This window comes from Actinoplanes teichomyceticus ATCC 31121 (assembly GCF_003711105.1).
Classification (GTDB): domain Bacteria; phylum Actinomycetota; class Actinomycetes; order Mycobacteriales; family Micromonosporaceae; genus Actinoplanes; species Actinoplanes teichomyceticus.
In genome coordinates, this window is the sequence record NZ_CP023865.1 from 3,940,727 (window position 1) to 4,395,814 (window position 455,088).

General features: G+C 73.3%; 408 protein-coding genes, 17 pseudogenes and 3 riboswitches (2 of these 428 only partly in view). Of the genes and pseudogenes, 212 read left to right on the forward strand and 213 right to left on the reverse strand.

All coding sequences use genetic code 11. The features are described from left to right. Nucleotides 1-1,033: the 3' portion of a phytanoyl-CoA dioxygenase family protein gene (locus ACTEI_RS17345; RefSeq protein WP_145831048.1), read on the forward strand. The gene continues 77 nt to the left of window position 1, outside the view; 1,033 of the gene's 1,110 nt are visible here — the last part of the coding sequence; its start codon lies beyond the left edge, outside the window; the stop codon is at nt 1,031-1,033. Here the strand turns inward: ACTEI_RS17345 and ACTEI_RS17350 are convergent. Continuing rightward, nucleotides 1,030-1,917, reverse strand: a pseudogene (locus tag ACTEI_RS17350) (IS5 family transposase). The gene ACTEI_RS17345 and the pseudogene ACTEI_RS17350 overlap by 4 nt on opposite strands. 1,159 nt (nt 1,918-3,076) lie before the next feature. On the opposite strand from ACTEI_RS17350, the gene ACTEI_RS17360 reads away from it, so the two are divergent. The 3 genes from ACTEI_RS17360 to ACTEI_RS17370 all read left to right on the forward strand — a co-directional run bounded on the left by ACTEI_RS17360 (nt 3,077) and on the right by ACTEI_RS17370 (nt 6,205). Further along, nucleotides 3,077-3,352: a hypothetical protein gene (locus ACTEI_RS17360; RefSeq protein ID WP_145831047.1), complete on the forward strand. Its 276-nt coding sequence runs from the start codon at nt 3,077-3,079 to the stop codon at nt 3,350-3,352. Nucleotides 3,353-3,449: 97 nt separating this feature from the next. Beyond that, the gene (locus tag ACTEI_RS17365; protein WP_122978612.1) at nt 3,450-5,039 is read left to right on the forward strand and encodes a cellulase family glycosylhydrolase; all 1,590 of its coding nucleotides are present in this window, start codon (nt 3,450-3,452) and stop codon (nt 5,037-5,039) included. Next, the gene (locus ACTEI_RS17370; protein ID WP_122978613.1) at nt 5,036-6,205 is read left to right on the forward strand and encodes a cellulose-binding domain-containing protein; all 1,170 of its coding nucleotides are present in this window, start codon (nt 5,036-5,038) and stop codon (nt 6,203-6,205) included. The genes ACTEI_RS17365 and ACTEI_RS17370 overlap by 4 nt, the downstream gene beginning before the upstream one ends. A gap of 143 nt (nt 6,206-6,348) precedes the next feature. Here the strand turns inward: ACTEI_RS17370 and ACTEI_RS17375 are convergent, their stop codons facing one another. Continuing rightward, nucleotides 6,349-7,710, reverse strand: coding sequence for a cellulase family glycosylhydrolase (locus ACTEI_RS17375; RefSeq protein ID WP_122978614.1), 1,362 nt, complete (start codon nt 7,708-7,710; stop codon nt 6,349-6,351). 209 nt (nt 7,711-7,919) lie between these two features. Here ACTEI_RS17375 and ACTEI_RS17380 point away from each other — a divergent pair, with 209 nt between their 5' ends. Continuing rightward, complete coding sequence (locus tag ACTEI_RS17380; RefSeq protein WP_122978615.1) at nt 7,920-8,519, forward strand: HD domain-containing protein; 600 nt, start codon at nt 7,920-7,922, stop codon at nt 8,517-8,519. Nucleotides 8,520-8,800: 281 nt separating this feature from the next. On the opposite strand, the gene ACTEI_RS17390 is transcribed toward ACTEI_RS17380, so the two are convergent. From ACTEI_RS17390 to ACTEI_RS17410, 6 genes are all read right to left on the reverse strand, one after another. Next, nucleotides 8,801-9,625 (reverse strand): fumarylacetoacetate hydrolase family protein, encoded by an 825-nt coding sequence (locus ACTEI_RS17390; RefSeq protein ID WP_122978617.1) that lies wholly within the window; start codon nt 9,623-9,625, stop codon nt 8,801-8,803. Beyond that, nucleotides 9,622-9,744, reverse strand: coding sequence for a hypothetical protein (locus ACTEI_RS38975; RefSeq protein WP_262384747.1), 123 nt, complete (start codon nt 9,742-9,744; stop codon nt 9,622-9,624). Before ACTEI_RS38975 ends, ACTEI_RS17390 begins: the two co-directional genes overlap by 4 nt. Before the next feature lie 189 nt (nt 9,745-9,933). Continuing rightward, nucleotides 9,934-10,911 (reverse strand): aldo/keto reductase, encoded by a 978-nt coding sequence (locus ACTEI_RS17395; protein ID WP_239082395.1) that lies wholly within the window; start codon nt 10,909-10,911, stop codon nt 9,934-9,936. A gap of 511 nt (nt 10,912-11,422) precedes the next feature. Next, the gene (locus ACTEI_RS17400; RefSeq protein ID WP_239082394.1) at nt 11,423-11,629 is read right to left on the reverse strand and encodes a helix-turn-helix transcriptional regulator; all 207 of its coding nucleotides are present in this window, start codon (nt 11,627-11,629) and stop codon (nt 11,423-11,425) included. Between the two features lie 187 nt (nt 11,630-11,816). Continuing rightward, nucleotides 11,817-12,377 (reverse strand): GNAT family N-acetyltransferase, encoded by a 561-nt coding sequence (locus ACTEI_RS17405; RefSeq protein ID WP_122978619.1) that lies wholly within the window; start codon nt 12,375-12,377, stop codon nt 11,817-11,819. 11 nt (nt 12,378-12,388) lie between these two features. Beyond that, nucleotides 12,389-13,408 (reverse strand): cation diffusion facilitator family transporter, encoded by a 1,020-nt coding sequence (locus tag ACTEI_RS17410; protein ID WP_122978620.1) that lies wholly within the window; start codon nt 13,406-13,408, stop codon nt 12,389-12,391. A 51-nt stretch (nt 13,409-13,459) separates the two neighbouring features. On the opposite strand from ACTEI_RS17410, the gene ACTEI_RS17415 reads away from it, so the two are divergent. Then, nucleotides 13,460-13,807 (forward strand): ArsR/SmtB family transcription factor, encoded by a 348-nt coding sequence (locus tag ACTEI_RS17415; protein ID WP_122978621.1) that lies wholly within the window; start codon nt 13,460-13,462, stop codon nt 13,805-13,807. A gap of 67 nt (nt 13,808-13,874) precedes the next feature. Here the strand turns inward: ACTEI_RS17415 and ACTEI_RS17420 are convergent, their stop codons facing one another. Further along, nucleotides 13,875-15,068: a macrolide family glycosyltransferase gene (locus tag ACTEI_RS17420; protein ID WP_122978622.1), complete on the reverse strand. Its 1,194-nt coding sequence runs from the start codon at nt 15,066-15,068 to the stop codon at nt 13,875-13,877. 106 nt (nt 15,069-15,174) lie between these two features. Between ACTEI_RS17420 and ACTEI_RS17425 the strand changes: the two genes are divergently transcribed. Then, entirely contained in the window at nt 15,175-15,756 is a 582-nt protein-coding gene (locus tag ACTEI_RS17425) for a TetR/AcrR family transcriptional regulator (RefSeq protein ID WP_122978623.1), read from the forward strand. 42 nt (nt 15,757-15,798) lie between these two features. On the opposite strand, the gene ACTEI_RS17430 is transcribed toward ACTEI_RS17425, so the two are convergent. Beyond that, nucleotides 15,799-16,821 (reverse strand): DUF4037 domain-containing protein, encoded by a 1,023-nt coding sequence (locus tag ACTEI_RS17430; protein ID WP_122978624.1) that lies wholly within the window; start codon nt 16,819-16,821, stop codon nt 15,799-15,801. Nucleotides 16,822-16,869: 48 nt separating this feature from the next. On the opposite strand from ACTEI_RS17430, the gene ACTEI_RS17435 reads away from it, so the two are divergent. Both ACTEI_RS17435 and ACTEI_RS17440 read left to right on the forward strand, forming a co-directional pair. Next, the gene (locus ACTEI_RS17435) at nt 16,870-17,343 is read left to right on the forward strand and encodes a hypothetical protein (protein ID WP_164465998.1); all 474 of its coding nucleotides are present in this window, start codon (nt 16,870-16,872) and stop codon (nt 17,341-17,343) included. Then, entirely contained in the window at nt 17,340-17,903 is a 564-nt protein-coding gene (locus ACTEI_RS17440; protein ID WP_239082393.1) for an HIT family protein, read from the forward strand. The genes ACTEI_RS17435 and ACTEI_RS17440 overlap by 4 nt, the downstream gene beginning before the upstream one ends. Here the strand turns inward: ACTEI_RS17440 and ACTEI_RS17445 are convergent. Beyond that, nucleotides 17,846-18,292 carry a GNAT family N-acetyltransferase gene (locus ACTEI_RS17445; protein ID WP_122978625.1) on the reverse strand — a complete coding sequence of 149 codons (447 nt, stop codon included), beginning with the start codon at nt 18,290-18,292 and terminating at the stop codon, nt 17,846-17,848. The genes ACTEI_RS17440 and ACTEI_RS17445 overlap by 58 nt on opposite strands. 553 nt (nt 18,293-18,845) lie before the next feature. Here ACTEI_RS17445 and ACTEI_RS17450 point away from each other — a divergent pair. The 6 genes from ACTEI_RS17450 (at nt 18,846) to ACTEI_RS17475 (ending at nt 27,601) form a co-directional block, all read left to right on the forward strand. After that, nucleotides 18,846-19,466: a TetR/AcrR family transcriptional regulator gene (locus ACTEI_RS17450; protein WP_122978626.1), complete on the forward strand. Its 621-nt coding sequence runs from the start codon at nt 18,846-18,848 to the stop codon at nt 19,464-19,466. 135 nt (nt 19,467-19,601) lie between these two features. Further along, the gene (locus ACTEI_RS17455; RefSeq protein WP_122978627.1) at nt 19,602-21,101 is read left to right on the forward strand and encodes an FAD-dependent monooxygenase; all 1,500 of its coding nucleotides are present in this window, start codon (nt 19,602-19,604) and stop codon (nt 21,099-21,101) included. Between the two features lie 579 nt (nt 21,102-21,680). Continuing rightward, nucleotides 21,681-22,052, forward strand: coding sequence for a YciI family protein (locus ACTEI_RS17460; RefSeq protein WP_122978628.1), 372 nt, complete (start codon nt 21,681-21,683; stop codon nt 22,050-22,052). Nucleotides 22,053-22,087: 35 nt separating this feature from the next. Next, nucleotides 22,088-23,257: an RNA polymerase sigma factor gene (locus tag ACTEI_RS17465; protein WP_203723657.1), complete on the forward strand. Its 1,170-nt coding sequence runs from the start codon at nt 22,088-22,090 to the stop codon at nt 23,255-23,257. Nucleotides 23,258-23,440: 183 nt separating this feature from the next. After that, a complete protein-coding gene (locus tag ACTEI_RS17470) occupies nt 23,441-25,936 on the forward strand; it encodes a GAF domain-containing protein (RefSeq protein WP_164465999.1) in 2,496 nt (831 codons plus the stop codon). A gap of 12 nt (nt 25,937-25,948) precedes the next feature. After that, on the forward strand, nt 25,949-27,601 hold the full coding sequence (locus tag ACTEI_RS17475; protein WP_122978631.1) for a fused response regulator/phosphatase: 1,653 nt from the start codon (nt 25,949-25,951) through the stop codon (nt 27,599-27,601). A gap of 46 nt (nt 27,602-27,647) precedes the next feature. Here ACTEI_RS17475 and ACTEI_RS17480 read toward each other — a convergent pair whose 3' ends face one another. Next, nucleotides 27,648-28,850 (reverse strand): erythromycin esterase family protein, encoded by a 1,203-nt coding sequence (locus tag ACTEI_RS17480; RefSeq protein WP_122978632.1) that lies wholly within the window; start codon nt 28,848-28,850, stop codon nt 27,648-27,650. A 1,069-nt stretch (nt 28,851-29,919) separates the two neighbouring features. On the opposite strand from ACTEI_RS17480, the gene ACTEI_RS38340 reads away from it, so the two are divergent. From ACTEI_RS38340 to ACTEI_RS17510, 7 genes are all read left to right on the forward strand, one after another. After that, entirely contained in the window at nt 29,920-32,103 is a 2,184-nt protein-coding gene (locus ACTEI_RS38340) for a tetratricopeptide repeat protein (protein ID WP_280525900.1), read from the forward strand. 45 nt (nt 32,104-32,148) lie between these two features. Continuing rightward, on the forward strand, nt 32,149-32,391 hold the full coding sequence (locus ACTEI_RS38350; RefSeq protein WP_244940684.1) for a tetratricopeptide repeat protein: 243 nt from the start codon (nt 32,149-32,151) through the stop codon (nt 32,389-32,391). Between the two features lie 91 nt (nt 32,392-32,482). Then, nucleotides 32,483-32,944 (forward strand): tetratricopeptide repeat protein, encoded by a 462-nt coding sequence (locus ACTEI_RS38360; RefSeq protein ID WP_244940685.1) that lies wholly within the window; start codon nt 32,483-32,485, stop codon nt 32,942-32,944. 254 nt (nt 32,945-33,198) lie between these two features. After that, entirely contained in the window at nt 33,199-34,332 is a 1,134-nt protein-coding gene (locus ACTEI_RS17495) for an alkane 1-monooxygenase (RefSeq protein ID WP_372443262.1), read from the forward strand. 98 nt (nt 34,333-34,430) lie between these two features. After that, nucleotides 34,431-35,021, forward strand: a complete 591-nt coding sequence (locus ACTEI_RS17500; protein ID WP_122978633.1) for a TetR/AcrR family transcriptional regulator — start codon at nt 34,431-34,433, stop codon at nt 35,019-35,021. A gap of 709 nt (nt 35,022-35,730) precedes the next feature. After that, nucleotides 35,731-35,961, forward strand: coding sequence for a hypothetical protein (locus ACTEI_RS17505; protein WP_122978634.1), 231 nt, complete (start codon nt 35,731-35,733; stop codon nt 35,959-35,961). 49 nt (nt 35,962-36,010) lie between these two features. Then, nucleotides 36,011-36,535, forward strand: coding sequence for a CPBP family intramembrane glutamic endopeptidase (locus tag ACTEI_RS17510; RefSeq protein WP_164466000.1), 525 nt, complete (start codon nt 36,011-36,013; stop codon nt 36,533-36,535). Here ACTEI_RS17510 and ACTEI_RS17515 read toward each other — a convergent pair. The 3 genes from ACTEI_RS17515 to ACTEI_RS17525 form a co-directional block, all read right to left on the reverse strand. Further along, nucleotides 36,420-38,003: a DUF7134 domain-containing protein gene (locus tag ACTEI_RS17515; protein WP_425321056.1), complete on the reverse strand. Its 1,584-nt coding sequence runs from the start codon at nt 38,001-38,003 to the stop codon at nt 36,420-36,422. The two genes, ACTEI_RS17510 and ACTEI_RS17515, sit on opposite strands and share 116 nt — an antisense overlap. 231 nt (nt 38,004-38,234) lie before the next feature. Beyond that, a complete protein-coding gene (locus ACTEI_RS17520; RefSeq protein ID WP_122978637.1) occupies nt 38,235-38,999 on the reverse strand; it encodes a CbtA family protein in 765 nt (254 codons plus the stop codon). Continuing rightward, a complete protein-coding gene (locus ACTEI_RS17525) occupies nt 38,990-39,193 on the reverse strand; it encodes a CbtB domain-containing protein (RefSeq protein WP_122978638.1) in 204 nt (67 codons plus the stop codon). Before ACTEI_RS17525 ends, ACTEI_RS17520 begins: the two co-directional genes overlap by 10 nt. An 8-nt stretch (nt 39,194-39,201) precedes the next feature. Beyond that, nucleotides 39,202-39,348, reverse strand: a riboswitch (adenosylcobalamin (AdoCbl) riboswitch). Between the two features lie 84 nt (nt 39,349-39,432). Between ACTEI_RS17525 and ACTEI_RS17530 the strand changes: the two genes are divergently transcribed. Further along, nucleotides 39,433-40,398 carry a S8 family serine peptidase gene (locus tag ACTEI_RS17530; protein ID WP_122978639.1) on the forward strand — a complete coding sequence of 322 codons (966 nt, stop codon included), beginning with the start codon at nt 39,433-39,435 and terminating at the stop codon, nt 40,396-40,398. A gap of 177 nt (nt 40,399-40,575) precedes the next feature. Here ACTEI_RS17530 and ACTEI_RS17535 read toward each other — a convergent pair whose 3' ends face one another. Next, entirely contained in the window at nt 40,576-41,970 is a 1,395-nt protein-coding gene (locus ACTEI_RS17535; RefSeq protein WP_122978640.1) for an amino acid permease, read from the reverse strand. Between the two features lie 142 nt (nt 41,971-42,112). On the opposite strand from ACTEI_RS17535, the gene ACTEI_RS17540 reads away from it, so the two are divergent. After that, nucleotides 42,113-42,682 (forward strand): TIGR03086 family metal-binding protein, encoded by a 570-nt coding sequence (locus ACTEI_RS17540; RefSeq protein WP_122978641.1) that lies wholly within the window; start codon nt 42,113-42,115, stop codon nt 42,680-42,682. Nucleotides 42,683-42,692: 10 nt separating this feature from the next. On the opposite strand, the gene ACTEI_RS17545 is transcribed toward ACTEI_RS17540, so the two are convergent. From ACTEI_RS17545 to ACTEI_RS17555, 3 genes are read right to left on the reverse strand one after another with little or no spacing between them, the layout of a single operon-like run. Further along, complete coding sequence (locus ACTEI_RS17545; RefSeq protein WP_122978642.1) at nt 42,693-43,697, reverse strand: HEAT repeat domain-containing protein; 1,005 nt, start codon at nt 43,695-43,697, stop codon at nt 42,693-42,695. Further along, nucleotides 43,691-44,368, reverse strand: coding sequence for a HEAT repeat domain-containing protein (locus tag ACTEI_RS17550; RefSeq protein WP_372443264.1), 678 nt, complete (start codon nt 44,366-44,368; stop codon nt 43,691-43,693). The genes ACTEI_RS17545 and ACTEI_RS17550 overlap by 7 nt, the downstream gene beginning before the upstream one ends. A 48-nt stretch (nt 44,369-44,416) precedes the next feature. Next, a complete protein-coding gene (locus tag ACTEI_RS17555; RefSeq protein ID WP_122982223.1) occupies nt 44,417-45,094 on the reverse strand; it encodes an alpha/beta fold hydrolase in 678 nt (225 codons plus the stop codon). A 199-nt stretch (nt 45,095-45,293) separates the two neighbouring features. Between ACTEI_RS17555 and ACTEI_RS17560 the strand changes: the two genes are divergently transcribed. Next, on the forward strand, nt 45,294-45,497 hold the full coding sequence (locus ACTEI_RS17560) for a hypothetical protein (RefSeq protein ID WP_122978644.1): 204 nt from the start codon (nt 45,294-45,296) through the stop codon (nt 45,495-45,497). Nucleotides 45,498-45,609: 112 nt separating this feature from the next. On the opposite strand, the gene ACTEI_RS17565 is transcribed toward ACTEI_RS17560, so the two are convergent. After that, entirely contained in the window at nt 45,610-46,113 is a 504-nt protein-coding gene (locus tag ACTEI_RS17565) for a DoxX family protein (RefSeq protein ID WP_122978645.1), read from the reverse strand. Between the two features lie 468 nt (nt 46,114-46,581). Between ACTEI_RS17565 and ACTEI_RS17570 the strand changes: the two genes are divergently transcribed. The 3 genes from ACTEI_RS17570 to ACTEI_RS17580 all read left to right on the forward strand — a co-directional run bounded on the left by ACTEI_RS17570 (nt 46,582) and on the right by ACTEI_RS17580 (nt 50,937). After that, the gene (locus ACTEI_RS17570) at nt 46,582-47,379 is read left to right on the forward strand and encodes a class I SAM-dependent methyltransferase (protein ID WP_122978646.1); all 798 of its coding nucleotides are present in this window, start codon (nt 46,582-46,584) and stop codon (nt 47,377-47,379) included. Between the two features lie 987 nt (nt 47,380-48,366). After that, on the forward strand, nt 48,367-49,953 hold the full coding sequence (locus ACTEI_RS17575; protein WP_122978647.1) for a metallopeptidase domain-containing protein: 1,587 nt from the start codon (nt 48,367-48,369) through the stop codon (nt 49,951-49,953). A gap of 447 nt (nt 49,954-50,400) precedes the next feature. Next, on the forward strand, nt 50,401-50,937 hold the full coding sequence (locus ACTEI_RS17580) for a hypothetical protein (RefSeq protein ID WP_145831045.1): 537 nt from the start codon (nt 50,401-50,403) through the stop codon (nt 50,935-50,937). A 172-nt stretch (nt 50,938-51,109) separates the two neighbouring features. Here ACTEI_RS17580 and ACTEI_RS37070 read toward each other — a convergent pair whose 3' ends face one another. Next, entirely contained in the window at nt 51,110-51,418 is a 309-nt protein-coding gene (locus ACTEI_RS37070) for a VOC family protein (protein WP_164466001.1), read from the reverse strand. 1,366 nt (nt 51,419-52,784) lie between these two features. Here ACTEI_RS37070 and ACTEI_RS17590 point away from each other — a divergent pair. Beyond that, complete coding sequence (locus ACTEI_RS17590) at nt 52,785-53,291, forward strand: RICIN domain-containing protein (RefSeq protein ID WP_122978649.1); 507 nt, start codon at nt 52,785-52,787, stop codon at nt 53,289-53,291. A 295-nt stretch (nt 53,292-53,586) separates the two neighbouring features. On the opposite strand, the gene ACTEI_RS17595 is transcribed toward ACTEI_RS17590, so the two are convergent. After that, nucleotides 53,587-54,108: a hypothetical protein gene (locus ACTEI_RS17595; RefSeq protein ID WP_122978650.1), complete on the reverse strand. Its 522-nt coding sequence runs from the start codon at nt 54,106-54,108 to the stop codon at nt 53,587-53,589. 495 nt (nt 54,109-54,603) lie between these two features. Here ACTEI_RS17595 and ACTEI_RS17600 point away from each other — a divergent pair, with 495 nt between their 5' ends. Both ACTEI_RS17600 and ACTEI_RS17605 read left to right on the forward strand, forming a co-directional pair. After that, nucleotides 54,604-55,557, forward strand: a complete 954-nt coding sequence (locus tag ACTEI_RS17600; protein WP_239082387.1) for a phosphotransferase — start codon at nt 54,604-54,606, stop codon at nt 55,555-55,557. Between the two features lie 621 nt (nt 55,558-56,178). After that, the gene (locus ACTEI_RS17605; RefSeq protein WP_122978652.1) at nt 56,179-64,914 is read left to right on the forward strand and encodes a pectinesterase family protein; all 8,736 of its coding nucleotides are present in this window, start codon (nt 56,179-56,181) and stop codon (nt 64,912-64,914) included. Nucleotides 64,915-65,090: 176 nt separating this feature from the next. On the opposite strand, the gene ACTEI_RS17610 is transcribed toward ACTEI_RS17605, so the two are convergent. From ACTEI_RS17610 to ACTEI_RS17625, 4 genes are all read right to left on the reverse strand, one after another. After that, the gene (locus ACTEI_RS17610) at nt 65,091-66,251 is read right to left on the reverse strand and encodes a glutathione-independent formaldehyde dehydrogenase (RefSeq protein ID WP_122978653.1); all 1,161 of its coding nucleotides are present in this window, start codon (nt 66,249-66,251) and stop codon (nt 65,091-65,093) included. Between the two features lie 184 nt (nt 66,252-66,435). After that, the gene (locus ACTEI_RS17615) at nt 66,436-67,107 is read right to left on the reverse strand and encodes a DUF1345 domain-containing protein (protein ID WP_122978654.1); all 672 of its coding nucleotides are present in this window, start codon (nt 67,105-67,107) and stop codon (nt 66,436-66,438) included. Further along, nucleotides 67,104-68,279 (reverse strand): zinc-dependent alcohol dehydrogenase, encoded by a 1,176-nt coding sequence (locus ACTEI_RS17620; RefSeq protein ID WP_122978655.1) that lies wholly within the window; start codon nt 68,277-68,279, stop codon nt 67,104-67,106. Before ACTEI_RS17620 ends, ACTEI_RS17615 begins: the two co-directional genes overlap by 4 nt. Further along, nucleotides 68,276-68,818: an SRPBCC family protein gene (locus ACTEI_RS17625; RefSeq protein WP_122978656.1), complete on the reverse strand. Its 543-nt coding sequence runs from the start codon at nt 68,816-68,818 to the stop codon at nt 68,276-68,278. Before ACTEI_RS17625 ends, ACTEI_RS17620 begins: the two co-directional genes overlap by 4 nt. Before the next feature lie 651 nt (nt 68,819-69,469). Between ACTEI_RS17625 and ACTEI_RS17630 the strand changes: the two genes are divergently transcribed. Further along, complete coding sequence (locus tag ACTEI_RS17630; RefSeq protein ID WP_122978657.1) at nt 69,470-70,207, forward strand: Rossmann-fold NAD(P)-binding domain-containing protein; 738 nt, start codon at nt 69,470-69,472, stop codon at nt 70,205-70,207. A 190-nt stretch (nt 70,208-70,397) separates the two neighbouring features. Continuing rightward, complete coding sequence (locus ACTEI_RS17635) at nt 70,398-70,958, forward strand: RICIN domain-containing protein (RefSeq protein WP_122978658.1); 561 nt, start codon at nt 70,398-70,400, stop codon at nt 70,956-70,958. A gap of 352 nt (nt 70,959-71,310) precedes the next feature. Here ACTEI_RS17635 and ACTEI_RS17640 read toward each other — a convergent pair whose 3' ends face one another. Then, a complete protein-coding gene (locus ACTEI_RS17640; protein ID WP_122982224.1) occupies nt 71,311-72,099 on the reverse strand; it encodes a GNAT family N-acetyltransferase in 789 nt (262 codons plus the stop codon). Nucleotides 72,100-72,532: 433 nt separating this feature from the next. On the opposite strand from ACTEI_RS17640, the gene ACTEI_RS17650 reads away from it, so the two are divergent. Beyond that, nucleotides 72,533-73,063, forward strand: a complete 531-nt coding sequence (locus tag ACTEI_RS17650) for a LytR C-terminal domain-containing protein (RefSeq protein ID WP_122978660.1) — start codon at nt 72,533-72,535, stop codon at nt 73,061-73,063. Nucleotides 73,064-73,398: 335 nt separating this feature from the next. Here the strand turns inward: ACTEI_RS17650 and ACTEI_RS17655 are convergent, their stop codons facing one another. Further along, nucleotides 73,399-74,910, reverse strand: a complete 1,512-nt coding sequence (locus tag ACTEI_RS17655; protein WP_122978661.1) for a M1 family metallopeptidase — start codon at nt 74,908-74,910, stop codon at nt 73,399-73,401. Nucleotides 74,911-75,122: 212 nt separating this feature from the next. Between ACTEI_RS17655 and ACTEI_RS17660 the strand changes: the two genes are divergently transcribed. After that, nucleotides 75,123-75,938 (forward strand): sugar nucleotide-binding protein, encoded by an 816-nt coding sequence (locus ACTEI_RS17660; protein ID WP_122978662.1) that lies wholly within the window; start codon nt 75,123-75,125, stop codon nt 75,936-75,938. A gap of 238 nt (nt 75,939-76,176) precedes the next feature. Then, entirely contained in the window at nt 76,177-76,533 is a 357-nt protein-coding gene (locus ACTEI_RS17665) for a DUF6204 family protein (RefSeq protein ID WP_122978663.1), read from the forward strand. Between the two features lie 37 nt (nt 76,534-76,570). Here the strand turns inward: ACTEI_RS17665 and ACTEI_RS37075 are convergent, their stop codons facing one another. Further along, nucleotides 76,571-76,954, reverse strand: coding sequence for a VOC family protein (locus ACTEI_RS37075; protein WP_145831044.1), 384 nt, complete (start codon nt 76,952-76,954; stop codon nt 76,571-76,573). 128 nt (nt 76,955-77,082) lie between these two features. On the opposite strand from ACTEI_RS37075, the gene ACTEI_RS17675 reads away from it, so the two are divergent. The 4 genes from ACTEI_RS17675 (at nt 77,083) to ACTEI_RS17690 (ending at nt 80,899) form a co-directional block, all read left to right on the forward strand. Then, entirely contained in the window at nt 77,083-77,799 is a 717-nt protein-coding gene (locus tag ACTEI_RS17675; protein WP_122978665.1) for a Clp protease N-terminal domain-containing protein, read from the forward strand. A gap of 309 nt (nt 77,800-78,108) precedes the next feature. Then, complete coding sequence (locus tag ACTEI_RS17680) at nt 78,109-78,972, forward strand: sigma-70 family RNA polymerase sigma factor (protein ID WP_122978666.1); 864 nt, start codon at nt 78,109-78,111, stop codon at nt 78,970-78,972. A 99-nt stretch (nt 78,973-79,071) separates the two neighbouring features. After that, nucleotides 79,072-80,004: a tyrosine-type recombinase/integrase gene (locus ACTEI_RS17685; protein ID WP_122978667.1), complete on the forward strand. Its 933-nt coding sequence runs from the start codon at nt 79,072-79,074 to the stop codon at nt 80,002-80,004. Between the two features lie 82 nt (nt 80,005-80,086). After that, a complete protein-coding gene (locus tag ACTEI_RS17690) occupies nt 80,087-80,899 on the forward strand; it encodes an undecaprenyl-diphosphate phosphatase (RefSeq protein WP_244940686.1) in 813 nt (270 codons plus the stop codon). Nucleotides 80,900-80,973: 74 nt separating this feature from the next. On the opposite strand, the gene ACTEI_RS17695 is transcribed toward ACTEI_RS17690, so the two are convergent. Beyond that, the gene (locus ACTEI_RS17695) at nt 80,974-81,690 is read right to left on the reverse strand and encodes a hypothetical protein (protein ID WP_122982225.1); all 717 of its coding nucleotides are present in this window, start codon (nt 81,688-81,690) and stop codon (nt 80,974-80,976) included. 372 nt (nt 81,691-82,062) lie between these two features. After that, nucleotides 82,063-82,473: an NUDIX hydrolase gene (locus tag ACTEI_RS37805; protein WP_203723650.1), complete on the reverse strand. Its 411-nt coding sequence runs from the start codon at nt 82,471-82,473 to the stop codon at nt 82,063-82,065. Nucleotides 82,474-83,348: 875 nt separating this feature from the next. Here ACTEI_RS37805 and ACTEI_RS17705 point away from each other — a divergent pair. From ACTEI_RS17705 to ACTEI_RS17715, 3 genes are all read left to right on the forward strand, one after another. Beyond that, entirely contained in the window at nt 83,349-84,317 is a 969-nt protein-coding gene (locus tag ACTEI_RS17705; RefSeq protein WP_122978669.1) for a tyrosine-type recombinase/integrase, read from the forward strand. A 483-nt stretch (nt 84,318-84,800) separates the two neighbouring features. Continuing rightward, nucleotides 84,801-85,529, forward strand: a complete 729-nt coding sequence (locus tag ACTEI_RS17710; RefSeq protein ID WP_239082390.1) for a VOC family protein — start codon at nt 84,801-84,803, stop codon at nt 85,527-85,529. A gap of 33 nt (nt 85,530-85,562) precedes the next feature. Then, on the forward strand, nt 85,563-86,357 hold the full coding sequence (locus ACTEI_RS17715; protein ID WP_122978671.1) for an endonuclease/exonuclease/phosphatase family protein: 795 nt from the start codon (nt 85,563-85,565) through the stop codon (nt 86,355-86,357). A 94-nt stretch (nt 86,358-86,451) separates the two neighbouring features. On the opposite strand, the gene ACTEI_RS17720 is transcribed toward ACTEI_RS17715, so the two are convergent. Together ACTEI_RS17720 and ACTEI_RS17725 are read right to left on the reverse strand one after the other, a co-directional pair. Beyond that, nucleotides 86,452-86,988, reverse strand: coding sequence for a sigma factor-like helix-turn-helix DNA-binding protein (locus tag ACTEI_RS17720; RefSeq protein ID WP_122978672.1), 537 nt, complete (start codon nt 86,986-86,988; stop codon nt 86,452-86,454). Further along, nucleotides 86,985-87,269 carry a hypothetical protein gene (locus ACTEI_RS17725; protein WP_122978673.1) on the reverse strand — a complete coding sequence of 95 codons (285 nt, stop codon included), beginning with the start codon at nt 87,267-87,269 and terminating at the stop codon, nt 86,985-86,987. The genes ACTEI_RS17720 and ACTEI_RS17725 overlap by 4 nt, the downstream gene beginning before the upstream one ends. Nucleotides 87,270-88,107: 838 nt before the next feature. Here ACTEI_RS17725 and ACTEI_RS17730 point away from each other — a divergent pair. Next, the gene (locus ACTEI_RS17730) at nt 88,108-89,142 is read left to right on the forward strand and encodes a calcium-binding protein (RefSeq protein WP_164466002.1); all 1,035 of its coding nucleotides are present in this window, start codon (nt 88,108-88,110) and stop codon (nt 89,140-89,142) included. Between the two features lie 144 nt (nt 89,143-89,286). Here ACTEI_RS17730 and ACTEI_RS37080 read toward each other — a convergent pair whose 3' ends face one another. After that, the gene (locus ACTEI_RS37080) at nt 89,287-89,661 is read right to left on the reverse strand and encodes a hypothetical protein (protein WP_145831043.1); all 375 of its coding nucleotides are present in this window, start codon (nt 89,659-89,661) and stop codon (nt 89,287-89,289) included. Between the two features lie 266 nt (nt 89,662-89,927). Here ACTEI_RS37080 and ACTEI_RS17740 point away from each other — a divergent pair, with 266 nt between their 5' ends. Beyond that, complete coding sequence (locus tag ACTEI_RS17740; RefSeq protein ID WP_122982226.1) at nt 89,928-90,770, forward strand: phosphotransferase family protein; 843 nt, start codon at nt 89,928-89,930, stop codon at nt 90,768-90,770. A 113-nt stretch (nt 90,771-90,883) separates the two neighbouring features. Beyond that, nucleotides 90,884-92,148 (forward strand): annotated as a pseudogene (locus tag ACTEI_RS39180) (transposase); the annotation flags it as partial. Nucleotides 92,149-92,192: 44 nt separating this feature from the next. Here the strand turns inward: ACTEI_RS39180 and ACTEI_RS38370 are convergent. From ACTEI_RS38370 to ACTEI_RS17760, 3 genes are all read right to left on the reverse strand, one after another. Next, nucleotides 92,193-92,549, reverse strand: coding sequence for a DinB family protein (locus tag ACTEI_RS38370; protein ID WP_239082386.1), 357 nt, complete (start codon nt 92,547-92,549; stop codon nt 92,193-92,195). A 266-nt stretch (nt 92,550-92,815) separates the two neighbouring features. After that, on the reverse strand, nt 92,816-93,376 hold the full coding sequence (locus tag ACTEI_RS17755; RefSeq protein ID WP_122978677.1) for a GNAT family N-acetyltransferase: 561 nt from the start codon (nt 93,374-93,376) through the stop codon (nt 92,816-92,818). A 274-nt stretch (nt 93,377-93,650) separates the two neighbouring features. After that, nucleotides 93,651-94,595, reverse strand: a complete 945-nt coding sequence (locus tag ACTEI_RS17760) for a LysR family transcriptional regulator (RefSeq protein ID WP_239082385.1) — start codon at nt 94,593-94,595, stop codon at nt 93,651-93,653. A 37-nt stretch (nt 94,596-94,632) separates the two neighbouring features. On the opposite strand from ACTEI_RS17760, the gene ACTEI_RS17765 reads away from it, so the two are divergent. Together ACTEI_RS17765 and ACTEI_RS37085 are read left to right on the forward strand one after the other, a co-directional pair. After that, a complete protein-coding gene (locus ACTEI_RS17765; RefSeq protein ID WP_122978679.1) occupies nt 94,633-95,577 on the forward strand; it encodes an EamA family transporter in 945 nt (314 codons plus the stop codon). A gap of 339 nt (nt 95,578-95,916) precedes the next feature. Continuing rightward, nucleotides 95,917-96,555 (forward strand): hypothetical protein, encoded by a 639-nt coding sequence (locus ACTEI_RS37085; RefSeq protein ID WP_145831042.1) that lies wholly within the window; start codon nt 95,917-95,919, stop codon nt 96,553-96,555. Here the strand turns inward: ACTEI_RS37085 and ACTEI_RS17770 are convergent. Then, nucleotides 96,453-97,043, reverse strand: coding sequence for a transposase (locus ACTEI_RS17770; protein ID WP_122978680.1), 591 nt, complete (start codon nt 97,041-97,043; stop codon nt 96,453-96,455). The genes ACTEI_RS37085 and ACTEI_RS17770 overlap by 103 nt on opposite strands. Nucleotides 97,044-97,162: 119 nt before the next feature. On the opposite strand from ACTEI_RS17770, the pseudogene ACTEI_RS38375 reads away from it, so the two are divergent. From ACTEI_RS38375 to ACTEI_RS39360, 4 genes and pseudogenes are all read left to right on the forward strand, one after another. Further along, nucleotides 97,163-98,248 (forward strand): annotated as a pseudogene (locus tag ACTEI_RS38375) (tyrosine-type recombinase/integrase). A gap of 393 nt (nt 98,249-98,641) precedes the next feature. Further along, on the forward strand, nt 98,642-99,382 hold the full coding sequence (locus ACTEI_RS37815) for a hypothetical protein (protein WP_203723647.1): 741 nt from the start codon (nt 98,642-98,644) through the stop codon (nt 99,380-99,382). Nucleotides 99,383-99,397: 15 nt separating this feature from the next. Next, nucleotides 99,398-100,483: a tyrosine-type recombinase/integrase gene (locus tag ACTEI_RS17780; protein ID WP_203723646.1), complete on the forward strand. Its 1,086-nt coding sequence runs from the start codon at nt 99,398-99,400 to the stop codon at nt 100,481-100,483. Beyond that, nucleotides 100,452-100,889 carry a DUF6262 family protein gene (locus ACTEI_RS39360; RefSeq protein ID WP_372443261.1) on the forward strand — a complete coding sequence of 146 codons (438 nt, stop codon included), beginning with the start codon at nt 100,452-100,454 and terminating at the stop codon, nt 100,887-100,889. The genes ACTEI_RS17780 and ACTEI_RS39360 overlap by 32 nt, the downstream gene beginning before the upstream one ends. Nucleotides 100,890-101,136: 247 nt before the next feature. On the opposite strand, the gene ACTEI_RS17790 is transcribed toward ACTEI_RS39360, so the two are convergent. Beyond that, nucleotides 101,137-101,715 carry a TetR/AcrR family transcriptional regulator gene (locus ACTEI_RS17790; RefSeq protein WP_122978682.1) on the reverse strand — a complete coding sequence of 193 codons (579 nt, stop codon included), beginning with the start codon at nt 101,713-101,715 and terminating at the stop codon, nt 101,137-101,139. A gap of 89 nt (nt 101,716-101,804) precedes the next feature. On the opposite strand from ACTEI_RS17790, the gene ACTEI_RS17795 reads away from it, so the two are divergent. Next, nucleotides 101,805-102,251, forward strand: coding sequence for an anthrone oxygenase family protein (locus ACTEI_RS17795; protein WP_122978683.1), 447 nt, complete (start codon nt 101,805-101,807; stop codon nt 102,249-102,251). Between the two features lie 386 nt (nt 102,252-102,637). On the opposite strand, the pseudogene ACTEI_RS17800 reads toward ACTEI_RS17795, so the two are convergent. The 4 genes and pseudogenes from ACTEI_RS17800 to ACTEI_RS17815 all read right to left on the reverse strand — a co-directional run. Next, nucleotides 102,638-103,069, reverse strand: a pseudogene (locus ACTEI_RS17800) (transposase); the annotation flags it as partial. Further along, nucleotides 103,066-103,266: a hypothetical protein gene (locus ACTEI_RS17805; RefSeq protein WP_122978685.1), complete on the reverse strand. Its 201-nt coding sequence runs from the start codon at nt 103,264-103,266 to the stop codon at nt 103,066-103,068. The gene ACTEI_RS17805 and the pseudogene ACTEI_RS17800, both read right to left, overlap by 4 nt. Continuing rightward, complete coding sequence (locus tag ACTEI_RS17810) at nt 103,263-103,667, reverse strand: hypothetical protein (protein WP_122978686.1); 405 nt, start codon at nt 103,665-103,667, stop codon at nt 103,263-103,265. Before ACTEI_RS17810 ends, ACTEI_RS17805 begins: the two co-directional genes overlap by 4 nt. 10 nt (nt 103,668-103,677) lie before the next feature. Beyond that, the gene (locus tag ACTEI_RS17815; protein WP_122978687.1) at nt 103,678-104,691 is read right to left on the reverse strand and encodes a DUF6192 family protein; all 1,014 of its coding nucleotides are present in this window, start codon (nt 104,689-104,691) and stop codon (nt 103,678-103,680) included. Between the two features lie 139 nt (nt 104,692-104,830). Here ACTEI_RS17815 and ACTEI_RS17820 point away from each other — a divergent pair, with 139 nt between their 5' ends. Next, nucleotides 104,831-105,193, forward strand: coding sequence for a hypothetical protein (locus ACTEI_RS17820; protein ID WP_122978688.1), 363 nt, complete (start codon nt 104,831-104,833; stop codon nt 105,191-105,193). 98 nt (nt 105,194-105,291) lie between these two features. Here ACTEI_RS17820 and coaD read toward each other — a convergent pair whose 3' ends face one another. The 4 genes from coaD to ACTEI_RS17845 form a co-directional block, all read right to left on the reverse strand. Next, nucleotides 105,292-105,735 (reverse strand): pantetheine-phosphate adenylyltransferase, encoded by a 444-nt coding sequence (gene coaD, locus ACTEI_RS17825; RefSeq protein WP_239082384.1) that lies wholly within the window; start codon nt 105,733-105,735, stop codon nt 105,292-105,294. A 127-nt stretch (nt 105,736-105,862) separates the two neighbouring features. After that, the gene (locus ACTEI_RS17830; protein WP_203723645.1) at nt 105,863-107,188 is read right to left on the reverse strand and encodes an MFS transporter; all 1,326 of its coding nucleotides are present in this window, start codon (nt 107,186-107,188) and stop codon (nt 105,863-105,865) included. Between the two features lie 270 nt (nt 107,189-107,458). After that, nucleotides 107,459-107,986, reverse strand: coding sequence for a LuxR family transcriptional regulator (locus ACTEI_RS17840; protein ID WP_122978691.1), 528 nt, complete (start codon nt 107,984-107,986; stop codon nt 107,459-107,461). Continuing rightward, complete coding sequence (locus tag ACTEI_RS17845; RefSeq protein ID WP_239082383.1) at nt 107,983-110,451, reverse strand: LuxR C-terminal-related transcriptional regulator; 2,469 nt, start codon at nt 110,449-110,451, stop codon at nt 107,983-107,985. Before ACTEI_RS17845 ends, ACTEI_RS17840 begins: the two co-directional genes overlap by 4 nt. 337 nt (nt 110,452-110,788) lie before the next feature. Between ACTEI_RS17845 and ACTEI_RS38990 the strand changes: the two genes are divergently transcribed. The 5 genes from ACTEI_RS38990 (at nt 110,789) to ACTEI_RS17870 (ending at nt 116,181) form a co-directional block, all read left to right on the forward strand. Beyond that, the gene (locus ACTEI_RS38990; protein ID WP_280525901.1) at nt 110,789-112,126 is read left to right on the forward strand and encodes a hypothetical protein; all 1,338 of its coding nucleotides are present in this window, start codon (nt 110,789-110,791) and stop codon (nt 112,124-112,126) included. Then, nucleotides 112,114-113,919: a dynamin family protein gene (locus ACTEI_RS17855; protein WP_122978693.1), complete on the forward strand. Its 1,806-nt coding sequence runs from the start codon at nt 112,114-112,116 to the stop codon at nt 113,917-113,919. The genes ACTEI_RS38990 and ACTEI_RS17855 overlap by 13 nt, the downstream gene beginning before the upstream one ends. Then, on the forward strand, nt 113,916-114,371 hold the full coding sequence (locus ACTEI_RS17860) for a hypothetical protein (RefSeq protein ID WP_122978694.1): 456 nt from the start codon (nt 113,916-113,918) through the stop codon (nt 114,369-114,371). Before ACTEI_RS17855 ends, ACTEI_RS17860 begins: the two co-directional genes overlap by 4 nt. Nucleotides 114,372-114,442: 71 nt before the next feature. Further along, nucleotides 114,443-115,819, forward strand: a complete 1,377-nt coding sequence (locus tag ACTEI_RS17865) for an MFS transporter (RefSeq protein ID WP_122978695.1) — start codon at nt 114,443-114,445, stop codon at nt 115,817-115,819. Continuing rightward, nucleotides 115,819-116,181: a GntR family transcriptional regulator gene (locus ACTEI_RS17870; protein WP_122978696.1), complete on the forward strand. Its 363-nt coding sequence runs from the start codon at nt 115,819-115,821 to the stop codon at nt 116,179-116,181. The genes ACTEI_RS17865 and ACTEI_RS17870 overlap by 1 nt, the downstream gene beginning before the upstream one ends. Nucleotides 116,182-116,252: 71 nt before the next feature. On the opposite strand, the gene ACTEI_RS17875 is transcribed toward ACTEI_RS17870, so the two are convergent. Beyond that, complete coding sequence (locus tag ACTEI_RS17875; protein ID WP_122978697.1) at nt 116,253-116,795, reverse strand: GNAT family N-acetyltransferase; 543 nt, start codon at nt 116,793-116,795, stop codon at nt 116,253-116,255. A 197-nt stretch (nt 116,796-116,992) separates the two neighbouring features. Between ACTEI_RS17875 and ACTEI_RS39185 the strand changes: the two are divergent. Beyond that, a pseudogene (locus ACTEI_RS39185) lies at nt 116,993-117,458 on the forward strand (Tn3 family transposase); the annotation flags it as partial. Here ACTEI_RS39185 and ACTEI_RS17885 read toward each other — a convergent pair. After that, complete coding sequence (locus ACTEI_RS17885; protein ID WP_122978698.1) at nt 117,453-118,433, reverse strand: helix-turn-helix transcriptional regulator; 981 nt, start codon at nt 118,431-118,433, stop codon at nt 117,453-117,455. The pseudogene ACTEI_RS39185 and the gene ACTEI_RS17885 sit on opposite strands and share 6 nt — an antisense overlap. 133 nt (nt 118,434-118,566) lie before the next feature. On the opposite strand from ACTEI_RS17885, the gene ACTEI_RS17890 reads away from it, so the two are divergent. The 6 genes and pseudogenes from ACTEI_RS17890 (at nt 118,567) to ACTEI_RS17910 (ending at nt 123,159) form a co-directional block, all read left to right on the forward strand. Further along, nucleotides 118,567-118,980: a DUF1761 domain-containing protein gene (locus ACTEI_RS17890; protein WP_122978699.1), complete on the forward strand. Its 414-nt coding sequence runs from the start codon at nt 118,567-118,569 to the stop codon at nt 118,978-118,980. 121 nt (nt 118,981-119,101) lie between these two features. Continuing rightward, nucleotides 119,102-119,563 carry a VOC family protein gene (locus tag ACTEI_RS17895; RefSeq protein ID WP_122978700.1) on the forward strand — a complete coding sequence of 154 codons (462 nt, stop codon included), beginning with the start codon at nt 119,102-119,104 and terminating at the stop codon, nt 119,561-119,563. A gap of 76 nt (nt 119,564-119,639) precedes the next feature. Next, complete coding sequence (locus ACTEI_RS17900; protein WP_122978701.1) at nt 119,640-120,674, forward strand: aldo/keto reductase; 1,035 nt, start codon at nt 119,640-119,642, stop codon at nt 120,672-120,674. Nucleotides 120,675-120,950: 276 nt separating this feature from the next. Then, nucleotides 120,951-121,358, forward strand: a pseudogene (locus ACTEI_RS38400) (recombinase family protein); the annotation flags it as partial. A gap of 226 nt (nt 121,359-121,584) precedes the next feature. Further along, on the forward strand, nt 121,585-121,893 hold the full coding sequence (locus ACTEI_RS38405; protein WP_239082391.1) for a hypothetical protein: 309 nt from the start codon (nt 121,585-121,587) through the stop codon (nt 121,891-121,893). A 402-nt stretch (nt 121,894-122,295) separates the two neighbouring features. Next, on the forward strand, nt 122,296-123,159 hold the full coding sequence (locus ACTEI_RS17910) for an alpha/beta fold hydrolase (protein ID WP_122982229.1): 864 nt from the start codon (nt 122,296-122,298) through the stop codon (nt 123,157-123,159). Nucleotides 123,160-123,286: 127 nt separating this feature from the next. On the opposite strand, the gene ACTEI_RS17915 is transcribed toward ACTEI_RS17910, so the two are convergent. After that, nucleotides 123,287-123,601, reverse strand: a complete 315-nt coding sequence (locus tag ACTEI_RS17915) for a DMT family transporter (RefSeq protein WP_122978702.1) — start codon at nt 123,599-123,601, stop codon at nt 123,287-123,289. Between the two features lie 15 nt (nt 123,602-123,616). Continuing rightward, nucleotides 123,617-123,684, reverse strand: a riboswitch (guanidine-III (ykkC-III) riboswitch). Between the two features lie 184 nt (nt 123,685-123,868). On the opposite strand from ACTEI_RS17915, the gene ACTEI_RS17920 reads away from it, so the two are divergent. Continuing rightward, nucleotides 123,869-124,633, forward strand: coding sequence for a lysophospholipid acyltransferase family protein (locus tag ACTEI_RS17920; protein WP_122978703.1), 765 nt, complete (start codon nt 123,869-123,871; stop codon nt 124,631-124,633). Nucleotides 124,634-124,772: 139 nt separating this feature from the next. Here the strand turns inward: ACTEI_RS17920 and ACTEI_RS17925 are convergent, their stop codons facing one another. Together ACTEI_RS17925 and ACTEI_RS17930 are read right to left on the reverse strand one after the other, a co-directional pair. Beyond that, nucleotides 124,773-125,174, reverse strand: a complete 402-nt coding sequence (locus tag ACTEI_RS17925) for a hypothetical protein (protein WP_145831041.1) — start codon at nt 125,172-125,174, stop codon at nt 124,773-124,775. A 64-nt stretch (nt 125,175-125,238) separates the two neighbouring features. Then, the gene (locus ACTEI_RS17930; RefSeq protein WP_122978705.1) at nt 125,239-125,643 is read right to left on the reverse strand and encodes a hypothetical protein; all 405 of its coding nucleotides are present in this window, start codon (nt 125,641-125,643) and stop codon (nt 125,239-125,241) included. Between the two features lie 400 nt (nt 125,644-126,043). Between ACTEI_RS17930 and ACTEI_RS17935 the strand changes: the two genes are divergently transcribed. Then, complete coding sequence (locus ACTEI_RS17935) at nt 126,044-127,162, forward strand: serine hydrolase domain-containing protein (RefSeq protein ID WP_203723644.1); 1,119 nt, start codon at nt 126,044-126,046, stop codon at nt 127,160-127,162. A 2-nt stretch (nt 127,163-127,164) separates the two neighbouring features. On the opposite strand, the gene ACTEI_RS37090 is transcribed toward ACTEI_RS17935, so the two are convergent. Beyond that, nucleotides 127,165-127,362 (reverse strand): hypothetical protein, encoded by a 198-nt coding sequence (locus ACTEI_RS37090; RefSeq protein WP_145831040.1) that lies wholly within the window; start codon nt 127,360-127,362, stop codon nt 127,165-127,167. 657 nt (nt 127,363-128,019) lie between these two features. Between ACTEI_RS37090 and ACTEI_RS39365 the strand changes: the two genes are divergently transcribed. After that, nucleotides 128,020-128,226: an ATP-binding protein gene (locus ACTEI_RS39365; RefSeq protein ID WP_372443260.1), complete on the forward strand. Its 207-nt coding sequence runs from the start codon at nt 128,020-128,022 to the stop codon at nt 128,224-128,226. A gap of 162 nt (nt 128,227-128,388) precedes the next feature. Further along, the gene (locus ACTEI_RS17950) at nt 128,389-128,976 is read left to right on the forward strand and encodes a MerR family transcriptional regulator (RefSeq protein ID WP_122978707.1); all 588 of its coding nucleotides are present in this window, start codon (nt 128,389-128,391) and stop codon (nt 128,974-128,976) included. Nucleotides 128,977-129,801: 825 nt separating this feature from the next. On the opposite strand, the gene ACTEI_RS17955 is transcribed toward ACTEI_RS17950, so the two are convergent. Then, on the reverse strand, nt 129,802-130,224 hold the full coding sequence (locus ACTEI_RS17955; RefSeq protein WP_122978708.1) for an organic hydroperoxide resistance protein: 423 nt from the start codon (nt 130,222-130,224) through the stop codon (nt 129,802-129,804). 27 nt (nt 130,225-130,251) lie between these two features. Then, on the reverse strand, nt 130,252-130,668 hold the full coding sequence (locus tag ACTEI_RS17960; RefSeq protein ID WP_122978709.1) for a MarR family winged helix-turn-helix transcriptional regulator: 417 nt from the start codon (nt 130,666-130,668) through the stop codon (nt 130,252-130,254). Between the two features lie 93 nt (nt 130,669-130,761). Here ACTEI_RS17960 and ACTEI_RS17965 point away from each other — a divergent pair, with 93 nt between their 5' ends. Beyond that, nucleotides 130,762-131,304, forward strand: coding sequence for a GNAT family N-acetyltransferase (locus tag ACTEI_RS17965; RefSeq protein ID WP_122978710.1), 543 nt, complete (start codon nt 130,762-130,764; stop codon nt 131,302-131,304). 525 nt (nt 131,305-131,829) lie between these two features. On the opposite strand, the gene ACTEI_RS17970 is transcribed toward ACTEI_RS17965, so the two are convergent. The 5 genes from ACTEI_RS17970 to ACTEI_RS17985 form a co-directional block, all read right to left on the reverse strand. Beyond that, a complete protein-coding gene (locus tag ACTEI_RS17970) occupies nt 131,830-132,246 on the reverse strand; it encodes a nuclear transport factor 2 family protein (protein WP_122978711.1) in 417 nt (138 codons plus the stop codon). Nucleotides 132,247-132,334: 88 nt separating this feature from the next. Next, nucleotides 132,335-132,766: an Rrf2 family transcriptional regulator gene (locus ACTEI_RS17975; protein WP_122982231.1), complete on the reverse strand. Its 432-nt coding sequence runs from the start codon at nt 132,764-132,766 to the stop codon at nt 132,335-132,337. A gap of 135 nt (nt 132,767-132,901) precedes the next feature. Then, nucleotides 132,902-133,039, reverse strand: coding sequence for a hypothetical protein (locus ACTEI_RS37635; protein ID WP_170206140.1), 138 nt, complete (start codon nt 133,037-133,039; stop codon nt 132,902-132,904). After that, on the reverse strand, nt 133,024-133,383 hold the full coding sequence (locus ACTEI_RS17980; protein WP_203723643.1) for an MmyB family transcriptional regulator: 360 nt from the start codon (nt 133,381-133,383) through the stop codon (nt 133,024-133,026). Before ACTEI_RS17980 ends, ACTEI_RS37635 begins: the two co-directional genes overlap by 16 nt. Before the next feature lie 317 nt (nt 133,384-133,700). After that, on the reverse strand, nt 133,701-134,471 hold the full coding sequence (locus tag ACTEI_RS17985; protein WP_122978712.1) for an endonuclease/exonuclease/phosphatase family protein: 771 nt from the start codon (nt 134,469-134,471) through the stop codon (nt 133,701-133,703). Nucleotides 134,472-134,668: 197 nt separating this feature from the next. Between ACTEI_RS17985 and ACTEI_RS17990 the strand changes: the two genes are divergently transcribed. From ACTEI_RS17990 to ACTEI_RS18000, 3 genes are read left to right on the forward strand one after another with little or no spacing between them, the layout of a single operon-like run. After that, nucleotides 134,669-135,433, forward strand: coding sequence for a sulfite exporter TauE/SafE family protein (locus ACTEI_RS17990; RefSeq protein ID WP_122978713.1), 765 nt, complete (start codon nt 134,669-134,671; stop codon nt 135,431-135,433). Beyond that, nucleotides 135,430-135,915, forward strand: a complete 486-nt coding sequence (locus ACTEI_RS17995; RefSeq protein ID WP_122978714.1) for a heme-degrading domain-containing protein — start codon at nt 135,430-135,432, stop codon at nt 135,913-135,915. The genes ACTEI_RS17990 and ACTEI_RS17995 overlap by 4 nt, the downstream gene beginning before the upstream one ends. 58 nt (nt 135,916-135,973) lie before the next feature. Beyond that, nucleotides 135,974-136,936, forward strand: coding sequence for an NAD-dependent epimerase/dehydratase family protein (locus ACTEI_RS18000; RefSeq protein WP_122978715.1), 963 nt, complete (start codon nt 135,974-135,976; stop codon nt 136,934-136,936). A gap of 117 nt (nt 136,937-137,053) precedes the next feature. Here ACTEI_RS18000 and ACTEI_RS18005 read toward each other — a convergent pair whose 3' ends face one another. Beyond that, a complete protein-coding gene (locus ACTEI_RS18005) occupies nt 137,054-138,724 on the reverse strand; it encodes an FAD-binding dehydrogenase (protein WP_122978716.1) in 1,671 nt (556 codons plus the stop codon). 231 nt (nt 138,725-138,955) lie between these two features. Here ACTEI_RS18005 and ACTEI_RS18010 point away from each other — a divergent pair, with 231 nt between their 5' ends. Genes ACTEI_RS18010 through ACTEI_RS18020 form a run of 3 tightly spaced genes read left to right on the forward strand, consistent with a single transcriptional unit; the run spans nt 138,956 to nt 143,029 of the window. Beyond that, entirely contained in the window at nt 138,956-140,344 is a 1,389-nt protein-coding gene (locus ACTEI_RS18010) for an IucA/IucC family protein (protein WP_122978717.1), read from the forward strand. Then, a complete protein-coding gene (locus tag ACTEI_RS18015) occupies nt 140,341-141,900 on the forward strand; it encodes an IucA/IucC family C-terminal-domain containing protein (protein WP_122978718.1) in 1,560 nt (519 codons plus the stop codon). The genes ACTEI_RS18010 and ACTEI_RS18015 overlap by 4 nt, the downstream gene beginning before the upstream one ends. Beyond that, on the forward strand, nt 141,893-143,029 hold the full coding sequence (locus ACTEI_RS18020) for an alanine racemase (protein ID WP_122978719.1): 1,137 nt from the start codon (nt 141,893-141,895) through the stop codon (nt 143,027-143,029). The genes ACTEI_RS18015 and ACTEI_RS18020 overlap by 8 nt, the downstream gene beginning before the upstream one ends. Nucleotides 143,030-143,091: 62 nt before the next feature. Here the strand turns inward: ACTEI_RS18020 and ACTEI_RS18025 are convergent, their stop codons facing one another. Continuing rightward, nucleotides 143,092-146,121 carry a hypothetical protein gene (locus tag ACTEI_RS18025; protein WP_122978720.1) on the reverse strand — a complete coding sequence of 1,010 codons (3,030 nt, stop codon included), beginning with the start codon at nt 146,119-146,121 and terminating at the stop codon, nt 143,092-143,094. 272 nt (nt 146,122-146,393) lie between these two features. Here ACTEI_RS18025 and ACTEI_RS18030 point away from each other — a divergent pair, with 272 nt between their 5' ends. From ACTEI_RS18030 to ACTEI_RS18040, 3 genes are all read left to right on the forward strand, one after another. Further along, a complete protein-coding gene (locus tag ACTEI_RS18030; protein WP_122978721.1) occupies nt 146,394-148,430 on the forward strand; it encodes a sensor histidine kinase in 2,037 nt (678 codons plus the stop codon). Then, a complete protein-coding gene (locus ACTEI_RS18035) occupies nt 148,427-149,098 on the forward strand; it encodes a response regulator (protein WP_122978722.1) in 672 nt (223 codons plus the stop codon). Before ACTEI_RS18030 ends, ACTEI_RS18035 begins: the two co-directional genes overlap by 4 nt. A 124-nt stretch (nt 149,099-149,222) precedes the next feature. After that, complete coding sequence (locus ACTEI_RS18040) at nt 149,223-149,936, forward strand: hypothetical protein (RefSeq protein ID WP_122978723.1); 714 nt, start codon at nt 149,223-149,225, stop codon at nt 149,934-149,936. A gap of 53 nt (nt 149,937-149,989) precedes the next feature. Here the strand turns inward: ACTEI_RS18040 and ACTEI_RS18045 are convergent, their stop codons facing one another. Further along, nucleotides 149,990-150,310: a GNAT family N-acetyltransferase gene (locus ACTEI_RS18045; RefSeq protein ID WP_164466004.1), complete on the reverse strand. Its 321-nt coding sequence runs from the start codon at nt 150,308-150,310 to the stop codon at nt 149,990-149,992. Between the two features lie 754 nt (nt 150,311-151,064). Between ACTEI_RS18045 and ACTEI_RS18050 the strand changes: the two genes are divergently transcribed. Further along, nucleotides 151,065-152,507 (forward strand): erythromycin esterase family protein, encoded by a 1,443-nt coding sequence (locus ACTEI_RS18050; protein ID WP_164466005.1) that lies wholly within the window; start codon nt 151,065-151,067, stop codon nt 152,505-152,507. Nucleotides 152,508-152,542: 35 nt separating this feature from the next. On the opposite strand, the gene ACTEI_RS18055 is transcribed toward ACTEI_RS18050, so the two are convergent. Beyond that, nucleotides 152,543-152,899: a VOC family protein gene (locus tag ACTEI_RS18055; protein WP_122978726.1), complete on the reverse strand. Its 357-nt coding sequence runs from the start codon at nt 152,897-152,899 to the stop codon at nt 152,543-152,545. Between the two features lie 53 nt (nt 152,900-152,952). Continuing rightward, complete coding sequence (locus ACTEI_RS18060; protein ID WP_122978727.1) at nt 152,953-153,834, reverse strand: LysR substrate-binding domain-containing protein; 882 nt, start codon at nt 153,832-153,834, stop codon at nt 152,953-152,955. Nucleotides 153,835-153,905: 71 nt separating this feature from the next. On the opposite strand from ACTEI_RS18060, the gene ACTEI_RS18065 reads away from it, so the two are divergent. The 5 genes from ACTEI_RS18065 (at nt 153,906) to ACTEI_RS18085 (ending at nt 158,004) form a co-directional block, all read left to right on the forward strand. Beyond that, nucleotides 153,906-155,087, forward strand: a complete 1,182-nt coding sequence (locus tag ACTEI_RS18065) for a thiolase family protein (RefSeq protein ID WP_122978728.1) — start codon at nt 153,906-153,908, stop codon at nt 155,085-155,087. Next, nucleotides 155,084-155,743 (forward strand): 3-oxoacid CoA-transferase subunit A, encoded by a 660-nt coding sequence (locus ACTEI_RS18070; RefSeq protein WP_122978729.1) that lies wholly within the window; start codon nt 155,084-155,086, stop codon nt 155,741-155,743. Before ACTEI_RS18065 ends, ACTEI_RS18070 begins: the two co-directional genes overlap by 4 nt. After that, the gene (locus tag ACTEI_RS18075; protein ID WP_122978730.1) at nt 155,740-156,375 is read left to right on the forward strand and encodes a 3-oxoacid CoA-transferase subunit B; all 636 of its coding nucleotides are present in this window, start codon (nt 155,740-155,742) and stop codon (nt 156,373-156,375) included. Before ACTEI_RS18070 ends, ACTEI_RS18075 begins: the two co-directional genes overlap by 4 nt. A 165-nt stretch (nt 156,376-156,540) precedes the next feature. Then, nucleotides 156,541-157,164 carry an LGFP repeat-containing protein gene (locus tag ACTEI_RS18080; protein WP_122978731.1) on the forward strand — a complete coding sequence of 208 codons (624 nt, stop codon included), beginning with the start codon at nt 156,541-156,543 and terminating at the stop codon, nt 157,162-157,164. 102 nt (nt 157,165-157,266) lie between these two features. Then, complete coding sequence (locus tag ACTEI_RS18085; protein ID WP_145831038.1) at nt 157,267-158,004, forward strand: hypothetical protein; 738 nt, start codon at nt 157,267-157,269, stop codon at nt 158,002-158,004. A gap of 14 nt (nt 158,005-158,018) precedes the next feature. Here ACTEI_RS18085 and ACTEI_RS18090 read toward each other — a convergent pair whose 3' ends face one another. Next, on the reverse strand, nt 158,019-158,588 hold the full coding sequence (locus tag ACTEI_RS18090) for a pyridoxamine 5'-phosphate oxidase family protein (protein WP_122978733.1): 570 nt from the start codon (nt 158,586-158,588) through the stop codon (nt 158,019-158,021). Nucleotides 158,589-158,803: 215 nt separating this feature from the next. Here ACTEI_RS18090 and ACTEI_RS18095 point away from each other — a divergent pair, with 215 nt between their 5' ends. Continuing rightward, nucleotides 158,804-159,823, forward strand: coding sequence for a GGDEF domain-containing protein (locus tag ACTEI_RS18095; RefSeq protein ID WP_239082380.1), 1,020 nt, complete (start codon nt 158,804-158,806; stop codon nt 159,821-159,823). Between the two features lie 21 nt (nt 159,824-159,844). On the opposite strand, the gene ACTEI_RS18100 is transcribed toward ACTEI_RS18095, so the two are convergent. Further along, a complete protein-coding gene (locus ACTEI_RS18100; RefSeq protein WP_122978735.1) occupies nt 159,845-162,130 on the reverse strand; it encodes a putative bifunctional diguanylate cyclase/phosphodiesterase in 2,286 nt (761 codons plus the stop codon). 296 nt (nt 162,131-162,426) lie between these two features. Then, nucleotides 162,427-162,969: a Tautomerase enzyme gene (locus tag ACTEI_RS18105; protein WP_187645947.1), complete on the reverse strand. Its 543-nt coding sequence runs from the start codon at nt 162,967-162,969 to the stop codon at nt 162,427-162,429. A 90-nt stretch (nt 162,970-163,059) separates the two neighbouring features. On the opposite strand from ACTEI_RS18105, the gene ACTEI_RS18110 reads away from it, so the two are divergent. From ACTEI_RS18110 to ACTEI_RS18120, 3 genes are all read left to right on the forward strand, one after another. Then, nucleotides 163,060-163,530 (forward strand): winged helix-turn-helix transcriptional regulator, encoded by a 471-nt coding sequence (locus ACTEI_RS18110; protein WP_122978736.1) that lies wholly within the window; start codon nt 163,060-163,062, stop codon nt 163,528-163,530. A gap of 94 nt (nt 163,531-163,624) precedes the next feature. After that, entirely contained in the window at nt 163,625-164,023 is a 399-nt protein-coding gene (locus ACTEI_RS18115) for a hypothetical protein (protein ID WP_122978737.1), read from the forward strand. Next, the gene (locus ACTEI_RS18120; RefSeq protein WP_239082379.1) at nt 164,020-166,605 is read left to right on the forward strand and encodes a tetratricopeptide repeat protein; all 2,586 of its coding nucleotides are present in this window, start codon (nt 164,020-164,022) and stop codon (nt 166,603-166,605) included. The genes ACTEI_RS18115 and ACTEI_RS18120 overlap by 4 nt, the downstream gene beginning before the upstream one ends. A gap of 112 nt (nt 166,606-166,717) precedes the next feature. On the opposite strand, the gene ACTEI_RS18125 is transcribed toward ACTEI_RS18120, so the two are convergent. After that, nucleotides 166,718-167,623, reverse strand: coding sequence for an RDD family protein (locus ACTEI_RS18125; protein WP_122982233.1), 906 nt, complete (start codon nt 167,621-167,623; stop codon nt 166,718-166,720). Nucleotides 167,624-167,706: 83 nt separating this feature from the next. Here ACTEI_RS18125 and ACTEI_RS18130 point away from each other — a divergent pair, with 83 nt between their 5' ends. Both ACTEI_RS18130 and ACTEI_RS18135 read left to right on the forward strand, forming a co-directional pair. Then, nucleotides 167,707-168,693: a stage II sporulation protein M gene (locus tag ACTEI_RS18130; RefSeq protein ID WP_239082378.1), complete on the forward strand. Its 987-nt coding sequence runs from the start codon at nt 167,707-167,709 to the stop codon at nt 168,691-168,693. 370 nt (nt 168,694-169,063) lie between these two features. Next, entirely contained in the window at nt 169,064-171,886 is a 2,823-nt protein-coding gene (locus ACTEI_RS18135; protein WP_122978738.1) for a GH92 family glycosyl hydrolase, read from the forward strand. Nucleotides 171,887-171,944: 58 nt separating this feature from the next. On the opposite strand, the gene ACTEI_RS18140 is transcribed toward ACTEI_RS18135, so the two are convergent. The 11 genes from ACTEI_RS18140 to ACTEI_RS18190 all read right to left on the reverse strand — a co-directional run bounded on the left by ACTEI_RS18140 (nt 171,945) and on the right by ACTEI_RS18190 (nt 186,476). Continuing rightward, nucleotides 171,945-173,261: a DUF58 domain-containing protein gene (locus ACTEI_RS18140; protein ID WP_187645946.1), complete on the reverse strand. Its 1,317-nt coding sequence runs from the start codon at nt 173,259-173,261 to the stop codon at nt 171,945-171,947. Further along, nucleotides 173,258-174,220, reverse strand: coding sequence for an AAA family ATPase (locus ACTEI_RS18145; protein WP_122978739.1), 963 nt, complete (start codon nt 174,218-174,220; stop codon nt 173,258-173,260). Before ACTEI_RS18145 ends, ACTEI_RS18140 begins: the two co-directional genes overlap by 4 nt. After that, nucleotides 174,217-175,491, reverse strand: a complete 1,275-nt coding sequence (locus tag ACTEI_RS18150; protein WP_122978740.1) for a DUF4350 domain-containing protein — start codon at nt 175,489-175,491, stop codon at nt 174,217-174,219. The genes ACTEI_RS18145 and ACTEI_RS18150 overlap by 4 nt, the downstream gene beginning before the upstream one ends. Next, complete coding sequence (locus ACTEI_RS18155; protein ID WP_122978741.1) at nt 175,488-176,126, reverse strand: DUF4129 domain-containing protein; 639 nt, start codon at nt 176,124-176,126, stop codon at nt 175,488-175,490. Before ACTEI_RS18155 ends, ACTEI_RS18150 begins: the two co-directional genes overlap by 4 nt. Further along, nucleotides 176,123-176,989 (reverse strand): hypothetical protein, encoded by an 867-nt coding sequence (locus tag ACTEI_RS18160; RefSeq protein WP_122978742.1) that lies wholly within the window; start codon nt 176,987-176,989, stop codon nt 176,123-176,125. The genes ACTEI_RS18155 and ACTEI_RS18160 overlap by 4 nt, the downstream gene beginning before the upstream one ends. Nucleotides 176,990-177,104: 115 nt before the next feature. Then, nucleotides 177,105-178,475, reverse strand: a complete 1,371-nt coding sequence (locus ACTEI_RS18165) for an endo-1,4-beta-xylanase (RefSeq protein WP_239082389.1) — start codon at nt 178,473-178,475, stop codon at nt 177,105-177,107. A gap of 480 nt (nt 178,476-178,955) precedes the next feature. Continuing rightward, the gene (locus ACTEI_RS18170) at nt 178,956-180,326 is read right to left on the reverse strand and encodes a non-reducing end alpha-L-arabinofuranosidase family hydrolase (RefSeq protein ID WP_122978743.1); all 1,371 of its coding nucleotides are present in this window, start codon (nt 180,324-180,326) and stop codon (nt 178,956-178,958) included. Between the two features lie 12 nt (nt 180,327-180,338). Next, nucleotides 180,339-182,378, reverse strand: a complete 2,040-nt coding sequence (locus ACTEI_RS18175) for a family 43 glycosylhydrolase (RefSeq protein WP_122978744.1) — start codon at nt 182,376-182,378, stop codon at nt 180,339-180,341. Then, a complete protein-coding gene (locus ACTEI_RS18180; RefSeq protein WP_122982237.1) occupies nt 182,375-183,754 on the reverse strand; it encodes a glycoside hydrolase family 43 protein in 1,380 nt (459 codons plus the stop codon). Before ACTEI_RS18180 ends, ACTEI_RS18175 begins: the two co-directional genes overlap by 4 nt. Next, entirely contained in the window at nt 183,754-185,376 is a 1,623-nt protein-coding gene (locus tag ACTEI_RS18185) for a glycoside hydrolase family 27 protein (RefSeq protein WP_372443259.1), read from the reverse strand. Before ACTEI_RS18185 ends, ACTEI_RS18180 begins: the two co-directional genes overlap by 1 nt. Beyond that, entirely contained in the window at nt 185,376-186,476 is a 1,101-nt protein-coding gene (locus tag ACTEI_RS18190; RefSeq protein ID WP_122978746.1) for an RICIN domain-containing protein, read from the reverse strand. Before ACTEI_RS18190 ends, ACTEI_RS18185 begins: the two co-directional genes overlap by 1 nt. Nucleotides 186,477-186,936: 460 nt before the next feature. On the opposite strand from ACTEI_RS18190, the gene ACTEI_RS18195 reads away from it, so the two are divergent. Both ACTEI_RS18195 and ACTEI_RS18200 read left to right on the forward strand, forming a co-directional pair. Next, on the forward strand, nt 186,937-188,277 hold the full coding sequence (locus tag ACTEI_RS18195; protein ID WP_122978747.1) for a glycoside hydrolase family 10 protein: 1,341 nt from the start codon (nt 186,937-186,939) through the stop codon (nt 188,275-188,277). 60 nt (nt 188,278-188,337) lie between these two features. Beyond that, a complete protein-coding gene (locus ACTEI_RS18200) occupies nt 188,338-189,570 on the forward strand; it encodes a CE1 family esterase (RefSeq protein ID WP_122978748.1) in 1,233 nt (410 codons plus the stop codon). A 324-nt stretch (nt 189,571-189,894) separates the two neighbouring features. On the opposite strand, the gene ACTEI_RS18205 is transcribed toward ACTEI_RS18200, so the two are convergent. Together ACTEI_RS18205 and ACTEI_RS18210 are read right to left on the reverse strand one after the other, a co-directional pair. Continuing rightward, nucleotides 189,895-191,163 (reverse strand): TolB family protein, encoded by a 1,269-nt coding sequence (locus tag ACTEI_RS18205; RefSeq protein WP_164466006.1) that lies wholly within the window; start codon nt 191,161-191,163, stop codon nt 189,895-189,897. A 164-nt stretch (nt 191,164-191,327) separates the two neighbouring features. Further along, entirely contained in the window at nt 191,328-191,732 is a 405-nt protein-coding gene (locus ACTEI_RS18210; RefSeq protein ID WP_239082377.1) for a RidA family protein, read from the reverse strand. Between the two features lie 205 nt (nt 191,733-191,937). Here ACTEI_RS18210 and ACTEI_RS18215 point away from each other — a divergent pair, with 205 nt between their 5' ends. Beyond that, nucleotides 191,938-192,411: a hypothetical protein gene (locus ACTEI_RS18215; RefSeq protein WP_145831037.1), complete on the forward strand. Its 474-nt coding sequence runs from the start codon at nt 191,938-191,940 to the stop codon at nt 192,409-192,411. Between the two features lie 102 nt (nt 192,412-192,513). Here ACTEI_RS18215 and ACTEI_RS18220 read toward each other — a convergent pair whose 3' ends face one another. Further along, nucleotides 192,514-193,377 carry a maleylpyruvate isomerase family mycothiol-dependent enzyme gene (locus ACTEI_RS18220; protein ID WP_239082376.1) on the reverse strand — a complete coding sequence of 288 codons (864 nt, stop codon included), beginning with the start codon at nt 193,375-193,377 and terminating at the stop codon, nt 192,514-192,516. A 46-nt stretch (nt 193,378-193,423) separates the two neighbouring features. On the opposite strand from ACTEI_RS18220, the gene ACTEI_RS18225 reads away from it, so the two are divergent. Next, a complete protein-coding gene (locus ACTEI_RS18225) occupies nt 193,424-194,590 on the forward strand; it encodes an endonuclease (RefSeq protein ID WP_122978752.1) in 1,167 nt (388 codons plus the stop codon). A 234-nt stretch (nt 194,591-194,824) separates the two neighbouring features. Here ACTEI_RS18225 and ACTEI_RS18230 read toward each other — a convergent pair whose 3' ends face one another. From ACTEI_RS18230 to ACTEI_RS18250, 5 genes are all read right to left on the reverse strand, one after another. Then, a complete protein-coding gene (locus ACTEI_RS18230; protein ID WP_239082375.1) occupies nt 194,825-195,556 on the reverse strand; it encodes a class I SAM-dependent methyltransferase in 732 nt (243 codons plus the stop codon). After that, nucleotides 195,553-196,041: a peptide deformylase gene (locus tag ACTEI_RS18235; RefSeq protein WP_122978753.1), complete on the reverse strand. Its 489-nt coding sequence runs from the start codon at nt 196,039-196,041 to the stop codon at nt 195,553-195,555. Before ACTEI_RS18235 ends, ACTEI_RS18230 begins: the two co-directional genes overlap by 4 nt. Then, complete coding sequence (locus tag ACTEI_RS18240; RefSeq protein ID WP_122978754.1) at nt 196,038-196,757, reverse strand: AAA family ATPase; 720 nt, start codon at nt 196,755-196,757, stop codon at nt 196,038-196,040. Before ACTEI_RS18240 ends, ACTEI_RS18235 begins: the two co-directional genes overlap by 4 nt. Before the next feature lie 205 nt (nt 196,758-196,962). Then, nucleotides 196,963-197,487, reverse strand: a complete 525-nt coding sequence (locus ACTEI_RS18245; protein WP_122978755.1) for a sigma-70 family RNA polymerase sigma factor — start codon at nt 197,485-197,487, stop codon at nt 196,963-196,965. A 154-nt stretch (nt 197,488-197,641) separates the two neighbouring features. Further along, on the reverse strand, nt 197,642-198,868 hold the full coding sequence (locus tag ACTEI_RS18250; protein ID WP_122982240.1) for a chorismate-binding protein: 1,227 nt from the start codon (nt 198,866-198,868) through the stop codon (nt 197,642-197,644). A 121-nt stretch (nt 198,869-198,989) separates the two neighbouring features. Here ACTEI_RS18250 and ACTEI_RS18255 point away from each other — a divergent pair, with 121 nt between their 5' ends. After that, nucleotides 198,990-199,190 carry a DUF5999 family protein gene (locus tag ACTEI_RS18255; protein ID WP_122978756.1) on the forward strand — a complete coding sequence of 67 codons (201 nt, stop codon included), beginning with the start codon at nt 198,990-198,992 and terminating at the stop codon, nt 199,188-199,190. A gap of 123 nt (nt 199,191-199,313) precedes the next feature. Here the strand turns inward: ACTEI_RS18255 and gcvP are convergent, their stop codons facing one another. Then, nucleotides 199,314-202,124 carry an aminomethyl-transferring glycine dehydrogenase gene (gcvP, locus tag ACTEI_RS18260; RefSeq protein WP_122978757.1) on the reverse strand — a complete coding sequence of 937 codons (2,811 nt, stop codon included), beginning with the start codon at nt 202,122-202,124 and terminating at the stop codon, nt 199,314-199,316. Nucleotides 202,125-202,201: 77 nt separating this feature from the next. Beyond that, a riboswitch (glycine riboswitch) is annotated at nt 202,202-202,306 on the reverse strand. Between the two features lie 96 nt (nt 202,307-202,402). Between gcvP and mgrA the strand changes: the two genes are divergently transcribed. Both mgrA and ACTEI_RS18270 read left to right on the forward strand, forming a co-directional pair. After that, nucleotides 202,403-203,362, forward strand: coding sequence for an L-glyceraldehyde 3-phosphate reductase (gene mgrA / locus ACTEI_RS18265; protein WP_239082388.1), 960 nt, complete (start codon nt 202,403-202,405; stop codon nt 203,360-203,362). A gap of 47 nt (nt 203,363-203,409) precedes the next feature. After that, on the forward strand, nt 203,410-204,090 hold the full coding sequence (locus ACTEI_RS18270; protein ID WP_122978759.1) for a nucleotidyltransferase domain-containing protein: 681 nt from the start codon (nt 203,410-203,412) through the stop codon (nt 204,088-204,090). Nucleotides 204,091-204,106: 16 nt separating this feature from the next. Here ACTEI_RS18270 and ACTEI_RS18275 read toward each other — a convergent pair whose 3' ends face one another. After that, nucleotides 204,107-204,961 carry a class I SAM-dependent methyltransferase gene (locus ACTEI_RS18275; protein ID WP_122978760.1) on the reverse strand — a complete coding sequence of 285 codons (855 nt, stop codon included), beginning with the start codon at nt 204,959-204,961 and terminating at the stop codon, nt 204,107-204,109. Between the two features lie 47 nt (nt 204,962-205,008). On the opposite strand from ACTEI_RS18275, the gene ACTEI_RS18280 reads away from it, so the two are divergent. The 4 genes from ACTEI_RS18280 to ACTEI_RS18300 all read left to right on the forward strand — a co-directional run bounded on the left by ACTEI_RS18280 (nt 205,009) and on the right by ACTEI_RS18300 (nt 207,776). Further along, nucleotides 205,009-205,590 carry a helix-turn-helix domain-containing protein gene (locus tag ACTEI_RS18280; protein WP_122978761.1) on the forward strand — a complete coding sequence of 194 codons (582 nt, stop codon included), beginning with the start codon at nt 205,009-205,011 and terminating at the stop codon, nt 205,588-205,590. Nucleotides 205,591-205,729: 139 nt separating this feature from the next. Next, a complete protein-coding gene (locus ACTEI_RS18285) occupies nt 205,730-206,368 on the forward strand; it encodes a hypothetical protein (RefSeq protein ID WP_122978762.1) in 639 nt (212 codons plus the stop codon). A 425-nt stretch (nt 206,369-206,793) separates the two neighbouring features. Beyond that, on the forward strand, nt 206,794-207,135 hold the full coding sequence (locus tag ACTEI_RS18295) for a hypothetical protein (RefSeq protein ID WP_122978764.1): 342 nt from the start codon (nt 206,794-206,796) through the stop codon (nt 207,133-207,135). Then, a complete protein-coding gene (locus ACTEI_RS18300; RefSeq protein WP_122978765.1) occupies nt 207,135-207,776 on the forward strand; it encodes a nucleotidyl transferase AbiEii/AbiGii toxin family protein in 642 nt (213 codons plus the stop codon). The genes ACTEI_RS18295 and ACTEI_RS18300 overlap by 1 nt, the downstream gene beginning before the upstream one ends. Nucleotides 207,777-207,847: 71 nt before the next feature. Here ACTEI_RS18300 and ACTEI_RS18305 read toward each other — a convergent pair whose 3' ends face one another. Further along, complete coding sequence (locus ACTEI_RS18305) at nt 207,848-208,351, reverse strand: MarR family winged helix-turn-helix transcriptional regulator (protein ID WP_122978766.1); 504 nt, start codon at nt 208,349-208,351, stop codon at nt 207,848-207,850. A gap of 40 nt (nt 208,352-208,391) precedes the next feature. Between ACTEI_RS18305 and ACTEI_RS18310 the strand changes: the two genes are divergently transcribed. Further along, nucleotides 208,392-209,420, forward strand: coding sequence for an FUSC family protein (locus ACTEI_RS18310; RefSeq protein ID WP_145831036.1), 1,029 nt, complete (start codon nt 208,392-208,394; stop codon nt 209,418-209,420). On the opposite strand, the gene ACTEI_RS18315 is transcribed toward ACTEI_RS18310, so the two are convergent. Together ACTEI_RS18315 and ACTEI_RS18320 are read right to left on the reverse strand one after the other, a co-directional pair. After that, complete coding sequence (locus ACTEI_RS18315) at nt 209,386-210,600, reverse strand: MFS transporter (protein ID WP_122978768.1); 1,215 nt, start codon at nt 210,598-210,600, stop codon at nt 209,386-209,388. The two genes, ACTEI_RS18310 and ACTEI_RS18315, sit on opposite strands and share 35 nt — an antisense overlap. Next, nucleotides 210,591-211,082: a MarR family winged helix-turn-helix transcriptional regulator gene (locus ACTEI_RS18320; RefSeq protein WP_239082374.1), complete on the reverse strand. Its 492-nt coding sequence runs from the start codon at nt 211,080-211,082 to the stop codon at nt 210,591-210,593. Before ACTEI_RS18320 ends, ACTEI_RS18315 begins: the two co-directional genes overlap by 10 nt. Nucleotides 211,083-211,242: 160 nt before the next feature. On the opposite strand from ACTEI_RS18320, the gene efeU reads away from it, so the two are divergent. From efeU to efeB, 3 genes are all read left to right on the forward strand, one after another. Then, the gene (gene efeU, locus ACTEI_RS18325; protein WP_122978769.1) at nt 211,243-212,082 is read left to right on the forward strand and encodes an iron uptake transporter permease EfeU; all 840 of its coding nucleotides are present in this window, start codon (nt 211,243-211,245) and stop codon (nt 212,080-212,082) included. Nucleotides 212,083-212,089: 7 nt separating this feature from the next. Further along, nucleotides 212,090-213,214: an iron uptake system protein EfeO gene (efeO, locus tag ACTEI_RS18330; protein ID WP_122978770.1), complete on the forward strand. Its 1,125-nt coding sequence runs from the start codon at nt 212,090-212,092 to the stop codon at nt 213,212-213,214. 98 nt (nt 213,215-213,312) lie between these two features. Further along, the gene (efeB, locus tag ACTEI_RS18335) at nt 213,313-214,575 is read left to right on the forward strand and encodes an iron uptake transporter deferrochelatase/peroxidase subunit (protein ID WP_122978771.1); all 1,263 of its coding nucleotides are present in this window, start codon (nt 213,313-213,315) and stop codon (nt 214,573-214,575) included. A gap of 184 nt (nt 214,576-214,759) precedes the next feature. Here the strand turns inward: efeB and ACTEI_RS18340 are convergent, their stop codons facing one another. Then, on the reverse strand, nt 214,760-215,656 hold the full coding sequence (locus ACTEI_RS18340) for a M56 family metallopeptidase (RefSeq protein WP_122978772.1): 897 nt from the start codon (nt 215,654-215,656) through the stop codon (nt 214,760-214,762). 419 nt (nt 215,657-216,075) lie between these two features. Here ACTEI_RS18340 and ACTEI_RS18345 point away from each other — a divergent pair, with 419 nt between their 5' ends. Then, nucleotides 216,076-217,356 carry a TolB family protein gene (locus ACTEI_RS18345; RefSeq protein ID WP_122978773.1) on the forward strand — a complete coding sequence of 427 codons (1,281 nt, stop codon included), beginning with the start codon at nt 216,076-216,078 and terminating at the stop codon, nt 217,354-217,356. A gap of 226 nt (nt 217,357-217,582) precedes the next feature. Further along, entirely contained in the window at nt 217,583-218,590 is a 1,008-nt protein-coding gene (locus ACTEI_RS18350; protein ID WP_122978774.1) for an AraC family transcriptional regulator, read from the forward strand. A gap of 9 nt (nt 218,591-218,599) precedes the next feature. On the opposite strand, the gene ACTEI_RS18355 is transcribed toward ACTEI_RS18350, so the two are convergent. The 9 genes from ACTEI_RS18355 to ACTEI_RS18395 form a co-directional block, all read right to left on the reverse strand. Then, on the reverse strand, nt 218,600-219,586 hold the full coding sequence (locus ACTEI_RS18355) for an SMP-30/gluconolactonase/LRE family protein (RefSeq protein WP_122978775.1): 987 nt from the start codon (nt 219,584-219,586) through the stop codon (nt 218,600-218,602). After that, a complete protein-coding gene (locus tag ACTEI_RS18360) occupies nt 219,583-220,635 on the reverse strand; it encodes a phosphotransferase family protein (RefSeq protein WP_122978776.1) in 1,053 nt (350 codons plus the stop codon). The genes ACTEI_RS18355 and ACTEI_RS18360 overlap by 4 nt, the downstream gene beginning before the upstream one ends. Continuing rightward, complete coding sequence (locus ACTEI_RS18365; protein WP_122978777.1) at nt 220,632-221,378, reverse strand: SDR family oxidoreductase; 747 nt, start codon at nt 221,376-221,378, stop codon at nt 220,632-220,634. Before ACTEI_RS18365 ends, ACTEI_RS18360 begins: the two co-directional genes overlap by 4 nt. Beyond that, nucleotides 221,375-222,166 (reverse strand): SDR family NAD(P)-dependent oxidoreductase, encoded by a 792-nt coding sequence (locus tag ACTEI_RS18370; RefSeq protein ID WP_122978778.1) that lies wholly within the window; start codon nt 222,164-222,166, stop codon nt 221,375-221,377. The genes ACTEI_RS18365 and ACTEI_RS18370 overlap by 4 nt, the downstream gene beginning before the upstream one ends. Further along, nucleotides 222,163-223,407, reverse strand: coding sequence for an acyl-CoA dehydrogenase family protein (locus tag ACTEI_RS18375; protein WP_122978779.1), 1,245 nt, complete (start codon nt 223,405-223,407; stop codon nt 222,163-222,165). Before ACTEI_RS18375 ends, ACTEI_RS18370 begins: the two co-directional genes overlap by 4 nt. Before the next feature lie 77 nt (nt 223,408-223,484). After that, nucleotides 223,485-225,341 (reverse strand): ABC transporter ATP-binding protein, encoded by a 1,857-nt coding sequence (locus ACTEI_RS18380; RefSeq protein WP_122982242.1) that lies wholly within the window; start codon nt 225,339-225,341, stop codon nt 223,485-223,487. Between the two features lie 295 nt (nt 225,342-225,636). After that, a complete protein-coding gene (locus tag ACTEI_RS18385) occupies nt 225,637-227,475 on the reverse strand; it encodes a sensor histidine kinase (RefSeq protein WP_122978780.1) in 1,839 nt (612 codons plus the stop codon). Nucleotides 227,476-227,604: 129 nt separating this feature from the next. Further along, a complete protein-coding gene (locus ACTEI_RS18390) occupies nt 227,605-228,270 on the reverse strand; it encodes a potassium channel family protein (protein ID WP_203723640.1) in 666 nt (221 codons plus the stop codon). Next, a complete protein-coding gene (locus ACTEI_RS18395; RefSeq protein ID WP_239082373.1) occupies nt 228,263-229,834 on the reverse strand; it encodes a TrkH family potassium uptake protein in 1,572 nt (523 codons plus the stop codon). The genes ACTEI_RS18390 and ACTEI_RS18395 overlap by 8 nt, the downstream gene beginning before the upstream one ends. 177 nt (nt 229,835-230,011) lie before the next feature. Between ACTEI_RS18395 and ACTEI_RS18400 the strand changes: the two genes are divergently transcribed. Together ACTEI_RS18400 and ACTEI_RS18405 are read left to right on the forward strand one after the other, a co-directional pair. Continuing rightward, a complete protein-coding gene (locus tag ACTEI_RS18400; protein WP_122978781.1) occupies nt 230,012-231,244 on the forward strand; it encodes a cation:proton antiporter in 1,233 nt (410 codons plus the stop codon). 9 nt (nt 231,245-231,253) lie between these two features. Next, entirely contained in the window at nt 231,254-231,700 is a 447-nt protein-coding gene (locus ACTEI_RS18405; protein ID WP_122978782.1) for a CBS domain-containing protein, read from the forward strand. Here ACTEI_RS18405 and ACTEI_RS18410 read toward each other — a convergent pair whose 3' ends face one another. Beyond that, nucleotides 231,701-232,996, reverse strand: coding sequence for an ArsB/NhaD family transporter (locus ACTEI_RS18410; RefSeq protein ID WP_122978783.1), 1,296 nt, complete (start codon nt 232,994-232,996; stop codon nt 231,701-231,703). A 382-nt stretch (nt 232,997-233,378) separates the two neighbouring features. Here ACTEI_RS18410 and ACTEI_RS18415 point away from each other — a divergent pair, with 382 nt between their 5' ends. Beyond that, on the forward strand, nt 233,379-234,332 hold the full coding sequence (locus ACTEI_RS18415; protein WP_222942281.1) for an Acg family FMN-binding oxidoreductase: 954 nt from the start codon (nt 233,379-233,381) through the stop codon (nt 234,330-234,332). Between the two features lie 122 nt (nt 234,333-234,454). Here ACTEI_RS18415 and nhaA read toward each other — a convergent pair whose 3' ends face one another. Further along, nucleotides 234,455-235,744, reverse strand: a complete 1,290-nt coding sequence (gene nhaA / locus ACTEI_RS18420) for a Na+/H+ antiporter NhaA (protein ID WP_122978784.1) — start codon at nt 235,742-235,744, stop codon at nt 234,455-234,457. Nucleotides 235,745-235,909: 165 nt separating this feature from the next. Beyond that, a complete protein-coding gene (locus tag ACTEI_RS18425; protein ID WP_122978785.1) occupies nt 235,910-236,749 on the reverse strand; it encodes a GDSL-type esterase/lipase family protein in 840 nt (279 codons plus the stop codon). 430 nt (nt 236,750-237,179) lie between these two features. Here ACTEI_RS18425 and ACTEI_RS18430 point away from each other — a divergent pair, with 430 nt between their 5' ends. After that, a complete protein-coding gene (locus ACTEI_RS18430; protein WP_122978786.1) occupies nt 237,180-237,794 on the forward strand; it encodes a lytic polysaccharide monooxygenase auxiliary activity family 9 protein in 615 nt (204 codons plus the stop codon). Nucleotides 237,795-237,937: 143 nt separating this feature from the next. After that, nucleotides 237,938-238,540 (forward strand): hypothetical protein, encoded by a 603-nt coding sequence (locus ACTEI_RS18435; RefSeq protein WP_122978787.1) that lies wholly within the window; start codon nt 237,938-237,940, stop codon nt 238,538-238,540. Nucleotides 238,541-238,867: 327 nt separating this feature from the next. Here ACTEI_RS18435 and ACTEI_RS18440 read toward each other — a convergent pair whose 3' ends face one another. Beyond that, nucleotides 238,868-239,329 (reverse strand): CAP domain-containing protein, encoded by a 462-nt coding sequence (locus tag ACTEI_RS18440; RefSeq protein ID WP_164466007.1) that lies wholly within the window; start codon nt 239,327-239,329, stop codon nt 238,868-238,870. 359 nt (nt 239,330-239,688) lie between these two features. Here ACTEI_RS18440 and ACTEI_RS18445 point away from each other — a divergent pair. Both ACTEI_RS18445 and ACTEI_RS18450 read left to right on the forward strand, forming a co-directional pair. Continuing rightward, a pseudogene (locus tag ACTEI_RS18445) lies at nt 239,689-242,496 on the forward strand (GH92 family glycosyl hydrolase). 176 nt (nt 242,497-242,672) lie between these two features. Next, nucleotides 242,673-245,477, forward strand: coding sequence for a S8 family serine peptidase (locus ACTEI_RS18450; protein ID WP_203723638.1), 2,805 nt, complete (start codon nt 242,673-242,675; stop codon nt 245,475-245,477). A 245-nt stretch (nt 245,478-245,722) separates the two neighbouring features. Here the strand turns inward: ACTEI_RS18450 and ACTEI_RS18455 are convergent, their stop codons facing one another. From ACTEI_RS18455 to ACTEI_RS18485, 7 genes are all read right to left on the reverse strand, one after another. Continuing rightward, complete coding sequence (locus tag ACTEI_RS18455) at nt 245,723-246,517, reverse strand: ABC transporter permease (RefSeq protein WP_122978790.1); 795 nt, start codon at nt 246,515-246,517, stop codon at nt 245,723-245,725. Beyond that, nucleotides 246,514-247,440 (reverse strand): ABC transporter ATP-binding protein, encoded by a 927-nt coding sequence (locus ACTEI_RS18460; RefSeq protein WP_122978791.1) that lies wholly within the window; start codon nt 247,438-247,440, stop codon nt 246,514-246,516. Before ACTEI_RS18460 ends, ACTEI_RS18455 begins: the two co-directional genes overlap by 4 nt. After that, on the reverse strand, nt 247,437-248,003 hold the full coding sequence (locus ACTEI_RS18465; protein WP_122978792.1) for a flavoprotein: 567 nt from the start codon (nt 248,001-248,003) through the stop codon (nt 247,437-247,439). Before ACTEI_RS18465 ends, ACTEI_RS18460 begins: the two co-directional genes overlap by 4 nt. Continuing rightward, the gene (locus ACTEI_RS18470) at nt 247,985-249,382 is read right to left on the reverse strand and encodes a lanthionine synthetase C family protein (RefSeq protein ID WP_122978793.1); all 1,398 of its coding nucleotides are present in this window, start codon (nt 249,380-249,382) and stop codon (nt 247,985-247,987) included. The genes ACTEI_RS18465 and ACTEI_RS18470 overlap by 19 nt, the downstream gene beginning before the upstream one ends. Continuing rightward, nucleotides 249,379-252,522, reverse strand: coding sequence for a lantibiotic dehydratase (locus ACTEI_RS18475; protein WP_122978794.1), 3,144 nt, complete (start codon nt 252,520-252,522; stop codon nt 249,379-249,381). The genes ACTEI_RS18470 and ACTEI_RS18475 overlap by 4 nt, the downstream gene beginning before the upstream one ends. Nucleotides 252,523-252,610: 88 nt before the next feature. Next, the gene (locus tag ACTEI_RS18480) at nt 252,611-252,790 is read right to left on the reverse strand and encodes a gallidermin/nisin family lantibiotic (RefSeq protein ID WP_122978795.1); all 180 of its coding nucleotides are present in this window, start codon (nt 252,788-252,790) and stop codon (nt 252,611-252,613) included. A 109-nt stretch (nt 252,791-252,899) separates the two neighbouring features. Next, nucleotides 252,900-253,454: an RNA polymerase sigma factor gene (locus ACTEI_RS18485; RefSeq protein WP_122978796.1), complete on the reverse strand. Its 555-nt coding sequence runs from the start codon at nt 253,452-253,454 to the stop codon at nt 252,900-252,902. A 725-nt stretch (nt 253,455-254,179) separates the two neighbouring features. Between ACTEI_RS18485 and ACTEI_RS18495 the strand changes: the two genes are divergently transcribed. Then, nucleotides 254,180-258,052, forward strand: a complete 3,873-nt coding sequence (locus ACTEI_RS18495) for an nSTAND1 domain-containing NTPase (RefSeq protein ID WP_145831035.1) — start codon at nt 254,180-254,182, stop codon at nt 258,050-258,052. A 25-nt stretch (nt 258,053-258,077) separates the two neighbouring features. On the opposite strand, the gene ACTEI_RS18500 is transcribed toward ACTEI_RS18495, so the two are convergent. Together ACTEI_RS18500 and ACTEI_RS37095 are read right to left on the reverse strand one after the other, a co-directional pair. Then, nucleotides 258,078-258,890, reverse strand: a complete 813-nt coding sequence (locus ACTEI_RS18500; protein WP_164466008.1) for a helix-turn-helix domain-containing protein — start codon at nt 258,888-258,890, stop codon at nt 258,078-258,080. Between the two features lie 145 nt (nt 258,891-259,035). Further along, nucleotides 259,036-259,188 carry a hypothetical protein gene (locus ACTEI_RS37095; protein WP_164466009.1) on the reverse strand — a complete coding sequence of 51 codons (153 nt, stop codon included), beginning with the start codon at nt 259,186-259,188 and terminating at the stop codon, nt 259,036-259,038. A 671-nt stretch (nt 259,189-259,859) separates the two neighbouring features. Between ACTEI_RS37095 and ACTEI_RS18505 the strand changes: the two genes are divergently transcribed. Then, on the forward strand, nt 259,860-260,753 hold the full coding sequence (locus tag ACTEI_RS18505; RefSeq protein WP_122975831.1) for an IS5 family transposase: 894 nt from the start codon (nt 259,860-259,862) through the stop codon (nt 260,751-260,753). 20 nt (nt 260,754-260,773) lie between these two features. Here ACTEI_RS18505 and ACTEI_RS18510 read toward each other — a convergent pair whose 3' ends face one another. Beyond that, on the reverse strand, nt 260,774-261,208 hold the full coding sequence (locus tag ACTEI_RS18510; protein WP_122978800.1) for a DUF6069 family protein: 435 nt from the start codon (nt 261,206-261,208) through the stop codon (nt 260,774-260,776). A gap of 131 nt (nt 261,209-261,339) precedes the next feature. Between ACTEI_RS18510 and ACTEI_RS39370 the strand changes: the two genes are divergently transcribed. Further along, nucleotides 261,340-262,506 carry a sensor histidine kinase gene (locus ACTEI_RS39370; protein WP_122978801.1) on the forward strand — a complete coding sequence of 389 codons (1,167 nt, stop codon included), beginning with the start codon at nt 261,340-261,342 and terminating at the stop codon, nt 262,504-262,506. Continuing rightward, complete coding sequence (locus tag ACTEI_RS18520; RefSeq protein ID WP_372443270.1) at nt 262,503-263,156, forward strand: response regulator; 654 nt, start codon at nt 262,503-262,505, stop codon at nt 263,154-263,156. Before ACTEI_RS39370 ends, ACTEI_RS18520 begins: the two co-directional genes overlap by 4 nt. Before the next feature lie 762 nt (nt 263,157-263,918). Here ACTEI_RS18520 and ACTEI_RS18530 read toward each other — a convergent pair. Together ACTEI_RS18530 and ACTEI_RS18535 are read right to left on the reverse strand one after the other, a co-directional pair. Further along, the gene (locus ACTEI_RS18530) at nt 263,919-264,314 is read right to left on the reverse strand and encodes a ChaB family protein (protein ID WP_122978804.1); all 396 of its coding nucleotides are present in this window, start codon (nt 264,312-264,314) and stop codon (nt 263,919-263,921) included. A 28-nt stretch (nt 264,315-264,342) separates the two neighbouring features. Further along, nucleotides 264,343-265,191, reverse strand: coding sequence for a Rieske (2Fe-2S) protein (locus ACTEI_RS18535; protein WP_122978805.1), 849 nt, complete (start codon nt 265,189-265,191; stop codon nt 264,343-264,345). Between the two features lie 151 nt (nt 265,192-265,342). Between ACTEI_RS18535 and ACTEI_RS18540 the strand changes: the two genes are divergently transcribed. Beyond that, nucleotides 265,343-265,687, forward strand: a complete 345-nt coding sequence (locus ACTEI_RS18540; protein ID WP_122978806.1) for an anti-sigma factor antagonist — start codon at nt 265,343-265,345, stop codon at nt 265,685-265,687. Between the two features lie 255 nt (nt 265,688-265,942). Here ACTEI_RS18540 and ACTEI_RS18545 read toward each other — a convergent pair whose 3' ends face one another. Next, nucleotides 265,943-266,353 carry a PspC domain-containing protein gene (locus ACTEI_RS18545; RefSeq protein ID WP_122978807.1) on the reverse strand — a complete coding sequence of 137 codons (411 nt, stop codon included), beginning with the start codon at nt 266,351-266,353 and terminating at the stop codon, nt 265,943-265,945. A gap of 295 nt (nt 266,354-266,648) precedes the next feature. Then, the gene (locus ACTEI_RS18550; RefSeq protein WP_122978808.1) at nt 266,649-267,449 is read right to left on the reverse strand and encodes an ATP-binding protein; all 801 of its coding nucleotides are present in this window, start codon (nt 267,447-267,449) and stop codon (nt 266,649-266,651) included. 153 nt (nt 267,450-267,602) lie between these two features. Here ACTEI_RS18550 and ACTEI_RS18555 point away from each other — a divergent pair, with 153 nt between their 5' ends. After that, nucleotides 267,603-268,901, forward strand: coding sequence for a hypothetical protein (locus tag ACTEI_RS18555; protein ID WP_122978809.1), 1,299 nt, complete (start codon nt 267,603-267,605; stop codon nt 268,899-268,901). Between the two features lie 24 nt (nt 268,902-268,925). Further along, nucleotides 268,926-269,864, forward strand: a complete 939-nt coding sequence (locus ACTEI_RS18560) for a TIGR03557 family F420-dependent LLM class oxidoreductase (protein WP_122978810.1) — start codon at nt 268,926-268,928, stop codon at nt 269,862-269,864. Nucleotides 269,865-270,058: 194 nt separating this feature from the next. Here ACTEI_RS18560 and ACTEI_RS18565 read toward each other — a convergent pair whose 3' ends face one another. Both ACTEI_RS18565 and ACTEI_RS18570 read right to left on the reverse strand, forming a co-directional pair. Further along, entirely contained in the window at nt 270,059-270,847 is a 789-nt protein-coding gene (locus ACTEI_RS18565) for a hypothetical protein (protein ID WP_145831034.1), read from the reverse strand. Between the two features lie 101 nt (nt 270,848-270,948). Beyond that, nucleotides 270,949-271,989, reverse strand: a complete 1,041-nt coding sequence (locus ACTEI_RS18570; protein ID WP_122978812.1) for an alpha/beta hydrolase — start codon at nt 271,987-271,989, stop codon at nt 270,949-270,951. Nucleotides 271,990-272,319: 330 nt separating this feature from the next. Here ACTEI_RS18570 and ACTEI_RS18575 point away from each other — a divergent pair, with 330 nt between their 5' ends. The 3 genes from ACTEI_RS18575 (at nt 272,320) to helR (ending at nt 277,045) form a co-directional block, all read left to right on the forward strand. After that, nucleotides 272,320-273,735 carry a protein adenylyltransferase SelO gene (locus ACTEI_RS18575; RefSeq protein ID WP_122978813.1) on the forward strand — a complete coding sequence of 472 codons (1,416 nt, stop codon included), beginning with the start codon at nt 272,320-272,322 and terminating at the stop codon, nt 273,733-273,735. Nucleotides 273,736-274,118: 383 nt separating this feature from the next. Then, nucleotides 274,119-274,916 carry a glycosyltransferase family 1 protein gene (locus ACTEI_RS18580; protein ID WP_145831032.1) on the forward strand — a complete coding sequence of 266 codons (798 nt, stop codon included), beginning with the start codon at nt 274,119-274,121 and terminating at the stop codon, nt 274,914-274,916. After that, nucleotides 274,913-277,045 carry an RNA polymerase recycling motor ATPase HelR gene (helR, locus tag ACTEI_RS18585; RefSeq protein ID WP_122978815.1) on the forward strand — a complete coding sequence of 711 codons (2,133 nt, stop codon included), beginning with the start codon at nt 274,913-274,915 and terminating at the stop codon, nt 277,043-277,045. The genes ACTEI_RS18580 and helR overlap by 4 nt, the downstream gene beginning before the upstream one ends. Nucleotides 277,046-277,097: 52 nt before the next feature. Here the strand turns inward: helR and ACTEI_RS18590 are convergent, their stop codons facing one another. Continuing rightward, nucleotides 277,098-278,261, reverse strand: a complete 1,164-nt coding sequence (locus ACTEI_RS18590; protein ID WP_122978816.1) for an MFS transporter — start codon at nt 278,259-278,261, stop codon at nt 277,098-277,100. Nucleotides 278,262-278,321: 60 nt separating this feature from the next. Here ACTEI_RS18590 and ACTEI_RS18595 point away from each other — a divergent pair, with 60 nt between their 5' ends. Genes ACTEI_RS18595 through ACTEI_RS39000 form a run of 5 tightly spaced genes read left to right on the forward strand, consistent with a single transcriptional unit; the run spans nt 278,322 to nt 286,658 of the window. Continuing rightward, nucleotides 278,322-279,068 carry an AraC family transcriptional regulator gene (locus ACTEI_RS18595; RefSeq protein ID WP_239082423.1) on the forward strand — a complete coding sequence of 249 codons (747 nt, stop codon included), beginning with the start codon at nt 278,322-278,324 and terminating at the stop codon, nt 279,066-279,068. A gap of 42 nt (nt 279,069-279,110) precedes the next feature. Further along, the gene (locus ACTEI_RS18600; RefSeq protein ID WP_203723678.1) at nt 279,111-279,983 is read left to right on the forward strand and encodes an ABC transporter ATP-binding protein; all 873 of its coding nucleotides are present in this window, start codon (nt 279,111-279,113) and stop codon (nt 279,981-279,983) included. Beyond that, nucleotides 279,980-280,657 (forward strand): ABC transporter ATP-binding protein, encoded by a 678-nt coding sequence (locus tag ACTEI_RS18605; protein ID WP_122978818.1) that lies wholly within the window; start codon nt 279,980-279,982, stop codon nt 280,655-280,657. The genes ACTEI_RS18600 and ACTEI_RS18605 overlap by 4 nt, the downstream gene beginning before the upstream one ends. Further along, nucleotides 280,654-283,782 (forward strand): FtsX-like permease family protein, encoded by a 3,129-nt coding sequence (locus tag ACTEI_RS18610; RefSeq protein ID WP_122978819.1) that lies wholly within the window; start codon nt 280,654-280,656, stop codon nt 283,780-283,782. Before ACTEI_RS18605 ends, ACTEI_RS18610 begins: the two co-directional genes overlap by 4 nt. Further along, a complete protein-coding gene (locus tag ACTEI_RS39000; RefSeq protein ID WP_122978820.1) occupies nt 283,779-286,658 on the forward strand; it encodes an ABC transporter permease in 2,880 nt (959 codons plus the stop codon). The genes ACTEI_RS18610 and ACTEI_RS39000 overlap by 4 nt, the downstream gene beginning before the upstream one ends. 54 nt (nt 286,659-286,712) lie before the next feature. On the opposite strand, the gene ACTEI_RS18620 is transcribed toward ACTEI_RS39000, so the two are convergent. Together ACTEI_RS18620 and ACTEI_RS18625 are read right to left on the reverse strand one after the other, a co-directional pair. After that, nucleotides 286,713-287,864 carry an MFS transporter gene (locus ACTEI_RS18620; protein WP_122978821.1) on the reverse strand — a complete coding sequence of 384 codons (1,152 nt, stop codon included), beginning with the start codon at nt 287,862-287,864 and terminating at the stop codon, nt 286,713-286,715. Between the two features lie 124 nt (nt 287,865-287,988). Beyond that, nucleotides 287,989-288,666 carry a histone deacetylase gene (locus ACTEI_RS18625; RefSeq protein ID WP_122978822.1) on the reverse strand — a complete coding sequence of 226 codons (678 nt, stop codon included), beginning with the start codon at nt 288,664-288,666 and terminating at the stop codon, nt 287,989-287,991. A gap of 742 nt (nt 288,667-289,408) precedes the next feature. Between ACTEI_RS18625 and ACTEI_RS18630 the strand changes: the two genes are divergently transcribed. Next, complete coding sequence (locus tag ACTEI_RS18630; protein WP_122978823.1) at nt 289,409-289,882, forward strand: carboxymuconolactone decarboxylase family protein; 474 nt, start codon at nt 289,409-289,411, stop codon at nt 289,880-289,882. 520 nt (nt 289,883-290,402) lie between these two features. Here ACTEI_RS18630 and ACTEI_RS18635 read toward each other — a convergent pair. The 3 genes from ACTEI_RS18635 to ACTEI_RS18645 all read right to left on the reverse strand — a co-directional run bounded on the left by ACTEI_RS18635 (nt 290,403) and on the right by ACTEI_RS18645 (nt 293,226). Beyond that, nucleotides 290,403-290,780, reverse strand: coding sequence for a VOC family protein (locus tag ACTEI_RS18635; RefSeq protein ID WP_122978824.1), 378 nt, complete (start codon nt 290,778-290,780; stop codon nt 290,403-290,405). 9 nt (nt 290,781-290,789) lie between these two features. Continuing rightward, complete coding sequence (locus ACTEI_RS18640; RefSeq protein ID WP_122978825.1) at nt 290,790-291,347, reverse strand: hypothetical protein; 558 nt, start codon at nt 291,345-291,347, stop codon at nt 290,790-290,792. 838 nt (nt 291,348-292,185) lie between these two features. Next, nucleotides 292,186-293,226 carry an FAD-dependent monooxygenase gene (locus ACTEI_RS18645; protein ID WP_122978826.1) on the reverse strand — a complete coding sequence of 347 codons (1,041 nt, stop codon included), beginning with the start codon at nt 293,224-293,226 and terminating at the stop codon, nt 292,186-292,188. Between the two features lie 83 nt (nt 293,227-293,309). Between ACTEI_RS18645 and ACTEI_RS18650 the strand changes: the two genes are divergently transcribed. Both ACTEI_RS18650 and ACTEI_RS37820 read left to right on the forward strand, forming a co-directional pair. Then, a complete protein-coding gene (locus tag ACTEI_RS18650) occupies nt 293,310-293,801 on the forward strand; it encodes a TetR/AcrR family transcriptional regulator (RefSeq protein WP_122978827.1) in 492 nt (163 codons plus the stop codon). A 417-nt stretch (nt 293,802-294,218) separates the two neighbouring features. Continuing rightward, a pseudogene (locus ACTEI_RS37820) lies at nt 294,219-294,508 on the forward strand (sugar nucleotide-binding protein); the annotation flags it as partial. A 139-nt stretch (nt 294,509-294,647) separates the two neighbouring features. Here the strand turns inward: ACTEI_RS37820 and ACTEI_RS18665 are convergent. Together ACTEI_RS18665 and ACTEI_RS37100 are read right to left on the reverse strand one after the other, a co-directional pair. Next, nucleotides 294,648-295,091 carry a PDDEXK family nuclease gene (locus tag ACTEI_RS18665; RefSeq protein ID WP_145831030.1) on the reverse strand — a complete coding sequence of 148 codons (444 nt, stop codon included), beginning with the start codon at nt 295,089-295,091 and terminating at the stop codon, nt 294,648-294,650. Between the two features lie 377 nt (nt 295,092-295,468). Beyond that, entirely contained in the window at nt 295,469-295,900 is a 432-nt protein-coding gene (locus ACTEI_RS37100) for a hypothetical protein (RefSeq protein ID WP_145831029.1), read from the reverse strand. A 292-nt stretch (nt 295,901-296,192) separates the two neighbouring features. Here ACTEI_RS37100 and ACTEI_RS18680 point away from each other — a divergent pair. The 5 genes and pseudogenes from ACTEI_RS18680 to ACTEI_RS39375 all read left to right on the forward strand — a co-directional run. Beyond that, a pseudogene (locus ACTEI_RS18680) lies at nt 296,193-296,704 on the forward strand (IS701 family transposase); the annotation flags it as partial. Between the two features lie 224 nt (nt 296,705-296,928). Next, the gene (locus tag ACTEI_RS18685; RefSeq protein ID WP_145831028.1) at nt 296,929-298,047 is read left to right on the forward strand and encodes a Mu transposase C-terminal domain-containing protein; all 1,119 of its coding nucleotides are present in this window, start codon (nt 296,929-296,931) and stop codon (nt 298,045-298,047) included. 1,137 nt (nt 298,048-299,184) lie between these two features. Further along, on the forward strand, nt 299,185-301,905 hold the full coding sequence (locus ACTEI_RS18690; protein ID WP_122978834.1) for an ATP-binding protein: 2,721 nt from the start codon (nt 299,185-299,187) through the stop codon (nt 301,903-301,905). Nucleotides 301,906-301,945: 40 nt separating this feature from the next. Beyond that, on the forward strand, nt 301,946-302,179 hold the full coding sequence (locus tag ACTEI_RS37105; protein ID WP_145831027.1) for a hypothetical protein: 234 nt from the start codon (nt 301,946-301,948) through the stop codon (nt 302,177-302,179). Between the two features lie 1,700 nt (nt 302,180-303,879). Further along, nucleotides 303,880-304,143 carry a site-specific integrase gene (locus ACTEI_RS39375; RefSeq protein ID WP_164466010.1) on the forward strand — a complete coding sequence of 88 codons (264 nt, stop codon included), beginning with the start codon at nt 303,880-303,882 and terminating at the stop codon, nt 304,141-304,143. A gap of 172 nt (nt 304,144-304,315) precedes the next feature. On the opposite strand, the gene ACTEI_RS18700 is transcribed toward ACTEI_RS39375, so the two are convergent. Both ACTEI_RS18700 and ACTEI_RS18705 read right to left on the reverse strand, forming a co-directional pair. Then, complete coding sequence (locus tag ACTEI_RS18700; RefSeq protein ID WP_145831026.1) at nt 304,316-304,879, reverse strand: hypothetical protein; 564 nt, start codon at nt 304,877-304,879, stop codon at nt 304,316-304,318. A gap of 122 nt (nt 304,880-305,001) precedes the next feature. Further along, a complete protein-coding gene (locus tag ACTEI_RS18705; RefSeq protein ID WP_122978837.1) occupies nt 305,002-305,445 on the reverse strand; it encodes a hypothetical protein in 444 nt (147 codons plus the stop codon). Between ACTEI_RS18705 and ACTEI_RS39380 the strand changes: the two are divergent. After that, nucleotides 305,444-305,584 (forward strand): annotated as a pseudogene (locus ACTEI_RS39380) (hypothetical protein); the annotation flags it as partial. The gene ACTEI_RS18705 and the pseudogene ACTEI_RS39380 overlap by 2 nt on opposite strands. A gap of 313 nt (nt 305,585-305,897) precedes the next feature. Further along, nucleotides 305,898-306,161, forward strand: coding sequence for a hypothetical protein (locus ACTEI_RS38425; protein WP_239082421.1), 264 nt, complete (start codon nt 305,898-305,900; stop codon nt 306,159-306,161). 45 nt (nt 306,162-306,206) lie between these two features. Here the strand turns inward: ACTEI_RS38425 and ACTEI_RS37115 are convergent, their stop codons facing one another. After that, nucleotides 306,207-306,344 carry a hypothetical protein gene (locus tag ACTEI_RS37115; protein ID WP_164466011.1) on the reverse strand — a complete coding sequence of 46 codons (138 nt, stop codon included), beginning with the start codon at nt 306,342-306,344 and terminating at the stop codon, nt 306,207-306,209. 36 nt (nt 306,345-306,380) lie between these two features. Further along, complete coding sequence (locus ACTEI_RS18715) at nt 306,381-307,991, reverse strand: methyl-accepting chemotaxis protein (protein ID WP_239082420.1); 1,611 nt, start codon at nt 307,989-307,991, stop codon at nt 306,381-306,383. A 121-nt stretch (nt 307,992-308,112) separates the two neighbouring features. On the opposite strand from ACTEI_RS18715, the gene ACTEI_RS39005 reads away from it, so the two are divergent. The 7 genes and pseudogenes from ACTEI_RS39005 to ACTEI_RS39190 form a co-directional block, all read left to right on the forward strand. Next, on the forward strand, nt 308,113-308,244 hold the full coding sequence (locus ACTEI_RS39005) for a hypothetical protein (RefSeq protein WP_262384764.1): 132 nt from the start codon (nt 308,113-308,115) through the stop codon (nt 308,242-308,244). Between the two features lie 80 nt (nt 308,245-308,324). Beyond that, nucleotides 308,325-308,450 carry a DUF1259 domain-containing protein gene (locus ACTEI_RS18720; RefSeq protein WP_187645953.1) on the forward strand — a complete coding sequence of 42 codons (126 nt, stop codon included), beginning with the start codon at nt 308,325-308,327 and terminating at the stop codon, nt 308,448-308,450. A 262-nt stretch (nt 308,451-308,712) separates the two neighbouring features. Next, the gene (locus tag ACTEI_RS18725) at nt 308,713-308,976 is read left to right on the forward strand and encodes a hypothetical protein (RefSeq protein ID WP_122978839.1); all 264 of its coding nucleotides are present in this window, start codon (nt 308,713-308,715) and stop codon (nt 308,974-308,976) included. Further along, the gene (locus ACTEI_RS18730) at nt 308,973-309,470 is read left to right on the forward strand and encodes a Chromate resistance protein ChrB (RefSeq protein ID WP_122978840.1); all 498 of its coding nucleotides are present in this window, start codon (nt 308,973-308,975) and stop codon (nt 309,468-309,470) included. The genes ACTEI_RS18725 and ACTEI_RS18730 overlap by 4 nt, the downstream gene beginning before the upstream one ends. Further along, complete coding sequence (locus tag ACTEI_RS18735) at nt 309,467-309,898, forward strand: chromate resistance protein ChrB domain-containing protein (RefSeq protein WP_122978841.1); 432 nt, start codon at nt 309,467-309,469, stop codon at nt 309,896-309,898. Before ACTEI_RS18730 ends, ACTEI_RS18735 begins: the two co-directional genes overlap by 4 nt. A gap of 13 nt (nt 309,899-309,911) precedes the next feature. Further along, nucleotides 309,912-311,339 (forward strand): chromate efflux transporter, encoded by a 1,428-nt coding sequence (gene chrA / locus ACTEI_RS18740; RefSeq protein WP_122978842.1) that lies wholly within the window; start codon nt 309,912-309,914, stop codon nt 311,337-311,339. 65 nt (nt 311,340-311,404) lie between these two features. Next, nucleotides 311,405-312,120 (forward strand): annotated as a pseudogene (locus ACTEI_RS39190) (DUF4158 domain-containing protein); the annotation flags it as partial. A gap of 65 nt (nt 312,121-312,185) precedes the next feature. Here ACTEI_RS39190 and ACTEI_RS37120 read toward each other — a convergent pair. Then, on the reverse strand, nt 312,186-312,932 hold the full coding sequence (locus ACTEI_RS37120) for a hypothetical protein (RefSeq protein ID WP_164465789.1): 747 nt from the start codon (nt 312,930-312,932) through the stop codon (nt 312,186-312,188). Between the two features lie 477 nt (nt 312,933-313,409). Between ACTEI_RS37120 and ACTEI_RS18755 the strand changes: the two are divergent. Next, nucleotides 313,410-313,553: pseudogene (locus ACTEI_RS18755) on the forward strand (IS701 family transposase); the annotation flags it as partial. 142 nt (nt 313,554-313,695) lie between these two features. Here the strand turns inward: ACTEI_RS18755 and ACTEI_RS37125 are convergent. The 3 genes from ACTEI_RS37125 to ACTEI_RS18770 all read right to left on the reverse strand — a co-directional run bounded on the left by ACTEI_RS37125 (nt 313,696) and on the right by ACTEI_RS18770 (nt 315,555). Beyond that, nucleotides 313,696-314,091 (reverse strand): transposase, encoded by a 396-nt coding sequence (locus ACTEI_RS37125; protein WP_164466012.1) that lies wholly within the window; start codon nt 314,089-314,091, stop codon nt 313,696-313,698. Next, entirely contained in the window at nt 314,088-314,528 is a 441-nt protein-coding gene (locus ACTEI_RS18765) for a transposase family protein (RefSeq protein WP_164466013.1), read from the reverse strand. Before ACTEI_RS18765 ends, ACTEI_RS37125 begins: the two co-directional genes overlap by 4 nt. A gap of 151 nt (nt 314,529-314,679) precedes the next feature. Beyond that, nucleotides 314,680-315,555, reverse strand: a complete 876-nt coding sequence (locus ACTEI_RS18770; RefSeq protein ID WP_122978845.1) for a helix-turn-helix transcriptional regulator — start codon at nt 315,553-315,555, stop codon at nt 314,680-314,682. Between the two features lie 85 nt (nt 315,556-315,640). Here ACTEI_RS18770 and ACTEI_RS18775 point away from each other — a divergent pair, with 85 nt between their 5' ends. Further along, nucleotides 315,641-316,408, forward strand: coding sequence for an SDR family NAD(P)-dependent oxidoreductase (locus ACTEI_RS18775; protein ID WP_122978846.1), 768 nt, complete (start codon nt 315,641-315,643; stop codon nt 316,406-316,408). Here ACTEI_RS18775 and ACTEI_RS18780 read toward each other — a convergent pair. Next, a pseudogene (locus tag ACTEI_RS18780) lies at nt 316,344-316,829 on the reverse strand (ATP-binding cassette domain-containing protein); the annotation flags it as partial. The gene ACTEI_RS18775 and the pseudogene ACTEI_RS18780 overlap by 65 nt on opposite strands. A 101-nt stretch (nt 316,830-316,930) precedes the next feature. Beyond that, nucleotides 316,931-317,149 (reverse strand): annotated as a pseudogene (locus ACTEI_RS38430) (IS5 family transposase); the annotation flags it as partial. Between the two features lie 88 nt (nt 317,150-317,237). On the opposite strand from ACTEI_RS38430, the gene ACTEI_RS18790 reads away from it, so the two are divergent. From ACTEI_RS18790 to ACTEI_RS18800, 3 genes are all read left to right on the forward strand, one after another. Beyond that, nucleotides 317,238-318,047 carry an NAD(P)H-binding protein gene (locus ACTEI_RS18790; protein ID WP_122978848.1) on the forward strand — a complete coding sequence of 270 codons (810 nt, stop codon included), beginning with the start codon at nt 317,238-317,240 and terminating at the stop codon, nt 318,045-318,047. Between the two features lie 15 nt (nt 318,048-318,062). After that, on the forward strand, nt 318,063-318,227 hold the full coding sequence (locus tag ACTEI_RS18795; protein ID WP_122978849.1) for a DUF4177 domain-containing protein: 165 nt from the start codon (nt 318,063-318,065) through the stop codon (nt 318,225-318,227). Between the two features lie 651 nt (nt 318,228-318,878). After that, nucleotides 318,879-321,083, forward strand: coding sequence for an RICIN domain-containing protein (locus tag ACTEI_RS18800; protein ID WP_122978850.1), 2,205 nt, complete (start codon nt 318,879-318,881; stop codon nt 321,081-321,083). Nucleotides 321,084-321,195: 112 nt separating this feature from the next. Here the strand turns inward: ACTEI_RS18800 and ACTEI_RS18805 are convergent, their stop codons facing one another. The 6 genes from ACTEI_RS18805 to ACTEI_RS18825 form a co-directional block, all read right to left on the reverse strand. Beyond that, nucleotides 321,196-321,399: a hypothetical protein gene (locus ACTEI_RS18805; protein ID WP_122978851.1), complete on the reverse strand. Its 204-nt coding sequence runs from the start codon at nt 321,397-321,399 to the stop codon at nt 321,196-321,198. Between the two features lie 37 nt (nt 321,400-321,436). Next, nucleotides 321,437-322,171 carry an SDR family oxidoreductase gene (locus ACTEI_RS18810; protein ID WP_122978852.1) on the reverse strand — a complete coding sequence of 245 codons (735 nt, stop codon included), beginning with the start codon at nt 322,169-322,171 and terminating at the stop codon, nt 321,437-321,439. 295 nt (nt 322,172-322,466) lie between these two features. Further along, complete coding sequence (locus ACTEI_RS18815) at nt 322,467-323,843, reverse strand: cellulase family glycosylhydrolase (protein ID WP_122978853.1); 1,377 nt, start codon at nt 323,841-323,843, stop codon at nt 322,467-322,469. A gap of 204 nt (nt 323,844-324,047) precedes the next feature. Then, nucleotides 324,048-324,464, reverse strand: coding sequence for an META domain-containing protein (locus ACTEI_RS18820; protein ID WP_164466014.1), 417 nt, complete (start codon nt 324,462-324,464; stop codon nt 324,048-324,050). Between the two features lie 177 nt (nt 324,465-324,641). Continuing rightward, complete coding sequence (locus ACTEI_RS37130) at nt 324,642-324,917, reverse strand: hypothetical protein (RefSeq protein ID WP_145831025.1); 276 nt, start codon at nt 324,915-324,917, stop codon at nt 324,642-324,644. A 39-nt stretch (nt 324,918-324,956) separates the two neighbouring features. Then, the gene (locus ACTEI_RS18825) at nt 324,957-325,682 is read right to left on the reverse strand and encodes an RICIN domain-containing protein (RefSeq protein ID WP_164466015.1); all 726 of its coding nucleotides are present in this window, start codon (nt 325,680-325,682) and stop codon (nt 324,957-324,959) included. 954 nt (nt 325,683-326,636) lie between these two features. On the opposite strand from ACTEI_RS18825, the gene ACTEI_RS18835 reads away from it, so the two are divergent. After that, the gene (locus ACTEI_RS18835; RefSeq protein ID WP_122978857.1) at nt 326,637-327,044 is read left to right on the forward strand and encodes a RidA family protein; all 408 of its coding nucleotides are present in this window, start codon (nt 326,637-326,639) and stop codon (nt 327,042-327,044) included. Here ACTEI_RS18835 and ACTEI_RS18840 read toward each other — a convergent pair. The 6 genes from ACTEI_RS18840 to ACTEI_RS18865 all read right to left on the reverse strand — a co-directional run bounded on the left by ACTEI_RS18840 (nt 327,041) and on the right by ACTEI_RS18865 (nt 332,930). Next, nucleotides 327,041-327,424: a winged helix-turn-helix transcriptional regulator gene (locus tag ACTEI_RS18840; RefSeq protein WP_122978858.1), complete on the reverse strand. Its 384-nt coding sequence runs from the start codon at nt 327,422-327,424 to the stop codon at nt 327,041-327,043. The genes ACTEI_RS18835 and ACTEI_RS18840 overlap by 4 nt on opposite strands. A 145-nt stretch (nt 327,425-327,569) precedes the next feature. Continuing rightward, the gene (hypE, locus tag ACTEI_RS18845; RefSeq protein WP_122978859.1) at nt 327,570-328,625 is read right to left on the reverse strand and encodes a hydrogenase expression/formation protein HypE; all 1,056 of its coding nucleotides are present in this window, start codon (nt 328,623-328,625) and stop codon (nt 327,570-327,572) included. Continuing rightward, complete coding sequence (gene hypD, locus ACTEI_RS18850) at nt 328,622-329,734, reverse strand: hydrogenase formation protein HypD (RefSeq protein WP_122978860.1); 1,113 nt, start codon at nt 329,732-329,734, stop codon at nt 328,622-328,624. Before hypD ends, hypE begins: the two co-directional genes overlap by 4 nt. Next, a complete protein-coding gene (locus ACTEI_RS18855; protein WP_122978861.1) occupies nt 329,731-329,979 on the reverse strand; it encodes a HypC/HybG/HupF family hydrogenase formation chaperone in 249 nt (82 codons plus the stop codon). Before ACTEI_RS18855 ends, hypD begins: the two co-directional genes overlap by 4 nt. Before the next feature lies 1 nt (nt 329,980). After that, nucleotides 329,981-332,290, reverse strand: coding sequence for a carbamoyltransferase HypF (hypF, locus tag ACTEI_RS18860; RefSeq protein ID WP_122978862.1), 2,310 nt, complete (start codon nt 332,288-332,290; stop codon nt 329,981-329,983). A gap of 64 nt (nt 332,291-332,354) precedes the next feature. Next, nucleotides 332,355-332,930 carry a ferritin family protein gene (locus tag ACTEI_RS18865; RefSeq protein ID WP_203723677.1) on the reverse strand — a complete coding sequence of 192 codons (576 nt, stop codon included), beginning with the start codon at nt 332,928-332,930 and terminating at the stop codon, nt 332,355-332,357. A gap of 410 nt (nt 332,931-333,340) precedes the next feature. Between ACTEI_RS18865 and ACTEI_RS18870 the strand changes: the two genes are divergently transcribed. From ACTEI_RS18870 to ACTEI_RS18880, 3 genes are read left to right on the forward strand one after another with little or no spacing between them, the layout of a single operon-like run. Further along, nucleotides 333,341-333,553, forward strand: coding sequence for a DUF1918 domain-containing protein (locus ACTEI_RS18870; RefSeq protein ID WP_122978863.1), 213 nt, complete (start codon nt 333,341-333,343; stop codon nt 333,551-333,553). A 40-nt stretch (nt 333,554-333,593) separates the two neighbouring features. Continuing rightward, nucleotides 333,594-336,206: a cation-translocating P-type ATPase gene (locus tag ACTEI_RS18875; RefSeq protein WP_239082419.1), complete on the forward strand. Its 2,613-nt coding sequence runs from the start codon at nt 333,594-333,596 to the stop codon at nt 336,204-336,206. After that, a complete protein-coding gene (locus ACTEI_RS18880; RefSeq protein WP_122978864.1) occupies nt 336,203-337,054 on the forward strand; it encodes a universal stress protein in 852 nt (283 codons plus the stop codon). The genes ACTEI_RS18875 and ACTEI_RS18880 overlap by 4 nt, the downstream gene beginning before the upstream one ends. Nucleotides 337,055-337,079: 25 nt before the next feature. On the opposite strand, the gene ACTEI_RS18885 is transcribed toward ACTEI_RS18880, so the two are convergent. The 8 genes from ACTEI_RS18885 to ACTEI_RS18920 form a co-directional block, all read right to left on the reverse strand. Continuing rightward, on the reverse strand, nt 337,080-339,821 hold the full coding sequence (locus ACTEI_RS18885) for a cation-translocating P-type ATPase (protein ID WP_122978865.1): 2,742 nt from the start codon (nt 339,819-339,821) through the stop codon (nt 337,080-337,082). 186 nt (nt 339,822-340,007) lie between these two features. Continuing rightward, a complete protein-coding gene (locus ACTEI_RS18890) occupies nt 340,008-340,874 on the reverse strand; it encodes a universal stress protein (protein WP_372443268.1) in 867 nt (288 codons plus the stop codon). A gap of 213 nt (nt 340,875-341,087) precedes the next feature. Next, complete coding sequence (locus ACTEI_RS18895; RefSeq protein WP_122978867.1) at nt 341,088-341,591, reverse strand: hydrogenase maturation protease; 504 nt, start codon at nt 341,589-341,591, stop codon at nt 341,088-341,090. Next, nucleotides 341,588-342,886, reverse strand: coding sequence for a Ni/Fe hydrogenase subunit alpha (locus ACTEI_RS18900; RefSeq protein ID WP_122978868.1), 1,299 nt, complete (start codon nt 342,884-342,886; stop codon nt 341,588-341,590). The genes ACTEI_RS18895 and ACTEI_RS18900 overlap by 4 nt, the downstream gene beginning before the upstream one ends. Continuing rightward, nucleotides 342,883-343,698 carry an NADH-quinone oxidoreductase subunit B family protein gene (locus ACTEI_RS18905; protein ID WP_122978869.1) on the reverse strand — a complete coding sequence of 272 codons (816 nt, stop codon included), beginning with the start codon at nt 343,696-343,698 and terminating at the stop codon, nt 342,883-342,885. Before ACTEI_RS18905 ends, ACTEI_RS18900 begins: the two co-directional genes overlap by 4 nt. Then, nucleotides 343,698-344,549, reverse strand: coding sequence for an FAD/NAD(P)-binding protein (locus tag ACTEI_RS18910; RefSeq protein ID WP_122978870.1), 852 nt, complete (start codon nt 344,547-344,549; stop codon nt 343,698-343,700). The genes ACTEI_RS18905 and ACTEI_RS18910 overlap by 1 nt, the downstream gene beginning before the upstream one ends. Then, nucleotides 344,546-345,025: a cyclic nucleotide-binding domain-containing protein gene (locus ACTEI_RS18915; protein WP_203723676.1), complete on the reverse strand. Its 480-nt coding sequence runs from the start codon at nt 345,023-345,025 to the stop codon at nt 344,546-344,548. Before ACTEI_RS18915 ends, ACTEI_RS18910 begins: the two co-directional genes overlap by 4 nt. Beyond that, nucleotides 345,022-346,188 (reverse strand): 4Fe-4S dicluster domain-containing protein, encoded by a 1,167-nt coding sequence (locus tag ACTEI_RS18920; RefSeq protein WP_122978871.1) that lies wholly within the window; start codon nt 346,186-346,188, stop codon nt 345,022-345,024. Before ACTEI_RS18920 ends, ACTEI_RS18915 begins: the two co-directional genes overlap by 4 nt. 320 nt (nt 346,189-346,508) lie before the next feature. Here ACTEI_RS18920 and ACTEI_RS18925 point away from each other — a divergent pair, with 320 nt between their 5' ends. Beyond that, nucleotides 346,509-347,375: a universal stress protein gene (locus ACTEI_RS18925; RefSeq protein ID WP_122978872.1), complete on the forward strand. Its 867-nt coding sequence runs from the start codon at nt 346,509-346,511 to the stop codon at nt 347,373-347,375. Between the two features lie 205 nt (nt 347,376-347,580). After that, nucleotides 347,581-348,027, forward strand: a complete 447-nt coding sequence (locus ACTEI_RS18930) for a hypothetical protein (protein ID WP_122978873.1) — start codon at nt 347,581-347,583, stop codon at nt 348,025-348,027. A 94-nt stretch (nt 348,028-348,121) separates the two neighbouring features. Here ACTEI_RS18930 and ACTEI_RS18935 read toward each other — a convergent pair whose 3' ends face one another. Continuing rightward, a complete protein-coding gene (locus tag ACTEI_RS18935) occupies nt 348,122-348,625 on the reverse strand; it encodes a hypothetical protein (RefSeq protein WP_122978874.1) in 504 nt (167 codons plus the stop codon). A gap of 550 nt (nt 348,626-349,175) precedes the next feature. Here ACTEI_RS18935 and ACTEI_RS18940 point away from each other — a divergent pair. The 5 genes from ACTEI_RS18940 (at nt 349,176) to ACTEI_RS37135 (ending at nt 352,574) form a co-directional block, all read left to right on the forward strand. Then, on the forward strand, nt 349,176-349,589 hold the full coding sequence (locus ACTEI_RS18940; RefSeq protein WP_203723675.1) for a TrmH family RNA methyltransferase: 414 nt from the start codon (nt 349,176-349,178) through the stop codon (nt 349,587-349,589). 368 nt (nt 349,590-349,957) lie between these two features. Continuing rightward, the gene (locus ACTEI_RS18945; RefSeq protein WP_203723674.1) at nt 349,958-350,530 is read left to right on the forward strand and encodes a hypothetical protein; all 573 of its coding nucleotides are present in this window, start codon (nt 349,958-349,960) and stop codon (nt 350,528-350,530) included. A gap of 60 nt (nt 350,531-350,590) precedes the next feature. Further along, the gene (locus ACTEI_RS18950; RefSeq protein ID WP_122978876.1) at nt 350,591-350,773 is read left to right on the forward strand and encodes a hypothetical protein; all 183 of its coding nucleotides are present in this window, start codon (nt 350,591-350,593) and stop codon (nt 350,771-350,773) included. Nucleotides 350,774-351,305: 532 nt separating this feature from the next. Further along, nucleotides 351,306-351,839 carry a hypothetical protein gene (locus ACTEI_RS18960; protein WP_187645952.1) on the forward strand — a complete coding sequence of 178 codons (534 nt, stop codon included), beginning with the start codon at nt 351,306-351,308 and terminating at the stop codon, nt 351,837-351,839. A gap of 120 nt (nt 351,840-351,959) precedes the next feature. Continuing rightward, the gene (locus ACTEI_RS37135; RefSeq protein WP_145831024.1) at nt 351,960-352,574 is read left to right on the forward strand and encodes a hypothetical protein; all 615 of its coding nucleotides are present in this window, start codon (nt 351,960-351,962) and stop codon (nt 352,572-352,574) included. Nucleotides 352,575-352,700: 126 nt separating this feature from the next. Here ACTEI_RS37135 and ACTEI_RS39195 read toward each other — a convergent pair. From ACTEI_RS39195 to ACTEI_RS18980, 4 genes and pseudogenes are all read right to left on the reverse strand, one after another. Next, a pseudogene (locus ACTEI_RS39195) lies at nt 352,701-352,757 on the reverse strand (hypothetical protein); the annotation flags it as partial. 39 nt (nt 352,758-352,796) lie between these two features. Beyond that, nucleotides 352,797-353,504: a hypothetical protein gene (locus ACTEI_RS18970; RefSeq protein WP_145831023.1), complete on the reverse strand. Its 708-nt coding sequence runs from the start codon at nt 353,502-353,504 to the stop codon at nt 352,797-352,799. Between the two features lie 201 nt (nt 353,505-353,705). Beyond that, nucleotides 353,706-354,653, reverse strand: coding sequence for a TIGR01777 family oxidoreductase (locus tag ACTEI_RS18975; RefSeq protein ID WP_122978878.1), 948 nt, complete (start codon nt 354,651-354,653; stop codon nt 353,706-353,708). 280 nt (nt 354,654-354,933) lie between these two features. After that, nucleotides 354,934-355,875: an aldo/keto reductase gene (locus ACTEI_RS18980; protein ID WP_122978879.1), complete on the reverse strand. Its 942-nt coding sequence runs from the start codon at nt 355,873-355,875 to the stop codon at nt 354,934-354,936. A 266-nt stretch (nt 355,876-356,141) separates the two neighbouring features. On the opposite strand from ACTEI_RS18980, the gene ACTEI_RS18985 reads away from it, so the two are divergent. Beyond that, nucleotides 356,142-356,642, forward strand: a complete 501-nt coding sequence (locus ACTEI_RS18985; protein ID WP_122978880.1) for a CAP domain-containing protein — start codon at nt 356,142-356,144, stop codon at nt 356,640-356,642. A gap of 144 nt (nt 356,643-356,786) precedes the next feature. Here the strand turns inward: ACTEI_RS18985 and ACTEI_RS18990 are convergent, their stop codons facing one another. Then, nucleotides 356,787-357,470, reverse strand: a complete 684-nt coding sequence (locus tag ACTEI_RS18990; protein ID WP_122978881.1) for a CBS domain-containing protein — start codon at nt 357,468-357,470, stop codon at nt 356,787-356,789. A gap of 130 nt (nt 357,471-357,600) precedes the next feature. Here ACTEI_RS18990 and ACTEI_RS18995 point away from each other — a divergent pair, with 130 nt between their 5' ends. From ACTEI_RS18995 to ACTEI_RS19005, 3 genes are all read left to right on the forward strand, one after another. Then, a complete protein-coding gene (locus ACTEI_RS18995; protein ID WP_122978882.1) occupies nt 357,601-358,419 on the forward strand; it encodes a universal stress protein in 819 nt (272 codons plus the stop codon). Then, nucleotides 358,419-358,931: a flavodoxin family protein gene (locus ACTEI_RS19000; RefSeq protein ID WP_122978883.1), complete on the forward strand. Its 513-nt coding sequence runs from the start codon at nt 358,419-358,421 to the stop codon at nt 358,929-358,931. Before ACTEI_RS18995 ends, ACTEI_RS19000 begins: the two co-directional genes overlap by 1 nt. 197 nt (nt 358,932-359,128) lie before the next feature. Then, nucleotides 359,129-359,932: an SAM-dependent methyltransferase gene (locus tag ACTEI_RS19005; RefSeq protein WP_122978884.1), complete on the forward strand. Its 804-nt coding sequence runs from the start codon at nt 359,129-359,131 to the stop codon at nt 359,930-359,932. Nucleotides 359,933-360,024: 92 nt separating this feature from the next. Here ACTEI_RS19005 and ACTEI_RS19010 read toward each other — a convergent pair whose 3' ends face one another. Both ACTEI_RS19010 and ACTEI_RS19015 read right to left on the reverse strand, forming a co-directional pair. Then, on the reverse strand, nt 360,025-360,225 hold the full coding sequence (locus ACTEI_RS19010) for a ferredoxin (protein ID WP_372443267.1): 201 nt from the start codon (nt 360,223-360,225) through the stop codon (nt 360,025-360,027). Further along, the gene (locus ACTEI_RS19015; RefSeq protein WP_122978886.1) at nt 360,222-360,485 is read right to left on the reverse strand and encodes a hypothetical protein; all 264 of its coding nucleotides are present in this window, start codon (nt 360,483-360,485) and stop codon (nt 360,222-360,224) included. The genes ACTEI_RS19010 and ACTEI_RS19015 overlap by 4 nt, the downstream gene beginning before the upstream one ends. 761 nt (nt 360,486-361,246) lie before the next feature. Between ACTEI_RS19015 and ACTEI_RS19020 the strand changes: the two genes are divergently transcribed. From ACTEI_RS19020 to ACTEI_RS37145, 5 genes are read left to right on the forward strand one after another with little or no spacing between them, the layout of a single operon-like run. Further along, entirely contained in the window at nt 361,247-363,172 is a 1,926-nt protein-coding gene (locus ACTEI_RS19020) for a RiPP maturation radical SAM C-methyltransferase (protein ID WP_122978887.1), read from the forward strand. Then, complete coding sequence (locus ACTEI_RS19025) at nt 363,157-363,732, forward strand: DUF5825 family protein (protein ID WP_145831022.1); 576 nt, start codon at nt 363,157-363,159, stop codon at nt 363,730-363,732. Before ACTEI_RS19020 ends, ACTEI_RS19025 begins: the two co-directional genes overlap by 16 nt. Before the next feature lie 28 nt (nt 363,733-363,760). After that, on the forward strand, nt 363,761-364,102 hold the full coding sequence (locus tag ACTEI_RS19030; protein WP_122978889.1) for a hypothetical protein: 342 nt from the start codon (nt 363,761-363,763) through the stop codon (nt 364,100-364,102). Continuing rightward, nucleotides 364,095-365,024 carry a hypothetical protein gene (locus tag ACTEI_RS37140; protein ID WP_164466016.1) on the forward strand — a complete coding sequence of 310 codons (930 nt, stop codon included), beginning with the start codon at nt 364,095-364,097 and terminating at the stop codon, nt 365,022-365,024. The genes ACTEI_RS19030 and ACTEI_RS37140 overlap by 8 nt, the downstream gene beginning before the upstream one ends. After that, complete coding sequence (locus ACTEI_RS37145; protein ID WP_164466017.1) at nt 365,021-365,800, forward strand: class I SAM-dependent methyltransferase; 780 nt, start codon at nt 365,021-365,023, stop codon at nt 365,798-365,800. Before ACTEI_RS37140 ends, ACTEI_RS37145 begins: the two co-directional genes overlap by 4 nt. 3 nt (nt 365,801-365,803) lie before the next feature. On the opposite strand, the gene ACTEI_RS19040 is transcribed toward ACTEI_RS37145, so the two are convergent. The 3 genes from ACTEI_RS19040 to ACTEI_RS38440 form a co-directional block, all read right to left on the reverse strand. Beyond that, nucleotides 365,804-367,093 (reverse strand): MFS transporter, encoded by a 1,290-nt coding sequence (locus tag ACTEI_RS19040; RefSeq protein ID WP_164466018.1) that lies wholly within the window; start codon nt 367,091-367,093, stop codon nt 365,804-365,806. Between the two features lie 136 nt (nt 367,094-367,229). Further along, nucleotides 367,230-368,066 (reverse strand): alpha/beta hydrolase, encoded by an 837-nt coding sequence (locus tag ACTEI_RS19045; protein WP_122978891.1) that lies wholly within the window; start codon nt 368,064-368,066, stop codon nt 367,230-367,232. A 2-nt stretch (nt 368,067-368,068) separates the two neighbouring features. Continuing rightward, nucleotides 368,069-368,392: a hypothetical protein gene (locus tag ACTEI_RS38440; RefSeq protein WP_222942286.1), complete on the reverse strand. Its 324-nt coding sequence runs from the start codon at nt 368,390-368,392 to the stop codon at nt 368,069-368,071. 200 nt (nt 368,393-368,592) lie between these two features. Here ACTEI_RS38440 and ACTEI_RS19060 point away from each other — a divergent pair, with 200 nt between their 5' ends. The 3 genes from ACTEI_RS19060 (at nt 368,593) to ACTEI_RS19070 (ending at nt 371,061) form a co-directional block, all read left to right on the forward strand. After that, a complete protein-coding gene (locus ACTEI_RS19060) occupies nt 368,593-369,531 on the forward strand; it encodes a helix-turn-helix transcriptional regulator (protein WP_122978892.1) in 939 nt (312 codons plus the stop codon). Nucleotides 369,532-369,538: 7 nt separating this feature from the next. Further along, the gene (locus ACTEI_RS19065; protein WP_122978893.1) at nt 369,539-370,519 is read left to right on the forward strand and encodes a helix-turn-helix domain-containing protein; all 981 of its coding nucleotides are present in this window, start codon (nt 369,539-369,541) and stop codon (nt 370,517-370,519) included. A 74-nt stretch (nt 370,520-370,593) separates the two neighbouring features. Continuing rightward, nucleotides 370,594-371,061 carry a MarR family winged helix-turn-helix transcriptional regulator gene (locus ACTEI_RS19070; RefSeq protein ID WP_122978894.1) on the forward strand — a complete coding sequence of 156 codons (468 nt, stop codon included), beginning with the start codon at nt 370,594-370,596 and terminating at the stop codon, nt 371,059-371,061. Between the two features lie 214 nt (nt 371,062-371,275). Here the strand turns inward: ACTEI_RS19070 and ACTEI_RS19075 are convergent, their stop codons facing one another. The 10 genes from ACTEI_RS19075 to ACTEI_RS19120 form a co-directional block, all read right to left on the reverse strand. Next, complete coding sequence (locus tag ACTEI_RS19075; RefSeq protein WP_122978895.1) at nt 371,276-373,369, reverse strand: amylo-alpha-1,6-glucosidase; 2,094 nt, start codon at nt 373,367-373,369, stop codon at nt 371,276-371,278. Further along, complete coding sequence (locus tag ACTEI_RS39385; RefSeq protein ID WP_239082418.1) at nt 373,366-373,866, reverse strand: glycosyltransferase; 501 nt, start codon at nt 373,864-373,866, stop codon at nt 373,366-373,368. The genes ACTEI_RS19075 and ACTEI_RS39385 overlap by 4 nt, the downstream gene beginning before the upstream one ends. An 80-nt stretch (nt 373,867-373,946) precedes the next feature. Next, on the reverse strand, nt 373,947-375,095 hold the full coding sequence (locus ACTEI_RS19085) for an acetate/propionate family kinase (protein ID WP_122978897.1): 1,149 nt from the start codon (nt 375,093-375,095) through the stop codon (nt 373,947-373,949). 2 nt (nt 375,096-375,097) lie between these two features. Further along, nucleotides 375,098-375,511 (reverse strand): DUF6582 domain-containing protein, encoded by a 414-nt coding sequence (locus ACTEI_RS19090; protein WP_122978898.1) that lies wholly within the window; start codon nt 375,509-375,511, stop codon nt 375,098-375,100. Nucleotides 375,512-375,654: 143 nt separating this feature from the next. Then, entirely contained in the window at nt 375,655-376,797 is a 1,143-nt protein-coding gene (locus ACTEI_RS19095) for an acyl-CoA dehydrogenase family protein (RefSeq protein ID WP_122978899.1), read from the reverse strand. A 1-nt stretch (nt 376,798) separates the two neighbouring features. Continuing rightward, nucleotides 376,799-378,859 carry an ATP-binding protein gene (locus tag ACTEI_RS19100; RefSeq protein ID WP_244940690.1) on the reverse strand — a complete coding sequence of 687 codons (2,061 nt, stop codon included), beginning with the start codon at nt 378,857-378,859 and terminating at the stop codon, nt 376,799-376,801. Continuing rightward, nucleotides 378,859-380,433, reverse strand: a complete 1,575-nt coding sequence (locus ACTEI_RS19105; RefSeq protein ID WP_122978901.1) for an acyl-CoA carboxylase subunit beta — start codon at nt 380,431-380,433, stop codon at nt 378,859-378,861. The genes ACTEI_RS19100 and ACTEI_RS19105 overlap by 1 nt, the downstream gene beginning before the upstream one ends. Beyond that, on the reverse strand, nt 380,430-382,166 hold the full coding sequence (locus ACTEI_RS19110) for an acyclic terpene utilization AtuA family protein (RefSeq protein WP_239082424.1): 1,737 nt from the start codon (nt 382,164-382,166) through the stop codon (nt 380,430-380,432). The genes ACTEI_RS19105 and ACTEI_RS19110 overlap by 4 nt, the downstream gene beginning before the upstream one ends. A 114-nt stretch (nt 382,167-382,280) precedes the next feature. After that, a complete protein-coding gene (locus tag ACTEI_RS19115; RefSeq protein WP_164466019.1) occupies nt 382,281-382,913 on the reverse strand; it encodes a TetR/AcrR family transcriptional regulator in 633 nt (210 codons plus the stop codon). 313 nt (nt 382,914-383,226) lie between these two features. After that, nucleotides 383,227-383,955: a YqjF family protein gene (locus tag ACTEI_RS19120; protein WP_122978904.1), complete on the reverse strand. Its 729-nt coding sequence runs from the start codon at nt 383,953-383,955 to the stop codon at nt 383,227-383,229. Between the two features lie 251 nt (nt 383,956-384,206). On the opposite strand from ACTEI_RS19120, the gene ACTEI_RS19125 reads away from it, so the two are divergent. Together ACTEI_RS19125 and ACTEI_RS19130 are read left to right on the forward strand one after the other, a co-directional pair. Beyond that, nucleotides 384,207-384,725, forward strand: coding sequence for a universal stress protein (locus ACTEI_RS19125; protein ID WP_164466020.1), 519 nt, complete (start codon nt 384,207-384,209; stop codon nt 384,723-384,725). A gap of 65 nt (nt 384,726-384,790) precedes the next feature. Beyond that, nucleotides 384,791-385,627: a universal stress protein gene (locus tag ACTEI_RS19130; protein ID WP_122978906.1), complete on the forward strand. Its 837-nt coding sequence runs from the start codon at nt 384,791-384,793 to the stop codon at nt 385,625-385,627. Nucleotides 385,628-385,678: 51 nt separating this feature from the next. Here ACTEI_RS19130 and ACTEI_RS19135 read toward each other — a convergent pair whose 3' ends face one another. The 4 genes from ACTEI_RS19135 to ACTEI_RS19150 form a co-directional block, all read right to left on the reverse strand. Then, entirely contained in the window at nt 385,679-386,662 is a 984-nt protein-coding gene (locus ACTEI_RS19135) for a phosphotransferase family protein (protein ID WP_122978907.1), read from the reverse strand. A gap of 200 nt (nt 386,663-386,862) precedes the next feature. After that, nucleotides 386,863-387,867 carry a 2-hydroxyacid dehydrogenase gene (locus tag ACTEI_RS19140; protein ID WP_122982255.1) on the reverse strand — a complete coding sequence of 335 codons (1,005 nt, stop codon included), beginning with the start codon at nt 387,865-387,867 and terminating at the stop codon, nt 386,863-386,865. A 62-nt stretch (nt 387,868-387,929) separates the two neighbouring features. Next, complete coding sequence (gene katG / locus ACTEI_RS19145; protein WP_122978908.1) at nt 387,930-390,206, reverse strand: catalase/peroxidase HPI; 2,277 nt, start codon at nt 390,204-390,206, stop codon at nt 387,930-387,932. A 23-nt stretch (nt 390,207-390,229) separates the two neighbouring features. After that, nucleotides 390,230-390,658 carry a Fur family transcriptional regulator gene (locus tag ACTEI_RS19150; protein WP_122982256.1) on the reverse strand — a complete coding sequence of 143 codons (429 nt, stop codon included), beginning with the start codon at nt 390,656-390,658 and terminating at the stop codon, nt 390,230-390,232. Between the two features lie 216 nt (nt 390,659-390,874). Between ACTEI_RS19150 and ACTEI_RS38445 the strand changes: the two genes are divergently transcribed. From ACTEI_RS38445 to fxsT, 6 genes are read left to right on the forward strand one after another with little or no spacing between them, the layout of a single operon-like run. Next, the gene (locus ACTEI_RS38445; RefSeq protein ID WP_164466021.1) at nt 390,875-391,045 is read left to right on the forward strand and encodes a hypothetical protein; all 171 of its coding nucleotides are present in this window, start codon (nt 390,875-390,877) and stop codon (nt 391,043-391,045) included. Beyond that, nucleotides 391,029-393,212 (forward strand): FxsB family cyclophane-forming radical SAM/SPASM peptide maturase, encoded by a 2,184-nt coding sequence (locus ACTEI_RS19155; protein ID WP_239082417.1) that lies wholly within the window; start codon nt 391,029-391,031, stop codon nt 393,210-393,212. Before ACTEI_RS38445 ends, ACTEI_RS19155 begins: the two co-directional genes overlap by 17 nt. Continuing rightward, nucleotides 393,206-394,042, forward strand: a complete 837-nt coding sequence (locus ACTEI_RS19160) for an AAC(3) family N-acetyltransferase (protein ID WP_122978909.1) — start codon at nt 393,206-393,208, stop codon at nt 394,040-394,042. The genes ACTEI_RS19155 and ACTEI_RS19160 overlap by 7 nt, the downstream gene beginning before the upstream one ends. Nucleotides 394,043-394,068: 26 nt before the next feature. After that, a complete protein-coding gene (locus ACTEI_RS19165; protein WP_122978910.1) occupies nt 394,069-394,722 on the forward strand; it encodes a TIR-like protein FxsC in 654 nt (217 codons plus the stop codon). Next, complete coding sequence (locus ACTEI_RS19170; protein ID WP_222942285.1) at nt 394,719-395,744, forward strand: TIR-like protein FxsC; 1,026 nt, start codon at nt 394,719-394,721, stop codon at nt 395,742-395,744. The genes ACTEI_RS19165 and ACTEI_RS19170 overlap by 4 nt, the downstream gene beginning before the upstream one ends. 8 nt (nt 395,745-395,752) lie before the next feature. After that, nucleotides 395,753-399,610 (forward strand): FxSxx-COOH system tetratricopeptide repeat protein, encoded by a 3,858-nt coding sequence (gene fxsT / locus ACTEI_RS19175; protein WP_122978911.1) that lies wholly within the window; start codon nt 395,753-395,755, stop codon nt 399,608-399,610. Between the two features lie 19 nt (nt 399,611-399,629). Here the strand turns inward: fxsT and ACTEI_RS19180 are convergent, their stop codons facing one another. After that, nucleotides 399,630-400,547 (reverse strand): alpha/beta fold hydrolase, encoded by a 918-nt coding sequence (locus ACTEI_RS19180; RefSeq protein ID WP_239082416.1) that lies wholly within the window; start codon nt 400,545-400,547, stop codon nt 399,630-399,632. Between the two features lie 321 nt (nt 400,548-400,868). Here ACTEI_RS19180 and ACTEI_RS19185 point away from each other — a divergent pair, with 321 nt between their 5' ends. The 3 genes from ACTEI_RS19185 (at nt 400,869) to larE (ending at nt 406,043) form a co-directional block, all read left to right on the forward strand. Then, complete coding sequence (locus tag ACTEI_RS19185; RefSeq protein WP_239082415.1) at nt 400,869-403,679, forward strand: FAD-binding and (Fe-S)-binding domain-containing protein; 2,811 nt, start codon at nt 400,869-400,871, stop codon at nt 403,677-403,679. 215 nt (nt 403,680-403,894) lie between these two features. After that, entirely contained in the window at nt 403,895-404,899 is a 1,005-nt protein-coding gene (locus ACTEI_RS19195) for a hypothetical protein (RefSeq protein WP_239082414.1), read from the forward strand. A gap of 304 nt (nt 404,900-405,203) precedes the next feature. Continuing rightward, nucleotides 405,204-406,043: an ATP-dependent sacrificial sulfur transferase LarE gene (larE, locus tag ACTEI_RS19200; RefSeq protein ID WP_122978914.1), complete on the forward strand. Its 840-nt coding sequence runs from the start codon at nt 405,204-405,206 to the stop codon at nt 406,041-406,043. Nucleotides 406,044-406,250: 207 nt separating this feature from the next. On the opposite strand, the gene ACTEI_RS37155 is transcribed toward larE, so the two are convergent. After that, nucleotides 406,251-406,454, reverse strand: coding sequence for a hypothetical protein (locus ACTEI_RS37155; protein ID WP_164465790.1), 204 nt, complete (start codon nt 406,452-406,454; stop codon nt 406,251-406,253). A 79-nt stretch (nt 406,455-406,533) separates the two neighbouring features. On the opposite strand from ACTEI_RS37155, the gene larB reads away from it, so the two are divergent. The 5 genes from larB to ACTEI_RS19230 all read left to right on the forward strand — a co-directional run bounded on the left by larB (nt 406,534) and on the right by ACTEI_RS19230 (nt 412,116). Then, complete coding sequence (gene larB, locus ACTEI_RS38455; protein ID WP_244940691.1) at nt 406,534-408,636, forward strand: nickel pincer cofactor biosynthesis protein LarB; 2,103 nt, start codon at nt 406,534-406,536, stop codon at nt 408,634-408,636. Nucleotides 408,637-408,684: 48 nt separating this feature from the next. Beyond that, entirely contained in the window at nt 408,685-409,515 is an 831-nt protein-coding gene (locus ACTEI_RS19215; protein WP_122978915.1) for a patatin-like phospholipase family protein, read from the forward strand. Nucleotides 409,516-409,706: 191 nt separating this feature from the next. Beyond that, nucleotides 409,707-410,459, forward strand: coding sequence for a DsbA family protein (locus ACTEI_RS19220; protein ID WP_122978916.1), 753 nt, complete (start codon nt 409,707-409,709; stop codon nt 410,457-410,459). Further along, nucleotides 410,456-411,076: a vitamin K epoxide reductase family protein gene (locus ACTEI_RS19225; RefSeq protein ID WP_203723669.1), complete on the forward strand. Its 621-nt coding sequence runs from the start codon at nt 410,456-410,458 to the stop codon at nt 411,074-411,076. The genes ACTEI_RS19220 and ACTEI_RS19225 overlap by 4 nt, the downstream gene beginning before the upstream one ends. A gap of 164 nt (nt 411,077-411,240) precedes the next feature. Further along, nucleotides 411,241-412,116, forward strand: coding sequence for a hypothetical protein (locus tag ACTEI_RS19230; RefSeq protein ID WP_122978917.1), 876 nt, complete (start codon nt 411,241-411,243; stop codon nt 412,114-412,116). On the opposite strand, the gene ACTEI_RS19235 is transcribed toward ACTEI_RS19230, so the two are convergent. Continuing rightward, nucleotides 412,091-412,993: a LysR family transcriptional regulator gene (locus tag ACTEI_RS19235; protein ID WP_122978918.1), complete on the reverse strand. Its 903-nt coding sequence runs from the start codon at nt 412,991-412,993 to the stop codon at nt 412,091-412,093. The genes ACTEI_RS19230 and ACTEI_RS19235 overlap by 26 nt on opposite strands. A gap of 87 nt (nt 412,994-413,080) precedes the next feature. Between ACTEI_RS19235 and ACTEI_RS19240 the strand changes: the two genes are divergently transcribed. Further along, complete coding sequence (locus ACTEI_RS19240; protein ID WP_122978919.1) at nt 413,081-414,169, forward strand: DMT family transporter; 1,089 nt, start codon at nt 413,081-413,083, stop codon at nt 414,167-414,169. Here the strand turns inward: ACTEI_RS19240 and ACTEI_RS19245 are convergent. Beyond that, nucleotides 414,147-414,686, reverse strand: a complete 540-nt coding sequence (locus ACTEI_RS19245; RefSeq protein WP_122978920.1) for a DUF5565 family protein — start codon at nt 414,684-414,686, stop codon at nt 414,147-414,149. The two genes, ACTEI_RS19240 and ACTEI_RS19245, sit on opposite strands and share 23 nt — an antisense overlap. Nucleotides 414,687-415,180: 494 nt before the next feature. Beyond that, nucleotides 415,181-415,450 carry a flagellar biosynthesis protein FliQ gene (fliQ, locus tag ACTEI_RS19250; RefSeq protein ID WP_122975918.1) on the reverse strand — a complete coding sequence of 90 codons (270 nt, stop codon included), beginning with the start codon at nt 415,448-415,450 and terminating at the stop codon, nt 415,181-415,183. Between the two features lie 248 nt (nt 415,451-415,698). Between fliQ and ACTEI_RS19255 the strand changes: the two genes are divergently transcribed. After that, the gene (locus ACTEI_RS19255) at nt 415,699-416,118 is read left to right on the forward strand and encodes a nitroreductase family deazaflavin-dependent oxidoreductase (protein WP_122978921.1); all 420 of its coding nucleotides are present in this window, start codon (nt 415,699-415,701) and stop codon (nt 416,116-416,118) included. A gap of 160 nt (nt 416,119-416,278) precedes the next feature. Then, nucleotides 416,279-417,226 (forward strand): TIGR03557 family F420-dependent LLM class oxidoreductase, encoded by a 948-nt coding sequence (locus ACTEI_RS19260; RefSeq protein ID WP_122982262.1) that lies wholly within the window; start codon nt 416,279-416,281, stop codon nt 417,224-417,226. Here ACTEI_RS19260 and ACTEI_RS19265 read toward each other — a convergent pair. Continuing rightward, complete coding sequence (locus ACTEI_RS19265) at nt 417,210-418,409, reverse strand: cytochrome P450 (RefSeq protein ID WP_122978922.1); 1,200 nt, start codon at nt 418,407-418,409, stop codon at nt 417,210-417,212. The genes ACTEI_RS19260 and ACTEI_RS19265 overlap by 17 nt on opposite strands. Nucleotides 418,410-418,609: 200 nt before the next feature. Between ACTEI_RS19265 and ACTEI_RS19270 the strand changes: the two genes are divergently transcribed. Both ACTEI_RS19270 and ACTEI_RS19275 read left to right on the forward strand, forming a co-directional pair. Continuing rightward, the gene (locus ACTEI_RS19270; protein ID WP_164466022.1) at nt 418,610-419,788 is read left to right on the forward strand and encodes an FIST signal transduction protein; all 1,179 of its coding nucleotides are present in this window, start codon (nt 418,610-418,612) and stop codon (nt 419,786-419,788) included. Nucleotides 419,789-419,792: 4 nt separating this feature from the next. After that, nucleotides 419,793-421,211, forward strand: coding sequence for a GGDEF domain-containing protein (locus ACTEI_RS19275; protein ID WP_122978924.1), 1,419 nt, complete (start codon nt 419,793-419,795; stop codon nt 421,209-421,211). Between the two features lie 60 nt (nt 421,212-421,271). On the opposite strand, the gene ACTEI_RS19280 is transcribed toward ACTEI_RS19275, so the two are convergent. After that, complete coding sequence (locus ACTEI_RS19280) at nt 421,272-422,000, reverse strand: YwiC-like family protein (RefSeq protein ID WP_122978925.1); 729 nt, start codon at nt 421,998-422,000, stop codon at nt 421,272-421,274. Nucleotides 422,001-422,091: 91 nt separating this feature from the next. Between ACTEI_RS19280 and ACTEI_RS19285 the strand changes: the two genes are divergently transcribed. Next, nucleotides 422,092-422,550 (forward strand): hypothetical protein, encoded by a 459-nt coding sequence (locus ACTEI_RS19285; protein WP_122978926.1) that lies wholly within the window; start codon nt 422,092-422,094, stop codon nt 422,548-422,550. A 28-nt stretch (nt 422,551-422,578) separates the two neighbouring features. Here the strand turns inward: ACTEI_RS19285 and ACTEI_RS38460 are convergent, their stop codons facing one another. The 3 genes and pseudogenes from ACTEI_RS38460 to ACTEI_RS19295 all read right to left on the reverse strand — a co-directional run bounded on the left by ACTEI_RS38460 (nt 422,579) and on the right by ACTEI_RS19295 (nt 424,639). Beyond that, nucleotides 422,579-422,743, reverse strand: a complete 165-nt coding sequence (locus tag ACTEI_RS38460) for a hypothetical protein (RefSeq protein ID WP_239082413.1) — start codon at nt 422,741-422,743, stop codon at nt 422,579-422,581. Between the two features lie 229 nt (nt 422,744-422,972). Further along, nucleotides 422,973-423,341 (reverse strand): annotated as a pseudogene (locus ACTEI_RS39205) (class I SAM-dependent methyltransferase); the annotation flags it as partial. Between the two features lie 32 nt (nt 423,342-423,373). Beyond that, nucleotides 423,374-424,639, reverse strand: coding sequence for a DUF1996 domain-containing protein (locus ACTEI_RS19295; protein ID WP_122978927.1), 1,266 nt, complete (start codon nt 424,637-424,639; stop codon nt 423,374-423,376). A 305-nt stretch (nt 424,640-424,944) separates the two neighbouring features. On the opposite strand from ACTEI_RS19295, the gene ACTEI_RS19300 reads away from it, so the two are divergent. Beyond that, nucleotides 424,945-426,504 (forward strand): sensor histidine kinase, encoded by a 1,560-nt coding sequence (locus ACTEI_RS19300; RefSeq protein WP_203723668.1) that lies wholly within the window; start codon nt 424,945-424,947, stop codon nt 426,502-426,504. Between the two features lie 7 nt (nt 426,505-426,511). Here the strand turns inward: ACTEI_RS19300 and ACTEI_RS19305 are convergent, their stop codons facing one another. Next, nucleotides 426,512-427,120, reverse strand: a complete 609-nt coding sequence (locus ACTEI_RS19305) for a TetR/AcrR family transcriptional regulator (protein ID WP_122978929.1) — start codon at nt 427,118-427,120, stop codon at nt 426,512-426,514. Between the two features lie 159 nt (nt 427,121-427,279). Here ACTEI_RS19305 and ACTEI_RS19310 point away from each other — a divergent pair, with 159 nt between their 5' ends. Further along, complete coding sequence (locus tag ACTEI_RS19310; RefSeq protein WP_122978930.1) at nt 427,280-428,221, forward strand: hypothetical protein; 942 nt, start codon at nt 427,280-427,282, stop codon at nt 428,219-428,221. A 37-nt stretch (nt 428,222-428,258) separates the two neighbouring features. Here ACTEI_RS19310 and ACTEI_RS19315 read toward each other — a convergent pair whose 3' ends face one another. From ACTEI_RS19315 to ACTEI_RS19330, 4 genes are all read right to left on the reverse strand, one after another. Continuing rightward, nucleotides 428,259-429,290 (reverse strand): alpha/beta hydrolase, encoded by a 1,032-nt coding sequence (locus ACTEI_RS19315; RefSeq protein ID WP_122978931.1) that lies wholly within the window; start codon nt 429,288-429,290, stop codon nt 428,259-428,261. Further along, nucleotides 429,287-429,967: a hypothetical protein gene (locus tag ACTEI_RS19320; RefSeq protein WP_122978932.1), complete on the reverse strand. Its 681-nt coding sequence runs from the start codon at nt 429,965-429,967 to the stop codon at nt 429,287-429,289. The genes ACTEI_RS19315 and ACTEI_RS19320 overlap by 4 nt, the downstream gene beginning before the upstream one ends. Then, complete coding sequence (locus tag ACTEI_RS19325; protein WP_122978933.1) at nt 429,964-431,694, reverse strand: phosphatidylglycerol lysyltransferase domain-containing protein; 1,731 nt, start codon at nt 431,692-431,694, stop codon at nt 429,964-429,966. Before ACTEI_RS19325 ends, ACTEI_RS19320 begins: the two co-directional genes overlap by 4 nt. 141 nt (nt 431,695-431,835) lie before the next feature. Next, nucleotides 431,836-432,504 carry an NUDIX hydrolase gene (locus ACTEI_RS19330; protein ID WP_122978934.1) on the reverse strand — a complete coding sequence of 223 codons (669 nt, stop codon included), beginning with the start codon at nt 432,502-432,504 and terminating at the stop codon, nt 431,836-431,838. 60 nt (nt 432,505-432,564) lie between these two features. Between ACTEI_RS19330 and ACTEI_RS19335 the strand changes: the two genes are divergently transcribed. The 4 genes from ACTEI_RS19335 (at nt 432,565) to ACTEI_RS19350 (ending at nt 436,005) form a co-directional block, all read left to right on the forward strand. After that, complete coding sequence (locus ACTEI_RS19335; protein ID WP_122978935.1) at nt 432,565-433,587, forward strand: SPFH domain-containing protein; 1,023 nt, start codon at nt 432,565-432,567, stop codon at nt 433,585-433,587. Further along, on the forward strand, nt 433,584-434,465 hold the full coding sequence (locus ACTEI_RS19340) for a diacylglycerol kinase catalytic domain-containing protein (protein WP_122978936.1): 882 nt from the start codon (nt 433,584-433,586) through the stop codon (nt 434,463-434,465). Before ACTEI_RS19335 ends, ACTEI_RS19340 begins: the two co-directional genes overlap by 4 nt. A 33-nt stretch (nt 434,466-434,498) precedes the next feature. After that, a complete protein-coding gene (locus ACTEI_RS19345) occupies nt 434,499-434,876 on the forward strand; it encodes a hypothetical protein (protein WP_122978937.1) in 378 nt (125 codons plus the stop codon). 67 nt (nt 434,877-434,943) lie between these two features. Beyond that, nucleotides 434,944-436,005: a M15 family metallopeptidase gene (locus tag ACTEI_RS19350; protein WP_164466023.1), complete on the forward strand. Its 1,062-nt coding sequence runs from the start codon at nt 434,944-434,946 to the stop codon at nt 436,003-436,005. Nucleotides 436,006-436,122: 117 nt separating this feature from the next. Here the strand turns inward: ACTEI_RS19350 and ACTEI_RS19355 are convergent, their stop codons facing one another. Beyond that, nucleotides 436,123-437,373 carry a polyamine ABC transporter substrate-binding protein gene (locus ACTEI_RS19355; protein ID WP_122978938.1) on the reverse strand — a complete coding sequence of 417 codons (1,251 nt, stop codon included), beginning with the start codon at nt 437,371-437,373 and terminating at the stop codon, nt 436,123-436,125. 336 nt (nt 437,374-437,709) lie between these two features. On the opposite strand from ACTEI_RS19355, the gene ACTEI_RS19360 reads away from it, so the two are divergent. The 3 genes from ACTEI_RS19360 to ACTEI_RS19370 all read left to right on the forward strand — a co-directional run bounded on the left by ACTEI_RS19360 (nt 437,710) and on the right by ACTEI_RS19370 (nt 439,570). Continuing rightward, complete coding sequence (locus ACTEI_RS19360) at nt 437,710-438,432, forward strand: GAF and ANTAR domain-containing protein (protein WP_122978939.1); 723 nt, start codon at nt 437,710-437,712, stop codon at nt 438,430-438,432. Nucleotides 438,433-438,694: 262 nt separating this feature from the next. Next, nucleotides 438,695-439,195 (forward strand): phospholipase, encoded by a 501-nt coding sequence (locus ACTEI_RS19365; RefSeq protein WP_122978940.1) that lies wholly within the window; start codon nt 438,695-438,697, stop codon nt 439,193-439,195. Between the two features lie 123 nt (nt 439,196-439,318). Beyond that, a complete protein-coding gene (locus tag ACTEI_RS19370) occupies nt 439,319-439,570 on the forward strand; it encodes a hypothetical protein (protein WP_122978941.1) in 252 nt (83 codons plus the stop codon). A gap of 43 nt (nt 439,571-439,613) precedes the next feature. On the opposite strand, the gene ACTEI_RS19375 is transcribed toward ACTEI_RS19370, so the two are convergent. Then, nucleotides 439,614-440,201 (reverse strand): TetR/AcrR family transcriptional regulator, encoded by a 588-nt coding sequence (locus tag ACTEI_RS19375; RefSeq protein ID WP_122978942.1) that lies wholly within the window; start codon nt 440,199-440,201, stop codon nt 439,614-439,616. 80 nt (nt 440,202-440,281) lie between these two features. On the opposite strand from ACTEI_RS19375, the gene ACTEI_RS19380 reads away from it, so the two are divergent. The 4 genes from ACTEI_RS19380 (at nt 440,282) to ACTEI_RS19395 (ending at nt 443,989) form a co-directional block, all read left to right on the forward strand. Further along, nucleotides 440,282-441,223, forward strand: a complete 942-nt coding sequence (locus ACTEI_RS19380; protein ID WP_122978943.1) for an LLM class F420-dependent oxidoreductase — start codon at nt 440,282-440,284, stop codon at nt 441,221-441,223. A 96-nt stretch (nt 441,224-441,319) separates the two neighbouring features. After that, nucleotides 441,320-441,988, forward strand: a complete 669-nt coding sequence (locus ACTEI_RS19385) for an SDR family oxidoreductase (protein ID WP_122978944.1) — start codon at nt 441,320-441,322, stop codon at nt 441,986-441,988. A gap of 70 nt (nt 441,989-442,058) precedes the next feature. Then, the gene (locus ACTEI_RS19390) at nt 442,059-442,244 is read left to right on the forward strand and encodes a hypothetical protein (protein WP_122978945.1); all 186 of its coding nucleotides are present in this window, start codon (nt 442,059-442,061) and stop codon (nt 442,242-442,244) included. A 395-nt stretch (nt 442,245-442,639) separates the two neighbouring features. Further along, the gene (locus ACTEI_RS19395) at nt 442,640-443,989 is read left to right on the forward strand and encodes an MFS transporter (RefSeq protein ID WP_239082410.1); all 1,350 of its coding nucleotides are present in this window, start codon (nt 442,640-442,642) and stop codon (nt 443,987-443,989) included. 229 nt (nt 443,990-444,218) lie between these two features. On the opposite strand, the gene ACTEI_RS19400 is transcribed toward ACTEI_RS19395, so the two are convergent. Together ACTEI_RS19400 and ACTEI_RS19405 are read right to left on the reverse strand one after the other, a co-directional pair. Further along, complete coding sequence (locus ACTEI_RS19400; protein ID WP_122978947.1) at nt 444,219-444,524, reverse strand: protealysin inhibitor emfourin; 306 nt, start codon at nt 444,522-444,524, stop codon at nt 444,219-444,221. Beyond that, nucleotides 444,524-445,597: a M4 family metallopeptidase gene (locus ACTEI_RS19405; RefSeq protein ID WP_122978948.1), complete on the reverse strand. Its 1,074-nt coding sequence runs from the start codon at nt 445,595-445,597 to the stop codon at nt 444,524-444,526. The genes ACTEI_RS19400 and ACTEI_RS19405 overlap by 1 nt, the downstream gene beginning before the upstream one ends. 484 nt (nt 445,598-446,081) lie before the next feature. Between ACTEI_RS19405 and ACTEI_RS19410 the strand changes: the two genes are divergently transcribed. Next, nucleotides 446,082-446,747 (forward strand): DivIVA domain-containing protein, encoded by a 666-nt coding sequence (locus ACTEI_RS19410; RefSeq protein WP_164466024.1) that lies wholly within the window; start codon nt 446,082-446,084, stop codon nt 446,745-446,747. A gap of 19 nt (nt 446,748-446,766) precedes the next feature. On the opposite strand, the gene ACTEI_RS19415 is transcribed toward ACTEI_RS19410, so the two are convergent. From ACTEI_RS19415 to ACTEI_RS19450, 8 genes and pseudogenes are all read right to left on the reverse strand, one after another. Next, nucleotides 446,767-447,690: a glycosyltransferase family 9 protein gene (locus ACTEI_RS19415; RefSeq protein ID WP_122978950.1), complete on the reverse strand. Its 924-nt coding sequence runs from the start codon at nt 447,688-447,690 to the stop codon at nt 446,767-446,769. Continuing rightward, on the reverse strand, nt 447,687-448,367 hold the full coding sequence (locus ACTEI_RS19420; RefSeq protein WP_122978951.1) for an SDR family oxidoreductase: 681 nt from the start codon (nt 448,365-448,367) through the stop codon (nt 447,687-447,689). Before ACTEI_RS19420 ends, ACTEI_RS19415 begins: the two co-directional genes overlap by 4 nt. Before the next feature lie 6 nt (nt 448,368-448,373). Then, nucleotides 448,374-449,774, reverse strand: a complete 1,401-nt coding sequence (locus ACTEI_RS19425; protein WP_203723671.1) for a PfkB family carbohydrate kinase — start codon at nt 449,772-449,774, stop codon at nt 448,374-448,376. A gap of 264 nt (nt 449,775-450,038) precedes the next feature. Next, nucleotides 450,039-450,623: pseudogene (locus ACTEI_RS39210) on the reverse strand (D-sedoheptulose-7-phosphate isomerase); the annotation flags it as partial. Further along, nucleotides 450,623-451,843: a glycosyltransferase gene (locus tag ACTEI_RS19435; RefSeq protein WP_122978952.1), complete on the reverse strand. Its 1,221-nt coding sequence runs from the start codon at nt 451,841-451,843 to the stop codon at nt 450,623-450,625. The pseudogene ACTEI_RS39210 and the gene ACTEI_RS19435, both read right to left, overlap by 1 nt. Further along, nucleotides 451,828-452,754, reverse strand: coding sequence for a glycosyltransferase (locus ACTEI_RS19440; RefSeq protein WP_122978953.1), 927 nt, complete (start codon nt 452,752-452,754; stop codon nt 451,828-451,830). The genes ACTEI_RS19435 and ACTEI_RS19440 overlap by 16 nt, the downstream gene beginning before the upstream one ends. Continuing rightward, nucleotides 452,751-454,334: an HAD-IIIA family hydrolase gene (locus ACTEI_RS19445; protein WP_122982265.1), complete on the reverse strand. Its 1,584-nt coding sequence runs from the start codon at nt 454,332-454,334 to the stop codon at nt 452,751-452,753. Before ACTEI_RS19445 ends, ACTEI_RS19440 begins: the two co-directional genes overlap by 4 nt. After that, on the reverse strand, nt 454,334-455,088 hold the 3' portion of the coding sequence (locus ACTEI_RS19450) for a glycosyltransferase family 2 protein (RefSeq protein ID WP_122978954.1). 253 nt of this gene lie beyond the right edge of the window; 755 of the gene's 1,008 nt are visible here — the last part of the coding sequence; the start codon falls outside the window, past its right edge; its stop codon occupies nt 454,334-454,336. The genes ACTEI_RS19445 and ACTEI_RS19450 overlap by 1 nt, the downstream gene beginning before the upstream one ends.

Below are 455,088 nucleotides of genomic sequence, written 5' to 3' on the forward strand. Positions count from 1 at the left end.
TGGCGGCTTCTTCGGAGGCGGCCAGGGCCTCGGCGCGCCGGGCGGCCTCGGCCAGCCGGATGGCGTGGTTGATGCGCCACGAAAATTGGTTGCCTGCCCATCTTGCCTCCCCAAGGCTGGCCCGATGGACCTCAAAGACGCGGCACAGGCATGGCGGACCGACGGTTTCGTGATTCTTCCCGGGTTCTTGCCCGCGGACGAGCTGGCATCAGCCGTGCAGGAACTGGACCTGCTGTTCCCCTCGGCCGACGGATTCCATGACGGGACCGATCCGCGTCACGAACGTTTCATCGGCGACGAGTTCGCCGGGATCGACACGTTCCCGTTCGCCGGCACGGAGATCAGCCTGGTCGCCGTGAACCATCGCATCCTGGAATTGGCCGAGGCTCTGCTGGACGACGATGTCCACCTCTACGGAGCTGAGGCCTGGGCAAAGTACACCGGCGCCTGCGACTACGACCAGGCCCTGCACCGTGACTATCTCAACCACACCGTGCTGGTGCCCAGCACCACGCCAGGCTGCCGGCAAGTCGAAATGTTCGTGTTCCTCAACGACGTACCCGATGAACTCGGGCCGCCGCATCTGGTCTCCCGTAAGCACACCGCCGGGCTTCCCGCCGTTCCCAACTGGTTGCTGCGACCAGGACAGGAAACTGCCGATCGTTTCACCGGCGACGCCGGTCCAGAACTCTACGAAGCCGAAGTCTCCGGAGCAGGACCAGCCGGAACCGTCATCGCGTTCGAGCCGGGAACCTTCCACCGCGGCACGCAACTGACCGCACCCCGAGGAGCGCGGTACAGCATGCACCTGGGCTTCCGTCCGCCCGCTCTGCAGTGGGGGCAGCGGGTCGCTTGGGCGGCGAAGAGCTTCACGACCGAGTGGGTCGAGTTCGTCAACCGGGCCACGCCGCGCCAACTCCAAGCCCTCGGCTTCCCACCGCCTGGACATCAGTACTGGACGCCCGAGACGCTGGCCGGTATGGCTCTGCGCTATCCGAGGCTCGACCTTCTGCCCTGGCAGCCAACGAACTAGGGCGTGTATCGAAGGCATAACCATTCGTTGATCGCGGCGATGGTGGCGGTGGCTGCGTAACGCACGGCGAGTTTCTCGAAGCGGGTCGCGACGGCCCGGTGGCGTTCGAGGCGGTTGATGCCGCACTCGACGGCGTGGCGTTGCTTGTGGATCTCGGGTCGAGGGCCGGTGGCCGGCCGCCCTTCGACCCGAGTGTGCGCCGGTCGGCCTTGCTCGGGATGGTCGCCTTGATACCGCGACGGCGTAGGTGACGCCGGTCAGCGGGGGAGGTGTACGCCTTGTCCGTCCGCCAAGGCACGGTCGGGCCGGGTCCGTGGCCGGCCGGCCGGCCGGGGTACTCGGATGCCTTCCAGCACCGCGATGAACTGCGGGCTGTCGCCGCGCCGGCCCGCGGTCAGCACGATCGACAACGGCTTCTGTCCTTGCTCACGGCTCAGATGCAGTTTCGTGGTCAGCGCGCCCCGGGAACGTCCCAACGCGTGATCGGCCGGTTTGACCGCGACACCACCCGGCGGTTCGGCCTGCAGATCCCCCCTTCTACGCGCACCAGCGGCATGCTGATGCGCCCGGGCCATTGTCGAGTCGATCGACACGTCCCACACGATCCGGCCGGACGCGTCCGCCGCTGCCTGCAACGCGGTCAGGATCCGCGCCCACGTCCGGTCACGCTGCCACCGTCGAAACAGCGCATACACGGCTGCCCAGGAGCCGTACCACTGCGGCACGTCACGCCAGGGCGTGCCAGTCCGGATCCCATCGATGAGCTGCCGTTTCGTCCAGGTCGGCGGACGTCCCGGACGATGTGGCGCGGGCAGCAACGGCTGCAGAGCCGTCCACTGGACGTCGGTCAGGTCGTACCGCCTCGTCACCGTCAGGGTGTTCAGAGGTCTCCGGTGGTCTCCGGTTTTGCTTGGTCGCTAAGCCGTCTACCGGAGACCTCGCTATTTAACGATCACCGACACGCCCGTGATCTCACCTGAACCATCGACTTCGATACGCGCCCCAGGTGAAACGACCGAGCGCGTCGGCGGCGGCACGGGCAACGCCCGCACCGTCAACCGCAGCGCCGGCACCAGCCGGGCGGTCGGCTGTATCGGGCGGGGTGACCACGTCCGCCCGCGACGAAAGCCACCGCCGCAATCAGCCGGAGCGTCAGCGGCGACCGCCCGCGCTGACGCGCAGGCATCGGCGCCCCAGCCGCCGCCACGACGGCCGGGCCGACCACCGGGTGATGGGCGCCGGCCCGCTCGGTGCTCTCCCGGACAGGCCGGCCCGCCTCACCCGCGACACCAACCGAGCCGACGGGACCGCCACAGCACACCGCTCATGGCCTCTCCGTCGCAGCGAGTAGCCGGTCAGCGCGGCCGGGATGTTCAGCTCGCCTTCGGCGTCCCCGACGATCGTGGCGACGACGTGAGCGGCCTGGCTGTGGTGGTGGCGGATGAGCCAGTCGAGCATGTGCGCGGCCTGCCGGCCGATGGGCAGCAACGCGCCGGGGGGCGTCGAAGTCCTCGGGTCCTTCTCAGTGAGGCGCTGCCGGTAGATGAACCGGTAGAGGACGGCGTCGCGCACGCTGTGCCCGAGGTCGCTGATGGGGACGAGGCAGCGCAGGCCGCCGCCGGCCCGAGGAGCTTTACAACCTATCCTCCTAGGATGCCCTACGCGCTGTGCCGTGCCGATAGTGGACCGGCTCGACGCTGCCAGAGAACCCGGCCACGTCGACTGGCGCGCGCGGCACCTGCTGCTCTCCGCGGACGGAACATCCACCGGGATGACACCGGCGGGGCGCCTCGCGGTCCTGGCCAGGAAACGCGGGTCGCCCGGTCCCGGTCGCGGTCCGGGTCGCCCGGTCCCGATCCCGGTTCGGGTCGCCCGGTCCCGGTCGCGGCCCGGGACGCCCGGTCCCGATCCCGGTCCGGGTCGCCCGGCTCCAGTCCCGGCCCGGGTCGCCCGGGGTCTGACGCCGCCTGCGATCCTGTGGCCCGGACGGCAGGGCGCGGGTCCCGGTCGGGGAGTGGGGTGGCTGTGGAGCGAGGTCGGCAGGTGCGGCGCGGTGTGGCGATCGGCGTCGCTCCGCATCTGGTGCTGCTGGTCTGGGTGGTCGTGCTGGCCGTGTCGGCCGAGCCGGACAGCCGGGCGTACGTGCCCTTCTACGGCCTGCTGGAGATCTACCTGGCGCCGGCCGGGGTGGTGGCCGGCCTGCTGCTGTGCTGGCGGCGGTCGCGGCGGCCGTTGGCGGGTGGGGTGGCGGCGGGCACCGTGCTGGGTTTTCTGCTCGTCGTGGCGTGCTCGTACCTCCTCGCCGGACTGCTGGGCTGAGTTCGAACGAACGTCAGGGATCGATGAACATTGTTACTGGGAGCGCTCCCATGTAACGATGGCGACACATGCCTTCCGTTCTCGAAGGAGCTCCCACATGCACGCCCGAAAATGGCTGGCCGGCGCCACCGCGCTCGCCGCGGTGGCGATCACCGCGGCCGTCGCCCTGGCCCCGCCGGCTTCCGCCGCCACCGGCGGAACCGGCACCGGCTACCTGCACACCAACGGCAACAAGATCGTCGACAGCACCGGCGCGACCGTCCGGCTGACCGGCATCAACTGGTTCGGCATGGAGACCGACAACAAGACCTTCCACGGCCTGTGGTCGAGCAACCCGTGGCGCGGCCAGATCGACACCATGGCCTCGCTCGGCTACAACACCCTGCGGATCCCGTTCTCCGACGACGCGCTCAAGGCGGGCGCGACCGCGACCAGCGTCAACACCGCCTCCAACCCGGACCTGGTGGGCCTGTCGCCGCTGCAGATCCTGGACAAGGTGGTGGCCTACGCCGGCACCAAGGGGATGCGGATCATCCTGGACCGGCACCGTCCGACCTCGGCCGGGCAGACCGCGCTGTGGTACACCTCGGCCGTACCGGAGAGCACCTGGATCGCCAACTGGAAGGCGCTCGCCCAGCGCTACGCCGGCAACCCCACCGTGATCGGCGCCGACCTGCACAACGAGCCGCACGCCGACGGCACCAACCCGGCCGCCACCGGAGCCTGCTGGGGCTGCGGCGACACCGCCCGGGACTGGCGGCTGGCCGCCGAGCGGGCCGGCAACGCGATCCTCGCCGTCCAGCCCAACTGGCTGATCTTCGTGGAGGGGGTGAGCTGCCCCAGCGGCGGGCTCAACAACACCTGGGACAACGACACCAGCAACGACGAGGACTGCGGCTGGTGGGGTGGCAACCTGTCCAAGGCGGGGCAGTTCCCGGTACGCCTGGACGTGCCGAACCGCCTGGTCTACTCGCCGCACGAGTACGCCACCTCGGTCTACCACCAGGCGTGGTTCGACGACCCGTCCTACCCGGCGAACATGCCGGCGATCTGGGACAAGTACTGGGGCTACCTGTACAAGCAGAACATCGCCCCGATCATGATGGGGGAGTTCGGCACCACGCTGCAGAACGCCGTCGACAAGGTGTGGCTGCAGGAGCTGCTGAAGTACACCGGCACCGGGGTGAACGGCATGTCGTTCACCTACTGGGCGTGGAACCCGAACTCCGGTGACACCGGCGGCATCGCCAACGACGACTGGACCACGGTCAACCAGGCCAAGCAGGCCATCATCACGCCGTACCTGATCGCGCCGGTCGCCGGTGGCGGCACGCAGCCGTCGTCGTCGGCCTCGTCCTCGACCCCGCCGGTCCCGGTCGGCGGCTGCACCGCCACCTACACCCAGGACAACAGCTGGCAGGGCGGCTTCCAGGGGCAGCTGAAGGTGCAGAACACCGGTGGCGCCGCGGTCAACCCGTGGCAGGTGACCTGGACCTGGCCGTCCGGGGTGAGCCTCGGCAGCGGGTGGAACGCGACGGTCACCCAGAGCGGGACCGCGGTCACCGCGGCCGCGCCGGGCCATGCCCCGTCGCTGGCGGCCGGCGGCTCGGTCACGGTCGGCTTCACCGCCAACGGTACGGCCAGCGCCCCGGCCGCCGTGAAGCTCAACGGCGTGGCGTGCTCATGAGGTACCTGCCCGTGGCCGTGGTCGTGGCGGTGACCGGCGCCGCCATCGGCCTGGCCGCTCTCGGCCCGGCCCAGGCCGCCGCGTCGGTGTGCGACGTGACCTGGACGGCGAACCAGTGGAGCACCGGGTTCACCGCCGACGTGCGGGTGACCAACCGCGGCGCGGCGGTCACGTCGTGGACGCTGAGCTGGGACTTCGCCGGCAACCAGCGGGTCACCTCGGCGTGGAACGCGACCGTCACGCAGTCCGGGACCACCGTGACGGCCGCCAGCGCGACGTGGAACGGCTCGCTGGCCACCGGCGGGTCCGCTTCGTTCGGCTTCCAGGGCGCGTATTCCGGCGCCAACCCGGCGCCGGGCGCGTTCCGCTTCAACGGCGTGCCGTGCGGGGACACCCCGACGCCCGGGCCGTCCGGCGGCAGCGCGTCGCCGTCGGCGAGCGGCCCGTCGCCGTCGACCGGCACGCCGGGTCCGGGCACGGGTTGTCCGGCCGCGGCGCGCTGTGACGGCTTCGAGTCGCAGACCGGCAGCGTCCCGGCCGGCTCGTGGGCGGTGACCAGTCCGGACTGTTCCGGTGCGGGCACCGCGGCGATCGACCGGACGGTCACCCACAGCGGCGCCGCGGCGTTGCGGATCAACGGCGCGGCCGGCTACTGCAACCACGTCTTCGCCCGCAACACCGACCTGCTCGGCGCGGGCAACGGCGTCTGGTACGTCCGCTACTGGGTCCGGCACACCACCGCGCTGCCCGCCGCGCACGTCACCGCGGTGGCCCTGGCCGACGCCCGCGACGGCGGCCGGGACCTGCGGTTCGGCGGGCAGAACGGCGCGTTGCAGTTCAACCGTGCCTCGGACGACGCGACGCTGCCCGAGCAGAGCCCGGCCGGTGTGGCGCTGTCGGCGCCGCTGCCGGTGAACACCTGGAACTGTGTGGAGTTCAAGGTCGACGGCACCGCCGGCACCATCGAGACCTGGCTCAATGGCGCCTCGGTGCCGGGCCTGGCCGCCGACGGTGTCCCGACCCACGACATCGACGGCCAGTGGCTCAACCGCACGTGGCGCCCGGCCCTCACCGATCTGCGGCTGGGCTGGGAGAGCTACGGCGACGGCGCCGACACCCTCTGGTACGACGACGTGGCGGTCTCCGGCGTACGCAACGGTTGTTGATCCGGTGGCCGGGCGCGGCGGGACCGCGCCCGGCCACCGTCCCGCCGTGTCCGGGCCGCCGGCGCGGCCCCGCCGGCACCGGGCCACCACGCGGGCGAGGCCGGGCGCACCCGCGCCCGGCCTCGCCCGCGTGGCGCGGTCGGTCAGCTCGCGGTGCAGGTCAGCGCCGGGACGCTGTTGGTGCCGGTCCAGGAGCCGAGGAAACCGAACGAGGTGCTGGCCCCGGCCGCCAGGTTGCCGTTGTAGCCGGCGTTGCGGGCGGTCACGGTGGACCCGCTGCTGGTCACGGTGGCGCTCCAGGCGTTGGCGACGGTCTGGCCGTTGGCGTACGTCCAGGTGACGGTCCAGCCGGTGATCGCCGAGTTGCCGGCGGTCACCTTGACCTCAGCCTGGAAGCCGCCCTGCCACTGCCCGGCCACCCGGTACGTCGCCGAGCAGCTCTTGCCGGTGGGCGTGCTCTGCGACGGCGAGGCGGACGGGCTGCTGGAGCTCTGCGACGGCGACCCGGTCGGTGAGGACGTGCCGGAGCCGCCGAAGACGGTGGCCTGCCGGGCGGTGGCGGTGATGCCGTTCGGGCCGTCGAAGACCCGGTGGTACCAGGTGGTCTTCTGGTTGACGTCGAAGTTGAGCACCATGTCCAGGATCGGGTCGGTGTTGCCCGACCAGGACCAGCCGAGGTAGCCCAGGTCGCGCTTGACCGCCTCGGCCAGCACGGTCTGGTCGGCGACCTGGCCGGAGTCGAACTGCCAGCCGAACTCGCCGATCACCAGCGGCCAGCCCTTGGCCTTGAACGTGTCCAGGTACGACGTGATCGTGGAGGGCTGGGCGTACACCGAGTACATGTGGATCGACAGCACGGTGTTGTGCCGGCTGTCCGCGTCGAGCACGGTCTGCGCGTTGTCGCGCATCACGTTCTGCCAGTCCTGGCCCCAGTTCGGGGCGTCGATCATCAGCAGGTGCTGGAAGCCGTTGTCGCGCATCTTCTTGATCGCGGCGGTGGTGGCGGCCGTCCACTGGGCCGGGTTGGTGTTGCCGATCGGCTCGTTGCCGATGTTGATGGAGATGTAGTCCTCCTGGCCGACGAGCACGCTCTTCAGGCTGATCCAGTAGTTGACCGCCTGGTCCAGGGAGTACGCGGCGCTGTCCTCGCCGTACCCGGTGGTGTCGTGGTCCTCGAGGACGCAGATCAGCCTGTTGGCCTTGCACAGCGCGATGATGTCGGCGACGTCGCCCGCGCTGTTGGCGGTCCACCGGCCGCCGCTGAGCACCACCCGCACGGTGTTCGCGCCGGCCGCCTTGATGTTGGCGAACGAGCTGGTCTGGCTGGTGTACCAGGTGTGCGCGTGGTTGACGCCGCGCATGACGAACTTGGTGCCGTTGGCCTCGTAGATGTCGGTGCCGACGACGTGCAGGCCGGTGGCCGCGTACGCCGGGTTGCCCAGGGCGAGAACCGCGCCGGCCGCGGCGAGCAGGGCGGCGCAGAACGCGACGAGCAATCTTCGCATGGTCTGCCTCCCCTTTCTGGGGATCGATGGGGGTCGTTCGGGAGCGCTCCCATAGAGTTCCGGATGTTTCTTAGTTTGGTCAAGATAGTCACGTCGGTATTTCGTCACCCGCCTCGACGCGGTCCGGTCGCCGGCCGTCGGCCGTCCCGTCCAGCGCATCGAGGCGGCCCCGTGCCACCGCGCGGCGCGGCCTGCGATCATGGGTCCCCATGTGGATCCCCTCGGACGCGCAGATCCGGTCACTGCACGAGCGGGCCGCGCCCACGCCCGAGGCGTTCGAGCTGGTGTGGACGCACTGCGAGATCGTCTGCCGGATCGCCGAGCAACTGCTCGACCGGCTCGACCACCGGGTGGACCCGGATCTGGTACGGGCCGGCTGCCTGCTGCACGACATCGGCGTGTACCGGCTGTACGGCCGCGACGGCGTGCTCGACCACCGCAACTACATCCGGCACGGGCTGCTCGGCCACGAGCTGCTGCGCGCCGAGGGGCTGCCGGAGCCGCTGTGCCGGTTCTGCTCCTGCCACACCGGGGTCGGGGTGACCCGCGCCGACATCCTGGAACAGGGCCTGCCGCTGCCGCCCGGCGACTACGTCGCCGCAACCGGCGAGGAGAGCCTGGTCATGTACGCCGACAAGTTCCACAGCAAGAAGAGCCCGCCGGTATTCGTGTCGGCCGCGGCGTACACGCTCAGCGTGACCCGTTTCGGCGCGCACAAGGCGGCCCGCTTCACCGAGATGGTCGCCGCCTACGGCGAGCCGGACCTGGCCCCGCTGTCCCGGGAGTACGGCCACACGATCGTGGCGTAACCGCGTCGCGCGTAGCGGCCCCCGGGCCGGTCCGGGGGCCTGCGCCCGTGGCCGGGCGCGCTGCTCGGCGTGGCGGCAGGCGCAGCCCGGGGGGCCGGCCGGGCCCGGGTCCGGGAACGCCGACCCGGGCGCCGGGCGCGGACAGCCGCCGCGCGCACGCCGCGCCGCTCCCGGAAGCACCGCCGGTGATCGCCGCGACCAGCCCGTCGAGTTCGTTCACCGCCACGCCTGGCCCGCCGGCCCGGGGAGGCGGAGGCCGTGCCCGGCGACCGATGCGATCCTCACTTCTTGACCACGCTGCGGTGCCGGCCCAGTCCGTCGATCTCCAGTTCGACCACGTCGCCGGCGCTCAGGTACGGGAACCGCCCGCCCAGCGCCGTCCCCGCCGGCGTCCCGGTGTTGATCAGGTCGCCCGGCTCCAGGACGGTGAACTGCGACAGGTGCCAGATCAGGTACCCCACGTCGAAGATCATGCCGGCGGTGCTGGCGTCCTGCCGGGGCTCGCCGTTGACCCAGGAGCGCAGCCGCAGCGGGAAGCGCAGCTCGTCCGGGGTGACCAGCCACGGTCCGAGCGGGTTGAACGTCTCGCACGACTTGCCCTTGGACCACTGCCCGCCGGAGCGCTCCAGCTGGTATTCACGTTCCGACACGTCGTTGGACAGCACGTATCCGGCGACGTGCGCCAGCGCCTGCTCGGGGGAGTCCAGGTAGCGGGCGGTCCGGCCGATCACCACGCCCAGCTCCACCTCCCCGTCGGTGCACTGCGAACCCGGTGGCAGCAGGATGTCGTCCTCCGGGCCGACCACGGTGTTGGGCGCCTTGTAGAAGACGATCGGCTCGGCCGGCGGCGGCGCGCCGGACTCGGCGGCCTGCGCGGCGTAGTTCTGCTCGATGCAGAGCACCACACCGGGGCGGGCGATCGGCGCGCCGAGCCGGTGCCCGTCCAGGTCGGCCGGGGGCAGCTCGGCCGGGTCGCCGGTGAACCCGCCGCCGGCCAGGAACTCGGCGTCGATGTCCGGGGTGACCTCGGACAGGTCGCGCAGTACCCCGCCGGCGTACAGGATCGGCCGCTCCGTGCCCGGCGCTCCAACGCGCAGATACCTCATCGTGTGTCCCATCGGTAGACGCGGATCGCGGTACGGCCGAACACGTCGTCGGGGCGGCCGTCGAGGATGCCGGTGAGCGTGGCGGCGACCTGCCCGCGGGTCGCCACCGGCTCGTACACCGGCCGGTCCGGGCCGGGCATCAGCCGGCCCGGGCCGAACAGGTCGAGCGTGGTCCGCGACCCGGTCGCGGATCCCGGCCGGCGGGCCGCCGGGTCCCGGCCGGCACCGACGGCAGCTGCGGGCCGGTCACGGCGGCCCCGCCGACGACCGCGGCGGTCTGCGCGGTACCCGCGGCGATCTGTGCGGTATCACGGGTGCGGCACGTCGGCGTCGAGCAGCCCGGCCCGGACCAGGTCGTGCCAGAGGGCGCCGGGGATGTCGACGGCCGCCATCGCGGCGGCGTCGGCGGCCTCCGCGGCCGAGCGGATGCCGATCAGCACGGCCGCGACGGCCGGGTGCGCCAGCGGGAACTGCAGCGCGGCGGCCCGCAGCGGCACGCCGTGCCGCGCGCACACCCGCGCCAGCGCCCGGGCCCGGGCCACCATCGCCGCCGGGGCGGCCCGGTAGTCGAAGGTGGCCTGCCGGTCCGGGTCGGCCAGCAGCCCGGAGTTGTAGACGCCGCCGCAGATCACCGAGATGCCTCGCCGCGCGCACTCGGGCAGCAGGTCGGCCAGCCCCGACTGGTCCAGCAGCGTGTACCGCCCGGCCAGCAGGAAGCAGTCGAAGTGGCCGGTGCGGGCGAACTCGGTGAGCATCGCGGACTGGTTCATCCCGGCGGAAACCGCCCCGATCGTGCCCTCCGCGCGCAACCGGACCAGGGCCGGCAGCGCGTCGTGCCGGGCCGCCGCGAAGTGCTCGTCCGGATCGTGCAGGTGCAGCATGTCGACGCGGTCCAGGCCCAGGCGGATCAGGCTCTCCTGCAGCTGCGCGTGGACGCCGGCCGCGGTGAAGTCCCACGACGGCGCCGCGCCGGACGGCTCGGACCAGATGCCGGTCGCGTCGTGCGGGCCCGCGACCAGCCGGCGGCCGACCTTGGTGGACAGGGTGAACGCGTCGCGGTCCCGGGCGCGCAGCGCCGCGCCGGCGCGCCGCTCGGACAGGCCCGCGCCGTACAGCGGGGCGGTGTCGAAGAACCGCACGCCGTGCTGCCAGGCCGCGTCCACCGCGGCGGTCGCGCCGGCGTCACCGACCGGGGCGAACAGGCCGCCGATCGGGGCCAGGCCCATGCCGAGCCGGGTGACGGTGACGCCGGTGCCGCCCAGCGGCACCTTCTCGAACGGATCCACTGCGCGGTCCTTTCGTGGATCCCGGAGGATCCGCGTACCTGTCCGATGCGTATCGATGCCTCGATCGACCGAGCCTCAAACCATCGAGCCCCGGTCGATCGAGCCCCGGTCGATCGCGGCCCGAGCCGATCGAGCCGCGGTCGCTGGATGCTGTGGTCGCTGGATGCTGTGGTCGATCCCGGCCGTAGTCAATCTATCCGTAGAGGGCGATCGATGCCCGCCCGATCCGGGACTCGGTGCTCAGCGGCGGCGGTCCACGAGTCGGTCAGGTCGGCGATGCGCGCGGCCCTGACCCCTGCCCGGGCCCGGCGTCCGGCCGCCTTCGACTGACGCCGCGACCTTCGCGGCGCGCAGGCGCCGCCGCGGCCGGCGCTTTCTCCTGTGCGCCGGGCGTCCGTGGGTCCTTCGCGGCGCGCAGGCGCCGCCGCGGCCGGCGCCTCCTCGCGCGCCGCCGGGCGCCGCGGGATCTTCCGCGCCGCTGCGGCTGCGCGCCGCCGGGCGCCGGCCGTGGTCAGGACGCCGGGTCGGCGGCGGCCCGGTGCGTGCTGATCCATTTCTCGATGTCGTCGGCCAGCCAGACCCGGCCCTGCTCCAGGTCGGCCACCGGCTTGGGGAAGTGCGCCTTGGCGGTCAGCTGGTTGACCCGCTGCCGGCTGATCGAGCCGAGACGCACCTTGATTTCATGGGTGCCCATCAATTTGACGCGGTTGCAACTCATGCGCATGACTATAGGCACTAGACAACTTGGCGGGTAGCCCACGGGCGGATTATTGCGGAAATTTTGTGGGGCGCCGGGGGAGCGTTCCGGCGCGTCGCCAGCCCGGCGCCGCCGCCTGCCGGGCCCGATGCCCGGTGGGCCGTGCAGGTGCACGGGCCGGGTCGTCGGCGTCCTCCCGGACGCCGGGTCACTGGCTCAGCACCCAGAACGGCAGCGGCTCGGCGGCCGAGGCGATCACCCGCCACCCGGCCCGCTCGTACATGCCCACGTTGCCTGGCGAGGCGGTCTCCAGGACCGCGGGCAGCCCGGCGGCCGCGGCCCGGCGCAGGCCCTGCGCCATCACGGCGTGGCCCAGCCGGCGGCCGGTGTGGTCCGGGTGGGTGCCGAGGACCCCCAGATACCAGTGCGGCGTGGTGGGCAGCACGGCGCGCAGCGCCTGGTCGTAGGCGTGGACCCGGGCCCGTACCTCGGGCGGGAAGCGCTGGGCGAGGTCGTCGCCGGGCGCGGCCGGAGCGGCGGGCGGCTGCCAGATCGCGACCGCGTTGCCGCCCTCGGCGATCCAGGTGGCGCCGAGCCCGACGCGCCGGTCGAACAGGTGGCCGAAGAACACCGCGGCGTGCTGCGGGTAGGTGTCGTCGGCGGGGAACAGCCAGCGCAGGATCGGGTCCGTGGAGAACGCGGCGACCAGGGAGGCGACGACCCTCGTACGGTCGGCCGGGGTCGCCAGGGCGATGTCGGGAGCGATCACGGCTGGCGACTCTAGACGGCCATCCGGGCGTGCGAGATCCGCAGATGATGCTCGGCGCCGGGATGGGTGTCCGGGTCGACGTGCACGGTGGCCTCGCACAGCCTCGGCACGTGGCGGGTCAGCTGGTGCTCGGCGTCGGCGGCGATCTCGTGCGCGGCGATCAGGCTCAGATGCGCGTCGACCACCACCGCGGCCTCGGCGTGCAGCCGGTGCCCGACCCAGCGCATCCGCAGCCCGGACACCTCCCGCACGCCCGGGATCAGCCGCAGCTGCCGTTCGGCCCGGTCCACCAGCTCCGGGTCGACCCGGTCCATCAGCCGCCGGTAGACCTCCCGCGCCGCGTCCTTGAGCACGACCAGGATCGCCGCGGTGATCAGCAGGCCGACGACCGGGTCGGCCCATCGCCAGCCGAGCCCGGCGCCGGCCGCGGCGAGCACCACCGCGAGCGAGGCGAACCCGTCGGTGCGCGCGTGCAGTCCGTCGGCGACCAGGGCGGCCGAGCCGATCCGCCGGCCCACCGCGATCCGGTAGCGGGCGACCAGCTCGTTGCCGGCGAAGCCGATCAGGCCCGCCGCCGCGACCCACGGCAGGTGGCTCATCGCCTGCGGCTCGACCAGCCGCCGCACGGCGACGAACGCCGACGCCGCCGCCGACGCGGCGATCACCAGCACGATCACGATCCCGGCGAGGTCCTCGGCGCGGCCGAAACCATAGGTGTACGCCCGGGTCGCGGCCCGCCGCCCGAGCCAGAAGGCGATGCCCAGCGGTACGGCGGTGAGCGCGTCCGCGACGTTGTGCAGGGTGTCGCCGAGCAGCGCCACGGAGCCGGAGAGCGCGACGACGGCGGCCTGCGCCGCGGCGGTCAGCCCGAGCGCGCCCAGCGAGATCCACAGTGCGCGGATCCCGGCGCGTGACGATTCCAGCGCCGGATCGACCTTGTCGGCGGCGTCGTGCGAGTGCGGTGTGAGCCGGCGCCACCAGGCCGGTCCGTGGTGCTGCCCGGCCGCGTGGCCGTGCTGGTGTGCGGTCATCGTGGTGCCCCCTCGTAGCCACGTGTCACATCGCGCCCATAATATGTGCTCATGCGCGCACGCGACAACGTTGCACATGCCAGTGACCTGCAGAAACACCCTTCCGGCGACAACGTGGACGCCGCAGCGATCGAGGCTGCCACGACCGTGCTCGCGATGCTCGCCGACCCCACCCGGCTGCGGCTGCTGGCCCACCTGCGCGCCGGCGAGCGGGACGTCACCGCGCTGACCGCCGCCCTCGGCTCGGCCCGCCCGGCGGTCTCGCAGCACCTGGGCAAGCTGCGGCTGGCCGGCCTGGTGCGGGTCCGCCGCGAGGGCCGCCGCCAGGTGTACGCCCTGTCCGGCCCGCACGTCGCCCGCCTGATCGCCGAGGTGCTGCACGCCGCCACCCGGCGCTGACCCGCCGCGGGCGCGCACCGGTCGAGCCGGCGCCGGCTCGACCGAAGCGGCGGCGTTCACCAGCCCGTCACCGGCCGGCGCGCGCCGCCGCGGGCAGGCCGGCCTCGACGAGGTCGGCCGCCCGGGCCGCGCCGCCCTGCTCACGCACCTCCTGCCGGATGGCGGCGCACCGGGCCGCCACGGTGGCGTCGCAGGTGAGCTGCAGCAGCGACTCACGCAGCTGCTGCGCGGTGACGGTGGCCGAGTCGACGACGCGGGCCACCCCGAGCGCGGCGAGCTGGTCGGCGTTGGCGAACTGATCGGCGGCCTGCGGCGCGGCGATCATCGGGGTGCCGCAGTACAGCCCCTCGCTGCTGCCGCCCATGCCGGCGTGGGTCAGGAACGCGTCCGCCTGTTCCAGGATGGCCAGCTGGGGGACCCAGGGGTGCACCTCGACGCTGTCCGGCACGGCGCCGAGCTGCGCCGGGTCGACGTGCCGGCCGATCTGCAGCACGGTGTGCCAGCCGGGGAGCGCGCCGAAGGCGCTGATGCAGCGGCGGTAGAAATCGGGATGCCGGGTGAAGGCCGACCCGAGCGAGACCAGCAGCACCTTGTCGGCGGTCGCGGGGCGCGTCCAGGAGCCCTGCGCGCAGCGGTCGCCCAGGGCCGGGCCGACGAAGCGGTAGACGGCCGGATCCACCCGGTCCGCGTGCGGCTGCAGGGCGCGGGGGATGAGGGCCAGGCAGTGTTCCGGCCGGCCCTGGAAGGCGATGCTGTCGGTCACGGAGGATCCGTTGGCTGCCAGCCAGTCGGTGAACCGCCGGTAGTACTCGGCTCCCCGCGGGTCGGCGCGCATCGCCTCGATGGCCGGCGCCATCTCGGTCTCGTACCCGTCCCAGGCCACGAACGTGCTGGAGAGCTGGATCGCGGGGATGCCCCACCGCTCGCCCAGCAGCCGGGCCGGCGCGCCGGCGATGTCGTAGAGGAACAGGTCCGGCCGGTCGCCGGTGTAGGCGTCGTGCAGCTGCGGGAGCATGGCGATCGCGTCGTCGAGGAACAGCGTCAGCTGCTCGATCGGGTCACCGGTCCACTCCTGCTCGGTGCTGGGCAGCGTCGAGCGGTACGGCTTGAGCTCGGCTCCGGTGCCGGCGATGACGGCGGCGAACGACGGGTCGTTGGCGTAGCTGACCCGGTGGCCCCGGGCCACGAGGGTGCGCACGATGTCCAGGCTCGGGTTGACGTGCCCGTGTGCCGGGATGCTGACCATAGCGATGTGGGCCATGACTCTCCTCAGAGACGTGACGAGACGTTTCGTCTCGTTACCCTGCCGTACGGTCCGCCGTCCGTCAAGACGAGGCGTCTCGTCTCTTCTGCGGTAGGGTGGCGGCATGCCCACTCCCGATCCCGGCCGCCGCAACGAACGTGCCCGCCAGGCCATCCTGCGAGCCGCGCTGGAGCTGCTGGCCGACAGCGGCTACGCGGACCTGACCGTCGAGGCCATCGCCGCCCGCGCCGGCGTGGGCAAACAGACCATCTACCGGTGGTGGCGCGGCAAGGGCGCGGTGATCCTGGACGCGCTGGTCGAGTCCGCGACCGCGGGCGCCGCCGCGCTGCCCGACACCGGTGACCTGCGCGCCGACCTGCGCGCCGTGCTGCGCGGCACGGTCGCCGAATTCGCCGACCCCAAGCTGTCGGCGACCACCCGGGCGCTGACCATCGAGACGCTCTCCGACGACCGGCTCGCCGAGGAGGTCCGCGACCGGCTGCTGCGACCACAGCTGGCCGCGGTCGCCGACCGGCTGCGCGCCGCCCGCCGGGCCGGGCAGGTGCGCGCCGACGTCGACCTCGACCAGGTGGTCGAGCTGCTGATGGGCCCGGTGTACCACCGGTGGCTGCTGCGCACCGGGCCGCTCACCGACGACTACGCCGACGCCGTCGTGGAACTCGTCCTGACCGCCGTCGCCCGCTGACCGCCGCCGCGACCCGTCGCCCGGATCCGCGTCCGGCGGGCCTCACCCGGGCGGACCCGCGGCGTGCGCCGCCCGGCTCACCGCCCGGCAGATCAGCGGATCGGTCAGGACGTCGGTGCTGTCGCTGATCTGGTCGATGGACCCGACCGGCCGGCGGCCACCGAGCAGCGCCGCGGCGAAACGGTCCGCGCCGATCACCGGGTAACCGCGGTCGAAGTACGGCCGGCGCGCCGCGTCGACCGGCGGGCCCAGCCGCAACGCGTTCTGCCGGCGGCCGGCCTCCTCGTAGGCCGCGCACAGGGCCGCGGCCCGGCTGCCCGCGTCGCCGGTGGACAGGGCCGCGGCCAGGTGCGCCGCCGCCGGGTCGCGGCGCACCGCCGCCGACAACCACTTCTGGTACGGCGGCCACCGCCGCTGCTGCAGCAGCAGCAACCGGGCCAGATCCCGGACCAGGCGGGCGGTCACCATCCGCGACCCGGGATCGTCGCCGATCTCCGCGGTACGCCCGACGAACGCCTCCTCCTGGCCGATCCGCGCCCACTGGCAGCCCAGCACGTACGTCCACACGTCCGGCGGATACCAGGACAGCCGCCGGCGGATCGCGCGCAGCCGGCCGTCCGGGTCGTGGAACACCGCGCCGCCGGTGATCTCGGCGAGCCGCTGCCACGGCGTGCCCAGCCAGTCGATCTCGCCGGCCGGGTCGTAGCCGAGCCGCTCGCGCAGCCACGCGCCCGGCTCGGCGACGGTCACGTAGTGCTCGACCGGCCCGTCGGTGTCGGCCATCGACCGGACCCGGGCGCCCGGCGGCGCGAAGTGGGTCGGCCAGCCCCGGAAACGCTTCGGCAGCGTGTGCCGCAGCCGCTCGGCCAGGTCGCCCGGCTCGGCCAGGAACAGCTCGACGCGCGGACCCCAGTCGTGGTCGGTGGACCGGACGGTGTCGAACCCGAGCACGTCGCTGCCCGGGCCGATCCGGGCGGCGGCGTGCGGCCGGTCGCCCAGCAGCGGGCGCACCGCCTCGTGGTAGAACAGGCCGGCCAGTTCGACGCCGGGACGGAAAATGGGCATGGCACCGGTCTAGCATCGCGGCATGGCAGAGATCATGGCATTTTCGTGGTGAGCGCGGCCGCCGCGCGGCTGGCGCAGAGCACGGCCAACGAGGTCACCGACGGGGTCTGGCGGGTGCCCCGCGACGGTGGCACGGCGGTGCCGGAAGTCCTCATGCCACGGCGGGACGGGGCGGCGGCGCACCTGGCGGCCGGCGCCGAGCCCGGCCACGTCACCTACTGGCGGCGCGAGCCGATCGCGTACGCCGAAGGGTTGGCCCGGACCGCCTGCGCCGGCGTCCTGACCGCGGTGATCGACGGCTACGTCCGCGGCATGTCCGCGACCGATCCGGCGCTGGTCGAGCGCGCCATCATGACCACCGGGGCGGCCAAGTACTTCTGGCTGGCGCCCCGCATGATCGACACGCTGATGCGCGACCAGCGTGCCGTCGCCTACGACGCGCGGGGCGGGCCGGAGCGGTTCGCCGGGCGCGCGCCGGTCCTCGAGGTGATCGCCCGGTGGGCGCGGGAGGCGTTGCGATGACCGACTGGCGCGCCGACCGGATCGGGTCGGCGGTGCGCGGGCACAACCCGACCGTGCTGGCCCGGATGCCGGGCGGGTTCGCGGTGATCGGGGACACCCAGTTCCTGCCCGGGTACTGCCTGCTGCTGACCGCCGATCCGGCCGTGGAACGGCTCAGCGACCTGCCCCGCGCGGCGCGGACGGCGTTCCTGGACAGCATGGACCGGCTCGGCGAGGCCGTCGAGCGCGCGTGCGCGTCGCTGGATCCGGCGTTCCGGCGGATCAACCTGGAGATCCTGGGCAACACCGACCCGTATCTGCACGCGCACATCTGGCCACGCTACGAGTGGGAGCCGCCCGATCTGCGGCGCGGCCCGGTGTGGCGCTACCCGCCGGCACAGTGGACGCGGGCGCCGCTGGGCCCGCGGCACGATCCGCTGCGCGCGGCCATCGCCCGGCATCTGGGGCCGGCCGCGGCGACGGGCGCCGGGGCCGGCGGTCCCGCGCGGGGAGCCGGGGCCGGTCAGCCGGTGGTGAAGGGTTTGACGAAGCGGGCCGACGAGGAGCAGATGTCCTCGTAGCCGAGCAGCTTGTAGAACTCGTGGGTCCGGGTGCGGGTGCGGCTGCTGGTCACCTCCATCTTCACGCAGCCGGCCGCCCGGGCCTGCTCCTCGGCGGCGGTGACCAGCGACCGGCCCACACCGCGGCCGCGGTAGCGCTGGTCGACCACCAGGGCGACCAGCCGGCCCATCCGCCCGGTCCGCTCCAGCAGGGGCAGCACGTGCAGCGCCGCGACGCCGACCAGGGCGCCGTCGTCGTCGGCGCCGATGAGCCAGCTGCACGGCTCGTCCAGCCAGAGGTCGAGCCGTTCCCGCACCGATGTCTCGGTGGTCGGATAGCCCAGCTGGCCCAGCAGGGCGGTGAGCGCCGGCACGTCCCGGTGCCGAACCGGGCGAAGCGGTATATCCATACCGGCATTGTGGTGGAACGGCGATCCGCGGGAAACCCGCCCACCCGGTCGCGACCTGAGCGGCGGCGCCACCGCCGGAGCCGCGCGCCCCGGCCGGTTGCCCACGGGTTGCGGGTCACGCCGTACCGGATCGATCCGGCGGCGAAGCTGAGCGGCATCTCGGGGACCGTGTGAGGTCGACGGTGACCGGCCCGGCCGCCCGGAACCCGGCGCACCAGGTCGCTGTCGTGGCGGGCCACCGCCGACCGGATGGCGCGGCTGCCGATCGTGAACGGCACGCCGGCCGCCATCGGCCCACCGTCCTCGAGCAGGAACGGCGCCCCGGCCGGCGGCCCGTCGGCGGCGGATTCGCCTCGGGGGAACGTCATGGGCGTCCGGTGCTACCGCGCCGGTCCGTGCCGGTGTGCGCCGGGTTGACACCCGCACGTTCGAGCAGCTGGCGGAGCCGCTGCCGGACGTCGACCCTGGCGTCCAGGGAGTTGAGGGCGACGACGGCAAATTCTGCGTGCTACGCATCTTTGCGTACCACGCAACTACCGGTAGTGTGGGTGGCATGGCGGGGCTACGGGAACGCAAGAAGGCCGAGACGCGGGCGGCGCTCGGCTGGGCCGCGATCCACCTCACCGCGCAGCGCGGCTACGACAACGTCCGCGTCGAAGACATCGCCGAGGCGGCCGGTGTCTCCCCGCGTACCTTCAACAACTACTTCTCCAGCAAGGCCGAGGCGATCGCCTCCCGCCACCTCGACCGCAGCCTGCGCACCGCCGCCGCGCTGCGCGAGCGCCCCGCCGAAGAGCCACTCTGGACGGCGTTGCGCAACGCCGCGCTGCAGCAGTTCACGCCCGGCCCCGAGGTCGAGGCGATGCCCTCTCCCGCACACGCCCAGTGGGTGACCGGCGTGCGCGCCATGCTCGCCGAGCCCGCGCTGCAGGGTGAGCGGCTGCGCGCCACCGCGATCGCCGAGGCCGAGCTGGCCGCCGCGGTCGCCGAGCGCACCGGCACCGACCCGGCCACCGACATGTATCCGCGGCTCGTCGCGGCCGCCGCCAGCGCCGCGATCACCGTGGCCATGCAGCACTATCTCGACAGCGCCGACCCGCCCACCCCGATCGAGCGGCTCATCACCGACGCCTTCACCCAGGTCGCCGCCGGCCTCCCGACGCCGGCCCGCTGAAACTCGCGCACGCGAGGCCCGCTTCGCGCGCAGCGCAACCCCACCACGTTCCGCAACCGCGTCACACCCCGCGGCGGGCCGGTCGTATGCCGTGCCTGCCGTGGCGATGACGCACACCCCGAAGGGATCACGATCATGATCGATGTCCTCATCGTCGGGGCCGGCCCCAACGGCCTCATGCTCGCCTGCGAGCTGGCCCTCGCCGGCGTTCGCCCGGTCGTGCTCGAACGCCACGCCGTGCCGCCCGGTGAGCCGCGCGCCAACGGCCTGGTCGGACAGGTGGTGCGCCTGCTCGACCGGCGCGGCCTCTACGCGGGGCTCAGCGGCGAGAGCACGCCGCCGGCTCCGCGGCCGGCGTTCACCTTCGGCGCGTTGCCGCTGGACCTGACGATGCTCGCGGAGAATCCGCACTACGCGCTCGGCGTGCCGCAGACCCGGCTCGAGGCCGCCCTCGCCGCCCGCGCCGCCGAGCTCGGCGTCGACCTGCGCCGCGGCCACGAGCTCGTCGACCTGCGCCGGCGCAGCGACGCGGTCGAGGCGTGCCTTGCCGACGGTACGCGCCTGACCTGCCGGTTCCTCGTCGGCGCCGACGGCGGCCGTAGCACGGTGCGCCGCCTCGCCGGCATCGACTTCCCCGGCGTCACCCACGACCGCTCGGTCTCGCGCACCGCCACCGTGACCGTCCCGGCGTCCTGGCTCGACCCGCAGACCGGCGGGCTGCGCGTTCCCGGCTACGGCGTCGTCCCGCCGTTCCAGCACACCCGCACCGACCGCGGGCTCATCGTCTGGGCCCCGTTCCCCGGCCGCCCGCCGGTGCTGAGCACCACGGAATGGCCCGACGCGCCCACCAGCGACGAGAAACCGATGAGCCTGGCGCAGCTACGCGAGAGCGTCGCCCGGGTGATCGGCGCCGACATCCCCCTCGGCGCGCCCGACGGCCCCGCCCTGCTGCGGCGGCTGACCGGCGGCAACACCCGCATCGCCGCCCGCTACCGCGCCGGCCGGGTGCTGCTGGTCGGCGACGCCGCGCACGTGCACCCCGCGATCGGCGGCCCCGGCCTCAACCTGGGTCTGCTGGACGCGGTCAACCTGGGGTGGAAACTCGCCGCCACGGTGCGCGGCTGGGCGCCGCAGGGCCTGCTCGACACGTACGAGACCGAGCGTCGCCCGGTCGCCGAACGGGTCGTCATGTCCACCCGGGCACAGTCGGCGCTGATCGGCCCCGGCGACGACGTCACCGGGCTGCGGCAGCTGTTCGCCGAACTGCTGCGCACACCGCAGGTGACCGGGCACATCGCGGAGCTGATGTCCGGCGCCGACACCCGCTACCCGGGCGATCCGGCGGATCCCCTGGCCGGCCGCTGCGCGCCGGACGTGGTGGTGCACGGTGAGCACGGCCCGACACGCCTCGCCGAGCTGACCCGCGCCGCCCGGCCGCTGCTGCTGGATTCCACGGGCGCCTACGCCGAAGTCGCCGCGCCCTGGCGGGACCGGGTCGACGTGGTCACCGGCGCGCTGCGGGGCACGACCGCGACCGCGATGCTCGTGCGTCCCGACTGCTTCGTCGCCTGGTCCGCCGGCGACGCCGGCAGGCTGCGCGCTTCGCTCACCCGGCACTTCGGTCTTCCACGGTGATCCGGAGAACGCGCGCTCACCGCGGCGGGCCCCTGTCGAGCGCCGGTAGCCGGGGCGGATCAACGCCGCGCCCGGCCCGCGGGCCACCCCGAGCCCGTCGTCATCCGTGCTGATCGGTGCCACCGCGGGTGGGCGCCGAAACTCAGCAGTGACACCTGTCGGCCAGAAGTAGACGGCGTGACCGAGGTGGTCCTATCTTCCTAGGAAGCCTGAGGGGCGGTGCGGCAAGCCGCACCAACATGCCGGCTTCGCCGACGGAGCCGGCCCCGAAACCGGGGCGTCGCCGCACCGGGCAGGGCCGCGGTGAAACGAGGCCGGTTGGCGGGTCCGGGCACCGGAGATGCGCGGGGTCCCCGGCCGCGCACCGTGCCGGAGGTGCCGCGCGGTCCTCAATGGCGCACCGAGGTCGCCGCCGGCGTGCTCGCCGGCGCCCGGATGCCGGGGCCCGGCGGCTGGGCGTTTCCCGACATCGGCCCGGTGTGAAAAAGTTCGGCCGGGGATGTCGAGGTGGGTGGTCCGGCTCCGACCATCGGGCAGGGAAGGCCCCTCCGGGGCCTGCGGAAGATTGCGGGGTACGCCATGAAGTTCGTGATCAGTATGCTGATCAACCCGGCCGTGCTGGAGTCGCTGACCGAGGAGGAGATGGCGGCGATCGGTGACGGACACAGCCGGTTCATCGCCGAGCTCAAGGAGTCCGGTGAGCTGATCGCCACGCAGGCGCTGGTCGACCCGTCGCAGGCGGCGGTGGTGTCGGTGCGCAACGGGCAGCCGGTGGTGACCGACGGGCCGTACCTGGAGTCGAAGGAGTACCTGGGCGGGTTCTACCTGCTCGACGTCGAGGACCGGGCGCGGGCGATCGAACTGGCGGCGCGGATCCCGGACGCCGCGGTCGAGGGGCTCGGCGTCGAGGTGCGGCAGGTGATGTTCGCGGACGGGGTTGTCGAGGCGTGACCGGCCGGGGCATCGAGGACCTGCTGCGTGAGCTGATGCCGCAGGTCCTCGGCGCGCTGGTACGCCGGTACGGGCGGTTCGACGGGTGTGAGGACGCCGTGCAGGAGGCCGGGCTGGCCGCGTCGGTGCAGTGGCCGGTCGCCGGGGTGCCGGCGAATCCGCGCGGCTGGCTGACGACGGTCGCGGCGCGGCGGCTGATCGATCAGGTGCGCAGCGAGCGGGCCCGCCGGGAGCGTGAGTCGCTGCCGCCGGAGCCACCGGTGGACGTGCCGGACACCGACGACACCTTGCTGCTGTTGCTGCTGTGCTGCCATCCGGCGCTGACCGCGGCGTCGCAGACGGCGTTGACGTTGCGGGCGGTCGGTGGGCTGAGCACGGCGGAGATCGCCCGGGCGTTCCTGGTGCCGGAGGCGACGATGGCGGCCCGGATCAGCCGGGCCAAGCAGCGGATCCGGGCGGCGGGCAGCTCGTTCCCGCCGCCGGTCGGGGCGCAGCGGGAGCAGCGGCTGCGGGTGGTGCTGCACGTGCTGTACCTGATCTTCAACGAGGGGTACACGGCGTCGTCGGGGGAGTCGCTGCACCGGGCGGAGCTGGCCGCGGAGGCGATCCGGCTGGCGCGGATGGTGCACCGGCGGCTTCCGGACGACGGGGAGGTCACCGGGCTGCTGGCGCTGATGCTGCTCACGCATGCGCGGCGGGCGGCCCGGACGACCGACGGCGGGGATCTGGTGCCGCTGCCCGAGCAGGATCGGAGCAGGTGGGACGCGTCTCTGATCACGGAGGGGCTGGCGCTGGCCCGGGCGTCGCTGGGCGCGCCCGCGCTGGGGCCGTACCAGTTGCAGGCGGCGATCGCGGCGACCCATGCGGACGCGGCGTCGGCGGCGCAGACTGATTGGCGGCAGGTGTACGCGCTGTATCTGATCCTGGAGCGGATCGCGCCGAACCCGATGGTGACGGTGAACCGGGCGGTGGCGCTGGCCGAGGTGGCCGGGCCGGCGGCGGGGCTGGCGCTGCTGGCCGGGCTGGACGGCGACGAGCGGATGCGCGGGCATCACCGGCTGCTGTCGGTGCGGGGGCATCTGCTGGAGAAGGCGGGGCAGCGGGCGCAGGCGTACGCGCATTACCGGGACGCGGCGAGGGCGACCGCGAGTCTCGCGGAGCGGCGGTACCTGCGGTCGCGGGCGGCGCGGCTGCGACCGTGCTGAGGCGTGGGGTGGGTGGGCGCCGTCCGTTCCGCGGTGGCGGCGGTGCGCGGGGGCGTACTCCGGAAGGGTGATCCTTTTGGGTCAGGGTTACCGGCGGTCAAGGTGGGTAGCCGGTGCGTGGCAGTCGGGGCGGCTGCCGTGGGCGGACGGGGGCGGGGGCCCATGCCGGTGCTGGATGAGGTTGTGCTGACTGACGCTCGGCGGTTGGCGGCGGTGGAGCGGGCCCGGCGGGTCCTGCCGGCGTTGCCGATGCCGTTGGATGCGATCGCCGCGCTCGCGGCGCGGTTGTTGGGCGCCCCGATGGGGACGGTGACCTTCGTCGGGCGGCACGAGGAGTACTTCGTCGGGGTGCACGGCCTGCCGCCGGGCCTGGCCGGTGAGCGGCACGCGCCGCTGGCGTACTCGGTGTGCAAGTACATGGTGAGCGAGGATGCCCCGGTGCGCAGCCCGGACATGGCGGCCGAGGATGATCCGGCGCTGCGCGAGCATCCGTTGCTCACCGAGTTCGGGGTGCGCGCGTTTCTCGGGGTGCCGCTGCGCGATGCCGACGATCAGCCGGTCGGGTCGCTGTCGGTGCTCGACGGGGAGGCGCGGCAATGGAGCGACGCGGATCTGTCGACGCTGATGGAGATCAGTCATCTGCTCAGTCTGTTCCCGGCCCCCGCGCAGCGGGCGGCCTGCCCGGTGACGGCGGCGCTGGATCCGCAGGCGCTGGTGGAGGGCATGAAGGAGGCGTTCGTCGCGGTGGACCGGCGGGGCGTGGTGGTGGAGTTCAACCGGGCCGCGCAGGAGTTGCTGGGGTGGCCGGCCGACGAGGTGCGCGGGCGGCCTCTGGACCACACGGTGCTGCCGGACTACGACGGCCGGCCGGTCGGCGAGGCGCTGTCCCGGCTGTTCGCCGCCCCGGCGGCGCGTGCTGTGCCGCACCGGGTCAGCGTGCGTCACCGCGACGGGCGGCGGCTTCCCGCGCGGATGGTGCTGTCCGTGGTGCGCGGCACGCTGGGGGCGCTGGCCTGCGCGTTCATCACCGACCTGTCGGAGCAGGACGCGGCGGAGAGCGACGCCGAGCGGCAGCGGCGGTTCCTGGCCGCGTTGCTGGACAGTTTGGATGTCGGGGTGGCCGCGGTCGACTCGGCCGGCACTCCGGTGGTGGTCAACCGGGCGTTGCGCCGGGTGCACGGCATCGGGGACCGGTGGAGTGCCGAGGATGTGACCCGGGCGGTCGGTAGCAGTGTCCGGGATCTGGACGGCACGCCGCTGCCGTTGAGCGGCACGCCGCTGTTGCGCGCGTTGCGTGGCGAGCACGTGCGCGGCGCTGACGTGCTGGTCAGGATGCCCGGCAGCGCGGACCGGATCATGGTGGCGCACGCCCAGCCGATCACCACCGCGGGCGGGACGCGGATGGGGGCGGTGGCCGCGCTGCACGATGTGACCGCGGTCCGGCGCGCGGAGGGGTTTCGGGCGTGCGAGCAGCAGGTGCGGCAGATCCTGGCGGCCGCGGCGACGGTCGGTGACGCGGCGGCGGCGACGTTGCGCGCGGTGGCCGAGGCGTTGGGGTGGCCGCACGCCGAGCTGTGGCTGATCGACTCGCTGACCGGGCATATGCAGCGTACCGGGCACTGGAGCGCGTCCGCGGGGCAGTGCGGCGATCTGCATGCCGATCCGGTGAGCCGGGGTGCCGGGGTGATCGGCACCGTCTGGGAGACCGGCCAGCCGTTGTGGGTGCCGGACATCGCCGGCGCCACGGATCTGGCCGCGGAGCATTCGGTGGCCCGGGCGCAGGATTGTGCCCGGATGGGATTGCACACCGTCCTGGCGGTGCCGATCCGTGACGGCGCGGCCATGCTGGGGGTGCTGGTGTGTTACAGCGCCGCCCCGGAGTACGACCGGGATCTGCTGACCGTGCTGGTCGGTGGGGTGGCGGCGCAGTTCGGGATGTTCGTGGCGTTGCGCCGTACGGCCGATCTGGCCGAGAAGTTGAAGCGGACCCGCAACGACTTCCTGACCCTGGTCGGGCACGAGTTGCGCACCCCGCTGACGTCGATCACCAGCTATGCCGGTCTGCTGGCCGAGGATCCGGCCGTCCCGGCCGCGGAGGCCCGGCAGATGCTGCTCGTCATCGCCCGCAACGCGGACCGGCTGGGCGCGGTGGTCAGCGATCTGCTGGAGTTGTCCGGCCTGGAGGCGGGTCATCTGCGGCTGGCCGTCGGCGAGCACGATCTGGCGGTTGTCGTCGCCGCCGCGGTGGCCGCGGCGCAACCGATCGCGGCCGATGCCGGGGTGCGCCTGTACGCCCGTCTGCCCCGCCGGCTGATGGTGCACGGCGATCCGGTGCGGCTGCGTCAGGCGGTGGACAACCTGCTGTCCAACGCCATCCGGTACAGCCGGCACGGGGGTGACGTGCGGGTGCGCCTGACCGCGCAGCCCGACATGGCCGAGCTGCGTATCACCGACACCGGGATCGGCATTCCGCCGGGCGAGCACGATGACCTGTTCCACCGGTTCACCCGGGCCAGCAACGTGGCGCACCACGGTTTTCCGGGCGCCGGTCTGGGGCTGGCGCTGGTGCACACGATCATCACGTTGCATCACGGCGACCTGATGTTCGACACCGGTCACCGTCCGGGCACCAGTGTGCTGCTGCGCCTTCCGCGCCGCCAGCCGGCGCCGCGAGGCTGAAGGAGCGTCGTCGTGGCCTCGATCCTGCTCGGGGAGAACGTCCCGGACCTGCGTGAGGCGCTGATCCGGCTGCTGCGCCGCGCCGGGCACGAGGTCAGCATCGCCGGTACCGCCGACGACACGCTGACCGCCGCGCTGGCCGGGCCGTTCGACCTGGTGCTGATGAACCCGGCCCTGCCCGGCAGCGATGGGCTCGACGGTCTGGAGGTCTGCCGGCGGCTGCGCGCGGTGGCGGCGACCGCCCGCCTGCCGATCATGATGCTGTCGGTGCGGCAGTGTCCCGCCGACGTCGCGGCCGCCGATGCCGCCGGCGCCGACGACTATCTCGGCAAGCCGTTCGACAATGCCACCCTGCTGGCCCGGGTCGCGACGCTGGTGGCGCGGGGCGAGCCGGCGCCCGCGGCGGACGTGGATCTGGGGTTGTTGCGGGCGGTGCGGGAGGTGATGGCGGCCTCGCACCTGATGCAGGCCGACGAGGTGGCGCCGACGCTGGACCGGGCGCTGTCGCGGCTGGGCATGGGCGCCGTGATCTTCCTGATCGACCATGATCAGGTGGTGCTGCGGGCGCTGCCGGTACGGGGGCGGGAGCCGTCGGAGCCCGAGCCGGTGCACGAGGGGTCGCTGCCCGGCCGCGCGTACATGCTGGTGCGGCCGGAGCCGGATCCGCAGCGCCGGGGCCGGTTGTGGGTGCCGCTGCTCGACGGCACGGAACGTTTCGGCGTGATCCGGTTCGAGGTGCCCGGGGCCGCCGGGGCGTACGACGTCAGGTGGCAGCAGCGGTGCGAGCTGATCGCCGAGATCGTCGCGCATCTGATCGCGTCGAAGATGTCCGGCGGCGACATCCTGAAGGTGGCCCGCCGGGTCGAGCCGATGACCGTCGCCGCGGAGCTGATGTGGCAGATGCTGCCGCCGCTGACCAGCAGTCACCAGCGGCTGGCGCTGAGCGCGATCGTGCAGCCGTGCTACGACGTCGGCGGCGAGGGCTACGACTATGCCGTCGACGGCGACACCGCCTGGCTGGTGCTGCTCGGGGCGGTGGGGCGGGGGCTGGGCGCCGCGGTGGCCGGCGCGGTGGCGCTGTCGGCGATCCGTGCCGCGCGCCGGGCCGGCGGTGATCTGCCCGAGCAGGTGCGCGCCGCCGACGAGCATCTGATCGAGCAGTGCGGTGGGAGCCGGCACGCCCGGTTCGTCACCGGCATGCTGGCGCGTTTCGACCTGGAGAGCGGGCTGGTGCGCTACATCAACGCCGGCAGTCCGCTCCCGGTGATCTTCCGCGACGCCGATCTGCTCGGGGTGGTGACCGGTGGCGCTCGGGTGCCGCTGGGCGTGCGGGCCGAGGGCGAGGTGCGGGTGGGGGAGAAGGTGCTGTGTCGTGGGGACCGGATGCTGCTGCACACCGCCGGGGTGACCGAGGCCCGCGCGGCTGACGGCAGCCTGTTCGGGGCGGCCCGGCTGACCCGGCTGGCCGCCGACTGTGAGCAGGCCCGGCTGCCGGCTCCGGAGACGCTGCGCCGGCTGGCGCTCGCGGTGGCCGAGCATCGGGGCGGGCCGCCGTCCGGTGACGCCGCGATGGTGCTGGTGGAGTGGTCGCCGGCGGCCGCGCGGCGCACCGTGGTCGGGCCGCCGTATCCGGATTCCGCAGGCGAGGCCGAGGCGCCGTCGTGAACCGGTCCGGCGGCGGCCGGCCCGGGCCGCCGCCGGACCGCCGGGGTCAGGGCCGCCCGGCGTCGCGGACGAACAGCAGCCCGTCGAGGCTGTCCAGGTGGTCCGGATCGAGTGGGGCGTAGCCGTACCACGGCGACTCGCGCGCCACGATCGGGTCGGCGGCCAGCGCGGTGGCCAGGCGGCGGGGCTCGACGATGCGATGCGGCTGTGCGAGCGCGTACAGCCGGCCCTCGACGGTGTTCTCGGGCGGGGTGGGCACGCCGTGCTGGCGCAGTGTGCCGACGGCGGTGGCCAGGAAGGCGTACCGGGTGTCCAGATGGGTGCTGACGATCGCGCCGGCGCTCCACCAGTGCGCCGGCTGTCCGTCCATCCGGAGGCTGCTGCGGCGCCGTTGCAGGTGGCTGTTGTGCGCGTTGACCAGGGTGGGGCCGCGCTCGGCGAGGGCGAGCAGGTTGTCGGCCATGATCGCATCGCGTGCGGTGAGCAGCCGCGCCATGCGGCCCGGTGAGGTGTCGGCCAGCGCGCGGTGGTAGCGCAGCAGGCCGGTGGCGGTGCGGGCGTACAGGTGGGCCCGGTGCCGCTGTTCCGGCGTCGACACCGTGGCCAGGTGCGGCGCCTGGGACTCCAGCAGCGCGATCAGGTCGTCGGCGAGCAGCCGCAGCCGCTCGGCTTCGGGTGTGCGCCCGGGCGACTGTGCGGGGTCTCTCATCGCGGCCGGGTTGGTCCAGCGCTGGTCGGCGCCGAGCAGCCGGTCGAGGGCCGGCGCGGTGCAGGGCAGCAGGTGCGGGTCGAGTCGGGTGGCCAGATGGTCGTACAGGGCGGTGAGGGCGTGCCGCGGGCTGGCGGCTCCGGTGATCTCCAGGGGGCCGTCGATCCCGGCGAAGCGGACCTGTGCGCAGGGCGGGCGGCCGTCGTTGTACGCGCGCATCCAGCGCACCAGTTCGCGGTTGCCGGCGAAGGCGCCCCACTCGTGACTGAAGCCGCGCCGCATGACGTCGTCGAGCACGCCCGGGCCGCCGGTGACGTAGTCGTCGACCAGTAGTCCCGCCAGGCAGTCGCTCTCCAGGGCGAGCGTGCGGTAGCCATGCTCCTCGACGAGCTGGCGGAACAGGTCGTTGCGCGCTCGCAGGAGGTCGTTCTCGCCGTGGACGGGTTCGCCGAGGGCGAGCAGCCGGGGCCGGGTGGGCAGCAGGTTCATGACGGTGGCGGCGTCGACGGGATGGGTGGCCGCAGTGATACCAGCAGTCATTTCCTGAACAGTATCGTTGAATTGCCGAGGAAAGCTTTTCACCGGAAGCCGCAGTTCGCCGCCCCACAAGTTCAAAGCAGCTCACTGGCGCCCGTCGGTTCCGGCCGTTGACAATGGTCAGCAGACCGGCTCTGTGATCATCCTGGGATGACCGGTTTTCCCGCGACCGCTCGCCGGGTTCGTGACGAGAGCCTCGACTCCTGGCAACGGCGGGCGCGTCTGCGGAACTGCCTCCATCACTTCGCGCCGTATGGTTTCCGGGCCACGTGGCATCACCTGGCGACCACTCACCGCATCGCGAGACGTCTCGAGGCCGATCCGTCGTCGCTGGTCGCAGCCCTCGACGAGCTGGAGACGGCCCGCGCCCTGGTGCTGTCGAGCGCGGTCGCTTTCGCGGCCCGGCGACGCCTGCAGAAGCGGGAGGGCCGGCGCGTTCCGGCGGAGCTGCATCCCTGGGACTCATGGGGTTGCCACGACATCGCCCACTGCCCCGATCCGCGGAAGCATCCGGCCGAGCCGCTGCCCGTCGTGGTGGGCCGGGTGCTCGATGCGTGCGCGGCAGGAGCCGACCGGGCCGGAACGTGCCCGGTCTGCGGCCAGCAGGACGGGGCCCTGCGGAGTGTCTGCCGGCACTGCGGCGTCGCGTCCGGAGGCCGAGGCACCCTCACTGACGCAGGAGGGATCCAGGAGATCGCCGTGTCGGGATGCCGGCGAGAAACGTGTCACCAGCCGCAAACGAGCGTGGTCTGGCGGGATTCTGAGCGCGGTGCAGGCAGAATGGCGCGCGCGGTTCGCGTAGGTCACGGATGTGGTTGCAGAGCGTGCCGGGGCTGACGCCGAGCAGCTTCGCGATCGCGGTGACGCTGGCGTCGGGCGCCGGTCGGCCATCGTGGACGGCGATGAGTAGCGACGAGTCCCGGCCATCGTCGATCCGCCGCCCTCGGGCGGTGGGGAAAAGGTGCTCCTCGCGGGGGCCGGTGAAGGATCTGCGGGACGCGGTGTACCGCTCGTACGCGGAGGCCGACCGGCCGCAGCTGGCTGAACTCGCCGAGCGGATCGCCTTCCTTGCATGTGGAACGACGCGGTGGTGGATGGCTTAGGCCAGGATGGATCGATGACTGGTCCTGATGGCGGGCATCGGCGGCCGTGGTGGCGGTTGCCGCTGCTGGAGGCGTTCTTGTTCGTCGCGCTGGGGGCGTTGACGAACGTCTTCACAGGCTTGCTCCCGGAGCCGTGGAAGTGGGCGCATGACCTGCGGTTGATGGGCGGGGCATTCGTGGTGGTCGCTGTGCTGACCATGATGGTCACGTTGGTGCGGCAACGCCGGGACCGGCAGGCAGTCGCTGATGAGCCGGTGCCGGCGGTGCGTGCGGTGACCGCGCAGACCTTGCACGGTCCGGTGATGACCGGGGACGGTGCGGCCATTGCGGGACCGGTGGTGATCGGCGACGGGGCGACCGTTGTGCAGCAGGCTGCGCCGCGGGAGTTGGCGCCGTCGGCGGCGGTGCCGGTGCCGGACGGGCTGATCAACGTGGCGGCGCCGGGCGTGTTCGTGGGCCGTACCGCGCAGTTGGCGCAGCTCGATGCGGTGCTGGAGCGGCCGGGAACGGTGGTCGTGCAGGCGGTCCACGGGCTGGGTGGGGTGGGTAAGAGCGCCCTCGCGGCCGAGTGGGCGCGACGTCATCGGGATCGGTACCGGCCGGTGTGGTGGATCGAGGCGGATACCCCGGCGGGTATCGACGCCGGTCTGGCGGCGTTCGCGACGGCGTTGCAGCCCGTGGTGGCGGCTGGTCTGTCGTTGGAGGTGCTGCGGGAACGGGCGGTGCAGTGGCTGGCCTCGCATGTGGGGTGGCTGCTGGTGCTGGACAACGTCGATGATCCACGCGATGTCGCCGCGGTGGTGAGGCGGCTGGGTGTCGGCCGGGTGCTGGTGACCAGCCGGCGCTCCACCGGCTGGGCGGGTATCGCCACGCCGGTCAGCGTGGGCGTCCTCGATCTGGGCGAGGCCGTGGAGTTGATGCGCCAGGTCCTGGCGCACGGCGGCCGCGACCACGACCCTGCCGGGCTGGCACGGGTGTGCCGGGAGCTGGGGTGTCTGCCGCTGGCGGTGAAGCAGGCCGCGTCGTATCTGACCGAGACGGGGCTGTCACCGGACGGCTATCTGGACCTGTTGAAGGCGTATCCCGCCGACATATTCGCCCACGGTGGTGAGGGTGACGGCGAACGTACCGTCGCCCGGGTCTGGCGAGTCACCCTGGACCGGCTCGCTGACACCCCTCTGGCGGGTGAAATTCTGCGGGTGGTGGCGTGGTACGCCGCTGACGGCATCCCGCGAAGCCTGCTCGACGGGCTGGCCGGCCCGCCGGAAATCGCCTGGGCGCTCGGCCGGCTCACCGCCTACAGCATGATCACCGTCGATGAGGACACGCTGACCGTGCACCGTCTGGTCCAGGCGGTCGCCCGTATCCCGGATCCGGATGACCCGCACCGGCAGCCCGAGTACATCTACGCCGCCCACACCCAGGCGGTCACTCGACTACTAGCTGCCATGCCTGATGATTGGCGACGGCCGGACGCCTGGCCTCGCTGGCGGGTGCTGGCACCACATGTCGAGGCCCTCGCGTACCAGAGCCGGGACCACCGGGACGACGACGCGACCGCTGGCGCTCTGTACAACGGGGCAGCGTTGTTCCTTGCCGAGCAGGGCGCCCTGGCCCGGGCGGTTCCGCTGTTCGAGCAGGCGCTGGCCGACCGGCGGCGGGTGCTCGGCGACGACCATCCGGACACCCTGGCCTCGGTGAACAACCTCGCCTACGCCTACGAATCGGCCGGGGACCTGGTCCGGGCGGTTCCGCTGTACGAGCAGGCGCTGGCCGGCTGCCGGCGGGTGCTGGGCGACGATCACCCGGACACCCTGATCTCGGTGAACAACCTCGCCGGCACCTTTCGGGCGGTCGGGGACCTGGCCCGGGCGGTCCCGCTGTTCGAGCAGGCGCTGGCCGGCTGCCGGCGGGTGCTCGGCGACGATCACCCGGACACCCTGATCTCGGTGAACAACCTCGCCAGCGCCTATCGGGCGGTCGGGGACCTGGTCCGGGCGGTCCCGCTGTTCGAGCAGGCGCTGGCCGGCTGCCGGCGGGTGCTCGGCGACGACCACCCGCAGACCCTGGTCTCGGTGAACAACCTCGCCGGCGCCTACGAATCGACCGGGGACTGGTCCGGCGGTTCCGCTGTACGAGCAGGCCCTGGCTGACCGGCGGCGGGTGCTCGGCGACGATCACCGGACACCCTGGCCTCGGTGAACAACCTCGCCGGCGCCTACGATCGGCCGGGACCTGGCCCGGGCGGTCCGCTGTACGAGCAGGCGCTGGCCGGCTGCCGGCGGGTGCTCGGCGACGACCACCCGGACACCCTGGCCTCGGTGAACAACCTCGCCGGCACCTTTCGGGCGGTCGGGGACCTGGCCCGGGCGGTCCTGCTGTTCGAGCAGGCGCTGGCCGGCTGCCGGCGGTGCTCGGCGACGATCACCCGGACACCCTGATCTCGGTGAACAACCTCGCCAGCGCCTATCGGGCGGTCGACCGGTCCGGGCGGTCCCGCTGTTCGAGCAGGCGCTGGCCGGCTGCCGGCGGGTGCTCGGCGACGACCACCCGCAGACCCTGGTCTCGGTGAACAACTCGCCGGCGCCTACGAATCGACCGGGGACCTGGTCCGGGCGGTTTCCGCTGTACGAGCAGGCCCTGGCCGACCGGCGGCGGGTGCTCGGCGACGATCACCCGGACACCCTGGCCTCGGTGAACAACCTCGCCGGCGCCTACGAATCGGCCGGGGACCTGGCCCGGGCGGTCCCGCTGTACGAGCAGGCGCTGGCCGGCTGCCGGCGGGTGCTCGGCGACGACCACCCGGACACCCTGGCCTCGGTGAACAACCTCGCCGGCGCCTATCGGGCGGTCGGGGACCTGGCCCGGGCGGTCCCGCTGTACGAGCAGGCGCTGGCCGGCTGCCGACGGGTGCTGGGCGACGACCACCCGCAGACCAGGATCGTTCGTGGGAATGCAGCTGCCGTGGCTACTCACCCGCTCGGTGAACCGTGACGCCAGGGCCTCGGCGTCGCCGCCGGACTCCTAGCAGTTCCACGCCGGCGTACCGGCTGTCGTACCGCGCCACGACAGCCGGATCGATGTCGCTGAGATCCAGCTCCGGGTCACCGGCGGCGAGCGCCTCGATCAGGCGTACGGTGGCTTGCCGGACCGTCCCGGCGTGCTCCGGCCGCAGCTCATCGGGCCTCGATCAGCAGCTCAGAGGTCAACTATTTGACATCACGGCAAAGTTTGTAAATCATCGATACGTGACCACCGCCGTTGGTGCGTGGCGCGACGCCAAGCGCCCGTTGTGGCCGATGGCCCTCGTCGTGCCCGCGTTGCCGTTCGCCGCCCCGCTGACCGCCACCGCCACCGGCTCGGGCTGGGGCTGGTGGCTGACCCCGGTCTTCATCCTGGGCGTCATCCCGGTGATCGACCTGCTCGTCGGGGACGACCGGGACAACCCGCCGGACACCGTCGTGCCCGCTCTGCAGACCTCCCGCTACTACCGCTGGATCACCTACCTGTTCCTGCCCGCGCAGTACGCCGCCCTGGTGATGACCTGCGCGGTGTGGTCCGGCGGCGTGGACCTGCCCGGTGCGGCCGGCCTGGTGCTCACCGCCGGCCTGGTCAACGGGATCGCCATCAACACCGCGCACGAGCTGGGCCACAAGCGGGAGGCGGTGGAGCGGTGGCTCTCCCGGGTCGCGCTCGCGCCGACCGGTTACGGCCACTTCTTCGTCGAGCACAACCGCGGCCATCACGTACGCGTGGCCACTCCCGAGGATCCGGCCAGCGCTCGGCTCGGGGAGTCGTACTGGCGGTTCTGGCCCCGTACGGTGATCGGCAGTCTGCGGTCGGCCTGGCGCCTGGAGACCAGCCGGCACCGGCTCCGCGGGCGCAGCCCGTGGACGTGGCGCAACGACATCCTCAACTCCTGGGCCATGTCGGTCGCGCTGGCCGCCGCCCTCGGCGTCGCGTTCGGCCCCGGCGTGCTGATCTTCCTGGCCCTGCAGGCGCTCGTCGGGTTCTCCGTGCTGGAGGCCGTCAACTACCTGGAGCACTACGGGCTGCTGCGGCAGCGCAACGCCGCCGGCCGTTACGAGAAGGTCGACCCGCGGCACAGCTGGAACAGCGACCGGCTGACCACCAACATCCTCCTGTTCCAGCTGCAGCGGCACAGCGACCACCACGCCAACCCGCTGCGGCGTTACCAGACGCTGCGCACCTTCGACGTCTCGCCGCAACTGCCCGCGGGGTACGCCACCATGCTGTTGCTGGCGCTCGTCCCGCCCCTGTGGCGGCGGGTGATGGACCACCGGGTGCTCGCCCACTACGGCGGCGACCCGGCGCGAGCCAACACCGTCCCCGGCTACCAGGCCCCGTCACCGACCCGCTGACCCGCGGGCCCGGACCGGCGGCCGGCGCGCGTACCGTCGAGCCCCCGACGGCGCGCGCCGGCCGTCCACCCCCGGCGGGTGCGTACACTCCGTGATTCATGGAGGCCACCTCGTCGTACCGGGAAGCCGGCCGTGCCCGGCTCCGCGGCGCCCTGGTCAACGCGGCCCGTGAGCTCGCGGTGCGGGACGGTTGGGAGAACGTCCGGATGGCCCAGGTCGCTCGGGCCGCCGGGGTGAGCCGCCAGACGGTCTACAACGAGTTCGGCGATCGGGCCGGGCTCGCCGAGGCGCTGGCGTTGCGCGAGATCGAACGGTTCGTCGCGGACGTCCGCGCCCGCCTGTTCGAGCACGGCGGCGACGTTCGCGCCGCCGGGCACGCCGCGATTTTGCACACCCTGCTCGAGGCGGCCCGCAACCCGCTGGTGCACGGCATTCTCACCAGCGTCCGCGGTGGGTCCGAGGACCTGCTGCCCTATCTGACGACCCGCTCCGGCGCGGTCCTGGCGGCGGCCGGCGCGGTCGTCCAGGAGTGGGCGTCAGCGCACGCGCCGCAGGTGGACCCGGCGACGGTGAGCCTGGCCGCCGAATCCATCGTGCGGCTCACCATCAGCCACGTCATGCTGTCTCTGACGCCCGCGCCCGAGTCGGCCGACGCGCTGGCCGAGGTCTTCGTGCGGCTGCTGCGCTGATCACCGCCGCGCAGAGGCCCCGCAGGAGGAGAGTGACGGTCGGGCATCCGCGGGGGAGAATGCCTGACCTGGCTAGATATGGGCACATGACGCCCGGTTGCCGCCACGGGTGCCGGAGCGGATGAGCAATCTCGCTGCAGAGCTCAGCGAGTTCCTCGCTCTCCCACGCCCTGCCAGGTAGCCACCTCGCAGCCACACGCAACCACGCTCCGCCCGCGTCCCCGTGGGCCGCCGCGGTGCGTAAGCGAAGCCCTTCCGGGCTGGCGGCATACCGGTTACATCGCATAGCTGAGCCGGCCAGGCTCAGGGCCGTCCCCGGCCATCCAGGCCAGTCCTATCTTCCTAGGATGACCTAGGGGCAGTGCGGCAAGCCGCACCAGTACCAACAAGGACGGCTTCGCCGACAGAACCATTTGAAAACCAGCACACCCTTCCGGCCGGCCCGGTCCTGACCCGATACACCCCGGGGGCAGGGGTCCGACGGTGCGGAGCCGTCTGGTGGATTCACCCGCACCCGGCGCCGGATGCAGCAGCTACCGCGGCGCGCCCGTGGCCCGCGGCGAGCGGGTCGTCATCGGTACGACCCCGGTGCCAGTATCGCGGACGGAGGCGGCGCGCAGCGTGCCCCGATGTTTCCGATCGCGGGTGGATGGCGGGGCTCGGGCGCTGGCCGAGGCTGGGCGGACCTCTACCGAAAGCAGGTCCGTCCGTGGTCGCCACGCTGTCCGATCGTGCCGCGTCGATCGTCTTCGTGCTGGTGGTGCTCGGGGTGTCGCTGGGCGCCGTCGATGTCGCCGGGGGACTGCTCCTGGCTTTGTCTCCGCTGCTGGTGGTGCTGGTGATGCTGCTGGTCGTCACCCGGGAGGGTTACCGGCGTGACGGCTGGGGGCGGCTCGGGATGGTCGGCTCGGGTTGCGCTGCTGGCCGCTGGCGGTCGTGACCACGGCCGGTGTCTGCCTGCTGGCGACCGTGGGGGTCGTCGCGCTGGGTTGGCGCGGTTCAGCGCTCCGCGGGGGCCGTGGCTGGGCGACGTGCTGGCGTTGTGTGTGGCCGGCCCGGTTCTGGCGTTCGCGGAGGAGATCGGCTGGCGCGGTCACCTGCAGCCGCGTCTTGCTTTCCTGGGTGAGCGGGCGGCGATGCTGGCGGTGGGTGTGGTGTGGATCGGCTGGCACCTGCCGTACATCGTGTTCACGCCGTATCACCACGGCGGCGGGAACCGGGTCGTGGTGCTGACGCTGTTCAGCGGTTGCGTGATCGCGTTGTCGTTCCTGATCGGTCGGCTGCGGACGATGTCCGCCAGTGTGTGGCCGGCCGTGCTGGCCCACTTCGCGCACAACGCCACCTTCGCGGCGAGCATCGTGGTCGTCCCCGATCGGCCGGTGGTGGTGGACGAGTACCTCAGCGGCGACTCGGGGTTGTTCGTGCTGGTGGGCACCGCTGCGGGTGCGGCCGGGCTCGGGGTCGGCCGGGCGCGTGCGGGTCGTCGGTCGTCGCGTGGGTCTGCGCGAGGATGACGGCCTGCACCCGGTCGCGCAGGTGCAGTTTGCGCAGGACCGATCCGACGTGGGTCTTGACGGTGGACTCGGCCACGTGCAGCCGTGCGGCGATCTCGGCGTTGGTCAGTCCGAGCCCGATGGCGGAGAGGATCTCGCGTTCGCGGGTGGTGAGTCGCGCCAGCGTGGCCGGCGGGTCGGTGGCGGGCGGGGCCGGTGCGGTGAGGACGAACGAGTCGATCAGGCGGCGGACGAGCCGGGGCGAGACGGGCGCCTCGCCGACGGCCGCGGCGCGGATCGCGGTCAGCAGTTCGGCCGGGCCGGCGTCCTTGACCAGGTATCCGGACGCTCCGGCGCGCAGGGCGGCGACGAGCAGGTCGTCGGAGTCGAAGGTGGTGAGCATGACGCGGGGGCCGGCGGTCAGGGTGCCGTCCAGGGCGCGTAGTCGTTCTCGCATCCCGTGCAGGCCGTGGCCGGCTGCGGTGGTGGTCGCGGCGGTCCGGTGGCCGGTGCCGTCGTCCTGGATGTGTACGTGTACGGCGTGCGGTGTGCGGTGGATGCTGACCCGGGCCGTGGCGTGGGCTCCGGCGTGTTCGAGCACGTTGGTCAGTGCTTCGCGGACGATGCGCAGCACGGCGAAGCGCACCGCGGCGGGTGTCTGCGCGACGGCGGCGGGGTCGGTGTGGAGTTCGACCGGCAGTCCGGCGGCGCGGACTGCCGCGGCGAGCCGGGTCAGGTCGGCGGGGTTGACCGTGGGTTCGGGTGGGTCGTCGGTGGTGTCGGGGTCGCGGAGTACGTCGATGACGTCGCGTACCTCGGTCAGTGCGGTGCGCGCGGTGTGGGCGATGGTGGCCAGGGCGGTGCGGGTGTCGGTGTGGTCGCCGGGTCCGGGGTGTTCGGCGGCGTAGTGGGCGGCGTCGGCTTGCACGATGACGACGGTGAGGGAGTGCGCGACGATGTCGTGGATCTCCCGGGCGGCGGCGACTCGCTGCTGTGGGGCGAGGAATCGTGCGCGTTGCCGGTGGGTGTCGTGCAGCCGTGCGGTGGCCTGGTGGAGTGCGTGCAGGTTGGTTTCGCGGCCGCGTACGAGGTTGCCGATCATCCAGGTGAGGGTGGCCGGGACGGCGAGGAGCGCGGTGATGACCAGGGCGTTGCGGGTGTACTGGGGTTCGGTGCTCCGGCGCAGGCCGGCGGCCAGGCTGCCGGCGAGGGTGTGGAGCCGGATCGTCAGTGAGGCGGCCGTGTAGATCGCGAGTGCCTGGGCGATGTTGGCGGGCAGCGGGAGGGGTGTCAGGGCGAGTTGGAGCGCGAACATCGCGGCGGAGTGGGCCAGCGTGGCGACGGGGTGGCGGCGGCGCAGGGTGAGTGCGCCGATGGTGGCGGTGGCGATGAGGAGGCCGGTGGGTCCGGCGATCAGGCTGGGTAGGCCGAAGAGGAGCCGGAGGGTGGCGCGAGTCCGTCGACCAGCAGTGGGTGGGTGCGTGACCAGCGGTCGGCTCGGGCGGCGAGGGTGGTGTGGTGGTCCACTGCCCTCCTGCCGGGTGTCGGTCTGGCGGGCTTCAGCCTAGCCGTGTGGTCGGCGCGGGGGGTCGCCGTGGTGTGCCGGGTGGCTTGTCCTCAGCGGGTGGTGGGAGGTTGCTGGTGAGGGTGGTGAAGGGGGCGCTGCCGGGAAGGAGACCTGCCTGCTGCGCGACGCGTCGCGCAGCAGGCAGGTGGCGGGTCAGGCGGTGACGGTGCCGGCGGGTTCGCTGTCGCGGGTGGCCAGCCGGTGCAGCAGGCCGGCGAAGCCGAGGCCGAGAGCGGTCCACAGCAGGGCCTGGGTGCCCAGCGAGGCGATCCGGAACTTCCACAGCAGGTCGGCGGGGAAGTTGGCGGGCACCTCGTCGAAGCCGGGCAGCAGGGTGTAGGCGACGGTGACCACGATGAGGAAGGCGAGCACGCCGGCGGTCGCGCGCCGCCATTCGTGGCTCTGGGTGCGGGCGGCCAGCACGCCGGCCCAGACGGCGACCAGGCCGAGCGCCAGCGCGGCGAGGTAGCCGGTGGTGCGTTGGTCGATGGTGGCGGGGTCGCCGACGGCCGGCGGGTTGGGCGGATATTTCAGGTACGGCACGAGCACGACGCCCAGCAGCGCGGCGGCGGCCAGGCCGAGGGCGGCGCGGGTGTCGCTGCGGGTGCGCAGGTGCCGGCGCAGGAGTGTGTAGCCGACGGCGAGGAACCCGCCCAGGGCGGTGCCGTAGAGGCCGGTCGCCAGGGGCAGGCCGATGGTGCGCTGGGTGTCGCGGCTGACCAGTTGTTCGCCGTCGTCGTGGCCGGCTTCGCCGTGCGGGGCGCTGTTCTGCTGTTCGATGGCGATGGCGGCCTCGACGCGGGGTTCGCCGGCCAGGTAGGCGAATGCGCCGGCGAGCAGGCCTGCCGCCAGTCCGGCGAGCAGGCCTGCCAGCAGAATCCGGCCGAAGGTCGGTTTCCGCTGGGGTGTCAGTGGCACGGAACGCCCAGCAGGTGGCGGCCGTCGTGCATCAGCTCGTGCATGTACATGCCGCTGCGCGAGAGCGCGCCCTGGTCGAAGGCGACAAGGTAGGCCAGGGCGAGCAGCAGGACGACGGCGCCGGCGGCGATGAGCAGCAGGCGGGTGGAGACGGCGGGCGTGGTGAGGGTCCGCACGGTGTGGGTCTTGGGCATGATGGCTGAAACCTCCTACGGGATGGCGCGTCCCGGTCAACAAGGCTGCGGCGCGTGAGCGTCCTGACTCACTGCCGGTGACGGCAGTTCACAGTGGCGCGACCGCACCGGAGTCTCACCGGTTTCCCTCGCGACGCCGCAGATGGCTTCCACAACCTAACGGTCGTCGCGGTGGGGGCACAACCGGGATGGCGCACTGCCGCTGAGATTTGCCATCGTCGCTGGGAAGGGAGGTGGGGATGGTGGGGCCGTGGTGGGCGGTGGTGTTGCTGGCCGTGCCGGGGTGCCCGGCGCCGGCGGTGACGGGCGGGTATCGCGCCGATCAGCTGGCGCCGCTGGCGAGCGGGGCGTCGGTGCGGGTGGCGGTGGTCGATTCCGGGGTGGACGCGGCGCATCCGCTGCTGGCCGGGCGGGTCGGGGCGGGCCGGGATCTGCTGGGTGGGCGGGAACGTTGTGCGGGTCACGGGACGGCGGTGGCGGTGGCGGTGGTGTCGGTGGCGCCGGGGGCCACGATCGTTGCGGTGCGGGTCGCCGACGGTGATCCCGGTGACGCGGCGGGTGTGGCCCGGGTGGCCGAGGGGATCCGCTGGGCGGCCGGTCCGGGCCGCGCCCAGGTGATCAACGTCTCGTTGGTGGTGGGTGTCGACGATGCGCGGGTGCGCGCGGCGGTGGCGCAGGCGGTGCGCCGGGGTGTGGTGGTGGTCGCCGCGGCCGGCAACGATCCGGCGCGTTCGCGGGTGTTCCCGGCGGCGTATCCGGGGGTGATCGGGGTCGGTGCGGTGCTGTCCTCGGGTGAGGTGGCGCCGTTCTCGCCGGTGGGTCCGCAGGTGGATGTGGTGGCCGCCGGGGATGGCGGGACCAGTGTGGCGGCGGGGTTCGTGTCCGGGACGGCGGCGCTGTTGCGGCAGCGGTTCCCGGGGCTGTCGCCGGGTGAGCTGGCGCGGCGGCTGGTGGCCACCAGTGACCGGTCGGGGCGGGTGAATCCGTACCGGGCGTTGACCCAGGCGGATCTGCCGCCGGCGGTGGCGGCGTCCACGCGGGTGGCGGTCGAGGCCGGGCCGGGTGCTGCGGCTGGTGCCGGTGCGCGGGGGCGGGCGCTGCGGTTCGCGGGGGTGGTGGTGGGGGTGGTCGTGGTGGGCGCGGTGCTGGCTGTGGTGTTCTCGCGGGGCCGGCGTCGTGGCTGGCGCGCGGCGACGGACGTCTAGATCGACCCCGGTTTCCGGGTACGGGCGGGGATGTCCTGCGCGCAGCCGCGCGCGCCCCGTGGCCCCGCGCGCGCCGGGCGGACCTGGCGCCGGGCGGGGCTCGCGCGAGGGGCGGGGGCGGGGCTCGGCCGGTGGCCTGCGGACGGGGGCGTGCCGGTCGTACCCGGGAGGGGGTTGTCAGTCGGGGCGGTTGAGCGCGGAGTGCCGGCGGCTGTAGGTGAGGTAGACGGTGAGGCCGAGCACGAGCCAGACGGCGAAGCGCAGCCAGGTGACCGGGTCGAGGAAGGTGATCAGCCAGAGGGAGAAGACGATGCCGAGGGCGGGGATCAGCGGCATCAGCGGCAGCCGGAAGGTGCGCGGCAGGTCGGGCCGGCGGTGGCGCAGGACGATGACGGCGACGCAGACGACGACGAAGGCGAGCAGGATGCCGATGTTGGTCAGTTCGGCGGCTTCGCGGATCGGCAGGAAACCGGCGATGAGCGCGGAGGCGGCGCCGACGATCCAGGTGACGCGGGTGGGTACCCGCCGGACCGGGTGCAGGTGGGCGAACCAGGCCGGCAGCAGGCCGTCGCGGCTCATGGCGTACCAGACACGGGTGACGCCGAGCATGAAGGTGAACATCACGGTGAGGATGCCGATGATCGCCCCGACCGCGATCACGTCGGCCAGGCCGTTGAGCCCGGCGGCGGCGAACGCGCTGGAGAAGCCGCTGGTGGGGTTGATGTCGCGGTAGTTCTGCATGCCGGTGAGCACGAGGGTGGCCAGCACGTAGAGCAGCATCGAGACGGCCAGCGAGTAGACGATGGCGCGGGGCAGGTGCCGGCGGGCGTCGGCGGATTCCTCGGCGGCGGTGGACATGGCGTCGTAGCCGAAGACGGCGAAGAAGACGGTGGCGGCGCCGGTGAGGGCGCCGCCGGCGCCGAACGGGAAGTACGGCTGGTAGTTGGCGGTGTCGATGTGCATGGCGCCGACGACGACGACCAGCAGCACCACCAGGATCTTGAGGGCGACGACGGCGGTCTCGACGCGTGCGGCGGCGCGGATGCCGCGGTTGAGCAGGTAGGCGATGAGCAGGCAGAGGATGACGGCGAACAGGTCGACGACGTGGCCGTCGCCGGTGCCGGGCGCGCCGAGCATCCAGGCGGGCAGGTCGAGGCCGAGTTCGCCGACGAGGAAGCTGAAGTAGCCGGAGATGCCGATGGCCACCACGGCGACGATCGCGGTGTATTCCAGCAGCAGGTCCCAGCCGATGAGCCAGCCGGCCAGCTCGCCGAGGACGGCGTAGCCGTAGGTGTAGGCGGAGCCGGCGCGGGGGATGAGGCCGGCGAACTCGGCGTAGGACAGGGCGGCGGCCGCGGAGGCGACGCCGGCGATCAGGAACGAGATCAGTACGGCCGGTCCGGCGGTTTCGTGGGCGACGGCGCCGGCGAGGGCGAAGATGCCGGCGCCGATGATGCCGCCGACGCCGATGGCGGTCAGCTGCCACAGCCCGAGGGTGCGGGCCAGGCCGGTGCCCGGGGTGTCGTCGGTGATGTCCTCGACCGGTTTGCGGCGGAACATTGCGGTGCTCATGGCCACCTCCCTGTTGCTCTGGCGTACCACGTACGGCCGCCCGGCGCATCTATAGCCGCTGATTTGATGCGGGTGGGGGGGCGGGCTCCGGCCGGTCCATCCGGGGTGGACGGGGCCGGGGCCGGGTCCGTACCTTGTCGGGGTGTCCCATGAGATCAGTGAGAAGCTGGCCGTCGCGGCGGGCGCGGCGGCGCAGCTGGTCGCCGCGATCGGTGACCAGCAGCTGGAGCGGCCCACCCCGTGCGCCCGGTTCACCGTGCGGGACCTGCTGAACCACCTGATCCAGGTGGTCGGCAACTTCCAGGCGCTGGCCCGCCGTGAGCAGGTCGACTGGAGCGCGGGCCCGGACCGGGTCACCGGTGACTGGCGGGCCGGGTTCGCCGCGCAGACGCGCGCCCTGGTGCGGGCGTGGTCGGATCCGGCGGCGCTGCAGGGGGTCTCGCCGGGGATGGGGTTGCCGCAGCGCACCGTCGCGCAGATGGTGCTCAGCGATCTGGTCGTGCACGGCTGGGACCTGGCGCGCGCCACCGGCCTGGACTACCGGGTGGAGGCCAGCCTGTTGCCGGTGGTGCGCGAGTTTCTCGACACGATGGCCGAGACCGGCCGCGCGATGGGCGCGTTCGGCGATCCGGTCGACTGCCCGCCCGGCGCCGGTGAGTTCGAGCAGCTGCTCGCGGTGACCGGGCGTGACCCGGCGTGGGCGGCGCGCTGAGCGGCGCCGGTCAGCCGGCGTCCGGCGGGTCGAGCCGGCGCAGGATCGCCGTGGCGGTCAGGGCGACGGCCGGCTCCGGGTCGCCGGTCAGCGAGCGCAGCACGTCGCGCGCCAGCGCGGCCGGCATCTCGGCCAGGGCCTGGGTCAGGCGTACCCGCGCCGTGGGGTGCCCGGGGTGTGCGTGCAGCCGGGCGGTGAGCGCGGCGACGATCGAGCACGCGTCGGCGGGGTCGCCGGCGAGCGCGCCGAGCACCTCGGCGGCCTCGACGTCGCCGGCGCCCTCGACGATCATGGCGATCAGGGTGGGCGCGGCCGCGGTCACGCCGCGCCGGCCCGCGGCCAGCGCGGCATGCCGGCGTACCGCCGGGTCCGGGTCGGCGAGCGCGCCGGTCAGCAGCGTGGTCGTCTGCGCGCCGCCGATCGCGGCCAGTGCCTGGACGGCGCGGCGGCGCACGCCGGGGTCGCCGGCGTGCACGCCGCCGGCCACCCCGGCCACCGCGGCGTCGCCCGCGCGTGCCAGCGCCCAGCGCAGGGCGCCGGCGACGTTCGGGTCGGTCTCGGCCAGGACCGCCCCGGCCAGCAGGTCGGCCGGCAGCGCGGTGTCGGCCAGCACGCTGCGCTGGCGGCGGGCGGCGCTGGGCGAGCGCAGGTCGTGCAGCAGCTCGACGATGCGCGTGACGCCCGGCCAGTCCTGCGGTGTGGAGGCCTCGACCGTGCGCAGCCGCTCGAGCAGCTCCTGCTCGCGGCGCAGCCGCTGCTGGCTGGACGCGATGAGCTCGCCGATGAGTGCGGACGGGGTGAAGCCCGGATCCTGCAGCACCCGGGCGATCTGGCGCAGTGAGAGCCCGAGCGAGCGCAGGCTTTCCACGTGGAAGATCCGGCGCAGGTCCGCGGCGGTGTACTCGCGGTAGCCGCCCACGGTGCGCCCGCTCGGGCGCACCAGGCCGAGTGTGTCGTAGTGGCGCAACATGCGGGTGCTGATTCCGCAGCGGCGGGCCACCTCGCCGATCAGCACGCGGCTGCCTCGCCGTCCTCGTGGCCGAGCGCGAGGATCCGGGTGGCCTCGTCGGCGGCCTGGTCGAAACCGGTGTCCGGGTCGTGCAGCAGCCGCAGGGTGGCGTGCGCGTGCGCGCGCACGACCGGGTCGCTGCCGGCCAGGGCGGCGTGCAGCAGCGGCTCGCCGGACTCGCCGAGCGTGACCAGGGCCCGGCTGAGGCTGCGCTGCACGCGGCGGTCGCCGCGCCCGAGTTCGCGCGCCAGTTCCGCGGCCAGCCGGGCGCGCCGGTCGTCGGGCACCAGCGCGACGGCCGCGCGCCAGGCGCTGCGCGCGACCTCGTCGTCGCCGTCGTGCAGCAGCGCGCCGGTGATCGCCGGATAGACGTCCCGGTCGCCGATCTTGGACAGGGTGTGCAGTGCCTGGCTGCGGGCCTGCGGGCGCTGGTCGTGCAGGTGCGCGCGCAGCCGGGGGACGGTCAGGTGTGCCGGTAGCCGGGTCAGCGCCCAGGTGAGCATGTCGCGGACGAAGAAGTCCGGTTCGACCGCGCAGCGCTGCACGAGCGTGTCCAGCAGCTGCTCGTCGGCGCTGCTGCCGGCGGCCAGGGCCGCCCGTAGCCGGACCGAGGATGCCGGGGCGCTCAGCGCGTCACGCAGGCGCGTCTGCGGTGAACCGGTGGGTGTCGGGTTGATCGGGACCACCTCCTGCACCCCAGTGAAAACCTTGTCACAGTGTCAAGGTCAATCCCCGGTCGGGTGCCTGTCGAGGAACCGGCCGATCTCGGTGAGGAACGCGGCGGGCTGCTCGGTGTGCACGTGGTGCCCGGCGGTGACGCTGACCAGGGTGGCGTGCGGGATCCGTGCGGCGCTGTCGGTCAGCAGGTGGCGCGGGAGCGGGCTGCGCGCCCCGCTGATGATCAGCGTCGGTGCGGTGATCCGGTCCAGCGCCTGGAACCAGGCCGGGTCCGGATCGTTGAGCTGCGCGCGGATGGCGTTGACCGCGGCGAAGTCGAACGCGGTCGGCTCGGCCGGCGCCGGCAGCGGCGGGCGGGTCAGCATGCCGGGCCGTGGCACACCGGCGTCCTCCAGCACCAGGTGGGTGACCCGGTGCGGGGCGGTCTGGGCCAGCAGCGCCGCGACCATGGCGCCCATCGAGTGCCCGACGAGCACGCAGCGGTGGATGCCGGCCGCGTCGAGCAGGCCCAGCACGTCGTCGCGCATCAGCGGCAGCGAGTAGCTGCCCGGGTGTGAGCTGTCGCCGTGCCCGCGCAGGTCCAGCGCGTACACGTGGTGGGTGGCGGCCAGGCCGGGCAGCACGCTGTGCCAGTCGGCGCTGCTGTCGCCGAGCCCGTGCAGCAGCACCATCGGCGTAGCGCCGGGGTCGCCGGCGGTGCGGTAGGCGATCGTCACCCCGCCCACCTGCAGCGTCCTGGTCACCGGTCGGCTCCTTCCGGTCGCCCGCGGGCGGGCGCCGCCACCCTATCCGGACGCGGCAAGCGCGGGCCGGTCATAGCGCCGATGTCGCGCCTCAGCCGGGCCGGGGCGGGTCGATATCGGCGCGGGCCGGGTAGTAGCCGGGTAGTGGACAGCGCAACGACGACCGAAGGGAAGACCCGTGATGAGCACCGACCGTGACCACGTCGAGGGCGCCGGCACCGACCAGCACCCCCGCGGATTCGCCGAGCGGGGCACGTTCACGACCGACGAGCCGCCGGCCGCGGACACCCCGGCCGACGGCAGCAGCAACGCCGGTATCAACGCCCGGCGCGCCAACCGGCCCGGCGCCGACGACGACCCGCAGGCGATGCCGACCGGCGGGTGAGTGACCCACCCGGTGACCGAGTCGGGCGCCGACCGTCGACGGCCGCACCAGGGGCCCTGGTCGGCGCCCGCGGGCCGCTGCTGGGGCCGGGCCGTGCGACGACGCGCCCGGGTCAGCCGCGTGCCCTCGTCCCGGCCGCGCCGGCGGCTCGGGCGCGGCCGAGGCGGGCGTCGAGGGAGCAGGCGCCGGCCCCGACGATGAGCAGGAACAGGCTGCCGCACAGTTGCGCCAGGTCGGTACGCGATTCGTGGGCCAGGTCCCACCAGCCGGACTTCCCGGCGAACAGCGCGGCGTCGCCCCACAGGATGGGCAGCTTCGTGATCAGCAGCGCGCCCACCATGTTCACGATCATCGGTACGACGGCGACCCGGGTCAGCAGACCGGCGAGGATCAGCAGCCCACAGCCGATCTCGAAGACCCCGTCGAGCGGCGCGAAGAAGCCCGGGGCGGGGATGCCGGCTCGGTCGAAGCGGCCAGTGCCCAGCGCGTCGGGGCGAAGGAACTTCAGGACGCCCTCGGAGAGGAAGATCGCTGCGACGTACAGGCGAATGAGGACCGTGGCGGCGGGCGCGTCGGTGGCGGTCAGGTTCGCCCGCCAGGTGCTGAGCTGGGTCATGAGGTGCCCTTTCCCTCACACGGCGAAATCGGGTCTGGATATCGTCGCGCGAAACAGCGGGAGGATCGGCGGTTTTCCCGCCCGTGCGGGCAAGCGCCGCGGCCAGGGGTTGCCGGGCCCGCGCCGCGGCGAGCGGTTTGCCGGGCCCGCGCCGCAGCCAGGGGTTGCCGGCGGCGGTCAAGCGCCCCGGACCCGGTCCGGCCAGCACGCGGCGCATGTCACCGGCACTGCCGCGACCGCGACGGCGCCGGCCGCGACGTGACGGCCGCGACGTGACGGCGCGCTCGGCCGCCGGGCCGGGGGCGAGGCCACGTCGGGCCGCTGGAGCCGGCCGAGGACGGTGGCCGGGTCTTCCCGGCAGCGACCGCGCCGGGCGAGGCAGACGACGGTGCGCGCGGTGTGTTCCCGGGCGGCCGGACGCCCCGTGCGGGCCGGGCCGGCGTGGCGGGGCCCTCCTAGGGTGAGCGCATGGAAGCGGAGGAACGTCGGCGGCACGCCTTGTCGTTCGGCGCGGCGGCGAGCGCGTACGCCGAGCACCGCCCCGACTACGCGCAGGCCGCCGTGCGGTGGGCGCTGGCGCCCGCGCCCGGGTCACGGGTGCTCGACCTGGGCGCCGGCACCGGCAAGCTCACCGCCGGCCTGGTCGCGGCCGGCGGTGAGGTCAGCGCGGTCGAGCCGGACCCGGCCATGCTCGCCGAGTTGCGCCGCGCGCTGCCGCAGGTGCGTGCGCTCAGCGGCAGCGCCGAGGCGATACCGTTGCCGGACGCGTCCGTCGACGCCGTGCTGGCCGGCAACGCCCTGCACTGGTTCGACATGGCCGTCGCGGGCCCGGAGATCGCCCGGGTGCTGGTGCCCGGCGGCATCCTGGCCGGGCTGTGGAACGTCCTGGACGACCGGGTCGACTGGGTGGCCGGGCTGGCCCGGATCAGCGGCAGCGCGGCGATCGGCCCGCGTGACACGCCGGCCGGCTGGCGCGCCGCGACCGCGCGGCTGCACCTGCCGGCCGACGGCACGGCTGCCCGGTTCGGTTCGCCGCAGCAGGCCGCGTTCGGCCACGGGCAGCGCCGCACCGCGGTCTCGCTGGTCGCGGCCCTGGCGACCCGGGCCGGGATGCTGGTCATGCCGGACCAGCAGCGCCAGGCTGCCCTGGACCGCATCCGCGCCTTCCTGGCGGGCCGGCCGGAGACCGCGGACGGCGAGTTCACCCTGCCGATGCTGACCTGCGTGCTGCGCCTCCGGCCGCGCGCGCGGAAGGTGGCGGCTTGAGCCCGGCGCCGGTTCGCCCGTGCGGGATGCGCCGCCGCGCGGCCAGGGCCGCCGGTCGCTGCTGTCGCCGGGCCCGGTGACAGGACGAGCGCCGAGCGCTGCCCGCGGCCGGCTGTCATGGCATGTGCGGATGGCGGGTCACTGCCGGATCTGCATGTCGGCCACCAATCCGCCGTCGAGCCGATAGACGTGCCGGACGGTGCGGTCGGCCAGTGTCACCCCGCTCCGGTCGCGGACCACCTGGTGGACGTGACGACGATGCGAGCGTCATCGTCCGTGGCGAACGCGGTGGGCGTCACGGACGGTTCGAGCTGCTCCCACTGAGGAATGCCCGGATCCCGGGATCCGGGCGCCGCCGGGCCGCTCCCGATCAGGTACGCCGTGATCCTCACCGGCGGACCGTGCCGGCAGGGCCCGAGGCTGCCGTCCCCGCCATGAGCTTCACGGCAAGCGCCAGATTACCGACGAATGGATTAGCCGGGTCTCGGCCTTTCAGCCAGTTTTTTGGGAGCCTCTGAGGAACGGATAGGCCGCCTTGTGGCGATTTCTTGTCCGCGCCGCGAAACGTCTCTCGCGGCGCATATTCGGAGATCGTCGCATCGGCGGCGGCCACGGGGTGCAAACAGATCCCGCGCGAGAGGGCCGGGAAACGAACCGTGGCACCCGGCTGGGCCGCGGATGCCCCCGGCGGCGCTGTGCGCCCGAAACGTGCTGCTCGTGATCGTTCATTTCGCCGGAGGCGACTCCCGCCGGCCCATGCGAAGGCGTGGCCGGATCTGTCGTTGCCACGCCCTCGCACTCCGCGGTCGCAAAAGAGCACCGATCGCGTCACCGGAGACCTTCCGGAAATGTACGATCCCGCACCGCACACGCCAGTCGCATAGCCGACTATAAATGCGTGGCGTTCGGTTCCGGTGATTCGATCGGTCTGCATGCGATCCGGAACGGCCGGGTCGCCTCAGCCCGAGGAACCCGATGATACGAGCCTTGACCCGCCGCGCCGCGGTCTGCGCCGTCGCGGCGGCCGGCGTCCTGCTGGCCGTCGCGCCGGCCCCGGCGACCGCCACGCCGGTACGTAACAACACCCCCTGGTCGGTGCTGCTGTGCAAGTCCAGTGACCGGCCGGCCGAGCCGCAGGCCCCGTCCTTCTTCGCCAACTTCCTCACCCAGGCCGGCGCGGGCACCGGCGGGGCCGCCGACTACTTCGCCGACCAGTCCGGCGGGCGCGTCTCGCTGGCCGGTTCGGTCGTGCGCGGATGGTTCACCGAGCAGTTCACGTTCGAGCAGAACAGGACCACCGACCGGTGGACGCGCATCCAGCGGTGCGTCGACGCGGCGGCCGCGGGCGGCTACACCGTACCGGCCAGCCACCGGATCGTCGCGATCATGAACGACGGCGTCGACTCCGGGTCCGCGGGCGGGCGGGTCCTGCTCGACCAGAACGCCTGGAACCTCGGCTTCGCCGCCCACGAGATGCTGCACGGCTACGGCCTCGGGCACTCGTTCTCCAACGACACCACGTACCAGAACGCGCCGTGGTCGCTGCCGGGCGAGTACGACGACCCGTGGGACGAGATGAGCGCGATGAACATGTACGCGTCCGCCGGCACGTACGGCGCCAACCCGGTCGGCCTCAACGGCTACCACCGCGACGAGCTCGGCTGGCTGGCGAAGAACCGGGTCCTCACGATGGCCGCCGACGGGGTCGCCACGCGTACCGTCACCCTCGCGCCGCTGGAACGGCCCGGTGCGCCCGGACCGCTGCTCGTGCGCATCCCCTTCAACCCGGGCGACCTGCACGCCGGGTACACGGTGGAGTTCCGCCGCAAGACCGGTTGGAGTTCCGGCATACCCGGCGACACGGTGCTCATCCACGAGGTGCGCGACGGCACGCCGTACCTGCTGCGCAACGGCCCTCGGGGCGCGCCCGTGGCGTCGCTGGACGCCAACGGCGTACGGATCAGGATCGACGGCGTCGCCGGCGACGCGGCGACCGTCACCATCAGCACCGACATCGTCAGCCGTTGCCTGCAGGGGTACGTCTGGCGCGAGGCACGGCCCGGCGACCAGGTCTGCGTGACCGGCGCGACGCGCTCGCAGGTGGCGGCGGACAACGCCGCGGCACCCTCGCGGTGGGTCACCGGCGCGTACGGTCCGCACACCTGCATCCAGGGGTACGTGTGGCGCGAGGCGTTCGCCGGTGACGACGTCTGCGTGACCGGCGCCCAGCGCACCCAGGCCGCGCTCGACAACGCCGTCGCGGCGAGCCGCCGCAACCCGGCCCGCCTGGTCTACGGGCCCAACTCCTGCGCGGACAACTACGTCTGGCGCGACGCCGACCTGGCCGACTACGTGTGCGTGACCGGCGCGACGCGCTCGCAGGTGGCGGCGGACAACGCCGCGGCACCCTCGCGGTGGGTCACCGGCGCGTACGGTCCGCACACCTGCATCCAGGGGTACGTGTGGCGCGAGGCGTTCCTCGGTGACGACGTCTGCGTGACCGGCGCCCAGCGCACCCAGGCCGCGCTCGACAACGCCGTGGCCGCGTCCCGGGTCGCCCGGCCCGCCGGCTGAGCTCCCCCGGTGAGCCACCGGGGGAGGGGCGGGTGCGCGACCCCCCGAACCCGGTCCGCCGGAGGCTCGGATCCAGCCCTGTCTGCCGGACCGGTCGCCGCACCGCGGCGGCCGGTGGACCGGTCACCGGGAAGCGACCGAAGCGATTCGCGTGGAAATGCCACCGGGTCGCCGTGGCGGGACCGCACTTCGGCGAGGCATTCCGATGGTGCTCATGAGCTCAAGGGCGCCAGGGGCCGGTAACCGCGCCTTCCGGCCGGGTGCGCCGGCCGGGAACCGGCGCGCGGCGGATCTGCCGTCCCGATCGCGTACCCGGTGGTTTCCGGTGACGTCCGGGGGCGGCGGCCACCGTTGCCGACGAAACGGACGGCGATGCGCGGCAACGGCTTCGGCGAGCAGTACGGGGAATCCCGGACCGGCTGGCGTACCGGCCAATACCCTCCGAGGATGACGGCCATTTCCCGGCGTTGCCTGCTTCTTTCGGCCACCGTGGGTGCGGGTGCGGCTCTGGCCACCTCCGGCGCCGTTGCGGCGCAGGGCGCGAACGCCGCCGGCGTGCAGTACTACTGGGGTTTCTCCAACACCTGTTATGCGATGTTCTTCTTCGGCCATCCGACCACCACAGGCGTGTGCCCGGCGGGCGGGGGACACGTCTACGCCGGCTACAACTTCGGCCTGCCCCACGACGTCGCGCCGTCCGAGCACGCCCAGGGAGATTGGCGTAACTGCGCGGATTGTCAGGTGATGTTCTACCGCGGTTGTCCGGACAAGGGCAGGTGCGCGGCCGGTGGTGGGCACATCATGGCCGGCTACGACTTCGTGCTCCCGCACGACGTCACGCCGCCGCCGAACCATCAGCCGGACTGGCGGTACCGCCGCAAATACAAATCGCTGTTCTTCGACGGCTACGAGCAGAAGGAACGCTGTCTCGCCGGTGGCGGGCACCGGCAACAGGGGTACATGTTCGTGCTGCCGTACCTGTGAGTCGCGCGGCGCCCCCGCCGCCGCCCCACAGGCTGCTCGAACGGTCCGCCGGCCCACCCGCTGCGCGATGAACGACATGACGCACGATCCGGCGGGCCGGCGCGACGATCTGATCTTCGGTGTGTTGCGACGCTTCAGCGAAGGGCCGGTTCACTGTCGGATCTGCCCCTCATCACGGCGGCAGTACACCGAACTCGTTGCCGTCGGGATCGGCCAGCACGACGACGCCGTGCTCATCGACCCGCAGCCGGGTCGCCCCGAGAGACACCAGCCGCTCGACCTGCGACAGCCGCTGACGCCGGTGTGGCTCAGGATCGCCGTAGCCGTTCGCGCTCACCCGCGGGGCGGCGTCGGGGGCCAGGTGGCCGGCGAGGTCGCGCAGGCCCGGGCTCGGTAGCCGGCGTCGGTGGTGCGGTTCCGCCGCACTGTCCGGGACCGGATCCCTGCCGCCCGCCGCCACGGCGCTGACGGGGCTGGCCACCGGTTGAGCTGCGGCAGCTGCGGGAGAGGGCGGGCAGGCCGGGCTGCGTTGACCTGGAGGCCGGTGAAGCCGCCTCGCTGTAGGCGCAGAAGTTGTGGTACCGGCAGGGCTCGGCGCGCTGCTCCCGGCCCGGCACCGGAAGGATCAGCTCGGCACCCGGCATCGTGATCTTGTCGGGTGCCACTTGAGTGGCACCCGACCCGAGTTCCGCCAGGAGCCTGTCGGCCTCGGCCTGCAGTGCGGCTGCCTTGTCGGCCGCCCGGGCGTTCGACTGATCGGCATGGACGTTGTGCCGGAGTCGGTCGTCGCCGACGTCCCGGCTCGCTGGCCGAGGCCTCTGCCTAGCGCCGCGCGGGTTGTCTGGCCCCTGTTCGGGGGCGGTCGGACAAACAACTCCGGACAACGCGGTGGCACGTGGCGATGGGCGTCGCGCTGCGGCAGGGAGATGCCGGGAGCGACCCGTGGGCGACGATGGCGGCGGCCCGGTTGCGCACCCGGGGCCGGGCTGCGGCGGTTGCGGGAGGAGGCTGGCAGGCCGGGCTGGCGGCACATGGCCGCTCGGTGAACCATCCGGGGGCCGCACTGTCTCCGCGGCCGCGGCTACCGACGCTGGCGGACGCCACCGCGTGCGGCGGTGATCCGGGGCAGTGGCATCGGCGCCGACGGGAGGTGGAGCGCCGTAGCGTTCCGTCCACGGTACGGGGAGCGCCCCGGCCGCCGCGACCGCGTGCTCCGTAGTGTTCCGGCGCTGCCGCACCGGTGGACGAGCGGGCGGCCGTCTCCGGGCGGCGACGGTTTCTGGCGGTGTTCGGCTCGTCGGGCGCCGGGAGTCGTCACCGGCACCCCGACCAGCTGGGAGTCCCGTCAAGTCCGGCTGAGGCTTGACAATGCGGCGCGCGGCCAGCTGTGGCCGTATTACCGCATTGCCATTTCCAGTAATCCAATAATTCGGCGACACTCCAGAATCCGACAAAACGCCGCTACACCATAGTGACAGTTATGTTGTACTCCCGGGCGTGGCGGTTGCGTCGTGCCAGCGGAGCAGTGGTGACCGGCCCGAGCTGGACGACGACGGCAGCACCGGCTGCGGATCGGTCGCCGACAGCGAGGCGGCCTGGTGGTTCGACGGTCGGTAACCGGCCCTGCACGGCGTCGACGCCGGGCTCGCTGACCGCGATCACGTCGAGCTGCCAGGGCGGCTCGCCCCAGCAGACGGTTCCTCTGACGCTCGGGGACCAACGTTCGGGAAAGTCCCGGTAAGGCCCGGCCCTAGTTTCTCTGGAGAAACAACGACAGGCGAGCGTCCGGGCGGCCGGTGCCTACACAATGGACGTCCGGATCGCTAACCACCTTCAGGGGGTCGTTCATGTCTGTCCGTTTGCTGCGGCGCGCAGCAATCGCCCTGCTCACTGTCGGCGTCGTCCTTGGATTCAGCGCCGTGCCCGCTTCCGCCAACGGCGTCGACCAGCTCCGGCGGCAGAATGGCAACGTGTGCGTCGTGGTCCGCGGGGCGGCCGAGAACGCGCCGGCCGTGCTGACCACCTGCGCGAACTACGCCGATCAGAAGTGGAACGCCGTGGAGCACACCGGCGGCTGGTGGTCCTTCCACAACGAGAACTCCGGCAAATGCCTTGCGGTACATGGCACGGCCAACGACACCCAGGCAGTTCAGACCACCTGCGCGCTCTCCCAGAATCCCGACCAACGCTGGTGGCTGGAGGTCTTCGGTGACGACCTCTGGGGATTCCGGAACGTCAACAGTGGCAAGTGCCTGGTGGGCAAGGGCGCCGCGGGCGGCCGAGTGGTGCAGAGCACGTGCGACGGCGACCGCTACACCGACCAGAGGTGGTACCACGGAGGGGTCCAGCTCTGACCGGCCAGCGCCACTGATGACGGCGTCGTGACTCACCGGTAGGTCCGCCTCGTGGGTCGGCTGCCCAGGCGCACGGCCGACCAGTCCGGACCCGCCGCCCGGCCTCCGGCGAGCGGGCAACCCCCAAGGTGAAGGTCACGCCCTGGCGGAGGCGTCACCTGCGGCTGTCTCCGTGGCGTTGGCGCAGGGCGGCCAGGACTGCATCGTGACGTCCAGCCGATGGCCGCCCTCAGGTTCGACTGACGCGTGGTGGGGTCTGCCGTATCGCCCACCACGCGTCAGCGGCGATGCCGGATCAGCAGGAGTAGGAGGTGACGATGTAGGAAGTATTCGCGCCGATCAAGTGCACCCCGGATCCCAGGTCAGGGTACTGCCGGTACCACGTCACGCCGTGGTCGTCCGAGCGCAGCTGCCAGGTGCAGTAGTTCGGTCCGGTGTAGAAGCCGCCCGTCGTGTTCCAGCCGAAGCGATCGTGGGTGTACATGTTCACGGGCAGGACGTAGTCGTACTTGTTGGGCACGTTGTAGTTGCCGTCCTTGGCGCCAATGACACCGATGCCGATAGCGCTGGCGTTGCCGATGGTGTTCGTCGCCCATGAAGGCACGATGGCCTGCGCTGTCAGGGACTGGATGACGGCCTCCGAGACTTTCAGACCCGATGCCGCCTGTGCGGAGGCCGGGCTGACGAGGCCGGCGGCAACTACGGCGACGAGCGCCGCAAGGTACCTCAGACAAATTCTCATGTCTCGATGTAAGTGAAGGATCGACAGAACCTCAACCGCGATCTGTCGGTCGTTCGAATGCATCTGTCCGTCCACGACAGATATGGTCTGGTCTTGTCGTCCCCGGTCGCGCCTCTGGCGTCGACGAGCGGATCCTGTCCGGTGAGCCTGCGGGCTGCCTGCCCGGACCGTACGGTGCTCAGGATGATGCGCCAGCCGCAGTTTCAGCAGGGAACTTCGCGGCAACCCGCAGTCGGCTGCGGGAGAGCGGCCACCCCGGCGGGGGACATCCGGATCGAGTACGCCCGGTGCAGCACCTTCGCCAGGAGCCTCCTGACGAGCGCTCCGCATGAACGGCCATGGTGAGAGTCGGGCCAGGATCGGCCGACGGATCGCGATTTCGCACCGTTCCAGTCCTCAGAACGCGTTCTCACGCAGGCGTGTCGTGGTGAGGTTCTGAGGAAAGCTTGTGCGGACATGCTGGCTGATGAGAACCGTGAATCCGACTCGCGTGACGCCGCCGGGGTGGAACGGCACTCGTGCCCTCGGTGCCAGGTGCAGCCGCGCTCGCCGTGCCGGTCGCCAGGCACGGTGGAGCAGGCCCTGGATGGAAAGTCCGATCGATCCCGTGAACCCAGCTGGACGGAGGTCGCCCGTGAACAGGACACCGAAACACGGCTGCTACGCCACGAACACCGAACTGCGGTTTCTCCGATGCAGGCATATGAGACCGAGCGGGCAACACGGGCAGCCATATCGAGCGCCACTTCTCTCGGCCTAACCGCCCACGACGCCGCTGTCCTGCACAACTCCAACACGCTCACCCTGCGGTTGCAGCCCTGTGACGTGCTCGCCCGGGTGGCTCCGGCCGCGCACCAATGCGCCCGGCTCGAAGTGGATGTCGCTCAACGGCTGGCCGAAGCCGGAAGCCCGGTGGCCGCGCTGGAATCACCTCGGGTCTTTGTCCGAGGGGACTACGTTGTCACCCTCTGGACCTACTACGAACCGGTGACCACTCAGCCGATCCCCCACGCGGAATACGTGACCGCGCTGGAGCGTCTGCACGCCGGAATGCGTGAGATCGACTTGCCGATCCCACACTTCACGGACAGGGTTTCCGCGGCCCAGACGCTGGTGACCGACCACGCCCGAACGCCAGGACTGGCTGACTCGGACCGGCTCCTGCTCGCCAGTGTGTTGGACCGCATGCGTCGAGCGGTCACGGAGAGCGGCCGGCCCGAGCAGCTGCTGCATGGCGAACCCCATCCCGGCAACCTGATCTCGACCCGGACCGGCCCTCTTTTCATCGACTTCGAGACGTGCTGCCGCGGGCCGATCGAGTTCGATCTGGCCCACGCGCCCGACGACGTCGGGGACCGCTACCCGGGTGCCGACCACCAGCTGCTGCGCGATTGCCGAACCCTCATGCTGGCGATGATCACAGCATGGCGCTGGGATCGCGACGATCGGTTCCCCGACGGCCGCCGCCTCGGCATCCAGTGGCTGAGCCACCTGCGGACAGCAACGGCGCATCGGGATGGGTAAGCCAACTCGCTCAAGACAGAACAGCTGACGCCGCGGCGCACGCCGTTACTACCGCTTCCGGCATGCGGGAGCGCGTGTTCACCGCCGCCTTCGCGCCGGTCACCGAGGCCGTCGAAGCCGGCGACGAGTTGCCGCGGCGCTCCCGGAGGGCACCGCGGTCACCGCCGGAGAAGGCCCCGCCGCGGCTCGCGCCCTGTCCAGGGCCTTCCCGACCCAGGCGAGCAGAGCGGCCGCCAGCGGACTCGACGGCTGGGTGCGGATCCCGCGCGCCGCTGACCTCACCGTTTACGCCGACGGCCGGGGCCCTGCCGGTGCCGCCAGCGAGGACCACATCACCGGCGGTCTGTCCATCCCTCACGCCGGTGGCTCCAGGCCACAGCACGCCCGAACCTGCCGGACGCTTGTTCGGCCCTGAGTAACGAGCGGCTCGGACCTGTCGACCATTGGCCAGCATGTGATCCGAGCCATAACGTATGTCCTATTTCCCGATGATCATCGGAGCTCCCCCGCACGGGCATGCCGCCCGGCCGTCTGGAAAAGAGCACCATGTCCCCTCGTCACGTCAGCCCGGCGCGCTCCGCCGGGTGGCGCCCCGGCCGATCAACACTCGGAACCGCGACGTTGGCCGTCCTGCTCGCCGTCGCCGGCGTCACCGGCGCCGGGCTGTCGGCAGCCTCGGCCGCTGCCGACATCACCGCGCCGGGCGTGCCCGGGAGCCTCAAGACGGCCTATTACGGCCAGGTCGGCGTGACGGTCAGCTGGGGCAAGGTGTCGGCCTCCGACACCGCGGGCTACCGCGTCTACCGGTCCACCACCAAGACCATCGTGGCGGCCACCGACCTGCTGGGCAGCACCGGTACCGCGCTGACGTTCACCGACACCACGGCCGCCGCGGACAAGACGTACTACTACGCGGTCGCCGCCGTGGACCGCAGCGGCAACGTGTCGAAGCCGTCGAGCACGGTCACGGTCAAGACCTCCGACACGAGCGCGCCCGACAAGCCCGCCGGCCTCAAGCTGTCGGCCTCCGCCACCGGCATCACGGTGAGCTGGAACGCGGTCGCCGCCGTGCCCGACCTGGCCGGGTACGTGGTGGCTCGCTCCAGCTCGTCGGGTGGCACCTTCAGCCGGCTCACGCCCGGTCCGTACACCGCGACGTCGTTCGTGGACACGAGCGCCCCGGCCGCCAGCACCTCCTACTACCGGGTCACGGCACTGGACCGCGACGGCAACGCCTCGTCGGCGGCGACCGCCTCGGCAACCCGGCCGACGAGCACCACGACGGCGCCGCCCACCCCGGCCGGGTTCAAGGCCACCGCGAACGCGGCCGGTGGCGCCGTGCTGAGCTGGACCGCCAACGCCGGCACCGTCACCTCCGGCTACGTGCTCGCCCGCGCCGGCGCCGCGGCCGGGCCGTACACGGTGCTGACCGCTACCCCGGTCACCGGCACCACCTACATCGACACCGGCGCCCCGGCCGGCGCGACCGCGTACTACCGCCTCACCGCGGTCAACGCGGCCGGTACCTCCGCGCCCGCCGCGGCCTGGGTGGCGATCCCCCAGGACACCACCGCACCGGCGAGGCCCGCCTCGCTGACGCTGTCCGCCGCCACCGGCGGCATCACGCTGACCTGGGCCGCCGTCACCGGCGCCGCCGACCTGCGGGGCTACCTGGTCTACCGGGCCGCCTCGTCCAGCGGCACCTACAGCCTGCTGACGGCGACACCGCTGACCGGCACCACCTACACCGACCCCACCGCCCCGGCCGGCGCGGCGTCCTACTACCGGGTCACCGCCGTCGACACCACCGGCAACGCCTCCACCCCGGCGACCGGGTCGGCGACCCGGCCGGTCGACACGGCGGCGGCGCCGCCGGTTCCGGCCGGGTTCACGGCGGCCGCCGGCAGCACCGGCGGGGTCGTGCTGACCTGGAGCGCCAACCCGGCCGGCACCACCACCGGCTACGTCGTGCAGCGCGCGCCCGCCGCGTCCGGCCCGTTCACCACGCTGACCGCGACCCCGGTCACCGGCACCACGCTGACCGACGCCGCGGCGCCGGCCGGGACCACGTCGCACTACCGGCTCATCGCGGTCAACGCGGGCGGCTCGTCGGCGCCGGCCACGGCGGCCATCACCCTCGCCGCGGACACCCGGGCCCCGGCCGCGCCGTCCTCGGCCAAGGCCGTCGTCGCGGCGGTGGGCATGACGGTGAGCTGGGCGGCGAACAGGGAGACCGACCTGGCCGGCTACACCGTGCAGAAGCGCAACGGTGACGGCGTCTACGTCGCCTACCTGCCGGCCGCCGGCGCCACCTTCACCGGCACCACCTTCACCGACCCCACCATCACCGAGGGCACCGGCGCCTACTTCCGGATCCGCGCGGTCGACACGACCGGCAACATCTCCTCGTACTCGTCGGTCACCGCGGCCAGCCCGATGGTCAAGCCGGCCACGCCCACCGGCCTGAAGGCGGCGCCGAGCGCCACGCACGGCATCACGCTGAGCTGGGCGGCGAACAGGGAGAGCGACCTCGCCGGCTACACCGTCACCCGCTCGTCGTCCAGCGGCGGCAGCTACGTGCTGATCGGCACGCTTCCCGCGGCCAAGGCCGGCACGGCGCCGATCTTCACCGACACCAGCGCCCCCAGGGGTGTCGCGCAGTACTACAAGCTGACCGCGCTCGACCTGGTCGGCAACGTCTCGGCGACCTCCGCCGCCGCGTCGGCGACCTCGGTGACCGACCCGGTGCCGCTGCCGATCGAGTACACCCACGTGTACGTCGCCGCGGACGGCGCCAACGGCGCGTACCGCACCATCGCGGCGGCTCTGGCCTCGATCCCGGCCACCAACCTGCAGCCCACGATGATCACCATTGCGCCCGGCACCTACCGGGAGACCTTCGAGATCACCTCGCCGAACGTGGTGCTGGTCGGCGCCACCGGCGACCCGGCCGACGTGGTCATCGCCGACGACAAGGCCTCGGGCACCCCGGACCCGGCCGGCGGCACCTACGGCACGGCCGGCAGCGCGACCGTCTTCGTCTCGGCGAAGAACGTCACGTTGCGCAACCTCACCGTGGCCAACACGTTCGACGAGAAGGCGCACCCGGAGATCACCAGCCAGCAGGCCGTCGCCCTGCGGGTCGAGGGAGACCGGTTCACCGGCGACCACGTGCGGCTGCTGGGCAACCAGGACACCCTGCTGGCCGACACCCCCAAGCCGACGACCCGCTCGCGGCAGTACTACGTCAACAGCTACATCGAAGGCGACGTCGACTACCTCTTCGGCGCGGCGAACGCGGTGTTCGACCGGGTGACCCTGCGCTCGCTGGATCGCGGCAAGTCGGACAACGGCGCCATCACCGCGGCCAGCACCGACGCCGGCAGCAAGTACGGCTTCCTGATCATCAACAGCAAGATCACCAGCAGCGCGGCGGCCGGCACCGTGCACCTGGGCCGGCCCTGGCACCCCAGCGCCGACCCGGACGCGATCGGCTCGGTGAACATCGTCAACACCTGGCTGCCGGCCGCGATCGCCACCGACGCGCCGTGGGAGGACATGGCCACCGCCGACTCCAGCGGCGTCAAGGTCAACTTCCGGTGGCAGGACGCCCGCTTCGCCGAGTACGCCAACATCGGCCCGGGCGCGACGCTGAACCCCAACCGGCCGCAGCTGACCGCCTCGCAGGCCGCCGCCGCCACCCCGGCCAAGTACCTGGCCGGCAGCGACGGCTGGAGCCCGATGCTGCCGCCGAGCACCGCCACGCCCGCCTCACCGTCCGGCCTGGCCGCCGCCACCGACACCCGGGTCGTGCACCTGACCTGGAACGACGACACCTCCGCCGATGTGATCGGCTGGAACGTCTACCGGGCGGACGCCGGCACCGGCGCGCTCACGAAGATCGCGAGTGTCGTGGCGCCCACGTTCAGCGACACCACCGTCACCAACGGGGCCAGCTACTCGTACGCGATCACCGCTGTCTCGCGCGGCGCGACCGAGTCGCCGGCCACCATCGGGGCGACCGTCACGGTCGCGCCCGCTCCGCTGGTCACCGACATCACCGTCGACCCGGCGGCCACCCCCGACGGCGCCACCGTGTTCCCCACGCTCACCGCCGCGCTCGCCGCCGCCCGGCCCGGCACCGCGACCGACCCGACGGTCATCGCGGTGGCCAGGGGCACCTACGACGAGTACCTGACGATCACCAAGCCGAACATCGTCGTCGTCGGCGCCACCGGTGTCGCGACCGACGTGGTCATCAACGGCAACCGGGCCGCCGGCACCCCGGTCCCGGGCGCCGCGCCGAACCCCGACGGCACCCCCGCCACCTACGGCACCTCCGGCAGCGCCACCGTCGTGGTCACCGGCAACGCCGTGCAGATGCGCGACCTGACCATCCAGAACAGCTACAAGGAAGGCACGTACGCCAACGGCCAGGCCGTCGCCCTGCGCACGACCGGCGACAAGCTGGTCTTCGACAACGTCCGCCTGCTGGGCAACCAGGACACCCTGTACGCCAACTCGCCGGGCACGACCACGCCGTCGCGCGTCTACTTCCACGACGCGTGGATCGAAGGTGACGTCGACTTCCTGTTCGGCCGGGCCACCGCGGTCTTCGACCGCAGCACGCTCAAGGTCCTCGACCACGCGACGTCGCCGAACGGGGCGATCACCGCGGCCAGCACCGACATCAGCCAGAAGTACGGCTTCCTGATCACCGGCAGCCGGATCATCGGCACCGCCCCGGACGGCTCGCAGAACCTGGGCCGGCCCTGGCAGCCGGGCAAGACCCAGGCCGACGGCACCAGCGTCAAGGACGACAACGCCCGCGGGCAGGTCGTGGTCCGCGACAGCTGGCTGGGCCCGGTGGTCAGCACCACCGCCACCTGGACGAACATGACCAACAGCGGGGTGGTCACCGACTGGCGCACCGCCCGATTCGCCGAGTACGCCAACACCGGCCCGGGCAGCACCGCCACCGCCACCGCCGACCGGCCGCAGCTGAGCCCCGAGCAGGCCGGCGAGTACACCGCGGCCGCGTACCTGGCCGGCGCCGACGGCTGGAACCCGGTCGCCGACCCGGCGCCGGACGTGGCCCCGGCCGCGGTCACCGGCCTGACCGCCGGCGGCGCCGACAAGGCCGTCAACCTGACCTGGGACGACAGCCGGGAAGCCGACGTGACCGGCTACCGCGTCTACCGCGCGGCGGCCGGCGGTGTCACCACCGACGCCGACCAGCTGGTGGCGACCGTGACCAAGGCGGCGTACACCGACAGGGCCGTCACCAACGGCACCGCCTACACCTACGCGGTCGTCGCGGTCGACGCCGCCGGCAACGCCGGGCCGGTGCCGGCCACCGTGGCCGCCACCCCGAACCCGGTGGCGCTGGTGGCCGACCTGACCGTGGCCGCCGACGGCAGCGGCGACCACACCACCCTGCAGGCCGCGGTCAACGCCGCGCCGGCCGGCACCGCCGCCCGGCCCACCGTGATCCTGATCAAGCCGGGCACGTATCGGCAGGTCGTGACGGTCGCCAAGCCGTACCTGGTGATCGCCGGATCCTCCGGTGACGCGCGTGACGTCGTGCTCACCTTCGACAACGCCAACGGCACCCCGGCCGGGCCGGGCACCTGCCCGAGCGTGACGAGCGCGACCTGCGGTACCTCCGGCAGCTTCACGGTCGCCGTCACCGCCGGCAACGTCACGGTCCGGGACCTGACGATCGCCAACACGTTCGACAAGGCCGCGCACCCGGAGATCGGCAACTACAACACCCAGGCGGTGGCGCTCAAGGCCACCGGCGACCGGCAGGTCTACCGCAACGTGCGCCTGCTCGGCGTGCAGGACACCCTGCTCGCCGACTCGGCCGGCTCGATCTCGGCCACCGGTGCCGGCTACGCGCGGCAGTACTACTACGACAGCTTCATCCAGGGCAACGTCGACTTCGTCTTCGGCCGGGCCACCGCGGTCTTCGACCGGGTGACCTTCCACGCCACCGCCCACAACGGCGGGACGATCTTCGCGCCCAGCACCGCGTCGAAGAACCCGAACGGCTACCTGGTGACCGGCAGCCGCATCGTCAGCGCCAACGACCCCGGCACGTTCGCGCTGGGCCGTCCCTGGCAGGGCTGGGCCGACGGCGCCCAACCGGACAACTCGCGCGGTCAGCTGACCATCCGCGACACCACCATCACCGCCGGCATCGACGCCGCCCGGCCGTGGGCCGACTTCGCACCGCTGAAGTGGCAGGACGGGCGGTTCACCGAGTACCGCAACAGCGGCGCCGGCGCGCTGGTCAACGCGAACCGCCCGCAGCTGTCCGACGAGGCCGCCGCCACCCGCACGGCCCAGGCGTACCTGGCCGGCACGGACGGGTGGAACCCGGTCGCCGACGCCGGCGCCGACACGGCCCCGGCCGCGCCGGCCCCGGTGCGCGCCCGCGGCGGCGACGCCCAGGTCACGCTGAGCTGGGCGGAGAACGCCGAGGCCGACGTCGCCGGCTACCGCGTCTACCGCGGCACCGGCACCGAGCCGGTGCCGGTGGACGGCGCCCACCAGGTCGGCGCAGCGCTGCTGAGCACGGCCGGCCTGACCGACACCGGGCTGGTCAACGGCACCACGTACCGCTACGTGGTCGTCGCGGTCGACGCGGCCGGCAACACCTCCGCCGCCTCGGCCCCCGTGAGCGCCACCCCGGCACTGCGCGTGGACGCGACCGTCGACGCCGACGGGACCGGCACGTACCCGACGCTGCAGGCCGCCCTGGACGCGGCCACCGGCACGGCCGGCTGGGTCGTCTCGGTCGCGCCCGGCACCTACGCCGGTCCGGTGAGCATCAGCAAGTCGAACGTCACCCTCGTCGGCGCGACCGGCGACCCGGGCGACGTCGTGATCACCAACGGCACCGCCACCGCGGCGATGTCGGTCACCGGCTCGTCGGTGACGGTGCGGGACGTGACCGTCCGCAACACCACGGCCTCCGGCGCCGCGCCGGCGGTGACGATGACCGGTGACAAGGTGCTGCTGCAGCACGTGGCGCTCACCGGCGGCACCCGGACGGTCTTCGCCGACACGTCCACCTACACCGCCGCCGCCCGCCAGATGATCGACAACTCGGTCATCGAGGGCAACAGCGACATCGTGCTGGGTCGCGCCACGCTGGTGATCAACAAGACCGTCATCACGGTCAAGGCCGGCGGCGGCACGGTGCTGACCCCGAGCACCGCCGCCACGTTCCCGGGCATCCTGCTGATCAACAGCACGGTCAGCACCCCGGCCGGGGTGACCGGCGTGCAGCTGGGCCGGCCGTACCGGGCCTGGGGTGACCAGTACACCCCCAACTCGGTCGGCCAGGCGGTCGTCCGCGACACCGTCCTGGGCGCGGGGATCACCACCGCCAAGCCGTGGGGGACCGGACCGGCCGGTGAGCCGTGGACCCTGGGCCGGCTGGCCGAGTACGCCAACACCGGTGACGGCGCCGGCGCCGGCGACAACCGCCCGCAGCTGAGCCCGGCGGAGTCGGTCACGGCGACGGTCAGCGGCTGGCTCGGCACCGGCGCCTGGCACCCGGCCGTCGCGGACCCGGCGGCCCCCGCCGACGTCACCGCGCCGGCCGTGCCGGGGCAGCTCACCGCCACCGGCGCCGACGGGACCGCCGAGCTGCGCTGGGCGGCCGGCGACGACGCCGACCTCGCCGGGTTCCGGCTCTACCGCGCCACCGGCGCCGCCGTCACGCCCGGGCCGGCCACCCTGGTCAGGTCCGGGCTGACCGGCACCTCGTACGCCGACTCCGGGCTGACCAACGGCACCACCTACACCTACGCGCTGGTGGCCGTCGACGCCGCCGGCAACACCTCGGCGCCGGCCACGGTGCGCCTCACCCCGGCCGACAGCGCGCCACCGGCGGCACCGGCCGGGCTCAGGGCCGGCGCCGGCGACACCAGGGTCACGCTGAGCTGGACCGCCAACCGGGAGACCGACCTGGCCGGCTACCACGTCTACCCGGCCGACGGGAACACGAAGATCAACAACAGTCTGATCACCGGTACGTCGTACGCGGTGACCGGGCTCGACAACGGCACCGCCTACCGGTACGTCGTCACCGCCGTGGACACCGCGGGCAACGAGTCGGCGGCCTCCGCACCGGTCGAGGCCACCCCGGCGGCCGGCGACCGCACCGCTCCGGCCGCACCGGGCGCGGTGCGTACCGTGCTCGGCAAGGCCTCGGTGACCGTGGCCTGGTCGGCGGTGGACGACAGCGACCTGGCCGGTTACGACCTCTACCGCTCCACCGGTGGCGCCGAGCCGCAGCGGATCGCGACCGGCGTGACCGCGACGTCGCACACCGACACCACGGTCACCGTCGGCACCGCCTACACCTACACCGTGGTGGCCGCCGACACCGCCGGCAACACCTCCGAGGCCTCGAAGGCGGCGTCCGCGACACCGGTCAAGGCCGACGTCGTGGTGGCCGCCGACGGCTCCGGCGACGCCACCACGGTCGCGGCCGGGCTCGCCCTGCTGGCCGACAACGCCGACTACACCACGCAGGGCTACCGCGTCGTGCTGATCAAGCCGGGCACCTACACCGGCACCGTGACCAGCGGCAACCGGTACGGCGTCACCCTGCTCGGCGCCACCGGCGACCCGGCCGACACGGTTCTGACGGCCGGCGGCACCGCGACGGCGGCCACGCTGACCCTCTCCGGGCACCAGTGGACGGTGCGCAACCTGACGGTCGCCAACACCAACGGCGCCGGGGCGCAGGCCACCGCCGTGCAGGTCAAGAGCGGTGACAGGGACGTCTTCGACAACGTACGCCTGCTCGGCGACAAGCAGACGCTGCTGCTGAGCACCGCCAACGTGACGACCTACAGCCGGATCTACTTCCGCGGGGCGTACATCGAAGGCGGCGCGGACATGGTCCTGGGCCGGGCGGTCGCGGTGTTCGACCGCAGCACCTTCCACGTGCTGTCGCGCCCCGGCGCCAGCATCACCGGCTCGTCGATCAGCAGTGCGTCGCCGTACGGTTTCCTCATCACCGACAGCACCATCACCACCGACGGCGCCGCGAACTCGGTCTACCTGGGCCGGCCCTACAGCACCACCGGGCAGGCACAGGTCGTGGTCCGCGACTCGGTGCTGGCAGCGGGCGTCAACACCGCCCAGCCGTGGAACAACGGGGACGCCGCCACCCCGTGGACGGCCGGACGGTTCTTCGAGTACCAGAACAGCGGGCCGGGAGCGGCCGTGGTCAACGCCGCGACCCGCCCGATGCTGGCCGACGCCGACGCGGGCGCCTACACCGCCCGCAGGTACCTGGCCGGCGCCGACAACTGGAACCCGACCGCCGGCTGAGCCTCTGCGCCGCACCGTACCCCCGTCACCGGAGCTCCGGGGCGGGGGTGCGTGCGTTCCGGCTGCCGGTTGTCCTGCCACCCGTCGGTGCCGCCGGCGCGGACCGCGTGACGCGCCGGCGGGGAAGAGTCGGCCCGGCCCGGATCGCGGGGGCGTCCGTCGCGCACCCGGACGTGTCAGGCGCCCGCCCCCGCCATCGCCGGGTGCAGGACGACCTTCGTCCAGCCGTCGTCGCGGTTGTCGAAGTGCTCGTAGGCCTCCGGTGCCCGGTCGAGGGGCAGTTCGTGGCTGACGATGAACGACGGTTCGGCCTTGCCGCCGGCGATCAGGTCGCGCAGCTGCCGGTTGTACTTCTTGACCGGGGCCTGGCCGGTGCCGATGTGCTGGCCCTTGAACCAGAACATGCCGTAGTCGAAGGCGAGTTTGCCCTGCTTGGCAAGCTCGTCGCCGGCCCCGGGGTCCTGGGGCACGAAGACGCCGACGTTGCCGATCCTGCCGGTGAAGCGCACCGAGGCGACCAGCCGGTTCATCGTCAGGTCGGCCTGTTCCTGGCCGTCGGGCTCGTGCGCCTGGTAGCCGACGCACTCGCAGCCGTTGTCCGCGCCCAGCCCCATCGTCTGCTCGAGAACGGCCTGCACCGGGTCGACCTTCGAGTCGTCGACGGCGATCGCGCCGATCGACTCGGCCAGGCGCAGCCGGTCGGGGTGCCGGTCGACGACCATCACCTTGCTCGCGCCTCGGATGGTTGCGGAGAGGGCGGCCATCAGACCGACCGGGCCCGCGCCGTAGATGACCGTCTGGTCGCCGGGCCGCACGCCGGCCATCTCGGTGGCGTGGTAGCCGGTCGGGAAGATGTCGGCGAGCATCACGTAGTCGGTTTGGCGCTGCTCGGCGTCCTCGCCCAGCCGCAGGCAGTTGAAGTCGCCCCAGGGCACGCGCAGCAGCTCGGCCTGTCCGCCGCCGTACGGGCCCATGTCGGCGAAGCCGTACGCGGCGCCGGCCATCTTGGGCTCGGGCTGGGCGGTCAGGCAGTAGTTGGTCAGCTGACGCTCGCAGTTCTTGCAGTGCCCGCAGGAGATGTTGAACGGCAGGACGACCCAGTCGCCCACCCGTACCTTGTCGACCCCGGTGCCCACCTCGACCACCTGGCCCAGGTTCTCGTGCCCGAACCAGCGGCCGGGCTCGAAGTCGGTCCGGCCCTCGTACATGTGCAGGTCCGAGCCGCAGATGTTCGCCGACGTGATCCGTACCAGGACGTCGGTCGGCCGTTCGATCCGCGCGTCCGGCACATCCTTGACGCTGACCTGCCGCGGCCCGTCGTACACCACTGCCTTCATTGCTGCCTCCTCGTCGCAGTCGCCTCCCTCCGCCCGGCTCGGGCCGGGTCTTCATTACATACAGGCGACGGATCGCCCGGGGCCGGTATCGGAATCTATGCCGGTACCGGCCGGGGATGCCGATCCGAGGATCGGTCACCGTGCGGGGGTGACGCGGACGGTGGCGCCGGCTCGCCGGCGATCGTCAGGACGATTGCCCGAGATTCGTGACGAGGTTGATGGCCACAGCGAGGATGCCGGTGCCGAAGGCGTAGGCCAGCAGAGCGTGCCCGAGCACCACCCGCCGCACCGGGCTGAGGGTGGGTTCGGTCTCGGTGACGCCGAAGGCCATGCCGACGGTGAACGCCATGTAGGCGAAGTCGCTGTAGCGGGGCGGGGCCTGGTGTTTGAAGTCGATGCCGCCGCCGCTGTCGTGGTGGTACATCCGGGCGTACTTGAACGCGAATACTGTGTTGACCAGCGCCCATGACAGGATGACCGCGACGACGCTGGCGATGACGGTGGCCACCGCGATGGTGTCCTGGCCACCGGAGGATCGGATCAGCGCTTCGGCCACCACGGCCAGGCTGACTCCGCTGGCGATCAGCACGGCCGAGTCGGTCGACCGCGACCGGCTCTCCGCCTGGGCCAGCCGCTCGGTCCCTTGCGGGCCTTGCGGCCAGCTGATCCGCCACACCCAGACGAGGATCAGGGCGGCCGCGACGATCCAGCCCAGCAGGGCGCTCAGTTCCGGCGCGCCGAGCACCACGGCCACCGCCGCGGCCGCGATGCCGGCGGCCAGGGACAGTGACACGCGGCGGACCGACAACAGCCGCCCGGTGGAGGTCGGCGCGCCCGTGCCGCGGTTGTCGGTCATGGCTTCAGCACGATCTTCTCGCAGTTGTCCTGCTTGTTCTTGAAGATGTCGTAGCCGTGCGGGGCCTCGTCGAGCGGGAGCCGATGGGTGATGATGCGGGTCGGATCGATCTCGCCGCGTTCGATGCGCCGCAGCAGTGGTTTCATGTACCGCTGCACGTGGCACTGCCCGGTGCGCAGGGTCAGCGACCGGTTCATCCAGGCGCCGGCGGGGAACTTGTCGAGGAAGCCGCCGTACACACCGATGACCGAGACCACGCCGCCGCTGCGGCACGACATGATCGCCTGGCGCAGCGCGTGCGGGCGTTCGGTCTCCGACCGTACGGCCTGCTTGATCCGGTCGTACGCGGCGATGTGCGCGCTGCCGTGGGTGGCCTCCATGCCGACCGCGTCGATGCACCTGTCCGGTCCCCGCCCACCGGTCAGTTCCAGCAGCCTCAACCGCACGTCGACGTCGTCGAAGTTCACCGGGATGTGGCCGGCCTGTTCGGCCATCCGCAGCCGGTACGGTTCCCTGTCGATGGCGATGACCTTCGCGGCGCCGAGCACCCGGGCGCTGTCCATGGCGAACTGGCCGACCGGACCGGCGCCCCACACCGCCACCACGTCGCTGGGCCGGATGTCGCACATCTCGGCGCCCATGTAGCCGGTGGGCAGGATGTCGGACAGGAACAGCACCTGCTCGTCGGTCAGGTCCGACTCGATCTTCAGCGGGCCGACGTCGGCGAACGGCACTCGCGCGTACTGGGCCTGACCGCCTGCGAAGCCGCCGGTCAGATGCGAGTAGCCGAAGATCCCGGCCACCGGGTGCCCGAACATCTTCTCCGCGATGCCCGCGTTGGGATTGGAGTTCTCGCAGCAGGAGTACAGCTCGGCGGCGCAGGCGGCGCACGCGCCGCACGCGATCGGAAACGGCACGACCACCCGGTCACCGACGCGCAGCGTGTCCGCGGGCACCCCGGATCCGACCTCGATCACCTCGCCCATGAACTCGTGGCCCATGACGTCGCCGTCCTGCATCGTGGGCACATACCCGTCGACCAGGTGCAGATCCGAGCCGCAGATCGCGGTGGAGGTGATGCCTACGATGGCATCGCGCTTGTTGAGAATCTTCGGGTCCGGCAGGTCGCGGACCTCGACCTTGTTGCGGCCGGCCCAGGTGTTCGCCCTCACTGCCCGGCTCCTTCCGCCAGCTCGGCGTCCGACAGCGGTTGCGCCGGACGCTGCGGGAACTCCTTGCGGGCCCGTTTGCCCCACGGGGCGCCGTCGGACCGGACCACCTCGCCGGTCTCCAGCACCTGCTTGAACCGGCGCAGATCGTCGTCGAGCTGCTGATGCGGCTCTTCACCGAAGTACTTCGCGACCGCCTTGCCGACCGCGCCGCCCGGAATGTCGTACACCAGCGCGACATGCACCTCGGTGCTCACCCCGTCCGGGGCCGGCACGAACCGGACCGTACCGGCATTCGGCACGTCGGCGTTGCCGGTCGAACGCCACGCGATCTTCTCGCCGGGCACCTCGTCGACGATCTCCGCGTCCCATTCGACGTCCCTGCCGAACGGGGCGCCGGCCACCCAGTGGCTCGTCCGGTCACCGGTGGCACGCACCTGCTCCAGATGCGCCATGAACGTCGGCAGGTTCTGCAGATCACGCCAGAACGCGTAGACCTCCGTCCCGGCTCTGCGAACAGTTGTCGCGGCTGTCAGCTCCATGTGGATCCTCCCTACTTGTGCCCGCGCCGCCGGCACGAAGCCGATCCGAACAGCGCCGTCGGCCCGCGGCGTCGTGACCCGCGCCGCGGGGCCGTCGCACCGTGCCGGGCGCCGCCGGCTGTGCCAGGCCCCTAGCCGGAGCCCACCAGCGCCACCCGCAGCCCGTCCCGCGTTCTTCCCCTGCCTACCGGGGTGGGAAGTCGCTTCACGGGCGTCCTCGTATCGAGATCGCGTCCGTCCCGGCGCCGCCGCGATTGCCGTACACGGCTTCTTCCCGGCGCGCATACCCCCCGGGGAGGCGGCTGAACCCACAGGTGGCGGCGGGCGGCTCCGGCTATGCCACCCGAATGGCGGGTGGCTCGCGCGGCACGATTTATGCAGGTTTGTCGGTGGCGGTGCGCACCCGTGCCGACGGCCGCCTCCGTCGCCCGCGCACGCACTCCGCCACGGCGCACGCGGTGACGCGGCCCGCCGCGGTCATCGGGGGGTGGTGTCGGCTACGACCTGGGTCAGGTGTTGGAAGAGGGTCAGGATGGTGGCCCGCTCGGCCTGCGGGGGCGACGAGCAGTACTCGTCGATCTTGAGCACCATCGGGCTCCACGCGGCGAAGGAACCGGTGGCAGTATCGCCGGGCCCGCGCTGGCGTGGGCGTTGTCTCGGGAGGGCTTCGAGCCCACCGTCCTGGAGCGGTCACCCGGCCGGCGCGACGCGGGGCAGAACGTCGACATCCGCGGACTCGGCCGGGTGGTGCTGGAACGGATGGGCATCCTGGACGCGGTGTGGGCGAAGCGCACCGGAGAGACCGGCACCCGCTTCGTGGACCGCGACGGTCGGGTGCGCGCCGAGCTGCGGCCCGAGCCGGGGCGCGACGCCAGCACCGCCGAGCTGGAGATCCTGCGCGGGCGGCTGTCCGAGATCCTGCTCGCCGCGATCGAGGACGATGTGCAGATCCGCTACGGCGACTTCGTCACCGCGGCGCATCGGGACGCCTCCGGCGTCGACATCGAGACCGAGCGCGGCCGGCGGGAACGTTTCGACATGCTGGTGGTCGCAGAGGGGCGGAGTTCGCGTACGCGGCGGCTGCTCTTCGCCGGTGAAACCCGCCGTCTCGACAAGGGCGTCACCATCGCGTACGGCACCATCGACCGCCGGGACAGCGACTCCGACTGGTGGCAGTGGATGACCACGACCGGTGGGCGTACCGCCGGACTGCGCCCGGACAACGTCGGCACCATCCGGGCCCACCTGTCCTTCCAGAGCCTCGGGCCCGGTCCGCGGCTGATGCATCCACAGACGTCCGCCGGTGTCTCGCTGATCCAGGCCGGGATGCGGCTGGCCGGCTCGTGGCCGGATGCCGCCCAGACCCACGACATGAGCGTCCAACTGTAAGGCTGTCCGCAGGCTGCCCGAGGTTGTAATGTCGCCGTCGCCGTCGAGGCGACTGTCCTTCCGCATCCGCGTCATTCAGGTACGGCCATGCCGATGTTTCGCTCTCCGGCGATCAGAAACCGACCCTGGGCGCGTCCAGATGATCCATGCCTGGTCCCGGCGCCATCCCCCCGACTCTTCGGAGGTATCTGTGAGACGTCTCGCGACCGCTCTCGCCGCGGCCGGTGCCGCCGGTGCGGCTGTTCTCGCGGCACCGGCCGCGGCGCTGGCGACGCCCGATGCGGCGTCAGCCGCCGCATCCGCCTCGGCGCAGGAAGTCTGGTGGACCACGCGGAACTGGCGAAGCGGGAAATGCCTGGAGCAGAGCTGGGTGAACGGCGTCGAGCAGCCGGACGTCAAGGTGGCCGGATGTACCGGCGGCGACCATCAGCAGTGGGCGTTCACCTTGGTGGACAGCTCCTACAGCATCGTGACCGTGAAGAACAAGAGAAGCGGTAAGTGTCTGCAGCAGAGCTGGGTGAACGGCGTCGAGCAACCGGACGTGAAGGCGGCCGGCTGCACCGGCGGCTCGAACCAGCTGTGGCAGATCCACCAGGCGCAATACCAGGTCACTGGATATTTCCTCGAAAACGAGAGCAGCGGCAAACTGTTGCAGCAGCGCTACGTGAACGGCACCGAGTACCCGGAGGTGAACGTCGGTACAGGCGGCGGTTTCGATTACCTGAACCAGGTCTGGCGCTCGCCACGCTAGTGCCTCGTCTCCAGACGTCGGCCGGCCGGATCGAGGCGTACGGGCCAGCGGCAGGAGGGTTCATCATGTCGGCGTCGTGCCCACCCACGCGGCGGAAACGATCAACGCCGGAACGGGGCGGCGCGGCGGGCGCGCGCCACGCGGTGTCGGCTCACACGCCGACGCCAGGGGTCGTTCGCGTCGCGTCCGCTGTGGCCGGAAGTCTTTCGCGCCACGACTGAGGTGGACGCGGCTCGCGCCCGCGTGCCGCCGGTGCCCAGGACACGGCCCCGGACAGGTGCCGCGCGAGGACGTCGACCGGCCGCCCGGAGATCACCCGCTGGGCGAGGCCGGCCACCACCAGGTCACGCAGCTATCGCGGCGGCGTCCACTGATAATGCGTCGAGGTGGTGATCTCGTGGAAGCCGCACCGGCGCAGGATGGGCGCGCTGGCCGCGGACGCGTCGACATGCAGCAGCCGGAAGCCGCGGCTGACGGCCTCCCGTGCCCGAGCGGCGATCATGGCGCGGTAGAGCCCGCGTCCGCGCCACTGCGGCAGTGTCGCGCCGCCGAGCAGCGCGACGAATTCGGTGCCCGGCTCGTACACCGCAATGGCAGTACAGGCCAGCCGCTCACCGGCCTCCGCGACCAGGATGGTGATCTGGCCGGGATCCGCCGACACCCGGGCGCTGAGGTCGGCCGCGACCCAGGAGCAGTCGGCCCCGAACACCTCGGTCTGAAGGTCGGCGAAGCGGCGCAGGTCCTCGGCCGCGCTGACCTGCCGCAGCACGACTGCGCGGGGTAGGACCGGCTCGGCGGCCACCTGTTCGGCGAAGGCGATCAGCACCGTCGCCGCTTCCTGCGCGACGAACCCCGCCGCGACCAGGCGCTCGGGAAGGTCGGTGGGAAGGTCGTGTGCCCGCAGCTTCCACTCGACGCCCTGGCCACGCGCCCGGAAGTAGTCGCGCTGACGGGCGATCAGGCGGTCGAGCTCAGCGCCGGTGACGCCGACGTCACGCGGCGCCCGGATCCGTCCCACGTGCCCACCGGCGATCCGCAGGATCGGACCGTCGTGCTCGTAGGTCATGCCGGACGGGACGGCGCCGGCCGGTATACGCATCTGCGCGTCGTAAGCGGCCAGCAGAGCGGCGGCATCAACCATGGTCACACCGTGCCAGACGCGCGCTACCACGGCGGCTGCTCGACCGGCGCGGCCTGCACGCGCGAGCACGCCGCCGGTTCCGCGGCCGGCGTTCACCTTCGGCGCGGTGCCGCCGGATCCGACGATGCTCGCGGGAAACCCGCGCCGCGTGCGCGGCGTGCCGCAGGCCGTGGCAGTCGCACACGCGGGCCGGACCGGCGAACGGGCGATCGCGCGGGCCGGGCGGCCCGGCGCGCGGTGGCGCTGCGCTGAGGGAGGTGACGGCGGTGCTCACGGCCGCGGTGCCCCGTACCGTCAGAATCGGCCGCCCGGCCGGACGTCTCGACCGGCCCGGCAGGCAACGGCCTGGTCAGCGGCCGGGCGGCGCCCGCCGCCGGATAACGATAGTGTGTCGTGAGTACACAAAACCCGATCGGCGTGCGTCACTGTTGGCGTGACACACACGCGCGTGCGGGCCTACCTGGTCATCGGTGTTCTGGCCGCGGTCGCGGCCGTCGTGGCGGTGCTCTCGGTGGTGCGTGACTCCCAGGCCGGCGCGGCGGCCGGCGGCCGCTGCCCGGCCGGTGCGGTCCCGGCGGACCTGACCTTTCCCGACGTGCCCGAGCAGGTGACGCTGCGGGTGCTCGACGGCACCCGGGCCGGGGGAGTGGCCCGCCGGGTCAGCGCCGACTTCCGGGGCCGCGGCTTCAGGGTGCAGCCGGCCAGCCGGAGCAGGACCAGGTTCGACCAGGTCGCGATCATCCAGTACGGCCCGAAGACGGTCGGCGCCGCCCAGTGGATCAGGGCGTTCTTCCTGGGCCAGGCGACAATGGAGTTCAACGCCAAGCGCGGCACCGAGGCGATCGACGTCGTGATCGGTGACCGGTTCCGTCAGCTCGCCACCTTCACCGAGGTCAACCAGTCGCTGGCGCAGCTGAGCGAACCGACCCTGCCGCCGGGCACCTGCGCGGCCCCGGCCTCCTGAGCCGCCGCGCGCGACGGCGCCGGCTCAGCGGCGCGGGCCCAGCGTGCCCGGCGCGCCGCGCCCGGCCCTGATCAGCGACGCGGCGGCGGTCACGGCCAGGGTGCCGGCGATCACCGACAGGGAGACGCCGATGCCGATGTGCGGGGCAGCCAGCCGGTCACCTGCACGGGCGTCGACCTCCCAGCACGCGCGCGACGGGGACCATCAGCAGCCTCGCAGACAGCGGCCAGGGGAGAGAAGCCCGGAAGACATCCGCCCGCGTTTCTTCTTCTCCGGGCACGACACCCCCGTACCGGCCGCCGCGGCGTGCCGTACCGGCACGCCGCGGCGGTGACTCACCGGTGCAGCAGTTCGTGGGTACGGCTGATCTGCGCCCACGACTTCGGCGCGACCGGCACGTTCGCCGAGCGTGCCGAGCTCGCCGGCGCGCCGGCGAGCACCGGCTTGGCCGGGGTGTACAGCCACGCCTGGAACAGCGCGTGCAGGTCCTTGCCGGAGATCTGCTCGGCCAGGGCGGTGAACTGCTCGGTGGTGGCGTCGCCGTACCGGTGCTGCGCCGTCCAGGTCCGCACGATCTCGAAGAAGTCCTCGTCGCCGACCGCGGTGCGCAGCTGGTGCAGGGTCATCGCGCCGCGGTCGTAGACGGCGTCGCCGAACAGCTGCGCCACGCCCGGGTCCGCCGGGGCGGTGGTCCAGATCGGCGCGTCGTCCGGCGAGGTCGCGTACAGGTAATCGAAGATCTCCTGCGCGGTGCCCTCGTCGGTCTTCTCCGACCACAACCATTCGGCGTAGCTGGCGAAGCCCTCGTTGAGCCAGGTGTGCTGCCAGGAGCGCACCGACACCGAGTCGCCGAACCACTGGTGGGCGTTCTCGTGCACGATCACCGCGGGGTTGGAGCCGCGGCGGAAGAACCCGGCCGAGTAGATCGGCCGGGTCTGGTTCTCCAGGGCGAAGCCGAGCTCGCCCGGAGGCAGGACCACGCCGCCGCGCGCCTCGAACGGGTACGGCCCGAACACGGTGGACCCCCAGTCGACGATCTCCGCGGTGCGTTCGACGCTGGCCTGCGCGGCGTCACGCAAGTCCGCGGGCAGCAGCTGCGAGTACGCGTTGTAGACGGTGGTGCCGTCGGCGGCGGTGTCGGTGGTGACGTCGTACTGCCCGACGGTCAGGAACGTCAGGTAGGTGGCCTGCGGCTTCAGCGACCGCCAGCTCCACCGGGTGTAGCCCAGCGTCTCGCGCACCGGCGGGCGCGGCTGCACGCCGTTGCTGATCGCCTCGACACCGTCGGGCACGGACACCGACACGTCGAAGGTGGCCTTGTCCGACGGGTGGTCGTTGCTCGGGTACCACCACCAGGCGATCTCCGGCTCGCCGACGGCCAGCGCCCCGTCGGCGGTGCGTTCCCAGGCGGTGAAGCCGTCGACCGCCTTGCTGGAGGGCACGCCGGAGTACTGCACCACGATGGTGATCGCGGCGCCGGCCGTGATGCTGCGCGCCGGGGTGACGACCAGCTCGTGCGCGCCCTCGCGGGCGAAGCCGGCCGGGCGGTTGTTCACCTGCACCGAGGAGACGTCCAGCAGGAAGTCGAGGTTGAGCCGGCTCAGGTCCTGGGTGGCCGTGGCCAGGATGGTCGTGGTCCCGGTGAGCCTGTCGGTGGCGGGGGTGTAGCGCAGCCGGATGTCGTAGTGGGCGACGTCGTAGCCGCCGTTGCCGTAGTCCGGGTAGTAGGTGTCGCCGGCGCCGGCCGCGCCGGGGGCCGGTGCGGCCCGGCGGTGCGCGTGGGCGGCCGCGCCCGTCGCGGCGAGCGTCAACGCTGTGGCGAGGGTGGCCACGAGCAGTCGTCGCACGGTGGAACTCCTTCCGATCGGTGAGAACGGTCGGCCGTAACCTATCGAAGAACTTCGACCTTGATGATGCGTGTGGTGTTTACGTGCGTGAATTGCGGTGACCGCCGGGCGGCACGCCACTGTCCCCGCGGGCCACGGCCGGGCCGAGGTGACCGCGATGGCGGCCCGGACCGGCCGGGGTGCGCGGGCCTGCGCCCGATAGGCTGCCGCCCGTGACACGACGACTGCTGATCACCGGCGGTGGCGGATATCTGGGGCGGCGCGTCTTCGCCCGGGCCGCGGCCGCCGGCTGGGAGCCGGTCGGCACCTATCTGCGCAGCCCGGCCCCGAGCGCCGGGGTGCGCCTGGACATCCGGGATCCGGACGAGGTGCGCCGGGTCGTGGCCCGGGTGCGCCCGGACGCGATCGTGCACACCGCCGCGGGCCGCGACCGCAACGACTGGGTGTCGACCGCCGACGGGGCCGCGCATGTGGCGGTGGCCGCCCGCGGTGTCCGCCTGGTGCACGTGTCCAGCGATGCGATCTTCTCCGGGCGCGAGGTGCACTACGACGAGGCGGCCCGCCCGGATCCGGTCTACCGGTACGGCGCGGCCAAGGCCGCCGCGGAGACCGCCGTGCGCGCCGTCGACCCGCACGCCGCGGTGGTGCGCACCTCGCTGATCCTCGGCGACGGCAACGGCGGGCACGAGGTCCTCACCCGTGATCTGATCGCCGGCCGCGTCACGGGCGCCCTGTTCACCGACGAGGTGCGTACCCCGGTGCACGTCGACGACCTGGCCGCCGCGCTGCTCGAACTGGCCGCCGGTGACTATGCCGGGGTGCTCAACGTGGCCGGCGCCGACCCGGTCAGCCGGTACGAGCTGGGTGTGCTGGTGGCCCGCCGCCAGGGGTGGGACGTGTCGGCGATCCCGGCGGCGTCGCTGGCCGGGCTGGGTCTGCGCCGCCCGGGCGACGTCCGCCTGGTGCTCGACCGTGCCCGGCAGCTGCTGGCCACCCGGCTGCGCGGCGCCCGCGAATTCCTGGCCTGAACGCCGGGCGCCGCGCCGGCAGACCCGCCCCGCGCCGCCCGGCCCGGACCCGGGCGGTACCCGGCAGACCCGCACGGCGGCGTCGCGGCGCCGGACGCGCCCCGCGCCGCCCGGCCCGGACCCGGGCGGTAAACCGACGGACCCGCACGGGCGGCGTCGCGGCGCCGACCGGCCCCGCGACCGGGTGGCGCGGATAATCCGGTGTCGGCGCACGGCCGGGCCCGCCGATACTGGCCGGATGACCCAGACCCGCACGATTCGCGTGACCGTACGCGGATCCTTCGACAACCTCAGCGCCGAGCAGAAAGCGCGGCTGGCCGCCGACGGTGGCGACGACCTGCTGTCCGTGCAGTACACCGAGCAGGGCCACATCACCTACGACATCGCCGCGCGGCCGTTCTTCACCTTCCGTTTCGCCGAGCAGGTCACCGACGAGAAGCAGATCCCGCAGGTGGTCGCGCGCGCCGAGGCCAAGACGGTGGCCTGGCTGACCGAGCGCGGCTACGGCTACAAGAAGATCACCTCGCAGGCGGTGGACATGTCCGAGGTGCCGCTGGGCAGACGCGGCCGTAAGGAGGCCGCCAAGTCGTCCTGACGCGCCGCGCGCCGGGCGGGCTGGCCTGCCCGGCGCCTCACGCCGCGGCGCGCTCGGCCGCGCTGCGTTCCACGCAGAACTCGTTGCCCTCCGGGTCGAGCATGGTCACCCAGCCGGTCCCGTCGCCCGCGCGATGGTCCTCGTGCACGCTGGCGCCCAGCCGCAGCATCCGCTCGACGAACTCGTCGCGCGTCCCGGCCGGTGGCTGGATGTCCAGATGCATCCGGTTCTTGGCGCTCTTGGGCTCGGGCACCGCGATGAACAGCATCCCCGGCGAGCCGTCCAACGGTGAGGTGAGCAGGGCCTCCTCGGCGTCGCAGTCGTCGGCCAGCCGGTAGCCGGTGACCTGGGCCCAGAACCGGGCGAGCTTGAGGGTGTCGTGCGCGTCGATGGTGATGTGCCGGATCGGATTGACGGTCATGCGCTCATCCTGCCCGATGCCGCGGACGCCGGTGCGGCCGGTGTGGACGGCGGTCACCGCCGCACGGTCACCCCCAAGCGTCAACCCGACGTTGACGCACGGCCGTTCGTCAACCTAAGGTTGACGGCATGACGCAGCTGACACCTCCGGTACGCCTGGACGACCTGATCTCCACGATCACCCTCAACCGCCCCGACGCCCCACTGGACCGGCTCTCCGACGCCGTCCTGCTCGCCGACCACCTGGGGGAGCTGGCCGACCACCTGATCGGCCACTTCGTCGACCAGGCCCGCCGCTCCGGCGCGTCCTGGACCGAGATCGGCCGCAGCATGGGAGTCAGCAAACAGGCCGCGCAGAAACGATTCGTCCCCAAGGAGAAGCTCGACCCGTCACAGGGCTTCCACCGCTTCGGCCAGCTCGCGCGCAACGCGATCGTCGCCTCGATGAACCAGGCCAAGACGCACGGCAACGACGAGATCACCCCCGCGCACCTGGTGCTGGGCCTGCTGGAGCAACCCGACTGCCTGGCCGTGCGGGCCATCACCGCGCAGGGGCTGAGCATCGAGACGGTCCGCGCGCGCGTGAGCGCCGCACTGCCCGCGCCGGCCGCCCAGGTGCCGCAGCTGGTGCCCTACGACGCGCGCTCACGCAAAGCGCTGGAACTGACCTTCCGGGAGGCGTTGCGGCTCGGGCACGACGACATCGGCACCGGGCACGTGCTGCTGGCCCTGCTGGAAGAGGAGGAACCCGGCGCCGGCGTGCTGCACGGCCTGGGCCTGACCAAGACCGCGGTGGAGCAGGTGCTCGCCGCCGCCGGGCCCGACGCCGGCGAGCCGCCGCACTGAAGCGGCCCGCGCCGCACCGGCCGCCGCCAACGTCGCAGCACGGCTGCCCGGCGCGGCCGGATGCCCGGCCTCGACGGCGTCGCCCGGGGCCCGGCTGCCGCGCCAGGCGCTGGCGCACCGCCGGGTGCTGACGGTCACCACGTGCGGCCGCAGCGGTGCACCACGGGTGGGGGCGGGACTGAAACAGCCCCCACCCCACACCTGAGAAGAAATACGCAGTGCAACCAAGCAGCAACCGAGAGTGCCCATCGGTTGCACCCGTAGCCACGAAAAGTTCCCCCTGCAACCAACACCACGGGGGGAACCGACATGACCGCGACCGCCGCGCACACCACCACGCCCGTCACCGGCGAGCAGGAGCAACTCATCCGGGACAACATGGCGCTGGTCGGTCACATGGTCCGCGAAATGCTGTTCAAGGTGCCGCCGCACGTGCACCGCGACGACCTCGCCTCGGCCGGCTACGCCGCACTGGTCACCGCCGCCCAGGCCTTCGACCCCTCCCGCGGCATCCCGTTCGGCCGATTCGCCGCCGTACGCGTACGCGGCGCCCTGCTCGACGAACTGCGCAGCATGGACTGGGCCAGCCGCTCCGTACGCGCCCGGGCCCGCCGCGCCGAAGTGGCCCGCGAAGAGCTCACCCGCCAGCTGGGCCGCACCCCGACCGCCGACGAACTCGCCGAACTGCTCGGCGTCGCGGTCGGCGAACTGAGCACCGTCGACGACGACGTCCAGCGCGCCGCCGTGCTGTCACTGCAGGGCTTCGCCACCGGCACCGCCGAGGACATGGTCACCGACAGCGCCCTCAACCCCGAGGAGATGCTGCTGCACCGCGAACGCCTCGGCTACCTGCACGACGCCGTCACCGCCCTGCCCGAACGGCTGCGCTACGTCGTCGAAGCCTCCTTCCTGCAGGAACGACCGCTGTCACAGGTCGCCGCCGAACTCGGCGTCACCGAATCCCGCGTCTCGCAACTGCGCACCGAAGCCCTCGCCCTGCTGCGCGACGGCCTGACCACCCACATGGAGCAGACCGGCGTCCCCGCCGCCAAGGACGGCTGCGTCGCACGCCGCCGCGCCGCCTACGCCGCCCAGATCGCCGCCCGCAGCACCATGACCACCCGGCTGAGCATCACCGACGCCCAAGGCATGCGCCTGGCCACCGCCGCCTGATGCCCGCCTGCCCCGGCGGGGTCGCACACCGACGACCCCGCCCCACCGCCACCACCCCAGGGCATGTCGCCGACCGCACACCGATCGAAAACTGAGAACATGGGCCGCATGTCGCTGCTGCCCCACATCACCGCCTCCGCCACCCAGTTCACCGAGGCCTGGCTACGCAACCGGCGACTGTCCGAACACACCCGCGACGCCTACCGCCGCGACGTCACCACCTGGCTGCGCTGGTGCGCCGAACACCACCTCGACCCGCTCACCGCCACGTTCCTCGACGTCAACGCCTACGCCCGTACCCTCGAAGCACGCCCGATGGCCGCCGCCACCGTCGCCCGCAAACTCTCCGGCCTCTCCAGCTGGTACGCCTTCCTCGTCAAACTCGGCGCCGTACCCGCCAACCCGGTCAGCGGCGCCGACCGCCCCTACGTCGACCGCGACCACTCCGCCACCATCGGCCTCACCGCCGACGAAGTCGACGCCCTGCTCACCGCCGCCGACACACACACCGGACCCGCCGCCACCCGCCACCGCGCCGTGCTCACCCTGCTCGCCGACCTCGGCCTGCGCGTCGGCGAACTCGTCAGCCTCGACCTGGCCGACCTCGGCGTCGAACGCGGCCACCGCACCGTCCGCTTCACCGGCAAAGGCGGCCGCCCCCGCCGCCGCGTGCTCACCCCCGCCGCGGCCGCCACCCTCGACGCCTACCTGCGCACCCGCGGCACCGCCGACGGCCCGCTGTTCACCACCACCACCGGCGCCCGCCTCGACCGGCACGCCGTGTTCCGCCTGGTACGCCGCCTCGCCCAGCAGGCCGGCATCCCCGGCGCCGACCGGATGTCCCCCCACTCGCTACGGCACGCCTTCGCCACCGCCGCCCGCGCCGAAGGCGTCCCCCTCGAAGACGTCCAGGACGCCATGGGACACGCCGACCCGCGCACTACCCGCCGCTACGACCGTGACCGGCACAACCTGGACCGTGACCCCGCGTACACGATCGCGGCCGCCCGGGACCGGCGTCGCTCCGCCTGATCCGTCCCCCTATGCTCGGGACCGGCCAGGCACGTTACAAAACAGGCGGGATCCGTTTTTGAACATCTTCGAAGCAGTGTTGATGGGCGCGGTGGAGGGCGTCACCGAGTTCCTCCCGGTGTCCAGCACCGGTCACCTGACCATCCTGGAAAAACTCCTCGGCTACCAACTCGACGACCCGGCCATCACCGCCTTCACGGTCATCATCCAATCCGGCGCCGTCCTCGCCACCATCATCTTCCTGCTACCCGACATCCGCCGGATCGTCCCGGCCTTCTTCAAAGGCCTCGCCAGGAAGGAAGAACGCCAGCACCCCGACTTCCGGTTCGCCTGGGCCGTCATCCTCGGCTCGATCCCCATCGTCATCGCCGGCCTGACCTTCAAGGACACCATCGAGACCACGCTACGCAGCCTCTGGTTCGTCGCCGGCGCGCTCATCGTCTGGTCCGGCGTCATGGCCTTCGCCGACCACGCCGCCACCCAGGTCCGCCACGAAGACGACGTCACCTGGAAAGACGCCCTCATCATCGGCGTCGTCCAATGCCTGGCCGTCATCCCCGGCATCTCCCGCTCCGGATCCACGATGTCCGCCGGCCTGCTACGCGACCTCGACCGCGTCACCGTCACCAAACTGTCGTTCTTCCTGTCCGTGCCCGCCCTCACCGGCGCGTCGATCCTGCAGGGCTACGAAGAGTTCGACAACATCTCCCACGGCGTCGGCTGGACCAACACCCTCGTCGCGACCGCCGTCAGCTTCGCCGTCGCCTACTTCGCCGTCACCTGGCTGCTCAAATTCGTCGCCAAACACTCCTACAGCATCTTCATCTTCTACCGCCTCGCCCTCGGCGCACTGCTCATGCTGCTCCTGGCCACCGGCACCATCAGCGCCCAATAAGCCACACCACACCACGAAAACGCCCGCCCCCGTGCGGGCGTTTTCTCATCCACACCCCGCAAGCCCACCACCGCTCACGACGGCTGCGAACCCGCCTCACCCAACTCCGCCAACCGCGCCTCGATCTCCGCCAGCTCCGCCCGCAACCGCTGCGCCTGCTGCTGCGCCTCCGCCCGCTCCGCCGCCAGAATCTGCTCCACCGCCTCCTGCACCCCCGGCACGTCGATCAGCTGCACCATCTTCAACGCCTCCGCCGGACGAATCACATAAGGCTTCGCCAACGCCTTCGCGCCCTGCGTCGCACCCACCGTCCACTCACCCTCGCCATAGGCCAACGTCACCGTCAACGACGGCGACGGCTTCGCCTTCACCGGCCGAGCCGCCTTCCGCGGCGCCGGAGCCGTCACGTCCTGTCCACCCTTCTCCACCTCATCCACACTCCTGCGCTGCGCCGGAGCCGCCTTCGGCTTCTCGATCGGCTTGTCGATCAGAAACTCCGGCCCCGACAACACCGGATCCGGCTCCGGCTCCACCACCGGCGCCTTCCTCGGCGCCACCGCACCCTTGGGCGCCATCCGCAGATCACCGGGGGAGAAGGGCAACTCGTCACGACCGAAGCGCACCACCACCCACTCCTCGCTGACCGCCGGATCCTCCAACCCGACAACCTGCCCCACCTGCCCCGCGATCTGCCCCGCCGCCTCGGTGAACTGCACCTTCGGCTTACGCCCGGCCGCCAGCGCCTCCCGGATCCCATCCAGCTCCGGCACGGTCAACCCCCGCGCCTCCACACCCGCCGCCACCAACATCCCCACCTTCGTACGTCTGTATGAGAGGGCCTTCTTTCTACCAGCCCCCACCGACAACCACCCCGCGCCCCGCCGAGCAGCGCAGACCCAAGATCATCGCCGAACGGCGCCGACCCACGCCCACCACTCACGACCGTCCACATCAACCACCGCTGCCCCCGCCACCTCCGGATCCTTCGTCCCCCCGGAGCCACCACGGCGCGAGTCGCCCCCCGCCGCCTGCACGGGACCGACCCGACCCGCCAGGGGAGAGGCGGAACTCTCCACCGCTGCTGACGCTCCGGCCAGACGCGCCAACCCCGACAACAGCCGCGCGCCGCCGCTGAGGCAGAACGACCGGACGATTCCAGAAAGCTACTCTGCGTGATCGACCGGCAGCGGACCACCAACGGCGGGCAGTGGGGAAGTGGCGGCTGCCAGGCGAAGGAGACCAGCCGTGCCAACGTAGCCGCCACGTCGAAACCGGCACCCGGCTGGCGCAGCAGGCCTGCTCGGGTCGCCCGATCCACGGGTCGGCGTCCTCGGCCAACGCCAGTGTCGACATCGCGCCTGATGGGCAGGCAGCGACGGCACCACATCCGGATCGAACCAGCCGACCTCAACGGACTCGTCGTCGTTGACCCGGGCGTCGCCCTCGACGAGCCGGCATCGCAGCCCGATGGCGAGCCAGTGGACCTGATCGCCGTTGGACACGACGGACAGCTCCAGCGCCTCTACGGACAGGAGACGCTCCACCCGTACGCGGACACCGGTTTCCTCGAACACCTCACCAGGGCGCCGTCGGCCGGCTGCTCGCCGGGTTGCCGGCATCCTGTCGTGAGGGCCCACTGGCCGTTGTCCGATCGCCGGACCGGGAGCACCCGGTTCCGCCCGTCGAGGACAACGGCGATCACGCCGTTCAGGGGCAGCGGGGCAGGGCCGATCTTGGAGCCTAGGGCGGCGACGACATCGGGGAAGGACACGCGAGCCACCGCACGGGCGGTCCGCAGGAGGCGGTGGCGTCCGCTCCTCCGCGCACCAATCTCAGGTCGATAATCTACATTATGTCAACCCCGGCCGTGGAAAGTGGCCCCCAGCCGGCGCCATGCCACAAACGCGGCGCGCCCCCGGCGGCCACCGGGCACCGCGCCGAGGCCAGCCTCAAGATTCACGCCTGCGGTTCGCGTCGTTCAGGAAAGCCGACCGGCTCCCGACCGGGACCGGAACGCGGCGCGCCGAGGATCGTGCGCAGCGTGCTGGAGCCCGGACCGCAGCGTGCTGGAGCCCGGCGCCCGGACCGTAGTGCGCCGGAGTCCGGCCCGCGGTGCGTCGGAGCCCTGCGCCCGGACAGGCCCGGCCCGCGGTGCTGGGTGCTCCCGCGCGGCCGGGCGTGGACGGATCACAGCCCCCGCTCCCCGCTCGGGATCGCCGGGTGCCTGCGGCTCGGCCGCAGGCACCCGGCGGCGGGCACGGTGCCGCTCGGCCGCAGGCCCCCGCGGCAGGTGCGGCGCTGATCTCGGCCGAGGGCCCGGCGATGCCGATCCGGGCTGGTCACGCCTGAATCCCGGCACCGCGAAATACCACAAAACAGACGTCAGTGCCGGTCGACATGCCAGGGCTCGATCGGCATGAATAGGAATATTTGCTGCATAATATCTCTTATGCAGCACGAATCATCCTCCGAGCCGTCCACTCCCCTGACCGAGCTCATCGACGAGTTCCTCGCGGCGCGGGCCACCCGCAAACCGTCGGTGCACACGCTGGCCGCGTACCGCAGGGACCTGAGCCTGGTGTTGCGGCAGGCCGTGCCCGCCCCGGCGACGCCGGCCGACCTGTCCCCCCGCGTGTTGCGCGCCGCGTTCGCGCGGTTCGCCACGGACCGCGCCCCCGCCTCGGTGGCGCGCGCCTGGTCGTCGTGGAATGCGTTCTTCACGTTCCTGGTGACCGAGGGGGTGGTGGCGGGCAATCCGATGTCGGCGGTGGACAAGCCGCGGATGGTGGCGCACTCCCCCAAGCCGTTGCGGGGTGAGGACACGCCGGAGCGGTTGTTGCGGGTGGCGAGCCGGGTCGACGAGCGGCAGCGGGATCCGTGGCCGGAGCGGGATGTGCTGGTGCTGGCGTTGGCGTTGTGTGCCGGTCTGCGGTTGTCGGAGTTGTTGAGTCTGCGGGTGGGTTCGGTGTCGGGTCGCGACGGTGAGCGGCGGGTGGAGGTGGCCGGCAAGGGTGGCCGGCCGCGGTCGGTGCCGATCGATGCGGGGTTGGATGCCGCGGTGCGGCGGTATGTGGACAGTTGCCGGGTGCGGTTCGGGCGGGTGGACGGTTCCGCTCCCCTGTTGGTGGATCGGCATGGGGCGCCGTTGCGGCGGGGTGGTTTGCAGTACCTGGTGAGGTCGTGTTTCCGGCGGGCGGGGATCGGTGACCGGGTTCCGCGGGGTGCGCAGTTGCATGCGTTGCGGCACACGTTTGCGACGCGGCTGGCCGAGGACGGCGCGAACGCGTCGGAGATCATGCGGTTGTTGGGGCATGCGTCGTTGGCGACGTCGCAGAACTACATCGAGGTGACGGCGGAGCAGCAGCGCGCGGCGATCCTGTCGAATCGTACGAATCGGGTGTTGCGTGAGTTGGGGTGAGCCCCGTGTGGGGTGCGCTTGGCGTGGGCCGATGTCGTGGACCGACCGGTGCGCGGGGCGGGTTCAGCCGGCGAGCGTGGTGATGTCGTCGCCGGTGGTGGCGTTGACGGTGACGTCGGTGACGGGGCGTGCGAGGTCTCAGGGGGTGTCGCCGGTGCGGTAGCGCTGGTCCCAGTCGCTCATGTGTTTCTCCCGGTGTGTCGGGTGTGTGGTTGGCGGGTGTGTGCCCGTGCCGGGCGGGTGTGCGGAGTGGATGTGCGTACCCGGAAAGGGGTTCTGGGTGGTCGTAGGGTGGTCGTGTCGCGGCCGGGTCACGGGTGGGGGTTGGATGCGGCGGGTTCGGTGTTACGTGTCTGGTGGGCCGTCGGTGGTGCGGGTGGCGGATGTCGTGGAGCCGGTGGCCGGTGATGGTGAGTCGGCGGTGCGGGCGCGGGCGGTCGTGGAGGCGCGGGAGAGCTGCGGGAAGGTGGTGTCGGTGTCGTGATGGTGCGCTGGGTGACCGGGTTTTTGGATACGCCGGGGGCGGGTGCGGTGGTGGCGGAGCGTTTCTGGGCGGCGGTGACCGGTGCGGCGGTGTCGGCGCGTCGTGGTGGGGGGCGGTTCGCGACGCTGGTGCCGGGGGGTGGTGATGCGTGCCTGCGGGTGCAGGTGGTCGGTGACGGGCCGGCGCGGGCTCATCTGGATCTGCATGTGGTGGATCTGTCGGGTGCGGTGGCGCGGTTGCGGGGGCTGGGTGCGGTGGTGGTGCGCGCTGATGATGATGTGGTGGTGCTGCGCTCGCCCGCGGGTCTGGTGTTCTGTGTGGTGGGTTGGGGTGGTGAGCGGGTGGCGCCGGGGGCGGTGCGGTGGCCGGGTGGGCAGGTCAGTGTTGCCGATCAGTTGTGTCTGGACATTCCTGCCGGTGGTTACGCCGCGGAGGTGGGTTTCTGGCGGGCGGTGACCGGGTGGGCGCATGATCCGATGCCGGACAGTGTGGAGTTCGAGCGGTTGTTGCCGGCCGCGCCGGTGCCGATGCGGTTGTTGTTGCAGCGGGTCGAGGATGGTGCGGCGGGGGTGCATGTCGATCTGGCGTGTTCGGATGTGGCGGCTGAGGTGGCGCGGCATGAGGCGTTGGGGGCGACGGTGGTGCGGCGGGTGCCCGGGCAGTGGACGACGCTGCGTGATCCGGTGGGGCGGGCGTACTGTGTGACGGCTCGTGCGCCGCGGCGGTGAGGTGCCGGTTGGGGGTTGAGGGATGGGTGTCGGGTGCGGATCGTGAGTGTGAACGCGTGGGGTGGCGCGCTGTTCGACGAGTTGGTGGCGTGGTTGCCTGGTAGTGGGGCGGATGTCGTCTGTCTGCAGGAGGTGACGCGGACGGCGGGGTTGCGTGGGTGGACGCGTTTTGAGGACGGGCAGCGTAGTGTGCCGCAGCGTGCTGATCTCTTCGACGATGTTCGGGGGGTGTTGCCGCGTCATCAGGGGATTTTCGTGACCAGTGATTGTGGTCCTGTGTGTGATGGCGCGGGGGTCCGGCATCGGCAGGATTTCGGTGTGGCGACGTGGGTGGCTGAGCGTCTGCCGGTGGTCGGTGTGGATTCCGCGTTCGTGCACGGGCGTTTTGTCGATCATGTCGAGTGGGCGGTGGCGGATCGTCCTCGTGTCGCGCTGGCGGTGCGGGTGGTGGATCGTGGTGCGGGGCGTTCGGTCGCGGTGGTGCAGTTGCATGGGTTGCGTGATCCGGCGGGCAAGGGGGATGGTCCGGCGCGGCGTCGGCAGGCTGAGCGGCTGGTGGAGTTGGTGCGCCGGTTCCGGGAGCCGCACGATGTGGTGGTGGTGTGCGGGGATTTCAATCTGCTGCCGGGCAGTGAGACGTTCGGCATGTTGGCCGAGATCGGGTTGACTGATCTGGTGGGTGTGGCGGATACGCGGACGTCGCATTATCCGAAGCCGGTGCGCCATGCCAGTTATCTGTTGGTGTCGGATGTCGCGGCGGTGAAGCGGTTCGAGGTGGTGGCGCGGCCGGAGGTTTCCGACCATCGTGCGCTGGTTCTGGAGTTGTGAGCCGGCGGGGTGTTTCGCGGCAAGCGCGGTGACGCCAGGGGCGCGTGGGTGCGCCCCTGGCGTGGGGGTCTCCGGGTTGGGCGGGTTGGGCGGGTCAGCGTCGGGACTGTTCCTGCCACCGGTCGCGTTCGCGCTGGGCCTTTTTGCGGCAGGTGGCGCCGCAGTACTGCCGGGGCCGTCCGGTGGGGGCGACGGCCATGATGCAGGGGCATCGGCTGCAGACGGCGGTCGGCAGGTGGGTGTCGCCGCGTTGTGTCCAGCCGTGTTCGTCGCACCGGACGGGGTCCTGTGGGCGTGCGGTGGCCTGCAGGATCCGGGTGCGTACCGTTTCCGGCAGGCGCAGCAGATCGTCGCTGTCCAGGTCGGCCAGCCGGTTGGTCGGTGAGCGACGGCGCAGCGTCGCGAGCGCCGCGGATTCGATCTGACGGATTCGCTGCGGGGTGGTGGCGTGGGCTTCGGCGATCTGTGCGTGGGTCTTCGCCGGTCCGTCCATGCCGAAACGCATCCGCAGGATGCGGGCGCGCTGGTCGGAGAGTGTCTGGAGGGCGGCGGCGATCGTCTCCAGGGTGTCCGGTGCGATGGCGGTGGCCTCGGTGGGGCTGTAGGGCGTGATGGCGCGGCGACGACTCATGCCGGCTCCTGTTCGTTACCGGTGGTGTTCTCGTCCGGCGAGGTTGCGGTCGGTGGCTGCGGGCCGGGTCCTGTCGTGAGGACCCGGCCGAGCGTGGCCGCCGGTCGTTGGCCGATCCGGACGCGTTCCACCAGTTTGGTGAAGGCGGTGGCGAAGGTCGAGGTTACCGCCGGCACGTCTTCGGGGCGGGCCCGGATCAGGGCGGTCATGGTGACCGCGGCCAGCACGCCGGCGGTGACCAGCAGCGGCGAGACCGCGATGAGGATCCAGATGGTGGGCAACGATGGTGCTCCTGTCGGTAGAAAGCAGAAAACCCTCGGCCGCTGTGGCGGCCGAGGGTTTTCTGGGAAACAAAAATGCCCTCAGCGATCCGCTGAGGGCGATGGGGTTGAGGGTGATGCGGGCACATATGTGCCCGGACGAAGGCCAGACTAGATAAAAATTGTGCCCGCCGCAAGCGGTGATTGTCGGGCAAAAAGGGTGCTTCTCCGGTGTGTGCCGGTCTTCCCGGCGAAGGCCAGGCGTGCCGCGCCGGACCTGACAACGCGTGTATGTGCTGCTGGCGGCGGGGTTCTGCGGGCCGGGGTGGTGCGGCGGCCGGCGTTTCGGAGTTTCGTGACACCGATATGCGGCTTCGATTAGCGTATGCCCATTTCGCTTTCTCGGGAATGGGACGTTTCCCTGCGAAGCTTGACGGAAAAATTCTCCATCAGCGCAGCGGTGAGGCCGCCGGGCACGGCGGTTGCGTGGCCGCCGGGCGGGCGCGTCAGCGGTCACGGCCTGCGGTACGGCGCGGTCCCCGTGCGCGCCGGTGGGCTTTCCTGGACGACGCGAAGCGCGGGCCGGCGCACGCGGAGGCGAGGCGGGCAGCGGCGCACCGCAGGGTGTGGCCGCCGAGCTGGTCGGCCGGCTGCTCGCGCGGACCCGCGTGGCGGCCGCCGCCTGCCGGGGTTGGCGGTTTCCGGCCGGGACGTCGCTCTGGGGACACGTTTGTATGCTGCGGGCACATCGACACTCCGACGGGGAGGAATCCATATGCCATCGGCTTTATGGCGGCTGCGTGCCGCTGGAAGCTTGGCGACGGCCGTTGCTGTCTGCGCGTCGCTTCCGCTGGCCGCTGTGCCGGCGCGGGCTGCCGGCACAGCCGGTCTGCTGGCCGTCGTCGACGGCACGGTCGTCGAGTACAAGACGGCCAAGGGCAAGCAGAGCACGATCACGCTGACGCGCAAGGGCGCCACGATCACGGTCGACGACCGGGTGGCCATCAAGGTCGGGGCCGGCTGCCGGCGGGTCAAGGGTGACAGGACCAAGGCGCGGTGCACGCCGGCGGCGGCGCCGACGCGGCTGCGGGTCTACGCCTACGACCGTAGCGACACGATCGTCAACAGCACCGACCTGCCGATCACCGCGGACGGCGGCACCGGCAGCGACAAGCTCACCGGCGGGTCGAGCCACGACCGGCTCTACGGCCGTTCCGGCAACGACGTTGTGCGGGGCCGTGGCGGCAACGACGTGCTCTACGGCGGGGCGGGCAACGACAAGCTCTACGGCGGCGCCGGCGACGACGGGCTCGACGACGGTTCCGGCACGGACGTGGCCTGGGGCGCATCCGGCAGCGACAGCTTCACCAACGGTCCGGGCAACGACCGGTTCTACGGCGAGTCCGGCGACGACCGGTACCATTCGCGGCAGCACGCGGGTAAGGACGCCGACCTGTACCTGGGTGGTCCGGGCGTCGATGCGGCCGGATACAGCAACTACACCAGCGCGGTGAGCGTGGACCTGGACGGCCGCAAGGGCGACGACGGCCGCAAGGGCGAGGGCGACAGCATCGGCGCCGACGTGGAGGACCTGCTCGGCGGTCGCGGCAACGACCGGCTCGCCGGCAACGGCCGGGCCAACGACCTCGACGGCCGTGAGGGCAACGATGTCATCCTCGGTCACGGCGGTGACGACACGCTGCTGGGCCGCAAGGGCGTCGACAGGCTCTACGGCGGCGCCGGCGACGACCGGCTCGACGGCAACGCCACGCCCGGGGTTCCTGACGAGTACGACGAGGTGACCGACTGGCTCGACGGCGGTCCGAACACCGCCGTCGGCGACACCTGCGTACGGCTGGACTTCGCGCACACCACGGGGTGCGAGAAGCGGTGAGCGGGACCGCCACCGGGGCGCGGCGCGGAAGGACGCGATGTGCCGCGCCCCGGTGGCGGCGCGCTGGTAGCGCCGGTGAAGCACCCGGTTGCCCGGGATCACCACGTGCCGTTCGCGGCGTTGGTGAGATCGGGACCCACCCGGTCAGCCGGTCCTCTTGTCTGCTGCGGCGGTGGGGGCGGCATGCTGCAGCGGGTGACGGTTGCCGGCAGCGGTGAACCGTCGCCACACGATGTCAAGGGTGGGCCCGGGTGTCCGCGGCGAATGCGACGATCCGTGCGGCGAGGTCGTCGGGATGCCGCAGGACCAGGTCGTGGCTGGCTTCGGGGATGATCTCGCCGACGGCGCGCGGCATGCGGGCGGGACCGTGGCCACGACCTCGCGTGCGTCGTACAACTGGCTGTGGCCGCCGACCGGCATCAGCGTGGGCGTCGTGATCCGTTCGAGGTCGTCGTCGGTGAGCGGGGTGAGCAGGATGTGCTTGCGCCGGTAGCCGAAAATGGCTTCGACCAGCGGCATCGCCTCGTCGTCGCGCAGGGCGAGGTTGCGCAGCGGCCGGGCCAGCGCGCGCCGGATCGGCCTGGGGGTGAAGCTGGCCAGCCCGCACGCGATCAGCCGGGCCGCGCAGCCGGTCGGCCAGCCAGAACGACGGCGCGGCCCGCTCGATCGCCGCGAGGTTGCCCTCGAAGAAACGCGTACGCCTCTCCGTCGGTATCCCTCAGCTGGTAGAGCCTCGGCCGCGATGGGGCGCTCACCCCCATCGCGTCGCCGTTACGGTGGACCTGATGAACGCCGCCGAGGTTCGAAGTGTGCTCGCCGAGGGCCTGCCCGACTATCAAGCCGGCACGGTGACGCTGCTGGACGAGGGCGAGGACAACCGCGCGTTCGAGGTGGACGGTACGCTGGTCGTGCGTTTCGCCCTTGAGCCGGATCCGGCCGCGATCGACCGCGAGGCACGCCTGCTGAACGCGGTCGCGGCGGTCGTGCCCGTGCCGGTTCCAGTGCCGGCGTTCGTGCTCGCCGAGCGCGGCTGTCTGGCGTATCGGAAACTACCGGGCATCCCGCTGCTGGACCTGCCTCAGCGTCTGGACCACGCCGAATCGCTGGTCTCACAACTTTCGGGGCTGCTCGCCGTGCTGCATGCGATCCCCCCGGAGTCGATGGCCAGCCTGGCCGCCGTAGACGACCAGCCGATGACGCGGTGGCTCGCTGAGGCGGGCGCGTACTATCCGGGCGTCGCCAGCCGCCTGCCGACGCGGTTCCGGCCGCGGGTGAAGGCGTTCCTGGCAGCCGATCCGCCTTCTCGCGGCCATGCCCGGGTGTTCACGCACAACGACCTCGGAGCCGAGCACGTTCTCGTCGACGCCGCCACCTGGACTGTCACCGGCATCCTCGACTGGACCGACGCAGCACTCACTGACCCCGCCTACGACCACGGTCTGCTCCTCCGCGATCTGGGACCAACCGCCCTTGCCGGGCTGGCTTCGGACGTCCGCGAGCGAGCGGTCTTCTACGCCAGGTGCAGTGTTCTGGAAGAGCTGGCGTATGCGCTCGAGTCCGGCAAGCAAAAGTATGCCGCCAACGCACTGTCTGCGCTGCCGTGGTTGTTCAGCCAGGTGGTTATGTAGGTGACCGGCTGCTCGCCGCCCTCACCGCAGGAGGTGCCACCTTCGACCGGACGCGACACGCGCTGTCGGATGAGATCCGAGTCGTCTCCTGATCGGCGCTCGTTGTAGTGGTCATGGCAGATGAGGTCGGGGCAGCCGGTGTCCTGCCGGGGTTCCGGGATGAGTTGTACCGCTGCTTGACCGCTCGGTCGGATGCGTTGCTCGAGCTGGCCGACGCGGTGTTGTGCGCGGACGGGCCGGTCAGGGCGTCGGTTGATGTGACGCTGACGGCTGAGCACCGGCGTGGACACGACGCCTGTATGACGGGCTCCACCAGGGCCGCATCGATGTGAGGCGGCTGCGGCGGGCGTTGACGGCGCAACCTCCACCGCGGTTCGGTGACGGCCGGATCGTTCTGGTGGTCGACGTGTCACCGTGGCTGCGGTCGGCCGCGGCGTGTAGCTCGGACCGGCTGTTCTGCCACGTGTACGGGCGCGCTAGAAGCGCCGCGCAGTTCATCCCCGGCTGGCCGTACTCGTTCGTGGCGGCGCTGGAACCCGGCCGGACGTCGTGGACGGCGATGCTGGACGTGGTCCGTCTCGGCCCCGCCGGCGACGCCACAGCGGTCACCGCGACCCAGCTGCACGACGTGATGGAGCGGCTGATCGCCTGCGGACAGCAGCAACCCGGTGACCCGAACATCCTGATCGTTTGCGATGCGGGCTACGACGTGACCCGGCTGGCCTGGGCGCTGCGTGATATCTGCCGGTCGAGGTGGCCGGACGCATTCGCGCCGACCGGGTCCTACGGCTACCCGCCCCGCCGCACCAGTACAACGCGTCCGGTGGTCGCCCACCCAGGCACGGCGGCGAGTTCGACCTCAAAGATCCTGACTCCTGGCCCGAGCCGGCCGTGACCACGATCAACGAGACGGCCCGCTACGGAAAAGCCGCGCAACCGATGTGGCCGTGGTGGTCGCACACCGGCGCGAATCCCGGGGATGGAGACCGGATCTGGCAGGCATACCTGCGGCGCTTCGATCTGGAGCACACGTGTCGCCTGGTCAAGCAGACTCTGGCTGGACCAGGCCGAAGCTGCGCGACCCGCGAGCAGCCGGCCGGTGAACCTGGATCATGATCGCCGCCCACACCCAGCTACGACTGGCCCGGCCCCTCGCGCCATCGATCTACGTCGCTCCTGGGAACAGCCGTCACCGCCTGACCGGCTCACCCCGGCCCGGGTCCGGCGCGGGTTTCGGAACCTCCGCCCCGCATCGGCTCTCCCCGCTGCGGCACCGGAACGCACCCGCCCCGGCCCCGGACGACCTGGGGGATCGAAGAACCACAACGGCCGTCACGGGGACGCCAATCAGAACGCCGCACCGCGGAGGCGGCCTCAACTTGATCCGGTGCACGGATCTGCCGATGAGCGGTGCTCGTCTCGTCAGCCGGAGACGTCAGCCACGTGGTGTACGACGTCGTGGAGCAGATAGCGGCCCAGGGAGTCGACGGTGAACGACGACCCGTTCGAGCGCAATCCGGTACGCGCCCACGATTGCGGGGGAACCGCCGCGAAAACCGCCGACAGGTGGCTTCCCTGCTCGGCGAGCTCCTCGGCCACCCGGTGCGGATCCTGCTCCCAGTACCGCCCGGCGATCGCCGCAGCGTCCTGGTCCCAGTCGGCGAACCGGGGACCGTCCTCGGTGAGCATGAGGGTGGCCCGGTCGGCGAAGACCACGAACACGTCGCGCACGTGGCACGCGTACTCCAGTGGGGACCACACCGCCGGCGCGGGGCGCACCGCGACATCGTCGCGGGCCAACACCCGCAGCCACCGCGGTACGAGCCCGGATACGGCAGCCGATACCTCGGTCCCAGCTACGCGCCGGCCCTCGAATGCGCAGAACTCGCAGCGCCCGTCGAGGACCCACGTCCAATCTTTGGTATCCGGCACTGGAGCGTCCGGGACAGATAGCCTGCCAGGTCCCGCGTTCCGGTCGTTGATCATGGATGGACCATAGCGACCCCGCTGGTTGCCGGCGACCGGGTTTCCACCGGGCTCCGCAGTCACCGGGTCACCGGCGGACGATCGTTGAGAACGCGCTGGAAGAGCAGACTGTCCTGCCACGTGCCGTCGAGATAGAGATAGTCGCGAGCCGTCCCGAAATGGCGGAACCCGTTCTTGGTCAGCACCCGCTGCGAGGCCAGATTTGTCTGACCCGTGCTCGCTTCCACCCGGTGCAGGCCGAGCTCCTGGTCCGCGATGCGGCAGAGGTTGGCGACCGTGGCACCGGCGAGCCCCTTCCCGACCTCACCGGCATCCACCCAATACCCCAGACTCGTGCTGCACATCGGGCCGAGCACGATGCCGTGCAACGAGGCGCATCCCACGATGCGATCACCGCGCTGCAGTGCGCAGGCGAACAGGGTGCCGTCCGCATGCTGCCGCAACAGCGAGTCCAGCCCTTTCCGCTGACCGTCGAGCGTCCAGAACGAGTCCGGCCGTGGCGGATAGAACGGGCGCAGGTGATCCCGGTTGCGCACGTATGCGTCCAGAAGCGCCGGCGCGTCACCGTCCGCCAAGCAACGCAGGATGACGCCGCCCGGCAGCTCGGCAAGAATGGTCATCGTCGTAGCGTAGATGAAAGCCTATGAGCCGGCCGCACGGATCTGCCGCGATCCGTGTCTCCAGATGCCGAGTCGATCAGGCGGCGATGAGCTCGGGCACTGCAGCCCGCCCACCCTCCGCGCGAGCCGTCCGGCGGGTCATCAAGGTGATGTTTGCCCGGGTGATGTGGGCTTCGCAGTGTTCGGGAAAGGTTCGTAGTCGCGGGCGTTGCGGCGGGCGCGCACCAGCCGGTCCCTTCCGTGGTAACCAGCGAAGAATCAACCGCAACGCTGGTCAGACCGCACGCGGGGACTGTAGTACCGGACGGCCCGGGCTCAACCTCAGAGGCGGTGGCGTGATGAGCCGCTGGGCGAGGGTGATGAGATCTGGCACGGCGGGATGGCTCGGTGGCTGCCTCCAGACGAGGTAGACGGTGACGGCCGGGGCGTCGATGAGCGGAATGTAGACCACGGCGGGGTGCGGATACATGGCCGCGGTGGCGGTGGTGGTGACGCCGACGGCGTGGCCGGTGGTGATGGCAGCGAGCCAGTCGTCGGTGTTGGCGACCTCGATGATGTCGGTTGGGATTTCGTCCGCAGGCCAGAGGTCGGGGGTCGTGGTGCCGGCGACGGTGTTGACGGCGATCGGCTCGGTGCTCAGATCGTGCAAGGTCAGCCGTGGTTTCCGGGTGAGGACGCTGTCGGCGGCGACGGCGGCGAGGCGCGGCTCGGTCAGCAGAGCCACGGTGTGCACCTCGTCGGGTAGGTCGGCCCGGCCCCGGATGACGGCGACGTCGACGGTGCCGTGGGCGAGCCCGGCGGTGCGATCGTCGACGCGCAGGAGTTGCACCGGTGTGTGCGGGTGTTCCTGTTTCCAGCGTCGCAGCAGGGGCGTGGTGTGTTCGCCCAGTGCTGACCAGGCGTGGCCGACGCGCAGTGGCCAGGTGCCGGCTCCGGCCGGATCGAGTGCTTCGTCGACGGCCGCGACGGCGGCGGCGGCCCGGGGCTGGAACGCGTGTCCGGCCGCGGTGAGCTGCAGGTGATGGGTGGACCGGTCGATCAGGCGGACACCGAGGTGGGTTTCCAGCTGACGCAGTGTGCGGGAGAGCGCGGGCTGGGTCACGTGCAGCCGGGCCGCCGCCCGGGTGATGGTGCCTTCGTCGGCGATGGCGAGGAAGGCACGCAGATGCCGCAACTCCACGGTCATAACGGCAGAGCATAACCGCGGCGAGATCGGCATTTCCGTTGCTATCGGGGTGCCTCCTAGCGTCGACCTCATGGTCAACGCCCTGAACTTCGCTCCGTCCGCCGTCACGCCTGTCGACGGACCGGCGGTCTCGACCCGGCATCCTGGTCACGGGACCGCGGCGGCCGGGCTGGTGTTGGGAGCCGTGCTGTCCGTGCAGTGCGGTGGCGCGGTCGCGGCGCTGCTGTTCCCCAGCATTGGGGTGGATGGGGTCGTGGCCCTGCGGTCGACGATCGCGGCGCTGGTGCTGTCGGCGGTATGCCGGCCCCGTGTGAGGGGCTACCGGCGCACGGACTGGTTGCTGATCGGCGGATTCGGCGTGGCGCTCGCCGGCATGAACGCACTGTTCTACCACGCGATCGAGCTCATCCCGCTCGGTCCCGCGGTGATGCTGGAGGTGCTGGGGCCGCTCGTGCTGTCCGTGGCGACCGCACGCCGCGCGGCGAGTTGGTGGTGGGCCGGCCTGGCCGCTGCCGGTGTGGCGTTGCTGAGCAGCACCGGATTCGACCGGCTCACCCCGGCCGGAATCGGCTTCGCCCTTGCAGCAGGCGTCATGTGGGCCGGATACATCATGGCCAGTGCGCGGGTCGGACAACGCTTCCCCAAGGCTGACGGCCTCGCCCTGGCCATGACCGCGGCCGCATTGATCACCCTCCCCGTGGGCGCCGGCACAGCGGGGGCCACGCTGCTGAGCCCTTCCATCCTGGCGATGGGCGTTGCCGTGGCGCTGCTCTGCTCCGTGCTGCCCTACACCCTGGAACTGCTGGTACTACGCCGCATGCCCACGACGACTTTCGCCGTGCTGATGAGCCTCGGACCCGCCGTCGCTGCGCTCGCCGGCTACGTCGTCTTGCATCAGAGGCTCACGACCGTCGAAGGGCTGGCCATCGCGCTGGTCATCGCCGCCAACATCGGCGCCGTCCGCACTCCGGCCCCGGCGAAACCCGGTCTCGACCACCCCCGCCCGACGGCGTAAGTGGCTGTCTCGCAACCTGTTTCTGCAGCTAGTGCGACTATTGGCCTTGCGGGATCCCTCTCAGGCGTTCGTATCACCATCACGGTGACGCCCATCCGAACGCGCGAAGCTGGTTGATCGGCTGCCGTCAAGATGACAAGGCGTTCAGTTCACCGCGGGCGGGCTACCTACCCTGAGCCGCAGCAGTGCTACCTGACCGCAGTGCTCGCTGGGCGCGGATGGTGGTCAGCCCGCAAGCCGCCGTTGCGTGCCTGCTACCCAAGTTGCTACTGCCCCTGCATGCGGTGCTGCAGCCGGGGCTATGGAAAGATCGCGCAGTCTCCGAAGGATGGATCTTGTATGCGCTGGCTGTGGCCGGGAGTCGTGTTGATGGTCGCGGTGGCTGGCTGCGGGCAAGGTGCAGCCTTTGAAGACCACGGCGACGATGCGGCACCCACCGTGTCCGCCGAGTCAGTAACTAGCAGTATGTCCTCTTCGGCTGCCTCACCTGCAGCGGCCAGTGCCCAGGCCGGACCGCCTTGGTATTCGGTAGCCGGTAGCGGTCCGGAATTCTCCGGCTCGAAGCGCGTGACGACCGGGCCGCTGGCTTCCATGAACGGGTTCGACAACGACGCCCAGTTCCAGCGGGTCTGGGCCTATGACGGCAGGGTCAGATCCGCCACGGTTGACATCGACCGGGCGAATCCCGGCGCTAATCATCGAGGTGGCCTGGAGCAGACCATGAGAGTTTCGAAAATGGCTGGCCACCTCGTCGTGCCACTGTCCGGAATCGGGGACGGCGGCCTGGCGGTTCTCGCCAGCAGCAGCAAGGGCGCCAATCGTCCGCTGGTGCGGGCCTACGCCAGTTCGGGCAATGCGAGCATCAGCGTGCTCGTTTACGTCGACGGCGTGATCGATGACGAGGCCGACTTGACCGCGCATTCCTCTGAGTTGATCGCCGCCCTCAACGAGTTAGTCGACGACCTGCGCCCGCGGTGACGCCGACCCTGGGTGGGGCAGGCGGCGATGAGCTTGGGCAGGGCGGCCCGCCGGGCATCCGCGCGGGTGATGCGGCGGGTCATTAGGGTGATGTTTGCCCAGGTGATGTGGGCTTCGGAGTGTTCGGGGAGGCGTTCGTAGTCGCGGGAGTTACGGCGGGCGCGCATCAGCCAAGACAGTGACCGTTCCACGATCCACCGGCGGGGCAGCACCTTGAAGCCGACCTGGTTCGAGGGCTTCTTCACGACCTTGAAGGTGAGGTCGAGGTCGTTGCGGGCCCAGTCGGCCAGGCCGGTGTAGGCGTTGTCGGCCCACATCAGGGTCAACTCCGGGTTGTTTTTGCGCAGCTCAGGCAGCATTTCGCGTGCGGCATCGCGGTCGGTGACGTCCGCCCTGGTCACCTTCACCGTCATCAACAGGCCCTTCGTGTCGACGATCAGGTGCCGCTTCCGGCCGTTATCTTGAGCCCGAGTGGGGCTGTCGTTCATGTGCGTGACGCGGCCTTTGGGTCCTTCAATCTGCGTGCTGGATGCGGTTATCTACCGCGGTCCATCACGAAGGATCTGGAGGCTCGATGCGCGTACAGCGGGTGTTGGCGCCCGACTCGATGGCGGAGTCGTGGACGCTGCTGGGCGATGATCTGCGACCGGTAGGCCCGGTGGAGTCGTTCCTGGCCTACCTGACGGCGGTCGAGCGGTCGCCGAACACCGTCAAGGCGTACGCCCATGATTTGAAGGACTGGTGGAGCTTCCTCGTCGGCCGAGGGCTGGACTGGACGGCGGTGGACTTGGAGGCGTTGGCGTCCTTCGTGGCCTGGCTGCGGCTGCCGCCGGCGGCTCGCAGCGGCGCGGTGGTGGTGCTGCCGACGGTGGAGCATCACTGCACTGCTTCCAGCGTGAACCGCAAGCTGGCCGCGGTCAGCGCGTTCTACGAGTTTCATGCCCGCAGCGGGGTCGAGGTCGCTGGTCTGCTGGTGACAACGCGCCCGGCCGGACGGCACCGCGCGGCGGCCACCTCCTACAAGCCGTTTCTCCAGCACATCGCGTCCGGCCGGCCTGAACGGAGCCGGACGATCAAACTCAAGACCGGGCCGAAGCGTCCCCGTGTCCTGACCGCTGCCCAGGACCAGACCATCCTGGATGCTTGCGAGCACCTGCGCGACCGGCTGCTGTTCGCCCTGCTGCTGGACACCGGGATTCGTATCGGCGAGGCCCTCGGCCTACGCCACGACGACATCGCGATCGCCGAACGGCAGGTCAGCGTGGTGTCGCGGCACAACGACAACCGGGCCCGGGCGAAGGCCGACCGGTCGCGCACCGTCCCGGCGAGCGCATAGTTGATGCGCCTGTACTGCGACTACCTGCACCGCGAGTACGGCGCGTTGGACTCCGACTACGTCTTCGTGAACCTCTTCGCCGAGCCGCAGGGACACCCTTGGGGTTATCCGGCTGTCTATGACCTGGTCAGACGGCTGCGTAAGCGCACGGGCATCGCCTTCGCGCCTCACCAGTACCGTCACACCTACGCGACCTGGCTGCTGCGCCGCGGCGCCGGCATGGAGAACGTCAAAGAGCTCCTCGGCCACGCCTCGATCAGCACCACGATCGACACATATGGCCACCTCACCGTCGAGGACGCCCGCCGCCCTCTCGAAGGTGCGGGCTGGTTCACCGGACGCGAGGTACGGCTGTGACCGTCACCGTCCTCAACGTTGAACGGGGACGTGCCGGCCTGTTGGAGAAGTTGCTGGCCGCCGTCCGAGCCGAGTTCCGCACCGAGATCTACCGCCCCCGTCCCGACGATCCGGTCTTTGCCTCCCCGCCCTGCACCGTTTCGGACTGCGACCGTCCGGTCATTCAAAGCGGGCTCTGCAACGCACACGCAATCCGATGGCGCCAGCGCGGGCACCCGGACATGCACGCCTTCCTCGCCGATCCGCCGAGGCCCGGTCCGTGGTGGGATACTGCCGGGCTGCACCGTCGCTGGATGCCGCTACGGCGTCAACAGCGGCGGGCTTTGCGTGAAGCATCGCGACCGGTGGCTGCGAGCCGGACGCCCCGACCTGGCTGCCTGGAACGCCCCTTCCTTGATCACTGCCGATGACGTTCCGGCTCAATGCCGCCTGCCGTTCTGCACCTTGTGGGTCGAGAATCGGCAGAAAGTCTTCTGCAAGAACCACGAAGCCCGGTGGCGTCACGCTGGCCGTCCCGACATCGAGCAGTTCATCGTCGACTGCCAGGTGATCGGCACGGCAAGCATCGACCTGCGAGGGCTGCCGCCTCAGCTGAAGCTGGAGTTCCAGTACGGCCTGCAATGCCGGGCCGACGCCCGCGCCCGCACGACGCCTCCGTACATGGTGATGCAAGCAGTGCGGCTGGCCAATGCCGCCGCAGTCGCCTCGCTGCTGGACCTGGAGGAACCCGAATGGCGCAAGGCCGCGAAGGCCGGCCGCAGCCGGCCACCCATCCTGTTCGTGATCGAAGCCCGAGAAGCGGTCGAGTCGCTGCGCGACGGCACGGGTTGGGAGGTGGAGTATCCCCGCGACGTCTGGCGGCTGCACAAGCTGCCCGGCATCACCGTCCGGCACGCGGATTCGACCTCGCGGGAGCGGCTGCGGTTCGACCGGATCAGCCAGCCTTGGCTGCGCGAACTGGGCAAACGGTGGACCCGGCTGCGGCTGGCCACGGGCTTGAGCGTCGGCGCGGCGAAAGCGGGAGTGGACGCACTGACCTGCTTCAGCCAGTTTCTGGCGCACGCCGGCGTCGACCGGCTCGCTGAGGTCGACCGCCCGCTGTTGGAACGGCACCTGGGCTGGGTTGCCTCATAGCCCGGTGGACACGGGGTGAAGAAGACCCGGATCGGCGGGCTGAACCTGTTCTTGCAGGCCGTCCGGCAGCACCGCTGGGACGACACCCTGCCGGGCAGCGCAGCGTTCTACGCCGGCGATACCCCGCCCGTTCCCGCACAGGTCTCACGCCGCTTGGCCGAACACGTCATGACCCAGGTGGAAGCCGAACACAATCTCAGCCGGTGGAGCGATCCGGCGGGCCGCCTGATCACGCTCATCCTCATCCGCTGCGGCCTGCGGATCTCCAGCGCCCTCACCCTCGACTTCGACTGCCTCGTGCACGACGCCCAAGGCGCCCCCTACCTGCGGTATTTCAACACCAAGATGAAACGTGAGGCGGCAGTCCCCATCGACGAAGAACTCCAGGCCGCGATCCGCGACCAACAGCAGCGCGTCCTGGCCCGCTGGCCCGAAGCGCCACCCGTGCTCTTCCCCCGTCCGCAAGCGAACGTCTCCGGCACCCTGCGCCTGCCCCACGGCACCTACCGCCAGATGCTCAACCGCTGGCTGGCCACCTGCGACATCCGCGACGAACACGGCCGACCGGTTCACCTGACACCGCATCAGTGGCGGCACACCTTCGCCTGCCGGCTGATCAACCGCGACGTTCCCCAAGAGGTCGTACGCGTGCTGCTCGACCACGAGTCCAACCAGATGACCGCCCACTACGCGCGGATCACCGACCAGACCGTCCGCCGTCGCTGGGAGGCCGCGATGAAAGTCAACATCAAAAGCGAGCGCGTCAGCCTCGACGCCGACGGACCGCTCGGCCAGGCGCAGTGGGCCAAGACCCGCTACGGCATCGCCACCCAGACCCTGCCCAACGGCTACTGCGGACTGCCCGTGCAAAAGAGCTGCCCGCACGCCAATGCCTGCCTGACCTGCCCGGTTTTCCTCACCGGGCCCGAGTTCCTGCCTGAACTACGCGAACAGCACACCCGCACCCTGACCCTGATCGACAACGCCACCACCTGCGGCCATACCCGGGTCGCGCAGATGAACCAGCAGGTCGCCGACAACCTCACCCGCATGATCGGCGAACTCGAGGATGGCAACGAGGAGACCGCGAGTGCGAGCTGACAACTCCCACGTGATCGTCGCTGCTGCCCGGCGGCGGGCAGCAGCGACCCTGCGCCGCGCGAAGGCGGCCCTGCGCCGGCTGGACACCACCGGCGTCACGATCACCTTCGAAACGGTCGCCCGCGAAGCGGGCGTCTCCCGGTCCTGGCTCTACAACCAACCCGACTTGCGAGCCGAGATCGAGCGCCTCCGAGCGCGGCACCGCGTTCCTTCAGCCCGCGCTGTTCCGGAGCGGCAGCGAGCCTCCGACGCCTCTCTGCTGCGGCGACTGCAGGCCGCCACCGAACGCAACCGGCAACTGGAAGCCGAGAACCGAGCGCTACGCGCTGCCCTCGCCCTTGCACTCGGGGAACGCCGCACAGCGCACCTCCCAGGGAAAGCTGCAAGTGCCTCAAGCTCGGCTTGACGCAGGGTAATCAACAGCATGCCGCAACAGCTTGATCACATACCCGCTTCTGCCGAGACAGTGTGAGTGTTCGATTCTTGCCTGCGTAGTAGTTCGTCGCCGTGAGAGCCCCGGCCACGTGCCAGATCACCGTTGCCGTGGGGCAGACTGAGCGGGGACGGTCAGCCTCCCCTTCGGTCCTCGATTATCGGCAAGGGGCGTCCGCGGTCTTGACCGAGGCAAGTGGCTTGTCGGCCGGGACGGCGGGTCAGAACATGGCGAGCCTGTCGAGCAGCAGCTCCACCCTCGACGCGGTGTCCTCCGGCAGTAGGCGTCCGGCCCGGGTCAGGGTCGCCAGGCCGTGCAGAGACGCCCAGAACACCTCGGTGAACAGCTGTGGGTCGACGCCGTTCCCGGCGACCTCGCTCAGGCACTCCAGCAGCGAGGCGAAAGCATCCTTGAGTGGTTGTGGGGTTTCCTCCTGCGCGTACGCAAGACCGCCGTCGAGCTCGAAGAGGGCGTCGTAGACCGCCGGGTTGCGTGCGGCGAAGTCAAGGTAGGTGCGTGCGAGGGCGGCTACCCGCTCGCGCGGACCGTCCATGGTATCGGTCGCGGCCCGCACCGCCGCGGCCATCTCGGTGGCGCCCTGGAGGGCGACGGCACCAATGATTTCGCGCTTGCCGCGGAAGTGGCTGTAGAGGACGGGCTGGCTGTACTCGATGCACTCGGCGAGCCGGCGGGTGGTGACCGCGTCCCAGCCCTGCTGTTCGGCGAGTTCCCGGGCCGTCACCACGATGAGGCGTTCACGCTGCGCCCGTTCTCGTGCCTTGCGTTCCTGTGCCGACATAGCCGCCACCCTAGCACCGCTAGGAATGCGAGCGCTGCACTGCTATCGTTGCCACGAAATCTAGCAACGCTAGGAAAGGGAAGGTCAATATGCTCAACGCACTTGAGGTCGTCACGACCGTGGTCGTCGGCGTGATGGTGGGGGTGGAGTTCTCCGTCGCCTTCGTCATCAACCCGATCCTCAACGCCCTGCCCGGGGAGAGCGGCCAGCTCGGTCGCGCCCACGGGGGTCGGATGCTCGGCGCCGTGATGCCGGCTTGGTACATCACCTCGCTCGCCCTCGTTACGGTCTGGGCACTCGCCGAATGGCAACGTCATGGCGCCGACCTCGTCATCGCCGCCGGCGCACTCCTGATCCTGAGCGTGATCATGTCGATCCTGCTGCTCGTCCCGATCAACAACCGCAGCAAGACGTGGACCCCCGAGAACCGGCCTGCCGATTGGAAGCAGCAGATGAACCGCTGGGACCGCTTTCACTACGTCCGCGTCGCCGTCATCATCGCCGCCTTCGCCCTGCTGGTCACCGCCATCGCCTGAGCCGGAACCAGTGGCCTGGGACGCTTCGGCAGGCACCGGTGACACTGGCGGATATGTGTTGCTCACAGGCATCCGCATCTGCCGCGATCCGCGTGCTTGTTACATGTGCCTGCGGTGACATGGCGTAGTCGTCGGCGAGTCGTTGGTGCGGCCGGTTCAGGACCGCTACGCCGCCGGGGTCGTCGATCTTCGGTGCGGCGAGCGCCGTCCGGGTACGGCGGGCGAGACCGCCAGGAGGGCTGAAGGGGTCTGCCCAGACCAGAGGCGACACGCCGAAGAGTAATTTCTGCGCTGCCGCCAAGTCCTGCTCAACCGAAGCGTCGATGACACCGCCCACCACGCAGAACACCAGGTCAGCGGACCACGCGTTGTGCTGACTCAAGATAACGGCCGTTGATCAACTTCGCGCCGTCGAAGCCACGGGTGTCCCGGCTGACGGTCTCGGCAGCTGTCACGCTCTGGGAGTCCATGATGGCGGTGACCGGGCGGGGGCACCGGCCTGCGTCAACGCGGATGCGGCGTCGCAGCTGGTCGCGGACGTGCTCGAGCACACCTGCCTTGGCCCAGCGGGCGAAGAACCCGTAAACGGTCTTGAAAGGCGGAAAGTCCGAGGGCAGGGCTCGCCACTTGCATCCGTTGTCGACCAGGTAGCGGATCGCGTCGACGATCTCGCGGCGCGGGTGCGCCTCCGGATGCCCACCCGTTGGTGTGGTGCTGGCCGGCACCGGCAGCAGCGGTTCGAGGAGCTCCCACTCGGCGTCGGTGGTGTCCGACGGGTAGCGCCGCCGCCGGGGCAGGGCCGTGATCGTGGCGTTCATTCGCCACGTGCCAGCAGCTCAAGCGCGGTCTTGACGCTGATGAGTTGGCCCAACACCAGCTGGGCCCACTCGTCGTCGGGATGGCCCTTCAGGTGCGGGATGATCACGCTGTCCAGCAGCCGGGTGGTCCGCAGCATCTCCTCGCGCACGCAGCCGCGGTCGTAGGCGATCCAGTCCGCGCCCTCGATGGTCGTCATGTGCTGCGGACGAGCAGCCCGAGCGCGGACTTGACGCCGGTGAGCTGCCCGAGCACCAACTGGACCCACTCGTCGTCGGGAAGCCGTTGAGCGTGCGGGATAACCGTGCTGCTCAGCAGCCGCGCGATGCGGGTCAGTTCGGTGCGCACGCAGGCCCGCTCGTAGGCGATCCAGTCGGCCGGCTCGGTCGACAGCTGGTAGCCGTCCCTGCGAGTCCAGGTCAGCGGGGTCAGGTTCTCCGCCGCCAAGACCTCACGCACGAACCGGAGCCCGGACTGGACCTGGTAGGCACTCATCTCGGTCGCGGTCATCAGCTGCCGGGTGGTCAGCCCGGCCGGGCGGGCTTCCATCAACGCGACCCGGACCAGATCACCGGCGACGTTCGCGGGCACCCGTCCCATAACCGGCGGCCTACTCGCCGCGCAGGAGGCGGGCCAGGCCCTCCTCCGGAGTGACCTGACCGGTGGCCACCGCGCCCTCGATCCAGTCCGCAGCGGCCCTGACCCGGGCAACGTTGCGCTGCACCGTCGCCTTCTCATCGTCGGTGTAGTTCTGCCCGCGCAGGCCAGGCACGATCCGGCCGGCGGACGCGACGAACTGGGCGCACGCACCGACCAGGTCGAGGAACTCGGCGGTGTGCTGAACCTGCTGGAGCGCGGGCGTGCGCTGCCGCACGACCTCCGCTCCTTGCCGGGACCGGTCGACCTGGGCGCGGTTGACCTGGTGCCTGGCCGTGCTGTCGGTCATCGCCCGTGCGGCCACCTCCGGCCGGCGCAGCAGATTCGTGGCAATCTGCGAGGCGACTTCCTCGTCACGAACCAACTCTTGCGCCGCCATGACCTTCTCCTGCACGGTGGTTTCGCTCATCGCCTTGAACGCCACGTCCGGCCGGCGCAGCAGGTCGGCGGCGACACGCGAGGCGACCTTCTCGTCGCGGACCAGGTCATGGACCGCCACGACCTTCTCCTCCACCGACTCCGGGCGCGCGACCCGGTTGCCGACCCGGCGCCTGGCGTCGTCCGGGCTCCACCGCCGCTCGCCCGTACGAGCGATCAACGGCGGCTGAGCGATCGCCGCGAACCGCTGCTGCGCGTCCGGGATCTCCGCCAGGATCGTGTGCACGGTGAACGAGGCGTCCACCCGCCGGTGCTCCCGGGGCCAGCGCGAGGCGACCCACCGCCACTTCTTCACTGTGGTCGCTGCGGCTCCGATGTCCTCAGCGAACATGGCCAGGGCCTGCGAGACGGTCACCATCTCCTCGCTCAACGCCGGATGCGCACCCCCATACGGGCGCATCGGCTCGATCTTCAACGCCCACTCGCCCATCCGGAACTGGATCCGGGCGTGTTCCTGCAGCAACTTGCGGCACTCGGTCACGATTTCGTCGTACCGGGCCTGCGTCACGTTCCCGATCATGGCTGGCATCAAGTCACCGCCCAGAGGGCCGCCCGCAGCGCGGCGAAGAACCCGCCGTCAGCAACTACGGTCGATACCAGTCAGGCTGAACCGCAGGCCAGCAAGGTCGCAGTCCCTCACAAGCGGTCACTCGTCCGAACGACCCGCTGTGAGTGACCTGCTCCGCCACGCCCTCGTACGACACCGCGGCGAACAGAACACCGCCGACAACGGCCGATCCAAACCAGCCGCCCACTCGGCCCCGCACTGCGGACACGTCACCCGGCGCTCCAGCCTCACCGCGGCGATCCGGGCCCGGCTCCGCCGCACCGTACGCCAATGCCGTGCTCGGCACGCCGGCGAGCAGAACACCATCGACGATCTGGCCGCCACCGGCAACCGGTCACCGCAGACCGGGCACCGCCGCAGCGGCTTCTTCTCCGCCGAGTTCCGCGCCGCGCCAGTCGGCTGCGGGACCAGCGACAGCCAGCCCAGGGAACCGCGCTTCGCACCGCTCATCTCGCGAGCGTAGAACCGGCTCTAACTCGCTCTTGGAGTAGCGAGACAGGCACTAAGTGGACGGTTCTCGGCATGACCACCACCCCTGGCGCCTTCGCTGGCGCTGTCGGGTCAGCCCCCGGGCCGCGGGGCCCGCACGGCCGTGGACGACACCGTCGCCAGCTCCGGCCGGGCAGGCACCAGCAACGTCGTCACGCCCAGTGCCTCGTTCATCGCGGCGAGTTCGTACTCGCGCAGGTGGTCGGTCGCGTTCCTGACCCCACGGATGATCACAGCGCAGCCGTTTCGCCGGCAGTAATCCACGGTCAACCCATGCCAGGCGGCGACCGCGACGTTCTCCCAACCCGCCGGCAGCAAGGCCCGGATGTCCCTCGCCCGCGCGGCGGTCGTCCCGGACGGCTGCTTGCCGTCGTTGACGGCAACCAGAACCGTGACCCGATCGAACATGCGGCGCGATCGGTCGACAATATCGAGATGACCTGGCGTGAACGGATCGAACGTTCCGGGATAGACCGCTCGGATCACGCCGGGGCCGCCATCACCAGCATGAGACACCGGACCAGGGTAGGCCCGCGCCGACCCCGAAGACGACGCGCGAAGCATCGGCTCGCGCGGTCACGGACAGCACCGGGTGCGGTTGTCTCGTCCGGGGGCTGCTGCCGCCACGGCGCGGGTCTCGGCCTCAACCGTCGGCCGGGGCGGGGTCGTCCCGCGCACGCGGCGGCTCTGCCGGAACGTGCGCGGGCCGGCCGGGGCTGTCCGGCAGGTCGCGGTGGTGTCTGATCGGGCCGGTGAGCAGGATGCCGGTGGACAGCACGAGCGCACCTGTCATGATCCAGACGGCGGGGCGTACGCCGAGGGCGGTGCCCAGCAGCCCGCCGAGCAGGGCGCCCAGCGGCATCGTGCCGTAGTTGACCAGCTGCATGCCGGTGACGACGCGGCCGAGCAGGTGCCGCGGCGTGTAGGTCTGGCGGAAGCTGTCCTTGATGATGTTGCCGGCGACGATTCCGGTACCGACCGCTGTCCCGGCCAGCACGACGAGGGTGAGGCCGGGACCGGGACCGGCGAGCGGAATCAGCAGCGCGAAGGGCGCTGTCGCCAGGTGGCACAGCAGCAGGCCGCGCGCCGTGCCGCAGCGGCGCGCCACCGTGGTGGCCACCAGCGCGCCGAGGACTCCCCCACCGCTCATGAGGGCGAGGATGACGCCGACCGTGCCGGGCTCGGTGACCGCGTTCTCCCGGACCAGGAAGACGACCAGGATCGACTGGTAGCCGGTGAGCGCGAGATTCGCGGCGGCGCCGAAGACGGCCATGGTGCGCAGGTACGGGTCGTGTCTGAGAAACCGCAGTCCTTCGGTGAGCTCGCCCAGCAGCGGCCGGTGCGGGGTCCGCGGGGACGGGCGTGGTTCGCGGTGGCGCAGGGTGAGCAGGCAGACGGTGCAGACCAGGAAGGTGCTCGCGTCGGCGAGCAGCCCGAAGACGGCTCCGAGCAGCTGAGCGATGAGGCCGCCCGCGCCGGGTCCGGCGACCTGGGCGGCTGCTTCGCTGCCGTGCAGCTTGGCGTTGCCCTCAGCCAGCCGGTCCCCGCTCAGCAGCGACGGTAGGTAGACCTGGTGGGCGGTTTCGGAGAACACCGCCGCCGCGCCGGCCAGCAGGGCCACCGTGAGCAGGTGGGCGATGGTGAGGGCGTTGAGCCAGGCGGCTGCCGGCACACTGGCCACCAGCAGCAGTGACACCGTGTTGCAGGTGATCATCACGGGGCGGCGCCGGAGCCGGTCGACCCAGACGCCGGCGGGCAGCCCGATCAGCAGCCACGGTAGCCAGACGGCGGCCTGCAGCGCGGCGACGTGCAGCGTGGAGGCGTTCAGGGCGCCGACGGCGACCAGGGGCAGGGCGACCGCGGTGATCGCGCTGCCGAACGTGCTGGTGGTCTGGCCCACCCAGAACAGCCGGAAGTCGCGGTGGCGCAGCACGGTGCCGCGCCGGTCGCCGGCGACCAGCGCGGTCACGGTGTGCCCGGCACGCCGTGGGCGAACACGACGACGGCCGGTCCGGTGGTGGCCGCCCGTGAACCGGCCGTGCCGGGGTCGTGGACCTTCCGGGCGTCCCTCAGCCGCCGCCGTGGCGGGTGGGCCGGGGCGGCAAGCAGGCGCGCATCGGGGGGCTGGCGTGCCTCGTCCGTGGTCATGAGGTCAGCATTCTATGCGCCAGATGTGTCGTACAAGACGTCTGGCGCCGGTGGTGTCCGCGCCCGATGCGCGGCGGCCGGGGCCGGGGTTTCAGTCCGGCTGGCGCTGGCGCAGGTAGGCCAGGACGGCTTCGCGGGTGGTGCGTACCCCGAACAGCGCGCGCGCCTCGGCGATGCGCCGGTTGGCGGTGCGCAGCGACAGGAATTCGGCGGCGGCCGCGGCGGCGATGGTGTCGCCGGCGGCGAGACGGTCGAGCAGGGCGCGTTGTTCCGGGATCAGGCTGGCCACCGGGTCGGCGCCGTCGGCGCCGTGGTGCACCGGCCCGATCCGGGCCAGGTCGTCGAGCAGGGCGCGGCCGGCCGCCGACTCGGCGTCGCAGATCACCACCACGCCGGCGCCGCGGGCGGCGGCGAGCACCGCCAGCCGGACGCTGTCGGTGTCGTCGTCGCCGATGCGCCCGTGCAGCACCAGGTGCGCCGCGGCGACGTCCCAGGACGGGTCGGGCAGCGCGAAGCCGGGCCGTGCCGTCCAGCCCTCGCGGGTCAGGCGGCGCAGGAGCGTGTCGGCCTCGGCGGTGCTGGCAACTACATGGCGTGGTGCGTCGATCTGTGTGTTCACCGGCCATCCTCGCTGTGGTCGCTGGTGTCGAGTCGGGTCGCTGACGCGGCGAAGGCGAGCGCGGCGGCCTCGGTGCGGGTGCGGGCGCCGAGTTTGCGCATGCTGGCGCGGATGTGGGTGTCCACGGTCTCGGCGGAGATGCCCAGCTGCCCGGCGATGCGGCGGGTCGGTTCGCCGGCCGCGACCAGTGCCAGCACGTCCTGTTCGCGCCGGGTGAGCGCGCCCGGGCTGCGGCGTCCACGGGTGTCGCGGTGCACGCGGTGCTGGCGCAGCCCGCGCCGGGCCCGGCCGGCGAGCACGGTCAGCCCGGCGGTGTCGGCGAGTTGCTCGGCGTGCAGCAGCGCGGCGACCGCGCGGTCGCGGTCGGTGTCGGTCAGCCCGGCGGCCAGCAGGCAGCGGATCTGTTCGCGCAGCGCGACCGGCTGCCAGCCGGCCGCGGCGGCCTCGAATCCGGAGCCCAGCGCCCAGGCGGTCAGGGTGCGCCGTGCCGGTGCGGGCAGGTCGACCGGGACCGGGGCGTGCGTGGCCACGCCCAGGTCGTGCGCCGCCCAGCGGGCGGTGATCGCGTGCAGGCCGGCCAGCAGGCCGCTGCCGGTGTCCTGGCCGGCGGCGCGCTCGGGCTGCCCGTCGAGCCAGGCGGCCTCGCGGGCCACCCAGTCGGCGGCCGGGTGTGCCGGCGCGCCGGCCAGCCGGGCACGGGCGGTGGCCAGCAGCCCGGTGTCGGCTTCGATCAGGGCGGTGGCGGCGGTCGCGTACGCGCGGGCCTGTTCCGGCAGCGCCCGGTCGGTGAGGTTAGCCGCGCGGCGCAGCACCGCGTCCGCGCCGTCCCCGCCGCCGGCGGCGGTGCCGGTGGCGGGCCCGTGCAGGGCCAGGGCCCAGTCGGCGGCGGCGGCGAACCGGGTCTGCCAGCCGTAGGCGAGCGCGGCCCCGGCAGCCCGCGCGGCGCTGCGCGCCGCGGTGGCCGCGTCGAGCAGCCGGGCGTCGGCGGCCAGGGTTTCCACCAGCAGCCAGGCGCTCCACCGGGCGATCAGCGGGTCGCCGGTCTCGGCGGCGGCGGCCAGCTCGCGGTCCCAGCCGGGCCTGCGGTGCGCGGCGCGTACGGCGGCCAGCGCGGCGGCCACGCCCGGTGGCGGCGCCGGATGCCGGGCGGCGATCTTGTCGGCTGTCTCCAGCGCCGCCATCGGGGTGGTGGCCAGGGCGGCCAGCAGCAGCACCCGGTCGCGGGCGGCCACGACCGTGGCCGGCGCGGTGTCCGGTACGCCGCGCACGGCGTCGTGCGCGGCGGGTGTCCGGCCGTCCTGCAGCAGCGCCTCGCCGTGCAGCACGGCGACTTCCAGGGCCAGCGGCGCGGCGGCGCCGCCGGGGCGCGCCCCGGCGGCGGCGAGCACGGCGGCGGCGTCGCCGGGACGTCCGGCGATCAGCGCGGCGTCCGCGGCGGCCAGGCGTACCCGCAGGTCGATCGAGGTGTCGAGGCCGCAGGCGAACAGCAGCAGCGCGGCGCGTTCGCCGCCGGTGGCCGCGTCGGCGGCGGCCAGGGCCTGCCGGTACGCGCCGGCGTGGTCGCCGGCGGCGGCCAGGTGCCGGGCCGCTTCGGCCGGTGGGGTCAGCTGCGCCAGCCGCTGGTGCAGCTCGGTGCGCGCGGCCGGGTCCAGCAGCCCGGCGGCGGTCTCGGCCACGTACGCCGACACCGGTGTCAGCGCGCCGCCGGGTTCGGCCTGCACCAGCCCGGCGGCCAGCAGGTCGGTGGCGCCGGGGCCGAGCAGGGTGGCCGCGGCGGGCCGGCCCAGCAGTCCGAGCGCGGCCAGCGCGGTGCGTGCCGGCCGCGGCAGGTCGGCCAGGGCGGTGGCGATGGCGTACGCGAGCTGGTCGACGTCGCCGGGCGCGGCGCGCCCGGCGACGGCCTGCCGGGCCAGCGCGATGATCGCCAGGGGGTTGCCGCCGGCGCGGGCGGTGACCGCGGCGACGGTGGCGTCGTCCAGGCGTGCGGCGGTGCGCCGGGCCAGCGCGCCGGCCTGCTCGGCCGACAGCGGCGCCACGGTCAGCCATGCGGTCGCGGCGGCGCGCAGCGCCCGGTGCGTGTCGTCACCGAGCCGGTGCGGGGTGCGCAGCGCGACCAGCACCCGGCAGTGCCGCGCCAGGTGTGTCAGGGCGGCGACGGTGGCCGGGTCGCAGTGCTGCAGGTCGTCGAGGACCAGCAGGCCACCGCGGACGCGGGAGCGGACCGCCTCGGCCAGCAGGGGCACGTCGTGGCCGGGCAGCCGGGCGCGTACCGCGCGGGAGAGCGCCAGGGCGGGCACGGTGGCGAGCATGGCCAGTCCGCCTCCGGCGTGCACCGGGCCGGGCACCGCCTGGGCGATCCGGCGCAGCAGGGTGCTGCGACCGCAGCCGGGCGGGCCGGTGAGCACGACGAGGGCCGGGCCGTGACGCAGAGTGGAGGATGCGGCCAGGTAAGGCTCGTCCGCCACTAGTGTCCTCCTTGCCTGGCACGAACGCGGGATCCCCGGCGCGGCGCCGGCATCCGTAGGCTGTGCTGCGGGCCGGATGCCGGTCCGGCTGCCCCACGAGAAAGGCCCCGTACGTGACGCCGACTGCCGCGTTCTGCACATTGTCGCTGACGGTGTGCTCGGCTGACGAGTCGTGGTGACCGGCCCGCTCAGCAGCCGGCTGGCTACGCTGTGTCACGAGATCGTCACGGAATTTGGTTCCGGTGCTGGTGGCCAGGTACGACAGATCGGCGAACGTCTCCACGAGCCGCTACGCGTCGCCATCGCCGGCCGCCTGAAAGCCGGAAAGTCGACACTAGTGAACGCCCTCATCGGACGGCGCGTCGCCCCGACCGCCGCCGGCGAATGCACTAGAGTCGTCACCCGCTTCCGGTACGGCCCCGCCGACCGCGTCGACATCGTCACCCGCGACGGCAACCGGCGCAGCCTGCCGCTCGACGACGACGGCATGATCCCGGCACGCCTGGGCGTACCCGCCACCACCATCGCCTACCTCGACGTCACCCTCACCGACGACCGGCTGCGCGAGCTCACCGTCGTCGACACCCCCGGCCTGTCCTCCACCGACCACGCCTCCAGCCGCCGCGCCCGGCACGCCGTCGGCCACGCCCCCTTCGACGACGGCATCGACGCCGACTCCACCAGCGAGATCGCCGCCGCCGAAGCCGTCATCTACGTGTTCACCCAAGCCGTACGCGCCGACGACGTGCACGCCCTGCACGCCTTCCACGACGCCTCCGCCCGCCTGGCCGCCAGCCCCGTCAACGCCCTCGGCGTCCTCGCCAAAATCGACACCCTCGCCGGCGGCCCCGACGACCCGTGGCCGATCGCCGTCCCGCTCGCCGCCGACCAGGCCCGCCTGCTGCACCGCACCGTCAGCGACGTCGTACCCCTGGCCGGCCTGCTCGCCGAAACCGCCGGCGCCGGACGCCTCACCGGCGCCGACCGCGACAGCCTCACCCGCCTGGCCACCCTGCCCGGCCCCGACCTGCGCCTGCTGCTGACCTCCGTCGACCTGTTCCGCACCCTGCCGGCCCCGCTCGACGCCGAACGCCGCGAACGGCTGCTGACCCGCCTCGACCTGTACGGCATCGGCTACGCCTGCGCCCAGCTGGCCGCCGAGCCACACCTGAGCACCGGCGAACTCGTCCGCCGGCTGCTGGCCGCCTCCGGCCTGCCCCGCCTGCACCACACCCTGCGCCAATGCTTCAGCTGGCGCGCCGACGCCATCAAAGCCGGATGGGCCCTGACCCGCCTGGAACGCATCGCCGGACACACCAGCGACCCACGACTGCGCGCCGCCGTCCGCGACCGCCTCGAAACCGCGCTCCGCGACCCCGCCTACCACCGGCTACGACTGCTCGACGCCGCACAGCGCGCCGCCACCGGCGCCGTCACGCTACCGGCCGACCGCGAAACCGACCTGATCCGCCTGGCCACCAGCGACGACCCGCGCACCGTGCTGCAACTGCCGCACGCCGCCCCCGACGAACTGGCCGCCGCCGCGATCACCGCCGCCGCCGGCTGGCGCGCCTACGCCGTCGACGGCGCCGGACCCGCCCAGGCCCGCCTGGCCCACATCGCCCACCGCGGATACCAGCTACTGGCCCAGGAGGTACGCCGATGCGCGAGCTGACCACCGTCATGGACACCGCGATCCGCGACACCCTGGCCTACCTGCGCACCACCGACATGGACGCCGCCGCCGACCTCGCCCAGCTACGCCACACCCAGCTCACCCGCCCCGGCGTGGTCGTCGTCGGCGAAACCAAACGCGGCAAAAGCTCCCTGGTCAACGCCCTGCTCGGCGCCCCCGGCCTGTCCCCGGTCGGCGCCGGCGTCACCACCGCCACCTACCTGCACATCACCCCCGGCCCCACCTACACCGCCCACGCCTGGCTCAGCGACGGCGGCGCACCCGTGCCCGCCGACGACCTCACCGCCTTCACCGCCGCGCGCCGTCGCGCCCGGCGCATCGACATCACCCACCCCGCGCCGCTACTGCAATACCTGAGCCTGCTCGACACCCCCGGCGCCGGCGGCCTCGACCCCGCCCACGCCACCGTCGCCCTCGACGCGGTACGCCGCGCCACCGCGCTGCTGTTCGTCGCCGACGCCTCCGCCCCGCTGTCCCAACCGGAACTCGACTTCCTCGCCCGAGCCGCCGAACGCATCGACGCCGTCATCTTCACCCTCACCAAGATCGACGCCTACCCCCAGTGGCGGCGCATCGCCGAGGACAACCACACCCTGCTGCAGGCCCACGCCCCCCGCTTCGCCGCCGCCCCCTGGTACCCGGTCTCCGCCCGGCTGGCCGAACTCGCCCTCACCGCCGGCCCCGACACCCGCAACGCCCTCGCCGACGCCTCCCGCATCCCCGGCCTGCAACACGCCCTGGTCGAACTCGCCGGGCGCGGCCACCAACTGCAACTGGCCAACGTGCTGCGCGCCGCCCGCGGCGAACTGGCCCGCCTGCACACCCTGGCCACCGCGAAACTGCACGCCACCACCGCCGACCCGGCCCACCAGGCCCGGCTACGCGCCCAACGCGCCGCCCTGGCCGACCGCCGCCGCAGCCAGACCCGCCAATGGACCCTGCTGCTCAACGCCGAGATCCAACGCGCCCGGGTGGAAACCGTCGGCACCCTGCGCGGCCACATCACCGACATCCAACACCAGATCACCACCAGCATCGACACCATGCGCGGCGACCAGCTCACCCACCTGCCCGACCACCTCGACCTGCACCTGCAGGCCACCGCCGCCACCCTGTCCGAACACCTAGAACACACCTTCACCCAGGTCACCGACACCGTACTGACCAGCGCCTGCGAACCCGGCGAACGCGACACCGTGCTCGGCAAGGTCAACGCCACCCTGCGCCACGCCGTGACCGCCACCCCACCACGCGACGGCTCCGGCGACAACCTGCTCATCGCCCTGTCCGCCGGCGGCATCGCCTTCATGGCCGGCCGCGGCGCCGCCGCCGGCCTGTCCGTGCTCGGCGCCGCCGCCGGCGGCCTGCTCATCCCCGCCGCCGGCCTCGGCCTCGGCCTGGCCGCCGGCGGCTACGTCCTCTACCGCCGCCGCGTCCACACCGACCGCCAACACGCCCGCACCTGGCTACGCGACGTGCTCACCGAAGCCCGCGCCGCCCTCACCGACGAGATCACCGTCCGATTCACCGACCTGCAGTACGCCCTGTCACTCGCCCTCGACGACGCCGCCGGGCGCCGCCTGCGCGACCTCGACACCCAGATCGCCGAGATCGACGCGGCCGCCGCCGAGGACACCGCCGGCCGCGCCAAACGCCGCGCCGCCGCACAACACGAGCTCGACACGGTACGCACACGACTACACCAGGCCGACGAAGCCCTGCTACGGGCACGCGCCCTGACCCCGGCACCACTCGACGAAGGGCAGTCATGACCGACCACTGGGGCGACTTCGACGACCACGACCTGCCCGGCCTCACCGACCACGACGACCTGCCCGGCATCCACGAACCGGCCGACACCCCCGCACCCGAGGAAGACCTCGGCCCCGACCCGCACGAGCACCCCACCGACCCACCCGCACCCGACCACGAGCACCCCGCCGACCCACCCGCACCCGGCGACACCGCCGGCGACGACTTCCCACCCCCGCTGCACGTCGACGAGCTGCCCGAACCCGTCGACGGCTTCCCCTGGATCGACACCGCCACCCTCGGCGACCCCGACACCTACCAACCCCCGCACGAACCGGTCGACCCGGCCGCACTGGCCGACCACGCCGGCATCGACATCCCCGACGGCGCCGACCCCTGGACCACCCTCGCCGCCAGCGACGACCCCGCCGTCAGCGCCCTCGCCCGCTGGTGGACACCCGACCCCCGGTGATCGGCATCTCGCCCGCACCGCCCACGGATGACATCATGTGCGCGCACCGAACCACACCCCGGGAGCACACGATGGCCGTCACCGGCACCCCGACACCCACCCCCGCCGGTCGACGCGAACGCACCGGCTGGTACCTCTACGACTGGGCCAACTCGGCGTTCTCCACCACCGTCATCACCGTCTTCCTCGGCCCGTTCCTGACCAGCGTCACCGAACAGGCCGCCGGCTGCGCCATCGACGCCGACGACTGCGACGCCGCCGTGCACCCGCTCGGCATCACCATCGCCGCCGGCTCCTACTTCCCCTACCTGGTGTCCCTGTCGGTCCTGCTGACCGTCGTCGTCCTGCCCATCATGGGCGCCATCACCGACCGCGCCCCCCGCAAGAAACCCCTGCTGGCCGGCGCCGCCTTCCTCGGCGCCGCCGCCACCGTCGCGATGGTCTTCGTCACCGGCGAACGCTACCTGCTCGGCGGCGCGCTCTTTCTGATCGCCAACATCGCCTTCGGCGCCTCCATCGTCGTCTACCACTCCTTCCTGCCCCAACTGACCGGCCCCGACGACCGCGACCGCGTCTCCAGCCTCGGCTGGGGCATCGGCTACCTCGGCGGCGGCATCCTGCTGCTGCTCAACCTCATCGCCGTCACCACCCTCAGCCAGCACGACAACCCGCAACGCACCCTCGACCTGGCCCGCTACGCCATCGTCTCCGCCGGCATCTGGTGGGCCGGCTTCACCCTGCTACCGCTGCTCTGGCTGCGCGAACACCCCGGCGCACACAGCAGCAACACCCGCGGCAACGTACTCACCGACGGCTTCCGCCAACTACGGCACACCCTCACCGCCCTGCGCGCCTACCCGCTCACCCTCGCCTTCCTCGGCGCCTACCTGATCTACAACGACGGCATCCAGACGATCATCTCGCTGGCCAGCCAATTCGGCACCGAAGAACTCCACCTCGACCAATCCACCCTGATCATCACGATCCTCATCGTGCAATTCCTCGCCTTCGGCGGCGCCCTGCTGCTCGGCGCGCTCGCCCGACGCATCGGCGCCCGCAACACCATCCTGATCAGCCTCGCCCTCTGGCTCGCCGTCGTCACCGCCGCATTCTGGCTACCCGCCCGCGCCCCCGTACCGTTCATGCTGCTGGGCGCCGGCATCGGCCTGGTCATGGGCGGCAGCCAGGCCCTCAGCCGCAGCCTGTTCTCCCAACTCATCCCGCACGGCCGCGAAGGCGAGTACTACGGCTTCTACGAAATCAGCGACAAAGGCACCAGCTGGCTCGGCCCACTCTTCTTCGGCCTGATCTTCCAACTCACCGGCAGCTACCGCCTCGGCATCATCTCCCTGATCATCTTCTTCGTCACCGGCGCCGCCCTGCTCGCCCTGGTCCCCCTGCGGCGCGCCATCACCGCCGCCGGCAACACCCCACCGAAGCTGATCTGATGAACATCACCATCGACCCCACCTCCCCGACCGCCCCCTACGAACAGATCCGGCTGCAGATCGCCGCCCTCGCCGCCGACGGCACCCTGCCCGCCGGCACCAAACTCCCCCCGGTCCGCCACCTCGCCACCGACCTCGGCGTGGCCGCCAACACCGTCGCCCGCGCCTACAGAGAACTCGAACAAGCCGGCCTCGTCGACACCCGCGGCCGCCTCGGCACCGTCATCACCGCCCGCGCCACCGGCACCTCCCAGCGCGCCCAGCAAGCCGCCACCGCCTACGCCGCAACCACCCGAGCCCTCGGCATCCCACCCGAGACCGCGCTCGCCCTGGTCAAAGCCGCCCTCGACGCCGCCACCTGAACCACCACCGCTCCCGGCACGGCCGGCACGCCGACAACCGCGCCGCACCGGGCAACGCCGCGGGCACCGGCCTACCGCGGCCCCGCCACGATCGGCTTACGCATCCGCACCAGCGGCACCGGCACTCCCCCGGCATCGTCGTGCAGCCGCTCGACCGGCACGAAACCCGCCGCGCGATAGAGCGGCTCACCCGAGAGCGTCGCCATCAACTCCAGCACGGTGAACCCCTCCGCCGCGGCCGCCGCCTCGCTCAGCGACAGGATCAGGCGCCCGACACCCCGGCGCGCGAAGTCCGGATGGGTGTACATCGCCCGTACCTTCGCGGGGTCCTGGCCCGGTTGCAGCAGCGCCGCGTCGCGGCCGGCCGAATGGTCGCCGCCGTAGAGCGTCGCCCGGCGGCTCCAGCCGCCGCATCCGGCGATCCGGCCGCCGGACTCCACGACGAAATACGTACGGTCGTCGACCAGCGCCGTGTCCAGCCCCATGATGGCCCGGCTCGACGCGATCTGCCGCCGGTCCAGGAAGTCCTTCTGCAGTTCCGCGATCGCGGCGTCGATCAGCGCCAGCAACGCGGGCAGGTCCGCTCGTGTCGCGAACCGGTGGGTGAACGTCATCGCGGCTCCGATCCGTCCCGGGCCGCACGCGCGGTCCGTCTCATGGATGCGGCCACCGCCATAATGGCACCGCGGTAGGGGCCGCCCGTAGTTTTCAGACCAAGAACAACGCTGAGGATTGAGGGTTGACCATGCTCTGATCAGGGCCGTAGCGTCCCGTCCCGTTTCGATGGTCGATGCTCAGGTGGTGGTGTTGTGGCGACCCCACCGACCTGCCGGTCTTCGAGCACGCCACCGACACCCACGGCGCCACCCTGGCGAACTTCGCCCTGTTCGACCTGGTCGGCAAACAACTGTCCCCGCGGATCCGCGACCTCGGGAAGATCACCCTGTACCGGACCAGGCCGCGTGCCGACGTCCTGGACCGGTACCCACGCGCCGGCGAAGGGGCGCTGCGGCGCCGTCACCACGAGCAGCAGACCGAACAGATGTCTGGCCACCAACGCGATCGTCTGCTGGTCTACCGAGTACCACGGGCTCGGCGTGGCCACCCTGCGCCGGACCGGCCGCCAGGTCGATGACGAGGTCCTGGCGCACATCTGGCCGGCCCACCACGAGAACGTGCACTTTTACGGCACGCACTCCGTCGACATCGACGGCGAACTCGCCCAGCTCGACACCGACGGCTACCGGCCGTTGCGGGTCGCGAGGGTGCCGTCATGATCGCGGGCGGCCTGTTGTGGTGCGGGTGAAGCGGCGGGCGAGGTGCACGAAGGCGTCGGTCAGTTCGTCGGGGCCGATGACCTCGATGTCGGCGTCGTAGCGGGCGATGGTGGCGGCGAGGCTGGTCCAGGACCAGGATCCCTGGGTGAGCCGGCAGCGGTCGGGGGTGATCGGTTCGACGACGCCGTCGCGGGTGTAGAGGGCCACGGTGGCGGCCGGCAGGTCCAGCAGCACCGTGCCCTGGCACGGCCAGTTCCCCGAGGCGTCCCCGGACCCGCGGAAGACGCCGGTGACGTACGTGGCGACGTCGGTGGCAGGCAGCGCCCGGGGCTGGAAGCGTGGCCCGTGGGGGGTGCGCGGATTGATCCGGTCGATGCGGAAGGTGCGCCAGTCGTTGCGGTCGAGGTCCCAGGCGATGAGGTACCACCGTCCGTCCCAGGTGACGACGTGGTGTGGTTCGGTGCGGCGCGGGGGTTTCGTGTCGTCGGAGCCGTAGTCGAATCGCAGGATTTCCTGGGCGCGTGCGGCGGCGCTGACGGTGAGCAGTACGCCGGTGTCGACCGGGGCGGCCGGCCGTGTGGTGGGCCGCTGCACGGCGGTGACGTCGAGTGCGGCGATGCGGTGCCGTAGCCGGGAGGGCATCACCTGGCGGATGGTGTTCAGCGCCCGTTCGGCGGCTTCGGCGAGCCCGCTGCCGAGGGTGGTGGCGGTGGTCTGCAGCGCGATGGTGAGCGCCACGGCCTGGTCGTCGTCGAACAGCAGCGGGGGCAGTTCGGTGCCGGCGCCGAGCCGGTAGCCGCCGTCCGGGCCTTTGACCGCGGCGATGGGGTAGCCGAGCTCGCGCAGCCGGTCGACGTCGCGGCGCACGGTGCGCAGGCTGATGTCCAGGCGGTCGGCCAGGACGGTGCCGGACCAGTCCCGGCGGGTCTGCAGCAACGACAGCAGGGCCAGCAGGCGGGCAGACGTTTTCGGCATGAACCTGATTCTGTCAGCAGTAGGTGTCACTCCCTGGCACCTACTGCTGCGAATCTTGCTCTCGAGCCGGTCGAGCACGGTGCTCGGGTGGACGCCGTGACCGCTCATCCCTCTTTGACGTACGGAGAAACACATGTTCGATGTTCTGGGCGATCTCAACTGGCTCGGGATCCTGGTCGGCTTTATCGCCCTGACCCTGCTCGGCGGCCTCTGGTTCGCGGCCCTGTTCCCCCAGGCGTACAACCGGTCCCTCGGCCGTGACCCCGGCGCGAAGGCGCCCTCGACGCCGCTGTTCCTCGCCGGGCCGCCGCTGACCAGCCTGATCATCACGGTCACCAGCGCGATCCTGTTCGCCGCGCTGAACATCGACACCTACCGCGACGCGCTGGTGTTCGGCCTGATCATCGGCGTCGGGTACCTCACCGCCAACACGGTCACCATCGCCATCAACCCCAACTTCCCGCGACCGCTGCTCTACGCGGCGATCTCCGGCAGTTACAACATCGTCGGCAGCCTGATCGTCAGCACCGTCCTGCTGGCCATCTGAGAGCCCTCGGCCGGGTCCATCGATCCGGCCCCACGATCACCGTGCTCTGGTTACCGCACTTGAGGATCAACCACCCCATTTCAGGCCGATCCGGCCGAGAACCATCACCAAGGAGTCCCGCATGGCCATCACCACCACCACGCACCTGAACTTCCGCGGCGATGCCCGCGCGGCGCTGGAGTTCTACCAGTCCGTCTTCGGCGGCCACCTCACCGTCGTCGCGTACGGCGACTTCGGTATGCCCAAGGAGCTCCCGGACGCCGACAAGGTCGTCTTCGGTCAGGTCACCGCCGACAACGGGTTCAGCATCATGGCCTACGACGTGCCCAGCCAGGCACCCGCCGCGGCCGCGCCGGCTGGAACGACCCGCGAGCACGGCATGACGCTGACCGGCGAGCGGTTCTTCGTCTCCGTGCGTGGTGAGACCGCCGACGAGGTCCGCGCGCTGTGGGACAAGCTCGCCGACGGCGCCGAGATCATCGAGAAGTTCGGCCCCTCGCAGTGGGCGCCCGGCTTCGGGATGCTCACCGACCGGTTCGGCGTCACCTGGGTCCTCGACGTCGCCGTGGCCTACGCCGGCTGACCCACCCCACCCCGGTCCGGGGCGGCCCAGCCGTCCGCCCCGGACCACCCCCCACCGGCAAAGGACAAATAGTCACATGCGCATGCGCCCCCTCGGCCGCACCGGCATCCAGGTCAGCCCCTACTGCCTGGGCACCATGATGTTCGCCCCGTTCGGCAACCCCGATCCCGACGACTGCGCCAGGATCATCCACCGGGCCCTCGACGCCGGTATCAACTTCATCGACACCGCCGACGTCTACGGCGGCGAGGGCGAGACCGAACGCATCGTCGGCACAGCCCTCAAAGGCCGCCGCGACGACGTCGTGCTCGCCACCAAGTTCAACGGCGCCATGGGCGCCGATGCGAACCGGCGCGGCAACTCCCGCCGCTGGATCGTCACCGCGCTGGAGGACTCCCTGCGGCGCCTCGGCGTCGACCACATCGACCTCTACCAGGTCCATCACCCGGAACCCGGCACCGACATCGAGGAGACCCTCGCCGCCCTGACCGACCTGATGCGGGCCGGCAAGATCCGCGCAATCGGCCACTCCAGCATGCCGGCCGCCGAGATCGTGGAAGCCCAATGGACCTCCGAACGCCGGGGGCTGGCACGGTTCCGCACCGAACAGCCCACCTACTCGATCCTCAACCGCGGCATCGAACGTGACGTGCTGCCCGTCTGCGAACGCTACGGGATGGGCGTACTGACCTGGAGCCCTCTGGCGTCGGGCCTGCTCACCGGCCGCTTCCGTGCCGGCCGCGAACAGCCTTCGGCCGGGCGGATGCACTGGGTGCCCAACCACATGACCGACCCCCGCAACCACGAGGCCGTCGAACGACTCGTCCCGATCGCCGAGGACGCCGGCCTGTCCCTCACCCACCTGGCCGTGGCCTTCGTCATCAGCCACCCCGCCGTCACCTCGGCGATCATCGGCCCGCGCACCATGGCCCACCTCGACGACCTGCTCGCCGGCGCCGGCGCCACCCTCGACGACGACACCCTCGACCGCATCGACGAGGTCGTCGCACCCGGCGTCGACCCGGGCACCCTCGACATCGCGTACACCCCACCCGCCCTCACCCAGACCGGCCTGCGCCGCCGCCCCGCTGACGACCGCGCCGCGGTGTGAACACCCACCACACAATGGACCGTTCGCATAAACGGTCCATTGTGAGAGCAAGTTGATGATCCAGCCCCTGAACCGCGGTTTCGGACCGGTTTTGTTCTCAAAACCCGTTCTCACGCAAGCGCGCCGTGAGGGGGTTCTGAGAAATGTTTGTGCAAGCATCTGGGGATGGTCGTCGATGAGAACCGTGAATCCGACTCGCGTGATGCCGGATAAGTCGAGCGGCATCCGTGCCCGCGGTGTCAGGCGCAGCCCGGGTCGCCGTGCCGGTCCCGGTCCGGCGTGGTTGCGTCCTCGTACCACACCGGCCGGTTCACCAAGGTCGGCCGGCTGGGCAAAGCGCTGCGGGTACTGACCCCGGCCGACCGCGGGCCCGGACAGCCCTGGCGGCCGGGCACGCCGCCGCCGACGCCCCTGCCCCCGGACACCCCGGCGGCAGACATCCGGATCGGGTACGCCCGATGCAGCACCCTGACCCAGGAACTCCAGTCACAGCTGGACGCACTCGCCGCGCACGGCATCCCCCGCGACAAGATCTTCTCCGAGAAGATTGCCACCCGAATGCGGGTCCGGCCGCAGTTCGAGGCCGCCCTCGCGCTGGCCCGCGAGATCAAGGCCCACGCCCCGCACTGCCGGGTCATCTTCACCGTCAACGAGATGAAACGCCTCGGCCGCGACGCCGCCGAACTCACCGCCCTCGCCGACCACCTCGTCGCCCACGGCCTGGTCCTGGAGATGCTCGCCGGCCCGCTGCCCGGCATCTACGACCCGACCGGGCCGGATCCTGTTCGCGTTCTTCGCCGCCCTGGCCGAGACCGAACGCGACAACATTCGCGAAGGCACCCTCGAAGGCCTCGACGCCGCCGCCCGCCAAGGTAAGCACGGCGGCCGGCCCCCGGTCATCACCGACGACATGCTGCACACCGTGCTGCGCCGCCGCGCCAACGGCGAAACCGTCGAGAAGATCCAGCCCGACCTGGTCATCCCGACCGGCAAGCGCAAGGGCCGCAACCCGAGCGTGGCCAGCATCTACCGCGCGCTCGCCGCGCACGAGAAAGCCCAGGCCTACCCGGACGCCGTCGAGCAGGCCCACGCCGAGCACGCGCAACGCGCGGACGGCCTTCCGGTGATCGTCCGCCCACAGCCCGCCGGTGTGCTCCACCAGATCGACCCCGAGCTGGCCGCCCGGATCCAAGGCCGCCCTCTCAACCGGCTCGAGTAGCCGCGTGAGCCTCCGGTCGCGCATCCCACATGCCGGAACGACGAGAAACCGGGGAGTGGACGCCCGGCGGCCCACCTTCTTCAGGCGATCGCTCCAGGTCCCGGCCTAGATCAACTGCTCAACGTTGTTCTTGGTCTGGAAACTACGGGTGGGCCGGTAGCGGCCGGCGACGCGGTCCGGGGCGCCATCGCGCACGAGAAAGGTTTCGGGTTGTCGGCGAAGCCGTCCTTCGGCGGTTGTCGGTGCGGCTTGCCGCACCGCCTCTAAGCCATCCTAGGATTCTAGGAATGGAGGTGTCCGGATCGGCGCGTGAGAGCTGACCGACACGACGGGACCCGCGCACGCGAGGCCGGCCGGGAAATAGCCGCGACGCACGTCGATCGCGACGATACGGTGCTGGCCATGCCGCACACGCACCAGCGCTTCGTGTCCTCCGGCCCGCTGCGGCTGTGGACCGAACGAATCGGCGACCCCGCCCACCCGCCCCTGCTGCTGATCATGGGTGCGTCCGCGCAGGGCATCACCTGTCCGGACCCGCTGATCGCCCGGCTCGTCGCCCGCGGCGTCCAGGTGATCCGCTTCGACCACCGGGACACCGGCCGATCGAGCACCGTCGACTTCGACACCCATCCGTACGCGATCGCCGACCTGGCCGCCGACTGCCTGGCCGTGCTGGACGGCTACGGGCTAGCCGCCGCGCACGTGGCCGGCTTCTCCATGGGCGGCATGATCGCGCAGTGGCTGGCCGTGCACGCGAGCGCCCGGGTGCGCTCGCTGACCGTGCTGACCAGCACCCTCATGGGCCACCGCTCCGGACCCGCGCGCGCCGGACAGCCGCCCGCCCCCGGCGACCTGCCACCGCCGGAGCCCGCCTTCCTCGCCCATCTGGCCGCCGGCATGCCGCCGGGCGTGGAGTCCGACGTGGCACTGTTCCGCCTCTTCAACGGACCGGTCCGCCCGTTCGACGAGGCCGCCGCCCGCGCGATGCTGGAACGGGCATGGTCGCGGGCCACCGATCCGGCCGCGGCCGCCAACCACCACCGGGCCGGCCACACCTTCGCCCCGGACCGGCTCGCCCCGCTGTCGTCGATCACCGCCCCGACCACGATCGTGCACGGCGACCACGACCCGGTCTTCCCGCTCGCTCACGGCGAGGCCCTGGCCGCCGCCATCCCCGGCGCGCGCCTGCACGTCGTACCCGGAATGGGGCACGTCTTATTCTCCCCCGGGCTTGCCGAGCAGGTCGCCGACCTGATCCGGCTGTGAGACGCCCGGCGGCGCCGCCCGCCGAGCGTGGAGCAGCCGTGTGACGATCCGCGCGCGCCGGCCGACGGGTCCGGAGCTCGCCGGCCCGCACCGGTTCTCGATGCGACCGGTCGTGACACCGGTGCGGTCAGTGGGCGTACTTCAATCCCACCACGCCGCCCACCACCAGCAGCAAACACAGAATCCGCAGCAGCGAGGCGTTCTCGCCGAGCGCGACCATCCCCACCACCGCGGTGCCGACCGCGCCGATGCCGACCCACACCGCATAGCCGGTGCCGACCGGGATCGTCCGCAACGAATACCCCAGACCCAGCATGCTCAGCGTCAACGCCACCCCGAAGATCACCGTGGGGAGGGGGCGGGAGAAACCGGCGCTGCGATCCAGGGCGATCGCCCAGGCCGCCTCGAGCAGACCGGAGACGACGAGCACGGTCCAGGCCATGACAACTCACCCCACCAGGCGGTCGTCTTGTCAGGCCGGGTACGACACGCAACTCGTCCGGGGCAACCGCACCGCGGCGCCGCTCCCACGCTAGCACCGCCGGCAGCCGTGCCCCGCTCCCGCGACGTGCCCGAGCGGGGACGGCGAAGAGGCACACCGCGCACAGCCATGCCCGCCGGGGCAGACGGCCGCGATCGGCGACAATGCTCACGCCGGTCCCGCCGCGGATGGATCGGCCCACCCCGGACATGCCATCATGGCCCGCCTATGAGTACGTCTACTACCTGGCGGCCGCCGCTGCTGTGGCGGCTGCTGCTCGCCCTCTCCCCCTGGGTGGTTCTCCCGATCTGCCGGCTGCGGGTGATCGGCCAGGTGCCGGCCGAGCTGCGTACCGGGCCGATCATCCTGGCCGCCAACCACGTCAGCCCGGTCGACCCGCTGATCATGGTCGCTGCCTGCCACCGGGCCGGCCTCGCTCCCCGCATCATGATCACCGGCGGGCTGTTCGACGCCCCGATCGTCGGCGCCGCCCTGCGCGCCTGCGGACACATCCGCGTCGACCGCGGCACCGCCCGGGTCGCCGACGCCCTCCCGGCCGCCGCCCAGGCGCTCAAGGACGGCGCCGCCGTCCTGCTCTACCCCGAGGGCCGCATCGGCCTCGACCCCTGGATGTGGCCGGAACGCGGAAAGACCGGCGTCGCCCGGATGGCCGCCATGTCCGGCGCGCCGGTCCTGCCGGTCGCGCAGTGGGGAGCGCACGCCGTGCTGCCCTACGAGGCTCCGAAGAACATCGGCCGCGCCCTGCTGCGCGCGCTGCTGCGCCGCCCGGTGGTCAAGGTCGGCTTCGGCGTCCCGGTCGACCTGACCGCGGTCACCGGGACACCCGGCGCCCAGGCGATGCGCGCCACCCGGCTGATCATGGACGGGATCGACGCGGCGCTCGCGCCGCTGCGCGCCGACGAGATGCGGACCCCCAAGTACGTCGACAGGTCCCGGCCCGCCGACATGTCCAGGGTCCGCCCCCGCCCCTGATCACCGCCGCGCCCCGGCCCGCCGCCCGGATCGGGGGGATACTCGCCGCCGCGCCCGCACGGTCTCGCCCCGGCGCTGACCGGCGGTTGCGGTACCCGGCCCGGCGGGCGGCCGGGCGCGCGACCGGCGCGGATCCGGCTCAGCACCGATACGGCGAGATGGCCCAATACGAGCCGATGCCGACAGCGAACTGGCGCGGTCCGACCACGTCCGGGCCGGCACGCTCCCACGGGGCGCTGCGAGTCCCGCGGATCCGGACCTGCGCGCAGTAGCCGTCACCGATCCAGACGCCGGTCCCGTGGTCCCAGTGCCACATGTCCTCCGTGGTCCGCCCGGGCGGGAGCAGCCCGTCGTACAGTCCCTGATCGGCCTCCCACTCGTGGATGACGCCGATCTTGACATAGGTGTTGGTGTACTGCGGCGCGTTGAGAATGTAGTTGTCGCTCGCCGCGAGTGCCGGAGCCGCCCCCGACATGGTCGCCACGGCGACGGCCGCTCCGACGGCGGCCAGGCGGGTGGTCATGGCGCGTCTGCCGAGCATCTCTCTCCCTGCGATGAGACCCGGGCGGCACGGTGAGCGGTGCCGTACGCCGGGATACCGGTCGTCAGAACAACGTGATGCATTGCTGCACGGCGTCGTGGCAGAAGCGGATGTGCTTCACGGGGTAGTAGATGTCGTGGTGGCCGGCGTCTCCCACATAGCCGTCCGGATCGCGGTAGGCGATCGCCCGGCCGGTGTCGGGACTCTCGTCCGGATAGACGGCGAGGAAGGCGCCGCGCTGCTGGTACTTGTCCGCGACGATGAGGTGCCGGTGGATCCGGCCCGCCGTCGAGATGGGCTTGCCGCCGTCCACGATGATCCGCTCCGAACCGAGCCAGACCGAACCGCTGCACAGCTCCGCGCCGTAGGGCGGTGTGCTGGTCGGGCAGGTCGCCGCCGAGGCCGGGGTGGCCGCGACGACGACGGCGGCGCCACCGCCGAGCAGAGCGACAAGCGTGCCGCGCAGCACGCGACGTAACGGTTGCCGGGCGAGACCTGATGGCATGTGATCCTCCGGGTAGCCAGGGCGCCGGAGCCGGCGCCACCGTCTGGGTCGGATCTCATTGCAGCGCAGCCGGTCTTACCGATGCCTTACCGCCCGTGGCGCGCCGGCGGCGGCGATCGCGGCGGCGCCCGGTCCGGCCGGGCCACCCGCCCGCCGCGTCCGGGACATCCCTGATCCGGTCGTACCAGGTCACCACCGATGACCCCGGAAAAGCGGCCCCTTCCTGCCCCGACCGGCGTCCATGATGGACCCCCGGATCGTCTCCGGGTCAGATCGTCCTGGCGGAGGGTTCGGCCGCGGCGCGCGCCGCGCAGGATCGCAGGCAGGCCGCGCGTCCGGGCGCGGCATCGAGAAGGGAGACCGCGTGCGTATCCGACGGATCACCGCCGTGCTGGCGCTCACCGCCCTGTCCCTGGTGGTGGCCGCCCCGGCCACCGCCGCGACGCCGGCCCGCGCCACCCCGGCCGGGCACGGCGACCTGCGCCGCGACCTCGGCGCGATCGTGGACGCCGGGGCGACCGCCGCGCTGGCCGAGGTCGCCGATCGGTCCGGCACCCGGCGCGCCGCCGCCGGCGTCGCACAGCTGGGCCGGCCGGCGCCCGCGCCGACCGGCGGGCGGTTCCGGATCGGCAGTGTCAGCAAGACCTTCCTGGCCACGGTGATCTTGCAGCTGGAGGCGGAACGGCGGCTGCGTCTGGACGACACGGTGCAGCGCTGGCTGCCCGGCGTGGTTCCCGGCGGGGACCGGATCACGCTGCGGCAGCTGCTGAACCACACCAGCGGCCTGTACGACTACACCGACGCCCTGGACCTGTCGCCGCAGGGCTGGCTGGCGCAGCGCTTCCGCTCCTGGGAGCCGGCGGAGCTGGTGGCGCTGGCGACCGCTCAGCCACCGCTGTTCGCCCCGGGAACCGACTGGTCGTACTCGAACACCAACTACGTGCTGCTCGGCATGGTCGTCGAGACGGTGACCGGCAACGACCACGCCGCCGAGATCCAGCGCCGGATCATCGGGCCGCTGGGCCTGCGGCAGACCGAGTCGCCCGGCGAGAAGGCGTCGATCACCGGTCCGCACGCGCACGGCTACCTGCCGGTCGGGCCGCAGGGCGCGCAGAAACCGGTCGACGTGACCCGGATGAACCCCAGTGTCGCCGACGCGGCCGGCGACATGATCTCCAGCACCGCGGACCTGAACACCTTCTTCGCCGCGCTGCTGGGTGGCCGGTTGCTGCCGCCCGCCCAGCTGGCCGCGATGACCACCATGGTGCCGGGCCACGACTACGGCCTCGGCCTGGAGCGCACCCCGCTGTCGTGCGGGGTGACCCTCTACGGCCACGGCGGCGGAATCTTCGGGTACGCCACCGGCAGCTTCCACACCCGCGACGGCAGCCGCCGGCTGAGCCTGTCGATCAACCCGTACCAGGGCGACTTCGACCCGGCCCTCGAGACGCTGATCGACCGGGTGTTCTGCCCGGCCGGCTGACCCTACCCGGGCCGCAGCCGCTTCTGCGGCAGCACGACCGGATGCCGGCCGCCGGGGCCGGCATCCGGGGGCGGCAGCTCACCGACGACCGTGTACCCGGCCGTCCGGTAACACTCACGCAACCGCCGGTTGCCGCCCACCCGGTCCAGCCGGCTCAGGTCCCGGCCGGCGGCGCTGCGGCGTTCCGTCTCGGCCAGCATCCGGCGGCCGGTGCCCGGCGCAGCGGCGGTGGTGTATGCGGCGGTGTTGCCGTCGACGCCGCTCTCACCGTCCGCGCACGTCGCCGCCGGTTCGCCGCCGACAAGGGCGACGACCTGATCCTCCGCGTGACTGTCGACACCGGTTGAACGGCGTTTCCGACACCGCTTGATCGTCGGCAGGTTCGGTGTCCGCGCGTGGTGACACCACACCGGCCTGCCCGACGCAGATACCCGCGCCCGGCAGCTGCGGCTGTTCCTCGACGGATACGAGCTGCCCAGGGCTGATCGGCAAGCAGTGGTCGGCAGAATGATCGAGTTCGCGATCCGGGACTGTTCCGCCGAGGCGGTTCAGGCCGGAACCACTCCGGACTCGACCGACCCGGCACCGTTGTGGGCGCTGGCCTGGCGAGCCCGTGCCGCCGGTTGGATGATCCGCCACCGCACCCTGCTCGAGCAGGCCATCACGGCCCAGCAAGAGCACGGCCGGGGCCGTCGATACGTCGACGGCCCCGGCCTGTTTCGGTCATCGCTTCCTGGAACACAGGCCTCGACAACGAAGAGTCGCCGCCTTCCCTCGCGACAACGCCCTGCGGACGTTCGACTTCGCCGCCGACCCGGACGTCGACCCCGCCGCCGTCCACACCCTCGCCACCTGCGATGGGGTCAAAGCGATTGCCGCTCCGCCTGATCGGTGACTCCGGCACCGGCACGTCGCACCTGCTCATCACGCTGGGCACCGAAGCCGCGATGGCCGGCCACCGAGTCCGCTACGTCCTGGCCACCGAACTCGTCGACGAGCTTGTCCAAGCCGCCGCTGAGAAGATGCCGGCCACGACGTCGTGTCGACCCTTTGCACATCGGTGACTTGGATATGGAATTTGATCGGCGCGGCGCCGAGCTGCTCTTCCAGGCTCTGACCGAACGCGAGGAGAAAGCCTCCGTCGCCACAGCTTCCAACGGCGGGACTTGAACCCGACGTCGGGTGAGGTCATAGCGTTCACGGCGTACCCGGAAAGGGGGTTTCTGGTGGGCAACCCGCGTCGGTGGCGCGTCGGGGAGCTGGCACGCGCGACGCGGGTGACGGTCCGGGCGCTGCATCACTACGACCGGCTCGGCCTGCTCGTGCCGTCGGCCCGCACCGCGGGCGGCCACCGCTGCTACACCGGCGACGACGTGCGCAGACTGCACGTCATCCTGGCGTTGCGCGGGTTCGGGCTGAGCCTGGCGCAGATCCGCGACACGCTCGGCACGGCGACCGGCGACCCGGTGGGGTTGCTGCGCCGCCAACTGGCCGAGGTGGACGAGCGGATCCGGCGCGGGACACGCCTGCGGGGACGCCTGCTCGGGGTGCTCGGCGCGCTCGAAGGCATGACCGAGCCGTCGACGTCGGAATTCCTGCGATTGATCGAGGAGATGGTCACGATGGACCAGCCACTCACCCCGGAACAGCTCGCCGCGATGCAGCGCGCCCGGGCGGAGTTCGCCGCGTCGCTGCCCCCGGAGGAGCTGGCCGAGCGGGGACGGCGGCGGGCCGCGGCCCTGGCGGCGATGACGCCGGAGCAGGTCGAGGCCATGCAGGCGCAGCGCGCCCGCTACCTGCCGCAGCCCGGCTGACGGCGGTCGGGGCCGGTTGTCCGGGAGCGCCCGGTAGGTCGGCCCCGACACCGGTCGTCGCGCGGTGGCCACGGTGCGGAATGGCATCACGCCCCGCGGCGCCCTCGCGACGTCACAGCCGCTGCCGAGGAGGGCACCGCGACGTGGGCGAGCGGAACACCACGGCGCGGCACAGGAAGGCACCGCGACGGGGACGAGCAGAGCACCACGACGCGGCCGGGGAGGGCACCGCGGCCGGGGCGAGCAGAGCACCGCGGCGTGGCGAGCGGTACATCGTGGCCGGGCGGCTGGAGCGGCGCCGACGGTCCTCGGCGAGCCGCACGGCGCCGGGCCGGATCCGTTCACCGGCCGGCAGTCCCGACACGGCTGTTCCGCCCGGCCCCGGGTGACGGCGGAACGCCGCCGGTGCGCCCCGGTCCCCCGGACGGGGTGGCCCGGGCGGGTGAACCTGGCGGCGGGCCGGACACCGAGGCCGAGCATGGCCCCTGCCCCTGGACGGCACCACCAGCGGCGCGTTCGCTGGTGGTGCCGTCCAGGTGCGGGTCGCCGACCTGGGCCGGCAGGGCCGCAGGCCGCCTCCGGGGTCGAGCGGGAACACAACGCCGCACGAGCTAACGGGAAAGTAGCGGTTCACCGTTAGGAGGTCCAGGGCCACCGCGCGACGGGCCACGGCCGGGCGGCACCGGCACGCCGCGCGCACGGAGAGCACGGAGACGGCGCAGGCACGGTCCCACAGAGGGCGCAGGCACGGTCCCGGAGACAGCACGGTCCCGCAGACGGCGCCAGCCCGGAACCGGCGCGGTTGCGGGCCGGCGCGACAGCGGCTCAGGCGAGGGTGAGCTGGACCTCGACGTTGCCGCGGGTGGCGTTCGAGTACGGGCAGAGCTGGTGGGCGGCCTCGAGGAGGGCCTGCGCCTGCTCCTCGGGCAGGCCGGGCAGCTCGGCCTCGATGGCCACCGACAGGCCGAAGCCGCCGCTGGGCAGCTGGCCGATGCCGACGTCGACGGTGATCGCGGTGTCGGTGACGGTGACCTTCTGCAGGCTGGCGACCCGCTTGAGGGCGCTGTGGAAGCAGGCCGCGTACCCGGCGGCGAACAGCTGCTCGGGGTTGGTCAGCGCGCCGCCGGGGCCGCCCAGCTCCTTCGGGACGGCCAGATCGAAGTCGAGGACGCCGTCGCTGGAGCGCACGTGGCCGCTGCGGCCGTCGCCGGTGGCGGTCGCGGACGCGGTGTAGATCGGGGTGGTCATGTGGGTGCCCTTTCGCGGTGTGGTGGCTCAGCCGCGGGCGCGGATGAGCAGGTGGTGCAGTTGGTGGAGCTCGTCGACGGTGAGGTTCACCGAGCAGAGCAGGGCCGGGGTGAGGTCGCCGATCTCGTCACGCAGCCGCACGCCGGTCTCGGTGAGAGCGACCAGGACGGTGCGCTCGTCGTCGGCGCCGCGGGCGCGGGTCAGCAGGCCCTGCGCCTCGAGGCGCTTCAGCAGCGGGGACAGGGTGCCGCTGTCGAGGCGCAGGGTGCGCCCGAGGTCACGCACCGTGGTGGGGCCGTCGTGCCACAGCACGCGCAGCACCAGGTATTGCGGATAGGTCAGGCCGTGCGGGTCGAGCAGTGGCCGGTACACCGCGGTCATCGCGCGGCTGGCCGCATAAAGCTGGAAGCAGATCATCTCGTCCAGTGCCGTGCTCTCCCGCATGAGCTGAACGGTAGCCCACAATTGAGTTGTGAACAATTGGTTGTGCGCAACTGATCGGTGGCGTGGGCCACCACGGCGTGTGATCATCGCGGAATGCCGGCCATCCGATTCGTGAAGCTCTCCCCCGCCGCGCTGACCGCCCTCGTCGCGGGCGACCTGGACGCCGCCGGCCGGGCCGCCGGGATCACGCTGAGCCAGTACCTGCTCGACGAGAGCTGGCTGTGGCGGATCCGGCTCGACGACATCCGGCGCAACCCCGAGGCCGCCGACTGGATCGCCCGCGCCGCGGTCGCCGAGCCCGAGCACATCGTCGTCGGGCACGGTGGCTTCCACGGTCCGCCCGACGCCGACGGCATCGTCGAGGTCGCCTACTCGGTCGACCCCGCCCACCGCCGCCGCGGCTACGCCAAGGCCATGCTGCGGGCGCTGCTGGAACGCGCCGACGCCGACCCCCGCATCACCGCGGTGCGGGCCAGCATCCGGCCGGACAACACCGGCTCGCGCGCCACCATCAAAGGCTTCGGCTTCCAGAAGATCGGCGAGCAGTGGGACGCCGAGGACGGGCTGGAGGACGTCTTCCTCCGTACCAAGCGCCACCGCGCCTGGCGCGGCGTGCTGCGCACCGCCGGACGGTGACCGTCACCCGGCCTTCTTGAGCGGACGCAGGCGCGCACCGTCGCTGCCTCACATCCGGTCGAGCCGCGGACGTGCCCGATGCGGGCGACGACGGTTGGCCATGACGTCGGCGAGCTGGTAGGGCGATTTTCGTGATACCCGCGCGGCATTCTTCGACTTTCGCCGGGTCTCGGCCGAAGGCTGGACTGCCAAGAAAGACGGCTCTGGCACAGAAACGGTGGCCGGGCGACCCCTCGCCCGACAGTCCCCGCACAGGCCACCCAGTGCTCCTGCCTCGCCGCGGCGATCACGGTCCGGCGGAGCCGGACCGTGCGTCGATTCCAGGCTCGGCACGCCGGCGAGCGAAACACCATCGACGTCCGAGCCGCCGCCGGTAGCCGGTCACCGCAGACCGGGCACCGCCGCGGCGGCTCCGGCGCCGAGCCACCAGCGGTGCCGGTCGGCGGCGGACCAGCGACAGCCACCCCGGTTACCGCGCTTCGCACCGCTCATCCCCGCGAGTTCGGGCACATGAGCCCACGTCACTCAGCCGGCGTTGAAGGCCTTGTCGACGGTGAGCGTGTCTTCGTAGAGGTGCAGGCGGGTGATCCGGCCGTCCTCGACCGTCAGATGGATGGCCGCCGGCGTGGTGAACTCCTTGCCGGTGGCCGCGACGGTGTGCGTCCAGACCGCCAGCAGGATGGCATCATCGCCGTCGGCGATGATGCCCTTCAGGTCGACCACGCTGCGGCCGGGCACGAAGTGCGGCCACATCGTGGTGAAGTACGGTGCGACCTCCTCCCGGCGGGTACGGCGCCCGGTCCACGACACCGTGTCGCTGCCGGGGACGTACCAATCGATCTTCTGGGCGAAGAGTTCCTGGATGCCGTCGGGGTCCTGCTTGCCGAGGCGCTGTACGAACTCTTCGGCCACATTCCGCGTGATCTGCGTGTTCGTCGTCATCGTTGTCGTCCTTCACTTCGATCGCTGATGTAACAGATCCAGTTACATCGGTGGGTGCAAAAAAGATGCCCCTCGACCCGGGGCAGGGTCAGGAGGCCTTCAGGATGTCCTGCAGGACATCCTGAAGCGTGGTGCTGGCGAGCTGCCTGCGCAGGGCGGCCTCCACGTCGTCGTAGACCGTGGTCAGAGCCGGTCCGATGCCGTGGCCCACGACGCATCCGGGGTTCGGTGTCGCGGGATGCATGGCGAAGACCGGCCCCGGCTCGATCGCTTGGTAGACGTCGAGCAAAGTGATGGCTGCCAGGTCCCGGCCGAGCATCCAGCCCGCCCCGGCCCCGCGCCGGGACACGACCAGGCCGGCCTTGCTCAGCGTGGCGAGCAGGCGGCGGATCACCACCGGGTTGGTGTTGACGCTCGTCGCGATCTGCTCAGAGGTGGCGACCTCGTGGCCGCGCTGCTGATACAGACCGATCCAGGTCAGTGCATGTGTGGCGATGGTCAGTCTGCTGTTCGCGCTCACGGTGCCCTCCACCTCCCTCCTGTCGTAACAATATACGTTACGACAGGAGACGGCAATCGCCCCGCCGCCGCCGCGACCACGGACATCCCGCTTCGGCGGCTCATGGTGTCATCGAGCCGTGCGCAGGACCCGCGGCTATGTCATGGCCGCCGGTGACCCTGAGCAGGTCTCGCCGGCGTCGGTTCCGCCCGCCGTGGTGGTGTAGGTGACCGGACGCAGGTCGGCGCCGGGAACGGTGAGGACGTCGCAGTCGAGGGTCAGTTCGCCGACCATCGGGGTGCTGGATGGTCTCGCGTTCGCTGGCGTGGGGCGGCCGCGGATACCGAGGTCCACAGGGCGGCGAAGAGCTCGGAGGTGTTCCGTAGGGCGATGACCAGGGTGTTGAGTCCAGCGTCGCCGGGGTAGCGGGTGACGGCGTCCTTGAGGTCGGCCACGATGGCGGCGGCCGCCGGCGAAGTGGGTGTTGTGCAGTGCCGGGTGCGCCGGGCCGTCGCCGAACAGGGCGCGGGCCAGTGCGCCGCGACCTGCGCGGACGGGTTGACCGCCCGGCCTTGCTCCAGCCGGAGGATGTAGTCGACCGACAGGCCGGTCAGCTGCGCCAGCTCTTCTCGCCGCAAGCCAGGGGTCCGGCGGTGATGCCGGCGTCGCTGGGCTGCAGCCGGTCACGCCACTGGCGCAGCAGGGTACCGAGACTCGCAGGATTCATGCCTTCATGGTTGCCGAAGTCCAGCTCAGGAGCCTGGGTACTGCTGGTCCCACTGTCAGGCCGGGCACTGGTTGCCGCGCGCTCGCTGCCCCCATCCGGTGTCACGCCACGGCGGCGTAGCAACCGGATTCAGCAGCGACCATGAAGCACACGATCGTCATGACCGGGGCCAGCCGCGGTATCGGCAATGTCGCCGCGGTTTCGTCGGTGACGCAGGCCTGCAGATGACTAACGGTCGAGCCGCACCACCAGCGGCCGGTGATCGGAGACCGGCGGGTGCGGGGTACGGACCTGGACCACCCGCCCCAGCGGTGCCCGCCCGCGCGGATCGGCCAGCACGTGATCGAGCTGGGTACGCGGCGACGGGCTCGGGAACGTCGCCGCGCGCGCCAGCGGCCGCCAGCCGGTGAACGCCCGCGCCGGGCCGGCCGGCATGTTCAGGTCACCGAGCAGGATCCGCGGGGCGGGCAGCGCGCGCAGCGCCCGCACCGCGTGCCGCAGCTGGCGCACGTTCCAGCCGGGCACGAACGACAGGTGCGTGGTGCCGACGCTCAGCAGCCCGTGCGGGGTCTGCAGCACGGCGGCCAGCATCACCCGCGGCTCGTCCTTGAGCAGCAGCACGCCTTCGCCGGTGACCACCGGCGAGCGGATCGGCGCGGCCGGCAGCTGGGTGATCTGCCAGCGCTGCACCGGGTAGCGGCTGACCAGGGCGATCCCGTACTGCGGGTGGGAGACGTCGGCCTCGGCGTGCCAGGGGTGCCAGATGTGTCCGGGGGTGCCGACGACCGCGGCGGCGAAGCGGTGCACCGGCGCGCCCAGCGCCTCGGCGGCCAGCGCGGTCAGGTCCAGGTGCCCCGAACGCGGCTGGGCCCGGTCGACCTCCTGCAGGCCCAGCACGTCGGCGTCGAGGTCGGCGACGGCGGCCCGGACCCGGTCGGCGTGGACGGTGTTGTCGGACAGCGATCTGCCGTGCAGCAGGTTGAACGTGGCCAGGCGCACACGCCGACCCTAGTCGTCCACGGCGGCGGGCCCGGCACCCGGTCCGCCCGGCGTGAGCGGCTGTGTAGCCTCGACCCGCACCGCCGGGGCGATCAACGGGGAGAGTCGATGTTCACCAAAGCGCTCTGCTGCACAATGATGATCTTCGTGGTGGGCGCGATGCTCGGGATCTGGCTGCAGCGCCAGCGCGGCCGCCGGTGATCGCCACGCTGCTGATCGCGGCCGCCGCGGCCGGCTGGGTCGACGCGGTCGTCGGCGGCGGCGGTCTGCTGCTGCTGCCCGCCCTGATGGTCGCCGCCCCGCAACTGCCGTTACCGACCGCCCTGGGCACCAACAAACTCGCCGCGATCTGCGGCACCGGCACCGCCGCGGTGACCTACGCCCGCCGCACCCGGATCGACTGGGCGGTCGCCGGCCCGTCGGCCGCGCTCGCGATGCTCTGCGCCGGCTGCGGCGCCGCGCTGGCCGGGGCGATCCCGGCCGGCGCCTACCGGCCGGTCGTGCTGCTGGTGCTGATCGCGGTCGCGGTCTTCGTGACCGTGCGCCCGGCCATGGGCCTGGCCGAGCACCCGGAGAAACGCACCACGCTGCGCCGGGGCCTGGCGGTCGCGGCCGCCGGCGGGGTGGTCGCCGCCTACGACGGGCTGATCGGGCCGGGCACCGGCACGTTCCTGGTGCTGGTGTTCACCACGATCGTCGGCGCCGACTTCGTGCACGGATCGGCGATGGCGAAACTGGTCAACACCGGCACCAACCTGGGCGCGCTGATCGTGTTCGCCGCCACCGGGCACGTGCACTGGCTGCTGGGCGCGGGCATGGCGGTCTGCAACATCGCCGGCGCGGTGGCCGGCGCCCGGATGGCGCTGCGGCGCGGCTCCGGCTTCGTCCGCGTGGTGCTGCTGCTCGTGGTGCTCGCCCTGATCATCAAGCTCGGCGTCGATCAGATAAGAATGGCCGGATGAGCGACGACGAGTTGCAGACCCTGATCGCCGAGGTGGAAGAGCAGGAACGCCGCCTGGTCTTCCCCCGCTTCGACGAGGCCGACGCGTGGGCCCTCGGCTGCCTGCTGGTCAATCTGGCCACCGAGCGGAACCTGCCGGTCGCGGTGGACATCCGCCGCGGGCAGCAGCAGCTGTTCCACGCCGGCCTGCCCGGCTCCACCGCCGACAACGACACCTGGATCGAGCGCAAGGTGCGCGTCGTCTACCGGTTCGCCAGTTCCTCGTACCTGGTGGGGCGCCGGCTCGCGGCCAAGGGCCGGGAGCTGGACGCGGCCATGGGCGTCGACCCGGCCCGCTTCGCCGCGCACGGCGGCGCCTTCCCGATCCGGGTGCCCGGCGTCGGGGTGGTCGGCGCCGTGACCGTCTCCGGGCTGCCGCAGGCCGAGGACCACGCGCTGGTGGTCGAGGCGGTGGAGACGTTCCTGGCCGCCGACGACGAGTGACTCTGCCCTGAGCAGATCCGTTTGGGGCCGGGCCGGGCGCTGCGGCAGGCTCGGCCGCATGCGGATCCTGATCCTGGGCGGCAGCGGCTTCGTCGGCCGCGCGCTGGCCGACGAGGCCCTCGCGGCCGGGCACCTCGTCACAGTGTTCAACCGCGGCCACCGTGCCCCGGTGCCCGGCACCCGGCTGCTGGTCGGCGACCGGCTCGCCGACGGCGGCCTCGACGCGCTGCGCAGCGGCACGTGGGACGCCGTGGTCGACACCTGGTCGGCGCAGGCCGACGCGGTCGGCGCGGCCGCCGCGCTGCTCGCCGGCCGCGCCGGCCATCTGACGTACGTCTCCAGCCGCTCGGTCTACCGCTGGCTCGCCCCGGGTCCGCTGACCGAGCACGCCCCGCTGACCGCGGCCGACGACCCCGGTTACGGCGGGGACAAGCTGCGCGCCGAGCACGCGACCGCCGCGTTCGGCGGCCCGGTGCTGCTGGCCCGGGCGGGGCTGATCCTCGGCCCGTACGAGGACGTCGGCCGCCTGCCGTGGTGGCTGCGCCGCCTGCGCCGCGGCGGCCCCACCCTGGCGCCCGGGCCGCGCGAGCTGCCCCTGCAGTACGTCGACGCCCGCGACCTGGCCCGGTTCATCCTGGCCAACACCGGCCTGGACGACGCCGTCAACGTGGTCAGCGAACCCGGCCACACCACGATGGGCGAGCTGCTGGAGACCGCCAACCGGGTCACCGGCGGCCACGCGCGGCTGTGCTGGACCGACCCGCAGCAGATCGTGGCCGCCGGCGTGCAGCCGTGGACGGACCTGCCGATCTGGTTCCCGCCGGGTGAGGTCCACGACTTCATGCACCGCGCCGACGTGAGCCGGGCGCTGGCGGCCGGGCTGCGCTGCCGCCCGGTCGCCGAGACGGTCGCGGACACCTGGGCGTGGCTGACCTCGCTGCCCGGGGCCGCCCCGCAGCGCGCCGACCGGCCGACGGTCGGCCTCGACCCGGCCGTGGAGGAGACACTGCTGCCGGCCTGAGCCGCCGCGTGCCCGCCACGCTCACCGGGCGCGCGCCCGCGGGCACGCCACGGTCGCAGGGCGCGCGCCCGCGGGCACGCCACGGTCGCAGGGCGCGCGCCCGCGGGCACGCCACGGTCAGAGGGCGCGCGCCGCGTGCCGGCCCGCGGCGCGGCCGCTGAACAGGCAGCCGCCGAGGAAGGTGCCCTCCAGGGCGTTGTAGCCGTGCGCCCCGCCGCCGCCGAACCCGGCGACCTCCCCGGCCGCGTACAGGCCGGGCAGCACCTGCCCGTCCGCGCCGAGCACCCGCGAGTCCAGGTCGGTCTGGATGCCGCCGAGCGTCTTACGGGTCAGGATGTGCAGCCGCACGCCGATCAGCGGGCCGGCGGCCGGGTCCAGGATGCGGTGCGGGACCGAGGTACGCCCGATCCGGTCGCCGATGTACCGGCGCGAGTTGTGGATCCCCTGCACCTGCGCGTCCTTGGTGACCCGGTTGGTCAGCTGCCGGTCACGGGCCTCGATCTGCGCGCGCATGTGCGCCGCGTCCAGCAGCGGCGTGCCGGTCAGCCGGTTCATCCCGGCGACCAGCTCCTCCAGCGTGCCGGCCACCACGAAGTCCGCCCCGCGCCGGGTGAACGCCTCCACCGGCGCGGGCGCGCCCTTGCCGAACAGCCGCTGCCGGGCGAACGCCCGGCGATCCTTCGCGGTCACGTCCGGGTTCTGCTCCGAACCGGACAGCGCGAACTCCTTCTCGATCATCGTCTGGGTCAGCACGAACCACGAGTGGTCGTGCCCGGCCAGCTCCGGGCTCGTGCGCAGGTAGCGCAACGTGCCCAGGGTGTCGTAGCTGGGGTAGTACGGCTGCGGCAGCCGCCGGCCGAGCGCGTCGAACCACATCGGCGAGGGCGCGGACAGGATCCGGATGCCGTGCCCGGGCCAGATCGGGTCGAAGTTGCGCACCCCCTCGGTGTAGTGCCACATCCGGTCACGGTTGACCAGGCGCGCCCCGGCATCCTCGGCGATCGTGAGCATCCGCCCGTCGACGTACGCCGGCACCCCGGTGACCATCGTGCGCGGGGCGGTCCCGAGCCGCTGCGGCCAGTACCGCCGGACCAGGTCGTGGTTGGCCCCGATGCCGCCGGTCGTGACGATCACGGCCTGGGCCCGTGCCTCGAAGTCGCCGACCTCCTCCCGGCTGGAGGCGACCCCGCGCGCAGCGTCGTCGCCGGCCAGCACCTTTCCGCGTACGCCGACCACCGCCCCGCCCTCGACCAGCAGCTCGTCGACCCGGTGCCGGTGCCGCAACCGCAGCAGCCCGGCGTCCGCGGCCCGGTGCGCGGACGCGGCGAACGGCTGCACCACCCCGGTGCCGGTGCCCCAGGTGATGTGGAAGCGCGGCACCGAGTTGCCGTGCCCACCGGCGCGCAGGTCACCACGCTCGGCCCAGCCGGCGAACGGCAGCCAGCTCAGCCCCAGCCCGGCCAGCCAGGAGCGCTTCTCCCCGGCGGCGAACTCGACGTACGCCCGGGCCCAGCGCACCGCCCACGCGTCCTCGTCGTCGAGCCGGTCGAAGCCGGCGCTGCCGCACCAGTCGCTCCAGGCCAGCTCGACGCTGTCGCGGATCCGGGCGCGCCGCTGCTCGGGGCTGTCGACGAAGAACAGCCCGCCGAACGACCACCACGCCTGCCCGCCGAGGTTGGCGGCGTTCTCCTGGTCCAGCAGCACGACCCGGCGCCCCGCGCCGGTCAGCTCGTGTGCCGCGGCCAGACCGGCCAGGCCGGCGCCGACCACGATGACGTCCGCGTCCACCGCGCTCCCCCGCTCCGTCCAGGGCAGTGACCCGCGCCACCGCGATACGCGAATGTATCGGACCCATCACCGGAAGGAAAAGATCCGCGCAGGTCGCCGCCGCGGCGCTACCCTGCCCACCGCGCCACCGGCAGGCGCGGACGGATCCGGCCCGCGCGCTCCGGATGTGTCCTCGCTCGCCGTGCCACGCCCCGCAGGGACACCCCGGCCCGGCCCGGCGACAATGAGAGGGTGCCGCAGCCGACCCCCACCGCCGACCCGGCCCAGACCCGCGCAGACCTCGAAAACATCCGGCCTGACCTGGTCGAACGCTACGACGCGGCACTACCGGGAGCCCGCGCCGCGGTGCTGGGCCGGCTCCGGCTGGCACTCGCCCGCGAACCCCTGCCCGCCGCCGCGCACGCCGACCCGGACACCGCCGGCGACCCGGTCGAGCTGGCCGCCACGCTGTGGCCCGGCACCACGCTGGTCACCGAGATCGCCAACAGCGTCGCCAACCTGGCCCTGGCCCGCGCCGCTCGCGCACAGCCGCCGCGGCGACCCGCCATCGGCGACCCGGACGGGCTCGGCCAGATCGAACAGCTGCTCGTCGACGGCCACCCGCTGCACCCGTGCTGCCGCACCCGCACCGGGATGACCGTCGCCGACGTGCTCGCCTACGCCCCCGAGCACCGGCCGGTGATCCGGCTGCGCCGGCTGCGCGTGCCCGCCGGGCGCTGGCACGGCGGCGCGCAGCCGATCCTCTACGCCCACCCGTGGCAGGCCGCCCGGCTGCTGCGCGAGTACCCGTGGCTGACCGACGCCGGGCCGACCCGGCCGGTGCGGCCGCTGATGTCGCTGCGCACCGTCGCCCCGGTCAGCGGCGGCCCGCACATCAAGACCGCGATGGACGTGCAGATGACCTCGGCGGTACGCACCGTCTCCCCGGCCGCGGTGCACAACGGGCCGATCCTGTCCGACGCGCTCACCCGGCTCACCGCCGACCTGCCGATCGACATCCTCGCCGAGACCTCCGCCGGCGCGGTGATCACCGAGCACGGGCCGGACCGGCGCCTGGCCCACCTCGTCCGGCAGGCGCCGCGGCTCGCACCCGGCGAGCAGGCCGTACCCCTGGGGGTCTTCGCGACGCACTTCCTGGACACCGTCGGCGACCCGTACCGGTGGCTGGCCGACCTGACCGCGGTCCTGTTCGCGCCGCTGGCCACCGTGCTCGACCGCGGCGTCGCGCTGGAGGCGCACGGGCAGAACACCCTGGTCGTGCTGCGCGGGCAACGACCGGTGCGGACCCTCTACCGCGACCTCGGCGGCGTGCGCGTGCACCGCAGGCTCGGCCTCGACCTGCACGGCGACCTGCTCACCGACGACCCGGCCGTGCTGCGCGTCAAACTCGCCGCGGCCGCGCTCGGCGCCGTCGCCGGCCAGCTCGTCGGCGCCCTCGCCGAGCACCACGGCGCGGAACCGGACCGCCTCTGGGCGATCATCGCCGGCGGGCTGCGCGGCATCCCGCAACTGTTGACCGAACCTCTGCCGATCAAGGCGACCACCGCCATGCGCCTCGCCGCCGACCCGCTCGACGACATCTGGACCCACCAGCCCAACCCAATGGCGGTGCACGCATGACCTCCAGCCTGACCAGCGGCCGGCTCGCCGCGGCGGCCGCGCACACCCAGGCCGCGCTGGCCGTGCACGCGCCGCACCTGCTCGCCGGTTTCCTGCACCATCTGCCGCACGCCGCGGACACCGTCGGCACCCGGCTGCGCGGCGCGCTGGCCCGCGAAGGGCTGTCCAGCGGCGACGAACGCGACGCCACCCGGCACGCGTTCCACCGCTACGAGTACGCCCACTCCGGGGTGACCGACCCGGTGGACCTGCTCACCGGCATCGACGCGCCGGCGTTCGCCGCGGAACTGCGCAACGCCGTGATCAACCTGGCGGTCGCGCTGGCCCGGCCCGGCCCGACCGGCGGCGGCGACGCCGACGAATCCGCCATCGCCGGGGAACGACTGGCCATCGCCGGGCACAACCTGCACCCCTGCGGACGTACCCGGCTCGGCTGGGACACCTGCGACGTGCTGGAACACGATCTGGAGTCCGGACACACCCGGATCCGGTTCATCGCCGTGCGCGATGACGCGCACCTCGGCGACGACCTCGGCGATCAATTACGCGACCTGTATCCCGGCCTGCCCGATCCCGGCCCCGGCTACCGCCTGCAACCGGTGCACGCCTGGCAACACCGGCTGGCCACCGGCCGCTACCGGCACCTGTTCACCGACGGCACCCTGCGCGAACTCGACGGCCACCTCGACGCGGTGCCGACCGCCGCGCTGCGCACCCTGCTGCTGCCCCCCGGCGCCGACGGCGCCCGCCGCTACCTCAAGGTGTCGCTGGACATCCAGATCACCTCGACGCGGCGCAGCATCAGCGTCGCCAGCACCCGCAACGGCCCCGCGATCTCCGCGCTGCTGCGCCGCCTGGCCACCGACGAACCGTCGCTGCTGCTGATGGCCGAAACCGCCGGCGCCGCCGTGCCGGCCGGCTCCGGCCGCGACCTGTCCGCCATCCTGCGCGACGGGCTCACCGGCCGCCTGCACGACGGCGAGGAGGCCATCGCGGGCAGCGCCCTGCCCTACCGGCTGCCCGACCTGGTCCACCGGCACGGCGGCGACCCGGCCGCCTGGCTGCACGACTACGCCCGGCTGCTGCTGCCGCCGCTGCTGCGCCTGGCCGTGCACGGCGTCGGCCTGGAGGCGCACCTGCAGAACTGCCTGCCCACCTTCGTCGACGGCCGCCCGCACCGGCTCGCCCTGCGCGACTTCGCCGGCCTGCGCCTGCACCTGCCCCGGCTGGCCGCCGCCGGGCACCACGTCGAGCTGTGGCCCGGCAGCGTCGTCGGCACCGGCGACCCGGACGTCATGCGCGCCAAGCTCGGCTACACCGCCTTCCAGGCCCACCTCGGCGAGATCGTCCTGCGGCTGGGCACCGACGAACGCGCCGCCTGGCGCATCGTCCGCGACGTGGTCGACGAAACCTACGCCACGCTGCCGGGCCCCGACGCCCGCGCCGACCACGCCGCGTTCACCGCCCCGACCGTCCCGCACAAGGCGCTGGTCCGGATGCGGCTGACCGGCGCCGGCGACATCTACCTGCCGGTGCCGAACCCGCTGCATGGCTGAGATCCCCGCGCACGTCGCCCGGGCGCTGCGGCGCCTGCCGGCGCCGGCCTGCGCCTACGTCTACGACACCGCCGCGCTGCGCGCCCGGGCCGAGCGGCTGCGCGCCGCCCTGCCGCAGCGGACCACCCTGCTGTACGCGGTGAAGGCCAACGGGCACCCGGACGTGGTACGCACCCTCGCCGCGGCCTGCGACGGGCTGGAGGTGGCCTCCGGCGGCGAACTGCAGCTGGCCGTCGCCGCCGGCGCGCGCCGCATCGCCTTCGGCGGCCCCGCCAAGACCGACGCCGAGCTGGCCGCCGCCGTACGCGCCGGCGCGCTGCTCAACGTGGAAAGCCTGTTCGAGGCGCAGCGGCTCGCCGGGCTCGGCCTGCGCGCCGACATCTGCCTGCGCGTCAACCGCGCCGCCGTGGCCGTCACCGGCAGCCACGCGATGACCGGCACGCCCACCCCGTTCGGCATCGACGAGAACCAGCTCGCCACGGTGCTGGCCGCGATCCCGGACAGCCTCACCGTGATCGGCTTCCACCTGCACGCGGTCTCCAACAACCTCGACGGCGCGGCGCACGCCGCGTTCCTGACCGACGCGATCGGCTGGTCCCGGCAGACCGCCGCCCGGCACGGCCTGCACCTGCGCGTCGTCAACGCCGGCGGCGGCCTCGGCGTCGACTACACCGGCGAGGCGAGCGCCGACGTCACCCCGCTGTCGCGGGTCGCCGTGCCCGAGGGCGTGGAACTGATCCTGGAACCGGGCCGCTACCTGGCCGCCGACGCCGGGCACTACGCCGCCGAGGTGATCGACCTCAAGAGCACACACGGGCGCACCTTCGCGGTGCTGCGCGGCGGCACCCACCACTTCCGGCTCCCGGCCGCGTGGGGATACAGCCACCCCTTCACCATCCTGCCCGTCGACACCTGGCAGCGCCCCTACCCACGGCCACAGGTCACCGACACCCCCGTCGACGCCGTCGGTGAGCTGTGCACCCCCCGCGACGTACTCACCCGCGGCCAGCACGTGACCCGGCTACGCGCCGGTGACCTGCTGGTGTTCGCCCGCACCGGCGCGTACGGCTGGGACATCTCCCACCACGACTTCCTGCGCCACCCGGCCCCCGACTTCCTGATCCTGTGACGCCGGGGTGGGCCGGCCCCGCACCACGCGGGCCGGCCCACCCCGGCGTCACCGCGGCACGCTCAACCGACCGCCACCGCCCGGGCGGTGGTGATGCCCTGCACGACCCGCTCCACCGCCGGAATGCCCTCCTGGTAGCCCGGATCGCCGGCCAGCCGCACGCTGGCCGCCTCCAGCCGCGCCCGGACCCCGGCCGAACGGCCGGCGGCGATGGCGGTCAGGCACTTCTCCACCGGATCACCGGGCCCGCTGCGCGCGCACGGCACGACCGAGGCGGGAATCTCGATCACCCGGTCGTTCAGCACGCAACGGTCGGTCACCTCGGGCTTGCAGTACGCGTCCCGCGCCCGCAGCAGCGGCCCGCTGACATCGGCCCGCCGGTGGTCCGACGGGATCCGCTCGGCGCCCAGCACCCCCATCGCCAGCAACTCGTCCTGCTGCAGGGTGCGCGCGAAACCGAGCCGGGTGTACACCTCGACCAGCCGGGCCGCCGTGCTCAGCCGGCTGTTGAGCTGGAACAGCGCGCCGTCGGTGGCGCGCAGCTCGGACACGACGTTCTGGTAGTACCTGCCGGCCTGGCCGTACACCCAGTCGCGCACCCAGCCCTTGACCGTCGCGTCGTTGGCCACGTAGCCGGCACTCTGCTCGAACGAGGTCCGGTAGGTGCCGCTCCACCTGCCCAGCGGCTCGGTCAGCGGCGTGGTCCACGACTTGCGCGAATCACCGGGCGGGTAGATCTGCGCGATCTTGCCGTACGGGAACACCCTGGTCCAGCTGCGCACCACGTCCGGCGTCCGGCCGTTCCAGTCCAGCTGCACCTCGAACGTCACGCTCAGATCGGCGTAGCGGGCATACGGCTTGTTCGCCGGCGGCTCCTCGGGCTCCTGCACATTGACCCAGCTCGCCCGGTAGCACACCCGCATGCCGGTGTCGGGCCGGGCGTACGCGCCGACGTACACCTCCTGCGGGATGTCCAGCACCCGGACCGTCGACGGCCGCGACAACGCCGGGTGGTTACCGGCCGTGCCGCACGGCGCGATGCTCGCCGGCTCGGCGGCCGGCCGGTTCGGCACCGGCTGATCCGGCTGCCCGAACAGGTCGTACTGCTCACGACCCGGGCCGTGGACGCCGGCCTGCATCTCCCGCAACCGGGCGCCCAGCGCGGCCGCGGCGGCCTCGTAGTCATCCAGCAGCCTGGTGAACAGCGGGTTCAGCCGCGGCTGCGTACCGGCCGGCCGTGGCTCGCTGAACGTACGCACCAGGTTCTGGATGTCGGTGCCGGAACCGGCCACCGCCCGCCACTCCGCATCCCACACCCGGCCGGCGTGCGCCGGGTTCTGGGCCGACAGCAGCTGGTAGCCGTCGGCGGCGGTCAGCCACGCCTCCACATCACCGACCAGCGGCCGGGCCACCGCGCTGCCCAGCAGCCGGTCGCCGTACTGACGCAGGAACGAGATGGCGCCGTGGTAACGATAGGTGTCCAGGGTCAGATGCAGATCCGGCGCCGGCCTGGCCGGATCCGGATCGATCAACGGCGCCACGAACATCGGCCGCCTGCTGCCCGTCACCGCGTGCAGTTGCAGGCTGTTGGCCGCATCCGCGTACTTGTCGTAGGACAGCTCCACCCCGGTACGGGCCCGGTGGTGCACAGTCGCGTTGATGATCTCCTGCACCTGGAACATGGCATTCGCCCGGTCGTTCTCGAACAGCGCCTTGCCCCAGAAGTCCACCCGCTCGGTGAGCGCGGCCAGCGCCACGGTGATCTGGCGCAACTGGTCACTGGTCGCGTCGTGCAACTGCAGCAGCGTCTCGAACTGCTTCAACATCGCCGTGTAGATGCCGTTGAGCGCGGTGTCGACCCGCTTGAACCGCTCCTCCATCGTCGTCGCCAGCGCGCCCACCTGCTGGCGCAACTCACCCAGCTGGTCCAGAATCTGCTGCTCCGGGGTCTGCTGACCGCTGAAGAGCGGGACCAGCGCGCCGATCGCGCCGAGCACGTTGCCGGTCATGGTCAGCGTGCTCATCGAGGTCAGCGCCGCGGCCAGACCCTTGCCGGCGATGCTGGGCAGCCAGGTGTTGAGGGCGCCGGCCACCTGCACCGCGGCCCGCCCGGCCCCGGCGACGACCTGACCGGCCCGGGCGTCGGCGAAACCCACCACCTTGCCGAGCAGCTCCGCCACCGTACCGGCCCGGTCGATCCACACCTGCCGCTGCGCGGCCTGCGCCTTGGCCTGGTCGAGGACCGCCTGCGTCGGGTTGGCGCCCTGCACCGGGAACCGGGCGTTGAGATCCGCCAGCGTCTGATTGGTGGCGGCCACCTGGGCGTTGACGTCAGCCAGCAGCTGACGCAACGCCTCGTCACCCTGGTCCAGGAACGCCGCCCGGTCATCCGCCTTCTGCAGCAGCGCCCGCACGTCGGCGTACCCGGTCAGGACCGGATCGTCGAGCAACGACTCGGTGCCGGTACGCGGATCGACACCGATGCTCGCGGCGAACCGGCCGGTGAAGACCGTGGCGAACACGTCGTCGGCGGCGGCCAGCGTGGCCACCGTCGTGAACACCTGCTCCTGCACCGGATACACCTGCGCCCACACGGAACTGGCCAGCTGCGCGGCAGCGATCTCGTCGACGGCCTGCGCCGCCCCGCTCTGCGGGGTGCCGATGACCAGCTCGGCGAGCTGGCGCATCAGCGGCGCACCCGTGCTCGGCTGCGGCGCCTTGGCGGTGACCGCCAGCATCCGCACCACGAACTCGTACGCCGGGCGCTGCATGTCCTGCGCGGTGAGCTGACTGTCGTACCACGCGTCGACCGCCGTGGCACGGTCGGTCAGCTGCTGGGCCGTGGCCTCCGGATGCAGCTGCCGGTGAGCGGCCAGATCCGCGCCCAGCATCACCTGCCGCAACCCGGCCGTGCCGTGGACCCGGCTGCCCGCGCTGGCGGCGAACAACCGGTGATGCAGCACGGTCGCGTCGATCACCACCGCGCCGCCGGCCCGCGCGGCCGGCGCGGCCACGGTCACCCCGGTCGCCGCGCACACCGCGACCAGGGCCGCCGCGAACGGCCGCCGCCATCGCTGTCTCGGTTGGAACATGCTCCCTCACTCCTCCCGCCGTCCCCGGACGCCGGCCCCCGCCGATGCCACACCGGTCCGGCCCGACCAGGCTCGCCGGGGGCCCCGCCCAGACGGCAGGGACCGGTGTCCCGGCCCGGCCGGGACACCGCGGTCGGGTTCACGACAGCGCCCCGCCCGCACAGCCCGGGAAACTGCCGGATCCCTGACGGTTTCCGGCCCGGGACCGATCTACCGTGATCGTCGATCGATCACCGGGACGGCCGGTGCGGCACGGCCGGCGGGGAGGGCACATGCGTCCAGGCAGCCACGCACAGGCGCCGGCCACACCCGGGCGCTCCGGCCCGATCGCGGCCTGGGCACTGCTGACACTGACCGGCACCCTCGGCGCGGCCGCCGTCACCGGCGCCGCCCTGGCCCGCCCGGCCTGGCAACCGACCCTGCTGTACGCCCTCGTCGACCTCACCGACGGCCTGGTGTACGGCGCCATCGGCTGGCTGCTGCTGCGGCGCGGCACCCACCCGGCCGGCTGGATCGTCGCGGCCGCCGGCGCCGGCGGCACGGTGGCCGCGGCCGCGACGAGCTGGGCGCTGCTCGCGCAACGGTGGCCACACTGCTGGGCCCCGCCACAGGCGCTCAGCGCCGCCGGATGGGCCTGGCTGCCCGGCTTCTACGCGTTCATGGTGGTGCTGCCGTGGCTGCTGCCGGCCGGCGCGACCAGCCGCACCGCCCGGACCGCGGTCGCCGCCGGCACGGCCTTCATCGCCATCGCCGAGATCTGCGTACTGACCGCTCCCGCCCCGTACGGGCTGCTGCCGCTCGACGACCCCGGGCTGCGCGCCCTGCGCCGGCTGGTGCTGCCCTGGGTGGAGCCGGTGCTGGTGCTGCTGTGCCTGGCCGCCGCCGCCGGAGTGCACCTGCGCCGCCGCGTCGCGCCGGCCACCCAGCGCCCCGGACTGGGCTGGCTGACGATCGGGCTGATCCTGCTGGCCCTGGCGTTCGTACCGCTGGCGGCACGATGGATCCGGCCGCAACCGCTGCTGCCGGCCACCGTCCCGCCGCTGCTGATGCTCGCCGCCCAGACCTGCTACCCCGCCGCGGTGCTGGTGGTGGTGCTCCGCCAGCAACTGTGGGGCATCACCCTGACCGTCCGCCGTACGATCGTCTGGGGTCTGCTGACGGCACTGGCCGTCGCCGGATACCTGAGCACCGTCACCCTGCTCGGCACCCTCGTGCCCGCCGGACAGTCCCAGGTGCTCTGCACCGCCCTGCTCGCCGCCGCGTTCGCGCCGCTCCGGCACTGGGTCCAGCGCCGCGTCGACGTCCTGGTGCACGGCCAGCCCGCCGGACCGGTCATCCGGCAGGTCGGCGACCGGCTGCGCGGCGCGCAGCGAGGCGCCGACGTGCTGCACGCGGTCGCCGGGGCGATCCGCAGCTCACTGCGGCTGCAGCAGGTCACCATCACCACCGACGACGCCGCGCTGAGCGTACGCAGCGGCACCGGCGCCGGCGGCCGGCCGGTATCGGTGCCACTGCGGGTACGCGGCCGCGAGGTCGGCCGGCTACAGGTGTGGCCACCGGCCGGCGAGCGGCTCGACGGCCGCGGCGCGGAAGTGCTCGCCGACCTCTCCCCCGTCGTCGCCGCCCTCACCGACCTCGCCACCACCCACCACCACCTGGCCCAGGCCCGCCAGGACGTCGCCCGCGCCCGCGACGAGGAACGCCGCCGGCTGCGCCGGGACCTGCACGACGGGCTCAGCCCCGCGCTCAGCGGCGCCGGCCTCGCCCTGTCCGCCGCCGGCAACCTGCTGGCCCCGCACCGCCACCTGCCCGGCGTCGCCGACGCCGCCGCACTGCTCACCCATGTCACCGCCGACCTCACCCGGCACGGCGACGACGTCCGCACCCTGGCCCGCGACCTGCTGCCACCGATGCTCGACGAAGGCGCCCTGCTCGCCGCCCTGCACCGGCTGCGCGAGCGCTACGCCGCCGCCGGACTCACGGTCGACGTGGTCGGCTGCGCCGCCACCCTGTCCGAGGACACCGCCACCGCGATCTACGGCATCGTCGCGGAGGCCCTGCACAACGTGCACCGGCACGCACACGCCCGGCACTGCGTCGTCCGCGTGCAGGCCACCGCCGCCGAACTGGAGGTCACCGTGATCGACCGCGGCATCGGCGCCGGCGCCGCCCGCCCCGGCCTCGGCACCCGCTCGATGCGCGAACGCGCCCACGGCATCGGCGCCGACCTGACCGTCGGACCGGCCACCGACCACCCCGGCCGACCCGGCACCCGGGTACGGCTGACCGTGCCGCTGGCGCCGGCGTGACCGCCCGGCCGGTGCGGGTCGCCGTCGTCGACGACCATCCCGTCTTCCGCTTCGGCATGGCGGCGCTGCTGCGTACCCTGCCCGGAACCGAGCTGGTCGGCGAAGCCACCGACCGCCGCGCCGCGACAGCCCTGGTCGCCGCGCAACGGCCCGACGTGGTCCTGATGGACCTGCACCTGGGCGCCGAGTCGGGCCAGGCGGCCACCGCGGCCATCCGCCGCGAACACCCGGAGGTGGCCGTACTGGTCATCACCGCCTTCGACGACGAAATGCACGTGCTCGGCGCACTGCGCGCCGGCGCGGCCGGCTACCTGCTCAAGAGCGCGGGCGCCGAGGAGATCGAACGGGCCATCCACGCCGTCGCCAACGGCGAGCTCCTGCTCGGCCGCGCCGTCGCCGGCCGCGCGCTGGACGCGCTGCACCGCCCGGATCCGGCCGCGTCCGCCTTCCCCCAGCTCACCGAGCGCGAACGGGAGGTGCTCGACCAGGTGGCGCGCGGACTGGACAACGCCACGGTGGCCCGACGGCTGGCGCTGAGCCCGAAGACGGTCCGCAACCACGTCTCCAGCGTGCTGCTCAAACTGCAGGTGAGCAGCCGCGGCCAGGCCATCGTGGCGGCCCGGGAGGCCGGGCTCGGCGTGGACCGGGCGGGGACGCACCGGGGGTGATCCGGGCGGCGCCCCGGCCACTGGGGCGTCTACCGGCCCGGCGTTGATCGGATGTGCCAGAGTCGTGGCGGGCCGCCGCGATCCAGCTCGGGCCGGCGCCCCGGAGAGCCGGGGGGAAACAACCATGGACGACGCGACACCGCAGCGGCGGCCCGCCGCGGTCACCCCCGACAGCGGGCCGGCCGCGGGAGGCGCCGAGGCGGCCGGCGGACCGGCACCGGTCACGGCGACGAATGCGGCACTCGGCCTGCTCGCTCTGGTGGTGACCGCAGCCGGCCTCCACCTCGCGGCGACGCAGGCCGACACGACGGCGACCACGGTGCTCGCCGGGGCGGCGGCCGGCACGGGCACGCTCGCGGTGGCGGCCGCCGTGCTCGGGACGGTACGCGCGCTCACCTCACGACCGGGCACGGCGAGCACGACGGCGGCCGGCGCGCTCAGCGTGATCGGGCTGATCCTGGTCACGGTGACCGGCCTGATCGCGGCGAATGCGCAACCGGGCACGGGTGTGCCGGGGCGCCCGCAGACGAACGTCGCGCTGAGCGGAGGCCCCGGCGCCTGGACGCTCACGATCCGGGTGAGCACCCCCGGCCTGACCGCCGGCGAGGTGATGGACGCGAAGCTGGTCGGCTTCGACACCGAGGGCCGCGAGCTCACCCTCGGCCGGACGCTGACTCCGGCCGACCGGCACGGCGTCGCCACCACGACCCTGACCACGGCCCCGCTCGACGACGCGGGCGCCAGGCTCGACGTCACGGTGGCGGGCCAGGACTGCATCCAGCAGCTGCCGCTCACCGACGCCACCCCGATCATGCCGATGACCTGCCAGGCGGCGTAACCGCACGCCCGCCCGGACATCAGCGGCGGTCGCCGACTGCGCGGGGCGGCGGCTCACCCTCCACGACTCCGGTCACGCAGCGACCGCCGCATGATCAGCGTCGCGGGGACGCCTTCGGCAACCACCGCCGCGGTACGCCGGTCGACCGGCCGCCAGTGACGATCATGATGCCGCACGACGGTGTAGCCGAGCGCCTCGTAGAGGGTGATCGCTCCGGCCTCGCCGGCGTCCACGTCCAGGGTCATCTGCCGCGCGCCGCGACCGTGGGCGACGTTCTCGGCGGCGCGCACCAGGGCCCGGCCGATGCCCGCGCGCCGGGACACCGCGGCGACGTGCAGTCCGTAGAGCCAGAGATGCGGGGGGGTCGCAGCCACCGACCAAACGGATGCTCGCCACGCCCACGATCCGGCCGGACAGCACGGCGGCGTACATGGTGTCCTCGCCGAGTCCGGCCGCACGCAGGCGCGCTTGCGCCCGCTGCGCGGAAGCGGCCAGCGGGGTGACGGGCGCCGGATCAGATGCCACGACCGGTGGGATCGATACATCGTCGGCTCGGATCGACGAATCGACGGCCATGCCGTTGCGATGCCAGGTGCCGTGCGTCACCGCACCACCCCTAAGGCATCCTAGGAATCTAGGAGGCGACGGTGGTCGGCGGGAGCGGGCCGCGGTCCGGCCGGAAGTCCAGCCGGACCGGGACAGTTGCGCGGTGCGCCGCACTCAGCCCATTCCAGCGGGGCAGCCGGGACCCGGCCGGTCCCGGTCCGGCGGTGCCGCCGGCAACCGTCGGTCCGGCGGGTGCGGCTGGACCGTTCGGTCCCGGCCGCCGGGGCAGCCGGCACCCGGTCGGTCTCGGTCCGGCGGGTGCGGCTGGACCGTTCGGTCCCGGCCGCCGGGGCAGCCGGCACCCGGTCGGTCTCGGTCCGGCGGGTGCGGCTGGACCGTTCGGTCCCGGCCGCCGGGACTCGGCCGGTTCTCTGGACCCGACGGTCCCACGCACACGCTGGGACCGATCGGTCCGGACCGCGCGGTCCCGGACGGGAGTCGGGCCGGCCGTTGCCGGAACCGGCGGTCCGGACCGGCCCGACTATGGTGACCATCCACTGCAGAACGGACCGAGGAGTCCCGGTGACCGCCCTGGCAACGCTCACGATCTCGACCCTCGACCCGACCGCCGGCCTCGACGACCTGGAACCACTGCGCGACCTCGTCGGCGACGCGCGGGTCGTCGGCATCGGCGAGTCGGCGCACGACGTGCGGGAGTACCAGCAATTGCGTTTCCGCCTCACCCGCTTCCTGGTGGAGCGCATGGGCTTCACCACGCTCGCCCTGGAGTCCGGTTTCGCCGAGGGCCTGCTGGTGGACCGGTGGGTCCGGGACGCGCCCGGCGCGGCCGGCACGGTCGACGAGATCGCCGGGCGGGGCCTGACCTACGGATTCGGCCGCTCCCCCGAGACGCGGCGGCTGCTGAGCTGGCTGCGCCGGCAGCACCGGGAGGGGCGGCGGGTGCGGTTCGCGGGGCTCGACCTGCCGGCCGACCTGGGCTCGCTGCTGCCCGCGCTGGAGATCGTGGCGGGCCACCTCGAGGTCGACCCGGCGGCGCGGGAGATCATCGATCAGATCCGGACGTACGCCGAGGCCTGGGCTCGGCCGCACACCCTTGCGGCGGCCCGGGCGTACGCGGAAACCCCGGCGGCGGACCGGGACGCGCTGACGGTCCTGCTGGCCGAGCTGTCCACGCGGGTCGACGCCCTGCGGCCGATCCACGCCCGGCAAGCCGCGGCCCCCGGGCACGCGGACACCGCGGTCCGGCACGACGAGAGGCACGCGGACACCGCGGTCCGGCACGACAAGGCGCACACGGACACCGCGGTCCGGCACGACAAGGCGCACACCGACGCCGTAGTCCGGCACGACAAGGCGCACACGGACACCGCGGTCCGGCACGACGAGAGGCACGCGGACACCCCCGTCCGGCACGACGAGGCGCGCGGCGACGGCGTGGCCTGGCACGAGGCGGCAGCCACCGCGCGGCACGCGCTGCGCCTCGCCGTCCTGCTGGACCAGATGCTGCGCGCCCAGCTCGCCGCGGCGCAGGGCTCGACGGCGCACGCGGTGGTCAACGTCCGCGACGCCGCGATGGCCGAGACCGCCGCCCATCTGCTGCGGGACGGGCAGCGCATGGTGATCTCCGCGGCCAACAACCACCTGCAGCGCATCCCGATCGATCTGGGCGATTCATCTGTTGCCGTGCTGGGTGGCCACCTGGCCACCGGCCTCGGCGACGGGTACCTGTCGATCGCGGTCACCTGCGGCGGGGGCCGGACGCCGACGAGGCGGCCGGCGCCGGGCACCGAGCGCGGCGTGCAGGTGCTGACCGTCGACCTGGCCGCCCCGGCGCCGGGCAGCGTGGAGGCGTTGCTCGGCGGCGACCGGCCGGGGATCACCGATCTGCGGCCGTTGCGGGGCGTGCCCGGCGGGCCGCGGCGGTACCGCAACCTGGACGGCTACCTCGACGTGCCGGTCGCGGACGCGTTCGACCTGGTCGCCGTCGTGCCCCGGCTGCAGTGACGCATCCGGCCGGCCCGGGCGGCCCCGGGCGGCGGTCAGGCGCCGGTGACGCAGAACTCGTTGCCGGCCGGATCCTGCAGGACCACCCAGCCGCCGTCCGGGCTCCGGTGGTCGGCCAGCAGCGTCGCGCCGGCCGCCAGCAGCCGCTCCACCTCCGCGTCCCGGCCCAGGTCCGGTGACCGCAGGCAGACGTGGACGCGGTTCTTCAGCTGTTTGGACTCGGGCACGGCCTGGAAGTACAGGCGGGGGCCGCCGGGTGGCTCGATGACCACCTCCGGGTCGCCGGGGGTGCACTGCGGGTGGATCGGGTGGCCGACCACCTCGCTCCAGAACACCGCGAGCACGTACGGGTCGGCGCAGTCGAAGGAGACGTTCCGGATGAAAGAGGTCATCGCCGTACGATAGTCCGGCCGGCCGGGACGTTCCGGGCGCGTGGTACGCGCGGTCACGTGCAGCGGGCGACGATCTCGGCGACCCGGTGGACCGCGGGCGACGTCTCCCCCGCCCGGGTCGCCAGCGCCAGCCGCACCGTGGGCGGCGCGGTCAGCGGCACGTAGGCGACGCCGGCCAGCGCGAGGCTGCGCACCGGTTCCGGGACCAGGGCGACGCCCAGTCCGGCGGCGACGAACACGACCAGGGTGGCGGTCTCGCCGACCTCCATCAGCGAGGCCGGTTGGAAACCGGCCGCGGCGCAGGCCGCCAGGACGTGCTCGTGGATCGACGAGCGGTGCCCGGAGAAGTGCGTGACGAACGGCTCGGTCGCCAGCTCGGCCAGGTCGATCCGGTCGCGGCCGGCGAGCCGGTGCCGGTCGGGCAGCACCGCGATCAGCGGCTCGGCGCGCAGCACCCGCAGCTCGATCTCCGGCCGGGTGACGCCGTCGGGGCGCAGCACGGCCAGGTCGTACGCGCCGTCGAGCAGGCCGGTCAGCAGGGCCGGGCTGAGCAGCTCGCCGTGCAGGTCGAGCCGGACGGCGGGCAGCAGGCGGCGCACCTCGCGGGCGGCCTGGGGCAGCAGATCGTACGTCGCGGTGCCGATGAAACCGGCCGCGACCCGCCCGGCCCGCCCGGACGCGAGCAACGCCATGTCGGCCGAGGCCCGGCCGAGCGAGCCGAGCACGGCGCGCGCGTGCTCGGCGAAACGGCGCCCGGCCTCGGTCAGCTCGACCCGGCGGGTGGTGCGGCTGACCAGTTCCACCCCGAACTCCCGCTCCAGCTGCTTGACCTGCTGGGACAGGGCCGGCTGGGCGATGTGCAGGCGCGCCGCGGCCCGGCCGAAGTGCCGTTCCTCGGCGAGCGCCGCGAAGGAGCGCAGGTGGCGCAGATCCATGCTCGCAGGTTATCAATCCGTACCGATTCAGTATTGGAGTCAATCGGTTCCGGCGGCCTACGGTGAGGGGCATGAACTCCGCCTACCTGTACGCCGCGGTCCGTACCCCGTTCGGCCGTTTCGGCGGCGCCCTCGCCGAGACCCGCCCGGACGATCTCGCCGCGATCGCCCTGCGCGGCCTGCTGGAACGGGCCCCGGGCCTGGACCCGGCGGCGGTCGGCGACGTCGTGTGGGGCTGCGCCAACCAGGCCGGCGAGGACAACCGCAACGTGGGCCGGATGGCGGTGCTGCTCGCCGGCCTGCCGGTCACCGTGCCGGCCACCACGGTCAACCGGCTCTGCGGCTCGTCGCTGGACGCGGCGATGATCGGCTCCCGCACGATCGAGTCCGGCGACGCCGACGTGGTGGTGATCGGCGGGGTCGAGTCGATGACCCGGGCGCCGTGGGTGCTGCCGAAGCCGTCGCGGGCATTCCCGGCCGGCAACGTGACCGCGGTGTCGACGACGCTGGGCTGGCGGCTGACCAACGACAACATGCCGGCCGGGTGGACGGTGTCGCTGGGCGAGGCGAACGAGATGCTCGGCGAGAAGTTCGGGATCTCGCGGGACCGGCAGGACGAGTTCGCGGCCCGCTCGCACCGTCTCGCCGACGCGGCCTGGACCGCCGGCTTCTACGACGACCTGGTCGTCGCGGTGCCCGGCGCCGAGCTGACCCGGGACGAGAGCATCCGTCCCGGGTCGTCGGCGGCGACCCTGGCCGGGCTCCGGCCGTCGTTCCGGCCCGACGGCACGATCACCGCCGGCAACGCGTCCCCGCTCAACGACGGGGCGTCCGCGGTCCTGCTCGGCTCGGCCGGGGCCGCCGACCGGATCGGGCGGGCCCCGCTCGCCCGCGTGGCCGGTCGCGGGGTGTCCGCGGTCGAGCCGCCGATGTTCGGGTACGCGCCGGTCGAGGCGGCCGACCGGGCCCTCGAACGCGCCGGGATCACCTGGGACGACGTGGCCGCGGTCGAGCTGAACGAGGCCTTCGCGGTCCAGTCGCTGGCCTGCGTCGACGCCTGGGGCATCGACCCGGCGATCGTCAACGCCCGCGGCGGGGCGATCGCCATCGGTCACCCGCTGGGCGCCTCCGGCGGCCGGATCCTGGGCACGCTCGCCGCCCGGCTGGCCGGCTCGGGTGACCGCTGGGGCGTCGCGGCGATCTGCATCGGCGTCGGGCAGGCGCTGGCCGTGGTGCTGGAGAACGTGGCGTGAGCGTGCGGATCTGCGCCGGCGCCGCCGAGGCGGTGGCCGGGATCCGGGACGGGTCCACCGTCCTGATCGGGGGTTTCGGGATGGCCGGGATGCCGGTGCGGCTTCTCGACGCGCTCATCGAGCAGGGAGCCGGCGATCTCACGGTGGTCTCGAACAACGCCGGCAACGGCGACACCGGGCTGGCCGCGCTGCTGGCCGCCGGCCGGGTCCGCAAGGTGATCTGCTCCTTCCCCCGGCAGCCCGACTCGTGGGTGTTCGACGGGCTGTACCGGGCCGGGCGGATCGAGCTCGAACTGGTGCCGCAGGGCACCCTGGCCGAGCGGATGCGCGCGGCCGGGGCCGGCATCGGCGCGTTCTACACCCGCACCGGCGCGGGGACGCCGCTGGCCGAGGGCAGGGAGACCCGCAAGATCGACGGGCGGACCCATGTCCTGGAGTACCCGATCAAGGGTGACGTCGCGCTGATCGGCGCCCACCGGTCGGACCGGATGGGCAACCTGGTCTACCGCAAGACCGCCCGCAACTTCGGGCCGGTGATGGCGACCGCGGCCGACCTGGTCGTCGCCCAGGTCGGCGCGATCGTCGAGACCGGCGCCCTGGACCCGGAGGTGATCGTGACGCCGGGCATCTACGTCGACCGGGTGGTGGCGGTATGAGCCTGACCAGGCACGAGATGGCCGCGCTGGTGGCCCGGGACATCGCCCCCGGGTCGTACGTCAATCTCGGGATCGGACTGCCCACCCTGGTCGCCGACCATCTGCCCGCCGACGCCGGCATCGTGCTGCACACCGAGAACGGGATGCTGCACATGGGTCCGGCCGCGACCGGCGACCGGGTCGACCCGGATCTGATCAACGCGGGCAAGGTCCCGGTCACCGAGCTGCCCGGCTCGGCGTACTTCCACCACGCCGACTCGTTCGCGATGATGCGCGGCGGCCACCTGGACGTGTGCGTGCTCGGGGCGTTCCAGGTGTCGGCGGCCGGCGACCTGGCCAACTGGCACACCGGCGAGCCGGACGCGATCCCGGCGGTCGGCGGGGCGATGGATCTGGCGGCCGGGGCCCGCAGCGTGTACGTGATGATGACCCTGTTCACCCGGGACGGCACGCCGAAGCTGGTGCCGTCGTGCACCTACCCGCTGACCGGTCCGGGCTGCGTGGACCGGGTGTACACGGACGTGGCCACGTTCGTCATCACCGGCGCGGGCGTCGTGGTCCGCCAGACGCACGGCGTCTCCTTCGACGAGCTGGCCGCACGCCTCGCGGTGCCGCTGCGCCGGGGCTGGTGACGAACCGGCGCGGCGCCGCGGCCGTACGGTCAGGGTGTCCGGGCCGATCGGTCACTCCTGCCCGACGTCCCCGCCGTCGTGCCGCCGAACGTCCGCCCCTCTGGGATCGGGAGTGATACGCCTGGCCCAGCGGAAACTGACCGATCGGACTTTCGGGGGGACACGATGGGCACACGGCGCAGGACCGGTGCGGCGCTTCGCGCGCTGGCCACGGTCATGGTGGGCATCGCGGCGACGACCGCGCCGGTCGCGGCCTCGCCCGCGTACGCCGGCGAGGGCAGCTATCACTGCGGCATCCTGGTCTACGGCGCGATCGAGGACCGGTATCTGCAGGCCGGCGCGCAGAACGGCCCGCTGGGCTGCCCCAACGGCACCGAGACGGACGCGGCCGGCGGCGGGCGGTGGGAGTCGTTCCGGGGCGGCGACATCTACTGGCATCCGCGGACCGGCGCGCACATCGTCTGGGGCGCGATCCGCGACAAGTGGACCCAGTACGGCCGGGAGCGCGGCTACGGCTTCCCGCTCACCGACGAGCTGACCACCCCGGACGGCGTCGGCCGCTACAACCACTTCGAACGCGGCTCGATCTACTGGACGCCGGCGACCGGCGCGCACACCGTCTACGGCGGGATCCGCGAACGGTGGGCGGCGATGGGCTGGGAGCGCAGCTGCCTGCGCTATCCGGTGTCGGACGAGACGGACACCCCGGGCGGTGGCGGCCGGTACCAGATGTTCCAGGGCGGCTCGATGTACTGGACCCCGGCCGGCGGCGCCCAGCCCACCTGCTGAGCGCCGCGGCCGGCGCCGGACGCGCCGCAGAGGATCATCTGCCGGGCGGCGGCCGGGTGTCCGTGGGCGATTACCGTCCGGGCCGGCGGGTAAGCGGCTCGCATGAGGATGATCCCGTTGCTCGGTGCTGGTGTGGCGGCGGCCGCCGCCGTGCGCCTGGCCCGCTCGCGCCGGCAGCGCTCGCTGCACCCGCTCGGCTGCTCGCTGACCGGCGAGCTGCAGGTGTGGGGCTGCCCCGGCCCGGTCGGCTCGGAGCTGATCGACCGGCCGGCCCGGCACCGGGTGACCGTCCGGCTGTCCAAGGGGCTGGGCACCCGGGGCGGCCGGGCCGACGTGCGCGGGGTCGCCGTCCGGGTGCCCGGGCCGGGCCGTCCGACGGATCTGCTGCTGTCCACGGTGGCCGCCGGGCGCTGGGGCCGCCGGGTGCCGATGCCGCGCCGCACGTTCGACACGACGTACGGTTCGATCACCGCGTACCGGGCCGGCGGCGCGAAGCTGTACCTGCTGGCCGGCCCGGACCCGGCCGGCGCGCCGCTGGGCCGCACCCTGGAGTCGGTGACCGACGCGGCCGGCCGGGGCGGGGCCGGCCTGCTGCTGCACGTCGTGCGCGGCGGCCGGGTGCAGCCGTTCGGCCGGCTGTCGCTGGACGGCGTGCTGTCCCCGCGGCGGGACGCGGCGCTGGCCTTCGACCCGATCCGCAACGCGTCGGCCGACCTGCACCCGACCGGCCGCCTGCACGGCGCCCGCGCCCTGGCCTACCGGGCCAGCCAGCGCTGGCGGGGCGTCACGCCGCCGCCGCGGAACCCGGCCGCCGTCGAGCGGACGGCCGCGAACCGCTGACCTCGGCGCCCGGGTCAGCCCTCGGGCGCGCTCCCGGCGAAGATCGGCCGGCCGTCGATGCTGACGCCGTTCTTCACCCGGCGATATTCCGCGAGGTCCGCGTCGGTGCGCCGCTCGTGCGACCGGATCAGCAGGTCCCGGTCACCCTGGTAGGACATCAGCGGCACCGCGTAGCCGCAGGAGTCGCTGACCCGCTCGACCGCGACGTCGATCACCGCCCGCACGCCGTGGGTGTCCGGCGGCGCGTCGAACAGCCGCCGCAGCTCGGCGTGCTCCGGCGCGGTGACCGGCACCGCGCGGCCGTGGCCGTGCAGCCGGACGATGTTCGGCGGCCCACCGAAGGCGCAGAACATCAGGGTGATCCGCCCGTTCTCGCTCAGGTGGGCGATCGTCTCCGCGCCGCTGCCGTGGTAATCCAGATAGGCGACCCGGTGCTCGCCGAGCACCGCGAAGGTACCGGCCATGCCCTTGGGCGAGACGTTGACGTGCCCGCCCGGCCCGCTGGGCGCGGTGGCCACGAAGAACATCGGCTGCGCCTCGATGAAGCTCCGCAACCGCCCATCGATCCGTTCGTATACCTTCATAAGCCGTATCCTGCCCCCTCGGCGGCACGGCGTCGAAGCCGGTTCCCGGCATGCGGTTTCTCCCGGCGCGCGCCGGGCCGGGCAGCGCCCGCGCACGTGTTCGCACGCCGCCCCGCACCCCGGGCGAGCGCCTGGGCCGCGCACGTGTTCGCACGCCGCGCCGCACCCCGGGCGAGCCCCTAAGCCGCCGCCCCACCCTGCCGATCTGGAGCGGAGTGAGCTGGTACGTGCGGCGCATCCTGGCGAACTCGCGCGCCGACAACGCGGCCGTGGTCAGCGGCTTCACCGTCGGCCTGTTCTTCACGCTGTGCGGGCTGTACACGTTCGTGACCATCCTGCTGCCCACCCCGCCCGGCTTCCGGCCCGGCGCGGTGTTCCTGATCGGGCTGACCGGGGTCGGGTGCGGGCTGACCGCGATGGCGCTGCCGTGGGCCCGGATACCGCGCCTCGTCCGGCTGGCGATCGCGCCCTCGGCCATGTCGCTCATCGCGCTGCACAACGTCGCCGCGGGCAACGACGCGTTCCGGTACGGCATGTTCTTCTTCCTGGTGTTCCTCTGGCTCGGCCTGTGCGAGCCGCGCGGCACCAGCCTGAAGATGAGCCCGTACCTGGCGGCCGCCTATCTGACGCCGTTGATCGCCGAGGGCGCGACCGGCTCCGACCTGGCGTCGATCAGCTACACGCTGCCGCTGTATCTCACCGTCGGCGAGGTGCTGGCCTGGCGCACCGAGCGGGTGCGCCGGCTGCAGAACCGGCTGCGGCAACTGGCCGAGCACGACTCGCTGACCGGCCTGCCCAACCGCGCGGTGTTCACCAGCGCCCTGCGGGCGCACTGCGCGACGCCCGATCCGGTCGCCGTCCTCTTCCTCGACCTGGACGGCTTCAAACAGATCAACGACCGCCTGGGCCACGCCGCCGGCGACGACGTGCTGGTCAAGGTAGCCGGGGCGCTGCGCGGGCACACCCGTGCGGGGTACGGCGATCTGCCGTGCCGCCTGGCCGGTGACGAGTTCGTCCTGCTGCTGCCCGGCACCGACCTGGACGCCGCGCACACCGTCGCCGGCCAGCTCGTGCAGCGACTGGGCCAGCTGCGCGCGGCCGACGGCAGGCCGATCCGCGGCAGCGTCGGGGTGGCCGGCGGCCGCGGCATGGACGCCGAGCGGCTGCTCGCCACCGCGGACCAGGCGATGTACGCCGCCAAGCAGGCGAAAGCCGCCGGTCGCACGGTCGCCTAGACCACCGGCACCCGGTCCGGCTCAGGCCGCGGCGATCCGGCACTGCTGCGCGAGCAGGGTGGTGATCTGCGCGGCCTCCATCGGCCGGCCCAGGTGGTAGCCCTGTCCGACGGTGTAGCCCAGCCGCAGCAGCCGCCGTGCCTGCTCCTCGTTCTCGATGCCCTCGGCGATCGTGTCCAGGCCCAGGGCGTCCGCGAGCTGCACCACCGCCCGGGCCACGGCCTGCCGGGCGGTGGTCGCCGCCGTGCCGGGCTCGCCCAGCTCGATGCCGTCGACGAACGACTTGTCGAGTTTCACCAGGGCGACCGGGAAGGCCCGCAGCAGGCTCAGCGACGACTCGCCGGTGCCGAAGTCGTCCAGCGCCAGCCGCACGCCCATCGCGTGCACCTCCTGCAGCACCCGGGACACCTGCTTGCCGCGCAGCACCGCGGACTCGGTCAGCTCCAGCACCAGGCGGTCGGCCGGCAGGCCGCTGTCGTGCAGCGCCGCGCGTACGTCCGCGACGAAATCCGGGTCGTGCAGTTGCCGCACCGAGACGTTGGGCCCGGCCTTGCCCAGCGCGTCCGGGCCGAACTCGGCGAGCCAGGCCGCCGCCTGCCGGCAGGTCTCGCGCAGCACGAAGCGGCCCAGCGGCACGATCAGGCCGGTGCGCTCGGCCGCCGGGATGAACTCGGCCGGCGACACCAGGCCGCGCTCCGGGTGCTGCCAGCGGACCAGCGCCTCGACGCCGACCAGCCGGCGCTCCGCCAGGTCGACCAGGGGCTGGTAGACCAGGCGGAACTCGCCGGCGTCCAGGGCCCGGCGCAGGTCGCCGCCGACCTGGGCGTCGGCGAACACCGACCGCTCCATGCCGTCGGCGTAGCGCACCCAGTTGCCCTTGCCGCGCTGCTTGGCGGTGTACAGCGCGACGTCGGCCTCACGCAGCAGGGCGCTCGCCGCGGTGCCGGCCGCCGCCGTGGCGATCCCGGCGCTGGCGTGCACCAGCAGCTGGTGCGCGCTGATCGGCGCGTCGAACGCGCGCACGATCCGCTGCGCCATCGCGTCGCCGGGCCCGGCCGGCCCGGTCATCAGCACCGCGAACTCGTCGCCGCCGAGACGCACCACCCGGCCGTCGCCGCCGACCGCGCCGCACAGCGTCTCGGCGAACGCGACCAGCAGCTGGTCGCCGATGTCGTGGCCGAGCGAGTCGTTGACGGTCTTGAAGTCGTCCAGGTCGACCAGCAGCACGGTGGCGTCGCCGCAGGGCAGGGCCGCATCCAGCCACTCCCGGAACAGGGCACGGTTCGCCAGGCCGGTCAGCGCGTCGTGGGTGGCCTCGTAGCGCAGCCGCCGCTCGGATTCCTGCCGCTCGACCAGCAGCCGGGTGTTGTCCCGCATCACCACGTACTGCCGGACCATGACCAGGGTGATGACCGCGATCGCCACCACCGCCACCGGCAGCGGCGGCGTGCCGGACGGGCGCAGCAGCATGTCCACCACCGGCGCCTGCACCGCGGCCACCGCCAGATACGGCAGCCAGGTGTTCGGCCGGCGCGGCGCGGCGCCGGTGGAGATCCACTGGCAGTGGGCGGCCGACGCGGCGAGCACCGGCACCACGGGCAGCACCAGGGCCTGCACCACGACCGGCCAGTCGGCGCTGCGCTGGCTGCCGAGCATCGCCACCACGGCCCCGGTCATCCCCATCGCCGCGAGCAACCGCACCGCGACCCGGTCGACCGGGCCGCCGTTGATGTACGAGACCTTGGTGATGCTGCCGGTCGCCAGCAGGAATGCCAGCAGGATGGTCAGCGTGAGCGGCACGTCCCGCGGGCCCCGCCCGTAGATCAGCGGGGCGAGTCCGAAGTGGTAGAGGACGGCGGCGCAGCCGAAGAAGGCGATGGCCCGGTCCAGCCACTGCCGGCGCAGCTCGTACCGGCTGGTGACGCCGAGCGGCACCCGGGCCACCGCGTAGATGGCCGCCAGCACGCCGGCACAGATGGTGACGGTCGCGACGACCGGCATCGCCGGGTAGGCCGGGCTGCTGCGGAACGCCGCGACGGCCAGCGACCCGTATCCGGCGGTCAGCAACAGGCAGGCGACCAGCAGTTGGCGCCAGAAGCGGCGGGCCGCCGGGGCCAACCGGATGCTGCGCAGCATGTCGACGACGGCGAGGGCGGCCGCCGCGGTGCCGGCCGGCATGAAGACGTACGCGACCGCCGTCGGGCCCGCCCCGGTGACCGACCACCAGGCGAACCAGAGCACCCCGAGCACCGCGATACCCACGGCGACGGCGAGATGCCGCCGCACCCCGCGGAAGACGTACCCCATGCCGGATCTTTCGGCAGCCGTTCCACGATTCGTAGTACTTGTCCCGGGCGGCGCCCGGGAACACCACTGCCCGGTCGGCGCCGGTGGCCCCTGCCGGTCCGGCCGGGACCCGCAGCCGCCGGTCAATCCCCGGCCGGGCGATGGCGCCGTGCCGGTCCGGCCGGGACCCGCAGCCGCCGGTCAACCCCCGGCCGGGCGATGGCGCCGTGCCGGTCCGGCCGGGACCCGCAGCCGCCGGTCAACCCCCGGCCGGGCGATGGCGCCGTGCCGGTCCGGCCGGGACCCGCAGCCGCCGGTCAACCCCCGGCCGGGCGGCCGGTTCCTTCGCGGCGCGGATCGGCCGTGCCCTGCCGGCCCCGCGCGGCCCGGCTGGCATCGATGCGGGCGGCCGCGAGCGCGCGGGCCCGCTCGGGGTCGTCGCCGGTGAGCCGGGCCAGGATGGTCGCGAGCGGGGTGATCCGCCCGCGCCCGCCCCAGTGCCCCTCGGGGATCTCGGTCGGGAAGACCCAGACCCGGCCGGGGTCGCGCGGCCAGGCGCCGTCCTCGGCGTCCAGGACGGCCTCGGTGACCTCGGCCACCACCGCCGCCCGGGCGGCCGCGTCGAGCTGGCCCTCCGGGACCGACGGCACCACCCGGTAGCGCGGCGCGTCGGCGGGCGACCCGCCGACGTGGACGGCGACCGGCCGGTGCACGAACGCCCACGAGACCGACCGGGTCACCGGGTCGTCCGGGTCGAAGCCCTCGTGCCGGATCAGGATCGCGGTGAGCCGATCGACCAGCGCCGCCTCCGCCTCGGGCGGCAGCGCCCCCTGCGGTACGTAGACGTCGAGCATGGGCATCGCATCCTCCTGGGTTTAGTTTCTAAACTCAGATCCGGAGCCTACGGACGCTGAGTAGAAGAAGTCAACCCAGGTGGTAGGGTCGGGCCCATGAGCCAGCGGATCGATCCGGCGAACTGCTCGGTGGCGCGTGCCCTCGCCGTGGTCGGCGAGCGCTGGTCGCTGCTGATCGTCCGGGAGGCGCTGGACGGCGCCCGCCGGTTCGACGAGTTCCAGACCCGCCTGGGGATCGCGCGCAACCTGCTGTCCACCCGGCTGGACACCCTGGTGGCCGCCGGGGTCCTGCACCGCGTCCCCTACCGGGACCCGGGCAACCGCCGGCGTTTCGAATACCGGCTCACCGAGCGCGGCCAGGCCCTGCGCCCCACGCTGATCGCCCTGTTGCAGTGGGCCGACGACCACCTCCCGACGCCCGAGGGCCCCTCGGTCGTCGTCCGTCACCGTCCGGACTGCGAGGAACCGGTCCGGGTGGTGCTGGAGTGCGCCGCCGGTCACAGCCACCTCCCGCCGGAGGCCGTGCACCGGGCGCCCGGGCCCGGCGCCCGGTATCTGAACGCCTGACGGCCCGGGCGCCGGCCGGCCCGGGCAGCGGCGGCGGGCTTCTACACTGGCCGCGTCCTGGTGCGGCGTTTCGGGTTGAGGCGGTGGCAAGCCGGTGCGACACGGCAGATGGATCGGGCGCGCGGCGTTCGCGGTGATCGTCATCGCGCTGGTCGGCTATCTCGTCCGGGTCGGGCTGGCGCGGGCCGACATGGTGGCCAGCAGCGTCGGGGCGGTCGTGGCCCTGGCCTCGCTCGGCGCGTCCTACCTGTTCCCCGCGCAGCCCAGCGCCCGTCCCGGCGCCGCCCGGGCCACCGGCGCGGGGGCCGTCGCGGTCGCCGCCGACAACGAGGGCGCGATCACCACCGAGGTCTCCGGCACGGCCGCGACGGCCCCGGCGCCGCGACCGGCGCCGGGCGTGACCGCGGCCGGACCCGGATCCGTCGCGGTCGGCGGCGCGAACCGCGCCCCGATCCGCACCCGGGTCGCCCGCGACGACGGGGACGGGCGGTGAGCTTCCGCAAGCCGGGGACCCAGGTCTCGGCCGGTGGCCTCGGCGCGATCGGCATCGGCGGCGACAACAGCGGCCCGCTGTTCACCAACGCCACGGTGGTGATCGCGCCGCGACAGGTGTCCTGGCCGGTCCGTGTCGGGCCGGTGCCACCGGCCGCGTCGGCGTTCCAGCCCCGGCAGGCGCTGCGCGAGCGGATCGAGACGGCCCGGCGGCACGGCGACGACGTCGTTCTCGGTCAGCCCGGCCCGGCGCGCCCGGCCACCCGGATCCTGGCCGGCGGAGGTGGCGTCGGCAAGACGCAGGTGGCCGCCTGGTTCGCCCGCGAGCACGCCACCGATCTCGTCGTGTGGGTCGCCGCCGTCTCCACCGATCACGTGATCACCGAGTACGCCCGCGCGGCCCGGCGGGTGGGCGCTCCCGGAGCCGACGGCGCCGATGCGGGCGCCGACGCCGCGGCGTTCCTCGACTGGCTGCGCGGCACCGACCGGAGCTGGCTGGTCGTGCTCGACGACATCGCCGACCCCGCGGACGTGACCGGGTGGTGGCCCCCGCAGCACCCGAACGGCTGGACGCTGGCCACCACGCGGCGCCGCGACGCCGCCCTGGCCTCCGCCTCCCGGCAGCGGATCGACGTCGACGTCTACGACCCGCAGGAGTCACAGGCGTACCTGACCCAGCGGCTCACCGAGGTGGGCCTGGCGCACCTGCTGGACGGCGACGTCGCCGGCCTCGCCCAGGCGCTGGGCCACCTGCCGCTGGCGCTGTCGCACGCCGCCGCCTACCTGATCAACGAGGAGGAGTCCTGCGGCGCCTACCTGGCCCGCTTCACCGGCGGCCGGGAACGGCTGGCCGAGCTGATGCCCGCCGACAGCGACCCGGACGACTACGGCCGGCCGGTGTCGGTGACCCTGCTGCTCGCACTGGAAGCCGCCGACCGGGCGTCCCCGGCCGGGCTCGCCCGGCCGGCCCTCGCGCTGGCCGCCCTTTGCGACCCCGCCGGACATCCCGAGACGCTCTGGCGCGCCGACGCCGTCGTCGACCACCTGACGAGCCTGCGCGGCGAGCCGGTCTCCGCCGACCAGGCGCACCGGGCGCTGCGGCTGCTGCACCGCTACGGGCTGCTGCACCACACCGGCGCCGACCCGGCCCGCTCGGTACGCATCCATGCGCTGACCGCCCGCGCCGCCCGCGAGACGATCGTCACGGATCCCGACCGACTGGCCAGAACCGTCGCCGACGCGCTCGTGGAGATCTGGCCGGAGGACGACTACGGCGCCGACGACCTCGGCGAGGTGCTGCGGGCCAACGCCGGGCACCTGCAGGCCCTGGCCCCCGAGGCGCTCTGGGCGGACGGCGTCCACGACCTGGTGCCCCTGATCGGCCTCAGCCTGTTCCGCGCCGGCCGGCACACCCCCGGCATCGCCCACTGGGAGGGGCTGGTCGAGCAGGCACGAGCCCGGCTCGGCGACGAGCACATCGACACCCTGAGCGCCCGGGGCAACCTCGCCGGCGTCTACTGGCAGGCCGGGCGCACCGCCGACGCGATCGCGCTGCTGGAACGGGTCGCCGGCGACTGTGCCCGGCTGCTGGCCGCGGATCATCCGGCCGTGCTGGTCTACCGTTCGAATCTCGCCACCTCGTACCGTCAGGCCGGGCGATACGCCGAGGCGGTCGCCCTGCAGGAGCAGGTGATCGCCGAGTACCGGCGGCGGCCGGACACCGCGCCGGCGGACACCCTCGTCGCCCGGGCCAACCTCGGTGTCTCCTACGGGTACGCCGGGCGCACCGACGACGGCGTCCGGGTGCTGGAAGAGGTCGTGGCCGAGCGGGAACACCTGCTGGGCCCGACCCACCCGGACACCCTCAAGGCCCGGGTGCACCTGGCCACCCTGTACCGGGACTCCGGACGCCTGGAGCGCGCCATCGCCATGCAGGAGGGCGTGCTCGCCGAGCAGGAGACCCGGCTGGGGGCCCGCCATCGGGAGACCGTCATCACCCGCTCGCAGCTGGGCACCTCGTACTGGCGGGCCGGGCGGCTCGGCGAGGCGATCGCGATCGAGGAGCAGGTGCTCGCCCAGCACGAGGAGCTGCTGGGCGCCGACCATCCGGCCACCCTGCTGGCCCGGGACAACCTCGCGGTGTCCTACGTCGGCGCCGGACTGACCGAGAAGGGCACCGCGCTGCTGCAGAAGGTGGCCGGCGACCGCACGCGGGTGCTCGGGCCCGCGCATCCCGACACTCTCACCACGCTGGGCAATCTGGCCAACGCGTACGCCACGGCGGGCCGCATCGCCGACGCCTTCCGACTGATCAGGATCGTCACCGCCGGGCGCGAACGGGTCCTGGGCCCGAAGCATCCACAGACGCTGACCGCCCGGGCCGAACTGGCCGCCTGCCACTGGCATCTGGGCCGCACGCCCCGCGCGACGGCTCTGCTGCGCAGGGTCGTCGCCGACCGCGAGGAGGTGCTCGGTCCCGGCCACGAGGACACCCGGCTCGCCAGAGCCTGCCTGCTCGCCTGGACCGGCGCGGAGGCGGCGTCCGGCTACCGCCCGCCGGCGGCCGGGCACCGGGGGCGCTGAGACCGCCACCGGTCCGGGCGCTGCGCCGCGCCCCCGTGGTGGCTGCCGGGTGGGGTGACCGGGCCGCTGCGGCGGACCCGGCGAGGCGCCGGGACCGGCGTGGCCGGCCGGCTCACCGCAACGGGGAGGCGCGGCGGACCGCCGGGATCGGCGGGTGCAGCGGGCGGCGGCCGAAGCCGGGCAGCACCCGCTCGGTGACCAGCCGGCCGGCCGCCAGCTGGGCCGCGTACCGGCGGCGACGCTCGGCGAGGACCGCGGACAGCACCAGCCAGGGCGGCGTCCCGGCCGGCGGGGGTGGCGACACCCGGGCCTCGACCTCGGCGGCGAGCATCCGCTGCAGCGTGCCGAAGTGCGGCTCGCGCAGCTCCGGAGCGCGCGACAGGTACTGCCGGACCGCCCCGGCCAGCTCGTCGTCGATCGCCGACAGGTCCGCGGTCGCGGCCCACGCCTGCAGGTCGGCCGGCATCCCCGGGACGAAGCGGGACGGCGCCGGCCGCCGCTCGTGCACGACCAGGGTTCCGGCCGCGAGGTCGCCCAGCCGTCGCCCCCGGCCTGAGGCGATCATGGTGGTCAGGCTGCCGGCCCAGGTCACGAACGGCAGCAGCAGGCCCGGCCACTCCACCGTGAAGCCGACCAGGGCGCGGGTGAAGGCGTGCCGTACCCGGATCGGGCCGCCGTCCTCGCGGATTACCCGCAGGCCCATCGCGGCCTTGCCCGGGCTGCGGCCGTTGGTCCGGGTCTCGACGATCGTCGGGTAGGCCAGCAGCACCAGCACGATCAGCACCCGCCACACCGTGCCGACCAGCGCGTCGTCCACCACCCGCTCCGGCAGGATCGCGACGGTCACGCCGGCCAGCAGCATCAGGCAGCCGCCGATCGCCGCCTGCACCAGGATGTCGATCAGCAGGGCGACCGCCCGGGAACCGAGCCGGGCCGGGCGCAGGTCGAGCGCCACGGCCTCCGCGGTGACCAGGTCGCCCGCCCCACCGGGCGCGGCGGCGGGTACGGCAACGCTCACCCGGACAGTGAACACCACCGGGCCCGGGCCGGGCACACCGCGTCGGCTACGCTCCGGGCAGACCGGACGGCGGGGGCGGCGCAATGATGGATCTCGACGCGTACGTGACCGAGCGCGGCGGCGAGTGGCATCGGCTGGAGGTGCTGGCGAACCGGCGTACGCTCGGTCCGGCCGACGCGGACGAGCTGGTGCTGCTCTACCAGCGGGCGGCCACCCACCTGTCGGTGCTGCGCAGCCGCAACCCGGATCCGGTGCTGCTGGCCGACCTGTCCCGGCTGGTGCTGGCCGGGCGCTCGGCGCTGCACCGCGGCCGCGGCGGGGGCTTCTGGCGTGCGGTCGCCGACTTCGCGGCGTACCGGCTGCCCGGCGCGCTGTACCGCACCCGCCGCTGGTGGCTGACGACCGGGGTGCTGCTGGTCGCGTGTGCCGCGGCGCTGATCCGGTACCTCGGCGCCCACCCCGAGGTGATCGCGCTGTTCGCCGGTGACGCGGAGGTCCAGCGGGTGGTGAGCCGTGACTTCGTCGGCTACTACAGCCGGTTCCGGGCGGAGAACTTCGCGTTGCAGGTGTGGACGAACAACGCTCTGCTCACCGCCCAGTGCCTGGCCTCCGGGGTGCTCGTGCTGCCGGTGTTCTACCTGCTCGCGCAGAACCTGCTCAACACCGGCCTGGTCGGCGCGATGATGACCGGCGCGGGCGCCGGGGACACCTTCCTGATCTATCTCGCCCCGCACGGCCTGCTGGAGTTGACCTGCCTGTTCGTCGGGGCCGGCGTGGGGCTGCGGCTGGGTTGGGCGTGGATCGCGCCGGGACCGCTGCGGACCCGGCGGCGGTCGCTGGTGGCCTGGGTGCGGGAGGGCATGGTGGTCGCGGCCGGGCTGGTGCCGGCGCTCGCGGTCGCCGGCGTGCTGGAGGCGTTCGTCACCCCGTCGGCGTTGCCGGCGGCGCTGCGGATCGGCATCGGCGCGCTGGCCTGGCTCGGCTTCCTGGCGTACGCGCTGGCCTGGGGCCGCATCGCGGACCGGCGCCGGCCGGCCGACCCGGACGGCGCCGACCTGCCGGCCGCCTGACCCGGCCGCGGTCGGCGGAACCGGCCGGCACGCGCGGACGCTGCGCCGGGCGGCCCGGCACCCGACCTCAGCGGGACGGTGCGGCACCCGACCTCAGCGGGACGGTGCGGCACCCGGGCCGCGCGGGACGGTGCGGCACCCGGGCCGCGCGGGACGGTGCGGCAGGCGATCCGGTCATCGACCCACGCCGCGGGGGCCGCCCGGGCCATCATGAACCGAGCGGCAACCGGCGCCACCGGATCCCGATGGCGGTGACCGGAGCCCCCCGGCCGGTTGACACATCGAAGTACATCGAATGATGCTGTCTGCGACAAGCGTCTGACATCGATGTCATTCTGGGGGATGCGTGCTCCGATCTCGTACCGTCGCCATGCTCCTGACCGTCGCCCTCACCGTGCCGATCGGCGCCACCGCGGCCCGGGCCGCGCCCCCGCCACTGGTCGACGATCCCGTCGCGTACGTCGATCCGTTCATCGGCACGACCAACCTCGGCAACACCTACCCGGGCGCGGCCACCCCGTTCGGGATGCTGGCGTGGAGCCCGCAGACCTCCCGCGGCAACCAGTTCGCCACCCCGGCGCCCGGCGGCTACCAGTACACCGCGACCCGGATCCGGGGCCTGAGCCTGACCCACCTCAGCGGCGTCGGATGCTCCGGCGGCAACGGCGACATCCCGATCATGCCGCAGGTCGGCGACATCACCACCTCGCCCACCGCCGACGCCACCGACGCCGTGTTCGCCAGCACGTTCTCGCACGCCAACGAGACGGCGCGGCCGGGCTACTACTCGGTACGGCTGGACAGCGGGGCCGCCGCCGAGCTGACCGTCACCGCGCGGACCGGCTTCGGGCGTTTCACCTTCCCCGCGGACCGGCCGGCCGGCCTGCTCTTCCGCACCTCCCTGTCGGAGACCGGCAGCGAGGCCGCGACCGTGCACCTGGACCCGGCCACCCGGACGGTCACCGGCTCGGTCAGCGCCGGCAACTTCTGCGGCCCGCAGAGCGCCGACAACAGCCACGCCTACTACACCCTGCACTTCGTCGCCGTCCTCGACCAGCCGTTCGCGGCCACCGGCACGTGGAAGGACGCCACGCTCACCCCGGGCGGCACCGACGAGAGCGGCGGCAGCGGGTACGGCGCGAACGGCCGGCCCCGCCCGGGCCGGGGCTCCGGCGGGTACGTCACCTTCGCGCCCGGCACCACCAGCGTCGGTATGCGCGTCGCGATCTCGTACGTGAGCCTGGACGGCGCCCGGGCCAACCTGGCCGCGGAGAGCGGCAACCGTGGCTTCGACCGGATCGCGGCCGCCGCGCGGTCGGCGTGGACCGACCGGCTGCGCCGGATCGCGATCGGCGGCGGCACGCAGGCGCACCGCCGCACGTTCTACACCGCGCTGTACCACGCGCAGCTGGAACCGACCCTGACCAGCGATGTCACCGGCCGTTACCAGGGCGCCGACGGCGTCTGGCACGCGCTCGCCGGCAACCAGCGGGCCCAATACGGCACGTTCTCCGGCTGGGACGTCTACCGCGCGCAGGTGCAGTTGCTGGCCCTGCTCGACCCCGCGATGGCCGGCGACTTCGCCCAGTCGCTCTACAACTACGCCACCCAGCGCGACGGGGAGTGGGACCGCTGGCTGCTGATCCACGGCAAGACCGCGGTGATGTCCGGCGACCCGTCGGCGGCGGCCATCGCGGCGATGTACGCGTTCGGCGCCCGCGACTTCGACGTCGAGGGCGCGTTCCGCTCCCTGGTGCGGGCGGCCACCGTTCCCACCGCCAACGACTCCAGCGACACCGGTTGCCCCGTCGAGTGCGTCGGCCAGCGCCCGTCCCTGGACCGGTACCTGCGGCTCGGCTACGTCCCGGCCGACGACTGCCACTGCTGGGGCGCCGCCGCGGAGACCCTGGAGGACGCCGCCGCCGACTACGGGCTGTCCCGGCTCGCCGGCGCCCTCGGCGACCGGGAGAACCAGCAGAGGTTCCTGGACCGCTCGCATTATTGGCGCAACGTCTTCGACCCGGACGCCGAGGCCGACCCCGGCCTGGCACACAACATCCGGGAACGGATCACGACGGTCACCGCGAGCGGCGAGAACCCGCCGGCCGAGGACCGGACCCGGGCCTTCGACGGCGACCGCGGCACCAAGTGGCTGACCTTCGCCCGCACCGGCTGGATCCAGGCGCGGCTGCGCGACCCGCAGACCGTCACGTCGTACGCGCTGACCTCGGGCAACGACGAACCGGGCCGGGACCCGGCGGACTGGGAGCTGCTGGGCAGCGACGACGGCGCCGGCTGGGAGGTGCTCGACGCGCGTGCCGGGCAGACCTTCGCCCGGCGCGGGCAGACCCTGCAGTTCACGGTGGCCGAGCCGAAGCCGCACCGCTACTACCGCCTGAACGTCACCGCCAACGGCGGCGCGGACATCGTGCAGCTGGGCGAGCTGGAACTGGCCGACCCGGCGGTGCCCACCCCGGCCCCGCCGGACGGCCCGTTCACCGGCTGGATGCGCGACCGCTACGCCGACGGCTCCTGGGCGCCCGGCTTCAGCCCGTCCACCGGCGCCGGCTTCGTCGAGGGCAGCAGCGCCCAGTACACCTGGATGGTCTACTCCGACGTGCTCGGCCTGGCCGAGGCGATGGGCGGCACCGAGCGGGCGGCCCAGCGGCTGGACGCCTTCTTCCGCAAGCCCGACGGCTCGTTCGACCTGAGCGCCACGAGCAGCACCAGGTTCGACCCGACCAACGAGCCGGACATCCAGACCCCGTACCTCTACAACTATCTCGGTCAGGCGTACAAGACGCAGGAGACGGTACGGGCGATCATCGACGGGCGGTGGGGCGACGGCACCGGCGGGATCCCCGGCAACGACGACGCCGGGACGATGAGCGCCTGGTACGTCTTCTCCGCCCTGGGGATGTACCCGGCGGTGCCGACCCGGGCCGAGCTGATCCTGACCACGCCGCTGTTCCCGCGCGCGGTGGTACGCCTGGCCGGCGGCAGGTCGCTGACGATCGAGGCGCCCGGCGAGGGCCACTACGTCACGAGCCTGCGACTCGACGGCCGGAACCGCACGAAGGCCTGGCTGCCCGCCTCGGCCGTGCAGCACGGCGGTCGTCTGGTCTACACCCGGTCGGCCGTGCCGGACCGGGCGTGGGGTTCGGCGCCCGCGGACACGCCGCCGCAGAACTAGGACCGGGCCGCGCGGGGCCGGTCCACGACGCCGGTCCCCGCGCGGCCCGGAGTGCGGGTCACAGCCGCCCGGAGGCTTTCAGCAGCAGGTAGAGATCGGCGACCCGGCCGGCGAACGTGTCCACCCCGGCGTCGACCACGCTGGCCCCGGACCGGCGCAGCACGTCGCGGACCCGGTCGCGCTCGGCCAGCACCCGCTCGGCCGCCGCGGCCGTGTGCACGTGCACGGCCCTCGGGTGCGGCGGCAGCGCGGCCAGCCGGGACACCGCCGGGTCGCGGACCCCGGCGACGACCACCCGGTGCCGGGCGGCGAGCCGGGGCAGCACCGGCAGCAGCCCCTCGATCATCGGGGCGGTGTCCAACGCCGTGAAGATCACCACGAGGGAGCGTTTCCGGTCGCGGCGCAGCAGCTCCCGCGCCAGCACGGTGAAGTCGGTCTCGGCCAGGGCGGGCTCCAGCGAGGCCAGGGCGTCGATCAGCCGGGGCAGCCGGGCGCGGTGCCCGCCGCCCTCCACCCGGGCCCGCACCGCGGTGTCCAGCGCGAGCAGGTCGACCCGGTCGTCGGCGCGGTCGGCGAGCACGGCCAGCAGCAGCGCCGCGTCGATGGCGGCGTCCAGCCGAGGCGCGTCGCCGATCCGTACCGCCGAGGTGCGGCCGGTGTCCAGCACGCAGTACACCCGCCGGTCGCGTTCCGGGCGCCAGGTGCGCACCACCACGTCCTGGTGCCGGGCGCTGGCCCGCCAGTCGATCGAGCGGACGTCATCGCCCATCACGTACTCGCGCAGCACGTCGAACTCGGTGCCGTGCCCCCGGCCGCGGGCCACCACGCTGCCGTCGAGCACCCGCAGCCGGGCCAGCTTCTCCGGCAGGATCCGGCGGGACGGGAAGCGCGGCAGCACCCGCAGCGTCCACGGCGGGGTGACCGCCTCGTTCCAGTCGCGGCGGCGCTGCCGGTACGCCAACCCGAACGGCCCCATCGACCGCAGCGTCACCCGGACCGCGCGCCGGTCCCCGTGCCGGGTCGGCCGCAGCGTGGTGGTGACCGCCCGCTCGGCACCCGGCGCCAGGTCCAGCTCGTGGCGCAGCGGCCCGGCGCCGGCCGAGGGCACCCAGCTGTCACGCAGGTGCAGCCGGACCGCGCGCTCGGCGGTGTTGACGACGGTGAGCGTGGTGGTGGCGGCGCCGCCGAGCCACACCGTCCGGTCGCCGGCCCGGCGCAGCCGCAGCCCGTCCAGCGGACCGGCGACGAGCAGGTCGACCAGCGCCAGCGCGGCGGCGAGCACCAGCACGGCGGCGAACGCCAGCCACGGCGCGCCCAGCAGCGCCGGCAGCGGCACGCCGGCCGCGAGCAGGACGGCGAAACGCCTGGTGATCATCGCGGGGCGGGCACCGCGGCCAGCACCGCGCCGAGCACCGCCTCGACGGTCACCCCGTCCAGCGCGGCGTCGGCGCGCAGCCGCACCCGGTGGCCCAGCGCCGGCACGGTGTAGCCCTTGACGTCGTCCGGCACCACGTGGTCGCGGCCGTTCAGCCAGGCATGCGCCTTCGCGACGGCCAGCAGCGCGGTCGCGCCCCGCGGGGACGCGCCCAGCTCCAGCGCCGGGGCTGTCCGGGTGGCCCGGCACAGGTCCACGATGTACGCCAGCACCGGGTCGGCGACCTCGACGCCGCGCACGGCGGCCCGGCCGGCGGCCAGCTCGGCCGCGCCGGCCACCGGGCTGACCCCGGCGGCCGCGAGGTCGCGCGGGTCGAAGCCGTGGTGGTGGGCGCGCAGCACGGTCAGCTCGGCGTCGCGCTCGGGCAGCGCGACGACCAGCTTGAGCAGGAACCGGTCGAGCTGGGCCTCGGGCAGCGGATAGGTGCCCTCGTACTCGATCGGGTTCTGGGTGGCCGCGACCAGGAACGGCTCGGGCAGCGGGCGCGGCGTGCCGTCCACGCTGACCTGACGTTCCTCCATCGCCTCCAGCAGCGCCGCCTGGGTCTTCGGCGGGGTCCGGTTGATCTCGTCGGCGAGCAGCAGGTGGGTGAAGACCGGCCCGGCCCGGAAGTTGAACGCGGCGGTACGCGCGTCGTACACCAGCGACCCGGTGACGTCACCGGGCATCAGGTCCGGGGTGAACTGCACCCGCCTGGTGTCCAGGTCCAGGGCGGTGGCCAGGGACCGGACCAGCAGCGTCTTGGCCACCCCGGGCACCCCTTCGAGCAGCACGTGGCCGCCGCACAGCAGCGCCACCAGGACACCGCCGACCACCGCGTCCTGGCCGACCACGGCCTTGCCGACCTCGGCGCGCAGCCGGCCCAGGGCGGCACGGGCTTCTCGGGCATCGGGGGTCACGGCTGTTCTCCTTCGGTTCCGGTGATCTCGCGTACCAGGGCCCGCACGGCGACGGCCGCGGCGACCAGCTCGGCGTCGTCGCGCGGGGCGGGACCGGCGAGGATGCCGTGTACCTCGTCCGCGTCGCGCCCGGCCTGTTCGGCGATCCGGGCGACGCCGGCGTCGGCCGGCAGCCCGAGGTGGACGGTCAGCCGCCGCCGGGCCCCGGCGCGCAGGATGTCCAGCGACGCGCCGCGGGCGCGGGCCCGCTGATAGAGCCGGGCGTGGCCGAGCATGGTCTCGTTGGCCGGCACCCGGGACGGCAGCGGCTCGGCGACCGGGGCGCCGAGCCGGCGCGCGGCCGCGGCGGCCAGCGCCAGCAGGGCCAGCGCGGCCAGGGCGAGGCTGGCCCACAGCGCCGCCGGGAACGCCTCGGCCAGCGGGTTCGGCTTCCGGGCCGCCGCCGGCGGCGGCGCGACCGGGCCGTCTCGGGTGTGCTCCGGGGTCCCGGCCGGCTGCGGCGGCCCGGTGGAGGCGCCGGTGCGCCGCGGGACCGGCCCGCTGGCGGTCGCCGACGGGCTCGGCTCCGGGGGCGCCTCGCGCCGGTGCCGGTCGAGCCAGACGACCCGGCCGGTCCGCGCGAGCAGCCCGACCGCCAGCGCGGCGTTGCCGTGCTCGGCGATCCGGTCGTTGCGGAACGGGTCGGCGGCCCCGGCCACGGTGATCGTGACGCCGCCGGACGTGACGGTCACCAGCGCGCCGCCGTAGCACGTGGCCGCGCCGTCCGCGTCGTAGCGCCGCCACCGGACCGCGGCCGGCCCGGCTCCGGCGGCCACCTCGTCGGCGCAGCCCGGCTCGGCGACCGCGGTGGTCCAGCGGGTGTCGCGCAGCGCCACCGACCACCCGTCGAGCGCCCGCGCCGGGGGCGCCACCACGACCACCCGGGTGCCCGGGGGCAGCGCGCCGTACCGGCCCAGCGGGTCCAGGTCGATCAGGTCCGGGGTGGTGACGAACAGGGTGGCCGGGTCGCCGCCGCGCCACAGCGCGGTGACCGCGCCGGTGACGGTGGTCTGCCGGTCCACCGTCACGCCGCGTTCGCGCAGCCGCGCGGCCAGCCGGCCGGCGCCGACCCCGGCGTCGCTGAGCGGGGACAGGTACGCGGCGTCGGCCGGGTCGGGCCGCTGGCTCGCGTGCCCGATCAGGGTGGCGGTGAGCAGCGCGAGCAGGACCGCGAACGGCACGGCGACCCGCGGCCAGCGCCGGGCCCGGGCGTCGTCGCCGGTGGCCGTCATCGCCGCTCCCCCGGCTCGGGCCGGAGGGCGGCGCGCACCTCGGCGGTGAGCGTACGCATCCGGTCGTCGTGCCCGGCCGAGGCGGCCCGCCGGCCGTACCAGATCTCCGAGAAGATGCCGGCCGCGCCGGTCAGCGGCGAGCCGAGCGCGGGGCGGCGCGCGGCGGCGGCCGCGGTCAGTTCCAGCACGGTGGTGCCCGGCTGCGGGGCGATCACTCCGGCGCGGGTCAGGTCGGCGACGGTCTCGCGCAGCCGTTCCCGGATCGCCTCGGCGTAGCGGCCCTGCGCCGCGAGCCGGTCGGCCGGCGACATGCCGGGCTGCGCGGCCATCGGCGCGGCGGCCGCGGCGGGGCGCGGCGCCGCCTGCCCCGGTGCCGGCCGGCGCCGCCGCCGGGGCAGGCGGAACCGCAGGCGTACGCCGCGGAATCGGGGCCGGCGCCACCGCAGGCGTACGCCGCGCAACCGGGGCCGGGGCAGCCGGATCCGCGGCAGCCGCAGCCGGCGCGGGAGCCAGGCCGGGTACCAGTACCACAGGGCGGCCACCAGCCCGGTGAGCGCGATCAGGGCCAGCAGCACGGTCTGCGGCGCCACCCGGTCGAACAGCCGTCCGAGGAACTCGTCGTAGGCCCGGGTCACCGCGCGACCACCAGGGCCGCCGCGTCGTCCCCGCCGTGCGCCCGGACGCGGCCGAGCAGGATGTCCAGGCCCTCGCCGCGGATCCGGGCGTCCACCAGCAGCACCGCGTCCAGGCAGGCCAGCGCGGCGTACGCGACGGTGTTCGCGGCCGCCCACGCGACCGGCACCGCCCAGTCCCGCCACGCCGCGCCGGAGTCCCCGGGCAGACCGGGCACCAGTTCGGCGACCGCCAGCCAGCCGGTGCCCAGCGCGAAGCGGATCGCCAGCCAGCTCAGGTAGCCGAGCAGCCGGATCCGGGCGACGCGCAGCCCGGCGCCGGCGCACAGCACGGCGGAGCGGCGCAGCGCGGCCAGCGGGCCGCGCACCCGGTCCATCGTCAGCACCGGCGTGACCGGCCCGGACAGCGCGACGAGCACGAGCAGCCCGGCCATGCCGAGGAACGCGGCCGGCCAGGCCAGCACGCCCAGCAGCAGCGCGACCGGGACGGTCGAGCACGGCCGGGTCCGTAGCCACAGTCGCCGGCCGTCGGCCGCGTGGCCGAGCAGGGCCGGGCCGGCGGCCGCTCCCGCGTACGCGCCGAGCAGGGCGACGATCCCGACCTCCAGCGCCAGGCCGGTCGCCACGGTCCGCCACCAGCCGCCGAGGTCGCCGGCCGGCAGGTAGAACGGCGGAAGCAGCCCGGAGCGCGTACGCAGGTGGGCCAGCAGCGCCTGCTCGGCCGCCGCCAGCAGCGCCGCGACCGGCAGCAGCGGCAGCGCGCGGCGCCGCAACAGGGTGATCGCGCTGTCCAGCGTCTCGCCCGCGGTGGTCGCCCGCAACGGCAGGATCGCCGGGGTCCGGTGCGATCCGGTCGGTGCGCGCATCCCGGGCATCCTAGAAGATCGCTGTCCGGGGGCGCCGCCCGCCCCGCGCGGTCCGCGACCCGCGCACGGCGAAGCGGTGTGGGGCCGGTGACGCCGCCACACCGCTTCGCCGCGGTCAGCTCAGGCTGAACCGCTGGTTGGCCTGCCCGTTGCAGTCGTAGAGCTGGACCTGCTGGCCGTTGCCGGTGCCCCAGACGTCCAGGCAGCGCCCGGACTGCACACCGGTGATGGTGCCGTTGGCGTTGACGTTCCACTGCTGGTTGGCCTGGCCGTTGCAGCTGTAGATCTGCACCGCCGAGCCGTTGCCGGAGCCGGCGGCGTCCAGGCACCTGCTGCCGTACACGGTCAGTTGCCGGCTGGACGTGAGCGTCCACGTCTGGTTGGTCTGGCCGTTGCAGTCGTAGAGCTGGACCCGGGTGCCGTTGTTCTGCGACGCGTTCGGCACGTCGAGGCAGCGGCCGGACTGGGCGCCGACGATCCGGCCCGTGCGACCGGGCGTGTCCGACGGTGACGGGGAGCCGGTGCCGTCGCTCGGGGTCGGCGAGGACGTGCCCGGGCCGGCCGCGTTGAGGGCGTTGAGCACCGAGGTGTAGGCCGCCTTCTTGTTGCCGGAGTTGTCGAACAGCAGCGGCCTCTCGCTGGAGCGCCAGGAGTCGCTGTCGCGCACGCCCCAGACCGTGATGCCGATGCAGCGGGGAACGTTCATGCAGGCCTGGGTCAGGCCGGCGTACTGCGACGTGGCGGCGTTGGTGACGTCGACCTCGGTGAGGGCCACGTCCACGCCGAGGGCGGCGAAGCTCGACAGCGTGGTCTGGAAGTTGCCCGGCAGCGAGCTGCCGCCGGTGAAGTGGGTCTGCAGACCGACGCAGTCGATCGGCACGCCGCGCGACTTGAAGTCGCGGATCATGTTGTAGACACCCTGCGTCTTGCCGTACGACCAGTTCTCGATGTTGTAGTCGTTGTAGCAGAGCTTGACCGACGGGTCGGCGGCGCGCGCGGTGCGGAACGCCACCTCGATCCAGTCGTTGCCGGTGGCCTGCAGGTTGGACTGCCGCCGGCTGCCGTCCTCGTTGAAGGCCTCGTTGACCACGTCCCAGGCGGCGAGCTTGCCCCGGTAGTGGGCCATCACGCCGTTGATGTGATCGATCATCGCCTGGCGCAGGCTGCTGCCGCTGAGACCGCCCCACCAGTTCGGCTGCTGCGCGTGCCAGGCCAGGGTGTGTCCGCGGACCTTCATGCCGCGCTGGGTGGCCCAGTTGTAGATCTGGTCGCCGGCGCTGAAGTTGAACTGGCCGCGCTGCGGCGAGGTGGCGTCCGGCTTCATCTCGTTCTCGGCCGTGATCATGTTGAATTCACGCGCGGCGATCGAGGTGTACGTCGAGTCGTTGAGCCGGCCCGCGGCGATCGCCGTGCCGAAGTAGCGGCCCGACTGCGCGGCCGCGGCGCCCAGCGTGCTCGCCGCGGCGTTCGCGTCCGGCATCACCATCAGGGCGCTGAACGCCCCGACGGCCGCGACGGTGCCGGCGACCAGCGCCCGGGTCCGCCACGATCGCCGGCGCTCGGAGGTTCCGCTTGTCACTAGGTCTCCCTTCTCGGCTGCGCCTCCGGACGCGGGCACGGCACATCGGCGCATGCCTGCGAAAGAAGCGGGGGAACGCACAGCCCAATCGAAGCGATGGACTTGAATGCCACGCCAGATTGACACGGGTAACGCCACCGAAACAAGAGCTTCCGGAATGTTTCCGGAACTACCAGGAGCGAAACATGCGGCGCAGCACATCGTGAGCAGCGGTTATGTGAGCCGCCCCGCCGTGTGGGGTTCTTTCTTAACCCGGATATCAAAGGGAGGCGCGGGGAGGACCCGGAAGTTGCGGCGAGAATTTCGAGAGTTGCGGGGGACGAACGTACCGGCCCGGCGCGCTCGGTCTCCACCGAGCGCGCCGGGCCTACCCCACCGATGTTGGCTCTAGCGCTGCAGGGTGAGCAGCCCCGGTCGCCACGGCAGCTGGTCGTACGGGCCCCCGGCGGCGGGGTTCTTGCCCTGGTAGAGCAGCTGCAGATGGCACGGGTCGACGGTCATCGTCTGGTCCGGGTTGGTCCGCACCAGATCGCCGTGGCTGATGTCGTTGGTCCAGGTGGCGCCGCTGTTGGCCTTGCCGGCGAACGGGTTGCTCTCACTGGCCGCCTGCGGGGTCCACGACCCGCTCAGGCTGCTGGCGGTGAACGACCGGAAGTAGCGGCCCTGGCTGCCGATCGCCTCGACGATCATCAGGTACTGGTTCTGGCCCTGCACCTTGTAGACCTGCACGGCCTCGAACAGGTTGTTGGTGGAGTCGCTCATGATCGTGGTGTACGAGGTGCCGAAGTTGCCGGGGAAGTTCCCGATCGGCATGCTGGCCCGGTAGATCTTGCCGTTGTCGCCGGCGAAGAACAGGTACATGTTCTGCCCGTCGGCGATCAGCGTCTGGTCGATCGGGCCGGTGCCGGAGCCGGTGATGCTGCCGGTGAACAGCGGTTGCGGCGCCGACCACCCGTTCGGGTTCGTCGGGTCGCTGGAGGTCCGGTAGATGAACGGCCACGCGCCCCACTGGTACGCCAGCACCCAGATGTTCTTCGGCGCGAAGTAGAACAGTGTGGGCGCCACGGCCGACTGGCTCATCCCGTTCTGGCTCGCCGACGCCATGTCGGACCAGTCGGTGAACGGGGTGAAGTTCATCGAACCGTACGACGACCCGGCCACGTTGGACGCGTAGACCAGGTGCTTGCCGTTGTGGACCACGGTGGTGAAGTCCTTGAGCGACACCCACCCGGACTTCGGGTTGGCCAGGACACCCGTCGACGACCAGCGGTAACTCGACGGCAGCGGGCACGACCCGCCCGGCGTCGAGGGCGAGGCCGACGGGCCCGACGGCGACGGGGTGGTCGTTCCGGTGCAGCTCACACCGTTGAGCGCGAAGCCGGCCGGAACCGGGTTGCTGCCGGTCCACGACCCGTTGAAGCCGAACGACACCGTGCCGTTGGTGGCCACCGAGCCGTTGTAGCCCACGTTGCGCGCGGTCACCGCCGAGCCGCTCTGCGTCACCTCCGCGTTCCACGCCTGGGTCACCGTCTGCCCGGCGCCGTAGGACCACGTGAGGGTCCAGCCGGACAGCGGGTCGCCGAGGTTGGTGATCGACACATTGGCGCCGAACCCGCCCTGCCACTGCGACGACACGGCGTAGCTCACCGAGCAGCCGGCCGCCGCGGCGTCCGCGGGCCGCGCGACGGCGACCGCCGCCGAGGCCAGCACCAGGGCGGCTGATGCCACGCCGGCCCGCACCGATCGAGATCTGGTCATGATTCCTCCTGGTCAGGGCGTGGTCAGGTCGAACCGGTTGACCGTGACCGTGCCGCCGAGCGCCTGAGTGGCGTAGTTGAAGATGCCGAAGCGGTAGCCCATGAAGAACTGCCAGGCGTTGGTGAGGGTGAACGCCGGGCCGAGCGGGGTGAACGTGCTGCCGTTCGTGCTGTACGAGAACGTCGCGGTCCGGCCGGAGCCGGGCCGGATGTCGGCGCTGACCCGCAGCCAGATCCGGCCGCCGGTCACCGTCGCGCCGGCGGCTTCCGTGCCGGTCCCCGTGGTCGCCCAGCTGGAGTTCATGGTCAGCCCGTTGGTCATCGACACCCGGGTGACACCGTTGTCCTTGCGGATGCCGATCCAGGCCGACGAGTCACGCAGCATGGCGAGCCCGGCCCGGTCGCCGTTGGCCATCTGCGCGTAGTCGAGCTCGATGGTCGCCGTCGACGACGGTCCCTGGATCCGGTGGGTGAGCGTGTTGCGGGCGTTGTACAGGTCGTTGGTCACCGTCGCGGTGGACAGCCGCAGCCCGTTGCCGACGCTGAACCGGCTGGTGTCCGGGTTGTGGTTCCACTCCCAGCGCGGTCCGAGGCCGGCGCCGGTGAAGGTGTCCGGTCCGATCATCGGCTGCACGGTCCGCGAGGTGGTGATGGCCGGCTTCGGGTAGCTCGCGCCCCACCGGCCGTTGACCGTGGTCAGCACCGGCCAGTCGTTGCTCCAGGTGATCGGGGCCAGGGTCGGCACCCGCCCGCCGGGGTAGGCGTCGGTGAACGCCATGTACCACCAGTCGCCGTTCGCGGTCTGCACCAGGCCGCCCTGGTGGGGCACGCCGCCGCCGGAGATCGGCCCGGGAAGATCCAGCAGGACCTGACGGCTCTCGTACGGGCCCCACGGGCTCGTCGAGCGCAGCACGTACTGCCCGTTGGCCGGACGGGTCAGCCAGATGTAGTAGTAGTTGCCGCGCTTGTACATCCGGCTGCCCTCCAGGGTGCCGATGCTCGACGGCGTGGTGTAGACCGTCTGTGCCCGCACCTGCGAGGTCAGGTCGGCGGAGAGCTGCGCGACGCTGATCGTGCCGTTGCCGTACGCGACGTACGGGGTGTCGTTGTCGAACAGCAGGCCGGCGTCGTAGTAGCAGTTGTTGATCCGGGCCTTCTTCGACCAGGTCCCGCCGACCGTGGACGCGGTGTACACGTAGGTGCGGTTGAACTCGGTGCAGCCCAGCCAGTAATAGGTGCTGTTGCTGGGCCGGTAGTTGAACGCCGACGCCCAGATGCCCTTGACGTACGCCCGGCCGCCGGACAGGTCGTAGGCGGACGAGTCGAAGTCCAGCCGCGGCACCGAGTGCCCGGCGTACTCCCAGTTCACCAGGTCGTAGGAGCGCAGGATCGGCGCGCCCGGCGAGTAGTGCATGGTCGACGCCGAGTAGTAGTAGGCGTCGCCGACCCGGATGATGTCCCCGTCGGCGAAGTCCTGCCACACCACCGGGTTGGTGAAGGTGCCGGTGGAGCCGGTGCCGCCGTCGAGCCTCACCAGCTGCCACTGCTGGTTGGCGCCGTTCCAGTCGGTGTACTGGACGATGTTCGCGCCGTCGGCGGTCGACGCGCCCTGCACCTCCACGGCCTTGCCGCTGTTGCGGTTGATCAGCTGCACGTAGCCGTCGATGTCCTGCACGCTGAACTGCTGGTTGGCGGCGTTGTTGTCGCTCCACTGCACGATCGCGCCGCCGTCGGCGGTGGAGGAGCCGGAGACGTCGAGGACCTTGCCGGAGTGCCGGGACTTCAACCGGTAGTGGCCGCCGCCGGAGTCGACGAACTGCCACTGCTGCTGGGCCTGGTCGTTGCGGGTCCACTGGGTGATCCGCGCGCCGTCGCCGGTGGCCAGGTTGTACACGTCCAGGGCCTTGCCGCTGGTGCGGTTGACCAGCACGTACCACGCGCCGGTGTCGATCGTCGCCGCCGCGGCCGGGGAGGCGGCCACGCCCAGGCACGCCGCGCCGAGGATCGCGGTGAGCGCGGCGGCGAGCGCGCGGACCGCGGACCGGGCGCTCATCGGGCGCTCCCCGCCCCGGCGAACTGCCACCAGTCCACGTTGAACAGATAGCCGCTGCCGCCGGTGAACCGCAGGTACAGGTCCTGGGTGCCGCTGGCGCCGCTGACCGCGCAGCTCACCGTGGTCCAGGTCTGCCAGCCGCCGGTTCCCGGGACCGAGCACGTCCCGGCGAGAGCGCCGTTGACGCCGCCGAGCCGCAGTTCCAGGCGGCCGCCGGCAGCCGCGGAGGCGACGCGCGCCGAGAACGAGGTCGCGCCGGACCCGAACGCGACGCCCTTGACCTTGATGTAGTCGCCGTTCTCCAGGTAGCCGACGTTGCGGCCGCCGCCGCTCGACGCCTCGGTCTCCACCCCGGAGCTCCACGCGATGGTCTCGGCCTCCTGCCGCACGTACGGGTTGAGCGTCCCGACCTGCGGCGCCCCGGTCGTGGTCATGGTGATCGTCGGGATGGTGCCGTCGGCGTTGTAGCTGAACCTCTCCACGGCGACCGAGCGGGTGAAACCGCCGCCGCCGGGCAGCGCGCCGTTGTGGTAGAAGAAGTACGAGCCGCCGTTGAAGTCGATGACCCCGGCGTGGTTGGTGAAGCTGCTGCCCTGGGTCGGCATCACGGTCCCCCGATAGGTCCACGGTCCGGTCGGGCCCGGCGCGGTGGAGTACCCGATGAACTCCGAGCAGCACTTCGCGGCGAAGACGTTGTAGTAGAGCCCGTTGCGTTTGTAGACCCAGGGGCCTTCCTCGTACAGCGTGGGCCGGTTGGTGTCGCCGGTGCGGGTGCCGAACCCGGCCGTGGTCAGCGGGATCTGGTTGACGCCCCCGGAGTAACTGATCATGTCGGTGTTCAGCCGCACGTACCAGAGGTTCGGGTTGCCCCAGTAGAGGTAGGCCTGGCCGGTGTCGTCGATGAGGACCGTCGGGTCGATCTCGCCGTTCTCCACCAGCGGATGCCCGAGGGCGTCGGTGAACGGGCCGGTCGGGCTGGACGCCACACCCACACCGATCGCCATGCGCCCGGTCGCCCGGTTGGTGACCGGGACGTACCAGTAGAACCTGCCGTTGCGGTTGACCACCTGCCCGGCCCAGGCGTCCGACTTCGCCCAGCTGAAGGTGGCCAGGCTCATCGGCGAGCCGTGGTCGGTCCAGTTCACCATGTCGGCCGACGAGTACAGCCGCCACTCCTTCATGGTGAAGTAGGTGGAGTTGTCCTCGTCGTGGCCGGTGTAGAGATAGACGCGGCCGTTGTACACCAGCGGCGCCGGGTCGGCGGTGTACACGGTCTGCACGATCGGGTTGTCGGCGTGCGCGGCGGTCGGGACCGCGGCGCCCAGCAGCACCAGGGCCGCCGTGCACAGCACGCTGAGAAAGGGTCTGCTGCGCATCAGACGCGACTCCATCGCTGGTTGGTGGCGGCGGTGCAGGTCCAGAGCAGGACGAGCGTGCCGTTGGCGGTCAGGTTGTGATCGACGTCCAGGCACAGGCCGGAGGCGACGCCACGGATGGTGCCGTCGGCGTTGACCGTCCACTGCTGGTTGGTCCCGCCGTTGCAGTCCCAGAGCTGCACCTTGGCGCCGGCGGTGGCGCCGAGCGGCGCGTCGAGGCACTTGCCGAGCGCCTGGAGGGTCTGCCCGGTGCGGGTCCAGCGCTGGTTGGCGCCGCCGTTGCAGTCCCAGATGACCGGCTGGGTGCCGTTGGCCGTGGCGCTGTCGGGTACGTCGAGGCAGCGTCCCGAGGAGGCGCTGACGATCGTGGTGGTGGTCGTCGGCGTGGTGGTCCCGCCGCTGACCCGGTAGACGACGGTGCCGTGGCCGGGCACGCTCGCGCTGATCGAGCCGGCGCTGGTCGTGGTCGCGCCGCTCCAGGCGTCCTGCAGCGTGAACGAGCTGCCGGACTTGCCGATCGCCGCGGCGGTGGTGGAGATGGTCGTGGTGGAGCCGCCCTGGTTGAACAGGGCGACCGCGACGTCACCGTTGGCCAGGCGCTTGGCCAGCACCCGGCGGGTGCCGTCGGACGAGACCTGGGTCGCCTGCAGGCCGAGGGTGTCCTGGTTGATCGCGATCAGGCGGGGATTCTTCAGGATGTTCTGGGTGGCCGCGCTCATCGAGCGCAGGTCGTTGCCGGCGATCAGCGGTGAGGCCAGCATCGCCCACAGCGCGAAGTGGCTGCGCTGCTCGGTGTCGGTCATGCCACCCCGGCCGACCTCCATCATGTCCGGGTCGTTGAACTGCCCGGGACCGGCGTACCCGGCCAGCGGCACGGTGACGTCGACGATGTTCTTGATCCCCATCGGGTAGCCGTTGGTCTGCCCGGTGTCCCAGGCGTCGGTGATGTCCTCCGTGGTGCGCCACATGTTCGCCACGTCGCCCCAGTTGCGCTGCGGGCCGGTCTTGGCGTGGATGCTGTTCGGGTTGATGCTGTACACGATCGGCCGGCCGGTCGCGGCGAGCGCGTCACGCATCTTGGCGAACGTGGCGACCTGGTCGTTGATCGTGCCGGTCGGTGAGCACCAGTCGTACTTGAGGTAGTCGACGCCCCAGGCGGCGAACTGCCGGGCGTCCTGGACCTCGTGGCCCAGGCTGCCGGTGGCGCCGGGATAGCTGTTGAAGTACTGGGCGCAGGTCTTGTCCAGCGGGCCCTGGTAGATGCCGAACTTCAGACCCTTGCCGTGCAGGTAGTCGCCGAGAGCCTTCATGCCGCTGGGGAAGCGGGTCGGGTCGCCCTGCAGGTTGCCGGCGGAGTCCCGGTTCGGGTTGAACCAGCAGTCGTCGACCACGACGTACTGATAGCCGGCCTCACGCATACCGCTGGAGACCATCGCGTCGGCCATGCCGCGGATCAGCGTCTCGTTGATGTTGCAGCCGAAGGTGTTCCAGCTGTTCCAGCCCATCGGCGGGGTGCGGGCCACGCCGTTCTCCAGCGCCTGGGCGGCGGAGCCGGGGGCAACGGCCACGGTGCCGGCGAGCAGCAGCAGGCCGGCGGCGAGCATCGTCCTGAGTTTCGTCATCATCGCGTCGTCCAGAGTTGGTTGGGGGCACCGGTGCAGGTCCAGAGCGCGACCGCGGTGCCGTTGGCGGTGGCGTTGCCGGTGACGTCCAGGCACAGCCCGGATTGCGCGTTGCGGATCGTCCCGCCGGAGCTGAACGTCCACCGTTGGTTCGCGGCGCCGCTGCAGTCCCACAGCTGCGCCCTGGCGCCCGCCACGGCGCCGGTGGGCGAGTCGAGGCACTTGCCGAGCGCGCGCAGCGTCTGGCCGTCGAAGGTCCACTGCTGGTTGGCCGCGCCGCTGCAGTCCCAGATGATCGGCTGGGTGCCGTTGGCGCTGTTGCCACCGGGCACGTCCAGGCAGCGCCCCGAGCCCGAGCCGACCAGCGTCCGGCCGGTCGCGGCGCCGGGGTCGCCGATCGTGCCGGGAACCGTGCGCAGCGCCGTGTACCAGGCCGCGGCCATCCTGTCGTAGCCGCCGGCGGTCGGGTGGACGCCGTCGATCAGGTCGGCGGTGCTGAGCGCGGCGTGCATGTCCACCAGGTGCACCCGCTTGCCGGCCGACGCCTTGGCCTGCACGATCCCCGGGAGGCTGGCGTTGAAGGTCCGGGCGGCGGCCTCCTGACCCGCGTTGGCCAGCGGAATGATGGTGGCCACGAAGACGTCCGCCGCGGGCGCGGCGGCGGTGATGTGGTCGATCAGGGTGGACAGCCGCCCCGGCGCGCCGGCGACCTGGTAGTTCTGCAGGATGTCGTTGGTGCCGATGTGCAGCAGCACCGTGCGCGGGGTACTGGTGCGCAGCCAGCCACCGATGGCGGCGTCGATCTGGTCGATGCGCCATCCCGGGTGGCCCTCATGGTCGTGATCGCCGAGCGCGGCCGGACCGTTGAACTGCGAGCCGACGAGGTCCACCCGGTATCCCGCGGCCGCCATCCGCTGCCACAGGCCGATCCGGTAGCCGCCGGGCACCTGTGTGCCCTCGGTGATGGAATCACCCAGCGGCATGACCCGGGTGCCGCCGTTGGACTCCGCGAGGGCCGCGCCGGGCGCGGCCGTGACACCGGCGGCGGCCAGGGCGGCGGTCAGGACGGCTGCGTGGAACCACCGTCGTCTTCTGGGCATGGCGACCCTCCTTGGCGATCGACCGGGATCTGTTATCGCTCACAGTCGGCTGGCTGCTGCTCGCGGGCTGGGGGACGGCGATGGCAGCAGCGGATGGGAGCGCTAACACTTGGTTTCGAAGGTTGCCAGGATGTTTCGAGACATTCAAGGGGGTCTTCGTCATCATCTCGCCGAAAAGCCTGGCGAGCACGGCGCCGACCGGTACGGAAAGGGCGCCGACCGCGCAGCCCTTTTCCGCATAACACTTCTCCGGGGCGACTTTTCACGTACGGCGCATTCCACGGCCGGCCGGTCCGCCGAAAAGCGTTATGCCGCCGCCCGGGCAGCGGTCGGGCCTTGCCTTCCCCGGAAATGCGCTGGCAACATTGGCGACCACCGATGGAAGCGCTCCCATGACGTCCGGTCGTCACATCCCCCCGGCCGGCAGGCGCGAGACGCCCGTCCGGAAAGGTCCCCAGCCATGCCCCTGTTCCCCAGAAGCCGCTCCCTGCTGCTGGCCTCGGCCACCGCGGCGGCCGTCGTCGCGGCCGGTGTCGCGGTGGCCGGCACCGCCGAGGCCGCCAGCACGCTCGGCGCGTCGGCGGCCCAGACCGGCCGCTACTTCGGCGCCGCGATCGCCGCCGGCCGGCTCGGCGACGCCACCTACACCGGCATCCTCACCCGCGAATTCAACTCGGTCACCCCGGAGAACGAGATGAAGTGGGACGCCACCGAGCCGTCCCAGGGCCGGTTCACCTTCACCAACGGCGACCGCATCCTCAACCAGGGCCTGTCCAACGGCTCGAAGGTCCGCGGCCACGCGCTGCTCTGGCACGCCCAGCAGCCGGGCTGGGCCCAGTCGCTGTCCGGCAGCGCGCTGCGCACCGCGGCGATCAACCACGTCACCCAGGTCGCGTCGCATTACCGCGGCAAGATCTACGCCTGGGACGTGGTCAACGAGGCCTTCGCCGACGGCGGCAGCGGTGGCCGCCGCGACTCGAACCTGCAGCGCACCGGCAACGACTGGATCGAGGCCGCGTTCCGCGCCGCCCGCGCCGCCGACCCCGGCGCCAAGCTGTGCTACAACGACTACAACACCGACGGTATCAACGCGAAGTCGACCGGCGTCTACACCATGATCCGCGACTTCAAGTCCCGCGGCGTGCCGATCGACTGCGTCGGCTTCCAGTCCCACCTGGGTACCAGCATCCCCGGCGACTACCAGGCCAATCTGCAGCGCTTCGCCGACCTGGGCGTCGACGTGCAGATCACCGAGCTGGACGTGGCGCAGGGCGGCAACCAGGCCACCATCTACGCCACCGTGACCCGGGCCTGCCTGGCGGTGTCCCGGTGCACCGGCATCACCGTCTGGGGCATCCGCGACAGCGACTCCTGGCGCACCGGGGAGAACCCGCTGCTGTTCGACAACTCCGGCAACCGGAAGGCCGCGTACACCTCGGTCCTCAACGCGCTCAACGCCGGTGGCACCACGCCGCCGTCCTCACCCGGCACGAGCACCCCGCCGCCGCCCGGGGCGTGCAGCGCCTCGGTGTCGCTCAACTCGTGGAGCGGCGGGTTCGTCGCCACCGTCCGGGTGGTCGCGGGCTCCGCACCCGTCACCGGCTGGACCGTCGGGGTCACCCTGCCCTCCGGCAGCGCGGTGACCGGCGTCTGGAGCGCCAGCAACAGCGGCGCGAGCGGCGCGGTCAGCTTCCGCAACGTCTCCTACAACGGCCAGCTCGCGGCCGGCGCCGCCACCGAGTTCGGCTTCCAGGGCACCGGCGCCGGCCCCACCGCCACGCCGGCCTGCTCGGCCGGCTGACCCCTCCAGCCATTCCCGGCGCCGGCCGGCACGACCGGCGCCGCAGGAAGGGAGCGTGCCATGTCCCGACGAGATCTGGTCGCGGTTCTTGCCGCACTGGTGCTGGCCACCGCGATGCTCACCGGCGTGCTCGGCCCGACCGCCGCCGCGGCGACGACCGCCGGGTGCGCCAAGGCGCCGACCCTGACCAGCGGCAGCCACACCATCCGCAGCGGCGGGCAGAACCGCACCTACATCCTGCGGATCCCGGACGGCTACGACCGCAACCGCCCGTACAGGTTGATGTTCGCCTTCCACTGGTTGAACGGAACCGCCAACGACGTGGCGACCGGTGGCGCCGCCGGCGCCACCTGGGCCTACTACGGACAGCAGCGGCTGTCGAACAACAGCGCGATCCTGGTCGCGCCGCAGGGCATCGACAACGGCTGGGCGAACACCGGCGGCCGCGACCTCACCCTGGTCGACGACCTCACCGCGCTGATCGAGGGCGATCTGTGCGTCGACACCACCCAGCTGTTCGCCCTCGGCTGGAGTTACGGCGGCGCGATGAGCTACGCCGTCGCCTGCGCCCGCCCCACCGTCTTCCGCGCGGTCGCGGTGCTCTCCGGAGCCAACCTCAGCGGCTGCGCCGGGGGCACCCACCCGGTCGCCTACCTGGGCATCCACGGCACCCACGACAGCGTCCTGGACATCTCGCTGGGACGCACCCTGCGCGACACGTTCGTGCGCAACAACGGCTGCGCCGCGCAGAACCCGCCGGAACCGGCCCGCGGCAGCCTGGCCCACGTCGTGACCGCCTACACCGGCTGCCGGGCCGGCTACCCGGTGGTCTGGGCCGCGTTCGACGGAGACCACACCCCGGAGCCGGTGGACGGAACGACCGCCACGAGCGGCGCCCGGACGTGGACCGGCGGCGAGATCTGGAAGTTCTTCTCCCAGCTGCCCGGTACGGCCACACCGTCCACACCGCCCACCACGCCCAGCGGCGCGCCGGGCGCCTGCGCCACCGCCTACCGTGTCGTCAACAGCTGGCCGGGCGGGTTCCAGGCGGAGGTCACCGTGTCGAACACCGGCACGGCGGCCACCAGGGGCTGGCGGGTGAGCTGGACGCTGCCCGCCGGGCAGTCGATCAGCCAGGTCTGGAACGGCTCGCTGAGCACCGCCGGCGGCGCCGCCACGGTCACCGACGCCGGCTACAACGGATCGGTGGCCCCCGGCGCCGGCACCACCTTCGGCCTGATCGCCACCGGCAGCCCGGCCACCACCCCGGCGCTCACCTGCACCGTCAGCTGATCGGTCGGCCCGCGGCGCGGGCTGACCGGCCGGCCCGGCGACCCGTCCGGGTCCCCGAGGTCACACCCCGGGGATCCGGACGTCCACGCCGGCGGCCATGCTGCCGGCGATCGGCGCGGCGTACAGGACGATTCGATCACGGCGATCCGGGTGGTGGCCGGTGGTGAGGCGCTGCTCGATCCGGCGGTGACCACCCGGGCGGCGTTCGCCGGGCGGCCGGGCCCGGTGCCGCCGCCCGCAGGCGGTGGTCTACGCGTACGCATCCGGCCCGGTCCGCGGGCCGATCCGCGACGGCCGGCACGGCGCCGGCCATCCGGTCCCGGCTCACCGCGCGGCGGCGAACACGTCGGCGGCGCCGCCCGGTCCCCGCGAGGTGAAGGCGACCTGCCGGCCGTCCGCGCTGATCGCCGGGCGGTCGTCGAAGCCCTCGCCGGGGGCGGTGACCGCGGTGGTCCGGCCGGCACGCATGTCGCGCACGAACACGTCCCGGTCGGTGGCGGGGTCGCCGGGCGTCAGGTTCGTCGCGTCCGAGTCGAACGCGACGTACCGGCCGTCCGCGCTGATCGACGCGGCGAAGGACGAGCCGTCCGCCTGGTCTCCGGCGCCGGACACGCTGACCCGGGTGGTGACGCCGGCCCGCAGGTCGCGCCGGAAGACGTCGGAACGCCCGTTGGTGTCGCCCGGCACCAGATCCGACGCCGTGCTCTCGTAGACGGCGTACCGGCCGTCGGCACTGATCGCCACGCCGTGGCTCTCGGTCTGCGGGGCGGTCTGGGCGCCGGAGCCGGACACGTCGACCCGGGTGGTGACGCGGGCGAGCCGGTCGCGGACGAACACGTCCAGGGCGCCGTTGGAGTCTCCCGGCACCAGGTTGGACGCGTACGAGCTGAACCCGACGTAGTGTCCGTCCGCGCTGATCGCGACGTCCACACTGAAGCTGTCGGCCTGGCCGGCGCCGGCCACGGACTCCCGGGTGGTGACCTCGGTCAGGCGGTCGTGGACGAAGACGTCCGTGGTCGCGTTGGTGTCGCCGGGCACCAGGTTCGTCGCGTCGGACAGGAAGGCGACGTACCGCCCGCTCCGGCTGATCGCGGGCTGGACGCTGCGGGCGTCGGCCTGCGCCCCGGCCCCGGACCGCGAGATCCGGGAGGTACGCCCGGTGGACCGGTCCAGCACGAAGACGTCCGAGGACTCGTTGGTGTCGCCGGCCACCACGTCGGAGGCGACCGAGTCGAACGCGACGTACCGGCCGTCGGCGCTGAGCGACGGCTGGCCGCTGGCGCCGTTGGCCTCCCCGCCGGCCGCGGACCGGCTCACCCGGCTGGTCGTGCCGGTGCGCCGGTCGCGCAGGAACACGTCGGCGGCGACGTTGAAGTCGTCGGGCACCAGGTCGTTGGCTTCGGACTCGAAAGCCACGTAGCGGCCGTCCGCGCTGATCGCCGGCCGGTCACTCGGGCCGCCGCCCGGCCCGCCGGTGCGCGACACACTGATCAGTTCCGGGCGGTCCGGCAGCGCGGCGGCGGGACCGGCGCCCGCCGTCACGGCCGCCGTCACGGCGACGGCCAGCAGCCCCGTGGTTCGACGAACGCGCATGTCACACCCTCTTCGTCTCCGCTGCCGACTCCTGACGGCCACCGTGGACGCCGAGCCCAGTATCCACCCACCGGTGTGACCCAGGGCACAGCCGAACGACCGATGACCGGCCCCGTGCGGTTCCGCCATGAGGCGGCCGGCCAGCGGCGGGCCGGCCGGGAGCGTCAGTCACGCAGGGCGGCGGTCAGGTCGATCTCGACGAGCTGGCCGTGGTAGCCCAGCGCCGCCACCCCCACCAGGGTGCTGGCCGTGCCGAACGCCGGGGCCAGCGGCGAGGCGTTGACCTGCTCCCAGACCGCCGAGAGGACGTCGCTGTCCGGGCTGACCACGTAGATCACCGACCGCACCACGTCGCCGGGCGTGGCCCCGGCCGCGGCCAGCACGGCCAGGCAGTTGGCGATCACCTGGGCGGTCTGTGCCGCGTAGTCGCCGTGCTCGCCGACCACCCGGCCGGACAGATCGAGCGGGCACTGCCCGGCCAGGTGCGCCAGCCGCCCCGCCTCGGAGATGGTCACATGGCTGTAGCCGGCCGTCGGGTGCACCGTGTCCGGACTGAACCTGGTAATCACCGGCCCATTGTGGACACCGTGCCCGGTGCGGGCCAGCCGATTACATCGCCCCGGTGCGAGCGGTGGCCCGCCCGGTCGTACCGGCACGGGGTGGGTTCTCGCCGGGCGCCGGCCCCGCGCGACCGACGGGTGATTGTGGCCGGTGGCCCCACTCGATATGTATGGGGACGGCATCCGGCCGCGTACCCGCGACGAAGGAGTCACCATGCCCCAGACCACCGGCGACGACGCCTCGGCCGACGGCGGAGCGGACCGCTGGCGCGGATTCGCCGCGGTCGTCGTCGCGGTCGCGCTGCTGCTCGGGTTCGCCGTACTGCTGATCTTCCTGGTCGGCAAGGCCGGCACCGCCGCCGACGGCGCCTGGTCGCGCTACGTCTACCTGTTCGGGGCGATGGAGGCGCTGGTCTTCACCGCGATCGGCTGGCTGTTCGGGCGCGAGGTGAACCGGCAGGCCGTGCAGAGCGCGGAGGCCCGCGCCGAGCAGGCCGCCGCCCGGACCGAGGAGGCCACCGTCCGGGCCGCGGAACAGCGGGCGAACGGGCGTGCGCTGCGCGCCGCGGTGGAGACCCGGGCGGCCGCCGCGCCCGGTGTCGAGGAGCGCGGCCTCACCGGCGGCGGCGCCGGCCGGGAGCTGCGCGAGCTCGCCGCCCTGGCGAAGGCGCTGTTCCCGGACAGATGAACCGGTTGCGTTCCGCCGTCGTGGTCGCCGATCCACCCCGGCCGGGCACGGCCCGGTCCCGCCGGGGCCTCGCGCTGCTGGTGGCGGATGTGACGGCGCTGGTCACGGCACCAGGGGGCCGGGGAGAACGGCGCGGGCTCTGCCGGCGTCACCGGCCAGCCGGGTCCAGGGCAGCCGGTTCCAGAGGGCCAGCAGCAGCTCCGGCGCGGTGCCGCGCAGCGCGGCGACCGGCTCGCCCGGTCCGATCGTCCACGACGTGCCGAGGTCGGTGGCGGTGAACCGGACCGCCGCCGCCGGCGCCGGCATCCGGCCCAGGCGCACCTGTCGCGGCACGAACACCTCGACCACCTCCGCCACCCCGTCGGCGCACTGCACCGCGTCGAGCTCGTCCGGGACGCCCAGCGCCCGCTGCGCGTCCCACCGGTGCACCAGCGTCTCCAGCCAGCGGCGGCGCCGCCAGAATCCGACGGTGCGCGGCGGCGCGAACGTCCACGCCCCGGTCGCCGGGTCCACCGCCAGCGTCTCGGCCAGCAGCCGGGAGGTGGCGGCGAACCAGGCGACGATGTCGGCCGGCGCCGGTGGCGGCTCGTGCGCGCCGTGCCGTTCCCGGACCGCCGCGACGACCCACAGGTTGCCCTGCCCGACGTGCTCGGCAAGGTCGCGCAGCGTCCACCGGCCGCAGTGCCCGACCGGCGCGGTCAGATCACCGCTCAGGCGTTCCTGGAACGCGGCCAGCTCGTGGCGCAGAAGTGTCAGATAGTCCAGCCCATGAGCCGGGACTCTACCCCGGGCCGATGTCCGGCGGTGCCCCGGCCGCGGCGCAGCCGGACCATCGAGATCCCTCCGTGGCGATCCACCACCGGCGGGTTCTGTCCGGTACGCCGGGCGAGTTGCCGAAGCGGCCTGCGCGACACGCCCGAGCCAGGTATGACTCAGGTGGTATGTGTGCGCCCGTCCGCCACACACGCACACTCATAGCTGTCTATACAGCCCGGTGGATCGGAGCGTCCCCATGCCCGTACCGCGACCTTCCCGGCGTGTCCTGACGCTGACCGGCCCCGCCCTCGCCGGGCTGCTCGCCCTGCTCTTCGCCCTGGCGTCGGCGCCGGCCACGGCGGCCGCCCCGCTCACCGTCGCGCAGGCGATCGCGGGTCAGACCGGCACCGGCACGGTCACCGGATACATCGTCGGCGAGCCGACGGCCGCCGACACGGTGCGCTCCAGCGGGTTCACCGGCGACACCGCGCTGGCGATCGCCGACAGCCGCGGCGAGACCAGCACCGGCCGGATGCTGTACGTCCAGGTCACCAGCGCGTACCGGGCGAGCTTCGGGCTGCTCGGCAATCCGTCGCTGATCGGCCGGCCGCTCACCGTGACCGGAACGCTGACCGCCTACTTCACCCACCCCGGGCTGAAGTCACCGACCGCGATGGCGCTCGGCGCCACCAGCGCTCCGACCGCCACCGTGACGCCGACCGCGTCCGGCGGCACCGACGGCTACTACGCCGCGGCGCTGGGCAAGTCCGGGGAGAACCTGAAGACCGCCCTCCACAAGATCATCTCGACCGGGACGACCCGGCTGTCGTACGACGCGGTCTGGACGGCGCTCAAGGTCACCGACCAGGACCCGGCGAACCCGTCCCACGTGATCCTGCTGTACTCCGGGATCAGCCGGGCCAAGTCGCGCAGCGGCGGGGACAGCGGCGACTGGAACCGCGAGCACGTGTGGGCCAAGTCGCACGGTGACCTCGGCACCGCCGCCGGCCCCGGCACCGACCTGCACCACCTGCGCCCGGAGGACGTCACGGTCAACGCCGTACGCGACAACAAGGATTTCGACAGGGGCGGCAGCGCGGTCTCCGGCGCCCCGGGCAACTACACCGACGCCGACTCGTGGGAGCCGCGCAACGCGGTCAAGGGCGACGTGGCCCGCATGATCTTCTACATGGCGGTGCGGTACGAGGGCGCGGACGGCTGGCCCGACCTGGAGGTCAACGACTCGGTCGCGAACGGCAGCAAGCCGTACCTCGGGCGACTGTCGGTGCTCTTGCAGTGGAACACGCTGGACCCGCCGGACGCCTTCGAGAAGAACCGCAACCAGGTGATCTACAGCTCGTACCAGCACAACCGGAACCCGTTCATCGACCACCCGGAGTGGGTCGGCTCCATCTTCGCCTGACCGCCACCGAGCGCCCGTCCCCGCGGGTTCCCCATCGCCCGCCGCCCGGCCGCCGCCGGGCGGCAGGCGGGCGGCAGGCGGCGGGCGGCAGGCGACCGGCAGCAGGCGACCGGCAGCAGGCGGCAGGCGGCAGGCGGCAGGCGGCGCTCCGGAAGAACCGCGGGGCGGCGGGCGCCGAACGCGGCAGGGGCGCGGGGCGGCGGGGTGGTCGCCGCGGTCGTCTCCGCGTACGCGTCAGCGGGTGAACACGGCGCGCCAGCGCAGCCGCAGCCGGGACCCGGCGGCGGGGATCCGCTCGACCGTCACGGGGCGCAGGCCGCGGCCGGCGAAGGCGTCGATCTCGGCGCGGGTCAGCGGCCACGGCGGGCCCTCCCCCGGCGTGTCGGTGGCCGCGGCGGCGAGCACGAGCAGCGTCCCGCCCGCCGCGACGAACTCGCCCACCGCGCCGATCGCCCGGGCCCGGATCCCGGCCGGCAGCGCCTGGACGTTGTTGCTCTCCAGCACGAGGTCGAACGCCCGGCGCCAGGCCGGTGGCGGGTCCAGCAGGTCGGCGACCCGGTAGTCGACCGGCGAGCCGGGGTGCCGTTCGCGGGCCAGGGCGATCGCGGTCTCGGCGATGTCGAAGGCGGTCACCGTGTACCCGAGCGTGGCGAGGTGCTCGGCGTCGCGGCCGGGGCCGCAACCGACCACCAGCGCGCGCCTCCCCTCGCCCGGCGGCAACCCGAACTCCCGCAGGTGGACGCTGGCCGCGGGCGCGTCCCAGGGCACCACCGCGTGGCCGTCCCGGGCCTGCGCGTAGAGCCGCTCGAACCATCCGGTCGGGTCGCCGGCGGCCAGCGACGCGGCGGCGAACCGCCGGGTGTCGGCGGGCCCGGGCGGCAGCGCGGCGTCACCGGGACCACCGCCCGGCCGCGGCACCGCGTCGGCGGGGTCCGGCAGCGGCGCGGCGTGGCCGCAAACGGTCACCGGGGGACCACCCGGCGCAGCTCGCGCAGCGCCTGCCGGCGGACGTCGCCGGTGAGCGTGTCGATGTAGAGCCGGCCGTCCAGGTGGTCGGTCTCGTGCTGCAACGCCCGGGCCAGGAACCCGGTGCCGTGGATGACGACGGGTTCGCCGTGCTGGTCGAAGCCGCGCGCGGTGACCGACATGGCCCGCTTCGTGGCATAGCCGAGGCCGGGCAGGGACAGGCAGCCCTCGTCGTCCTGCTGCTCACCCTCGTGATCGGACAGCACCGGGTTGACCAGGTGTCCGACCTGGCCGGCCACGTTGTAGGAGAAGACCCGCAGGCTCACCCCGATCTGCGGGCCGGCCACCCCGGCGCGGCCCGGCTCGCGGACGGTGTCCTTTAGGTCCCGCACGATCTCGCGCAGGGCGGCGTCGAAGTCGGCGACCGGGTCGGCGGGCGTGCGCAGGACCGGGTCACCGTAGAGCCGGATCGGCCTCACTGTCATGCCGCAAAGCCTATCCGGTCGTTACCTTCGCCCGCCTGTGCCTCGGCCGGCCCGGCAGTCGCGACCAGGCGCAGCCCCGCGAACCGGATGGCGGTCAGTCCGGCCGCCGCGGCCCGGTCGATGATCGTGATGGTGGCGGCGTCGCGGTGGATCGGATGGCCGGGGTCGGCCACGTCGCGCAGCAGTCGCTGCCAGTTGCGGCAGTGCGCGGCGAACACCGACGGACGCACCTTCCGCTTGCGGGCCTCCTGCCCGGCGAGCGCCACCCGCGGATCGACGTCCAGCAGCAGCAGGTGGGTACGCCGGCCGGCGCGCCCGGCCGCCGCGGTGATCAGCTTGCGGGCCCAGGCCCGGGTGCCGCACTCGTGCACGACGATCGACTCGCGGCCGCGCAGGGCACGCAGCAGGCGCAGGTAGTGGCTGGCGTGCACGAGCGGCCGCCAGTACCGGTAGGGCAGCGCGCCGAGGTACCGGCTCAGGCGGGCCCGCTCCTGCTCGGAGTCGAGCACCCGCACGCCCGGCTGCGGCAGCAGGCGCTTGAGCAGCGTGGTCTTGCCGGCCCCGGGCACACCGGCGACCACGAGCAGCGAGCCGGCCGGGAAACCGAGCTCCCCGACCGGACGGCCGCGCAGGTCACGGCCGGCGGCCGGGGCGATGTGCACGGTCGCGCCGGTGGCGGCGGGGTCGAGGACCGCGAGGTCGGCGAGGGTTGCCATGGTCGTTCCTTCCCGCCGGGGCAGGAACCGAACTCCCGTGACCGCCGAGACCCCGGCCCCCGTCCGCGGCGACACACGTCACCTGCAGGGCCGAAGGTCTGGTCCGCCCCGGGTCGCCCCGGAACCCGGCCGCCGGGCGCCACGCGGGCGCCAGGATGTCGAACGGCCGGCGAAGGACTACTCCCCTTCGGCGCAGACAATACCCTCACGCCGCAAACAACGTGGGACGCTCGCGCAGCAGCATGTGCTTGAGTTTGATCAGGGACCGGCGGGTCTGGCTCTTGACCACCGTGATCGGCACGCCGAGCTCGGCGGCCACCTGTTCCACACTGTGGTCGGCGAAGTACCGCAGCAGCACGATCGCCCGGTCCCGGGCGGGCAGCCGGCCCAGCGCGCTCATCATGGTGACCCGCAGGTCCGCGTCGACGGTGTACGACGGCTCGCGCAACCGGCCCGGTGTCGTCTCGGTGGAGCTGCGCCGCCGCCGGTGGTCGAGGTAGGTGCGCAGCAGGACCTTGTGGGCGTACGCCGGAAGGTTGTCGCTGCCGGCGGCCCGCTCCCAGCTCAGGAACAGCTTGGTCAGCGTGGCCTGGGTGAGGTCCTGGGCCAGGTGCCAGTCCCGGCACAGCTGGTACGCGCTGCTGTGCAGGCGCGCGGAGCTGGCGTACGCGAAGCGGGTGAACTCCTCCCTCGGGGAGGGAGCCGACGGTGGGGTGAGGAGTTCAAGCATGACCAGGGTGTCGCCTTCTCTGCAGCCACCGTGGCCGTTCTGCCACTGTGGACCGTCTCCGTGGAACGCGTGCGCCAAAGTACGCGTTCATCCCGCGTTCGTGGGGGCGGACCGTGAGAGTGGCACGCAATGGGTAGAGAAGGCTCGGAAGCGCCTATGCGGGGGCTGTGACCGCACCCGCCAGCGCGGCGCGCAACGGGGCGGCCTTGGCGGCGGCCTCGGCGACCTCCGCGGCCGGATCGCTGTCCGCGGTGATCCCGCCGCCGGCCCAGGTGTGCACGCGGCTGCCGTCGACCGCCACGGTGCGGATGCTGAGCCCCAGGTCCAGGTGGTCGTGACCGATCCAGCCCAACGCGCCCATGCTCACCCCGCGGCCGACCGGCTCCAGGGTGGCGATCTGTCGAAGGGCGGCGAGCTTGGGAGCTCCGGTGACACTGCCGCCGGGGCAGACCGCGCGGAGCAGGTCGGCGAGGTCGAGGTCGCCGTCGAGGGGCGCGGAGACGACCGATTCGGCCTGCCACAGGTCGCACCACCGGCGGACCGCGAACAACTCGTCGACGCGGACCGGCCCGGCGCCGGGCAATCGGGCCAGGTCGTTGCGTTCCAGATCAACGATCATGACGTGTTCGGCGCGTTCCTTGGCGGAGGCCAGCAGGTCGCGGCGACCGGCCGCGGTGGCCGGGCGGGTGCCCTTGATCGGCCGGGTGAGCACCCGGCCGTCACGAACCTCGACGAGGGTCTCCGGCGACGCGGTGGCCAGCGCCCAGCCGCCGTCCGGCGCGGCCAGGACGCCGCCGTACCGCGCGCCGGGCAGGGTGGCGACGCGGCGCAGCGCCGCGGCCGGATCCGCGGTGTACGGCGCGGCCCCGTGCCCGACCACGTTGACCTGGTAGACGTCGCCGCGCCCGATCGCGTCACGGACTCGCTGGACGGCGCGGGCGTGCTCGGCGGGTGTCCAGCTCTCCCGCCACGGGCCCAGGCGCCAGCCCGCGGACCGGGCCGGCGCGTCCGGCGGCGGCCGGTCGGTGTGTTCGTGGACGACCGCGTACACGTCGGGGATGCCGGGCACCGGACTGGGGGCGCCCGGAGTGGCCTGGATCATCACGCATCCGGCATCTGCCGACACGTAGAGCGATGCTCCGCACAGGAGGCCATGACCGTTAGGCCGGTATTTGTCAGCCGAACGGCCGAGGTTTCGCACCGGCAGTCCGTTGTCGGCGAGGAAGGCGGTCAGAAGCTCGGCAGGGTCACCGGAATCACCCCGGCGCCACGCGAACACACGTAACGCATGGTGACGGGCACGGCAGGCGGTCGGCGCCGCCGGCGGAGCGACGGAGGGAGACAGCCGGCAGTGGTCGCCGGACCCCGGAGCGTGGACCATCGATACCGCGAAATCGCGGTCGGACGCCGTCACCGCCGGGCACCGTCATCGTTCGATGTGAGGTAACGTTCGACCCCGACTTTGTGAACCTTCACACAGCCCCCTACCGGAGTAAACGCTGATGTGCCAGCACCAATCCCCCTGCCCCCCAGCCGACGCGATCGACCGGGAGGCCGCCCGCACCGTGGCGACCTTCCAGGAACAGGGCTGGAGCCTGCTCTGCAACGGCGTCATCGTCTTCGAGGACACCGGTGAGCTGCTTCCGGACGGCACCACGATCGAGCCGCACCGCGGTCCGGCACGGCACGCTCTCGCTGCGTAATCACCCAGGGTAACGAAACCACCGCGGTGGCGGCGGTGGGTTCTGCCCGCGCGCTCGGGGCTGCACCGAAAGACGGCGCAGGCCGCGATCATGATGACCGCGACCTGCGCACGCGTCCTCCGGTCAGCTCTCGAACGCCTCCGGCGCCGGGCACGAGCAGACCAGGTTGCGGTCGCCGTAGGCCCCGTCGATACGGCGCACCGGCGGCCAGTACTTCGCCGTCCGGTCGACGCCCTCGGGGAAACCGGCCACCGAGCGCGGGTACGGGTGCGACCACTCGTCCGCGCTCACCGCCGACGCGGTGTGCGGCGCGTTCGCCAGCGGGTTGTCGTCGCGGGGCCACACGGCCGCCGCGACCTGGTCGATCTCCTTGCGGATCGCGATCATCGCGGCGCAGAACCGGTCCAGCTCGGCCAGGTCCTCGCTCTCGGTCGGCTCCACCATCAGGGTGCCGGCGACCGGGAACGACATGGTCGGTGCATGGAACCCGTAGTCGATCAGCCGCTTCGCCACGTCGTCCACGCTCACCCCGGTGGCCTTGGTGATCGGCCGCAGGTCGAGGATGCACTCGTGCGCGACCAGGCCGTTGTCCCCGGTGTAGAGGACCGGGTAGTGCTCGCGCAGCCGGGCCGCCACGTAGTTGGCCGCCAGCACCGCCGACGCGGTCGCCTGGGCCAGCCCGTCCGGCCCCATCATCCGCAGGTAGGCCCAGGAGATCGGCAGGATGCCGGCCGAGCCGTGCGCCGCCGCCGACACGGCGTGGTGCTCGCCGGGCTCCAGGGGGTCGCCCGGCAGGAACTCGGCCAGGTGCGCACGCACCGCGACCGGCCCGACGCCGGGGCCGCCGCCGCCGTGCGGGATGCAGAACGTCTTGTGCAGGTTCAGGTGTGACACGTCGGCGCCGAACTTGCCCGGCTTGGCGAAACCGACCAGGGCGTTGAGGTTGGCCCCGTCGACGTACACCTGGCCGCCGGCCTCGTGCACCCGCGCGCACAGCTGCGCGATCGAGGTCTCGTAGACGCCGTGCGTGGACGGGTAGGTCACCATGATCGCGGAGAGCGCGTCCCGATGCTTGTCGATCTTGGCGGCCAGGTCGGTGAGGTCGACGTTGCCGTTCTCGTCGCAGGCCACCACGACCACCCGCATACCGGCCATCACCGCGCTGGCCGCGTTGGTGCCGTGCGCCGAGGACGGGATCAGGCAGACGTCGCGGTGCGCCTCGCCGCGCGAGCGGTGGTAGCCGCGGATCGCCAGCAGGCCGGCCAACTCGCCCTGGGAGCCGGCGTTGGGCTGGACGCTGACCGCGTCGTACCCGGTGATCTCGGCGAGCCAGCCCTCCAGCTGGGCGACCAGTTCCTCGTAGCCGCGGGTCTGGCCGGCCGGGGCGTACGGGTGGATGTTCGCGAACTCCGGCCAGGTGACCGGCTCCATCTCGGTGGTGGCGTTCAGCTTCATCGTGCACGAGCCCAGCGGGATCATGCCGCGGTCCAGCGCGTAGTCACGGTCGGCGAGCCGGCGCAGGTAGCGCAGCATGCCGGTCTCCGAGTGGTGGGTGTTGAACACCGGATGGTCCAGATAGTCGGTGGTCCGGGCCAGCGGCTCGGCCCCGCAGGCGGCCGGTGCGGCCACGGCGGCGCCGAAGGCGGCGAGCACCGCCGCGACATGGGCGGCGGTGGTGGTCTCGTCGCAGGCGACCGACACCCGGTCCGCGTCGACCGGGCGCAGGTCGACGCCGGACTCCGCGGCGGCCGCGACGATCGCCGCGGCCCGGCCGGGCACCACGGCGGTGACCGTGTCGAAGAACGCGGTGTGGGCCAGCTCGACGCCGGCCGCGGTGAGGCTGCCGGCCAGGGTCAGCGCGTGCTCGTGCACCCGCTTGGCGATCGCGCGCAGCCCGGCCGGGCCGTGGTAGACCGCGTACATGCCGGCCATCACGGCCAGCAGGACCTGGGCGGTGCAGATGTTGCTGGTCGCCTTCTCCCGGCGGATGTGCTGCTCGCGGGTCTGCAGCGCGAGGCGGTAGGCGGGCGCGCCGTCGGCGTCCTTGGACACGCCGACCAGCCGGCCGGGCAGCGAGCGCTCCAGGCCGGCGCGCACGGCCAGGTAGCCGGCGTGCGGGCCGCCGAAGCCCAGGGGTACGCCGAAGCGTTGCGTCGTGCCGGCCGCGATGTCCGCGCCGATCTCGCCGGGCGGGCGCAACAGGGTCAGCGCGAGCAGGTCGGCGGCGACAGTGACCAGGGCGCCGCGGGCGTGGGCGGCCTCGACCAGGGCGGCGTGGTCGCGGACCGCGCCGGACGCGCCCGGGTACTGCAGGTGCACGCCGAAGCACTCGTCCGGCAGCGGCTCACCGGCGTCCAGGTCGACCAGGCGCAGCTCGATGCCGAGCGGTTCGGCGCGGGTGCGCAGCACGGCCAGCGTCTGCGGGAACGTGTCGGCGTCCACGGCGTACGTCGAGCTCTTGCTCCGCGACGCGCGGCGCGCCAGCGTCATCGCCTCGGCCACCGCCGTGGCCTCGTCCAGCATCGACGCGTTCGCCGTGGTCAGCCCGGTCAGGTCGGTGACCACGGTCTGGAAGTTCAGCAGCGCCTCCAGCCGGCCCTGGCTGATCTCCGGCTGGTACGGCGTGTACGCGGTGTACCACGCCGGGTTCTCCAGCACGTTGCGCCTGATCACCGCCGGCGTGTGGGTGCCGTAGTAGCCCAGGCCGATCATCGGGGTGGCCGGCGTGTTGCGCGCGGCGATCGCCCGCAGCTCGGCGATCGTCTCCTCCTCGGAGGCGCCCGCCGGCAGGTCCAGGGCGCCGCGGAACCGGATCGACTCGGGGATCGCGGCGTCCATCAGCTCGTCGAGTGACTCGTACCCGACGGTCTTGAGCATCTCCGCCTGCTCGTCGGCCTGCGGGCCGATGTGGCGATGGGTGAACGGCGACGTCATAGGGGCGGCTCCCGGGCTGAAGAAGGTCGACATGCAACCTCCCCCTCTGTCATACCCAGCCGGGCACTTCAGAGTCGCCTGCCCACGCGGTCCTTTTGCCTGAGAGGTTCCGGGGAGGATTTGCCCCTTCGGCGCCGATGGGCCCTGAAGGTCAGGACCCGGGTCTCTCCCGCGCGGGTGTTGCCGGCTGCTCTCAACCTACCAGCGCACACGGTCATGATCGGAATGCCTAGGCTGTGTCTGTGACCTACTCCCCTGCCGTTGACCGTTACGAGTCCATGACGTACCGCCGCGCGGGTCGCAGCGGGCTGCAGCTGCCGGCCATCTCCCTCGGGCTGTGGCACAACTTCGGCGACACCCGCCCGGCCGAGCGCCAGCGCGACATCGTCCGCCGCGCCTTCGACCTCGGGGTCACCCACTTCGACCTGGCCAACAACTACGGGCCGCCGCCGGGCAGCGCCGAGACCAACTTCGGCCGGATCCTCGCCGGCGACCTGCGGCACCACCGTGACGAGCTGGTCATCTCCAGCAAGGCCGGCTACACCATGTGGGACGGTCCGTACGGCGACTGGGGCTCGCGGAAATACCTGATCAGCTCGCTGGACCAGTCGCTGAAGCGGCTCGGCGTCGACTACGTCGACATCTTCTACCACCACCGGCCCGACCCGCAGACGCCGCTGGAGGAGACGATGGGCGCGCTGGACGCCATCGTGCGCTCCGGCAAGGCGCTGTACGTCGGCCTGAGCAACTACCGGTCCGAGCAGACCGCGAAGGCCGCCGCGATCCTGCGCGAGCTGGGCACGCCGCTGCTGATCCACCAGCCGTCGTACTCGATCCTGAACCGCTGGATCGAGCACGACCGGCTGCTCGACACCCTCGCGGAGGCCGGCGCCGGATGCATCGCGTTCAGCCCGCTGCAGCAGGGCCTGCTCACCGACCGCTACCTCGACGGCATCCCGGACGACTCGCGGATCCGCACCAGCGTGTTCCTGGACGAGAAGGCCCTGGACGCGAAGACCATGGGCCGGTTGCACGCGCTCAACGACCTCGCCAAGCGGCGCGGGCAGTCCCTGGCCCAGCTGGCGCTGGCCTGGGCGCTGCGCGACCCGCGGATGACCAGCCTGATCATCGGCGCGTCCAGCGTGCGGCAGCTGGAGGACAACATCGGCGCGCTGCGCAACCCGGCGCTGAGCCAGGACGAGCTGGACGCCATCGACGCCACCGTGCTGGACCTCTAGAAAAATCGCGCGCCCGCCCGGGGCCGGTTTCCGTACCGTCCCCGGGCATGCGCACGGACCTCGTCGAAGAGCACACCATCCTGTCCGTCGTGGTCGGCTCGCGCGCCTACGGCCTGGACACCCCGGACAGCGACCACGACCGGCGCGGCGTCTACGCGGCGCCGACCCGCGAGCTGTGGCGTCTCGACAAACCGCCCACCCACCTGGACGGTCCGGCCGAGGAGCAGTTCTCCTGGGAGATCGAGCGGTTCTGCACGCTGGCCGTGCAGGCCAATCCGACCGTGCTGGAGGTGCTCTGGTCGCCGCTGGTCGAACGGCTCACGCCGGACGGCGAGCAGCTGCTGGCGGCCCGCCGGGCGTTCCTGTCGCGGCGGGTGGCCGCGACCTACGGCAACTACGCGCGCGACCAGCTCGACCGGGTGGCCGCCCGGCGGGCCCGCACCGGCGAGACCAACCACAAACAGGCCATGCACATGATCCGGCTGCTGATCGCCGGCGCGCACGTGCTGCGCACCGGGGAGGTCCTGGTCGACGTGCGCGGGCTGCGTGACCGGCTGATGCCGATCCGGCACGGCGAGCTGCCGTGGGCGGCGGTCGCCGCCTGGGCCGCGCGGCTGCTCGCCGACCTGGCCGAGGCCGCGGCCGGGACACGGCTGCCGGAACACCCCGACCGGGAACGGGTCGACCGGCTGCTCGGCGAGATCCGGGAGCACGGCCTGCGCCGGTGACCGGTTTGCCGGCGCGTCAGCCGCGACGGCCGATCCACACGTCCCGGGTGGCGCGGACGGTGAGATCGTCGCGGCCGGGCAACCCGGCCACGATCGCGTCGAGGGCGGCCAGTTCGGCGCCGCCCAGCCGGTCGCCGAGCCGGTCCCGGGTGCGCTGCAGGGTGACCTGCGCGTAGCGCAGCGCGGCGGCGCCCAGCGGCGGGCGCAGCTCGATGGCGAAACGGCGCGCGCCCTCGAGCTCGAACCCGGCGGCCCGCAGCCGGGCGCCCCAGTCCTCGCCCATGTGCATGCCGGCCTCCCGCCGCAGCCGGGCCAGCTCGGCCTGGCAGCGGTCCTCCAGGGCGCTGCCGGCCGGGTCGGTGAGGAAGCGCGGGAACCCGTCCAGCTCGCTGATCACGACCGCGCCGCCGGGGCGCAGCACGTCGCGGACCCGGGTCAGCGCGGCGGCCGGGTCGGCCAGGTGGTGCATCGACGCCGACGCCCACACCAGATCGGCCGGGCCGAGCTGCGGCCAGTCGCCGTCCAGGTCGGCGCGGACCGTCCGGACCCGCTCGCCGCAGCCGGCCTCGGTGGCGCGCCGCCGCAGCCGGGCGAGCATGTCCTCGTCCACGTCCACCGCGGTCAGCGCGGCGCCGGGCAGGTGCCGGGCCAGGGCGAGCGTGCCGGTGCCGGTCCCCGCGCCGAGGTCGACGACGCGCGGCCGGTCCGGCGCCGCCGCGGCGGCCCAGCCGATCACCTCGTCGTAGTAGTCGCGCAGCACCTCGGCGTCGAGGTCGAGCATCTCGGCGAGCTGACCGGGCTGATCGTGGCCGTGCCGGTGGTGGCCGTGCTGGTGAGTACCGGGCTGGTGGTGACCGTGTTCGTGTGCCATGCCCCGAGGCTACCGCCGCCTTGCGTGAACGGCATACCATCTTGCGTATGACGCAAGACGGTGAGCTGGACGCCCTCGTCCGCCAACGGATCCGCGGGCTGCGGGTCGCTCGCGGCTGGTCGCTCGACGAGCTGGCCGCCCGCAGCTATCTGAGCCCGTCCACGCTGAGCCGCATCGAGACCGGGCACCGGCGCATCGCCCTCGATCAGCTGGCCCCGATCGCCCGGGCGCTCGGCACCACCCTCGACCAGCTGGTCGAGTCGGGCCGGGACGAGGACGTGGTGATCCGCCCGCACCACGACGCGTCCCGCGGCATGACCACGTGGCTGCTCAGCCGCGAGGGCGTCCCGGCCGGGATGACCGTGGCCAAGCTGCGCGTGGACCGGCCGGTGCCGGCCGACCTGCGGGTGCACCCCGGCCGCGACTGGTTCGTCGTGCTCTCCGGCGCCGTGGTGCTGCGCCTGGCCGAACGCACCATCGTGGTCCGCACCGGCGAGGCCGCCGAGTTCTCCACGATGGTGCCGCACGCGTTCGGCTCCACCGGCGGCCCGGCCGAGATCCTGTGCATCCTCGACCACGAGGGCGAGCGCTCCCACCTGGGACCGGCCCGCGACCGGCGACCCGGCTGACCCCGCGACCGGTCCGGCGGCGGCCCAAGGTCGACAACCCGACAGCCGGGCCGGCGCGTCACGACCGGCGGACCTGACGCGGTCCGGGTTCAATCGACGTGCACATCTGTCGACGGTCATCGTTGCGGGGGGACCGATCATGGATTACTACCTGCTGGCCGGGGACGGGATCCTGGCCGAGGAGTTCGCCTACGGCGAGGACCACGTGACCGTGGGGCTCGGCGGCGCGACGTGGGCGCCCGGCGACCGGCGGTGGCGCGGCGCCGGATCGTTCGCCCGATGCCTGCGTACGAACGGAGCCCTGCTCGCCACGGCCACGCCGGTGGACCGGGACCGGGCCGCGCGGGTCTACCGGGACCTGTGCGGCGCGTCGCTGCCCGGCGAAGCCCAGCTGCGCGCCCGGTTCGGCGACTGGGTCCGGCTGACCAGCGCGGCCCCGTTGCGGCTCGGCGGGCATGACACCCCGGCCGGATTCGCCGAGAAACGCGTCTACCGGGTGCTGTTCGCCCGGGAACTGCCGGACACCCGGCTCGCCGGGCTGAGCGCGTCCTGGCCGGGCGGCGGCGACGGCGGGATGCCCGGCGGCCGTGGCCGCGCGGGCGCCGACCTGTTCTCCTGGACCCTGCGGCGGGTGGGGCGCGGGATCGCCTGGGCGCTGGACGTGACCGTGCTGCTCAGCGGGGACCGCGCCGAGATCGTCGGTGACGTGCTGCGGAAACTGACCGCCGACGTGCGCTCTCGCGGCCTGATCCCGGTGACCACCGAACGCTTCGCGTGACGGTGCCGCCCGCGAGCGGCCCGGCGGCCGGCGGGCCTCGGACCGAGTGGCCGTACCGGGCCCCGCGACCCGGCGGCCGGTGAGGCCGGCGGGCTTCGGAGCGAGTGGCCGTGCCGGGCTGTCCGGCGACCCGGCGACCCGGCGGCCCGGCGGCCCGGCGGCCCGGCGGCCCGGCGGCCCGGCGGCCCGGCGGCCGGGCCGGTCCGGCACCGCGATCCGGCCCGGCGCCACATGCGACGGACCGGCCCCGGCGGCCGTCGACGGCCACGGAATGCGAATGTGGAAATACCGCTCGGGAAACGCAGCGCCGCACGTGCCCACGCGGGGTGAGATGTCCGGGCGGCGCCTCGTCGCGGGAAAAGAATCGACGCCGCCGGAAAACGGGCGCTTGCTTTCCGTCGGGCACGACGGTTTAGGCTGAACGCATGTCCGCCAGCGTCGCCTCCGTCGTTCACCTGGCCCGGCCGCACCGGCCGGTCGTCGTGGCCGGCACTCTCGCCGAATTGCGCGGGCCGACGTGCGGGCTGGTCGAGTTGCCGTTGCGGTTGTGGTGGCATCCGCAGCGCGCGTTCGATCTGGGGCAGCGCACCATGCTCCTGTGGATGTATGAGAATGTGCTGCGGGAATCGATCCGGGTCGACGAGTTGCGCGCCTATCTGGACGGCGCGACGCTGGTGCGGGTGTGGCCGGAGCTGAATCTGCCGCGCGGCGTGCGAGCGGCCTGGGAGGCCCGGCACCCACGGCTGCGGGCCCGTCTCGCCGCCTGATGGGTGTCGACGACTTCTACCGCGAGGTGGCCCGGATCGCGCTGGGCGTCGCCGACAAGCACCGGTTCGTGCTCGGCGGCGGGGTGGCGTGGCTGGTCAACGGCCTGGTGGCCCGGCCCACCGAGGACATCGACCTGTTCACCGACACCGAGGGCGCGGTGGTGGCCGCGGCCGGCGAGGTCACCGCGGCGCTGACCGCCGCCGGCTACCGGGTGGTCCGCGAGGAGGGCGACGAGCTGTTCGCCGGGATGGACGCGGACATCCAGGAGTTCCTGGTGGCCGGCGAGCACCGGGCGCTGCGGCTGACGCTGTGCCGGCTGGACCGGCACCGGGCTCCGGTGGTGATGGACCTGGGTCCGGTGATGCACCTCGACGACCTGGTCGCGACGAAGGTCGCGGCCCTGGTCAACCGGCGCGAGGTGCGCGACTACATCGACGTGGCGGCGGCGCTGCAGCGGTATCCGCTGCAGCGGGTGCTGGAGCTGGCGCACGCCGCGGACCCGGCCCTGGACCCGGCGGACATCGCGGAGGCCGGACGCTACCTGGACCGCCTCGACGACATCCGGTTCACCCGGTACGGCCTGGACGCCCCGCGGATCGCCGAGCTGCGGCAGCGGCTGGCCGGCTGGCCCCGGCACTGACCCAACCGGGCGACGGCTTCCGGGCGGTGCGGCAAGCCGCGCGCCGGGGTCCGGGCGGCGCTGCGGGGCGTTCATTGCCGGCCCGGCTCGGCGGCCTGCACCAGGGTGGCCAGCAGCCGGCGCAGAGCCGGTTCGAGCGCCGCGCGATCGGCCGCCGGCAGCGTGGCGAGCCAGGACGCCTCCAGTGAGCTGACCGTCTCCAGGGCGGGGTGGACGGCGGCGCGGCCCTTCGCGGTCACCTCGATGACCGCGCTGCGCCCGTCGTGCCCGTGCGGGCGCCGCCGCGCCAGCCCGGCCGCCTCGACCTGGCGCAGCCGTTTGGTGACCGCGGCCCGGGTGATGCGCAGGGCGTCGGCGATCCGCGCCGGGGACACCGCCGCGCCGCTGCGCACCAGCAGGGACAGCACCTCGAAGCCGGCGCGGTCGATACCGTGCCCGGCCAGCGCGGCGTCGGTGAGCGTGTCGGTGAGCCGGGCGATGCGCAGGACCCGTTGGAAGACCCCGGCCGGCCCGACGTCGAGACCGGGCCGTGAGTGGCGCCACTGCGCTTGGAGTTCGTCCACCTCGTCGGTCATGCTCCGATGATAGTTAACTGGTAAATCAGTTGGGCGAGGGATGACGACCACTACACTGCGCCGCTTCTGGCACGTGGCGCCGCACGCCGGAGCGCACCTGCCGGCTCTTCGGATGGGGATCTCGGCGGCCGGGCCGCTGGTCGTGCTGGCGCTGGCCGGCCGGCCGGGGTGGGGCGCGTGGGCGCTGTTCGGCACGCTCACCGCGGCGTACGGCCGCTCCGCCCCGCCCCCGCGCCGGCTGCGTATGCAGGCCGTGGTGGGGCTGCTGCTGGTGGCGATGGTGGTCACGGCGACCGCGCTGGCCGCCGCCGGGACGCCCGGTAGCGTGCTCGTGCTGTGCACCGCGCTGGTGGCCGCCGCCGGCACGGTGGTCGCCGACCGCAGCCGCTGGAGCCCGCCGGGCAGCCTGTTCCCGGTGTTCACGTTCAGCGCCTGCGGCGCGTTGCCGGCCACCGCGGCCGACGTCCCGCGGGCCGCGGCGCTGTCCGCGGCCGGCCTGGCGTGGGCGCTGCTGGTCACCGCGGCCGGCGACCGGCTGCGGCCGACCCCGTCGTACGCCGCCGCGCCGGCGCGCCCCAGCGCCCGGCTGACCGCCGTGCACGCCGTGGTCTGTCTCGTGGCGGCGGGCGTCGCGGGCGCCGTGGCGCTGGCCGCCGGCTGGCAGCACCCCGGCTGGGCGATGGTCGCCGCCGTGGTGCCGGTGGTCGGTCCGAGCACCGGCGGGCAGCTGCTGCGGGCCGGGCACCGCCTGGCCGGCACGCTGTGCGGGGTGCTGGTCGCCGGGGCGCTGTTCTGGCACGCCCCCGGCCCGCTGGCCGGCGCGCTGCTGCTCGGGGCGCTGCTGTTCGGGGCCGAGCTGCTGATCGCGCGCAACTACGCGCTGGCGCTGCTGTGCGTCACGCCGGTGACCATCGGGATGGCCCGGCCGGGCCGCCCGGGCGAGCTGCTCGCGCTGATGGCGGACCGGGCCGCGGAGACCGCCCTCGGCGTCGCGGTGGTCGCGGTCCTCGTGCTGGCCACCCACCGGTTGCGGGTCAGCGCCGCAACTCCGGCGCCGTCCGGGCGATGACGGCGACCGCCACGACGCACAGCACACCGCCGCTGAGCAGGGCCACCGGCCCGGACGTCGCGCCGGCGACCAGCCCGGCGCGCAGGTTGCCGAGGTCCGGGCCGGCCTGCCCGACGATCTGCTCGGCGGCCGCCACCCGCCCGAGCAGCCGCGGGGGTGTGTGCAGCTGGACCACGGTGGCCCGGGAGATCACCGCGACCGTGTCGGCGGCCCCGGCCAGCACCAGGCAGGCCAGCCCCAGCCACGGATCGGCGACCACGCCGAACAGCGCGAGCGCCACGCCCCACACGGTCGCGCCGCCGACCATCACCAGGCCCGGCCGCGACAGCCGGGTGAACGTCCCGGACAGCAGCGACGCGCCCACCCCACCGGCCGCTATCGCGGTCAGGAACAGCCCGAGGGTGCGCGGGTCGTCATCGAACCGGGCGGCGTTGACCAGCGGGAACAGGCTGATCGGCATGGCCAGGACGGTGGCCGCCAGGTCGGTGAGCAGCGCGCCGCGCACCGCCCGCTGCCCGGCCAGGAACCGCAGCCCCCGCGCCACCGCCCGCAGCGCCGGCTCGTCCCGGCGCCCGGCCGGCGGCACCCGGGGCAGCCCGGCCGCGCCCCACAGGGCCAGCCCGAACGTCAGCGCGTCGGCCAGATAGCAGCCGCCCACCCCGAACCGGCCGAGCACCAGGCCGCCGAGCGCCGGCCCGATCAGCATCGACGCCTGGAACGAGATGTGGTTGAGCGCCAGGCCGGCCGGCAGCTCGGCGGGGCCCAGCAGGTGCGGGAGCAGGGCCCGGGAGGCCGGGCCGCCGCAGGCGACCAGGCCGGACTGCACGACGACGACCAGCAGCACCCCGGCGACCGGCAGCGGCCGCAGGAAGCCCTGCACCGCCAGCAGCGCCGAGCACACCGCCAGCCCGGCCGTGGTGAGCAGGTAGAGCCGGCGCCGGTCGACCCGGTCGGCGAGAGCCCCGGCGAACAGACCGAACGCCACGAGCGGCAGCGCCTGGGCCAGGCCGACGGCGCCGGTCCAGATGGTGCTGTGGGTCTGCTGCCAGACCTGGTACATCACCGCGACCAGCGTCATCTGACTGCCGAAGCCGGAGCAGACCCGGCCGAGCCACAGCCGCCGGAACGCCGGACAACGGCGCAGCGGCCCCAGGTCGATCAGCGCGCCGGTCACTCCCACGCCGGGTCCCGGGCGAGCTTGGCGACGATGCGGTCGCGGAAGCTCTTGCGGCGCAGCGCGGCCTCGATGTCGCGCACCACCCGGGTCATCGGGTAGGGCAGCTCCGCGTCGATCTCGGCGACCGCGGCCTCGGTGGCCCGCCACTCGGCGGCCAGGCGGCCGGCGATCCGCTCCGCCTTGCCGGTGAGGGCGACCGTTTTGGTACGTGCGTCGGGTCCCGCCTCGGTGCGCACCCAGCCGGCCGCCCGCATCGCCGACACCTTCTGGCTGAGCGCGGAGTGGGTACGGCCCACCGCGGCGGCCAGCTCGCTGATCGTCATCGGTCCGTGCCGGTGCAGTTTGATGAGCTCCTTCACCCATACGGGGCGTAGCCCCGGGATGTCCGCCTCGGCGTAGACGCGGGCGATGTCGGCGTCCATCGCCGCCTGCAGGTCCCACAGGGAGCGCCAGACGGCGTGTTCGGTCGGGTCGGTGTCGGTCACCGGACCACTGTAACAGCACTTATATAAGTGCTTGTACTTCACCCGGGCCGGCCGTTACGCCGAGGTTGCGCGGCCTCACCGGGAGCGACATTTGACATCTACATCCGAGTAGAAGAATGATGCGGGGATAGACTTAGGTTTGGCTAACCTTTGGAGCTCCATGACCGCCATCTACCTCATCGGCCTGCGTGAAGGCCTGGAGATCACCCTCGTGGTCTCGATCCTCGTGGCCTTCCTGGTCAAGAGCGACCGCAGGCCGCTGTTGCGCCTGGTCTGGGCCGGGGTGGCGCTGGCCGCGGTGATCTCGGTCGGCTTCGCGGTGCTGCTGCGGGTGGGCGTCGCCACGCTCAGCTCCACGCACCAGGAGCTGTTCGAGGCGATCGCGTCGTTCGTGGCGGTCGCCTTCGTCACCTGGATGATCTTCTGGATGCGCCGGATGGCCCGCCACATGGGCCGTGAACTGCGCGGCAAGATGGAGGGCGCGATCCAGGTGGGACCGGCGGCGGTGGCCGGGGTGGCGTTCCTGGCGGTGATCCGGGAGGGCCTGGAAACCTCCGTCCTGTTCTACGCGGCCGCCCAGGGCGCCGCCGACAGCGTCCGGCCGCTGATCGGCATCACCCTCGGCCTGCTCACCGCGGTGGTCCTGGGCTGGCTGCTGTACATCAGCGCCGTCCGGATCAACCTGTCCACGTTCTTCACCTGGACCGGCGCGCTGCTGGTGCTGGTCGCGGCCGGCATCTTCAAGTACGGCTTCCACGACCTGCAGGAGTCCAACGTCCTGGGTGGACTGAACCACCACGCCTTCGACGTGACCTCGGCATTCCCGCCCAGCGCCTGGTACGCCGAGCTGCTGCGCGGCATGTTCAACTTCACGCCCGCGCCGAGCGTGATCGAGACGGTCGCCTGGCTCGCGTACGGCATCCCGGTTCTCGTTCTCTTCCTCTGGCCGGCCCGCACGCGCCAGCCGGCCGCCACCACCCCCGCCACCACCGCCTCCTAGGAGAACGATGCGCACTGCACACCTGCTCACCGCCGGCGCCGCCGCACTGCTGTTGACCGCGTGCGGCGACAAGGCCGGCGACGAGGCCGGCAGCGCCTCCGGCAAGATCGCCGTGGCCGCCACCGACACCGAGTGCAAGGTGGAGCGGACCAGCTCGAACGCGGGCACGGTCACGTTCAGCATCGCCAACAAGGGCAGCAAGATCAATGAGTTCTACGTGTACGCGCCCGGCGACCGGATCATGGCCGAGGTGGAGAACATCGCGCCCGGGCTGTCCCGTGAGCTGATCGTCGAGCTGCCCGCCGGGGCGTACGAGACCGCCTGCAAGCCCGGCATGGTCGGCAAGGGCATCCGGGGGGCGTTCCAGGTGTCCGGCTCGGCCGCGCCGCTGACCGAGGACGCCAAGCTGGCCCAGGCCACCAAGGACTACCAGCGGTACGTGAAGAGCCAGACCACCGCGCTGATCGAGCAGACCACCGCATTCGTGACCGCGGTCAAGGGCGGCGACGCGGAGAAGGCCAAGTCGCTGTTCCCGATCGCGCGCACCTACTGGGAGCGGATCGAGCCGGTCGCGGAGAGCTTCGGCGACCTGGACCCGGCCATCGACGCCCGCGAGGGCGACCTCGAGGCCGGCCAGGAATGGACCGGCTTCCACAAGATCGAGAAGGACCTCTGGGTCACCAAGGACCTCAGCAAATCCGGTCCCACCGCGGACAAGCTGCTGACCGACGTCCAGACGATCGTGGACAAGGCCAACACCATCACCCTCTCCCCCGTGCAGCTGGCCAACGGCGCCAAGGGCCTGCTGGACGAGGTCGCCACCGGCAAGATCACCGGCGAGGAGGACCGCTACTCGCACACCGACCTGTGGGACTTCGCCGCCAACATCGAGGGCTCGCAGGGCGCCATCGCGGCGCTGCGCCCGGCGCTTGAGGAGCGGGACCCGGCGCTGGTGAAGACCCTCGACGACAACTTCGCCAAGGTGCAGGCGGCACTCGACAAGCACCGCGCCGGCGACGGCTGGAAGCTGCACAACCAGCTGACCCAGGCCGAGCTCAAGGAACTCAGCGACGCGATCAACGCCCTGGCCGAGCCGATCAGCAAGGTCGCGGCGATCGTCGCCGGCAAGTGACCCGGCGGCCCGGGGCGACGGCTCGCCCCGGGCCGCGCCACCGCGACCACGCCACGGCGTGGTCGCGACCGGAAAACCCACGAAGAAAGGCTTGGCAGATGCAGCGGCGCAAGGTCCTCGGGCTGGCCGGCGCGGGAGCCGCGGGCGTGGCCGCCGCGGGCGCCGGGGCGCTGGCCCTGACCCGCCACGACCCGGAGCCGGTCGCCACGTCGGCCGACGCCGGCGGCGCGATCCCGTTCTACGGCCGGCGACAGGCCGGGATCGTCACCCCGGCCCAGGACCGGTTGCACTTCTGCGCCTTCGACGTGATCACCGACGACCGGGCCGCGCTGGTCGAGATGCTGCAGGACTGGACGGCCGCCGCCGCGCGGATGACCGCCGGCCGGGACGCGGGCACGTTCGGCGCCGTCGGCGGCTCGCCGGAGGCCCCGCCGGACGACACCGGCGAGGCGCTCGGCCTGCCCGCCTCCGGACTCACCCTGACCATCGGCTTCGGGCCGACGCTGTTTCGCGACGCCCGCGGCAGGGACCGCTTCGGGATCGCCGCCCGGCGCCCCGCCGCCCTCGCCGACCTGCCGAAGTTCCCCCGCGACGCGCTGGAGCCGGCGATCAGCGGCGGCGACATCGGCGTGCAGGCCTGCGCCCACGACCCGCAGGTCGCGGTGCACGCGATCCGCAACCTGGCGCGGATCGGGATGGGCAAGGTCAGCGTCCGCTGGTCGCAGCTCGGCTTCGGCCGTACCTCGTCGACCTCCCGATCGCAGGCCACGCCGCGCAACCTCTTCGGGTTCAAGGACGGCACCCGCAACCTCAAGGCCGAGGACGCCGCGCTGCTCGACGAGCACCTGTGGGTGCAGCCCGGCGACGGGCCGGACTGGATGACGGGCGGGTCGTATCTGGTCACCCGTAAGATCCGGATGCTGATCGAGACCTGGGACCGGTCACCGCTGTCCGAACAGCAGACGATCATCGGGCGGGACAAGGGCGAGGGCGCCCCGCTGACCGGCGCGCGCGAGCACGACGAGCCGGACTTCGCCGCGCAGGACGGCGCGGGCCTGCCGGTCATCGCCGCCGACTCGCACCTGCGCCTGGCGCACCCGGACCAGAACGGCGGCGCCCGGATGCTGCGGCGCGGCTACAACTTCGTCGACGGCTCGGACGGGCTGGGGCGCCTCAACGCCGGGTTGTTCTTCATGTCCTACCAGCGGGACCCGCACAAGCAGTTCGTCCCGGTGCAGAGCCGGCTGGCCAAGCAGGATGCGCTCAACGAGTACATCCGGCACGTGTCCAGCGGCCTGTTCGCCTGCCCGCCCGGCCTGCCCGCCGCCGACGACCACTGGGGCCGGGCGCTGTTCGCCTGAGCCCGGTGCCGGCTGACGACCCCGCCGCCGGCCACCGGGCGCGCTGTTCGCCGGGCCGATCCGGACGGCGCCCCCGCCGACCACCGGGCGCTGTTCGCCCGGCCCGATCCCGGACGGCGCCCCGCCGGCTACCGCGCGCTGTTCGCCCAGGCATGATCGCGACCGGCCACCGCGGGCCGCGGTGTCACCGCAGCGCCGCCCGGATCAGCTCGACCAGATCGACGGTCGCCTCACCGGTCCAGACCACCGAGCTGAGCGCGACCAGCACCGGCACGATCAGCAGGGCCCCCGGGGCCGGTCGCGGCGGCGGCCGCAACAGGTGCGCGACCCGCCGGGGTACGACCCCGCCCGGCGCCGCCGCGTGCAACGCCGCCGTGACCGGGCTGCCCGCCCCGGCCAGCGCCGCCACCCCGATCGCGTGCGCCAGCGTCCGCCGGCTGCCCAGGTCGGTCGCGGCCCGCTCGTCGGCGGCCCGCTCGATCAGGTAGTCGACGTGCCTGGCGACCCACCACAGCGCCGGATGCGCGGCCACCGCCAGCTCGGCCACCCGGGCCAGCCGGTGGTGACCCCCGGCCAGGTGCGCGTGCTCGTGCGCGAGCAGCGCCTCGAACTGCCGGTCGGTGAGCAGCCCGCGCATCCCGGTGGTGACCACCACGTGCCCCGGATCGCCGGGGACCGCGAACGCCCGCGGCGCCTCGTCGGTCAGCACGACCACGCCGCCCGGCCCGCCGTCCGGCGCCATCGCCAGCACCCGCCGCTGCCGCCGCCAGCGCCGCGCCACCAGCACCAGCACCAGGACCGAGAGCGCCAGGCTGCACCACGGCACCCACCCGACCCCGGCGGTGTCGGCCGCGACGACCGCGGGCGACCAGCCGAACAGCCGGCCGGCCACCGGCGTCTGGGCGAGCGCGTGCGCGGCCAGCAACAACAGGTTGATCGTGCTGGCCGCGGCCACGGTCAGCGCCGACCAGGCGACCACCGGCGCCGCCCGGCCGGGCGCGAGCCGGTCCGCGAGCAGCCGCACCACCAGCGCGGCCAGCGGCGGCGCCACGACCACCGACCACACGAAATGATCAAACATCGTCGTACCCTCTCAGCGGGCTCCGTCGAGCACCGCCCGCCATGCTCTCACCCGCGGCCCCGGCCGCCGCGGCGCTGCCCGGCCCGCGCCCGCAGGCTCGTCCGGCGCGCGAAGCCGGCCCTCCCCCCGGGCCGCCGGGAGGATGGAGCTTCGAGCACCCCGGCGCCGCCCCGTCATGCCGCCGCCCGCGTCCGCGGGTACCGCGGAATCGTGCGCTCGGGCGCGACGGGTGGCCGGCGGCACGGTGTGCACGTCGGGGGCCGGCGCCGGATCCCGCGGCCCCGGCAGCCGCGAGCCGGCACGGCACGGCCCGGACGCCGATCGATGTCCGCGTCACGACCGGCATTCATCGAACCTGATATCGTCGCGCCGGTCTCGGCCCGAGGCGACGAGGTACACGGGGGAAGGAACCACCTGCCATGCGCCGCACACCATCCGCACGTCTGTGCTGCTGTCTGACCGTCACCGCCGCGCTCGCGGCCGCGCTGCCGGCGCCCGCGCACGCCGCCGTCCTGGCCACGCGGCTCGTGTCGGTCACCCCGGACGGCACCCAGGGCGAGAAGGATTCCCTCCTGCCGTCCGCCGACGCGCGGGGCCGGTTCGTCGTCTTCGAGTCGCAGGCGTCGAACCTGGCGTCCGACGACGACAACGGCCAGTACGACGTCTTTCTCGTCGACCGCGCCACCGGCTCCCTGGAGCTGATCTCCCGTGGCGCGGACGGCAGACCGCTGCCGGGCAGCTCCGGAGGATCGCAGATCAGCGCCGACGGCCGGTTCGTCACCTACTACTCGTGGACCGGGACGAGCGCCGAGCCGCCCCGGGTCTACGTGTACGACCGGGCCGCCCGGGCGACCACACCGGTCCCGACCGGGGCCGCGGGCGGCACGTCCCCCAGCATCAGCGGCGACGGCCGGTACGTGACGTTCAAGTCCCGTTCCGAGGACCTCGTCCCGGACGCCAACGGCTGGTACGAGGACATCTTCGTCCACGACCGCCAGACCGGCGCGACCACGATCGCCTCCCGTGCCGCCGACGGCGCCCAGGGCGACCGGTCCAGTTCCCGGGGCGTCATCACCGCCGACGGCCGGCACCTCGCGTTCGCCTCCGACGCCACGAACCTGGTGCCCGGCGACACCAACGACACCGAGGACATCTTCCTCAAGGACCTCACGACCGGCGCGGTCCAGCGGATCAGCGTGACCGGCGACGGCTCGCAGGGCACCGATTTCTGGATCTACAGCGATCCGTCGGTCAGCGCGGACGGCCGGTACGTCGGCTACGCCACCACCGCCGCGTTCGCCCCGGACGACACCAACGACGACATCGACGTGTACCTGCACGACACCGGCACGGGCGAGACCACACTGGTCTCCCGCGGGCACGACGGGCAGCCCCTGGACGCGGGGTGGGCGTCGTCGCCGGCGGTCAGCGGCGACGGCGGCTCGATCGCGTTCTGGTCGAGTTCCGGCCAGGTCGTCGCGGACGACACCAACCTGGCCGGCGACCTGTTCGTGTACGACCGGGCCGGCGGCGTCACCGAGCGGGTGTCCGTCACCGGCTCGGGCGCGCAGGCGGACGGCGCGGACAGCGGCGTGTTGAGCCACGACGGCCGCCTGGTCTTCTACCGCGCCGGGGCGGCGAACCTCGTCCCGGACGACACGAACGGCGCCGACGACATCTTCGTGACGAGTCGCTCGTGATCCGGGCCCGCGAGCGCCCGCGCCGGCAGGCATCGGCATCCGGATCCGGCCGGTTCGGGTGTTCGGGCGCGCCGGCGCCGACCCCGGGATCGGCCGGCGGCTGAGCCGAGGAGCGGCGCCGGCGGCAGGCGCTGCGGCCCACGCCCGGAGTGCCGAGGAGCGGCGCCGGCGGCAGGCGCTGCGGCCCACGCCCGGGGCGCCGGTCGGCCGGCGATAGTCTTCGGCGGTGTCGCTCGTGCGCTCGGCCGGTCTGCAGAGGTTCCGGGAGACCGTCGAGGGGCTCGGCGGCGATCCGGCGCGCTACGCCCGGCAGGCCGGTCTGCCGGTGGCCGCCCTGGACACCGACGACCTGCTGATCGAGGACACCGCGATCGCGGCGGTGCTGGAGATCGCGGCGGTGGCGCTGCGCTGCCCGGACCTCGGCCTGCGGGTGGCGTCGGCGCAGGATCTGAGCATGCTCGGCCCGCTGGCGGTGGCCATCCAGCACTCGCCGTCGGTCGGCGACGCCCTGGAGTGCACGTCGCGGTACATGTTCGTGCACGCCCGTGACCTGCACGTGTCGCTGATCGACGACCCGGAGGGCGCGCCGGGGGTCAAGGGCCTGCGGTACGCGTTCGGCGCGGGGGTGCGGCCGCTGCCCCAGGCGACGGACATGACCGTGCTGTTCGTGCACCGTGCGGTGACCTTCCTGGTCGGCGGCGGGTACGGGCTGCGGTCGGTGGATCTGCCGCACCGGCCGGCGGCGCCCCGGCAGCGGTACGAGCAGGCGTTCGGGGCGCGGGTCCGGTTCGGCCGGCCGGAGGCGCTGCTGCGGGTGCCGGCGAGCCTGCTCGGCCGCCCGCTGGAAGGGGTGGACGCGACGCTGCGCAGCCTGGCGCTGGCGTTCCTGTCCCGGCAGGCGCCGGAACCGGGCAGCCCGGTGGCGGCGCGGGTGCGTGCGGTTCTGGCGCAGGCGCTGGGCACCGGTTCGACCGATCTGGCCGGCGTCGCGCGAGCGCTCGCCGTGCACCCGCGCACCCTGCAACGCGAACTGGCCGGCCAGGGCCGGTCGTTCGCGGAGATCCTGGACGGCCTGCGCCGGTCCCGGGCGCACACCTATCTCACCGGGACCGACATGCCGCTGGCTCAGGTGAGCCGGCTGCTGGGGTTCGCCGAGCAGGCGGTGCTCAGCCGCTGCGCCCGCCGGTGGTGGGGTACCAGCCCGTCCGCGCTGCGGCGCGCGGCCCGGCAGTAGGGCCCCCGGTCACGGTGCGGCCAGCACCGCCACGTCGTCCTCGGTGAGGCTGCCCGCGACGATCGTCCGGTGGTGCTCGGCCGCCGAGGTGACGAAGCCGTACGAGCCGTCGGCGGCGCGCAGGTCGTGCACCGGGCGCCCGTCGAGGGTGAAGGCCATCACCCAGGCGACGACGGCGGGCCGGGGCCGGACCGCCGCGGGCAGGTTCCACAGCAGCAGCCGCAGGAATCCGGGCAGCGGCAGCAGCCGGTCCAGCAGGCGGTCGCGCGGGGCGGCGATGCCGAGCCAGAGCAGGCCGTCGCTGCCCAGCGACATGTTGTCCGGGAAGCCGGGCAGGTTGTCGACCAGCACGTCGGTACGCCCGGCGTCCGGGCCGGTCAGCTGATACCGGCGGATCCGGTAACCGGTGGTCTCGGCGAACAGCAGGTGCGATTCGTCGGGGGCCAGGACCAGTCCGTTGGCGAATTTCAGTCCGGTCAGCAGCGTGGTGACGGCGCCGTCCGGGTCGCGGCGCAGCAACCGGCCGGTGCCGGAGTGCTCGAAGACGTCACCGAGATGGTCGTGCAGGCGCCACCGGGTGGTGGAGGTGGTGAACCAGATCGTGCCGTCGGCGGCCTGCGTCACGTTGCTGGCGAAGGTCAGCGGCGCGCCGTCGACCGTGTCGACGAGGGTGTCGACGGCGCCGTCCGGGCGTACCAGGAGCAGTCCCCGGTCGTGGTCGCAGACCAGGACGCCGCCGTCGGCGCGCGCGTGCAGCCCGAGCGGGCGGCCGCCGGTGTCGGCGAGCACCGTGCGTTCGCCGGTGGCCGGGTCGATGCGCAGGATGCGCCCGTCGGCGGTGCCGGTGAGGATTTGTCCGGCGGTGTCGAAGACGACGTCCTCGGGTCCGTGCCCGCCGGTCGGCAGCCGGCGCAGCACCCTCAGCGGCGCGGTGGGCCCGCGGTCCCGGCGGGCCGGCGGCGTCCAGCGGCGGGCTCTGATCAGTCGACGGGTCATCCGGGCTCCCTGCCTCGTGCCACCCGGCCGATGATGCGCCGGCAGCGTGCCTCCAGCATCAGGCTCGCCACCCAGAAGTGCCGGAACGCCGGGTTGCGGGTCTGCCGGTGGTGGTAACGGTAGTAGATCTGCTGGACGATCACCGCGAGCCGGAACAGGCCGAACACCTCGTAGAACGCCCACTGCCGGTCGGTGAGCCCGATGCCGCTGCGCGCGCAGTAGTAGTCGACCACCTCGCGGCGGGTCAGCATGCCCGGCGTGTGGGTGGGCTGGCGGCGGAAGGCCCGCATCAGCGGTCCGTCATCGGCCTGCACCCAGTAGGCCAGGGCGCCGCCGAGGTCCATCAGCGGGTCGCCGACGGTGGCCATCTCCCAGTCCAGCAGCGCCACCGGCCGGGTCGGGTCGGCAGGGTCGAAGACCAGGTTGTCGAAGCGGAAGTCGTTGTGGATCAGGCAGGCGCCGCGGTCGGCGGGCTGGTTGTCCCGCAGCCACGCCATCACCTTCTCGAACGAGCCGACGTTGCGGGTACGGGCGGCGCGGTACCGCCCGCTCCAGCCGTCGACCTGCCGGGACACGTACCCGGCGCCGCGGCCCAGGTCGGACAGGCCGGCCGCGGCCGGGTCGACCGCGTGCAGGTCGGCGAGCAGGTCGAGGGCCCGGGTGCACAGCTGCCGGACCTGTCCGGGCGGCAGATCGAGGCCGAGTTCGCGGCGCGGGATGTGCCCGGCCACCCGCCGCATCAGGTAGAACGGCGAGCCGATCACCGACTCGTCGGCGCAGTACGCGACCATCTCCGGCACGTGGCGGAAGACCGGTGCGAGCGCGGCCTGGATACGGTACTCGCGGCCCATGTCGTGCGCGCCGGCCGCCTTCCGCCCGGCCGGCGGGCGGCGCAGGATCAGGTCCCGCTCCGGCCAGCGCAGCAGGTAGGTGAGGTTGGACGCGCCGCCGGCGAACTGCCGCACCTGCGGTGTGCCGTCGACGCCCAGCCACCCGGCGACCGCCGCCGCGTCGAACGCGTCCTCGGCGCGTACCGGCCGCAGGCTCACACCATCCTCCGGACCACGGACAGCGGCAGGACGCGCATGGCCACGGCGATCGGCGCCCACGGCCAGGCCGGCACGTACGCCTTCGCCCTGCGCTTCTCGATCGCGGCGACCATCGCGCGCACCCCGGTGCGGGTATCCACCATGAACCGGGTCTTCTGCTGCACGTGCGCGTTCATCTCGGAGCGGATGTAGCCCGGGTAGATCACCGAGACGTCCACGCCGCGGATCCGCTCGGAGCGCACGCCCTCGGCGATCGCCGCCACGCCGGCCTTCGTCGCCGCGTAGGTGGTCATCGACTTGCGCATCCCGCGCAGCGCGGACATCGAGGAGATGAGCACCAGGTGGCCGCCCTGCTGGGCCCGGAAGATCTGCAGGGCGGCTTCGGTCTGCGCCAGCGCCCCGACGAAGTTGACCATGGCGGTGTCCCGGTTCGCGTCCCACCGGCCGGAGCCCAGCGGCGCGCCCTTGCCCAGCCCGGCGTTGACCACCACCCGGTCGATGCGGCCGAATGCGGCGGCGAACTCGCCGAACACGCGGAACACCGCCGCGTCGTCGGTGACGTCCAGCCGGCGTACGCTGACCCGCGGCTTGCCGGGGCCGCCCAGCTCGGCGGCGAGAGCGGTGAGCCGGTCGGTGCGCCGGGCGCACAGGGCGAGGTCGTAGCCGAGGGCGGCGAACTGCCGCGCCATCTCCTCGCCCAGCCCCGCGCTGGCGCCGGTGATCAGTACGACGCCCCGGCTCATCCGGCGCCTCCGGAGAGCTCCGCGCGGCGGGTCTTCGCGCCGGCGGCCAGCATCCGGCGGTCGTACAGGGCGCGCGCGAACCGCTTGGTCCAGTAGGCGACCCGGGCGTTGCGGTCGGGCAGGATCAGGAAGGTGCGGGCATCCACGGCCCGCAGCACCCGCGCGGCGATCTCGTCCGCGCCCAGCCGCGCCTCGGTGATCAGTGCGGTGGCGGCCCGGGTCATCATCGGGTCGTCGCCGGACAGCGACGCCGCCAGGTTGGTGCGGAAGAACGTGGGGCAGACGACGGAGACGTCCACGCCCCAGGGCCCCAGTTCGTGGCGCAGCGTCTCGGACAGCGCGACGATCGCCGCCTTGCTCGCGTTGTAGGAGCTCATCGACGGCGGGTGGACCAGCCCGGCGGCGGAGGCCACGTTGACCAGGTGGCCGTGGCCCTGCTGTTTGAACAGCGGCGTGAAGGTGCGGCAGCCGTTCACCGCGCCCAGCACGTTGACCGTCAGCACCCGCTGCCAGTGCTCGGCGCCGAGCCGGTCGATGCGGCCACCGGCGGCGATGCCGGCGTTGTTGACCAGCACGTCCAGGCCGCCGAAGTCGTCGCGGACCCGCTGCAGCGCCCGCGTCCAGTCGGCCTCGCCGGTGATGTCGAGCCTCTGGAAGACGGCGCCGCCGGGCAGGGCGGCCGGCTCGACCAGGTCGGTGACCAGCACCCGGTCGCCGCGCGCGGCGCAGCGGGCGGCCAGCGCGGCGCCCAGCCCGGACGCGCCGCCGGTGATCAGCACCCGCCTCATCGCGCCGCTCCGTGCCCGGCGAGCTCGATGCGGGCGACGACACCGCGGTGCACCTCGTCGGGGCCGTCGGCCAGCCGGATCGCCCGGGCCGCGGTCCAGGCGGCGGCCAGCGGGAAGTCGCTGGAGAGCCCGGCGCCGCCGTGGATCTGCATGGCGAAGTCGATGACCCGCTGGGCGACGTTCGGGGCGGCCACCTTGATCTGGCTGACCTCGGACATCGCGGCCATCGGCCCCTCGGTGTCCAGCTTCCACGCCGCGTGCATGATCAGCAGCCGCAGCGAGTTGATCGCGATGCGGGCGTCGGCGATCCGTTCCCGGTTGCCGCCCAGGTTGGCCAGCGGCTTGCCGAACGCGGTCCGCGACAGGGCACGCTCGCAGGCCAGATGCAGGGCGCGTTCGGCCAGCCCGACCAGGCGCATCGCGTGGTGGACCCGGCCCGGGCCGAGGCGGCCCTGCGCGATCTCGAAGGCCCGGCCCGGGCCCGCGATGACGTTCGACAGCGGCACCCGTACGCCGGTGAACGACACCTCGCCGTGCCCGAACGGCTCGTCGAAGAACCCCATGGTGTCGAGCATCCGCTCCACCTTGACCCCGGGCGCGTCGATCGGGACGAGCACCATGGAGTGCCGGGCGTAGCGGTGCGCCCCGGGGTCGGTCAGGCCCATCACGATCAGCACCGAGCAGTCCGGGTGGCCCACGCCCGTGGTCCACCACTTGCGACCGTCGAGCACCACCTCGTCGCCGTCGACGACCGCGGTCAGCTGCATGTTCGTCGCGTCGGAGGAGGCCACACCGGGTTCGGTCATCGCGAACGCGCTGCGGATCCGCCCGTCCAGCAACGGGTCCAGCCAGCGCTCACGCTGCTGCGGCGAGCCGTATCGCAGCAGCACCTCGGCGTTGCCGGTGTCCGGGGCGTTGCAGTTGAAGACGTACGGCGCCAGGAACGACCAGCCGGTCGCCTCGGCCACCGGCGCGTACTCGACAGTCGACAGTCCGGCGCCGCCACGCGTGCCGTAGCGCCGCGCGTACTCCCCCTCGTGACCGGCCGGCAGGAACAGGTTCCACAGGCCCTGGGCGCGCGCCCGGCGCTGCAATTCGCGGACCTGCGGGGGCACCTGCCAGCGGCCGTCACCGGCGTCGGCGCGCCGCACCCGCTGCTCCACCGGCTCGATCTCGTCGCGCACGAACGCCTGCACGGCCTCGGCCAGCTCGGCCGCGCGCGGGGAAGGACGGAAATCCATGCGCCCACGGTAGGGTCTCGCGGCCTTCGGCACTTGACCCAGGGCGACAACGATTTGATCGTACGCGACAGGCGTGCTCAGGGCGCCACGCCCGCGCTGCCGGTGTAGCCGGCGGCCTGCAACGAGAACAGCTCGGCATAGCGGCCCTCCGCGGCGATCAGGTCGTCGTGCGTGCCCTGCTCGACCAGCCGGCCGTCGTGCATCACGAAGATCCGGTCGGCGTGCACCACGTTGGCGAGCCGGTGGGTGATCAGGATCGTGGTGCGCCGGCCCTGCCGGCCGCGGATGGCCTGGAACAGGGTGTCCTCGGCGCGGGGATCCAGCGCGGACGACGGCTCGTCCATGATCAGCAGGTCGGCGTCGCGCAGGAAGCCGCGGGCGGCGGTGATCCGCTGCCACTGGCCGCCGGAGAGGTCCTGGCCGTCCTTGAAGGTGCGGTCCAGCAGCGTCTCGTAGCCGTGCGGCAGCTCCAGGATCATGCCGTGGGCGGCCGCCATCGCCGCCGCGGCCTCGATCCGGGCCCGGTCCGGCGCCGCGCCGATGTCGCCCATCGCGATGTTCGTGGTCGCCGTGAACGGCCACCTGTGGTGTTCCTGCAACACCACGCAGATCCGGTCGCCCAGCGCGGCACGGTCCCATTCGGCGAGGGGGCGGCCGTTCCACAGGATGCGGCCGGACGCGGGCTCCCGCAGCCCGGCGATCATCGCGGCCAGCGTGGACTTGCCCGAACCGTTCTCCCCGACCAGAGCGATCGTCTCGCCGGCCTGGATCGTCAGCGTCACGTCGTCGACCGCGGGCGCCTCGCGGTCCGGGTAGCGGTGCACGGCGGCGTGCACGGCCAGCTCGCGCAGGCTCTCCGGGCGGGGCGCGGGCGTCACGCGCCGGGTGGGCAGGTGCTCGGCGGCCCGTTCGAGGAACATGACGTACTCGTTGAAGTGCTGACCCTCGGCGAAGACGTGATCCACCTGGAAGGTGACCTGGGTCAGCGCCCGCTGCGCCGCCTGCACCGCCACCACGCACGTCGCCGCGGCGGCCAGCGGGATCCGGCCGTCCAGCAGCAGCAGCCCGAGCAGCACGTACACGCCGGCGGAGGCGAGGCCGCTGACGATCGCGCCGATGCTGGTGGTCGTGGTGACCCGGCGGGCCAGGGCCAGGTCGATGTCGGTCTGCGCGCCCATCACCCGGTCGTACTGGCCCAGCAGGAAGTCCCGCAGGCCGTAGGACCGCAGCTCGGACGCCGAGACCCGCTCCGCCATCAGCCGGTGCAGCACCCAGAGCCGCCGTCGACGCGCCGAGCCCTGCAGGTAGGTCTGGAACCGCTCGTGGCCGGCACGCAGCGCCGCGTACGCGTTCGGGGTCGTGGCCAGCAGCAAGGCGACCAGCAGCAGCGGGTGGATGACCACCACGGCGACCGTGACGGCGAGCAGGCTGACGACCCCGGCCAGCAGGTTCATCACCCCCTTGATCAGGTCGATCACCGCGTCGGTGCCGCGCGAGGCACGTTCCATGCTGTCGGCGAAGTCGTCCTGGTCGAAGGAGTCCAGCCGCACCGCGGTCGTCACCTCGAACAGGCGCCGCTCGGCCTGCTGGTTGACCCGTGGCGTCAGCCCGTTCATCGCGTACCCGGTCGTGATGCCCAGCGCGCCGCGGACCGCGATCGAGGCGGCCAGCCACGCCAGCGCCGGCACGGCCGCGGCGACGCGATCGGGGGTCGGGCCGGCGGCGAACAGCTCGACCAGCACCCGCTGGGTCGCCAGCAGCCCGAACGTGGCCATCGCCCCGGAGGCGAGGGTCGCCACCGCGACGATCGCGGTGCGCAGCCGGTCAGCACGCCAGCTCATCCGTAACGCCTCGACCACCAGCCGCGGCATCTCCGCGAACACGCCGAGCAGGCCGGCGTCGGCCCGGGCCCGCATACCCTGCTCCCACCACATCGGTCGCAGCTCCGGGAGCACCGCGGCCTGCGGCACGGCGTCGCGCTGGGCCGGAATGTCGCCGTGCGTCTCGTGAGTGGTCGTGCTCACTCGATCACCCCTTGGGCGGTGGCGGCCGGCGCGAGCGACGGGCGTGGCGGCGCCGGTTGACGGGTCATCCCCTATCGGTACCGGACCGCGGACCGATCCGGCTGTCGGGCGCGCGACCGGTTCCGCCGATCCGGCACATCATTCGCGGATACCGCCGGACACCGTGTGTCGTGCCCCGCCCGCGCCGCGGCGCGCCGAGGGCCGATCAGCGGTCCGCCGCGCCGCGGGCCCGCGCGGCGACCCGGCCCCGCGGGGTGGCGCCCGTCGTGGGGTAGCGGGGCAGCCGGATCCGGAACAGGCTGCCGCCACCGGGACGGGCCTCGACCCAGATCCGGCCGCCATGGCGCTCGATGATGCGGTGGCAGATGGCCAGGCCCACGCCGGTGCCGGCAGCGGCGTGCCGGTGCTCACGGTGGAACATGTCGAAGATCGTCTCGCGGGCGTCGGCGGGCACGCCGAGGCCGCTGTCGGCGATGGTGTAGACGACGTCGTCGTCGTACTCCACGACGGTGATCTCGACGGTGGGCCGGCTTCCGGGGGCGGTGTACTTGACGGCGTTGCTGATCAGATTGACGAACACCTGGCGCAGGTGCGTGGGGTGCGCCCACACGCCGCCGAGATGGCCCAGGCGTACCCGGGTGTGCCCGGCCTGCAGGTGCGGCCCCATCTCGGCGAGTATCTCCCGCAGCATCGCGTCCACGTCGACCCACTGCACCCGCAACTCCTCCGTCCCGGCCCGCGCGTAGGCGAGCAGGTCGTCGACGAAGGTCGTCATCCGGGTCGCGGCCGCGGCGATGCGGGTCGCGGTGTGCCGGCATTCGGGTGCGTCGTCCGGGATGTCGTCGACCAGGAAGTCGGCGAGGCCGGCGACGACGGCCAGCGGTCCCTTCAGCTCGTGCGCGGCCATGGCGGCGAACTGCTCCAGGTCACGGTTGCTGCGCTGCAGTTCGGCGTTGGCCGCCTCCAGCCGCGCCGCCTGCGCCCGCGACTCGCTGACGTCCTCGATCAGCGTCACGAACTGCAGCGGGCTGCCGTCCCCGGCGCGCAGCAGGGCCGCGGAGATCTGGACGGTGATCCAGCCGCCGTCGGCGTGGCGGTAGCGCTTGTCCGCCTGGTAGGCGCCGATGTCGCCGACGATCATCTGGCTGAAGCAGCGAAGGCTGTCGGGCAGGTCGTCGGGGTGGGTGAGCTCGGCGAAGGTGGTGACGGCCAGGATGTCGGCGCTGCGGCCGAGCATCCGGCACAGCGATTCGTTGACGCGCAGGAACGTGCCGCCGAGGCCGACCAGCGCCATCCCGATCGGGGCGTGGTCGAAGGCCAGGGTGAACCGGCGGTCGGCCTGCGCCACGCGTTCGGCGAGAACCGCCTCGCGCCCGGCCATGGCCGTGCGGCGACGGCGGGTGTAGTCGGCGAAGAAGCGCCCCAGCGCCGGTTGCTCGGCCAGCAACGGCCCCAGGTGGGTCATCGCGCGCAGGTCGGCTTCCACGGACAGCTCCGGATGCGCCTCCACCCACTCCAGGCAGGTCGTCACGTAGCCGAGGAACATCACCAGCTGGTCCATGTCGGCCGCCGGCACCACCCGGCGCAGCAGCGGCGCCAGCGTGTCGCGGTCGCCGTCGCGCAGGAACAGCGACACCGTCGCCCGCATCGCCGCGTCGGCCACCGGCCCCGGCTGCGCCCAGCCGGCCAGGTCCGCCGGCGCCGCCGTCAGCACGGTGGCGGCCTCCTCCGGGTCGGGCAGCCCGCCCGGGCCGTCGAGCAGGCGCAGGATCGCGGTCGCGTCCATGCCCAGCGGGCGCAGCGCGCAGCTGTGGCACACCAGGCAGTACGGCACGTCGCAGTACCGCGACAGCACCGCGAACAGCTGCTCCAGCCACAGCGACGGCAACGTGTTGTCGATGTAGCTGCGCAGCGTCTGCTGCCACAGATTGTCCAACGTCGCCGCGCGGTCCAACGCCGGGGTGAAGAACGGCGGGAAGAAACCGAATCGATCTTCGATCTCCGCGCGGATCTGATCGATGGAACGACCTGCGATGCCTACCACCGCTACCACCTAGCGTGTCGGTCTGGCAGCCAAATTACCACCCGGGAGGTGAGGTCGCGGCGGTTTCCGGGCCCGGGCCGCGATCCCGTCTCGCGCCGCGGGGAGCTCGGCCGGGCCGGCGCGGCGGGGTCAGACCAGGCCGGCGAACGCCTCCACGTTACGGGTCTTGCCGGCGATGATCAGGATGTCGCCGGCGTAGACGGTGGTGTCGGCGGTGGCGTAGGTGAACTCCTCCCCCGGCCGTTTGATGGACACCACGGTGACCCCGTACCTGGCGCGCAGCGCGGAATCGGCAAGCGTCCGGTCGACGGCCTCCTGCGGGGCGCGGGTCTTGACGAGGGCGTAGTCGTCCTCGAACTCGATGAAGTTCAGGATGTGACCGGTGACCAGGTGGGCGACGCGCTCGCCCATCTCGTGCTCGGGCAGGACGACGTGGTGGGCGCCGACGCGTTCCAGGATGCGGGCGTGCTGGCGGCTGATCGCCTTGGCCCAGATGTTGGGTACGCCGAGATCGGCCAGCAGCGCGGTGGTCAGGATGCTGGCCTCCAGGTCGGTGCCGACACCCACCACGGCGTGGGTCACCTCGGGCACGCCGAGCTGGCGCAGTGACTGCTCGTCGGTGGTGTTGGCGATCGCGGTGTGCGACAGCAGGTCGGCGTAGCCCTGCACGACCTGGGCGCTCACGTCGATGCCGGTGACCTCCCAGCCACGGCGGACCAGCTCGGCGGCGAGGGAGCCGCCGAAGCGGCCGAGCCCGAGCACGACGATCCGGTGATCGACAGGTTTTCTAGCCAACGATGGGTCTCTCCTCGGCTCGTTCGTAGCGGCGGGTCCGTTCCCGCAGCGCGAGCGCGGTCACGGCGGTGGCGGGGCCGAGCCGGCCGACGAACATCAGCAGGCCCAGGATGACATGCCCGGCGGTGCCGACGTGGGCGGTGATCCCGGTCGACAGCCCGACGGTGGCGAACGCGGAGGTCGTCTCGAACAGCACCGCATCGAGGGTGAACGGGGTCAGCGCCAGCAGGCCGAGGGTCGACACGGTGATCGCGGCGACGCCGAGCAGCGCGATGGTCAGGGCTTGGCGCTGCACGCCGGAGGGCAGCCGGCGACCGAGGGCGTGCACGGACGGCTCGCCGCGGATCTCGGCGAGGATGACGAACCCCAGAACGGCGAAGGTGGTGACCTTGATGCCGCCGGCGGTGCCGGCGCTGCCACCGCCGATGAACATGAGCACGTCGTGGATGAGCAGGGTGAGGTCGCGCATCCCGGCGACGTCGAGACTGTTGAAGCCCGCGGTGCGGGGCATGACCGCCGTGGTGAGGCTGGCCAGGAGTTTGTCGGCGAGCCCGAGCGGACCGAGGGTGGCCTTGTTGGTCCACTCGGCGGCGGCGATCGCCAGCCAGCCGGCGGCCAGGCAGAGCACCGACATCCCGACGGTGATCCTGGTGTGCAGTGACCAGTGGCGCGGGGTGCGGAACTCGCGGCGCAGCTCGAACAGGACCGGGAAGCCGAGCCCGCCGACGATGACGGCAGCGTTGATGGGCAGGCAGATCAGCGGATCGCCGGCGAAACGCATCAGCGAGTCCGGGTACAGGCCGAAGCCGGCGTTGTTGAACGCCGACACGGCGTGGAACACACCCAGGTAGCCGGCATGGCTCCAGCTGTTGGCGTAGCCGACGGCGAACCGCCAGGTCAACACCGCGGCGACCGCCAGCTCCACGAGAACGCTGACGCGCAGCACCCCGAGGATCACCCCGCGTACCTCGCCGACCCCGAGGGCCTTGGTCTCGGCCTGGGCGCCCAGGCGCAGCCGCATCCGCAGCCGCCGGGCGACCAGCAACCCCAGCAGTGAGGCCAGGGTCATGATCCCGAAGCCGCCGACCTGGATCAGCAGCAGGATGACCAGCTCACCGAAGCCCGACCAGTAGGTTCCGGTGTCCACGACGACCAGGCCGGTCACGCAGACCGCGGAGGTGGCGGTGAACATCGCGGTCACCGGCGGGGCGCCGTGCCCGGACGCGGTGGCGAACGGCAGCATCAGCAGCAGCGAGCCGGCCAGCACCGCGGCGGTGAACCCGGACACCACCAGACGTGCCGGATGCGCCACGGCCTGCGACAGCCGACCGGCGACCAGCAACGTCAACCGGCCGTGCCGGGCCCGGGCCCACAGCCGGCCGGCCACGGCGCGCGGCCACGCCCGATATCCGGCGCTCCTGTCGCGGTACGACCCCGGCCGGCGCTCCCGCCCGGCCGCCGGCATCGGCGTCCACACCAGCACGGCGAAGCCGAGGCCGACAGCCAGGAACAAGCCGGCCAGCAGGAGCAGGCCCAGCAACAGCTGCCCCGCCGTCGATTCCATCAGCACGTGATCCGTTCGGTCACCATCACCATGATCATCACACGAGGTGCGCCCGCTCGCAGCCGCGACGGCATCACCCGCTGTCCGCCGGTGGCCGGCAACGGATAGGGTTCCGGGCAGGTGCGCCGGGAAGTCTGGTCGGCAGTCGATCGACCGTTCCCACGTACCGGAGTCTTCGTGCTGCTGCTGACCTTCGCCGCTGTTCTCCTGCTCGCCGTACTGGTGTCCGCGCTCGCCAAGCGCACCATCCTGTCCACCGCCGTGCTGTTCCTGGTCGCCGGGTTCGTGCTCGGTCCCGGGGTCACCGGTGTCCTCGACGTCAGCGCCGACTCCGGCATCGTCGGGACCCTCGCCGAACTCGCGCTGTTCGCGGTGCTGTTCACCGACGGTATGCGGGTCGGCTGGGCCGACCTGCGTTCGGCGTGGCGGCTGCCCGGCCGGGCCCTGGGCTGGGGCCTGCCCCTCACCCTGCTGGTGACCGCGCTGGCCGCCCACTACGTGGTGGGACTGGGCTGGCCGGAGTCGCTGCTGATCGGCGCGATCCTGTCCCCCACCGACCCGGTGTTCGCCTCGGCCCTGGTCGGCAACGACAAGGTGCCGGCCCGGCTGCGGCACCTGCTCAACGTCGAGTCCGGCGTCAACGACGGCCTGGCGCTGCCGTTCGTCATCGTCTTCCTGGCCGTCGCCGCCGGCTCCGCCGACCTGCACCTCGGCGAGCTGGCCTGGGAGATCGCCCTGGGCCTGGCGATCGGCGTGGTGGTCCCGTTCGCCGCGATCCTGCTCGAACGCAGCCGCTTCTTCTCCGCCTCCCCCGCCTACGAGCCGCTCAACGGCCTCGCCATCGGCCTGCTGGTTCTCGGTCTCGCGCAGGCGACCCACGCCAACCTGTTCCTCGCGGCGTTCGCCGCCGGGATCACCGTCGCCACCTTCGGACCGCGCCAGCGGGCCGCGTTCGAGCACTTCGGGGAGAACATCGCCGAACTGTTCAAGCTCGCCGCCCTGCTGGTCTTCGGCGCGCTGATCTCCCCGGGCTTCCTCGGCGAGATCTCCTGGACCGGCTGGCTGTTCGCGATCCTGGCCATCTTCGTGGCCCGCCCGGTCGCGCTGTGGGTCTCGTTCCTGCGCTCCGGCCTGGATCTGCGCGAGCAGGCGGCGGCGATGTGGTTCGGCCCGAAGGGCTTCGCGTCGGTGGTCTACGGCCTGCTGGTCCTGGAGTCCGGCATCGTCGCGGCCGACGAGATCTTCCACCTGGTCGCGCTGACCATCGTGCTGTCCATCCTGCTGCACTCCTCCACCGACGTGGTCGTCGCCCGCGGCTTCGACGACCAGGCCGAGGTGCCCGCCTGGTACGGCGTCCTGCGCCGGCGGGTCCGCGGCACCGGGCGCCGGTCCGCGGACACGCGAGCGTAGGGTCGGCATATGCGTGCCGCAGACGTGTCCACCACGATGAGCACCGTCACCGAACAGACCGCGGCGCGCGAGGCGGCCCGGATCCTGGCCGCCCAGGACCTGCCCGGTCTGGTCGTCGTCGACCGCCTCGGCCGGCCGGTGACCGTGCTGGCCGGCACCCAGGTGCTGCGGATGGCGTTGCCGTCCTACTGCCAGGACGACCCGGCGCTGGCCCGGGTCATCGACGAGGCCGACGCCGACGTCATCCTGTCCGGTATCGGCGACCGCACGGTCGCCGATCTGCTGCCCCGGCACCGGCCGGAGCTGCCGGCGGTCAGCGCGGACGCCACCCTGCTGGAGGTCGCCGCGGTGATGGCCCGAGCCAACGTGCCGCTGGTCGCCGTCGTCGACGACCGGCGGGTGATGTCCGGGGTGATCACCCTGGACGGGCTGCTCGACCGGATCCTGGGCGCCTGATCACAGAGCGAAGAACCGCAACCACAGGTACGGCACCGCCAGCGCCACCGTGATCACGGTGACGATCAGGCCGTACCTGGTGAACTGCCAGAAGGTGATCCGGTGGCCGGCGCGGTCGGCGATGCCGAGCACCACCACGTTCGCCGACGCGCCCACCGCGGTCGCGTTGCCGCCCAGGTCCGCGCCGATCGCCAGGGCCCACCACAGCACCTGCGCCTTGTCGACACCGCCCTCGGCCTGGACCAGCTCGGCGACGATCGGGCTCATCGTGGCCACGTACGGGATGTTGTCGACGATCGCCGACAGGCCGGCCGAGGCCCACAGCATCAGCATCGTCGCCGGCCACAGCTGCCCCTGCACCGCGGAGGTGGCCGCGTGCGCGAGCTGGTCGATCACCCCGGTCTCGACCAGCCCGCCGACCATCACGAACAGTCCGGCGAAGAAGATCAGTGTGGGCCACTCGACCTCCTGTGCGATCTCGGTCGGGTCGAGCCGGGACAGCGCCAGCAGCAGCAGCCCGCCCAGCAGCGCCACCACCGACGGCTCCAGGTGCAGCACGGTGTGCAGCACGAACGCCACCAGCACGGCGGCCAGCACGGCCAGGCTCAGCGCCACCAGGCGCGGGTCACGGATCGCGTCGCGTTCCCGCAGGGCCATCACCCGGGCGGCGCGCTGCGGGTCGTGGCGGAACGCCGAGCGGAACATGATCCGGCTCAACAGCAGCAGCACCACCAGCACCACCAGCACGAACGGGGCGAGCACCGCGAGGAAGTCGTTGAACCCTAGGCCGGACCGGCTGGCGATGATGATGTTCGGCGGGTCACCGACCAGGGTGGCCGCCCCGCCGATGTTGGAGGCCAGCACCTCGGCGATCAGAAACGGCACCGGAGGTACGCCGAGCCGGTCACAGACCAGCAGGGTCACCGGCGCGATCAGCAGGACCGTCGTCACGTTGTCCAGCGCCGCGGAGACGACGGCGGTGACGACGATCAGGATCACCATGACCGGGAACGGCCGGCCCCGGGCCTTCTTCGCCGACCAGATCGCCACGTACTCGAACAGGCCGGTCTGTTTCAGCACACCGACGATCAACATCATCCCCAGCAGCAGGAAGATGACGTTCCAGTCGATGCCGGCCTCTTCGGAGAAGAACGCGTGCTCCGCGTCGGTGGCCCCGAGCGCCAGCATGATCGACGCCCCGCCGAGCGCCACCGCCACCCGGTTGATCTTCTCGGTCGCGATCAGCACATAGGCGACGGTGAAGACCGCGACCGCGGTCCAGGCGATGACGCTCAACGATGTTCCCCGGTTTCCTGGTCAGCCTCCATCGATCGCCGACCAGACTTCCCGGCACACCTGCGATCAACCTATCAGCCGCCGTGCGGCGCTCCCGGCGGCGAGGTCCGGCGCACCCCCGGGCGCGACGGCCCGGGGGGTGCGCCCGGCTGCCGGGATCGGCGCGTCCGGGTCGAGGCTCGCCGACCTGCCCGGCCGTGGCGTGGCTGCCGGCCGGCTCCGGCGGCCCGGTGAGCGGCCCACTCCCGGCCTCGGTGCGGCCGCCGACCGGACGCCAGCGGACCGCAACGGGTCTGCCTGGCGCGCTGACCAGGACCTTCGGCCCTCAACGGCGAGTGGCGGCGGCGGGGACCGTAGAGGTCAACAGGAGGGGAGAACCGCCGTGAACTACGACGAATCCGATCTGCGACGCGCGGCTTCGGCCGGGATCCAGGCTCCCTCGATGTACAACAGTCAACCGTGGAGCTTCCGGCTGCGTGACGGGGCCATCGAGGTGCTCGCCGACCCGCGGCGGCAGTTGAGCGTGGCCGACAGCTGGGGCTGGGCGATGCGTCTGGCCTGCGGCGCCGCGACGTTCAACGCCCGTCTCGCGCTGGCCTGGGCCGGCACGCCGGCCGACGTGCGGCTGCTGCCGGACGACGGCGATCCGCAGGTGATCGCCCGGCTGACGCCCGGCGCGCGCCGGCCACCCACCTACACCGAGCGTGACCTGTACGCGGCGATCGACCGCCGCCACAGCCACCGGGACCCGTTCTGGCCGGACCCGGTGCCGTCGGACCTGCGGATCCGGCTGATCGACGCGGCCCACGGCGAGGACGGCTGGCTGGATCTGCTGGTCGGCATGACCGCGCTGCGGGGATTCTCGGAGATCGCGCACAGCGCCGACCGGGTGCTCCGCCGCAATGAGCGTTACCAGGCCGAACTCATGGCCTGGACGATGACCGAGGACGGTGGCGACCCGGTTCTGGTGGCCGCGGGCGCGCCCGCCGCCGAACCGGCGGACCTCATCCCGCAACGCGCGTTCGCGCTACGCGGGCGCCCGCCCGGCCGGGTCTACGAGCCGGAGCCGCTGATCGCGGTCCTCGGCAGCCCCTCGGACCGCCGGCTGGACCAGGTCAAGGCGGGCCAGGCACTGCAGCGTGTGCTGCTGACCGCCACCGACGCCGGCCTGGCCACCTCGATGATCTCCCAGCCGATCGAGGTGCCGGCGGCACGCGACCAGCTGCGCCGCTCGCTGCGCCGCGCCGGATACCCGCAGATCGCGCTGCGCATCGGTTACGCGGCGCCGGGACACCCGGCGGCCCGCCGCGACATCGCCGACGCGCTCGCCGGCTGACCACGCCGGGCCCCCGGGCCCGGCTCGCGCCACGCCGCCCGGACATCCGGCCGGCTCCGGCGCCAGGCCGCCCCGGACGGCCCTGCCGGGTCCGGCTCCGCGGCCGCCGGCGTGGCGGCGCGTCACCGCTGGTAGACGTCGGGGATGTCGTCGCCGTCGTGGTCGGCCTGCTCCTGCGCGCGGATCCGGCGGTAGGCGTGGTTGCGGATCCGCAGCAGCACGCAGGCGAGGGCGGCAGCGGTCAGCGAGCCGGCCAGGACAGCGATCTTCACCTGATCGTCGCGGTCACTGCCGATGCCGAAGGCCAGCTCCCCGATGAGCAGCGACACGGTGAAACCGATGCCGGACAGCACCGCCACGCCGACCATGTCGATCCACGCCAGGTCGGCGTCCAGCCGGGCCCGGGTGAAGCGGGCGGTCAGCCACGTCGCGGCGAGGATGCCGAGCGGTTTGCCGACGACCAGGCCGAGCAGCACCCCGATCGCGACCGGGTCGGACAGCGCGGAGCCGAGCCCGTCCAGGCCGCCGAGGGTGACGCCGGCCGACATCAGCGCGAAGATCGGGACCGCGACACCGGCCGAGATTGGCCGGAACCGGTGCTCGAAGTGCTCGGCCAGCCCGGAGCTCGGGTGGTGACCGGCCGGGTGCGCCGGGGTCAGGACCGGCACGGCGAAGCCCAGCAGCACGCCCGCGACCGTGGCGTGCACCCCGGAGGCGTGCACCAGCGCCCACGTGGCGGCGGCCAGCGGCAGCAGCAGCCACCAGGCGCGTACCCGGCGCTGCACCAGCACGGTGAACACCGCCAGCGGGATCAGCGCGGCGAGCAGGGGCAGCACCGCCAGGTGCGCGGTGTAGAACACCGCGATGATCATGATGGCGAGCAGGTCGTCGACCACCGCCAGGGTGAGCAGGAAGGTCCGCAGCGCGGTCGGCAGGCTGCGCCCGACGACCGCGAGCACCGCCAGCGCGAACGCGATGTCGGTCGCCGTCGGGATCGCCCAGCCCTCGGCCGCCCCGCCGGCGTTGACCAGCAGGTAGCAGATCGCGGGCACGACCACCCCGCCGGCCGCGGCGGCCACCGGCACCGCGGCGCGCCGCGGGTCGCGCAGGTCACCGGCGACGAACTCGCGTTTGAGTTCGAGGCCGGCGACGAAGAAGAAGATCGCGAGCAGCCCGTCGGCCGCCCACGTCGCCGCCGTCAGGTCCAGGTGCAGCGCGGACGGCCCGAAACGGAACTCGGTCAGCTCGTGGTACCGGTCGGACCAGGGCGAGTTCGCCCACACCAGCGCCAGCAGGGCGCCGGCCAGCAGCAGCACGCCACCGACGGTCTCCTTGCGCAGGATGTCGGCGATCCGGCGGGCCTCGGCCCAGGAACCGCGGCTGAGCAGGACGGTACGAGAGGTGTCGGGCACGTGATCTCCACTTCCGCAGCCGGTCGTGCACCGGCCAGACCTCGTCTGCGCCGATCGCACCGCTACCGCGCCGATCGGATGCGTACCGCATCGATCGGCCGTTCTGCTGCGTTGATCGAACTTTTACCGTGCCGACCAGACTTCCCGGCTCACCCGAGCCTCACCCTACCCGGGCCGACGATCTCCCGCCCACCGACCGTGAGCCTCCGGTGTCGCCCGGCCGATCAGTCCGGCGATCTCGGCGGCCACCGCTTCCATCCCCGCCGCGTTGGGGTGGAACGACGCGCCGAGCCGGGCGAAGTCCCGGATGAACGGGAACACCCACGGCTCGGCGGAGCCGAGCGCGTGGTCACGGCTCAAGCCCGACACCGCGACCAGCTCGGCGCCGGACCGGTCCGCCGCCATGACGTAGGCGGCCTCCAGCGCGGCCTGGACGGCACGGAAGGTCGCGATCTCGGCCGGCTCGAACGGGCTGTCCGGGCCGGGCGCCGTCCCCGCCCCGATGACGGTCAGGTAGTCGACCAGCAGGATGCGGGCGCGCGGCGCGCGGGCCCGCACCCGCGCGACGATCTCGGCGAGCCCGGCGGCGGTCCGGTCCACGTCCTCGGACGTCGGCACGGCCAGCCCGGCCGGGAAGTCCGGGGCCATCATCTGCGTGACCGGGCCGTGCGGCGCGATCCGCCGCCAGGCCGCGAACATCATCGAGCCGAGATACCGCAGGTCGTTGCCGCCGGCGGTGACGGTGACCAGGTCCGCCGTGGCGGGCACGCCGGGCACCTGCGGCGGGAAGTGCGCGCCCAGCAGCGTGACCTGCGGCTGATCCAGGATGGTCGCGGTGGTCGCGCCGGCGACCGTCAGGTCGGTCAGCTCGGCGTCGAGCATCCGCGCGAGACGGTTCGCGTAGTTGCGGCCGGAGCGCTGGGCGTGCACGTCGAGGATCGGATCGATACCGGGGCCCGCCGCGAACGAGCTACCCAGTACCGTGTAGGACAGCCGTGACATCATGCGCGGCATCGTCTCACCCCGCCCGCCCCGGTGCCGCGCCCACGAACCGCGGCCGGACGGGATGCCGGTACCCGCGCAGTCTACGGCCGCGGCTGTCCCCGGCGGCGCCCGTCCCGGCCGGGGCCGGGACCCCGCCGGGTCGCCCGCCGCCGTCGCTGTCCAGCGCCCCCGCGTGGGCCCTGCGCCGCAGCACCGGGTCAGTGCCACGGCACGGGCTCAGCGCCACGGCACGGGGTCAGCATCACAGCGCGGACTCAGCGCCACGTAACATTCTTGATAGACATCAGTTGATATCCGGGCAGTTGGGTGCAATGCTTCCTGGGAGCGCTCCCACTCCGTACGCCGAAGAATTGGAGGACGCACCGTGCCCCCACACGAGTCCCATCGATCCGTCCGGCAGCCCCGCTCCCTCGCCCGCCAGCCCCTCCGGGTGTTCGTCGTGCTGCTCGCGACGCTGGCCAGCCTGCTGCCCTTCGCCGGTGCCGCCCAGGCCCACGGCACCATCGTGAACCCGGCGACCCGCGCCTACCAGTGCTGGAAGACCTGGGGCAGCCAGCACACGAACCCGGCCATGCAGCAGCAGGACCCGATGTGCTGGCAGGCCTTCCAGACCAACCCGGACACCATGTGGAACTGGATGAGCGCGCTGCGCGACGGCCTCGGCGCCCAGTTCCAGGCCCGCACCCCGGATGGGCAGCTGTGCAGCAACGGCCTGACCCGTAACGACAGCCTGAACCAGCCCGGTGCCTGGAAGACCACCAACGTCAGCCGGAACTTCACCGTCCAGCTGTACGACCAGGCCAGCCACGGCGCGGACTACTTCCGGGTCTACGTCAGCAAGCAGGGGTTCAACCCGGCCACTCAGCGCCTCGGCTGGGGCAACCTCGACTTCATCACCCAGACCGGCCGGTACGCGCCGGCACAGAACATCTCGTTCAACATCTCGACCTCGGGATACACCGGGCACCACATCCTGTTCGTCATCTGGCAGGCCTCGCACCTGGACCAGGCCTACATGTGGTGCAGCGACGTGAATTTCGTGTGATCGGATGACCGGTCGCCGCCACACCGCTCCGGCTCGCGGACATCGACACCAGTCCCGGGCCGGAGCGGCCTGCGGCAAGCCCGGCCCGCGGCCCGCGGCCGGCCCGGCGAACACACCACAACCGGCGACGAGGTGAAACGATCGTGAGCACCCCGGAGAGTTCCGCGCGGTGGTACCGCAACCGTTTCGTGTGGGTGGCGGTGGTCCTGCTGGCGGCGGCGGCCGCCGTGCTCGCCCTGCGCGACCCGGCCGGCCCGGCGGCGCCGGCGACCGGCCCGGCCGCGCCGGCCGACCTGCAGGGGCAGATCACCGCCCGGATGCGCACCGCGCTCGAACAGTCCGACCCCGAGCAGCATCAGCACGCCGGACACCAGGCCCAACCGGCGACCGGCGCGGACGCGGCGAGACCGGAGGTGATCTGCGGGGTCCGCGTCTACGGCTATGAGCCGGCCGGCGCCACCGCGCTCACCGAGGTGCGGACCGTCTACGGCTTCCACCTCTGCGGCGTCGCCGAGCGCAAGCGCCCCTGGGACGTGGCCGACAAGCTGGCCGGACCGGTGATCCTGGACATGTCCACCGACCCGCCCGGCATCCGGGTCGTCGAGGCGACCGCCGAGGTGCGCTTCGTCGACCGGCTGCACCAGATGTTCCCGGACCGGTACGCGCAGCTGGCCATGCGGGAGGCGCTCACCGAGTCGGAGATGACCGACCTGCGCCGCCGGTACGACTCCGCGGCCCAGGTCTGACCGCACCGCCCCGGGACATCAGCCGGCCGCCCGGCGCCGGCGAGCAGCCGACCATGCCGTACCGGGCGCGGGCCGGATCGAAGCGCCGGCGGCCGGATCGAAGCGCCCGCGACCGGGTCGTCGCGGCGGATCAGCCAGTCGCCGGGGCCGGGACGCGGTGGGGCCAGCGCCGCGCAGGGGCGTGCGGTGGCCGGCCGACGCCCGACCTCGTCGACCGGGATGTCACGGCGGCGCGCCACCTCGCGGAGAAGTGCCGTCGATGTCATCGTGGCGGTATGCCGGGGCGCGCCGCCGTCCACCGTGGACGGCCGGCAACCGGCCCGGCGGTCAGTTGACGAAGTCCTGGGTGAACCAGACGCGGCCGTCGCCGCCGCGGGTCACGGCCAGCCCGATCCGCTTGAAGGCCGGGTCGAGCAGGTTGCGGCGGTGGCCGTCGTTCGGCGGCACCTCGGCCAGCATGAGGTCGGTCAGCCCGTTCGCGGCCTGGAGGATCGAGGCGGCGTTGCCGCTCGCGTTGCCCCGGCCGATGTTCTCGCCGGCCGCGGTCCAGGAGACCCCGGCCGCGGTGCACCGCTCGCCGAGGCCGGCCTCGCCGGGGCACTGGTGCGACAGGCCGCGACCACCGGCCATCACGGCGTGGTACGACGCCGTCGACAGCTCGGCGCTGAGGGTGAACGCCGGGACGCCGTTCGCCGCTCGCGCCTGGTTGATGTGGGCGAGCACCCCCAGGGTGACGGTGGCCAGCACGAGACGACGGGTCCGGGTGGGCTTGCGGTGGCGTGGGGACACGGCGGTCCTCAACGATCGGCAGGGCGCCGGTCACGGCGCACGGCCGACTCTGCGGGACCGCCGCCCCGGCGGCAAGTCGCTGAGCAACATCTAATGATCGGCTCATCGGCGGCAACGATCGGCCGCTGCCACCGGGTCCGAGCCGCCCCGCCGGGCGCGCGGCCGCGCACCGGTCCGACCACAGGCATTGACGATTCTCAGTGTTTGTGACAACGATGTCAGGACCGTGTTCCGCTGTCGACCCGGAGGTACCCGTGGCGTCGCGACTCTCCCGGCTGGCCGCCGCCGCGTGGCTGACGACCGCCGCCACCCTGGTCACCGGCGGCGCCGCTGAAGCCGCCGCGACGCCGGTCGACCTGGTGCGGCCGTTCGTCGGCACGCAGAACTTCGGCAACACCTTTCCCGGCGCCAGCGCGCCCTTCGGCATGGTCCAGGTCAGCCCGGACACCGGCGGGCAGGGCGGCTACGACCACCAGCAGACGAGCATCTACGGCTTCAGCCAGACCCACCTGTCCGGGGTCGGCTGCGGCGTCGCCGGCGAGCTGCCGATCATGCCCACCACCGGCGCGGTCGACAGCGGCGACCCGAACGTCTACCGCTCCGCGTACAGCCACTCCGACGAGCAGGCGTCCCCGGGCTACTACCGGGTCGGCCTGGCCCGGTACGGCGTGCAGGCCGAGCTGACCGCCACCGAGCGCACCGGCTGGCAGCGGTACACCTTCCCGGCCTCCGGCGCGGCGAACGTGCTGTTCAACACGGGCAAGGCCAATCAGGACGTCTTCGACTCCGCAGTGCACGTGGTCGGCGACCGCACCGTCGAGGGCCGGGTGCGCGCCGGGCACTTCTGCGCCGGCAAGGACGACCACACGGTGTACTTCTCGGCCAGCTTCGACCGGCCCTTCGCCGCCTACGGCACCTGGCGGGGCGCCACCCTCACCCCGGGCGCCCGGGACGCGGCCGGCGCCGGCGGGAACGGGGCCTGGGTCCGTTTCGACACGAACGCCGACCGGGATGTCGTGGTCAAGGTCGGGCTGTCGTACACCGGGCCGGACGGGGCGCGCGCGAATCTGGCCGCCGAGACCGGCGGCTCGTACGACTTCGACGCCGTCCGGGACGCCCTGCGCGCCACCTGGGCCCGGCAACTCGACGCCGTGCGGATCACCGGCGGGCCGGCCGAGCGGCAGAGCGCCTTCTACACCGCGCTCTACCACTCACTGCTGCACCCGAATCTCGCCGGCGACGTCGACGGCCGCTACACCGGCTTCGACGACCGCGTCCACACCGCGGACGGCTACACGCCGTACCAGAACTTCTCGCTCTGGGACACCTACCGCCCGCAGAACCAGCTGCTGGAGATGCTGACGCCGCAGGTCGCCCGGGACGTCGCGCGGTCCGTGCTGGCCATCGGGCGCGACGGCGGGTGGCTGCCGCGCTGGGCGCTGGCCAACAGCGAGACCAACATCATGACCGGTGACCCGGTCACCCCGTTCCTGGTCGAGGCGTGGTCCAAGGGGCTGCTGGCCGGGTACGAGCAGGAGGCGTACACGATGCTGCGGGCCAACGCGCTGGGTCGTCCGCCGGCCGGCTCGCCGTACAACGGGCGCAGCGGCAACGGCCACTACAGCGACCGCGGCTACGTCCCGTCCGGGCTGAGCCTCGGCGCCGACTGCGTCCACCAGGGCGGCGACAACGACTGCGCGCACCCGGCGTCGGCCACCCTCGAATACGCCGCGGCGGACGCGTCGCTGGCCCTGATGGCCGCCGCGCTGGGCCGCGCCGACGACGCGCGGGTCCTCACCGAGCGCGGCCAGTGGTACCGCAACCTGTGGGACACCTCGATCGGGCAGTTCCGGCCGCGGACCACCACGGGCGCCTGGGTCACCCCGTACGACCCGGTCGAGGCCGGCCACCAGTTCCACGAGGGCGGCGCCCACCAGTACCAGTGGCTGGTGCCGCAGGACCCGGCCGGGCTGGTGTCGCTGATGGGCGGGCGCGCCGCCGCCGAGCAGCGGCTGGACGCGTTCTTCGCCTATCCGCAGCTGCTGACCGACCCGGCCGGCGCCGCGCGCTCGGCCTGGATCGCCGGCCCGTACGACTACTACAGCAAGCCGACCTACAACCCGAACAACGAGCCGGACCTGCTGGCCCCGTACGTCTACCACTGGGCCGGCGCCCCGGCGAAGACCGCCACCGTGGTGCGGGCCGCGATGACCCTGTTCACCACCGGGCCCGACGGCATGACCGGCAACGACGATCTGGGCACCATGAGCGCCTAGTACGTGTTCTCCTCGCTCGGGCTCTACCCCACCATGAGCGGCGCCGGCTTCCTCGCCGTCAGCAGCCCGCAGTTCCCCGCGGCCACGGTCCGCATCGGCGCCTGGGCGGACCGGCAGGGCGGCACCCTGACGATCACCGCACCGGACGTCAGCGACACCCGCCGGTACGTGCAGTCCGTGCGGGTCGACGGCCGCGCGCATGCGCCGAACTGGCTCACCTGGCAGGCGATCGCCCGGGGCGGCAGCATCGCCCACACCGTCGGGACGTCCCCGTCGGCCTGGGGCACCGCGGTGACCGACGAGCCGCCCTCGGTGAACGCCACGCCGTCGCACCACTGCGCGGTGACCGCCGGCGCGCAGTGCGCGGTCGACCTGTCCGCGGCCCGCGCCACGGACGGCACCGCCACCACGGCGGCCACCCGGGAGGGCGACTTCGACGGCGCCGGCTGGAGCTACGACGCGGCGCTGCTGCCCCCGGCCGGCACGGTGACCTGGAACGGCGTGACCTACAGCGCGCCATCGCCGGCGGGCGCCGCCGGCAACTTCGTGCCGGCCGGCGGGCCGGCGCTGCCGCTGCCCACGCTGCGGCGCGGCACGCTGCGGCTGGTCGCCGCCGCGCACCACGGCCCGGTGACCGGCACGGTCACGGTGCGCTATACCGACGGCGGCACGGCCGCGACGACGCTCACCGTCCCGGACTGGTGCGCGCCGGCCGGATCCGGTACGGCGGTGCTCGCCATGCCGCACCGGATCCGGGCCGGCCAGGGCGTGGACGGTCCACCGGCCAGCCTGTTCGGCTTCACCGTCGCGCTCGACCCCGGCCGGGAGCTGCGCTCGGTCACCCTGCCCGCGGACGCACGGATCCGGGTGTACGCCATCACCGTCCACTGAGCACCGCGGCGGCCCGGCCGTCCGCGCTTCCCACTTGCAAACCCTGCGTGTCGATCGAGTTACAGGGTGTCGTGGTTCGACCCCGCACCGGCTAGCATCCACAGACATCGAATCGATCTCTGTCAGTGGGGGGCTGGACTTTGCACGTGGACAGCAGACGTATGCTCCGACGCTCGGTGACGATCCTCGCGGTCGGCGCCACCGTCGTGGGCCTCGCAGCGCCGGGCGCCAGCGCCGAGGCGCCGGCCGACCCGGCCACCAGGGCGTACGAACAGATCGCCGCACTCCAGCAGTTGAAGAAATCCCTGACCCCGACCGAACGCAAGCTCGACAGCCGGCTGGCGGTCGAGCTGCGCAAGCGCGCCGACCGGGTGCCGGCGGACGCGCTGCCGCACCTGACCACCGGCATCGAGGTGTCCCGGTCCGGCACCACCGAGGTCGAGGTGCACGCCGACAAGGTCGGCGCCGACCTGCTCGCCCGGCTGCGCGCGGCCGGGGCGGGAATCCGCTTCCCGTCCCCGGCCGCCGGGACCGTCCTGGTCGAGGCGCCGCTCACCGCGCTGCCGACGATCGCCGGCTGGAAGGACGTGACCGGCGTCAACGCCAAGCACGGCGCGATCACCGCCCGGCAGCTCGACCCGCGCGACCCGGCGGCGCCGGAGTCCAAGCAGGAGCGGGCCGCCCGGGCCGAGCGCGCGGCCCACGCGGCGCGGGCCGTGCCCAGGGCCGCCGCGGCCGCGCCGGCCGGCCAGGGGTCGGTGGTCGCCGAGGGTGACCGGACCCACGCCGCCGACACCGCCCGCACCCGGCACCGGGTGACCGGCGTGGGCGTCAAGATCTGCGCCCTCTCCGACGGCATCGACTCGCTCGCCGCGTCGCAGGCCACCGGTGACCTGCCGGCCGAGGTGGACGTGCTGCCCGGCCAGGAGGGCTCGGGCGACGAGGGCACCGCGATGCTGGAGATCCTGCACGATCTCGCGCCGAACGCGGAGCTCGGCTTCGCGACCGCGTTCACCAGCGAGGCCAGCTTCGCCCAGAACATCCGGGCGCTGCGGTTCACCGCGCACTGCGACATCATCGTCGACGACGTCGTCTACTACCACGAGAGCCCCTTCCAGGACGGGCTGCCGGCGCAGGCGGTCAACGCCGTCACCGCCGACGGCGCGTTCTACTTCAGCTCGGCCGGCAACGAGGGCAACGTCGTCGACGGCACCTCCGGCAACTGGGAGGGCGACTTCGCCGACTCCGGTCGCGGGGTCGGCAAGTTCGCCGGCATCGCGCACGACTTCGACCCGGGACCGGGCGTGCAGGTGTTCAACCCGCTGTCGCGCAACAGCGCCGGCCGGGTGACCACGCTGTGGTGGGCGGACCCGCTGGGCGGCTCGGCCGACGACTACGACCTGTACCTGACCGACGCGGCCGGCAACGTGACCGACTTCTCCCAGGACACCCAGGACGGCGACGACGACCCGTTCGAGATCCTGGCCACCGGCTCCGGCGCCAACCAGCGGCTCGCCGTGGTCAAGTACGCGGGCGCGGCCCGCTACCTGCAGCTGTCGGTCTTCCGCGGCCGGTTCGCCGACTCGGCGGACGGGCTCAAGGGTTTCGCCACGCCCGGCGTGACCCGCGGGCACAGCGCCGCCGAACGCGCGTTCTCGGTGGCCGCGGCGCCGGCGAAGGACCCGCTGCCCCGGGACCTCGAGGCCGGCGACCCGCCGAATCCCGCCGGACCCTACCCGAACGTGTTCACCCGGGCGTCCCAGCCGGAACGGTTCACCTCGGACGGCCCGCGCCGGATCTTCTTCGCCGCCGACGGCACGCCGCTCACCCCCGGCGACTTCAGTGCGACCGGCGGGGTCGTCCGGGCGAAGCCGGACATCACCGCCGCGGACGGTGTCGCCACCTCGGTCCCGGACTTCTCGCCCTTCTACGGCACCTCGGCGGCCGCGCCGCACGCCGCCGCGATCGCGGCGCTGGCGCTGTCGGGCAACCCCGGGCTGAGCGACGCCGAGATCCGCGCCGCGCTGACCGGCACCGCCCTCGACCTGACCCCGAGCGGGTACGACACCCGCACCGGCCACGGCGTGATCCGCGCCGACCTGCTGCTGCGCAACACCGGCGCGACACCGCAGCCGCTGGTGCGCGCCGGCACGCCGACGGTCACCCCGGCCACCGGCGACGGGGACGCCTACCTGGAGCCGGGCGAGCAGGCCACGGTGGCGCTACCGGCGCGCAACGTCGGCGACGGCACCGCGACCGGCGTCAACGTGGTGGTGGACCCGGACGATCCGCGGGTCACCGTGGCCCCGCGTGCCGCGTCCTACGGCACCATCGCCGCGGGCGCGTCGAAGTCGAAGAACTACCGCCTGACCCTGGCCGCCGGCTACCCGCTGGGCCGGCCGGTCACGCTGCGGGTCCGGACCACGTTCGCCGGTGTCCTGTCGCCGACCACCAGCACCGTGGTGGTCCCGACCGGCCAGCCGTCGGCGACGGTGCACGACTTCGCCTACACCGGCCCGGTGGTGCCGATCCCGGACAACGACCCGGCCGGCGCCACCGCCAGCGTGGACGTCACCGGCGTCGGCTACGCCTCGGCGCTGACCTTCTCGATCGACGGCACGGCCTGCTCCACCGACACGGGTGCGGCGACGGTGGGCATCGACCACACCTTCGTCGGCGACGCCGTCGGCACGCTGACCGCGCCCGACGGCCGCACCGCCACGCTGTTCGCCCGCGACGGCGGCGCCGGCAACAACCTCTGCCAGGTGGTGTTCGACGACGCCGCGACGACCCCGTTCGCCGCGGTGCTGTCCAGCAACGCGCCGTTCACCGGCGCCTGGAAGCCGGACGAGCCGCTGTCGTCGCTGCGGGTCTCCCCCGCGGACGGCACGTGGAAGTTCCGGGTCGTGGACAGCGCGAACGCCGACACCGGCTCGATCCGGGCGTTCTCGCTGCACCTGTCCGGCTTCGAGCCGGCCTGACCGGCGCGGCCGTCCGGGCGCCCTGCGCGATCGCGCCCGGACGGCCGCCCGCCCCACCGCGGCCAGGTCTACGCCGGCCACCCCCAGCCGATCCACCTGTTCGTCGAGATCACATGCAACGCGTACGTGGCCGGCGAGGGCGACCGGGAGAAGGCCATCCGGGGCGGCGTCGACCCGGTCGGCACCGGCCGCCTCACCCTGCCGCACGACCGGCTCGCTCCGGACCGGTGCGTCGCGGCAGGCCGTCAGCTCCCGACCCGGGCGCGCAGGGCGGCGCCGGCGCCCGCCAGCAGCCCGCCCAGGACGAGAACGTCCACCCACACCGGATGCCCGGACGGCGTGGCCAGCAGCGCGTGACGGGCCAGGTCCACGGCGTACGTCATGGGGTTGATCGCCACCGCGACCGCCAGCCAGGAGGGCGCCTGCTCGGGGTCGAACACCGAGCCGGACAGGAACAGCAGGGGGTACATACCCACCTGGACCGTGGCCTGCAGGGTCCGCGCCGAGGCGATGAGCGTGGCCAGCAGCAGGCCGATCACACTGAACACCGCGGCGGCCGCCGCGTACCCGCCGACCCCCGCGGCGAACGACGCCGCGCTCAGGCGCAGGCCGAGCAGCGGCGCGACGGCCAGCATCGCCGCGGTCTGCGTGGCCACCAGCGTCACCGTGGCGGCGACCTTGCCCAGGGGCAGGCAGATCCGGGGTACGGGCGCGACCAGCATCTCCCGCAGCACCCCGTGGTCGCGGTCCCAGGCGTAGGTGAGCCCGGAGCCGATCCCGGCGGTCACCACCTGCACGGCGATGATCCCGGGGTAGACGTAGGCGCTGAACGCGACCCCGTCGACCGGCGCGATCATGCCGTCGAAGCCGACCGCGTAGACCAGGACGAAGAACAGCATCTGTACGGCCTGGGCGGCCAGCGCTCCCGGGTGGCGGACCTGCCGGCACAGGTCGCGCTGGGCGATGATCCGGGTCGCTCGGGCGCTGCCGGCCGGCACGGTCTCGCCGGCGGGTACGGCCGCTGCCGTCCTGGCCGTCATCGTCGTACTTCCGCGCCCGCGGCGCCCAGCGCGAGGAACACGTCGTCCAACGAGGGACGCCGCACCGACACCGACCGCACCGGGACGGTGAGCGCGGCGATCACCTCGGCGATCCGGCGCTCCGGCTCCGCGCAGTGCACCGCGATCCCGGCGGAGTGCGGCCCGGCATCGAAACCGGCGGCGGCCAGGCTGGTCAGCGCCAGCGCGTCGTCCGCGGTGGACAGCAGCACCCGGGACGAGGCGAGCCCGGCCTTCAGCTGATCCGGCGAGCCGCGCCGGACCACCGTGCCGCCGTCGACGATCACCACGTCGTCGGCGTACTCGGCCTCGTCGAGGTGGTGCGTCGAGTACAGGATGGCGGTGCCCGCCTCGGTACGCAGCCGCCGCAGGTCGTCCCAGACCCGACGCCGCGCCTGCGGGTCGAGCGCGGTTGTCGGCTCGTCCAGGATCAGCAGGCCGGGCCGGTGCACCATGGCCCGGATGATCTCCACCCGGCGGGACAACCCGCCGGAGAGGGCGCTGACCGCGTCGCCGGCGCGGTGCGTGAGCTCGAACTGCGCCAGCAGCCGGTTGACGGCCTGCCGGGCGTCGTGCCGGGGCAGGCCGAACAGCCGGGCGTGGAACCACAGGTTCTGCCACACGCTCAGGTCCTCGTCCAGGGTGCGTTCCTGGAAGACCAGGCCGAGCCGGCGCCGGGCGAGGGCCGGTTGCCGTCGCGTGTCGTGACCGAAGATCCGGATGGTGCCGGCGGCCGGGACCAGCGCCGTGGACAGTGCCTGCAGCAGGCTGGACTTGCCGGCCCCGTTCGGCCCGAGCAGCGCGGTGATGCGCCCGGGCGCCGAGCGCAGGCTGATGTCGTCGAGGGCCACCACCTCGCCGTAGGTGACGCGCAGGGTGTCGATGTCGAAGGCGGCGGTCGTCACGCGTGCACCCCCGTTAGCAGCTGGACCAGCGATTCCGGAGGCGGGATGGTCAGCCCGGGCACGATGGAGCGGCTCGCCACCTCGTACGTCGCGCCGGGCAGGGGCTCGATGACCCGGTGGCCGTCGCCGCGCAGCGTGTCGACGTTGCGGCGTACCGCCGGGCGCCGCCACATCACCTCGTTCATCGCCGGCACCAGGGTGATCGGGGCGTCGGTGGCCAGCAGGGTGGTGGCCAGCAGGTTCGGGCCCAGCCCGTGGGCCAGGCAGCCCAGCAGGTGGGCGGTGGCGGGCAGCACCACGACCTGTTCGGCCCACCGGCCCAGGGCGACGTGCCCGCGGCCGTGGTCGGACTCGGTGCAGACCGCGTCACAGATCAGTTCCAGGGTGGCCGGGGGCGTGAACCTCTCCGCGGTGTGGGTCAGCACCGCGACCAGCCGCTGGACCCCGGCGACGCGCAGGGCGTGCAGGTAGGCCGGCAGGTTCAGCGCGGCCACCGATCCGCTGACCCCGATGAGCAGCCGCTGCGGCAGCGTGGCGGCGCCCATCAGCTCAGCGCCAGGCATCGGTCCCAGGCCCGGTCGGTGCCCGGCGCGTCGCCCAGGAACGGCAGCAGGGTGCAGGCCACCCCGGCGGCGCCCTCAAGGATGCCGGCCACGTTCAGCGCTCGGTGGCCGGTGGCGTCCTGCCAGCCGCGTGGCGAGTCGGGCACCAGGTGCGCGAAGCCGAAGGGCGCTCGCGGGTCCAGGAAGTCCAGCATCCGGCGGGCGACGCGGGCGGCGCCGGCGATGAGGTGCCGGTCGCCCGAGGCCGTGCCGACACGCCACAGGACCTGCACGAAGCCGGCCAGGCCATGACACACCGTAGGACCGTCGAGGTGCCACCGCCGCTCGGGCCGGGTCAGCGCCGCGCGCAGCGCGCCGACGGCGGCCTGCCGCCAGGCGTCGACGGCGTGGACGGCGCCGGCCAGGTACAGCGCGCTGGCGACGCCGGGGGCGCCGTAGCACCAGGCGGTCCGGGTGAACGCCGTGCCGGGACGGTCGGGCGCGACCTGCTCGTCCCAGGAGACCCGGCAGGGCCAGTAGGCGCCGCACTCGTCGGACCGCGCCCAGCCGGTGAGCCAGTCGGCGATGCGGGCGACGGCCGCGTGCTGCCCGGGGACCTCGTGGCCGCGGCGGGCGGCGAGCGACAGCAGTGCCAGCGGCCCGGCGGCGCCGTGCGCCAGCCCCAGGTTGAAGTCGCCGCGCGGATAGGTCTGCCGGTCCTGCTCGATCGGTTGCAGGCCGGCGGGGACCCACCAGCCGGGTACGCCGGTGCCGTCGACCGTGATCGGCTCGCTGAGCCGGACCAGGTGGCGCAGCGTACGGTCCAGGGCCTGCCGCGCCGCGGCGGAGTCCTCAGCCGGGTCGTCCACCACGTCCAGCAGCAGGCGGCCGGTGCCGGACATCCCGTTGATCACGTCGTAGGCGGCCCACGGCACTCCCGGCGCGCTGCGGGCCGCGAAGTCGTCGAGGCGGCGCTGCTGGTCGGTGGCCAGCCACCCGGCCAGGTCACGGCGCAGCCTCGCGTACCGGCCCTCGCCGGTGGCGGCGGCGCAGCTCTGTGCGGCGGTCAGCAGCGAGGCGGGCCCGGCGTGCAGGCCCCGGGACGGTGACGACGCCATCAGCCGCGCCGCCCGCCGCATGTGCCGGTGTGCCACGGACAGCCAGCGCGCGTCGGTGCGGGCCAGTTCGGCGTAGAACAGGACGATCCCGGGCAGGCCGGTGGACAGCGTCAGCGGCTCCCACGGCGCGGCGTTGACGATCGGTTCGCGGTTGCCGTCGTCGCCGGCGATCCGGGCCACGGTGTCCGGGTCGGCCAGCCGGGTGGCCACCAGTGTCACTGCCTCACGGGCCTTCGCCAGCACGGCCACCGGCGGCTCGTCGCGAAGGTCGGTCACGGTCATCGGGTGTGCCTCCTACGGGCGTGGTTGTCCTGGACGGCTCCTCGGGCGATGCCGAGGATCTCCCGCTCGCGTGCCGCGTTGCCGCCGAGCAGCCGGTTGCAGGTCATGTGCAGCAGGCTGCCGACGACGCGGGCCTGCGGGGTGCGCGCCGCGGTGGCGTGCAGCCGCTGCGCGAAGGCCCGGACCGCCTCGTCACGCTGGTGCAGCGCCTGCCGGACGAGGCGCCCGGCCGGCTCACCGGTCAGCGCGGCGAATCGCGTCGCCGGGTCGACCCGCTGACGCCACCAGGCGGCCCGTTCCCGGAAGGACCCGGGCAGCTCGCGCCGGGACCCGGTGGCCGACAGCCACACGGCGGCCGCGTCGTCGGCGTACTGCTCGGGCAGCCGGTGCTCGCCGGGTGACGGCAGGCCGAACGCCTGCGCCAGCGCGGCGGTGGAGAACACCGCCAGCTCGTCCAGGGTGTACGGGCACCGCGGGTCCCTGGCCAGCCGCATCAGGTCGATCGCCGCGGTGCTGTCGTGCTGGAAGACCAGCTCGGCGGCGTCCCGGGCCGGCGCGCCGCCGTAGCGTTCCAGTTCCGGGTCGTACTGGTCCAGGCGGTGCCCGCCGGCGATCCCGGCGCGCTGCCACCGCGTCAGCAGGTCCCCGACGGCGGCGCCGGCCTGCGCCCACCGCGGTGAGGGCATGCCGTGCAGCCGGATCCGCAGGTGATGGCCCTGGCTGTCGGTGTAGCGGAGAAAGAACCACCGGTCCGCGCCGTGCTCGGCGGCGGCCTGCACCAGCGCCGGCAACTGCTCGCGTACCAGGTCGTCCTGGGTACGGCGGGACCCGTACACCTGGAAGTAGAGCCACTCACCGGTGGCCGGCGCGGGGGTGCGGCCCGGGTCGAGGCGGGCCACGTGGCCGGAGCGGGACGGCCGGGTGCGGCGGCGTGACAGCGGCACGACGATCTCGACGGTGTGCCCGCTGATGCCCTCGTCGAGCCAGCCCTCGTACTCCCCGGCGATCTCCTGGACCACCACGCCGGCGTCCCTGCGGACCTCGTCGCGCAGCAGTTCGACGTGCCAGGCATCGGCCAGGTCGAGCACGAGCCGGTGGTCGGCGGTGACCACCAGGATGCGTCGGGGCACGTCCCAGGCGCCGCGCCAGTCCTCGACGGCCGCGACCCAGCGGGCCGGGTCGCCGGCCGCGCCGCGCAGCGCGTCGACGCGCCAGGTGGCGGCAGCGAGCACCGTACGCCCGTAACGGATCCGGGGCAGGTACGGCGCGTCGGCCATCGGGCCCCAGTTCCACGGCTCCCACAGCCGCTGCCCCTCCAGGCCGATCTCGTGGAGCAGCCGGGCGGGGTTGGGCGCCTGCGTCGCCGGGCTGATCATGTTCGGTGACTGCGCGCTGATCTCCCGGCCGGTCGGCAGGTGGATCGCGCACAGGCGCTCCAGGTTCGCGGCGATGCCGATCTCGTCGAGCGCGATCTCCTGCACCCCGGGCGCGTCGGGGAGCCCGACACTGATCCGCCGGCCGGTGCGCGCCGCGGTGTGTGCCAGGTTCGCCGCGCGGCTCGACCGGGCGGTGAACGCCAGGTCGGCGGTGATCGCACCGGCGACGTGCTGCGGCCGTCGCCGCTGTTCGGCGAACAGCTGCGGACCGTCCGGAAGCAGGTCCGCGAACCGGCCCATGGTGGCCCCGGCGTGGTGCGAGCCGGGGTTGGGCGACAGTACGACGCGGAAGTCCGCACCGGCCAGCGCGTCCTGCGAGGCGGCCACCACGTGCACGTACAGTTCGCAGGAGCTGGGCACGTCGTCCGTGTCGGCCCGGTCGTACAGCAGGTCGCCGATGCTGTCCCGGTCGAGCACGATCTCGCGGCGGCGCTGCCGGATCGCCTCGGCGGCCAGCGCGGCGATGCGCCGGCTGCGGGTGACCGGGGCCGGGTCGTCCGGCGGATCCGCCGGGGCCTCGCTGACCGGCCACTGGTATCCCGCCGGGGCGCCCAGCGACCGGTTCTCGTCCAGCAGCTCCAGCAGCGGCACCACCCGGTCGGCGCCGTACCGCTCCAGGAAACGCGCGTGGTACGCCCGCAGCGCGCGCATCCCGAGCCGCGGCGTGGACATGCGCCACAGCAGGTCGGCGGCGGATTCCACCTCGGCGCGCACCGCCTCGGGCAGGCGGATGTCCGCGTCGACGGCCAGGTCGATGTGCAGCGGGTGGGTGTGCCCCTGCAGGCGCCCGGCGGTGCCGAGCAGCTCCTTGAGCGCGTCCCGGCCGGCGCCGACGGGAATCGTGTCGTAGGCGCGGCGGCGCCGGTCGAAAGCACGCAGCTGGGCGGCAGCGGCCGGGGCGGCCCGCTGCAGCACCGCGATGACGTGGTCCAGGGGGTCCCCGCCGTCCAGCGGCGGGCGCAGCCCGGTCATCAGCACCTCCTGCTCGACCAGTGACATGAGCAGCGCGTGGATGCGCTCGGCGGGAGCGGCCGGGAACTGCGCGCCCAGGGCGGTGGAGAGCTCGGCGAACGGGATGAGCCGGCGGGCGCCGCGCACGGCGGCGTCGACGATCGCCGAGTTGCGGATCGAGACGCAGGCGCGGCCGGGCTGCCCGGCCAGCATGTCGGGCGTCGACGGGATGTTCAGGACGAGCCGGTCGCCGCGGCGGATCAGGGCCTGGTGGGCCTGCACCGGCAGACCCGGCAGCACCACGGGGTCGGTCTCGAGGCGCCGGACGAGTGTCAGCAGCCAGCCCATGTCGGCGTGCGTGCGGGTGCGGTGCCCGCCCCGCCACTCGGCTGTCGCCGTGGTGTCGAAACGCCCGGTCGTGACACCGGCGAACAGCCCGAACGGGGTGGGCCGGGTCCGCATCCGGATGTCGTAGCGCAGCACCGCCAGGGCCGCGCGGCGCAGCTGGGTGAGCTTGAATGCGTCGCCGTGCCCGGCGGCGACCCGGTCCAGGACCGCGGTCAGTGTGGGAGTCGCCAGGGTCAGCGCCTCGACCAGCCGGGCGTCACGGTTCGCGGCCCGCAGCACGGCCAGGTACGCGGGGCGCCCGTCGGCCGGGTCGGTGTCGGGCGTAAGGCGGCTCGCGGCGGACGTCGCGGCCAGCGGCGCCCGTACCAGAAAGTGATTCCATGCACGCAGTGCTCGGGTGGACAACGCTCACTCCCCCGGTGAGGTCGAACAGGGACGAGGTGGTGCCGGGGGCCGCCGGCCGTGACCGGCCCGGGCCCTCGGCACCAGGCGGTCAGCAGCAGAAGCTGCAGAATGAGCCGCCGTTCGGGCTGATGCATGTGGGAGTGCAGATCAAGCCGCTGTGGTAGATGGCCGACGTGGTGGTCTCGACGGTTACCTCGACGTCCAGGTCGAACACGTCATCGATGGTTTCGTCGGCCGGCGGCAGCTGGGTGAACAGGTCGATGGGCAAGGTGGTCCTCCGTGGTCGGGTCCGGGACGGGACCGATGGTCGGCGATCGGCGAGAGGTCAGATGCCGGGTGGCGTTTCTATCCGGGTAACGGGGAACGCGGGCCCGGGCCTAGAGGTTTTCTGCCGCCGCGCTGACCAGCCTGCGTACCCGGGCCCGGGCCGCGGTGAGAGCGGCCTCCGCGGACTTGTGCGTGATGTTGAGCCGACCGGCGGCCTGCCGGGTGCTGAGGCCGTCGGCCCGGGCCTGGAGCACGGCCAGCTGGCGGCCGGTGAGCAGGCCGTCGAGGCGCTCGCGGATCCACACCGCCTCGGCCCGGTCGCACACGGCCTCCTCGAACGACGGGAGGTGCTGCTCGGCGGCGCCGATCCGGGCAAGAACCCGGTCACCGGTGGTCCGGGCCCGGCAGTGGTCGATGCAGAGCCGGATCACGATCGTGGTGAGGATCCGTCCGACGTGCTCCGTGGGCAGGGTGGTGGCGCAGGCGGCCCGGATCAGTGCCTCCTGGGCGCAGTCCTCGGCGTCGTGCGGGTTCGGCAACCGCCGGCGAGCGATGCGGACCAGCCTGCCGTGGTGCGGCGCGAGCAGGTCCCAGCGGTGCTGGCCGGACCGGACCGGGGGGCCGGACGGCACCGGGGTGTGATCGGCGGTGGTCAGCCGCGGCATGAGGTGCTCCGCGGGTGGGTGATGGCCTCGGCGCCGTCCGGTGGTGGATCCGGCCGGGTGGATCCGCTACGGCAGCCAGCACCGAGCGATATCATGTGCTTTTGATAGGTTTGTTCGACCACGGCGCAGGCCCAGCACATCCGCTGGACGGCGGTTTCCGGATGATCGCCGTAGGCCTGGGCGACTTCTCCGGCGCAGCCGCGGGTGCCGCCGTACGCGCGGACAGCGTGCCGGATGGCCGCGTCTATCTGTGCGCGGCTGTGGTGCTCGGCGGCCGACAGATCGCTGGCGAACAGCGCCTCCGAACGGGCTGCCGTGAGCAGGGTTCGACGTGGGCGGCCGGCGCGTGTTGCCCGGTGTGACACGGGCGGAGCCGCCCCTCGCGCGGGACCGGCACCTTGCGGGAACCCGCTGCTGACCGTCGCGGTGACCGGGACGGAGCAGGTGCCGGCGGGGAGAATGGGGCGCTCGGTGACGGCTTGCGGAGTCTGTTCGGTGTCCCCGGCCGGCCGGGCCGGTTGCGGGCCCGTGCCGGTGGGTGGCGGCATCGCCCGGGTGGTCGGGATGCCCGATGTCGAGCGGCACATGGTTACCTCCACGTTCGATGAGGGTTGGCAGGTCCCATGGCACCTGTCCGAGGCGCCGTCCGGCGATGTTCCCGGACGAACGCCGGACAGCCGGGCGGTGCCGCCGGACGGCGCCGCCGGGACGTGGAGCGCCGGGTGATGGACGCCGACCATCCCGCCGAGGACCGGGGCAGCCCGGATCCGGTGTCCGCGTTCGCGTCGCGGCTGCGCCGGCTGCAGGCGGACTCGGGTGGCCCGTCGGTGCGCGACCTGGAAAGACTCACCGCCAAGGTGGCCATGCCGTACACCCGCACCACCATCCAGGACAAGCTGACCGGACGGTCCGCGGTGTCCTGGGAGTTCGTGGAGGCGTTCGTACGAGCGTGCGCGCTGCACACCGGCACGCGCGCGGAGGTGGACCTGCGGCCGTGGCGCGCCTGGCACGCGGAGATGACCCGCGACCTGACCGCCCAGCGTGCCGGGCGACGCCGGTCGGTGAAGGCGGACGTCTGCCCGTACCGAGGGCTGGAGGTGTTCTGCGCCGAGCACGCCGAGTGGTTCCACGGGCGGACGGCCGCCGTGCAGCACGTGCTGGCGGCGCTGGCCGGGCATCAGCAGGGCGTACTGCTGCTGGGCCCGTCCGGAGCCGGCAAGTCGTCACTGATCCAGGCCGGTGTGGTGCCCGCACTGGGCGCGGGGCGGCTGCCCGGCAGCGATCGCTGGCTGATCGTGGTGGCCCGGCCGGGCAAGGACCTGCTGGGCGAGATGGCCCGCGCCGGGCTGCCCGAGGTGCGCGACGAGCCGATCGCCGCGGCGGTCGCGAGCCGGCTGGCCGACCAGCCGGACACGGCACGACTGCTGTTGATCATCGACCAGTTCGAGGAGCTGCTGACGCCGCCTCGATCCGCCGCGGAGACCGACTGGGACGGCCACCATGCCGGCCGCCGCGACGATGCCCAGCGCCAGGGCATCGAGCAGCTCACCGCGGCGATCGGCACGCCGGGGCTGAGCGTGGTGCTGGTGGTACGGGACGACTTCTACCCCCGGCTGGCCTCGCAGGCCCCGGCGCTGCTGGACCGGCTGACTGCCGGGCTGATCAACGTGCCGGCGCTGCTGAGCGCGCACGACCTGCAGGACATCATCACCAAACCGGCGCAGGCGGTCGGTCTGGCGTACCAGGACGGCCTGCCGGAACGGATCGTCTCGGACGTGCTGGCCGCGAACCCGGACGCCGCGCCCGCCCTGCACGCCCCGGTCACCGTGCTGCCGCTGCTCGAACTGGCACTGCAGCAGCTGTGGCAACGCCGGCAGGGCAGCACCCTGACGCACGAGGCCTATCAGCGCCTCGGCGGCCTCACCGGAGCCGTGGCCACCTGGTGCGGCGCCGCCGTCGCGCAGCTGCCGGCCGTGCAGCGCTCGGTCGCCCAGCAGATCCTGATCGCGCTGGTCCGTCCCGCCGACGAGACGCACCACATCCCCGCCATGCGGCAGCAGGCCCCGCTCGCGGCGCTGCGCGAGCTGGCCCGGCCGATCGGCGCGGGCGGCGGGGAATCCGCCCCCGAGATGGTCGACGAGGTGCTCGCCGTGCTGACCGGCCAGCGGATCGTCACCACCCGCATCGTCGGCGCCGCGCAACCCGACCAGCAGCCCGGCGTCGACGGGGTCGTGCCGGTGGCCGAGCTGGTGCACGACGCCGTGATCCGCGACTGGACGACCCTGCGGCACTGGGTCGCCCAGGACCAGCGCTTCCAGGACTGGCTGCGCCGGGCCGAGGAGCGGCACGTGCGCTGGAGCGACCACCACGACCCCGACGACCTGCTGCACGGCAGCGACCTGGCCGAAGGCGTCAGCTGGTCGGCCCACCGGCCGCTGCCCCACGACATCGCCGCGTTCCTGCAGACCAGCCGGCGCCACCAGCAGGCCCGGATCCGCCGGGCGCGCCGGTTGAACGCCGTCCTGGCCGGGTTGCTCGCCATCGCCCTGATGGCCGCCGGTGTCGCGACATGGCAGCGGCGTACCGCGGTGGCCGCCCAACAGGTGGCCCTGTCCCGGCAGCTGGCCGCGCAGTCGGCGGTCCTGCTGCCCACCAACTCGGAGCTGGCCGATCTGCTCGCCGTGCAGGCCTACCGGATCAGCCCCACCGAGGAAGCCGTCGCCAGTCTCTACAGCGCGGTCTCGCAGCCCGTCGTCCGGGCGCTGACCGGCCACACCGACACGGTGTCCGAGGTGACCTACAGCCCGGACAGACGGCACCTGGCCACCGCCGGCCACGACCGGACCGTACGGGTCTGGGACCTGGACACCGGCGGGTCACGCACGCTGAGCGGCCACAGCGACGCGGTGTCCGCGGTCAGCTACCGCCCGGACGGACGGCAGCTGGCCAGCGCCGGCCGCGACCGGAGCGTGCGGATCTGGGAGCTGGACACCGGCGCGTCACGCGCCCTCACCGGCCACACCGGCGAGGTCTCCGCGGTGGCCTACCACCCGGACGGGCGGCAGGTCGCCAGCGCCGGCCGGGACAAGACGGTACGGCTATGGGACCTGGGCACCGGCACGTCGCGCACCCTGACCGGGCACACCGACGGGGTCTCCGCGGTGGCCTACAGCCCGGACGGGCGGCACCTGGCCACCGCCGGCCACGACAGGACCGTACGACTCTGGGACCTGGGCACCGGCAAGCCGCGCACCCTGACCGGGCACACCGGCGCCGTCTCCGCGGTGGCCTACCACCCGGACGGACGGCACCTGGCCACCGCCGGCCACGACAGGACCGTACGACTCTGGGACCTCGGCACCGGCAAGCCGCGCACCCTGACCGGACACACCGACGCCATCCTCACCGTCGCCTACAGCCCGGACGGCCGGCACCTGGCCAGCGCCGGCCGCGACCGGACCGTGCGGGCCTGGAACGTCGACGCGGGCACGTCGCGCGCACTGACCGGCCACACCAACTGGGTCTTCACGGTGGCCTACAGCCCGGACGGGCGCCAGGTCGCCAGCGCCGGCGGCGACGAGACGGTACGGCTCTGGGACCTCGACACCACGCAGTCACGCACCCTGTCCGGGCACACCGACGCGGCCTCCGCGGTGGCGTACAGCGCGGACGGACGGCACCTGGCCAGCGCCGGCCGCGACCGGACCGTGCGGGCCTGGGACCTCGACACCGGCACGTCGCGCACGCTGACCGGCCACACCGACGCGGTGTTCGCGGTGGCGTACCGCCCGGACGGGCACCAACTGGCCAGTACCGGCCGCGACGGCACGGTGCGGGTCTGGGACCTCGACACCGGCGCGACCCGCACCCTGACCGGGCACACCGGCGCGGCTTACACGGTGGTGTACAGCCCGGACGGGCGGCAGGTGGCCACCGCCGGGCGCGACCGGACCGTACGGCTCTGGGATCTGGACACCGGCACCTCACGCGCCCTCACCGGCCACACCGACCGGGCCTCCGCGGCGGCCTACCGCCCGGACGGCCACCAGCTGGCCAGCGGCGGCCGCGACAGGACGGTACGGCTCTGGGACCTCGACACCGGCACGACCCGCACCCTGACCGGCCACACCGACGGGGTGTCCGCGGTGACGTACCGTCCGGACGGCCACCAGCTGGCCAGCGCCGGCCGCGACAAGACGGTACGGCTCTGGGACCTCGACACCGGCACGACCCGCACCCTGACCGGCCACACCGCCGAGGTGTTCACGGTGGCGTACAGCCCGGACCGGCGGCACCTGGCCACCGCCGGCCGGGACAAGACGGTACGGGTCTGGGACCTCGAGACCGGCGCGTACCGCACGCTGACCGGCCACACCGACGCGGTCGCCGAGGTGACCTACAGCCCGGACGGGCATCACCTGGCCAGCGCGAGCTGGGACGGCACCGTACGGGTCTGGGCGAACGTCGGCTTGACGCTGACCGCGGCGATCGACCTGATCTGCCGCAATCTCGGCCGCGATCTCACCCCGGCCGAACGCGGGACGTACCTGCCGTCGGCCGGCTCCGCCCCGCCGGCCTGCCCCGCGCCGGACGGTTGAGGTCCCGGCCCGGCGCGGCGGCGGATCACCCGCAGCGGCGCAGGGTCTGCTCCAGGATGCGCCGGGTGTCCTCCGGCTTGCAGGCCACGATCCCGATCTCGCTCCAGGCGATCCGGTACGGCTCCGACTTGGCGACGTCCTCGATGAACAGGGCGTCGTCGAGCTGCTCCAGGTAGACCACCTCGGACAGGCGCGCGCTGCGCAGGCGCAGGATGGAGAAGGAGTTGCTCCGGGCGGCGCAGGCGCCACGCTTGACGATCTGGATCCTGACGTGCGGCAGATCGGTGGCTCTGATCAGGAAGTCGAGCTGCCGGCGCATGACGGCCGGATCGTCGAGACCGTCCTCCAGCGCCGCGTTGTCGATGATCGCCCAGATCTGCGAGGCGCGCCGCCGCAGGATGCTGGCCTGCCGTCGCATCCGCACGTCCACGCGCCGCTGGATGTCCTCCTCGTCGGTGTAGCGATCACGGATGGTGGCCTCGGCGTACTCGCGGGTCTGCAGCAGTCCCGGGATGAACCGGTTCTCATAGGTGTAGATGTACTGGGCGACCGACTCCAGCAGCAGATAGGAGCGGTACCACTCGGCGAGGGAATTGCTGTAGGGCGCCCACCACGGCTTCTCGTTGAGCCGGGCGTTCAGGCTCAGCAGCGCCGCACGCTCACGGGCGTCGTGCATGCGGTAGTACGTCAGAAGGGTGTCGAGATCGGCGTCCTTGAACGGGACCTGTCCCAGCTCCAGCCGGGACACCTTGGCCGGGTGACACCGGAGATGCTTGGCGGCGTCCTCCCGGCTGATGCCGCATTCTTCCCGAAGGATGCGCAGCTGGCGGCCGAGCATCGCGAGCGCCGTGCTCGGGCGCCCCCGGCCTTCTGACGCCTGAGCCTCGGTGGATGGCACTTCACACTCTCCGGTGACGTGTTTGCGGGGGTCCTGCTGGTGGGCGACGGGTGTGTCGACGGCGAAGATCATCGGTGGGTCCGCCTCAGCGCCGGGCCGAGCGGCCGGGCAGGAGGCGATGCGCCAGCCTGCTGGACAGGGCGACGCAGGCCGTGCCGGCGATCGTCGCGAGGTGGGGTTGGCCGAACACGGCGGCCGCCAGGGAGAAGCCCATCAGCAGGACGGCGACCGTGAGCACGAGGGCAGCTCTGTGGTCACGGGCGCCGGCCGGCGGCGGGACGGGGACGTCGGGTCCGCTTCGGCGTTGACCTTCTCGGTTTCGCACGAGGCGTATCGTCCATGCGGCGACCACAGTGGGCAAGTGCCTATGCACTTGTGCATGCACGTGCAGATGCAGCGCGCACGACTCGGCGCCAGGTCCGGCACCAGCGCGGCGGACGTCGCGCCATCGCCGTCCGACAACCGACGCCGGGCAGGCGCGTCACCCGCACGAGGGACCACTTCGGCCCGGAGATCCGCGGCGGGCCCGGCGGCGCCCGGGACCGGCACGTCGCGCGGTCCCGGCGCGGGACCGGATGGGCCGGCGCGGTCCCCGCGCGGGGCCGGATGGGCCGGCGCGGTCCCGGCGCGGGGCCGGATGGGCCGGCGCGGTCCCCGCGCGGGGCCGGATGGGCCGGCGCGGTCCCCGCGCGGGGCCGGATGGGCCGGCGCGGTCCCCGCGCGGGGCCGGATGGGCCGGCGCGGTCCCCGCGCGGGGCCGGATGGATGATCCGGGGGCGGCGAGGGCTAGGCCGCGTTTCGTAAGTGCGGGCGAGGTGTGACGTGTCCCGGCGTGGCGGTTGTCGATACGAAGTGAGGTCTCCGGTAAACGGGTTAGCGACCAAGCAAACCTGAACCACCGGAGACCTCGTGCCCAGGGTAGCGGCAGCGAGGCGACACGATCTCACCGACGTTCAGTGGGCGGTGCTGGAACCTGCGCTGCCTGCGGAGCCACGGCGAGGCCGTCCGCCGCGATGGACGAAACGGCAGATCATCGATGGGATCCGGTGGCGGGTCCGGGCGGGAACACCGTGGCGGGACGTGCCCGAGGTGTACGCACCCTGGCAGACGTTGTATCGCTGGTTCCGGCGCTGGCAGCGCGACGGGACGTGGGCGAAGATCCTGGCCCGGCTCCAGACCCGGGCCGACGCCGCCGGTGACATCGAGTGGGCGGTGAGCGTCGATTCCACGATCAGCCGTGCCCATCAGCATGCCGCGGGTGCCCGTCGTGATGGTGACCTGCAGAAGGAACCGCCGGGTGGGGTGTTCGCCGAACCCGGCGATCATGCTCTGGGCAGGTCCCGGGGCGGGTTCACCACCAAGACCCATCTGGCCTGTGAGCAGGGTCGTAAGACGCTGTCGACGGTGATCACCGCTGGTCAGCGGGGTGACAGCCCGCAGTTCATCAAGGTCCTGGAACGCATCAAGGTCTATCGGGTCGGTGGTGGCCGGCCCCGTACCCGGCCGGATCTGGTCCTGGCGGACAAGGCGTACACCAGCCGGGGCAATCGCGGGTACGCCCGCCGCCGCAGGATCAGGGTGTGCATCCCGAGCAAGGCCGACCAGGACGCCTACCGCAAGGCCAAAGGCTCCAAGGGCGGGCGTCCTCCGGCGTTCGACCCGGTCGTGTACCGGCAGCGTCACGCCGTGGAATGCGGCATCAACCAGCTCAAACAGAACCGGGCGATGGCCACCCGGTACGACAAGCTTGCCGTCCGCTTCGAAGCCACCGTCACCATCGCCGTCATCAACCAATGGCTCTGATGACCTTTACGAAACGCGGCCTAGCGCCGGGGGCACCCGCGGGGCAGTCCGATGAGCAGCGCCGCGCCGACGGTCAGGTGCATACCGACCAGCGCCAGCCTGCTGCCGGCGTCGACGCCGCTGCCCAGCGGACCGGCCAGGGAGAGCAGCAGCACGAGCAGGCCGATCATCCGGAACGTCCGGGCGGGCCGCCGGGTGTGCCGCTCCAGCAGGGCGAGCAGGCCCCAGGCGACCAGCCCCGCGGCCAGCGCGGCCGGCACGACCGCGGCCGGACCGATCTGCTCGACGCCGCCGCCGCGGCGGACGGTCGGGTCGGCGCCGGCCAGCGGGCCGTTGACCGCCCAGATCAGCAGGGCGCCGGCCGCTGCGGCGGCGACGGTGAGCGCGCGGCCGGCGCGCCGCCGGATGGTGGGGTGGGTGCTGGTGGGCTCGGCGAGGTGCTTGTCGTTCGTCATGCCGACGAGCGTCCCGGCCCGGACCGGTACGCCACATCGGACCGCCGGCCGCGCGCCCGCTCACTTCCGCACCGGCGGCCTACCACTTTCGATGGTGTCGCCGCCGGTGACCCGCCGGTTAGCCTCGCCCGATGACGAGCCTCCTCACCCGGCGGGCCGGCGGCCACGGTCCCGGCGCCGGCGCGGTCGCGGCGATGCTGGGCATCTGCGGGCCGCTGATCGCGGCCACCGTGCTGGGCTGGTGGAGCGGCCGCCCGCCCGGGCCGCCGCTCGCCCTGGACGTCGTCGCCGGGCTCCTGAGCTGGCTGCTCACGCCGCTGCTGCTGTGGCGGCCGGGCGCCACCACGGCGGTGCTGTCCGCGCTGGCCGCGGTGTCCCCGGCGGCCACCCCGGCCGCCACGACCGGTGCGCTGCAGGTGGCGCGGCGCCGCCGCTTCCCGCTCGCGATCGCGGTGACCGCCGGCGGGATCGGGGCGCACGCGGTCCAGGGCGCCTGGCGCTCCAACGGCGGCATGTCGTACGGGTGGTGGCTGGTCCTGATCACCGTCGGGTACGGCGCGCTGCTCGGCTGGGGCGCGTGGGCGCAGGCCCGGCAGGCGCTGATCCACTCGCTGCGCGAGCGGGCCCGCCGCGCCGAGGCGGAGCAGGGCCGGCGGGTCGCCGAGGCCCGGATGCTGGAACGCCGCAAGATCGCTCACGAGATGCACGACGTGCTCGCGCACCGGCTGTCGCTGCTGGCGACGTTCGCCGGCGCGATGGAGTACCGCCCGGACTCCTCGCCGGAGCAGATGTCGCGGGCCGCCGGCGTGGTCCGCGACGGCGTGCACCAGGCGCTGGAGGAGCTGCGCGAGGTCATCTCGCTGCTGCGCGACGACGGGCCGCCGGACGACGAGACGGTCCGCCCGCAGCCGGTGCTCACCGACGTCCCGCGCCTGGTCGAGGAGTCCCGCGGGGCCGGCGTCGAGGTGCTGCTGCGCGAGACGGTGGACCGGCCCGGCGAGGCGCCGCCGGCGGTGGCCCGCACCGCGTACCGGGTCATCCAGGAGGGCCTGACCAACGCCCGCAAACACGCGACCGGGCGGCCGGTGCACGTCGAGGTGCGCGGTGGTCCCGGCGCCGGGCTGGAGATCTGCGTACGCAACCGGCTCGCCCCGCCCGGCGCCACGCCGCCCGCCTGGTCCGGCGGGGCCGGACTGGTCGGGCTCACCGAACGGGTGCGCCTGGCCGGCGGGCGGCTCGACCACGAGTCGGCCGGCGGCGAGTTCCGGTTACGCGCGTCGATACCATGGCCGGCATGAACCCGCCGGTGCGCGTGCTCGTGGTCGACGACGACGCGCTGGTACGCGCCGGGCTGACCATGATGCTCGACGGCGCCCCGGGCATCGCCGTGGTGGGTGAGGCCGCCGACGGCGCCGACGCGCCGGCCGCGGTCGACGCGCACGCCCCCGACGTCGTACTGATGGACCTGCGCATGCCGCGCGTCGACGGGATCACCGCGACCCGGCGCCTGCGGGCCCGGCCACGCCCGCCCGAGATCATCGTGCTGACCACGTTCGACACCGACGAGAACATCCTGCACGCGCTACGCGCCGGGGCCAGCGGCTTCCTGCTCAAGGACACTCCACCGGCCCGGATCGCCGAGGCGGTCCGCCAGGTCGCCGCCGGTGAGCCGATCCTGTCGCCGCGGATCACCCGCCGGCTGATGGACCGGGTCGCGGCGCAGGCCGGCGCGTACGCCCGGGCCCGCGCCAGGCTGGCGACGCTGAGCCCGCGCGAGCAGGACGTGGTGGCCGCGATCGGCCAGGGCCGCGCCAACACCGACATCGCCGCGACCCTGGACATGACCCTGGCCACCGTGAAGACGCACGTGTCGCACATCCTCACCAAACTGGACCTCGACAACCGTACCCAGATCGCGCTGCTCGCCCACGACGCCGGCCTGGTCTGAGCCCGCGGCGACACCGCGCCGACGAGCCCGGCCCGGGCACCAGGGGTGCGCCGGTTCGCCGCCGGGAAAATCGGTTGACGGCGCCGATACTCTGATCCTCCGTACCGCACGGCGGTCCGTGCGGTCGGGAGGGGCCCTGCCCTCTGGACCCCGGCAGCCGCCATGCGCCGGGCGCCCGCCCTCTCCTTCCTGCTCGTCACCGCCTTTGCCGGACATGCTCGGGCTCGGCCTGATCGTGCCGATCACGCCGGGCCTGCTGGCGCGGCCACCACGGACACCTCCGCCGCGGCGTTCTGGTCCGTCCTGCTCGGCGCGGTGGACGTACGCCTGCCGTTCCTCGCCGCGGCCGCGCTGTCGTTCGCCAACGCCGGGTACGGCCGGTTCGTGCTGCCCGAGTCGCGTCCCGGCGACCGCACCACCGCGCTGACCCTGCGCGCCACGAACCCGGTCACGCGACCGCCGCGGTCCTGCGGCGGCCGCTCTCCGTGCTGCTGGCGGCCGGGGTGCCCGGCTCGGCCGGCGCCGCGGCAGCCCGGTCCTGGATCTCCGGCCAGGTCGGCGCGGGCGAGCAGGGCAGGGTGCAGGGCGCGCGCTGACCGGGATCGGGACGTCGCCTCGACCCCCGGCCCTGAGCCCTCGGCTCCCGGCCCCCGGCCCCCGGCCCCCGGCTCCCGGCTCCCGGCGATGACGGTGCCGCGAGCACGTGAGTGACGGCGACGCGGGCGCGGCAGCATCGTCGCCGCGCCCGCGTCGTGGCCGGGTTCAGCCGCGGGCCCGGCGGGTGCTCCGGGCGTTGGCCTTCTGGATCGCGTCGACCAGCTCACTCTTGGTCATCCGGGAGCGCCCGCTGATCTCCAGGCGCTTGGCCACGTCCATCAGGTGCTGCTTGCTGGCGTTGGCGTCCACACCGCCGGCGGTCCGGGCCGCGGTGTCCCGGCCACCGGCCGCCTTGGCGTCGCTCGGGCCGCGCTTGGCCTTCGGCTCCCAGTGGTCGCCGACCTTCTCGAACGAGTGCTTGACCGCGGCGAAAGCGGTGCGGTGCGCCCGCTCGCCCTCACCGTACTCGGCCACCGCGGAGTCGTGCGTCTTGACGAACGTGTCCTGCGCCTTCTTCGGCGACCGCTTCAACGTGGACGGCATGTCGTCACGTGCGGGCATGGTGAACCTCCGATCGGGGGACGGTTGATCAGGGCCGGCGCAGCTCGATCCGGCCGTCGCGGACCCGGACCGGGATGACCGGCTGGTTGTTGGCGGCCGGGCCGTGCACCACGGCCCCGTCGCTAAGCCGGAACGTGCTGCCGTGCCAGGGGCACACCACGCAGGCGTCCCAGCCCTCGCCGGTGACCTCGCCCTCGCCCAGCGGACCGGTCTCGTGCGCGCACCGTTCCACCAGCGCGGACACCCGGTCGGCGATCCGGTAGAGCAGCACCGGCACGTCCCCGGCCAGCCGGACCACGGTGCGGCCCTCCGGCACCGACGCCAGCGAGCAGACCTCGGTCCACTGCTCCGGCAGGCGGTCGACGGCCGAGGCGGCGTGGTTGGTCGCGGCGCCCTGCGCGTACGCGAGATGCCCGCCCAGGTAGGCGCCCATCCCGGCCACGCTCAGACCGGCGTAGCCGAGCGCCTTGCCGCGCGCCGAGCGGCCCCGCAGCCGGGCCACCAGCGACGCGGTGTAGAGGCCGAGCGCCACCACGTTCGCGCCGGCGTGCACCAGGCCGACCCGTCGCCGGTCCCGGGTCAGCTGCGACCAGTCGGTCCACCCGGCCGCCACCGCCGGCAGCGTGGACGCGATGCCGACCGAGAGCAGCGTGGTGGCGGCCCGGCGGCGACCGGGCAGCAGGTCCAGGATCGCGGTGGACACGAACGCGCCGACCGGCATCTGCACCAGCACCGGGTGCAGCGGGTGCCCCAGCCAGGTACCGTGCAGCAGGTCGCGCAGCCGCTGCGGGCGGACCGTGGTGGTGACCGCGGACTGCAACCGGTCACTGACCTTGTCCAGCTGTCGAGCTTCTTCCAGGCGGTTGAGGATCGGCATGCCGACCCGATTTCCCTGCCACGGTCAGCCGAAACGCCGACCCCGTGCGGATTGGCCTCACCACGGCTAGGGTGACAAGTCCACGCGATCGGCCCGCACGGGTCATCATCAGCGAGGAAACTCAGGCGCCGCCTCTCTCGGGAGGAAACACATGACGGGCTCGTTCGCGGTGACCAAGCACGCCGAGGGCGCGGGCGTCATCCGCCTCGCCGTGCGCGGCGAGATCGACGACGAGGTCAGCGACGCCCTCGCCGGGATCGTCGCCAACGCCGCCGCCCAGCCGGGCGTGACCGCCCTGGTCATCGACCTGGAGAAGGTGCGCTTCCTGGCCGCCGCCGGGATCAGCGCGCTGCTGGAGGGCCGCGCCGCGACGCTCCAGCACGGCTGCTCCTACCAGGTGGTCAACGCCCGCGGCGTGGTGCACGGCGTGCTGGCCACCACCGGCTTGCTCAGCCTGTTCCAGACCACGATCCGCCGCACCGCGGCGCACCGTTAGGGCCGATCCCTTCCCGGTACGATCGCGTGGCCCCGCCCGCAGGCCGGCCGGCCGCGCCCCGTGCGGGTGCGGCGCGAGGTCCGACGCGGGCACGACCCCGGCCGCGCAGCCCGGTCCGGGGCCGGGCCAGGCGATCCCGCTGATCGGCCGGGCGGGATGCCGGCCCGGCATCGATCGACACGCGTGCCGCGCAACGGGCCGTGCGCGTCGGTGATGTCCGGCATGGGCTCCGCCGGAACCGGCGCGCCCCGCCCGTCACGGCTTTCGCTCGTAGATCGAGGTCAGCACCAGGATCCCGGCCAGCACGACGAGCATCGGCCAGAACAGGCCCACCGGCAGCCACGGCACCGCCAGGCGCAGCAGCAGCACGCCGCCCAGCACAACCAGCGCCAGCGCGAGATACCACGAGACCAGGCCGAGCGACAGCCGTGGTCGCGCGGGCTCGTCGATGTCGTCGGGTATGAGGACCCAGGCGACCACGTACGCCAGCAGGCCGACTCCGCTGGCCAGGGCCAGGGCCGCCGCGACGATCCGCAACAGCAGCGGGTCGACCTCGAAGTGACGGCCGAGACCGCCGCACACACCGCCGATCACCCGGTCGGCACGGCTGCGGCGCAGGGTCCGCGCCGGGAACACCGGCGGGGTGGGTATGGATGGCGTTGTCATGACAACCACCCCCTACCGTCCAGGATGCCCGGGCCGGCTGGCGGACGTCAGGGCTATCGGCCCGGTGAGCGGGAATTTCCGGTCCCGGATCCGGGCCCGCGCGACGGCCGCGGCCAGCCGGGGCGCGACCGGCCGGAGCGGAACCGGCCGGGGCAGGACTACCGGAGCGAGACTGGTCGGGGCGGGGCGGGACCGGCCGGGACAGGAGCGGCCGGGGAGTCGTGCCGGGGCCGCACGGGGCTCGGCCGTGCGGCTGCGGGCGGGGCCACGAGGTCGTACCGGGGATGAAGCGGTCTCAGGCCGGCCCGCCGGGCCGGGTCAGGGCGGCCCAGACCACCTTGCCGCCCTCGATCGGGACGGCGCCCCAGCGCCGGGAGAACTGGTCGACCAGCAGCAGGCCGCGCGGCGCGGACGGGTCGACGGAGAAGACCGACGGGTCCAGGGCGCAGGCGGACGGGTCCGGGAAGAGAGCGGACGGGTCGAAGGGGAACCCCGTGCGGGTACGCGGCAGCGTCCCCGACCCGTCGCGGACCGCGATGATCAGGTGCCGGCGGCCCAGCGAGAGCCGCAGGTCGATCATGGTCCCGGCGTGCACGGCGGCGTTGGTGACCAGCTCGCCCGTGATCAGCCGGGCCGGGTCGGTCAGGCCGCCCAGCCGCCAGTGCGCGCAGGCCTCGCCGGCCAGGCGGCGGGCGTAGGCGGCCGCTCCGGAGACCGGCAGCAGGGTGTCCGCCATCGACGGCCGCCGGTCGCAGGGCTCGGCGGCCAGGGCCTCGGCCGTGCTGGACAGCACCGGCACCTGCCCGTAGCGGCCCGAGGCGAACCACTCGGCCACCTGGTCGCAGGACGTGCTCAGCAGCAGCGGGGTGCCCGGCCAGACGGCGGCCTGGCGAGCCACGGCGCTGAAGACGCCCAGCGCCGGTGGCTCGCGCACCTGCAGGCCGGTCAGCTCGGCGATCACCGCGTCCGGGCGTTCGACCAGGCAGGTGAGCAGGGCGGCGCGCACCTCACCGACGGTCGCCGCGGACAGGTCGCCGCTGAGCCGCACCAGCGTCCTGGTGCCGACCTGGCTGACCGCGCTGCTTATCCCCGGCATTTGGTCATTCTTGCCCTGTGTCCCGGCGAATCCAACATAAGATTTGCCACCTGTCTGGCTGCTATTCCGCAGTATGCCCACGGGAACCGGTTTCCACGCGCACGCCGTCGCACACGGCGCGGCCGCGGTGCGCCGCGCCGGAGGCGAGGTCCGATGAAGCTGCCCCGCGAGATCGCCGGTGGCGACTCCGCCTGGGCGCTGGCCGTCGCGCTCGCGCGGTTCCTGCACGGGCGGGACACTCCCCCGCCCGGCCGGGCCGCCCGGCACGCGCTGGCCGCCGCGGCCGCCCGGCTGCCCCAACCGCTGCGGCAGGCGGCCTGCGGCGTGCTGAGCGGCGCCGGGGGCGGTCCGCCGGAGCGGATGGCGACCCTGGACGTGGAGGCGCTCTACACCCGGATCGCCGCGGCCTATCCGCGCCGCCGGCATCCGGCCGTGGTGATCGGCTCCGCGTCCGGCGCGCTCGTCCACCTGTGTGCCGCCCTGGGCGTGCCGTGGCTGCCGCAGACCGTGGCGCTGCCGGTACGGCACCGCGACGGCCCGCCGGACGGCCCGCACGCCGTCGACCGCGCCGCCCGCGACCTGCTGGACCGCCACCCGGACCTGGTCCTGCTGCAGGGGCCCGACCCGGGGCGGGGGACATCGTGCTTCCGCATCCGGCGCACCCGTCTGGGCGCCGGCTACCGGCGCCTGCTCATCGACCGTCTCCCGCCCGGCGGCACCATCGTGCTCGCCGAGTGTGGGCAGCGCTGGCCGGTCCGCACCCTCGGTGACCGGCACCGGTACCAGCTCGGCGCGCCCGGGCGCCCGCAACCGGCCGATCCGTGGCCTCGCGGGGCGGACGACGCGCCGGAGGGCGAGTGGGGTTTCGAGGCGGAGCTGGAGGAGGACGTACGGCGGTTCGCCGACCGGCACGGGTTCCGGGTGCGGCGGCTCGACTTCGACGGCCCGGAGGACCTCAGCGCCCCGGTCGCCGACCTGTACCGCTGGTGGCACCGTCGGCGCGGGCTCCCGGCGAACCGGCTGATCGTGGACTCGTTCACGCTGCTGGACCCGTGGTGGACGCTGCGTACCGGCAGCGCGCCGTACTGGACGCTCGGGCCGGTCCCGGAGTCGCTGGCCGGGCTCGACCGCTATCTGGACGCCACCGGGCCGTGGGACCACCTGCTGCTCGCCGCGTTCAGCCACGGCGTGCCCGGCCCCGGCGCGGTCACCGCCGAGCGGTGGTGCGAGGTGCTGTGCCGGGCCCGGCTGCACGGCGCGTTCGCCGGTGTGTCGCCGCACCGCTACCCGAGCGACCCGATGACGCCGTGGCACTTCGGCCGGGCGCTGCGGGAGATCCCGGAACGGCATCCGATGCCGGCGCCGCTGACCCTGGACACCGTCGCCGCTTTCCTCACCGACCATGCCGCGCGGTACCCGCGGGTGCGCCTGGAGGCGGCCACGGTTCGCTGATCGCGGAGTGGGTATCCGGCCGGTATGCGAATCGGATACTTCCTGTCCTGTGAGGAATACTCCCCCGCCCAGCTCATCGAGCAGGCGAAGCTGGCGCAGGACGCCGGCTTCCAGGGGCTGTGGATCTCCGACCACTATCACCCGTGGAACGACGCGCAGGGCCAGAGCCCCTTCGTGTGGTCGATCCTCGGGGCCCTCAGCCAGGTCGTCACCATCCCGGTCACCACCGCGGTGACCTGCCCGATCCTGCGTATCCACCCGGCCGTGGTGGCGCAGGCGGCGGCGACCAGCGCGGTGCTGCACGACGGCCGGTTCGTGCTGGGCGTGGGCACCGGGGAGGCGCTCAACGAGCACATCACCGGGGAGCGGTGGCCGTTCGCCGACGAGCGCCTGGAGATGCTCGAGGAGGCCGTCGAGGTGATGCGCGAGCTGTGGAAGGGCGGCTTCGTCACCCACCACGGCAAGCACTACCGGGTGGACCAGGCCCGGCTCTACACGCTGCCGCAGACGCCGCCGAAGGTGTACGTGTCGGCCTTCGGCCCGAAGGCGCTCCAGGTCGCCGGGCGGATCGGCGACGGCTACGTCTCCACCATGCCGGACGGCGACCTGCTCCAGCAGTTCCGGGACGCGGGCGGGGCCGGCAAGCCGGCGCAGGGCGGTTTCAAGGGTTGCTGGGCGCCGACCGAGGAGCAGGGCGTGGAGATCGCGCACCGGCTGTGGGCGAACGCCGGCGTCCCCGGTGAGCTGTCCCAGGTGCTGCCGTCGCCGCGGCACTTCGAGCAGGCCAGCCAGCTGGTCACCCCGGACGCGATCCGCGAGGCGATCGTCTGCGGGCCGGAGCCGGCCGGGCACGCCGCCCAGCTCAAGGCCTACGAGCAGGCCGGGTTCGACGAGGTGTACGTGGCGAACATCGGCCCGAACTACGCCGAGTTCATCGACATGTACCGCCGCGAGTTCCTCTGATCGGGCGGGACCGCCGGGAGCGGGGGGCTGCGCGACGTGCCGGGGTCCGGACGCGCCCGCGCGGCGGGGGCCGCTCCGGCCGTCCGGGCACTGCGGACCGGCCGCCCTGGCCGCCCCGGCACGGCTGACCGGCCGCCCCGGCTGCTCCTGCCGTCCGGCACGGATCGGCGGGGAGAAGCCGGCACGGCCGCCGGTCAGTTCTGTGTCGCGGCGAAGGCGATCAGGCCGAACAGGACGATCGGGATCATGATCCCGATCCAGGTCATCGGGCGTTCCAGCAGGCGGGGGCCGGGGTCCATCGGCGGTCGGCTGGGCGCGTACGGGTTGGGCTGGGGTGTCGCCAGCTTGGCCACGCGACCGCGCCGGATCAGATTCATCAGCACGGTGAACGGCGTGATGATGAACGAGCCGTAGCCGTACCAGCCCTGGACCAGCGTGCGCGAGGTCATGTGCCGGAAGACGCCGAGCCCGCAGTCGCGGCAGAACGGGCCCTCGTTGCTGAGGAACCGCATGATGACCACCATGCCCTGGTGTCCCCGGAACGTCGCCCGGGCGGCCGGGACCGAGCCGCAGAAGCGGCAGGCCAGCATCCCCTGCGGCGGGTGGCCGGGCTGTGCCGCCGGATATCCGGCCACCGCCGGGTCCGGCTGAGCCGAGTACGGCGCCGGCAGCTCGTGCCCGACCGGCGCGCCGTGGGCGGCCGGACCGGCGTACTGGCCCGGCGCGGCGTAGCCCGGCTGCCCGCCCGGCGCGGGCTGACCGGCCGGAACCGGCTGACCCGCGGTCGCGGGCGGACCGCCCGGCGCGGGGTGGCCGCCCGGCGCGGGGTAACCCGTCGGCGCGGGGTAACCGGCCGGCGCGGGGTAGCCGGTCGGCTGCTGGCCGGGGTGTGCCGACCCGGGATGGGCGCCGAGAGCGGGGTATCCGCCCGGGGCGGGGGCGGCGGGCGCGCCGCCCCACGGGGCGGGCTGCGGGTGGGACATCAGCACCTCGTGACCTGAGAAGAACCTGTGAGCGCGTCAGGGTACTAGTCGATCAATAGGTGCCGCTGTCCCGGCCGCCTGGCGACACCGGCGGCGACGGATCAGGTGGCCGGGCGCCGCAACCAGGCGGCGAGCAGGTCCACGGTACGCAGGCCGGCGTCGGTGAACGGCTCGTTCAGGGTGCCGTGGGGGGCGCCCGGCAGCAGGTGCACGCTCGTACTCACCCCGGCGGCGCGCAGCTGCTCGGCATACAGCTCGCCGGAGCGGCGCAGGGTGTCCGCCTCGCAGTTGACGATCAGCGTGGGCGGGGTGCCGACCAGGTCGCCGAGGCCGGGGAACGCGTACGGATCGGCCGGCCCGGCCGCCCCCGCGTAGTGCGCGCTCAGGTCCCGCACCCACGCCGGGGAGAAGTACACCGCGCCCGGCCGGTCACGGATGGCCGCCAGCGCGGCGGCGTCCCACCCGGAGATCTCCGGGTGCAGCACCGGGTAGGCGAGCACCACCGACGCCGGCGGGCGGCCCTCGCCGTCGCGCAGCCGCTTGGCCACCCCGGCGGCCAGGTTGCCGCCCGCGCTGGCCCCGCCCAGATGCATCCGGGCGGCCGGCACGCCGAGCAGGTCCGGCTGGCTGACCGCCCACCGCCAGCCGGTGAGCACGTCGTCGGACGGCGCCGGGTAGCAGACGCCGTGCAGCGCCTTGCGGTAGTCCAGCGACAGCACCGGGATGCCGCGCGCGGCCAGACTCAGCCCGGTCCAGTGCGCCTCCGCCATCCGCAGTGTGCCCTGCACGAACGCGCCGCCGTGCACCCAGACCAGCGCCGCCTCGGGGTCGCCGCCGGGCAGCCGGTAGAGGCGGGCCGGGACGCCCTCGATCGCCGGCTCGCTGACCTCGACGGCGGCCAGTTCGGGGAACCGCGCGAGCAGCTCGGCATGGGTCGGGCCGGGGTCCGGCATCGCGCCGGCGACCTCCAGCATCCGGACGAACTCCGCCACCGGCGGCAGCTCGCCCGCGGTCGCGCCGTTCAGCACGGCGCGCTGGACCGGGCGCGGCAGGGTGCGCAGGGCCCTCATCGCGTACCCGAGGAGGGTGGCCCGGGCCCGCGCCTGGCGCGGCACCGTGCCGCTGAGCTGGGTGTTGGTCATGGGTCCATTGTCCCCCGGCCCCGCCCGGCGGCCCCGGGGTCCACCGCGCGACGGCGTGTCGCCCCGGAGAGCGCCGGCAGCGGTCCACGCCGCGCTCCGAGGCGCACTCCACGCCGCGCTCCGGGGCGCTCCACGCCGCGCTCCGCAGCGATCGGAGCTGCCCGGGTCGCGGGTGGCGCACCCGCCCGCCGGTGGTGCGCGACCGGCCGCGGGTGGCGCAGGACCGGGCAGGGGTGGCGCAGGACCGGCCGCCGGTGGCGCAGGACCGGGCAGGGGTGGCGCAGGACCGGCCACCGGCATGGTCGCGGCTGTCGCGGGTAACGTCGACGGGTGGATGTTTCCTGCCCCGCCCTGACCCTGACGCACCGGTTCGCCGACGAGTTGCCGGAGATGGCGATCCCCTGGCGGGCCGAGGAGGCCCCCGACCCACGGGTGCTCGTCGCCGACGAACAGCTGGCCGCCGAGCTCGGCCTGGACCCGGAGTGGCTCACCGCCGGCCTGCTCACCGGCGTCGACCTGCCCGCGGGCGCGAAGCCGGTGGCGCAGGCGTACGCCGGGCACCAGTTCGGTGGTTACTCGCCGCGCCTGGGTGACGGCCGTGCCCTGCTGCTCGGTGAGATCGACGGCCGTGACCTGCACCTGAAGGGCTCCGGCCGGACCCCGTTCGCGCGCGGCGGCGACGGGCTGGCCGCGGTCGGCCCGATGCTGCGCGAGCACATCGTCAGCCGGGGGATGCACGCGCTGGGCATCCCGACCACCCGGTCGCTGGCCGTGGTCGCCACCGGCCGCACGGTTTACCGCGAGGAGCCGCTGCCCGGCGCGGTCCTGGCCCGGGTGGCGGCCAGCCACCTGCGGGTCGGCAGTTTCCAGTACGCCCGGGCCACCGGCGATCTCGGCCTGCTGCGCCGGCTCGCCGATCACGCGATCAGCCGCCACCACCCCGCCACCGCGGGCGACTACCTGGCCTTCTTCGACGCCGTGGTGGCCGCGCAGGCGTCACTGATCGCACAGTGGATGCTGGTCGGGTTCGTGCACGGGGTGATGAACACCGACAACATGACGATCTCCGGCGAGACCATCGACTACGGCCCGTGCGCGTTCATGGAGGCGGTGGACCCGGCGACGGTGTACAGCTCGATCGACACCGGTGGGCGGTATGCGTACGGCAACCAGCCGGGCATCGGGCAGTGGAACCTGGCGCGGCTCGCGGAGGCGCTGCTACCGCTGATCCACGACGACGAGCAGCAGGCCATCCCGCTCGCGGTGCAGGCGCTGGAGCGGTTCGGGCCGGCGTTCGACGCGGCGTGGTCCGCCGGGATGCGGGCCAAGCTGGGGCTCTCCGCTGACGCGGAGCAACAGTCGCTGGTGGACGAGCTGGCCGTCCTGCTGCGGGGCGCGCGGGTCGATCACACGACCTTCTTCCGTACGCTGTCGGCCGCCGCCCGGGGCGACGCCGAGCCGGCGCGTGCCCTCTTCGCCGACCCGGCCGGCTTCGACTCGTGGCTGCCGCGCTGGCGGGCCCTGTCTCCGGACGCCGCGGCGATGGATCGGGTCAACCCGCTCTACATTCCGCGCAATCACCTGGTGGAGGAGGCGCTGTCGGCGGCCGTCGGCGGTGACCTGGCGCCGGCGCGCCGGCTGCTGGAGGCGGTCTCCGACCCGTTCCGGGAACGGCCCGGCCTGACCCGGTACGCCGAGCCCGCCCCCGGCGACTTCGGTCCCTACCGCACCTTCTGCGGCACCTGACGCCGCGCAGCGCCGGGCCGGCGCATCCCGCGGACCCCGGCGCCGACCCGGCGGCCGGCTTTCCGGCCGCCGGGCCTGCTGCGGGCCGGTCACCGGGGCGGCGCCGGGTTCGCCGCGAAGGTGTTCCTCCTGGCCTGCGTGGCCGTGGTGGGGGCGCTGCCGGGTCGGTGCGGACGCACGGGCTACCCGATCCACACACGTCGACATGCGGGCATGTGAATGGGATGGCATGTCGAATTGCCGAGCGCCGAGAAACGCGACAGGAAGGGGAGAACGCACCACTTCCCATTTCTAACCTATAGCACACCGGGGGTCTTGCGGCAAGCCCCGGTTTCTCCTGCACAATCGCCCGGTCGAAGCGGTGAGTGGCGAAGGGGACCAGCGTGCGCGTGGTGCTGTCGACGTACGACTCGCGAGGGGGCGTCGAGCCACTCGTCGGCCTGGCGGCGCGGTTGCGGGAGCCCGGCGCGGAGGTGACCTTCTGCGCTCCCCCGGACGATCCCCAGCGGTTCGCCCGCGCCGGGGTGCCACCGGTCGCGGTCGGCGACTCGCCGCGGGCGCTGCTGACCGGCGCGGCGCCGGCCTCGGCGGGTGGCGTGCCGGCCCGGGCCGCCCGGCTCGTCGCCGAGCAGTTCGCGAAGCTGCCCGCCCTGGTCGAGGGCGCCGACCCGCTGCTGGCCTGCGGCATCCTGCCCGCGGTGACCGCGGCGCGGTCGGTGGCCGAGCGGCACGGGGTCCGGTACGGGTACGCGGCCCTGCAGCCCACCTCGCTGCCGTCGCCGTGCCAGCCGCCGATCGCCCGGCCGGCGCCTCCGCTGGATCCGGCGGTCACCGACAACCGGCTGCTTCGGGACCGTGCCGCCCGGGACGCCGAGGCGCTGTTCGCCGCGGCTCCGGGCGCCGAGCGGGCCCGGCACGGCCTGCCGCCGGTGGCCGGGGTCCGCGACTACGGCCTCACCGATCCGCCGTGGCTGGCCACCGACCCGCTGCTCGGCCCGTGGCCGGAGGGTTCCGGGCCGGACGTGCCGGGCATCGGCGCCGTGGCGGCCGGCCCCGACGAGCTTCCCGCGGCGTTGCGCGTCGCGTGCGAACCGCAGACCGCGGCGCACGCCGCCGCCGTGAGGTACCCGGACGGCGCGGGCGTCGCCGCCCAGCTGCTGGTCGAGGAGCTGCGGCCGTGACCGTGTTCCGCCTGCCGCCGAACCTGGCCGCCAAGAACGACCCGGCGCTGATCGCCGGGGACGAGCAGCATTTCACCGCGATCGCCGGCAACCTCGGGCGCTCGATCGCCGAACTGTCCGAGCGTCTGGACGCCGCCCGCCGGGCGCCGGCCGGACGGGGCCGGCAGGCGGTGGACCGTGACGACGCGGTCCGGGAGATGACCGCCCGTCTGCGCGCCCTGCGCCGGTTCAGCCTGGACCTGTGCCTGGGGCGGATGGTGCGGGCGGACGGCGAGACGGTCTACATCGGGCGGCTCGGCCTCACCGACGGGCAGGGCGGGCGGCTGCTGGTCGACTGGCGCTCGCCGGCCGCCGAACCGTTCTTCGGCGCCACCCACGCCCGCCCGACCGGCCTGGCCAGCCGCCGCCGGTACCGCTGGCGGGACGGGCGGATCATCGACTACTGGGACGAGGTGTTCACCCCGGACGCGCTGCACGGGCACGCCGCGCTCGACGACCAGTCGGCGTTCATCGCCAGCCTGGGCGCCAGCCGGTCACCGCGGATGCGCGACGTGCTCGGCACCATCCAGGCCGACCAGGACGCGATCATCCGGGCCGGGTCGTCCGGGGCGCTGGTCGTGGACGGCGGGCCGGGCACCGGCAAGACCGTGGTGGCGCTGCACCGGACCGCGTACCTGCGGTACACCGACTCGCGGCTGGGCCGGCGGCGCGGCGGTGTGCTGTTCGTCGGGCCGCACGAGCCGTACCTGGCGTACGTGTCGGACGTGCTGCCCGGCCTCGGCGAGGACGACGTGCAGACCTGCACGCTGCGTGACCTGGTCGCCGAGGGCGCCACGGCGGCGCCGGAGACCGACCCGGAGGTGGCCCGGCTCAAGTCGTCGGCGCGCCTGGTGGAGGCGATGGAGGCGGCGGTCCGGTTCTACGAGGAGCCACCGGCCACCGGCCTGACCGTGACGACCCACGACGCCGAGCTGCGCCTGAGCGCCGCGGACTGGGCCGAGGCCTTCCAGGCGGCCGACCCGGGCACCCCGCACAATGAGGCCCGCGACCGGATCTGGGACGAGCTGGTCACGATGCTGCTGGAGCGCTACGCCGGCGACGAGCCCGAGCGCCTGGTCCGGCAGTCGCTGCTGGGCAACCGGGAGCTGGTCACCGCGTTCGGCCGGGCCTGGCCGCTGCTGGAGGCGGCCGACCTGGTCGCCGACCTCTGGTCGGTGCCGGCCTACCTGCGCCGGTGCGCGCCGTGGCTGAGCGTGGACGAGATCCGCACGCTGCAACGCGCCGACCCGCGCGCGTGGACGGTCGCCGACCTGCCGCTGCTGGACGCGGTCCGGCAGCGGCTCGGCGACCCGCGGGCGGCGCGCCGACGACGGCGGGAGCAGGTCGCGGCCGCCGCCCGGCGCGCCGACATGGACCGGGTGGTCGACGACCTGATCGCCTCGCACGAGTACGACGACGGCGAGGGCCTGATGACCATGCTGCGCCAGCCGGACCTGCGGGAGGTGCTGGCCGGGGACGACCCGGCGGCGCGGCCCGAGCCGGATCTGCTGGCCGGCCCGTTCGCGCACATCGTGGTGGACGAGGCGCAGGAGCTGACCGACGCGCAGTGGCGGATGCTGCTGCTGCGCTGTCCGTCGCGGAGCCTGACCATCGTCGGCGACCGTGCCCAGGCCCGGCACGGCTTCACCGAGTCGTGGGAGCAGCGGCTGCGGCGCATCGGGCTGGAGCGCATCACGCTGGCGCCGCTGACCGTCAACTACCGGACCCCGGCGGAGGTGATGGCGCAGGCCGAGCCGGTGATCCGGGCGGTGTTGCCGGACGCCAACGTGCCGGTGTCGATCCGCGGCAACGGGCAACCGGTCGTACACGCACGGGCCGCCGACCTGCGCGACATCCTGGACCGGTGGCTGGCGGCCAACGCCGAAGGCGTCGCGTGCGTGATCGGCGACCCGGCGTTCGTGGCGGCGCCGCGGGTGCGCTCGCTGCGCCCGGAGCTGACCAAGGGCCTGGAGTTCGACCTGGTCGTGCTGGTCGATCCGGAGCGGTTCGGCGCGGGCGTGACCGGCGCGGTGGACCGCTACGTCGCGATGACCCGGGCGACGCAGCGGCTGGTGATCCTGACCAGCTGACGCACCTGTCGGCCGATGCTGACCGCCGGCCCGGTCGCCGGGTCGTGAGCGGTCAGCGCGGCACGGCCACCGGGCGCCGGGCCCGGGACGGCTCGGTCAGCGCCAGCCCGAGCAGGAACGCCGGGATCGGAGCCAGGCAGATCAGGGCGAGGACCCCGCCCGGGCCGTGGTGCTGGGCGGTCAGGCCGAAGAGCGGGGCGAACAGCCCGCCGATGCTAACGCCCAGTCCCAGGGTCACCCCGGCGGCCGTGCCGGGCCGCGACGGCAGGTAGTCCTGACCGAGTTTGATCAGCACGGCGAATGGCACGTTCAGCGCCGCGCCGGCCAGCCCGGCGAAGATCATCGGCAGGACCGGGCCGCTGGTGAAGGCCAGGCCGGCCAGCGCGGGCAACCCGGCCAGAGCGCCCGCCTGCACCGTACGCACCGAGCCGGCCCGGTCCGCGATCCGCCCGCCGAGCAGCGTGCCGGCCACTCCCCCGACCAGGAACACCGCCAGCGCCGCCCCGGCCGCCGCGTGCCCGGCGTGCAGGTGCCGCAGCCAGTACAGCTCGATGAAGGTGTTCACCCCGAAGAACGCCGCCGAGCGCACCACCTCGATGCCGGTCAGGGCCAGGAACGGCCACCACCGGTCGGCCCCGGGCGGCGCCGGCACGGTCCGCGCCACCGCCGCGGCCGTCGCCCGGCGCCGCAGCAGCAGCCCCGCGACGACCAGCGCGGGCAGCACGAACAGCACGGTCGCCGGAACGCCCAGACCGACCAGCACCGGCGTGGCCAGGACCGGGGCCAGGAAGAAGCCGACACTGCCGCCGGCGGCGAACACGCTCATCGCCCCGGCACTGTCCCCGGCCGCCTCCCGCGCGGCGCGGCCGGCCGCCGGGTGGAACATCGCCACACCCAGCCCGGACAGCAGGATCAGCGTCCACACCGCCGGGTACCAGCCACCGGCCAGCCCGGACAGTCCGAAGCCGAGCCCGGCCAGCGCCACCCCGGCGGCGGCCAGCCAGTCCAGGCGGTACCGGTCGACCAGCACGCCGATCAGCGGCTGCGGGATCGAGCTGCCGAGCGCGGCGGCCAGGGTGAGCCCGGAGATCGCCAGGTAGCTGTAGTGATGTTCGAGGACGAAGTACGGCAGGGTCGCCGGGACGAGGCCCTGATACAGGTCGTCGACGGCGTGCGCGGCGCCCCACCACCGCATCCGTCGCCAGGAATCGGTCATGCCCGAAAGAATCGCGGCTGCCGGGCCTGCGGACTTCCGTTATTCTGCCGGGTTGTGTCGGTGGAACGCCAGATTCTGACCGGGCCGACGATCCGGCCGCTCGGCCATCGCGAGCGGATCGAGTGGCACGACCACGACGTCCACCAGCTGATCCACCCCCGGCAGGGGGTGCTGCGGGTCTCCACCGGGCGGGGCGTCTGGGTGGTGCCGCCCAACCGGGCGGTGTGGATCCCGGCCGGGGTGCCGCACGCCCACCAGGCGCACGGGCCGACCGAGATGCGCTCGCTGATCTTCGATGTGGCGGTGCGGCCGCCCGGCCTGGACGAGCCGGCGGTGCTGGTGGTCGGCCCGCTGCTGCGCGAGGTGATCCGCACGCTCAGCGACGACCGGGACCTCGGCGACGAGCACCGCCACCACCTGCGGCAGGTCGCGCTGCACCAGCTGCGCCGGGCGGAGGCGCTGCCGGTGCTGCTGCCCGCGCCGGCCGACCCGCGGCTGGCGCGGCTGTGCGACATGCTCGCCGCCGACCCGGCCGACCAGCGGTCGCTGCGCGAGCTGGGACGCCAGGTCGGCGCGGCGGAGCGGACCCTGAGCCGGCTGTTCCGCGCCGAGACCGGCTTCACCTTCCCGCAGTGGCGGGCCCGCCTGCGGCTGCACCACGCGCTGCACCTGCTGGCCGCCGGGCAGCCGGTGACCCGGGTGGCGGCGGACTGCGGCTTCCGCAGCCCGAGCGCGTTCATCGAGGCGTTCCGGGCGGTCTTCGGCACCACCCCCGGCCGGTATCGCAACGACCGGGAAGCGTGGTAGAAAGGCACGCCCAAAATGGAGGCGAGGCCGGCCGGGGGAACCATGCAAGCGCTGATCGTCTGCGAGAGCCTGGTCCGGATCTATCAGACCGGATCGATCGAGGTGCAGGCGTTGCAGGGCCTCGACCTGGTGGTCGGCCGCGGCGAGATGGTCGCCGTGGTGGGGGCGTCCGGATCCGGCAAGTCCACCCTGCTGTCCATCCTGGCCGGCATCGACGCGCCGACCGCCGGCCGGGCCCGGGTCGAACGGTGGGACCTGCTGGCCATGTCCCGCGCCGACCGGGTGCGCTACCGGCGGCACACCGTCGGGTTCGTACGCCAGCAGACCGCCAGCAACCTGGTGCCGTACCTGACCGCCCGGCAGGTGATCGACCTGCCGATGGTCGCCGCCCGCCGGCCGGCCGCGCAGCGGCGGGCGCGCACCGACGAGCTGCTGGCCGCGCTCGGCGTCGCCGACTGCGCGGAACGCCGGCCGGCCGAGATGTCCGGCGGGCAGCAGCAGCGGGTGGCGATCGCGGTGGCGCTGGCCAACCGGCCGCACGTGCTGCTGGCCGACGAGCCGACCGGCGAGCTGGACACCGCCACGTCCGCCGAGGTGTTCGCCGCGCTGCGCGAGGTGAACCAGCGGTACGGCGTGACCGTCGTGGTCGTCACCCACGACCCCGAGGTCAGCGGCCAGGTGGAGCGGACCGTGGCGATCCGCGACGGGCGCACCAGCAGCGAGGTGCTGCGCCGCACGGCCACCGGCGAGGACGGCGGCACCCACGTGATCGCCGAGGAGTACGCGGTGATGGACCGGGCCGGCCGGGTCCAGGTGCCGCGCGAGTACCGCGAGGCGTTGCGACTGACCAACCGGGTGCGCCTCGCCCTGGAGGACGACCACGTGCAGATCCGTCCGGACGGGAGCGACCGATGACGGCGCCGCTGGTCCGCGTACGCGGGGTGTCGCGCACGTTCGGCGCCGCGGCGGCCGCCGTGCACGCGCTGCGCGACGTCACCTTCGACATCGAGCCGGGCACCTTGGTGGCGCTGGTCGGCCGTTCCGGCTCCGGCAAGACCACGCTGCTCAACGTCATCGGCGGACTGGACCGCCCGGACGCCGGCACCGTGCTGGTCGACGGCACCGAGGTCACCGCCCTGGACGAGGACGGGCTGTCGCGGCTGCGGCGCGAGAAGGTGTCGTACGTCTTCCAGACCTTCGGGCTGATCCCGGTGCTGTCCGCGGCGGAGAACGTCGGCGCGCCGCTACGGCTCAACCGCACCCCGGCGGCCGAGCGGGAGAAGCGGGTGCGGCTGCTGCTCGACCTGGTCGGCCTCGGCGAGCACGCCGAGCAGCGGCCGGGCGAGCTGTCCGGCGGCCAGCAGCAGCGGGTGGCGATCGCCCGCGCGCTGGCCGCCTCGCCCCGGCTGCTGATCGCCGACGAGCCGACCGGGCAGCTGGACGCGGAGACCGGCCGGTCGGTGATGGCCCTGCTGCGCGGGGTGGTCGAGTCGGAGGGCGTCACCGCGCTGGTGTCCACCCACGACCCGGTGATGATGGCGCTCGCCGACCGGGTGATCCGGATCAGCGACGGGCGGCTGGCCGGATGATCGCCCTGCTGGCCCGCCGGGCCCGCGCCCAGTGGCCGGTGCTGGCGGCGTTGCTGGCGGTGGTCACCCTCGGCGCGACTCTGCTGGGCGTGTGCACGCTGCTGGTGACCCGCAGCGCCGCGGCGGCGCTCGGGGTGGCGGCGGCCCGGGCCGACCCGGCGGCGGTGACGGTCACCGCGTACACGTCCGCGATCACCGGCGCCGACGCGGCCGCCGTCACCGACGCCACCCGCGGCGTGCTGACCTCGGCGCTGCGCCCGTTCGGCGCGAGCACCGCGGTACGCGCCTCGTCGGTGACCCGCCCGCTGCCCGGCCGCCGCGACCGGGCCCGCACCTATCTGTCCGCGGTGGAGAACCTGCCGTCGAAGGCCGCGCTGGTCACCGGCCGCTGGCCGCGCCCGGGCCGGAGCCTCGCACACGCCGAGACGGTGCTGCTGGAGCCGACCGCGAAACTGCTCGGGCTGCGCGTGGGCAGCCGGGTGCGCCTGGCCGCGAAACCACCGGACGATCCCGCCCCGGCCGTCGACCTGACCGTGGTGGGCATCGCCCGGCCGCTGCCCGGCGGCGGCTGGGACCGCGATCCGCTCGGCGGCGCCGGGTACGTGCCCGACCACAACGACGGCACCACGATGCTCACCTTCCCGGCGTACGGGCCGTTCCTGGTGGACCTGGCCGACCTGCTCGGCGGCGGCTCGTCGCTGAGCCGGATGGAGATCGCCGCCCGTCCCGACCTGTCCCACGCCACCCCGGCCACGCTGCGGACCCTGGTGCGCGGCGTGCTGGCCGCAGACCCGCGGCTGACCGGCACGCTCGGGGAACGGGCCCGGTTCACCCGGGTCGCCTCCGGACTGACCGGCACCCTGCTCGCCGAACGCCGCCAGCAGGACATCACCGAGGCGGTGGTGCTGGCCGTGGCGGTGCTGGGCACCGTGCTGACCGCGACCGCGCTGGCTCTGGCCGGGCGGCTCACCGCCGGGCTGCGCGCCGCGGAGACCGCGCTGCTGTCCGCCCTCGGCGCCAGCCGGATACAGCTCGCCGTCACCGCGCTGCTCGAGACGGGCCTGATCGCGCTGGTCGCGGCGGCGCTGGCGGTGCCGCTGTCGGTGCTGCTGCACAGCGGCCTGAGCCACCTGGCGCCGATGGCCGGGGCCGGGCTGGCCACCGCGCCGACGGTGACCGGCGCCCAGGTGCTGGTGGTCGCGGCCGGCGCGCTGGCGCTGACCGTGGTGCTGGCCCTGACGGCGGTCCAGGCCGAGGCCGCGCCCGGCGAGCGCGGCCGCCGCGAGCTGCTCGCCCGCTCCGGCGCCGACGTGCTGCTGGTCGCCTTCGCCGGGCTCGGCTGGTGGCAGCTGCACGCCCGCTCGGCGGACCCGGACGTGCTGGAGACGCTGGCGCCCGCCCTGCTGCTGACCGCGGGCGCCGCCCTCGCCCTGCGCCTGGTGCCGCCCGCGCTGCGCATCGCCGACCGGCTGGCCCGGCGCGCCGACGGGCTGCCGCTGCCGCTGGCCGCCTTCGAGGCGGCCCGGCGCCCGCAGGCCGCCGCGGCCGGGCTGCTGATCTGCCTGGCCGCCGCGACCGGCACGTTCGGGGTGGCGTTCGGCGCCACCTGGGACCGGTCCCAGCACGACCAGGCCGACCTGGCGGTCGGCACCGACCTCGCGGTCACCCTGAGTACGCCGCCGGTCCCCGGGCAGGGTACGGCGATCACCGCCGCCACCGGCGCCCGGCTGGTCGGCCCGGCCACCGGCCGCGGCATCGCGATCGGGCAGTGGCTCGGGGCCGGCGACCCGCCCCGGCTCGTCGCGATGGACACCACGCACGCCGGTGAGCTGCTGCGCGGCCGCCTCGGCGGCGGCCGGGACTGGGCCGGGGTGACCCGCGGTCTGGCCCCGGGCGGGCCGGCCGGCGGCATCCCGGTGCCGGCCGGCGGCACATTCGGGCTGGCCGGCACGGCCGGTGCGGCGGTCCCGCTGAGCGTCACCCCGAAACTGCTGCTGCAGGACAGCACCGGGCTGCGCACCATGTGCACCGGCGCGCCGATGCCGCTGGACGGCACCCGGCACCGGATCGCCGGATGCGCGCCCGTCGGCGGGATGCGGCTGATCGCGGTGGCCCTGCCGGTGGAGGACACCCAGGGCGGCTACCTGCCGTTGGGGGCCCGCAGCCGGGTCGCGGTCACCGTCGCGCTGCCCGGCCCGGCCGGGGACGTCGCCGGCTGGGCCGCCACCTCGGCCGGACCGGTCGCCGGTCAGCTGCTCGACCCGGTGCTGACCGGGGCCGGGCGCACGCTGCGGATGTCCGCGACGGTGCTGCTCGGCGGGCCGCCGGAAGCCGCGCTGACCCTGGTCGCCACGGCCTTCCCGGCCCCCGCCGAGGTGCCGGTCGTGGTGTCGCAGCGGCTCGCGGACGGGCTGCGGGTCGGACCGGGCGCGACGCTGGACGTGGCGGTCGGGACGACCGCCGTACCGATGCGGATCGCCCGCGTCGTGCCGTCCGTGCCGTCCGCGCCCGGCGCCGCCGCCGTCCTGGCCGACCTCGACACGCTGTCGCGGGCGCTGACCGCGCGCGGCGACCTGGCATATCCGGTGGACGCCTACTGGGCCGCTCAGCCGGTCCGCGACGACCTGGCGGCCCTGCACCTGGGCGCGGTGACCACCCGCGGCGGCGAGACCGCGCGGCTGACCGCCGGCCCGCTCAACGCCGGGCTGCCCGCCGTGCTGCGCCTGCTGGCGCCGGCCGCCGTGCTGCTGGCGCTGGCCGGGGTGCTGCTGCACGTCACCCACGACCTGCGGGACCGGGCGGTCGAGGTGGCCCGGCTGCGGGGCCTGGGGATGACCGCCCGGCAGATCCGTGCCGCGCTGCTCGGCCAGCACGCGCTGGTGCTGTTTCCGCTGCTGGTCGCGGGCACGCTGGTCGGCGCGCTGGGCACGTGGGTCGTCGCGCCGCTGCTGGTCCGCTCGGAGACCGGGGCCGCGCCGGTCCCGCCGGTGCAGCCGGTCTGGCCGTGGCCGGCCCAACTGCTGCTGCTCGGCCTGCTCGTGGCCGGGTGCGCCCTGGCGGTCGGGCTGGTCGCCGCCGCTCAGGCCCGCCGCGCCGGCGCGGCCCAGCTCCGGGTGGTGTCATGAGCCGGCTCCGGACCGCCCTGCACTGGCCCAGCATCCGCGGCCGGGCCCGCGCCGACGCCAGGCCGCTGCTGCTGTCCGCCCTGGTCGTCGCGATGGTGACGGTGCTGGCCGGGGCGGTGCCGGTGTTGCTGCGCCGCACCGCCGACGAGGCCGTCCGGGAGGCGGTCCGGGCCGCCGGTGACCAGGCCGAGGTGCGGGTGGCGGCCCGCTGGGAGTACGACGACGGTCCGTACGGCGGCCGGCTGCGCGACCCGCGCTCCGCCGAGGCCCTCGACGACCTGCGCACCCGCTCGCTGGAGGAGCTCGGTCCGCTGCGTGACGTGCTGCTGCCGCCGATCGAGTTCACCGACACGCCGTACCTGAAGATCCGCAACGGCACCGAGCCGCGCAGCTTCCGGCTCAACTATCTGTCCGCCACGTCGGGGCCGGCGGTCGTCTGGGTCTCCGGCCGTGCGCCCGCGGCCCGTGCCGGCGACGACCACGCCGAGGCGCCGTGGCAGGGCCCGCCGTGGCCGGTGCAGGTGGGCCTGTCCGAGACCGCCGCGGCGCGGCTCGGGGTCCGGGCCGGCGATCGGCTGCCGGTCGAGGACGAACAGCGCAACCCCAAGGACGTACGGGTCAGCGGCATCTTCCGGCCCGCCGACCGGGACGACCCGGCATGGCAGGCCGCTCCGTGGCTGCTCGACCCGGTCGCCGGCCGGGACGGGGCGGGCACCACCCGGTTCGGCGGGCTGCTCACCGCCGCGTCGCTGCCCGACGCCCGCCTCGCCTTCGGGCTCGAGGACGTGAGCCGGACCGTGCTGTTCCGGCCGGACGCCGACGTGCTGACCCTGGACTCGGCGCAGCGGATCCTGGCGGCCGTGGTGGCGCTCAAGGCGTCGTCCGGCTCGTCGGCCAGCCGCGGGTTCGACTCGCAGTGGGGAACGCAGCTGGACGCGGTGCTGCGGGACGTCCGGGCCGAGATCGACGCGGCCCGCGCGCAGGCGACGGTGCTGCTCGCCGCGGTGTGCGCGGCGGCCGTGCTGGTCCTGCTGCTGGCCGCGCAACTGCTGGCCGGCCGGCGCGCGGCGGCGCTGACCGTGGCCCGGCAGCGCGGGGCGTCGCTGGCCGCGCTCGGCGGTGAGCTGGTGCTGGAGTCGGCGCTGGTCACGGTCGCCGCGACGGCGACCGGGGGGCTGCTCGCCGGGCTGCTGGCCGGCGGGGTGGCGTGGGGCTGGCTGCTGCCCGCCGGGCTGGCCGCGGTGCTGGCCGGGCCGGGGTTCGGGGTGCTCGCGGCGTACCGGGCCACCCGGGACCGCCGGGTGCCGGCCAACCGCAGCGCCCGGCGGTGGGCCGGGCGTACCGCGGCGCTGCGCCGGCTGACCGCGGAGTTCGCGGTGCTGGCCGCGGCGGCGGTCGCGGTGGTCCTGCTGCACCAGCGCGGGGTGCTCGGCTCGACCGGCGGCACCGTGCTGCTGCCCGCGGCCGCACCCTCGCTGGGCGTGCTCGCCGGGGCGCTGGTGCTGCTGCGGCTGCTGCCCGCGCTGACCGGACTCGGCCTGCGGCGGGCGCTGCGCTCCAGCCAGCCGCTGGCCGTCTTCGGCGCGGCGCGGGCCGCCTCGGTCGCCGGGCGGGCGCTGCCGGTGCTCGCGCTGGCCACCTCGGCCGGGCTGGCCACCTTCGCGCTGACCGTGGACACCACGGTGCAGCGGGGGCTGACCGACGGCGCGTGGCGCACGACCGGCGGCGACGTACTCCTGGACCTCGCCCCGGACGGCGCCGCGATCGCCGCCGAGCAGACCCGCCGGCTCGCGTCCGCGCCCGGCGTCCGGCACGCGGTCGCCGGGCAGGTCGTCGACGGCGCCCCGCTCGTGGTCGGCGACGCGGCCTGGCCGGCGCGGCTGGTCGTGGTGGACAGCGCCGCGTACCGGGAGCTGCTCGCCGACACGCCGCTGCCTCCGCTCGCCGCCCTGCCGGTCGACCCCGGCCCCGCGCCGGGCGGTACGACCGGCGCCCCCGGCGCCGTGCCGCCCGGCAGTTCCGGCCCCGCGCCGGGCGGCACGACCGGCGCCCCCGGCGTCGCCCCGCCCGGCAGTTCCGGCCCCGCACCGGGCGGCACGACCGGCACCCCCGGCGCCGCCCCGCCCGGCGGCACGGGCGGTGCGGCGGTGCCGGCGCTGGTCCGGTCGGCCGACGGCGGGGTCCGGGCGGGCAGCGTGTTGCGGCTGTCCCGCCAGGGTGCCGAGCCGATCCGGTTCACCGCGGTCGGCGCGGCCCCCGCGGTCGACGGCGCCGAGGACGTGGTCGTGGTCGACGCGGCCGCGATCACCGCCGCCGGCCTCGCCGTGGAACCGGACACCATCTGGCTCACCGGCCCCGGCGCGCAACGGGCCGCCGAGGCGAACGCGGACGCCGCGTCGCTCGTGATCCGCGCCGAGGTGGAACGCGTCAGGCAGGACGCGGCCCTGGTGACCGGCCTGCTCCGGCTCGCCCGGACGGCCGCCGCGACGGTGCTCGTGCTCGGGCTGCTGGGCTTCGCGCTCGCGGCGGCGTCCGGCGCCCCGGACCGCTGGCAGACCCTGAGCCGGCTGCGCACGCTCGGGCTGCGTACCGGTGAGGCGCGCCGCGTCGCCGCGGCCGAGCTGCTGCCGCTCGCCCTGCTCGCCGCCGCCGGTGGCCCGCTGCTCGGCCTGCTGCTCGCCCGGCTCACCCTGGCCCCGCTGGGCTTGCGACTGGTCACCGGCCAGAGCGACGATCCGGCGCCGGCCCCGCCGTGGGCCGGGCTGGCCGTGCTCGCCGTCGTGTTCCCGGCCATGGTGGTCCTGACGGTCCGGGTCGAGTCGGCGGTCCGGCGGCGTCAGCACCTGAGCGAGGTGCTGCGGGTCGGCGGCGGGTAGCGTTGCGCCGGCCGTCAGGTACGCCGTGGCCGCATGGGTGATGGCCACGGCCGCTCAGCGCACGCCGGGTGCTTCCTCCAGGTCCCGGCTGCCGTCCTGGCACCGGGAACCGAGTCCGAAAGCGACCGCCCCCAGCGCAGCCGTCACCGCGCAGAGCAGCAGCGTCGTGCGATAGCCGGCATGCTCCACCGCCACGCCGGACAGGATGCCGGAGACCAGCAGGCCGGCGGTGGACGCGTTGGCGAACAGCGTGGTGGCGCGGCCGGCCGCCGGGGCGAGCAGATCCTGGAAGTAGCGGATGCCGGCCGCTCCGACGATCGCGATCCCCACACCGCGCAGCACCTGGCCGAGCACGAGCATCAGCATGCCCGACGACACGACGGTCAACGCGAAGTAGCCGGCCAGCGCGGCGAAACCACCGAGGATCACGGCTCGCTGGCTGACCCGGGCCGGGACGGCCGCCAGCCCCAGCGTCGCCACCACCTCGACCGCGGCACAGACGCTGTAGAGCACGCCGACCGACGCGGCCTGCTGGTGCAGGGCCCGCGTGACGAACAGCGGCAGCGCCACCCCGCCCGCGAACATCGCGGTGAAGAAAAGCGTGACGCTCACGGTGAGCAGGACCGGAACCTCACCCGGCGCCGAGGCCGCCGCCGGGGCGGCTCCCGGGCGCGGCACCACCAGGACGGTCAGCGCGCAGACGAGGAACACCCCGGCGGCGGTCCACAGCAGCCCGGGATAGCCGCCGCGGGACAGCACCAGCGCGCCCAGCAACGGCCCGACCGCCCACGCCAGCGACCAGGCCGAGCGCAGCAGCGGCGCGGAACGCCGGCCCAGGGCGCCGTCCCCGAGCACGGCACGGGCCAGGGCGAACAGCTGAGGGAAGGCCGCCCCCATCGCGCCGAGCGCGGTCGCCGCCATCACCAGCAACACCGGGAAGCTGGAGACCCGGGGCAGCAGCAGATAGCCGGCCGAGCCGAGCAGGATCACCACGATCGCGTACGTCCGCGCGGGCCGGCGGTCGAAAAGCCGGCCCAGCCACCAGCCGATCGTGATCCCGCCGATGGCGAAGACCGAGGACCACACGCCGATCTGCAGCGGCGTCAGTCCGGCCACATCGGCGCCGAACAGGACGATGTAGGAATTGACCATCGAGTCGGCGATGCCGAGCAGCAGGATGGCCGCGAAGAGTGCGAGAAAGGGCACCGGATCTTCGTACCGGTCCGGTCTCCGCGGCGACACCGAATTTGCGTCGCGTCCGGCGTCACGAGCAACGCCCGGTCAGCCGGTGCCGCCGCACCCGGTGCGGTCCCACGTGCCCCGGCAGCGGTCAGACGAGCATCTCGTCGACCACGGCGAGCAGCGCCTCGCGCGTCCACCCGAGCGCGACGCCGGGCCGGGAGTGCAGGTAACCGGCGATGCGTTCCCGGCCCCAGCCGTGCGACTCGCGCAGGCCACCGGCGAGCATCCGCAGATAGGCCGCCGCCGGAGCGTTCGGCTCCAGGTCGGCGGCCGACCACGGCGCGGTGAACGTGAGAACCGGATGGCCGTCGCGGACGCCGACGTGCAGCAGGGTCTCGTACCGGCCCGGGCCCAGTCGCACCCGGCCGCGAGCGGCCACCTCGTCGAGCAGGTCGAGGTCCACGCCCGGCTCCCGGTACATCTCCTGCGCGACGACGTCCGCGAACTGTCCGGCCGTCATCAGGTACGCGCGGGCCGCCGCCTGCCCGGGCAGCTTCGGGTCGTACATCGCCAGTCCGCCGGTCCATTGCGACGATTCCAGCGCGAAGTAGATGCCGCCCGGCAGCATCACCGCCGCCGTGGCGGCCGGCTCGGAGGCGTCCCGGCAACCGGGAAGAATACGCCGCCCGCCCGGCGGACGCCCACCCGCCAGGTAGCACTTCAGCCGCGCGGCGTACATGTTGGACCCGTACGCGGCGTACCACACCGGATCGCAGGGGCCGGTGGACGGCCGGGGCTGATCGACCGGCTCGAACGTCTGGCTCATGGTGGCGAGTATCCATGATCGGCGATGTCCGGCTCGGGGCGCCACGGCGCCGGGGCGAGCGGCCCCCGCCGGCCCGGGAACGCACCGGACCCGGATCGGGTCGATCGGAAGGAGTACCGCTGCGGCGCTCCGGCGTCCCGGGCACCCGGTAGCGGCGGGTTCACGCTTCCTTCGCGGCAAGCCGCGTTCCGTTACCGGGGCGCGCCCGGGCCGCGCGGCGCATCCGGGTCAGCGACGGCTTCACGCCCCCTCGTGGCGAGCCTCGTTGCGTTACCGGGGCACGCCCGGGCCGCGCGGCGCAACGGGTCAGCGACGGCTTCGCCCTCACCCGTGGCCCGCCGTGTTCCGGCCGCGATCTCGGCCCGCGGCGGCGAGCCGGGCCGCAGCCGGACGCCGGGGCTCAGCGACGATCTCGCGTCTCACTCACGGCGAGCCGGGCCGCAGCCGCACGCCCGGGCTCAGCGACGCCCTCGCGTCTCACTCACGGCGAGCCGCGCCGCAGCCGCACGCCCGGGCTCAGCGACGCCCTCGCGTCTCACTCACGGCGAGCCGCGCCGCAGCCGCACGCCCGGGCTCAGCGACGCCCTCGCGTCTCACTCACGGCGAGCCGCGCCCGGCTGCCCGGCGGGGCCGCCGCCCGGCGGCGCGCGGGGAGGATCGTGTTCGACGCACGGGGCTGTCACAAATCGCGTTGCTGGTCAGTCGTAGTGGGGTAACCGACCATCAGCACAGGGAGTTCGCCATGAGCGCACGTCTGGACCAGCGCAGCAGCCAGATCGGCGGCAAGCTCATCAAGCATCTGTTCTCGGCCAGCCGGGCGGTGTCGGAGTCGACGCTGCCGGCGGCCACCGCGCACCTCGTCGAGATCCGGGCCAGCCAGATCAACGGCTGCGGATTCTGCGTCGACATGCACACCAAGGATGCCGCGCACGCCGGCGAGACCCCGTCGCGCCTCAACCTGATCGCCGCCTGGCGCGAGGCGACGGTGTTCACCGACGCCGAACGTGCCGCCCTGGAACTGGCCGAGCAGGGCACCCGGATCGCCGACGCCGCCGGTGGCGTCACGGACGACGCCTGGTCGAACGCGACCAAGCACTTCGACGACGAACAGCTGGGCGCGCTGGTGTCGCTGATCGCATTGATCAACGCATGGAACCGGCTGAATGTGATCACGCAACAGCCCGCCGGGGACTACCAGCCCGGCCAGTGGGGGTAAGCGAACCTCGCCGCCCCGGGTGCGTGCGGCCTCTCCGGCGTACCGGAGCCTCGCCGCCCCGGGTGCGTGCGGCCTCTCCGGCGTACCGGAGCCTCGCCGCCCCGGGTGCGTGCGGCCTCTCCGGCGTACCGGAGCCTCGCCGCCCCGGGTGCGTGCGGCCTCTCCGGCGTACCGGGACCTCGCCGCCTTGGGTGGGATCTGCGGTGACCCGGCTCGCGCAGCAGCCGGGTCACCGGCGCCTGCCGGTACAACGCGGCAGCGAATGCGCCGGTAGGCACGACGCGGGCCGCCTCGCCGAGCCTTGGCGGCCCGGCCGCGAACCGCCGGCGCCTCCGCAGCGGTTCGCGGCTCGCCCGGGAGTCGTGTCTCCTGCCGTCGGGGCCGGCTCCCGGTCTCTTGCGGCGTTCCGGCCCGCACGAGACTTCCGCCGCTCTCCGGCCTGTGGCCGGCGCACGGCGACGCTGCCGGAAAGCGGTTACGCGGTCGAAGCCGCGGGGTCACGGAGAGCAGCGGGGCGGGTTCAGGGCACCGGAGCGGCGAGCGCGACCGGATTGTCGTCCGGGTCGCAGACGTACGCGATGCGTTCGCCCCACGGCATGTCGGCCGCCTCTCGCAGCACCGCCGACCGGTCACGGAGCCGGGTGACCGTCTCGTCGACATCCTCCACGTAGACGAACATCTCGAAGCGCGGACCGGTGCCGAGCGGGCGAGCGTACTGGTCGGAGGGCCAGGCGCCGTCGACGACACCGATCCGGGCGTCGCCGCGGCGCAGCACGACATAGCCGGGTTCGCCCTCGGCCGGCGACCGGAAGTGTGTCTCGAAGCCGAGGTCCTCGTAGAAGGAGACCGTGGCCGCCACCTGGGTGGCGAACACGATCGGAAAGGCGCCCAGTGCCATGGGGGGAGCCTATCCCCGGCGGACGTCCCGCAGGGCGACCGCCACGGTCACGAACAGCGCGACACCGGAGCCGACCCCCGCGATCAGCCCGATCGTCGCGGCGGAGGCGTTCAGCGCGTACGCCACGAAACCCGCCACCCCGAGCGCCGTCATCACCGCCCCCAGCCGGTGGAAGAGCGGCATCCGCCAGGCCCACGCCAGGGCGTTGAAGTGCAATCCCACCACCACGGCGACCCAGCCGACCGCCGCTTCGGGTGCGTGCAGCACCCGGGTGATCACGTTCAGGCCGGCGAACAGGACGATCACCTCGGCCGCGACCACGTACCAGTACCGCCGGTCGCCGAAGCCGGCCCCGGTCTGCCGTGTCGCCACTCCCGATCGTGTGACACGTAGCAGCCAGGCGGCGAGCCCGACCGCGACGAGCACCCCGGCCACCCGGATCGACACCGGCCACGGCTCGGGCAGCTCACCGCTGTTGACCACCACGAACACCGTCCCGAACGCCAGTGCGATCATCGAGCCGATCGCCAGACCGGCGGGGCGTTCGTCCTTGCGCGTCTCCGTCATCCGGTCATCATCCCGTCCAAAGGCGAGGCGTCGTCGTGTGCTGTCCCGAGAGGACCGCCACCGCGGGTGATGGCGTGTCACCGCATGACCTCACCGGGCCACGTGGCGCGAAGGGCGACGACACCGCAGCAGCCCCGTCCGCCTCCGCCGGCGACCGGTTCCGCTCGCCGTGATCCGACATGGCGTTGTCCGGCGTCCCGCATCCGCTGCCCGTGCTGGACCGCATGGGGCGCGGCGCAGGAGTACCCGCAGAATCGCACCGCCTTTCCGATCCACCCCCGACGCGCCCGTCATCACGTCATCGTCGTCCGCTCGCGCCGCGACGCCCGACAGGGGAACGCGGCCCGACACCGCCGCAGCCGCAGCCGCAGCCGCAGCCTCAGCCTCAGCCTCAGCCTCAGCCGCAAGATCATCCAGGGCGATCTCACTCGGCGGTCCTTCGTCTCGTCGGGCGATCCGCCGCGAGGCCGATCAGCCGCCGGGTTGATCCGCCAGGCTCGAAAGGTCGCCGCCGGGCTCGAAAGGTCCGGCGCCCGGGCCGAAGCTTCGTCGCCGGGTCAAAGGTCTGCCGCCAGGTCAAAGGTCCGCCGCCGGACCGAGGGTCCGCCGCCAGGCTCGAAGGTCCGCCGCCACGGGCGGCTTCCGGGGCACCGCCAGGCCGAAGGCCTGCCACCAGGCTCGAAGGTCCGCTACTAGGGAACGGCCTCCGGGGGCACCGCCAGGCCGAAGGCCTGCCACCACGCTCGAAAGTCCGCCACCACGGAACGGCCTCCGGGGCACCGCCGGACCGAAGGTCCGCCGCCATGGGCACGGCCTCCCCGGCGCACAGCGGTGGCGATCAGCCGCCGAAGGAGGAGACCGCTTCCCGGCCCAGGGTCTGGTTCGCGGTGACATAGGGACGCATCTCCTTCTCATACCGGTCGAAGGCGGCCGTGTGGTCGCCGTCCGCCTCCGCCAGGCAGCGAGCCAGGGTGGACGCGCCGATCAGGGCCTGAGAGGTGCCCATGCCGCTGGTCGGGGCCGCGCAATAGCCGGCATCACCGAGCAGGACGACCCGGCCGGTGGACCACGAGTCGAGGTGCACCTGGCAGGCGGAGGCGAAGTAGAAGTCGTCGGCCGCGGTCATCTCGGACAGCAGGCGCCGCGTCGCGGGCCAGGGGTGATCGGCGAAGGCCGCGCGCACGGCGGCCTCCTGGACAGCGCGATCCCGGCGGTCCAGCTCGGCCGACGAGGTGGCGAAGGACAGGCTTACGGTCATCCGTGCCGGGTCGCCTGCGCAGAGCGCGAAGATCGCTCGGCCGGCGCCCGGCTGCAGCAGGCCCCGCCGGTCCAGCCCGAAGTGGTTGTCGGTGGTGAAACCGGCCCCGGACATGCCCAGGTGCTCCAGTGGGTCGACACCTGGGAAGGCGATGCGGCGGACCGCGGAGCGGACGCCGTCGGCGCCGACCACGAGGTCGAAGTCGCGGGTGGGGGCGTGCTCGAACGAGGCGGTCACGCGGCCGTCGTGCTGGACGAGCGCCGTGATGGTGTCGCCGAAGAGGAACTCGGCGTCGGTCACGCGATGCAGGATGCGGGTCAGGGCCCGCTTCGGCACCTCCAGATCGCCGCCGAACGCCGACGCGGGCAGCTCGCCGGTCACCGAGCCGTCCTCGGCGAGCAGGGTCGTGCCGGCCATCCGGGTCCGATGTGAGCGGACCTCGTCGAGGATCTCCATCTCGGCGAGCACGTCGAGTGCGGCGCCGCGGAAGTCGACGGCATAGCCGGCGTCACGGAGCTCGGGGGCACGCTCCACCACGGTGACCCGGTGCCCGTCGCGTCGCAGGAACCAGGCCAGGGCGGGGCCGGCGACGCTCGCGCCGGAGATCAGAACGGTTGTCATGCGTCCAACCTAGCCCGCTCTTATCCAAGCGGTCAATCCAGGTGGATAAACCGTTCGGTTAAGTTTCGGGTATGCTTGAGCGCGTGGGAAACCGTGACGCCCTGCTGGCCGGGGCCAAGCAATGCCTGACCGAGCGAGGCTGGGCGCGCACGACCGTGCGGGACATCGCGTTCGCGGCCGGCGTCAACCACGCCGCGATCGGTTACCACTTCGGTTCGCGGGAATCGCTGCTCGTCCAGGCCCTGGTGGACGCGGTCGAGGAGCTCACCGACACGGTGGCGGCGCGGGCCGGTGACGGCTCACCCGAGGAGCGCTGGCAGGCGTTGATCGACACGTTCAGCACCCACCGCCCGCTCTGGATCGCGCAGCTGGAGGCGGCCGTGCAGGCCGAGCACTCCCCCGCGTTGCGCGAGCATCTGGCGGCCGCCCAGCGGCAGGGCCGGGAGGGGCTGGGCGGTTCCGTGCCGCTCGCCCTGCTCACCGGCCTGATGCTGCAGTGGCTGGTGGACCCGGAGGCGGCCCCGTCCGGAGCGGAGGTGGTCAGCGAGTTGCGCGCGCACGCGGCCGAGTCCTGAGTCGGGAGGCGACACCGACGGCGCTCCCACCGTCCGGGCCACAGCCCGTCCAGCCCACAGCCGCCCGCCACCTTCCGGCGCACCGCCCGGGCCGCAAGCTGTCCGGCGCACCGCCCGGGCCGCAGCCCACCGTCCGGGCCACCGTGCCAGGCTCGCGATCATGACGGACGCGATGAGACTGCTGGTGGTGGGAGGCAGCGGCCTCCTGGGCCGGAGGTCGTGCACCAGGCGCGGCAGGCGGGACACCGGGTGACATCGACCTTCCACAACCGGCCGACCGGCCCGGACAGGGGGCGACTGGACCGGCGACCGCTGGGCCGACGACCGCTGGACGAGCGACCGCGGGACCGACGACGGCTGGACGAGCGACCGCGGGACGAGCGACCGCGGGACGAGCGACCGCGGGACGAGCGACCGCCGAACCAGCGGCGGCTTGACATCCGGGACCGGCCGCGGTCGCCGAGCTCGCGGCGAGCGTAAGACCCGAGGTGATCATCAATGCCGCGTACCGGCAGGCGGACTGGGCGACCACCGCGGACGGTGGCATGCATGTCGCCGCGGCGGCTGCGGCCGTGCGGGTCCGGCTGGTGCACGTGTCCAGCGACGCGATCTTCTCCGGGCAGGCCGAGCGCTACGACGAGACGGCCACGCCGGATCCGATCACACCGTACGGGGCGGCCAAGGGGGCGGCCGAGGTGGCGGTGCGCGCTGGTCCCGGACACGGCCATCGTCCGTGCGGTAAGCGGCACTGACGGCCGGGTCTGGAACCAGTTGACCCTCGGGACATGCCGTCACCATGTCGTGCCTCAACTTCTTGGTTTCCCGTTCACGGCCGGGCTTCTCGAATCAGCTTGGGTCCCACGGGATCCCGCCGCCGAACGACATCAGCTTTCGTCTAGCGGCGGACGTGAAGAAGGCCATCCTCCACAAGGCGTGTCCTGCAAAACCGCCGAAAGCGCCATGAACATGGGCGCCACCAGGAGGTGGCACGGGGCCCAGGAGGAGGATGCGAGGGAGGATCCCCTCCTCTGTACCAGGCAACTCGACGCCCGCCCGGCAGACCGTGGCGAGGCCCTCCAGCGAGAGTTGCCCCTTGACCTCAACCCACACCTCCTGAGCGGGTAGCCAAAAATCTGGCAGATAGCGGGTGCCAGTTGAGAACGTGAAGCCTTGGGGCTCGTACTCCCACCGGATGTTGAAGTGGTCGAAGAACACCGCCCAACGAGCCTCCAACCGGGAACGGAAGCGGCAGCCGGCATATCGCATCTCAATAGGTTCGATATCGCTCATCCGACCCATGTTCCCCAGGCACATGGCTCCTGGGAAGAGTCCCGCTACTGCGGACGTCAGACTGTTGCACTTTCTTAGAAGTGGAACCACCGAACCGGCTGATCACGAGTGGCGAAACTCTTCCCACATTCGCTCGTCCACCCTTGGGGCGTGCGTTAACTCCAGCTGAACCACGACGCTACAGTACAGCGCGGGCGGTAACGGCTTTGCTCCCTCGAAGGAAGCGAGCAGAGTGACTCTACGCTAAATTGAAGAATTGGGTGGACGGCTTTCAGCCATCCACCCAATTCTTCAATAATTTCGCGAACAGCGCGTTCGTCGGATCGGGCCCCCTATTGCGGTTCACGCTGCCGCATGCGAGGCGAGCCCTATCTCAGTTACGAAGGGAAGTTCATCGCCGGCGAGTTGATCTGCGTGCCGTCGATGTTGACCCAGAAGTTCCTGGGGTAGCCGAAGCTGCTGAGAGCGACTGTCTTGGTGGGCTGGTTCCCGCACCCGGTGCTCGTGACCGAAGGCCCGTGGGTATACAGGTGAAAGCCGGTGTTGTCGCACTTGTTGTCGTAGACCGACAGGATCATGTTGCTGCCGCTCTTCTTGACTCGGCCGGAGCCAATGTCAGAGCCGCTGCAGGTCTTGTTGTTGTACACCCAGATGGTGTTGTACCCCGGGTTGGTGCTCTGCCTGAATGAGTACGAGCCGTTCGCGGTGCAACTCGCGGCGGACGCCGGCGAGGCAGCAGCAACCCCGACTATCCCAGTTGCGGAAATTGTTGCGAGTGCAGCCAGGGCCATACGACCGGCACGCTTCATGGATCCTCCGTGTTTAGGAGCTCAAGCATTGTTTAAGAGCTGAGCAGATGAACGGCGGTGAGCTTAAACGAAACAGTTCGAGGGTGTCTACGGCTATGGAAAAAGTCACTTGTCAAAGCTACAATCAACTGCAAACCGCTCAAGGAGCAACGGTGGTGCCAAACCTGCCTCATACTCCAGCAGGAGATCCGTTTTAGGGCTCGGTGAGGGCTTGTCGGTCGTAGTGGCTGGGGATCCGGTCCACCCGGGCCCGGTCCACCGAGCCCCGGTCCGGGGGGATCTAAAGAACTAGGACGAGGCCTACGGCCAGTCGAAATCGTTGCGGTGTGGCTCGAAAGCCACGATCAGTCGTATGTGGTGGCGACCCGCCGCAACGACGACATGATCACCACCAGCATGGGCACCGCCCGCGCCGACGACCTGATCGCCGCGCTGCCCGGCCGGGCCTGGTCGCGTATCTGCGCCGGTCCGGGCGCTCATGGCCCTCGCGAATACGACTGGGCCCGGGTGCCGGTCCGGATCTGTTGGCGGCCGGGGCGCGGGCACTGGCTGCTGGCCCGCCGCAACCGCACCACCGGCGAGCTGGCCTACTACGTCTGCTACGGCCCCCGCAGAACCCGGCTGATGGACCTGGCCCGCATCGCCGGCTCCCGCTGGGCCGTCGAAGAATGCTTCCAGCAGGCCAAAGGCCAGGCCGGACTCGACGAGTACCAGGTCCGGGACTGGCGGGCCTGGCACGCCCACATCACCTTGTCCATGGCCGCTCTCGCCTGGCTCGTCGTCGCCAAAACGACGACTCCAAAAAGCGGAACCCACGGCAGCGACGGCATGATGATCGGCTACACGGTACCCGAGATCAGACGCCTCATCGCCGCACTACTGGTCCGCCGCCACCAGGCCAAACACGTCTGGTGGTGGTCACGCTGGCGACGACGACGCCAAGCCCGCCTCAGCCACTACAAACGCCGCGGCCACGCACTCTGCTGACTGCCGTTGCAGTACTGACCCGACCGGCGACCGGCCGCAACGTGGTGTGGGAGCTGGACCACAAGCAGCTGCCGGTGCTGGTGCTGCCGCCGCGCGGGCCGGCGGTGTGCCCGTGGCTGACCAGCATCATCGACGACGGCACGAGGGCGCTGGTCGGCTGGGCGATCGCGCTGACCCCACACACCGGCACGGTGCTCACCGCGTTACGCATGGCCTTGGTCGTCGACGAGCAGCGCGGCCCGTTCGGTGCGGTCCCGGCGATGGTGCGCCTCGACCGCGGGCTCGAGTTCGCCGCACAAGCGGTCAAGGACGCTCTGGCGGCGCTGTGCGTGGACACGCACCGGCTGCCCGGGTTCACCCCGCATCGCAAGGGCAAGATCGAGCGGGTTCATCAGAGCATGGAGCAGACCCTGCTGGTGGGGCTGCCCGGCTACACCAAAGGCCCCCGCGACGCTGGCGGCCGGTTGCACGGGCCGCTGGCGGACACCGGCCGGGACAAGGCTGCCGCCGAGACCGCCACGCTTGCGCCGACGAGGATCGAGCGATTCGTCGCTCAGCGCTTCGCGCCCTGGGTGGCCTGGTACAACACCGAACGCCCGGACAGCATGCTCGCCGCGCGGACCCCGGCGCAGGCGTGGGCCGACGACGCGACCGCGGTGCACCGCATCGAGGTCGGCTCGTTGCGGCACCTGCTGCTGGCCGGGGTCGAACGCACGATCAACAAGGACGGCATCAGGTTCAAGGAGCTGGCCTACGTCGCGCCCGAGTTGCAGGGCCGGCGCGGGCAGAGCGTGCACGTGCGGTTCATGCCGCACGACGACCGGTTCATCGAGGTCTACCGCGACGGCGAGCACCTGTGCACCGCCTACCCGCAGGGCCAGCTGTCGGCCGAGCAGACCGAGGCGTTCCGGACCCATGCCCGCGCGGAGGCCAAGCGGCTCGGCACGGCCCGCCGCCGCGCGTCGGCGCGGACCCGCGCCGAGCTGGCCCCGCTGACCGGCGACGAGATCGGCGCCGCCGAATCGCGGCTGATCCCGGCCGCCGGCGCCCGGGACCTGATCGGCCGGGCCAGCGACGAGCTGCTGCGCCGCCGCGCCCGGACGAATCTGCTCGGCCTGATCGACCCCACAGCCCCGAGGGAGACCCGCGGCTGGTCGTGATCGACGAGGCGCAGGCGCCTATGCCCGACGGCGGGCACGGATCAGCTCACCGGGTGCACGTTCTTGTCACGCCGCCGTACGGAAACGACAGGTACCTCGCGCCGTAGATCCATCCCCAGTCGGTGTAGTACCAGACGTTGCCGTACGTGTTGGTGTACTGGCACATCACTGACACCCAGGCGTCATCGACGTCGTAGCTTTCGCAGGAGCCGTAAGGTCCGCTGTGGGAGATGGCATGCCCCCCTGTGTGGGCGTGCTGATTATGACCCCACTGCGTCGGCGTCCAACAGTCGGCTGCGGCTGCGAGAGGTGCGGTTCTGGGACCCTCGGTGGTGGGTGAGGCGTTGGCCGGTGTCGCACCTGATGCGACGCCGAACGCGATGGTGGCGATTACCGCGAGTACAGCCATCACGTTACGGATCCTCATGAGATTCCTCGCTCTTCTCTTCTGGTTGACTTTGACGCGCCCGCACGAGAGCCCCTCAACAGCGCAGCTCGCATGCCGTAGAAGCGGTTCGTTCCTTAGCGCGCGCCATCGATGTTGCTGAAGATTCCTGGGCTGCCGCAAGGACTACCAGCTGTCCCGGACAGCCGGTACCTGTCGGAGCTGTTCACGGCTTTGTCCGTCACCTGTCCCGGACAAGGTGAGACTTTGGACGGGCCTGGTCACCGGCCAGGCGCATCAACGACCGGCCCACCATAAGAACGGCACCAACCCCGCGGAACTGGTTAAACGACACGCTAACCGACCGTCTCGCGGCAACGTCGCGGGCCGGGATTACAGCGACGGTCCGTGGTCGATATGCGACTCGGGGTGGTTCCGGTGGTAGTCGTAGTCGTACCCGGGTGAGGAGTGCCGCAGCCGCCGGCGCCGGGCTGCGGCTGGCCGAGCCGGGCGATCCGCTGGGCGGTCTGCTCGACGGTGCTGTTGAGCGCCAGGTTGATGCATCAACCTGGCACATCGGCCGAGGTCGCAGGTGGAGGCAACCCGTTCCCGGCCGAGCGGGGCGGCCTTCGTGTACGGCTGCCGGCGAGGGCTGTTGGACAGTGTCTCGCTGTGCCGCTGTGGCAGGACAGGTGAAATGACTTGATAAGGTCGAAACTGATCGATGTCCTGCTTTTCGGAGGTGACGGTTGATGTCTGTGACATCGCAGCCGCCACGGCCGGACGGTTTGCGAACCGTCGCTGAGTTCGTCGCCGCGTTGAAGCGGCTGCGAGCCTGGTCCGGGATGACGTTGCGGCAGTTGGAGGCGCGTGCGGGCGCTGCGGGGCATGTCCTGCCGCGTAGTACTGCGGCCGCGATGCTGAGTCGTGTGACGTTGCCCCGGCGGGAACTGGTGGTCGCTTTCGTCGGTGCCTGCGGATTGGGCGAGAGCTCGGTGGTGGAGTGGCTCGCGGCTCGTGACGCTCTGGTTGCCGGCGCCGACGGCACGAGAGGACCTGATGGCACGCCGGGGATGCCTACCCTCTTCGGGCCGGATCTTGAGGGTGCTGCGGTGCCCGCCGAACCGGCGGAGGGCCGTCCGGATCCGGCGGTACCCGCGTATCGCCGGCCCGTCCCGGCGATGCTGCCCCCGGCCGTCGCGGACTTCACCGGTCGCGACACCGAGGCGCAGGCTGTGCTGAGCCGGCTGACGGCCGGTGCGGGCCGGCCGCATGCCGGGCCGGCGCTGGTCGCCATCTCGGGGATGGGAGGAGTTGGCAAGAGTGCTCTCGCCGTGCACGTGGCGCACCGGGCGGCGTCGGCGTTTCCGGATGGGCAGCTCTGGGTCAACCTGCGTGGCGCGGACACGTCGGCGCTGCCGGCAGCGGAGGTGCTGGCGCGGTTTTTGCGGGCGTTCGGCGTACCGGATCGGGTGATCTCGGCGGATCCCGCCGAACGGGTCGCGCAGTACCGGTCTTCACTGGCCGGGCGCAGGGTTCTGGTCGTACTGGACAACGCCGCGTCGGCCGAGCAGATCCGTCCCCTGTTGCCGGGCGCCGCGTCCTGCGCGGTGCTGGTGACGAGCCGGAACCGGTTGACCGACCTGGAGGGGGCGTACCGGCTCGACTTGGGCGTGTTCCGCGGCGCAGACGGGATCCGGCTGCTCGGTCACATCGCCGCCGACGGGCGTGTGGAGGCACAGCCGAGCACTGCGGCCGAGATCGTACGGCTCTGCGGTGACCTGCCACTGGCGATCCGGATCGCCGGAGCCCGGGTGGCGGCACGCCCCGGGCTGGGCCTGAGGCATCTTGCCGCCGCGCTCGGCGACGAACACCGCCGCCTGGACCGGCTCACCATGGGAGATCTGGCCGTACGGACGTCGCTCGCGCTCAGTTACCGGGCGCTTGACGCCGGGGCCCGGCGGCTGTTCCGGCTGCTGGGCCTGTTCACCGCGTCCGACTTCCCGGACTGGCTTCCCGCCGTCGTCCTGGAGAGTTCTCCGGACGAGGTCGAAGCACACGTCGACGCGCTGGTCGACGCTCAGCTGCTCATGGTCACTGATGACAGAGCGACGGCCGGGTGCCGGTACCGCTTCCACGACCTGGTCCGGGTCTTCGCGGCGGAGCGCGCGGAGGCCGAGGAATCACTCGGCGACCGGGACCGGGCGCTGCGGCGAGGGCTGGGCGGTTGGCTGGCGGTGGCCGATCGGATGGCGGCCGGCATTCCCGGCCCCTGTTACGCCCGGATCAGTGGTCCCGCGCTCCGGCCACCGATTCCCGGCTGGACCGGCCGGGGCGTCGACCCGGAGGAGTGGTTCGATGCCGAACTCGCGGCGCTGCTGTCCGCGGTGCGCCAGGCGTGCCGGCTCAAGCTTGACGACCTGGCCTTCGACCTCGCGGGATGCCTGGAGAAGTACTTCGATCTGCGGGGCATGTACGCGGACTGGGCCGCCCTGAACACCGAGGTGATGGCGGTCTGCCACAGCAGCGGCAACCTGCTCGGTGAAGCCGTCATGCTCCGCGGTCTCATCGACGTCTGGACCTGGATCGACCAGGACCGCAACGAGTCCGCGATGGCCCGCCAGCACGCCGACGCGTCACGGCTGCTGGAGATGTTCACCGCGCTGGGACACCTGCCCGGCAGCTCCGACGCATCGGTCATGTGCGCATGGTCGCTGACGGCCGCAGGCGCCCATGCGCAGGCCGTCAGCATGGCCGAAGAGGCTTTGAGACTCGCGCGGAAATCCGGACATGTCGGCGGCGAGGCCCGCGCCTACCTGGCCCTCGCCGTCGCGACCTTCGATCAAGGACAGTTCGACATCGCGATCGCCCATATCACTGCGGCACTCGAACGGGCGCACGTAATGGGTAACGCCAGATGGGAGGCGACCGTACTGCAGTTCGCCGGAATCGGCCTGCGAGAGATGGGCGACCTCACCACCAGCCAGGAGATGCTGGACCGATCCTTGGCCATCTCCCGCCGCTACCGAGACACCTACACCGAGGTGCTCACCCTGCTCGCGCTGGCACGCCTGCACATGCGCCGCGGCGACCCGGCGGCACGCAGCACCGCCGAACAGGCACTGGCCCTCAGCCGGGAATACCGGATGGGCCACCACCTCGCCGAGGCACTACAGATACTCGGCGAGATCGAACTTGCTGCCGGAAACAACGATGACGCCATCACCCTGCTCGAAGAATCCGTGCAGCGGTGGCGCCGACGCGGCTGGCACTCCTTGCAGGCCGCAGCCCTGGTCAGCCTCGGACACGCCTATACAGGCGTGGACCCGGCCGCCGCACGACGAGCGTTCACCGAGGCCGAGGCACTCTCAGGCTCGGTCCACATCCGCGAAGAAGGCAAGCAACAGGAACGTCACGTGCCCCATGCCGTCACCGGTGGTGCCGGTGCGGATCGTGCCCTCTACCCGGAATAACGCTGCTGCTGTCATCTCCGTTGCTCCCACGCTCGTCGACATGCTGATCGTGGTGACGGCGGACCCGGGACACGCGGCCCTTCTGACTGACGGTCTTCACGCCCGCCGCCACCTGACCGAGGTAGTCACGGCGCGAGCAACCCTGCCTGCGGTATCCGGCACCAGCCGTTATCAGCAGCGTTCGCCGGCTCCTCCGTACTGCAAGTTTTTGTCCCAGACCCAGCCGAGGCTGCGTCCCTCCTCGCTGCGTACCCAGGTCCAGGTGTTGCCGTAGCCATTGGTGACGTAGCAGTCATAGAGGACGAAAGTCTCCTGGGCGATGGTTCCGACCTCGGTGCACTGGCCGTACGGTCCGGTCCGGGCCGGCGCGGTAACCAACGCCTCACCCGCCCCGGCGTTCCTGTTGAAGTGGGGCCATTAGGCGTTGCCGCATGTCACCTCGACCGCCGCCAAGCCTGCGCCTGTCGGCATCGCGGCGTCACCGGGCGCTGCCGACGCGGCCTGCGCCTCGGCCGCCAGCAGAGCCAGCATCACGACTACGGCGGGTGCCGCCCCTGTCAGCACATGACGAATACGCACGAACCGCTCTCCTCCCGTTCGGGGATAACGTGGAGCCGAATGCCACACGGAAGGTCGTCGCAGCTCGCAACACCGTCGTGGGCGTCTCCGCTTGCCAATCAAAGGCTGCAGTGTCATCCATCGATGTTTCTAGGCTTCCCCCCTGTCCCGGACAGACTCGGACATCGAAGCGCCTGGCGCCAGCCCGACAGGGAACATGAGGGGCGGCACGAAGATGGGTGAGTGGCCACGCCCACGAACTACGCACCGCCACCGGCACCCAGCACGCGAGCACCGTCACCCGGCACACCGCCGAAACCGCCTAGCGCGCCCTGCTGCTGTCCAACGCCATCGGCGAGGCCCGTGGCTGTGAGGCGTCTCGTGAGCCGACTTGTGAGGCGTCATCGGAGAGGCCCCCCGTGAACCCGCGAGGGCGCAGCCGGCGCACCCCATGAGTGAGCCCCCGGCCCATGAGTCCCCCGACGTCCGGTACGGCCGCGCGGCGCGGGCCCCGCCCTTGTGCGGGCGGCACGGCACCCGGCCCGCGCGTTCGGCTCGCCCGGCGAGGAAGCCGCGGGCCGCTGTTTCATAGGGTGGTCGCTCGTGAAACGCGACGAGCGCTCACGATGAAGTGATGACCGAGACGAGTTCGCGCCGAGTGAAGCTGTCTGCCGCTCAGCGCAGGCGCCGCCAGGCGCAGGGTGCTGCGGATCGTGCTCGCGACGGAGGCGCCGTCGCGGCGCCGTTGCTGTCGGACGAGGAGCTGCGATGGCGCCAGTCGCAGAGCGATGCCGCACGGTCCAGGCATGATCGGTGGGCGGGCCTACCGGAGGAGGAACGTCGGTCCCGGCAGTCGCAGAGTGACATCACCCGGCCGGTCCTGGCCCGCTGGCCGTGACCGCCGCCGTACCGCGGCCACGAGCAGACCGGCCGTGACCGCCGCGGTGTGGCCGGGTGCGTGGCTGCCGATATCGTCGCCCTCCACCCCGGTGCGGACGCCGCTGCCGCGGCGCTCGCCACGGCCGAGCGGGACCGGGACCGGTCGACGCTGTCGCCGCATACCAAGCGGGCGTACTGCCGGCACCTGCACGCCTACCTGGCGTGGCTGGCCGGGCAGGCCGGCGCCCATCCGGACGCGTTCACCGGCGCGATCGGGGCCGAGGCCGCCGTCACCGCCCGGCGTCGGCACCTGCTGGCCCAGCGGCGCGCGGCTTCCACCGTCAACCAGGCGCTGGCCCCCGTCACCCTGCTCTACGAACACGGCGCCGGCATGCGGCTGAAGGTCGACCGGCCGCGCGTGCCGCGGCCGATGCGCCGGACCCCCTGGACCGCGCGCAGCAGGGCAAGGTCGAACGCGGCGCCCGTCGCCGCGGCGCCCGCGACGCCCGCGACGCCCGCGACGCGGCGATCGTCGCGGTGCTGTTCTACTGCGGCGCCCGTGTCGAGGAGTGCGCCCGCCTCGACACCGGTGACCGGGTCGTCACGGAGCGCACCGGCACGCTGCGGCTGCACGGCAAGGGCGATGAGCTCCGCACGGTGCCGGTCCCGCAGGAGGCGCGCAAGGCGCTGCGGGCCTGGCCCGACGACCGCGGACGCGAACCCGGGCCGCACCGCCGCCCGCCGCACATCGAACACAAACCGCGATGGGGACACCGGCTGAGCCGTCACGCAACGTGGTGAGGGGGAGCTCATGGAAGCGGAACTCGCGACAGTTGAATAAGCGGTCTCACTAGTATCTCGGGCCTACACCTGCAGCGGCGTACCGAAAAAATTGGTCTCCGGCCCGACCGGCCGGACGACCTTTCCGGGGTGCGCTCGCGTCTGGCGGACTCCGCCGGACCGCGCCGTGGCCTCACCCAGCGGCGTAGACCTCGAACGTGATACCGAACCGCTCGCCGAATGCGTGCAGAGCGGCCGGTTCACCGAAGACGTACCGCCCGGGCAGGGGCTCACCGTCGATGTCGATCAAAGCCCACCGCTTCGGTACGGCCGGTGCAGTAAACGCGTCCATGTTCTCGAAGAAGGGCATCTGGTCGAGGTAGTCGCCGCCGCGGTGCTCGACCGTCCACTCGACCAGCTCGCCGTTGAGACTGAACCGCAGCACGTCGTAACCCTTCGCAGACTCGATGAGTTCGACGTCGGCGACCGTGACCAGGCCGTCGGTGCACGCGGTCAGTTCCTCGAACGTCCCCTCGTAGCCGGAGACCAGGTCGTCGACATCGTCACTGTGCACCTCGAAGCCGACCTGCAGGTCGATCAGCACACCGACCGCCACCTCGGCCTCGGTGTCACCGCCGCCGTACTCCGACAGCGGATGATCCGACCAGTCCGACAGGACCGCGGCCTTCTCGGCGCTCACCAGCCGCAGCGTGATCGCGCTCTCGACGACATCGCGCACGGTAGGTTCGGTGGCCACGGCACCTCCGGGATCGGGCCGGCAAGACGCTCACCGCACCCTACAACCGCAGACCGTACGCGGCTGTCCCGCCGAACGACGCATCCTGCGGGTCGACGCCCTCACCGGATGGCGCCGGCGGGTCAGGCCCATCCGTAGGAATAGACGCCGCCGTTCGCTTCGGTGGCTGTCCGGCACAGGCGGTGCAGGTCGGTGGCGAAGGTGCGGAGGCGGTCCGGGTTCCGCTCGGCGAAGTGCGGGAACTGCGCCCAGGCCGGGACCAGGCTGTGCAGGTGCTCGATGTCGGTGTCTGCGATGGCCCGGACCAGGATCGGCGGCACCCGGAGAATGACTCTCCGCTCGTCCGTGGTGGCGTCGATGCGATGCTCCCAGTCTTCGAGGTCGACGTCGGTGCCGCCACCCAGGATGAGATCGGCGTAGTAGCCGAGATCCTGGGAGAACCCCACCCCGTCGACCAGCTCGGAGAGCAGGCCGGCGTCCGCCGACGACTGACCCGGACTCCCGGGCCGGTCCAGGACCGCAATGGCGGCCGCGTCGGAACGGGCGGCGAAGTAGCTGTAGTTCATGCCGCACAAGGTAGCGGTCGCCGCGTGCCGCTCGGTGGTGCGGGCGTTGGGCTTGTTCCTCGCCGATCCGCTGGACGTGCCGACGGAGGCGGTCGAGCACGTGGCCGGTCGGGTCGGAGCAGTTGATCCGTCGGTGGCGAAGGAGCATCTGGGGCGGGGGAAGACCCGGTTCGAGCACCAGCGGAAGATCGTCCGGCTAGGAAACGACCTCACGGAAATATCCGCACTGGCAGGTGGCCAGGAGAGTGGTCGTCCGTGGGCCGGCGTCGTCTTCGGATCACCCGCGAGGGGGAAGCGCTCAAGCAATTCGGGGCGCCGCGACGTACGGCCATGCACGCTCGCCCATTCCCAGACTTCGCGACGGCTGTGGCAAGCACGAAGGACTCACCGGCGCCGCTGGCCGTCGGTGACCGTGCTCGCTGGCGTCGGGGCGCCGGCGCTCCCGGGGCCGGGTGTCGGCGCTGGCGCACCAGATCGCCGGGCTGCTGGCCGTCGGCTGGACCGAGGCCGAGATTCGGGCCGCCTTGGCCACCGCCGTCGACGCGCCGGGCGCCGCGGACGCCGGCGCCCAGGAACGCCGGTGGCGGGACGCGCCCGGCACGAGCGCCACGAACGGCAGCGGGCCGCCGGCGAACCGCAGACGCGGTAAGCCGGGCGGCCCCGAGACGGCGGAAGGGCCGGCCCCGCTGTCCCGGGGGTCGGCCCTTCCGCCGTGATTACCGCGAATGCGACTTCGGCGCCGGGCGGCATCCATGATCGGGCTACCGTAGTTCGCCGAGCAGCGCCTCCAGGCCGACCTGCAGCTCGCTCTTGGCCAGTGGCGCCCCGATGGTCCACGCCTTCAGCTCGTCTGGCGTCGGAACCGGTGGTGGGGTCTGGGCCTTGTGGGGCACCAGCATTTCTCGTCTGTTAGTCGGTTGGTGGGCCGGGGCGGGTCAGTGACGGAATTGGTTGACGAGCTGCGTCAGGTCGTTGGAGAGCCGGGTCAGGTCGGCGGCGGCGTGCCGGGTGGCGTCGGCGCCGGTGGCGGTGGCGGTGGCGACTTCGGCGACACCGGAGACGGTGCGGGCAACGTCGCCGCTGGTGGTAGCGGTGGTGGCCACTGAACGGCTCATCTCCGCGGTGGTCGCGGTCTGTTCCTCGACCGCGGAGGCGATCGTGGTGGTGTAGTCGCTGATCTGCTGGATCACTTCGGTGATCTCCCCGATCGCTGCGGCGGCGGTACCGCTGGAGGTCTGGATCGCACCGATCCGGGCGGTGATCTCCTCGGTGGCTTTCGCGGTCTGCTGCGCCAGCTCCTTGACCTCCCCGGCGACCACGGCGAAGCCTTTGCCGAGCTCCCCGGCGCGGGCGGCTTCGATGGTCGCGTTCAGCGCCAGCAGGTTGGTCTGCTCGGCGATGTTGGTGATCAGGCGGACCACGTCGCCGATCTCGGCGCTGGCCGTCCCGAGCTGGGCGACCTGCGCGGTGGTGCGCTGGGCGACGGTCATGGCCTGCTGCGCGACCTGCGCGGCCTGGCTGGCGTTGCTGGCGATCTCGCTGATCGAGGCACTCATCTGCTCCGCGCCGGCGGCGATGCCCTGCACGCCGGCGTTGACCTCCTCGGAGCCGCGCGAGGCGACACCGGCCCTGGTGGCGGCGTCCGCTGCCCCGGCCTGCAGCTGGGAACTGACTGCGGACAACTCCTCCGACGCGCCGGCCAACGTGACCGCCGATCCCCCGATCGTGGTCACTGTCTGGCACAAGTTCGTCACCGCGGTGTCCAGAGCCCGGCCCATCTGCCCCGGCTCGTCGCGGCTGGTGAGTCCGGTGGTGCCGGTCAGGTCCCCGGCAGCGAGCCCTTTCAGCACGGTGACGATGCGCGCGATGGGCCTGGTGATCGATCGGGTCACCAGCAGCGACAACACCAAGGCCAGCAGCAGACAGGCGATACCGGCGACGATCAGCAACTTCTGCGACCGGCCGCTGTCGGCATGCGTGGCGTCAGCTACCTGTTGTTGCGCCTGCAGCGCATCAGCCGACAGCTTCCCCACCGCGTCGGCGACCTTGCCGAACCACTCCAGTGACTCGCCGGACGCCAGTTCACCGCCGGCCCGCAGGCTCGCTGGCGTACCGGTCCGGTATAGCTCAACAATCTTCTGGTCCAGTTGCATGAAGCGCTCGTATGCCGCTACCGCGTCGCCGACCATGCCACGTTGATCGTCAGAGATCGGCTGTGTGTTCAGGTCGGTGAGCAATTGGTGCAATCGGGCCGCTGAGGCGAGGAACTGCTCCCGCTGCCCGACGTCGTCACTAGCGGCATGAGTTACTCCCCGCAGCGTGTCGAACAGGTAGCCGGTCTGCCAGCCGGCCATGTCCGCCGCCTGGAACTTCGCCTCACTCGCCAGTGTCGCGACCGCAGCCGTGTCATGCATGCGGGCAGCGCCGTCACGGCCCGTGGTGATGCCATCGAGCCCGACACCCATCGCGACCACCATCAACACCGCGACCGCCCCGAAGGCCACACCAAGCCGGGCACCAAGCCGAAGATCGCTCAACGTTCGCATCCACCCACACCTCGAAGACGGTCGATCAGCACGGCAGAACGCACGCGCATGACACCCCTTCATCGACACGTCCGTCGAGGACCTGAACGGCGCGAGATGTCACCGCGCAGCTTCCACGGTTGTGGAACAGATCGGCTGGCACGCCATCAACATGGCCACGGTCGGCGTCTGGAACCGGCGCAAGGGGTACAGGGACGAGGAGTTCCTGTTCTGGGACGACCGGGACTTCCACCGCCAGATCGGACTCGGCTGAGGCACCTGGTCTGGTACTCAGGCTTCGCCGACGCGTTCACCGCGCTGTCCGGCGGGTCCACCCGGCTCGACGACCTGCTCGTGACGATCGCCGCGACGCTGACCGCGCACGCGGTGTTCTACCTGCACTTCTGGGCCCACGCCGACGCGCAGGCCCTCGCCCGGACGCTGCGCACCGCGATCGATGCCACCCGCACGGCCGCCTGAACCCGCGGATCTCGCCACCCCGTGGCCGGCTGGCGCTCGCGACCTGCCGGCCACGCGGTCCCACGTAGCGAGCACGTGCTGGCATCCCGCACACCTTCCGTTACTGTAACCGTGGTTACAGAGGAGGTTGGAGGGCTGGTGGAGGTCGATGGCCATGACGCAGCGGGCGCACGGTGGTGTTCGTCTGCCCGCACGGTGCGGGCAAGAGCCGGATCGCGGCGGCCTGGTGCAACGGGCTGGCGCTGCCCCGACCTCGGCCGGGGTGGAAGCGCAGCAGCAGGTCAGCGTGCACGCCGCGCGGCTGCTGCACGGCACGCCGATGCGGCCGTTGCTGGACGAGGCGATGCCCCGGCCGATGTCGGCGGTCCCGGACGCGGACCTCGTGGTCGCCATCGACGGCACTGACGTGTTCCCCGCCGACCACCGGTGGCAACTGAAGCAGCAGCAGTTCCACGACCAGTTGTGCGCGGAGATCCGTGACCGGGTGCAGGAGCTCGCCGCGACCCTCCCCGGCCAGCCGTCATGACCGGGTCGCCCGGACAGTGGGTGCTGCTGTCCTATCGGATCCCGCGCGAGCCGTCCGCGCCGCGGATTGCGGTGTGGCGCAAGCTGGAACGCCTCGGCGTCGCCCGCCTCGGCGACGGCCTGGTCGCGCTTCCGTCCGACGCCCGCACCCGGGAGTCGCTGGACTGGATCGCCGACGAGATCCTCCAGGCCGGCGGCTCCGCCATGGTGTGGCTGGCCGCCCCAGCCAGCTTCGCGCAGGAACGCGCCGTCGCCGAGACGATGCGTGCCGCCCGCGCCGCCGAATACGCCACCGTGCTGACCGAGGCGCACGCCGCCGCCGGCCTAGCCGACACCGAACGGATCCGTGTCGTGCGCCGGCTGCGTTCCGAGCTGCGCCGCATCGACCGCCGCGACTTCTTCCCGCCACTCGAACGCGACGCCGCCCGCGCCGCGGTGCAGGCCCTGACCGGCGACGAACCGTCGACCGCCGTCCTGATCGAGGAGGACGCATGAAGTGGGCCACCCGCGCCGGCGTGCACATCGACCGGGCCGCGTGCGCCTGGCTGATCCGCCGCCACCTCGACCCCGACGCGGTGTTCACGTTCGTGACCGACCCGACCGCGGTGCCCGCCGACGCGACCCCGTTCGACATGCGCGGCGTCGAGCTGGGCCACCACGGCGACGACTGCAGCTTCGAAACGATCGTGCGCCGCTACGAACTGACCGACCCGGTGCTGTGGAAACTCGCCGAGATCGTGCACGAAGCCGACCTCGACGACGAACGCTACGACGCCCCCGAAGCCCCCGGCCTGGACGTCATCCTGCGCGGCCTGTCCATGATCTGCGACGACGAGCAGGTCCTCGCCCTCACCGGCCCGATCTTCGACGGGCTCTACGAATACCACCGCCGCGCCCTGCTGCTCAACCACCCGCCCGCCTGACCGGAGAAAGCCGATGACCAGCATCGACCCGCCCACCACACCCGCCGATCCCACGTCGGCACCGACCGCGCCGGGCGGCGCACCGGCGCGCGACGTGGTGCCGATGCGCGACGCGATCCGGGCCTGGTTCCTGATCTCGCTGCAAACCTTCGGCGGCCCGGCCGGGCAGATCGCCGTGATGCAACGCCACCTCGTCGACGAACGCCGCTGGATCGGCCAGAAACGGTTCCTGCACGCGCTCAACTACTGCATGCTGCTGCCCGGCCCGGAGGCGCAGCAGCTGGCCATCTACGTCGGATGGCTGCTCAACGGCCTACCCGGCGGCCTGGCCGCCGGCACCCTGTTCGTGCTGCCCGGCATGATCGCGCTACTCGCCCTGTCCGCGATCTACGTCGGCTTCGGCGACACCACCGTCGTGACGGCCCTGTTCGCCGGCCTCGCCCCGGCCGTGGTCGCGATCGTCGCGCAAGCCGTCTGGCGTGTCGGCAGCCGGGCCCTGACCAACCCGATCCTGGTCGGCTTCGCCGTGACCGCGTTCGGTGCGCTGGCAGTGTTCGGGCTGCCGTTCCCGATCATCGTCGCCGCGGCCGGGATCACCGGCTGGGCGCTGCACCGCTGGCGGCCCACCCTCGTCGAGGCCGGCGCCGCCCACGGCAACGGGAAAGACGGGCCGCCGCCGCTGATCTCCGACGACGCCCTGCACCACGACCAGCCGTCGGCGCGGCGCATGATCACCGTCCTCACCATCGGCCTCGCCGCCTGGTTCGTCCCGATCGCCGCCGTCGCCGTGCTCACCGGCACCGGCAGCGTCTACACCCAGCAGGGACTGTTCTTCTCCGGCACCGCCGTGGTCACCTTCGGCGGCGCCTACGCCGTACTCGCCTTCGTCGCCCAACGCGCGGTGGAGCACTACGGCTGGCTGTCGGCCGGCGACATGGTCCGCGGCCTCGCCCTCGCCGAAACCACCCCCGGCCCGCTGATCATGGTCGTCCAGTTCGTCGCCTTCCTCGGCGGCTACCACCACCCCGGCACCCTCGACCCGTGGACCGCCGGGATCATCGCCTCCCTGCTCACCACCTGGGTCACGTTCGTGCCCTGCTTCCTGTTCATCCTGCTCGGCGCCCCCTACGTCGAACGGTTGCGCGGCAACCACGCGCTATCCGCCGCGCTGACCGGTATCACCGCCGCCGTGGTGGGCGTCATCGCCAACCTTGGCCTCTACTTCGCCGTGCACACCCTCTTCACCGACGTGCACGAGGTGACCGGCGGGCCGCTGCACCTGCAACTGCCCGATCTCGCCACGATCCGCCCGGTGCCGATGGCTATCGCCGTGGTCGCCGCCGTGCTGATTTTCCGGCTGAAATGGTCGGTCCTGCGGGTCCTCGGCATCAGCGCCGGCCTCGGCCTCGCCGCCGGGCTGGCAGGCCTGCCCGGCATCTGACGCCGGGCCAGGCGCCGCCACCACCGCGTCCCGGTCGGCATACAGGCCGGCTCGCCGCCCGTACGGCGCGGGAGCAGACGCGTACGGATCATCTGCGGGAGGTGGCCGCGTACGCCGGGTGGCGCACGATGAGCGCGGCGGGGTGGAAGGAATGTGGACGAGTTCCCGTTCGCGCGGGCGAGTGGAGCACGATTCGCCGAGGGTGTTGTTCCGATTGGGCTGCGAGTATCTGATCTCGGCTCGGGTGGTCCGGCCGGGAGTGATCTACCTGTTGGAGCATGTGGCCACGGCCCGGGCGCGGGCGCGGGAGGAGACGTGGTCCCGGGTGGCGCACCTGCTGACTGATCAGCGGCGCGACGAGTTGGACCTGCTGTTGGTGCCGGATGCGTTTCTGGGGCGTACGCCGCTGGCGTGGTCGGGAATCGGGCCGACGTCGTCGAGCCCGGCCGCGGTGAAGGCGGAGTTGGAGCAGCTGGCCTATCTGCGCCGGTTGGACGAGCACACGCTGGATCTGTCGATGTTGCCGGCGGAACGGCGCCGGTTCCTGGCCGGTGTGGGGCGCCGGTTGACGCCGCAGGCGTTGCAGCGGCGGGAGCCGGAACGCCGGTATCCGATCTTGCTGACGGTGTTGGCGCAGTCCGCGGTCGACGTGCTGGACGAGACGCTGCTGCTGTTCGATCAGGCGGTCTCGGGGCGGGAGTCGGCGGCCAAGCAGAAACCGACCGAGGCTCTGGCCGAGCGGGCCCGGGGCGGGGAGAACCGGCAGCAGCTGCTCGACGAGGCATGGCCGAGGCCTCCGCCGCCACGGTGGCCGCCGCGAGCCGCCTCCGCGACGTGGCGGTCCGCTCAGCACCCGCCGCCGATGGCGCCGCTGTTCGCCGACGCGGAACCGCCGGAGAACCACGACGAGGTGCCACCCTTGCCGGGGGGTAGGTCCACCCAATGGCGCTCATGTTGCACCACGGCCGGCGTGCCGTCCAGCATGGTGGTGAACCGCGCGGCCAGCTGCGCCGCGACCGGCGCCGGGGCACGGCCGTCCGCCGTGTCGAGGTCGCTGACCCGCCTGTCGTGGCTGATGTACGGCGCGGCCCAGCTCCGCCCGCCGGGACCGGTCAAGGTCACCGTGACGCCGTACGGCAAGGCATCCTCCCATTCGGGCGAACCCTCGCCGGCAGGCTCCGAGAGACCGGTCACCTCGGACGGACCGGCCACCTCAGGAAGGTTCGCACCAGCGGGCCGGACACGGCGTTCCGTGATGGTCACCGCGCGCAGCTCACCGATCGGCCGCCAGGTGCGGCGGAACGGGCGGACCAGCCGGATCCGGGTCGGCTCGGGCGACCGGTCGACGTCGACGCGCAGCAGAGCGTCGTGGCGGGGCAGCTGGCGGAGAGTGAGAACAGCCGCCACGAAGACGGCGATCAGGACCGGCGCGGCGAAGGCGACCGGCGTCACGCCGGCGGTGTGGACGAGCAGCATCGTCGCCCCGAACAGGACGCCGCCCAGGAAGCCGCCGACGAAAACGCCGCGAAGGACGCTGCCGGCCAGGGCGACGGCCATGTCCCACGCCGACCCGCCCTCCGATATGAGGAGCACCGATGTAGTAGCGCTTCGTGTACTGCCCGGCACCATGCGCCGATGATAAAGAAGAGACGCCAGTAACGACAGATGGCGGCACCGGGCCGCCAACTGTCGATCGCTGCGGATCCGGTCAGCGACGGGTCGGCGGTGAGGAACCGCTCCGATGCCCGCAGCGGTTCCGAGTCCGCTACACGTCAAGGCGACACCAGCGTCACGGCGATCGCCAAGCTGCTCGGCGTCAGCCCCGGCACCCTCTACAACCACATCCCTGATCTGCGTGAACTCCGCGCCGCTGGCCGAGCCCGGACCCGCCCCATCGGCCGTCACCCCTAGATCAACTGCTTAGCGTTGTTTCGCTGGAAACTACGGGCGGCCCATGAAGGCAGCCACCATCGATCATGGGCAGTTGTGTGGACTGACCACGACGCAGCGGTGGCTGCCGGATACAGGGTAGACGCCGGACGATGGCGGGTGCTGTTCGACGACCTGCTCCTGACTGTCGGTGAGCGTTTCCGCAGGCCAGAGCCGCGTCGGCGGGTCCGTGACTTCGTTCGGGGCCTGCTGGCGCCGCTGCCGCGTAAGAACTGCTGGACGATCGCCGAGCACGCCGGCGACGAGACTCCGGACGGGATGCGGTTGACCTGGCCTTCGACGGCGCCGGAGCGGTAGGGCACAGGGTGAGTCCGGCGGTGACCGCGGCGTGGTCACGGCCCACACCGGCGTAGGCTGCCGCGCCAGCCGCGGGTTTGCAGTTCGGCGTGCAACATGGCGGCGTCGGTCAGTCCTTCGGCGCGGCGCTGGTGGATGTAGCCGGCGTAGTCGTCCAGCACGCTGGACCGGTGGGTCGCCGGGGCGAGCAGGTCATCGAGGTTCGCTGCCGCGTACCGCTGCAATTGGCCCCCAGGTGGTAGCGGTCGGCGACCTGGACCGCCTCCGGTGCGCCGGTGCGCGCGCCGTCGGCGTAGGCGCCGCCCCGGTCGCGGCAGATGACCTGGACGCCGGGGTGTTCTCGCAGCCACCCGGCGAAGGTCTCGGCGGTACGCCCGGCGAGCACATCGATCGGGCGGTGGGTGTCCATGTCGATCAGGATCGTGGCGTAGACGTGCCCGCGCCGCAGCGCGACGTCATCGACGCCCAGCACCCGCGGACCCGCCTTCACCTCAGCCGCCGTCATCGCAGCAGCCGCAACAACGTCGAACGGCTCTCCCCGATCGCCGAGCGGGCCGCCAGCCGGGCACCTGGACGGCCGGCCAAGGCAACCGCGATGGTCTGCCACTGCCGGCGCAGCGCCACGCTCGCCCGGGCATAGCGCGCCGTCAGGCCCGGCACCTGTTCGGCGAAGGTGCGCAGTGCGCACTCCGGTGCCACGCACACGAACCGCCGTACCCGCAGGTGGATGGTCACCCGGCGGCCACCGACCGGTAGTTCCGCCAGCCGGCGCTGGTAGCGGGCGTGCACCCGCCGCGATGTAGTACCGCATCCCGGGCACGTCGCCGAGGCCGCAGTCGCGCGCGCTCGTACGTGGATGCCCTGTTCGCTGTCGCTGACCCTCTCCACCCGCACCGCAGCCCGCCAAGGGAACACCACATCGGCCAACGTCGTACCGATCACCCGAAGATCATGAGCGAACGTCACACCGAGTCACGAGTCCACCAAAAGTGGGCCAGAGCCCATCAACCTGTCGCTCAACATGGATAGGCGGTCTCACCAGGACGGACGGCCCCGTCGGCGTCGGCGTGGCGTACACCTGCGGGGGTGCCGCCTACTGGACCCAGGACTTCGGCCGCGACTGAGCGTTGCCGCCCAAGCGCTGGGTCCCGATCACCGACAGCAGGCGCAACGCCTCCGCCGACGGCGTTCCCGGTGCCGCCGTGTAGATGACGACGCGTTGGTCGCGGTCGCTCAGGTCGAGCACGTCGCAGTCGACGGTGACGGGGCCGACGAGCGGATGCCGGAACGTCTTGCGCAGCGTCGGCTCGGATCGGATGTCGTGCGCCGCCCACAGTTCGCGGAACTGCTCGCTGCCGGCGAGCAGGTCGGCCACGAGGGCGCGCACCTCGGGATCGTCGGGGTAGCGCGCGGCCGTGGCCCGCAGCCGGTTCGCCGCGGTGCGGGCGAAGGCGTCCGCGTCCGACACGCCGTAGAGGCGCTTCTGAGGCTCCTGCGGGCCGAGGAACACGCGGCGTACGAGGTTGCGGTCGCGCCGGGGCAGGGCGGAGAAGTCCTCCATGAGCGCGGCGGCGAGGTCGTTCCAGGCGAGCACCTCGTAACTGGCGGACGTCACCGTGGCCGCGGCCAGCGGGAGCCGGGCGATCAGGTCGAGGATGCTCTGCCGTACCTCGCGCGACGGGCCGGGCGGCGGCACCGGCGCGCCCGCGAGGTGGTGCAGGTGGTCCCGCTCCGCGTCGGACAGGCGCAGGGCCCGGGCCAGGCCGCCGAGCACCTCACGCGACGGGCGCGACGCGCGGCCCTGTTCGAGCCGCGTGTAGTACTCGGTCGAGATGTACGCGAGCTGGGCCACCTCCTCGCGGCGCAGGCCCGGCGTGCGGCGGCGAAGCCCGGCGGGTAGTCCCACCTCGGCCGGGTCGATGCGCTCCCGCCGGGTGCGCAGGAAATCGGCGAGCTCTCGTCGGTTCACGGTCTCATGGTCCCCGGTGCGGGACGGGTCAGCCAGGTACGGCCGGGGCCTGGATAGCCGCCGGTGCCGGGCGGAGTCTCGCGGCATGAACAATGCAGCACTGCTCGCCGGCAAGGTCGCCTTCATCACCGGGGCCGGGCGTGGCATCGGCGCGGCCGCGGCCCGCCTCTTCGCCCGCGAGGGGGCCAGGGTCCTGCTCGCGGCCCGTACGGAAGCGCAGCTCGCCCAGGTCACCGCGGAGATCCGGTCGTCGGGGGGCGTTGCCGACTACGTCGTGTGCGACCTGGCCGACGGGCCGGGCGTGCGCGCCGCGGTGAACCGGGCGGTCGAGCTGTACGGGCGGCTCGACGTGGCGTTCAACAACGGCGCCGCGATCACGCCGCCCGGTCCGCTCGACGCGACGCCCGAGGACGACCTCGACCGGCTCTACACCGTCAACCTCAAGGGCACATGGCTGGCGCTGACCGCCGAGGTGGCCGCAATCCGAGCCACTGCGGGCCGGGGCGCCGTCGTCAACAATTCCAGCGTCGGCAGCCACGGGGCGAATCCGGAGCTTCCCGCGTACGGGGCGATGAAGCGCGCCGTGAACAGCCTGACCGAGTCGGCGGCGGTCACCTACGGGCCGGAGGGGATCCGGGTCAACGCGATCGCGCCCGGCAACACCGCCACCGAGATGATCCGGCAGTGGCAGGAACACCGGCCCGGCCTCGTGGAGCGCCTCACGGCAGCCACGCCCCTGCGCCGCTCCGCCGATCCGGAGGAGATCGCGCAGGCGGCCGCGTGGCTGCTCAGCGACCGCGCGTCGTTCGTGACCGGCGCGCTGCTGCGGGTGGACGGCGGCGCCCGGCTCTGACCCCCTGCTGCGGGTCGACCAGGAGCAGGTCGTGCAGGTGGGCGGACACCTCGGCGACCTGCTCCGAGTGGGCGTTGTTACCGAAGGTCCGCGGCCGCGGGATCTTGATGTCGACGACTTCGCGCAGCCGGCCGGGGCGGGCGCCGAGCACGGCCACCCGGTCGGCGAGCAGCACCGCCTCGGGAATCGCGTGGGTGACGAAGACGATCGTCGTGCCCATCTCGATGTGGATGCGCTGGAGCTCGTCCGCCAGCCCCTCGCGGCTCAGCGCGTCGAGCGCGAAGAACGGCTCGTCCATCAGCATGACCGTGGGATTCTGCAGCAGCGCGCGGCACAGCGACACGCGCTGCTGCATGCCGCCGGAGAGCTCGTGCGGCAGCCGCTCGCGGAAGGCGGCGAGCCCGGCGCGGTCGAGGAGCCGCGCGGGGCCTGGAACGAGGTGCGGGTCTTGTCGTCGCGGGTGGCCACCGAGCGGCACTGCTCGAGCCGGTTGAAGCAGCGTTCCACGACGTTGCGGTGCCGGTAGATCAGCTTGTTGAAGGTCGGCGGCCGGCCACCGCGTGGGCCGCGGTTGCGGCGGTGTTTCTGCTGGTCCGTGCGTTCCGGGATGGTGTGGGCGATGCCGCGGCGGCGCGGGTACCGGCGGATCGCGCGGGTGCTGTAACCCTTGTCGGCGATGACATGATCCGGCCGGGTCCAAGGCCGTCCCGGCCCGATCCGTTCGACGCGGATGGCGTTCATGACCTCTTCGACGCCGCACGGTCACGTAAGGGCCGATCGATGGATCCGGGCCGCGCACGAAGCCGCACGGTCACGTTAGGGTCGGTTGATGGATCCGATTCTCGTACTGGGTGGCACCGGAACGGTCGGCAGCCGGGTCGCGGCATTGTTGCGTGACTCCGGCCGGGAGGTCCGGGTGGCGGCCCGTCATGCTGAGCAACGGTTCGATTGGGACGATCCCGGGACGTGGACGGGCGCGCTCTCCGGCGTACACGGAATGTTTCTGCTCCTGCCGGATCAAACCGGATTGCCGCCGGAATTCCTTGCCGCGGCGCGGCAGGCGGGGGTGCGGCGGGTGGTGCTGCATTCGGATCGCGGCCTCGAGGTGATGGGCAACGCCCATCTGCAGAGCGCCGAGCGTGACGTACGCGAAAGCGGCCTGGACTGGACCATCGTCCGCCCCGACTGGTTCCACCAGGATTTCGAAACCTTCTTCCGGCCGGCGGTCATGGCCGGGCGGCTCGCTCTTCCGGTGCCGGCCGCCCGGCAGGGTTTCATCGACGCCGGCGACATCGCGGCGGTCGAGGTAGCCGCATTGACCAGCGACGATCTGATTGGTGAACTGGTCGAGATCACCGGCCCGCGGTCGATCTCGTTCGGCGAGGCGGTCGGCGAGATCTCCCGCGCCACCGGACGGGAGATCGTCTTCGACGGCAGCCCGGAGGCGTACCGGGCCGTGATGCGGTCCGACGGCCTCCCGGACGAGGTCATCGACATGCTGGTGGCCGGTTTCACGGCTCTGGAGTCGCGCGGCGACACCGTTCCGACCGGCGTGGTGGAGAAGATTCTCGGCCGTCCGGGCCTGGACTTCGCCGCCTACGCCACCGCTGCCGCCGCCCGCGGCGTGTGGGCCGGTTGAGAACTCGGAGAGAAGATGATCGGCGGCAAGATGTCCGGCGACAAGCTGGAGCGGATGCTGAACGACAACGCCGCTCACGGCTGGCGGCTCGAGACGATCACCTCCGCGGATGTCAAGGGCCGGATCGGGCCCGGCGGGGTCGAGGGGGTTCTGGTCACGTTCGAGCGCGTACGCCGCTGAGCGACCGGCGGTGCCCCCGGGCGGCCCGGGGTCACCGCCGCGCACGAGCGGTCGGCTGCCGCGCGCGCCCGTGTCGGTGACCGCGAAGAAGTCTCGGAACCGGCGTCCTGTTCGCGTTCACCCCGCAGATCGAGAAAGCCGTCTACAGCACCGAGCTGACGGTCGACAACCCCCGGAACCGCGGCGCTGCCTCTGGCCGATCAAGTCGCCGCAGCCCGGGCCGCGCATCCCGCCGGAGACCTTCTTTCCGTACGACCGGGCGAAGCGACCGCTACCACGCAGGTCGACTTCAGCGGCCCCTCGCGGGACGCCGCGCATCGGCACACGGTCTACGTCGACCCGTACACCGCAAGGTCACCGGTCATCCACCCGACGGCGACCGCCACCGGTCCACTTAACCGCAACCGCAACCGGCCCACCCCACGACAACCGCACCCCCTCGGCGACACAGAGGAATGCCCGCCGATGGAGCGATTCCCGCTCCCGGAAAATCGCCTGCGCCTATGAAACAAATGAAACAGTAACCCGTTGTCACGATCAGGACACACCACCGGTTCCGGAACCATTAAAGGATCCTTAAAGCACCTTGAGAATTGTTTGGGAAAACCGAAATGCTGGGCCCACCCCCGTTTCCCCGATGAAGGGTCCGACATGTCCGCTTCCAAGCACCGCCGCCCATGGCAGCGGCCCCGCTGGCTCGCCGCCGGCACGATCGCCGTGGTCGCCGCCGGTCTCGGAGTCGCCGGTGTGACCGATGCGCTCGCCGCGAGCAGCGGCGCCATCGTCAGTTCGGCGAACGGCAAATGCCTCGACGTCACCGACGGCAGCACCGCCAACGGCAACCAGCCGCAGATGTGGAGTTGCGCCACCGGCCCGAACCAGACCTGGACCCTCGCCGACAACGGTCAGGTACGGGCGCTCGGCAAGTGCCTGGACGTGGCGAACAACTCCACCGCCAACGGCGCGACCGTGCACCTGTGGGACTGCTACGACTCCGTGACCACCCAGAAGTGGACCCTGAGCGCGGGGCGCGACCTGGTCAACGTCGCGGCCGGCAAGTGCCTCGACATCAAGGACAACAACCTGAACGACGGCGCGAAGCTGCAGCTGTGGGACTGCTCCGGCGGCGCCAATCAGAAGTGGACGTTCTCCGGCAGCGGCAGCGCTCCGACCACGCCGCCGCCGACCGTGCCGGCCAACCCGAACAACCCGGACCTGGGCCCGAACGTCACCGTCTTCGACCCGTCGATGTCCGCGTCGACCATTCAGAGCAAGCTGAACTCGGTCTTCAACGCCCAGGTCGGCAACCAGTTCGGCAACGCCCGGTACGCGCTGCTGTTCAAGCCGGGCAGCTACGCCAACGACGTCAACGTCGGCTTCTTCACCCAGGTCGCCGGGCTCGGCCTGACCCCGGACCAGGTGAACATCAACGGTCACGTGCACGTCGAGGCGGACTGGTGGCCGGACGGCTCGCAGAACGCCACGCAGAACTTCTGGCGCTCCGCCGAGGGGCTGTCGGTGACCCCGGGCGACGGGCAGGACCGCTGGGCGGTGTCGCAGGCGGCGCCGTACCGCCGGATGCACGTCCGCGGTAATCTCGAGCTCTCCGACGGCGGCTGGTCCTCCGGCGGCTTCATCGCCGACTCCAAGATCGACGGGCAGATTCGGTCCGGTACGCAGCAGCAGTTCCTGACCCGCAACTCGGCGATGTCCAGCTGGAGCGGCTCTAACTGGAACCAGGTGTTCGTCGGCTCGACCGGCGCGCCGGCGCAGAGTTTCCCGACACCGCCGTACACCACGGTCGGCTCGACCCCGACGATCGCCGAGAAACCCTACCTGTACGTCGACGCGACCGGCGCGTACCGGGTGTTCGTCCCGGCGCTGCGCAGCAACGCCACCGGCACCACCTGGGCCGGCGGCAACCCGGCCGGCACCTCGCTGCCGATCAGCAGCTTCCACGTGGTCAAGTCCGGCGACACCGCGGCGAGCATCAACGCGGCCCTGGCCGCCGGCAAGAACCTGCTGGTCACCCCGGGCGTGTACCACCTCAACCAGACGCTGAACGTCAACCGCGCCGGCACCGTCGTGCTCGGACTGGGCCTGGCCACGTTCGTGCCGGACGGCGGCGTCGACGCGATGCACGTCGCCGACGTCGACGGGGTACGGATCGCCGGGCTGCTGTTCGACGCGGGCACCACCAACTCCACCACCCTGCTGCAGGTCGGCCCGACCGGCTCCGACGCCTCGCACGCGGGCAATCCGACCGTGCTGTCCGACGTGTTCGTCCGCGTCGGGGGCGCGATCGCCGGCAAGGCCACGGTGAGTGTGCAGATCAACAGCGACAACGTGATCGGCGACCACGCCTGGATCTGGCGGGCCGACCACGGCAACGGCGGCACGGTCGGCTGGAGCGTCAACACCGGCCGCAACGGTTTGATCGTCAACGGCGACAACGTGACGTTCTACGGCCTGTTCGTCGAGCACTATCAGCAATATCAGACGATCTGGAACGGCAACGGCGGCCGCACCTACTTCTACCAGAACGAGATGCCGTACGACCCGCCGAACCAGGCGGCCTACTCGAACGGGTCCACCCCGGGGTGGGCGGCGTACAAGGTGGCCGACTCGGTGACCAGCCACGAGGCGTGGGGGCTGGGCAGCTACTGCTACTTCAACGTGAACCCGTCGGTGGTCAACGCCCGGGCGTTCGAGGCGCCGGCGGTCACCGGCGTCCGGTTCCACGACATGGTTACCGTCTCGCTCGGCGGCACCGGCACGATCAGCCACGTCATCAACACCACCGGTGCGGCCGTGAACAGCGGCCACCAGGTCACGTACCTGACCACCGGCCCGTGACGACGTGCCCGGGAGCGCAAGCCCCAGCGCTCCCAGGCACGTCCCCGGCCACGGGGCGGCGCGGAGCCGGGCATGGAGGCCGCCGCCCCCGGCTGTGGCGGCACCGCCGGGTCTAGGGACGTTTCTTCCGCGTCCAGATCATGTGGACGGCGCAGAGGGCCAGCATGAGGACGGCGACGGCGGTCCAGGCCCAGCGGGCGAAGGGCTGGTCGGCCAGGACAGCACGGATGCCGGCCAGGACGGCAAGCGCCAGCGGGCCCAAGCCGAACCACTCGGAGTGATCGGAGAAGGCCAGGTCCTTCAGCGCCTGCCGCATGCGACCAGTCTAGATCGGATCGGCCGGGCTCCACAGATCACAGCCGGAGCAGCCCGCCATCGACCACGAACTGGGCGCCCGTGACGTAGGAGGCGTCGTCGGAGAGCAGGAACAGGGCCACTGCGGCCACCTCGTCGGGTGTGCCGACCCGGCCCAGCGGTACCTTCTCCAGCAGGGCCGATTCGAACCCGGCGCGCTGTTCCTCGGTCATGAAGTGCCGGAAGTTGGTGTCGGTAGCGCCCGGAACGAGCACGTTCACCCGGATGCCGCGCGGGGCCAGCTCGGCGGACCAGGAACGCGCGGCGGCCACCTGCGCGGCCTTGGTGGCCGCGTAGACGCTGGTCATCGGTGCGCCCTCGTAGGTGGACGTGGACGAGGTCACCACCACCGAGGCGCCTTCGGCCAGGTACGGCGACAGTCGCGCCAGCTGCAACGCGGGGGCCCGCACGTTGACCGCCATCATGGCGTCGAACAGGGCGGCGTCGGTGTCCTCCAGCGGACCGACCGCCGCGTACCCGGCGTTGAGCCACAGCCCGTGGAGGTCATCGCCGTCCAACGCCTCAGCGAGCTGGTCCACCGCGTGCGGGTCGCCGGCATCGTTGTGCAGTACCCGCGCCGCCGGCAGCTGCCGGCTCACCGCGGCCAGACGTTGCTCATCGGTGCCGGTCACCGTGACCCGGCCGCCCTCGGCGGCGATGCGCCGGGCGCCGGCCAGACCGATCCCGCCGCTGCCGCCGGTGACGAGCACGTGCTTACCGTCGAACCTGGCCATCAGTCCTCCCCCACATCGGCGACACGCAGCCACCACGTTACCGACGGAGCACCGCGAGCCGGCCCGGCGGGCCGGGCCGTCGCGGCCGGCAGCCGGGCGCGGTAGTGATCCCCCGCTCCCGCGGGCGCGGGTCGGAACGCGGACGCGGACCACCATCCGGTACGTCGGCACAGCGTGCGCCGGCGTGACCACGGCCCGGGAACACAGCGAACGGGGGAGCCCGGCCGATGAGGCGGCCGGACTCCCCCGGGCGGGATTCCCGGCCACCAGGTGCGCCGGGAATCCGCACCGCAGGTCAGCTCGTCGGGAAGTTGTCCGCGGTACGGATGCGGCTGCGGACGAACGCGCCGGACTCGCTGAGCACGCCGGTGCCCGCGTACGTCGAGCCGTTGCAGGTGCCGGACCGGAACGCGGCGCTGCCCTCGCCCGCGTCGGAGTAGGTCCAGTTCGCGTAGCTGATCTTCAGCTGGTCCAGCAGGTCGATCCAGGCGGTGCTGCTCGACAGGTCGACGGCGCCGCCGCCGGTGGCCGAGACGGTACCGAACTCGCTGACGAACAGCGGCAGCGACGCGGCCGCCTTCTGCACCTCGGCGCGGTAGTTGTCCTTGTGCGAGGCCGCGTAGAAGTGGAACGCGTACATGATGTTCTGGGCACGCACCGGGTTCGCGATGATCTCCGCGGAGCTCGACCCGTCCGAGACGCCCAGCGAGGACCAGCCACGGGTGCCGACGATGATCACGGCGTCCGGGTCGTTCGCCCGGATGACCGGGATGACCTGCTCGGCGTAGTTCTTGATGGTGGCCCAGCTGACGCCGTTCGGCTCGTTGGCGATCTCGTAGATCACGTTTTTCTTGGCGGCGTTGCGGGCCGACACCGACTGGAAGAAGGTCTTCGCCCGGTCCAGGTTGTAGGTGGGGTCACCCGGGGTGAGCGTGTGGAAGTCGATGACGGCGTAGAGCCCGCGCGCCTCGGCCTGGTCGACCAGGTTGTTCACCTGCGAGGTGAAGCCGGACGGGTTGGTCTCGTAGCCGCTCTCCTGCACGTACATGGCGATCCGCAGCAGGTCGGCCTGCCAGTCGCCGGCGAGCGCGTCCAGTGAGGCGCTGTTGTAGCACTTGGCGAACCACTGGAGGCCGTGGGTGCTCATGCCGCGCAGTTGGATCGCCTTGCCGTACTGGTTGCAGAGGTTGACGCCGCAGACACGCAGCTGGCCGTTGATGCCGACCGGGGTGCCGCTGGACGGTGGTGTGCTGGACGGCGGCTGCGACGAGGGCGGCGTCGTGGTGCCGCCGCAGGACGCGCCGTTGATCGTGCAGGCGGTCGGCCGACCGGTGCCGTTGGCGACGAAGCCGAAGGTGGTCGAGGCTCCGGCGGCGATGGTGCCGTTGTGCCCGGCCGGGGTGAAGGTGTACGTGCTGCCGGACGCCGAGGAGGTGGCGTTCCAGGAGTTGGCGATCGTGGTGCCGGCGGGCAGCGTGAGCTCGACCCGCCAGGTGTTGATGGTCGAGGCGGTGTTGTTCCGGACCGCGACCTCGCCCTGGTAACCGTTGCTCCAGGAACTGACCACGGTGAAGGCGGCGGTCTCCGCGCTGGCCGGCAGCGCGGTGATCGTGACGGCGGTAGCCGCTGCGACGGTCAACGCCGCCGCAGCGACAAGTCTCCATCTGCGCATGAAATCGGGGCTCCAGATGTCGGGGGAAGGGAGTGGGAGCGCTCCCATGCTGCCGAATCTAATTCCTGACCTTCGATGTCGCAATGGATCACAGGAAAAGGCCGGCGGGACGCGGAAGCCCGGCCTCGGGAGTTCACTCAGGACCGGGGGGCCAGGCGCTCAGCGGGCACGGCCGCCGGGCCAACCCCCGGCGGCACGGCGGGCTCAGCCGGCGTCCGCCCGCAGGACCAGCCCCCGGCCGTCCGGGTGGGTCAGCCGCAGGGTGTCCGCCTCGAGCCGGTAGGCGATCTCACCGTGCAGGACATGCCCGACGGCGCTCTCCACCCGCGGGACACTGTCACGGCACAGCCGTTTGGTCATGCTGAAGTCGGTGAGCGCGAGAGTCTCGGCGTCGGCGACGACCGCGGACGCGGAGACCCAGTTGCAGGTGTCGTAACCCTCGACCTCACCCGACGCATGGAAGATCAGGTAGGCGGGGCGGGCGGCCGTCACCGGCGTCACGCCCGCCGGTTCGACGAGCTCGGCGACCACCCACCGGGTCTCGGTCAGGGGCGGCGCGGAGGTGGTTGCGGCCGGCAGGCCCGCGCCCGGGGCGGCGAACAACGTCAACGAAGTGATCAACGTCAATATTGTCATAGCGTCATCATGGCCGCCGGACGGTTGTCACGCCACCGGCTGGACAGTCCCGAGCACGCCTGGTGATGATCCCGCCGGCACCGCGGCCACCACGCCCCGTGGGAGCGGCGGTTCCGTGAAGCCCCGGCCCGGCTCGTCGTCCGGCACCCACCGCGGCACCAGCTACCAGTACACCCAGAGGTTCCAGTCGCCGGAAAGCCAGTCGTGTTCACACGTATAGGTCGTGTAATTCTTCTTCTCCACCAACGCTTTCCCGACCTTCTCGCACTCGCTCTTGTCCCAGAAGTCATCGATGAACTTGCTGTCGTCCGGCGCTGCCGCGGCAGACCCGATGGCGACTGATGCGGGTGCTGCCTGAGCGGCGGCAGACAGGGAAGCGGCACCTGCGAGCGCGACGGCCGCAACGATCCCATGAGCGATGATTTTTCGAGAACGCATGGCAATCTCCTTTCACTCGGAAAACTGCGGCGAACGCCATTATGACGGCCGTGTCGTTGCCGTTGATCTCGGATCAGAGAATACCGCAGCCACGACCGGGTCTGCGCCGCGAATGCCGGGCGGTATCACTGTGGCGTGCTTCATCGCCGCGGCACCGACGCCCTTACTTGTGATTTCTTCCCACTCCTGATTCTTGCTGCTCCGACATCTCCACTGGATTACGTCGGCACCGTCACCAACATCACTCCCCTTGACGTCGAGGCACTTGCCGCTCCCCTTATTCTTGATCAAGAAGTAGTTCCGGCCTCCGGCTTGAGCAATCAAGATAGGCGTCCATTTTTGGTTGTCGCCGTCGTGACAGCGCCATTGGATGACGTCGGCACCGTCAGTCTTGCTGCCGTACTTGACGTCGAGACATTTTCCGCTGCGCTCGTTGATGAGATTGACGTACGTCGTTCCCCAGAAGTCGGGCCAGTCGGTGATGGCAAATCTCCAGGACTGGTTGTCGCCACCATGACAACGCCACTGGATCACGTCGGCGCCGTCACTCCTGCCGCCGTACTTGACGTCGAGGCACTTCTGACTGTGCCGTGCAACGTACTCGTGATATATGTAGCCGCGACCTACCGGCCGGGCGGCCGGATCCTCAAGCTTCTCGGCTACGAGATCGTGCGGCGTCAGCGGCGCCGCGCCGGCAGCGCCTGCGGGGCTGAGCACAACAAGCGATATGGCCGATAGCGCGCGTCCGATTCCAGCGCATGCCATGCCTCTCATCTCCTTTGTTGCGGCGCACTCAATGTCCCGGAGTGGCTTTACGGCGCTCGCCGGAGCGTGCGGCCGGTCTCGTGCAGGTGTCCTCGACACGCGTCAGAAACCCGTTCTCCGGTACCCGGTCCGCACCCGCACGCCTGTCCCCGGAGGCCCAGGACGACGCAGTTCCGGCAAGCCTCGGGATCCGACGAACCGGCTCCGACACCGATCACAGCAGCCCTCGCGGCCGAGTCCGCCGCAGCAGCCGTCCACTGAGCCCACGACGCGGAATCGGCTCGGACGCCGGCGCAGACCGGGAACCCGGCGCAGGCCCGGAACCAAGCGCGCGCCGACTGCCCCGGACGACCGCCGGGGCGCCTATCGGTGTGGACCCGAACCGCTGCCCGTGTTGAGGCGTGCACACTCGCAGCGTCCCCTGTGCCGCGGGGATCCTCCACCCGTTCGGCGTAATCGCACCCGGCGTCGACGAAGGTCTGACAGCGGGCCGGTCCCGATGGCGGTGCGGTGCAGCACGAGCGACCGCGACCGGCTACGACTGCCGGGCACCGCACGCCGGGAAGCGCCGATCGCGCGCAACAACCGCGCCCACGTCCACGAGTCGGGCGGCTCGTCGGCGACGGGAAAGCATGATCCATCAGCCCTCCGGCCCCGCTCCCCCGCCCACGGCGACCGCTCTCTGCCCGGAGACCGGACGGCGGCGCCTGTCCTACGAGCGGGCGGCCCACCTCTGCAAGCGCATGACCGGCCACACCCTCGCCCGCCTGCGCGCGGTGGTTGCCCATAGCTCGGCCTACCGGACCGTCACGGCGGAGCGTGACGCCGACCCTGCCCAGGCCGGGGCCAAGAGTTACCCCGAGGTGCCTGAGGTTCGAAAAAGTGCCTTCTTCCGCGGCCCGTCCCGTTCTCCTACGGTTTCTCCGGTCACCGAAAGAGAGTGAGGAGCACATCATGGCCGTCACCCTGGTCAACCCCGCCGGCCTGCCCGAGATCCCGATCTACCACCAGGTGTCGGTGGCGACCGGGACGCGGCTGGTCAACGTCGCGGGCCAGGTCGCCTGGGACGCCGAGGGCAGGCTGGTCGGCGCCGGCGATCTGGCCGCCCAGGTGGAACAGTGCTATCTCAACGTGGCGACGGCGCTGGCCGGCGTCGGCGGCTCGTTCGCCGACGTGGTGAGGCTGACCGTCCACGTCGTCGACTGGACGCCCGACAAGATGCCGCTGCTGCTGGACGGCATCGCCCGGGCGGCGGCGCGGCTCGGCTTCACCCCAGCGGCCCCGGCGTCACTGTTCGGCATCGCGGCCCTGGACGTGCCCGAGCACCTGGTCGAGGTGGAGGCGACCGCGATGGTGGATTAACCCGGATACTGCCGGCGGGAGGCTTCGATGTGGCCCAGATACCGCTGGGTCCAGCCGCACATCCCGTCGACCACCGCGCGCAGCGCCCGGCCCGCCTCGGTGAGGGTGTACTCCACCCGGGGCGGAACCGTGGCGTGTACGGTCCGCTCGACCAGGCCGTTGCGCTCGAGCATGCGCAGGTTCTGGGTCAGCATCTTGTGGCTGATGCCGCCGACCCCGTCGCGCAGTTCGCTGAAACGCATCGTGCGCTGCCCGAGGAACTCGATGAGCAGCAGCGCCCACTTGTTGGCGACGTCGGAGAAGATCTCCCGGGCCAGCGAGTCGGCCCGGGCCAGGTCGGCTTCCGGGGGCAGTGCGGCGATCTCCCGGCGGGTTCCCATCGCCATACTCTCCACCGGATCCTGAGTAACCGCAAGTGACCGCCGCTGCCGGGGCGCGGCGGGATGATGCGGACGCCTGCAACACCACCTCACGGGTCCTCTCCCGGCACACCGGCTCGGCCGCCGACCGGCCCGCCCGGGGGCCTCAGCAGATCCGCGGCAGCTGCTCGCCCAGCAGCATGTCGAGGACCCGTCGCGAGCCCACCGTGGTACGCACCAGCACCGGCCCGCTGTCGGTCACGACGCCGATCCGGACCGCCGCGGCGCCCTCCGGCCTCGACCGCATCGCCTCCAGCACCGCGCCGGCGGCGGCCGGGGCGACGAACGCCACCAGGCACCCCTCGTTGGCCACGTACGCCGGATCGAGGCCGAGGATCTCGCACGCCGCCCGGACCGGCTCCGGCACGGGCAGCGCCGACTCCTCGATCTCGACGCCGACCGCCGAGGCCGCGGCGATCTCGTTGAGCGCCGAGGCCAGTCCCCCGCGGGTGAGGTCACGTAACGCGTGCACGTCCGGGCCGCCCGCGCCGACCAGGGCGGCGACGAGCCGGTGCAGCGGCCGGGTGTCGGACGACACGTCGGCCTCGAACCCCAGTCCCTCCCGGGTGCTCAGCACCGTCACGCCGTGGCAGCCGATCGGGCCGGAGAGCAGCACCTCGTCGCCGGGCCGGGCGCCCGCCGCGGTCGGCGCCGCACCGGGCAGCCGCTGCCCCAGCCCGGCGGTGATCACGAACAGCCGGTCGGCGGCGCCCCGGCCCACCACCTTGGTGTCCCCGGTCACCACCGGGACACCGGCGGCCACAGCGGCGGCGCCCACCGACGCGGCCACCCGGCGCAGGTCGGCGATGGGCAGACCCTCCTCCACCACGTACGCGAGGGTCAGCGCGACCGGCATCGCGGCGCGCATGGCCAGGTCGTTGACCGTGCCGTGCACGGCCAGGGCGCCGATGTCACCGCCGGGGAAGAAGAGCGGATCGACCACGTACGCGTCGGTGCTGAGCACCAGCTCCGAACCGGCCGCGGTGACCACCGCGGCGTCCTCCAGCGGGCCGCCCGGCGCGGCCGCGCCGAGGGCGGGCACGAGCACCTCGGTGATCAGCTCGGCGGAGAGCCGGCCGCCGGAACCGTGCCCGAGCAGCACCCGCTCGGTCTCCGGCAGCGGCGCGGGGCAGGTGCCGGCGGCCGGGTCCACGGCGGTCACCGCGCCGCCCGCGAGGTGGCCGGGCGGCGGCGTCCCGCACTGTGGTAGGCCGCGCAGGTTCCCTCGGCCGACACCATCGGCGCGCCCAGCGGCGTGCGCGGCGTGCACCGGGTGCCGTAGGCGGCGCAGTCGAGGGGGGTCTTCGTGCCGGTCAGGATGTCGCCGGCCACACAGTCCGGGTGTTCCCGCGCGGTGAGCCGGCCGACACCGAAGCGGCGCTGCGCGTCCAGGGCGGCGAACTCGCCGGTCAGCGCCAGCCCGCTGGCCGGGATCGTGCCGATGCCCCGCCAGGTGCGGTCGGTGACCCGGAAGACCCGGCGGATCGCCCGCTGGGCCTCGTCGTTGCCGTGCCGGCGGACCGCGCGGGCGTACTGGTTCTCCACCTCGTGCCGGCCCTGTTCGAGTTGGCGGACCGCCATCAGGATGCCCTCCAGCAGGTCCAGCGGTTCGAACCCGGTCACCACGATGGGGACCCGGAAGGTGGCGGCGAGGGGCTCGTACTCGGTCCAGCCCATCACCGCGCAGACGTGCCCGGCGGCCAGGAAACCCTGCACCCGGCAGTCGGCCGCGGTCAGCACCGCCGTCATGGCCGGCGGCACCAGCACGTGGCTGACCAGCACACTGAAGTTGGTCAGCCCCAGCTCGGCGGCGTGCAGGACGGCCATCGCGTTCGCCGGTGCGGTGGTCTCGAACCCGACGGCGAGGAACACCACCTGCCGCTGCGGCGACCGGCGGGCGATGTCGACGGCGTCCATCGGCGAGTAGACCACGCGGACGTCCGCGCCGCGGGCCCGCAGCGAGAGCAGGTCGGTGTGCGAGCCGGGGACCCGCAGCATGTCGCCGAAACTGGCGAGGATCGTTCCCGGGCGCTGGGCGATCGCCATGGCCTGGTCGAGGATCTCCAGTGGGGTGACACAGACCGGGCAGCCCGGCCCGTGGATCATGCGGATGCCGCCGGGCAGCAGTTCGTCGATGCCCTGCCGGACGATGGTGTGGGTCTGCCCGCCGCACACCTCCATCAGCGTCCACGGCCGGGTGGTGACCTGGGCCAGCTCCGCCAGCAGCGCCCGGGCCAGGACCGGGTCACGGTACTCGTCGAGGTATCTCACGGGTTCAGCTCCTGCTCGAGCACGCCGTCCATGGCGCGCAGCACGGCCAGGGTGCGCTCGGCCTCGGCGGCGTCCACGACGCTGATGGCGAACCCGACATGGACGATCACGTAGTCGCCGGGGCCGGCGGCCGGGGTGTACGCCAGGCACACCCGCTTGCGTACGCCGCCGAAGTCGACTGTGGCGGTCCGCAGCCCGTCGACCGGCTCGACCTCGGTGATCAGTCCGGGGATGCCCAGGCACATGTCAGTCTCCCTCCGCGAGCCGGGCCGCCGCGACCGCGGCCTGGCCGTAGCAGATCCCCCCGTCGTTGGCCGGCACGTCCCGGTTGAGCAGCGCGGTCAGTCCCGCGGCGCGCAGCCCGGCGGGCAGGTCGGTGGCGAGGATGCGGTTCTGCAGGCAGCCACCGGAGAGGCAGACGACGGTGACACCGGTGCGCTCGGCGGCGCGGGCACAGAGCGCCACGGTCACGTCGACGACCGTCCGGTGCACCGCGGCGGCCAGCTCGGTGACCGGCACGCCCGCCGCCGACCGCCGCAGCAGGGCGGCGAACGTCGGCGACCAGTCGTAGACCCACAGTCCGCCGGACCGGGCCAGCCGCCACGGCAGCGGCCGCGCCGGGCGCCGGGCACGGTGCGCGGCCGCCTCCAGCAGCACGGCCGCCTCACCCTCGTAGCCGGCCTCGTCGCAGAGGCCGAGCAGGCCGGCGACCGCGTCGAGGAACCGGCCGGCGCTGGAGGCGTACGGGCTGCGCACGCCGCGCTCGATCATCCGCCGGATGGTGGCGTGCTCGGCCGCGGGCATCCGGTCCCGGCAGGCCGGCGCGGGAGCCGGGGGCAGCGGGAACTCGCCGCCGTACAGATATCCGAGCGCCATCCGGACCGGACGGCGCACCGCGGCCTCCCCGCCCGGCAGCGGCGCCCGGCCGAACCGGCCCAGCCGGCGGAACCCGGTGTAGGTCGCGAGCAGCACCTCGCCACCCCAGAGGGCGCCGTCGTCGCCGTATCCCAGACCGTCGTAGGCGACGCCGAGGAACGGGCCCTCGACACCGTGCTCGGCGGCGCAGGACACCACGTGGGCATGGTGGTGCTGCACCCCGATCCGCCGGGTGCCGGGCGCGGTGTCGCGGGCGTAACCGGTGGACAGGTAGTCGGGATGCAGATCATGGGCGACCGCCTGCGCCTCGAACCGGTGCAGGCGGCTGAGCTGGGCGACGGTGGCGCGGAAGGCGGCGAGCGTGTCGGCGTCGGCCAGGTCGCCGCCGTGCGGGCCGAGCAGCGCGCTGCCGCCGCGCGCCAGGGCGAAGGCGTGTTTGAGTTGCGCCCCGACCGCCAGGATCGGTTGCGGCGCGGCGACCGGCAGGGGCAGCGCCGCCGGCGCGTACCCGCGGGCGCGGCGGAGCATCCGGCGCACCCCGGCCACCACCTGGACGACCGAGTCGTCGTAGCGGGCCCGGATCGGCCGGTCGTGACTCAGGTGGCCGTCGGCGATCCCGGTGAGGCGGTCGGCGGCGTCGGTGTCGGCGATGGCGATCGGCTCGCCGGCCCGGTTGCCGCTGGTCACCACGAGCGGTCGGGCCAGCGCCCGCAGCAGCAGGTGGTGCAGCGGCGTGCAGGGCAGGAAGAGACCGATCCGGTCCACGCCGGGCGCCACACCGGCAGCCAGTCCCGCGCCGGGACGCGCGGTGGTCAGGACGATGGGGTGGGCCGGGCAGGTCAGGGTCGCGCGTTCGGTGTCGGCGAGGTCGGCGACGGCCGCCGCGGCGGGCAGGCCGGCGACCATCACCGCGAACGGCTTGCGCGCCCGCGCCTTGCGCCGCCGGAGCCGGTCGACGGTGTCCGGGTCCGTGGCGTCGCAGATCAGCTGGTAGCCGCCGAGGCCCTTCACCGCCACGATCCGGCCGCGCGCGATGGCGTCGCACGCCGCGGCGAGCGCGTCCTCGCCGGACGCGGCGCGGCGCCCGGCGTTCCACGCCAGCCGGGGACCGCACGCCGGGCAGGCGACCGGCTCGGCGTGGAAGCGGCGGTCGGCCGGATCGTGGTACTCGGCAGCGCAGCGCCGGCAGAGCGGGAACCCCGCCATCGCGGTCCGGGCCCGGTCGTACGGCAGTTCGTCGACGATGGTGGCGCGCGGTCCGCAGGCCGTGCAGTTGGTGAACGGGTACCGGTAGCGGCGGTCGGCCGGGTCGAACACCTCGGCCAGGCAGTCGGCGCAGGTGGCGAGGTCGGCCGGAAGTCCGGCGAACGCCGGCGGCACCGCGCCGGTCGCGCTGTCGATCACGCGGAATCCCGGTGGCGGCGCGGTGGCCGTCCGGCCGACGACGACCTCGGTGACGTCGGCGGCTTGCGGTCCACCGGTCCGCAGCGCGTCGATCAGGCGCCGCACCGCCCGGTCCGGTCCGGCGACGTCGATGACCACGTCGCCGCCGTCGTTGCGGACCGCGCCGTCGAGTCGCAGACCCGTGGCGAGCCGGTGCACGAAGGGGCGGAAACCGACCCCCTGCACGGTGCCGCGCACCCGCACGGACCAGGCCACCGCCTCGCCGACGGCGGTCATGGCGGGGTCGCCGGGGACCGGGCCCGCCCCGGCGCCGGGCGCGTCGTCGCGGCGGCCGCGCCGGTCATCGGCCGTGCAGGGCGTCGGTGAAGCGGCCGGCGTGCTTCGCCTCGTCCCGGGCGAGTTCGTCGAACAGCCGTGCCGCGACGGCGTCACCGCGCCGCACCGCCCGATCGCGATACGCCGGGGAGGTGGCTGTCGCCTCCGTGCGCTCGCCGGCCACAGCGGTGCGCAGGTTCTCCTGGGCCGCGGTGCAACCGTCGCGCCGCGCTTGCCTGGCGAACGCGGGGTACATCACGGTGGCCTCGTGACGTTCCCCGGCGATGGCCTCGGTGAGGGTGTCCACGTCGCTGCGCACCAGGCCGGTGAGCCGCGCCAGCTCGGCGAAATGCTCGTACCGTTCCTGACGCGCCGTCTGGCGGAACAGCCGGGCCACCGTCGGCGACCCGGCCTGCGCCGCGTAGGCCGAGCACGCCGCGTAGGCATAGGCGTGGCCGTGCATCGCCGCCACCGCGTCCGCCCGGGTGGCGGGGTCGATGCCGGCCGGTTCGGGTGTGCTGCCACCGGCATACGTCGCTGCCGGCCCCGCGACCGCCATGACGGCGGCCAGCCCGACGCCGAGCGCAGCGCGCGCACGCATGAGAACCTCCGATATGCGGAATATTCGCGGTTTTCCCCTGCATACCATGCGGTTCGGCACGGGGGTGCGGGTTTCCGCATCGAGCCGATCGCGCGGACATGACCCGACGAACCCGGAACGGGCGGGCTGCCGGGACCGGGCCGGCAGGCGGGTTCGGCGTACCTGAGCGGCCGGTCGGTGGTACCAACAGAGAAAGAACCGAGCGTGCGGCGCTGAGCGGCGCGGCCCGGGTACCGGGATCGCGTCATCGAGGGCAGTGACGGTCTCGCGGGGGCGGTGGGGCGCCAGCCACGAGCACACCGATCGCCAGGCGCGCACCCTGACCGGCCGCGCTCACCCGCGAGCCCGAGGCGCCGAGCGACCGTACCGCCCGTGCCGGGACGCCACGCGAAGCAGACAGGAGAAGCGTGATGAAAGCTCACATCGGCGACCGCATCATCGTCGCGGGAGTCCACGTCGGCATCGAGAAGCGGGTCGGCGTCATCACCGGCATCGAGCACCCGGACGGAACTCCGCCGTACACGGTGCGCTGGATCAACGACGACCACACCAGCCTGTTCTATCCCGGGCCGGAGAGCCGGGTCGAGCCGAGTCACCGCCATCCGGCGGCCACCGCGCCTTGACGCGGCCGGTCGGCGATCCGGCTGATGAGCCAGGGCGGCGATGACGATGACCAGCCGGATCGAGACGACTGTCGCCGCGGTGCACGGCCTGTCCAGCGCCGAGGCGGCCGCCCGGCTGGCCACCGACGGCCCGAACGCCGTGGCCACGCCGCCGCGGCGCGGGATCCTCGCCCGGACCGGCCGGCAGCTGGCGGATCCGCTCGTCGCGCTGCTGCTCGCCGCCGGCACCGTGACCGCGTTCCTCGGCGACCTGCCGGACACCGTGATCATCGTCCTGGTGGTGGTCGTCAACACCGTGATCGGTGTGGTCCAGGAGGTCCGGGCCGACACCGCGATCGCCGCGCTGGACCGGCTGGCGGCGCCGGTCGCGCGGGTGGTCCGGGACGGGCGCGACCGGATCGTCCCGGCCGCGCAGCTGGTCCGCGGTGATCACGTACGTCTGGAGGCGGGCGACGTTGTCCCCGCCGACCTGCGGCTGAGCGAGGCGCAGCGCGCCACCTTCGACGAGTCCGCGCTCACCGGAGAATCGGTTCCGGTGCACCGGGCCGCCGCCGACACGGCCGGCGCGGGCACCGTGCTGACGACCGGCCGGGCCGCCGGCACCGTGATCCATACCGGGGCGGCCAGCGCGCTGGGCCGGATCTCCGAGCTGGTGGCTCGTACCCGGCCCGGCCCCACCCCGCTGCAACGGCGCATCACCGGGCTCGGCCGGATCCTCGGGGTCACCGCCGTGCTGGTGTCGGCGCTGTTCTTCGCGTTCGGCCTGCTCGCGGGCCAGCCGGTGACGCGGATGGGGATCACCGCGGTGAGCCTGGTCGTCGCGGCGGTGCCGGAGAGCCTGCCGGCCGTCGTGACCCTCGCCCTGGCCCTCGGCGCCCGCCGGATGGCCCGCACCCGGGCGATCCCCCGCCGTCTGCACGCGGTGGAGACGCTGGGCTCGGTCACCGTGATCGCCTCGGACAAGACCGGGACGCTGACCGAGAACCGGATGGCCGTGCGGCAGGCGGTCACCCCGGACGGCGCCCGGTACACCGTCTCCGGCGCCGGGTACACCCCGCGCGGCACGATCACCGGGCCCGGCGGCGTCGCCGGTCCGGCCCCCGCCGCCCTCCGGGAACTGGCGCGGGACGCCGCCCTGTGCAACGACGCCGGCCTGCTGCCCCCGGCCGCCGGGCGCGCCGAGTGGGGCGCCGTGGGCGATCCGATGGAGGCGGCCCTGCTCGCCCTCGCCGGTCGCTGTGACCTGGACCCGCAGGCCGAGCGTGCCGGCGCACCACGGGTCGCGGAACAACCGTTCGACCAGGCACGCCGCCGGATGACCACCGTGCACCGCCTGCTCGACGGACGGTTCCTGGTCATCACCAAGGGTGCCCCGGAGAGCCTGCTCCGGCCGGGGCCGGACGCGACCCTGCTGGCCGCCGCCGCCGACCTGGCCGTCGAGGGTCTGCGGGTGCTCGCGGTGGCCACCGCGCTCACCGAGGACCTGCCCGATCCGGCCGCTCCTCCCCCGCTGCGCCCGGCCGGGCTGGTCGGCATCGGCGATCCGTTGCGGGCCACGGCACGAGACACCGCGGCGGCGTTCGCGCGATCCGGCGTACGCCTGCTGCTGATCACCGGTGACCATCCCGGCACCGCCACCGCGATCGGCCGGGAGCTGGGCATCCTGGAGCACGGCGACGCGGTGGCCCGCGGTGACAGCGGCCCCCTGACCGGCGACCGGATCGCGCACACCCGGGTGTTCGCCCGGACCCAGCCGGAGCAGAAGCTCGACATCGTCGCCGCCCTGCAGCAGCGCGGCGAGGTCGTCGCGATGACCGGGGACGGGGTCAACGACGCGCCGGCGCTGCGCCGCGCCGACATCGGCGTCGCCATGGGCGGCGGCACCGAGGTCGCCCGGCAGGCCGCCGACCTGGTGCTGGTCGACGACAACCTCGGCACCGTGGCCGCCGCGATCGGCGAGGGCCGCCGCATCTACGACAACATCCGCCGGTTCCTGCGCTACGCCCTCTCCGGCGGGGCGGCCGAACTCATCGTCATGCTGGCCGGGCCGCTGCTGGGGATGCCCCTGGCCCTGCTCCCGGCCCAGCTGCTCTGGATCAACCTGCTCACTCACGGCGTGCCCGGCGTGGCGCTCGGCGCCGAACCCGCCGAGGCGGACGTGGCGCGCCGGCCGCCGCGTTCCCCGCAGGAATCGGTGCTCGGCGCGGGTCTGCTGGGCAGCATCCTGATCGGTGGCGTCTGCGTGGCGAGCGTGACCCTCGCCGCCGGCACGACCGCCGGCGCGCTGGGACTGCCGTGGCAGTCGGTGATGTTCCTGGTGCTCGGCCTGGCCCAGCTGGGCGTCGCCCTCGCCGTGCGGGCCAGGCCCGCGCCCGGTGGCGGGCGCAACCGGTGGCTGATCGCCGCCGTGGCGGGATGCCTGCTCCTGCAGCTGGCCGGGGTGGTGGCCGAACCGTTGCGGACGCTGCTGGGCACCCAACCGCTCACCGCCGCCACCATGCTCGCCTGCGTCGTCGTCGCGGCGGTGCCCGGGCTGGCGCTGCGGCTCGCTGACCGGCTGCACCGGGCGGCCGGCGCTCCGGCAGCCGGTGGATCGTCCACGCCCGCACCGGTCCCGGCCGCACCGGGCCGGAAAGGAGCGCCGCACCGGTGACCAGGAAGATCATTGTCGGCTACGACGGGTCGCCCGACGCACGCCGCGCGTTGACCTGGGCCCTGGACGAAGCGGCCCGCACCGGTGTTCCCACCGAGCTTCTCTACGCCGACGAGTGGCCCCTGTGGGCGCCCGCGGCGAGCCTGGCCCCCACGGTGGCGCTCCGGCCGGAGAGCTACGTGGCGGACAAGATCACCAAGATGCTGGACGACGCCGTGCGCGCCGCCAAGGAGACACATCCCGCGGTCAGCGTGTCGGCCACGACCGCGTGGTCGTACGCGCCGGCCGCGTTGATCACCAGCTCGGCGGAGGCCGCGCTGGTCGTGGTCGGCGGGCGCGGGCACAGCGCCGTGGCCGGGCTGCTCGGCTCGGTGAGCGCCGCCGTCAGCGCGCACGCCCGCTGCCCGGTCGTGGTGGTCCGCGGCGACGCCACCGGCGCCGAGCCCGTGGTCGCCGGGATCGACGGCTCCGCGCTGGCCTCCGCCGTGCTGCATTTCGCGGCGGCGCAGGCGATGTCTCGCACCGTGCCGCTGCGGGTGATCCGCGCCTGGACACCGGTGATCGGCCCGTGGGAGCAGGGCCCGGCGCTGCCGCGCCCGGTGACCGCCCAGGAGCGCCGGCCCTTCGACGCCCTGCTGGCCGTCGTGCGCGACGCGTTCCCCGACCTCGTCATCGAGGCCGAGGCCAGGGTGGAGCACCCGGCGGCCGTGCTCACCGCGGCCAGCAGCACGGCGCAGCTGCTGGTGATCGGCAGCCGGGGACGCGGCGCGGTGCCCGGCATCCTGCTCGGCTCGGTCAGCCAGCATCTGCTGCGGCACTCGGCCTGCACCGTCGCCGTCGTCCACTGAGCGAGCCGTCGCGCATCTCCGGCGGTCAGGAGCCCGGTGCCGGGACCGGGTGTGTGGTCCAGGTCGCCGGCCCCGCCATCGCGGGCCGCGGTCCGCGGCGGCGCAGCCGCGCACGGTAGATCTCGTCGACGCCCCACACGATGACCGGGAAGGGCGCCAGGAAGGCCAGTTCGGCCCCGCCCAGCGGCGCGGTGCCGAACAGCGGTCGCAGCGGGGGCAGCCAGATCAGCGCGGCGGCGAAGGCCAGCTCGAAGGCGATGCCCCCGAGCAGCAGCCGGTTGCTGAACACCCCGATGGAGCGCAGCGACGCGTGATCGGTGCGGGACGCGAACGCGGTGCCGATCTGGCAGGCCACGATCCCGGCGAACGTCATCGTCGTGGCCCGGGCGTGCGCGGCGGGGGGCAGCGCGTCGCCGGGCCGCCAGCCGATCCGCCACAGGGTCCAGCAGAAACCGGCCATGACCAGGACCGCGGACGTCACCCCGAGCAGGCCCCAGGCCCGCCACAGCAGCCGGCGGTCGATGATGCCGGTCCGCGGTGCGCGCGGCGGCCGGTCCATCAGCCCCGGCTCGGCGCGTTCCCGGCTCAGCGCGAGCGCGGGCAGCGTCTCGGTGCCCAGGTCGATGGCGAGGATCTGCAGCACCGTCAGCGGCACGGGAACGGCGCCGCCGGACAGGGCGAAGACCAGGAACGGCACGATCTCCGGTACGGCGTGCGCGAAGATGTAGAGCACGAATTTGCGGACGTTGTCGTACACCCGCCGGCCCGCCTCGACGGCCCGTACGATCGTCGCGAAGTTGTCGTCGGTGAGGACCATCGTCGCGGCCTCCCGGGCGACGTCCGTTCCCGATCGGCCCATCGCGACGCCGATGTCGGCGTGTCGCAACGCCGGGGCGTCGTTGACGCCGTCCCCGGTCATGGCCACGATGTGGCCCTCGGCGCGCAACGCCTCGCAGATGCGCAGCTTGCCCTCGGGCGACGAGCGGGCGAAGACCGTCTCCCGGCGGTCGGCCAGCAGCCGGTCCAGCGCGGCGTCGCCCATCCGGTCCAGCGCGGCGCCGGTCACGATGCGCAGCCGCCCATGACCGATCCCGACCTTCGCGGCGACCTCCGCGGCGGTGGGCCCGTAGTCGCCGGTGATGACGTGCACGGTGATCCCGGCGCGGTGGGCCGCCGCCACCGCCTCGGGCACCGCCGGGCGGGGCGGGTCCACCATGGCCACCAGGCCGAGGAAGGTCAGTCCGGTCTCGGCCGCCCGGCGTCCGGCGGTCAACCGCTGTGGCGCGGCGACCCGGCGGGCGACCGCGATCACCCGGAGACCGGCGCACGCGTACCGGTCGACGGCGGCCATGACGCCGGCCCGGTGGCGGTCGGTGAGGGCCGCCGCCCGCCCCTGGGCGTCGAGGGCCGTGGTGCACAGCGGCAGGACGGACTCCGGTGCGCCCTTGGTGTACAGCCGGCCGGCGGTGACCACCGACATGCGTTTGTCGCGGGGGTCGAAGGCGTACAGCGCGGTGCGGGCGGCGTCGCGGCCGGCCGGGTCGACCGCAACCCCCGCTGTCTCCGCCAGTCGCAGCAACGCCAGCTCGGTCGGGTCGCCGCCGTCGGCCGGGTCGCCGCCGTCGGCGGGACGGGCGGTGGTGCAGACGGCCGCGGCCAGGGCCAGGTCGCGGAGGTTGCGGTCGGGCCCGGCCGCCGCCACGTCCCGGTCCGCACCGGCGAGCCAGACCCGGGTGACCCGCATCCGGTTCTCGGTCAGCGTTCCGGTCTTGTCGGTGCAGATCACCGTCGTCGATCCGAGCGTCTCCACCGCGGACAGCCGCTTGACGACCGCGCCGGCCCGGGCCAGCTCCCGGATCCCGGCGGCGAGCGCGAGGGTGATGGTGGGCAGCAGGCCCTCGGGGACGTTGGCGACGATCAACCCGATCGCGAAGGTGACCGCGGCCGTCCAGCCCAGGCCGGCGAGCACGCCGATCGGCAGGAAGCCGAGCCCGGCCGCGACCGCCGCGACCGCGATGATCCAGGTGGCCCTGCGCACCTGCCGCTCCAGCGGGCTCGGCTCGACCCGGCCACGCTGCGACAGCGCGGCGATCCGCCCGATCTCGGTGTGCATCGCCGTGTGCGTCACCACGGCACGCGCCTGCCCGGCGGTGCACGACGTGCCGCTGAAGATCAGTTCCCGCGCCTCCAGCAGCGGTCCGGGAACCGGCTCGGCGTCGGCGGCGCGGGTGACGGGCACGGACTCACCGTTGAGCGCGGACATGTCCACCGCCACGACGCCGTCGATGAGGCGGGCGTCGGCGCAGATCCGGTCTCCTTCGGCGACCTCCATGACGTCGCCCGGCACCAGCTCCCGGGCCGGCACCTCGACCGGCGCGCCGTCGCGCATCACCCGCGCGGACGCCGGCAGATACGCGGCCAGCGCCTCCACCGCCTGCTCGGCCTGCCGCTCCTGCACGAACGCGAACCCGGCGTTGAGCGCGATGACGGCGAGCACCGCGACGGCCAGCGGCGCGGAGTGTCCGGCCCAGGCCAGCATCGCGGCGACCATGAGCAGGACCGCCAGCGGCTGGGTGAGCTGGGCCCGCAACTGCCGGGGCCAGCGCCGCCCGTGGCGGCGGGACAGTTCGTTGGGGCCGAACACGGTCAGCCGGTGTGCCGCCTCGCGCGAGCGCAGCCCCGCCGGCGAGGAGCGCAGGTGCCGGAAGAGCTCGGTCGGCGGCTGGCGTTCGTCGACCTCGGCCGGAGCCGTCATCGTCTGTGCCATGCCCTCACCGCCTGCCAGGGCCAGCCCGGCAGGTCAGGGGCGCGGGCCTGCGGCTTCCGGGGAGTGATCCCGGACCGCGTCGTCTCCTATCCCGACATCCTCGCATCACACCGCGCGGCGGCCACGCCGTTCCGGGCGAACCCGGGCGCCGTCTGCGCACCGTGAAGGCCGGCGCGCGGACCGGACTCAACCGGCGGCCGCCCGGCGATGCGGCACCACCAGCACCGGCCGGTAGGCGTGGTGCAGCGTCGCCATGGCGACGCTGCCGAGCAGGATCTCCCGCAGCGCCGAGTGTCCCTGGGAGCCGACCGCGATCAGAGCGGCCTGATGGGTACGGGCCTGGCGGGCGAGCGCGGCGGCCACCGCCCTGCCGTGCTGGGCGTGCCCGCCGGCGAAGGGCACCTCCACCAGGCCGGGCAACGTGGGCACGGCATGTTTGTCGCCGTCCTCGACGTGCACCGGCACCACGTGCCGGTCCGGGAACAGCCGCGCCACGGTGTCCCAGGTCGTTCGCGCGGCGGGCGAGCCGTCCCAGCCCACGACCACCCGGCCCACGTCGAGCACGTCCCGTTCGGCCTGCAGCAGGGGGTGCGGCACGACCAGCACGGGGCGCAGCGCGTAGTGCACGACCATGTCGGAGACGCTGCCGAGCACCGCCTGGGCGCCGCTGAGGCCGCGGGACCCGACGACCATCAGGTCCGCGTCGACCTCCTCGGCGATCTCCCCCAGTTGCAGGCCCTCACCGCCGTAGGTGCGCCTGACCAGCGGTTCGGCTCGCCATCCGTACGTGCCGGCCAGCGCGACGCCCATCGCCGCCAACCGGCGGGCCTCCGCGTCGCCCTCGCGTTCGATCGCCGCCACGAAATCGTCGAGCCCGCGCGTGCCGTGCCACAGCCGGCGCCGCAGGGCGTCGCTGGCGAACGGTGGCGTCCACAGCAGCGTCACCCAGGCGTGGGCGCCCGGCAGCAGCCTGGCCGCGACCTCGATGGCGGCCCCGGCCGGCAGGGATCCGTCGTAGCACAGCAGCACCCGGGTGCCGGGTGTCTCGTCCACCATCGCGCTCCCCTCGCAGGTCCCCGGCCGCCCGCCGTCACCCCGCGCAACGGCGGAAGGCGCCGCCTCCGGCCGTACGCGAGGCCACGCCGACCGATATGCCCGCCACGTCCCGATTGTGCAGCACCGCAATGCCGCGGGCCTCGTATTCGCGCATCTGCTCGGCGATCCCGCCACGCGTGCCGGACCGCGGTGGTCACCGGGCCGGCGGCGTCAGGCGGCCCGGGGATCGCCACCGGTTCCGGCCACCAGCTCACCGGCCCGGCGGGCCACCGGCTCCACCAGGGCGGCCACCTGCGGGCTGAGATCGACCCCGAACCCGAACTCCCGGCCGGACACGGCCAGCACCACCAGCCGCCGGGGCAACCGGCCGAGCGCCCGGGCCAGCGCCACCGTGCTGCCCAGGCTGATCCCGTGCGAACTGGCGGTGCCGCCGGCCGGGCGGTCCACGTCGTCGACGACCAGCTCGTACACGCGGCCCGGCTGGTCACCGCCGCGCACGGCGTCGACCAGCACCACCAGATCGGCTCCCGCCCACAGGTCCAGCAGGCGGGCCGGATCGCCGTCGCTGACCCACAGTTCGGCCGCGGCCAGCCGGGGTTCCCGGCCACGCCGCTCGGCGAGCGCCGCGACGACAAGCGGACCGAAGCCGTCGTCGCGGCGGTACTCGTTACCGAGGCCGATCACGATCCGGCGGCCGGGTGGGTGGACGCTCACGCCCGATCCACCGTCAGGTCGAGGAAGTGGGTGGCGCACGAGATGCACGGGTCGTAGTTGCGGATCGCCTGTTCGCACTCGTGGGTCAGGTGCTCGTCGTCGAGGTCCAGCCGGGCCTCGACGAACCGGCGCAGGTCCTGCTCGATGGCGGCCTGGTTCTGCGACGTGGGCGGGACGATGCGCGCCGAGGTGATCAACCCGTCCGGGTCCAGGCGGTAGCGGTGGAACAGGACGCCGCGGGGCGCCTCCGTGGCGCCGTAGCCGACCCCGGCACGCGGCGGCACGTCCACGTACGGGCGGGCCGGCGGCTCGTACTCGTCGATGATCCGCAGCGCCTCCTCCACGGCGTACACCGTCTCCACCGCCCGCACCACGATGCTGCGGTACGGGTTGCGGCAGTCCGGGCCCAGCCCGGCGGCGGTGGCCGCCTGCGTCGCCAACGGCGACAGCCACCGCCGGTTCAGGGTGTACCGGGCCGCCGGGCCGACCAGGTAGCTGCCCCGGCCGGCCAGGCGCGCGTGCAGCGCGGTGGAGTGCGGCACCTGGTCCTCGACCACGTGCTCCTCGAAGTGCCGGGGGCTGAAGCCGTGGCCGCCGGTGGTGACGACGCTGCCGGATTCGATGGCGTACCGGCCCGGCGTGCTCAGGGCGAGGAACTCGTGGTCGTGGTGGAACTCGGGGAAGTCGAAGCCGGCCACCCACCGCACCGTGTCGAGGGCCAGTCGCAGGGCCGTCCGCAGGGTGTCGCGCAACGGAGCGAGCTCCCGCGGCAGCGGCGTACGGTAGAAGCCGCCGACCCGCACGTTGACCGGGTGGATGGCCCGCCCGCCCAGCAACTCCAGCACGTCGTTGCCGGCCCGCTTCAACGCCAGCCCGCGTTCCACCAGGTCACGCCGGTCCTGCGCCAGGTGCAGGGCGCTCGGGTAGCCGAGGAAGTCGGGCGCGTGCAGCAGATAGATGTGCAGGGTGTGGCTCTCGATCCACTCCCCGCAGTAGAGCAGCCGGCGCAGCGCCGCGACGGCCGGGTCGACCGGCACGCCGCAGGCGTCCTCGATGGCCGCGCAGGCGCTCATCTGGTACGCCACCGGGCAGATCCCGCAGATGCGGGCGGTGATGTCGGGTGGCTCGGTGTGCCGGCGCCCGCGCAGGAAAGCCTCGAAGAAGCGCGGTGGCTCGTAGATCTCCAGGCGTACGTCGTCGACCGCGCCGCCGCGGACCCGCACGTGCATCGCGCCCTCGCCCTCCACCCGGGCCAGCGCCCGCACCTCCAGCGTGCGGTCACGACGGTGCGTCATGCCGGCTCCCGCCCGGCGTCGCGCGGGCCGGCCGCGGGCGGCGGCCCGACGGTGACCCGGGACAGCTCGATGAACGCCGAGGTGTTGAACGTCCGGTAGGCGCGCCGGACGTCGTCCTCGGACATCCCGGTGGCCCGCAGCAGGCCCGCCTCCGCGGCGGCGTTGGGGCTCTCCATCGGCCCGAAACAGCCGTAGCAGCCGCGCCGGTGCGCCGGGCACAGCGCGCCGCAACCGGCGTGGGTCACCGGGCCCAGGCACGGCTCGCCGTGGGCCACGACGACACAGACGTTGTGGCGCTGCTTGCACTCGAAGCAGACGCTGTGCGCCGGGATGTTCGGCTTACGGCCGACGAGCAGCGCGGTGATCACCTCCAGCAGCTGCCCCCGGTCGATCGGACAGCCGTGCAGCTCGTAGTCGACGTCGATGTGCGCGGCTATCGGGGTGGAGGTGGCCAGCGTGGCGATGTAGTCGGGCCGGGCGTACACCACCGCGGCGAACTCGTCGACGTCGGCGAAGTTGCGCAGCGCCTGCACGCCGCCGGCGGTCGCGCACGCGCCGATCGTCACCACCGTGCCGGACATCTCCCGAACCCGGTGGATGCGCTCCACGTCGGCGGCCGTGGTGATCGAGCCCTCCACCAGCGACACGTCGTAGGGGCCGGGGTCGACGGCGCGGCTGGCCTCCAGGAAATGGGCGATGTGCACCCGGTCGGCGACCGCGAGCAGCTCGTCCTCGCAGTCGAGCAGGCTCAGCTGGCAGCCGTCGCAGGACGCGAACTTCCACACCGCCAGGGTCGGCGCGCCGCCGGTCATCACAGCTCCCGCACCGAGATCAGCGGCTGCGCCCGCGCGTAGTCGACCACCGGGCCGTCGCGGCACAGCAGCAGCGGGCCGAGCTGGCAGTGCCCGCACCAGCCCACCGCGCAGCGCATGTTGCGCTCCAGCGACACCCGCACCCGCGAGGCCGGCACGCCCCGGCCGATCAGCGCCTGCGCGGTGAACCGCATCATGATCTCCGGGCCGCACAGGAACGCCACGGTCCGGGCCGGGTCGAACCGGGCCGGCGGGACGAGGGTGGTGACGACGCCGACCTGACCGGTCCAGCCCGGCGCCGGCCGGTCCACGGTCACCGCCACCTCGACCGCGGCGGCGGCGAAACGCGCCACCTCGTCGCGGTAGAGCAGGTCGGCCGGGGTGCGGCCGCCGATCAGCAGCACCACGTGCCGGTATCGCCGGCGGTCGGCCAGGATCGCGTGCACGAGCGGGCGCAGCGGCGCCAGGCCGATCCCACCGGCGACGATCACCACGTCCTGGCCGGCGGCCGACGGTTCGTCCCAGGCGGTACCGAACGGCCCGCGTACGCCGATCACCGCGCCGGGCTGCGCCGCGTGCAGGGCCCGGGTCACCGCGCCGACCGCGCGCAGCGTGTGCACCAGTCGCCGGGCCCGGCTCTGCCCGGGCTCGGCGATCGCGCTGACCGAGACCGGGACCTCTCCGATCCCGTACGCCGTGAGCATCGCGAACTGTCCCGGCGCGAACTGTGCCAGCGGGCCGGCGTCGGGTTCCAGAGTGAGCGTGACGGTGTCCGCGGTGTCCACGTGCCGGGAGATCACCCGGTACGGCCGGGGAACCGCCGGGCCCGCCTCGACGGCCGGGGCGCTCACGGCTGCCTCCCGGGTGCCGCCGGGGCGTACAGGTCCAGCAGCCGCAGCCGGGTGGCGTGCAGCCGTTCGGTGATGACCGGGGTGAACAGGCGCAGCATCGCGTAGCCGAACACCGGGTCGGTGTCACACCGCGCGCGGACGGCGGCGGCGTCGAACACCACGGCGTCCACCGGTGAGCGGGTGACCGCCCCGAAATTCCACCGGTACGGCGGGTACAGCCAGGACCAGCCCAGCACCGTTCCGGCGGTGAGGGTCTCGATCACCTGATCGCCGCGGCCCGGCACGCGCAGGTCCAGGGCCACACTGCCCTGTTCGATCAGCCAGAACCGGTCCGCCTCGCCGCCCTCGGTGAAGATTCGTTCACCCGGCGGGTACGCCACCGGCCCGCCCAGCGCGCAGAGTTCGCGCAGCAGCCGGGGCGCGAGCCTGGCGAAGAACGGCGCCGCCGACACCCGATCGGTGAGGTCCACGCTCACGGCTGGTCGCCTCCGGCCGGCGAGGCCGCGGCCCGCAGGCCGGACAGCGCGGCGATCTCCTGGGTGATGTCGATCCCGGTGGGGCACCACGCGATGCACCGGCCGCAGCCGACGCACCCGGACGAGCCGAACTGCTCGTGCCAGGTGCCCAGCTTGTGACTGATCCACTGCCGGTACCGGGCCTGGCCGCTGGTGCGCACACTGCCCCCGTGCAGGTACGAGAAGTCCAGGTCGAAACACGAGTCCGAGCGCCGCCACCGCTGCGCGTGGTCGCCGGTGAGGTCGGTGACGTCCTCGGTGGTGCTGCAGAAGCAGGTGGGACAGACCATGGTGCAGTTGCCGCAGGTCAGACAGCGCGAGGCCACGTCCTCCCAGTGGGGTGAGGTACGACTGGCGGCCAGCAGTTCCGGTAGCCCCTCGGCCGGCATCGACCGGCCCATCGCCGTCGCGGCGTGCGCCACCGCGTCGGCAGCCCGTGACCTGATCGCGTCGTCGGCGGGCCGCCCCGGCAGGCCGGACAGCACCTCCGCCCCCGACGGCGTCCCGGCGCGCACCAGGAAGCGGTGGTCGCCGCCGTCGAGCAGCTCGGTCATGGCCAGATCGAAACCGGCATCCGCCTGCGGTCCGGTCCCCATCGACGTGCAGAAGCAGGTCGCACCCGGCTCGGTGCACTCCACGGCGATCACGAAATTGCCGTCCCGCCGCGCGGCGTACTGCGGGTCCACGTGCCGGCCGCCGGTGAGCACCCGGTCCAGGATCCGGATCGCCGCCAGGTCGCAGGGCCGGACACCGAGCAGCGCGTACCGGCGGCGTTCGACCGTCTCGGTCACCGCCACGCCACCGTCGGGCGTACGCTGCGCCTCCCACAGCTTCACCCGCGGCGGATGCAGCACGTCCTTCCAGGACTGCGGCCCGGCCGAATGACCGAACGCGGCCGTGTCGCCGCGCGGCCGCAACCGGTAGCGGCCCGCTTCGGTGTCGACGCCCCAGCCGTACGGCAGTTCGGCGGCGCCGGACAGCTCGGCGAGCACGATCGCCCCGTCCCGGACCGTCGGTCCGACGATCGTGTAGCCGAGCCCGTGCAGCATGTCGCAGAGGTCGGCCAGGGCCGCCACCCCGATGATCACCGGTGGTGGCCGGTCGTCGTACGTCTCCGGTGGCATGACGCCTCCTCGGGCCTGCGGATGCGCTCGGCCGGACGGCGGCCTGCGGCACCGGCGTCGGGCCAGCGTCCACGGCGGTGCCCGAAGCACCCTGGTGCCAGCCTAGACGCGGCGGCTCACCGCTGCGGCGGAACGACGGGACGCGGCCGGCCTCCACACCGGATCAGCGTGCCCACGGGAACCGGTGACGCGCTACCGCCGGGCCGCTCGTCGTCCGGGCGCGGGCCGGGCCGCCACCCCCGGGAGCTGCGACCGGACCCGCGTCCCGCCCGGTCAGGTGTTACGGTCCGAGGAGCCGGCTCCATCCCGGGAGGCAGCCGATGAACACCAGCGGACCCGTCCTCGTCGGCACCGACGGCTCCGCACCGGCGCAGGCAGCGGTCCGCTGGGCCGCGATCGAGGCCCAGCGCCGCGGCGGCGCACTGACCATCCTCACCGCGTACGACACCACCTGGGCCGCCACGCCCGGCCTGCCGCGCCGGGACCCGGCGGACGCGGCCGATCTGGCGGAGGAGATCGTGACCGACGCCCGCGCCGCCGCCGGCACCACCACGTTCACCGTCCCGGTGCACACCGTGGTCGCGCCCGGCGACCCGGCCGCCGTGCTGCTCCACCACGCCGCGAACGCCGGACTGCTGGTGGTCGGCCACCGGGGCCGCGGCGGGTTCACCAGCCTGATGCTCGGATCCGTCGGGCAGCGGGTGACCACCCACGCGCCCTGCACCACGGTCGTGGTGCGCGGCCGGAGCACCGCCGCCGACGGTCCGGTGGTGGCCGGCGTGGACAGCTCACCCGGCGGCCGGCTGGCCCTCGACGCCGCCTTCACCGCCGCCCGCCTGCGGCACGCGCCGGTGCTGGCGGTGCACGCCTACGCCGAGCCGTTGCCACCGGTCACCCCCGGCCTCCCGCCGATCCTGCCCCCGCCCGCCGAAGATCTGGCGCGGTGTCACGCCGAGCAGGTGGACGACCTGCTGGCCGGCTGGCGCGGCGAGTATCCCGACGTCCCGGTGCAGGTCCAGGTCGCCGCCGGGACGGCCGCCGGACTGCTGGTCGGCGCCTCCTACCGGGCGCAACTGGTGGTCGTCGGCAGCCGCGGTCACGGCACGGTGACCGGGACCCTGCTGGGCTCGGTCGGTCACCAGCTGCTGCATCACGCGGACTGTCCGGTACTGGTCGCCCGCGGTTGACGCCGGTCCAGGACCGCCCGGGGTTCGCCGGGCAGATCGCCTCCCCGCGATGTCGCCACGAGGCCGGTCGCATCCGGCGTCGGTGGCCTGTCCCGGCGAGAGGAATCGACACTTCCCGGCCGCGGCGAGGCGCCGGGGATCGCAGGCCCGGGGCGTCTCCCGCGGATCTCCCGCATGTCCTCCTGCCGGCTGTGATGATCGCAGCATGAGCGCCTCGGAAGATGAGACCGGATATCCGCTGGTCATGCCGATGGCCGACTGGCTGGTCGTTGACGCGGTCATGGACCTCGAGATCCAAGACCTTCGTGACAAAGCGTGGGAGTCGGGCACCCCCGACCAGCTGGACGAACACGCGTCCGGTCTCGCCGATGTGGCCGAAAGCATCCGGCAAGCCGGCTGGCACCAGATTCCGGATCTGCCGCAGGACGCGAGCGGATTCGAATCCTGGCCGAAGCCGGGGCAGACCGCGAATCTTTCCCTTACCGCCCGGCAATGGGGCCTGGTGGTCTCCGCCCTGCGGCGCTGGGCGGCGGTCGACGAGCCGAGCGAACCGCAGGATGCGGCCGCCTGCAGGCGGATTGCGGCCATGTTACGCGAACAGTTCATCGAGAAGCGTTACGGCGAAATCCCGCCGGTAAGGACCGAATGGTAGATCCAGGATGAGTGCGGGAAGGGCCGGGTGATACCGCGACGGCGCCCGGCCGGGCACGCAGCCGCCGGCATTCCGGCCATCGGCCGGACGAGTTTCAGAGATCTTCCGACATGCCCCCGTTCTGAAGAATGTACCGGCCGCCGACAAATGCTATGGCCATGGCGGCGGCGGCGCCCGCTCCGATCGCCGCCTTCTTGAAGATCCCGTCCAGGAACTGTTTGTTCTCGGTGTCCTTGGCGGACTCCTGTCTCGCCGTCTCCATCATCTGTTCGATGAGGTACCTTGTCTCTTCCCAGCCGATGTCCTCCTGGCCGAGCTTACCTTTGAGGACCTCTCTGATCTCTCGGTATGCTCGGTGGACATGATCCTGGCTGTGCGAATTGGATGTCAGCGTGGATTCGTGCTCCCTCTCCAGGATCTCCAGCGAAGCGGTGAGAAACTTCGTGTACTCGGGAAGTTGCTCGATGATCTTCAGGGCGACTTCCCTGTCCATGTCCGGCATCATCGCCGCGAATTGGAACACTTTATCTTTGGACAGGCTTCGCCAGGTGTCGATCCCGAGCGCCTTCTTTACCTCGGCCTCATTCTTGTAGCCCATGCAGCACCTCCGCGGCGGACCGGCCCTTCGAGACTGAAGAGTCTAACCGAAGGAACAGGCCAGCGAATTGCCAGCCCCTTTTGCGCCGCAAGCTCCCGAAAGCTAATGTGTCCGGGCCCCACCGATGGCCCAGGCATCCGGACCCTGGTCGGGATTATTCATCTCGACACCGTCGAACGTGACAAGACCACCAATGCCGGTCGGGTCATACGCGAAGGCGTAGGCCCGATCTCAGCCCCGACCTTCGCCCCGGAGCCGTTCGCGGTCGACCGACAGCCGAACGGCAGTGACCCGCGCCCCGGGCGAGGGCGGGTGACTCCGGCGGCACGCGCGGGCGGGCGGTAGCATGTCGGTCGCAATCACGCCCTCTGTCGATGGCCCGCGTGCGCCGAGAAGCACGCCATCACATGATCTTCGAATGCTGGAGCGTCACCGCTCCCGTACGGTGAAGCCCGCGATCCGGGCCCGGACCCCTCGGGAGATCCGGTCAGCCCGGCGTCCTCGCCGGCACCGATGCTGGGGACACCTCATCGCGGCACCCCTGTGGCCGTTGCACGGCGCCAACCTCGGCACGTTGTTGCGCACCTGCGACGCCGTCGGGGCGTGCCTGGCGGTGCCGCCGTTCGGCTGGGTGGACGAGGCCCTGGCCCGCGGCAACACGCTGAGGCAGCCGGCCTGCGTGCACCGCGTCGGCAGCCCGTTACGGTGGCTTGCCGGCGAGCGTCAGGCGGGAGCGAGCATCCTCGGCGTGGAACTGGCCGACGAGGCGGTCCGGCTCGCTGACCTGCCCCCCGCCCGGCGCCGGACCGTCATGGTGCTCGGGCACGAGGCCACCGGTATCCCACCGGAGGCGCTCGACCTGCTCGACGGTGCTGTGGAGATCCCGATGGCCGGCACCGGGTCGAGCCTCAACGTCGCCGTCGCCGGGTCACTGGTGCTGTACAAACTCGCCGGACTCCTCTAACGGCGGCCCCAGGCGCCGATCACCCACGTGACGGCGCCTGGCTCGGCGCCCGCACGGTCGGCGACAGCTCCGGAGGATGAGTCTCAGCGCGGCCACAGGCATCGAGCGCAATGATCCGATGCATGGTCAGGATCGGTGCCGCGCGCGGGGAGATGTCGTGATGGCCGGACGGGGCGGGGGCCGGGTCCCGGTGCGAGCCGTGTTCGCCTACGGCGCCGCCCTGGCGATGACACCGTATCTTCTGATCAAGATTTCCTGGGTGACAGGCGCCCTGTCCGGTCTGCCGAGCAGTTGAGCGTGGCCGGCTTCGTGGTGCTGAACACCGTCACGATCGGTATGGGCCCCTCATCCAGGCCAGCTTCATCGGGATGGGGGTGGGGCTGGCCGTGGCGTTGCCGTCCCATCTGCGCGCTCGCCGGCCGGCCGCGTTCGCCGGCAGGGTCGGGGACGGTGTGGTGGGCATCCGTCCGTCCGAGGTGTTCCGGCCCGGACCGGTGATGCTCGCGCTGGCCGGGACGCTGCTGGTCGGGGCGCTCGACCTGGTGTGGGCGGCGGGCGGCACGATCGGTCTGCGAGATCCCGCCGCGCGGGAACCGACCTGGCATCTGCAGGCCGGCAACGCCGGGATCTGGTCGCTCGCCGGAGCGTGGGGCGTCTGGGTCATTGCCCGGGCTCGCCCGGCGGCGCCCCTGTGGATGCCGAGCAGCGCGAGCTGGCTGGCGTCGGGGTTCCTCGTCGCCTGGGGCTGCTGGAAGCTTCCTTTCGCGGTGTACCCGGCCGTGGAGCCCGAGGCGGGCACGGCGTGGCCGGAACAGCTCGGCGTCGTGTCGGTGAAGCTCCTGCTGGGGATCGTCGCGGGCGCCGCGATGCTGAACACCGTCCTTCGGGCCTGTCGTGCGAGACGGCGCGACCACGACACGTTCCTCTCGACGCGGGAGTGAACGGCGGCGCTCGATTCCGTACGCGGGGAAGTCGCCGGTCGCCGTGGTCAGCGGATCGTCGTGGCGTTCCCGGAGAACCGGGCGGTCCGGCCTGGCCGGCTCGCGGTCGTCGCCGAAGGCCCGGCCGGGCGGTGGCAACGGACCGCCCTGGCCGCCAGCTCGACGGTCACCAGCCAGGCGTACACCGGCATCACCGGCTCGCTACGTGCGGACCCGGTAGCGCACATGGGTGACGCCATCTGACTCGACGACCCGCGTGCGTTCCAGATCTATCGCCTTGTCGAGGTTGCCGAACAGCGCGACCCCGCCTCCCAGCAGGACCGGCACGACGTTGAGGTCGATCTCGTCGATCTGTCCGGCACGCAGGTATTGCTGGGCGAGACTGGACTGGTCACGGACACCGGGCGGCTCCCGGCCGCCGGGCGGGCCGGGTCCAGCGCGCTGAGGATGCCGTCGGTGACCGCGGTGCCACCGGTGCCGGGTCCGGCCCACTGCGTCGGCCGGCGATGGGTGACCACGAAGAACGGCGCGCCGGTGGGCTGCCGGCCGCCCCAGCCGCGGGCGATGTCGAACGTGCGACGCACAGGGTGGCTCTGGCGCCTCGTTCCGGGTGTCCGGGACCGCTGCTGACAGAGGCTTTGCCGAGCGGCTTCGGCTAAGCCGGCCCCGGCCGGTGTCGAAGCTGGTAGCGGCAGCACTGTTCGCTCGGCAGCCGGTTCCGGTCGCCGGCCCGACCACGAAGGGCCCACCCTTGATGACGTCGCCCTCGCCTGTCATGGCACGGTACCGGTTGCTGGAGCGCCGCGCGGTCGGGCTGTGCGCCCGCCACCGTATGCGGCTGCTGCGGCTGAGTCTCGGCGCGGTGCTGTTCTGGTTCGGGGTGCTGAAGTTCGTGCCGGGCCTGAGCCCGGCCGACGCGTTGGCGATCCGCACCATCGACGCGCTCAGCTTCGGGCTCGTCACCGGCGGCACGGGGCGGCTGGTGCTGGCCGTCCTGGAAACCTTCATCGGGGTCGCCCTGCTCACCGGCCGGCTGCCGCGAGCCGCTCTCGCCGCGCTGCTGGCCCAGATGGCCGGCACGCTCACCCCGCTGGTGCTGTTCCCCGCACAGATGTGGCAGCACGCGCTGGTGCCCAGCCTGGAGGGCCAGTACATCCTGAAGAACATGGTGCTCATCGCCGCCGCCCTGACCCTGGTGGGCACCCTGTCCCCGGCTCCCGAACCGCTGCCGCAGCCGCTCGCCGCACCGCGCGAACCCGACGGCGTCGATGCGCACCGTCCCGAGATGGCGTGCTCGGCCTCGGGCTGACGCGGCCGGCGAGGTCTCGCACCCCGCGTCGTCCGCCCGGCGCACGCCGTACGGCCTCGTGTCTGCGGGCAGGCTGTGTCCTCAGGCCGTTCACAGCCGGACACGAGAAGGCTGCCGTCTATGGATGCCGTCGAAGTTCCCGACCCACCCCGATGGGCGCGGATCGCCGGAACGGTGGGCTGGGTGGCGCCCGTGCTCGGCTTCGTTCCCCTCCATCTACCGTGGATGTTCGGCGTCCCCTTCCTGGCTCACGCGCAAAGCTTCGATGCCTGGTACCACGGCCGCAGCAACGGCACGGAGAGCTTTCCGAACGGGATCATGGGCATACCCGCCGGAGCCTTCTATCTCACCCTGCTCGCGGCGCTCGCCGTTCTCGGCGGTGTGCTCGCGCTCGGCCTCACCAGGCCCTGGGGGTTGATCTATCCGCGATGGATGCCGCTGCTGGGCGGGCGGCGGGTCCCGGCATGGTTCCCGCTCACCCCCACCGTGCTCGGCTCCGCTCTGATGATCGGCTACACACTCACGCTTCCGGTCCAGATCCCCCGGGCCATCGCCGACGCCAGCCCCGCCGACCCGTTCACCATCACCGGCGCGCTCATCGGCCTGCCGATTATTCTGGCCTGGACAGCGGCGCTCCCGCTCGCCGGCTGGTCGTATTTCCGGCGCACCCGCCGAACACCGGCTGCGAAATGGCACGACACGGCTTCCGAACCCCACCCACCCGTAACTCGCTGAGGTCACGGCACGACCCGCGGAGGGTCCGAACCTGAGGCTGCGGCCAGAGGCTGTCCGGGAGTCATGCGGCCCGGTGTACTCCACGCGCGGCGGCGCTTCGGCGTACGCGTGCCGGTCGATCAGGCCGTACGCCTGGGGCCGGCGCAGCGTCGGGGTGAGAACCTTCCGCGAGATGCCGCCGATGAGATGTCCGTGCGGGTGAGCCGCGGGCGTACCGGGAACCTATTTCACCCACCACCATCCGTCGCCCACTTCCCGTTGCGGTTGTCCCCGATCGCCCGAGGCGGTGGTGATGCTCGTCTCCGCGGTAGGCGGATCGGCGAAATATGCCAGACCGGTTCCGGATTCGGCTCGCCAGTCCTGCCACATCTGCACGAACAGCACGGTGCGATCGGCGTAGGCGAATCCGGACGGGGACAGCGAACGGACGCCGGGTGGCAGGGTCAGGTCGCCCGCCAGGCGTCCGGCGCGGTAGTCCCGGGCCAGTTCGATGAGCGCCGTGCGATGGGTGTGGTATTGGTACTCGATGTAGTCGTCCTGCGGATCGTGCCGGGCGGTGACGACCACGCCGGTGGCGGCCAGGGCCAGGCTCGCCCAGGCGACTCCCCAGGATCGTCTCACGCACGCGGCCAGGATGACCGTGGTCGACACCAGTGCGGCGGTGAGCAGAATCGCCAGCCAGATCGACTTGCTGAGGAAGGTCGCCCCGAAGGGCGGGCCGGAGCTGAGCCACAGCACCGGCACCGGCAGCCAGCCGGAACAGCCCAGAGCCATCTGGAGCAGGCCGCGACGGCTCCACACTGCCGTTGCGGGTCCGGCGCGCTCCGCGAAAGATCCTTTTTCAGGAGGTTCCCCGTCCTGCCGGTCGGCCGGGTCCCACAGACGCCACTCGGCTTCTTCACGATCGGCCGCAGACGTGTCAGCGCGCATGACCACGACCCTGCGCCACCGGCCGTCCGCGCGGAAGGCCGGACACGAGACCTCCACAAGTTCTCCCCAGGCCCGGCACACCGCGAGGGCCGCCCCGCGGCGATCCCCTCCGACGCGATCCGGCGGCGAGACCGTGCCGGCGGCTCAGCGACCGGCGGGCGAAGGTCGGACCATACGTGCCCGGTGCGCCGGCGGCCCCGGCTACCTGCCGCCTCGGCGGCGCCGGGAGGTCAGATCGGCGGCCGCGGCCCGCCACCGCGGATGGTCGAACGTGAACCCCGCCTCGGCGAGGCGCCCCGGGACGACTCGTCGGCTTTTCAGCAGCAGTTCGGTGTCCGAACGGAGCGCGAACGCGCCGATCTCGGCCATCCCGCTGGTGGCCGGCAGCCCGACCGGCATCCGCCAGGCCGTACGCAGGTGGCGGATGAATTCTCGCTGCGGCAACGGCTCGGGCGCGGCCACGTTCACCGCCCCGGCGAGGTCCTCGCGCTCGATCAGGAACTGGACGACCCGGACGAAGTCGTGGTCGTGGATCCACGAGACGTACTGCCTGCCGCCGGCCACCGGTCCGCCGAGGCCCAGCCGCACGAGCCAGCTGAGCACATCGAAAACGCCGCCGCGGTCCGGGCTCATCACCATGGCCGACCGCAGCGCCACCTTGCGGGTGTGCGGTGTCACCGCCCGCTCCTGCGCGGCCTCCCAGTTCCGGGCGATCCTCACGCTGTACGCCCAGTAACCGGGCACGTCGTGCTCGTCGCCGCCGAGCAGACCGTCGCGCTCGTCGTTGGCCGCGTCGAACCGGTGCGCATAGATCGTCGCGGTGCTCATCTGCAGCCACACCCGGGGCGGCCGGGCCGCCGCGGCGATGGCATCACCGACGACGCGCGCCGACTCCACCCGCGAATTCATCATGGCTTCCAGGTTCTCCGCGGTGTACCGGCAGCTCACGCTGCGGCCCGCCAGGTTGATGACGACATCGCTGCCGTCGATCTCCCGGACCCAGTCCCCGGGCGTCGTGCCGTCCCAGTAGACCTGCCGGTCGCCTCGTGGGGCGCGCGTCAGCACAACGACATCGTGACCGCGCGCGGTCAGTGCCCGATCCAGGATCGTGCCGACCTGCCCGGTCCCACCGGGAATGACGACCTTCACGACAGCCCTCCACCTCGCCGGCGGCCAGCCGCACGGCCGCGCCGGCGCCGCACCGATCACGCTCGCCCACGCCGGCGGAGCGCCGCCGTCCGCCGCGGCGGAATCGCCGGGTCGCCGCGCCCGCGGTCCGCGGCAGCCGCCGTCCATGCCGACCGCTCCTCTTGAGCATCTGCTCAAGAGGAGACGATACGACGTTTTGAGCGGTCGCTCAAGTACGGCCGGCCGCAGCGCGGGGCGGGACCTTCGCGGTGTCGGGGCCGGGCAGCTCTTCGGGTACGGCTCAGGCGGCCTCGTCGAGCTCACGGCGCTGGTCGTCGCTGAGGGTCACCCGGTCCGCCTGGAGCGCCTCGTCCAGCTGCGCCGGGGTGCTCACCCCGACGATCGGGGTGACCGCCGGGTCGCCCGTCGCCATCCAGGCGAGGACGACCTGATTACGACTGACGCCGAGCTGGTCGGCGACCCGGGTGAGCGCGGCGAGGCGGCGGTCCGTTCCCGGGTGGTGGTACGCCTCCGGGAACGGCCGGTCCGGGCGAGTGTAGGCGCCGTTGATCAGCGGCGTGTAGGCCCACAGCGCAACGCCGGGCTCGGATCGGGCATAGTCCAACGCCTCCGCCGACAGGAACCGGTGTCCCTGGTCGGGAACCCGCGCGCCGGGGCGGGGTTGCACGTAGGACCACCGCAGCTGCAGCGCCGTGAAGCCCGCGACACCCTGCTGCCCGGCCAGCTGCCGGGCACGCTCCACCCGCCACACCGCGTGATTGGACGCGCCGAGCCGGGCCACCACTCCGTCGCGTACCAGCTCACCGAAGGCGGCCACGGTCTCCTCCAGCGCCACCGTCCGATCCTCACCGTGCGCCCAGTACAGGTCGATCCGGTCGGTGTTCAACCGCTTCAGGCTCGCCTGCGCCGCAGCGCGGATCACCGGCCCGGACAGGCCCTCGGCCGACTCCGGCCACCGGCCCGGCACCGTCGGCTGGTACCGCACCTTCGTGCTGATCCGCACGCGGTCGCGGACCCCGGGCCGGGCGGCCAGCCACCGCCCGATGAGCGCTTCGCTCTGCCCGCCCACACCGCTGGGATCCGCCCAGAACGCGTAGTTGTTGGCCGTGTCGATCCAGGTGCCGCCCTGATCGACGAAGCGGTCCAACAGCGCCATGGAGGAGGCCTCGTCCAGCCGGGTACCGAAGTACATCGCACCGAGGATCATCCTGCGTCCGGTCATCGCCTTTTCTCCCTCCCGGTAGGTCGACGGCGTCCACGCTGTCACCTGGAGCGCGCTCCAGGTCAAGGGCGGGTGGGCGGTCGCCTCCCGCACACCGGGGACGGGTGGCAGCTCATGCGCGCGGCGAGGGCGACCGGCGTACCGCGGGCGGCAACCGGACGGTGACCCGGCGGCCACCGTCCGGCGATCAACGCGCCGCGGAGCGCGACGAAGGAAACGGTGAACCCGGCAGCGAGCCGGGCGCCGTACTGTCGAAGGGGTCCTCCTTGCGCTTCCTCTCCCGCCGTCTCGCCCTGGCCGCCCTCGTCGTCCCGGCCGCGGCCGGTGTCATGATGACCGCGTCCCCGGCGGACGCCGCGCCGGCGCGGGGCAAGGCGAAGGCCGCCGAGCAGACGCTGCAGGCCGACATCCTCCGGCTCACCAACGAGCAGCGCACCGCGCACGGCTGCGCCCCGCTGGCCGAGAACGCCGCGCTGACCGCGGCCGCTCGCGGGCACAGCGCGTGGATGGGCACGAGCGGCACGTTCTCGCACACCGGCCGGGGCGGCTCGGACTTCGTCGCCCGCGCCCGGGCGGCCGGTTACGCCAAGCCGTCGGCGGAGAACATCGCGTGGGGTTACCGCAGCGCCGACGAGGTGGTCGACACCTGGATGCACAGCCCGGGTCACCGCCGCAACATCCTCAACTGCCGGTCGACGACGGTCGGTGTCGGCGCGGTCTACGCCGCCAGCGGCGCCCCGTATTACACCCAGGACTTCGGCTACTGAGCGGCCGGCACGTCGATGGGCCGATCCCGGCCCGTCGACGTGCCGGCCCCGTCATCCGGCCCGCCCAGGGCGGCGGCGTCGACGAGGTGACCGCATCCGGCGCCGCCGCGCCGGCGATCCCGCACCGCGGCCCAGGACCACCGGTCAGAAGAACGGCGCGGGCGCCACCACCGGCTGGCGGTCGTCGACGTCGTACGTCAGGCCGGAGACCACCTCGACCACCCCGGCGACCTGGCGCGACAGCCGCTCCACCAGCTCCGCCGAGGAGTACCGCCCGACGCGCCCGGCCAGCGCCACCACCCCGTCGGTGACCGACACGGTCACGCTCGCGGTGTCGTCGACCAGGAACGCCCGCAGCACCCCGTTCTCCACGTCCGCCTGGATGTCCAGGTCCGGGCGCAGGTACGTCTTCAGCAGGTCGCCGCGCGACACGATGCCGACCAGGCGTCCGAGCTCGTCGACGACCGGGAGCCGCTTGACGTGCTCGGCGTCCATCCGGCGGGCGGCCGCCGCGACCGGGGTCCCGGCCAGCGCCACCACCGGCGGCCCGCTCATCAACCCGGCCGCGGTGCGGGCGGACGCCTTGGCCCGCTCGCCGCGCCGGCTGCGGCGCTCGAAGACCCGCGCGGACTCGTCGCCGGCGTACTCGATCTTGCGGAGCAGGTCGGTCTCGGAGATCACGCCGATCACCCGGTGCCCGGCGTCCACCACCGGGACGGCGCTGCACCGCCGCTCGATGAGCACGTCCACCACGTCCCGGTAGGAGGCGTTCTCATCCACGGACACGACGGCCTTGGTCATCACGTCGCCCACGGTCCAGGTCCTCATCACGATCCCTCCCTCGGTTCGTGCCTCCACTCTGGTCCGCACACCGTCCCCTCGGTCAGGGCCACAGGTCCCGCCCGTTGCGGCCCGGTCGGCTCTGCCCGCCGCCATCGACCCGGATGATCATCGGGGTATGCGTTCACCAGCCATCGCCGTCGCCACCGACGGCGCCGAGTCGGGCACGGTCGCGGTCCGCTGGGCGGCCGAGGAGGCACGCCGGCGGCGCCTGCCGCTGCGCGTGGTCCACGTGCTGGACTGGGACTGGGGCGCCGCGCGCTACGACTTCGGCGGTGGCGCGTTCGAGACGGCCCGACGGCTGGCCGCGACGGTGGTGGCGGTCGCCGTGCGTGAGGCCCGCGACGCCGCGCCCGAGGTCGAGGTGGCGGCCGACGTGCTGGTCGGCAACCCGACCGGCCAGTTGCTCGGCGACACCGAGCACCTCGGGCTGCTGGTGCTCGGCACCCGCGGCGCGGGCGGCTTCGCCGGGCTGCGGCTCGGTTCGGTCAGCCAGCGGGTCGCCACCAACGCCCGCTGCCCGGTCGCGGTGATCCGCGAGCACCCGGACACCGGGCCGGTGGTCGCCGGTGTGGACGACTCGCCCAACGCCGACGCGGTGCTGGAGACGGCGTTCACCGCCGCGGACGACCGCGGCGCCGCACTGACCGTGATCCGCGCGCTCGGCCGGTCCACCGCGCAGCTGCCGGACACGGCGCCCGCCGACCTGGCGCAGCAGGTGACGCGGTGGCACGACAAGTTCCCCGGCGTGCCGGTGGAGCTGCGGCTGGCGAGCGACGGCGCGGCGGCGGCCCTGGTCGCCGCCTCGCACGAGGCGCGTCTGGTGGTCGTCGGCAGCCGCGGCCACGGCCTGCTCACCAACACTCTGCTCGGCGCGACCAGCCTGCAGTTGCTGCAGCACGCCGAGAGCCCGATCCTGATCGTCCGGAGGCCCTGATGCGCGCACTTGTCGTCTACGAATCGATGTTCGGCAACAGTGCCAAGGTGGCCGGGCTGGTCGCCGCCGGGCTGGAGAAGGGCTACACGGTCACCCTGGCCGACGTCCGGGAGATGCCCCCGCTGACCGGCGTCGACCTGCTGGTTCTCGGCGGCCCGACGCACGCGTTCGGGATGAGCCGGCCGGCCACCCGGGCTGACGCGGCCCGGCAGGGCGCCATTCGCGAGGGCGCGCAGGAGGCCGGGATCCGCGAGTTCCTGGACCGGGCGCCGCAGCTGGCCGGGGTGGCGGTGGCCGCTTTCGACACCCGGTCGAACACGCCGCTGCCGTCCGGCTCGGCGGCCCGCAAGGCGATGCGCCGGCTGCGCGGCCTGGGCGGGCGGCAGGTGCTGGAGGCGGAGAGTTTCCGGGTCGAGTCGGCGCGGGGCCCGCTGGTGGCCGGCGAGGAGGAGCGGGCCCGGCAGTGGGGCGAGACGCTGGCGCTCTCGGTACGCGGCCCGGTCGGCATCTGAGGCGACGCCCCGCTGTCCGCGCGGGGCGTCGTGCCGGTCCACCCGCGCACCGGTCCACCGGACGCCGAGTCGGCAAGGCCGACCGGCAAGGCTCGGCCGGCGTTTCCGGTACCGGGCGGCGACGGCTGGCAGCAATTGACTACGATCCTCGTGATTCGCCTGGCCGGTGCGGAAGGGGACTTTTGGTGACTGATCCGATGAAGGATTCCGGTATCGACACCTCGGTCGCCCATCCCGCTCGCCGCTACGACTACCTGCTCGGCGGCAAGGACAACTTCCAGGCCGACCGGCAGTCCGCGCACGAGATCGAGAAGCGGCACCCCACCGCGCGGCTGAGCGCCCAGGAGAACCGGTTCTTCATGCACCGTGCCGTGCGGTTCATGGCCCGCGAGGGCATCCGCCAGTTCCTGGACATCGGCACCGGTATCCCGACCTCGCCGAACACCCACGAGATCGCCCAGGAGACCGACCCGGCGGCCCGGATCGTCTACGTCGACAACGACCCGCTCGTGCTGGTCCACGCGCGCGCCCTGCTGACCGGCACCGAGCAGGGCCGCACCACGTACATCCAGGCCGACCTGCGCCGGCCCGACGCGATCCTGGCCGACGACGACCTGCGGGCCACCCTGGACCTGACCCGGCCGGTCGGCCTGCTGCTGATCGCCGTCCTGCACTTCATCCGGGACGACGACGACCCGCGCGCCATCCTGGACACGCTGATCTCGGCGTTGCCGTCCGGGAGCATCGTCGCCGCCTCGCACGCCACCCCGGAGCACATGCCCGCCGAGCAGGTGGCCGCGCTGCGCGCGGTGATGGAACGGCAGTGGCGCGACCGCACCGGCACCGAGCTGGCCGCCCTGTTCGACCGGCCCGACCTGCGACCGGTCGCGCCGGGCGTGCAGTCGGTCTCGCGCTGGTGGGCCGAGCAGGCCCCGCAGCCGCGACCGGCGGTCGAGGAGGTCGCCTCCAACGGCCTGGTCGCCCGGGTCGTCCGCGACTAAGGTCCGGGCCGGAGCGGCCGCCCGGCCGGTGACCCGCCCAGCGGGCCTCCACCTGCGGTGACGCTCCGCCTTGGAGCGTTATGGCGGTCCGGTCACCGCTCGACCAGCTGCAGCGCGGCCGCCGGGCAGACCGCGACGGCGTTGCGCACCGCGTCCAGGTGTTCCGGGGCCGGTTCGGGCTGCAGGACGATCGCCACGCCGTCCTCGTCGCGCTGGTCGAAGACCTCCGGCGCGGTCATCACGCACTGGCCGGCGGCGATGCACCGGGGCTCGTCGAACTCGACTCTGTTCACCACTGGGCCGGAACCTCCTCGATGCCGCCGACGATCAGCCCGGCGCGGCGGCGTAGTCGGCCGGCCGGGACGGCCAGCTCCAGATGGCCGCTGGCCGCCCGGATCGGGCAACCGGCGACCTCGATGTCCTCAACGGTGCAGCGCGGCAGCCCGCGGCCGGGGCCGGCGTCGAAGCGCGGCGCCTCCTCGACCGTCGAGGCGCTCAGGGAGCGGTCGGCGGGCACCCGCGCCCAGCGGTGCGGGCGGTCGGCCAGCAGCATCGCGTCCTCCTCATCGTCCGGTCACGGCCGACCGTAGGTGAGCCGCCCGCCCGGGACAAGACCGTCCCGGCGGTCAGCCCGCTCACCAGCAACGATGCCGCACCGGCAGCTGGACACGGGCGGCAGCGGCTCCGGCGCGCCCGGGACGCGCGCCGGCTTGCGGCCCCGTCCCGGTACGGCCGGGGCAGCGGCGATCGGTTCCGGTCGCGGGTCCGCGCAACCGGCGCCGACGGGGTCGGACCCCACCTGCTGAAACCGGCGATGACCGGCACGCCGTTGGAGCCGGTCAGCTAGTCGTTGGGCGGATGTGACCTGATCCGCGGCAACTGAAATATCGACTTACATCCATGTTGGCTTACTCCGAGTGGGTGCAAGACTGCGTCGCGTGATGATTCGGCCCGCGACCCACGACCGCGTTGGTGTCGCGGCCGGCGGGTCGACATCCGCCGGAGGCCATGGCGTGAGCGGCTAGGACGCCGCCGCCCGCGGTCGTCGTGCCGATCCGACGCCCGCCGGCCTCGTCCCCCGAGATTCCGGCACTCCCGCACGCCTGAGTGCCGGCTTCACCGAGCAGCGAGAGGAGGAAACCATGCAGAAGAGCGTCGTGCTCAACGATCCGCAGTCCGAACGGAGTGTCGCGTCCGTCGAGGTCAGCGTGACGGTGAAGTTCTGATCCGGAACGCCTGAACCGGACGGCCGGTCACGCGTTCCCGGTGCGGTCACCGATCGCACCGGGAACGTCAGGTCCCTTTGGAGAGCTGATGAAAATCACACTGGTAGGCATGCCGTGGGCCACGATCGCCACCCCGTCGCTGGCCCTGGGCATTCTCGCGCGACGCATCGCGGACGCTTTCCCGCAGGCCGACCTGACGACCGTCTACGCGAACATCGACTTCGCGGACTGGATGGACCAGCAGGGCGGATACGGCTCCGCGGAGTTCAACTTCTTCTCGCTGCAGAGCTACTTCATGGGCTGCGGCGACTGGGTGTTCTCCTCGGCCCTGTACGACGACCCGCAGTGGCGGGTCGACGAATTCACCAGGATCATGACCGGCCGGATCAGCGACCGCCAGCTCGAGACGTCGCTCCGGTTGCACCGCACCGTGCCGGCCTTCGTCGACGCGATGGCCCACCGCATCGTCGCCGACGGCCCCGACCTGGTCGGCGCCACCTCGACGTTCCAGCAGAACGTCGCCTCGCTGGCGCTGCTGCGCCGGATCAAACAACTGGCGCCGGCCACCATGACGGTGATGGGCGGCGCGAACTGCGACGGCCCGCAGGGCGAGGCGCTGCACCGCAACTTCGACTGCCTCGACTACGTCGTACGCGGCGAGGCGGAACGCACCGTCGTCCAGCTGGTCGAGGCGCTGCACACCACCGGCCGCGACGACCTGTCCGGCATCGCCGGACTGTGCTGGCGGCGCGACGGCGCGAGTGTGAGCAACCCGCCGAGCCGGCAACTGCTGTCGCCGGCGGAGATTCCCACCCCCGACTTCGACCCGTACTTCGAGCGGTTCCGGCGCTCGCGGGTGCAGTCCTGGTTCGAGCCCGTGCTGGTCGTCGAGGGCGCGCGCGGCTGCTGGTGGGGCGAGAAGCACCACTGCACGTTCTGCGGGCTCAACGGCTCGGCGATGACGTTCCGCAGCAAGAGCCCGCACACCTACCTCGAGGAGATCCTGCACCTGGCCGGCCGCCACCACGTGCTGGACTTCTACGCGGTGGACAACATCCTGGAGATGTCGTTCCTGGACTCGGTGCTGTCCAAGCTCGCCGAGGCCCCGTTCGACCTGCGGATGCAGTACGAGGTCAAGTCGAACATGACCATGTCGCAGATCGTGCGGTTGCGCGACGCCGGGGTGGTCAGTGTCCAGCCCGGGATCGAGAACCTGAGCTCCCGGGTCCTGAAGATCATGGACAAGGGCGTCAGCGGCACCCACAACGTGCGGTTCCTGCGCGACGCGGAGAGCAACGGGATGTCGGTGGCCTGGAACTACCTGTACGGCTTCCCCGGCGAGGCGCCCGAGGACTACGAGCCGATCATGGAGCAGCTGCCGGCCCTGCACCACCTGCACCCGCCGACCGGCGCGAACCGAATCGCCCTGGAACGGTTCAGCCCCTACTTCGACCGGCCCGAGCTGGGCTTCGCCGGCCGGCGCCCGCACTGGCAGTACTCGCTCATCTACGATCTGCCCGACCGCGAGCTGGCCGACCTGGCGTACCTGTTCGAGACCGACGACCAGGGCATCGACGCGAAGCTGGCGGACCGGCTGGAGAGCGCTCTGGAGGAATGGTCGGGCCACTACGTCCTGAGCAGGCTGAGCTATGCCGACGACGGCGCGCGGATCCGGCTCGTCAACTCCCGGCCCGGGTTCGCCTGGCGCGAGCTGACCCTGTCGGACCCCACCGAGCGGGCGCTGTTCCACGCCCTGGCCGACCCCCGATCCCTGCCGCACCTGGTCCGCCTCGCCGGTGGCCCGGACGCCGGATGGCCCGGGGAACGGGTCGCCGAGCTGCTGCAAGACTGGCGCCGGCTCGGGCTGATCTTCGTCGAGGCCGATCGTGCGGTGCGGCTGGCCACCGAGGACGAGAACCAGTTGATGCTGCGGATCCGGCACGAGACGGACACGTCCGGCGGTCCGGAGCTGGCGTTCGAGCAGGCCGGGGAGTTCACGTGCGTAGACATCTGACGGTGGCCCCGCCGGCGCCGGCCGGCGAGCGGGTGCGGGAGCTGTACCGCGGCGGGATCCGGTCGGTGGCGCTGGACGAGCCGATCTCGCTGCGCTCCCCCGAGCCGCGCGACCTGCACGCCCTCGACTTCGTCCGGGTCGCCACCGCGCGCGGGCTGCTGGTGCGCTGGCACCTGCGTACCGGCCGGCGGGCCGACCCGGAGCTCGTCGCCCGGGACCTGACCCACCTGCAGCCGCCGGCCTCCCTGGACGGCCGGGGGTCGCAGGAGCGGCTGCGCGAGTGGCACCGCAGGTTCTACATCGGGCGCTGCGTCTGGCGCCGGGGCCCCGGGTTCGTGCAGATCCGGGATCGCCGCGACGGCGTGCTGCAACTGTTCGACCTGTCCGAGGACGACTACGTGCGCGCGGTCCTGCAGCTGGAACAGCAGCGGGCCGCGGAGGTCGACCCGCAGGTGCTGGACGCGATGCGCGACGAACGGCTGGTGCTGCGCCTGGGCGACCTGGACTGGTGGGCGCCCGCTTTGATCGACCGCTGGCCGGTGCCGTCGATGGTGCTGTGACCGTTGCGACGAGGGACGAGGAGACGACGTGGTCGACCAGATCGCCGCCGCGGTGCTGGCCTGCGCGGTGCTGGGCCTGCTGGTGTGGCGCGGATTCTTCACCCCGCCCGGCTCGTTCGGGTCCTGGGCGATGTTCTCGCACATCAGCGCGTACCGGGCCCGGCTGCGCGACAGCACCGACGACGCGCCGATCTCCCCGTGGGACTACGAGCTGCGACACGACCACTTCAACTCCGCCGCCGGTCTCGGCTCGCTGGTGACCTACCTGGAGCAGGAGCGCGGCCGGCACGTGGTCGGCGAGGGCGTCGTGCTGCTGCCGTTCCGCTACGTGAAGGTCGCGGTCCGCAACGGCGAGGTGGTCCGTGCCTGACCTGTTACCCATCGGCGGTACGACGGCCGGTCCGGCGCTGTGCCTGTTCCGCCTGATCCTGGGCGTCGCCCTGCTCTGGAAGATCATCGCGGATCACCGGTTCGGCATGGCCCGGTTCTTCGACCTCGATCCGAAGTCGCTGCTGCGCTGGCGCTACGAGCGCGACGAGATGGCCGTGAAGCTGCTGCTGAGCCCCTCGGCGTTCCGGGTGTTCTACACCGCCCGGGCGGTGGCGGTGGGCTGCCTGCTCGCCGGGATCCTGACCCCGCTGGCGGCCGGCGTGGTGGCCGCCTGGTGCCTGTTCGAGTTCACGTTCGACCGCAAGTTCAACACGCTGTTCCTGGGCCTGATGTGCGTGCCGTTCGTCTTCACCTCCGGGGCCGACGCGTATCTGAGCCTGCAGTCGCTGCTGGACTCCGGCTCCCCGGCGGCGTTCTTCACCCCGCCCGCCCCGGACGGCGAGCTGACCTCCTGGCCGCAGGTCGCCGCCGTGGCGCTGATGTGCCAGGTGTACTGGAGCAGCACCTGGTACAAGGCCGCGTCCCGCCAATTCACCAGCGGCGACACCCTCCAGAAGACCTTCGAGCAGCTGGCCTCCGTGCAGGCGGACCTGCCGCCGGGGCGCCGGGAGTACTACTTCCCGGACTGGTTCACCCGCCGCTTCGCCACCGCCGATCCGGCCGTCGCCCGCCGCTGGCGACTGCCCTCGCTGGCGACCATCGCGGTGGAGGGCGCGCTGCCGCTGCTGCTGATCTTCCCGTTCACCTGGCCGCTGGGCGCGCTGCTCGGCCTGGCGATGCACGCCGCGTTCACCTCGATCCTGCCGAAACGGCTGGTGCCCTTCGGGCTCGCCTCGGTCGGCACCTACCTGCTCTTCCTGCCGCAGCACACGTTCGTGACCCTGGTCGGAGGACTGACGTGACGGACCCCGCCGTGCGGGCCGCGGACAGCTTCGGCGCCCGTGCCCGCGAGTACGACCGGCTGCGCCCCGGCTACCCCGCCGAGGCGCTGACCACGGCCGTCGCCGCGCAGGGCGGGGCCCGGCCGGGCCCCGCCCTGGACATCGGCTGCGGCACCGGCAAACTCGCCGGCGCGCTGCGCGGGCTGGGATACGACGTGCTCGGCGTGGAACCGGACCCGCGGATGGCCGCGGTCGCCACGGCGAACGGGGTGGCGGTGGAGGTCGCCGCGTTCGAGGACTGGGACGACGCCGGACGCCGGTTCGGCACGGTCGCGTGCGGGCAGGCGTGGCACTGGCTGCGTCCCGGATACCGGTCCCGGCGGGCGGCGCGGCTGCTGCGCCCGGGCGGGAACCTGCTGCTGGCCTGGAACTTCGGCACGCTGAACCCGCTGATCGCGCGTGGTCTCCACCGGGTCTACGCCGGCCTCCTGCCCGACGGGCTGCCGGCCGGGCAGGACGGCCTGGCGGACCTGGACGAGTCCGACGCGGCGAACTACGCGCGCGAGCTGCGCGAGCACGGCCTGCGGAACGTGACGACGACCGTCCTGCCGTGGTACGAGGTGCTCACCGGGCAGCAGTGGTGCGACCTGCTCAGCACCGAGAGCCGGCACCTGGCCCTGCCGGAGGGGACGAGGCGGCGGCTGCTGCGCGAGGTCGGCCGATTCCTCGACCGCAACGGCGGCCGGATCCGGGTGGACTACCGGTGCACCCTGGTGAGCGCCACCGCCGAGGGCTGAGGCTCACCCGGCGGTCGCCGGGTTCCGCGCGCCCGGCTCCGCGGCCAGCTGCCGTACGGCCGGGGCCAGGTGGTTGACGACCGCCATCACCGCCAGGCCGGCGGCGATCGCGATCAGCGGGACGTCGGCGCCGTACGCGTCGGCGAGCACCCCGCAGAGCAGCGGGGCCGGCCAGGCGAAGCCCATCGCGGCCAGGTTCATCGACGTCAGCACACGCGCCGTCATCGCGTCCGGCACCGTCGTCACCACCCGCGTGGCGAACACCACGTTCAGCGGGGTGACGAACGCGATGCTCACGCCCAGGCACAGCGCGGCGAGCCAGGGCCGGTCGGCGAGCAGCACCAGGCCGCCGACCCCGGCCGCGACCATCCACGAGACGGCCAAAACGATCCGGTCGCCGGGCACGCGCCGGACCACCCACTCGGTGGCGAGCGTGCCGGCCAGCCCGCACCCCGTGGCGATGGCCTCGGCGGCGCCGATCGTCGACGGCGAGGCGCCGTTCTCGCGCAGCGCGACGACGAAGAGGAATCCGATCCCGGCGAAGAGCATGTTCGTCAGCGCGGACCAGAGCAGCGCGTACCGCAGGAAGGGGCCGCGCCGGATGTGGCTCAGCCCGGACATCAGGTCGCGGCGGATCGGCGTCCGGGCGGGATCGGGCGGTTCGCCGGTGTCCGGCCCCAGCGGTGTGCGCAGCAGGACGGCGGTCAGCGCGACGGCCACGAACGACAGCGCGTCGGCGAGAAACGGCGCCCACCGGGCCAGCGTGAACAGCAGCCCACCCAGCGGCGCGCCGGCCAGCTGGGCCCCGTAGTCACGGGCCTCGGCCCGGGTGAACGCCGCCTTGAGCTGCTCGGCCGCGACGATCCGTTTCACCAGCGGCGACGCTGCCGCGTTGAAGACCGCCGACGCCAGGCCCTGGATCAGCGCCAGAGCCGTGACCAGCGGCAACCACAGGCGTCCGGCGGCGGCGATCGAGCAGAGCGCGGCCGCGCCGGCCGCCTGGACCAGCGCCGCGCCGGCCAGCAGCCGGCGTCGCGGGTACCGGTCGGCGGCCACGCCCGCGGGCAGCAGACCGGCCAGCAGGCCGACCGCCGCGCACGTGCCGACCAGGCCGGCCGCTGCGGCGGAGCCGGTGAACGCGAGGACCAGCAACGGCAGCGCCAGCGCGGAGATGCTGGAGCCCAGCCGGGACAGCGCCGTGCCGGACCACCAGAGGTTGTAGTCACGGTTGCGCCACAGGGGCGCGGATTTCCGGGGCTGCCGCGCGGTCGGTCGCCGTTGTCCGTGGACCACGTCGTACACCCTATCCGATGCAACGATCAGCATCGATGCCTTACTCGCGGCGAATCCGCCGGAGCGTTGCTCGGCCGTGGTGTCCGGGGACGACCGCGTGGCCACGGCCGGTGGCGATCAGCGGCCGTGCGGTGGGTCAGTGGAAGCGTTCGACGAAGGCGAGCGCGGTGTCGGCGACCTCGCGCCAGCCGCTGTCGATGGTCAGCGAGTGGCCCCGGTTCTCGATCTCGACGATCTCGGTGACGCCGGGGTTGTCCCGCTGCTGCCGGTAGGAGGCGTTGGCGATCGACCACGGCACGGTGTGGTCCCGCTCCCCCGAGATGATCAGCAGCGGGCCGCGGTCCGGGTTGCCGGTGTCCACCCGGGCCTCCGACCACGGGTTGAAGTTCGCGGCCGCGGCCTGGAACAGCGGCTCGCCCGAGGCCGGCACCGCGTAGGTGGCGTACAGTTCGCGGGCTTCCTCCTCGGTGACGGCGTTGGCGAAGCCGTACCGGAACTGCTCGTAGGTCAGCGGCACGGCCCGGTGATAGTTGGCCGGGTTGCCGAGCACCGCGCTCGCCACCCGCAGGGCGGAGATCGGCAGCGGCAGCACCCCGCGGAACGGCGCCGGGTCGATCGCGACGGACGCCGCGGACAGGCCGCGCCCGGCGACGATCTGGGTGATCAGGCCGCCGAACGAGTGACCCACCACGGCCGGCTTACGGTCGAGCCGGCCGATCAGATCGCAGAAGTGGTCGGCGACCTGGCCGACGCTCTTGCGGGCGAACACCTCCGGGTGGGCGTTGGCCTCCTCGACCGTCTCCGGGTCGTCCGGCCAGCCGGCCACCACCGGCGCGTACCCGGCGGCGGCGAACACCTCGGCCCACCGCTGCCAGCTCGACGGCAGCAACCACAGCCCGTGGATGAACACCACCGGCGGCTTGCCGCCGGCGTTGGCCGCCTCTACCCGGTCCAGATCGGTCTGCAGGGACATGCTCACCTCTCGTTGAGAACGGCGCGCGGGAACGCGATCGCCTGGGTGATGGCGGCCTCGGCGGCGCGGGTCTCGCGCACGGCGTTGAGCATCACGAGGTCGTGGATGACGCCCCGGTAGCCCACGGCGGTGACGGGCAGTGCGTGTGGTTGCTGCCGAACGCCCAGCCGGCGCCGTGGAGGTAGAGGACCACCGGCGCCTCGGGACTCCGCACCTCGTCGACGGTCCTGCGGCCCCTCGGTCGGGCCTGGATCGAAAAGGTACGGCGGATCCGCCGCCGCCTCGACGAAAGCCTGCGCGGCGGCTTCGAGCAGGGGTCCGGACACGGTGGCTCTCCTAGAACGGCGTGACGGGATGGGCGTCACCACGGACGGGTGTCCCATCCCGACGACCACCCCCGGCCGTCCACCAGAACGCTAGGCAGCAAAGCGCTCCCACACATGTACCAGAGCGCACGGAAGTTGGCTGAGCGTGCACGGGCGAAAGGGGGTTTTCGCAGCTAGGAGCGTTCGTCTACATTGCCGGCATGCCCATCGTTCTCAGCACGGCCGGTCTTGCCGCCCGGGACTGTCGCGAGGCGATCGTCACCACCATGGCGATGTCCTGCGGCCGCATGGACCTGACCCTGGAGCAACCGGAGTCACCGGTCCGCGCCCACCTGGAGTTCTGGCCGCTGGGCACCGCGGTGCACACGTTCTCCTATCACGGCACCGGGATGCGGATGACCCAGACCGCCCGGCACGTCCGGCTCGGTACACCCGAGCAGCTCAGCTTCGCTGTCCAGCACACGGCACCGGGCCGCACCCGCGGATTCGGTGACGAGCGGGTACTCGGCCACGGTGACCTGATGATGACCGACCTCACCGGGGAGTACGAGTACCACCGAGCGCGGGACGGCGGCACCCGGTCGGTCGGCTTCGACATCAGCTCGCTCGGGGTGACGGTCGACCAGATCCGCCGGGCCGGCCGGGACTTCCTGAGCAACCCCCTGCTCGGCCTCGCCCGGCAACACTTCACCTACGTCCTGCACCACGCCGAGCAGCTGTCGATGTCGCCGGCCGCCGCGGCGATCGGCGCGGCCTCCGCCGACCTGGCCCGATCGTTCATCCTCGCCGCCCAGGGCGACACCGGCAGACGCGAGGCGCTGCACGACACGCTGCTGGCCCGGCTCACCGCGTACGTACGCGCTCACCTGACCGATGCCGACCTGAGCCCGGCCCGGATCGCCGCGCACCACCACATCTCCGTGCGCCACCTGCATACGCTCTGGTCCAGCAGCACCGGCAGCACCCTGGAACAGTGGATCATGATGGAGCGCCTCGCCGGCGCACGCGACCAACTCGCCACCGGCCGGTCGATCACCGCGCTCGCGCACGACTGGGGTTTCACCGACGCCAGCCACTTCACCCGCCGCTTCCGGCAGGCGTTCGGGGTAGCGCCCCGCGACTGGCGCAAGGAGCCGTGAGCCACCCGTGGTGATCCATCTCGACACCCGCGACCTACCGCCGCAGGACCGCGCCGACGCCCTGCGCGAGGCCGTGCGGCGAGCCACCGTGCCCGCGACGGTACGACTGGAACAGCCCACCGAAGCGCGCCTGGGGTACTGGCAGCTCGGCACCGCCACCAGCGTCTACAGCCACGAAGGCTCCGGGCTGCACCTGGCCCGCGGGCCCGCCGAACTACGTCAGGCCGCCCCCGCACTGGTCGCCCTGGCCATCCAGACCTCGGGCCGCGGCGACTACCGCCAGCACGACGTCGAACGGACCGTCCGCCCCGGCGACCTCATGGTCGTCGACCTGACCGCACCCTACGACTACCGCTGGAGCGGAACCGGCGGATCGTTCGCCGTCCAGGTCGAACACGCCCAGATCGGCCTGCCGGTGGAAACCATCCGGCGCGCGGCCCGCCATCTGCACCGCGACCCGGTGACCTACCGGATGCTGCGCCACCATCTCACCCAGCTGCGCCGCGACGTCGACGACCTCGACACCCTGCCCGGGCCCGCGGCGCTGGTCGGCACCGCCACCGCCACCCTGGTCCGGGCCCTGATCATGACCGCGGCCGACGAACCCGTCGTCGCACCGGACGACCGCCTGGCCCGCATCCGTCACTGGATCGTCGAACATCTCGGCGAACCGGACCTGACGCCCGCACGGATCGCCGCCGCGCACGACATCTCCTTGCGCACCCTCTACCACCTGTGGCAGCACCCGGCTCTCAGCCTCACTCAGTGGATCACGCACGAGCGGCTCGAAGCCGCTCGCCGAGACCTCACCGTCGCGGGCCGGCAGCCGATCGGCGCGATCGCCCACCGCTGGGGATTCACCGACACGACCCATTTCAGCCGCCGCTTCCGCGCCGCATTCGGCATGAGCGCCCGGGAATGGCGTCGCCTCCATCACCGGGAGAACAACCCCGCGGGCCGGGCCGCGCCGAGTCGCGGAACCCCTTGATCGCGCTCTGGATATGAACCTGGGTTGAGGTTCTATCGTGGCCTTCCCCGATCGTTCGCACCGAAGGTGGACACATGGCGACCCAGCAATGGTCTGACACCGATCTCGCAGCTCAGCCCGCCGCCTATTGGACCGGGGTGGCCTATGAGTCGCTTATCGCCTACACGCGCGCCCGGCATGTCGAGTTCGGCTTCACGCAACCTCAGTTCTGGCTGCTGCGTAATCTGTCCAGGGAGGATCTCCTGCCGGACGGGGGCGGGCGGACCGTCCCGGAACTCCGGCAGGCGATGAAGTCCTACCTGAGGGCCGAGGACGATCTGGAGGCCGAAGCGGAGGTTCTCCTGGAACGCGGCTGGCTGACCCGAGACGACGACGGCAGGCTGTGGCTCACCGGATCCGGGGAAGAGGCTCGCGTACGCCTGAAGCAGCACGCCCCGGAAATCCGCGCTCACATCCACCAGGGCATCGACGACGCGGATTACGTTACGGCCCTGAAGGTACTGATGAGAATGATCCGGAACACCGGTGGATCAGTGGAGTGACGCGGCGGTGGCCGCCACCGACCGGCCGGTGACCGGGGCGGCTGCCGGCGCCTCGGCCGTCACCTCCCTGGAGCGGCGGCCGAGTGCGGTGGCGCCCGCACCGGCGCGCTGCTCGGCATCGCCGGTCAGCAGACGCTGGCGCCCCGGTCGATGGTCCGCTCCGGTCCGGCGTACCCCGGGCCGGAGCGGACCACGGCTCACCGATGACGCGCCCTCACCGCTTCCAGCCGGCTGGCAGACCCTCGATCTCGGCGCGGTCGCCTTCCGCGCTCACCCGTACCGTCGCCGGGCCCAGCCGCAGCTCGGCCAGGCTGAGCCGGCCCCACTGGCGCGGCAGCCGGGGCGCCATCCGCAGGGTCCTGGCGGGCACGTCGGGGTCCAGCCCGAGCGCCGCGCGCACCAGCAGCAGCGGCGCCGCGGCCGCCCATGCCTGCGGTGAGCAGGAGGTCGGGTAGGGCACCGGTGGGCTGAACCGGGCGCGCTCGAAACCGCAGAACAGCTCGGGCAGCCGGCCGCCGAACGCGGTCGCGGCATCCAGCAGGCCGCCGATCAGCCGGTGTGCCAGCGGCACCGCGCCGGGGATGTGCCGGTAGCGCAGCAGACCCGCGACCACGATCGCGGTGTCGTGCGGCCACACCGAGCCGTTGTGGTAGCTCATCGGGTTGTAGGCGCCCATCGTCGCGGACATGGTGCGCAGCCCGTACCCGGTGTCCATGTCGCGTCCGGACAGCCGCTGCACCAGCCGCTCGGCGTGCTCGTCCGGCACGATGCCGGCCCACAACGCGTGACCCGGATTGCTGGTCAGCGCGTCGACCGGCGCCTTGGCCCCGTCCAGGGCGAGGGCGTACCAGCCCCGGTCGGGCAACCAGAACCGGTCGGTGAACCGGGTGCGCAGCTCGGCTGCCCGCCGCCGGCACCGTTCGGCCCGCTGATCGTCGCCGAACGCCTGCGCCAGCTCGGCGCGGGCCAGCCAGGCCGTGTACGCGTACGCCTGCACCTCACACAGCGCGATCGGCGTGCGCGCCGGTGTGCCGTCGGCGAACGCGATCGCGTCGAAGCTGTCCTTCCAGCCCTGGTTGGCCAGGCCCCGGTCCGTGGCGCGCTGGTACTCCACGAAGCCGTCACCGTCGCGGTCGCCGTAACGCTCCAGCCACTCCAGAGCGGCGTCGGCGGCCGGCAGCAGCCGCCGGATCGTGGCTTCGTCGGCGCCCCACCGCCACGCCTCGGCGAGCAGCATCACGAACAACGGCGTGGCGTCCACGCTGCCGTAGTAGTGACTGCCGCCCAGAGCGCGGTCGCTGTCCGGGCCGAGCCGCAGCTCGTGCAGGATGCGCCCCGGCTGCTCCTCGGTCACCGGGTCCACCGCGCGGCCCTGGGTCGCGGCCAGCATCTGCAGCGTGCCCAACGCCAGATTGAGGTCCAGCGGCAGCACCGACCACGCGGTGAGCAGACTGTCGCGGCCGAACAGCGTCATGAACCACGGTGCTCCCGCCGCGACGAACGGACGCCCGGTCCGCGGATCCGGGATCTGCAGCGCCCCCAGATCCGTCTCGGTACGGCGCAGCACCGCCGCCAGCGCCGGGTCGTCGACGTCGACGCGGGTGCTCGCCTGCCGCCACGCCTGCAGCTTGCGGGCCGCGGCACTGTGGTCGATTCGCTGGCCGCGTTCGAATCCGGGGCTGATCCAGCGACCCGCCGCCATCGGCTCGGCGACGATCTCGGTGCCCCACTGCCCCCGGGCCGGCACGACGATCCGCCAGCTCAACCCACCCGGGGTGACCAGCGGATCGCCGGAGGTGGTGACCCGCAGCCGGCGCCCGCCGTCGGCGCGGGCCGTCAGCTGCAGCTCCTGCCCGTCGACGGTGGTGTCCGCCCCGCCGCCGGCCGCGCGGCCCTCCTTGACCGCGAACAGATCGGCGAAGTCCGCCTCCACGACGAGGGAGAGCACGCACGTGGTGGCCTCGCGGCCGAGGTTCTCCACCGTGACCGTCTCCCGGAGGCCGTCGCCGACCAGGCGTTCCCGCGTGATCAGCAGGGTGCTGTCGGCCAGCCCGGCCAGCGGCGGGCGACGCAGCACGAACCGCGCCGCGTACGCGTCCGGCGCGAGCACGCTCAGCGGCTGGGGCCGGTGCCCGTCGAGCCGTAGCTGCCACCGCGACAACACCCGCGCGTCCCGGACGAACAGGCCGTGCGCGTTACCGGGATCGACGTCGCCGGCGGCGTCGGAGAGACAGAACGTCGAGCCTTCCACCAGCGTGACCGCTTGCCCGACGAGCGTCGGCTCGCCCGCATGGAGCGGCCCCGTCATGCCGCACCCGCCGACTCGGACGGTTCCGCGGGGCGCCCGGTGTGCCGGGAGAGCGGGGCCCGGCCGGTCCGGCCGGAACGCCGGTGGTCACGCTGGTAGCGGCGGTCCCGCGCGGCATCCAGATCGCCGTAGTCGCGGCGCAGCTGGTCGAGGTCGGTGACCCGGGCCGTCGCGGCGGCTGCCCGGCGTTCGAGAACCTGCCGGTAGACGGCGGTGTACCCGGAACCGAGGCGGTCGACGTCGAACAGGTCGGCGACCCGGCGGCGGCAGGCGGCCGCATCGAGACGATCGAGACGGCCCAGCAGTTCGGGCAGCTCGGCGGGATGGTCGGCGATGTACCCGGTGACGCCGTCGGCGACCACCTCCGCCACGGCGCCGCCCCGCAACGCCACCACCGGGGTGCCGCACGCCATGTCCTCGATCATCACCATGCCGAACGGCTCCTCCCACTGCACCGGGAACAGCAGGCAGCGGGCTCCGCCGCGGTCCGCCGGCACCGGCGCACCCGGCTGGATCCGCGGCGTCTCCCCCTTCGCGCGTCCGGTCGCCGTGACCGCGCCCCCGCTCATGGTGGCGGTCAGCGCCCGGCCGGCGGTCGCCGGGACGCTCGGCTGTCGGACCCGGGACCCCGCCGGCTGAGCGGACGGGCGAGGTCCTCCCGATCGCCGCGCAGCGCGGTGCCGGCTTCACGGGCCAGCTGTAGTTCCTCGCGGGGCTCGACGACCAGCACGGCGATGCGGGACTCGGCCGGGCTGATCGGGCCGTCCTCGTCGCGGTTGCCGGTGACCGGCAGCGGTACACCGAGCAGCCCGAGCCCGGCGCACACGGCGTGGCGGACCTCCGGCTGGTCCCAGCCGATCTCGCCGGTGAAGACCACGGCGTCGAGGCGGTCCAGCGACGTCGCGGCGGCGGCGATCTCGCGGCGCACCCGGTGGGTGAACACGTCCAGCGCCGGGTCGCCGACCAGGTCGCGGGTGTCGCCGGAGCGGCCGCCGGAGAGGCCGAGCAGCCCGGAGTGGTGGTACAGCCCGTCGGTCAGCTCGTCCAGCGTCAAGCGGCCGTCGAGCAGCCACAGCAGCATGCCCGGGTCCACCGCGCCGGAGCGTTTGCTCATCGGGACGCCGTCGAGCGGGGTGAAGCCCATCGAGGTGTCCACGCTGCGGCCGTCGCGGACCGCGCAGACCGACGCGCCGCCGCCCAGGTGGGCGAGCACCATCTGCAGCCGGTCGACCGGGCGCTGCAGCAGTTCGGCGGCCCGGACGGTGGCGTACGCGTAGGACAGTCCGTGGAAGCCGTGCCGGCGCAGCCCCCACCGCTCGCGCCACCGCGCGGGCAGCGGGTACGTGGCGGCGTGCGCGGGCAGGCCGGCGTGGAAGGCGTCGTCCGGGCAGACCACGTGCGGCACGTCGGGCAGCAGCTCGCGCAGCGTGTCGAGCAGGGTGAGCGCGGGTGGCACGTGCAGCGGCGCGAGGTCGGCCACCCGGTCCAGCCCGGCGCGCAGCTCGTCGTCGACGATCGTGGGCCGGCGCACCAGGTCCCCGCCGTGCACCAGGCGGTGCGCGACCGCGGCCGGGGCGTCCCGGCCGCTGACGAAGGCGCGCACCGCCTCGGTGGCGGGCGCGGCGCCGGGCGGGTCGGCCAGGTCGCACCGATCGAGCACCCGGTCACCGTCGACAAGGACCAGGTGCAGGCTGTTGGAGCCGGCGTTGACGGTCAGCACGGCCATGATCAGCGCTTCTGGAGGGCGCGGACCAGCTCGGCCTTGGTCATCGTGGAGCGGCCGGCGACGCCGCGGTCGCGGGCTTCGGCGTACAGCTCGGCCTTCGTCCGCCCGGACCGTGCGACGCCCGGGTCGCGCGGTTTGCTGGACGATTTCATGCGCTTGGTGGGTTTGCCCAGCTCGCGCCAGCTGGTCTCGGTCATCTGGACGCCGAGCCGGCGGGCGGCCCGCTGGATACGGCGGAACGCCTCGTCACGCTCGGCGTCGGTGGCGTCACGGACCTGGTCGAAGCGGGCGATCGCGTTGCGCACGTGGCTCGCGTCGTGCAGCGGCTCCTTGCGCAGCCGGGGGAAGGCGAACTCGCTGTCCGGCATCGCGTCGCGGGCGGCGGCGTCGAGCGCGGTGGTCTTCTTGGCAGCCATGATCCTCAGATACCCCGGCGGGCGGCGGTTCTCACCCGAGGCCGGCCTGTGCGCCACCGTCGTGCGGACGCGAGCGCCACCCACGCGCGCCGGGAATCGAGGCCGTGGCGAGAGCCGGTCTTCGCGTCGCCCGCGCGTCGGGATCAGTAGGAGCGCGGCAGGCCCAGCGAGAACTGGGCGACGAAGTTCAGCGCCATCTCCCGGCTGACCGGGGCCATCCGGGTCAGCCGGGCCGTGGCCAGCGCCTGGACCAGGCCGTACTCGCTGGCCAGGCCGTTGCCGCCGTGGGTCTGGATGGCCTGGTCGACCGCGGCGCAGACCACCTCGCCGGCCGCGTACTTGGCCATGTTCGCCGCCTCCCCGGCCGCCTTCAGGTCCCCGGCGGCGTGCAGCGCCGCGGCCTTCTGGGTGAGCAGGCGGGCCGCCTCGATCTCCACGTGCAGCTTCGCCAGCGGGTGGCTGATCGCCTGGTGCGCGCCGATCGGGACGCCCCAGACGGCGCGCTCCCCCGCGTACCGCACCGCCTTGCGCAACGCCCAGCGCGCCATGCCGGTCGCCGACGACGCGGCCATGATGCGTTCCGGGTTGAGGCCGGCGAACAGCTGATCGAATCCGGCCTCCGGGTCGCCGATCAGGGCGTCGGCCGGCAGCCGCACGTCGTCCAGGAACAGGGTGAACTGGTCCTCCGGCGCGACCAGGCCCATGTCGATCCGGCGGTGGGTGAAGCCGGGCGCGCCGACCGGGACCATGAACAGCGCCGGGCGGTCGCCGGCCCGGGCCACCACCAGCACGTGCGAGGCCTCGTCCACCCCACTGATGTACGTCTTGGTCCCGCCGAGCACCCACCCGTCGCCGTCCCGGCGGGCCCGCGTGGCGATCCGGTGGGTGTTGGATCCGGCGTCCGGTTCGGTGATCCCGAAGACGTACGTCGCGGTGCCGTCGGCCAGGCCCGGCAGCCAGCGCCGCCTCTGCTCGCCGGTGCCGAACCGGGCGATCATCGTGCCCACGATGGCCGGCGACACCACCATGAGCAGCAGCGGACAGCCGGCGGTGGCCAACTCCTCGCACACGGCGGCCAGGTCGCCGATGTCGCCGCCACCGCCGCCGTATTCGGCCGGGACGGCCACGCCGAGGTAGCCCAGGGCGGCGGCCTCCCGCCACAGCTCGGTGGTCTTGCGGCCGTCGCGGGCGGCGGCGTAGAAGTAGGCCTCGCCGTAGCGGCCGGCGAGGCGGGCCACGGCAGCGCGCAGTTCCCGGCGTTCCGCGGACTCGACAAAATCGGTCAACTCATCCCCCAGACGACGGATCCAGAGCCACGCCGCCGGACGCCGCGGCGATTCCCGACGACCGGCCGGCGACCGGGGCGGCCTCCGACGGCTCGACGACGGGCGTCACGGCCACGGGCGCGGGCACGCCGGGCGGCTCCACCGCGCCGGGCGACTCCGGCGCATCGGCGGGCTCCCGCGCCTCGGGCGGGTGGATCACGGCGAGGACCTCTCCCGCCGCCACCTGCCGGCCGACCGCCGCGATCGGCCCGGCCACCACCCCCGCACCCGGCGCGGTCAGCGTCTGCTGCATCTTCATGGCCTCCAGGACCACGACCGGATCCCCCGCCGCGACCCGGTCGCCCACGGCCACCGGTACGGCGACGACCAGGCCGGGCATCGGGGCGAGCAGCGACCCGGCGGCGACGCTCGCGGCCGGGTCGGTGAAGACCGGTACGGCCTCGAAGTCGTACGCCCCGTCCGGCCCGCGCACGTCCGCGCCGCCGCCGGCCACGCTCACCCGGTACGTCTCGCGCACCCCGTGGTCGTCGAGCACGACCCGCCCGTCCGCGTCCGCCCGCACCACCCGCACGCCCGGCAGCCAGGACGACTCCAGGCGCCCGCCGCGCGAGGTGTAGCTCACCTGGTACGCCGTCGCGCCGCACCGGTACGTCCGCACCCGCTCCCGGCTGGGCACGTTGCGCCACGCCGCCGGGATCCGCGCCTGCACCGGGGCGGTGGCCGCGCCGGTGACCGCGGCGCCGAGCGCCGCCGCCAGGGCCGCTTTCCGGATCGTGTGGCCGGTGCCGGCGCCGGTCCACGCAGGCAGCCGCCGGTCCAGCAGCGCGGTGTCGACCCGACCGGCGGCGAAGTCGTCGTCGGCGAGGATCGCGCGCAGCAGGGCGAGGTTGGTGGTGACGCCGTGCACCGCCGCGCGCCGCAGCGCGTCGGCGAGCAGCCGGATCGCCGAGTCCCGGTCCGGACCGTGCGCGACCACCTTGGCGAGCATGGCGTCGTAGTGGACGCCGACCGCGCTGCCCGGCTCCACGCCGGAGTCCACGCGTACGCCGGGGGCCGGGAAGTCGAAGGCCCGCAGTCGGCCGGTCTGCGGCGCGAAGCCCGCCGCCGGGTCCTCGGCGTAGAGCCGCACCTCGACGGCGTGCCCGGACATCGCCGGTGGCGCCGGTGGCAGCCGGCGGCCCTCGGCGATCGCGATCTGCCAGGCGACCAGGTCGAGGCCGGTCACCGCCTCGGTGACCGGATGCTCCACCTGCAGCCGGGTGTTCATCTCCAGGAAGAAGATGCGCTCCCGGTCGACGAGGAACTCGACCGTGCCGGCGCTGCGATAGCGCACCGCTTCGGCGGCCGCCGAAGCGTGCCGGTGCAGCGCGGCGCGGACCGCGTCGGGCAGGCCCGGCGCCGGCGCCTCCTCGACGATCTTCTGGTGCCGCCGCTGGATCGAGCAGTCCCGGTCGCCGAGGATCCAGATCCGGCCGCCCGCGTCGCCGAGGACCTGCACCTCGACATGCCGGGCCGCGGGCAGGTACGGCTCGGTGAAGACCGCGCCGTCGCCGAACGCGGCGGCCGCCTCGGCCCGCGCGGCGCGCAACGCCGGGCCCAGCGCCTGCGGGTCGGTCACCACCCGCATACCGCGCCCGCCCCCGCCGGCCGCCGCCTTGATCAGCAGCGGGAACGTCCGGTCGCCGGAGAGCACCGGGACCCCGGCGCGGGCGACCAGCTCCTTGGCGCGGATCTTGTCGCCCATCGCCTCGATCGCCTCCGGGTTCGGACCGATCCAGATCAGCCCGGCGGCCGGCACGTCCCGGGCGAAGCCGGCGTTCTCCGACAGGAACCCGTATCCGGGGTGGATCGCGTCGGCGCCGGTGCGCCGCGCCGCCGCGACGATCCCCGCCGCGTCCAGGTACGACTCCACCCGGACCGCGACGTCCGCCTCGGTGACGTGCGGCAGGTCCCGGTCCGGGTCGGTGTGGACGGCGACCGTCGCGATGCCGAGCGCGCGGCAGGTCCGGAAGATCCGGCGGGCGATCTCACCCCGGTTGGCGACCAGCAGACGGTGGATCATCACAGGCGGAACACTCCGTAACCGCGGGCGCCCCGGACCGGCGCGTTGTGGATGACGGACAGGCAGATGCCGAGCACGGTACGGGTGTCGCGCGGGTCGATGACCCCGTCGTCGTAGAGCATCCCGGAGGTGCGGTACGCCAGCGACTCCCGCTCGATCTGCTCCTCGATCGCCGCCCGGGTCCGCGCGTCGGCCTCCTCGTCGAACGGCCGCCCGGCCGCGGCGGCGGCCTGCCGCGACACGATCGAGACCACCCCGGCCAGCTGGGCCGGGCCCATCACCGCGGACTTCGCGCCGACCCAGCTGAACAGGAACCGCGGGTCGTACGCCCGGCCGCTCATCCCGTAGTTGCCGGCCCCGTAGGACGCGCCCATCACGATCGACAGGTGCGGGACCGCCGAGTTGGACACCGCATTGATCATCTGGGCGCCGTGCTTGATGATGCCGCCCTGCTCGTACTGCCTGCCGACCATGTAACCGGTGGTGTTGTGCAGGAACAGCAGCGGGGTGTCGGTCTGGTTGGCCAGCTGGATGAACTGGGCGGCCTTCTGCGCCTCCGGGCTGAACAGCACCCCGTGCGCGTTGGCCAGGATGCCGATCGGGTAGCCGTGCAGACGCGCCCAGCCGGTCACCAGGCTCGGCCCGTAGAGCGGCTTGAACTCGTCGAACTCGCTGCCGTCGACGATCCGGCCGATCACCTCGCGCGGGTCGAACGGCACCCTCAGGTCGGCCGGCACGATGCCGAGCAGCTCCTCCGGGTCGAGCGCGGGCTCGGCGTACCCGGCGCGGGGCGCCGGCCCGAGCTTGCGCCAGTTGAACCGGCCGACGATGCGCCGGCCGATCCGGATCGCGTCGTGCTCGTCGGCGGCGAGGTGATCGGCCAGTCCGGAGGTGCGCGCGTGCATCTGCGCGCCGCCGAGCGACTCGTCGTCCGACTCCTCACCGGTGGCCATCCTCACCAGCGGCGGCCCGCCGAGGAACACCTTCGCGCGGCCGGCCACCATCACCACGTGGTCGCTGAGCCCGGGGACGTAGGCGCCGCCGGCCGTGGAGTTGCCGAAGACCAGCGCGACGGTGGGGCGCCGGTCGGCGCTGGCCTCGGTGAGACCGCGGAAGTGCCGGCCGCCCGGGATGAAGATGTCCTTCTGGGTGGCCAGGTCGGCGCCGCCCGACTCGACCAGGTTGACGGTGGGCAGCCGGTTCTCCGCGGCGATCTGCGCGGCCCGGAAGCTCTTCTTCAGGGTGACCGGGTTGCTGGCCCCGCCGCGCACGGTCGGGTCGTTCGCCACGATCATGCACTCGACGCCCTCGATCACGCCGAGGCCGGTGACCACCGAGCCGCCGACGGCGAACTCGGTGCCCCAGCCGGCCAGGGTGCTCAGCTCCAGGAACGCCGAGTCCGGGTCGATCAGCAGCTCGATGCGTTCCCGGGCGGTCAGCCGGCCGCGGCGGCGGTGCCGGTCGACCGCCTCCGGCCCGCCACCGGCGAGGGCCCGGGCGTGCTGGGCCGCCAGGTCGGCGACCCGCTCCAGCATGGCGGCACGATTCTCGGCGTACGCCGGTGGCAGGCTCATGTCAGCAGCTCCGTGGGGATGTCGGCGACCCGGGCGCGCAGCCACTCCCCGACCGCCTTGGCCTGCGGGTCGCTGCGGGTGGACGCGGCCACCCCGGCGCCGAGCAGGCCGTCGACGACGATGTTCAGGGCGGCCAGGTGGGGCAGCGCGTGCACGGTCACCCGCAGCGGTGCGGTCTCCGGCAGCAGCTGCCGCACGCGCGCGGCGTCGAGCCAGCCGGCCAGCCAGGCGTACGCGTCGTGCCGGCGCGGATGCCGCGCCGGGATCCACACGCCGATGGTGGCGGTCCCGCCCTTGTCGCCGGACCGCGCGTGCACCAGCCGGCCGAGCGGCGCGGGCGTGGCCGGCGCGCCCGCCAGCCGGTGGGCCCGCCGGGGCCCGGCCGTCCCCGGAGGGCCGCCGCTTGCCCGGACCGCGGCCGGTGGCCGGAGGTCGCCGCTCGCCGCGACGGCGGCCGGTGGCGGGCCGTCGCCGCTCGTCCCGACGGCGGCCGGTGGCGGGGTGTCGCCGCTCGCCGCGACGGCGGCCGGTGGCGGGATGTCGATCCGGGCGCCGTCGGGCAGCACGGCGACGTGCGGGATGTCGGACTGCGGGAGGTGGGCGGTCTCCAGGACGCCGAACTCTCGGGCGGCGGCCGGCGGCGCGGTGACGTGGAAGCCCGGGTAGGAGGCCAGGGCCAGCTCGACGGCGGCGCCGCTGAACGCGCGGCCGACCACGTCCGGGTCGAAATCCTGGACGTGGCAGTGCAGCAGGGCGGACGCCTGCGCCTGGGTGGCCGGATCGGGCCGGTCGGTGCGGGCCAGCTCCCAGGTGATCACGGCCGGCGGCCGGGCCAGGGCGGCCTCCAGCTGGCGGCGGACCCACGCCGCCTTCGCCTCGATGTCCAGGCCGGTCAGCACGAACGTGACGGTGTTCCGGTGCCCGCCGGGGCGGTTGACGGCGACCTTGGCGGTGGCCGGCGGCGCCGCACCCCGTACCCCGAAGATCTTGACCCGGTCGGCGCCCTGCTGCACCAGCTGGACCGTGTCCAGCCGGGTGACCACGTCGGGGCCGAGGTAGCGAGGCGTGTCGATCTCGTAGACGAGCTGCGCGGTGACCGTGTCCACGGTGACCGCGCCGCCGGTGCCGGGATGCTTGGTGATCACCACGGTGCCGTCGGCGGCGATCTCGGCGAGCGGGAAGCCGAGCGGGCGGCCGGTGTCCAGGGTGGTGAACCCGCTGAAGTTGCCGCCGGTGGCCTGCGTGCCGCACTCCAGGACGTGCCCGGCGACGGTTCCGGCGGCGAGCAGGTCCAGGTCCTCGCGGGTCCAGCCGAACTCGGCGACCGCCGGTCCGAGGGTCAGCGCGGCGTCGGTGACCCGGCCGGTGACCACCACGTCGGCGCCGTGGCGCAGGGCTTCGGCGATGCCGAACGCGCCCAGGTACGCGTGGGCGCCCAGCGCTCCGGGCCAGTGCAGCGCGTCGCCCTCCACGTGCGCGACCCGCACGCCGCCACCGAGCTCCCGGATCGCCTCGGCCAGCCCGGCCGGGTTGACGCCGCCGGCGTTGGCCACGATCCGCACGTTCGCCGAGCGGGCCAGGCCCAGGCACTCGGTGAGCTGGCGCAGGAACGTCCGGGCGTAGCCGAGCCGCGGGTCCCGCCGGCGGTCGCGGCCGAGGATGAGCATGGTCAGTTCGGCCAGGTAGTCGCCGGTCAGGTAGTCCAGCGGGCCGCCTTCGAGCATCTCGCGCATGGCCGACAAGCGGTCGCCGTAGAAGCCGGAGCAGTTGCCGACGCGGATCGATCGCACCAAGCCCGGCTCCCCTCGCTTGTGGTGAGGGTCACGTTAGGCAATCTGACAAAATTGTCAAGCCTGCGCGCGCAGACCGATCGCGGCCGCCCACAGCTTCGACATGTGCTCGACCACCGCCTCCTCCTCCAACGGCTCCCGCAGCGCGTAGATGACGTGCGCCATCTGCTCGACCATCGCGCCGAGCACGATCGCGGTCATCCGCGGGTCCAGCCCCGGGTCGGCCAGCCCGGCCTCCTGCAGGCGGCGCAGGCCCTCGGCGCCCCGGTGCACGTACAGCTCCCGGACCTCCAGCAGCAGCCGCCGCAGCGTGTCGTCGGAGTCCGCGCCCCGCTCGACCAGGCGCAGCACCCGGGAGGCGTTGCGCCACGCGCGCAGGTAGCCGCGGTTGGCGGCGACGATCCGGGCGTACGGGTCGCCGGCCGTGTCCGGCGCCACCCGGCTCTCGGCGAACATCTCCTCGGCCACCATCCGCACGACCGTGCGCAGCAGGTCGTCCTTGGACTCGAAATAGGTGTAGAAGGTGCCGTAGGAGACCCCGGCCGCCTGCGCCACCTGCTCCGGCGTGAAACCCGGCCAGCCGCGCGTCTCCAGCAGCTCGCGGCCGGCCGCGACCAGCGCGTCCCGGGTCCGCCGCCCGCGCGCGGTGACCGGCGCGGACGGCGCCGGCTTGGTTCGTGATCGGCCCATGGCCACCATCATCGCGCCCGCGACCGGCGCCACCGCCGGCCGGACCGCAGCCGACGCCGGCCTGCGGTGCCCGGCCGGACCGCAGCCGGCGCCGGTTTGCGATACCCGACCCGACCGCAGCCGGCGCCGGTTTGCGATACCCGACCCGACCGCAGCCGGCGCCGGTTTGCGATACCCGACCCGACCGCAGCCGGCGCCGGTTTGCGATACCCGACCCGACCGCAGCCGGGCGGAACCAGCGCCCCACGGCCGGTCGGACCGTCACCGGCCGGGACCAGCGCACCACGGCCGGGCCGGACCGCGACCGGGCCCGTCAGGTGGCGACCGGGCCGAAGGTGACCGGCACGCCCGGGGAATACAGCACGCTCACCGGCGGCGTGTCGATGCCGGGCAGGCCGGCCGCCGCCAGCAGCGTGTCGTCGAGGTCGAGCAGCTCGGCCCGGTGCAGCGGCCACCGCGGGTGCTCGTTGGCCAGGTGCCGGGTGCGGCCCCACGCCCGGGTGTGCAGCCCCCACCGGGCGGTGAGGAAATGCTCCAGCCGGGACGGCTCGGCGATCGGCTCGCCGACCCGGATCCGCATCCGGTTGACCGCCGGGCGCGGTCCCGGCCAGCGGCGGCGCGAGACGTAGGCGAGCTGGTCACCGTCGCGGGTCAGCCGCATCCGCGCCCACATGTACGGCAGTCGCAGGCTCACCCGGGCGACCAGCACCGGGATCAGCCGCTCGGCCTCCAGCGACCGGAACACCACGGCCCGCCGCCCCCGCCCGTCCACGCTGTACAGCCGCACGTTGGTCTCGCAGAACGTGCCCAGGTAGGGCACCCCCGGCCCGCGCAGGAAGCCGAACCGCTCCATCCGGAAGCCGATCACCCCGGCGTAGGTCACCCCGTCGAGCACGTCCGGAACGGTGCCGGCCGGCAGCAGCGGCGCGACCCGGGCCGGGTCCACCGGCCAGTGCAGGAAAGCCAGGTCGGTCCAGCGCTGCCCGAGCACGACGCGGGCCACCGGCCGCACCGTCTCGGTGGTGATCTCCTCGACGTCCATCGCACCAGCCTGCCGCAGCGCCGTGGGCACTCCGGCGCCCGGGGCCCCGCGACACCGCCCGCACCCGCCGTGACCAGGCCGTTAGGCCCTTAACCGGGCGCCTGAGCGAGCGGGACGATACGGGTGAGGCGGACACCGGGTGGCCGGGCCGGCCGGACGGCGGCGACTGGCCGCGGAGCCGCCGGACGCACCGTCGCCGCTCCCGGTGTGCGCCGCCTCGTCCGGTCGCGGAAAACCGTGAGGTGATCACTGTGCGTACGGAACTCTCCGGAAGCCGGCTCGACTGTCTCGCCGCCGCCGTCAGCCTGCGGCTGCCGCCCGGCGGGCGCCGGGCGTTGCGGGCCGACCCCTGTCACGGCGCGGTGGACGTCCTGGGTACGCCGGATCCGCCCGGCGCCGTGGTGCTCGCGGCGATCACCGACGACCACGCCCGGCACGCCGTGCTGGAGCACGCCGCCGGGCGCGCCCGGGAACTCGGCCTCCCGCTGCGGGCGGTGCACGTGTGGGACGGCCACCGGCCGTACCCGGACCTGCTGCTGGACGCCACCTGCTACGCCGATCTGGACGCCGGCACGGCGGCCGCGGTGCGGCGGGAGATCCGGCGGGACCGGCATCCCGCGCACGCGCTGTCCGCGCTCAGCCACCACGCCGCGCTGCTGGTCGTCGCGGCCACCGGGGCGCTGGGCACGGCCCGCACGCTGGGCGCGACCGCGGCCGCCCTGATCGGGCACACCGCCTGCCCGCTCACCATCGTCCTGCCCACCCGGTGAGGGCCCGCGGCTGACCCGCGGTCCCGGCACCCGCGCGAACCGGTTACCTCGACGAGGAGGACACCATGAAAATCATCATCGGGTACGACGGGTCGTCCGACGCCCGCGCGGCCGCGGACTGGGCCCTCGACGAGGCGCAGCGCACCGGCCTGCCGGTGGAGTTCGTCTACGCCGACGAGTGGCCGTTCTGGCTGATGCCGTCCCCGGTCCTGGCCACCGACCAGTCGATCAAGCACGCCATCGCCACCATGCTGCGCCGCGCCGTGGCCGAGGCCGAGCGCAGCCACCCGGCGGTGCAGGCCGACTGGGTACGGATCCGCGCACACGCCGCCCCGGCGCTGATCGAACGTTCCGCCGACGCCGCCCTGCTCGTGGTCGGCGGGCGCGGGCACAGCGCGGTGGCCGGACTGCTCGGCTCGGTCGCCGCCGCGGTCGGCGCCCACGCCCACTGCCCGGTCGTGATCGCCCGGGGCGACCCGGACCCGGCCGCCCCGGTGGTCGCCGGGGTCGACGACTCCCCCGCCGCGGCCGCGGTGCTGCGCTTCGCGGCCGAGCACGCGCTGGCCCGGGGCGTGCCGCTGCGGGTGATCCGTGCCTGGCCGCCGGTGACCGGGCTGTTCGAGGACGCGTCGTGGGCGGCTCGCACGGTGCCCGCCTCGCTGCGGGAGCCGTTCGACGCGCTGGTGACCGAGATCCGGGACGCGTATCCCGGGCTGCAGGTGCGGGCCGAGGCCGTACCGGACGATCCGGGCGGCGCGCTGGAGCGGGCCGCGGCCGGGGCGCAGTTGCTGGTGGCCGGCAGTCGCGGCCTGGGCCCGGTCCGGGGCCTGCTGGCCGGCTCGGTGAGCCAGCGCCTGCTGCGCCACAGCCCGTGCCCGGTGGCGGTGCTGCACACCACCTGAGCGAGCGCCGGCCCGGTGGCCGCATCGACCGGTGCGGCCACCGTGGCGTCATCACCCGGCGCGGTCGAACAGCGCCATCGTCTCGTCCAGCCGCTTCCGGGCCCAGTCGTAGTTGTCCGTGCCGGGGAAGTTCCGGTACGCCGTCTCGATCGTCATGATGAGCGCGAGGTACAGGCAGTACAGGCGGCGGCGTACCCGCTCGTCCGGGGTCGACGGGCCGTGGCCGTAACCGCGGATGAACGCCGACGAGTCGCCGTACGCGGGCACCTCGCTCCCGGTGAAACCGGCCTCGATCAGCGGGTCGCCGAAGAGGGCCCGCTCATGGTCGATGATCGCGACGATCCGGCCGTCCCGGACCATCACGTTGTTGTCCCACATGTCCCACTCGACGAACCGCGGCTCGGTCACCTCGTCGAGCGCGCCGGCGTGCGCCGCGATCACCTCGCGCACCATCCGGTAGTCGTGGCCGAGGTCCACGTCGCGGCGCTCGCCGTCACCCAGCACGTCCTCGATCATCCGGGTGAAGGCCGCCCGCCAGGTCGGGAAGCCCGGGCCGGCCAGCGGGCCGAAGGCCGCGCCGCGGATGGTGTTGAGCTCGCGGTTGAGCGCGCCGAGCGCCTCGTCGTAGGCGGCGCGCTGGGCGGGCGTGTGCCGGTCGCGCAACATACCGAGGTTGTCCGCGTCGATGTACGGCATGACGAACCAGTCCGCGTCGCACAGCCGGTGGCCGCGGTCGGCGTACTCGACGGCCGGCACCGGCGCGGTGGTGTGCTCGCGGATCAGGCGCAGCGCGGTCAGCTCGGTGGCCATCGCGCCGCGCTCGTAGGTCATCACCTCCACGGCCGGCGGCGGGGCGATCTTGAGAACGACCTCGCGTCCGGAGCGCAGCCGGATCCGGTAGGCGACGTTGAACCAGCCGTGGCCCAGCTCGCTGCACCAGTCGCCGCCGGCCGGGACCTCGCCCGGCCCGTAGGCGCGCTCGATCATCGCCTGGAGCACGTCCGGGCGCTGCCGGTTCTTGGTGATGCTGTCCATGACGGGCCTCCGCGGAACCGGTGCGACGGGGATGAGAGCGCTCTCCTGCCCGGCCAACCTAGCGGCTGCCTGGCCGCACGGAAAGGCCGCCACCCGACCGGCCGCCGAGCGACGATGCCGCTGCGGGCCGCTGGAACACCGCCGCGGCGGGCGCGCCCGGCGGCGGTGCAGCGGCCGGAGGCGCCGCCGGGCCGGCAAGGTCAGTGGACCAGCGCGTCCGGCGCGATGCCGGCGGTGGAGCCGTCCCGGCCGTACGCCGTCAGGCTCCCGATCGTGCTGGCCGCGATGTTGCGCAGCGCGTCCTCGGTGAAGAACGCCTGGTGGCCGGTGATCAGCACGTTCGGGAAGGAGACCAGGCGGGTGAACAGGTCGTCGCTGAGCACCTGGTCGGAGAGGTCCTCGAAGAACAGCGCCGCCTCCTCCTCGTACACGTCGAGTCCGAGGTGGCCGATCCGGCCGCTCATCAGGCCCCGGATCACCGCCGCGGTGTCGACCAGGGCCCCGCGGCTGGTGTTGATCAGCATGACGCCCTCGCGCATCATCGCGATGCGCGACTCGTCGATCAGGTGGTGCGTCTCCGGGGTCAACGGGCAGTGCAGGGTGACGACGTCGGACTCGGCGAGCAGCGTCTCCAGCGGCACGTAGGTGGCGCCCGCCTCGATCGCCTCCCGCGCCGGGTACGGGTCGGTGGCCAGCACCCGGCAGCCGAACCCGGCCATGATCCGGATGAAGCACACGCCGATCTTGCCGGTGCCGACCACCCCGACGGTACGGCCGTGCAGGTCGAAGCCGAGCAGCCCGTTGAGCGCGAAGTTGTGCTCGCGCACCCGGTTGTACGCCCGGTGGATGCGCCGGTTGAGCGCCAGCACCAGACCCGCGCAGTGCTCGGCCACCGCGTACGGCGAATAGCCCGGCACCCGGGTGACCGCGAGCCCCAGCCGGCGCGCGGCGCCCAGGTCGACGTGGTTGTAACCGGCCGAGCGCAGCGCGACCATCCGCACCCCGGCCGTGGCGAGGCGCTCGAGCACCGGCGCGCCGAGATCGTCGTTGACGAACGCGCAGACCGCGTCGCAGCCGACCGCCAGCGACGCGGTGTCCGGGGTGAGCCGGGGTTCCAGGAAGGTCAGCTCGTGCCCGGCCTCGTGGTTGGCCTCGCTGAGGAACCGGCTGTCATACGGCTTTGTGCTGAACACCGCAACGCGCATGATCGACACCCTAACCGCCCGGCCGATCACGGATCGGCCGGGCGGTTACGGATGTGCGGGGATCAGACCAGGTCGAAGCGGTCCAGCTCCATGACCTTGACCCAGGCCGCGACGAAGTCGGTGACGAACTTCTCGCGGGCGTCGTCGCTGGCGTAGACCTCGGCGAGAGCCCGCAGCTGCGAGTTCGAGCCGAAGATCAGGTCCACCGCGGTGGCGGTCCACTTCACCTGGTCGGTGGCCAGGTCGCGGATCTCGTACACGTGCTCCTCGGACTCCGACGCCTTCCACCGGGTGCCCGGGGACAGCAGGTTGACGAAGAAGTCGTTGGTCAGCGCGCCCGGCTTGTCGGTCAGCACGCCGTGCTGCGAGCCGCCGAAGTTCGCGCCGAGGCTGCGCAGGCCGCCCAGCAGGACGGTCATCTCCGGCGCGGTCAGGTTCAGCATGTAGGCGCGGTCGACGAGCAGCACCTCCGGCTGGGTCTTCTCACCCGGGCGCAGGTAGTTGCGGAAACCGTCGGCGCGCGGCTCGAGCACCCGGAACGACTCGACGTCGGTCTGCTCCTGGCTGGCGTCGGTGCGACCCGGGTGGAACGGCACGGTCACCTCGACGCCGGCGTCGCGCGCCGCCTTCTCGACCGCGGCCGAACCGGCCAGCACGATCAGGTCGGCCAGCGAGATCTTCGCGCCGCCGGCCGCGTTGAACTCCTGCTGGATGCCCTCCAGGGTGGCCAGCACGGTGGCCAGCTGCTCCGGCTGGTTGACCTCCCAGTTGCGCTGCGGCTCGAGCCGGATGCGCGCGCCGTTGGCGCCACCGCGCTTGTCGGTGGAGCGGAAGCTGGCCGCCGAGGCCCAGGCGGTGGAGATCAGCTGGGCGGTGCTCAGGCCGGACTCCAGGACCTTCGCCTTGAGGGCGGCGACGTCGGTGTCGGTGACCAGCGGGTGGTCGACGGCCGGCACCGGGTCCTGCCACAGCTGCTGCTCCGGCACCCACGGGCCGAGGAAGCGGCTGACCGGGCCCATGTCACGGTGCAGCAGCTTGTACCACGCCTTGGCGAACGCGAGCGCGAACTCGTCCGGGTTCTCCAGGAAGCGGCGGGAGATCTTCTCGTACACCGGGTCGACGCGCAGCGACAGGTCGGTCGTCAGCATCGTCGGCTTGTGCTTCTTCGACGGGTCGTGCGCGTCCGGGATGATCGCCTCGGCGTCCTTGGCGACCCACTGCTTGGCGCCACCGGGGCTGGTGGTCAGCTCCCACTCGTAGCCGAAGAGGATCTCGAAGAAGCGGTTGCTCCACTCGGTCGGCTTGTCGGTCCAGGTGACCTCGAGGCCGCTGGTGATGGTGTCGCCGCCCTTGCCGGCGCCGTGCGTGCTGAGCCAGCCCAGGCCCTGCGCCTCCAGCGGGGCGGCCTCCGGCTCCGGGCCCACGTGGTCGTTGGCCACCGCGGCGCCGTGGGTCTTGCCGAAGGTGTGCCCACCGGCGATGAGCGCGACGGTCTCCTCGTCGTTCATCGCCATCCGGGCGAAGGTCTCCCGGATGAAGTGCGCCGCCGCCAACGGGTCGGCGTTGCCGCGCGGGCCCTCCGGGTTGACGTAGATCAGGCCCATCTCGGTGGCGCCGACGTCCGCGGCCATCTCCTTGTCGGAGACGTAGCGCTCGTCGCCGAGCCAGGTGTCCTCCGGACCCCAGAAGATCTCCTCGGGCTCCCAGACGTCGACGCGACCGAAGCCGAAGCCGAAGGTCTTGAAGCCCATCGACTCCAGGGCCACGTTGCCGGCCAGCACCAGCAGGTCGGCCCAGGAGATCTTCTGGCCGTACTTCTGCTTCACCGGCCACAGCAGGCGGCGCGCCTTGTCCAGGTTGGCGTTGTCCGGCCAGCTGTTGAGCGGGGCGAACCGCTGCCCGCCGTCACCGGCGCCGCCGCGGCCGTCGTGGATGCGGTAGGTGCCGGCCGCGTGCCAGCTCATCCGGATCATCAGGCCGCCGTAGTGGCCGAAGTCGGCCGGCCACCAGTCCTGCGAGGTGGTCAGCGTCTCGATGATGTCGCGTTTGAGGGCCTCGACGTCGAGCTTGGCGAACTCCTTGGCGTACGCGAAGTCCGGGCCCAGCGGGTTGCCCTTGCTGGAGTGGGCGTGCAGCACCGACAGGTCGAGCTGGTTGGGCCACCAGTCCCGGTTGCTCCGCGGGCGCCCGCCGGTCTTCGGGGTCGGCGAGGAGATGCCCGGGTTCTCGCTCTCGCTGCCCTGCGACGTCACGGAGTCGTGCGCGACCGGGCACCCGGCCGCCGCCTTCTTGTCCACGCCTTGCGCGCTGGCCGGCGCGTTGTCCTGGATGTCGCTCATTTGTTTCCTTCCGAACTGGCGGATCACTCGGGAGTGCGGTTGGTCACGCAATCGGGGCAGGTGCCCCAGAAGACGACCTCCGCCTCGTCGACCAGGAAGCCGTAGTCGTCGGAGGCGGTGAGGCAGGGGGCATGGCCGACAGCGCAGTCGACGTCGGCGATCGCACCGCACGAACGGCACACGACGTGGTGGTGGTTGTCCCGCACCCGCATCTCGTAGCGGGCGGTCGCGCCGGCAGGCTGGATGCGCCGCACCAGACCGGTGTCGGTGAGCGCACGCAGCACATCGTAGACCGCCTGGTGGGAGACCGAAGGGAGATCCTCGCGCACCAGCGCGATCACCGTGTCGGTGTCGATGTGGGGGTGGTCACGCAGCGCGGTGAGCACCGCCAGCCGCGGCCGGGTCACACGCAACGAGACCGCCCGAAGCTGCGCCTCGAAGCCGGCCGTCATGCCGATGACCATAGTCGGCTTTTCTGGAATTAATCAAGTTTCCCCACCCGCGGGAGGCGGATCCCACACCTCCGCCGCGCGGCCGGCCGCCGGACCCGCGTGCCACGCGCCGGGGTGCGCGTCGCGGCCGCACCGGCCCGGCCCGCGGCGCGGTGACAACACGTCGAGGGTCTTCTATTGTTGGGCTGTTGTCGTCGAGCCTCTGGGAGCAGGAACGTGGATCTCATCGAGGACCAACGCCGGGACCTTGCGCCGCTGGAGGACCTGCGCCGCACGCCGCTGGGCGGCATCGACCCGCGCCGGGCGGCCGAGGTGGCCCGGGCCCAGACCCGTGACGAGGCCGAGCGCGGCCGGATCGACTCGGCGCTCTTTGGCTCCGCCATCTAGCCCGATCAGCCAGTACGTTCTGAAGATCGCCAGCCGGTGCGATCTGAAGTGCGACTACTGCTACGTCTACGAGCACGCCGACCAGGGCTGGCGCCGGCAGCCTCCACAGATGGAGCCGGCCACCGTGACCGCCGTCGCGCGGCGCATCGCCGAGCACGCCGAGCGGCACCGCCTGCCGACCGTGCGGGTGGTGCTGCACGGCGGTGAGCCGCTGCTGGTCGGCGCCCGCCGCCTGGACGAGATCGCCGCCGAGCTGCACGCCATCGTCGGCCCGCGGCTGGACCTGCGGATGCAGACCAACGGGGTGCTGCTGACCGAGGAGATCTGCCACATCGCGAAGCGGCGGCGGATCCGGATCGGCGTGTCGCTCGACGGGGACCTCGCCGCCCACGACCGGCACCGCCGGTTCGCGCACGGCGGCGGCAGCCACCGGCACGTGCTGCGCGCCCTGTCGCTGCTGCGCGCCGAGCCGAACCGGGCCGCCTACGCCGGCCTGTTGTGCACCGTCGACCTGCGCAACGACCCGCTGCGGGTGTACCACGCGCTGCTGGCCCAGCAGCCGCCCCGGATCGACTTCCTGCTGCCGCACGCCACCTGGGACAACCCGCCGCCGGGGGCCGGGGCCACGCCGTACGCGCGCTGGTTGTCGGCGGTGTTCCGCCGGTGGACGGCCGACGGCCGGCCGGTGCCGATCCGCCTGTTCGACGCCCTGCTGTCGCCCGGCACGGTCGGCGCGGAGGCGGTCGGGCTGGGCCCGGCCGACCTGGTGGTGATCGAGACCGACGGCTCCTACGAGCAGGTCGACTCGCTCAAGGTGGCCTACGACGGGGCGGCCGCGACCGGATTGGACGTCTTCACCTCCCCGGTCGACGAGGTGGCCGCCCACCCGATGATCGCCGTCCGGCAGACCGGACTGGCCGGGCTCAGCGCCACCTGCCGGGCCTGCGACGTGGTGGACCGCTGCGGCGGCGGCCAGTTCGCGCACCGGTTCCGCACCGGGACCGGCTTCGACAACCCGTCGGTGTACTGCGCCGACCTGAAGGAATTGATCGACGGCATGGACGATCGGGACGCCCTGGCCACCTGGGTGCGCGACGAGCTGGCCGGCGGCGCCGGCGGCGCGGACGCGCTCGCCCAGCTCGCGCCGGTCCACGAGGCCATGGTCCGGGCCCGGCTGGTCACCCTCGCCGCGCACGGCCCGGCGGGCACGCCGCCGCCCGGCTGGGCGCAGCTGGTCGCGCTCGACGAGACCGCGCCCGAGGCGGTCCGGGCGGTGCTCACCCATCCGTTCGTCCGGCGCGGCGACGCCGCCCACCTGGCCGGTGTCGCCGCCGCCGCGGCGATCCGCGCGGGCGCGGAGATCCGCCTGGCGGTGCCGGTCCACGACGGCCTGCTCGCCCTGCCGACGCTGGGCGCCCTGCGCTGGCCGGACGGCGACCCGGTGGCCGAGGTCCGCACGTTCGCCGGCGGGTTCCACGCCGGCGACGTGACGGTACGCCTGGACCGGCCGTCCGCGCGCTGGCTGCCGGCCCGGCGGTTGCGCCTCGGCGACGGCCCGCCGGTGCTGCTGGAGGACACCGACCCGCTGCGCGACGCCTATCCCGGGCTGCCGCTGACCGGCCGGCTGGACGACGCCGCGGCCGCCGCCTGGCAGCAACGCCTCGACGGCGCCGTGGCCGGCCTGCGCGCCGACGCCCCGGAATACCTGCCCGGCCTGGCCGCCACGCTGCGCGCGATCGTGCCGCTGCGGCACGACGGCACCGGCACGCAGCGGGCCGGCTCGGCGCGCACCGCGTTCGGCGCGGTCGCGGCCACTCCGGAGGACCCGGACGCGCTGGCGTTGCTGCTGGTCCACGAGGTGCAGCACCTCAAGCTCGGGGCGGTGCTGGACGTCTGCCCGATGTTCGACGCGCGCGACCCGCGCCGCCTGCCGGTGCCGTGGCGGCCGGACCCGCGCCCGGCCGAGGGCGTGCTGCAGGGCACGTACGCGTTCCTGGCGGTCGCCGACGTGTGGCGCCGCCGCCCCGGCCCGGCCGCCGCGGCCCGTTTCACGCAGCTGCGCGGCTGGCTCGACGTGGTGCTCGACCGGCTGCTCGGCGCCGCCTTCCTGACCCCGGCCGGGGTACGGTTCGCCACCGCGATGCGTGGCACCGTGGACCGATGGTGAACCACGACCTGGCCGAGGACCTGCGCCGGGCCGGGCTGCGACCGGGCGCGACCGTGCTGGCGCACTGCTCGCTGCACGAGGTGGGCTGGCTGCCGGACGGCCCGGCCACCCTGCGCCGGGCGTTGCAGCGGGTGCTCACCCCGGGCGGCACGCTGGTGGTGCCGACGCACACGGCCGGCAACTCGAACACCTCGGACCAGTACCGCCGCGCGACCGCCGGCAAGTCCGCGGCGGCCCGGGCGGCCTGGGAGGACGCCATCGAGCCGTTCGACCCGGACACCAGCCCGTCGCACGAGATGGGGCTGCTCGCCGAGGACGTACGCCGGCACCCGGGGACCCTGCGCAGCCGGCACCCGCACACCTCGTTCAGCGCGCTCGGGCCGCGGGCACGGGAGCTGACCGCGGTGCACGACCTGGACTGTCACCTGGGTGAGCGGTCCCCGGTCGGCGCGCTGTACGCGGCGGACGCGACGGTGCTGATGATCGGGGTCGGCTACGACCACTGCACCGCGTTCCACCTGGCCGAGTACCGCCTGCCCACCCCGCCGCGGCGCCGGGCGCACCGCTGCTACGTGCGCGACGAGCGGGGCGGGCGCCGCCGTGTCGACTTCCTCGCCCCGCACCTGGACGACCACGACTTCCCGCTGCTGGGCGCGGCGTTCGAGGGTACCGGGGTGGTGCGCGCCGGACGGGTCGGCAACGCCCGGACCCGGCTGTTCGAGATCCGGGCCGCCGTCGATTTCGCGGTCGGCTGGATGACCGAGCATCGTGGACGCTCGCCGGGGTGTCCGGACTCGCCCGCGGTCGATATCGTGAACCTCCACCGTTGAGGAGCGTGCGAGCTGGGGAGCGGAGCATGACCTCGAGTTCCCGTACGCCGGTCTTCTTCATCAGCTACGCCCACCGCCCGCAGCGGGCCCGGGCGCAGCGCGACGCGCACCTGGTCCGCGAGTTCTACGACACGCTGTACGGGCACGTCGACGAGCTGCTCGGCCTGCAGGCCGGGCAGGAGGCCGGCTTCATGGACGCCGAGCTGGACGGCGGCCAGCGCTGGTCCGACGACCTGGCGTACGCGATCGGCCACTGCCAGGTCCTGGTCCCGCTGATCTCGCCACGCTTCGGCGGCAGCGAGTGGTGCGCCCGGGAATGGCACGCCTTCGCCCGCCGCCCGCACCGCAAGTTCCCGAAGGCGAAGTCGTCGCACGGCGCCACCCCGATCATCCCGGTGTCCTGGACCCCGTTCCCGATCGAGCAGCTGCCCGGCGAGATCGCCGCGGTGCAGTTCTTCACCCCGGCCGGGCTGCCCGCCCCGGAGATGGCGCGGCTGTACCACCGGGAGGGGCTGTACGGCCTGCTGCAACTCGGCGAACGGGGCCTGGAGGTGTACGAGGCGGTGGTGTGGAAGCTGGCCCAGTGGATCGCGGACGCGTTCTGGACGCACGACGTCGAGATCGACGACGACGTCGACTTCCGCGGCCTGCCCACCAAGTTCGGGGAGGACCCGACGTGATCTTCTACCTCAGTCACGCGCACGCGGCCCGCGGCGGCGGGGCCCCCGACCCCTGGGTGCGGCGGTTCTTCGACGCCCTGTCCGACGCCGTGCACGCCCGCACCGGCGACGGCGGTTTCCACGACGGGCAGCTGGCCCCGGGCGCCGACAGCAAGCAGCAGCTCACCGCGGCCCTCGGGCAGGCCCAGGTGTTCGTCCCGCTGTACTCGCCGCAGTACTTCAACAACTCGTGGGCCGTGGCCGAGCTGACCTCGTTCCGGTCCCGGTTGCGCGGGTTCGCCCCGGCCGAGGCGGCCCGCCACATCGTGCCGGTGGTCTGGACGCCGCTGCCGCCGTGGGCCGCGCGCCCCGAGGTCGACGAGGCGTTCGGCCTGGTCGGCAAGTCGGTGGAGTACTCCGAGAACGGTATGCGCGCGCTGTGCATGCTCAGCGTCTACCGCGACGCGTACCGCGACCTGGTGACCCGGTTCGCCGACCGGATCGCCGCCGTGGTCCACGAGTCGCCGCTGGCCCCGTCGGCGGCCGCCCCGCCGGTCCCGCGACCGCCGGACACCGGCGAACCGGCGCTGCTGGTGTCCCTGCTGGCCGCCGAGGGCTCCGGGTACGACCTGCCGGCGCTGGCCGGCCGGGTGCTGGCGGCGGCCGAGCGGCTCGGCGTCCCGGCCCTGCAGGCGCCGCCCGACCAGGTGCGCCGGCAGGCCGGGCGGCGGCCGTGCGTGCTGCTGATCGACGCCGGGGCCGGCCCGGAGACGGTGCGCGCCACGGTCACCGGACTGCCCGGCTGGGTGATCGCGCTGGTCGTCGCGAGCGCGTCGGCGGCGACCGGAGCGCTCACCGGTATCCTGCGAACCGCCGGCCTGCCCCGGGTCAGCCCGGTCCGCACGGTCGCCGAGTTCGAGCGCACCGCCCCGCTGCTGGTGACCGAGGCGCGCAAGCAGTATCTGCGGCACGGACCGGTGGTGACCGCACCCGGCTCGCCGCGGCCGAGCCTGCGCCGGACCGTCGACGACAAGCGAGGATAGGGGCGACCATGGTGGACCGCGAGGGGCAGATCGTCACCTTCTACTCGTACAAGGGCGGCACCGGGCGCACCATGGCGCTGGCGAACGTGGCGTGGATCCTGGCCGCCAACGGCCACCGGGTGCTGGCCGCCGACTGGGACCTGGAGTCCCCCGGCCTGCACCGGTTCTTCGCCCCGTTCCTGAGCCCTGAGCAGGTGGCCACCACGCGCGGCGTGATCGGGTTGATCACCGAGTACCAGTGGGCGACCCTGCCGCGCGACGAGCGGGGCAACGGCCTGCCGGAGACCGAGCGACCGGCCGACTGGTACCGCGAGTACGCCAAGGCCGAGCGGTACGCCTTCTCGATCAACTGGGCGTTCCCCGGCGGCGGCTCGCTCGACGTGCTGCTGGCCGGGCACAGCAGCCTGGAGTACGAAGCCAGCCTGAACGGCCTCAACTGGGAGGACTTCTACAACCGGCTGGGCGGCGCGCACTTCTTCGACGCGCTGCGCGAGGACATGAAGAGCCGCTACGACTACACCCTGCTGGACAGCCGGACCGGGCTCAGCGACGTGGCGGACATCTGCACGATCCACCTGCCGGACGTGATCGTCGACTGCTTCACCCTCAGCGAGCAGGGCATCGACGGCGGCGCGTCGGTCGCCGCGCAGATCCGCACCTACGAGGACGAGCGGCTGCGCCGGATCCTGCCGGTGCCGATGCGGGTCGACAACGGCGAGCAGTCCAAGGCCGACGCCGGCCGCACCCTGGCGAGACGGCGCTTCACCCGGCTGCCGGCCGGGATGACCGAGGAGGAGCGGCGCAACTACTGGTACGAGGTGGAGGTGCCGTACCGCACCTACTACGCGTACGAGGAGATGCTGGCCACCTTCGGCGACGAGCCCGGCAACCCGGCCAGCCTGCTGTCCTCGTACGAGCGGCTGACCGGTTACATCACCGATGGGCGGGTCAACCGGATGCCGCCGCTGGAACCGGGCCTGCGCCGGCAGGTGGTGGCCCGGTTCGAGCGCAAACCCGCCCTGGTCGAGGAGACCCTGATGCTGCGGTACGCCCCGCAGGACCAGGTGTGGGCCGAGTGGGCGCTGGCCGTCTACACCGCCGCCCGGCTGCGCGTCGTCGACGGCGGCCGGTCCGGCGAGCCGGCCGATCCGGGCACCCGGGAGGTGGTGCTCCACTCCGACGAGTTCGCCGGCACCGGCAACCGTTCCGCGGTGGCGCTCTGCGTCGGCGACAGCACCCCGGCCCCGGACGAGTTCGACGCCTGGGACTCGCTCCACGGGCACGGCGCCGAGTCGGCGATCGGGCGCGCGTTGCGGCTGGTCGGCGCGGACGACCGGGGCGCCGCCGACTGGCACGCGACGCTGCCGCGCTACCCCGGCGAGTTGCCGCAGGTGCAGAATCCGCCGACCCGCAACCCCCGGTTCACCGGCCGCGACTCCGAGCTGCGCCGGATCCGGGAGACCCTCAAACGGGCCGGGGGCACCCCGGTGGCGCTGGTCGGCGGCGCCGGGACCGGCAAGTCGCAGCTGGCCATCGAGTACGCACATCGCTTCGCCGGGGCCTACGACGTGATCTGGTGGGTGCCGGCCGACCCGCCCCAGTTCGTCGAGACGATCATGGCCGACCTCGGCGCCGAGCTGAACTATCCGCGGCGCGCGACCCTCGACGACACCGCCGGCGTGGTGGTGCGCCGGCTCAGCCGCGGCGGCGGCCGCGAGGGCACCCCGCTGCGCTGGCTGCTGATCTTCGACAACGCCGACCGGCACGCCGACATCGCCCGCTACCTGCCCCGCGGCAACGGGCACCTGCTGGTCACCACCCGCAACGCCGAGTGGGGCGACGTCGCCAAGGTGATCGAGGTGGAGGGGTTCAGCCGCGCCGAGAGCATCGAACACCTGCGGTTCCGCGTCGGCACGCAGGCGATCACCCGGGCCGAGGCGGACCGGGTCGCCGAGGCGGTCGGCGACCTGCCGATCCTGGTGGTGCTCGCGGCCGCCTGGCTGCACGACACCGGCCGCTCGGCGCAGGAGTACCTGTCCGGCCTGGAGAAGTCCGGAACGGTGCGCAACGCCGCCATCGGGGTGTGGGAGGTCATCCTGGAGCGGCTGCGCGCCACCTCCAACGGCGCCTACCGGCTGCTGCAACTGGCCTCGGTGCTGCAGCCGGACATCTCGCTCAGCCTGCTCTACAGCGACGAGGTGGCCCGGGTCATCGCCCAGTACGACAAGGACGTGGCCCGCCAGCTCGCCGACCGGATGTCCGAGCACGACGTCACGTCCGCCCTGATGCAGCCGATCAACCGGCTGTCGCTGGTCAAACTGGACCCGGAGAAGCGGCGGGTCACCGTGCACCGGCTGCTGCAGAGCGCGCTGCGCGACCGGATGGCACCGGAACGCCTCGCCGAGGTCCGGCACGCGGTGCACCGGGTCCTGGCCCGGGCCCGGCCGGCCGGCGAGGTCGAGGACGCCCAGACCTGGGACGCGTTCCGGCTGCTCTGGAGCCACCTGGACGGCTCCGACCCGGAGGGGTGCCGCGACGACGACGTGCGCCAGCTGGTGATCGACCGGATCCGGTACATCTATCTGGTCGGCAGCTTCCGGCAGGGCCTGGACTACGCGATCCGCGCCGACCGGCGGTGGAGCGCGCAGCTGGAGACCCTGTCACCGGACGACGAGGACCGGCACGCGCTGCTGGTGCGGCTGCTGCACCTGCGCTTCCACCGCGGGAACCTGCTGCGCAGCCTGGGCGAGTTCCGGCAGGCGCTGGAGCTGGACCGTGAGACGCTGCGGGCGCAGGAGGACCTGATCGGCGACAGCCACCCGTACACGCTGTTCACCGCCGGCAGCTACGGCGCCGACCTGCGCGCGCTCGGGCACTACCAGGAGGCGCTGCAACGCGACATCCTCACCTACCGGCTGTCGGCGGACCGGTTCGGCGAGGACAACCGGCGCACCCTGGCGTTCGCCAACAACCTGGGCACGTCGTACCGGCTGACCGGCGACTTCCGGCGGGCGCTGGACATGGACCGGACCACGCTGCAGCGGATGACGCAGACGCTCGGCGACGATCATTTCCGCACCCTGCTGTCCGCCAACAACGTCGGCCGGGACCTGCGCGAGGCCGGCGAGTACCGCGAGTCGGTGAACCTGCTGCGCGGCGTGCGCCGCGGCTTCGAGAAACTGTACGGTCAGCACTCCCGGGACGCGCTCAGCGTGCAGACCAACCTGGCGGTGTCGATGCGCGGCGCCGGGCAGGTCGACGAGGCACGGGAGCTGCTCGACGAGGCCTACGAGCGGCTCACCGTCGTCCTCGGCCCGGAGAGCCCGGAAACCCTGATCACCCGGCTGAGCCGGGCGGCCACCATGCTGCTGACCGAGGACTTCGCCACGGCGCGGGCGGAGTTCGAACAGGTCGAGAGCATCCTGGTACGCCGGTTCGGCGAGGGGCATCCGTACGTGCTGATCGGCCGGCACAACCTGGCGGTGGCGCTGGGCGAGGCCGGCGCGGTCGAGCTCGCCCTGCCGATCGCCCGCGCCACCACCGGGGCGCTGCGCGACAAGCTGGGTGAACGGCACCCGGCAACGATGGCCGCCGAGAACAACCTGGCGCTGTTCCTGATCGAGTCGGGCGAGCGCGAGACCGGCCGGCAGCTGCTGGCCGACACCGTCGACCGGCTGATCTGCACACTGGACGAGGACCACCCGGACACCTACCTGAGCCAGGGCAACCTCGCGCTGACCGGCCGGACCGACCATCTGCAGATCGCCGAGCAGCTCGCCGAGCGGCTCGGCTCCGACCACCCGACGGTGCGGTCACTGCACCGGCGGCGGCGCGTCTACCGGATCCTCGACCCGCACACCTACTGACCGGCCCCGGGCCGGCGGCTCAGCGGGCCAGGCCGGCGACGACCGGGCGGGCGGCCAGCCAGCGCAGCGTGCGCGGCAGCTCGGGCATCGCGTCGAAGTGCGCGGCGCCCGGGCGCACGTCCAGCTCGGCGGTGCCGATCTGGTGGGCCAGGTAGCGCGAGTGCACCGCCGGGGCGAAGGTGTCCTCCCCGCCGTGCCACAGCCGCACCGGGGCGGTGATCGCGCGCAGGTCGACCTGCCAGTCCCGGCGCAGCGCGAACAGGTCGTCGATCCAGCCGTACGGCCCGTTCTTGATCGCGTCGCGGTAGGACAGCCGCAGCTGCCGCCGCAGCGCCGCGTCGCTGACCACCCGCTGGTCGGCGACGGTCATCTGCTCGGTCAGCAGCCCGAGCAGGAAGTCCGGATCGGTGCTGATCTCGGTGGCCCGGCGGCGGATCTCCGACTCCAGCTCGGCCGGGTCGGTCACCGCCTTGCTCATCTGCTCGTGATTGTCGTCGTTCATCCCGTCGAACCAGCCGGGCGCACCCGCCGGGGCCAGGCTGACCAGCACCGCGACCCGGATGATCCGGTCACGCAGCGCGGCGTCGGCGGCGCAGGCCAGCGCGTGCGGGCCGCCGCCGGAGCGGCCGACCACCGAGAACCGGTCCAGCCGGAGCGCGTCGGCGATGGCCCGGACGTCCTGCGCGGCGTGCGCCACGTCGCGGCCGCGGACCCGGTCGGAGTCGCCGTAACCCGGGCGGTCGTAAGTGATCAGCCGGATGCCGAGCCGGTGCAGCACGATGCCGCGCGGACGGGGGCCGAGGCGGCTGCCGGGGGTGCCGTGCAGCAGGACGACCGGGAAACCGTGCGCTGGGCCGAGAACCTCGAAGGCGATCCGGCGGCCGTCCCGCGGGCGGCGCACCAACCGGGTCCCTGACGCGGCATCGGCCACCGTCACCCCGCCCTCCCTGAAAAAGCTGACAGCGTCCGAGCCTAGACCCCCGTGCCCCGCGTACGCCATGACGTCCTGCAAGTATTTCAGCGATGGGTGCCGGACGCCCGTAACCGCCCGTGCCAAACCGCTGAGCAGGACGGATATCCGCCGACCGGGGCACGACAGCGCCTTGCCCGTACGATCCGGGGCCGCCCTCGCGTACCGGATCGGGCCGGTCTGTGACCTGCGCGACCGCGTCCCGCGCTGCGGGAAGGCCGACCCACCCGCGTCTACCATGTCGGTAATGTGCTCGCACTGCCCGCCGACAGATTGCCCTGAACAAACGTGACAACCGCAGCGATCCCGACCTCCCTCGTCCATGCCCTGGCCGGGGCGGGCGTGTCCGACGTGCTGACCGACACGGCACACCGAGCGGCGTACGCGAGCGACGCCTCCCTGTACCGGGTGGTGCCGCAGGCGATCGTCCGGCCGCGCCACGACGACGACGTGGCGGCGACCCTGCGGGTCTGCCGCGAGCTCGGGATCCCGGTCACCGCCCGGGGCGCGGGCACCTCGGTGGCCGGCAACGCGATCGGCCCCGGGGTGATCCTCGACTTCAGCCGGCACATGAACCGGGTGCTGGCCGTGGACGGCGAGGCCCGCACCGCGCGGGTGCAGGCCGGCACGGTCCAGGCGACGCTGCAGGCCGCCGCCCGGCCGTACGGGCTGCGGTTCGGGCCGGACCCGTCGACGCACACCCGCTGCACCATCGGCGGCATGATCGGCAACAACTCGTGCGGCTCCCGGACCCTCGGCTACGGGCGCACCTCGGACAACGTGGTGGCGCTGAGCGCGTACACCATCGACGGGCAACGGCTGGTCACCGATCCGCTGCGGGGCGCCGAGAAGATCACCGGCGCGCTGCGCGACCTGATCGGCGCCAACCTCGCGGTCGGCCGGACCGAGTTCGCGACCTTCGGCCGCCAGGTCTCCGGGTACGCCGTGGAGCACCTGCTGCCGGAGAACGGTTTCAACCTCACCGAGTTCCTGGTCGGCAGCGAGGGCACGCTGGCCGTGGTCACCGAGGCGACGGTGCGCCTGGTCGCCGACCCGGCGTACCGCACGCTGGTGGTGCTCGGCTACCCGGACTTCGGCGCGGCCGGCGACGTCATCCCCGGCATCCTGCAGTTCCGGCCGACCGCCTGCGAGGGCCTCGACCACCGGATCTGCGACGTGGTGCGCAGCCGGCGCGGCCCGGACGCCGTCCCGCCGCTGCCGGCCGGCACCGCGTGGCTGATGGTCGAGATCGCCGGTGACGACCCGGACGAGGTGCGCGACCGGGTGGCCCGGCTGGTCGCCGCCGCCGGGGCGGAGGACTCGCTGGTCGTCGAGGACCCGGCGAAGGCCGCTCCACTGTGGAAGATCCGCGAGGACGGCGCCGGGCTGGCCGGCCGCGCGCCGTCCGGCCTGCCCGCGCACGCCGGGTGGGAGGACGCCGCGGTGCCGCCCGCCAAGATCGGCGCGTACCTGCGGGACTTCGACGTGCTGGTCGAGCGGCACGGGCTCAGCGCGATGCCGTACGGGCACCTCGGCGACGGCTGCGTGCACGTGCGGCTGGACTTCCCGCTGGACTCCCCGGGCGGGCCGGGCCGGTTCCGGGCGTTCCTGGAGGACGCGGCCGACCTGGTGGTCAGCTACGGCGGGTCGCTCTCCGGCGAGCACGGCGACGGGCGGGCCCGCAGCGAGCTGCTGAGCCGGATGTACTCGCCCGCGGCGATGGACCTGTTCCGGCAGATCAAGCACACCTTCGACCCGGACAACCTGCTGAACCCGGGGAACCTGGTGGACCCCGACCCGGTGGACGCGAACATCCGGGTGTCGCAGGCGCGGAAGGTCACCACCGGGCTGGCCCTGGCCTACCACCACGACGGCGGGGATTTCAACCAGGCCGTGCACCGGTGCACCGGCGTGGGCAAGTGCCGCGCCGACACCACCGTGCTCGGCGGGGTGATGTGCCCGTCGTACCTGGCCACCAAGAACGAGAAGGACTCCACCCGGGGGCGGGCCCGGGTGCTGCAGGAGATGCTCGACGGTGACCTCGCCCCGGACTGGCGGGCCGAGGCCGTGCACGACGCGCTCGACCTCTGCCTGGCCTGCAAGGGCTGCGCGTCGGACTGCCCGACCGGGATCGACATGGCGGCGTACAAGTCCGAGGTGCTGCACCAGAGCTACCGGCGCCGCCTGCGGCCCCGGTCGCACTACTCGCTGGGCTGGCTGCCCCGGTGGTCGCGGCTGGCGTCCCGGATGCCGCGCCTGGCCAACCTGATGACCGGCCTGCCCGGCATCCGCCGCCTCGCCCTGTTTGCGGCGGGCGTGGACGCGCGGCGCTCCATCCCGACGTTCGCCGACCGGACGTTCCGGGCGTCGTTCACCCCGGCCGCGACCGGCAAGCCGGTCATCCTGTTCGTGGACAGCTTCACCGACCACTTCGCGCCGGAGATCGCCCGGGCCGCGGTCGACCTGCTCACCGACGCCGGCTACGCCCCGCAGATCACCAGCCGTACCGCGTGCTGCGGACTGACCTGGATCACCACCGGCCAGCTCGACGCCGCCCGGCGCATCCTCGGCGCCACCGTGCAGGAGCTGCACGAGGCGGTCAAGCAGGGCGTCCCGATCGTCGGGCTGGAGCCGTCGTGCACCGGCGTGCTGCGCGGCGACGCCGTCGAACTCGTCGACAACGAGGCGGCGCGGGCGGTCGCCGGCGCCACCAGAACGGTGGCCGAGCTGCTCGCCGCCACACCCGGATGGACCCCGCCGTCGCTGGACGGCGTCCGCGTGATCGCCCAGCCGCACTGCCACCACCACGCGGTGATGGGCTGGGAGGCCGACGCCAAGCTGCTCAAGCGGGCCGGGGCGACGGTGAAACGGCTCGGCGGCTGCTGCGGGCTGGCCGGCAACTTCGGGGTCGAGCGCGGGCACTACGAGGTGTCCGTGCAGGTGGCCCGGCAGCAGCTGCTGCCGGCGCTGGAGAAGGCCGAGGAGGGTGACATCTTCCTGGCCGACGGGTTCTCCTGCCGCACCCAGGCCGGCGACCTGGCCGACGTCTCCGGCGTGCACCTGGTCCAGCTGCTGGCCGACGCGCTGCCGAAGCGCTGACCACCCGGATCCGGACCTTCACCTGGGCCGACCACGACGCGGTCGCCGCGGTGTGGGCGGCGGCCGCCCGGGAGGGCGTGCCCCGGGCGGAGCTGACGGGCGCTCGGCTACCTCCCGATGCCGGGCGTGCTGTGCACCAAGCCGCTCTGAGCGCACGGCCCCGCTGACCGCCCGGCGGGGACGGGCGGGCTGGCACGGGCGTGGTCGAATGGGGCGTGTTGCTCCTCGCTCCCCTGCTCGCGGCCGCGGTGACGGCCGGCCCGGTCTGCACCATCGACGACGAACGCCTCGACGAGCTGTCCGGCCTGGTCGCGACCGCCGACGGATACATAGCGGTCAACGACGGGGCCGACCAGGCGTCCCATCGGAAGATCTTCTACCTGGACCGGGACTGCTCGGTCGCGAAGGCGGTGTCGTACCCGTCGCGCCCGCGCGACACCGAGGACCTGCAACTCGGGCCGGACGGGACGCTGTGGGTGGGCGACATCGGCGACAACGGCAACAACCGTGACACCGTCGCGGTGTGGAAGCTGTCGCCCGGGGCGGCGAAACCGCGCCTGTACCGGATGTCGTACCCGGACGGGGCGCACGACGCGGAAGCGCTGCTGATCGGGGCGGACCAGACCCCGATCGTGGTGACCAAGTCGGCGGGGTCGGCCGGGATCTACGTCCCGCAGGGGCCGCTGCGGTCCGGCGGGACGACTCCGCTGCGACGGGCCGGCGAGGTGGCCGTGCCGTTCACCACCACCGGCAATCCGTTCTCGCTGGCCGGCCGTCTGGTGATCACCGGGGCGGCGGGCAGCCCGGACGGGACGCGGGTGGTGCTGCGGACCTACGCGGACGCCTTCGAGTACACCGTGACCGGCGGCGACGTCGTCGCGGCGCTCACCTCCGGCGCCCCGCGGCAGATCGCGCTGCCGGACGAGCCACAGGGCGAGGCGGTCGCGTACACCGCCGACGGGACGGCGCTGCTCACCGTCTCCGAGGGAGCCCGGCCGGTGCTGCGCCGCTACCCGCTGCCCGCCGCCTCGCCGTCGGCGTCCCGCCGGTCGGCCGCCGCTGCCCCGCCGGCATCGACACCCGCCGCGCGGGCGGCGGCGCCGGCATCGGACGAGACCCGGCCACCGCTCGTGGCGATCCTGCTGGCGCTGCTCGCCGGGACCGGCGCGGTGCTGGCCACCGCCGCGCTCCTGCGCCGCCGAGCCGGTCGCCGGACCTGATCCGATGACGACACCCCCAACCCGCACCGGGCGGCCGCCGAACCGGATCCGGTGACGGCGCGCCACAGCACCGGGCTGAGCGCCGAACCCGATCCGGTGACGGCGCGCCACAGCACCGGGCTGAGCGCCGAACCCGATCCGGTGACGGCGCGCCACAGCACCGGGCCGAGCGCCCAACCCGACCCGGTGACGGCGCTCCGTACCGCCGGGCCGGTCGTCACCGCATGGACCGACCGGGCGCGGGAACGCTTGCCATCCGTCCCGGGCTGCGATGAGCTGGAAGCCGCCGAGAGAGGAGAGCACGATGGCCGGCACGGAGCTCGACGATGCGGTGACCCGACTCGGCACGCTGCTGACCGGAATCGATCGGCTGGCGGTGGCGTTCTCCGGTGGCGTCGACTCGTCGCTGCTGCTGGCCCTCGCGGCGCGGGCGCTCGGCCGGGACCGGGTCCTGGCCGTGCTGGGCGTCTCCCCGAGCCTGCCGGAGGACGAGCGGGCCGCCGCGCACGAGGTCGCCCGCCACCTCGGGGTCCCGGTCGCCGAGGTGCTCACCCGCGAGGGCGACCGCGCGGCCTACCGGCGCAACGGACCGGACCGGTGTTTCCACTGCAAGGACGAGCTGTTCACGCGGATCGGTGACGAGGTGCTCGCCGCGTACCGGGTGGACGCGGTGGCGTACGGGGAGAACGCCGACGACGCCCGCCGCCCGGACCGGCCCGGCGCCCGCGCCGCCGCCGCGCACCGGGTGCTGCGGCCGCTGGCCGACCTCGGCCTCGGCAAGTCCGACGTGCGCCGCCTGGCGCGGGCCTGCGGCCTGCCCTGCGCCGACAAACCGGCGGCGCCCTGCCTGGCCTCGCGGATTCCGCACTTCAGCGAGGTCACGCCGGTCAAGCTGGCGCAGATCGAGCAGGCCGAGGCGGCCCTGCGCCGGCTGGGCTTCGCCGATTTCCGGGTACGCCATCACGGCGACGTCGCCCGCATCGAACTGCCCCCGGACGATCTGCCGCGGGCGGTACGCACACCGCTGCGGGAAGCGCTCCACGCGGCCGTGGTGGCCGCAGGTTTCCGGTTCGCCGCCCTGGACATCGCCGGCATCCAGTCGGGCGCCTTCACCCTGCCGCTGGTCCGGGCCGCCCGTGACTGACCGGCCTGCGCCCGGCCCGGCCGCCACCCCGGCCGGTTTCCCGGCCCCGCCCGTCGACCCCTCCCCGACCAGCGGCATCGCCCCGGTTCCGACCGGCGCCCACGCGCCCGCCCCTCCTCCGCCCGCTGCCGCCCGGCCCGCCGACCCCGCCCCGGCCGGTGCCCGGGTTGGCGGCCCGGGCCCCTGTTCCGCGGCGAGCACCGCCGGTCACGCTGGCAGGGCCGCCGGTTCCGATGCCAGCACCGCCGGTTCCGATGCCAGCGCCGCCGGCTCTGCTGCCAGCACCGCCGGTTCCGCTGCCAGCACCGCCGGTTCCGCTGCCAGCACCGCCGGTTCCGCTGCCAGCACCGCCGGTTCCGATGCCAGCACCGCCGGTTCCGATGCCAGCACCGCCGGTTCCGATGCCAGCACCGCCGGTTCCGATGCCAGCACCGCGGGCCGGGCCGGCGCCGAGCCGGGGGCGGCGCCGCTCGACTACGCCGACCTCGACCTGGACCGGGCCGCCCGGCGCGGATATCCGGAGGCCGTCTTCTGCGCCGGCAAGACCCCCGCGCAGGTCGCCGGGATCGCCGCGACAATCCGCGCTCGGCCGGATGTGACCACCCTGTTCACCCGGGCCGAGCCGGCGCACGCCGCGGCGGTGCTGGCCGAGCTGCCGGACGCCCGGCACGACGCCGACGCGGCGCTGCTCGCCTGGCCGCCCACTCCCCCGCCCCCGGCCGGCGGCCTGGTGGTCGTCATCGCGGCCGGCACCTCCGACCTACCGGTCGCCCGTGAGGCCGAACTGACCGCGCGCTACCTGGGCCGGCCCACCGAGCTCGTGGTCGACGCCGGGGTGGCCGGGCTGCACCGGATCCTGCGCCGCCTCGGCCTGCTGCGCCGCGCCCGGGCCGTCGTGGTCGCCGCCGGGATGGACGGCGCCCTGCCGAGCGTCGTCGCCGGGCTGATCCCCGCACCGGTGATCGCGCTGCCGACCTCGGTCGGTTACGGCGCCGCCTTCGGCGGCCTGGCGCCGCTGCTGTCCATGGTGAACGCCTGCGCTCCCGGGGTCGCGGTGGTCAACATCGACAACGGGTACGGCGCGGGCCATCTCGCCGCCCAGATCGCCGCGGACCCGCCCATCGCCCCCGCCCCACCCGCCACCGGGAGCCGCCCGACCCCCTCGGCGCCCCCGGACACCGCAACCACCACCCTCCCGGCCCCGGACACCGCAACCACCACCCTCCCGGCCCCGGACACCACGGTCGCCAGCCGCACGACACCGGACCCGGCCCGGACTGCCCCCGCGACACCCGACCCGGCGAAGATCACCCTCGCGGCACCGCACGCGGTCGAACCGGCCGCGCCCGGCGCCGCCCAGCGCCCGTCCCCCGGCCCGGGCGCGGCAACCCCGGGCCGGCACGCGTGGATCGACGTGTCCGCCGGGGTGGCCGGGGACATGCTGCTCGGCGCGCTGCTCGATGCCGGCGCCGGGGTCGCGGCGGTGCAGCGGGCGGTGGACGCGGTGGTGCCGCAAGCGGTGCGGATCGGCTTCGGCCAGGTGACCCGCGCCGGGTTGCGCGCCGGCCGGGCGTACGTCGAGGTGGTCGCCGCCGAACCGCCGCGGCGCGCCTGGACCGAACTGCGCGCCGTGCTGGCGGCGGCGCGGCTGCCCGCCGCGGTCCGGGAGCGGGCGCTCGCGGTGTTCGCCCGGCTGGCGCAGGCCGAGGCGCGGGTGCACGGGATCGAGCCCGGCGACGTGCATTTCCACGAGGTCGGCGCGCTCGACGCGATCGCCGACGTGGTCGGGTGCTGCGCGGCCCTGCACGAGCTCGGCGTCACCTCGGTCTCGGCCGGGCCGGTCGCGCTCGGCTCGGGGCGGGTGCGCGGGGCGCACGGTGAGCTGCCGGTGCCCGCGCCGGCCGTCGCCGAGCTGGCGCTGGGCTGGCGGGTGTGCGCGGGTGGCCCGGGCGAGCTGGCCACCCCGACCGGGATGGCGCTGCTGCGGACGTTCGCCCCGGTGTGCGAGGACCTGCCGGCGATGACGCCCGGCGTGGTCGGGGTCGGCGCGGGTGGGCGGGACCGGCCGGACCGGGCCAACGTCGTACGGATGATGATCGCGGCCGAGGGGGACGCCCCGCCGCCGGTGACCGTGCTCCTGGAGGCCAATGTCGACGATCTCGACCCGCGGCTGTGGCCGGGCGTGCTCGCCGGTCTGCTCGACGCCGGCGCGGCCGACGCGTGGCTGACGCCGATCGTGATGAAGAAGGGCCGCCCCGCGCACACGCTGGGCGTGCTGTGCCCGCCGGAGCGCGTCGCCCGGTTACGGGACCTCGTCTTCGAGCACACCAGCACGCTGGGGATACGCGAGTCGGTACGGCGCCGGACGGTGCTGGAGCGCTGCCTCGTGCCGGTGCGGGTGGCGGGCGAACCGGTCATGATCAAGGTGGGCCACCGCGGCGGCGTGATCGTGCAGGCCATGCCGGAGTTCGAGGAGGTGGCCGCACTGGCCCGGCGGCTGGGCCGGCCGCAGCGGGTGGTGCTGCGGCAGGCGGCGGCCGCGGCGGAGGCGGCCGGGCTGACGCCGGGCGCGCCCGCGCCGGCGGCGGGGTGACCTGGCCGCCCTTGTGACCGGACGGCGCGGTGGTTACCGTTCGTTTCCGTGACGAAAACTCTCGTTCTCGGCGGCGGCGGCGTGACCGGCATCGCGTGGCACCTCGGCCTGCTCTGCGGGCTGCAGCGGGCCGGCGTCCCGCTCGGCGACGCGGACACCGTCATCGGCACGTCCGCCGGGTCGGTGGTCGGCACCGTGCTGGCCGCCGGCGTGGACCTGGAGGCCGCGGTGGACGGCCAGGAGCGCGATCCCGGACCGCCCCGGTCACCGCGGCGCGGCGTGGGCGGCGGCCCATGGCTGTCCGCGCTGGCCGTGCTGGTCGACCCGGACGTGCCGGCCCGGCAGGCCCGGGCCCGGGTGGGCGCGATGGCGCTGGCCGCGGTCACCCAGGACGAGCAGAGCTACCTGGCCCGGATGGCGCCGCTGCTGCCGGTGCGCGACTGGCCCGCCCGGGATCTGCGGCTGGTGGTCGTCGACACCGCCGACGGGCGGGATGTGGTCCTCGACGCCGCCTCCGGGGTGCCACTGTTGAGCGCGGTCGCGGCCAGCTGCGCGGTGCCCGGGCTGATGCCGCCGGTCACCATCGACGGCCGGCGCTACATGGACGGCGGGGTGCGGCTGGGCGCCGGCGCCGACCTGGCCGCCGGCGCCGACCGGCTGGTGGTGGTCGCGCCGCTGGCCATGCTCGGCCGGGAGCGGATCGTCGAGGAGATGGCGGCGGCCGAAGCTGGCCGCAGCCTGCTGATCGAGCCGGACGAGGCGGCACTGACCGAGATCGGTCCGGACTTCATGGACCCGGCCCGGCGGCCGGCCGCGGTCCGTGCCGGGCTGCGGCAGGGCGCGGCGCTCGCCGACGCGGTACGCGCGGTCTGGTCCTGACCCGGCCACACCCGTACGGGCCGGGGCTGTCCTCGGCGCTCGCCGCCCACCGCCCGCCCGCGCCTCGGCGCGGCCCGGCAGCCGGGTACCGGCCGATGGTCCTGCTGATTACGGACCTTTCACCTTGGTCACGCGTCACGATCCTCCAGCAGGCTGAACCTGACGAAGTCGGGCGCGGGAGGGTGAGCGCGGTGGGCAAGCAGGCACGGGACCGGTCCAGGGAACTGCGCAAGGCGCAATTGGCGATCGCCGAACAGCGGGGCAAGCGGCGGCCGCTACGGATCGCCGGGGCGGTGATCATCGCAGGCCTGCTGATCGCGATCGGCGTGACCGTGGTGAACGCGGTCGGCTCGGGTTCCGGCGGTTCCGGCGCGCTGGTCGTGCCGAAGGGCGCCACGGACAACGGCGCGCTGGTGCTCGGCAAGGCGGACGCGCCGGTGAAGCTCGAGGTGTATCTCGACTACATGTGCCCGTACTGCGGCCGGTTCGAGCAGGCCAACAGCGGCGAGATCGACAAGCTGATCGCCGGTGGCCGGACCCGGGTGGAGCTGCACCCGCTGTCGTTCCTGGACCGGATGTCCCGGGGCACCCGGTACTCCACCCGCTCGGCGAACGCGGTCGTCACCGTCGCCGACCGGGCGCCGGAGAAGGTGACCGCGCTGAACGCGGCGCTGTTCGCCGCCCAGCCGGAGGAGAACACCGAGGGCCTGAGCGACGCGCGGATCGCCGAGCTGGCACAGCAGGCCGGCGTGCCGCAGGAGGTCGTCGACGTCTTCGACGACCGGATCTTCGAGCCGTGGATCGCCAGGTCCACCGACGCCGCCTTCGAGTCCGGGATCACCGGCACCCCGACCGTGAAGATCAACGGCGAGGTCTTCAAGGGTGACCTGTACACCGCCGGGCCGCTGACCCAGGCCGTCACCGCGGCCGCGGGGCAGCAGTGAGCACGCCGCTGGCGGTGGTCCGCCGGGTACGGCACTCCAACACCTGGATCTTCGGCACGATGCTGTTCTCGGCGTGCCTGAGCCTGCTCGCCTCGTTCGTGCTGTCCGTCGACGCGATCCGGCTGGCCGAGGACCCGGACACCGCCCTGTCCTGCAACATCAACTCGGTGATCAGCTGCGGCACCGTCGCGCTGTCCTGGCAGGCGCAGCTGTTCGGCTTCCCGAACGCCTTCCTCGGCCTGGTCGCCGAGCCGGTGGTGATCACCCTGGCGGTGGCCGCCCTGGGCGGGGTGCGCTTCCCCCGCTGGTTCATGTGTGCCGCGCAGACCGTCTACACGCTCGGCGTGATCTTCGCCTACTGGCTGTTCTACCAGGCGATGTTCCACATCGGGGCGCTGTGCCCGTGGTGCCTGCTGGTCACCGTCTCGACCACGCTGGTGTTCGCCACCCTGACCCACGTCAACATCCGCGACGGCAACCTGCCGCTGCCGGCCCGGATGCGTCCGGCGCTGAAGTCCGCGATCGAGGCGGATCTGGACGCCGTGGCGGTGACCATCTGGCTGCTCGCGCTGGCCCTGCTGGTGCTGACCAGGTACGGCACCCAGCTGTTCGCCTGAGCCGCGCTCCGCGCGGACTCCGGCAGGCGGCTCCGGCAGGCGGCTCCGGCGGCCGGGCCGGGGCCGCCGCCCCGGGATCCCGGTGGCCGGGGCGCCGCCGGGTTCCGGTTTTCCGGACCGACGTGCGAGCATTCTCTCTGACCTGCGGTAACAGGGAGTGGAACATGCGTACGGTGTCTCGCCGGGTCACGCTGCGGCGGGCCGATCTCGACGGCGCGGCGTGCGGCGCGCCGGCGGAGATCGTCGAGGCGCTGCGGGGGCGCGACACGGTCACGGTCGTCCTGGAGCACCGGGTGAAGGGCATCACCGCGATCCGCGAGGTGTTCGAGGCCGGGCTGCGCCAGGACGACGACGGCTGGCGGTTCACCGGGATCACCTGGCCGTCCGACCTGCGGACCGGGATGCGCGTGACGGTGACCTGGCAGGCCGGCCGGGACGCGGTGGTCATGCGCACCAGGACGCTGGAGGACCCGCTGCGCATCGACGGGGTGAACTACTACCACGAGTACGACCCGGAGGTGGTCACCCGTGACTTCGTTCCGGGCGCCTCGAACCGGGGCGCGGTGCTGAACGCGGTACGCCGGCTGGGCCGGGTCTTCTCCGACGGCAGCGCGGTGTTCCCGGAGCCGGCGCTGGCCCGGCAGGCCGGGCTCGGCCGCGGCGCGAAGGGCGCGTTCCTGCTGAAGAACGCGGTGGAGCAGCTCATCCGGGAGGGCTACGTGACCCGGGTGGAGGGCAGCGTCGACCCGGCCGGTCAGCCGGCCTATCCGGCGGTGGCCGGCGGCGAGCCGGTCGACCTGCTGTTCTACGCCCCGCTGGTGGAGCCCGCCCCGCACCCGGACGAGGACGCCGAGACCGGCGGTGAGCACCACGAGCGCCGGGAGCACTGGGTGAAGGGGTTCATCCGCAAGCTGCCGCCCGGCGCCCAGCCGTCGGAGAAACAGCTTTCCGCCTACCAGCGCGCGCTGGAGAACGAGCAGATCGACGAGACCCTGGAGCCGGGCTACACGTACGTCAAGAAGCATCACCGCCACGGCTGACCTCGCGCAGCACGTCCAGGACCGTCCGTGCCGCCGCCCGGTGCAGGGTCTCCGGGCGGGTCAGCACGTCGATGTGCCGCCCGGCCGGCAGGTCGTCGAGCGGGCGCAGGACCAGCCGCTGGTCGGGGCGGGTGGTGCGAGCGGGCAGCAGGGCGATGGCCGCTCCGGCGGCGACCATCGAGGCCGCGACGGTGAACTCGTTGATCCGGTGCACGATGTCGAGCGGCCGGCCGGCGGCGGCCGCGATCGCGGTCAGCACGCCCTCCAGCGGGAAGCCCTCGTGCACGCTGATCCACGGCCCGCCGGCCACGTCCACCGCGGTCAGCCGCGCCTTGGCGGCCAGCGGGGAGTCCGCGGCCATCGCGACGTAGACCGGTTCGAAGATCAGCGGCAGGACGGTCACCCGGTCGGCCGGCCACGGCGGGCTGTGTGCCAGCCGGTGGGCCACGACCAGGTCGTAGTCGCCGGCCAGGCCCGGGAAGTCGGCGTGCGCGACGTCCTCGTCCGCGCAGCGCACCGGCGGCCCGCCGGCCGCGGCGAGCCGCTGGATCAACGGCGGGAACCAGGTCAGCGCCGCGCTGTGGAACGCGGCCACGCTGACCGGGGCGGCTGGGTCGTCGAGGTACGCCCCGACGGCCCGGTCCGCCCGGTCCAGCGCGGTGATCACCTCGACGGCCGCGGCGGCGAGCGCCCGACCGGCCTCGGTCAGCGCCAGCCGCCGCCCGCTGCGCGTGGTCAACGGCACCCGCGCCGCCCGTTGCAGGGTGTTCAACTGCTGGGACACCGCGGACGGCGTGATGTGCAGCGCGCGGGCCACGGCCGCGACGCTGCCACGGTCGCCGAGCTCGCGTAACAGCCGCAGGTGGTGCGGATCCATCAGGCTCCACTACATCGTCGATTCAGAGGTTGGCCTCTTGTCTACCGGATCGGCGGGTCCCAGGCTCACCCTGTGTCGAGGAGTCGGATGAGTGACGCGCTGCTGCTCGCGGTGGCGGTGGTCTGGGGAAGCAGCTATCTGACCGCGAAGACCCTGGTGGTCGCCGGTGGTGTGCTGGTCGTGCTGGCATGGCGGTTCCTGGTCTCGGCGGCGGCGATGCTGCCGCTGCTGGCCCGCCGCCGGCCGGGTCGGCGCGAGCTCGGCGTCGGGCTGCTGCTGGGCGCCACGCAGGCGTCCGTCCTGGCGCTGGAGACGTACGGCGTGGCGCGGACCAGCGCGACCAACGCGGGCGTGCTGATCAGCCTGACCATCCTGCTCACCCCGGTGCTGGAGGGCGTGCTCGGCCGGCGCTGGCTGCCCCCGGCGTTCTTCCTGGCCGCAGCGGCCGCGGTCGGCGGCGTCACGCTGCTGGTCGCCGGCCCCGGACTGCGGGCGCCGTCGGCCGGCGACGCGCTGATCCTGGCCGCCGCCGTGGTCCGGGCCGGCCACGTCACCCTGTCGGCGCACCTGACCCGTGACCGGCCGTACGACACCACCACGCTGACCGCCCTGCAGACCCTGACCGGCGCCGCGGTGTTCACGGTGGCGGCCGGCCCGGCCCTGGTCCCGGCGACGGCCGGGTTCGGTGCCACGCAGTGGCTGGCCGTGCTCTACCTGGCGCTCGGGTGCAGCGTCTTCGCGTTCGTCGTCCAGCTCTGGGCGATCCGCCGCACCTCGGCGTCGCGCGCCAGCCTGCTGCTGGGCACCGAGCCGGTCTGGGCGGTGCTGTTCGGCACCCTGCTGGCCGGCGACCGGCTGGGGCCGGTGTCGGTGGCCGGGATCGCGCTGGTCCTGCTCGGCGTCTACGGCGGCCAGCGGGTGGAGGCGCGCACCCGGTCCGGCGGCGCGCCCCAGCCGGAACCCGCCCCGCCCACCGCGGAAACCCCGGCGACCGCGGAAACCCCGGTCACCACCGGAACGCCCGCCACCAGGGGATTCCCGGCGACCGCGGGAATCCCCGCCACCGCGGGAACGCCCGGCACCACCGGCATCCCGGCCACCACGGGAACGCCGGCCACCACGGGCGTGGTGGCCACGGCCGGTATGCCGGTGGTCAGGCGAAGTCGCGGTGCTTGAGCTTGGCGCGGCGGCCGTCCGGGTGATGCCAGACGATGCCCTCGTACCGTGGGTGGGCCAGGATCCACGCCCGCAGCCCGTCCAGGTCCCGCGGCACGTCGAAGCGTTCCGCGGCCGCGTGGGCGATCAGCTCGTGACCCGCGGTCCGCTCCGGATTGCCGTTGATCTTCGGGCCGATCAGCTCGTAGGTGCCCGGCTGCCAGTCCGCGCGGCGGGCGACCGCCTCGGCGTGACACGTCGCGTACGACGACTGGGCGATCGGCTCCCAGCCGACCGTCTTACCGGTGTTCTCGTCGGTCATCACCGGGCGGTAGCCGGGCGGCCGGGTGCGACCGGGCCGCACCTCGCGGCGCGCCCACCAGACGCCGTCCTCGTCGAGCAGCACGCACGTTCCGTCGTATTTCCGCGTCGCGACGCCCTCGCCGGCGAGCACCCAGCGGCACTCGGGGTTGGCCTCGGGCAGCACCCGCTTGCGGTTGTCCGGATCACGCCGGAACACCGTCGGAATCTTGCGCATGTCGACATCCTTGCAGGCCGGTCCAGCCATTAACGCCGCCGAAGGCCCCGGCGGCGGTGACCGGCGCGGCCTCCCGCAGCGCGGGCCCGCGCGACGCCGGCGCGCGACGCGCCTCCCGGCCCGCGGCGCACGTCCCGACCCGCGGCGCACGTCCTGGCCCGCGGCGCCCGTCCCGATCCGCGGCGCCCGTCCCGATCCGCGGCGCACGTCCCGATCCGCGGCGCACGTCCCGGCCCGCGGCGCACGTCCCGGCCCGCGGCACGTCCCGGCCCGCGGCGCACGTCCCGATCCGCGGCGCACGTCCCGGCCCGCGGCGCACGTCCCGATCCGCGGCGCACGTCCCGATCCGCGGCGCAAGTCCCGGCCCGCGGCGTACCTTCCGGCCCGCGACGCGGCCCCGCACGTCCGGCGCGCGACGCGCCGCCCGGTGTGCGGACACGAAAAAGGGGCCGCCCCACCGGGCGGCCCCTTGTCGAGATCAGTTCTGGGCTGGATCAGCGCAGCAGGTCGGGGACCCGCTCGAACAGCTGCTCGGTGTAGGTGAGCATCTCGTGCAGCATCCAGTTGCCGGTGAACAGCAGCACCGCCCCGATCGCGACCGCCTTCGGCACGAACGACAGCGTCGCCTCCTGGATCTGCGTCACCGACTGGAACAGCGAGATCGCGAAACCGATCGCGAGGGCCGTCAGCAGCACCGGAGCGGACATCTTCGCCGCGATGCTCATCGCCTGCAGTCCCAGCTCAACCACCATCGTGTCGGTCATGCCCCCCAGTTCGGGCGGCCGGGCGGCCCGCGGAGTGCCGACCGGTCACCTCCCGGTTGCCGTTCGGTTCGCGCCACCGGAACCCTCAAGTCCGCCACCCGAGCGCCGCACGCCCGGGCCGCGCCCGCGGCGGCGTGGTTCGCGGGCGCGCCACGGCGGCCGTGCACGGCGGATCGGGGTGACCGGGATCGCCGAGCGCGGGCGATTCGTGCCGGGCGGCGGACATCCGGGCGGGGTAGGTTGGCGGCATGGTTTCTGCGATCGAATTGCACGGCGACCCGCACGTCGCCCGGTACCTGGAGACCGACGGCGAGGACGGGTTCCACTGGCGCAACGGGACCGAGATCCTGATCCTGTTCACCAAGGGCCGCAAGTCCGGGGAGCAGCGGACGCACGCGCTGATCTTCCGGGAGCACGAGGGCGCCTACCTGGTGGTCGCCTCGAAGGGCGGAGCGGCCGCGCCGCCGGCGTGGTTCGTGAACCTGAGCGCGGACCCGCAGGTCGAGGTCCAGATCAAGGGGGACCGCTTCCCGGCCACGGCGCGCGTCGCGACCCCGCAGGAGAAGCCGGCGATGTGGGCGAAGATGGTCGAGGTCTGGCCGGACTACGACGAGTACCAGAAGAAGACCGACCGGGAGATCCCCGTGGTGGTCCTCGAACGCGCCTGACGCTCGATCACCCGGCGGCGCGCGACACCGCCGGGTGATCACCCCGGGCGGCGTCGCGCGCCGCCGCCCGGCCCGGGCCGCCGTCCACGGCCGCCGCGCCGCGGGGCACAGCCTCCAGCACGGCTGGTTTACCCGGCGGGCCGCCGGGAAGCGGGAAGACATGCGATTCGGATACAAACTGATGGCCGAGGCCTTCGATCCCAAGGAGCTGATCCGCCAGGCGGTCCGGGCCGAGGAGGCCGGATTCGACTTCGTCGAGATCAGCGACCACTACCACCCGTGGCTGGAGGAGCAGGGCCACTCGCCGTTCGCGTGGAACGTGCTCAGCGCGATCGCCGCGCGCACCGAGCGGCTCGGTCTGGCCACCGGGGTGACCTGCCCGACGGTCCGGTACCACCCGGCGATCATCGCGCAGGCCGCTGCGACGCTCGCGATCATCTCCGACGGCCGGTTCACGCTCGGCATCGGCTCCGGTGAGCGGCTCAACGAGCACGTCGTCGGCCAGGGTTTCCCGAGCGTACGGGTACGCCAGGAGATGCTGGCCGAGGCGCTGGACATCATCAACCTGCTCTGGCAGGGCGGCTACCAGTCGTACCAGGGCCGGTACCTGCAGCTGGAGGATGCCCGCGTCTTCGACCTGCCGGAGACCCTGCCGGTGATCGCGGTCGCCGCCGGTGGCCGGCACGCGGCCGAGCTGGCCGCCACGCACGGCAGCGGGCTGTTCGCCACCGAGCCGCGCCGCGACCTGGTCGACGCGTACACCGGCAAGGGCGGCTCGGGGCCGAAGTACGCGGAGATCCCGATGGCGTGGGCGCCGACCGTGGAGGCCGCCGCGCAGGAGGCGCACCGGACCTCACGCTGGTCGCTGACCGGCTGGAAGGTGATGTCGGAGCTGCCCAACCCGGTGAACTTCGCCGCGGCCGCGGAGACCGTGCGGGTGGCGGACGTACGCGAGAAGTTCGTCTGCGGGCCGGACCCGCAGCCCTACCTCGACGCGGCGCGAACCTACGCCGAGGCCGGTTTCGATCATCTGGTTCTGCAGAACGCCGGGCCGGATCCGGACGGCTTCCTGGAGTTCTTCAGCCGGGAGCTCAAGCCCCGGTGGTGACCGGCAGGTGGGCGTAGCCGCGCAGCACCAGGCGGTCGCGGCGGACCGGTTCGCCGGCCACGGCGAGCCGGGGCAGCCGGGTCAGCAGCAGCGGGAACGCGACCTGCGCCTCCAGCCGGGCCAGCGGCGCGCCCAGGCAGTAGTGGGCGCCGCCGCCGAACGAGACCGGCTGGATGTTCGGCCGGTCCGGGTCGAACCGGTGCGGATCCGGGTACCGCGCCGGGTCACGGTTGGCCGAGCCGAGCAGCATGGTGAGCCAGGCGCCCGGTTCGGCCCGGCGGCCGGGGCCGAGGTCGACCGGCGCGGTGGTGTAGCGGCGGGTCAGCTGGACCGGTGAGTCGTACCGCAGGATCTCCTCGACGAAGGCCGGCGCGAGCTCGGCGTCCGACCGCAACCGATCGGCCTGCTCGGGATGCTCCAGCAGGATCACCAGGCCGGTGCCGAGCAGGTTGGTGGTGGTCTCGAAGCCGGCGACCAGCAGCAGCACCAGGTTGGCCAGCAGTTCCTCGCCGGTCAGCACCTCCGCGCCGTCGTGAGCGGCGACCAGCGCGCTGGTCAGGTCGTCGCGCGGGGTGTGCCGGCGGTCGGCGATCAGCCCGGTGAAGTACGCCTCCAGCTCGCGGCCGGCCTTGTCGGCGCGCCGCATCTCCTCCTCGGTGCTGACCGGTTCCAGCACCACGGTCAGGTCGGTGGCGCGCTGCCGGAACCAGCGCCGCTCCGACTCCGGGATGCCCAGCAGGGCGCAGATCACGGCGATCGGCAGCGGGTAGGCGAAGGCGTCGATGAAGTCGGTCTCCGCGGGCATCTCCGCGATCAGGTCGGTCACCTGCGCGGCGATGACCTCGCGCATGGCGGCGATCCGGCGGGCGGTGAAGGTGGCGGCGGCCGCCCGGCGCACCCGGGAGTGGTCCGGCGGGTTGGCCTGCAGCATGGACAGCACCACCGGGGCGACGCCGCGGTTGTCCCGCCAGCCCGGCCACGCCCGGTCGTAGTCGCCGGGGTCGGCCACCCGCAGCCCCGGGTCCCGCATCATCCGGTTGACCAGGTCGTACGTGGTGACGAACCACTGGTCGTCGAGGGCCTGCAAGGCCGGGGAGTGCGCCCGGATCACGTCGTACGCGGGGTACGGATCGAGGCGGCCCTCGGGCTGGAACAGCGAGGCGAGCGCGGTTTCGTATGCCATCCCCATCCGGCCATCATGCCGCGTCCCATCGATGTCTGCCCACCGGGGACCACACCGGGCGGGACGGCCGGGTCACACCGGGCGGGACGGCCGGGTCACACCGGGCGGGACGGCGGGGTTTCACTCAGGTTGCCGGCGCGGCGACCGATGCAATGGCCCGGAGGGCTCGCGCCGCGCGGGCCGCACGGCGAGGAGCGAGCATGAACGAACCCGACGGGCGCTGGTTCGGCGTGGGTCGCAGCCTGCTGGCCGATCCGGCCGAGGCCGGGGCGCAGGCGTGCCGTGACGCGCTCGCCGGCCGGCGGGCGACCCTGCTGATCGTGTTCGCCTCGCCGTCGCACTCGACTCCGCAGATGGCCGCCGCGGTGCACGCGGCCGCCGGTGGGGCCGTACCGATGATCGGCTGCTCGACGTCCGGCGAGTTCACCTCGGCGGGACGCGGCGCCGGGGTGGTGGTCAACGCGCTCGGCGGGGACGGATTCGTGGCCTCGGTGCGGGCCGTGCCGCGCAACAGCACCGACCTGTACGGCGCCGGTGAGAGCGTCGCGTCCGCCCTCGACGACATCGACGCCGAGCACCGGGTGCTGCTGATGCTCGGCGACGGGCGCAGCGGCGACCAGCAGGAGGTGGTCCGCGGGGCGTACTCGGTGGGCGGCGCGCACGTTCCGCTGGTCGGCGGCTGCGCCGGCGACGACGTGACGCAGGCCGGCACCTTCCACTTCTTCAGTTCCGGCGCCGACGTGCGGTTCCTGCCGAACGCGGTGCTCGGCGCGGCGCTCGGGTCCCCGTCGCCGTTCGGGATCGGGCTGGCGCACGGCTGGCACCGGGTCGGCGAGCCGATGGTGGTGACCCGCAGCGAGGGCGGCACGATCTACGAGCTGGACGGGGAGCCGGCGCTGGACGTGTACCTGCGCCGGACCGGCGGGGCGCCCGACCTGCCCGCGGACCCGGAGGCGTTCCTGCGGTTCGCGACGGTACGCCCGCTCGGGCTGGCCCGGCGCACCGGCGAGGACGTGCGGATCATCTTCGCGTCGGACCCGGCGGAGCGCTCGATCGCCGGGCTGGCCGACACGCCCGAGGGCGCCCTGGTGTGGTTCATGGCGGCCGACCCGGACGCGGTGGTCGGCGCGACGGCGACCGCCGCCCGCGCCGCGGTCGAGGCGACCGGCAGCGTGCCGCCGCTGGGCGTGCTGGTCTTCGACTGCTGCATCCGGCCCCTCGCACTCGGCCCGGAGCGCATCGAGTCGGCCGTGGAACGGCTGCGCGACGAGCTGGAGCCGGTTCCGTTCAGCGGCTTCTACACCAACGGCGAGATCGTTCGGCAGGGCGGCGCGAAAGGCATGCACCACCTGACCGTGGCCGCCCTCGCCGTGAGCTGACGCGATGACCGCCTGGTCGATGCTCCAGCTCAGTGAGTATTTCAGCGCCATCACCCGGGCCGGCGACGTCGGCATGGCCGCCCGGATCGCGGTGCAGCGGGCGACCGAGGCCACCGACGCCGAACTCGGTGCGGTGGTGTTCGGCGACGACCTGGCCGCCTCGGTGGGGTTGGGCCGCTCCCCGGACCCGACGCTGTTCACCACGATCCGGTCGGGCTGCGAGACCGCGACGTTCCCCGGTTTCGGGCCGGCGTACGTGACCGTGCACGTGGTCGCCGCCGATCACGACGAGCGGCTGGTCGTGGCCCGGGCCGACGAGCCGTTCGCGGCCGAGGAACGCCAGATGCTGCAGGGCATGGCGAAGGTGCTCGGGCTGGCCATGCGCAGCCTGCGCACCATCGCCGCCGAGCACCAGCTGCGGCTGGAACGCGAACGCGAGGCCGAGGCCCGGCTGGTCCTGGTGCAGGCCCTGGAACGGCGGGAACGGCTGCTGGAGACGCTGCTGCGGGTGCAGCGCGCGGCCAGCCAGGGCACCCCGCTCGGCGAGCTGCTGGACTCGATCACCTCGGGCGCCCGGGAGCTGCTGAACGACGGGGTCGCCGCGCTGGTGCTGCACGATCTCAACGAGCCCGGCCGGTTGACCGTGGCGTCGCTGGACGGTCTGGCCGGCGTGGACCGCGACGCGCTGCTGCGGACCGCCCGGCGGGCGATGACCGCGGGCCGGTCGGTCGCCGAGGAGGGGCTGGCCGCCGCGCCGGTGCACATCGGCGACCGGGTGGCCGGCGGGTTCGTGATCGCCGGACACGGGGCGGACGTGCGCGACTCGGAGCGGCGTGACGTGCTGGCCGCGTTCAGCGAGCAGGCCAGTCTCGCGCTGACCGGGGCGCACACCCAGGCCGCGATGCACGAGGCACATCACGACCCGTTGACCCGGCTGCCGAACCGGGCACTGTTCCTGCAGCGGGTGGAGCGGGTTCTCGCCGACGACACCGGCGCCGCTCTGCTGTATCTGGACCTCGACCTGTTCAAGCAGGTCAACGACACGCTCGGGCACGCCGCCGGCGACGAGCTGCTGCGCGGGGTCGCGGACCGGCTGCGCGCCTCGGTGCGCGAGTCGGACATGGCGGCGCGGTTCGGCGGGGACGAGTTCGCGGTCCTGCTCGATCCGATCACCGGGCGCCGGCAGGCGTGGGAGATCGCGCAGCGGGTGATCGACGCGATCGGCGCGCCGTTCGAGATCGCCGGGCGCACCGTGCTGACCCGGGCCAGCGTGGGCATCGCCTACAGCGACGCCGCGCGGACCGCGGAGGGCCTGGTGGAGGACGCGGATCTGGCGATGTACCGGGCGAAGAAGACCTCGCCGGGCACGTGCCGGGCGTTCGAGCCCCGGATGCGTACCGATCTGCTGCGCACGGTCTGCTGAATCCCGATCCCCTGGCGGACCCCGGCCGGCGGAGCCGCACGTGCATTGATCGCGGCCCCCTCACGCCACGACGAGCGCGCCGCCGAGCAGGACGCACGCGCCGATCTCCAGCAGCCCGACCTGTTTCGGCGTGAGGCGGCGGCGTGGCAGGGCGGCGGCGCGCACCGCGAGGACGCCGAACAGCACGGCGAGCGGGATGCTCAGCCACCCGGCGACGGCCACCGCGGCCAGGTGGTAGGCGACCGACGCCCGGTGGTACGCGCGGCTCCCGCGTTCCCGGATCATCGTCTTGACGTAGAGGACGGTGCCGGTGAAGTACAGCAGGGCGGCGGCGCAGGGCACGGCCACGTCACCGGCGGGGACGCCCGCCACGGTCGCGGCGACCGGGACCATCAGGCAGCTCTGCACGACCGAGACCAGGTCGTTGAGCAGCGCCCGCTCCCGGCGGCACCAGGCGTACCAGGCGTTGAGGGCGAGCAGCACGGCGAACACCGGCGCGTAGATCAGCACGGCGGGGCGGGCCGCCACGACCACGGCGGCGGGCAGCGTGGCGCTCAGGCCGTACAGGAGAAGCTGGTCCCGGTAACGCGCCGGCCGCCGCGACTTGACCGCCTGCAGCGCGTAGTAGGACAGCAGGTAGCCGGCCAGCCAGGCGACCAGCAGCGGCAGGTGCGGCCAGCGCGGGCCCGCGGCGACGACCCCGATCAGATACGGCAGCAGCAGCATCGCCCAGGCGCCGTGCTGTGGCGGGACGAACCGGCGCAGACGGCGCCGCCGTGCGGATTCCATGGCGAAAAGATATTCCGCCGGCGGTCCGCCCGGCCCGGGACCGCGGACCTCGACCGTACGGACTTCCGGCCCACCGCATATGTTCTCTGCCATGAATCCGCAAGATCAACAGCGGCCGGTCGGCGCGGCGGCGGTGGTCGGGGCGTTCGTGCTCGGCCTCGACGCCATCGCGTCGCTGCTCGCCGGTCTGCTGCTCGCGCTGCCGGCGGTCGGGACGAGGTTCGACACCGGGCCGCAGGACGCCCGGACCGGGATCGCCGCGGTCGCGGTGGCGTCGCTGTTCGCCCTGGTCTGCCCGGCCGCGGCGGCCCTGGTCGGCGGGCTGCGCACCCGCGCCGCGCACGTCTTCGGGTGCGTGGTGACCGCGGTGATGGCCGTGCTCGTGGCCGGCGGGTCGGCGCTGCTGCTGCCAGCGACCGACAACGTGTCGGAGAACGAGGTCGGCCTGGCCGTGATCGGCTTGGCCGCGGCGGTCCTGCTGGCCAACATCGCGGCCCTGGCCGTCCTGCTCGGCACGCTGCGCCCGGCCCGCGCCCACGCCCACCGGTGACCGGCCGCCGCGCGGTCCGTGCCGGTGATCAGGCGGCGCGGACCGCGCGGGTGCAGCGGGTGACGTACGGCAGGCGCAGCTGTTCGCGGCCGGCCAGGTCGGGGTGCGCGTCCAGCAGCTCGATGACGTTGCCGAGCAGCTCCGCCCGTTCCGCCTCCGGCAGCACGATCACGTAGCTGCGGGAGGCCACCATGTCCAGCAGCGCCGCCCGGCTCAGGGTGTGCCGCCAGCGGAACTCGGCGCGCTCCAGCCGCTCGAACGGGGGGGCCCAGCACCGGCTCGGTGTCCATCTCCTCCCGGGTGTGCTCGTGCATCACGCCGTCCAGCTCGGCCACCCACGGCTCGCTCACATCCCGTACGTTCCACACCAGACCGAGCGTGCCGCCGGGCCGCAGCACCCGGGCGATCTCCGGAATCGCCCGCCGCGGGTCGACCCAGTGCCAGGCCTGGGCCATCACGGCCGCGTCGACGCAGGCGTCCGGCAGCGGGATGCGCTCGGCCGATCCGGCGTGCACCGCCACGCCGGGCACCGCGGCGACCAGCTGCTCGCGCATGGGCGCGGACGGCTCGACGGCCACGACCTCGCGCCCGGCGGCGACCAGCTGTTCGGTGAACTTGCCGGTGCCGGCCCCCAGGTCCAGGACCGTCCGCGCCGGCTCGGGCGCCGCCCAGGCCACCGCCTGCGGCGGATACGGTGGGCGGCCCCGCCGGTACGCCTGCGCCGCCGCGCCGAACGAGGCCGCGTGCCGGGCGCGGGTCTGGTCACTGATCGTCGTTCGCCGAGGTTCCACGGGGGCAACCTACGTCGCCCCCGTGAAGATCATCAAGGGCGGCCGTCGACCCCGCACTTGACGATGATCCGGATGCAGTCGTTGACCCGGCGCGCCATCTCCTGCGCCGGCCAGGCGTTGAAGAAGTCGCCGTGCATGGTGTAGCCGGCGCCGGAGGCCAGCCGCAGGCGGCTCGGGTCGCCGGTCACCGGGTACCGCATCACCTGGCGCAGTTTCGGCACCACCACCGGGTGGCTGGCCGGGCAGGCGTTGCCGACCGGGTACGCCATGTGGCTCTTGTGGTCGGCCGAGTCCAGGTTGCGGCCGTCCCAGCAGTGCGGGAAGTCCAGGTACGACTCCAGCATCGAGCCCGCCGGGCAGTTGACGAAGTTCGACGACGGGTTGACCTCCCCGGCGTGCAGGCACGACCAGCGGGCGATGGTGTTGTCGGCCGGCCCGGTCGCCTTGGCGTTGCCGGCCACGACACGCAGGCCGACCGGGAACGGCTGGGTCTGCGCGATCAACGCGTCCGAGACGCCCTCCCCCAGGTAGTAGAAGATGCCGGTGACCGGCTCCACCGGCACGTTGTCGCGGTACAGGGTGGGGATCCAGTACGACGACCTGTCGACCGACGGGTTGCAGTTGCTGTTCGCGTTGATCAGCTGCTCGACGGTGGTGGACGCGTTGGTCGCCACGCTGCCGAAGAAGCTGTGCATGTGCGAGGCGCCCGGCAGGTTCGGGAAGACGATCGGGTCGTCGGGCAGCCGGTGGCTGAACGGGCAGTCGGCGAGGAACTCGGCGACCCGGACCGCGCCGGGCGGGATGGTCGGCGTCGTGGCGCCGCCGCCGGTCCCGTAGACCTGGAACTCGGTGAGCGAGACACCCCACTGGGTGGCCCGGGCCGTGGTGGTCAGGCGCACGTACCGGCCGGCGCCGCTGACGGTCAGCGCCTGCCGGCCGCCGGCGCCGGTGGTGGTGCTGTAGAGCGTGCTCCACGCGCTGCCGGTGGCCGAGGCCTGGACGGTGAAGGATCGCGCGTACGCGGCCTCCCAGTCCAGCACCACCGAGGTGATCGTGGCGCTGGCGCCCAGGTCGACCTGCAGCCACTGCGGGTCGCTGAACGCGCTGGACCAGCGGGTCGCGGGGTTGCCGTCGACCGCGTTGCCGGCCGGGAAGGCCGCCGATTCGGTGGACGAGGCGGTCGCGGACCGGCCCTGGGACAGCAGGGTGTCGGCGGCGCTGGCCGCGGTGGCGGCGGTCAGCACGTAGGCGGCGAGCACGGCAGCGGCCGCGGCCGCCAGGAGGGGACGTTTTCGCATGGTCGAGCAGCCTTTCCGTCCGGAAGGGGGAAGGGAGCGGGGCCGGCGCCGGCGGGTAGCGAGGCGGCTCGCCCCCGGGAACGGCCGGAGGAAGCGCTCGCTTGCCGTCACTGTGAACTCGCCGTTAATCACTGTCAATGGCCCGAAACCGGTCCCGGCCGCGATAGCCCAGGTCAGCGCGGTGCGGGCGGCGAGGTTCCGGAACCCCGGGGCAAGAAATCGATATGACGTACGGCCTACCGGCCGACATCGTGTCACGACGTGGCAGCCACGCCGGTCGATCCGGGATGCTCTACCGTGCCGATGTGACTCGAACCCGGCGGTGGACGACCCAGCGGTACTTCGCGGCGGTGCTGACCGCCATGGTGGTGCTCATCCTCGCCGCCACCGTCGTCGGCGCGCAGGCGCTGAACCGGACCAGCACGGCGTCGAACCGGCTCAACGACCGGATCTCCCCGGCCCGCACCGCCGTGGTGCAGCTCGACGACGCGCTGCGCAACCAGGACACCGCGCTGCGCGGCTACCTGCTCAGCCGGGCGCCGCAGTTCCTCGACCTGTACCGCGAGAGCGTGACCGCCGAGCGCGCTGCCGCCACCGTCCTGCGTGACCTGCTCGGCGGCGAGTCGCAGCCGCTGGCCGACCTCACCGCGGTCGAGGAGGCCGCCGCCCGGTGGCGCGGCACGGTCGCCGACCCGGCGATCCGGACCCGCGGCGGGGACGTGGCCGCCGCGTTCGCCCCGGTCCGCGCCCGCCTGGACACTCTCGACCGGCGGCTGGCCACCGCACGGCAGGAGGGCCGCGCGGCGCTCGAGCACACCCGCCGGCTGCGCGACATCGTCTTCGTCGGCCTCGTCTTCGCGCTGCTGCTGCTCATCGCGGCGATCGCGGTGCTGCTGCGGGTCGCCGTCGTGCGCCCGCTCACCCGGCTCGGCGCCGCGGTCCGGCGGGTGTCCGGCGGCGCATTCGACCACGAGCTGTCCCCGCACGGGCCGGCCGACGTCGCCGAGCTGGGCCGCGACGTGGAGGCGATGCGGCGCCGGCTGGTCGACGCGCTGACCGTCACCCGCCGGGCCCGCGACGAGCTGGAGCTGCGCGAGGCCGAGCTGCGCCGGTCGAACGCCGATCTGGAGCAGTTCGCCTACGTCGCCTCGCACGACCTGCAGGAGCCGCTGCGCAAGGTGGCCTCGTTCTGCCAGATGCTGCAGCGCCGCTACGGTGACGCGCTCGACGACCGGGCGCGGCAGTACATCGCGTTCGCCGTGGACGGCGCCACCCGGATGCAGCGGCTGATCAACGACCTGCTGACCTTCTCCCGGATCGGCCGGATCTACGACGACAGCACCCCGGTCGCCCTGGACGACATCCTGAACCGGGTGCAGGAGACGCTGGCGTCCGGCATCGCCGAGACCGGCGCCCGCATCGTCCGGCCGCCGCTGCCGGTGGTGCCCGGCGACGTCACCCTGCTGACCATGCTGTGGCAGAACCTGCTCGGCAACGCGATCAAGTTCCGCCGGCCCGGTACCGCCCCGCACGTCGAGATCACCGCGACCGCCACCGGCGCGATGTGGACGTTCACGGTCAGCGACAACGGCATCGGGATCGACCCGGAGTTCGCCGACAAGATCTTCGTGATCTTCCAGCGGCTGCACCCCCGGGACCGCTACGGGGGCACCGGGATCGGCCTGGCCATCTGCAAGAAGGTGGTGGAGCACCACGGCGGCGCGATTGAGCTCGACGGGTCGTACGAGAAGGGCGCCCGTCTGGTCTTCACCCTGCCCGCCGGCACGCCCGAACCCTCCGCCGGCACGCCCGAACCCTCCGCCGGCACGCCCGAACCCTCCGCCGGCACGCCGGAGCCGGTCTGAGCGCCGCTCAGCGGGCGGCCGGCGAGCCGGCCCCGTGGCCGTGCGCCGCCCCGTGGCGCAGGCCGTCGATCAGCAGCGCCACCATCCGGCGGGTGTGCGCCGGATCCTCCTCGGCGGGCAGGGACAGGTTCGCCACCGCCCGCAGCAGGTCGCCCGGGTCCACGTCCCCGCGGACCTCCCCGGTCGCGGCCGCCGCCGACAGCAGGGTGCTGAGCGCCGGCCGCAGGTGCTCGTCGAAGTACGCCGGCAGGGAGGTGAACGCCGGGTCGCCGGAGTGCAGGGCGGCGGCCAGGCCGCGCTTGGTCGCGATGAAGTCGATGTACCGGTCCAGCCACCGGGTGAGCGCCTCGACCGGCGGATGCGCCGCCGCGAGCTGCTCCGCGGCCTCCGCGCAGGCGTCCACCTCGTGCCGGAAGACCGCGGTGACCAGGTCGGAACGCTGCGGGAAGTGCCGGTAGACGGTGCCCAGGCCGACCCCGGCGCGCTCGGCGATCTCGCGGACCGGCGCGTGCACGCCGGAGGTGGCGAACACCTCCCTGGCCGCCTGCCGCAGCGCGTCCCGGCTGCGCTGCGCGTCGGCGCGCACCCGCCGCCCGGGGGTCGTCTCCGCGCTCACACCGCTCCCCTGCCACTCGACCGGAGCGGAACTCCGCTCACCGGCATGCTATCCGGCCGTCCGCGCCCGGCGCCCCGCCCGCACGCCACGATCGAACGGCCGGTCGGCGCCCTGTGCCCACGCCGGGCGGGCGCGCCGATCGGCCGCTAGGGTCGGGACATGGACGTCCTGGAATGGATGCTCGACGGCGGCTCCGACCCGGCGATCCGCTGGCAGGTGCTGCGCGACCTGGCGCACGCCCCGGCACAGCGCATCGCGGCGGAACGCGCCCGGATCGCCCGCGAGGGATGGGGCGCCCGGCTGCTCGATCTGCAGGGCCCGGACGGGCAGTGGGACGGCGGCGCGGGTTTCCCCGGCGGCTGGTTCGACCGGCCGGACCGCGGCGCCGGGCAACCGTGGACGTCCACCCTGCACACCCTGCAGCTGCTGGCCGACTTCGGCGCGGACCCGGCCGACGAGCGGGTCCGACACGCGGTGCGGCAGGTGCGCGACCGCTCGCGCTGGGAGCACAACGCCGAGCTGTTCTTCTACGGCGAGGTGGAGCCGTGCGTCAACGGCCGGGTCGCCCGGCTCGGCGTCTACTTCGGGCACGACGTGCGGCACGTGGTCGCCCGGCTGCTCGGCGGCCAGCTCGCCGACGGCGGGTGGAACTGCTACACCGGCAACGGGTCGACGGTCTCGTCGTTCGCCAGCACCATCTGCGTCCTGGACGGCCTGCTCGCCTACGAACGCGCCACCGGTGGCAGCGCGGCGCTGACGCAGGCGCGCCGCCGGGGTGAGCAGTACCTGCTGCAACGCCACCTGTTCCGGCGTCGCAGCACCGGTGAGATCGTCGACCCGGACTGGCTCAGGTTCTCCTTCCCGACCCGCTGGCGCTACGACGTGCTGCGCGCCCTGGACTACTTCCGCGCCACCGGGGACGCCTGCGACGAGCGTCTGGGCGAGGCCCTGGACCTGGTGCGCCGCAAGCGGCAGCCGGACGGCACCTGGCTGCTGGAGAACACCCACCCCGGCCAGGTCTGGTTCCCGCTCGAACAGGACGGCCGGCCGAGCCGCTGGAACACGTTGCGGGCGCTGCGCGTGCTGGCGTGGGCGGGCTGACCCCGGCCGTACCGCAAGGCGGGTGCGCCGCGGGGCGTCAGCGGTCCTGAGCCGCGGCCGGGGCCGCCGGGCGGGCCAGGTGGGCGGAGAGCCAGTCCAGGGCCGGTCCCTCCATCTGCCGCCAGACCGCGTGGCTGTGCCCGCCGTGCGGGACGACGGCGGTGACCACGGTCAGCGGCGCCCTCGCCAGCCGCGCGATGCGCCGGGAACCGGCGCGCGCGGCGCGGTCGTCGTCGGCCCAGCCGATCCACAGCGCGGTTGCCGGCTGCGGCAGGTGCGCCAGCCGCCAGGCGATGTTGTTCGTGGTGCGCTCGCTGCCGTCGCCGACCCGGATGCCCGGGTCGGCGTAGCCGGACAGGCTGGCCGCCGCGGCGTACCGGCCGGGGTGCTTGAGCGCGAGGTTCATCGCGCAGAAACCGCCGGCCGAATAGCCGATCAGCCCCCAGGCGGCCCGGTCGGTGCGGACCCGCAGGTGGGTGCCGGCCCACTCGGGCACGTCCCGGGTCAGGTACGTCTCGGTCCGCGGCCCGCCGGCCAGGTTCGTGCACTCGGTGTCGAGCAGCCGTTGCGGGCTCTGGTACGGCAGCAGCACGACCGTCGGCGCCATCCGTCCCGCCGCGATCTCCCGGTCCAGGTGCCCGGCGATGTCCAGCCGCCGGATCCACGACTCGGGCGTGCCCGGGTACCCGTGCAGCGCCTCGATCACCGGGAACCGCAGCCGCCGGGCGTCCGGGCGCAGGTACGCGGCGGGCAGGTAGACGCTCATCGGCATGCTGATCCCGCTGGCCGGCCCGTCCACCCGGTAGGTGACCAGCTGCCCGGCGCCGGGCCCGCGGCGGTGCGTCACCGGGGGCGGGGCGGCGCCGGCCAGCTCCCGCCAGCTCGGATAGGTCTCGGTCAGCCGGTTGAGCTCCAGCGCGGTCGTGCCGGCGACGCTCAGCGCCACGGCCGTGACCAGCGCGATCCGGCCGGTCAGCCGGGCCCGGTCCCAGCGCAGCGCCAGGACGGTGGTGAGCGCCAGGACGGTGAGCACACCGGCGAGCACGGTGCCCGGCGCGTCGATGGTCACGACGGCAGCCGCAGCGGCGCGGCGAGCGGTTCCGGCAGCGCGCGTACGGCCTCGGCGAAGCCGGACACCGCGGGGCGCCCGGACCAGGCGGCGGCCAGCGGCGCCCACCGCGGGGTGGCCAGGACCGCCGGCGCGCCGGCGCTGCGCACGTCGCGCGCCAGGGCGCCGGGCAGCGCGGCGAGCGCCGTCGCGGTGGTGCCGGCGGTGGGGCGCAGGATGAGGGTCAGCACGCCCGGGGCCGACGCGGCGGTCCGCCGCAGCGACGCCGCGTCCGGCGCGCCGACCAGCGCCACCACGACCGGGAAGGTGCGCTCCGGGCGGGCCGGGTAGTCCGGCGGGATGACCAGTTGCGGCCGGACGGCCAGCCGCCAGCCCGCCGCCTCCGGCGGGGCCCAGCCGAGCACGGCGCCCCGGCCGCCGAGCGCGCCGTCGAGCCGGCCGGGCGCCACGGGGGTCGGCACCGTGGCGTCCGGCGCCCCGCCGAGGGCCCGCCAGGACGGGTAGAAGCCGGCCGAGCGGTTGGCGATCAGGCCCGCCCCGGCCACGATCAGCGCCTCGGTGAGGATCAGCCCGGCGATCCGGATCGCGGGCCGCCGCCACCCCCGGACGGTCGCGGCCGCCACCAGCACCGCGAGCGTCCCGGTGAGCAGGATCAGCGGCAGGCCGGTCAGGCTCACGCCGGGCTCGCGGCCCGCGCGCCGCGCGCGGGCAGGAACGACTCGGCGCTCAGCGCCGCGAGCGCGATCCGCGGCAGGTCACGCGCCGAGGGGAAGCAGAGGAAGCGCGGCTGCCAGTCCGGCAGGTACTTCGCGTTGGCCCGGTACAGCGACTCGATCTGCCACCGCCGGGTGGCGGCCCGCAGGATCCGGCACCACAGCCGGACGACCGGGCCGGCGCCCAGCTCCTCGGCCCGCGCGAAGACCGACCGGAGCACCGCGAAGTTCAGCGAGATCCGCTCGACGCCGAAGCCGGGCGCGGCCTCGATCGCCGAGACCACCATCAGCTCGGTCAGCCCGTTGGGCGCGCTCCGGTCGCCGCGCATCAGATCGAGCGACAGGCCGTGGCGCCCCCACGGCACGAACTGCAGGATGCCACGCAGCGCCCCGTCCCCGTCGCGGCAGAGCACCAGCAGGCAGTCGCCGTCGGCCGGGTCGCCGACCCGGGACAGCGCCATCGAGAAGCCGCGCTCCACCTTGCCGTCGCGCAGCGCGTCGGCGCAGCCGACCACCTCGGCGAGGGTCTCGGCGCTCAGGTCCCGCTGCCGCACGACCGCGCAGGTGTAGCCGGCGCGGCGCATCCGGCCGACCGCCTGGCGTACCCCGCGCATCGGCCGGCCCTGCAGGGCGAAGCCGGCGACGTCGACGATCGCCTCGTCACCGAGCTCGATCACGTCCAGCCCGGCCCGCTGATAGGCCCGGCCGCCGGCGGTGCCGCAGGCCAGCACGGCCGGCGTCCAACCGTGCGCGGCGCAGTCGGCGAGCCACTCGCCGATCGCGCGCGGCCACTCCGAGGGCAGGCCGAGCGGATCGCCGGAGGCCAGGCTCACGCCGTTGACCACGCGGTAGGCGACCGCGGCCCGCCCGGACGGGGCCCAGACCAGCTGTTTGTCCGTGCGCAGCGCGAAGTAGCCCAGCGAGTCCGCGGCGCCGTGCCGGTCGAGCACCGCGCGCAGCCGGTCCTGGTCGTCACCGGCGCCGGGCCGCGCGCCGGTGCACGGGCGCAGCAGCAGCACCGCGCCGGAGGCGAACGCCAGCAGCCCGAACGCGCCGGTGGTGAGCGACACGGTGAGGGCGCCCAGCGGCGAGCGGAAGTGGACCGGCCCGGACACCCCGATCAGGCCGAGGGCCGCGTGCTCGGCCCAGCCGAGCACTCCGGCGGGGCGGTCGAGGCGATTGACCCGTACGGCGATCTCGGCGAAGCCGAGCACGAAGCCGGAGCCCAGGAACGTCACGCACGCCCGGGCGGCGCGCCAGCGGTTGCGCCGCTCGCCGGCGGCGGTGAACTCGTCGCGCTCGGCGACCAGCAGCGCGGCGATGCCACCGGCGAAGACGGTCGGCACCAAGCCGCCCTTGACCACGTGCAGGGCGACGCTGACCAGCGACAGCACCAGGGCGAGCTGCCAGGCCCGGCGCTTGCCGCGGCGCAGGCCGGCGCCCAGGTAGACCAGCAGGACGCCGACGAGCGCGGCGGCCGCCCGGGCGGTGACCAGCCCGGCGGTGGGGACCATGCCGGCCAGCATGGAGACGTGGTGGTGCCGCGGCGGCAGCACGGAGAACACCGCGCCGGCCGCGCCGGTGAACTGCACGAGCCGGGCCACCACGCGCCGGGCGGACGGTGGCCGCACCCAGCGGGGCGGCGCCGCCTCCGCACGCGAGACCGCCGCCCGTTCCCCGACCACCGACATCTGCGCTCCCCCCGTCCGCCGCATCGTGAAGCATGCCGCGCTGGCGCAACCCATCCTGGTCGCCGGCGCGGCGGCGGGCATCCGCCGACGGACCGGACCCGCGCGCGCGGCCCTACGACTTTCGGCCGATGCGTGCGGCGCTCAGGGGCGCAGCAGCGGCGGGTGCAGCAGCGTGGCCGGGCCCCGCCGGAACAGCTGGGCGGGCCGGCCGCGGTCGCGGGTGACACTGTGGCCGGTGGCCTCGATGAAGTTCTCCGCGCTGGTCACCTTGCGGTGGAAGTTGCGCGGGTCCAGCCGGGTCCGCCACACCGTCTCGTAGACCGCGCGCAGCTCGGCCACGGTGAACTCCGCCGGGCAGAAGGCCGTGGCCAGCGGGGTGTACTCCAATTTGGCCCGGGCCCGCTCCAGGCCGTCGGCCAGGATCCGGTCGTGGTCGAAGGCCAGACGCAGGTCGCCGACCGGCCACCACCGTGCCTGCGCCGCGTCGCTGCCGGCCACCGGCGACGGCAGGTCCGGCAGCAGGGCCAGATAGGCGACGGTCACCACCCGCCCGCGCGGGTCGCGTCCCGGACAGCCGTAGGTGGCCAGCTGCTCCAGGTGGCCGGCCGAGGGGTCCAGGCCGGTCTCCTCGCGCAGTTCCCGGGCGGCGGCCTCGTCCAGATCCTCGTCGTCGTGGATGAAGCCGCCGGGCAGCGCCCACTGCCCGGCGAACGGCTCGATCCCCCGGCGGATCAGCAGCACCTGCAGCGCGTCCTGCCGGATGGTGAGCAGCACCAGGTCGACGGTGACCGACGTCATCTTAAGCGTCATGTTGACGATAATAGCTGGGCGCTTTATCGTCAGCATGACGAAAACGAGAGGGGGCCCTCGATGGCCGACGTGACCCGACGACTGCACCTGCGCCACCTGCGCTCCGCCCCGACCAGCTGGGTCAGCCACACCGTCCGGGGAAAGGCCAGGCGCGCCGGCACCGGTCTGGCGTTCTGGTACCGGCCGCTGACCGCGGTGCTGTCCGAGGTGCCGGTCGACGACCGGGAGCTGCCGCTGCTGTTCCACGCCCGGACCGAGGACTTCGCCGACGTGACCGTGCAGGCCACGGTGACCTACCGGGTCAGCGACCCGGCGGCCGCCGCGGCCCGGCTGGACTTCTCCATCGACCCGTACCGGGGACGGTGGCGCGGGCAGCCGCTCGACCAGGTCGCCACGCTGCTCGCCGAACTGGCCCAGCAGCCGGCGCTCGACCTGCTCGCCCGGCTGAGCCTGGCCGAGGCGCTGACCACCGGGATCGCGCCGGTGCGGCAGTCGGTCGCGGACGCGCTGGCCGCCGACCCGCGGCTGGCCGAGACCGGGGTGACCGTGGTCAGCGCCCGGGTGGTGGCGATCCGGCCGGAGCCGGACCTGGAGCGGGCGCTGCAGACCCCCACCCGGGAGAGGGTGCAGCAGGACGCGGACCAAGCGACGTACGCCCGCCGCGCGCACGCCGTCCAGCAGGAACGCGCCATCGCCGAGAACGAGCTGCAGAGCAAGATCGAGCTGGCCCGCCAGGAACAGCACCTGGTCGAGCAGCACGGGGCGAACGCCCGCCGCAGCGCCGAGCTGGACGCCGAGTCGCAGCTGGTGGCCGCGCAGAGCGAGGCGCAGCGGGCGCGGGTGGCCGCGGACGCGCAGGCCGACGCGGAGCGGGCGCGCGACGAGGCCCGCGCGGCCGGGGCCCGGGCGGTCGGGCTGGCCGAGGCGGAGGCGGAGGCGGCCCGGCTGGCGGCGTACCGCGACGTGCCGGCCGAGGTGCTGCAGGCGCTGGCGCTGCGCGAGCTGGCCCGGCACGTGCCCGCGATCAAGGAGCTGACCATCACCCCCGACCTGGTCAGCAAGCTGATCGGCCGGCTCGGATGAGCACCCTCACCCCGCGCGTGGTGGTCGTGTCGCGGCGCAGCGAGCTCGACGAGCTGCTCGCCCGGCACGGCACCCGCGGCGCCGCGGCGTACTACCTCCGGCAGCGCGGCCGTGACCTGGACGAGGTGACCGCGCGGCACGAGGCGCTGCGGGCGGCGCTGACCGAGGTCGGCGCCGCGGTCCCGGCCGACTGGCGGCGCGGTCACGTCGAGCGTACGGATCTGCCGCGCTTCCTCTTCGCCCCCGAGGACATCGTGGTCGCGGTCGGCCCGGACGGCCTGGTGGCGAATGTGGCGAAGTACCTGGACGGGCAACCGGTGATCGGCGTGGACCCGGAGCCCGGCCGCAACCCCGGCGTCCTGGTCCGGCACCCCGCCTCGGCGATCGGCGGGCTGCTGCGCCGGCTGCCGAGCGGCCAGCGGCGCACGATGGCGCTCGCCCGCCTCGACGATGGTCAGGAGCTGTACGGCCTCAACGAGATCTATGTCGGACACGCCGGCCACCAGTCCGCCCGCTACGTGCTCACCACCACGGACGGCGGCCGGGAGCGCCAGTCGTCGTCCGGGCTGATCGCCGGGACCGGCACCGGCGCGACGGGCTGGTGCGCCTCGATCGCCCGGGAGCGGGTGGGCGCCCCGCCGCTGCCGGCGCCGGGCGATCCGGCGCTGTGCTGGTTCGTACGGGAGGCCTGGCCGTCCCCGGCCACCGGCGTGCGGCACGTCTGCGGCCTGCTGGCCCACGGCCAGGGCCTGGAGCTGACCAGCGAGAGCGAGCGGCTGGTGGTCTTCGCCGACGGCCTGGAGTCGGACGCGCTGGAGCTGTCCTGGGGGCAGCGGGTGCGTATCGGCGTCGCCGAGCGGCGCCTGCACCTGATCTAGGTCGCTGGAAGCGCTCCCATTACCCTCGGCGCCGTGGCTCTCCTGCTCGATCTCACCAACATCCTCGGCGGTCTGCTGCTCGGCCTGCCACTGCTGCGCCGGGTCCCCGACGTCGGCGCCGGGCTGGAGCGGTTCGCCGGGCGGGTGGCCCGCTGGTCCTGGCTGATCGGGATCGTGGCGCTGGTCGCGGCCGGTTTCTACCTGATCGTGCACCTCGTCGACGGCCGTGTCCGGCACTTCGAGGTGGTCGGCCTGGCCGTCGGCGCCCTGCTGAGCTGGGAGAGGTTCACCGGCAAGCGGATCCTCGACCCGCCCGGCCACACCGGGCCGGCGGGCCGGGCGCTGGCCGTCGCGGTCTTCGGCGTCATCGCGATCCTCGTCGGCATCCAGGGTCTCTTCACCCCCGACTGACCACGGCAACCTCATCGAAACCGGTCCGGACCGCAGCACGGACCCGTGGACTCCCACAGTCTTGTAAATGACGACACGACAGCGAACTCTCCCGAGCTCCGCCGCCGCGGCGATCATCGCGCTGGCCGCCACCGTATCCGTGACCGCCGGGGCGCCCGCGCCGGCCGAGGCCGCGGTTCCCGGGGTCGCCAGCTCCTGGTCCAGCCTGATGCACCGTAGCCTCACCCGGGACACGCAGGCCGCGGCCCTGCGCCGGACCTACGCCACCGAGCAGGCCGCCATCCGCACCTGGACCACCGAGGCCGCGGCCGCGGCCAAGGCCGGCGAGTCCGCCCGGACCCGCCTGACCGCCGCGGTCGCCGCCGACGCGAACGCCCGCTCCCAGCACGTCACGGCCAGCAAGGCGCTCGCCACCGCCAAGGTCGCGCTCAGCACCGCCACGAAGCGGAAGCCGCGCAGCAAGGCGGCCGTCACCCGGGCGAGCAGGGCGGTCAGCACCGCGACCCTGGCCGCCAACACCCGCCGGTTGCAGGCGCAGAAGCACGCCGCCGCGCTGGTGACCGCCCGCACCGGGGTGAAGCTCACCGCCGCCCGGGTCACCAAGGCCAACGCCGCGCTCGCCCAGCACACCGCGGCCGCCACCCGCGCCCGGACGACCTATCTCGCGCTGCCCACCGCCGCCGCCCTCGCCGGGCAGGCCGCCACGCTCAGCCGCGACGTCGTCACCCAGTTCCGGTCGGTGTTCAAGACCACGGACACCACCCGGGTGTACGGGGTGACCGTGAACAAGACGATCGCGTTCTCGTTCAAGCGCATGGTCGACGACGCCGGGGCCGCCGGCATCCGGATCTCCGCGGGTGGGTTCCGCACCACCCAGCGACAGATCGAACTACGGAAGATCAACGGTTGCCCGGACGTGTGGACCGCGCCCGCCTCGTCCTGCCGCGTCCCCACCGCCATCCCCGGCCGGTCGCTGCACGAGCTCGGCCTGGCCGTCGACGTCACCTCCGGCGGCCGGACGCTGACCCGCTCGTCCAAGGCGTTCAAGTGGATGACCACGCACGCCCGCAAGTACGGCTTCGTCAACCTCCCGTCGGAGGCCTGGCACTGGTCGATCACCGGCGGCTGACCGGGCGTCCCGTGCTCCACGACGGCCACCGTCAACCGGTGGGCCCGTGGAGCACGGGGCCGCGGCCGGTCGGGCCGTACCCGTGGCGGGTTCTCGCGCAGCAGTGCGCGCGGCCGGTCAGCCCAGGACGATCGGCTCGAAGATGGACGAGAAGGTCTGCTGCTCCTCGGCGGTGTTGAAGCCGACGTAGTAGTGCAGCTTCGCGTAGTCCGCCTCGCTGGGGAACACCAGCGGGCTGCCGGCGACCCGTTCCATGTCGGCGCGCTCCGATCCGGACAGCGCCGCCGCGTCCTCACGGATCTGCGCCTGGGCGGCCGGGACCGGGCAGGCGTAGTTGATGTACTCGGCGAGCGACGCCGCGTTCTCCACCTCGTAGAAGAAGTCGATCAGCATCAGCGCGTCGACCGGGTTGGCCGCGGTGACCGGGATGGCGAAGTTGTCGGTCCAGATCGTGCCGCCCTCCCGCGGGATCACGAACTTGAGGTTCGTGCCCTCGGAGAGGTTCTTCTGGAAGATGTCGCCGGACCAGGCCTGGGTGATCCACACCTCGCCGCTGCCGAGCGCGTCGACGTAGTCCTGCTCGAAGTACTTGCGGACGATGCCGGCGTCCTTCTGCTTCTTGAGCTTGGCGGCGGCCCTGCGCCAGTCCTGCTCGCCCGAGTCGGCCGGCTTGATGCCCGCGGCGAGCAGGCCGAAGTTGGCCAGCTCGGTGACGTCGGACATCATGCCGACCTTGCCCTTGAACTCGGGGTCCCACAGGTCGGCGAGGCTGGTGATCTCCCGCCCGGTCTTCTCCGGGTCGTAGGCGATGCCGGTGATCCCGGAGGCCCACGGCACGCTGAACACGTTGCCCGGGTCGAAGGACTCCTCGCGGTACTTGGCGGCCGCGTTCCGGGCGAAGTTCGGCAGCTGGGCGTGGTCGAGCGGGGCCAGGAACCCGGCCGAGCGGAACTGCCCGAACTGGATCCCGTTGGTGATCACCATCAGGTCGTAGCCGATCGGCTGCTTCGCCGACAGCTGCGGCTGCACCTTGGCGAACCAGGGGCCCATCTCCTGGATGACCTCCTGGTAGTTCACCTGGATGCCGGTCTTCGCGGTGAACCTCTTCAGCTCGGGCCGCTCCGGATCCATGTACAGCGGCCAGTTCGCGAAGTCCAGCTTGCCGTTGCGGGTCTTGCCGTGCCAGAAACCCGCCAGCGTCCCGGCGTCCACGCTGGCCTGCGGCGTGCCCTTGCCCTGCACCCCGCACGCCGCCAGACCCGCCGCCAGCGCGGACAGACCGCCGAGCCGCAGCGCGTCGCGGCGGCCGAGCCGCCGTGTCGTCGCGCCGCGCAGCAGGGACGGTCCGGGTGTGGTGCGGGGCGACATCAGACTCCGATCACGTACGGTGCGGGGCTGCCCCGGCGGGCGGTCAGCGGCGCCGCCGGGCATGCGGGCACGGCTCGGCACAGCCGCGCCCGGGCCAAGATCAAACCGTACGAGCGCAACCGTTCTGCACCCATCAGCGAACCGTCTCGCACCCGCCGCCGGACGACCGATGAAGTCTGACCTTTCGGCCCCTACCCCCGCCCGCCGGGCCGGACCCACCGTGCCGCCCACCCGCGGGGTTTCCCCGGCGGCGGCGATGGTACGCATACCGGCGTACGCGCCCGCCGGTGGCGTGGCGCACCGTCGGTGACCGACGCACCCCCGGAGGAGGCTGGCATGGCGAGGGTTTCCGCCGAGCGGCTCGCGACGATCTTCGTGGAGGTGGCCGCCGCCCCGGCCGACGGGGTCGACCTGCCCGAGTTCCTGCACCTGCTCACCGACCGCGCCCGGGTGCTGGCCGGCACCGCCGCGGCCGGGCTGATCCTGGCCGACGAGCGCGGCCAGCCGGGCCTCACGGCCGCCTCGGACGAGAGCGCCCGGCTCATCGAGCTGGTCGAGGTGCGCGACCGGGAGGGCCCGTGCCTGGACGCCTTCCGGACCGGCGAGGCGGTCCAGGTGGACCTGGCCCGGGCCGGGCCACGCTGGCCCCGCTTCGCCGCGCACGCCACGTCCGCCGGTTTCCGCTCCGTGCACGCCGTCCCGATGCGGCTGCGCGACCAGGTCGTCGGGGCGCTCGGCGTCTTCGGCACCGGCGACGGCCCGACCGGCGGGGACGCGCTGATCCTGCGGGCGGTGACCGACGTGGCGACGATCGCCCTGCTGCAGCAGCGCCGCATCCGCCGCGGTGCGGTGCTCACCGAGCAGCTGCAGCGGGCGCTGGACAGCCGGATCGTGATCGAGCAGGCCAAAGGGGTCCTCGCGCAGGCCCGCGGGATCAGCGTCGACGAGGCGTTCCTGATCATCCGGGCCCACGCCCGGGCCCACCAGCAGCGGCTGACCGACCTCTGCCACCTGATCGTCACCGATCTCGCCGCGCTGCCGGAGCTGGCCGAGCGGTGAGCCGGGCGCCCCGCCGGTCGCCGGGATCGGCCCGCCGACCGCGTGTTCACCCGTCCGCGACCGGAAAATCCCGCCCCGGACGGCTCGGCACGCCTACCGTGAGCTCAACGGGCGATCAGCCCGGCCGCGGTCCGGCCGACGCCGCACTCGCGCGGGTGGACGTGTCCGAGGTGGGCAGCACGACCACGGCGTGACCGGGGTGCCGCGGGTCGCTGCGAGGCGCCGCCCGAACCGGACGGCCGCTCGTCTTGAGGAGGTCCGGGTGTCCGTACGCCGCCGTCTTGCCGCCCTCGCCGTCGCCGCGACCGCCGCGCTCGGCGTCGCCGCGCCCGCACACGCCGCGACCGGCCCGGACCGGCTCGCCGCGCTCGCCGCCCTCACCCAGCCGCACGCCGCCAGCTACGCCGCCTGGGACGCCGCCCGGCGCCAGCGGGACCGGTGGGCGCAGTACGGCTTCGACTGGCGCACCGACTACTGCACCGCCAGCCCGGACCGGCCGCTCGGCTTCGACTTCCGGCTGGCCTGCTGGCGGCACGACTTCGGGTACCGCAACTACCGGGCGGCGAGGGCGTTCGACGCGACGGTCAAGAGGCGCGTCGACGACGCCCTGTACGCCGACCTGAAGCGCCGCTGCGCCACCTACCCCGCCAAGTCGCAGCCGGTCTGCCGCGCCGTCGCCGGGCTCTACCACCGGGCCGTCGTCACGCTCGGCCCGCTGGAGCCGGTCGTCCCGAAAGGCGCCGTCCGGGCCGCCGCGCGGTGACGCCGGCCGATGCCGCGGCGAGCGCCGCGCCGCCGGTGGGGAGATCATCGCCGGATCGGGACCAAGGACCCTGCTGGGCGAGGCCGGGCGGGACCAGGATGGCATCGATGAAAGGGGGTGGCGATGGCCATCGTGGTCCTGTTGTGGCTGGCCGCCATCGCTACCGCGGTGTGGGCGTTGTGGCCGGCATCCGCGCCGGTGGCGGATTCGCCGGAACCGGCGGTGACGCCGGAACCGGCCAGCCTGGAGGGCGTTCTGGTCGCCCAGCTCATCCGCCGGGAGATCACCCCGGCGCAGTACCGGCACGCCCTGGGGCGTCTCGCCGAGCGCGACGACCAGCGGCACCCCATGTCGGTGCCGCGCGACGGCGCCTGACCCGCGCCCGGTCGGGGCGGACGGGCCTTGGAGCCGGGCGAGCTCACCGGATCAGGGCACGAGCCGCCTCGGTGGCGCGGGTGGCGATCTCCTCGACGGTGCGCGTGTTCCGGGCGAAGAAACCGTCGGTGAACAGCGACGAGTACCCGTGCCCGACCGCGATGATCGCCTCGATCAGCGGCAGGGCCTGCTGGTAGGACGGCACCGCGGTCGCGGTGGCGAGCTCGAACAGGGTGTCCATCAGCGCGCGGGTCCGCGCGCGGCGCTGCTCGTCGGCGACCCGGTGCAGCTCGGCGGCGAAGATGACGTGGAAACCGGCGCCGGTCGTCACGACGTACCGGAAATAGGCTCCGGCCACCGCGGCCAGCCGGTCCGCCGGGTCGGCGCCGGCAGCGTCGGCGGCCGCGCGGATCGCGGCCCGCAGATCCTCCGCGGCGGCGCCGGAGACCGCGGAGAGCAGGTGGTCGCGGTCGGGAAAATGACGGTACGGCGCGGCCGAGCTGACGCCCAGCCGGCGCGCGACCGCGGCCACCGAGAAGCGCCGCAGGCCGCCCTCGGCGAGCAGCTCGAAGCTGGTGGCGATCAGGGCGGCCCGCAGGTCGCCGTGGTGGTAACCGCGTTGCCGCGACACGCCCGCCTCCCCTGCCCGACACGGTGTAAGTTAGCTCTTACATTATCAAGTGAGAGTCCTCTTACATGGTTGGAGGCAGTGTGAGCATCCGGCTCGGTTACCAGATTCCGAACTTCACCTATCCCGACGTCCCGGTGCAGGACCTCTTCGGCACGGTCGCCGCGCAGGCCAGGGAGGCCGAGGCCGCCGGGTTCGACACCGTGCTGGTGATGGACCACTTCTACCAGCTGCCGGGCATCGGCACGCCGGATCAGAACATGCTCGAGGCCTACACCACGCTCGGCGCGCTCGCCACGGCCACGTCGACGATCCAGTTGTCCACCCTGGTCACCGGCAACACGTACCGCAATCCCGCCCTGCTGGCGAAGACCGTGACCACGCTGGACGTGGTCTCCGGGGGCCGGGCGATCCTCGGCATCGGCGCCGGCTGGTTCGAGCGCGAGCACCACGACTACGGATTCGAGTTCGGCACGTTCGGGCAGCGGTTCGAGCGCCTGGAGGAGGCGCTGACGATCATCGCGCCGATGCTCAAGGGCGAGCTGGCCACCCACGAGGGCCGGTGGTACGTGGCCCGCGAGCCGATGAACAATCCGCGCCTGCGGCCGACCATCCCGATCATGCTGGGCGGCTCCGGCGAGCAGAAGACGTTCCGGCTCGCGGCCCGGTTCGCCGACCACATGAACATCATCTGCGACGTGGAGGACCTGGCCCGCAAGGTCGCCGTGCTGCGCGAGCGCTGCGCGGAGATCGGCCGGGACCCGGCGACGCTGGCCACGAGCTACCTGGTCATGGGCATGGTCGGGGAGAACGAGCAGGAGCTGCGGGAGCTCGGCGAGACGATCCCGGAGGACCGCCGCAACCGCTCCTTCCTCGGCACGCCGGAGCAGGTCGCCGAGCAGCTGCACGAGAAGGTGATCGGCGCCGGCATCGACGGGATCACCATCAACCTGATCCGGAACGGACACCGTCCGGGGCTGATCACCCGGGTCGCCGAGGCGCTCAAGCCGATCGTCAAGGGCTGACCGCGATGTCCGGGCGCCCGTGCGGGTGCCCGGACATCGCCGGTGTCCCGGCGTTCCGGCGAGCGGGCCGGCCGGGGCAGGCGGTAACGTCACGGGATGACTGATATGCGTGTTCTGGTGGTGGGCGGGCACGGGAAGGTGGCACGGCTGCTGCTGCCGCTGCTGGTCGAGGCCGGACACGAGGTGACGGCGCTCTTCCGCGATCCCGCGCACCGGGCCGACGTCGCGGCCACCGGCGCGACGCCGGTGGTCGCCGACGTCGAGCGGCTCGGCGTCGAGGAGCTGGCCGCCCTGTTCAGCGGCCAGGACGCGATCGTCTGGTCGGCCGGGGCGGGCGGCGGCAACCCGGCACGGACGTACGCGGTGGACCGCGACGCCGCGATCCGGTCCATGACGGCGGCGCTGCTCGCCGGCGTCCAGCGCTACGTGATGGTGTCCTACTTCGGTTCACAGATCGAACACGGCGTCGCGCCCGAGCACCCCTTCTTCCCGTACGCCGAGGCGAAGGCCGCCGCCGATGCGCACCTGACCGGCACTACCCTGGCCTGGACCGTGCTGGGCCCGAGCCGGCTCACCGACGACCCGCCGACCGGCCGCATCGAGACCGCCAACCAGGGCGCCACGGCCGGCTCGGTCAGCCGCGCCGACGTCGCCGCGGTGGTGGCGCACGCCCTGCGCGAGCCCGCGACGATCCATCGCACCATCCGGTTCAACTCCGGCGCCACCCCGATCGCCGACGCGCTCAGCGAGGACGACCTGGCCTGAGGCGCCACCGTTTGGGCAGGCGGAGCACGGGTACGCGGATCTTGACAGGTACCTGCCAAGAGGGGGATCCATGCCGATCGAACGCCTGCCGTCCGACCCGGACCGCTATCCGCCGCTGGATCCCGGGGCGCCGATTCCCGACGACCCCGGTGAGCTGTCGCCGGACAGTCCGGATCCGCTGCCGCCGGCGCCGGCCGAGCCGATGCCGGTCGAGCCCGTCCCGGCCGAGCCCGAGACGGAGCCGGAACCCGCCTGACCCCGGTTCGCGGGACCGTGGTGAACGCCCCTCGTGACCGCCGGCAGCGGCACGGCCCGGCCGGGCGCCGCGAGGGGCGGACGCCGGCCAACGCGCCGGCGGAGGCGTTCGACGGACTCACTGTGCGACTTCGGGAACATCAATTCCGCGTGCCGGGTAGCCGGAATGCGCGGCCCGGCGACGCCGCTCCCGGTCGCCCTGACCAGGCAAGACACCTTCGGCGGAGATCGGGCCCGGGGTCCCGGGGCCGCGGACACCGGCCATCGGGTCATCGACGGCCGACTACCTGCCGTGGCCATCGGCATCTACGGTGCGAGGAAAACCGCCCCGCCTTTTGCCGAAGGATGTCGGATGGTGACCTTGCTCGACCGTGCGGCCGGCCCGGTGATGGCCGGGTGAGATGGCGTGGACTCACCGGTGTCCTCAGCTCGCAGGCCTGCACCCTGTCGGCCAACCGGCTGCTCACCGTCGCGGTGCCCTGGCTGGTGCTGGACCGCACCGGCAGCGCCGCCCAGACCGGCCTGGTGGTGGCCTGCCAGGTGCTGCCGTACGCGTTCACCCAGTGGCTGGCCGGGCCGCTGCTGGACCGGATCGGGCCGCGCCGGATCAGCATGGCCGGGGACGTCACCTCCGCCGCCGTACTGATCATCCCGGCGATCTTCGGCACCCCGCCGCTGTGGCTGCTCACCGCCATGCTGATCGCCGTCGGTTGCGCCGACGGGCCGGCCAGCGCGGCGAAACGGCTGCTGGTGCCGTTCATGGCGGCCGACGCCGGGCAGTCCACCGCGCGCGGCGTCGGCCTGGCCACCGCGGTGGAGCGCACCGCCACCGCGGCCGGCACCGCCCTGGCCGGCTGGCTGGTCGCCACCCTCGGCGGCGACCGGGCGCTGTGGGCGGCGGCGGCCATGCTCGGCGTGGCCACCCTGATCGTCACGCTGACCGTCACCGACCCGGTACGCGACCACGGCCGCGACGACGAAACCTACCTGGACCGGCTGCGCACCGGCACCGCGTTCCTGCGCGGCAACCCGCAACTGCGCGCGCTGACCGCGATGTTCGTCGTCACCAACCTGCTCGACCAGGCGCTGATGGCGGTGCTGCTGCCGGTCTGGGCGCGGGCCGGCGGGCACGACGCGACCGTGGTCGGCCTGGCGCTGAGCGCGGTCGGGGTGGCCTCGATCGCCTCGGCGCTGGTGTCGGCCGGGTACGGGGGCCGGCTGCCGCGCCGGGCGACGTACCTGATCGGGGTGCTCAGCAGCGGCCCCACCCGGATCGTCGTGCTCGCCCTCGGCCTGCCGCCGGAGGCGGTGATCGCGGTGTACGCCCTGGCCGGCATCGGGTCCGGGCTGTTCAACCCGCTGCTGGAGACCTTGCAGGTGGAACTGATCCCGGCGGCGCTGCGCGGGCGGGTGCAGACCCTGATCACCGCGTGGGCGTGGGCCGGGATCCCGGTCGGCGGCCTGTTCGGGGCGGTGCTGCTCAACGCCGGCGGGCTGCACGTGGCGCTGTGGGTGTGCGGGGTGGCGTACCTGGCGGCGGTGCTGCGCCCGGCCTGGCGGGTGGACTGGTCGCCGCCGGACCCGCCGCAGAACCCGGCGGAGCCGCGGGAGAACCCGGCCGGGTCGCCGCAGAAGCGGGTGGCGCCTCGGCCGCCGGAGCCCCGGACCCCGCCGCTGCGGTTATCGGTGACCAGCAAGGACGTGGCGGCCGCCATCCCGGCGCGCGACCACATCCGGCGCCGGTAGGCGGCCCGCCCGCCGGGACGCGACCACCCGGCTCCGGCCGAGACCGCCGCGACCCGGCAGCCCGCAGACCCCCGCGACCCGGCAGCCCGCAGACCCCCGCGACCCGGCGGCCCGCAGACCGCCGCGACCCGGCAGCCCGCAGACCCCCGCGACCCGGCGGCCCGCAGACCGCCGCGACCCGGCAGCCCGCAGACCCCCGCGACCCGGCGGCCCGGAGACCGCTCGGCGGTCACCCGGCGGCGTTGCGTTCCAGCCAGCCGAGCAGGGCGCCGAAGGCCGGGGACATCGCGGTGTCCGTGGCGGTCCGCGTGGTCGAACCGGCGGCGTCCTCGATGATGATCGTGTAACTCATGGCGTCGCGGACGGCCGGGCCGGGACGCCCCGGGCCGTCGCGGTCGGCACGGACCGCGTCCGCCAGCCGGCGCAACTCACCGGCGGCCTCCGGTGGCAGCCGGTCGGTGTCGGCCACCCGGGGCGGCAGCCGCCGGGTGATCGCGGCCGCCAGCCCGCCCCGGGTGCTCAGCGACACCCGCATCAGCCACGCCCGGCCGTCGTCGTCGTGCTCACCCGGACGCCCACCTGCTCCCACGCCTCCCCGACCGCCTGCCGGGCCCGGCTGTCCGCCCCGTAGAGCTCCTCCGCCTTGCGGATCGTCGTGCCGGCGAACGTGGCGAAGTCGGTGGTCGGTGTCGAGGCCCGCATCGCCTCGTACCAGATGTGCCCGGGGGCCTCCCAGGAGAAACCACCGATGCCGGTGGCGGTCAGGTAGAACGCCCGGTTCGGGATGCCCGAGTTGATGTGCACGCCGCCGTGGTCGCCCTCCGGGGTGTCCGGCAGATCGAGGTAGCCGTCCATGTGCGCGGGCTGCGGATCACGGCCGAACAGCTGGTTGTCGAACGCGGTTCCCGGCGCCTTCAGCGACCGCAGCGCGTCCGCGTCGACCTGCGGGGTGAAGACCTCCGCGCCGATCAGCCACGCCGCCTGGTCGGCGGTCTGCCGCAGCCGCCACTGCTTCACCATCACGCCGGCCACGTCGGACAGCGACTCGTTCAGCGCGCCGGACTGGTTGTGGTACTCCAGCGCGGCGGTGTGCTCGGTGACGCCGTGCCCGAGCTCGTGGGCGATGACGTCGAGCGAGGCGGTGAAGTCGCTGAAGACCCGCCCGTCGCCGTCGCCGAAGACGATCTGCTGGCCGTCCCAGAAGGCGTTGTTGTAGCGGGTGCCGCGATGCACGTACCCCAGCAGCGCCATCCCGCGATCGTCGAGCGAGCGCCGCTGGAACACCTCGCGGTAGAAGTCCCGGGTCGCGCCGAGACCGTCGAAGGCCCGGTTGACGGTGATGTCGGCGACCTCGCCGTCGCCCTCGGAGCGGGCCAGGACCGCGGACGGCAGAACCGTGCCGTGCCGGCAGTCGAAGATGCTGCGGTGCCCGTCCCCGGCCGCCACCACGGCGGCGGCGATCAGCGCGCGCACCTGCCGCTCGCCACGCAGCTGCTCGGTCGTCATCAGGGTGGCCAGCGCCGCCTCGCGGACGTCCCGGTCGTCGCTGTCGAGCAGCCTGGTCAGAAGGAACGGCGGGGTGATGCAGCTGAGGGTGGCAACGGTCATGGCGCACCTCGGATCCGGTCGTATGCCTGCCGACAGTGAAGAGGCGAGGCGGGCAGCGGCCGCTGTCCACCGCGCCGGGCGAGCGGACGGCTGCCGGTCCGCTGATCCTCGCAGCGACCGGTGATCGGGTGGGCTTGGCGTCCGTTTCCGGACAATGCCCACCGGAACAACGACCCGTCCGAACCATGACCCGCCCGAACAACGCCCCATCCGAAGAATGAACCATCCGGACAAATCACCGGCTACCCATTCTCCCAAGATATCCCGGACGCATGCGACAACGATCCGAATCGGCTCGTTCCGGTGCTCGTGACCTGATCATCCGGCGGGCGCGGCGCGCGGGCACCGGACACCCCGCACGCTCCGCCACCCGGCGCCGCCGGGCCGGCCAGCCGGTGTCACCGGCCGGGGCGTGGGGCCGGGCGCGTACAGTTGCTTCGCTCCAGCCCCGGTCGGCGACGACCACCATGACCAGAGGAGCACCGTGCCGCTGACACCAGCCGACATACACCACGTCGAGTTCGCCAGGACCGCCCTCGGCCGGCGTGGCTACGACGAGGAGCAGGTCGACGCTCTGCTCGACGAGGCCGCCCAGGAACTGGTCAGGCTGATCGACGAGAACGACGAGTTGCGCCGCCGCGCCGAGGCGGCCGCCGAGCCCGTCCCGGCCGGTCCGGGCGAGGCCGAGGTCGCCGCGGCCGCCGCCGAGCTGGAGCGCGCCCGGCAGGGCTGCGAGCAGGCCGAGGAGCAGGCCCGTCGGCTGGCGAGCCGGCTGCGCCAGGCCCGTCAGGCCCCGGCGGCCGTCGTGCCCGGCGGGGAGAACCTGGACCGGGTCCTGGCGATGGCGCAGCGCACCGCCGACGGCCACGTGCAGGAGGCGCACCAGGAGTCGCACGCGCTGATCACCGCGGCCCGGGAGCGGTCGCAACAGATCCTCGGCGAGGCCCGGATGCTGGTCACCGGCATCGAGCGGGAGGCGCACCAGCAGCACCGCGAGGCCATCGCCGCGGTGCAGAGCAACCGGGACGGGATGCTGCGCGAGATCGACGAGCTGACCCGCGTCGCGGTGGGGTACCGCGCCGCCCTGGGCGACCACCTGAGCGGCCAGTGTCAGCGCCTCGACGGCGCCACCGCCGACGACCCCTCCTGACTCCCGCAGCCCCGGGTGATCAGCGCTCGGCGAGCGCGCGGCCGGCGGCCTCCAGCACCTCCTCGGTCGTCACCGCCAGCAGCGCCGGGTGCACCTCGGGGCCGGGCGCGTCGCCGCGCTCGCTGCGGGTGCCGTGCCAGATCACCCGGTGCCACGGGCGCTGCGGCGGCCCCCAGCGCGCCGGCGACATCGGGCCGAACAGGGTGACCGACGGGGTGCCGTAGGCGGTGGCCAGGTGTGAGACACCGGTGTCGCCGCTGATCAGCAGCCGGGCGTGGGCGATGAGCGCGGCCAGCGACGCCAGGTCGGTGCCGGGCAGCGCGTCCGGTCCGAGCCCGGCGTCGGCGGCCACCTTGGCGGTCAGGTCCCGCTCGGCGGGACTTCCGGTGATCACCACGTGGTGACCGGCGACGTGCAGGCGGTGGGCGACCTCGGCGTACCGGTGCGGCGGCCAGCGCCGCGACGGGGACTTGGCCCCCGGGTGCAGGATCGTGACGCCCCGCGGCACCGGCACGTCCGGGACCGCCAGGCCCAGATCCGACTCGTCGGCGGGTACGCCGTAGTGCCGCAGCAGCCGGCACCAGCGGTGCACCTCGTGCTCGTCGTCGGACCAGGCCGGACCGTCCGGGTGCCAGGCGGCCGCGCTGCGGAAGGCCCACAGCCGGCCCGGGCGGGCCCGCTGCAACAGCCGGTGCGACTGCGGGCCGCTGCCGTGCAGGTTGACGGCCAGCCGCGGGGCGGTGGCGTCCGACCAGGCGCGCGGCGCGAGACCGTCGGTGGGCGCCACCCGGTCGACGCCGCCGATCAGTTCGATCAGCGGCGTCAACCAGGCCGGCGCGGCCAGCACCAGCTCCTCGGCGGGAAACGCGGCGCGCAGGGCACGCAGCGCCGGGACCCCGGTGGCCAGGTCGCCCACGCCCAGGGCGCGCAGGACGAGGATCACGGGTACGACGTCTCCGTCTCCCCGGCGATGATCAGTTCCCGGACCGAGCAGCCGGCCGGCTGCTGCAGCGCGAACAGGATCGCGTCGGCCACGTTGCCCGGGTCGTTGAGCTTCGCGTCCGGTCCCGGCTTGTAGCGCTCCTCGCGCTCGTCGAAGAACTTCGTCCGCATCCCGCCCGGGATGACCAGCGTGACGTTGACCTGACCGGCCAGCTCGGCGGCGAGCGCCCGGGTGAAGCCGACCACGCCGAACTTCGCCGCGCAGTACGCGGTCGCGTCCGACACCGCCTTGATCCCCAGCGTCGAGGCCACGGTCACCACACCGCCGTGGGCGGACTTGAGCTCCGGCAGCGCGGCCCGGATCACCGCGGCCGTGGCCAGCAGGTCCACCGCGACGATCCGGTCCCACACCGGCCCCGGCACGTCCTCGAGCGCCCCGGGCACGTCGAACCCGGCCGCGGTCACCACCGCGTCGACGGCTCCGCCGGCCAGCTCGATCGCCTTGCGGGTGGCCTGCTCGGCGGCCCGGGTGTCGGCCAGGTCGCACTCGACCCACGGGATGTCGCCGCGCGGCGCCTGCCGGTCGATGACGAACGGCCGCCCGCCGGCCTTGAGCACGCCGTCCACGACCGCGGCGCCGAGCCCGCTCGACCCGCCGGTGACGATCACTGCATCCATGCGTTGTTACCTCCTACTGGTGGTGGCCGCCTGAGCCGCGGCGATGGTTCGGGTGGTGGAACGGCCGTCCAGGTACGGCACGATCACGGTCTGGCCGTCCCACCGCTTGACCAGGTCCGCCTCGGGCAGCGAGGGGCCGCCGTCGGCGTAGTCGCCGCCCTTGACCCAGACGTCCGGCCGCAGCCAGGACAGCACCGCTTCCGGGGTCGGCTCGTCGAAGATCACCACGGCGTCCACGCAGTCCAGCGCGGCCAGCAGCCGGGCCCGGTCGGCCTGGGCGTTGAGCGGACGGTCCGGGCCCTTCAGGCCGCGTACCGAGTCGTCGCTGTTCAGGCAGACGATCAGGCAGTCGCCGAGACCGCGGGCGGCGCGCAGGGTGGCCAGGTGACCGGTGTGCAGCAGGTCGAAGCAGCCGCCGGTGGCGACCACCACGCCGCCCCGCTCGCGGACCTCGGCGACCAGCCGACCGGCCGCCTCGGCGCCGATCCGGTCCGGCTCCCGCCGCGGCTGCGCCGGCTGTCCGGCGGGTCCCGACAGCGCCGCGGCGACCCCGCCGCCGGTCACGTACGAGGTGGCCGCGGCGACCGCGTCCTGCACCGCCTCGGAGACCAGGGCGCCGCCGGCCAGGGCCAGCGCGGCGGTGGCCGCGAACCGGTCCCCCGCCCCGCAGGTGTCCGCGTCGCCGGCGTCCGCGCGGGCCGGCACGACCAGCGGTGTCGGGCCGGCCTGGCAGAGGATCGCGCCGTCCGGGCCGCAGGTGACCGCGACCGCCTGGGCGCGCCACTGCTCGCGCAGCCGGTGACCGGCGCGCTGGGCGGTGCTGAGCGCCGACCCGCGCGCGGCGTCGCCGGTGAACCGGGTCGCCTCGGCGAGGTTCGGGGTCACCAGGCGTACGCCGGGCACCGGTGGCGGGCCGGCCGGGTGCGGGTCCCAGACGATCGGGGCGGACGTGCGCTCCAGGGCGGCACGCACCGCCGGATGCCGGGCCACTCCCCGGCCGTAGTCGCTGACCAGGACGGCCGACGCCTCGTCGAGCACGTCCAGCAGGCCGTCCGGGGCGTCCCCCGGCGGCTGGGCCGGGCCACCCCGGTCCAGCCGCAGCAGGACCTGGCCGCGCGAGCGCAGCCGGATCTTCTCCGGGGTGGCGCCGGGCATCGGGAGCGCGTGCACCCGGATCCCGGCGGCCGTGAGCAGTTCGCTGAGCCGGGCCGCGCCGGCGTCCGCCGCCAGCGCGGTGACCAGCGCGACCTCGTGGTCCGGTCCGGCCGCGAGCAGGGCGGCCAGGCCGGCGCCGCCGGGCCGGTCGGTGGCGCTCTGCTCGTCCAGGACCGGGGCCGGGGCGTCCGGGGCGATCCGGTGGACCGCGCCCTCGACATCCCGGTCCAGCAGGGTGTCGCCGACGATCACCAGCAGGGGTTTGCGCACCGTCGTTCCTCCTTCCGCCCGGTCCCGGGCGAGCGGATCCGGCTGTCTGCCGACGCGCCGGGCCGGGCGGGCGCCGCCGGCCGGCGCCGCGCCGCCGCCCCGCTGCACCCGGGCGGCGTCGTCGAGAGGCTGCGCCCGGGCGCCGTCGCGCTGCGGGTGGGCGCTGTCCAGACACTGCGCGCGGACGCCGTCCAGATGCTGAGGGCCGACGCCGTCCAGATGCTGCCGGTGAACGCCGTCCAGGGTGGCTCGCCGGGCGCCGGCGAGCACCTCCGGCAGCGTGCGGTCCACGTGCTCGCACATCACGTGCACCGAGACCAGGTGCAGCTCCTGGACCACCTGCGAGTCCGGCGCCGGGCAGCGCAGCGCCTCGTCACAGGCGTCGCCGACCGGGCTGGCGCCCGGGCCGACCATCGCCCAGGTACGCAGCCCGCACTCCTTGGCCGCCCGCACCGCGGCCACCAGGTTCGGGCTGCGGCCGCTGGTCGACATCACCAGCAGGATGTCGCCGCGCCGGCCGTGCGCGCGGACCTGGCGGGCGAACACCTCGTCGTACCCGTAGTCGTTGGCGATCGCGGTGACCGCCGAGGAGTCCGGGGTGAGCGCGATCGCGGACAGCGGCATCCGGTCCTCGCGCAGTTTGCCGACCAGTTCGGCGGCCAGGTGCTGGGCCTCGGCCGCGCTGCCACCGTTGCCGGCGACCAGCAGGCGACCGCCGCGGCCCAGGTGCCAGGCCAGCTCGGCGCCCCAGTCGGCGAGACGGGCGGCCACCGTCCGGTACGACCCGATCGCCGCGCCCAGGATGTTCAGATGCTCGTCGAGCGGATCCATCAGACCACCGCCGCCGGGCGGCTCTGGCCGGCCGGGATCCCGGCGACCGCGGCGTAGACGGCGCTCATCCGGGCGGCGATCTGCGGCCACGCGTAGGCGTGCACGGCCCGGTCGGCGGCGGCCGCGGCGTAGGTCAGCCGCCGGTTCTCGTCGACGAGCAGCTTGCGCAGCGCGGTGCCCAGCCCGTGCGGGTCGTGCGGCGGCACGAGATCGCCGGTGACCCCGTCGACGACCGTGTCGGTGAGGCCGCCGACCGCGGTGGCGACCACCGGCACCCCGCAGGCCATCGCTTCCAGCGGGGTCAGGCCGAACGGCTCGTACCAGGGGGTGGCGGCGACGATGTCGGCGGAGCGGTACCACTCCGGCATCCGGTGCGCGGGCACCGCGCCGAGCAGCCGCACCCGCTCGGCGACGCCGCACTCCTGCGCCAGGCGCAGCAGCCGCTGCGCGTACGGATGCGCCTGCAACCTCACCGCCGGCGGCCCGCCGGCGATGAGCAGCTCGGCCCGGGGCACCTCGGGCAGCGCCCGGATCAGATCCTCGAAGCCCTTGCGCTCGACGAGACGCCCGACGCTGAGGATCCGCGGCCGGCCGCAGCGCACGGCGGCCGGCCCGTCCCCGCGGAACCGCTCGGTGTTCACCCCGGAGGGCACCAGCGTGGTCCGGGTGCGCGGCACTCCGAGCAGCATGAGCTCGCGCAGCTCGTCCTGGCACTGCACGACGACCCGGTCGACGACCCGGCCGAGCTGGCGCTCGTAGCCGATGCGGTGCGCCGGGCTGGTGTCGGCGGCGCCCTGGTGACGCCGCTTGACCGTGCCGAGCGCGTGGTAGGTCAGCACCACCGGGACGTCGCAGCGGCGTGCCGCGGTGACCGCGGCCAGCCCGCTCATCCAGAAGTGCGCGTGCGCCACGTCCGGCATCCAGACCGACCGCCAGTCCGCGGCCATCCACTCGGCGAACGGGCCCATCAGCGGCAGCAGTTCGTCCTTGGGCAGCGGCACCGCCGGCCCGGCCGGCACGTGCACCACCTCGGCGCGCTCGCCGAAGGGCACCACCTCCGGGAGCGAGGGGTCGTCCCGCCGGGTGTAGACGCGCACCTCGTGGCCCTGCGCGGCGAGCGCGGTGGCCAGTTCCGCGACGTGCGCGTTCTGGCCACCGGCGTCCACCCCGCCGAGCGCGGCGAGCGGGCTGGCGTGTTCCGAGATCATCGCGATCCGCATGTGTGCTCCTCCAGGAGGTGGTCCCAGTCGGCGAGGAAGCGGTCGAGGCCGTACCGGTCGAGGGCGGCCAGGCGGGCCCGCTCGCCCATCCGGCGGGCCTGTTCGGGCTCCTCGATCAGCCAGTGCGCGGCCTCGACGAGCGTGTCGACCTTGGTGGACAGGACGCCGGCGCCCTCCGGCACCGCGGCGATCGCCTCGGTGGTGGCCAGCGCGATCACCGGCATCCCCATCTGCATCGCCTCGATCAGGCTCAGCCCGAGCGACGTCCAGCGGCACAGGTGCAGGTAGGCGCGGCGGCGGGCGAGGAGCTCGTGCATCACCCGCTGGGGCGGGTCCTCGTGCGCGGTGATCCGGTCGCCGTGCAGGTCGCGCACGCCCATCCCGAACACGTCCAGCGGGGCCACGGGGGTGAACCGGGGGAACAGATCGGTTCCGGTCACCCGGCCACGGCGGACCGGCTCGTTGGTGACCACCGCGAGACGGTCCAGCTCGCCGGTCCAGCGCACCGCCGGTTCCACGATGCCGTGCTCGATCACGGTGGTGCGGGTCGAGCCGCAGTCCCAGAACAGCTCGTTGAAGTGGGTGACGTGGGCGATGATCAGGTCGTCCCGGTCGGCCATCGGGTGCCGGGTGTTGGGCACGTCCCCCTTCGGGGTGTTGTGCTCCACGTAGATCACCGGAAGGCTGGGTGGGAGCAGGTCGATCTCCTCGGGGCGCTGGACGATGGCCACGTCCGCGTCCCGGATCTGCTCCAGCGGCAGTTCCTCGACACTGTCCGGCCAGTCGAAGGTGCGGGCCCGGCCGCGCCCCCACTCGTCGCGGGCGTCGTTGACCGGGATCAGGTAGCGATGTTTGCCCTGGACGAACGAGGTGGTCCAGGAGCCGTGCACGTGCCAGAGCAGAATGTTCACGCGGCTGCCTTCGGACAGTGGGCGGGATGGGTGGCGGGGCGGGCGCCGAGACCGGTCACGGCCGCCAGGACCGCGGCCGGTTCGACGGTGGACAGGCACGGGTGGCCGGGGACCGGGCAGACGGTGGCGCGGGTGTCGCGGCAGGGGGCGCCGGCGGCGCCGAGCCGGACCGCCGGGACCCGGTAGGGGCCCCACTGGGCGTACGGGACGGTGGGCGCGAACAGGCTGACCACCGGGGTGCCGACGGCCGCGGCCAGGTGCGCCGGGCCGGTGTTGCCGACGACCAGGGCGGACGCGCCGGCCAGCAGGTGGGCGAGATCGGTCAGGGAGGTCGGTCCGGCGAGGTCCGCGACGGAGTTCGCGACGTACGCGGCAAGCTCGCTCTCCCCCGGGCCCGCCGTGACCACGACGCGGTGCCCGGCCCCGGCCAGGGCCGCCACGATCCGGCGCAGGTTCTCCGGCGGGCAGGAGCGCGCCTCGACGCTGGCGCCCGGGTGCACGACCAGGTAGTCGCCCGGCCCGTGGCGGCGCACGTCACGGATGCGCAGCGCGCCGTCGTCGCTCTCCGGCAGCGCGAACCCGGCCGCCGCCGCGACGCTGCGCGCGCGTTCCGGCTCCGGGACCCCGGGCGGCACGCGGTGGCGTACGTCGAGCAGCGACCCGGGATAGTCCTCGCTGATCGCGGTGATCCGCCGCACGCCGGCGGTGCGCAGCAGCAGCGCCAGCGGCAGCGCCGACTGGTGGTACGACGTGAAGACGACCGCCTCGTCCACCCCGGCGGCCCGGATCCGCTCGGTCAGCGCGGCCATGTCGGCCGCGTCCACCGGCCCGGGCTGCGGGTCGATCCACGGCAGCCGCCACTCGATCAGCTCGTCGACGCCGGGCAGCAGCTCCGCCGCGGCCCGCCCGCGCGGCCCGCAGAGCAGCACCACGCGGTCACTGCCGTGCGCCAGGGCGCGGATCGCCGGGCCGGTGACCAGCACGTCGCCGGCCGAGTCGGAGCGCACCGCCAGCACGGCGCCGGCCCGCCCCGGCCGCGGCGCCGGCCGGACCAGGTCCTCCCGGCCCAGGATCAGCTCGACGGCCTCGGTCAGGCTGCCGGCGACGGTGGGCCCGGCGTCGACCTCGTCCGGCAGGGTGACCGGGGTGGGCACCAGGATTCCGGCCGCGCCGGCGGCCAGCGCCGCGGTCATGTCCCGACCGATGTCGCCGACCACCACGCAGCGTCGCGGTGTGGTGCCGAGCGCCGCCGCGGCCGCCTCGATCAGGCCGGGCCGCGGCTTGCGGCAGGCGCAGCCGGCGGTGTCGTCGTGCGGGCAGATCTGCCAGGTGCCGAACGGCCCGAGCAGCTCCTCGACCCGGCCGTTGACCGAGGCCAGCTGGGCGGCGGTGAACCGGCCACGGGCCAGGCCGGACTGGTTGGTGACCACGCCCAGGCGCAGGCCGGCGGCGCGCAGCCGGTCCAGGGCGGCGCGGGCGCCGGGCACCGGCTCCACCCGGTCCGGGTCGCCGTTGTAGGGCACGTCGACGATCAGCGTGCCGTCCCGGTCGAACAGAACGGCGTCGTAGAGCCGGGACATCAGGCGGCCACCGCCTCGCGGACCGGCCGCACCGGGACGGCCGGTGGCTCCGCCCGCCACCGCCACCAGCCGCGCAGCCAGTGCGCGACGGCCAGCGGCGGGATCGCGACGCTGGTGGCCAGCATGGTGGTGACCTCGTGCCGGTCGCGGGGGCCGGGCGCGATCCGGGCGGCGGCGAACTCGGCGGTGCCGGCCGCCCAGCCGGTGGCGGCCAGCGCGGCGACGCCGGCCCAGCCGCGACGGCCGGTGACCGCCGCGGCGATCCCGGTGACCGTGGCGACCGCGGCCGCGGCGGTGATCGCGGCATGCCGGCGACGGCGGCCGGGCGGGATGTCGAGCAGGTCACGCCAGCCCGGGCCGTAGAGCCGGCGCAGCAGGGCGTCGTCGGCGTTGCCACGCTGGGTGCGCAGGCTGATCCAGCGGCTCTCCGGGCGTACCGGATGGGTCACCCGGCGCTCGCCGCGCCGCAGCGTCCAACCGGCCCGGCGGACCCGGAAGGCCAGTTCCGCGTCCTCCCGGAAGGCGCGCGGCAGCCGTTCGTCGAAGCCGCCGGTGGCGGCCAGGGCGGCGCGCCGGTACGCCATGTCGGCGGTGATCCAGGCGCCGTCGGCCAGGCCCGCGGTGACCCGCTCCCAGTCGGTCGGCGCCCGCCCGGCGGGCAGCGGCACCCGCAGCCGGCCCTGCACGCCGCCGACCTCGGGCCCGGCCGCCGCCAGGTCGGTGCGCAGCCGGGCCGGCCAGTCCGGGTCCGGCA

Excerpts from the sequence above, each read along its gene's own strand:
- ACTEI_RS18705 (WP_122978837.1), bottom strand. The coding sequence starts at position 305,445 with ATGAACTACAGCTACTTCGCCGCCCGTTCCGACGCGGCCGCCATTGCG.
- ACTEI_RS19385 (WP_122978944.1), top strand. The coding sequence starts at position 441,320 with ATGACTGATATGCGTGTTCTGGTGGTGGGCGGGCACGGGAAGGTGGCA.
- ACTEI_RS17375 (WP_122978614.1), bottom strand. The coding sequence starts at position 7,710 with ATGCGAAGATTGCTCGTCGCGTTCTGCGCCGCCCTGCTCGCCGCGGCC.
- ACTEI_RS19370 (WP_122978941.1), top strand. The coding sequence starts at position 439,319 with ATGGCCATCGTGGTCCTGTTGTGGCTGGCCGCCATCGCTACCGCGGTG.
- ACTEI_RS37085 (WP_145831042.1), top strand. The coding sequence starts at position 95,917 with ATGCGCTGGCTGTGGCCGGGAGTCGTGTTGATGGTCGCGGTGGCTGGC.
- ACTEI_RS19115 (WP_164466019.1), bottom strand. The coding sequence starts at position 382,913 with ATGGGCCGATCACGAACCAAGCCGGCGCCGTCCGCGCCGGTCACCGCG.
- ACTEI_RS18865 (WP_203723677.1), bottom strand. The coding sequence starts at position 332,930 with ATGCGTGCGCGCGCTGCGCTCGGCGTCGGGCTGGCCGCCGTCATGGCG.
- ACTEI_RS18730 (WP_122978840.1), top strand. The coding sequence starts at position 308,973 with ATGACCGGGTCGCCCGGACAGTGGGTGCTGCTGTCCTATCGGATCCCG.
- ACTEI_RS17755 (WP_122978677.1), bottom strand. The coding sequence starts at position 93,376 with ATGACCATTCTTGCCGAGCTGCCGGGCGGCGTCATCCTGCGTTGCTTG.
- ACTEI_RS19140 (WP_122982255.1), bottom strand. The coding sequence starts at position 387,867 with ATGCGCGTTGCGGTGTTCAGCACAAAGCCGTATGACAGCCGGTTCCTC.
- ACTEI_RS17705 (WP_122978669.1), top strand. The coding sequence starts at position 83,349 with ATGCAGCACGAATCATCCTCCGAGCCGTCCACTCCCCTGACCGAGCTC.
- ACTEI_RS18275 (WP_122978760.1), bottom strand. The coding sequence starts at position 204,961 with ATGGCACACGAACACGGTCACCACCAGCCCGGTACTCACCAGCACGGC.
- ACTEI_RS17380 (WP_122978615.1), top strand. The coding sequence starts at position 7,920 with ATGTGGATCCCCTCGGACGCGCAGATCCGGTCACTGCACGAGCGGGCC.
- ACTEI_RS19160 (WP_122978909.1), top strand. The coding sequence starts at position 393,206 with ATGGTGAACCACGACCTGGCCGAGGACCTGCGCCGGGCCGGGCTGCGA.
- ACTEI_RS18995 (WP_122978882.1), top strand. The coding sequence starts at position 357,601 with ATGCGTTCACCAGCCATCGCCGTCGCCACCGACGGCGCCGAGTCGGGC.
- ACTEI_RS19070 (WP_122978894.1), top strand. The coding sequence starts at position 370,594 with ATGGCGACCCAGCAATGGTCTGACACCGATCTCGCAGCTCAGCCCGCC.
- ACTEI_RS19105 (WP_122978901.1), bottom strand. The coding sequence starts at position 380,433 with ATGAGCCTGCCACCGGCGTACGCCGAGAATCGTGCCGCCATGCTGGAG.
- ACTEI_RS19435 (WP_122978952.1), bottom strand. The coding sequence starts at position 451,843 with ATGCGGATCGCGATGATCTCGGAACACGCCAGCCCGCTCGCCGCGCTC.
- ACTEI_RS18960 (WP_187645952.1), top strand. The coding sequence starts at position 351,306 with ATGGCACGGTACCGGTTGCTGGAGCGCCGCGCGGTCGGGCTGTGCGCC.
- ACTEI_RS19110 (WP_239082424.1), bottom strand. The coding sequence starts at position 382,166 with ATGCGCGAGATGCTCGAAGGCGGCCCGCTGGACTACCTGACCGGCGAC.
- ACTEI_RS18510 (WP_122978800.1), bottom strand. The coding sequence starts at position 261,208 with ATGACGAACGACAAGCACCTCGCCGAGCCCACCAGCACCCACCCCACC.
- ACTEI_RS19295 (WP_122978927.1), bottom strand. The coding sequence starts at position 424,639 with ATGCGAAAACGTCCCCTCCTGGCGGCCGCGGCCGCTGCCGTGCTCGCC.
- ACTEI_RS19235 (WP_122978918.1), bottom strand. The coding sequence starts at position 412,993 with ATGGATCCGCACCACCTGCGGCTGTTACGCGAGCTCGGCGACCGTGGC.
- ACTEI_RS18485 (WP_122978796.1), bottom strand. The coding sequence starts at position 253,454 with ATGCCGCGGCTGACCACCGCCGATCACACCCCGGTGCCGTCCGGCCCC.
- ACTEI_RS18405 (WP_122978782.1), top strand. The coding sequence starts at position 231,254 with ATGCGTGCCGCAGACGTGTCCACCACGATGAGCACCGTCACCGAACAG.
- ACTEI_RS18825 (WP_164466015.1), bottom strand. The coding sequence starts at position 325,682 with ATGGCATGCGCTGGAATCGGACGCGCGCTATCGGCCATATCGCTTGTT.
- ACTEI_RS19000 (WP_122978883.1), top strand. The coding sequence starts at position 358,419 with ATGCGCGCACTTGTCGTCTACGAATCGATGTTCGGCAACAGTGCCAAG.
- ACTEI_RS18795 (WP_122978849.1), top strand. The coding sequence starts at position 318,063 with ATGATCGGCGGCAAGATGTCCGGCGACAAGCTGGAGCGGATGCTGAAC.
- ACTEI_RS17590 (WP_122978649.1), top strand. The coding sequence starts at position 52,785 with ATGTCTGTCCGTTTGCTGCGGCGCGCAGCAATCGCCCTGCTCACTGTC.
- ACTEI_RS18065 (WP_122978728.1), top strand. The coding sequence starts at position 153,906 with ATGAACTCCGCCTACCTGTACGCCGCGGTCCGTACCCCGTTCGGCCGT.
- ACTEI_RS18355 (WP_122978775.1), bottom strand. The coding sequence starts at position 219,586 with ATGACCCGTCGACTGATCAGAGCCCGCCGCTGGACGCCGCCGGCCCGC.
- ACTEI_RS18215 (WP_145831037.1), top strand. The coding sequence starts at position 191,938 with ATGCCCCAGACCACCGGCGACGACGCCTCGGCCGACGGCGGAGCGGAC.
- ACTEI_RS18190 (WP_122978746.1), bottom strand. The coding sequence starts at position 186,476 with ATGCCCAGAAGACGACGGTGGTTCCACGCAGCCGTCCTGACCGCCGCC.
- ACTEI_RS17765 (WP_122978679.1), top strand. The coding sequence starts at position 94,633 with ATGGTCAACGCCCTGAACTTCGCTCCGTCCGCCGTCACGCCTGTCGAC.
- ACTEI_RS17960 (WP_122978709.1), bottom strand. The coding sequence starts at position 130,668 with ATGCGGGAGAGCACGGCACTGGACGAGATGATCTGCTTCCAGCTTTAT.
- ACTEI_RS19270 (WP_164466022.1), top strand. The coding sequence starts at position 418,610 with ATGAACGAACCCGACGGGCGCTGGTTCGGCGTGGGTCGCAGCCTGCTG.
- ACTEI_RS19420 (WP_122978951.1), bottom strand. The coding sequence starts at position 448,367 with ATGGATGCAGTGATCGTCACCGGCGGGTCGAGCGGGCTCGGCGCCGCG.
- ACTEI_RS19045 (WP_122978891.1), bottom strand. The coding sequence starts at position 368,066 with ATGTCCCTGCAGACCGATCTGGACCGGGTAGAGGCGGCCAACGCCGGC.
- ACTEI_RS18080 (WP_122978731.1), top strand. The coding sequence starts at position 156,541 with ATGGGCACACGGCGCAGGACCGGTGCGGCGCTTCGCGCGCTGGCCACG.
- ACTEI_RS18455 (WP_122978790.1), bottom strand. The coding sequence starts at position 246,517 with ATGACGGCCAGGACGGCAGCGGCCGTACCCGCCGGCGAGACCGTGCCG.
- ACTEI_RS18250 (WP_122982240.1), bottom strand. The coding sequence starts at position 198,868 with ATGGTCCACGCTCCGGGGTCCGGCGACCACTGCCGGCTGTCTCCCTCC.
- ACTEI_RS19135 (WP_122978907.1), bottom strand. The coding sequence starts at position 386,662 with ATGGACAGCATCACCAAGAACCGGCAGCGCCCGGACGTGCTCCAGGCG.
- ACTEI_RS18790 (WP_122978848.1), top strand. The coding sequence starts at position 317,238 with ATGGATCCGATTCTCGTACTGGGTGGCACCGGAACGGTCGGCAGCCGG.
- ACTEI_RS18775 (WP_122978846.1), top strand. The coding sequence starts at position 315,641 with ATGAACAATGCAGCACTGCTCGCCGGCAAGGTCGCCTTCATCACCGGG.
- ACTEI_RS17410 (WP_122978620.1), bottom strand. The coding sequence starts at position 13,408 with ATGACCGCACACCAGCACGGCCACGCGGCCGGGCAGCACCACGGACCG.
- ACTEI_RS18980 (WP_122978879.1), bottom strand. The coding sequence starts at position 355,875 with ATGACCGGACGCAGGATGATCCTCGGTGCGATGTACTTCGGTACCCGG.
- ACTEI_RS19335 (WP_122978935.1), top strand. The coding sequence starts at position 432,565 with ATGGCCGACGTGACCCGACGACTGCACCTGCGCCACCTGCGCTCCGCC.
- ACTEI_RS19230 (WP_122978917.1), top strand. The coding sequence starts at position 411,241 with ATGCGTACGGTGTCTCGCCGGGTCACGCTGCGGCGGGCCGATCTCGAC.
- mgrA (WP_239082388.1), top strand. The coding sequence starts at position 202,403 with ATGACGTACCGCCGCGCGGGTCGCAGCGGGCTGCAGCTGCCGGCCATC.
- ACTEI_RS18310 (WP_145831036.1), top strand. The coding sequence starts at position 208,392 with ATGACGACCACTACACTGCGCCGCTTCTGGCACGTGGCGCCGCACGCC.
- ACTEI_RS17720 (WP_122978672.1), bottom strand. The coding sequence starts at position 86,988 with ATGAGTCGTCGCCGCGCCATCACGCCCTACAGCCCCACCGAGGCCACC.
- katG (WP_122978908.1), bottom strand. The coding sequence starts at position 390,206 with ATGAGCGACATCCAGGACAACGCGCCGGCCAGCGCGCAAGGCGTGGAC.
- ACTEI_RS19245 (WP_122978920.1), bottom strand. The coding sequence starts at position 414,686 with ATGCGCAAGATTCCGACGGTGTTCCGGCGTGATCCGGACAACCGCAAG.
- ACTEI_RS19150 (WP_122982256.1), bottom strand. The coding sequence starts at position 390,658 with ATGACGGCCGGCTTCGAGGCGCAGCTTCGGGCGGTCTCGTTGCGTGTG.
- ACTEI_RS19350 (WP_164466023.1), top strand. The coding sequence starts at position 434,944 with ATGACGACACGACAGCGAACTCTCCCGAGCTCCGCCGCCGCGGCGATC.
- ACTEI_RS18085 (WP_145831038.1), top strand. The coding sequence starts at position 157,267 with ATGAGGATGATCCCGTTGCTCGGTGCTGGTGTGGCGGCGGCCGCCGCC.
- ACTEI_RS18110 (WP_122978736.1), top strand. The coding sequence starts at position 163,060 with ATGAGCCAGCGGATCGATCCGGCGAACTGCTCGGTGGCGCGTGCCCTC.
- ACTEI_RS18605 (WP_122978818.1), top strand. The coding sequence starts at position 279,980 with ATGACGGCGCCGCTGGTCCGCGTACGCGGGGTGTCGCGCACGTTCGGC.
- ACTEI_RS17925 (WP_145831041.1), bottom strand. The coding sequence starts at position 125,174 with ATGCTCGGCAGACGCGCCATGACCACCCGCCTGGCCGCCGTCGGAGCG.
- ACTEI_RS17995 (WP_122978714.1), top strand. The coding sequence starts at position 135,430 with ATGAGCGACGACGAGTTGCAGACCCTGATCGCCGAGGTGGAAGAGCAG.
- ACTEI_RS18100 (WP_122978735.1), bottom strand. The coding sequence starts at position 162,130 with ATGGGGTACGTCTTCCGCGGGGTGCGGCGGCATCTCGCCGTCGCCGTG.
- ACTEI_RS17855 (WP_122978693.1), top strand. The coding sequence starts at position 112,114 with ATGCGCGAGCTGACCACCGTCATGGACACCGCGATCCGCGACACCCTG.
- ACTEI_RS18540 (WP_122978806.1), top strand. The coding sequence starts at position 265,343 with ATGACGGGCTCGTTCGCGGTGACCAAGCACGCCGAGGGCGCGGGCGTC.
- ACTEI_RS18935 (WP_122978874.1), bottom strand. The coding sequence starts at position 348,625 with ATGGGCTACAAGAATGAGGCCGAGGTAAAGAAGGCGCTCGGGATCGAC.
- ACTEI_RS18565 (WP_145831034.1), bottom strand. The coding sequence starts at position 270,847 with ATGTCCCACCCGCAGCCCGCCCCGTGGGGCGGCGCGCCCGCCGCCCCC.
- ACTEI_RS18280 (WP_122978761.1), top strand. The coding sequence starts at position 205,009 with ATGACGCAAGACGGTGAGCTGGACGCCCTCGTCCGCCAACGGATCCGC.
- ACTEI_RS37125 (WP_164466012.1), bottom strand. The coding sequence starts at position 314,091 with ATGACGGCGGCTGAGGTGAAGGCGGGTCCGCGGGTGCTGGGCGTCGAT.
- ACTEI_RS18610 (WP_122978819.1), top strand. The coding sequence starts at position 280,654 with ATGATCGCCCTGCTGGCCCGCCGGGCCCGCGCCCAGTGGCCGGTGCTG.
- ACTEI_RS18920 (WP_122978871.1), bottom strand. The coding sequence starts at position 346,188 with ATGCCACCGGAGACGTACGACGACCGGCCACCACCGGTGATCATCGGG.
- ACTEI_RS18690 (WP_122978834.1), top strand. The coding sequence starts at position 299,185 with ATGTCTGTGACATCGCAGCCGCCACGGCCGGACGGTTTGCGAACCGTC.
- ACTEI_RS18365 (WP_122978777.1), bottom strand. The coding sequence starts at position 221,378 with ATGAGCCGGGGCGTCGTACTGATCACCGGCGCCAGCGCGGGGCTGGGC.
- hypF (WP_122978862.1), bottom strand. The coding sequence starts at position 332,290 with ATGACCGCCGTCGGCGAGGCGGTGGCCTGGTCCGTGCGGGTGCGCGGC.
- ACTEI_RS17500 (WP_122978633.1), top strand. The coding sequence starts at position 34,431 with ATGGAGGCCACCTCGTCGTACCGGGAAGCCGGCCGTGCCCGGCTCCGC.
- chrA (WP_122978842.1), top strand. The coding sequence starts at position 309,912 with ATGACCAGCATCGACCCGCCCACCACACCCGCCGATCCCACGTCGGCA.
- ACTEI_RS17560 (WP_122978644.1), top strand. The coding sequence starts at position 45,294 with ATGAGCACCGACCGTGACCACGTCGAGGGCGCCGGCACCGACCAGCAC.
- fxsT (WP_122978911.1), top strand. The coding sequence starts at position 395,753 with ATGGTGGACCGCGAGGGGCAGATCGTCACCTTCTACTCGTACAAGGGC.
- ACTEI_RS18025 (WP_122978720.1), bottom strand. The coding sequence starts at position 146,121 with ATGTTCCAACCGAGACAGCGATGGCGGCGGCCGTTCGCGGCGGCCCTG.
- ACTEI_RS18805 (WP_122978851.1), bottom strand. The coding sequence starts at position 321,399 with ATGCGGCAGGCGCTGAAGGACCTGGCCTTCTCCGATCACTCCGAGTGG.
- fliQ (WP_122975918.1), bottom strand. The coding sequence starts at position 415,450 with ATGACCGACACGATGGTGGTTGAGCTGGGACTGCAGGCGATGAGCATC.
- ACTEI_RS17890 (WP_122978699.1), top strand. The coding sequence starts at position 118,567 with ATGTTCGATGTTCTGGGCGATCTCAACTGGCTCGGGATCCTGGTCGGC.
- ACTEI_RS18930 (WP_122978873.1), top strand. The coding sequence starts at position 347,581 with ATGAGCGCCTCGGAAGATGAGACCGGATATCCGCTGGTCATGCCGATG.
- ACTEI_RS17535 (WP_122978640.1), bottom strand. The coding sequence starts at position 41,970 with ATGAGCACCGCAATGTTCCGCCGCAAACCGGTCGAGGACATCACCGAC.
- ACTEI_RS37080 (WP_145831043.1), bottom strand. The coding sequence starts at position 89,661 with ATGCCGCTGGTCGAAGCCATTTTCGGCTACCGGCGCAAGCACATCCTG.
- ACTEI_RS18160 (WP_122978742.1), bottom strand. The coding sequence starts at position 176,989 with ATGCGCGCACCGACCGGATCGCACCGGACCCCGGCGATCCTGCCGTTG.
- ACTEI_RS17430 (WP_122978624.1), bottom strand. The coding sequence starts at position 16,821 with ATGCCCATTTTCCGTCCCGGCGTCGAACTGGCCGGCCTGTTCTACCAC.
- ACTEI_RS17525 (WP_122978638.1), bottom strand. The coding sequence starts at position 39,193 with ATGCCCAAGACCCACACCGTGCGGACCCTCACCACGCCCGCCGTCTCC.
- gcvP (WP_122978757.1), bottom strand. The coding sequence starts at position 202,124 with ATGACGTCGCCGTTCACCCATCGCCACATCGGCCCGCAGGCCGACGAG.
- ACTEI_RS18380 (WP_122982242.1), bottom strand. The coding sequence starts at position 225,341 with ATGTGGTGGGAGCAGGGTATGCGGGCCCGGGCCGACGCCGGCCTGCTC.
- ACTEI_RS17970 (WP_122978711.1), bottom strand. The coding sequence starts at position 132,246 with ATGACGACGAACACGCAGATCACGCGGAATGTGGCCGAAGAGTTCGTA.
- ACTEI_RS19310 (WP_122978930.1), top strand. The coding sequence starts at position 427,280 with ATGGACGTCCTGGAATGGATGCTCGACGGCGGCTCCGACCCGGCGATC.
- ACTEI_RS18285 (WP_122978762.1), top strand. The coding sequence starts at position 205,730 with ATGGATTACTACCTGCTGGCCGGGGACGGGATCCTGGCCGAGGAGTTC.
- ACTEI_RS18885 (WP_122978865.1), bottom strand. The coding sequence starts at position 339,821 with ATGGCACAGACGATGACGGCTCCGGCCGAGGTCGACGAACGCCAGCCG.
- ACTEI_RS19090 (WP_122978898.1), bottom strand. The coding sequence starts at position 375,511 with ATGGCTGCCAAGAAGACCACCGCGCTCGACGCCGCCGCCCGCGACGCG.
- ACTEI_RS37100 (WP_145831029.1), bottom strand. The coding sequence starts at position 295,900 with ATGAAGCGTGCCGGTCGTATGGCCCTGGCTGCACTCGCAACAATTTCC.
- ACTEI_RS18640 (WP_122978825.1), bottom strand. The coding sequence starts at position 291,347 with ATGACGGAGACGCGCAAGGACGAACGCCCCGCCGGTCTGGCGATCGGC.
- ACTEI_RS18465 (WP_122978792.1), bottom strand. The coding sequence starts at position 248,003 with ATGCCTGGCGCTGAGCTGATGGGCGCCGCCACGCTGCCGCAGCGGCTG.
- ACTEI_RS17530 (WP_122978639.1), top strand. The coding sequence starts at position 39,433 with ATGGTGGGGCCGTGGTGGGCGGTGGTGTTGCTGGCCGTGCCGGGGTGC.
- ACTEI_RS17665 (WP_122978663.1), top strand. The coding sequence starts at position 76,177 with ATGACCCAGACCCGCACGATTCGCGTGACCGTACGCGGATCCTTCGAC.
- ACTEI_RS18665 (WP_145831030.1), bottom strand. The coding sequence starts at position 295,091 with ATGAGCGATATCGAACCTATTGAGATGCGATATGCCGGCTGCCGCTTC.
- ACTEI_RS18560 (WP_122978810.1), top strand. The coding sequence starts at position 268,926 with ATGCGAATCGGATACTTCCTGTCCTGTGAGGAATACTCCCCCGCCCAG.
- ACTEI_RS17390 (WP_122978617.1), bottom strand. The coding sequence starts at position 9,625 with ATGAGGTATCTGCGCGTTGGAGCGCCGGGCACGGAGCGGCCGATCCTG.
- ACTEI_RS18600 (WP_203723678.1), top strand. The coding sequence starts at position 279,111 with ATGCAAGCGCTGATCGTCTGCGAGAGCCTGGTCCGGATCTATCAGACC.
- ACTEI_RS19240 (WP_122978919.1), top strand. The coding sequence starts at position 413,081 with ATGAGTGACGCGCTGCTGCTCGCGGTGGCGGTGGTCTGGGGAAGCAGC.
- ACTEI_RS19015 (WP_122978886.1), bottom strand. The coding sequence starts at position 360,485 with ATGCTGCTGGCCGACCGCCCGCACCGCTGGGCGCGGGTGCCCGCCGAC.
- ACTEI_RS18470 (WP_122978793.1), bottom strand. The coding sequence starts at position 249,382 with ATGACCGTGACCGACCTTCGCGACGAGCCGCCGGTGGCCGTGCTGGCG.
- ACTEI_RS17900 (WP_122978701.1), top strand. The coding sequence starts at position 119,640 with ATGCGCATGCGCCCCCTCGGCCGCACCGGCATCCAGGTCAGCCCCTAC.
- ACTEI_RS18835 (WP_122978857.1), top strand. The coding sequence starts at position 326,637 with ATGGCCGTCACCCTGGTCAACCCCGCCGGCCTGCCCGAGATCCCGATC.
- ACTEI_RS19075 (WP_122978895.1), bottom strand. The coding sequence starts at position 373,369 with ATGACGGGGCCGCTCCATGCGGGCGAGCCGACGCTCGTCGGGCAAGCG.
- ACTEI_RS18030 (WP_122978721.1), top strand. The coding sequence starts at position 146,394 with ATGCGTCCAGGCAGCCACGCACAGGCGCCGGCCACACCCGGGCGCTCC.
- ACTEI_RS18715 (WP_239082420.1), bottom strand. The coding sequence starts at position 307,991 with ATGCGAACGTTGAGCGATCTTCGGCTTGGTGCCCGGCTTGGTGTGGCC.
- ACTEI_RS18185 (WP_372443259.1), bottom strand. The coding sequence starts at position 185,376 with ATGACGAAACTCAGGACGATGCTCGCCGCCGGCCTGCTGCTGCTCGCC.
- ACTEI_RS18090 (WP_122978733.1), bottom strand. The coding sequence starts at position 158,588 with ATGAAGGTATACGAACGGATCGATGGGCGGTTGCGGAGCTTCATCGAG.
- ACTEI_RS17810 (WP_122978686.1), bottom strand. The coding sequence starts at position 103,667 with ATGGGACGGGTGCCCGCGAACGTCGCCGGTGATCTGGTCCGGGTCGCG.
- ACTEI_RS18550 (WP_122978808.1), bottom strand. The coding sequence starts at position 267,449 with ATGCCGGGGATAAGCAGCGCGGTCAGCCAGGTCGGCACCAGGACGCTG.
- ACTEI_RS19280 (WP_122978925.1), bottom strand. The coding sequence starts at position 422,000 with ATGGAATCCGCACGGCGGCGCCGTCTGCGCCGGTTCGTCCCGCCACAG.
- ACTEI_RS19400 (WP_122978947.1), bottom strand. The coding sequence starts at position 444,524 with ATGCGGGTGTCGCTGAGCACCCGGGGCGGGCTGGCGGCCGCGATCACC.
- ACTEI_RS19360 (WP_122978939.1), top strand. The coding sequence starts at position 437,710 with ATGGCGAGGGTTTCCGCCGAGCGGCTCGCGACGATCTTCGTGGAGGTG.
- ACTEI_RS39370 (WP_122978801.1), top strand. The coding sequence starts at position 261,340 with ATGACGAGCCTCCTCACCCGGCGGGCCGGCGGCCACGGTCCCGGCGCC.
- ACTEI_RS17895 (WP_122978700.1), top strand. The coding sequence starts at position 119,102 with ATGGCCATCACCACCACCACGCACCTGAACTTCCGCGGCGATGCCCGC.
- ACTEI_RS19165 (WP_122978910.1), top strand. The coding sequence starts at position 394,069 with ATGACCTCGAGTTCCCGTACGCCGGTCTTCTTCATCAGCTACGCCCAC.
- ACTEI_RS18295 (WP_122978764.1), top strand. The coding sequence starts at position 206,794 with ATGTCCGCCAGCGTCGCCTCCGTCGTTCACCTGGCCCGGCCGCACCGG.
- ACTEI_RS18635 (WP_122978824.1), bottom strand. The coding sequence starts at position 290,780 with ATGGCACTGGGCGCCTTTCCGATCGTGTTCGCCACCCAGGTGGCGGCC.
- ACTEI_RS18270 (WP_122978759.1), top strand. The coding sequence starts at position 203,410 with ATGCGCACGGACCTCGTCGAAGAGCACACCATCCTGTCCGTCGTGGTC.
- ACTEI_RS17675 (WP_122978665.1), top strand. The coding sequence starts at position 77,083 with ATGACGCAGCTGACACCTCCGGTACGCCTGGACGACCTGATCTCCACG.
- ACTEI_RS17795 (WP_122978683.1), top strand. The coding sequence starts at position 101,805 with ATGCTCAACGCACTTGAGGTCGTCACGACCGTGGTCGTCGGCGTGATG.
- ACTEI_RS18235 (WP_122978753.1), bottom strand. The coding sequence starts at position 196,041 with ATGACAGTGAGGCCGATCCGGCTCTACGGTGACCCGGTCCTGCGCACG.
- ACTEI_RS17690 (WP_244940686.1), top strand. The coding sequence starts at position 80,087 with ATGGGCGCGGTGGAGGGCGTCACCGAGTTCCTCCCGGTGTCCAGCACC.
- ACTEI_RS18135 (WP_122978738.1), top strand. The coding sequence starts at position 169,064 with ATGCTCCTGACCGTCGCCCTCACCGTGCCGATCGGCGCCACCGCGGCC.
- ACTEI_RS18905 (WP_122978869.1), bottom strand. The coding sequence starts at position 343,698 with ATGACCGGCGGCGCGCCGACCCTGGCGGTGTGGAAGTTCGCGTCCTGC.
- ACTEI_RS17685 (WP_122978667.1), top strand. The coding sequence starts at position 79,072 with ATGGGCCGCATGTCGCTGCTGCCCCACATCACCGCCTCCGCCACCCAG.
- ACTEI_RS37075 (WP_145831044.1), bottom strand. The coding sequence starts at position 76,954 with ATGACCGTCAATCCGATCCGGCACATCACCATCGACGCGCACGACACC.
- ACTEI_RS39365 (WP_372443260.1), top strand. The coding sequence starts at position 128,020 with ATGGGGTCAAAGCGATTGCCGCTCCGCCTGATCGGTGACTCCGGCACC.
- ACTEI_RS17440 (WP_239082393.1), top strand. The coding sequence starts at position 17,340 with ATGACCGACTGGCGCGCCGACCGGATCGGGTCGGCGGTGCGCGGGCAC.
- ACTEI_RS17480 (WP_122978632.1), bottom strand. The coding sequence starts at position 28,850 with ATGACTGCTGGTATCACTGCGGCCACCCATCCCGTCGACGCCGCCACC.
- ACTEI_RS17425 (WP_122978623.1), top strand. The coding sequence starts at position 15,175 with ATGCCCACTCCCGATCCCGGCCGCCGCAACGAACGTGCCCGCCAGGCC.
- ACTEI_RS18425 (WP_122978785.1), bottom strand. The coding sequence starts at position 236,749 with ATGATGTCACGGCTGTCCTACACGGTACTGGGTAGCTCGTTCGCGGCG.
- ACTEI_RS17420 (WP_122978622.1), bottom strand. The coding sequence starts at position 15,068 with ATGGCCCACATCGCTATGGTCAGCATCCCGGCACACGGGCACGTCAAC.
- ACTEI_RS19405 (WP_122978948.1), bottom strand. The coding sequence starts at position 445,597 with ATGACCGTTGCCACCCTCAGCTGCATCACCCCGCCGTTCCTTCTGACC.
- ACTEI_RS18870 (WP_122978863.1), top strand. The coding sequence starts at position 333,341 with ATGAAAGCTCACATCGGCGACCGCATCATCGTCGCGGGAGTCCACGTC.
- ACTEI_RS19265 (WP_122978922.1), bottom strand. The coding sequence starts at position 418,409 with ATGGCATACGAAACCGCGCTCGCCTCGCTGTTCCAGCCCGAGGGCCGC.
- ACTEI_RS17610 (WP_122978653.1), bottom strand. The coding sequence starts at position 66,251 with ATGAAGGCAGTGGTGTACGACGGGCCGCGGCAGGTCAGCGTCAAGGAT.
- ACTEI_RS18590 (WP_122978816.1), bottom strand. The coding sequence starts at position 278,261 with ATGACCGATTCCTGGCGACGGATGCGGTGGTGGGGCGCCGCGCACGCC.
- larE (WP_122978914.1), top strand. The coding sequence starts at position 405,204 with ATGGCCGGCACGGAGCTCGACGATGCGGTGACCCGACTCGGCACGCTG.
- ACTEI_RS18495 (WP_145831035.1), top strand. The coding sequence starts at position 254,180 with ATGGACGCCGACCATCCCGCCGAGGACCGGGGCAGCCCGGATCCGGTG.
- ACTEI_RS39360 (WP_372443261.1), top strand. The coding sequence starts at position 100,452 with ATGGCAACGAGGAGACCGCGAGTGCGAGCTGACAACTCCCACGTGATC.
- ACTEI_RS19355 (WP_122978938.1), bottom strand. The coding sequence starts at position 437,373 with ATGTCGCCCCGCACCACACCCGGACCGTCCCTGCTGCGCGGCGCGACG.
- ACTEI_RS17740 (WP_122982226.1), top strand. The coding sequence starts at position 89,928 with ATGAACGCCGCCGAGGTTCGAAGTGTGCTCGCCGAGGGCCTGCCCGAC.
- ACTEI_RS18535 (WP_122978805.1), bottom strand. The coding sequence starts at position 265,191 with ATGCCGATCCTCAACCGCCTGGAAGAAGCTCGACAGCTGGACAAGGTC.
- ACTEI_RS18545 (WP_122978807.1), bottom strand. The coding sequence starts at position 266,353 with ATGACAACGCCATCCATACCCACCCCGCCGGTGTTCCCGGCGCGGACC.
- ACTEI_RS18815 (WP_122978853.1), bottom strand. The coding sequence starts at position 323,843 with ATGCGCAGATGGAGACTTGTCGCTGCGGCGGCGTTGACCGTCGCAGCG.
- ACTEI_RS19100 (WP_244940690.1), bottom strand. The coding sequence starts at position 378,859 with ATGATCCACCGTCTGCTGGTCGCCAACCGGGGTGAGATCGCCCGCCGG.
- ACTEI_RS39000 (WP_122978820.1), top strand. The coding sequence starts at position 283,779 with ATGAGCCGGCTCCGGACCGCCCTGCACTGGCCCAGCATCCGCGGCCGG.
- ACTEI_RS18205 (WP_164466006.1), bottom strand. The coding sequence starts at position 191,163 with ATGCGCGTTCGTCGAACCACGGGGCTGCTGGCCGTCGCCGTGACGGCG.
- ACTEI_RS37115 (WP_164466011.1), bottom strand. The coding sequence starts at position 306,344 with ATGCTGGTGCCCCACAAGGCCCAGACCCCACCACCGGTTCCGACGCCA.
- ACTEI_RS18075 (WP_122978730.1), top strand. The coding sequence starts at position 155,740 with ATGAGCCTGACCAGGCACGAGATGGCCGCGCTGGTGGCCCGGGACATC.
- ACTEI_RS38405 (WP_239082391.1), top strand. The coding sequence starts at position 121,585 with ATGCTGCACACCGTGCTGCGCCGCCGCGCCAACGGCGAAACCGTCGAG.
- ACTEI_RS18990 (WP_122978881.1), bottom strand. The coding sequence starts at position 357,470 with ATGAGGACCTGGACCGTGGGCGACGTGATGACCAAGGCCGTCGTGTCC.
- ACTEI_RS17615 (WP_122978654.1), bottom strand. The coding sequence starts at position 67,107 with ATGACCGACAACCGCGGCACGGGCGCGCCGACCTCCACCGGGCGGCTG.
- ACTEI_RS18245 (WP_122978755.1), bottom strand. The coding sequence starts at position 197,487 with ATGCTTGAACTCCTCACCCCACCGTCGGCTCCCTCCCCGAGGGAGGAG.
- ACTEI_RS18140 (WP_187645946.1), bottom strand. The coding sequence starts at position 173,261 with ATGATCACCAGGCGTTTCGCCGTCCTGCTCGCGGCCGGCGTGCCGCTG.
- ACTEI_RS19130 (WP_122978906.1), top strand. The coding sequence starts at position 384,791 with ATGAAAATCATCATCGGGTACGACGGGTCGTCCGACGCCCGCGCGGCC.
- ACTEI_RS17910 (WP_122982229.1), top strand. The coding sequence starts at position 122,296 with ATGCCGCACACGCACCAGCGCTTCGTGTCCTCCGGCCCGCTGCGGCTG.
- ACTEI_RS17455 (WP_122978627.1), top strand. The coding sequence starts at position 19,602 with ATGATCGATGTCCTCATCGTCGGGGCCGGCCCCAACGGCCTCATGCTC.
- ACTEI_RS18555 (WP_122978809.1), top strand. The coding sequence starts at position 267,603 with ATGAAGCTGCCCCGCGAGATCGCCGGTGGCGACTCCGCCTGGGCGCTG.
- ACTEI_RS18370 (WP_122978778.1), bottom strand. The coding sequence starts at position 222,166 with ATGAGGCGGGTGCTGATCACCGGCGGCGCGTCCGGGCTGGGCGCCGCG.
- ACTEI_RS17445 (WP_122978625.1), bottom strand. The coding sequence starts at position 18,292 with ATGGATATACCGCTTCGCCCGGTTCGGCACCGGGACGTGCCGGCGCTC.
- ACTEI_RS19085 (WP_122978897.1), bottom strand. The coding sequence starts at position 375,095 with ATGGCCGTGCTGACCGTCAACGCCGGCTCCAACAGCCTGCACCTGGTC.
- ACTEI_RS17450 (WP_122978626.1), top strand. The coding sequence starts at position 18,846 with ATGGCGGGGCTACGGGAACGCAAGAAGGCCGAGACGCGGGCGGCGCTC.
- ACTEI_RS18395 (WP_239082373.1), bottom strand. The coding sequence starts at position 229,834 with ATGGAATCGACGGCGGGGCAGCTGTTGCTGGGCCTGCTCCTGCTGGCC.
- ACTEI_RS18810 (WP_122978852.1), bottom strand. The coding sequence starts at position 322,171 with ATGGCCAGGTTCGACGGTAAGCACGTGCTCGTCACCGGCGGCAGCGGC.
- ACTEI_RS18340 (WP_122978772.1), bottom strand. The coding sequence starts at position 215,656 with ATGTTTGATCATTTCGTGTGGTCGGTGGTCGTGGCGCCGCCGCTGGCC.
- ACTEI_RS18970 (WP_145831023.1), bottom strand. The coding sequence starts at position 353,504 with ATGCGCGCTGACACGTCTGCGGCCGATCGTGAAGAAGCCGAGTGGCGT.
- ACTEI_RS18800 (WP_122978850.1), top strand. The coding sequence starts at position 318,879 with ATGTCCGCTTCCAAGCACCGCCGCCCATGGCAGCGGCCCCGCTGGCTC.
- efeO (WP_122978770.1), top strand. The coding sequence starts at position 212,090 with ATGCGCACTGCACACCTGCTCACCGCCGGCGCCGCCGCACTGCTGTTG.
- ACTEI_RS19325 (WP_122978933.1), bottom strand. The coding sequence starts at position 431,694 with ATGTCGGTGGTCGGGGAACGGGCGGCGGTCTCGCGTGCGGAGGCGGCG.
- ACTEI_RS17710 (WP_239082390.1), top strand. The coding sequence starts at position 84,801 with ATGGTGCGCTGGGTGACCGGGTTTTTGGATACGCCGGGGGCGGGTGCG.
- ACTEI_RS18255 (WP_122978756.1), top strand. The coding sequence starts at position 198,990 with ATGTGCCAGCACCAATCCCCCTGCCCCCCAGCCGACGCGATCGACCGG.
- ACTEI_RS18300 (WP_122978765.1), top strand. The coding sequence starts at position 207,135 with ATGGGTGTCGACGACTTCTACCGCGAGGTGGCCCGGATCGCGCTGGGC.
- ACTEI_RS18020 (WP_122978719.1), top strand. The coding sequence starts at position 141,893 with ATGGCTGAGATCCCCGCGCACGTCGCCCGGGCGCTGCGGCGCCTGCCG.
- ACTEI_RS19390 (WP_122978945.1), top strand. The coding sequence starts at position 442,059 with ATGCCGATCGAACGCCTGCCGTCCGACCCGGACCGCTATCCGCCGCTG.
- efeU (WP_122978769.1), top strand. The coding sequence starts at position 211,243 with ATGACCGCCATCTACCTCATCGGCCTGCGTGAAGGCCTGGAGATCACC.
- ACTEI_RS17680 (WP_122978666.1), top strand. The coding sequence starts at position 78,109 with ATGACCGCGACCGCCGCGCACACCACCACGCCCGTCACCGGCGAGCAG.
- ACTEI_RS18015 (WP_122978718.1), top strand. The coding sequence starts at position 140,341 with ATGACCTCCAGCCTGACCAGCGGCCGGCTCGCCGCGGCGGCCGCGCAC.
- ACTEI_RS17790 (WP_122978682.1), bottom strand. The coding sequence starts at position 101,715 with ATGTCGGCACAGGAACGCAAGGCACGAGAACGGGCGCAGCGTGAACGC.
- ACTEI_RS17760 (WP_239082385.1), bottom strand. The coding sequence starts at position 94,595 with ATGCCGATCTCGCCGCGGTTATGCTCTGCCGTTATGACCGTGGAGTTG.
- ACTEI_RS18925 (WP_122978872.1), top strand. The coding sequence starts at position 346,509 with ATGAACACCAGCGGACCCGTCCTCGTCGGCACCGACGGCTCCGCACCG.
- ACTEI_RS18840 (WP_122978858.1), bottom strand. The coding sequence starts at position 327,424 with ATGGGAACCCGCCGGGAGATCGCCGCACTGCCCCCGGAAGCCGACCTG.
- ACTEI_RS18345 (WP_122978773.1), top strand. The coding sequence starts at position 216,076 with ATGCGCCGCACACCATCCGCACGTCTGTGCTGCTGTCTGACCGTCACC.
- ACTEI_RS17815 (WP_122978687.1), bottom strand. The coding sequence starts at position 104,691 with ATGCCAGCCATGATCGGGAACGTGACGCAGGCCCGGTACGACGAAATC.
- ACTEI_RS17770 (WP_122978680.1), bottom strand. The coding sequence starts at position 97,043 with ATGAACGACAGCCCCACTCGGGCTCAAGATAACGGCCGGAAGCGGCAC.
- ACTEI_RS19445 (WP_122982265.1), bottom strand. The coding sequence starts at position 454,334 with ATGTCCCGGCTCTACGACGCCGTTCTGTTCGACCGGGACGGCACGCTG.
- ACTEI_RS19005 (WP_122978884.1), top strand. The coding sequence starts at position 359,129 with ATGAAGGATTCCGGTATCGACACCTCGGTCGCCCATCCCGCTCGCCGC.
- ACTEI_RS17370 (WP_122978613.1), top strand. The coding sequence starts at position 5,036 with ATGAGGTACCTGCCCGTGGCCGTGGTCGTGGCGGTGACCGGCGCCGCC.
- ACTEI_RS17570 (WP_122978646.1), top strand. The coding sequence starts at position 46,582 with ATGGAAGCGGAGGAACGTCGGCGGCACGCCTTGTCGTTCGGCGCGGCG.
- ACTEI_RS18195 (WP_122978747.1), top strand. The coding sequence starts at position 186,937 with ATGCCCCTGTTCCCCAGAAGCCGCTCCCTGCTGCTGGCCTCGGCCACC.
- ACTEI_RS37135 (WP_145831024.1), top strand. The coding sequence starts at position 351,960 with ATGGATGCCGTCGAAGTTCCCGACCCACCCCGATGGGCGCGGATCGCC.
- ACTEI_RS37635 (WP_170206140.1), bottom strand. The coding sequence starts at position 133,039 with ATGGTCGGCGAACTGACCCTCGACTGCGACGTCCTCACCGTTCCCGGC.
- ACTEI_RS18570 (WP_122978812.1), bottom strand. The coding sequence starts at position 271,989 with ATGACCAACACCCAGCTCAGCGGCACGGTGCCGCGCCAGGCGCGGGCC.
- ACTEI_RS18240 (WP_122978754.1), bottom strand. The coding sequence starts at position 196,757 with ATGGCAACCCTCGCCGACCTCGCGGTCCTCGACCCCGCCGCCACCGGC.
- ACTEI_RS38340 (WP_280525900.1), top strand. The coding sequence starts at position 29,920 with ATGTGGAACGACGCGGTGGTGGATGGCTTAGGCCAGGATGGATCGATG.
- ACTEI_RS17460 (WP_122978628.1), top strand. The coding sequence starts at position 21,681 with ATGAAGTTCGTGATCAGTATGCTGATCAACCCGGCCGTGCTGGAGTCG.
- ACTEI_RS17400 (WP_239082394.1), bottom strand. The coding sequence starts at position 11,629 with ATGAGTTGCAACCGCGTCAAATTGATGGGCACCCATGAAATCAAGGTG.
- ACTEI_RS18150 (WP_122978740.1), bottom strand. The coding sequence starts at position 175,491 with ATGACGGCCACCGGCGACGACGCCCGGGCCCGGCGCTGGCCGCGGGTC.
- ACTEI_RS18375 (WP_122978779.1), bottom strand. The coding sequence starts at position 223,407 with ATGGATTTCCGTCCTTCCCCGCGCGCGGCCGAGCTGGCCGAGGCCGTG.
- ACTEI_RS17865 (WP_122978695.1), top strand. The coding sequence starts at position 114,443 with ATGGCCGTCACCGGCACCCCGACACCCACCCCCGCCGGTCGACGCGAA.
- ACTEI_RS18060 (WP_122978727.1), bottom strand. The coding sequence starts at position 153,834 with ATGGATCTGCGCCACCTGCGCTCCTTCGCGGCGCTCGCCGAGGAACGG.
- ACTEI_RS17565 (WP_122978645.1), bottom strand. The coding sequence starts at position 46,113 with ATGACCCAGCTCAGCACCTGGCGGGCGAACCTGACCGCCACCGACGCG.
- ACTEI_RS18875 (WP_239082419.1), top strand. The coding sequence starts at position 333,594 with ATGACGATGACCAGCCGGATCGAGACGACTGTCGCCGCGGTGCACGGC.
- ACTEI_RS18630 (WP_122978823.1), top strand. The coding sequence starts at position 289,409 with ATGAGCGCACGTCTGGACCAGCGCAGCAGCCAGATCGGCGGCAAGCTC.
- ACTEI_RS17415 (WP_122978621.1), top strand. The coding sequence starts at position 13,460 with ATGCGCGCACGCGACAACGTTGCACATGCCAGTGACCTGCAGAAACAC.
- ACTEI_RS17885 (WP_122978698.1), bottom strand. The coding sequence starts at position 118,433 with ATGCCGAAAACGTCTGCCCGCCTGCTGGCCCTGCTGTCGTTGCTGCAG.
- ACTEI_RS18530 (WP_122978804.1), bottom strand. The coding sequence starts at position 264,314 with ATGCCCGCACGTGACGACATGCCGTCCACGTTGAAGCGGTCGCCGAAG.
- efeB (WP_122978771.1), top strand. The coding sequence starts at position 213,313 with ATGCAGCGGCGCAAGGTCCTCGGGCTGGCCGGCGCGGGAGCCGCGGGC.
- ACTEI_RS17465 (WP_203723657.1), top strand. The coding sequence starts at position 22,088 with ATGCCGCAGGTCCTCGGCGCGCTGGTACGCCGGTACGGGCGGTTCGAC.
- ACTEI_RS19285 (WP_122978926.1), top strand. The coding sequence starts at position 422,092 with ATGAATCCGCAAGATCAACAGCGGCCGGTCGGCGCGGCGGCGGTGGTC.
- ACTEI_RS17640 (WP_122982224.1), bottom strand. The coding sequence starts at position 72,099 with ATGGTTGATGCCGCCGCTCTGCTGGCCGCTTACGACGCGCAGATGCGT.
- ACTEI_RS17580 (WP_145831045.1), top strand. The coding sequence starts at position 50,401 with ATGACGGCCATTTCCCGGCGTTGCCTGCTTCTTTCGGCCACCGTGGGT.
- ACTEI_RS18645 (WP_122978826.1), bottom strand. The coding sequence starts at position 293,226 with ATGACAACCGTTCTGATCTCCGGCGCGAGCGTCGCCGGCCCCGCCCTG.
- ACTEI_RS17870 (WP_122978696.1), top strand. The coding sequence starts at position 115,819 with ATGAACATCACCATCGACCCCACCTCCCCGACCGCCCCCTACGAACAG.
- ACTEI_RS18945 (WP_203723674.1), top strand. The coding sequence starts at position 349,958 with ATGGGGGTGGGGCTGGCCGTGGCGTTGCCGTCCCATCTGCGCGCTCGC.
- ACTEI_RS17920 (WP_122978703.1), top strand. The coding sequence starts at position 123,869 with ATGAGTACGTCTACTACCTGGCGGCCGCCGCTGCTGTGGCGGCTGCTG.
- ACTEI_RS17805 (WP_122978685.1), bottom strand. The coding sequence starts at position 103,266 with ATGACGACCATCGAGGGCGCGGACTGGATCGCCTACGACCGCGGCTGC.
- ACTEI_RS18040 (WP_122978723.1), top strand. The coding sequence starts at position 149,223 with ATGGACGACGCGACACCGCAGCGGCGGCCCGCCGCGGTCACCCCCGAC.
- ACTEI_RS19020 (WP_122978887.1), top strand. The coding sequence starts at position 361,247 with ATGAAAATCACACTGGTAGGCATGCCGTGGGCCACGATCGCCACCCCG.
- ACTEI_RS18855 (WP_122978861.1), bottom strand. The coding sequence starts at position 329,979 with ATGTGCCTGGGCATCCCCGGACTGATCACCGAGGTCGAGCCGGTCGAC.
- ACTEI_RS38460 (WP_239082413.1), bottom strand. The coding sequence starts at position 422,743 with ATGGTGGCCTCCCGCAGCTACGTGATCGTGCTGCCGGAGGCGGAACGG.
- ACTEI_RS18105 (WP_187645947.1), bottom strand. The coding sequence starts at position 162,969 with ATGCCCATGCTCGACGTCTACGTACCGCAGGGGGCGCTGCCGCCCGAG.
- ACTEI_RS37130 (WP_145831025.1), bottom strand. The coding sequence starts at position 324,917 with ATGCGTTCTCGAAAAATCATCGCTCATGGGATCGTTGCGGCCGTCGCG.
- ACTEI_RS19330 (WP_122978934.1), bottom strand. The coding sequence starts at position 432,504 with ATGACGCTTAAGATGACGTCGGTCACCGTCGACCTGGTGCTGCTCACC.
- ACTEI_RS37105 (WP_145831027.1), top strand. The coding sequence starts at position 301,946 with ATGCTGATCGTGGTGACGGCGGACCCGGGACACGCGGCCCTTCTGACT.
- ACTEI_RS19275 (WP_122978924.1), top strand. The coding sequence starts at position 419,793 with ATGACCGCCTGGTCGATGCTCCAGCTCAGTGAGTATTTCAGCGCCATC.
- ACTEI_RS19120 (WP_122978904.1), bottom strand. The coding sequence starts at position 383,955 with ATGGACGTCGAGGAGATCACCACCGAGACGGTGCGGCCGGTGGCCCGC.
- ACTEI_RS17365 (WP_122978612.1), top strand. The coding sequence starts at position 3,450 with ATGCACGCCCGAAAATGGCTGGCCGGCGCCACCGCGCTCGCCGCGGTG.
- ACTEI_RS18165 (WP_239082389.1), bottom strand. The coding sequence starts at position 178,475 with ATGGTGATGCCGGACGCGAACGCCGCGGCGAGCACGCTGGGCGCCGCG.
- ACTEI_RS17875 (WP_122978697.1), bottom strand. The coding sequence starts at position 116,795 with ATGACGTTCACCCACCGGTTCGCGACACGAGCGGACCTGCCCGCGTTG.
- ACTEI_RS17625 (WP_122978656.1), bottom strand. The coding sequence starts at position 68,818 with ATGGAGCTGACAGCCGCGACAACTGTTCGCAGAGCCGGGACGGAGGTC.
- ACTEI_RS18625 (WP_122978822.1), bottom strand. The coding sequence starts at position 288,666 with ATGAGCCAGACGTTCGAGCCGGTCGATCAGCCCCGGCCGTCCACCGGC.
- ACTEI_RS18000 (WP_122978715.1), top strand. The coding sequence starts at position 135,974 with ATGCGGATCCTGATCCTGGGCGGCAGCGGCTTCGTCGGCCGCGCGCTG.
- ACTEI_RS18130 (WP_239082378.1), top strand. The coding sequence starts at position 167,707 with ATGATGGATCTCGACGCGTACGTGACCGAGCGCGGCGGCGAGTGGCAT.
- ACTEI_RS18055 (WP_122978726.1), bottom strand. The coding sequence starts at position 152,899 with ATGACCTCTTTCATCCGGAACGTCTCCTTCGACTGCGCCGACCCGTAC.
- ACTEI_RS19060 (WP_122978892.1), top strand. The coding sequence starts at position 368,593 with ATGCCCATCGTTCTCAGCACGGCCGGTCTTGCCGCCCGGGACTGTCGC.
- ACTEI_RS19255 (WP_122978921.1), top strand. The coding sequence starts at position 415,699 with ATGGTTTCTGCGATCGAATTGCACGGCGACCCGCACGTCGCCCGGTAC.
- ACTEI_RS18180 (WP_122982237.1), bottom strand. The coding sequence starts at position 183,754 with ATGCGCAGCAGACCCTTTCTCAGCGTGCTGTGCACGGCGGCCCTGGTG.
- ACTEI_RS17860 (WP_122978694.1), top strand. The coding sequence starts at position 113,916 with ATGACCGACCACTGGGGCGACTTCGACGACCACGACCTGCCCGGCCTC.
- ACTEI_RS18170 (WP_122978743.1), bottom strand. The coding sequence starts at position 180,326 with ATGACCAGATCTCGATCGGTGCGGGCCGGCGTGGCATCAGCCGCCCTG.
- ACTEI_RS37090 (WP_145831040.1), bottom strand. The coding sequence starts at position 127,362 with ATGCTGGCCGAGACGGAACGCCGCAGCGCCGCCGGCCGGGACCTGAGC.
- ACTEI_RS18305 (WP_122978766.1), bottom strand. The coding sequence starts at position 208,351 with ATGACCGACGAGGTGGACGAACTCCAAGCGCAGTGGCGCCACTCACGG.
- ACTEI_RS18225 (WP_122978752.1), top strand. The coding sequence starts at position 193,424 with ATGCCCGTACCGCGACCTTCCCGGCGTGTCCTGACGCTGACCGGCCCC.
- ACTEI_RS18520 (WP_372443270.1), top strand. The coding sequence starts at position 262,503 with ATGAACCCGCCGGTGCGCGTGCTCGTGGTCGACGACGACGCGCTGGTA.
- ACTEI_RS18900 (WP_122978868.1), bottom strand. The coding sequence starts at position 342,886 with ATGACGCACCGTCGTGACCGCACGCTGGAGGTGCGGGCGCTGGCCCGG.
- ACTEI_RS17965 (WP_122978710.1), top strand. The coding sequence starts at position 130,762 with ATGCCGGCCATCCGATTCGTGAAGCTCTCCCCCGCCGCGCTGACCGCC.
- ACTEI_RS18735 (WP_122978841.1), top strand. The coding sequence starts at position 309,467 with ATGAAGTGGGCCACCCGCGCCGGCGTGCACATCGACCGGGCCGCGTGC.
- ACTEI_RS18500 (WP_164466008.1), bottom strand. The coding sequence starts at position 258,890 with ATGCTCGGCCGCCAGCTGCGCATCCTTCGGGAAGAATGCGGCATCAGC.
- ACTEI_RS17955 (WP_122978708.1), bottom strand. The coding sequence starts at position 130,224 with ATGACCACCCCGATCTACACCGCGTCCGCGACCGCCACCGGCGACGGC.
- ACTEI_RS17915 (WP_122978702.1), bottom strand. The coding sequence starts at position 123,601 with ATGGCCTGGACCGTGCTCGTCGTCTCCGGTCTGCTCGAGGCGGCCTGG.
- ACTEI_RS18175 (WP_122978744.1), bottom strand. The coding sequence starts at position 182,378 with ATGAGCGCCCGGTCCGCGGTCCGCGCGCTCGCCGCCGCGCTCACCGCG.
- ACTEI_RS18200 (WP_122978748.1), top strand. The coding sequence starts at position 188,338 with ATGTCCCGACGAGATCTGGTCGCGGTTCTTGCCGCACTGGTGCTGGCC.
- ACTEI_RS19260 (WP_122982262.1), top strand. The coding sequence starts at position 416,279 with ATGCGATTCGGATACAAACTGATGGCCGAGGCCTTCGATCCCAAGGAG.
- ACTEI_RS19340 (WP_122978936.1), top strand. The coding sequence starts at position 433,584 with ATGAGCACCCTCACCCCGCGCGTGGTGGTCGTGTCGCGGCGCAGCGAG.